Source organism: Caballeronia grimmiae (genome assembly GCF_000698555.1).
In the GTDB taxonomy this organism is placed as follows: Bacteria; Pseudomonadota; Gammaproteobacteria; order Burkholderiales; family Burkholderiaceae; genus Caballeronia; species Caballeronia grimmiae.
On sequence record NZ_JFHE01000003.1, the window covers coordinates 1 to 378111 of the forward strand.

At 64.5% G+C, this 378111-nt stretch carries 342 protein-coding genes, 9 tRNA genes, 1 other RNA gene and 2 riboswitches; of the genes, 168 read left to right on the forward strand and 184 right to left on the reverse strand.

The genetic code is table 11. The features are described 5' to 3' along the window. The 3 genes from BG57_RS04270 to BG57_RS04280 all read left to right on the forward strand — a co-directional run. The coding region (locus BG57_RS04270; RefSeq protein WP_035960488.1) for a branched-chain amino acid ABC transporter permease at nt 1-632 on the forward strand (632 nt) is incomplete at its 5' end. A gap of 14 nt (nt 633-646) precedes the next feature. Beyond that, nucleotides 647-1423 carry an ABC transporter ATP-binding protein gene (locus BG57_RS04275; protein ID WP_035960489.1) on the forward strand — a complete coding sequence of 259 codons (777 nt, stop codon included), beginning with the start codon at nt 647-649 and terminating at the stop codon, nt 1421-1423. Next, nucleotides 1424-2146, forward strand: coding sequence for an ABC transporter ATP-binding protein (locus tag BG57_RS04280; RefSeq protein WP_035960490.1), 723 nt, complete (start codon nt 1424-1426; stop codon nt 2144-2146). A gap of 119 nt (nt 2147-2265) precedes the next feature. Here the strand turns inward: BG57_RS04280 and BG57_RS04285 are convergent, their stop codons facing one another. The 3 genes from BG57_RS04285 to BG57_RS04295 all read right to left on the reverse strand — a co-directional run bounded on the left by BG57_RS04285 (nt 2266) and on the right by BG57_RS04295 (nt 5178). Then, on the reverse strand, nt 2266-2688 hold the full coding sequence (locus tag BG57_RS04285; protein ID WP_035960492.1) for a GNAT family acetyltransferase: 423 nt from the start codon (nt 2686-2688) through the stop codon (nt 2266-2268). Continuing rightward, a complete protein-coding gene (locus BG57_RS04290; protein ID WP_035960493.1) occupies nt 2685-3869 on the reverse strand; it encodes an acetylornithine transaminase in 1185 nt (394 codons plus the stop codon). Before BG57_RS04290 ends, BG57_RS04285 begins: the two co-directional genes overlap by 4 nt. Nucleotides 3870-4146: 277 nt before the next feature. Then, the gene (locus tag BG57_RS04295; RefSeq protein WP_035960494.1) at nt 4147-5178 is read right to left on the reverse strand and encodes a CDP-6-deoxy-delta-3,4-glucoseen reductase; all 1032 of its coding nucleotides are present in this window, start codon (nt 5176-5178) and stop codon (nt 4147-4149) included. Nucleotides 5179-5269: 91 nt separating this feature from the next. On the opposite strand from BG57_RS04295, the gene BG57_RS04300 reads away from it, so the two are divergent. Continuing rightward, a complete protein-coding gene (locus tag BG57_RS04300; protein ID WP_035961046.1) occupies nt 5270-6325 on the forward strand; it encodes an NAD-dependent epimerase/dehydratase family protein in 1056 nt (351 codons plus the stop codon). Here the strand turns inward: BG57_RS04300 and BG57_RS33290 are convergent. From BG57_RS33290 to BG57_RS04330, 6 genes are all read right to left on the reverse strand, one after another. Next, nucleotides 6322-6498, reverse strand: coding sequence for a hypothetical protein (locus tag BG57_RS33290; protein ID WP_035960495.1), 177 nt, complete (start codon nt 6496-6498; stop codon nt 6322-6324). The genes BG57_RS04300 and BG57_RS33290 overlap by 4 nt on opposite strands. A 162-nt stretch (nt 6499-6660) precedes the next feature. Continuing rightward, nucleotides 6661-7383 (reverse strand): pseudouridine synthase, encoded by a 723-nt coding sequence (locus BG57_RS04310; protein WP_035960496.1) that lies wholly within the window; start codon nt 7381-7383, stop codon nt 6661-6663. A 142-nt stretch (nt 7384-7525) separates the two neighbouring features. Beyond that, the gene (locus BG57_RS31125) at nt 7526-9538 is read right to left on the reverse strand and encodes a hypothetical protein (RefSeq protein WP_052005627.1); all 2013 of its coding nucleotides are present in this window, start codon (nt 9536-9538) and stop codon (nt 7526-7528) included. A gap of 538 nt (nt 9539-10076) precedes the next feature. Next, nucleotides 10077-10161 (reverse strand) — tRNA-Leu (locus BG57_RS04320). A 121-nt stretch (nt 10162-10282) separates the two neighbouring features. Next, nucleotides 10283-11443: an ABC transporter substrate-binding protein gene (locus tag BG57_RS04325; protein ID WP_035960497.1), complete on the reverse strand. Its 1161-nt coding sequence runs from the start codon at nt 11441-11443 to the stop codon at nt 10283-10285. Nucleotides 11444-11498: 55 nt separating this feature from the next. Next, nucleotides 11499-12440, reverse strand: a complete 942-nt coding sequence (locus tag BG57_RS04330; RefSeq protein ID WP_035960499.1) for a CysB family HTH-type transcriptional regulator — start codon at nt 12438-12440, stop codon at nt 11499-11501. A 226-nt stretch (nt 12441-12666) separates the two neighbouring features. Between BG57_RS04330 and BG57_RS04335 the strand changes: the two genes are divergently transcribed. The 7 genes from BG57_RS04335 to BG57_RS04365 all read left to right on the forward strand — a co-directional run bounded on the left by BG57_RS04335 (nt 12667) and on the right by BG57_RS04365 (nt 19629). Then, nucleotides 12667-14343, forward strand: coding sequence for a nitrite/sulfite reductase (locus tag BG57_RS04335; protein ID WP_035960501.1), 1677 nt, complete (start codon nt 12667-12669; stop codon nt 14341-14343). Nucleotides 14344-14353: 10 nt separating this feature from the next. After that, nucleotides 14354-14893: a DUF934 domain-containing protein gene (locus BG57_RS04340; protein WP_035960502.1), complete on the forward strand. Its 540-nt coding sequence runs from the start codon at nt 14354-14356 to the stop codon at nt 14891-14893. A gap of 3 nt (nt 14894-14896) precedes the next feature. Further along, on the forward strand, nt 14897-15628 hold the full coding sequence (locus BG57_RS04345; protein ID WP_035960504.1) for a phosphoadenylyl-sulfate reductase: 732 nt from the start codon (nt 14897-14899) through the stop codon (nt 15626-15628). A gap of 92 nt (nt 15629-15720) precedes the next feature. Continuing rightward, nucleotides 15721-16683, forward strand: coding sequence for a sulfate adenylyltransferase subunit CysD (gene cysD, locus BG57_RS04350; RefSeq protein WP_035960505.1), 963 nt, complete (start codon nt 15721-15723; stop codon nt 16681-16683). Nucleotides 16684-16710: 27 nt separating this feature from the next. Further along, nucleotides 16711-18024: a sulfate adenylyltransferase subunit 1 gene (locus tag BG57_RS04355; RefSeq protein WP_035960506.1), complete on the forward strand. Its 1314-nt coding sequence runs from the start codon at nt 16711-16713 to the stop codon at nt 18022-18024. A gap of 16 nt (nt 18025-18040) precedes the next feature. Next, nucleotides 18041-18793 carry a uroporphyrinogen-III C-methyltransferase gene (gene cobA / locus BG57_RS04360; protein ID WP_035960507.1) on the forward strand — a complete coding sequence of 251 codons (753 nt, stop codon included), beginning with the start codon at nt 18041-18043 and terminating at the stop codon, nt 18791-18793. A 173-nt stretch (nt 18794-18966) separates the two neighbouring features. After that, nucleotides 18967-19629: a TIGR02117 family protein gene (locus BG57_RS04365; RefSeq protein WP_035960509.1), complete on the forward strand. Its 663-nt coding sequence runs from the start codon at nt 18967-18969 to the stop codon at nt 19627-19629. 19 nt (nt 19630-19648) lie between these two features. On the opposite strand, the gene BG57_RS04370 is transcribed toward BG57_RS04365, so the two are convergent. The 4 genes from BG57_RS04370 to lptF form a co-directional block, all read right to left on the reverse strand. Then, the gene (locus tag BG57_RS04370; protein WP_035960510.1) at nt 19649-19891 is read right to left on the reverse strand and encodes an AbrB/MazE/SpoVT family DNA-binding domain-containing protein; all 243 of its coding nucleotides are present in this window, start codon (nt 19889-19891) and stop codon (nt 19649-19651) included. 90 nt (nt 19892-19981) lie between these two features. Beyond that, entirely contained in the window at nt 19982-20347 is a 366-nt protein-coding gene (locus tag BG57_RS04375; RefSeq protein WP_035960511.1) for a sirohydrochlorin chelatase, read from the reverse strand. Between the two features lie 19 nt (nt 20348-20366). Further along, nucleotides 20367-21515 (reverse strand): LPS export ABC transporter permease LptG, encoded by a 1149-nt coding sequence (gene lptG / locus BG57_RS04380; RefSeq protein WP_035960512.1) that lies wholly within the window; start codon nt 21513-21515, stop codon nt 20367-20369. A gap of 3 nt (nt 21516-21518) precedes the next feature. Further along, entirely contained in the window at nt 21519-22616 is a 1098-nt protein-coding gene (gene lptF, locus BG57_RS04385; RefSeq protein ID WP_035960513.1) for an LPS export ABC transporter permease LptF, read from the reverse strand. A gap of 164 nt (nt 22617-22780) precedes the next feature. Between lptF and BG57_RS04390 the strand changes: the two genes are divergently transcribed. From BG57_RS04390 to BG57_RS04400, 3 genes are all read left to right on the forward strand, one after another. Then, nucleotides 22781-24328, forward strand: a complete 1548-nt coding sequence (locus tag BG57_RS04390) for a leucyl aminopeptidase (RefSeq protein WP_035960515.1) — start codon at nt 22781-22783, stop codon at nt 24326-24328. Between the two features lie 8 nt (nt 24329-24336). Beyond that, nucleotides 24337-24753 carry a DNA polymerase III subunit chi gene (locus BG57_RS04395; protein ID WP_035961050.1) on the forward strand — a complete coding sequence of 139 codons (417 nt, stop codon included), beginning with the start codon at nt 24337-24339 and terminating at the stop codon, nt 24751-24753. 71 nt (nt 24754-24824) lie between these two features. Next, on the forward strand, nt 24825-25175 hold the full coding sequence (locus BG57_RS04400) for a DUF2486 family protein (protein ID WP_035960516.1): 351 nt from the start codon (nt 24825-24827) through the stop codon (nt 25173-25175). A gap of 75 nt (nt 25176-25250) precedes the next feature. On the opposite strand, the gene ilvD is transcribed toward BG57_RS04400, so the two are convergent. Next, on the reverse strand, nt 25251-26924 hold the full coding sequence (gene ilvD, locus BG57_RS04405; protein ID WP_035960517.1) for a dihydroxy-acid dehydratase: 1674 nt from the start codon (nt 26922-26924) through the stop codon (nt 25251-25253). A gap of 106 nt (nt 26925-27030) precedes the next feature. Here ilvD and BG57_RS04410 point away from each other — a divergent pair, with 106 nt between their 5' ends. Further along, a complete protein-coding gene (locus BG57_RS04410; RefSeq protein WP_035960518.1) occupies nt 27031-27987 on the forward strand; it encodes a LysR family transcriptional regulator in 957 nt (318 codons plus the stop codon). 39 nt (nt 27988-28026) lie between these two features. Continuing rightward, entirely contained in the window at nt 28027-28923 is an 897-nt protein-coding gene (gene lgt, locus BG57_RS04415) for a prolipoprotein diacylglyceryl transferase (protein ID WP_035960519.1), read from the forward strand. An 11-nt stretch (nt 28924-28934) separates the two neighbouring features. Here the strand turns inward: lgt and BG57_RS04420 are convergent, their stop codons facing one another. The 5 genes from BG57_RS04420 to BG57_RS04435 all read right to left on the reverse strand — a co-directional run bounded on the left by BG57_RS04420 (nt 28935) and on the right by BG57_RS04435 (nt 31264). Next, nucleotides 28935-29660, reverse strand: coding sequence for an SIMPL domain-containing protein (locus tag BG57_RS04420; RefSeq protein ID WP_035960520.1), 726 nt, complete (start codon nt 29658-29660; stop codon nt 28935-28937). A 67-nt stretch (nt 29661-29727) separates the two neighbouring features. Further along, complete coding sequence (locus BG57_RS04425) at nt 29728-30198, reverse strand: EVE domain-containing protein (RefSeq protein WP_035961052.1); 471 nt, start codon at nt 30196-30198, stop codon at nt 29728-29730. Nucleotides 30199-30264: 66 nt separating this feature from the next. Further along, nucleotides 30265-30446, reverse strand: a non-coding RNA gene (ssrS, locus tag BG57_RS31360) — 6S RNA. 117 nt (nt 30447-30563) lie between these two features. Continuing rightward, a complete protein-coding gene (locus BG57_RS04430) occupies nt 30564-30878 on the reverse strand; it encodes a cell division protein ZapA (protein ID WP_035960522.1) in 315 nt (104 codons plus the stop codon). Beyond that, nucleotides 30875-31264 carry a hypothetical protein gene (locus tag BG57_RS04435; protein WP_035960524.1) on the reverse strand — a complete coding sequence of 130 codons (390 nt, stop codon included), beginning with the start codon at nt 31262-31264 and terminating at the stop codon, nt 30875-30877. Before BG57_RS04435 ends, BG57_RS04430 begins: the two co-directional genes overlap by 4 nt. A gap of 194 nt (nt 31265-31458) precedes the next feature. Next, a riboswitch (cobalamin riboswitch) is annotated at nt 31459-31759 on the forward strand. Nucleotides 31760-31844: 85 nt separating this feature from the next. On the opposite strand from BG57_RS04435, the gene BG57_RS04440 reads away from it, so the two are divergent. From BG57_RS04440 to cobC, 6 genes are read left to right on the forward strand one after another with little or no spacing between them, the layout of a single operon-like run. After that, complete coding sequence (locus BG57_RS04440; protein WP_152562521.1) at nt 31845-33710, forward strand: TonB-dependent receptor plug domain-containing protein; 1866 nt, start codon at nt 31845-31847, stop codon at nt 33708-33710. 21 nt (nt 33711-33731) lie between these two features. Then, nucleotides 33732-34730, forward strand: coding sequence for a FecCD family ABC transporter permease (locus BG57_RS04445; protein ID WP_035960528.1), 999 nt, complete (start codon nt 33732-33734; stop codon nt 34728-34730). Beyond that, nucleotides 34727-35503 (forward strand): ABC transporter ATP-binding protein, encoded by a 777-nt coding sequence (locus BG57_RS04450; RefSeq protein ID WP_035961054.1) that lies wholly within the window; start codon nt 34727-34729, stop codon nt 35501-35503. The genes BG57_RS04445 and BG57_RS04450 overlap by 4 nt, the downstream gene beginning before the upstream one ends. Continuing rightward, the gene (gene cobT, locus BG57_RS04455; protein WP_035960530.1) at nt 35500-36567 is read left to right on the forward strand and encodes a nicotinate-nucleotide--dimethylbenzimidazole phosphoribosyltransferase; all 1068 of its coding nucleotides are present in this window, start codon (nt 35500-35502) and stop codon (nt 36565-36567) included. Before BG57_RS04450 ends, cobT begins: the two co-directional genes overlap by 4 nt. Then, on the forward strand, nt 36564-37325 hold the full coding sequence (locus tag BG57_RS04460) for an adenosylcobinamide-GDP ribazoletransferase (protein ID WP_035960532.1): 762 nt from the start codon (nt 36564-36566) through the stop codon (nt 37323-37325). Before cobT ends, BG57_RS04460 begins: the two co-directional genes overlap by 4 nt. After that, entirely contained in the window at nt 37310-37879 is a 570-nt protein-coding gene (cobC, locus tag BG57_RS04465; protein ID WP_035960534.1) for an alpha-ribazole phosphatase family protein, read from the forward strand. The genes BG57_RS04460 and cobC overlap by 16 nt, the downstream gene beginning before the upstream one ends. A gap of 7 nt (nt 37880-37886) precedes the next feature. Here cobC and BG57_RS04470 read toward each other — a convergent pair whose 3' ends face one another. From BG57_RS04470 to cobU, 4 genes are read right to left on the reverse strand one after another with little or no spacing between them, the layout of a single operon-like run. Continuing rightward, a complete protein-coding gene (locus tag BG57_RS04470; RefSeq protein ID WP_035960536.1) occupies nt 37887-38768 on the reverse strand; it encodes a cobalamin-binding protein in 882 nt (293 codons plus the stop codon). Beyond that, nucleotides 38765-39760, reverse strand: a complete 996-nt coding sequence (gene cobD, locus BG57_RS04475) for a threonine-phosphate decarboxylase CobD (protein WP_035960538.1) — start codon at nt 39758-39760, stop codon at nt 38765-38767. The genes BG57_RS04470 and cobD overlap by 4 nt, the downstream gene beginning before the upstream one ends. Then, a complete protein-coding gene (gene cbiB, locus BG57_RS04480) occupies nt 39753-40694 on the reverse strand; it encodes an adenosylcobinamide-phosphate synthase CbiB (RefSeq protein ID WP_052005628.1) in 942 nt (313 codons plus the stop codon). Before cbiB ends, cobD begins: the two co-directional genes overlap by 8 nt. A gap of 4 nt (nt 40695-40698) precedes the next feature. After that, a complete protein-coding gene (gene cobU, locus BG57_RS04485; protein ID WP_035961059.1) occupies nt 40699-41271 on the reverse strand; it encodes a bifunctional adenosylcobinamide kinase/adenosylcobinamide-phosphate guanylyltransferase in 573 nt (190 codons plus the stop codon). Between the two features lie 56 nt (nt 41272-41327). On the opposite strand from cobU, the gene BG57_RS04490 reads away from it, so the two are divergent. Then, nucleotides 41328-42800 carry a cobyric acid synthase gene (locus BG57_RS04490; protein WP_035960539.1) on the forward strand — a complete coding sequence of 491 codons (1473 nt, stop codon included), beginning with the start codon at nt 41328-41330 and terminating at the stop codon, nt 42798-42800. 12 nt (nt 42801-42812) lie between these two features. On the opposite strand, the gene BG57_RS04495 is transcribed toward BG57_RS04490, so the two are convergent. Continuing rightward, on the reverse strand, nt 42813-43229 hold the full coding sequence (locus BG57_RS04495; protein WP_035960541.1) for a PaaI family thioesterase: 417 nt from the start codon (nt 43227-43229) through the stop codon (nt 42813-42815). 184 nt (nt 43230-43413) lie between these two features. On the opposite strand from BG57_RS04495, the gene BG57_RS04500 reads away from it, so the two are divergent. Further along, a complete protein-coding gene (locus tag BG57_RS04500; protein ID WP_035961063.1) occupies nt 43414-44040 on the forward strand; it encodes a ParA family protein in 627 nt (208 codons plus the stop codon). Between the two features lie 106 nt (nt 44041-44146). Here the strand turns inward: BG57_RS04500 and panD are convergent, their stop codons facing one another. The 4 genes from panD to BG57_RS04520 all read right to left on the reverse strand — a co-directional run bounded on the left by panD (nt 44147) and on the right by BG57_RS04520 (nt 46550). Next, the gene (gene panD / locus BG57_RS04505) at nt 44147-44533 is read right to left on the reverse strand and encodes an aspartate 1-decarboxylase (RefSeq protein ID WP_035960543.1); all 387 of its coding nucleotides are present in this window, start codon (nt 44531-44533) and stop codon (nt 44147-44149) included. A gap of 14 nt (nt 44534-44547) precedes the next feature. Then, nucleotides 44548-45381, reverse strand: coding sequence for a pantoate--beta-alanine ligase (gene panC, locus BG57_RS04510; RefSeq protein WP_035960544.1), 834 nt, complete (start codon nt 45379-45381; stop codon nt 44548-44550). 69 nt (nt 45382-45450) lie between these two features. Next, nucleotides 45451-46278, reverse strand: coding sequence for a segregation and condensation protein A (locus tag BG57_RS04515; RefSeq protein ID WP_035961065.1), 828 nt, complete (start codon nt 46276-46278; stop codon nt 45451-45453). Between the two features lie 83 nt (nt 46279-46361). Continuing rightward, entirely contained in the window at nt 46362-46550 is a 189-nt protein-coding gene (locus BG57_RS04520) for a DUF3460 family protein (RefSeq protein WP_174447191.1), read from the reverse strand. A 403-nt stretch (nt 46551-46953) separates the two neighbouring features. Here BG57_RS04520 and BG57_RS04530 point away from each other — a divergent pair, with 403 nt between their 5' ends. Continuing rightward, a complete protein-coding gene (locus tag BG57_RS04530) occupies nt 46954-48804 on the forward strand; it encodes an autotransporter assembly complex protein TamA (RefSeq protein WP_371875832.1) in 1851 nt (616 codons plus the stop codon). Nucleotides 48805-48839: 35 nt separating this feature from the next. Then, nucleotides 48840-52994, forward strand: a complete 4155-nt coding sequence (locus BG57_RS04535; protein WP_035960547.1) for a translocation/assembly module TamB domain-containing protein — start codon at nt 48840-48842, stop codon at nt 52992-52994. A gap of 71 nt (nt 52995-53065) precedes the next feature. Here the strand turns inward: BG57_RS04535 and metG are convergent, their stop codons facing one another. Continuing rightward, complete coding sequence (gene metG / locus BG57_RS04540) at nt 53066-55204, reverse strand: methionine--tRNA ligase (RefSeq protein WP_035960549.1); 2139 nt, start codon at nt 55202-55204, stop codon at nt 53066-53068. A 216-nt stretch (nt 55205-55420) separates the two neighbouring features. Between metG and BG57_RS04545 the strand changes: the two genes are divergently transcribed. Together BG57_RS04545 and BG57_RS04550 are read left to right on the forward strand one after the other, a co-directional pair. After that, nucleotides 55421-55600 (forward strand): type II toxin-antitoxin system HicA family toxin, encoded by a 180-nt coding sequence (locus BG57_RS04545; protein ID WP_035960550.1) that lies wholly within the window; start codon nt 55421-55423, stop codon nt 55598-55600. Between the two features lie 36 nt (nt 55601-55636). Then, entirely contained in the window at nt 55637-56056 is a 420-nt protein-coding gene (locus BG57_RS04550) for a type II toxin-antitoxin system HicB family antitoxin (RefSeq protein WP_035960551.1), read from the forward strand. A 216-nt stretch (nt 56057-56272) separates the two neighbouring features. Here the strand turns inward: BG57_RS04550 and BG57_RS04555 are convergent, their stop codons facing one another. Further along, nucleotides 56273-56929 carry a YiaD family glycine zipper/OmpA-like lipoprotein gene (locus BG57_RS04555; protein WP_035961071.1) on the reverse strand — a complete coding sequence of 219 codons (657 nt, stop codon included), beginning with the start codon at nt 56927-56929 and terminating at the stop codon, nt 56273-56275. A gap of 272 nt (nt 56930-57201) precedes the next feature. Here BG57_RS04555 and apbC point away from each other — a divergent pair, with 272 nt between their 5' ends. The 4 genes from apbC (at nt 57202) to BG57_RS04575 (ending at nt 62051) form a co-directional block, all read left to right on the forward strand. Continuing rightward, nucleotides 57202-58290: an iron-sulfur cluster carrier protein ApbC gene (gene apbC / locus BG57_RS04560; RefSeq protein WP_035960552.1), complete on the forward strand. Its 1089-nt coding sequence runs from the start codon at nt 57202-57204 to the stop codon at nt 58288-58290. Nucleotides 58291-58410: 120 nt separating this feature from the next. Further along, on the forward strand, nt 58411-58944 hold the full coding sequence (locus BG57_RS04565; protein ID WP_035960553.1) for a superoxide dismutase family protein: 534 nt from the start codon (nt 58411-58413) through the stop codon (nt 58942-58944). A gap of 164 nt (nt 58945-59108) precedes the next feature. Further along, nucleotides 59109-59678, forward strand: a complete 570-nt coding sequence (dcd, locus tag BG57_RS04570) for a dCTP deaminase (RefSeq protein WP_014190693.1) — start codon at nt 59109-59111, stop codon at nt 59676-59678. 87 nt (nt 59679-59765) lie between these two features. After that, the gene (locus BG57_RS04575; RefSeq protein WP_035960554.1) at nt 59766-62051 is read left to right on the forward strand and encodes an arginine/lysine/ornithine decarboxylase; all 2286 of its coding nucleotides are present in this window, start codon (nt 59766-59768) and stop codon (nt 62049-62051) included. A 75-nt stretch (nt 62052-62126) separates the two neighbouring features. Here the strand turns inward: BG57_RS04575 and gstA are convergent, their stop codons facing one another. After that, the gene (gstA, locus tag BG57_RS04580) at nt 62127-62732 is read right to left on the reverse strand and encodes a glutathione transferase GstA (protein ID WP_035960556.1); all 606 of its coding nucleotides are present in this window, start codon (nt 62730-62732) and stop codon (nt 62127-62129) included. Nucleotides 62733-62926: 194 nt separating this feature from the next. Between gstA and BG57_RS04585 the strand changes: the two genes are divergently transcribed. Next, nucleotides 62927-63415 carry a type VI secretion system amidase effector protein Tae4 gene (locus tag BG57_RS04585; RefSeq protein ID WP_035960557.1) on the forward strand — a complete coding sequence of 163 codons (489 nt, stop codon included), beginning with the start codon at nt 62927-62929 and terminating at the stop codon, nt 63413-63415. Then, nucleotides 63415-63789, forward strand: a complete 375-nt coding sequence (locus BG57_RS04590) for a T6SS amidase immunity protein Tai4 family protein (protein ID WP_160174707.1) — start codon at nt 63415-63417, stop codon at nt 63787-63789. The genes BG57_RS04585 and BG57_RS04590 overlap by 1 nt, the downstream gene beginning before the upstream one ends. Here the strand turns inward: BG57_RS04590 and BG57_RS04595 are convergent. The 3 genes from BG57_RS04595 to BG57_RS04605 form a co-directional block, all read right to left on the reverse strand. Beyond that, nucleotides 63786-64718 (reverse strand): bestrophin family protein, encoded by a 933-nt coding sequence (locus BG57_RS04595; protein ID WP_035960559.1) that lies wholly within the window; start codon nt 64716-64718, stop codon nt 63786-63788. The genes BG57_RS04590 and BG57_RS04595 overlap by 4 nt on opposite strands. Nucleotides 64719-64834: 116 nt before the next feature. Next, nucleotides 64835-66238: an argininosuccinate lyase gene (gene argH / locus BG57_RS04600; protein ID WP_035960560.1), complete on the reverse strand. Its 1404-nt coding sequence runs from the start codon at nt 66236-66238 to the stop codon at nt 64835-64837. Nucleotides 66239-66305: 67 nt separating this feature from the next. Continuing rightward, on the reverse strand, nt 66306-67115 hold the full coding sequence (locus tag BG57_RS04605; protein ID WP_035960561.1) for a helix-turn-helix transcriptional regulator: 810 nt from the start codon (nt 67113-67115) through the stop codon (nt 66306-66308). A 113-nt stretch (nt 67116-67228) separates the two neighbouring features. Between BG57_RS04605 and BG57_RS04610 the strand changes: the two genes are divergently transcribed. Then, on the forward strand, nt 67229-67993 hold the full coding sequence (locus BG57_RS04610; protein ID WP_035960563.1) for a class I SAM-dependent methyltransferase: 765 nt from the start codon (nt 67229-67231) through the stop codon (nt 67991-67993). Nucleotides 67994-68015: 22 nt separating this feature from the next. Here the strand turns inward: BG57_RS04610 and ppc are convergent, their stop codons facing one another. Then, nucleotides 68016-71018, reverse strand: coding sequence for a phosphoenolpyruvate carboxylase (ppc, locus tag BG57_RS04615; protein WP_035960565.1), 3003 nt, complete (start codon nt 71016-71018; stop codon nt 68016-68018). A 280-nt stretch (nt 71019-71298) separates the two neighbouring features. On the opposite strand from ppc, the gene hemC reads away from it, so the two are divergent. The 4 genes from hemC to BG57_RS04635 all read left to right on the forward strand — a co-directional run bounded on the left by hemC (nt 71299) and on the right by BG57_RS04635 (nt 77343). Then, a complete protein-coding gene (gene hemC / locus BG57_RS04620; RefSeq protein WP_052005629.1) occupies nt 71299-72333 on the forward strand; it encodes a hydroxymethylbilane synthase in 1035 nt (344 codons plus the stop codon). Further along, a complete protein-coding gene (gene hemDX / locus BG57_RS04625; protein ID WP_035960566.1) occupies nt 72333-74396 on the forward strand; it encodes a fused uroporphyrinogen-III synthase HemD/membrane protein HemX in 2064 nt (687 codons plus the stop codon). The genes hemC and hemDX overlap by 1 nt, the downstream gene beginning before the upstream one ends. Beyond that, nucleotides 74396-75589, forward strand: coding sequence for a heme biosynthesis protein HemY (locus tag BG57_RS04630; protein ID WP_174447192.1), 1194 nt, complete (start codon nt 74396-74398; stop codon nt 75587-75589). The genes hemDX and BG57_RS04630 overlap by 1 nt, the downstream gene beginning before the upstream one ends. A 161-nt stretch (nt 75590-75750) precedes the next feature. After that, nucleotides 75751-77343 (forward strand): GDSL-type esterase/lipase family protein, encoded by a 1593-nt coding sequence (locus tag BG57_RS04635; RefSeq protein ID WP_035960568.1) that lies wholly within the window; start codon nt 75751-75753, stop codon nt 77341-77343. Here the strand turns inward: BG57_RS04635 and BG57_RS04640 are convergent. From BG57_RS04640 to trxB, 5 genes are all read right to left on the reverse strand, one after another. Further along, nucleotides 77337-77660 carry a rhodanese-like domain-containing protein gene (locus tag BG57_RS04640; protein WP_035960570.1) on the reverse strand — a complete coding sequence of 108 codons (324 nt, stop codon included), beginning with the start codon at nt 77658-77660 and terminating at the stop codon, nt 77337-77339. The two genes, BG57_RS04635 and BG57_RS04640, sit on opposite strands and share 7 nt — an antisense overlap. 65 nt (nt 77661-77725) lie before the next feature. Next, nucleotides 77726-78379 carry a protein-L-isoaspartate O-methyltransferase family protein gene (locus BG57_RS04645; RefSeq protein WP_035960571.1) on the reverse strand — a complete coding sequence of 218 codons (654 nt, stop codon included), beginning with the start codon at nt 78377-78379 and terminating at the stop codon, nt 77726-77728. Nucleotides 78380-78504: 125 nt separating this feature from the next. Next, nucleotides 78505-79125 carry a trimeric intracellular cation channel family protein gene (locus tag BG57_RS04650; RefSeq protein ID WP_035960573.1) on the reverse strand — a complete coding sequence of 207 codons (621 nt, stop codon included), beginning with the start codon at nt 79123-79125 and terminating at the stop codon, nt 78505-78507. Between the two features lie 11 nt (nt 79126-79136). Next, nucleotides 79137-79925, reverse strand: coding sequence for a Smr/MutS family protein (locus BG57_RS04655; RefSeq protein ID WP_035960574.1), 789 nt, complete (start codon nt 79923-79925; stop codon nt 79137-79139). Between the two features lie 255 nt (nt 79926-80180). Then, nucleotides 80181-81188, reverse strand: coding sequence for a thioredoxin-disulfide reductase (trxB, locus tag BG57_RS04665; protein WP_035960576.1), 1008 nt, complete (start codon nt 81186-81188; stop codon nt 80181-80183). Between the two features lie 359 nt (nt 81189-81547). Between trxB and BG57_RS04670 the strand changes: the two genes are divergently transcribed. Next, a complete protein-coding gene (locus BG57_RS04670; RefSeq protein ID WP_035960577.1) occupies nt 81548-83872 on the forward strand; it encodes a DNA translocase FtsK in 2325 nt (774 codons plus the stop codon). Between the two features lie 38 nt (nt 83873-83910). Continuing rightward, complete coding sequence (gene lolA, locus BG57_RS04675) at nt 83911-84579, forward strand: outer membrane lipoprotein chaperone LolA (RefSeq protein ID WP_035961078.1); 669 nt, start codon at nt 83911-83913, stop codon at nt 84577-84579. Between the two features lie 203 nt (nt 84580-84782). On the opposite strand, the gene BG57_RS04680 is transcribed toward lolA, so the two are convergent. Both BG57_RS04680 and BG57_RS04685 read right to left on the reverse strand, forming a co-directional pair. Continuing rightward, nucleotides 84783-85199 carry a hypothetical protein gene (locus tag BG57_RS04680; RefSeq protein WP_152562523.1) on the reverse strand — a complete coding sequence of 139 codons (417 nt, stop codon included), beginning with the start codon at nt 85197-85199 and terminating at the stop codon, nt 84783-84785. Nucleotides 85200-85437: 238 nt separating this feature from the next. Next, a complete protein-coding gene (locus BG57_RS04685; protein WP_035960580.1) occupies nt 85438-86343 on the reverse strand; it encodes a LysR family transcriptional regulator in 906 nt (301 codons plus the stop codon). Between the two features lie 117 nt (nt 86344-86460). On the opposite strand from BG57_RS04685, the gene speB reads away from it, so the two are divergent. Beyond that, nucleotides 86461-87471 carry an agmatinase gene (speB, locus tag BG57_RS04690; RefSeq protein WP_035960581.1) on the forward strand — a complete coding sequence of 337 codons (1011 nt, stop codon included), beginning with the start codon at nt 86461-86463 and terminating at the stop codon, nt 87469-87471. Between the two features lie 126 nt (nt 87472-87597). Here speB and cytX read toward each other — a convergent pair whose 3' ends face one another. Beyond that, on the reverse strand, nt 87598-88902 hold the full coding sequence (gene cytX / locus BG57_RS04695) for a putative hydroxymethylpyrimidine transporter CytX (RefSeq protein WP_035960582.1): 1305 nt from the start codon (nt 88900-88902) through the stop codon (nt 87598-87600). Nucleotides 88903-89146: 244 nt separating this feature from the next. Here cytX and BG57_RS04700 point away from each other — a divergent pair, with 244 nt between their 5' ends. The 3 genes from BG57_RS04700 to BG57_RS04710 all read left to right on the forward strand — a co-directional run bounded on the left by BG57_RS04700 (nt 89147) and on the right by BG57_RS04710 (nt 92200). After that, nucleotides 89147-90463 (forward strand): replication-associated recombination protein A, encoded by a 1317-nt coding sequence (locus tag BG57_RS04700; protein ID WP_035960584.1) that lies wholly within the window; start codon nt 89147-89149, stop codon nt 90461-90463. A 238-nt stretch (nt 90464-90701) separates the two neighbouring features. Next, nucleotides 90702-92000 (forward strand): serine--tRNA ligase, encoded by a 1299-nt coding sequence (gene serS / locus BG57_RS04705; RefSeq protein ID WP_035960585.1) that lies wholly within the window; start codon nt 90702-90704, stop codon nt 91998-92000. A gap of 109 nt (nt 92001-92109) precedes the next feature. Beyond that, nucleotides 92110-92200 (forward strand) — tRNA-Ser (locus BG57_RS04710). A gap of 104 nt (nt 92201-92304) precedes the next feature. Here BG57_RS04710 and BG57_RS04715 read toward each other — a convergent pair. Next, on the reverse strand, nt 92305-92655 hold the full coding sequence (locus tag BG57_RS04715) for a hypothetical protein (RefSeq protein ID WP_052005630.1): 351 nt from the start codon (nt 92653-92655) through the stop codon (nt 92305-92307). 213 nt (nt 92656-92868) lie between these two features. On the opposite strand from BG57_RS04715, the gene map reads away from it, so the two are divergent. The 5 genes from map to minE all read left to right on the forward strand — a co-directional run bounded on the left by map (nt 92869) and on the right by minE (nt 96413). Then, nucleotides 92869-93651 carry a type I methionyl aminopeptidase gene (gene map / locus BG57_RS04720; RefSeq protein WP_035960586.1) on the forward strand — a complete coding sequence of 261 codons (783 nt, stop codon included), beginning with the start codon at nt 92869-92871 and terminating at the stop codon, nt 93649-93651. A 166-nt stretch (nt 93652-93817) separates the two neighbouring features. Then, a complete protein-coding gene (locus BG57_RS04725; protein WP_035960587.1) occupies nt 93818-94342 on the forward strand; it encodes a GNAT family N-acetyltransferase in 525 nt (174 codons plus the stop codon). A 133-nt stretch (nt 94343-94475) separates the two neighbouring features. After that, the gene (gene minC / locus BG57_RS04730) at nt 94476-95255 is read left to right on the forward strand and encodes a septum site-determining protein MinC (protein ID WP_035960588.1); all 780 of its coding nucleotides are present in this window, start codon (nt 94476-94478) and stop codon (nt 95253-95255) included. 78 nt (nt 95256-95333) lie between these two features. After that, nucleotides 95334-96149: a septum site-determining protein MinD gene (gene minD / locus BG57_RS04735; RefSeq protein WP_035960590.1), complete on the forward strand. Its 816-nt coding sequence runs from the start codon at nt 95334-95336 to the stop codon at nt 96147-96149. A gap of 9 nt (nt 96150-96158) precedes the next feature. Continuing rightward, nucleotides 96159-96413 carry a cell division topological specificity factor MinE gene (gene minE / locus BG57_RS04740; RefSeq protein ID WP_008350955.1) on the forward strand — a complete coding sequence of 85 codons (255 nt, stop codon included), beginning with the start codon at nt 96159-96161 and terminating at the stop codon, nt 96411-96413. A 118-nt stretch (nt 96414-96531) separates the two neighbouring features. On the opposite strand, the gene BG57_RS04745 is transcribed toward minE, so the two are convergent. Together BG57_RS04745 and BG57_RS04750 are read right to left on the reverse strand one after the other, a co-directional pair. After that, nucleotides 96532-97896 carry a chloride channel protein gene (locus tag BG57_RS04745; RefSeq protein ID WP_052005631.1) on the reverse strand — a complete coding sequence of 455 codons (1365 nt, stop codon included), beginning with the start codon at nt 97894-97896 and terminating at the stop codon, nt 96532-96534. Between the two features lie 269 nt (nt 97897-98165). Then, nucleotides 98166-98345, reverse strand: a complete 180-nt coding sequence (locus tag BG57_RS04750; protein ID WP_035961093.1) for a hypothetical protein — start codon at nt 98343-98345, stop codon at nt 98166-98168. A 225-nt stretch (nt 98346-98570) separates the two neighbouring features. Here BG57_RS04750 and opgC point away from each other — a divergent pair, with 225 nt between their 5' ends. Next, nucleotides 98571-99770: an OpgC domain-containing protein gene (gene opgC, locus BG57_RS04755; RefSeq protein WP_035960591.1), complete on the forward strand. Its 1200-nt coding sequence runs from the start codon at nt 98571-98573 to the stop codon at nt 99768-99770. 24 nt (nt 99771-99794) lie between these two features. On the opposite strand, the gene BG57_RS04760 is transcribed toward opgC, so the two are convergent. Both BG57_RS04760 and BG57_RS04765 read right to left on the reverse strand, forming a co-directional pair. Beyond that, nucleotides 99795-101099 carry an MFS transporter gene (locus tag BG57_RS04760; RefSeq protein WP_035960592.1) on the reverse strand — a complete coding sequence of 435 codons (1305 nt, stop codon included), beginning with the start codon at nt 101097-101099 and terminating at the stop codon, nt 99795-99797. Nucleotides 101100-101360: 261 nt separating this feature from the next. Further along, nucleotides 101361-101852, reverse strand: coding sequence for an energy transducer TonB family protein (locus tag BG57_RS04765; RefSeq protein WP_035960593.1), 492 nt, complete (start codon nt 101850-101852; stop codon nt 101361-101363). A 109-nt stretch (nt 101853-101961) separates the two neighbouring features. On the opposite strand from BG57_RS04765, the gene BG57_RS33295 reads away from it, so the two are divergent. After that, nucleotides 101962-102120 (forward strand): hypothetical protein, encoded by a 159-nt coding sequence (locus tag BG57_RS33295; RefSeq protein ID WP_167569245.1) that lies wholly within the window; start codon nt 101962-101964, stop codon nt 102118-102120. A 217-nt stretch (nt 102121-102337) separates the two neighbouring features. Here BG57_RS33295 and BG57_RS04770 read toward each other — a convergent pair whose 3' ends face one another. The 6 genes from BG57_RS04770 to rph form a co-directional block, all read right to left on the reverse strand. Next, nucleotides 102338-102661: a hypothetical protein gene (locus BG57_RS04770; RefSeq protein WP_035960595.1), complete on the reverse strand. Its 324-nt coding sequence runs from the start codon at nt 102659-102661 to the stop codon at nt 102338-102340. Between the two features lie 331 nt (nt 102662-102992). Next, nucleotides 102993-103082: transfer RNA gene (locus BG57_RS04775), tRNA-Ser, on the reverse strand. A 45-nt stretch (nt 103083-103127) separates the two neighbouring features. Then, nucleotides 103128-104336 carry an MFS transporter gene (locus BG57_RS04780; RefSeq protein WP_174447186.1) on the reverse strand — a complete coding sequence of 403 codons (1209 nt, stop codon included), beginning with the start codon at nt 104334-104336 and terminating at the stop codon, nt 103128-103130. Between the two features lie 11 nt (nt 104337-104347). Then, on the reverse strand, nt 104348-105583 hold the full coding sequence (gene hemW, locus BG57_RS04785) for a radical SAM family heme chaperone HemW (RefSeq protein WP_052005632.1): 1236 nt from the start codon (nt 105581-105583) through the stop codon (nt 104348-104350). Further along, nucleotides 105580-106179 carry an RdgB/HAM1 family non-canonical purine NTP pyrophosphatase gene (rdgB, locus tag BG57_RS04790; RefSeq protein ID WP_035960600.1) on the reverse strand — a complete coding sequence of 200 codons (600 nt, stop codon included), beginning with the start codon at nt 106177-106179 and terminating at the stop codon, nt 105580-105582. Before rdgB ends, hemW begins: the two co-directional genes overlap by 4 nt. A gap of 10 nt (nt 106180-106189) precedes the next feature. After that, nucleotides 106190-106930 (reverse strand): ribonuclease PH, encoded by a 741-nt coding sequence (gene rph / locus BG57_RS04795; protein ID WP_277621551.1) that lies wholly within the window; start codon nt 106928-106930, stop codon nt 106190-106192. Between the two features lie 281 nt (nt 106931-107211). Here rph and BG57_RS04800 point away from each other — a divergent pair, with 281 nt between their 5' ends. From BG57_RS04800 to BG57_RS04820, 5 genes are all read left to right on the forward strand, one after another. Then, a complete protein-coding gene (locus BG57_RS04800; RefSeq protein ID WP_035960602.1) occupies nt 107212-108156 on the forward strand; it encodes a YicC/YloC family endoribonuclease in 945 nt (314 codons plus the stop codon). 9 nt (nt 108157-108165) lie between these two features. Further along, nucleotides 108166-108840 (forward strand): guanylate kinase, encoded by a 675-nt coding sequence (gene gmk, locus BG57_RS04805; protein WP_035960603.1) that lies wholly within the window; start codon nt 108166-108168, stop codon nt 108838-108840. Between the two features lie 69 nt (nt 108841-108909). Further along, a complete protein-coding gene (gene rpoZ / locus BG57_RS04810) occupies nt 108910-109113 on the forward strand; it encodes a DNA-directed RNA polymerase subunit omega (RefSeq protein ID WP_006025620.1) in 204 nt (67 codons plus the stop codon). A gap of 135 nt (nt 109114-109248) precedes the next feature. Continuing rightward, a complete protein-coding gene (locus BG57_RS04815; protein ID WP_035961107.1) occupies nt 109249-111618 on the forward strand; it encodes a RelA/SpoT family protein in 2370 nt (789 codons plus the stop codon). A gap of 61 nt (nt 111619-111679) precedes the next feature. Continuing rightward, nucleotides 111680-112171: a phage protein NinX family protein gene (locus BG57_RS04820; RefSeq protein ID WP_035960605.1), complete on the forward strand. Its 492-nt coding sequence runs from the start codon at nt 111680-111682 to the stop codon at nt 112169-112171. A 329-nt stretch (nt 112172-112500) separates the two neighbouring features. Here the strand turns inward: BG57_RS04820 and BG57_RS04825 are convergent. Next, nucleotides 112501-112577 (reverse strand) — tRNA-Arg (locus BG57_RS04825). 86 nt (nt 112578-112663) lie between these two features. Further along, nucleotides 112664-112740 (reverse strand) — tRNA-Arg (locus tag BG57_RS04830). Nucleotides 112741-112928: 188 nt separating this feature from the next. Here BG57_RS04830 and greB point away from each other — a divergent pair. Beyond that, entirely contained in the window at nt 112929-113480 is a 552-nt protein-coding gene (gene greB / locus BG57_RS04835; protein ID WP_035960607.1) for a transcription elongation factor GreB, read from the forward strand. Nucleotides 113481-113557: 77 nt separating this feature from the next. On the opposite strand, the gene BG57_RS04840 is transcribed toward greB, so the two are convergent. Continuing rightward, nucleotides 113558-114712: a porin gene (locus tag BG57_RS04840; protein ID WP_035960609.1), complete on the reverse strand. Its 1155-nt coding sequence runs from the start codon at nt 114710-114712 to the stop codon at nt 113558-113560. A gap of 1380 nt (nt 114713-116092) precedes the next feature. On the opposite strand from BG57_RS04840, the gene BG57_RS04845 reads away from it, so the two are divergent. Then, complete coding sequence (locus tag BG57_RS04845) at nt 116093-117238, forward strand: exonuclease domain-containing protein (protein WP_035960611.1); 1146 nt, start codon at nt 116093-116095, stop codon at nt 117236-117238. 30 nt (nt 117239-117268) lie between these two features. On the opposite strand, the gene BG57_RS04850 is transcribed toward BG57_RS04845, so the two are convergent. The 5 genes from BG57_RS04850 to pepN form a co-directional block, all read right to left on the reverse strand. Then, nucleotides 117269-117871 carry a chorismate mutase gene (locus BG57_RS04850; RefSeq protein ID WP_035960613.1) on the reverse strand — a complete coding sequence of 201 codons (603 nt, stop codon included), beginning with the start codon at nt 117869-117871 and terminating at the stop codon, nt 117269-117271. A 210-nt stretch (nt 117872-118081) separates the two neighbouring features. Next, on the reverse strand, nt 118082-118231 hold the full coding sequence (locus BG57_RS33300) for a hypothetical protein (protein ID WP_035960616.1): 150 nt from the start codon (nt 118229-118231) through the stop codon (nt 118082-118084). A gap of 592 nt (nt 118232-118823) precedes the next feature. Beyond that, a tRNA-Thr gene (locus BG57_RS04860) sits at nt 118824-118899 on the reverse strand. A gap of 53 nt (nt 118900-118952) precedes the next feature. Next, the gene (locus BG57_RS04865) at nt 118953-119972 is read right to left on the reverse strand and encodes a class 1 fructose-bisphosphatase (RefSeq protein WP_035960618.1); all 1020 of its coding nucleotides are present in this window, start codon (nt 119970-119972) and stop codon (nt 118953-118955) included. Between the two features lie 151 nt (nt 119973-120123). Then, a complete protein-coding gene (gene pepN, locus BG57_RS04870; RefSeq protein WP_035960619.1) occupies nt 120124-122847 on the reverse strand; it encodes an aminopeptidase N in 2724 nt (907 codons plus the stop codon). A gap of 194 nt (nt 122848-123041) precedes the next feature. On the opposite strand from pepN, the gene BG57_RS04875 reads away from it, so the two are divergent. From BG57_RS04875 to BG57_RS04910, 8 genes are all read left to right on the forward strand, one after another. Beyond that, nucleotides 123042-123749, forward strand: a complete 708-nt coding sequence (locus BG57_RS04875; RefSeq protein ID WP_035960620.1) for a DUF4136 domain-containing protein — start codon at nt 123042-123044, stop codon at nt 123747-123749. 93 nt (nt 123750-123842) lie between these two features. Beyond that, nucleotides 123843-124541 carry a CDP-alcohol phosphatidyltransferase family protein gene (locus tag BG57_RS04880; protein WP_035961114.1) on the forward strand — a complete coding sequence of 233 codons (699 nt, stop codon included), beginning with the start codon at nt 123843-123845 and terminating at the stop codon, nt 124539-124541. Continuing rightward, nucleotides 124538-125350 carry a HalD/BesD family halogenase gene (locus BG57_RS04885; protein ID WP_035960621.1) on the forward strand — a complete coding sequence of 271 codons (813 nt, stop codon included), beginning with the start codon at nt 124538-124540 and terminating at the stop codon, nt 125348-125350. The genes BG57_RS04880 and BG57_RS04885 overlap by 4 nt, the downstream gene beginning before the upstream one ends. Continuing rightward, the gene (locus BG57_RS04890; protein ID WP_035960623.1) at nt 125347-126363 is read left to right on the forward strand and encodes a flippase-like domain-containing protein; all 1017 of its coding nucleotides are present in this window, start codon (nt 125347-125349) and stop codon (nt 126361-126363) included. The genes BG57_RS04885 and BG57_RS04890 overlap by 4 nt, the downstream gene beginning before the upstream one ends. Nucleotides 126364-126388: 25 nt before the next feature. Then, nucleotides 126389-127177 carry a phosphocholine cytidylyltransferase family protein gene (locus tag BG57_RS04895; protein WP_035960624.1) on the forward strand — a complete coding sequence of 263 codons (789 nt, stop codon included), beginning with the start codon at nt 126389-126391 and terminating at the stop codon, nt 127175-127177. 24 nt (nt 127178-127201) lie between these two features. Beyond that, complete coding sequence (gene aepX, locus BG57_RS04900) at nt 127202-128905, forward strand: phosphoenolpyruvate mutase (protein ID WP_035960625.1); 1704 nt, start codon at nt 127202-127204, stop codon at nt 128903-128905. Next, a complete protein-coding gene (aepY, locus tag BG57_RS04905; RefSeq protein ID WP_035960626.1) occupies nt 128898-130076 on the forward strand; it encodes a phosphonopyruvate decarboxylase in 1179 nt (392 codons plus the stop codon). The genes aepX and aepY overlap by 8 nt, the downstream gene beginning before the upstream one ends. Next, nucleotides 130076-131140, forward strand: a complete 1065-nt coding sequence (locus tag BG57_RS04910; protein ID WP_035960628.1) for a 2-aminoethylphosphonate aminotransferase — start codon at nt 130076-130078, stop codon at nt 131138-131140. The genes aepY and BG57_RS04910 overlap by 1 nt, the downstream gene beginning before the upstream one ends. Here the strand turns inward: BG57_RS04910 and BG57_RS04915 are convergent, their stop codons facing one another. The 10 genes from BG57_RS04915 to hemN form a co-directional block, all read right to left on the reverse strand. Next, nucleotides 131141-131578, reverse strand: coding sequence for a hypothetical protein (locus BG57_RS04915; RefSeq protein ID WP_308743611.1), 438 nt, complete (start codon nt 131576-131578; stop codon nt 131141-131143). It abuts the gene before it with no gap. 115 nt (nt 131579-131693) lie between these two features. Further along, on the reverse strand, nt 131694-133022 hold the full coding sequence (gene guaD, locus BG57_RS04920; protein ID WP_035960629.1) for a guanine deaminase: 1329 nt from the start codon (nt 133020-133022) through the stop codon (nt 131694-131696). A 29-nt stretch (nt 133023-133051) separates the two neighbouring features. After that, the gene (locus BG57_RS04925; RefSeq protein ID WP_035960630.1) at nt 133052-134422 is read right to left on the reverse strand and encodes an NCS2 family permease; all 1371 of its coding nucleotides are present in this window, start codon (nt 134420-134422) and stop codon (nt 133052-133054) included. 30 nt (nt 134423-134452) lie between these two features. Continuing rightward, a complete protein-coding gene (locus tag BG57_RS04930) occupies nt 134453-135475 on the reverse strand; it encodes an adenosine deaminase (RefSeq protein WP_035960631.1) in 1023 nt (340 codons plus the stop codon). A gap of 22 nt (nt 135476-135497) precedes the next feature. Beyond that, on the reverse strand, nt 135498-136511 hold the full coding sequence (xdhC, locus tag BG57_RS04935) for a xanthine dehydrogenase accessory protein XdhC (protein ID WP_035960632.1): 1014 nt from the start codon (nt 136509-136511) through the stop codon (nt 135498-135500). Nucleotides 136512-136560: 49 nt separating this feature from the next. Next, on the reverse strand, nt 136561-138921 hold the full coding sequence (gene xdhB, locus BG57_RS04940) for a xanthine dehydrogenase molybdopterin binding subunit (RefSeq protein WP_035960635.1): 2361 nt from the start codon (nt 138919-138921) through the stop codon (nt 136561-136563). Beyond that, nucleotides 138918-140423: a xanthine dehydrogenase small subunit gene (gene xdhA / locus BG57_RS04945; protein ID WP_035960636.1), complete on the reverse strand. Its 1506-nt coding sequence runs from the start codon at nt 140421-140423 to the stop codon at nt 138918-138920. The genes xdhB and xdhA overlap by 4 nt, the downstream gene beginning before the upstream one ends. 238 nt (nt 140424-140661) lie before the next feature. Next, nucleotides 140662-141180, reverse strand: a complete 519-nt coding sequence (locus tag BG57_RS04950) for a disulfide bond formation protein B (RefSeq protein WP_035961127.1) — start codon at nt 141178-141180, stop codon at nt 140662-140664. A 129-nt stretch (nt 141181-141309) separates the two neighbouring features. Further along, on the reverse strand, nt 141310-142689 hold the full coding sequence (locus tag BG57_RS04955) for an amidase (protein WP_035961129.1): 1380 nt from the start codon (nt 142687-142689) through the stop codon (nt 141310-141312). Between the two features lie 221 nt (nt 142690-142910). Continuing rightward, nucleotides 142911-144302 (reverse strand): oxygen-independent coproporphyrinogen III oxidase, encoded by a 1392-nt coding sequence (gene hemN, locus BG57_RS04960; protein ID WP_035961131.1) that lies wholly within the window; start codon nt 144300-144302, stop codon nt 142911-142913. Between the two features lie 122 nt (nt 144303-144424). Here hemN and BG57_RS04965 point away from each other — a divergent pair, with 122 nt between their 5' ends. From BG57_RS04965 to BG57_RS04975, 3 genes are all read left to right on the forward strand, one after another. Next, nucleotides 144425-144706 carry a YkgJ family cysteine cluster protein gene (locus BG57_RS04965; protein WP_035960637.1) on the forward strand — a complete coding sequence of 94 codons (282 nt, stop codon included), beginning with the start codon at nt 144425-144427 and terminating at the stop codon, nt 144704-144706. A 49-nt stretch (nt 144707-144755) separates the two neighbouring features. Then, the gene (locus BG57_RS04970) at nt 144756-145343 is read left to right on the forward strand and encodes a DUF1439 domain-containing protein (RefSeq protein ID WP_035960638.1); all 588 of its coding nucleotides are present in this window, start codon (nt 144756-144758) and stop codon (nt 145341-145343) included. 62 nt (nt 145344-145405) lie between these two features. Next, nucleotides 145406-146239, forward strand: a complete 834-nt coding sequence (locus BG57_RS04975; protein ID WP_035960639.1) for an undecaprenyl-diphosphate phosphatase — start codon at nt 145406-145408, stop codon at nt 146237-146239. Between the two features lie 64 nt (nt 146240-146303). On the opposite strand, the gene trmB is transcribed toward BG57_RS04975, so the two are convergent. From trmB to BG57_RS04990, 3 genes are all read right to left on the reverse strand, one after another. After that, nucleotides 146304-147038, reverse strand: coding sequence for a tRNA (guanosine(46)-N7)-methyltransferase TrmB (gene trmB, locus BG57_RS04980; RefSeq protein WP_035960641.1), 735 nt, complete (start codon nt 147036-147038; stop codon nt 146304-146306). 85 nt (nt 147039-147123) lie between these two features. Further along, nucleotides 147124-147198 (reverse strand) — tRNA-Gly (locus tag BG57_RS04985). A 60-nt stretch (nt 147199-147258) separates the two neighbouring features. Next, a complete protein-coding gene (locus BG57_RS04990; protein WP_035960642.1) occupies nt 147259-147819 on the reverse strand; it encodes a YggT family protein in 561 nt (186 codons plus the stop codon). Nucleotides 147820-148311: 492 nt separating this feature from the next. On the opposite strand from BG57_RS04990, the gene BG57_RS33305 reads away from it, so the two are divergent. The 3 genes from BG57_RS33305 (at nt 148312) to BG57_RS05000 (ending at nt 150409) form a co-directional block, all read left to right on the forward strand. Next, nucleotides 148312-148638, forward strand: coding sequence for a hypothetical protein (locus tag BG57_RS33305; RefSeq protein WP_167569244.1), 327 nt, complete (start codon nt 148312-148314; stop codon nt 148636-148638). A 346-nt stretch (nt 148639-148984) separates the two neighbouring features. After that, nucleotides 148985-149311: a hypothetical protein gene (locus BG57_RS04995; protein WP_035961133.1), complete on the forward strand. Its 327-nt coding sequence runs from the start codon at nt 148985-148987 to the stop codon at nt 149309-149311. Nucleotides 149312-149443: 132 nt separating this feature from the next. Next, complete coding sequence (locus BG57_RS05000) at nt 149444-150409, forward strand: threo-3-hydroxy-L-aspartate ammonia-lyase (protein WP_035960644.1); 966 nt, start codon at nt 149444-149446, stop codon at nt 150407-150409. A gap of 9 nt (nt 150410-150418) precedes the next feature. Here BG57_RS05000 and BG57_RS05005 read toward each other — a convergent pair whose 3' ends face one another. From BG57_RS05005 to BG57_RS32435, 4 genes are all read right to left on the reverse strand, one after another. Continuing rightward, nucleotides 150419-151087, reverse strand: a complete 669-nt coding sequence (locus BG57_RS05005) for a LysE family translocator (protein WP_035961135.1) — start codon at nt 151085-151087, stop codon at nt 150419-150421. Further along, on the reverse strand, nt 151087-152082 hold the full coding sequence (locus tag BG57_RS05010) for an asparaginase (RefSeq protein ID WP_035960645.1): 996 nt from the start codon (nt 152080-152082) through the stop codon (nt 151087-151089). The genes BG57_RS05005 and BG57_RS05010 overlap by 1 nt, the downstream gene beginning before the upstream one ends. Further along, the gene (locus BG57_RS05015) at nt 152079-153689 is read right to left on the reverse strand and encodes a UbiD family decarboxylase (protein WP_035960646.1); all 1611 of its coding nucleotides are present in this window, start codon (nt 153687-153689) and stop codon (nt 152079-152081) included. Before BG57_RS05015 ends, BG57_RS05010 begins: the two co-directional genes overlap by 4 nt. A 282-nt stretch (nt 153690-153971) precedes the next feature. Then, complete coding sequence (locus BG57_RS32435; RefSeq protein WP_152562524.1) at nt 153972-154157, reverse strand: hypothetical protein; 186 nt, start codon at nt 154155-154157, stop codon at nt 153972-153974. 116 nt (nt 154158-154273) lie between these two features. Between BG57_RS32435 and BG57_RS05020 the strand changes: the two genes are divergently transcribed. Further along, nucleotides 154274-155443: a transglycosylase SLT domain-containing protein gene (locus BG57_RS05020; protein ID WP_035960653.1), complete on the forward strand. Its 1170-nt coding sequence runs from the start codon at nt 154274-154276 to the stop codon at nt 155441-155443. A 76-nt stretch (nt 155444-155519) separates the two neighbouring features. Here BG57_RS05020 and BG57_RS05025 read toward each other — a convergent pair whose 3' ends face one another. The 8 genes from BG57_RS05025 to BG57_RS05065 all read right to left on the reverse strand — a co-directional run bounded on the left by BG57_RS05025 (nt 155520) and on the right by BG57_RS05065 (nt 163430). Beyond that, the gene (locus BG57_RS05025; RefSeq protein ID WP_035960656.1) at nt 155520-156713 is read right to left on the reverse strand and encodes a pyridoxal phosphate-dependent aminotransferase; all 1194 of its coding nucleotides are present in this window, start codon (nt 156711-156713) and stop codon (nt 155520-155522) included. Next, the gene (nusB, locus tag BG57_RS05030) at nt 156710-157138 is read right to left on the reverse strand and encodes a transcription antitermination factor NusB (protein WP_035960659.1); all 429 of its coding nucleotides are present in this window, start codon (nt 157136-157138) and stop codon (nt 156710-156712) included. Before nusB ends, BG57_RS05025 begins: the two co-directional genes overlap by 4 nt. Next, nucleotides 157135-157644 carry a 6,7-dimethyl-8-ribityllumazine synthase gene (gene ribH, locus BG57_RS05035; protein ID WP_035960661.1) on the reverse strand — a complete coding sequence of 170 codons (510 nt, stop codon included), beginning with the start codon at nt 157642-157644 and terminating at the stop codon, nt 157135-157137. Before ribH ends, nusB begins: the two co-directional genes overlap by 4 nt. A 34-nt stretch (nt 157645-157678) precedes the next feature. Then, nucleotides 157679-158854, reverse strand: coding sequence for a bifunctional 3,4-dihydroxy-2-butanone-4-phosphate synthase/GTP cyclohydrolase II (ribBA, locus tag BG57_RS05040; RefSeq protein ID WP_035960663.1), 1176 nt, complete (start codon nt 158852-158854; stop codon nt 157679-157681). An 872-nt stretch (nt 158855-159726) separates the two neighbouring features. Next, nucleotides 159727-160341, reverse strand: a complete 615-nt coding sequence (locus tag BG57_RS05050; RefSeq protein WP_035960667.1) for a riboflavin synthase — start codon at nt 160339-160341, stop codon at nt 159727-159729. A 27-nt stretch (nt 160342-160368) separates the two neighbouring features. Further along, nucleotides 160369-161490: a bifunctional diaminohydroxyphosphoribosylaminopyrimidine deaminase/5-amino-6-(5-phosphoribosylamino)uracil reductase RibD gene (gene ribD, locus BG57_RS05055; RefSeq protein ID WP_035960669.1), complete on the reverse strand. Its 1122-nt coding sequence runs from the start codon at nt 161488-161490 to the stop codon at nt 160369-160371. Nucleotides 161491-161512: 22 nt separating this feature from the next. Continuing rightward, nucleotides 161513-162796, reverse strand: coding sequence for a glutamate-1-semialdehyde 2,1-aminomutase (gene hemL / locus BG57_RS05060; protein ID WP_035960671.1), 1284 nt, complete (start codon nt 162794-162796; stop codon nt 161513-161515). A gap of 148 nt (nt 162797-162944) precedes the next feature. Continuing rightward, a complete protein-coding gene (locus BG57_RS05065) occupies nt 162945-163430 on the reverse strand; it encodes a hypothetical protein (RefSeq protein WP_035960673.1) in 486 nt (161 codons plus the stop codon). Between the two features lie 103 nt (nt 163431-163533). Between BG57_RS05065 and BG57_RS05070 the strand changes: the two genes are divergently transcribed. Then, nucleotides 163534-164745, forward strand: coding sequence for a Bcr/CflA family multidrug efflux MFS transporter (locus BG57_RS05070; protein ID WP_035960675.1), 1212 nt, complete (start codon nt 163534-163536; stop codon nt 164743-164745). Nucleotides 164746-165168: 423 nt separating this feature from the next. On the opposite strand, the gene BG57_RS05075 is transcribed toward BG57_RS05070, so the two are convergent. The 6 genes from BG57_RS05075 to BG57_RS32440 all read right to left on the reverse strand — a co-directional run bounded on the left by BG57_RS05075 (nt 165169) and on the right by BG57_RS32440 (nt 172261). Beyond that, entirely contained in the window at nt 165169-167301 is a 2133-nt protein-coding gene (locus BG57_RS05075; protein ID WP_035961137.1) for a prolyl oligopeptidase family serine peptidase, read from the reverse strand. A gap of 134 nt (nt 167302-167435) precedes the next feature. After that, the gene (locus BG57_RS05080) at nt 167436-168554 is read right to left on the reverse strand and encodes an ABC transporter ATP-binding protein (protein WP_035960678.1); all 1119 of its coding nucleotides are present in this window, start codon (nt 168552-168554) and stop codon (nt 167436-167438) included. Between the two features lie 52 nt (nt 168555-168606). Then, complete coding sequence (locus tag BG57_RS05085) at nt 168607-169464, reverse strand: carbohydrate ABC transporter permease (protein WP_035960679.1); 858 nt, start codon at nt 169462-169464, stop codon at nt 168607-168609. After that, on the reverse strand, nt 169454-170395 hold the full coding sequence (locus BG57_RS05090) for a carbohydrate ABC transporter permease (RefSeq protein ID WP_035960680.1): 942 nt from the start codon (nt 170393-170395) through the stop codon (nt 169454-169456). Before BG57_RS05090 ends, BG57_RS05085 begins: the two co-directional genes overlap by 11 nt. A 202-nt stretch (nt 170396-170597) precedes the next feature. Continuing rightward, a complete protein-coding gene (locus BG57_RS05095; RefSeq protein WP_035960681.1) occupies nt 170598-171851 on the reverse strand; it encodes an ABC transporter substrate-binding protein in 1254 nt (417 codons plus the stop codon). Further along, nucleotides 171848-172261, reverse strand: a complete 414-nt coding sequence (locus tag BG57_RS32440) for a hypothetical protein (RefSeq protein ID WP_152562525.1) — start codon at nt 172259-172261, stop codon at nt 171848-171850. Before BG57_RS32440 ends, BG57_RS05095 begins: the two co-directional genes overlap by 4 nt. A gap of 186 nt (nt 172262-172447) precedes the next feature. Here BG57_RS32440 and zwf point away from each other — a divergent pair, with 186 nt between their 5' ends. The 3 genes from zwf (at nt 172448) to BG57_RS05110 (ending at nt 176657) form a co-directional block, all read left to right on the forward strand. Then, the gene (gene zwf, locus BG57_RS05100) at nt 172448-173908 is read left to right on the forward strand and encodes a glucose-6-phosphate dehydrogenase (RefSeq protein WP_035960682.1); all 1461 of its coding nucleotides are present in this window, start codon (nt 172448-172450) and stop codon (nt 173906-173908) included. A gap of 129 nt (nt 173909-174037) precedes the next feature. Beyond that, the gene (gene pgl, locus BG57_RS05105) at nt 174038-174760 is read left to right on the forward strand and encodes a 6-phosphogluconolactonase (protein WP_035960684.1); all 723 of its coding nucleotides are present in this window, start codon (nt 174038-174040) and stop codon (nt 174758-174760) included. Then, the gene (locus BG57_RS05110; RefSeq protein ID WP_035960685.1) at nt 174741-176657 is read left to right on the forward strand and encodes a bifunctional transcriptional regulator/glucokinase; all 1917 of its coding nucleotides are present in this window, start codon (nt 174741-174743) and stop codon (nt 176655-176657) included. The genes pgl and BG57_RS05110 overlap by 20 nt, the downstream gene beginning before the upstream one ends. 131 nt (nt 176658-176788) lie before the next feature. On the opposite strand, the gene BG57_RS05115 is transcribed toward BG57_RS05110, so the two are convergent. The 5 genes from BG57_RS05115 to BG57_RS05140 form a co-directional block, all read right to left on the reverse strand. After that, nucleotides 176789-177910: a porin gene (locus BG57_RS05115; RefSeq protein WP_035960686.1), complete on the reverse strand. Its 1122-nt coding sequence runs from the start codon at nt 177908-177910 to the stop codon at nt 176789-176791. Between the two features lie 315 nt (nt 177911-178225). Continuing rightward, a complete protein-coding gene (locus tag BG57_RS05125) occupies nt 178226-179374 on the reverse strand; it encodes a porin (protein ID WP_035961139.1) in 1149 nt (382 codons plus the stop codon). Nucleotides 179375-179889: 515 nt separating this feature from the next. Continuing rightward, nucleotides 179890-180669, reverse strand: a complete 780-nt coding sequence (locus BG57_RS05130) for an ABC transporter ATP-binding protein (protein WP_035960688.1) — start codon at nt 180667-180669, stop codon at nt 179890-179892. Between the two features lie 29 nt (nt 180670-180698). Next, nucleotides 180699-181412 carry an ABC transporter permease gene (locus BG57_RS05135; protein WP_035960689.1) on the reverse strand — a complete coding sequence of 238 codons (714 nt, stop codon included), beginning with the start codon at nt 181410-181412 and terminating at the stop codon, nt 180699-180701. 58 nt (nt 181413-181470) lie between these two features. Continuing rightward, on the reverse strand, nt 181471-182157 hold the full coding sequence (locus BG57_RS05140; protein ID WP_035960691.1) for an ABC transporter permease: 687 nt from the start codon (nt 182155-182157) through the stop codon (nt 181471-181473). Nucleotides 182158-182571: 414 nt separating this feature from the next. On the opposite strand from BG57_RS05140, the gene BG57_RS05145 reads away from it, so the two are divergent. After that, nucleotides 182572-183270, forward strand: coding sequence for a pirin family protein (locus BG57_RS05145; RefSeq protein WP_035960692.1), 699 nt, complete (start codon nt 182572-182574; stop codon nt 183268-183270). 138 nt (nt 183271-183408) lie between these two features. Here the strand turns inward: BG57_RS05145 and BG57_RS05150 are convergent, their stop codons facing one another. Further along, nucleotides 183409-184005: a Spy/CpxP family protein refolding chaperone gene (locus BG57_RS05150; protein ID WP_035960693.1), complete on the reverse strand. Its 597-nt coding sequence runs from the start codon at nt 184003-184005 to the stop codon at nt 183409-183411. A 224-nt stretch (nt 184006-184229) separates the two neighbouring features. Here BG57_RS05150 and BG57_RS05155 point away from each other — a divergent pair, with 224 nt between their 5' ends. Both BG57_RS05155 and BG57_RS05160 read left to right on the forward strand, forming a co-directional pair. After that, nucleotides 184230-184952 (forward strand): response regulator, encoded by a 723-nt coding sequence (locus tag BG57_RS05155; protein WP_035960694.1) that lies wholly within the window; start codon nt 184230-184232, stop codon nt 184950-184952. Beyond that, on the forward strand, nt 184936-186285 hold the full coding sequence (locus tag BG57_RS05160; RefSeq protein WP_035960695.1) for an ATP-binding protein: 1350 nt from the start codon (nt 184936-184938) through the stop codon (nt 186283-186285). Before BG57_RS05155 ends, BG57_RS05160 begins: the two co-directional genes overlap by 17 nt. 12 nt (nt 186286-186297) lie before the next feature. Here BG57_RS05160 and BG57_RS05165 read toward each other — a convergent pair whose 3' ends face one another. From BG57_RS05165 to BG57_RS32445, 4 genes are all read right to left on the reverse strand, one after another. Beyond that, nucleotides 186298-186561 carry a double-stranded DNA-specific endonuclease gene (locus BG57_RS05165; protein ID WP_035960696.1) on the reverse strand — a complete coding sequence of 88 codons (264 nt, stop codon included), beginning with the start codon at nt 186559-186561 and terminating at the stop codon, nt 186298-186300. Between the two features lie 105 nt (nt 186562-186666). Next, nucleotides 186667-188352, reverse strand: a complete 1686-nt coding sequence (locus BG57_RS05170; RefSeq protein WP_035961141.1) for a GGDEF domain-containing protein — start codon at nt 188350-188352, stop codon at nt 186667-186669. A gap of 20 nt (nt 188353-188372) precedes the next feature. Beyond that, nucleotides 188373-188648, reverse strand: a complete 276-nt coding sequence (locus BG57_RS05175) for a hypothetical protein (RefSeq protein WP_035960697.1) — start codon at nt 188646-188648, stop codon at nt 188373-188375. Between the two features lie 11 nt (nt 188649-188659). Then, on the reverse strand, nt 188660-188962 hold the full coding sequence (locus tag BG57_RS32445; RefSeq protein WP_152562526.1) for a hypothetical protein: 303 nt from the start codon (nt 188960-188962) through the stop codon (nt 188660-188662). A 183-nt stretch (nt 188963-189145) separates the two neighbouring features. On the opposite strand from BG57_RS32445, the gene BG57_RS05180 reads away from it, so the two are divergent. From BG57_RS05180 to BG57_RS05195, 4 genes are all read left to right on the forward strand, one after another. Further along, complete coding sequence (locus BG57_RS05180; RefSeq protein ID WP_035960699.1) at nt 189146-190897, forward strand: ABC transporter permease; 1752 nt, start codon at nt 189146-189148, stop codon at nt 190895-190897. Between the two features lie 12 nt (nt 190898-190909). Beyond that, complete coding sequence (locus BG57_RS05185; protein ID WP_035960701.1) at nt 190910-192280, forward strand: ABC transporter ATP-binding protein; 1371 nt, start codon at nt 190910-190912, stop codon at nt 192278-192280. Between the two features lie 171 nt (nt 192281-192451). Beyond that, complete coding sequence (locus BG57_RS05190; protein WP_035960702.1) at nt 192452-192646, forward strand: type II toxin-antitoxin system HicA family toxin; 195 nt, start codon at nt 192452-192454, stop codon at nt 192644-192646. A gap of 15 nt (nt 192647-192661) precedes the next feature. Further along, on the forward strand, nt 192662-193063 hold the full coding sequence (locus BG57_RS05195; RefSeq protein ID WP_035960703.1) for a type II toxin-antitoxin system HicB family antitoxin: 402 nt from the start codon (nt 192662-192664) through the stop codon (nt 193061-193063). A gap of 65 nt (nt 193064-193128) precedes the next feature. Here BG57_RS05195 and BG57_RS05200 read toward each other — a convergent pair whose 3' ends face one another. The 3 genes from BG57_RS05200 to BG57_RS05210 form a co-directional block, all read right to left on the reverse strand. Continuing rightward, complete coding sequence (locus BG57_RS05200) at nt 193129-193653, reverse strand: hypothetical protein (protein ID WP_035960704.1); 525 nt, start codon at nt 193651-193653, stop codon at nt 193129-193131. Then, entirely contained in the window at nt 193650-194204 is a 555-nt protein-coding gene (locus BG57_RS05205) for a hypothetical protein (protein ID WP_035960705.1), read from the reverse strand. The genes BG57_RS05200 and BG57_RS05205 overlap by 4 nt, the downstream gene beginning before the upstream one ends. Nucleotides 194205-194468: 264 nt before the next feature. Beyond that, nucleotides 194469-195536 carry a sigma-54 interaction domain-containing protein gene (locus BG57_RS05210; RefSeq protein ID WP_035960706.1) on the reverse strand — a complete coding sequence of 356 codons (1068 nt, stop codon included), beginning with the start codon at nt 195534-195536 and terminating at the stop codon, nt 194469-194471. Nucleotides 195537-196152: 616 nt separating this feature from the next. Here BG57_RS05210 and BG57_RS05215 point away from each other — a divergent pair. The 9 genes from BG57_RS05215 to BG57_RS05255 all read left to right on the forward strand — a co-directional run bounded on the left by BG57_RS05215 (nt 196153) and on the right by BG57_RS05255 (nt 202944). After that, nucleotides 196153-196524 carry a hypothetical protein gene (locus BG57_RS05215; RefSeq protein WP_035961144.1) on the forward strand — a complete coding sequence of 124 codons (372 nt, stop codon included), beginning with the start codon at nt 196153-196155 and terminating at the stop codon, nt 196522-196524. Between the two features lie 56 nt (nt 196525-196580). Beyond that, complete coding sequence (locus BG57_RS05220; RefSeq protein WP_035960707.1) at nt 196581-196898, forward strand: ElaB/YgaM/YqjD family protein; 318 nt, start codon at nt 196581-196583, stop codon at nt 196896-196898. A gap of 40 nt (nt 196899-196938) precedes the next feature. Beyond that, complete coding sequence (locus BG57_RS05225; protein ID WP_035960708.1) at nt 196939-197148, forward strand: hypothetical protein; 210 nt, start codon at nt 196939-196941, stop codon at nt 197146-197148. Between the two features lie 333 nt (nt 197149-197481). Then, entirely contained in the window at nt 197482-198885 is a 1404-nt protein-coding gene (locus BG57_RS05230; protein WP_035960709.1) for a sigma-54-dependent transcriptional regulator, read from the forward strand. A gap of 202 nt (nt 198886-199087) precedes the next feature. Next, nucleotides 199088-199288, forward strand: a complete 201-nt coding sequence (locus tag BG57_RS05235) for a hypothetical protein (RefSeq protein WP_035960711.1) — start codon at nt 199088-199090, stop codon at nt 199286-199288. Nucleotides 199289-199521: 233 nt separating this feature from the next. After that, nucleotides 199522-199758: a hypothetical protein gene (locus BG57_RS05240; RefSeq protein ID WP_035960713.1), complete on the forward strand. Its 237-nt coding sequence runs from the start codon at nt 199522-199524 to the stop codon at nt 199756-199758. 192 nt (nt 199759-199950) lie between these two features. Beyond that, a complete protein-coding gene (gene otsA, locus BG57_RS05245) occupies nt 199951-201399 on the forward strand; it encodes an alpha,alpha-trehalose-phosphate synthase (UDP-forming) (RefSeq protein WP_035960714.1) in 1449 nt (482 codons plus the stop codon). 165 nt (nt 201400-201564) lie between these two features. Beyond that, nucleotides 201565-201918, forward strand: coding sequence for a chemotaxis protein (locus tag BG57_RS05250; RefSeq protein WP_174447187.1), 354 nt, complete (start codon nt 201565-201567; stop codon nt 201916-201918). 117 nt (nt 201919-202035) lie between these two features. After that, complete coding sequence (locus tag BG57_RS05255) at nt 202036-202944, forward strand: YihY/virulence factor BrkB family protein (RefSeq protein ID WP_035960716.1); 909 nt, start codon at nt 202036-202038, stop codon at nt 202942-202944. Between the two features lie 134 nt (nt 202945-203078). Here the strand turns inward: BG57_RS05255 and BG57_RS05260 are convergent, their stop codons facing one another. Further along, nucleotides 203079-204566 (reverse strand): RNA polymerase factor sigma-54, encoded by a 1488-nt coding sequence (locus BG57_RS05260; protein ID WP_035960717.1) that lies wholly within the window; start codon nt 204564-204566, stop codon nt 203079-203081. Nucleotides 204567-205080: 514 nt separating this feature from the next. Here BG57_RS05260 and BG57_RS05265 point away from each other — a divergent pair. Beyond that, complete coding sequence (locus BG57_RS05265; protein WP_035960719.1) at nt 205081-205425, forward strand: BON domain-containing protein; 345 nt, start codon at nt 205081-205083, stop codon at nt 205423-205425. Between the two features lie 307 nt (nt 205426-205732). Beyond that, nucleotides 205733-205966 (forward strand): hypothetical protein, encoded by a 234-nt coding sequence (locus BG57_RS05270; protein ID WP_035960720.1) that lies wholly within the window; start codon nt 205733-205735, stop codon nt 205964-205966. A 167-nt stretch (nt 205967-206133) separates the two neighbouring features. On the opposite strand, the gene BG57_RS05275 is transcribed toward BG57_RS05270, so the two are convergent. Continuing rightward, nucleotides 206134-206586 carry a PA2169 family four-helix-bundle protein gene (locus BG57_RS05275; RefSeq protein WP_035960722.1) on the reverse strand — a complete coding sequence of 151 codons (453 nt, stop codon included), beginning with the start codon at nt 206584-206586 and terminating at the stop codon, nt 206134-206136. A 187-nt stretch (nt 206587-206773) separates the two neighbouring features. On the opposite strand from BG57_RS05275, the gene BG57_RS05280 reads away from it, so the two are divergent. Continuing rightward, nucleotides 206774-207013, forward strand: a complete 240-nt coding sequence (locus tag BG57_RS05280; RefSeq protein WP_035960723.1) for a hypothetical protein — start codon at nt 206774-206776, stop codon at nt 207011-207013. 70 nt (nt 207014-207083) lie between these two features. Here the strand turns inward: BG57_RS05280 and BG57_RS05285 are convergent, their stop codons facing one another. The 7 genes from BG57_RS05285 to BG57_RS05315 all read right to left on the reverse strand — a co-directional run bounded on the left by BG57_RS05285 (nt 207084) and on the right by BG57_RS05315 (nt 211943). Next, entirely contained in the window at nt 207084-207659 is a 576-nt protein-coding gene (locus BG57_RS05285; RefSeq protein ID WP_035960724.1) for a membrane protein, read from the reverse strand. Nucleotides 207660-207750: 91 nt separating this feature from the next. After that, complete coding sequence (locus BG57_RS05290; RefSeq protein ID WP_081850841.1) at nt 207751-208038, reverse strand: DUF1488 family protein; 288 nt, start codon at nt 208036-208038, stop codon at nt 207751-207753. Between the two features lie 83 nt (nt 208039-208121). Continuing rightward, the gene (locus BG57_RS05295; protein WP_035960725.1) at nt 208122-208676 is read right to left on the reverse strand and encodes a DUF4142 domain-containing protein; all 555 of its coding nucleotides are present in this window, start codon (nt 208674-208676) and stop codon (nt 208122-208124) included. Nucleotides 208677-208716: 40 nt separating this feature from the next. Then, nucleotides 208717-209268, reverse strand: coding sequence for a type 1 glutamine amidotransferase domain-containing protein (locus BG57_RS05300; protein ID WP_035960726.1), 552 nt, complete (start codon nt 209266-209268; stop codon nt 208717-208719). A 149-nt stretch (nt 209269-209417) separates the two neighbouring features. Further along, complete coding sequence (locus BG57_RS05305; protein WP_035960727.1) at nt 209418-210785, reverse strand: MFS transporter; 1368 nt, start codon at nt 210783-210785, stop codon at nt 209418-209420. A 106-nt stretch (nt 210786-210891) separates the two neighbouring features. Beyond that, entirely contained in the window at nt 210892-211395 is a 504-nt protein-coding gene (locus tag BG57_RS05310; protein ID WP_035960728.1) for a YbhB/YbcL family Raf kinase inhibitor-like protein, read from the reverse strand. Between the two features lie 158 nt (nt 211396-211553). Further along, a complete protein-coding gene (locus tag BG57_RS05315; protein ID WP_241482160.1) occupies nt 211554-211943 on the reverse strand; it encodes a hypothetical protein in 390 nt (129 codons plus the stop codon). A gap of 139 nt (nt 211944-212082) precedes the next feature. Here BG57_RS05315 and BG57_RS05320 point away from each other — a divergent pair, with 139 nt between their 5' ends. Then, on the forward strand, nt 212083-212772 hold the full coding sequence (locus tag BG57_RS05320) for a TetR/AcrR family transcriptional regulator (protein ID WP_035960729.1): 690 nt from the start codon (nt 212083-212085) through the stop codon (nt 212770-212772). Between the two features lie 61 nt (nt 212773-212833). On the opposite strand, the gene BG57_RS05325 is transcribed toward BG57_RS05320, so the two are convergent. Continuing rightward, nucleotides 212834-213691, reverse strand: coding sequence for a shikimate dehydrogenase (locus BG57_RS05325; protein WP_035960731.1), 858 nt, complete (start codon nt 213689-213691; stop codon nt 212834-212836). 267 nt (nt 213692-213958) lie between these two features. Between BG57_RS05325 and BG57_RS05330 the strand changes: the two genes are divergently transcribed. Continuing rightward, entirely contained in the window at nt 213959-215857 is a 1899-nt protein-coding gene (locus BG57_RS05330) for a bifunctional sugar phosphate isomerase/epimerase/4-hydroxyphenylpyruvate dioxygenase family protein (RefSeq protein ID WP_152562533.1), read from the forward strand. A gap of 72 nt (nt 215858-215929) precedes the next feature. After that, nucleotides 215930-216094 carry a hypothetical protein gene (locus BG57_RS32930; protein WP_160174708.1) on the forward strand — a complete coding sequence of 55 codons (165 nt, stop codon included), beginning with the start codon at nt 215930-215932 and terminating at the stop codon, nt 216092-216094. Here the strand turns inward: BG57_RS32930 and BG57_RS05335 are convergent. Then, nucleotides 216078-216383 (reverse strand): hypothetical protein, encoded by a 306-nt coding sequence (locus tag BG57_RS05335; RefSeq protein WP_052005634.1) that lies wholly within the window; start codon nt 216381-216383, stop codon nt 216078-216080. The two genes, BG57_RS32930 and BG57_RS05335, sit on opposite strands and share 17 nt — an antisense overlap. Nucleotides 216384-216518: 135 nt before the next feature. Between BG57_RS05335 and BG57_RS05340 the strand changes: the two genes are divergently transcribed. The 3 genes from BG57_RS05340 to BG57_RS05350 all read left to right on the forward strand — a co-directional run bounded on the left by BG57_RS05340 (nt 216519) and on the right by BG57_RS05350 (nt 218334). After that, nucleotides 216519-216593, forward strand: a tRNA-Arg gene (locus BG57_RS05340). A gap of 194 nt (nt 216594-216787) precedes the next feature. Continuing rightward, a complete protein-coding gene (locus BG57_RS05345; RefSeq protein WP_035960734.1) occupies nt 216788-217591 on the forward strand; it encodes a bestrophin-like domain in 804 nt (267 codons plus the stop codon). Then, nucleotides 217588-218334, forward strand: a complete 747-nt coding sequence (locus BG57_RS05350; protein WP_035960735.1) for a class I SAM-dependent methyltransferase — start codon at nt 217588-217590, stop codon at nt 218332-218334. Before BG57_RS05345 ends, BG57_RS05350 begins: the two co-directional genes overlap by 4 nt. A 33-nt stretch (nt 218335-218367) precedes the next feature. Here the strand turns inward: BG57_RS05350 and BG57_RS05355 are convergent, their stop codons facing one another. After that, complete coding sequence (locus tag BG57_RS05355) at nt 218368-218550, reverse strand: rubredoxin (RefSeq protein WP_035961154.1); 183 nt, start codon at nt 218548-218550, stop codon at nt 218368-218370. Nucleotides 218551-218720: 170 nt separating this feature from the next. Here BG57_RS05355 and BG57_RS05360 point away from each other — a divergent pair, with 170 nt between their 5' ends. The 5 genes from BG57_RS05360 (at nt 218721) to BG57_RS05380 (ending at nt 226745) form a co-directional block, all read left to right on the forward strand. After that, nucleotides 218721-219131, forward strand: a complete 411-nt coding sequence (locus BG57_RS05360) for a DUF4399 domain-containing protein (RefSeq protein ID WP_035961156.1) — start codon at nt 218721-218723, stop codon at nt 219129-219131. A gap of 132 nt (nt 219132-219263) precedes the next feature. Next, the gene (locus tag BG57_RS05365) at nt 219264-221198 is read left to right on the forward strand and encodes an ATP-binding cassette domain-containing protein (RefSeq protein ID WP_035960736.1); all 1935 of its coding nucleotides are present in this window, start codon (nt 219264-219266) and stop codon (nt 221196-221198) included. 268 nt (nt 221199-221466) lie between these two features. Continuing rightward, on the forward strand, nt 221467-223446 hold the full coding sequence (locus tag BG57_RS05370) for a DNA topoisomerase IV subunit B (protein WP_035960737.1): 1980 nt from the start codon (nt 221467-221469) through the stop codon (nt 223444-223446). A 37-nt stretch (nt 223447-223483) separates the two neighbouring features. After that, nucleotides 223484-225802 carry a DNA topoisomerase IV subunit A gene (gene parC, locus BG57_RS05375; RefSeq protein ID WP_035960738.1) on the forward strand — a complete coding sequence of 773 codons (2319 nt, stop codon included), beginning with the start codon at nt 223484-223486 and terminating at the stop codon, nt 225800-225802. A 484-nt stretch (nt 225803-226286) separates the two neighbouring features. After that, the gene (locus tag BG57_RS05380; protein ID WP_035960739.1) at nt 226287-226745 is read left to right on the forward strand and encodes a CopD family protein; all 459 of its coding nucleotides are present in this window, start codon (nt 226287-226289) and stop codon (nt 226743-226745) included. A gap of 22 nt (nt 226746-226767) precedes the next feature. Here the strand turns inward: BG57_RS05380 and BG57_RS05385 are convergent, their stop codons facing one another. The 6 genes from BG57_RS05385 to BG57_RS05410 all read right to left on the reverse strand — a co-directional run bounded on the left by BG57_RS05385 (nt 226768) and on the right by BG57_RS05410 (nt 234072). Beyond that, nucleotides 226768-229176 carry a putative bifunctional diguanylate cyclase/phosphodiesterase gene (locus tag BG57_RS05385; RefSeq protein WP_035960740.1) on the reverse strand — a complete coding sequence of 803 codons (2409 nt, stop codon included), beginning with the start codon at nt 229174-229176 and terminating at the stop codon, nt 226768-226770. 346 nt (nt 229177-229522) lie between these two features. Next, the gene (locus BG57_RS05390) at nt 229523-230419 is read right to left on the reverse strand and encodes a PhzF family phenazine biosynthesis protein (protein ID WP_035960743.1); all 897 of its coding nucleotides are present in this window, start codon (nt 230417-230419) and stop codon (nt 229523-229525) included. Between the two features lie 77 nt (nt 230420-230496). Beyond that, nucleotides 230497-230958 carry a RidA family protein gene (locus BG57_RS05395; RefSeq protein WP_035960744.1) on the reverse strand — a complete coding sequence of 154 codons (462 nt, stop codon included), beginning with the start codon at nt 230956-230958 and terminating at the stop codon, nt 230497-230499. Between the two features lie 28 nt (nt 230959-230986). Continuing rightward, nucleotides 230987-232183 carry an aminotransferase-like domain-containing protein gene (locus BG57_RS05400; protein ID WP_035960745.1) on the reverse strand — a complete coding sequence of 399 codons (1197 nt, stop codon included), beginning with the start codon at nt 232181-232183 and terminating at the stop codon, nt 230987-230989. A gap of 90 nt (nt 232184-232273) precedes the next feature. Further along, nucleotides 232274-233218: a DMT family transporter gene (locus BG57_RS05405; RefSeq protein WP_035960746.1), complete on the reverse strand. Its 945-nt coding sequence runs from the start codon at nt 233216-233218 to the stop codon at nt 232274-232276. Between the two features lie 38 nt (nt 233219-233256). Continuing rightward, the gene (locus tag BG57_RS05410; protein WP_052005636.1) at nt 233257-234072 is read right to left on the reverse strand and encodes a VOC family protein; all 816 of its coding nucleotides are present in this window, start codon (nt 234070-234072) and stop codon (nt 233257-233259) included. 201 nt (nt 234073-234273) lie between these two features. On the opposite strand from BG57_RS05410, the gene BG57_RS05415 reads away from it, so the two are divergent. Then, nucleotides 234274-235755 carry an aminotransferase-like domain-containing protein gene (locus BG57_RS05415; protein ID WP_035960747.1) on the forward strand — a complete coding sequence of 494 codons (1482 nt, stop codon included), beginning with the start codon at nt 234274-234276 and terminating at the stop codon, nt 235753-235755. Here BG57_RS05415 and BG57_RS05420 read toward each other — a convergent pair. Continuing rightward, nucleotides 235679-236260: a hypothetical protein gene (locus tag BG57_RS05420; RefSeq protein WP_035960749.1), complete on the reverse strand. Its 582-nt coding sequence runs from the start codon at nt 236258-236260 to the stop codon at nt 235679-235681. The genes BG57_RS05415 and BG57_RS05420 overlap by 77 nt on opposite strands. A gap of 164 nt (nt 236261-236424) precedes the next feature. Here BG57_RS05420 and htpG point away from each other — a divergent pair, with 164 nt between their 5' ends. Next, nucleotides 236425-238368 (forward strand): molecular chaperone HtpG, encoded by a 1944-nt coding sequence (htpG, locus tag BG57_RS05425; RefSeq protein ID WP_035960750.1) that lies wholly within the window; start codon nt 236425-236427, stop codon nt 238366-238368. 57 nt (nt 238369-238425) lie between these two features. On the opposite strand, the gene BG57_RS05430 is transcribed toward htpG, so the two are convergent. After that, entirely contained in the window at nt 238426-238683 is a 258-nt protein-coding gene (locus BG57_RS05430; RefSeq protein ID WP_035960751.1) for a hypothetical protein, read from the reverse strand. Between the two features lie 128 nt (nt 238684-238811). On the opposite strand from BG57_RS05430, the gene BG57_RS05435 reads away from it, so the two are divergent. The 6 genes from BG57_RS05435 (at nt 238812) to BG57_RS05460 (ending at nt 244117) form a co-directional block, all read left to right on the forward strand. Beyond that, nucleotides 238812-239453 (forward strand): chorismate--pyruvate lyase family protein, encoded by a 642-nt coding sequence (locus BG57_RS05435; protein WP_035961160.1) that lies wholly within the window; start codon nt 238812-238814, stop codon nt 239451-239453. Beyond that, complete coding sequence (locus tag BG57_RS05440; protein WP_035960752.1) at nt 239450-239956, forward strand: DNA-deoxyinosine glycosylase; 507 nt, start codon at nt 239450-239452, stop codon at nt 239954-239956. The genes BG57_RS05435 and BG57_RS05440 overlap by 4 nt, the downstream gene beginning before the upstream one ends. Continuing rightward, nucleotides 239925-240824, forward strand: a complete 900-nt coding sequence (locus BG57_RS05445) for a class I SAM-dependent methyltransferase (protein ID WP_035960753.1) — start codon at nt 239925-239927, stop codon at nt 240822-240824. The genes BG57_RS05440 and BG57_RS05445 overlap by 32 nt, the downstream gene beginning before the upstream one ends. A gap of 276 nt (nt 240825-241100) precedes the next feature. Continuing rightward, nucleotides 241101-241349: a DUF3311 domain-containing protein gene (locus BG57_RS05450; protein ID WP_035960754.1), complete on the forward strand. Its 249-nt coding sequence runs from the start codon at nt 241101-241103 to the stop codon at nt 241347-241349. Further along, nucleotides 241349-242899 carry a monocarboxylate uptake permease MctP gene (gene mctP, locus BG57_RS05455; protein WP_035961165.1) on the forward strand — a complete coding sequence of 517 codons (1551 nt, stop codon included), beginning with the start codon at nt 241349-241351 and terminating at the stop codon, nt 242897-242899. The genes BG57_RS05450 and mctP overlap by 1 nt, the downstream gene beginning before the upstream one ends. Before the next feature lie 123 nt (nt 242900-243022). Further along, a complete protein-coding gene (locus BG57_RS05460; protein ID WP_035960758.1) occupies nt 243023-244117 on the forward strand; it encodes an FUSC family protein in 1095 nt (364 codons plus the stop codon). Nucleotides 244118-244141: 24 nt separating this feature from the next. On the opposite strand, the gene BG57_RS05465 is transcribed toward BG57_RS05460, so the two are convergent. From BG57_RS05465 to BG57_RS05500, 8 genes are all read right to left on the reverse strand, one after another. Continuing rightward, nucleotides 244142-244603, reverse strand: a complete 462-nt coding sequence (locus BG57_RS05465) for a VOC family protein (protein ID WP_052005637.1) — start codon at nt 244601-244603, stop codon at nt 244142-244144. A 165-nt stretch (nt 244604-244768) separates the two neighbouring features. Further along, a complete protein-coding gene (tal, locus tag BG57_RS05470; protein ID WP_035960759.1) occupies nt 244769-245722 on the reverse strand; it encodes a transaldolase in 954 nt (317 codons plus the stop codon). A 214-nt stretch (nt 245723-245936) separates the two neighbouring features. Next, on the reverse strand, nt 245937-246182 hold the full coding sequence (locus BG57_RS05475) for an energy transducer TonB (protein ID WP_035960760.1): 246 nt from the start codon (nt 246180-246182) through the stop codon (nt 245937-245939). 72 nt (nt 246183-246254) lie between these two features. After that, the gene (locus BG57_RS05480) at nt 246255-247463 is read right to left on the reverse strand and encodes a benzoate/H(+) symporter BenE family transporter (protein WP_052005638.1); all 1209 of its coding nucleotides are present in this window, start codon (nt 247461-247463) and stop codon (nt 246255-246257) included. A gap of 19 nt (nt 247464-247482) precedes the next feature. Further along, nucleotides 247483-248658 (reverse strand): vWA domain-containing protein, encoded by a 1176-nt coding sequence (locus BG57_RS05485; RefSeq protein WP_035960761.1) that lies wholly within the window; start codon nt 248656-248658, stop codon nt 247483-247485. 25 nt (nt 248659-248683) lie between these two features. After that, entirely contained in the window at nt 248684-249274 is a 591-nt protein-coding gene (locus tag BG57_RS05490; protein ID WP_035960762.1) for a GNAT family N-acetyltransferase, read from the reverse strand. A 33-nt stretch (nt 249275-249307) separates the two neighbouring features. Then, nucleotides 249308-250150: an AAA family ATPase gene (locus BG57_RS05495; RefSeq protein ID WP_035960764.1), complete on the reverse strand. Its 843-nt coding sequence runs from the start codon at nt 250148-250150 to the stop codon at nt 249308-249310. 37 nt (nt 250151-250187) lie between these two features. After that, nucleotides 250188-250454 carry a hypothetical protein gene (locus tag BG57_RS05500; protein WP_035960765.1) on the reverse strand — a complete coding sequence of 89 codons (267 nt, stop codon included), beginning with the start codon at nt 250452-250454 and terminating at the stop codon, nt 250188-250190. A gap of 117 nt (nt 250455-250571) precedes the next feature. Between BG57_RS05500 and BG57_RS05505 the strand changes: the two genes are divergently transcribed. Both BG57_RS05505 and BG57_RS05510 read left to right on the forward strand, forming a co-directional pair. After that, nucleotides 250572-250937 (forward strand): c-type cytochrome, encoded by a 366-nt coding sequence (locus BG57_RS05505; RefSeq protein ID WP_035960766.1) that lies wholly within the window; start codon nt 250572-250574, stop codon nt 250935-250937. A gap of 112 nt (nt 250938-251049) precedes the next feature. Continuing rightward, the gene (locus BG57_RS05510) at nt 251050-251430 is read left to right on the forward strand and encodes a c-type cytochrome (protein WP_035960768.1); all 381 of its coding nucleotides are present in this window, start codon (nt 251050-251052) and stop codon (nt 251428-251430) included. 69 nt (nt 251431-251499) lie between these two features. Here BG57_RS05510 and BG57_RS05515 read toward each other — a convergent pair whose 3' ends face one another. The 3 genes from BG57_RS05515 to rsxB are packed head-to-tail and all read right to left on the reverse strand — an operon-like array spanning nt 251500 to nt 253455. Further along, the gene (locus BG57_RS05515) at nt 251500-251931 is read right to left on the reverse strand and encodes a DUF1841 family protein (protein ID WP_035960771.1); all 432 of its coding nucleotides are present in this window, start codon (nt 251929-251931) and stop codon (nt 251500-251502) included. A 52-nt stretch (nt 251932-251983) separates the two neighbouring features. Then, a complete protein-coding gene (gene nth / locus BG57_RS05520) occupies nt 251984-252628 on the reverse strand; it encodes an endonuclease III (RefSeq protein ID WP_035960774.1) in 645 nt (214 codons plus the stop codon). Beyond that, nucleotides 252625-253455 (reverse strand): electron transport complex subunit RsxB, encoded by an 831-nt coding sequence (gene rsxB / locus BG57_RS05525; RefSeq protein WP_035960776.1) that lies wholly within the window; start codon nt 253453-253455, stop codon nt 252625-252627. Before rsxB ends, nth begins: the two co-directional genes overlap by 4 nt. Before the next feature lie 328 nt (nt 253456-253783). Between rsxB and BG57_RS05530 the strand changes: the two genes are divergently transcribed. After that, complete coding sequence (locus tag BG57_RS05530; RefSeq protein WP_035960777.1) at nt 253784-254416, forward strand: TetR/AcrR family transcriptional regulator; 633 nt, start codon at nt 253784-253786, stop codon at nt 254414-254416. Between the two features lie 92 nt (nt 254417-254508). Here the strand turns inward: BG57_RS05530 and BG57_RS05535 are convergent, their stop codons facing one another. Both BG57_RS05535 and BG57_RS05540 read right to left on the reverse strand, forming a co-directional pair. Beyond that, entirely contained in the window at nt 254509-255780 is a 1272-nt protein-coding gene (locus tag BG57_RS05535) for a polyhydroxyalkanoate depolymerase (RefSeq protein ID WP_035960778.1), read from the reverse strand. 307 nt (nt 255781-256087) lie between these two features. Then, the gene (locus tag BG57_RS05540) at nt 256088-257953 is read right to left on the reverse strand and encodes a glycoside hydrolase family 15 protein (RefSeq protein ID WP_035960780.1); all 1866 of its coding nucleotides are present in this window, start codon (nt 257951-257953) and stop codon (nt 256088-256090) included. Between the two features lie 328 nt (nt 257954-258281). Here BG57_RS05540 and BG57_RS05545 point away from each other — a divergent pair, with 328 nt between their 5' ends. Further along, entirely contained in the window at nt 258282-258530 is a 249-nt protein-coding gene (locus tag BG57_RS05545; RefSeq protein WP_035960782.1) for a hypothetical protein, read from the forward strand. 177 nt (nt 258531-258707) lie between these two features. Here BG57_RS05545 and BG57_RS31430 read toward each other — a convergent pair whose 3' ends face one another. After that, the gene (locus BG57_RS31430; RefSeq protein WP_075583087.1) at nt 258708-258860 is read right to left on the reverse strand and encodes a DUF3096 domain-containing protein; all 153 of its coding nucleotides are present in this window, start codon (nt 258858-258860) and stop codon (nt 258708-258710) included. 156 nt (nt 258861-259016) lie between these two features. Between BG57_RS31430 and BG57_RS05550 the strand changes: the two genes are divergently transcribed. From BG57_RS05550 to BG57_RS05560, 3 genes are all read left to right on the forward strand, one after another. Next, nucleotides 259017-260312: a lactonase family protein gene (locus tag BG57_RS05550; protein WP_035960786.1), complete on the forward strand. Its 1296-nt coding sequence runs from the start codon at nt 259017-259019 to the stop codon at nt 260310-260312. A gap of 40 nt (nt 260313-260352) precedes the next feature. Further along, the gene (locus BG57_RS05555; RefSeq protein WP_035960788.1) at nt 260353-260916 is read left to right on the forward strand and encodes an antimicrobial peptide resistance and lipid A acylation PagP; all 564 of its coding nucleotides are present in this window, start codon (nt 260353-260355) and stop codon (nt 260914-260916) included. Nucleotides 260917-260983: 67 nt separating this feature from the next. Beyond that, a complete protein-coding gene (locus BG57_RS05560) occupies nt 260984-262045 on the forward strand; it encodes a transporter (protein ID WP_229753816.1) in 1062 nt (353 codons plus the stop codon). 16 nt (nt 262046-262061) lie between these two features. On the opposite strand, the gene BG57_RS05565 is transcribed toward BG57_RS05560, so the two are convergent. Together BG57_RS05565 and BG57_RS05570 are read right to left on the reverse strand one after the other, a co-directional pair. Beyond that, the gene (locus BG57_RS05565) at nt 262062-266207 is read right to left on the reverse strand and encodes a DNA translocase FtsK (RefSeq protein ID WP_035960792.1); all 4146 of its coding nucleotides are present in this window, start codon (nt 266205-266207) and stop codon (nt 262062-262064) included. Between the two features lie 169 nt (nt 266208-266376). Continuing rightward, the gene (locus BG57_RS05570) at nt 266377-266937 is read right to left on the reverse strand and encodes an META domain-containing protein (protein ID WP_035960798.1); all 561 of its coding nucleotides are present in this window, start codon (nt 266935-266937) and stop codon (nt 266377-266379) included. Between the two features lie 284 nt (nt 266938-267221). On the opposite strand from BG57_RS05570, the gene purT reads away from it, so the two are divergent. The 4 genes from purT to BG57_RS05595 all read left to right on the forward strand — a co-directional run bounded on the left by purT (nt 267222) and on the right by BG57_RS05595 (nt 270949). Continuing rightward, nucleotides 267222-268469 carry a formate-dependent phosphoribosylglycinamide formyltransferase gene (purT, locus tag BG57_RS05575; RefSeq protein WP_052005639.1) on the forward strand — a complete coding sequence of 416 codons (1248 nt, stop codon included), beginning with the start codon at nt 267222-267224 and terminating at the stop codon, nt 268467-268469. A 34-nt stretch (nt 268470-268503) separates the two neighbouring features. Then, nucleotides 268504-268674 carry a DUF6726 family protein gene (locus BG57_RS05580; protein ID WP_174447188.1) on the forward strand — a complete coding sequence of 57 codons (171 nt, stop codon included), beginning with the start codon at nt 268504-268506 and terminating at the stop codon, nt 268672-268674. Continuing rightward, nucleotides 268671-269036 (forward strand): MliC family protein, encoded by a 366-nt coding sequence (locus BG57_RS05585; protein ID WP_229753815.1) that lies wholly within the window; start codon nt 268671-268673, stop codon nt 269034-269036. Before BG57_RS05580 ends, BG57_RS05585 begins: the two co-directional genes overlap by 4 nt. Before the next feature lie 422 nt (nt 269037-269458). After that, nucleotides 269459-270949 (forward strand): DEAD/DEAH box helicase, encoded by a 1491-nt coding sequence (locus BG57_RS05595; RefSeq protein ID WP_035960812.1) that lies wholly within the window; start codon nt 269459-269461, stop codon nt 270947-270949. A 43-nt stretch (nt 270950-270992) separates the two neighbouring features. Here BG57_RS05595 and gluQRS read toward each other — a convergent pair whose 3' ends face one another. Both gluQRS and BG57_RS05605 read right to left on the reverse strand, forming a co-directional pair. Continuing rightward, nucleotides 270993-271865, reverse strand: coding sequence for a tRNA glutamyl-Q(34) synthetase GluQRS (gene gluQRS, locus BG57_RS05600; protein WP_035960814.1), 873 nt, complete (start codon nt 271863-271865; stop codon nt 270993-270995). 10 nt (nt 271866-271875) lie between these two features. Then, nucleotides 271876-272730 carry a sulfurtransferase gene (locus tag BG57_RS05605; RefSeq protein WP_035960821.1) on the reverse strand — a complete coding sequence of 285 codons (855 nt, stop codon included), beginning with the start codon at nt 272728-272730 and terminating at the stop codon, nt 271876-271878. A gap of 216 nt (nt 272731-272946) precedes the next feature. Between BG57_RS05605 and dnaE the strand changes: the two genes are divergently transcribed. Next, a complete protein-coding gene (gene dnaE / locus BG57_RS05610; protein ID WP_035960825.1) occupies nt 272947-276474 on the forward strand; it encodes a DNA polymerase III subunit alpha in 3528 nt (1175 codons plus the stop codon). On the opposite strand, the gene BG57_RS05615 is transcribed toward dnaE, so the two are convergent. Next, nucleotides 276468-277235, reverse strand: a complete 768-nt coding sequence (locus BG57_RS05615) for a glycosyltransferase family 2 protein (protein ID WP_035960828.1) — start codon at nt 277233-277235, stop codon at nt 276468-276470. The genes dnaE and BG57_RS05615 overlap by 7 nt on opposite strands. A gap of 259 nt (nt 277236-277494) precedes the next feature. Here BG57_RS05615 and msbA point away from each other — a divergent pair, with 259 nt between their 5' ends. From msbA to BG57_RS05640, 5 genes are all read left to right on the forward strand, one after another. Further along, nucleotides 277495-279213, forward strand: a complete 1719-nt coding sequence (msbA, locus tag BG57_RS05620) for a lipid A export permease/ATP-binding protein MsbA (RefSeq protein WP_371875838.1) — start codon at nt 277495-277497, stop codon at nt 279211-279213. A gap of 75 nt (nt 279214-279288) precedes the next feature. Further along, complete coding sequence (gene waaC / locus BG57_RS05625) at nt 279289-280257, forward strand: lipopolysaccharide heptosyltransferase I (protein WP_035960830.1); 969 nt, start codon at nt 279289-279291, stop codon at nt 280255-280257. Next, a complete protein-coding gene (locus tag BG57_RS05630) occupies nt 280254-281453 on the forward strand; it encodes a glycosyltransferase family 4 protein (RefSeq protein WP_075583088.1) in 1200 nt (399 codons plus the stop codon). Before waaC ends, BG57_RS05630 begins: the two co-directional genes overlap by 4 nt. A gap of 40 nt (nt 281454-281493) precedes the next feature. Continuing rightward, nucleotides 281494-282459 (forward strand): glycosyltransferase family 4 protein, encoded by a 966-nt coding sequence (locus BG57_RS05635; RefSeq protein WP_229753813.1) that lies wholly within the window; start codon nt 281494-281496, stop codon nt 282457-282459. A gap of 25 nt (nt 282460-282484) precedes the next feature. Continuing rightward, nucleotides 282485-283774: an O-antigen ligase family protein gene (locus tag BG57_RS05640; RefSeq protein ID WP_052005640.1), complete on the forward strand. Its 1290-nt coding sequence runs from the start codon at nt 282485-282487 to the stop codon at nt 283772-283774. A gap of 21 nt (nt 283775-283795) precedes the next feature. Here the strand turns inward: BG57_RS05640 and rng are convergent, their stop codons facing one another. The 9 genes from rng to upp all read right to left on the reverse strand — a co-directional run bounded on the left by rng (nt 283796) and on the right by upp (nt 291875). Further along, a complete protein-coding gene (rng, locus tag BG57_RS05645) occupies nt 283796-285265 on the reverse strand; it encodes a ribonuclease G (protein ID WP_035960843.1) in 1470 nt (489 codons plus the stop codon). 7 nt (nt 285266-285272) lie between these two features. Next, a complete protein-coding gene (locus tag BG57_RS05650; RefSeq protein WP_035961185.1) occupies nt 285273-285899 on the reverse strand; it encodes a Maf family protein in 627 nt (208 codons plus the stop codon). 55 nt (nt 285900-285954) lie between these two features. Next, complete coding sequence (rlmH, locus tag BG57_RS05655) at nt 285955-286425, reverse strand: 23S rRNA (pseudouridine(1915)-N(3))-methyltransferase RlmH (RefSeq protein ID WP_035960846.1); 471 nt, start codon at nt 286423-286425, stop codon at nt 285955-285957. Nucleotides 286426-286436: 11 nt separating this feature from the next. Next, on the reverse strand, nt 286437-286901 hold the full coding sequence (rsfS, locus tag BG57_RS05660) for a ribosome silencing factor (RefSeq protein ID WP_035960848.1): 465 nt from the start codon (nt 286899-286901) through the stop codon (nt 286437-286439). A 2-nt stretch (nt 286902-286903) separates the two neighbouring features. Then, nucleotides 286904-287614 carry a nicotinate-nucleotide adenylyltransferase gene (locus BG57_RS05665; RefSeq protein WP_081850837.1) on the reverse strand — a complete coding sequence of 237 codons (711 nt, stop codon included), beginning with the start codon at nt 287612-287614 and terminating at the stop codon, nt 286904-286906. Next, complete coding sequence (gene hemF, locus BG57_RS05670; RefSeq protein ID WP_035960850.1) at nt 287605-288564, reverse strand: oxygen-dependent coproporphyrinogen oxidase; 960 nt, start codon at nt 288562-288564, stop codon at nt 287605-287607. Before hemF ends, BG57_RS05665 begins: the two co-directional genes overlap by 10 nt. Before the next feature lie 109 nt (nt 288565-288673). Then, the gene (gene purD / locus BG57_RS05675) at nt 288674-289963 is read right to left on the reverse strand and encodes a phosphoribosylamine--glycine ligase (protein ID WP_035960855.1); all 1290 of its coding nucleotides are present in this window, start codon (nt 289961-289963) and stop codon (nt 288674-288676) included. Nucleotides 289964-290163: 200 nt separating this feature from the next. Further along, complete coding sequence (locus tag BG57_RS05680; protein WP_035960859.1) at nt 290164-290892, reverse strand: YebC/PmpR family DNA-binding transcriptional regulator; 729 nt, start codon at nt 290890-290892, stop codon at nt 290164-290166. 329 nt (nt 290893-291221) lie between these two features. After that, nucleotides 291222-291875, reverse strand: coding sequence for a uracil phosphoribosyltransferase (gene upp / locus BG57_RS05685; RefSeq protein WP_035960862.1), 654 nt, complete (start codon nt 291873-291875; stop codon nt 291222-291224). A 309-nt stretch (nt 291876-292184) separates the two neighbouring features. Here upp and BG57_RS05690 point away from each other — a divergent pair, with 309 nt between their 5' ends. Genes BG57_RS05690 through BG57_RS05700 form a run of 3 tightly spaced genes read left to right on the forward strand, consistent with a single transcriptional unit; the run spans nt 292185 to nt 294363 of the window. Continuing rightward, complete coding sequence (locus BG57_RS05690; protein ID WP_035960864.1) at nt 292185-292964, forward strand: SDR family oxidoreductase; 780 nt, start codon at nt 292185-292187, stop codon at nt 292962-292964. 2 nt (nt 292965-292966) lie between these two features. After that, nucleotides 292967-293356, forward strand: coding sequence for a methylglyoxal synthase (locus BG57_RS05695; RefSeq protein WP_035960866.1), 390 nt, complete (start codon nt 292967-292969; stop codon nt 293354-293356). A 32-nt stretch (nt 293357-293388) separates the two neighbouring features. After that, on the forward strand, nt 293389-294363 hold the full coding sequence (locus tag BG57_RS05700; protein ID WP_035960869.1) for a quinone oxidoreductase family protein: 975 nt from the start codon (nt 293389-293391) through the stop codon (nt 294361-294363). Nucleotides 294364-294381: 18 nt separating this feature from the next. Here BG57_RS05700 and BG57_RS05705 read toward each other — a convergent pair whose 3' ends face one another. The 6 genes from BG57_RS05705 to BG57_RS05730 all read right to left on the reverse strand — a co-directional run bounded on the left by BG57_RS05705 (nt 294382) and on the right by BG57_RS05730 (nt 304981). Continuing rightward, nucleotides 294382-295077, reverse strand: a complete 696-nt coding sequence (locus BG57_RS05705; RefSeq protein ID WP_052005641.1) for an SDR family oxidoreductase — start codon at nt 295075-295077, stop codon at nt 294382-294384. Nucleotides 295078-295164: 87 nt separating this feature from the next. Then, nucleotides 295165-298500 carry an efflux RND transporter permease subunit gene (locus BG57_RS05710; RefSeq protein WP_035960873.1) on the reverse strand — a complete coding sequence of 1112 codons (3336 nt, stop codon included), beginning with the start codon at nt 298498-298500 and terminating at the stop codon, nt 295165-295167. A gap of 3 nt (nt 298501-298503) precedes the next feature. Next, on the reverse strand, nt 298504-301626 hold the full coding sequence (locus BG57_RS05715; RefSeq protein ID WP_035960875.1) for an MdtB/MuxB family multidrug efflux RND transporter permease subunit: 3123 nt from the start codon (nt 301624-301626) through the stop codon (nt 298504-298506). Nucleotides 301627-301641: 15 nt separating this feature from the next. Then, the gene (locus tag BG57_RS05720) at nt 301642-302997 is read right to left on the reverse strand and encodes an MdtA/MuxA family multidrug efflux RND transporter periplasmic adaptor subunit (protein ID WP_035960878.1); all 1356 of its coding nucleotides are present in this window, start codon (nt 302995-302997) and stop codon (nt 301642-301644) included. Between the two features lie 327 nt (nt 302998-303324). Then, the gene (locus tag BG57_RS05725) at nt 303325-304158 is read right to left on the reverse strand and encodes an IclR family transcriptional regulator (protein ID WP_035961193.1); all 834 of its coding nucleotides are present in this window, start codon (nt 304156-304158) and stop codon (nt 303325-303327) included. A 523-nt stretch (nt 304159-304681) separates the two neighbouring features. Then, entirely contained in the window at nt 304682-304981 is a 300-nt protein-coding gene (locus tag BG57_RS05730; RefSeq protein WP_152562527.1) for a hypothetical protein, read from the reverse strand. A 227-nt stretch (nt 304982-305208) separates the two neighbouring features. Between BG57_RS05730 and BG57_RS05735 the strand changes: the two genes are divergently transcribed. After that, nucleotides 305209-305655 (forward strand): BCAL1086 family glycoprotein, encoded by a 447-nt coding sequence (locus BG57_RS05735; RefSeq protein WP_052005643.1) that lies wholly within the window; start codon nt 305209-305211, stop codon nt 305653-305655. A 90-nt stretch (nt 305656-305745) separates the two neighbouring features. Further along, nucleotides 305746-308322 carry a mechanosensitive ion channel family protein gene (locus BG57_RS05740; protein ID WP_035960889.1) on the forward strand — a complete coding sequence of 859 codons (2577 nt, stop codon included), beginning with the start codon at nt 305746-305748 and terminating at the stop codon, nt 308320-308322. Between the two features lie 7 nt (nt 308323-308329). On the opposite strand, the gene BG57_RS05745 is transcribed toward BG57_RS05740, so the two are convergent. Next, entirely contained in the window at nt 308330-308890 is a 561-nt protein-coding gene (locus BG57_RS05745; protein ID WP_035961197.1) for a cysteine dioxygenase family protein, read from the reverse strand. Between the two features lie 145 nt (nt 308891-309035). Here BG57_RS05745 and BG57_RS05750 point away from each other — a divergent pair, with 145 nt between their 5' ends. Then, nucleotides 309036-309509: an Lrp/AsnC family transcriptional regulator gene (locus tag BG57_RS05750; protein ID WP_075583089.1), complete on the forward strand. Its 474-nt coding sequence runs from the start codon at nt 309036-309038 to the stop codon at nt 309507-309509. Between the two features lie 268 nt (nt 309510-309777). Then, nucleotides 309778-309999 carry a hypothetical protein gene (locus BG57_RS05755; RefSeq protein WP_035960895.1) on the forward strand — a complete coding sequence of 74 codons (222 nt, stop codon included), beginning with the start codon at nt 309778-309780 and terminating at the stop codon, nt 309997-309999. An 8-nt stretch (nt 310000-310007) separates the two neighbouring features. On the opposite strand, the gene BG57_RS05760 is transcribed toward BG57_RS05755, so the two are convergent. Then, complete coding sequence (locus BG57_RS05760; protein ID WP_035960897.1) at nt 310008-312473, reverse strand: FUSC family membrane protein; 2466 nt, start codon at nt 312471-312473, stop codon at nt 310008-310010. Between the two features lie 194 nt (nt 312474-312667). Here BG57_RS05760 and recC point away from each other — a divergent pair, with 194 nt between their 5' ends. The 4 genes from recC to arfB are packed head-to-tail and all read left to right on the forward strand — an operon-like array spanning nt 312668 to nt 322468. Continuing rightward, nucleotides 312668-316063, forward strand: coding sequence for an exodeoxyribonuclease V subunit gamma (gene recC, locus BG57_RS05765; protein ID WP_035960906.1), 3396 nt, complete (start codon nt 312668-312670; stop codon nt 316061-316063). Next, nucleotides 316063-319782: an exodeoxyribonuclease V subunit beta gene (gene recB / locus BG57_RS05770; protein ID WP_035961199.1), complete on the forward strand. Its 3720-nt coding sequence runs from the start codon at nt 316063-316065 to the stop codon at nt 319780-319782. Before recC ends, recB begins: the two co-directional genes overlap by 1 nt. After that, nucleotides 319779-322043 (forward strand): AAA family ATPase, encoded by a 2265-nt coding sequence (locus tag BG57_RS32210; protein ID WP_052005644.1) that lies wholly within the window; start codon nt 319779-319781, stop codon nt 322041-322043. The genes recB and BG57_RS32210 overlap by 4 nt, the downstream gene beginning before the upstream one ends. 17 nt (nt 322044-322060) lie before the next feature. Next, a complete protein-coding gene (arfB, locus tag BG57_RS05780) occupies nt 322061-322468 on the forward strand; it encodes an alternative ribosome rescue aminoacyl-tRNA hydrolase ArfB (protein ID WP_035960910.1) in 408 nt (135 codons plus the stop codon). Between the two features lie 147 nt (nt 322469-322615). Here the strand turns inward: arfB and BG57_RS05785 are convergent, their stop codons facing one another. The 6 genes from BG57_RS05785 to thiC all read right to left on the reverse strand — a co-directional run bounded on the left by BG57_RS05785 (nt 322616) and on the right by thiC (nt 328598). Beyond that, nucleotides 322616-323545 (reverse strand): DMT family transporter, encoded by a 930-nt coding sequence (locus tag BG57_RS05785; RefSeq protein ID WP_152562528.1) that lies wholly within the window; start codon nt 323543-323545, stop codon nt 322616-322618. A 100-nt stretch (nt 323546-323645) separates the two neighbouring features. Then, nucleotides 323646-325247 (reverse strand): L-lactate permease, encoded by a 1602-nt coding sequence (locus BG57_RS05790; protein WP_035960920.1) that lies wholly within the window; start codon nt 325245-325247, stop codon nt 323646-323648. Nucleotides 325248-325490: 243 nt separating this feature from the next. Next, a complete protein-coding gene (locus BG57_RS34100) occupies nt 325491-325619 on the reverse strand; it encodes a hypothetical protein (RefSeq protein WP_268237931.1) in 129 nt (42 codons plus the stop codon). Nucleotides 325620-325877: 258 nt separating this feature from the next. Continuing rightward, the gene (locus tag BG57_RS05795) at nt 325878-326153 is read right to left on the reverse strand and encodes a hypothetical protein (RefSeq protein ID WP_081850838.1); all 276 of its coding nucleotides are present in this window, start codon (nt 326151-326153) and stop codon (nt 325878-325880) included. Between the two features lie 117 nt (nt 326154-326270). Next, complete coding sequence (locus BG57_RS05800) at nt 326271-326483, reverse strand: glycine zipper 2TM domain-containing protein (RefSeq protein ID WP_035960926.1); 213 nt, start codon at nt 326481-326483, stop codon at nt 326271-326273. A gap of 183 nt (nt 326484-326666) precedes the next feature. Continuing rightward, a complete protein-coding gene (thiC, locus tag BG57_RS05805) occupies nt 326667-328598 on the reverse strand; it encodes a phosphomethylpyrimidine synthase ThiC (protein ID WP_035961204.1) in 1932 nt (643 codons plus the stop codon). A gap of 131 nt (nt 328599-328729) precedes the next feature. Beyond that, a riboswitch (TPP riboswitch) is annotated at nt 328730-328871 on the reverse strand. A gap of 282 nt (nt 328872-329153) precedes the next feature. Between thiC and BG57_RS05810 the strand changes: the two genes are divergently transcribed. From BG57_RS05810 to BG57_RS32215, 3 genes are all read left to right on the forward strand, one after another. Beyond that, a complete protein-coding gene (locus BG57_RS05810; protein WP_035960927.1) occupies nt 329154-330092 on the forward strand; it encodes an EamA family transporter in 939 nt (312 codons plus the stop codon). 229 nt (nt 330093-330321) lie between these two features. Continuing rightward, nucleotides 330322-331668, forward strand: a complete 1347-nt coding sequence (locus BG57_RS05815) for a glycosyltransferase family protein (RefSeq protein WP_035960932.1) — start codon at nt 330322-330324, stop codon at nt 331666-331668. 853 nt (nt 331669-332521) lie between these two features. Next, nucleotides 332522-334246, forward strand: a complete 1725-nt coding sequence (locus BG57_RS32215) for a YadA family autotransporter adhesin (RefSeq protein ID WP_160174709.1) — start codon at nt 332522-332524, stop codon at nt 334244-334246. A 249-nt stretch (nt 334247-334495) separates the two neighbouring features. Here BG57_RS32215 and BG57_RS05830 read toward each other — a convergent pair whose 3' ends face one another. Together BG57_RS05830 and BG57_RS05835 are read right to left on the reverse strand one after the other, a co-directional pair. Next, entirely contained in the window at nt 334496-334630 is a 135-nt protein-coding gene (locus BG57_RS05830; protein WP_035961206.1) for an entericidin A/B family lipoprotein, read from the reverse strand. Nucleotides 334631-334800: 170 nt separating this feature from the next. After that, nucleotides 334801-336252, reverse strand: coding sequence for a sensor histidine kinase (locus BG57_RS05835; protein ID WP_035960955.1), 1452 nt, complete (start codon nt 336250-336252; stop codon nt 334801-334803). Nucleotides 336253-336415: 163 nt separating this feature from the next. Here BG57_RS05835 and BG57_RS31445 point away from each other — a divergent pair, with 163 nt between their 5' ends. From BG57_RS31445 to BG57_RS05860, 5 genes are all read left to right on the forward strand, one after another. Then, a complete protein-coding gene (locus BG57_RS31445; protein WP_035960959.1) occupies nt 336416-336592 on the forward strand; it encodes a DUF1328 domain-containing protein in 177 nt (58 codons plus the stop codon). An 89-nt stretch (nt 336593-336681) separates the two neighbouring features. Beyond that, on the forward strand, nt 336682-336843 hold the full coding sequence (locus tag BG57_RS31450; protein WP_035960964.1) for a DUF1328 domain-containing protein: 162 nt from the start codon (nt 336682-336684) through the stop codon (nt 336841-336843). A 156-nt stretch (nt 336844-336999) separates the two neighbouring features. Then, entirely contained in the window at nt 337000-337575 is a 576-nt protein-coding gene (locus tag BG57_RS05850; protein WP_035960969.1) for a ferritin-like domain-containing protein, read from the forward strand. Between the two features lie 108 nt (nt 337576-337683). After that, nucleotides 337684-338316, forward strand: a complete 633-nt coding sequence (locus tag BG57_RS05855; protein ID WP_035960975.1) for a response regulator — start codon at nt 337684-337686, stop codon at nt 338314-338316. Nucleotides 338317-338367: 51 nt separating this feature from the next. After that, nucleotides 338368-338808, forward strand: a complete 441-nt coding sequence (locus BG57_RS05860) for a response regulator (protein WP_052005650.1) — start codon at nt 338368-338370, stop codon at nt 338806-338808. Between the two features lie 148 nt (nt 338809-338956). Here the strand turns inward: BG57_RS05860 and BG57_RS05865 are convergent, their stop codons facing one another. Together BG57_RS05865 and BG57_RS05870 are read right to left on the reverse strand one after the other, a co-directional pair. After that, a complete protein-coding gene (locus tag BG57_RS05865; protein WP_035960986.1) occupies nt 338957-340195 on the reverse strand; it encodes an MFS transporter in 1239 nt (412 codons plus the stop codon). Between the two features lie 92 nt (nt 340196-340287). Next, a complete protein-coding gene (locus tag BG57_RS05870) occupies nt 340288-340632 on the reverse strand; it encodes a hypothetical protein (protein WP_035960991.1) in 345 nt (114 codons plus the stop codon). A gap of 150 nt (nt 340633-340782) precedes the next feature. Between BG57_RS05870 and BG57_RS05875 the strand changes: the two genes are divergently transcribed. Then, nucleotides 340783-341064, forward strand: a complete 282-nt coding sequence (locus BG57_RS05875; protein ID WP_035961212.1) for a hypothetical protein — start codon at nt 340783-340785, stop codon at nt 341062-341064. Nucleotides 341065-341107: 43 nt separating this feature from the next. Here the strand turns inward: BG57_RS05875 and BG57_RS05880 are convergent. After that, nucleotides 341108-341192 (reverse strand) — tRNA-Leu (locus tag BG57_RS05880). A gap of 168 nt (nt 341193-341360) precedes the next feature. Here BG57_RS05880 and BG57_RS05885 point away from each other — a divergent pair. Both BG57_RS05885 and BG57_RS05890 read left to right on the forward strand, forming a co-directional pair. Beyond that, nucleotides 341361-341945 (forward strand): TMEM175 family protein, encoded by a 585-nt coding sequence (locus BG57_RS05885; RefSeq protein WP_035960993.1) that lies wholly within the window; start codon nt 341361-341363, stop codon nt 341943-341945. 9 nt (nt 341946-341954) lie between these two features. Next, nucleotides 341955-342413, forward strand: a complete 459-nt coding sequence (locus BG57_RS05890) for a metallophosphoesterase family protein (RefSeq protein ID WP_035960995.1) — start codon at nt 341955-341957, stop codon at nt 342411-342413. A gap of 60 nt (nt 342414-342473) precedes the next feature. Here BG57_RS05890 and proP read toward each other — a convergent pair whose 3' ends face one another. From proP to argA, 3 genes are all read right to left on the reverse strand, one after another. Then, nucleotides 342474-343967: a glycine betaine/L-proline transporter ProP gene (gene proP, locus BG57_RS05895; protein ID WP_035960996.1), complete on the reverse strand. Its 1494-nt coding sequence runs from the start codon at nt 343965-343967 to the stop codon at nt 342474-342476. A 684-nt stretch (nt 343968-344651) separates the two neighbouring features. Continuing rightward, the gene (locus tag BG57_RS05905) at nt 344652-344924 is read right to left on the reverse strand and encodes an oxidative damage protection protein (protein ID WP_035960998.1); all 273 of its coding nucleotides are present in this window, start codon (nt 344922-344924) and stop codon (nt 344652-344654) included. Between the two features lie 62 nt (nt 344925-344986). Further along, a complete protein-coding gene (gene argA, locus BG57_RS05910) occupies nt 344987-346357 on the reverse strand; it encodes an amino-acid N-acetyltransferase (protein ID WP_035961000.1) in 1371 nt (456 codons plus the stop codon). A 22-nt stretch (nt 346358-346379) separates the two neighbouring features. On the opposite strand from argA, the gene hrpA reads away from it, so the two are divergent. From hrpA to BG57_RS05940, 6 genes are all read left to right on the forward strand, one after another. After that, complete coding sequence (hrpA, locus tag BG57_RS05915; RefSeq protein ID WP_075583091.1) at nt 346380-351095, forward strand: ATP-dependent RNA helicase HrpA; 4716 nt, start codon at nt 346380-346382, stop codon at nt 351093-351095. Nucleotides 351096-351241: 146 nt separating this feature from the next. Continuing rightward, the gene (locus BG57_RS05920; protein ID WP_035961226.1) at nt 351242-352264 is read left to right on the forward strand and encodes a YVTN family beta-propeller repeat protein; all 1023 of its coding nucleotides are present in this window, start codon (nt 351242-351244) and stop codon (nt 352262-352264) included. Between the two features lie 107 nt (nt 352265-352371). Next, nucleotides 352372-353388, forward strand: coding sequence for a sterol desaturase family protein (locus BG57_RS05925; protein WP_035961001.1), 1017 nt, complete (start codon nt 352372-352374; stop codon nt 353386-353388). A gap of 89 nt (nt 353389-353477) precedes the next feature. Further along, nucleotides 353478-354338, forward strand: a complete 861-nt coding sequence (locus BG57_RS05930; RefSeq protein ID WP_035961003.1) for an EI24 domain-containing protein — start codon at nt 353478-353480, stop codon at nt 354336-354338. 21 nt (nt 354339-354359) lie between these two features. Continuing rightward, nucleotides 354360-355178, forward strand: coding sequence for a competence/damage-inducible protein A (locus BG57_RS05935; RefSeq protein ID WP_035961005.1), 819 nt, complete (start codon nt 354360-354362; stop codon nt 355176-355178). Next, complete coding sequence (locus BG57_RS05940; RefSeq protein ID WP_035961007.1) at nt 355175-355873, forward strand: copper homeostasis protein CutC; 699 nt, start codon at nt 355175-355177, stop codon at nt 355871-355873. Before BG57_RS05935 ends, BG57_RS05940 begins: the two co-directional genes overlap by 4 nt. A gap of 9 nt (nt 355874-355882) precedes the next feature. On the opposite strand, the gene BG57_RS05945 is transcribed toward BG57_RS05940, so the two are convergent. Beyond that, nucleotides 355883-356347, reverse strand: coding sequence for a rhodanese-like domain-containing protein (locus tag BG57_RS05945; RefSeq protein WP_035961011.1), 465 nt, complete (start codon nt 356345-356347; stop codon nt 355883-355885). 346 nt (nt 356348-356693) lie between these two features. On the opposite strand from BG57_RS05945, the gene glnA reads away from it, so the two are divergent. The 3 genes from glnA (at nt 356694) to ntrC (ending at nt 361008) form a co-directional block, all read left to right on the forward strand. Then, nucleotides 356694-358109 (forward strand): type I glutamate--ammonia ligase, encoded by a 1416-nt coding sequence (gene glnA / locus BG57_RS05950; protein ID WP_035961014.1) that lies wholly within the window; start codon nt 356694-356696, stop codon nt 358107-358109. Between the two features lie 148 nt (nt 358110-358257). After that, entirely contained in the window at nt 358258-359400 is a 1143-nt protein-coding gene (gene glnL, locus BG57_RS05955) for a nitrogen regulation protein NR(II) (protein ID WP_035961017.1), read from the forward strand. Between the two features lie 114 nt (nt 359401-359514). Then, on the forward strand, nt 359515-361008 hold the full coding sequence (ntrC, locus tag BG57_RS05960) for a nitrogen regulation protein NR(I) (RefSeq protein ID WP_035961021.1): 1494 nt from the start codon (nt 359515-359517) through the stop codon (nt 361006-361008). A gap of 12 nt (nt 361009-361020) precedes the next feature. On the opposite strand, the gene xth is transcribed toward ntrC, so the two are convergent. Next, nucleotides 361021-361800 (reverse strand): exodeoxyribonuclease III, encoded by a 780-nt coding sequence (gene xth / locus BG57_RS05965; RefSeq protein ID WP_035961025.1) that lies wholly within the window; start codon nt 361798-361800, stop codon nt 361021-361023. A gap of 248 nt (nt 361801-362048) precedes the next feature. On the opposite strand from xth, the gene BG57_RS05970 reads away from it, so the two are divergent. Continuing rightward, nucleotides 362049-363323 carry an amidohydrolase family protein gene (locus BG57_RS05970; RefSeq protein ID WP_035961027.1) on the forward strand — a complete coding sequence of 425 codons (1275 nt, stop codon included), beginning with the start codon at nt 362049-362051 and terminating at the stop codon, nt 363321-363323. A gap of 45 nt (nt 363324-363368) precedes the next feature. Here the strand turns inward: BG57_RS05970 and BG57_RS05975 are convergent, their stop codons facing one another. From BG57_RS05975 to fixL, 6 genes are all read right to left on the reverse strand, one after another. After that, entirely contained in the window at nt 363369-365486 is a 2118-nt protein-coding gene (locus tag BG57_RS05975; protein ID WP_035961031.1) for a M3 family metallopeptidase, read from the reverse strand. Nucleotides 365487-365642: 156 nt separating this feature from the next. After that, nucleotides 365643-366497, reverse strand: a complete 855-nt coding sequence (gene folD / locus BG57_RS05980; protein ID WP_035961035.1) for a bifunctional methylenetetrahydrofolate dehydrogenase/methenyltetrahydrofolate cyclohydrolase FolD — start codon at nt 366495-366497, stop codon at nt 365643-365645. Nucleotides 366498-366695: 198 nt separating this feature from the next. Continuing rightward, the gene (locus BG57_RS05985) at nt 366696-367610 is read right to left on the reverse strand and encodes a DUF2950 domain-containing protein (RefSeq protein ID WP_035961038.1); all 915 of its coding nucleotides are present in this window, start codon (nt 367608-367610) and stop codon (nt 366696-366698) included. A 53-nt stretch (nt 367611-367663) separates the two neighbouring features. Next, a complete protein-coding gene (locus BG57_RS05990; RefSeq protein WP_371875831.1) occupies nt 367664-368962 on the reverse strand; it encodes a DUF3300 domain-containing protein in 1299 nt (432 codons plus the stop codon). A gap of 339 nt (nt 368963-369301) precedes the next feature. Further along, nucleotides 369302-369940 (reverse strand): oxygen response regulator transcription factor FixJ, encoded by a 639-nt coding sequence (gene fixJ, locus BG57_RS05995; protein WP_035961041.1) that lies wholly within the window; start codon nt 369938-369940, stop codon nt 369302-369304. Then, on the reverse strand, nt 369937-372480 hold the full coding sequence (gene fixL, locus BG57_RS06000) for an oxygen sensor histidine kinase FixL (protein WP_035961043.1): 2544 nt from the start codon (nt 372478-372480) through the stop codon (nt 369937-369939). Before fixL ends, fixJ begins: the two co-directional genes overlap by 4 nt. A 288-nt stretch (nt 372481-372768) precedes the next feature. Between fixL and aceE the strand changes: the two genes are divergently transcribed. The 3 genes from aceE to BG57_RS06015 form a co-directional block, all read left to right on the forward strand. Further along, nucleotides 372769-375462 (forward strand): pyruvate dehydrogenase (acetyl-transferring), homodimeric type, encoded by a 2694-nt coding sequence (aceE, locus tag BG57_RS06005; protein WP_035961231.1) that lies wholly within the window; start codon nt 372769-372771, stop codon nt 375460-375462. A gap of 79 nt (nt 375463-375541) precedes the next feature. After that, a complete protein-coding gene (gene aceF, locus BG57_RS06010) occupies nt 375542-377206 on the forward strand; it encodes a dihydrolipoyllysine-residue acetyltransferase (RefSeq protein WP_035961045.1) in 1665 nt (554 codons plus the stop codon). A gap of 73 nt (nt 377207-377279) precedes the next feature. Continuing rightward, a partial coding sequence (locus BG57_RS06015; protein WP_152562530.1) for a biotin/lipoyl-containing protein occupies nt 377280-378111 on the forward strand: 832 nt, incomplete at its 3' end.

The following is a 378111-nucleotide window of genomic DNA, read 5'->3' on the forward strand; positions in this document are numbered from 1 at the left end:
GCATCGATCCGGTGACGGTGGCGGGCTTCAATCTGTCGCAGACGCACGAGTTCTTCGGCTTCAAGTTCCCGTCGGTCTACATGTACTACTACCTGTTCGTGCTGGGCGCGCTGGCCGTCATCTGGGTATGTACGCGTCTGCAGCATTCGCGTATCGGCCGTGCATGGGCGGCGATCCGCGAGGACGAAATCGCGGCGAAGGCGATGGGCATCAACACCCGCAACGTCAAGCTGCTCGCGTTCGCAATGGGCGCGTCGTTCGGCGGCCTGTCGGGCGCGATGTTCGGTGCGTTCCAGGGCTTCGTGTCGCCGGAATCGTTCACGTTCTGGGAATCGATCGTGGTGCTGGCGTGCGTGGTGCTGGGCGGCATGGGCCACATTCCGGGCGTGATTCTCGGCGCGGTGCTGCTCGCGGTGTTCCCTGAATTCCTGCGCTCGACGATGGGCCCGCTGCAAAACGCCATTTTCGGCCATCAGATCGTGGATACCGAAGTCATCCGTCAGTTGCTGTACGGTCTGGCGATGGTGCTGATCATGCTGTATCGCTCGGAAGGCCTGTGGCCCGCCGCGAAACACGAAGACAAGATCGCGAAGATCGCGAAGCGCAACGGCAAGAAGCCGGTGCGCGCCTAAGCGGGGGATTGAAAATGAGCGACAAACGTACTCGATTGTCCGTGCAGGGCGTGAACAAGCGTTTCGGCGGCTTGCAGGCGCTCTCCGATGTGCGCCTCGAAATCAAGGAAGGCGAGATTTACGGTCTGATCGGCCCGAACGGCGCGGGCAAGACCACGTTCTTCAACGTCATCACGGGCCTTTACACGCCGGATTCGGGCGTCTTCAAGCTGGACGGTGAAGCCTATACGCCGACTGCGGTGTATCAGGTGGCGAAGGCGGGCATCGCGCGCACGTTCCAGAACATTCGTCTCTTTGGCGGCATGACTGCGCTCGAGAACGTGATGGTCGGCCGTCACGTGCGCACGAAGCATGGTCTGATCGGCGCGGTGTTGCAGACGCCGGCCGAACGGCGCGAAGAGCGCGAGATCAAGGAACGCGCGCTGGAACTGCTCGAATATGTCGGCGTGCTGCAGTACGCGGACTATACGTCGCGCAATCTGTCGTACGGGCATCAGCGCCGGCTCGAGATCGCCCGTGCGCTGGCGACCGATCCGAAGCTGCTCGCGCTCGACGAACCCGCTGCCGGCATGAACGCGACGGAGAAGGTCGAACTGACGCGTCTGCTCGACAAGATCCGCGCGGACGGCAAGACGATTCTTTTGATCGAACACGACGTGAAGCTCGTGATGGGATTGTGCAACCGCATGACGGTGCTCGATTACGGCAAGGTGATCGCCGAAGGTCTGCCGCAGGACGTGCAGAAGGACCCGAAGGTGATCGAGGCATATCTGGGTGCGGGGGTGCACTAAATGGCGACCATGAATGCGATGTTGAAGGTCAAGGGCCTGCAGGTGAATTACGGCGGCATCCAGGCGGTGAAGGGTGTCGATCTGGAGGTCGGGCAGGGCGAGCTGGTTACGCTGATCGGCGCGAACGGCGCGGGCAAGACCACGACGATGAAGGCCATTACCGGTTTGAAGCCCTATTCGGGCGGCGATATCGAGTACATGGGTCAGTCGATCAAGGGCGTGCCGACGCACGAGCTCTTGAAGCGCGGTCTCGCGATGGTGCCGGAAGGGCGCGGCATTTTCGCTCGCATGTCGATTCTCGAGAACATGCAGATGGGGGCGTACCTGCGCAATGACGCCGATGGCATTCAGAAGGACACCGAGCGCATGTTCGGCTTCTTTCCTCGCCTGAAGGAGCGCGCGTCGCAGTATGCGGGGACGTTGTCCGGCGGTGAGCAGCAGATGCTTGCGATGGCTCGTGCCTTGTTGTCGCGGCCCAAGCTGCTCTTGCTCGATGAGCCTTCGATGGGGCTGTCTCCCATCATGGTCGAGAAGATTTTCGAAGTCGTTCGCGAAATCTCTAAAGAAGGCTTGACCGTGCTTCTCGTCGAACAGAACGCGCGGCTCGCGCTTCAGGCCGCTAATCGCGGGTATGTGATGGATTCGGGTACTGTCACTATGTCGGGCGATGCCAAGATCATGCTCGATGATCCTAAGGTTCGGGCTGCTTATCTGGGCGAGTGAGTTTTCTTGCTCGCGGGCGCGGGAGTTTTTTCTTTCGTGTCGGTTTATTAGCTCGCCCCTCCCCGGGGCGGGCGAGCAAACAGACCGGCACGAATACAAGTTCACCGAACAGAAAAAACCTAAAGCCGCTTGCCCAAGCTAACAACGTCATCAACCCGATACCCCATCCGTTCGTAAAACGAAACCAACTCACCCCGAACGGAGAGCACCTGCAGGTTAACCTTCGGACATCCAAGCCGGGCAAGCGCCGCTTCAGCATGCAGCATCAACCGTCGCCCGAACCCGCGCCCTTGGAAAGAACGGCAGACGGCAAGCGAATAAACCCACCCCCGATGCCCGTCATAACCACACATGACAGTGCCGGCAACGACCCCGTCCACCACACCGACAAAGAACAACTCAGGCTGAGTCGACAGCTTGTTGGCGATCGACAAAGCCGGATCGCGTTGCGGCCTCGACGCATCCGCGTACTCGGGAAACACATCGCGCCACAGAGCGATCACGGCATCGCGATCGCCCGCTTCGAAAGTTCGAACGATCACAGCGTATCGAGCACCGAGCGCAGCATCGCCAGCATCTGATCGATCTCGTCCTTGGTCACGTTGAGCGCAGGCATGAAGCGCAGCAAATTCGGACGCGCCGCGTTGAGCAACAGACCATCCGGCTGCATCAGCCGCGCCTTCTCGACGATCTGCGGTCCCTTGTCGCTATCCAGCAGCAGCGCGCGCAGCAAGCCTTCGCCACGTTCGCCCTTGAATCCGCGCTCATCCGACAGTTTCAGCAGTTCGCCACGCAGATACTCGCCGCGCTCACGCACGCCTTCCAGAAAGCCCGGCGCAGTCAGCTGCGAAATCACCGAATAGCCCACCGCCGTCATCAACGGATTGCCGTTATACGTGCCGCCCTGGTCGCCGGCTTCGAAGCAGGCGACTTCCGCCTTCGACAGCAACGCGGCGAGCGGCACGCCGCCACCAATGCCCTTGCCGAGCGTCATGATGTCCGGCTCGATGCCCGACAGCTCGTAGGCGAACAACGTCCCCGCGCGTCCGCAGCCGCTCTGCACCTCATCGACGATCAACAGCAGATTGTGCCGCTTCGTCAGCGCACGCAATTGCTCCATGAACTCGCGCGTCGCGGGAATCACGCCGCCTTCGCCCTGAATCGGCTCGAGCATCACGGCAACGGTCTTCTCGCCGATGAGCTTCTCGACCGAGGCGATATCGTTCAAATCGGCTTTCGGGAAGCCCGGCACTTGCGGCGCATAGATCGTGTCCCAGCCGGCCTTGCCGCTCGCGGACATCGTGGCGAGCGTGCGGCCGTGGAAGCTGTGATCGAACGTAATGATCTCGTATGCGCCATTGCGGAACTTGCGCCCCCACTTGCGCGCGAGCTTGATCGCGCCTTCGTTGGCCTCCGCGCCGCTGTTGGCGAAGAACACCTTGTCGAAGCAGCTGTGCTGCGTGAGCAAGTCCGCGAGCTGCGCCATCGGGCCGTTATAGAACGCCGGCGACGGATTGATCAACGTGCGCGCCTGCTTGTCCAGCGCTTCGATCATGCCGTCGTTGCAATGGCCGAGCGAATTGACCGCCCAGCCCTGAATGAAGTCCAGATAGCGTTTGCCGGTGTTGTCGTAGAGCCACGAGCCCTTGCCGTGCGTGAACACGATCTCGGGGCGGTTCGTGATGTACATCAGCGAATCGACGGGGTACTCATTGAAATTCATGACAGCGGGCTCCACGAGGCGATGACGAAAGAGAAAACGGCGCACAAAAAACAAAAGCCACGGTGTTTCCGTGGCTTCATTCTCTGCGCTTCATTTAACCGAACCATGACGAGCGCGAATGCTTGACGAGCCAGCGGCATCCCTAGGGAAGCAGCGAGCGGCGGCGTCGGAGTGCGTTCAGAATTCGATTCATTCGCGAAGGATACGTTATGACGTTCGAGGCTGTAAACCGCCGGCGCGGAAATTCTGCGCGCCGGCGGCCTGCCTGCAACGCCGATCAGACCGGATGCGCGAGATCCGCTGCGCTCGTGAACGAGTCCGCGTAGAACTCGTCCTCCGGCAACCGGTGATGCAGCGTGAAATCGCGCTGCGCGGATTCCACCATCACCGGCGCGCCGCACGCATAGACCTGATACGCGCTCAGATCGGGCAGGTCTTCGATGACAGCACGATGAACGAAGCCCCTCCGGCCAGTCCAGTTGTCGCCCGCATCGGGTTCGGAAAGCACCGGCACGAACTTGAAGTTCGGGACTTCCTTCGCCCATTGCTCGGCGAGGTCCATCATGTACAGGTCCTTCTTGCGGCGGCCGCCCCAATAGAGCGTCATCGGGCGATTCAGGTTCTTGAACACCGCATGCTCGATGATCGCCTTGATCGGCGCGAAGCCCGTGCCCGACGCGAGCAGCACGATGGGCTTGTCCGATTCGTCGCGCAGGAAGAACGTGCCGAGCGGGCCTTCGAAGCGCAGGATATCGCGCTCCTTCATCGCGCCGAACACGTGGTCCGTGAACGTGCCGCCCGGCATGTGGCGGATGTGCAGTTCGAGCGGCCCTTCGTGATGCGGCGGGCTCGCCATCGAATAGCTGCGACGCTTGCCGTCCTTCAGGATGAATTCGATGTACTGCCCCGCGAGATACTGCAGGCGCTCGTTGGCGGGCAACTGCAGCTTCAGTTCGATGACGTCGTCCGCGCGGCGCTCGAGCGCGTTGACGCGGCACGGCAGCTTCTTCACCTGCACGTCGCCGACGCCCGCCACTTCGCGCACGTCGATGGTCAGATCGCTCTGCGCCGTCGCGCAGCAGAAGAGGGCCATGCCGCGGGTCTTTTCATCGTTGGAGAGCGCCGACGACGAATGCGGCGCCTGTTCGACTTGGCCCTGGACGACCGCGCCCTTGCAGGAGCCGCAAGCGCCGTTCTTGCAGCCGTAGGGCAGGCCGATTCCCTGACGCAGCGCGGCAGTCAGCACCGGTTCGTCGGGTTCCACCTGAAACTGCCGGCCGCTTTGCCGGAGCGTTACGTTGAATGCCATAGATCGATTTCGTGCGATGGTGTGAGTATGTCTTTCGATGCCGCCTTCAGCGGTCAGACGCCTGGAACGAGCGGCGGATACAATGCTCCGCATGATCGCCACTCGAATTCTGCGCCGCCCGCGCGTGCTGATCGTCGGATGCGGCGATGTCGGGCTGCGCACGTTGCCGCTTTTCCATGCCCGCGCCGCGAGACCGCGCGTGATCGCGCTCACGCATCATCCCGAACGTGCAGCGGAACTGCGCGCGGCGGGCGCGTTGCCGATCCCCGGCGATCTCGATGCGCGCAGAAGTCTCGCCAGGCTCGCGGGCATCGCACGGCACGTTTTGCATCTCGCGCCGCCTCAGCGCGATGGCGATACGGACCGCCGCACGCGTGCCTTGCTTGCGGCCTTGCGCGCGCCTCGCCGCTCGGTGGCGCGTGGCGCGCATGCGGCCACGGCTGCACGTTCCGCGTGGCGCAACCCTTCTTTCATTGTACCCGACGCCCTTTTTGGAGCCACATCGGCAATCGCAGCGCGAAGCGGTCCGGTGCGCTTCGTGTATGCGAGCACGACGGGCGTCTACGGGGATTGTCGCGGCGCGCAAATCGACGAAACGCGGCCCGTGCGGCCCGGGAACGAGCGTGCGCGGCGGCGGGCGTCGGCGGAGCAGCAGTTACGCGATGCGGGCGTGCAAAGCGGCTGGCGCGTGTCGATCGTGCGGATTCCCGGAATTTATGCGGAAGACCGTCTGCCGCGCGCGCGCATCGAACGGGCGATGCCGGCGCTCGTCGAACGCGACGACGTCTATACGAATCACATTCACGCCGACGATCTCGCCGCGATCATCGTTCGCGCGCTTGCTAGAGGAAAGCCGCAGCGCGCGATCAACGCATCGGACGATACGGACCTGCGCATGGCCGATTATTTCGACCGCGTGGCCGACGCCTGCGGATTGCCGCGCGTGCCGCGCATCACGCGCGAGGAAGCACAGACGCGGCTGGAGCCGGTCACGCTTTCATTCATGCGCGAATCGCGACGGCTTCGCAACGAGCGTCTCAAGCGCGAACTGGGATACGCGCTGCGCTATCCCACCGTCGACGATTTTCTCCGCGAGCGAATTCGCGCGCACGCCGGAGCGGCGCGCGACGCGGACACGCCGCGCTAGATCAGCGCCGGAATCGTTTCGAGCAGAACGAAGCACATCAATGCGCCGATCAACGCGCCGATGAGATTCGGCGAGTACTTGTGACGCATGTGCATGACGACGCCCAATACCCCGATCAGGACCGCGCACAACCCGACGAACGCAATCAGCGCCACGCTCATGTGGGAAGCCATGATGCCCTCCTGCCCTTGTTTTAATCATTCTGGTTCCGTAAGACGAGTATATGAGCGGCGGAACCGGAAGGCATGCTGCAATGCAGCGGGCGGGCGTCGGGAGTTCTACGGATTTGCAAATCGACGGGGCTTTGTCATCCCGTCGCGGCGTATCGAGCCGCTTCAGGCCGGAACGTTGTCGTTCGCGCGCAGAGCAGCAAGATCGTCCGCATCCAGCCAGCGCCATTCGCCTTCTCCGAGCGATGCCGGCAGCGCATAACCGCCGACGCGCTCGCGATGCAACTGCTCCACGCGATTTCCCGCCGCGGCGACCATCCGCTTGACCTGGTGGTACTTGCCTTCGAGCACGGTTAGCTCGAGCAGCCGGTCATCCCGTCGATGGGCGGCGAGCGCGGCGGTCGGCTTGGTCTCGCCGTGCAGCAGCACGCCTTCGAGGAGCTTCGCGAGTTGCGCGTCATCGAGCGGATGGCGCACCGTCGCGAGATAGACCTTCGGCACCTTGCGTTTCGGCGACGTGAACGCGTGCACGAACGCGCCATCGTCGGAAAGGAGGAGCAGGCCGGTGGTGTCCTGATCGAGCCGCCCGACCGGTTGCACGCCGCGCTCGACGAGTTGGGGCGGCAGCAGGTGAAACACGCTCAGGTGATGCTGCGGATCGCGCGAGCACTCGTAGCCCGCCGGCTTGTTGAGCGCCAGGTACGCCTTTTCGCGATAGGTCCACGTGCGGCCGTCGACGTCGAAATCGAGCGGCGGTGCGATGGGAAAATCGGCGCGCGGATCGGTGCATGCTTCGCCGCCGATGCACACGCGCCCTTCGGCGATGATCCCGCGGCACTGGCGACGCGACCCGAAGCCTTGGGAGAAGAGGAGGGTTTCGAGGTCCATCGGATGGAGGGGAGTTGGAGCGCGCATTCTAGCAAGGACGGCGTGACGGGCGACGCGCTTCTCCTACGGCCATAGACAGCTACGCGCACTCAGTGCGCGCAGGCGTGCGTCAGCGCGTGGCGGCGTCGGGCGGCCGCTGCCTTCAATGTGCGTCGCCGCGTCCCTTCGATACGGCAGGCACGCCCCATCCGAAAAGCGAATACGACTTCGATGCGTCGTTCCGGCTGCTTTCCGCCGATGCGCTCTTGGCGGCGATGCTCCAGCGTCCGTCGAAGGTCATCGATGGAACAACCGGCGGCGGCAGCGCGCTCGCCTTCTGGAAATAGGCGGTGTTGGCGTCGGCTTGCATGGTCGTCGCGTGCTTCAGGACGGCCTGCGCCTGGGGGTTGCGCGGATCGAGCGCGACGGCGCGCCGCGCGTTTCGTAACGTGCATGCGGGATCGTGGTTCGCTGCGCATGAGCGGGCGCTGGCTATCGCGCTGTCGCGTGCGCGTTCCTGACGCGCGACATCGGCTGCGAGTTGCTGGATTTGCGGGTTGCGCGATTGAATCGGCGCGAGACTGCGGAGGGATCGGCGCGCGGCGGCGATATCGCGGTTGGCGAGTGCTTGCCGGACGGCTGCGATCGTGCGCGCTTCCGCTGCCGATGGCGCGTCGTGAGGGGCAGCGATGGCGGACTGCGGGACCGGACGTTCCGTGGAGGCGACGGTCGAGGGCGGTTTAGGGGCGTCCGGCGCGCCCTTGGCTGTGGGGCGGGACGCGGTATCGGCGGCGATGCTCGCAGCGGACCGTGATGCGTCTTTCGACGCGGGCTTCGCGGCGGTGGTGGATGCCGTTGCAGCGGCGATAGTCGCAGTAGACCGCGATGCGTCTTTCGGTGCGGCCTTGGCGGCAGTGCCGGACGCGGTATCGGCGGCAATGCTCGCAGCAGACGGCGATGCGTCTTTCGACGCCGCAGACGATGTGTGCGGCGCTGAAACTGCTGCGCGTGCCAATGGCGCTGCCGATTGCGACGCCGCTGCGCTCGACGTTGCCGCAGTGCCGCTTTTTATCGCAGCCGTAGACGTCACGGATGGCAACGCTCTCGCGACGCCCGTTCCCGCGCCTGACGATGCGTCAGACGCCGCAACCCTCGCGTTCTCCGTCGCTTCTCGCTTCGGCGACGACTTGCTCTGCGAGGCCGACGCGTCCTTCGAGACCGAGACTGCGCCCGACGGCGTTTGCGTCGTGACCACACCCGTTGCCATGCTCGCCGTAGCGCGGTCGCGCTTCGAAGCGGAGTTGATCGCATCGGCGACGGCTCGTCGCGAAGCCTCGCGCGTCATCGGCGGCTCCGTTGCCATCGCGGGAATGCTGACTGCCGGCACGCTCTTGGCGGTCGATGCGATGTTCCTGCGAACGGCTTCCGGGACGGACGACGAGGCCGAAGCACTCGCCGATGCGACGCCTGTGGCTCTCGTATCCTTGGCGAGCGCCGCCTTCGATTCCACGACAGACGGTGCAGCCTTCACTGCAGAAACAGCTTCGGTAGCCGACGAGCCGATACCCGATGCACTCGCTGGCGCAACCCGCGCCGTGTGCACCGTCGCAGCGGAACCCGATGTATCTACAGTCGTAGCCGCCGAGCTTGCCTTCGCTGCCACGTCACCCGTTTTCTGCGCATCATCTGCCTGCCGCCGCGCGAGCGTGTGCCGGTCCGCATCGTCGCGGCGTTGCGACGCCGACGAGCCGCCGCCAACCGCGCCCGCCGTGCTGACGGATTGCGCCGGAGCACGCTCCGCATCCGACTGCAAATAGAGATACCCGCCCGCTGCGATGCCCGCGACCGCGCCGCTGATCAGAATCGCGAGCCCTTTTCGGGCGGGCTTGCGTTCGGGCGATGCCAGCGCGTCGCCGGGTTCGACGAGACTCGGATACGACGTCACCATTCTTCGACGCACGAGCCGCGTGAGCCAGCCGGTGTCGCGCAGATCGAGCAAGTCGCGTTGATCGCCGGTCGCGGCGGCGGCAGCGTGAGTGTCCGTGGCGCTGGTGAAAATCGCGCCCTCGCGATCCGCTCCGCACGACGGGCAAGTGTCGTCGACGGCGGGCGAAACGACGTTGCAGCGGCGGCAGATCACCGCATCGAGCGACAGCGAATATTCGGGTTGCATCATGCGGACTGGTGCCGGGTCAGGTTGGCGCAACGCGCGGGCTAGCCACGGCATCGGGATAACCATAAGCAAGCCGAACGAGTGTGCTCGTGTCGCCGGCGCATGAGATTCATCGATACCGTCGCTTACGATTCTCGCGGGAAAAAACGTATTCGTTCTACGGTATTGCGCACATTCGCGCAATGGTGATCCGGGAAAGATGGGATCGCTATTGGCCGAATGGCCGATCTACTGTCAGCCCTTGCATTCAATGATCGACGCTTCGGCGTACTGTGCTTTCCGAGCGCAGAGAGAAGGGGAAGTGCTGGACGTCTCGATGGTTTTCTTTCGTGACGACCGGTCGCTTTGGCCAGTTCGACATGCCGGGATTGCTGATCCGGCAAACGCGGCGAAAGAATATCGTCGGCAGAGCGACGCTGAGAGTCGTTGGAGCCGTTGCTCGTCCTTCAACCCGCGCTCCGGCGACCGACCGCGCCCTCGCAACGGCCGCTCAAACGCAGAAAGCCGCTCCCGAAGGAGCGGCTTTCTGCATCGAAATCTCTGGTGCCCAGGGCCGGAATCGAACCGGCACGCCTTGCGGCGGGGGATTTTGAGTCCCCTGCGTCTACCAATTTCACCACCTGGGCACGCTGTCTTTCTCGACTAAGGACGAACCGGGCGGAACGTCCAAATCGAGTAGTCGGCGATTATGACCCAAATCCTCGCGATGAGCAAGCAGCGGCCGCCCAGCGGCGATGCAGCCGAGCATCACTGGCTCAGATAATTGAACGAGCCGTTCCGAACGACACCCATCACGCTCGCCCGTTGATCCAGCCCGACGTGATCGCTCGCGCTCGTATTCACCACGCCATTGGGCACCACCAGCTCATGCGCGTGTTCCAGTTCCGAGCGCAACGCGACGCGGAATTCCTTCGTGCCCGGCTTCCCGGCTTTCAACGCGCGCGCTACGGCATCCTGCAAACGGGGATACACGCCCGCCGCATCGCCGGCAAACTGCGTGACCGTGCCCTTGCCGTACTTGCCCTCATAGGCTTCGACAAACGCGAGCGCCGCCTTCTTCGACGGATGATCCGCCGGCAGCGTGCGCGCGACGACCACCGGCTGCGTCGGAAAGAGCGTGCCTTCGACATCCTTCCCGCCGAGCTTGATGAACTCCGGCGTCGCGATGCCGTGTGTCTGGTAGATCGCGCCCTTATAGCCGCGCTCGACGAGCGTGCGCTGCGGCAGCACCGTCGGCGTTCCCGCGCCCGCGATCAGCACCGCGTCCGGTTTCGCCGCCATCAGCTTGAGAATCTGGCCGGTGACGCTCGCGTCGGTCCGGTTGAAGCGCTCGCTGCCGACAATCTCGATATGCCGCAACGCCGCGAACTTGCTGAACTCGTTGAGCCAGCTATCGCCGTAACTGTCCGCGAAGCCGATGAAACCCACCGTCTTCACGCCGTGATTCGCCATGTAACGCGTCATCACGTCGGCCATTGCGCGGTCGGTCTGCGCCATCTTGAACGCCCACACCTTCTTGCCTTCCTGCGGCTCGACCACCGACGCCGATCCGATCAGCGTGATCATCGGCGTCTGATACTCGGAAACGGGATCGAGCGCCGCGAGCGCCGCCGGCGTGATGTTCGGGCCGACGATCACATCGACCTTGTCTTCGGTGATCAGCTTGCGAATATTACGCACCGCCGCGCCCGGGTCCGAACCGTCATCGAGGATGATGTACTGCGCGTCCTGTCCGGCGACGGTCTTCGGCCACATCAGCATCGCGTTCTTGCTCGTGATGCCGATCGCGGCGGCGGGGCCGGTGCTCGACAAGTCCACGCCCACCTTGATCTGCGCCTGCGCAGCGGCGGCCAGCAAAGCGAGGGCGGCGCCGGCAGCAAACCGGCGCGTGATCTTCGACAACGTCATCGGATGGTCTCCAGGGAAGTGCGTATTTGTTGTGGCGGCGTTTGCGCCGTCGTAATCAGAGTTCGTAAGTCTCGTGACCGCCCGCGAGCGCCTGTTCGATCAGCTTGCGGTTCATCGAAGGCGACAGCAGTTCGACGAGCGTGTACACATAGCTGCGCAGATAAGCGCCCTGTTTGAGCGCGAGCCGCGTGACGTTGGTGCCGAACAGATGGCCGACGGGCATCGCGCGCAAATGACGGTCGCGCTCCGGGTTGAACGCGATATCCGCCATGATCCCGACGCCCAGCCCCAGCTCGACATACGTCTTGATGACGTCCGCGTCGATGGCCTCGAGCACGATGTCGGGACTCAGCGCCCGCAGCGCGAACGCCTGATTGATCTTGCTACGGCCGGCGAACGCGGCGTCATACGTGATGAGCGGGTACTGCACGAGATCGTCGAGCGTGAGAAGCTTGCGTTCCAGCAGCGGATGCTCGGGCAACATGACCGCGAGATGCTGCCACTGGAAGCAGGGCAGAGACACGAGTTCCTTGTAATTGGCGATGGCCTCGGTGGCGATGGCGATATCCGCCTGATCGTGGATGACCATCTCCGCGACCTGCGTCGGGCTGCCTTGCAGGATCGAAAGATGCACCTTCGGAAAGCGCTTCTTGAACTCGGCGATGGCCGCCGGCAGCGAGTAGCGCGCCTGCGTATGCGTCGCGGCAATGACGAGATTGCCCTGATCCTGCGCCGCGTAATCCTTGCCGACGCGCTTCAGGCTCTCGACTTCCTGCAGGATTTTTTCGACGGAAGCGAGGATGATACGTCCCGGCTCGGTCAGCGAGCGCACGCGCTTGCCGTGGCGCGTGAAGATCTCGACGCCCAGTTCGTCCTCAAGCTCGATGATGGCTTTGGAGACGCCGGGTTGCGATGTATACAGTGCTTTCGCTGCTTCCGTCAGGTTGAAGTTCTGCCGCACGGCCTCACGCACGAAGCGGAACTGATGCAAATTCATTTAGAACCCTTCGTTATTACCCGATTGCATATCAAAGTAATTTTTCAGTCGTTTGCAATATATAGCAGGTTTATTACTATCAGTCCAATTTTTCCAATTTCGATAGCTGTTTTTGTCATTAGCAAATGATCGTTCCGTCTGAACGACCCGCGCAGTGGCGAATCAATGGTTATCTGCGCCGCGTAACCTGGAACGCAGCGCGCACACAAAAACTTGGGGCCCCCGAATGTATCAATACGATCAGGTCGACCAGCGAATCGTCGACGAGCGAGTCGCACAGTACGCCGATCAGGTTCGCCGACGTCTGTCGGGCGAGTTGAGCGAAGAGGAGTTTCGTCCGCTGCGGCTGCAGAACGGCCTGTACATGCAGCGCCACGCGTACATGCACCGCATCGCGATTCCTTACGGCAACCTGCGCAGCGACCAGCTGCGCATGCTGGCGACGATCGCGCGCGAGCATGATCGCGGCTACGGCCACTTCTCGACGCGCACGAACATCCAGTTCAACTGGGTCGAGCTCGAAGAGACGCCCGAAATCCTGCGCAAGCTCGCTTCGGTGCAGATGCACGCGATCCAGACATCGGGCAACTGCATCCGCAACATCACGGCAGACCAGTTCGCGGGCGTTGCACCGGATGAGGAAGTCGATCCGCGTCCGTGGGCCGAAATCCTGCGTCAATGGTCGACGTTCCATCCCGAGTTTGCCTGGCTCCCGCGCAAGTTCAAGATCGCGGTGTGCGGCTCGGCGGAAGATCGCGCGGCGGTGCAGATTCACGATCTCGGCGTCTATCTGAAGAAGAACGCGCAGGGCGAAGTCGTCGCGAGCATTCTCGCCGGCGGCGGACTCGGCCGCACGCCGATCATCGGCGCGGTCATCAAGGAAGACCTGCCGTGGCAGCATCTGCTGACCTACTGCGAAGCCGTGCTGCGCGTCTACAACCGCTACGGCCGCCGCGACAACATGTACAAGGCGCGCATCAAGATTCTGGTGAAGGCGCTGTCGCCGGAGAAGTTCGCGAAGCAGGTCGAGGAAGAGTGGCTGCATCTGAAGGACGGCCCGTCGACGCTCACGCAGCACGAAGTCGAGCGCGTGTCGAAGTTCTTCGCGCCGCCGGCCTACGAGAAGCTGCCGGACACGGACGCATCGTATGAGAAGCATCTGATCGAGAACAAGGCATTCGCGCGCTGGGTCGAGCGCAACGTGCGCCCGCACAAGGTGCCGGGCTATGCATCGGTGACGCTGTCGCTGAAGCCGACGGGCATCGCTCCCGGCGATGCGACCGACAAGCAGATGGACGACGTCGCGGCGCTCGCCGACGAATTCTCCTTCGGCGAAATCCGCGTGTCGCACGAGCAGAACCTGATTCTCGCGAACGTGAAGAAGCACGACCTGTTCACCGTGTGGGAACGCGCGAAGGCGGTCGGTTTTGCGTCGGCGAACATCGGCTTGCTGACGGACATCATTTCGTGCCCCGGCGGCGATTTCTGCTCGCTCGCGAATGCGAAGTCGATCCCGATTGCGCAAGCGATCCAGCAGCGTTTCGACGACGCCGACTACGTCTACGACCTCGGCGACCTGTCGATCAACATTTCGGGCTGCATGAACGCGTGCGGTCATCACCACGTCGGCAACATCGGCGTGCTGGGCGTCGATAAGGACGGCTCGGAGTGGTATCAGGTGACGCTCGGCGGCGAGCAAAGCTCCGGCGCGACCGGTGCGCATCTCGGCAAGGTCATCGGCCCGTCGTTCTCGGCGCATGAGATGCCGGACGTCGTGTCGAGCGTGATCGATACGTTCGTCGACAACCGCATCGAAGGCGAGCGCTTCATCGATACGTTCGGCCGCATCGGCATCGCGCCGTTCAAGGAGCGCGTGTACGCATCGCGCCAGGCACACGCTTGAGGATTTGAAGATGACGTTGATTATCAAGAACCGCGCCGTCGTCGAAGACGATTTCACCGTGATCCGCGCCGCCGAAGACGGCTCGCTGCCCGCAGCCGATGCGCTGCCGGCCGGCAAGGTGATCGTGCCGTTCGCGTTGTGGAAGGAACACAAGGATGCGATCGCCGCATCGCGCTCGAAGGACGAACTCGGCGTGTGGCTCGCTCCGGACGACGAACCTGCGGATATCGCGCCGGACTTCGACAAGATCGCGGTCATCGCGGTCGATTTCCCGGTGTTCCGCGATGGCCGCGGCTTTTCGATTGGCCGTCTTCTGCGTGAGCGGTATCACTGGAAGGGCGAGCTGCGGGCCATCGGCGACGTGTTGCGCGATCAGGTGTTTTTCCACCATCGCTGCGGCTTCGACGTTTTCGCCGTGCGCGCCGACAAGGACATCAACGACGCGCTGAACGCGTTCAACGAGTTCACCGAGCTGTATCAGGGCGCGAACGACAATCCGGAACCGCTGTTCCGCCGCCGCGCCGCGGTGCTCGCCACGCTCGGAGCCTGAGGCATGACGCCAGAATTGCAAGCCAGGGTTGACCGTCTGGATGCGCTGCTGGATTCCATCGCAGCGCGCCACGAGCGCGTCAAGCTAGCCAGCAGCCTCGCCGCGGAAGACATGGTGCTCACGCACGCGATTCTTTCCCGTGGCGTGAAGATCGGCATCTTTTCGCTGAACACCGGCCGCCTGCACGCGGAAACGCTCGGCATGATCGACGCCGTGAAAGCACGTTACGGCTACGACATCGAGCAGTTTCATCCGCAGGCCGATGCCGTCGACGCCTACGTGCGCGATCACGGCGCGAATGCGTTCTACGAGAGCATTGATTTGCGCAAGAGCTGCTGCCATATCCGTAAGGTGGAGCCGCTCAACCGCGCGCTCGGCGATGTTTCCGCGTGGGTGACGGGCCAGCGCCGCGAGCAGTCGGTGACGCGCGCGGAACTGCACGAGGAAGAGCACGACGCGCCGCGCGGCATTGCAAAGTTTAATCCGCTCGCGGACTGGAGCGAAGCCGATGTGTGGGACTACCTGAAGGCGTTCGATGTGCCGGTAAATCCGCTGCATGCGCGCGGTTATCCGAGCATCGGCTGCGAGCCCTGCACGCGCGCCGTGCGTCCCGGCGAGGACAGCCGGGCGGGCCGGTGGTGGTGGGAGTCGCGCGATACGAAGGAATGCGGCCTGCACATGACCAACATCAGCAGCATCAGGATCGTCGAAGAAACTCCCAGCTCGGCGATCTGACCAAAAGACATCGAGGCGCGAAGACGCCGCAGCACAACCCTGTTACCGAACGCGACGCCTTTCTTGGCGCCGCCATAAAAGGATCGACGAATATGAGCACGACGCTCGACCCCAACGTCACGACCCCGATCGTCAACCGGGCGACGCGGATGGACCATCTCGACTGGCTCGAAGCCGAGTCGATCCACATCCTGCGCGAACTCGTCGCGGAATGCAGCAAGCCCGCGCTGCTGTTTTCGGGCGGCAAGGATTCGGTCGTCGTGCTGCATCTCGCGTTGAAGGCCTTCGGCCTCGGCGCGGGCCGCAAGACGGTGCTGCCGTTCCCGCTGGTCCATATCGATACCGGCCACAACTTCGACGAAGTCATCGACTTCCGTGATCGCCGCGCAGCGGAGATCGGCGCGGAACTCGTCGTCGGCCATGTCGAAGATTCGATCAAGAAGGGCACCGTGCGCCTGCGTCGCGAAACCGATTCGCGCAATGCGGCGCAAGCGGTGACGCTTCTCGAGACCATCGAGGAACACGGCTATACCGCGATGATCGGCGGCGCGCGCCGTGACGAAGAGAAGGCCCGCGCGAAAGAGCGCATCTTCTCGTTCCGCGATGAATTCGGCCAATGGGACCCGAAGGCGCAACGCCCGGAACTGTGGAGCATCTACAACGCGCGTCTGCATGCCGGCGAGCATCTGCGTGTGTTCCCGATCTCCAACTGGACCGAACTCGACGTGTGGCAATACATTGCGCGCGAAAAGCTCGAACTGCCGTCGATCTACTACGCGCACGAGCGCGAGATCGTCCGCCGCAACGGGCTGCTCGTGCCGGTGACGCCGCTTACGCCGGTGCGCGAAGGCGAGACCCCGGAAATGGCGCAGGTGCGCTTCCGCACGGTCGGCGACATTAGCTGCACGTGCCCGGTTGCGAGCGATGCCGACGATGTCGAGAAGATCATCGCGGAAACCGCCGTGACGGAAATCACCGAACGCGGCGCGACGCGCATGGACGATCAGGCATCCGAAGCCGCGATGGAACAGCGCAAGAAGCAAGGCTATTTCTAAGCATCACGTCCAAGGAACGAACGAATCATGAGCATTTATCAAGCCGAAGACCTGGGCGTGTTGCGCTTCATCACGGCGGGCAGCGTCGACGACGGCAAGAGCACGCTGATCGGCCGCCTTCTGTACGACAGCAAGGCCGTGCTGTCCGACCAGCTTTCCGCCATTTCCCGTGCGAAGAACAAGCGCACGGTCGGCGATGAAATCGATCTGTCGCTGCTGACGGACGGCCTCGAAGCCGAGCGCGAGCAGGGCATCACGATCGACGTTGCCTACCGCTATTTCGCGACCGCCAAGCGCAAGTTCATCATTGCCGATACACCCGGCCACGAGCAGTACACGCGCAACATGGTGACGGGCGCATCGACGGCGCATGCGGCAATCATTCTCGTCGACGCGACGCGCGTTACGTTCGAAGACGGCGCGGCGCAATTGCTGCCGCAGACGAAGCGCCATAGCGCGATCGTCAAGCTGCTGGGCCTGCAGCACGTGATCGTCGCGATCAACAAGATGGACCTCGTCGAGTACAGCGAGGCGCGCTTCAACGAGATTCGCGATGCCTACGTCGCGCTCGCGCGTCAGCTCGGACTCGACAACGTGCGCTTCGTGCCGGTGTCGGCGCTCAAGGGCGACAACATCGTGACCGCGAGCGAGCGCATGCCCTGGTATGCGGGCGAGCCGCTGCTGGATCTGCTCGAATTGCTGCCGGTCGCGCAGCCGAACGAACAGGCGCTGCGTTTCCCGGTGCAGTGGGTTGCGCGTCAGGACGGCTCGCAAGCCGACGACTTCCGCGGCTACATGGGCCGCGTCGAAGCCGGCGAAGTGCGCGTCGGCGATGCGATCACCGTGCTGCCGGGCAATCGCCAGGCAACGGTGGCCGAGATCATCGCGCCGGTGCCGGGCGGCGTGAGCCCGGTGGATCGCGCGTTCGCGGGTCAGACGGTGACGGTTCGCCTGACCGAAGACGTCGATGTATCGCGCGGCGACACCTTCGTGCCGGCGTCCGCAACCGTCGATCCGGCGAAGAAGCTCGAAGCCGACCTCTGCTGGTTCGACGAAGAGCCGCTTTCGCCGCAGCGCAAGTATTTGCTGAAGCAAACGACCAATACCGTGTTCGCGCGCATCGGCGCGGTGAAGCAGGTGCTCGACGTGCATACGCTGTCGCATTCGGTGGACCGCACGACGCTCGCGATGAACGACATTGGCCGCGTGGCGCTGACGCTGCAGAAGCCGATCGTCGCGGACGCGTACGATACGCATCAGGGAACGGGCGCGTTCGTGCTGATCGACGAGGCGACGCATCACACGGTCGCGGCGGGTATGATTCGCGCAATCGCGGCTTAATGACGGGTGAAATGCGATGGGTAAGGTCTATCTGATCGGAGCGGGGCCGGGCGCGGCGGATCTCATCACCGTGCGCGGCATGCGCCTGCTCGAATCGGCCGATGTCGTGCTGCATGACGCGCTGATCGAACCGGCAATGCTCGACTACGCGCCGCACGCGAAGAAGATCGCGGTCGGCAAGCGTTGCGGGCAGCGCTCGACGGCCCAGCATTTCATCAACAAGCAGATCGTCGATGCGGCGCGCGAGCATGGCGTCGTCGTGCGTCTGAAGGGTGGCGACCCGATGCTCTTTGGCCGCGCCGACGAGGAAATGCGCGCGCTGGAAGCGGCGGGCATCGAGTATGACGTGGTGCCGGGCATCACGGCGGCGCTGGCGAGCGCGGCGACGCTCAGGCGATCGCTGACGCTGCGCGGCGTGTCGCGCAGCGTGGCGCTCGCGACGCACAGCCGCGCCGCCGATAGCGACACGATCCGCGAGCAGGCGAAGGCCGATTCGCTCGTGTTCTACATGGGCCGCGACAGTGCGCCGGAGATCGCGCAGCAGCTCATCGACGCCGGGCGTCCCGGATCGACGCCGGTAGCGATCGTCGAGGCGTGCAGCACGCCGCGCGAACGCACGCTGACCTTGACGCTCGCGCAAATGGCGCTCGGCGAGGCGCAGGAATGGCTCGATCCGTCGCAGCCGAGTCTGCTGATGATCGGAGAGGCGTTTCGCGAAAGGGCGTCGGCGGTGAAGCCGCGGGTGCATCTGAAAGGGATGGCGGCGTGATGCTGCTTTGAGTTCGCCAGAAAAGCGCACCGGAAGGTGCGTTTTTTCTTTGAGCCGGCGCTGCTGAAGACTTCGCCGGGTATCGCGTTCATCGGTCGTCAGGAATGCCACGTTCTCTTGCGGCTCGTGTCGGCAACGCTGTGCGTTGGGTCAGTCGATGGACGGCGCGTGCGATGGGGCTCGTCATTTCGCTGCTGCTGGGCTACGCGCTCGTTGCGCTGGTGGCCGCTATGGCGCCCGGCAACCGTGACTGGCAACCCGTCGCACCCGGCGAGGGCGTCACCATCTGGCTCACGACCAACGGCGTTCATGCCGCGCTTGTGCTGCCGCGCAATGCGGCGGGCGTCGACTGGTCCCGCTATTTCTCGCCGTCGGATACGCACATGCCCGCTGCGTCGGCGCGTTACGACATGATCGAAGTCGGCTGGGGCGATCGCGAGTTCTATCTGAACACGCCGGAATGGAGCGATCTGCGGGCATCGACGGCCTTGGTCGCGCTCTCGGGACGCGGCAGCACGGTGTTGCACGTGCAGTTCATGGCCGCGCCGAGCGTGGCATCGGACGATGCGCTGCCGATTACGATCTCTGTTGCTGCGTATCAGCGCGTGGCGGCGTATGTGCTCGGGACTGTGAAGCTCGATGGCAACGGACAATCCACGAACGTGCCGGGACACCACTACAACGATTACGACGCTTTCTATGAAGCGCACGGGCGCTATTCGGCGTTTCTGACCTGCAATCAGTGGACGCGCAATGCGCTCGACGCTGCCGGCGTGCGGGTGCCGATGTGGGCGCCGTTTGATCGGGCGTTGTTCTGGCAGTTGCGCGGAGGGTAAGCGGTGGTGTGCGGTCAGGCTAGCGCGCGCCGCGTCGAAGTTCGTCGATGACAGGCTCTGTCATCGGCATGGCGTCGCGCTTATGGGCAATTTCCTCAGCGAACGCGCGGCGGTCCCATTTCGCGGCGCGAAGGGTGATGCCGCCGTCGACTGTCAGGCTGGCCTCGACTTGATCGCCCTCGGAAAGGCCGACATGCCGGAGATACTCGGCCGGAATGCGCACAGCCAGGCTATTGCCCCATTTGGAAATAAGCAGGTTCATGGATGACTCGGTGGAAATACAGACTCGTATAACCATTCTAGTCTCCGTTTTCCGGCTTCGACACTCAGCCGAACGGCCAACGCCCAAACCCTAAACCTGCGTCAAACAATACCTCGCGACCGCGTCGAGCACGCCATCGTCCTCGCCGACAGCAGTCGCGCAATGAATGACCACGCCCGGATGGGCCGCGCGGCACGTGTCGATCACTTGCGGCAAATCACGCCGTACATGCCCGCCCTGCCCGAAGAAAACCGGCACGACGGTGATCGCATCGCAGCCATCGGCGGCTTGCGCGGCGACCGCAGCGGGCAAATCCGGCGTCATCAGTTCGAGAAATGCGAGCGCAACCGGATCGCCGCGCAACGAACGCAGCTTCGCAGCAAGACGTTCGAACGGCTCGGCCCAGCGCGGATCGCGTGCGCCGTGGCCGAACAGGATGATGCCGTGCTTGCCCATCACGCTCTCCCAAAAGGACTCAGTGCCGTTCCACCCACTTCAGGCCCAGCAAGCCGATCGCCAGATAGGCGAGGGCAGGCGCCGCCGCCGTGATGGGTGCAGGCCACGTATTCAACGTGCCGATATGCGAGAACAGCGTGTTGAACAACTGGAAGCTCATGCCGATCATGATGCCGCCGAACACCTTCACGCCGACCACCCCGGCGCGCGTATGCAAGTATGCAAACGGCAGCGACAGCACCAGCATCACCAGCACCGCGAACGGATACAGAATCTTGCGCCAGAACGCGATCTGATACCGCTGCGTGTCCTGATGATTCTCCGTCAAGTGCTGGATATAGCGGAACAGATTGAACATCGACATCCGGTCGGGCGACACCAGCAAGACCGACAGAATCTGCGGCGTCAGCTCGGAGCGCAGCGAGTATTCGGGCAGCGCCGTCTCCTTCGCGCGATACACCGGATTGAGCGTATCGCCCGGATTGACGGCTTGCGGCTGCGCGTCGATCAGTTGCGTTTCCGTGACCCCAGTCAGCTTCCAGTGGCCCGGCGGCTGAAACACGCCGCTCCTGGCGACGCGCACGTTCGACAGCCGGAACTTCGAATCGAATTCGTAGATGCGCACGTTGGCGATCGTCGTATCGGGATTGAGCGTGCCCACGTTGACGAAGCGCGTGACCTGTTCGCCGTTTTCCTTCGCGTTCAGCGTGTCCTTCACCCACACGCCCGACTGAAAGTTCGACGATACCGACGACCCCAGCGCCTCTAGCCGCACGCGCTCGGACAACTGGTCCGAGTACGGTCCGATCACTTCGCCGATCAGATACGTCACGAGCACGAGCGGCACGCCGATCTTCAACAGCGATCGCAACGCGGTGCCCGTCGACAGCCCCGACACGCGGAAGATGGTGAACTCAGACGCCGCCGCCATCTGCGCGAACACGTAGATCGCGGAAATGAGCGCCGCGACAGGGATGATTTCGTAGAAGCGCGACGGCGTCTGCAACGCGACGCGCAGCACCGCGAGCGTGAACTTGTAGTTGCCGTGTCCGACCGTGTTCAACTCATTGATCAGGTCGAAAAAGAAGAACAGGCCCGAGAACGCGAACAGAATGAAGATGAACGCGAGATAGATCTGGCGCGCGAAGTATCGTTCGTAGATGCGCATTGCTTACGCTCCCTTCGAGCGCGTGAACATCGCGCGCGTGAAGAGCGGCCGGTTGCGCACCCGCAGCCAGAAGATGAACGCGACGACCGCGCTCACCAGAATATGCAGCCCCGCGATGCCCACGCCGAACGAGAGTTTCCCTTGCTCGATCCACGACTGCACCACGTTCAGCAGATTCGAGTACGTCAGATAGATCAGCACGGCCATCACGAGATTGATGGTCCGGCTCCGGCGCGGGTTCTGATAAGACAGCGGAATGGCAAGCAGCATCAGATTGATGGCGATGAGCGGCAAGCCCAGCCGCCACGCGAATTCAGCGAGGTTCTGCTGGGTCGGATCGGCGAGCAGATCGGGCGTGGAGATGCCCGTCGTCGAGGGCGTGTTGATCACTTGACGACTCATGATCTTCACGCCGTAACGCGCGAATTCCATGATCCGGAAGTTGGGCTGGCCGGGCTCGCCATCGTAACGGCGGCCGTTTTCCAGCACGATGAAGCGGTCGCCGTCCGCGCGCGTCTCGGTGTGACCGTTCTTCGAGACGATGACGTTGACCTTGCCGCCTTCGGTGCTCGTGACGAACACGTTTTCGACATGCCCCTGATCCGGCGACATCTTCTCGATGAAGAACACGCGATGGCTCGACGGCGATTCGCGGAACTGCCCCGGCGCGAGCAGCGACACTTCATCGCGCTGCTGAAAGCGCGCCTTGATGAGCTTGCTTTGCTGGTTCGACCACGGCCAGCCGACGAACGCGAAGAAGATGATGAGGATGATGATCGGCGTGGAAAACGTGGCGATCGGCTTGATGAGCTGCGTCTGGCTGACGCCCGAGGCGAGCCATACGACCATCTCCGAATCGCGATACCAGCGCGTGAGCACGAAGAGGATCGAGACGAAGAGCGTCACGATCAGCATGACGGCGAGATAGCCGATGACCGTGAGCCCGATCAGCACGACGACGTCGCGCGGGTCGACCTGGCCCGACGCCGCGAAGCCGACGATGCGGATCATCATCGTCGTGAGCATGATCGTGAGCAGCACCATGAACACGGCGCCGGCCGTATACGCGAGTTCGCGCTGCAGGGAGCGTTCGAAGATCATTGAATTTTGCTTGAGGCCGGCGGCGGCAGCGTGGCTATTCGTTCTACAGACGCAAGGTTCGACGCTTCGTTCCCTTGCGCCGTGAGCCTGTGACCGCCGCGGTGAAAATAGCGGATAATTGCGGCTTTCATCCTTCAGCCCAGATTTTACCGAGGATAAGCGCGATGGACTTTAGCATAAAAGCCTGTGATTGGAGCAAAGGCGAGGCAAATGGTTTCCTGACGGGGAAAGCCGATGTCGTCGTGCTCGGCGTGTTCGAAGCACAGACACTTACAGGCGCGGCCCGCGTCATGGATGTCGCGACGAAAGGGCTGATTTCGCGCGTCGTCAAGGCGGGCGACATGAGCGGCCGCGCCGGCACGACGCTGATGATCCCCGAAGTGACGGGCATCGGCGCGGCGCGTGTGCTGCTCGTCGGCCTCGGCAAGCAGGACGCCTTCAATCAGAAGGCGTATGGCGAAGCCGTGCGCGCGGCATGGCGCGTGATCCTCGGCACGAAGATCGGGCAAGTCACCTTCACGCTGGCTCAACTGCCGATTCTCGAACGCACCGGCGACTGGGGCGTGCGCGCGGCCATCCTCGCGCTGCGCGAGCTGACCTACAAGTTCTCGCAAATGAAGAGCAAGCCGGAAAACGGCGAGCGCTCGCTCAGAAAGATCGTCTTCAGCATCGATACCGCCGACGAGAAAGCGGCGCGTGTCGCAGCCAAGCAAGGCGTCGCGATCGCGAACGGCATGGACCTCACGCGCGATCTCGGCAATCTGCCGCCCAACGTCTGCACGCCGACCTATCTCGGTCAGACCGCCAAGCAGCTTGGCCGCGACTGGAAGCTCAAGGTCGAAGTGCTCGGGCAGAAGCAGATCGAGGCGCTGAACATGGGTTCGTTCCTGTCGGTCGCGAAGGGATCGGTGCAGCCGCCGCAGTTCATCGTCATGCATTACCAGGGCGCGGGCGAGCCGGTGAAGGCGCGCGGCAAGAACGCGTCGAACGCGTCGAATGCGCCGATCGTGCTCGTCGGCAAGGGCATCACGTTCGATTCCGGCGGCATCTCCATCAAGCCCGGCGAGGCGATGGACGAGATGAAGTACGACATGTGCGGCGCCGGCTCGGTGTTCGGCACGATGCGCGCCGTCGCGGAAATGGGCCTGAAGCTGAACGTGATCGGCGTCGTGCCGACCTGCGAGAACATGCCCGCGGGCAACGCATTGAAGCCGGGCGACATTGTCACGGCCATGAACGGCACGACCATCGAAGTGCTCAACACCGACGCCGAAGGCCGCCTCATTCTTTGCGACGCGCTCACCTACGCCGAACGCTTCAAGCCGGCGGCCGTCGTCGATATCGCGACGTTGACGGGCGCGTGCATCATCGCGCTGGGTCATCACAACACGGGCCTCTTCTCGAAGGACGACGCGCTTGCGGGCGAACTGCTCGACGCATCGCGCGAGGCCGTCGATCCGGCGTGGCGTCTGCCGCTCGACGACGAGTATCAGGAACAGCTCAAGTCGAACTTCGCGGATGTGGCGAACATCGGCGGGCGTCCGGCGGGCAGCGTAACGGCGGCGTGCTTCCTGTCGCGTTTCGCGCAGAACTATCCGTGGGCGCACCTCGATATCGCGGGGACCGCGTGGAAGAGCGGCGCGGCGAAGGGCGCGACGGGCCGGCCGGTGCCGCTGCTGTCACAGTTCCTTATTGATCGCGCGGGGCAGTGAGCGAAACCGTGACGCGCATCGACTTCCATACGAATGTCGGCGATCCGCTCGCCTATGCGTGCCGCCTCGCGCGCAAGGCGTATGCGAGCGGTCGGGCGCTCGTCGTGCTTGCCGAGCCGCAGCGTCTTGCCGCGTTCGACGAGCAGTTGTGGACGTTCGCGCCGCTCGAGTTCGTGCCGCACTGCATGGCCAAGAGCCCGCTCGCGCAGGAAACGCCGGTGGTGCTGGCATCGGATCTCAACGACGTGCCGCATCACCAGGTGCTCGTCAATCTCGGCGCGCCGGTGCCCGCGCAGTTCGCGCGTTTCGAGCGGCTGATCGAGATCGTCGGCAACGAGGGCGACGAACTGGCCGCCGGGCGCGAGCGCTTCCGTTTCTATCGCGATCGCGGCTACGCCATCGAAACGCACAAGCAAGGCGGCTGAGCGAACAGTGCGTGGCGGTGCGCGTGCGTTAGCATCGGCGCACGGAGACCTCTGACGACCCATACAAGACCATGACCGACACCACGAACACGTCCGATTCCTTCGATCCATCCATTCCCGTTCTCACCGATGTCGTCGTGCCCGGCAAGCCGGAATTCGCGCGCGCGGCAACGGCTGACGAAGCGACGGTCGCCTACGAGGCGGAACTCGTCGCGCAACGCTTGCAGGGGCGCGTCACGCAGTTTCTGAACGGCGATGCGCGCGCGCTGATCGAAGCGCGTTGTCAGGACGTGCTGCGCGCACATTCGGCGAGGCTCGTGCAGGACATCACGCGCGAAGTGGCGGTTGCGCTGGAAGCGCATATGCGCGAATGGGTGAGCGTCGCGGTGGAAGAGGAGTTGCGGCGGCAGCGGGAGGCTTGAGCGGGACGAAGTTCAAATGACAAAGGGGCGCATGAGCGCCCCTTTGTCATTGCGTGCTACGGATTGCGATGTCGATCAGCCCGTGACCGCCCCGCGATTCGCCGGCAACGCCAGCGTGGCGTACTTCGCCAGCACGCCGCGCGTATAACGCGGGGCCGGCTTCTTCCACGCCGCACGCCGGCGCGCGATCTCCGCGTCGTCCACGTTCAGTTGCAGCAGCAGCTTGTGGGCATCGATGGTGATCGAATCGCCCTCTTGCACGAGACCGATGGTCCCGCCCGCGAACGCTTCGGGCGCGACGTGGCCGACCACCATGCCCCACGTGCCGCCCGAGAAGCGCCCATCGGTGATGAGACCGACCGATTCCCCCAGCCCCTTGCCAATGATCGCCGATGTCGGCGCGAGCATCTCCGGCATGCCGGGGCCGCCTTGCGGGCCGAGATAGCGCAGCACGACGACATCGCCGGCCTTGATCTTGTCCGCGAGAATGGCCTCCATCGCGGTCTGCTCGTCGTCGAACACGCGCGCCGGGCCGGTGATGACCGGGTTCTTCAAGCCGGTGATCTTCGCGACCGCGCCGTCTTCCGCGAGATTGCCGCGCAAAATCGCGAGGTGGCCCTGCTTGTAGAGCGCCTGCTCGATCGGAAAGATGACCTTCTGATCCGCGCGCGGCTTGCCCGGCACGTCCTTCAGTTCCTCCGCGAGCGTGCGGCCAGTGATCGTAATGCAATCGCCATGCAGAAGGCCTGCGTCGAGCAGGATTCTCAGCACTTGCGGGATGCCTCCCGCCTTGTGCAGATCCGTGGCGACGTACTGGCCCGACGGCTTCAGGTCACAGATCACCGGCACTTTCTTGCGCATGCGCTCGAAGTCGTCGATGGTCCACTCCACTTCCGCCGCGTGCGCGATCGCCAGATAGTGCAGTACCGCGTTGGTCGAACCGCCCGTCGCCATGATCAGCGCGACCGCGTTCTCGATCGACTCCTTCGTGATGATGTCGCGCGGCTTCAGATCCTTCTTGACCGCTTCGACCAGCACGCGCGCCGATTCAGCCGCCGAGGCGACTTTCTCGTCGTCGGGGTTCGCCATCGTCGATGAATACATCAGCGACATGCCGAGCGCCTCGAACGACGAGCTCATCGTGTTGGCCGTGTACATGCCGCCGCACGATCCAGTCGACGGACACGCGTTCTTCTCGACGCCCTTGAAGTCCTCTTCCGACATGCGGCCAGCCGTGAATTCACCGACGGCCTCGAACGACGACACGATGGTCAGGTCCTTGCCCTTCCAGTTGCCCGGACGAATGGTGCCGCCATACACGTAGATGCCCGGCACGTTCATGCGCGCAAGGCCGATCATCCCGCCGGGCATGTTCTTGTCGCAGCCGCCGATCACGACCACGCCGTCCATCCACTGTCCCTGCACGGCAGTCTCGATACAGTCCGCGATCACCTCGCGCGACACGAGCGAGTACTTCATGCCTTCGGTGCCCATCGACATGCCGTCCGAGATCGTCGGCGTGCCAAAAATCTGCGGGTTCGCGTCGGACTGCCTGATCGCGGCGATGGCGGCGTCGGCGAGGCGCTGCAAGCCCGCGTTGCACGGCGTGATGGTCGAATGCCCGTTGGCGATGCCGATCATCGGCTTGTCGAAGTCTTCCTCCTTGTAGCCGAGGGCGTAGTACATCGAACGGTTGGGCGAGCGCGCAACGCCCTGGGTGATGTTTTTCGAGCGGCGATTGAACGGCATGATGGGGGCTCCGTGAGAATTTTTGGTCTAGTGGCCCAAGAATGAAGCGTCGGCTTGTGTCTGTCCAATATATTATTCAGGGCTTATTAGGTCGCGAAACATATCAATGGAAGAGCGGAATCCGCCCATCGAGATGCGCTTGCTGCGCTACTTCGTGACGGTCGCCGAAGAAATGCATTTCGGCCGCGCCGCCGCGCGCCTCGCCATGACGCAGCCGCCCCTCTCGCAAGCCATCCGCGCGCTGGAAGACGCGCTCGGCGTGGCGCTGTTTGCGCGGACGAAGCGCACGGTCGAACTGACGGCGGTCGGCAAGGACTTGCTGCCCGAAGTGCGCCGGCTGCTCGCTTCCGCCGACGCGCTGCGTCCGCTCGCGCAATCGCTCGCGCGCGGCGAGGCGGGCGTGCTGTCGCTCGCGTTCGTCTCGACGGCGGACTACGGCCTGCTGCCCGCGCTGCTGCGCGATTTCGGCGCGCGCTATGCCGGCGTGCGGCTGCAACTGACGGAAGCGACGAGCGACGTGCAGATCGAAGAACTCGTCGCGGGCCGCATCGATGCTGGCCTCGTCATTCCGCCGCTGCCGCCCCGGCACGCGATGTCGCTGTCGTATCTGCCGATCGCACGCGAACCGCTCGTCGTCGCGATGTCGGCAGAAGCGGCCGCGCAGTTGCAGCAAGGCGCGGCGGAGTGGGCCGACACGCCCGTCGATCTGCGCGATCTGGCTGCCGCGCCGCTCGTCGTGTTTCCGAGGCGTCTCGCGCCGGGCTTGTATGACATCATCATGGGTTGCTACGCCGCGGCGGGGCTGACGCCGCGCATCGGGCAGGAGGCGATTCAGATGCAGACTATCGTGAGTCTCGTGTCGGCGGGCATGGGCGTCGCGCTCGTGCCGCAATCGCTGCGGCATCTGCGACGCACGGGCGTGGTGTATCGTCCGTTGCGGCCGGTGGCGGATGCGCCCGTTGTCGAAACGGGGCTCGTGTGGCGCGCGGCGGAGGTGAGTCCGGTGCTTGCCGGGTTCATCGAGATCGTGCGCGCGCGGGCCGCGGCCGTCTCTGCTTTATGATTCGTGCCTGACTTCCCGCTTTGCTTTGACTTTCTTACGATGCTCATACATCCCAATTTCGATCCCGTCGCCATTCATCTCGGACCGCTCGCCGTGCGCTGGTACGGGCTCATGTATCTAGTGGCGTTCATTTCGGCCATCGTCATTGGCCGGCTGCGGCTGAAGCTGCCGTTCGTCGCCAATCAGGGCTGGACCGCGAAGGACATCGACGACATGCTGTTCTACGGCGTGCTCGGCACCATTCTCGGCGGGCGTCTCGGCTACGTGGTGTTCTACAAGGCGAGCTACTACCTGTCGCATCCGCTCGATATCTTCAAGGTGTGGGAAGGCGGGATGTCGTTTCACGGCGGCTTTCTCGGCGTGACGCTCGCGATGGTGCTCTTCGCGCATCAGCGCAAGCGCACGTGGCTGCAGGTGACGGATTTCGTCGCGCCGATGGTGCCGCTCGGTCTGGCGGCGGGGCGCCTTGGCAACTTCATCAACGGTGAGCTGTGGGGCCGCGTGACGGACCCGGCCGCGCCGTGGGCCATGCTCTTCCAGCATTCGTCGAACGATGACGCCGTCTGGCTCGCGAAGAATCCGCAACTTGATGCGCAATGGCATCTGAGCGAAGTCTTCCAGCGGTATCAGATGCTGCCGCGCCATCCGTCGCAGTTGTATGAGATCGCGCTCGAAGGCATCGTGCTGTTCATCCTGATCTGGACGTTCTCGCGCAAGCCGCGTCCGATGGGCGCAGTCTCGGCGCTGTTCCTGATCGGCTACGGGCTCGCGCGCTTCACGGTGGAATTCGCACGCGAACCGGACGATTACCTCGGCCTGCTCGCGCTCAATCTCTCGATGGGCCAATGGCTTTCGCTGCCGATGGTCATCGTGGGCATCGTCCTGATGGTGTGGGCGTACAAGCGGCATCGGCGCGTGCCGGCCAACGCCGCCTGAACCGACGGCGCTTAACGTCCCATCTGCACGGAGCCGGATACGTCGACGGTAACCATCGTCGTGCCGGCTTCGAGCGCCATCGGCGCGGCCATCTTCGCATCGGCGTTCATGCCGCGCGCCTGCATCATCATCACCGGACGCGGCGCCACGCCGCTCTGGCCGACGTTCACTTCCCGGATCGTGAAGCTGCTATAGCCGAACGCCTGCGCTGCGGCCTGTGCCTGCTTGCGGAACGAATCGATGGCCTGCGTCGAGAGCTTCTGCGCAGCGGCGCGCTGGGCTTCCGGCGACAGCGAGAACGTGACGTTGCTGACCTGCATCGACGCACTCATCTTGCCCGCGAGCTTCGAGGCCGCCGCGAAGTCATGCGATTCGAGCACGACTTCCGTGCGTCCGCGCCACGCGGATATCTTGCCGTCGCGATCCGTCGACGGATACACGCTGAACGCGCCGCTCTTCGCGGTGACGCCATCGACGCCCTTCGCTTCGCGCAAGGCGGCCTCGGCACGCTGATTCAGCGTAGTCGTCAGCGATGAAGGATCGGCGGCTTCCTGCTCGTAGAAGAGCGTAATGGTGACGACATCCTGCGGCACTTGCGTGCTGGCCTGAGCCGACAGCGAGAGCACGCCCGAAGGCTGCGGGTTGGCGATGACCGTCTGCGCAGCGGCAGTGGCCGAGAAGGTGAGCGCGGCGCTCGACATCGCGAGAGCGAGTGCGGCGGCGATTTTCTTGTTCATCATCGAAGGACTCCGGCCTGTAACGTCGCGCGTTTCGCGACGGCTCTTAGGCGGTCCATTCGCGCCCTTAGTTCCGGTCTCCGGCGAGCCGTTCGGTAATAAAGCGCCACTGCGCTTCGGTGACGGGCGTAATGGACAACCGGTTGCCGCGCGCCAGCACTTGCATGTCCGAAAGCGCATCGTGCGCGCGCAATTCGGCAAGTGGAATGAGCGGCGTCTTCCTGACGAAGCTCACGTCGACGAGCAGCCAGCGCGGCGTTTCCTGCGTAGACTTGGGATCGAAGTAGGGGCTCTTCGAATCGAACTGCGTGGGATCGGGATAGGCCGTCGAAGCAACCTTCGCGATGCCCGCGATACCCGGCTCCGGACAGCTCGAATGATAGAAGAGCACGCCGTCGCCAATTTGCATCTGGTCGCGCATGAAGTTGCGCGCCTGATAGTTGCGCACGCCGGTCCACGGCAAGGTTTTCTTCGGCGCGTGCGCGAGATGATCGATGCTCGCTTCGTCCGGTTCGGACTTCATCAGCCAGTAGCGCATGAGGAGAGCGGGAAGAATCGGCGATGCAAATGAAAACGGCATCGGATTAACCGATGCCGTCTGGATAAGGTCCCCGCCTCAGCCGCTAGGCCGGCATCCTGAACCTGGGTTCAAGATTGGTCGCGGTAAGCAACACTTCGGGTACATCAGACTAGTGACGCGCGCGCCCGTGTTACAAGGTTCCGCAACCGTGCCAATGTGACATTGGTTCAAGGAATATATGACCTTGGCGCACCAGGCAGGGAAACCTCACTCTACACCAATCATTTGCCTTGTGCAGCCCCTGCGCCGTGATCGCGCAGTATCTTTTTTTGATTGACACCGCGAGGCTGATTAGATCAGCGCATCATGCAAACGGCTTGCACTCACTGCACTTCATATTGTGCGATGACCGCGCCGAGCTGCTGGTTCATCGAGTGCACCGTGCGGCGAATTTCTTCAGCGGGGAAGGCTTCGCCATGACGCACGCTTTCCTGCAGCCGAAGCAATTCGGACGCCAGCGACAGCGCGGCCATCACCGCGATGCGATCCGTGCCGCGCACGCTGCTTGCGTTGCGGATCTTGTTCATTTCCGCGTCGACGCGGGCGACTGCTTCGCGCAATGCGGCTTCCGTTTCCGGCGAGCACGCGAGGCGATACGGCTGGCCGAGGATGGATACTTCGATCTGCGTGGTCGTCATGCCTTCTCTCCGTGATGATGTTCGCCGTGCATCTCTTCAGCATGCGCATGTTCGGGCTGCGCGTCGCGCGATGCCTGCGATTCGGCGTTGAGAAGGTCGAGCTGATTGTCGCTTTCGGCGTGATGCGTTTTGCCGCGCGGCAGCTTCTCGAGAATTGCGTTGAGGCGCACCTGTGCGTCGTCGATCTTCGCGGAGAGCGAGTCGCGCTCGGCTTGCAATGCGTCGCGCTCGCTTCGCACCTGCACGAGCTCGGCCTGAACGCCCGCGTAGTCGGCGCGCAATTGTTCGATTTGCGCTTCGAGCGCGAGACGCGCCTGATGGTGGCGCTCGCTGATCTGGATCAGCCGGCCGATGTTTCCTGACAGTGATTCGAGTTCGTTGAGCATGTGCTGCGTCCTCTAAAGACCTGGCATTTTAGCGCGGTTCAAAGCAGCTTCCGATAATTGTCTCGTTTCGAGACGTAACAACCCCGGAACATGCGCGCATCGCGATGCATTTGTGTGTGGAAAGAGCGAGCGTGCGTGTTCATTGCAAGGTGCCGGGCACGGCGCGCGTTCTTGACGGCCCCGATGCCCGCTCCTACACTTGCCGCACTTTTGGTGCTCGCGTCCGCTTCTCTCGCGGATGCAGTCAAACGGGAAACAGGGAGCGAAGTCCACGGCGCATGACCGGGACGCGCCAACCTGTGCTGCCCCCGCAACGGTAAGCGACCGCAACGCAAGTTGCAAGTCGTCCCTCGCGCGTTTCTCGCGTCGCATCGCATGGTTCGTCGTCATGCGGCACGCCCTGCAAGAAACGTGTCGACGCCACTGCGCGCCATGCGCGGGAAGGCGGGACGAAGCGTCGCCAGCCCGGATACCGGCCAATCGTCCAGCGCGTCCATGTCGTCGGCATAGCGGCGCGCGCGTCGCGCACAGACCTCGCGGGGAGCGGGGCACGCGCCAGCCCCGAACTGGATTCTCAAGCATGGTTTCATCTCCGTCCGGCATGAAGCGTCGCGCCGTTTGCGTGGCATCGTGCGCGGCGTTCAGCGCGCTGCCCGTGCCATCCGCTCATGCCGATACCGCCGCGCAAACGCTCGCGCCCGTCGTCGTCACGGCGACGCGCACCGCGCAGCCGCTCGCCGATTCACTCCCGCAAACGTCGCTCTTCGACGAGCAGGACATCGCCGACACCAACGCTCGCGACGTGCTCGGCCTGATCGCGCTCGCGCCCGGCGTACAGGTCACACGAAACGGCGGGCCGGGCGCGAACTCGGGCGTGTACATACGCGGCGCGGCGTCGTCGCAATCGCTCGTGCTGATCGATGGCGTGCGTGTCGAATCGGTATCGCTCGGCGCGGCGCAGCTGTCGCAAATGATGCTCGATGAGACCGGCCGCGTGGAAGTGGTGAACGGCAATGTATCAGCGTTGTATGGATCGAATGCGATCGGCGGCGTCGTGCAAATCTTCACGAAAGAGGGCGATGCTCACCCGCCGCGCTTTCACTTCGAAGCCGAGTACGGCAGCTATCACACGCAGCGTCAGTCGGCGGGCGTCGACGGCGCGCTCGATGCCGAGGGCCGCACCACCTTCAGCCTGAACGTGTCCCGCGAAAAGACCGACGGCTTCTCGTCGATCGATCCGGCGCTCGCGCCCGGTGCGAACCCGAACGCGAACGGTTACCTGAACGAAAGCGTCGCCGCGACGCTGCGCCACAAGTTCACCGACAAGTGGGATGCGGGCGTGCGCTTCCTGCAATCGAACGGCGTCGACAGCTTCGACGATGCATACGGCACCCCGGCCGACATCAACAAGACGCACGACCGCGTGCGCTCGGCTTCAGTGTTCGCGAACGGCAGGCTGACCGATCGCTGGACCACGCACTTCACTGTCGCGCAGGGACAGGACCGCGCGAACATCGAGCAGAACGGCGTGTACACGAGCCGATTCAACTCGGAGAATCATCAGTACCTCTGGCAAAACGACTTCAGGCTCACCGATGCCCACAAGCTGCTGTTCGGCTATGAGCATCTCGATCAGTCGCTCGATTCGGATCAGTTGAGCGCGCCCGACCGTCACGTTAATTCGGTGTTCGCGGGCTACGTGGGGCGCTTCGGTCCGAGCGAAGTGCAGGCGAACGTGCGGCACGACCAGTACTCCGATTTCGGCGGCGCGAACAGCTACTATCTCGGCTACGCGTACAAATTCGACGCCCACTGGCGCGCGAGCGCGAGCTATGCGGCGTCGTTCCGCGCACCCAGCTTCGACGACCTCTACTATCCGTTCAGCGGCAATGCGTCGATTCAGCCGGAGCGCAGCCATTCGGTCGAGGCCGCGTTGCAATATGCATCGGACGCAGTGGGCGTGCTGCGCGTGACGGCGTTTCAGACGCGCTATTCGAATCTGATCGACTACGTATCGGACGGCAGCGGCTTTTATATCGCGCAGAACGTGGGACGCGCGAAGGTGCAAGGCGTCGAGGGATCGTGGGCGGGGCACGTGGGCGCAACGGATATCCGCGCGGGCGTCACGTTCCAGAATCCCGTCGACGAGACGAATCACGAAGAACTGACGAGGCGTGCGCGGCGCTTTGCATCGCTGTCGGCGCATCGTTCGATCGGACGCTGGCGCGTGGGCGGCGAGTGGATCGTGAGCGGCGCGCGCAGCGATTACGATTCGACGCTCGCGGGCTACGGCGTCGTGAACCTGTCCGCGCGCTATGACATCACGAAGTCGTGGTACGTGAGCGCGCGCATCGACAATCTGTTCGACCGGGACTATGAACTCGCTTACTCGTACAACACGCCGCGGCGCGGCGCGTACATCACGCTCGGATGGAATCCGTCGTGAGCGTGGCGTTGTCGTTGAACGATGAACGCTAGCCGCGCCGTCTTCATCTGGCTCGCGCTCGGCGCGATGGCGCTCGCCGCGCTCGCGGCATCGCTTGCGCTCGGCAGCGTCAATCTGCCGATGTCGCGTGCGATCGCTGCGCTGCTGCATGCCCGTTCGGCCACGCCCGATATCGCCGATGACATCGTGCTCACCTTGCGTCTGCCGCGTGCCTTGGCGGGGTTTGCGTCGGGTGCGCTGCTCGCGCTCGCCGGCGCGCTGCTCCAAGTGCTGCTGCGCAATCCGCTCGCGGAGCCGTACGTGCTCGGCGTATCCGGCGGCGCGGCGGCGTTCGCGCTTGCCGCGATGCTCGCGTCGATGCCGTGGTGGGGCGTCGATCTCGCCGCGTGCATCGGCGCGTTCGTGTCGATCGCGCTGGTGCTCGGCCTTGCGCGCAGGCACCTGTGGCATGGGGAGCAGGAGGCATCGCCGAGGCTGTTGCTGACGGGCGTCGTGATCGCGGCGGGGTGGGGCGCGCTCATCACGCTGATACTCAGCATCGCGCCGGAGAACCGGCTGCGCGGCATGCTCTTCTGGCTCACCGGCGACCTCAACGGCGCAGCGACCCCCTGGCCCGCGATGATCGCGCTGGGCGTGGCGCTTGCCGTGATTGCGCCCGTTGCGCCGCAACTAAACGTGCTCTTGCGTGGCGATGCCGCCGCGCGGGCGCTCGGCGTGCCGGTCGAACGGTTGCGCCTGCGCGTGTATCTCGTGGCGTCGCTTGCGGCGGCGGCCGCGGTGACGACAGCGGGGACCATCGGCTTCGTCGGGCTGGTCGTGCCGCATCTGCTGCGGCTCGCCTTCGGCAACGATCAGCGCATGCTCGTGCCGGCCGCGCCGTTCGCGGGCGGGCTCGCCGTGATGAGCGCCGATCTTGCCGCGCGCACGATCATCGCGCCGGCGCAGTTGCCGGTCGGCGTCGTGACGGCGCTCGTCGGCGTGCCGATGTTCCTGTGGATGCTGTTGCGCCGACCGCGATGAACACACTTCATATCGACACGCTCACGCTGCGCGCCGGCGACCGCATCCTGGTCGATGGCCTGCGCGCGACCATCGCGGCGGGCGAGGTGTGGTGCATCGCCGGGCCGAACGGCGCGGGCAAGACGACGCTCATCGGCGTCCTCGCGGGCCTCGCGAAACCGGCGGCGGGCGTCGTATCGCTCGATGGCCGCGCGCTCGCGCAATGGCGCGCGGCGGACCTCGCCCGCCGGCGCGCGCTGATGCCGCAGAGCACGCACGACGCGTTCAGCGCGACCGTGCTCGACACCGTGCTGCTCAACCGCTTTCCTTATCTGACCGGCTGGGGCTGGGAAAGCGACGACGACCGCGCCGCCGCGCACGCCGCGCTCGATGCACTGGGCCTTGCCGCGTTCGCATCGCGCGACGTGCTGACGCTCTCGGGCGGCGAACGGCAACGCGTCGCGCTGGCCGCCGTGCTGTGCCAGAACGCGCCGCTGCTCTTGCTCGACGAACCGCTCGCCCATCTGGACCTGCATCACCAGATCGACTGCCTGAATGCGCTCGTGAAAGCGGCACGCGATGAACGCCGCGCGGTCGTGCTCTCGTGTCACGATCTGAACCTCGCTCGCCGCTTCGCCACGCATGCGTTATTGCTCGACGGCCAGGGCGGCGCGCAGGGCGGCCTCGTCGCCGATGTGCTCACGGCCGAGCGTGCGAGCGCCGCGTTCGGTTATCCGCTGGCGCTCATCCGCGATGGCGGGCATGAAGCGCTCGTGCCTCGCTTCCCCTCATGACCAAGGAACCGCCCATGTCCATTCCGATGCCTCGCGCGCTCGATCGCGCCATCGAACCCGAACTGCGCCGCATCATCGACATGAAGACGAAGCCGCCGGGCAGCCTCGGGCGGCTCGAATCGCTCGCGCTGCAGATCGGCGTGATACAGCGCACGACGAAGCCGCGCATCGAACGTCCCGCGATGATCGTGTTCGCGGGCGATCACGGCATCGCCGCCGAAGGCGTGAGTCCGTATCCGCAGGAAGTGACGGCGCAGATGGTCGCGAATTTTCTGAGCGGAGGCGCGGCGATCAACGCGTTGTCGCGTTCCGTCGGCATGGCGCTCGAAATCGTCGATGCGGGCGTCGCGACGCCGATACCGATCGATCACGGCTACGAGCGTTTGTCGCTCGGCCTCGGCACACGCAACTTCGCGCACGAAGCGGCGATGTCGCGCGACACGGCGCTGGAAGCCATCGCGCGGGGCGCGGCGCGCGTGCGGCATCACGCGTCGCTCGGCACGAACGTGATCGGCTTCGGCGAGATGGGGATCGCGAATACATCGGCGGCGGCGTGCCTGATGAGCCGCCTGTGCGCGCTGCCGATCGACGAATGTGTCGGACGCGGCACCGGCCTCGACGATCGCGGGCTCGCGCACAAGCGCGACGTGCTGGCGCGCGCGCTCGCGAAGCATGCGTCGGGCGGCGATGCGATCGATACGCTCGCCATGTTCGGCGGCTTCGAGATCGCGATGATGACGGGCGCGTACCTCGCCGCAGCCGAGGCGGGCATGACGGTGCTCGTCGATGGCTTCATCGCGAGTTCGGCGCTGCTCGTCGCATCGAAGATCGCGCCGGACGTGCTCGATTACTGCGTGTTCGCGCATGCGTCGAACGAAGCGGGGCATCGGCGCATGCTGGCGCACTTCGATGCCGCGCCGCTACTGCAACTCGACTTGCGTCTCGGCGAAGGCACGGGCGCGGCGCTCGCGTTGCCGCTCTTGCGCGCGGCCGTCGCGTTCGTCGACGAGATGGCGAGCTTCGATTCGGCGGGCGTATCGAACAAGCAAGACGCGCAGCCATGAGCCGTCCGCTCGACGAGCTGCGTTACTTCTTCACCGCGCTCGGCTACTTCACGCGCGTGCCGGTGCCGCGCTGGGTCGGCTTCGAGCGCGAGTATCTGAACGCGGCGGCGCGCTACTTTCCGCTCGTCGGCGCGATGGTCGGCGGCGTCGCGGCGCTCGTCTATCTGGCGGCGCTGCGCGTGTTTCCGGCAGGCGTGGCCGTGTTGCTGTCGATGACCGCGACGCTCGTGCTGACCGGCGCGTTCCACGAGGACGGTCTCGCCGATTGCGCCGATGCCTTCGGCGGCGGCTACACACGCGACGACGTGCTGCGCATCATGCACGATTCGCGCATCGGCGCATTCGGGGCGATTGCGCTCGTAATCGCGCTGGCGCTCAAGTGGCAGACGCTGGCCGCGTTGCCGCCGATGCGCGCCGCGATGCTGATGATCGCCGCGCACGCCGCGAGCCGCGCGTTCGCGATCAGCTATCTCTTCACGCTCGATTACGTGCGTGCCGAAGGCAAGGCGAAGCCGGTCGCGCAGCGCATGAGCGTGATGTCGCTCGCGCTTGCACTGGCGTTCGGCTTGCCGTGGCTTCTGTGGATGGGCTGGCGCTTCGCCTGCGTGACGGTTGTCGTGCTTGCGTCGCTGCGCTTTATCGCGGGGCGCTACTTCGTGCGGCGCATCGGCGGTTATACCGGCGATTGCCTCGGCTGCGCGCAGCAGGTGTTCGAGCTTGCGATCTATCTCACCGGGCTGGCATGGATCTCATACTGATACGTCATCCCGCTGTCGCGATCGATGCCGGCGTGTGCTACGGCCAGACCGATGCGCCGCTTGTTCATGATGCGCGCGTATCGGCGCGTGACGTGCTCGCGCGAATGCGTGCGCTGAACGTGCCCGATTGCGTCGACGGATGGCATTCGAGTCCGTTGCGCCGCTGTGCATCGCTTGCGGATGCGCTCGGGACTGCGCGCATCGATGCGCGGCTCTCCGAGATGCACTTCGGCGCGTGGGAAGGCTGCGCGTGGGATGACATCGATCGCGCGCTGATCGATGCGTGGGCCGCCGATATCGAGCACGCGCGCCCGCATGGCGGCGAAAGTCTCGCTCAGTTCAGCGCCCGCGTGTTCGACTGGTTCGACGAGGCATCCGCCGATGCTTCGTCCGTGATGCATGTCGTCGCGCACGCCGGCGTGATGCGGGTGCTGGCGGCGCGTCTGCTGCGCCTCGACTATGCGGGCGCGTTGCAGTGGGCGCTCGATTTCGAAGGGATCGTGTGGCTTCGTCGGGCGGGTGAGCGGTGGATCGTCGTGCGGTGGAACGCGTAAGTCGCGCTTACCGCTTCGCCCGCGCCATATCCAGATCGCGACACAACTCTGCCGCGCCGATTGCGATGCGCGGCGTCGGCCGGTTGATCACATCGCCATCGATGCCGAACAGATTGCCGCGCGCCACGGCGGTCATGGATGTCCATCGCTTCCACCGGTCGAGCGCCGGCAGCGCGCGATCCGGCTTCGTTGCGCCGGGCGTCGCGGTCACGATCGCTTCGGGATTGGCCGCGAGCACGGCTTCCGTCGATATCGTCGGCACGCGCGGCGCTTCGGCTGCGAACACGTTCACGCCGCCGCACACGCCGATGACTTCGCTGAACACGTTGTCCCCATTGAGCGTCATCAGCGGATCGTCCCAGACCTGATAGAACACGCGCACCGGCGGCAACGCGGCGTACTTGCCGCGCAGTTGCGAGATATCGCGCGTGAATGCGGTCGATGCCGCGCGCGCACGCTCCTGCGTACCGAGCAACGCGCCCAATTTGTCGATGCTCGCGGCGATATCGTCGAGACGCTTCGGCTCGCTGTAATAGAGCGGAATGCCGAGCGCTTTCAGGCGATCCATCTGACGCGCGGCATTGCCGTGCCGCCATACGACGATCAGGTCCGGATGCAGCGCGACGATGCGTTCGAGATCGAGCGCCTTGTTGTCGCCGACATGCGGTATCGCTTGCGCTTCGTTCGGGTAATCGCTGTAACTCACCGTACCGACGATGCGCCCGCCGCCGCCCGCCGCGAACAGCAACTCGGTGACGTGCGGCGCGAGGCTCACGACGCGCGTCGCCGGAGCGGGCAGCGTGACGGGCGCGCCGGTGTCGTCGGTGACGGTGATCGCGGCGCGGGCGTGCATCGCGATGAAAACGGCGAAGAGCGCGAGCAACCTCATGCGCCGATCTCCGCGAGTGCGCGTTCGAGCCGCGCCCAGTCGCCTTCGCTTCCCGGCAAGCCGATGCGCAGGCTCGTCGTCATGCCCGGCCGATCAAAGAGGCGCGTCCAGATACCGCGCGTCGCCAGTTCATGTTGCAGGGAAGGCGCACGCGGCGTCGGCGTCCACGTAAAGAGCGGCGTGGCGCGCACGTCGAAGCCATGACGTGCGATGAGCTCGGCAAGGCGCGCACCATCGCGCCTCAGCCGCTCGCGCGTGTCCTGCTGCCACGCTCGATCGGCAAACGCGGCCATCGTCGCGTGCCGCGCGGGGCCGCCGACCGTCCACGCGCCGAGCGCATCGCGCAATGCATCGGTGACGGCGGGCGCGGCGAGCACGAAGCCCGCGCGTATTCCCGCCAGCCCGAAGAACTTGCCGACCGAGCGCAGCACGACGAGCCCGCCGCGCGCCGTCTCGGCGGCAAGCGATGCATCCGGGTCCGCGTCGGCGAACGCTTCATCGACGATCAGCATGCCGCCACGCGAGGCGAGTTGCGCGTGCCAGCGCATCAGCGTCTCGCGCGAGAGGCAGTCGGCAGTCGGATTGTTCGGATTCCCGATGATGACGTGATCGAGCGTGGCCGGCAATTCGCCGCTTGCCGTGTCGAGCGCTTGGATCGAATGGCCCGCGCGCACGAACGCCGGCGCGTATTCGCCGTAAGCCAGTGGCGCAACGCCCGCGACGCCGCGCTTCAGCAGGAACGGCAACGCGCGAATCGCCGCCTGCGATCCGGCCACCGGCAGTGCGAGCGGTGCGCCGTAGTAGCGGGCGGCTGCGTCGGCGAGGCCGTCGTCGTCTTCGGGCAGGCGTCGCCAGGCGTCGGGCGGCACGGGCGGCACGGGATAACCGCGCGGATTGATGCCCGTCGACAGGTCGAGCCAGTCGTCGAGTGGAATCGCATAGCGGTGCGCGGCTTCGCGCAGATTGCCGCCGTGGAGAATCGGATCAGCCATTCGTCGTCACACTGAAAACCGCAAGAATGAGCAGCACCGCGAGCCATAGCATCATCGAGCGATCGACGAGCCGCAGCGCCGCCACCACATCGCGCGGCGTGGCATCGTGGCCCGCGCCGAGCGTCGGCCGCGCTTCCAGCACGCCGTGATACACCGCCGCGCCGCCGATCAGCACGTTCAGACTGCCCGCGCCCGCGGCCATCACCGGGCCCGCGTTCGGGCTGTCCCACGAGCGCGCCTGCGTGCGCCAGCAATGCCACGCCATGCGCGTGTCGCCGGTGAGCGCGTAGGTCGCCGCCGTGAGCCGCGCGGGAATGAAATTGAGCACGTCGTCGAAGCGCGCGGCCGCCCAGCCGAAGCGCAGGTAACGCGGCGTGCGATAGCCCCACATCGCATCGAGCGTGTTGGCGAGACGGAACGCGAGCGCGCCGGGACCGCCCGCCACCGCGAACCAGAAGAGCGCGCCGAAGATCGCATCGTTGCCGTTCTCCAATGCCGATTCGACAGCCGCCCGCGACAGCGCGTGTTCATCGGCGTGCGAGGTATCGCGCGAGACGATGCGCGATGTCAGCGCACGCGCGCCGTCGATATCGCCGAAGCTCAGCGCGCGGGCGATCGGCGCGATGTGCTCGCGCAAGCTCTTCGCGCCGAGCGCGAACCACAGCAGCAGCACGTGGACGAGGCAGGCGTACGCAAACGGCAGCACGCTCACCAGCATCCACGCGATGACGACCGGCGGCGCGACGGCGGCGATCCACGCGGCGATTCCCGCAGGCCGCGCGCGATGCCCGGTGTTCATGCGCGCTTCGAGCTTCGCCGCAAGCGTGCCGAAGCCGACGAGCGGATGACGCCGGCGCGGTTCGCCGAACACGCGATCGACGATCACGCCGAGCACCGCGAGCAGCGCCATCGCATAGGCGGAGAGCAGCAGCATCGCGTCAGCCCTTGAGCGCGAGCGGCAGGCCCGCAACCATCAAGGTCGCGCGCGTGCTCGCGGCGGCGACGCGCTGATTCAGGCGGCCGAGTTCGTCGACATACAGGCGCGTCACCGAGCCGAGCGGCACGACGCCGAGGCCGATTTCGTTGCTGACGACGATGACCTTGCCGCGCACATCGGCCAATGCGCGGTCGAAGGCATCGAAGGCTTGCATGGCTTGATGGGAAAGCGTGGCGGGCTCATCGTGCATGGATTCGGGCGGGCACAGCAGATTGGCGAGCCAGAGCGTGAGGCAATCGATCAGCACGCACTGTCCCGCGCGATCCGCTTCACGCAGCGCGCCCGCGAGATCGAGCGGCGCTTCGACAAGCGTCCAGTGCGCGGGACGCCGCTCGCGATGATGCCGCACGCGTTCGGCGAATTCGTCGTCGCCGATGCGCGCGGTCGCGAGATAGGCGACGGGCAGGCCGCTTTCGGCGGCAAGGCGTTCGGCATGGGCGCTCTTGCCCGAGCGGGCGCCGCCGAGGATGAAGGTCAGATCGCGCGGCGTGGCGACAGGGACGTTGGAGGTCATCGCAATATTGTAGCGGCGGGATAAGATAGCGGGCTGCGCTTCCGAGGAACTTCCCGATGCCATTCACGCCACGCGGCACGCTGATGATTCAGGGCGCCACCTCCGATGCCGGCAAGAGCACGCTCGTCGCGGGCCTGTGCCGGCTGGCGCGGCGAAGCGGCGTCAAGGTCGCGCCGTTCAAGCCGCAGAACATGGCGCTCAACAGCGCGGTGACGGTCGATGGCGGCGAGATCGGCCGCGCGCAAGCCTTGCAGGCGATCGCGGCGGGCGTGCCGGCGCGCATCGACTTCAATCCGGTGCTGCTCAAGCCGACGAGCGATCGCGGCGCGCAGATCATCATCCACGGCCACGCGCACGCCAATCTCGATGCCCGCGCGTATCACGCGTACAAGCTCACCGCGTTCGATGCCGTGCTCGCGTCCTATGCGCGGCTGCGCTCGGAGTTCGAGGCGGTCATCGTCGAAGGCGCGGGCAGTCCCGCCGAAATCAACCTGCGCGATCGCGATATCGCCAACATGGGTTTCGCGGAACACGTCGATTGCCCGGTCGTGCTCGTCGCCGATATCGATCGCGGCGGCGTGTTCGCGCATCTCGTCGGCACGCTGGCGTGTCTGTCGGAGAGCGAGCGGGCGCGCGTGAAGGGCTTCGTGATCAACCGGTTTCGCGGCGATATCTCGTTGCTGAAGCCGGGGCTCGACTGGCTCGAAGCGCAGACCGGCAAGCCGGTGCTCGGCGTGCTGCCGTATCTGCACGGCCTGACACTCGACGCCGAGGACATGCTGCCGCGCGATGTTCACGCACGCGGCGAGCGGCCGGCGCTGAAGGTGATCGTGCCGGCGTTGCCGCGCATCAGCAATCACACGGACTTCGATGCGCTGCGGGCGCATCCTCAGGTCGATTTCGAATACGTGCGCGGGGGCGTTGCGCCGCCGCCGGCGGATCTGATCGTGCTGCCGGGATCGAAGAACGTGCAGCGCGATCTTGCGTGGCTGCGCGAGCACGGCTGGGATCGTGCGATCGCGCGGCATCTGCGATACGGCGGCAAGGTGCTCGGCATATGCGGCGGCATGCAGATGCTGGGGCGCGAGATCGACGATCCGGATGGCGTCGAAGGGGCGGCGGGGTGTGTCGATGCGCTCGGTCTGCTCGACCTGCACACGGTGCTGACGCCGCACAAGCAACTGGAGAACGTGACGGGGCGGCTCGCGATCGGCCTGGCGGATGCGCCGGTGCGCGGCTACGAGATTCACATGGGGCGCACGAGCGGCGCGGCGCTGGCGAATCCCGCCGTGATGCTCGATGACGGGCGCGGCGACGGCGCGATTTCATCCGATGGACAAATTGCCGCGACGTATCTGCACGGCCTTTTCGATACGCCCGAAGCGTGTGCCGCGCTGCTCGCGTGGGCGGGCGTCGCCGATGCCGCGCCGCTCGATTATCCGGCGCTGCGCGAGGCGTCGCTGGAGCGGCTGGCGGATGCGTTCGCGCAGGCCCTCGATCTCGATGCGGTGATGGGCGCGTTTGGCTGAGTCGCGCGAGCGTCAATACAGAATCATCTGCGTACACCGAAACATCGCGATCAGCTTTCCGTCGCCGTTCGTCACCGTCGCATCCCAGACGTGCGTACTGCGCCCGAGGTGCACGGCGCTCGCCTTCGCGACGATCTTCCCTTCGCGCGCCGTCGACACATGATTGCTCTTGAGTTCGAGCGTCGTGAAGTTCTGCGCCTTCTCGGGAAGATGCGCGATGCACGCGTATCCGCAGCACGTATCCGCGAGCCCGACGACCGTCGCCGCGTGCAGAAAGCCGTTCGGCGCGAGCAGTTCCGGCCGGATCACGAGCTCGCCGGCGAGCGCGCCTTCGTCGAGGGAAAGAAGCTGCACGCCGAGCAGATCGGGCAGGCGGCCTTTCTGGCGGTTGCGCAGGAAATCGAGCGTGACATCGGGGCGAAGCGGCATGGGCGTAATCCGTCGAAGTGTGATGAAAAGCGCGTGCGACCCAATTGGCCGTTCGGCCAGCGTGCCGCGCGCACCGCTTTTTGCCGATAATATCAACGGCTCGAATCATGCATCCGTTCTATAACGACGAAACGGCGCGCGCTTTCATGGAATGACGCGCGCCGCACAAACTCCGGGACATTTCATGACCGTGATCGTGGTGGCAAATCCAAAGGGCGGCGTCGGCAAGAGCACGCTCGCAACCAACCTCGCAGGGCACTTCGCGGCGAACGGCGAATGGGTCGCGCTCGCCGATCTGGACAAGCAGCGCTCCGCCCATGCGTGGCTGTCGCTGCGGGTCGATACGCTGCCGAAGATCGAAGAGTGGGGCGTCGATGTCGACGCGCCCGCGAAGCCGCCGAAAGGTCTGGAAAAAGCCGTCGTCGATACACCTGCCGGCGTGCATGGCAACCGGCTCGCGCTCGCGCTGCAACTGGCCGACAAGGTGATCGTGCCGCTACAGCCGTCGATGTTCGACATTCTCGCCACGCAGGACTTCCTGACGAAGCTGGCGAAGGAAAAGGCGGTGCGCAAGGGCGCGATTCAGATCGGGGTGGTCGGCATGCGCGTGGACGCGCGCACGCGATCGGCGGATCAACTGCATCGTTTCGTCGAGGGGCTCGATCTGCCGGTGCTGGGTTATCTGCGGGACACGCAGAATTATGTGCAGCTGGCGGCGCACGGCCTGACGCTATGGGACGTGGCGAAAAGCCGTGTCGAGAAGGATCTGGAGCAGTGGCAGCCGATCATCGACTGGGCGGGAAAGAAATAGCGGCAGGCGTTTTGCGCCTTTACGGCAGGAAAGGACGCCCGCGCCATACAAAACCGGCGCTCCCCGAAGAGAAGCGCCGGCTTTCACTACACGTCAATTAAGAGAATCAGGTCCAGTTCTGCGTCGGCACATGATCCCGGCTGCCCTTGATCCGGTTCTCGCCATCCACGAACACGAGGTTCGGCTTCCAGCCCGCCTTGATCTCTTCCTCATCGACCGAAGCGAACGCCGCAATGATCACCAGATCGCCCAGTTGCGCACGACGCGCCGCCGATCCGTTCAGCGAGATCATGCCGCTGCCGCGCTCGCCCTTGATCGCGTACGTCGTGAGGCGCTCGCCGTTGTTCACGTTCCAGATGTCGATCTGCTCGTTCTCCAGAAGATTCGCCGCTTCGAGCAGATCCTCGTCGATGGCGCACGAGCCTTCGTAATGCAGCTCGCAGTGCGTGACCGTCGCGCGATGAATCTTCGATTTGAGCATGGTGCGTTGCATGTTGCAGACTTCCTTCAGATTTCCAGATTGTCGATGAGGCGCGTGGCGCCGAGCTTCGCCGCAGCCAACACGACGAGCGGCGCGTTCGCATCCGCTTCGCCCGGCGCGAGCAGGTCGACGCGTTTGCGCACGCTGATGTAATCGGGCTTCCAGCCGCGTTCGGCGAGCGCGTTCATCGCGTCGCGCTCGAGTGCGGCGATATCGCGATTGCCCGACAGCACGCCCTCACGCACGCGATTCAGTTGCAGCGCGAGTTGCGGCGCTTCCGCCCGCTCATCCGCCGATAAAAAGCGATTGCGCGACGACAGCGCGAGGCCGTCCTCGTCGCGCACGGTCTCGGCAGCGATGATTTCCGTCGGCAGCGCGAACTGGTGGCACATCTGCCGCACGATCATCAACTGCTGATAGTCCTTCTTGCCGAACACCGCGACACGCGGCTGCACGCACGACATCAGCTTCATCACGACCGTGCACACGCCCTGAAAGAAGCCGGGGCGGAACTCGCCTTCGAGAATGTCGCCGAGGTTATGCGGCGGATGCACGCGGTACTGCTGCGGCTCCGGGTACATGTCGGTTTCGGTCGGCGCGAAGAGCACGTACACGTTCTCGCTTTGCAGCTTCTCGATGTCGTCGAGAAGCGTGCGCGGGTACTTGTCGAAGTCTTCGTTCGGACCGAATTGCAGCCGGTTGACGAAGATGCTCGCGACGACCGGATCGCCGTGCTGGCGCGCGAGACGCATCAGCGAAAGATGGCCTTCGTGGAGATTGCCCATCGTCGGGACGAAGGCGGTGCGGTTCTGACCGCGCAACTGGTCGCGCAGTTCGTGAATGGAGCTGATGACTTTCATCGAGCGGGTGTCTCCTGGCGGGCGGCGGCGTATCGGCCGCTCCAAGGGAAAATAAGGAAAGGGCGGCTTCTAGGCGGGAGAGTACGCCAGTCTCACGTAGATCGGCGCATAAGGCTCGGCCTGCGTGATTTCGATCAGCGATTCGCGCGACAGCTCGAGCATGGCGATGAAGTTCACCACGACGACCGGCACGCCGCGAGCCGTATCGAACAGTTCGCTGAACTCCATGAAGCGCGCGTTCTGCAGGCGGCGCAGGATCACACTCATGTGCTCGCGTACCGACAGTTCCTCGCGCGAAATCTTGTGATGCTGCACGAGCTTCGCGCGCTTGATGACATCGGCCCAGGCGGCGCGCAGATCGTTCATGTCGACGTCGGGGAAGCGCTGTTCCGTCGACTGTTCGATATACACGTCCGCCCGCAGGAAGTCGCGGCCCAGTTGCGGCAACTGGTCGATGCGCTGCGCCGCGAGTTTCATCTGCTCGTATTCGAGCAGACGCCGCACGAGTTCGGCGCGCGGGTCTTCGGCGTCCTCGCCGGTATCCGCTTTCTTGACCGGCAGCAGCATGCGCGACTTGATTTCGATCAGCATCGCCGCCATCAGCAGATATTCCGACGCGAGTTCGAGATTCGACTCGCGAATCTGGTCGACATAGCCGAGATATTGCGCGGTGACATCCGCCATCGGAATGTCGAGCACGTTGAAGTTCTGCTTGCGGATCAGGTACAGCAAGAGGTCGAGCGGGCCTTCGAACGCTTCGAGAAAGACTTCCAGCGCGTCGGGCGGAATGTACAGATCGGTCGGCAGCTTCCAGAGCGGCTCGCCGTAGAGATGCGCGAACGCGACGCCGTCGATGGTGTCGGGCGTCGAATCGGTCGCGGGGGCGGCGAGCGCCACGTCGCGGGACTTCCGGGCGTCGTCGCGCGGGTCGCCGCGCGAATCGGCCTGCGGCGGTTGCGGCTCGTGGCCGGCGCTCACGTTCAGAAGTTCTGGTAGTAGACGTAAGGCGTCTGTTTCACGCGCGAAGTCTGCTGGCGGTCGCGCTCGTCGAGGTCGATCGGCTGCTTGTCCCACAGGAGCGCGCGCCCGCGGCGCTGCTCTTCTTCGAGCGACGGCTTCTGCGTTTTCAACTGATTGATGAACTGGGTGATGTCCGACTGATACATGATCCGGCTTCCGTTGGTTCGATGCGGTTCGTTGGATGGCGGCGCATTCGCCGTGCCTTGTCGCCGTGCCTTGCCATGTCGCCGTGTATTCGGCGAGCCAGAGCGGGCAGGGCGGGCCGCAGGTTCGCCGCGATTTTACCGCAAGCATCGGCGGCGTCGCGCATATCGGAGGGCTCGCGGCCGCGCATTTCGCGCATGCGCGTGCTAATCGGCGGGAACCGGGCCGCCGTCCGGGCCGTCCAACGGCGCACGGTTCGCGCGCCGTTGCCGCATTTTTACGTCGGCGGGGCGTGGCGGTGTGGTGAAATAGCGCTCGCGCGCCGTGCTGCGCCGATTTGCGCACGACAACCGCATGGCGGACCCGCTTCGCCTTTCTATTTTGTTTTTCCGTTGCCGGAGGTCGCGTTTGGCGGGGCGTTCGTTTGATCTGGTGTGTGCGGTGCGCGGCGCGGCCGCGAAACTGCACGCAATGAAGCCGCTCGTGCACGCGATGAAGCCGCTCGCGCCGGCTGCCGGCCATCGCCCGGCTGCGGCGCTGACGGTGCTGACGGCGCTTGTCTTGCTGGCCGTCGCCGCGCCCGCTTTCGCCAAGTACGACGTGGACATCGACGCGCCACGCAACGTCAAGAAGCTGCTGAAAGATCACCTCGATCTCGCGCGTTTCGCCAAACGCGACGATGTCAGCGACGACCAGTTCCAGTTCCTCGTCACGGCCACGCCGAAAGACGTGCGCGATCTCGTCGCGACCGAAGGCTACTTCACGCCGGTCGTCCGCACCGACGTCACGACCACCGACGACAAGCGCTCGGTCAAGGTCAGCGTCGATCCGGGTCCACAGACGAATGTCGCCTCCGTCGACCTCAAGTTCACCGGCGCCGTGACGACCGAAGACCGCAAGCAGGAAAACGCCGCGCGCTTCGCGTTCGCGATGAAAGAGGGCGATCCTTTCACGCAGGGCGCCTGGGACGACGCGAAGAACGCCGCGCTGAAGGCGCTGCAATCGCGCCGCTATCTGGGCGCGCGGATCGTCCGCTCGCAGGCGCGGATCAATCCGCGCACGCATATCGCCGATCTGTCCGTCACCTTCGACAGCGGCCCGACCTTCACCTTCGGCAAGCTCGATATCAGCGGGACCAAGCGTTATCCGCAGAAGATCATCGAGAACGTGAATCCGATCAACGAAGGCGATATCTACGACATCACCCGCGTGAACGAACTGCAGCGGCAAGTGCAGAACACGCCGTATTACGCGAGCGTCGCGATCGACGCCGACAACGACGTCACGAAGCCGCTCGAAACGCCGCTGCACGTCAAGGTCAGCGAATATCCGTATCACAGCGTGCGCTACGGCGTCGGCTACGCGACGGACACCGGTTTCCACATCCAGGGCGCGTACAGCTACCTGAACACGTTCGGCGCGGCGTATCCGTTCACCATCGCGGGCCGGCTCGACCAGACGCAGCAGTACGGCCGCGTGCAACTGGCGATGCCGCCGGATTCGCGCGGCTGGATCAACGCGATCTTCGGCTCCTACACGATCACCGATGTCTCGGACACGAACATCTACAGCGCGCGCGTCGGCGTGCAGCGGTCGCGCTCGACGCAGAACATCGACACGACGTACTCGCTCACGTTCTACGACGACCGCCTGACGCAGAACGAGCCGAATCCGTCGACGGCGCGCGCGCTCGTGCCCGCGTGGACGTGGGTGCGCCGCGACGTCGACGATCCGCTGTTTCCGCGCCGCGGCAACGTGGTGCGCGCGGAGGCCAGTTTCGCTGTGAAGGGCCTGTTGACCGATCAGACGTTCGCGCGCCTTTACACCAACATGCAGCAATACCTGCCGCTCGGCCGCAACGATCTTCTCGTGTTCCGCGCGGAGTTCGGCGGCGTGTTCACGACCGGGCCGTCGAGCGGCGTGCCGGCGTCGCTGCTGTTCCGCGCGGGCGGCGCGAACTCGGTGCGCGGCTACAGTTATCTGAGCATTGGCCATAACGTGTCGGGCTCGATCCTGCCGACGAAGTACATGGTGACCGGCAGCAGCGAGTATCAGCACTGGTTCACGCACGACTGGGGCGGCGCGGTGTTCTTCGACATCGGCACCGCGACCGATACCTGGGGCGAGCGCGTGTTCCAGCCGGGCGTGGGCGTCGGCGCGCGGTGGCGCAGCCCGGTCGGGCCGGTCAACGTGGACGTCGCGTATGGACTCAAGAACAAGAGCATCAAGCCGTATCTGACGCTCGGCATCGCTTTCTGAGCGATGCATCGACGATATTTTCAGCTAACGAAGGCATGACCGACTCAGGCAACCCGGCGAACGACAGCAACGACGCCACCCCCGGCGGCGAAGCGCCCCCGACGCCCCCAACGCCGCCGACGCCCGACGCGCCGCAGCGCCCGCGCGGCAAGCGGCGCTTGCTGCGCTGGCTCGGCGCGTTCGTGCTCGCCGTCGTGCTGATCGTCGTGCTCGTGCTCGGCGCGGTGCTGTTCGTGCTCACGACCGATCGCGGCACGCGCTACGCCTGGGACGCGGCGACCTCGCTGCTCGGCGGGCGGCTCACCGGCAAGCTCGACGGCGGCGCGATCGCGACCGGCCTGCAATTGCGCGACGTGCGCTGGAAGGACGGCAAGGGCACGGATATCGCCGTCGATAGCGTCTCCGGCCGCTGGGCGCTCACGCACGATCCGCTGCGCTTCACCATCGACTATCTGCACATCGGGACGATCGACGCGCGCATCGCGCCATCGAACGAGCCCAGCAAGAAGACCGAACTGCCGCGCGATCTGCGTCTGCCGATTCAGCTTGCCGTCCGCGATCTGAGCGTCGCGAAACTGCGGCTGCATCAGGCCGCGACGACGACCGAATTCTCCGGCCTGCTTTTCAACGGACGCAGCGACGGCCAGCATCACGAGGCCGCCGTCCAGCGGCTCACGACGCCGTTCGGATCGGTGACGGCCGCGGCGAAGCTCGACGGCGGCGCGCGTCCGTTCCCGCTCTCCGGCGACGCGACCTACGCCGGCAAGGTCAACGACGAGGCAGTGCAGGTCGGCGCGCGGCTGTCGGGGTCGCTCGAAGACCTGATCGCGGACGTCGATGCCAGCGGCATGAAGCTCGCGGGCCAGGCGCACGTCGAAGCGACGCCGTTCGCCGACGTGCCGCTGAAGCGCGCCATCGTCACCGCCGACCACATCAACCCGCAGGCGTTCAGCGCGGGCGCGCCCGCCGCCGATCTCGCCGTGCGCGCCGAAGTAAAGCCGGTGGAAGGCGCGAAGACGTTTGCGGTGAGCGGACCGGTGTCGATCGTCAACGCGAAGCCGGGTTCCATCGACAAGAAGCTGTTGCCGCTCATCGACGCGCGCGCGAACGTGCGGCTCGACGCATCGGCGCAAAGCATCGGCGACCTGAACGTGCGGCTGTTGAAGGACGCGGCCATCACGGGCGGCGGCGCCATTTCGGGCGGCCACGGACGATTCGATCTGAAAGTGGCGAAACTCGATCTCAACGCGATCGAACCGAGCGTGCGTCCGACCGACTTCGCGGGGCCGATCGGCGTCGTTCTCGCGGGCGACACTCAGGCCGTGACGGTCGACCTGAACGATCCGAAAGCGGCCATGCGCGCGCAGGCCAGGATCAAGCTCGATGCGAAACAAACCACGCTCGACGACGTAAAGCTGACCGTCGGCAAGGGCCGCGTGGAGGCGAGCGGCGTGCTCAAGAAGGACGTCCATTCGAGCTACGACCTGAAGGCGAAGTTCGTCGACTTCAATCCGCTCTTGCTTCAGCAGCAGTTGATCGCGCAAAAACCCGCGCCGAAACCCGTTGCAAAGAAAGCGGCGATGCCCCCGCGCGTGGTCGAGGCGCGCGTGAACGGGACACTCGCCGCATCGGGCGTGCTCGCGCCGACGCTGACGGCCAAGGCCACGTTCAAGCTCGACGACAGCATGTACGACAACCTGCCGCTCACCGGCGCGGGCACGGTGCAGATCGCCGGCACGCGCGTGCTGCCGAGCACGGCGAAGCTGTCGGTGGCCGGCAACGATGCCGAACTGGACGGCAGTTTCGGTGCGCCGGGCGACCGTCTGCGGTTTCGCATCGACGCGCCGCAACTGGAGCGCCTCGGCTTCGGGATCGCGGGGACGGTGAAGGCGAACGGCGACCTGACCGGCTCGCTTGCGCATCCGAACATCGCGGCGAACTATCAGGCCGATGGCGTCGTGTTCGGCGCGAACCGCCTCGGCCACGCGGAAGGCCACGCCGACATCCGCGACGGCGCGAACGGCGCGCTCGTGTTCACGCTGAAGGCGCGCGATGCGAGCACATCGGGCATCGAAGTCGCCGCGCTCGATGCGAATCTGAACGGCACGCGCATGCAGCACACGCTCGGCGTCACCGCGACCGGCAAGGTGCAGGGGCAGCCGGTGAACCTCACGCTCGGCGCAAACGGCAAGTTCACCGACGCCGCCGATGGCCCCCACTGGGACGGCGCGATCACGAAGCTCACCAACAAGGGCACGCCGTCGGTGAATCTGGAATCGCCGCTGTCGGTGAATTACGGGCCGAAGCGCATCGTGCTCGGCGCAACGCGGCTCGTCGCGGAGGGCGCGGCGCTCAACCTGAAATCGTTCGCGCTGGAAGGCGGGCGCATTCAGTCGGCGGGCACGCTCACGAATCTTTCGGTGCCGCGCCTGCTCGAAGTCCGGCGGCAGATGACGGGCGAGGAATCGTCGATTCGAACCGACCTCATCTTCGACGGCAACTGGGATTTTTCGCTCGGCACGACGGCCACCGGTTACGCGCAGATCAAGCGGCGCGGCGGCGACGTGACGATCGACGGCACACGCGGGGTCGCGGCGCTCGGCATTTCGGACATCGTCGCGCGCGCCGATTTCGCCAGCGGCAACCGTCTCAACGCGACGCTCCATGCGCAGGCGAGCCGCATCGGCGTGATCGACGCCAACGTGCACACGACGCTCGTCCCGCGCGACGGCATGCTGACCGTGGCCGACGAAGCGCCGCTGTCCGGGGGCATCGACGCGAACGTGCCCGAACTGCGCACGACCGGCGGCCTGCTCGGCGCGAACTATCTGCTCGGCGGTAGGCTCGCGATGAAGCTGACCATCGCCGGCATCGTCGCGAAACCGAGCCTGTCGGGGTCGCTTACCGGCGACGCTATTTCAGCGACGGTCGTCGACCAGGGCGTGCAGTTGAAGGACGGCATCATCCGCATTGCGCTGTCCGAGAATCTCGTCGATTTCCGCCAGGTCGAGTTCCACGGCGCGAGCGGCCTGCTCCGCGCGACCGGCAAGGTGCGGCTCGATCAGCAGGAGCCGGATCTGACGGCGAGCATCATCGCGGACAAGCTGGAGCTGTTCGCCTCGCCGGATCGCGAACTGATGCTGTCGGGCAGCGCGAGCATCGCGAATGCGGGATTGCAGGGCGGCATGGCGATCAACGGCAAGTTCAACGTCGATCACGCGCTCTTCGACTTGCCGGAAAGCTCCGCGCCCGCGCTCGGCGACGATGTCGTGATCGTGCGCCCCGACGGCACGGTGAAGGGCGAGAACAGCAAGCAGATCGTCGCGGCCACCGAGAAGCCGGTCGGGCCGTTCACGCCGCGCGCGAACATCGACATCAATCTCGGCCAGCGTTTCCGCTTCAAGGGCGCGGGCGCGGACCTCGGGCTCGCGGGCACCATCACCGCGACGAGCGCGCCGAACATGCCGCTGCGCGCAGTCGGCAACGTGCGCGTGACCCCCGGTTCCACCTACACGGCGTTCGGGCGCAAGCTCGGCATCGAGAACGGTTTCTTCACCTTCAACGGACCGGTGGCGAATCCGGGCATCAATATTCTGGCGATGCGGCGCAATCAGGAAATCGAAGCGGGCGTGCAGGTGACGGGCACGGTGCAGTCGCCGGTGGCGAAGCTGATCTCGGAGCCGAATGTACCGGACAACGAAAAGCTCTCGTGGCTGCTGTTCGGCCACGGCACCGATCAGGGCAACAACGTCGGCCAGCAGAGCGCGATGACAAGCGCGCTTGCGCTGCTCGGCAGCCGCGGCGGCGCGAAGATTGCGCAGACGGTGGGGCTGGATGAGTTCACGGTCGGATCGAGCGAAGTGGGGCTGACGGACCCGCAAGTGGTGCTGCTGTCGAAGGCGATCAACGAGCGTCTCGTGCTCGGTTACGAGCAGGGCTTGCAGTCGGCGCAGAACGCCGTCAAGGCCACGCTCGCGCTGTCGCGGTTCTGGTCCGCGACGGCCTACGGCGGCACGTATCAGGGCGTCGACCTGTCGTACACGCGGCGCTTCAACTCGTGGGCGCGCCTGCTGTCGATGTCGACATCATCGGGGCCGGCGGTGCAGCCATCGGCGGCATCGGGCGCGTCGGGCGTGTCGGCGCCGTTCGGGGCTTCGTCGGCGGTGGAGTCGGATTCGTCGGGGGACTGAAGGCGCGACGCAGCAATGAAAAAAGGGCACGCAGACTTCGCGTGCCCTTTGTCTTTTTCAGCCGATGCGTGTTACTTCACGCGCATGCCCGGCTTGGCACCGCTGTGCGGCTCGAGGATGTACAGGCCCGGTTCGGCTTTCTCGTCGGCGGCCGAGGCGGCGAGCACCATGCCTTCCGACAGGCCGAACTTCATCTTGCGCGGCGCGAGATTGGCGACCATCACCGTCAGCTTGCCGATCAGATCCTGCGGCTGATACGCCGACTTGATGCCCGAGAACACGTTGCGCGTCTTTTCCTCGCCGATGTCGAGCGTCAGTTGCAGCAGCTTGTCGGAACCTTCGACCGCCTTGCAATCGACGATCTTCGCGATGCGCAGATCGACTTTCGCGAAGTCGTCGATGGAAATGACGCCGGACTCTTCGCTCTTCGCTTCCGCCTTTGCGTCCTTCTTTGCAGCGGTCTTCGCCGCGGCTGCCGGCGCGTCCGTCGCCGCTTGCAGCGAGTCGCGATTCGCCGCCAGCAACGCCTCGATCTGCTTCGGATCGACGCGCGTCGTCAGATGCTTGTACGCGTTGACCGCGTTCGCCGACGACAGCGGCCTGTCCGCGTCCGCCCAGACGAGCGGCGCGATGCCGAGGAACGCCTCAACCGATTCGATCAGCTTCGGCAGCACCGGCTTCAGCGCGAGCGACAGCAGGCGGAACGCTTCGAGGCTCACGCTGCAGGTTTCGTGCAGCGCGACCGCGTTCGCCGGGTCCTTCGCCTGTTCCCACGGCTTGGCGGAATCGACGTAGTGGTTGACCGCGTCGGCGAGTTCCATCGTCGTGCGCAGCGCGCGGCCATATTCGCGCGATTCATAGAATCCGGCGATCTGCGGGATGGCGCTGCGCAGTTGCACGACCAGCGGATGCTGCATCGCGCTGTCCTGCACGCGGCCATCGAATCGCTTGATGAGGAAGCCCGCCGCGCGGCTCGCGATGTTCACGTACTTGCCGACGAGATCGCTGTTCACGCGCGCCTGGAAGTCCTCGAGGTTCAGGTCGATGTCTTCCATCGTGCTGTTCAGCTTCGCCGCGAAGTAATAGCGCAGCCACTCCGGGTTGAGCCCGGTGTCGATCACGCTTTGCGCGGTGATGAACGTGCCGCGCGACTTCGACATCTTCGCGCCATCCACGGTCAGGAAGCCGTGCGCGAACACGTTGGTCGGCGTGCGATGGCCGGAGAACTGGAGCATCGCGGGCCAGAAGAGCGTGTGGAAATACAGGATGTCCTTGCCAATGAAGTGGTACTGCTCGGCTGTGGAATCCTGCTTGACCCATGCATCGAAATCGACGCCGATGCGATCGGCCAGATTTTTGAAGCTCGCGTAATAGCCGACGGGGGCATCGACCCACACGTAGAAGTACTTGCCCGGCGCGCCGGGAATCTCGAAGCCGAAATACGGCGCGTCGCGCGAGATGTCCCAGTCGGCGAGTTTCGCATCGCCCTTGTCGCCGAGCCATTCGCGCATCTTGTTGGTCGCTTCCGGCTGCGCCAGACCGCCGACCCAGCCGCGCAGGAAATCTTCGCAGCGCGGGTCGGACAGGCGGAAGAAGTAATGCGTCGATGTCTTGCGAATGGGCGTCGCGCCCGAGACGACCGAGTACGGGTTGACCAGTTCGGTCGGTAGATAGGTCGAGCCGCACACTTCGCAATTATCGCCGTATTGGTCTTTCGCGCCGCACTTCGGGCACTCGCCCTTGATGAAACGGTCCGGCAGGAACATTTCCTTGACCGGATCGTAGGCCTGCTCGATGTCGCGTGCGTCGATAAGGCCGGCTTCCTGAAGCGCGCCGTAGATCGAATTGCAGAGGACGCGGTTTTCCTCGGCATCGGTCGAATAGTAGTTGTCGAACGAAATGCCGAAGCTGTCGAAATCGCGCTTGTGTTCTTTCCAGACGCGCTCGATCAACGCTTTGGGCGTGATGCCTTCCTTCTCGGCGCGCAGCATGATCGGCGTGCCGTGAGTATCGTCCGCGCCGACGTAGTAGACCTCGTGGCCATGCATTCGCAGCGTCCGAACCCAGATATCCGTCTGAATGTACTCGACCATGTGGCCGATATGAATCTGACCGTTCGCATACGGCAATGCGGACGTGACGAGGATCTGGCGGCGGCCGTTCGTGGCGGCGGACGCGGCGGCGGCAGTGGCGGAAATCGGTGCTGACATAGAGGCGCGGCCTGGAGGGAATTGCTTCGGATTGTGGAAAAAGCGGACTTTCGATTTTAGCAGGGCGGGGGAGGAAGGCAGGGGAGGGACTGCGGGGCGTGAAAACCGCTGCCGGATCGCAATTACAAAATACAACATTTGAGTTGCACTTTTCGCTTAGCATGATACAACATTGATGTTGTATGTTGCTCTCTCCGAACGCTCAACGGAGAGACCGTGAAATACAGCGAGTTCCGCAAATGGCTGCGCGAGCAGGGCGCAATGTTTTCGCCCGGTAAAGGAAGTCACTTTCGCGTGACACTGAACGGCAGGACCACCATTTTCCCTGATCACGGCAGTAAGGAGATCGGCACGAAACTGGTGGCGCAGATCAAGAAACAACTTGGACTGAAATAAGCGGGAGTCGCAATGTTCTTTGGAGAATCTACCGTCATGCTGTCTTATCCAGTGAATCTGGAACTCGACACGAACAACAGTTACCTTGTCACCTTTCCCGATATTCCGGAAGCCATTTCCGCCGGAGACGACGAAGACGAGGCGCTTCTCAACGCGCTGGACGCGCTGGAAAGCGCGATCGAAATTTACTTCGATGAAAAGCGCCAACTGCCGATGCCTTCCAAGCCGAAAAAGGGCCAGCCGGTGGTCATTCTGCCGGCGCTAGTGGTGTCGAAGGTGCTGCTGGCGAACGAAATGCTCCGGCAGGGTGTGCGAAAGGCCGAGCTGGCACGCAGGCTGAACGTGCATATGCCGCAGGTGGATCGGCTGCTCAATCCGCGGCATTCGTCGAAACTGGAGGCAATCGAGGCGGCGTTGCTGACGCTTGGCAAGCGGCTGAGCATCTCGGTCGCCTGACCCGGTGTCAAAACCGTCCGCACAAAAAAAACCGGGGTCCATTGGGGCCCCGGAGCAACAACGACAAGAGGAGAATGGCAGGCGATGGTCCAGCCATCCACCTACCGTAACAACAGACAAGCGCCGCGCCGGCAAGTTTCAAATTTTTTTCAGGCGCGTTCGACCGGATGACGCCTCAGCGCGCCCGCTCGTCTATTGTCCTGCAATATCAAATACTTACTGCACTTGACCCGGCTGCGCGGTCGCGCGCAGGTAGATCTCCACGCGACGATTCTGCGCGCGGCCCGCTTCCGTCGAATTGTCGGCGATCGGCTGGTTCTGGCCCATGCCCTGCGCCGACAGACGCTGCGCCGGAACGCCGTGCGTCGAAATGTACGATGCCACGCTCTGCGCGCGGTTCTGCGACAGCGTCTGGTTGTAAGCCGCCGTGCCGGTGTTGTCCGTATGGCCGACGACGCTCGCGATCAGTTCCGGATGCTGCTGCAACGTTTGCGTGACCGAGTTCAGAACCGGATCGAACGACGGCTTGATCGCGTAGCTATTGGTATCGAACGAGATCGAGTTCGGGATGTTGACCTTGAGCGAGCCGTCTTGCTGCTCGGTCACTTGCGTGCCGGTACCCTTCGAATCGCCGGAAATCTTGTTGCGGATGGCCTGCCAGTTGTAGCCGGTGATGCCGCCAACCGCCGCACCCGTCGCCGCGCCGATCGCCGCGCCCTTGCCGCCGCCGAAAATCGCGCCGATACCAGCGCCCGTGGCCGCGCCGACGCCCGTGCCGACGGCTGCATTGGTACCCTGCTGCGATGCGCAGCCGGCAACGAGTGCGCCGACGACGGCGAAAACGGACAGGCGGGTCAACAACTTCGTATTCATCTTGATCTCCTTTTGATTCAAAAGCGGTTCGGCGACACGCGCCGACAATGCGAAAGGGTCTTCGGACGGGCTTTCGGACGAGCCTCTACAATAACGGGAATATTGAGAAACACGTCCGTGCGCCCGGTGCAATGCGTCCCCGGATAGCAACAGCAGCGGGATAGTGCAGCGCGGGACGACTCGCACGCAACGGCGTTAACAATTACTTTCAATTTCCTCAGTTTGTTGCAACGCGACGGCCCATTTAGCAACAAGCGTTCCCTGGAGTTTCAATGAGCATTGACCGCGCGCGGATCGACACCGCACTCGCTACCCTGACCGATCCGAACACCAACCGCAAGTTCGTCGATACGAAGAGCATCCGCAACGTTTCCATCGAAGGCGGCAAGGTTGCGGTGAGCGTCGTGCTGGGTTATCCGGCGAAGACGCAGTTCGCTGCGATCGGCAGCCTCGTTGCCGATGGGCTGCGCCAGGTGCCGGGCGTGACCGACGTTTCCGTCGATGTCACCTCGCAAGTCGTCGCGCATGCGGTGCAGCGCGGCGTCAAATTGTTGCCGAACGTCAAGAACATCATCGCGGTGGCGTCGGGCAAGGGCGGCGTCGGCAAGAGCACGACCGCGACGAATCTCGCGCTCGCGCTTGCGCAGGAAGGCGCGTCGGTCGGCATGCTCGACGCGGACATCTACGGCCCTTCGCTGCCGATGATGCTCGGCATTTCCGGCCGCCCCGAATCGCCGGACAACCAGTCGATGAATCCGCTCACCGGCCACGGCATCCAGGCAAACTCGATCGGCTTTTTGATCGAGCAGGACAACCCGATGGTCTGGCGCGGCCCGATGGTCACGTCCGCGCTCGAACAACTGCTGCGCCAGACGAACTGGAAGGACCTCGATTACCTCGTCGTCGACATGCCGCCGGGAACGGGCGACATTCAGCTCACGCTGTCGCAGAAGGTGCCGGTGACGGGCGCCGTGATCGTCACGACGCCGCAGGACATCGCGCTGCTCGACGCGAAGAAGGGCCTCAAGATGTTCGAGAAGGTCGGCATTCCGATTCTCGGCATCGTCGAGAACATGAGCACCCATGTCTGCTCGAATTGCGGCCACGAAGAGCACATCTTCGGCGCGGGCGGCGGCGAGCGCATGGCGAAGGAATACGGCGTCGAGATTCTCGGGCAGTTGCCGCTCGATATTTCCATCCGCGAACGCACCGATGCGGGCCAGCCGACGGTCGTGTCGGAGCCGGAAAGCCGCATCGCCGAGACGTATCGCGCGATCGCCCGGCGCGTCGCGATTTCGATTGCCGAGCGCCAGCGCGACATGACGTCGAAGTTCCCGAGCATCGTCGTGCAGAACACCTGACGCCGGTCGTCTGGACGTGTCTTTCGCGAGCCTTGTGCGGTGCGGCTCGCGGTATCATGTCGCCTTCGAAGCGCGGCAACGTGGACGCACGGGGCGTCGGCGGGCCGCCAAGAGGATCGCATGAGAGACAGATTCGACGGGAGGGCGCTTGCCGCCTTGTTCGCCACCGCCGCATGCAGCGTTGCGCTGAGCGGCTGCGGCATCATCTTCCAGAATCACGAGAAAATCGCGGACGCCACGCTGAAGCCCACGCCCGGCAACACGGCGCGGGGCACCATCACGCTGATCGAGCGATCGGACGGCGTCCAGGTCACTTACAGCATCACCAACATGCCGCCTAACAGCGATCACGCGTTGCAGGTGCACGAACGCGGCGACTGCATCGCCGTGAACGGGGCCGACGCAAGCCCGGTCTTCGCGCTGCCCGGCGAACGGGCACGCGCGAGCGGGCGGCTCGAAGGCGAACTCGGCAACATTCACGCGGACGCAAACGGCACGGCCACGGGCTTCATCGTCGCGACGGACGTGTCGCTGGACGGCGTGCGCTCCGTTATCTCCCGCGCGATCATGCTGCATCGCGAAGCCACGGAGTCTTATACGATGAGCCCGCACAACGTAGGTCCGGCGCTTGCCTGCGGCGTGATCCGGCGCTGAGCGCGCCGGCCGAACAGCCGGCTTCGTGCCGCACTTCATTCGCGTAAAATACGCGCTTCGTTTTCATTCGTCTCTCGTCTGGCCCGGCCGGGTCATGCGCCGTTTCACCGAAGGCCTGCGGTCGGATCGCGCGATCGCAAGCTGCAACGCTGGGTAGCGTTCCTATGAGCATCAAGTCCGACAAGTGGATTCGGCGCATGGCCGAAGAGCACAAGATGATCGAGCCGTTCGTGCGCGATCAGGTGCGCGTGGCCGAGGACGGCCGCAAGATCGTGAGCTACGGAACGTCGAGCTACGGCTACGACATCCGCGTGGCCGACGAATTCAAGATCTTCACGAACATCAATTCCACCATTGTCGATCCCAAAGCGTTCGACGAGAAATCGTTCGTGGACTTCAAGGGCGACGTCTGCATCATTCCGCCGAATTCGTTCGCGCTCGCGCGCACCGTCGAGTATTTCCGCATTCCGCGCTCGTGCCTGACCGTGTGCCTCGGCAAGTCGACTTACGCGCGTTGCGGAATCATCGTGAACGTGACGCCGTTCGAGCCGGAATGGGAAGGCTACGTCACGCTCGAATTCTCGAATACGACACCTTTGCCTGCGAAGATTTACGCGAACGAGGGCGTAGCCCAGGTTCTGTTCTTCGAAAGCGACGAAATTTGCGAGACGTCCTATGCGGATCGCGGGGGCAAGTACCAGGGGCAGCACGGCGTGACGCTGCCGAAGACCTGAGCCTCGCATCGTCAGACACGCGCACGCAGTTGAAAGACCGCTGATCCGATGCTCGGGCAGCGGTCGTTCCATTTGGAGATTCGCCTCATGAAGTTCCGCTTTCCCGTCGTCATCATCGACGAAGACTTTCGCTCCGAGAACATTTCGGGTTCCGGCATTCGCGCGCTGGCCGAGGCGATCGAGCGCGAAGGCGCCGAAGTGCTCGGCCTGACGAGCTACGGCGATCTCGCCGCGTTCGCGCAGCAATCGAGCCGCGCGTCGTGCTTCATCCTTTCGATCGATGACGACGAGCTGCTGCCTTACGCCGACAACGTCGTCGTCGAAGGCGATACGCCCGAGCTGGCCTCGGCGATCGTCGCGCTGCGCGCGTTCATCGACGCCGTGCGCCGCCGCAACGCCGACATTCCCATTTTCCTGTACGGCGAAACGCGCACGTCGCGGCATCTGCCGAACGACATCCTGCGCGAACTGCACGGCTTCATCCACATGTTCGAGGACACGCCGGAGTTCGTCGCGCGTCACGTCATCCGCGAGGCGAAGGTGTATCTCGATTCGCTCGCGCCGCCGTTCTTCAAGGAACTGGTGCAGTACGCGGAAGAGGGTTCGTACTCGTGGCATTGTCCGGGGCATTCGGGCGGCGTCGCGTTCCTGAAGAATCCGCTCGGGCAGATGTTCCATCAGTTCTTCGGCGAGAACATGCTGCGCGCGGACGTGTGCAACGCGGTCGAGGAACTCGGCCAGTTGCTCGATCACACCGGGCCGGTCGCGGCGTCCGAGCGCAACGCGGCGCGCATCTTCAGCGCGGATCATCTGTTCTTCGTGACGAACGGCACGTCGACGTCGAACAAGATCGTGTGGCACGCGACGGTCGCACCGGGCGATATCGTCGTCGTGGACCGCAACTGCCACAAGTCGATCCTGCACGCGATCACGATGACGGGCGCGATCCCCGTGTTCCTCACGCCGACGCGCAATCACTTCGGCATCATCGGTCCTATTTCGCGCAACGAGTTCAAGCCCGAGGTCATTCGCAAGAAGATCGAGGAAAACCCGTTCGCCCGCGAAGTGCTGGCGAAGAATCCGAAGGTGAAGCCGCGCATCCTGACCATCACGCAGAGCACGTATGACGGCGTGATCTACAACGTCGAGATGATCAAGGACCTGCTCGGCGACATGCTCGACACGCTGCATTTCGACGAAGCGTGGCTGCCGCACGCGGAGTTCCATTCGTTCTATCAGGACATGCATGCGATCGGCGCGGGCCGGCCGCGCACGGGCGCGCTGGTGTTCGCGACGCACTCCACGCACAAGCTGCTCGCAGGCATTTCGCAGGCGTCGCAGATTCTCGTGCAGGACAGCGAGAACAGCACGTTCGACCGTCATCGCTTCAACGAGGCGTATCTGATGCATACGTCGACGTCGCCGCAGTACGCGATCATCGCGTCGTGCGATGTCGCCGCCGCGATGATGGAAGCGCCTGGCGGCCCGGCGCTCGTGGAGGAATCGATTGCGGAGGCGCTCGATTTCCGCCGCGCGATGCGCAAGGTCGACGCCGAATACGGCGACGACTGGTTCTTCAAGGTCTGGGGCCCGGACGCGCTGGCCGAGGAAGGCATCGGCGATCGCGAGGACTGGATGCTGAAGCCGAACGACCGCTGGCACGGCTTCGGCCCGCTCGCGGAAGGCTTCAACATGCTCGACCCGATCAAGGCGACGATCATCACGCCGGGGCTCGATGTCGACGGCGAGTTCGGCGACACCGGCATTCCGGCCGGCATCGTGACGCGCTACCTGGCGGAGCACGGCATCATCGTGGAGAAGACGGGGCTTTATTCGTTCTTCATCATGTTTACGATCGGCATCACGAAGGGCCGCTGGAACTCGATGGTCACCGAGCTTCAGCAGTTCAAGGACGACTACGACAACAATCAGCCGCTGTGGCGCGTGCTGCCGGAATTCGTCGCGCAGCATCCGTCGTATGAGCGCATCGGCTTGCGCGATCTGTGCCAGCAGATTCACAGCGTGTATCGCGCGAACGACATTGCGCGTCTGACGACCGAGATGTATCTGTCGAGCATGGAGCCGGCGATGAAGCCGTCCGAAGCGTACGCGAAGCTCGTGCACCGCGAGATCGACCGCGTGCCGATCGACGAACTCGAAGGCCGCGTGACGAGCATTCTGCTCACGCCGTATCCGCCGGGCATTCCGCTTCTGATTCCGGGCGAGCGCTTCAATCGCACGATCGTCGATTACCTGCGTTTCGCGCGTGAGTTCAACGAGCGCTTCCCGGGCTTCCATACGGATATCCACGGGCTCGTCGGCGAGATGATCAACGGGCGCATCGAGTATTTCGTCGATTGCGTGCGTGATTGACGCCTTCGCTCTCCATGCGGCAAATGAAAACGGCCCGCGCGGGCCGTTTTTTTATCGCTGAAGGGCTGCGATGCGTCAGATCAGACCTTCGGCCTTCATTGCCGCTTGAACCGCAGCGCGTGCGCCCACGCGCGACTGATAGGCGACCAGCGCCGGCCACTTGTTCAGGTCGAGATCGATGTGCCGCGCCCAGCTAAGCACGGTGAAGAGATACGCATCGGCGATGCCGAATTCACTGCCGAGCAGGAACTGCTTGTCGTCGATGTGCTTCGCGACGTAAGCCAGACGGCGGTCGAGATTGGCCATCGCTGCCGCTTTCCAGTCGCTCGACGCGGCCGGATTGAAGAACGGCGAGAAGTTCTTGTGCAGTTCGGTGCCGATGAACGTGAGCCATCCTTGCAGGCGATAGCGCGCCATGGCGTCGGCGAGCGGCGCCAGATGCTTCGCGGGCACCTGATCGGCGATGTACTGCATGATCGCCGGGCCTTCGGTCAGCAATTCGCCGTTATCGAGTTGCAGCGCGGGCACGTAGCCTTTTGCGTTGATCGCCGAGAAATCCGCGCCGCTTGCGGTCAGCTTCGTTTTCAGATCGACTGCTTCGATCTCGTACGGCAGACCGGACTCTTCAAGAACAATGTGCGATGCAAGCGAACATGCGCCGGCCTTGTAAAACAGTTTCATTCGAATCTCCAAGTAAATCGCGGAGCATTATGAACGATTCGAATGGGAGCCGGCAGTGACGGGTGAGGAATGGTTCATGTCGTCGGGCGAAATGATGGGTGGTGCGAAGCGGTGACGAATCGGATAAATCGTGTATGACTTCGTAAGCCTAACGACTACGCTGGCGAATCGAACACTGATAAGAAAGGTCAACAATGAGCGCGAGGCCACCATTCGCGAGCGCATGGCTCGCTTTCCTTGACGTGCGCGTGAGCGTGGCGGGAGTGGGGAAGCTAATCGGCGGCCGGGTGAACGACAATGTCAAAGCTGGCATTTTCCAGAACGCCTGCCCGATCAGAATGAGCTATGTATTGAACCGCACTGGTTTCCCTGTCAGGAAGGACGCTGCTTATGCATCCGTGTCGGGCGCCGACGGTGCACAGTATCTGTTTCGAGTGAACGACATGATGGCTTATCTCGAACGTCAGTTCGGCAAGCCGGAGAAAACGGTCAAGTCCCCCAGGGAGGATGATTTCCGCGGCGAGAAGGGCATTCTCGTTGTTCGAGGACACGGCTGGGACAACGCGCAAGGGCACGTCACCTTGTGGGACGGCAATGCGTGTTCGGATTCATGCCATCTGCTTCACAACCCCGACAACGGCACGTTTATTCCCGAAACAGCATTGCTATGGAAGTTGCACTGATGCGCACATTCGTCGCAGGCGTCGCGCTCTTCGTACTAAGTCAAGCCGTCGCCGCAGCGCACTCTGCATCGATGGTAGAACAACAGGCGCTTTTGAAGCGATGGGCATTGAGCCGATGCCTCGGGAAGGTCTACGCTGACGCGGCAGTGAAGCGGGACGCCGAGGCCACGGCCAGCATCTATCTCGAAGCCGGCATTGTTCCGGCGGATGCGTACAGCGCAGTCGATCAGTTGGCGACCGACTACGCGAACCGGCATTACACCGGCTCGATCGACTCGTCTTTCGGAACGAAGAAGTGCATCGACTTGTTCGACGGCAAGCCGCTCGACCACCTCACCAAACGCCTCGTCAACCCGCCGCGCCTCCGCCGCTAATCAACGATGAACATCCGCGACGGCTCCCGCGCGGCGGGCGGCGCGGAAGCAAACCCCGGATCGGCCGCCATATCGTGCAGCGCGGCTTCGAGCGTCGCGCATATCGCGCTCAGCGCGAGATCGTTCTCCTCCAGCCCGAACGGGTCCTCGATCTGCGCGGCGATCGCTTCGAGCGCCATGAACGCGTACGCCACCAGCAGCGCGAAGAGCGGCGTCAGCACGCCCGCGCCATCGACGAGGCCGAACGGCAGCAGAAAGCAGAACACGTAGATCGTGCGATGGATCATCACCGAGTACGAAAACGGCAGCGGCGTCGATGCAAGCCGCTCGCATCCGCCGACGACCACCGACAGCGCATTCAGGTTGTGGTCCATCGCGAGCACCGCGTAGCCGTCGAGCGACGCTTCGCGCTTACGCTCCGCGATCCACTCGCCGAGCCACAGCAGGATCGTCGCGGGCTTGTATTGCGCGGCGTCCACCCGCGCGAGCAATTCGGGCGGCAGGCGCGGCGCGAGATCGGCGGACGCGTCGGTGCCGCGTAACTGGTGCCGCAGCGCATGCGCGAAGCCGCCGATCGCGGCGAGAAAGCGCCGTGTCGCTTCCGTATCGCGCGGATGCTGCAACGCCAGCGCCTGCCGCGCAAGCGAACGCGCCGTAATCAGCAGCGATCCCCATAGCTTGCGGCCTTCCCACCAGCGGTCATAGCTCGCGCTGTTGCGAAAGCCGAGAAACACCGCGAGCGCGATCCCGACGAGCGCGAACGGCGGCGTGCCGAGCCCGATCGGGTAGTGGCGCATGTGGTCGTGCATGAAGATCGCCGCGACCGACAGCGCGAAAATCAGCCCGAGGCGCGGCAGCAATTGCGGCAGCACGGAGCCGCGCCAGACGAACAGCAGGCGGAACCAGTGCAGCTTGGGGCGAATGATCATGATGGAGCGCCAGGGACGATCACGCGATTATCCCGAAATGCCGGCGATCGCGTGGCAACAAAAAAGGCCGTCGAATCCGACGGCCCTTCATGCAATGCTTCGATGCAAGCGCGCGTTCAGAGCGCCGCCCGCGCAGCCTTCGCCGCCGCGCGCACCTGGTCCGGCGCGGTTCCGCCCGGATGATTGCGGCTCGCGACCGAGCCTTCGAGCGTCAGATAGCTGAACACGTCTTCGCCGATCAGATGCGCGACGTTCGGCAACTCGATGCGCATCGCGTCTAGCGACAGGTCCGCGAGATCGCAGCCGCGATCGTCACAGATGCGCACCGCGTGCGCGACGGCTTCGTGCGCGTCGCGGAAGGGCAGGCCGCGCTTCACGAGATAGTCCGCGAGATCGGTGGCCGTCGAGAAGCCTTGCAGCGCCGCGGCGCGCATCGCTTGCGGCTTGACCGTGATGCCCGCCGCCATCTCCGAGAAGATACGCAGCGTATCGGCGACGGTATCGACCGTATCGAAGAGCGGTTCCTTGTCTTCCTGATTGTCCTTGTTGTACGCGAGCGGCTGGCCCTTCATCAGCGTCAGCAGCGCCATCAGGTGCCCGTTCACGCGACCCGTCTTTCCGCGTGCCAGTTCGGGCACATCGGGATTTTTTTTCTGCGGCATGATCGACGAGCCGGTGCAGAAGCGATCCGCGAGATCGATGAAGCCCACGCGCGGGCTCATCCACAGCACCAGTTCTTCCGAGAAGCGCGACACGTGCGTCATCACGAGCGCGGCCGCCGCCGTGAATTCGATCGCGAAGTCGCGGTCGGACACGGCGTCCAGCGAATTGGCGCAAATGCCGTCGAAGCCGAGCGACGCCGCTACCGCTTGACGGTCGATCGGATAACTCGTCCCCGCGAGCGCCGCCGCGCCGAGCGGCAGGCGATTCAAGCGCTTGCGGCAATCGCGCATGCGTTCGGCATCGCGGGCGAACATCTCGACGTAGGCGAGCAGGTGATGCCCGAACGTCACCGGCTGCGCGACCTGCAAATGCGTGAAGCCGGGCATGATCGTGTCGGCATGCTTCTCGGCCATGTCGATGAGCGCGCCGCGCAGGTCCGTCAGCAGGCCGCCGATGCGGTCGATCTCGCCGCGCAGCCACAGGCGGATGTCGGTCGCGACCTGATCGTTGCGCGAGCGGCCGGTGTGCAGGCGCTTGCCGGCATCGCCGATCAACGCCGTCAGGCGCGCCTCGATGTTCAGGTGCACGTCTTCCAGGTCCAGCTTCCACTCGAATTCGCCGCGCTCGATTTCGCCCTTGATCTGCGCCATGCCGCGCTCGATGGCCGCGAGGTCATCGGCGCTGATGATTTTCTGCGCGGCGAGCATGGATGCGTGCGCGAGCGAGCCTTGAATGTCGACGAGCGCAAGCCGCTTGTCGAAAAACACCGACGACGTATAGCGCTTGACGAGCTCCGACATCGGCTCGGAGAAGCGAGCCGACCAGGCTTCGCCTTTTTTGTGGAGTTGGGACGTCATGGTGATGTTGTCAGCGGTTGGAGCGGCTTTGCGTCAAGCCGGAAGACGAAGATTTTAACATTCGGGACTATTCCGACCCGACCAGAATCACCAGCTTCAGATCCTCGCGATGCGCGGGCTTGAACGTGATCTGATTGAAAACGATGCGCCCGCGCACCGGATGCTGAAACGCGCGCTCGCCGCCTTCGCGCTCGAAGACGTCCTGCGAGGCCCAGTAACGCGCGAAGGCATCGCTGGCGGCTGTCAGCGAATCGATCAGCGCGCGCGTGGGCGGGTCGTTCAGGTGACGGATGGAATCGGCGCGAAATTCGGCGGCGAGCCGCCGCGCGCGCGTTTCCCAATCGACGATCAATTCCCGCGCGGCCATCGACGTGAACGTGTACGCCAGCAGATTGCGGTCGTGCTCGCCGTCGAGCCAGCCGACGAACAGCTCGGCGGCGGGCGCGTTCCAGCGCAGCGCATTCCACTGGCGGTCGAGCACGTAGGCGGGCGCGCCGATCAGCCCAACCGTCTGCAGCAGCGCGGCCGGCACGTCCTGCGCGGCGGGATCGGGCTCGGCGGGATCGCGCTGGGCGGCGAGCTCGAACAGGTAAGCCCGCTCCGCCCGCGACAGTTGCAGCGCGACCGCGATGCGCGCGAGGGCGTCGGCGGAAGCGGACACCGGGCGGCCCTGCTCGATCCACGTGTACCACGTCGGGCTCACGCCGCAGAGCTGCGCGACTTCCTCGCGCCGCAGCCCGGGCGTGCGGCGGCGCGGTCCCGGCGGCAAGCCGACGGCGAGCGGCGACAGGCGTTCGCGATGCGTGCGGATGAAATCGCCGAGTGCGCGGGCAGGCGTCTCGGGCAACGGCTCGGAAGAGTTTTTCTCAGCGTTCATTCAGACTTCGACAGGTGGTTCCGATACCAGAATATCTACTCAACTTGTACTGGTACCAGGCGGGCTCTATTGTAGCGGCAGGCACTTCAGCCGACGACAAAACGGAGCCCACGATGAAACACCACGAACAGGTCGCCGACGCCTTTGGCTCGACCGCCGCCGCGTATCTCACGAGCCAGGTTCACGCGACCGGCGCGGACTTGCAGAATCTCGCCGCGACCTTCGCGGCCACGTGCGGCAACGCGACGGTGCTCGACATGGGCTGCGGCGCGGGCCACGCGAGCTTTGCGATCGCCCCGCATGTGCGGGAAGTGGTGGCGTACGACATCGCGCCGCAGATGCTCGCCACGGTCGATGCCGCCGCGAAGGAACGCGGCCTCGCGACGATCCGCACGCAGCAGGGCGCCGCCGAGACGCTGCCGTTCGACGATGCATCGTTCAACTGGGCCGTGAGCCGCATGAGCGCGCATCACTGGCGCGACGTGCCGCGCGCGCTCCGGGAAGCGCATCGCGTGCTGAAGCCGGGCGGGCGGCTGAAGTTCATCGATATTGCGGGCATCGACGATCCGCTTTACGACACGCATATCCAGGCGATCGAATTGCTGCGCGACGCGTCGCACATTCGCGACTATCGCGCAAACGAGTGGATCGCGATGCTCGACGCAGCCGGCTTCGACGCGCAGGTGACCGAGCGCTGGCGCATTCCGCTGGAATTCGAAGCGTGGGTAGCGCGGATGCGCACGCCGCCGGAGCGCGTGACCGCGATCCGCTCGATGTGGACGAGCGCCCCCGACGAAGTGCGCCAGTACTTCAGCGTGCAGGACGACTGCTCGTTCGAACTGGACGCGTTGATGATCGAGGCGAAGCGCCGCAACTGACGCGTTCGCCCCGGCGGGATCGTCAGCCGGTATTGCGCAAGCCTGCCGCGATCCCGTTGATCGTCAAATGAATGCCGCGCCGCAGCCGCACGTTCTGGTCTCCCGAACGATGACGCTTGAGCAGTTCCACTTGCAGGTGATTCAGCGGATCGAGATACGGGAAGCGGTTCTTGATCGAGCGCGCGAGCAGCGGGTTGTCGGCAAGCCGCTCGCTCTTGCCGGTGATTTCCCCGAGCACGCGGCAGGTGCGCTCGTGTTCGGCGACGATCCGCTCGAACACGAGCTTGCGCAGCTTCTTGTCGCTGACGAGCTGCGCATAGCGCGAGGCCACCGCGAGATCGGTTTTCGCGAGCACCATGTCCATGTTCGACAGCAGGTTCTGAAAGAACGGCCACGTCTTGTGCATCTTGCGCAGCGTGGCGAGGCGCTTCGTGCGGTCGGCGTCGGATGCGGCCTGATCCAGATAGGCCGTGACCGCGCTGCCGAAGCCGTACCAGCCCGTCAGCAGCAAGCGGCACTGTCCCCATGAGAAGCCCCACGGAATCGCGCGCAAATCCTCGATCTTGCGATGCTTCGGGTCCTGCAGCTTGCGCGACGCCGGCCGGCTGCCGATGTTCAGCTCCGCGATTTCCGCAATCGGCGTCGACGAGAAGAAGTAATCGGTGAAGCCGGGCGTCTCGTAGACGAGCGCGCGATATGCGGACATCGCCGCATCGGAAAGCGTCTGCATGGTTGCTTCGAACTTCGGCAAATCGGCAGGGGCGTTTTCGTGCGGCAGGAGCGTGGCTTCCAGCGTCGCGGCGACGACCGTTTCCAGATTGCGCCGCCCGATTTCCGGATTGCCGAACTTGCTCGCGATGACTTCGCCTTGCTCGGTCAGGCGAATCTGGCCGTCGACGGTGCCGGGCGGCTGCGACAGGATCGCCTGATAGGTCGGGCCGCCGCCGCGTCCGACGGTGCCGCCACGCCCGTGGAACAGCCTGAGCGTCGTGCGCCGCTGCTTGAACAACGCGACGAGCGCCAGTTCCGCGCGATACAGCTCCCAGTTCGACGTGAGGAAGCCGCCGTCCTTGTTGCTGTCCGAATAGCCCAGCATGACTTCCTGCTCGCCGCCCTGATTCTCGATGAGCGCATCGACGCCCGGCAGCGAGAAGAGATCGCCCATGATGACGGGCGCATTGCGCAAGTCCGCGATCGTCTCGAAGAGCGGAATCACCATGAGGCCATCGCGCGCGGGATCGTCGTCGCTGCCGAGACAGCCTTGCAGGACGCCGGTTTCCTTCTGCAGCAGCATCACTTCCAGCAGGTCGCTGACGGTTTCCGTGTGGGAAATGATGTAGTTGCGCACGGCGCGCGCGCCGAATTTCTCGCGGGTCACGCGCGCCGCTTCGAGCACGCCGAGTTCGCTCGTCGCGAGATCGGAATAGCGCGCATAGGGCAGACGCAGCGGACGCGGCTGCGCCAGTTCCTTCAACAGCACGCGGCGCTTGTCTTCCTCCGAAAGCGCCGCGTAGTCCTGCTCGACGCCGCCGCGCGACAGCAGTTCCGCGACGACGGCTTCGTGGATGTCCGAACTCTGCCGCAGATCGATGCTCGCGAGATGGAAGCCGAACACTTCAGATGCCCGCGCGAGCGGCGACAGGCGCAGCGACGACAGGGACGCGCCGTGATGCTCCGCGAGCGAATCGATCAGCACGTGCAGATCGCGCGTGAACTCGGCGGCGTCGGCGTAGGGCGTCGCGCGGATCGGCGTCGCGCCGCGTCCCGCGCTGCGCACGGACACCGCGCCCTCGCCGAGCCGCACGCGCGCGCTCGCGGCGAGCCGCGTGTAGATGCCGATCAGCGCCCGGCGGTACGGCTCGTCCGTGCGATGCGGCGAGCGGTCCGGCGACGCATCGGCGAGTGCCTGCAGCGCCGCGCTCGATCCGGACAGCAGCTCCGACACCGACAACTCCGCGCCCAGCTTGTGCACTTCTTCGAGATAGTGTTCGAAGATGACGGTCGCCTGCCGGGTGATCGCGTTTTCGAGCGTCTCGGCGGTGACGTTCGGATTGCCGTCGCGGTCGCCGCCGATCCAGCTTCCCATCTGGAAGAACGGCGGCAGGCGCGCGGGCAGGCCGTGCTCGGCGAGCGCGGCTTCGATATCGGCGTAAAGCGCGGGAATTTCCTGCAGAAAGGTCGCGCGATAGTAGGACAGCGCGTTCTCGATCTCATCGGCAACGGTCAGCCGCGCGTCGCGCAGCATGCGCGTCTGCCACAGCGACGTCACCCGTGCGCGCAGCACCGCTTCGTTCCGCGCACGTTCGCGGGCGGTCAGTTCCTGATCGCGCTCGGCGAGCAGCCGGGCGATGTCGTGCTGCGCATCCAGAATGCTCTTGCGCTGCACTTCGGTCGGATGCGCGGTGAGGACGGGGACGATCAGCGCGTCGTCGAAGAACTTCTGCAGCAACTTGCGCGTCGCGCTGACGTTCTTCTGTTCGCGCATCCGCTCGATGGCATAGGCGATTGCGCCGGGACGCGGCGCGGTGCCCGCGAGCGCGTGAATGCGCCGCCGGCGGTTGTGATGCCGGTCTTCCGCGATATTCGCCAGGTGCGAGAAATAGCTGAACGCGCGCACGACGCTCACCGTCTGCTCCGGCGACAGCGCGCGCAGGCGTTTTTCCAGCGCCTGCGACGCATCGACATCGTCTTCGCGGCGGAATTTCACGGCGGTCTGACGGATGGTCTCGACCATGTCGAACACGGCGTCGCCTTCCTGCTCGCGCAACACTTCACCGAGCAGCCGGCCGAGAAAGCGGATGTCCTCGAAGAGCGGGCGGTCCTTGTCGTCGCGGGCGCGGTTCGTGGGCTTCGCGCGTTCGGCGGACGTTTCGTCGATGACGGCGTCGGCCTTCGGCTTCTTGCGCGGCGTCACGGGGTCCGCTTTCTTCGATGGCTTCGCCTCGAACGCGAGCGGCGCGTCAGAGGATGAGTCAGGCAATGCGCCGTTGCTGCTGGCCGGGCGGGCCGATGCGGAAGACGTCACGTTGGATTCCTCTTTGATGCAAGCCAGAGAACATCGGCAGACGCGGCGGCCGGGGCCGGCGTCCTGGGCGTGTCATGCGGATCAGCGAAAGCGGACGTGCTCGAAGCGCGGTGTGGCGGCGCACGTGTCTCCCCGTGCCGCGGCCACGCACGGCGCCGACCTCGCAGGCGCTCGGAAAGGCGCACCAGACAAGGCTCCGGCGTGCCGCCCGCGCCAAATGGACCCTGGCGTGCGTGCTACCATTATTCGTTATTTCATCCCGTCATTCGATCGAGCATCAATGAATTCCGAGACGCATTCAACGACACCGCCCGCCACGCTCATCATCGCGTCGAGGGAAAGCCGGCTCGCCATGTGGCAGGCCGAGCACGTGCGGTGTGCGCTGCACAAATTATATCCATCTTGCGACGTCAAAATTCTCGGAATGACGACGCGCGGCGATCAGATTCTGGATCGCACGCTGTCCAAAGTCGGCGGCAAGGGCCTCTTCGTCAAGGAACTCGAAGCCGCGCTCGCCGAAGGCCGCGCCGATCTGGCCGTGCATTCGCTGAAGGACGTGCCGATGCGATTGCCCGACGGCTTCACGCTCGGCGCGATTCTCGAACGCGAAGATCCGCGCGATGCCTTCGTGTCGCCGCATTACGCATCGCTGGCGGAATTGCCGGCGGGCAGCGTCGTCGGCACGTCGAGCCTGCGCCGCGAAGCGATGATCCGCGCGCGCTTCCCGCATCTCGAAGTGCGGCCGTTGCGCGGCAATCTGGATACGCGCCTCGGCAAGCTGGATCGCGGCGACTATGCAGCCATCATTCTCGCGGCGGCGGGACTCAAGCGGCTCGGCATGGAAGGGCGCATCCGCGCGTTGCTCGATGCGTCGGAGAGTCTGCCGGCTGCCGGTCAGGGCGCGCTCGGCATCGAGATTCGCGCGGACCGCGCCGATCTCGCCGCGTGGCTCCAGCCGCTGCACGATGAAGCGACCGCGCTCGCCGTCGAAGCGGAACGCGCGGTGTCGCGGGCGCTCGGCGGAAGCTGCGAAGTGCCGCTCGCCGCGTACGCGCATTGGCGTGACGACGCGCTCTATCTGCGCGGCGCGGTATCGCTGCCCGATGGCAAGCGCGTGCTGCGCGCCGAAGAGCACGTGCGCGCGCCCGATCTCGCGGGTGCGCTCGCGCTCGGCCAGCGCGTGTCGGCGGACCTGGAGGCGCAAGGCGCGATGGACATCGTCAACGCGCTCTCGACGATGAGCCGCGCCGACGCGCCCAACGCGGCCCCGGCGCGGGACGACCGAGTGCCGCCGTCGGCGGCGGACCCGTCCTGATGGCGAGCCAGCGCCGCGCCACCGTCGTCATTACGCGGCCGGCCGGGCAGTCGTTGGGGCTCATCGAGCGGCTTCATCGCGCGCAGTTCGATGCGTTCGAATTTCCGCTAATCGACATTGCCCCCGTCGCCGACGACGCCCCGCTGCGCGCCGCCCTCGACGAACTCTACGGCCCCGAGCGTTACGCGCTCGTCGTGTTCGTTTCCCCGAACGCCATCGATCACGCGTTCGGCCGCCTGTTCGCGCCGTGGCCGGCGGACGTGCCGGTGGCGGTAGTCGGGCCGGGCAGCGTCGCGGCGCTCGCGCGGCAAGGCGTGAGCGCGCCGGGGCATCGCGTGATCAGTCCATCGGCGGAGCATGCCGATCCGCGTTTCGATTCCGAGGCGCTCTACGCAGCCATCGAAGCGCACTTCGGCGCGAACGGACTCGAAGGCAAGCGCGTGCTCATCGTGCGCGGCGACGGCGGGCGCGAGTGGCTCGCCGACCGCCTCGCGGAAGCGGGCGCGCGCGTCGAGAAAGCGGCGGCGTACCGGCGTCTGTTGCCGGAGCCGTCGATGCAGAAGTGGGAGCGCATCCACACGCTGCTCGCCGGCGAACCGCACGCGTGGCTGCTGACCAGTTCGGAAGGCGTACGCAATCTCGACGAACTCGCACGCGAGCATCTCACCGCCGACGAGATCGCCCGGCTGAAGCGTGCGCCGGTGCTCTGCCCGCATCCGCGCATCGCCGAAGCCGCGCGCCAGACGGGTTTTGATAGGATTACGGTGTCCGGCGCCGGCGATGAGCGCATCGTGGAGGCGCTGGAAACCCTGTTTCCGCAGGATGCCGCCGCGCAGCCGCGTAGCGCGGGATCATCGACGCCGTCATCGGCGGCTGTATCGACGGACAACGCACCGGCCCATTCGCCGGACAACTCACCGGCCCATCAACCGGCTCAATCACGCATGACTGATTCGAACGATTCCAAGAAAGCTTCACCTCAGCCGAACGTGACACCGCCGCTGCCTCCCAATACGCCGTTCACGCCCTACGAGCAGCAGAAGCGGCGGGGCAACGCGGGCACCGTATTGTTGTGGTTCGTCGTCGCCATCGTGGCGATTGCCGCGGGCGCGGGCGGTTACGCGCTGAACCGCAAGGTCGACCGCAAGGAACAACAACTGACGCAGCGCGTCGCGCAGGCCGATGCGCAAAACGCCGATTTGCGCGCGAAGGCCGAACAGGCCGCGAACGCAACCGGCGCGCTCAACACGCAGATCATCCAGTTGCAAGGCAAGCTCAACGATGCCGAAGCGCACAGCCAGGCGTTGCAGCAGCAGTATCAGGACCTCGCGAGCAATCGCGACGACTGGACGCTGGCCGAAGTCGAGCAGATTCTGTCGAGCGCGAGCCAGCAGCTGCAACTGACCGGCAACGTGCAGCTCGCGCTGTTCGCGCTCGAGAGCGCCGACACGCGCCTCGCCGCGACGACCGGCCCGCAAGTGGTGTCCATTCGCAAGGCCATCGCGCAGGACATGGACAAGCTGAAAGCCGCGCCGACGACCGATCTCACCGGCCTCGCCATCAAGCTCGATACCGCCATCGAACAGATCGACGGGCTGCCGCTAGCAGGCGAAGCGCCGATCGAGCGTGCGCGCGCACAGGCCGCGACGCCCGCCGATAGCGCGTCGATCGCGGCGGCCACCGGCGAGCCGCGCTGGAAGGTGCTGTGGCGGCAGATCACGACCGGCATCGGGCAGCAGCTGGCGAGTCTCGTGTCGGTGCGGCGCATCGACAACGCCGACGCCATGCTCACGTCGCCCGATCAGGGCTACTTCGTGCGCGAGAACGTGAAGCTGCGGCTGTTGTCCGCGCGTCTGTCCTTGCTGTCGCGCAGCGAACCGACGCTCAAGTCCGATCTCCAGGCCGCCGACGCGTCGCTGGCCCGCTACTTCGATCCGTCGTCGAAGAAAGTGCAGGCCGTGCGCGAGCTCGTGAAGCAGGTCGAACAGGCGTCGCTAGCGCTCGCCGTGCCGAACCTGAACGCGAGCCTCGCCGCCGTGCACCAGTTCAAGCGAGGCGGATGATGACGATTCGTGGACTCATCTGGCTCGCGCTGCTGTTCGCGGTCGCGGTGATCGTCGCGACGGTCGGCGGTTTCAACGGCGGACAGGTTCTGTTCGTGGTGCCGCCGTATCGCGTGGACCTGTCGCTGAACCTGTTCGCGGTGGCGCTCGTCGTGCTGTTCATCGTGCTGTATGCGCTGATTCGCGCGGCGCGCGGCGTGTGGAAAATGCCGGAGCGCGTCGCCGCATACCGGGCGCGCAGCCGTCTTGCAAAGGCGAATGCGTCCTTGCGCGACGCCATCGGCCATCTGTACGCGGGCCGCTTCTCGAAGGCGGAGAAAGCCGCCCGCGATGCGCTTTCCGTCGATGCCAACAAGGGCGCCGCGGGTCTCGTCGGGGCGCACGCGGCGCATCGGCTGCATGAATACGCGCGCCGCGACGAATGGCTCACGCACGTCACCGGCGCCGACTGGCAGGATGCCCGCCTCATGGCCACCGCCGACATGCGCGCCGATGGCCGCGACGCGGACGGCGCGCTCGTCGCGTTGACGGAAATGCAGGCGCAGGGCGGCCGGCGCATCCACGCGCAGCAGATAGCGTTGCGCGCCCAGCAGCAGTTGAAGAACTGGGGCGAAGTGCTCAAGCTCGTGCGGATGCTGGAGAAGCGCGAGGCGCTGCATCCGGCGGTCGCGGTGCGGCTGCGTCAGGTTGCGGCGGAGAATCTGTTGCGCGATCGCCGGCACAATCCCGACGCGCTGCTCGAATTCTGGCAGTCGCTGTCGGTGACGGAGCGCCAGTCGCCGCGTCTCGCCGATCTTGCCGCCGAACTGCTGATCGCGCTCGATCGCCGTGCCGAAGCGAAAAAGATCGTCGAAGACGCGCTCGCGCATAACTGGGACGCGCGCCTGTTGCGGCGTTATCCGGATTGCATCGTCGGCGGCGACGCGGTCCCGCTGATCCAGCGCGCCGAAGCGTGGCAGAAGGAACGCACCGAGGACGCGGATCTGCTCTTCACGCTCGGCAGGCTCTGCTTGCATCAGCAGTTGTGGGGCAAGGCGCAGGCGTTCCTCGAATCGGCGCTGAAGCTGGCCGATAACGAACCGCTGAAGATTCGGACGCATCGCGCGCTGGCTCGTCTGCACGAGCAACTCGGCGATGCCGAAAAGGCCGCCGAGCACTATCGCGCGAGCGCACTGGCGATGAACGTCGTGTAAGACGAATTCCGAGCCGAAGTCCTTGAAAGCCGCAGGCGCGTGAAGCGCCTGCGGCTTTTTCATTTCTCCGCGTCTGTCCGTTCGTTGCCGCACGGCCCGCGACCGCCGTAGCGTGATCTATTCTCATTCAGCCGCCGGGACAGTCGGCTAAAGGAGACGAAGTGAACAGACCGAACAGGCTTCGAACCGTCGCCGCGCGGGCGCTCGGTGTCTTGCTGTCGTGCGCCGTATCGTCGCCCGCTTTTGCGCAGACAAGCGCGCCGCAATGGACAGGCACATGGTCCGCCGCGCCCGCCGTGACCAGCGATCCCGGCTTCGAGAATCAGACGATTCGCCAGATCGTGCACACGAGCATCGGCGGAACGGCGGCGCGTTTGCGGTTCTCCAATCTCTTCGGTGCGCAGCCGGTGACCATCGGCAATGTGCATCTCGCGCAGCGGGCGAGCGGCGCGCAGACCGTCGCCGCGACCGATCGCGTCGCGACGTTCAACGGCCAGTCCTACGTGACGATACCGGCGGGCAGCTCCGTGTCGAGCGATACGATCGCCTTCCCGGTGCCGACGCTCGGCGACATCGCCGTGAGCGTTCACGTGCCGTCGAGGACGCCGCCGAATTCAACGGGACACGTCGCCGGATTGCAGGATGTCTATATCGCGCCCGGCGACGCAAGCGGCGATGCATCGTTCGCGGGCGGCGTCGCCAATGCGGCGGGCGAGCGATCGTATTACTTCCTGACCAATGTCGATGTGGTCAACGCGGGCGCGACCGGCGCGGTCGTCACGTTCGGTGCATCGATCACGGACGGCCTCTCGTCGGCGCCGAACACGAACGGGCGCTGGCCGAATCGATTGGCCGGGCGGCTCATCGGCGCGGGCATGAACGTGGGCGTGCTGAATCAGGGCATCAGCGGCAACAACTTCTTCTCGGACGGCGCTGCATCGGGCCAGGCGGGCCTCGCGCGCTTCGGCCGCGACGTGCTGCAACAGGCCAACGTGAAGTGGGTCATCGTGTCCGACGATGCGGTGAACAATCTGATCGGGGGCGATCCGCCGACCGCCCAGCGGCTCGTCGACGCATTTCGCGAACTGATCGCGCAAGCGCACGCCGCGAACGTGAAGATCATCTGCTCGACGCTCACGCCGTTTCAGGGCGTTTCGCGATGGACGCCCGGCATCGAAAACACGCGGCAAGCGGTGAACGCCTTCCTGCGCGATAAATCCAGCGGATGCGATGGCCTGCTCGATCAGGCGCTCGCACTCGGCGGCGCGGGCATCGGCGCGAGTGCCTTCGCGGCAGCGTTCAATAGCGGCGACAATCTGCATCCGAACGATGCGGGCATGCAAGCCATCGCCGATGCGGCGAATCTCGGCTGGTTCGCCGCCTTGCCCGCCGTGCGTGCGCCGTCGGGCTGCGGCCGGCTCGCGCCGGGCGAAGGGCTATTGGTCGGGCAGACGCTCGCTTCGTGCGACGGACGATTCTCGCTGACGCTCGGCCGCGACGGTTATCTCGCCATCGTGGTCAACGGCGCGGCAATCTGGTCGTCGAGTGCTGCGGGAGAGCCGGGCGTCGCGATGCGTTTCGCGGAAGACGGCGCGCTGTCGCTCTACAACGCCAACGGCGCACGCGTGTGGCAGAGCACGAAAACGGATGCAGCCGGCTACGCCTACATGCAGCGCGACGGCAACCTCGTCGTCTATTCGACGGCCGGCAAGCCCGTGTGGGCGACCGGCACGGCGACCGGAGCGGCTCAGTAGGTGGGAACGGACGGATCGACCTGACGCGACCACGCGTCGATGCCGCCGTACAGATTGAAGATGTTCGTGAAGCCGCGCGATTCGAGGAACATGCCGACCTGGGCGCTGCGCGCGCCGTGATGGCAGATGCAGACGATCTGCGCGTCGTCGTCGAGTTCTTCGCTGCGCGCGGGAATGTCGCGCATCGGAATGGACACGATGTTGTCCATCTTCGCCGTCTGAAGCTCCCACGGTTCGCGCACGTCGAGCAGCACGGGAGCGGGGCGGGACGAATCGGCGAGCCACGCGGCGAGTTCGGAAGCGGAGAGATTCTGCATGGGAACGTGAGCGGACGATGATGATCCGCAGCGGCGGTGTCGCCGCGCCGCGGACCGGTTGACGTTCAGAACCTGAACGGCGAAGGATGCACCGCGTTCTTCAACGGCGCGACGAGCGTTTCGAACACATCGGACACGCGGAACTGCTTTTCGTCGACACGCGTGATGATCTGCGCCTTCATGACCGGCGCCGTGCCGACGAACGCCGCAATGCGCCCGCCGATGCTCAGCTGCTCGAGAAATTCCTGCGGCATGATCGGCAGACCGCCCGACACGCAGATGACGTCGTACGGCGCGCCTTCGTTCCAGCCGCGCGCGCCGTCGCCTTCGACGACCTGCGCGTTCGTCACGCCATTCGCGGCGAGGTTCTGCTTCGCGAATTCAGCCAGTTCCGGCGAGATTTCGACCGTCGTCACGCTGCGGCCGCGATGTGCGAGCAGCGACGCCATGTAGCCCGAGCCCGCGCCGATTTCGAGGACCGTTTCGGTCTTCTTCACCGCCAGTTCCTGCAGGATGCGCGCTTCGATCTTCGGCGCGAGCATGCGTTCGCCGCCCGGCAGCGGAATTTCGAGGTCCGCGAAAGCGATGTTGCGATAGGCGGCGGGAACGAAGTTCTCGCGCTTGACGATCGACAGCAGGTTCAATACGTCCTGGTCCAGCACATCCCACGGACGAATCTGTTGCTCGATCATGTTGAAACGCGCTTGCTCGATGTTCATTTTCTGTGTGCGTGTTGACGACCGGGAACATACGCCCCGATGCGCGGCGGGAAGCGGCGGAGCGGGGCGGATTGACTTCGCGATTGTAGCAAATCGATGCCTTTCGCCGCCCGCGCCGCGCGGGTCTAATGCGGCAGCCGGATATCGAACTTGAACGTGATGAGCCGCGCGACGAGGATGAACGCCGTCGACATCAGCACGTTATAGATCGGTTCGACGGCGAACTGCTCCAGCCCGATGTAGATCCAGCAGCCTGCGAACGCGCACACCGCGTAGGGCCGGGAATCGCGCAGGATCAGCGGGATTTCATTGCACAGCACGTCGCGCATGATGCCGCCGAACACGCCGGTCGTGACGCCCATCATCGTCGCGGTGAAGACGGGCATCTGCGCATCGAGGGCGATGGAGGTGCCCGACACGCTGAAGAGGCCGAGCCCGATGGCGTCGGTGACGAGGAGCGCGCGCTGGTCGAATAGACGCGTCGTGACGCGCAGGAAGTATGGCGCGAAGATCGCCATCGCGAAGATCGCGACTACGTATTCCTGATGCTCGACCCAGTAGAAGGGGCGGCGGGACAGCAGCACGTCGCGCACGGTGCCGCCGCCGAACGCGGTGGCGAGCGCGACGAGAAAAGCGCCGACCGCGTCGAGCCGGCGCTTCCTCGCTTCGATGAGGCCGGAGAGCGCATACGCGAAAATCGCGAACGCCTCCATGATGGAAATGGCGAGCGTGAGCCTGGGATGCACGTGCGTTCCGTTCAGCGGGTCTTGTCTTGTGGATGGTTGTGATGCCGCGGCGTGCCGCCCGGTTGCAGCAGCACGAGCACGGCCCCCGCGCCGCCGTCGTGCGGACGCGCCTGGCAGAAGGCAATCACTTCGGCCTTCTGCACGAGCCACGCGCGCACCTTGCCCTTCAGCACGGGATGCTTGCCGATCGAGCCGAGCCCCTTGCCGTGAATCACGCGCAGGCAGCGCAGCCCGCGTTTCACCGATTCGCGGATGAACTCCGCAAGCGCCTCGCGGGCTTCTTCTCGCCGCATGCCGTGCAGATCGAGCTGCGCCTGCACGATCCACGCGCCGCGCCGCAGTTTCTTCACGACTTCCTGACTCACGCCCGGCCGGTGATAGGAGAGCGTTTCGTCGATGTCGAGCAGACTTTCGGGATCGTATTCGTCGGAGAGCGCTTCCTGCAGCACCGCTTCTTCGTCGCGCAGGCTTTGCAGCGGCAGCGGCGAGGGCGGCACGCGCGGCACGGTCGTGCGCGGCGGCGTCTTCAGCGGCTCGACCGCACCGATCGCGCGGCGAAAATCGTCGGCGTCGGCGACCGCCTCGCGCTCGGCCCGCGCTGCCGCGATGCGTTGGGCCTGGCGCTGGTCCGCGTCAGCTTTGAGCGCGGTCTTCAGCGACGCGAGACCGGCAAGCCCTTCGCGCTTCACCGCCGCCGACACCTCGCGCGGATCGGCCGGCTTCTGCGCGGGCGCGACGGCGCGCGGCGCTTCCCGGCGGCGGGCTTTCGGTTCCTTCGGGTGCGGATGATTTTTGGGCATCGTTCGGCCAGAAGAGTCGGCTGCGGGTCAAAAGCAAGCGGCTGAGGACGGCATCGACGCGGCGCGCCGATTGTGCCACGGGCGCGGCCGCCGTCGCATGCGCGAAGCCGAAACGCGCGCAGCCGTGCCGGGAAACAAAAAACGGGCCGTGGCCCGTTTTGTCGTCGAAACGCCGGCGTGGTCGGCGTCGCGAAGCGTCGAATGCAGCGCGCCGAATCCCATTTTAGCGGCCCGGCGCGCGGTATCGCTTGCCGTTCAACGATCCTTTTCGTGGCTCATCGAGTGCGGCGTGGGCGTTTCGTCGATGGCTTCGAGGTAACGCTGCGCATCGAGCGCGGCCATACAGCCGGTGCCGGCGCTCGTGATCGCCTGACGGTAGATGTGATCCTGCACGTCGCCCGCCGCGAACACGCCGGGGATGCTCGTCGCGGTCGCGTTGCCCGAGGTGCCGCCCTTCGTGATGATATAGCCGTTCTTCATCTCGACCTGGCCGGTGAAGAGGTCGGTGTTCGGCTTGTGGCCAATTGCCACGAACACGCCTTGCAGCGCGATGTCGGTGGTTTCGCCGGTGCCCGTGTGCTTCACGCGCAGGCCGGTGACGCCGGATTCATCGCCCAGCACTTCGTCGAGCACGTGATTCCACTTGATGTCGACCACGCCTTCCTGTTCCTTGGCGAGCAGGCGGTCGATGAGAATCGGCTCCGCGCGGAACTTGTCGCGGCGGTGAATTACCGTCACCTTCTTCGCGATGCCCGACAGATACAGCGCTTCTTCGACCGCCGTATTGCCGCCGCCGATCACCGCGACTTCGCCGTTGCGATAGAAGAAGCCGTCGCACGTCGCGCACGCGGACACGCCCTTGCCCATGAACGCCTGTTCCGACGCCTCACCGAGATATTGCGCCGATGCGCCCGTCGAGATGATCAGCGAATCGCAGGTGTACTCGCCCGAATCGCCGATCAGACGGAACGGCCGCTCGTTGAGCTTCGCGGTATGGATGTGGTCGAACACGATCTCGGTGTTGAAGCGGCGCGCGTGTTCTTCCATGCGCTGCATGAGTTCCGGACCCTGCACGCCCGAGGGATCGCCCGGCCAGTTTTCGACGTCGGTCGTGGTCATCAGCTGGCCGCCTTGCGCGAGGCCGGTGACGAGCAGCGGCGACAAATTCGCGCGCGCCGCATAGACGGCGGCGGAGTAGCCGGCGGGGCCGGAACCGAGAATCAGCACTTTGGCGTGCTTGGGCGCGCTTTGGGATGAAGACATGGCGATGGTCCGTTATTGATGGTCTGGCGGAAGCCGAGGGGATGACGCCAGCGCAGCAAGTTCGACTTCCCGCGCGCGTCGCATTCCGATGACCCGTAGTTGGATGCAAGTCCCCGATTATAAAGGTCCGTGCGAAAGCGTTCCGAGTGAACCTTTCAATCGCATTGATAGGCTCGAGTCGCAGATTCGACGCAGAAACGCCACGCAAGCGGCACGTGAGGAGTGTTACAGGATGCAAGAACGCGGCCGTTTTTGCGCCTTTCCCCGCAATGCAGCGTTTACAATAGGCCACCGTTCGTACGGCCCCATGCGCCATCGGCGCTCATCCACCCAGGGCCGCAAAAAGCGACACCGAATCAATGGCAAAAGCATCCTATTCCGCGAGCCCGCAGGCGTTGCCGCACCGCATGTCGCGGCTCTTCACCGAGATTCGCTGGATTCTCCAGGTCGCACTCGGGCTGTTTCTCGTCATGGCGCTGATTTCCTACAGCCGCAAGGACCCGAGCTGGACCCACGCGGTGAGCGTCGATCGCATCTCGAACTGGGCCGGCCGCGTCGGCGCATACACGTCGGATATTCTGCTCCTCGTGTTCGGGCTGTCGTCGTACTGGCTCGTCGTGCTGCTCGGGCGGCGCATTATCGCGAATTACCGGCGCATCAGCGAGCCGGCGGCGCAGTCATCAAAGAACGATGAAGACGCGCCGCGCGACCGCACCTGGCTTGCCGAAGCATTCGCGTTCGTGCTCGTGCTGCTCGCCAGCGACGGCATCGAGGCGCTGCGCATGTGGTCGCTCAAGGTGCCGCTGCCGCGCGCGCCGGGCGGCGTGGTCGGCGACCTGATCGCGCGTCATGTGTCGCATGCGCTCGGCTTCACCGGCGCCACGCTCTTTCTGCTGATTGCGCTCGCGATCGGGCTGTCGCTCTATTTCCGCTTTTCGTGGCTTTCCGTGTGCGAGAAGGTCGGCGAGGGCATTCTGAACGCGATCACCGGCGCGCAGCTGCGGCGCGAAGCCGGCCGCGACCGCAAGCTGGGCGAGGAAGCCGCGTCGAAGCGCGAGGGCAAGGTCGTGCGTTCGCGCGTGAAGCAGGAGGACCACGAGCCGGTCGTGATCGTGCCGCCGGTCGCGACGCCCGCGCGCTCCGAGCGCGTCGAGAAGGAAAAGCAGGTTCCGCTGTTCGCCAACCTGCCGGGCGATTCCACGTTGCCGGCCATCTCGCTGCTCGATCCGCCGCCGAAGGTGCAGGAGACCATCGCCGCCGATACGCTCGAATACACGTCGCGGCTGATCGAAAAGAAGCTGAAGGACTTCGGCGTCGAGGTGAGCGTGGTCGCGGCATATCCCGGGCCGGTCGTCACGCGCTATGAAATCGAGCCGGCGACGGGCGTGAAGGGCAGCCAGATCGTCGGTCTGGCGAAGGATCTGGCGCGGTCGCTGTCGCTCGTGTCGATTCGCGTCGTCGAGACGATTCCGGGCAAGAACTTCATGGCGCTCGAATTGCCGAACCAGCGCCGGCAGACCGTCAAGCTCTCCGAGATTCTCGGCTCCGAGGTGTACGCGAACGGCGCTTCGCCGCTCACGATGGGTCTCGGCAAGGACATCGGCGGCAATCCGGTCTGCGCCGACCTCGCGAAAATGCCGCACCTGCTGGTCGCGGGCACGACGGGGTCGGGCAAGTCGGTCGGCATCAACGCAATGATCCTCTCGCTGCTCTACAAGGCGAGCGCGGATCAGGTGCGGCTCATCCTGATCGATCCGAAGATGCTCGAAATGAGCGTCTACGAAGGCATTCCGCATCTGCTGTGTCCGGTCGTTACCGACATGCGGCAGGCCGGTCACGCGCTGAACTGGGCCGTCGCCGAGATGGAGCGCCGCTACAAGCTGATGAGCAAGATGGGCGTGCGCAATCTCGCGAGCTTCAATACGAAGATCGACGAAGCGAAGAAGCGCGACGAGAAGATTCCGAACCCGTTCAGCCTGACGCCCGACGCGCCGGAGCCGCTGACGCGCCTGCCGCACATCGTCGTGGTGATCGACGAGCTCGCCGATCTGATGATGGTCGTCGGCAAGAAGGTCGAAGAGCTGATCGCGCGGATTGCGCAGAAGGCGCGGGCGGCGGGCATCCATCTGATTCTGGCGACGCAGCGGCCATCGGTCGATGTCATCACGGGCCTCATCAAGGCGAACGTGCCGACGCGCATGGCGTTCCAGGTGTCGTCGAAGATCGATTCACGCACGATTCTCGATCAGCAAGGCGCGGAGTCGCTGCTCGGCATGGGCGACATGCTCTATCTGCCGCCGGGCTCGGGGTTGCCGGTGCGCGTGCACGGCGCGTTCGTATCGGACGAGGAAGTGCATCGCGTCGTCGACAAGCTGAAGGAACAGGGCGAGCCGAACTACATCGAAGGCATTCTGGAAGGCGGGCTCGCGGGCGATGGCGACGAAGGCGCGGCCGGTGCGGGCGCGGGCTCGGCCGACGGCGAGGCCGATCCGCTGTATGACCAGGCCGTCGAAGTCGTCATCAAGAACAAGCGCGCTTCGATTTCGCTGGTGCAGCGGCACTTGCGCATCGGCTATAACCGGGCGGCGCGGCTTCTGGAACAGATGGAAAACTCGGGTCTCGTTTCGGCCATGTCGTCGAACGGCAACCGGGAGATTCTTACGCCGGCGCGCGAAGCGGAATGAGCGTCGCGCACGGCGGGCAACATTTGGAGAACGAGACTATGAAGCAGCGAACGGGGAAGATTTTTGGCGCGATGCTGTTGTCGGCGTCGATGCTTTTCGCAACGCAGGCATTCGCGAGCGGCACGGAGCAGTTGAAGCAGTTCGTGTCGCAGGTTCACGCTGCGCGCGGCGAATTCACGCAGCAGGAGGTGAGGGCGCCTGGCCGAGCGAACAACGGCGCGTCGGCCACGCCCACGGCATCGAAAGGTGCGAACTCCAGCGGCACGTTCATGTTTGCGCGCCCGGGCAAGTTCATCTGGTCGTATGAGAAGCCGTATTCGCAAGTCCTGCAGGCGGACGGCGACAAGCTCTACGTCTACGACAAGGACCTGAATCAGGTGACCGTGCGCAGCCTCGGCGGCGCGCTCGGCGCAAGCCCCGCCGCGATTCTCTTCGGCAGTAACGATCTCGACAAGAACTTCACACTGCGCGATGCCGGCGTGAAGGGCGGCATCGACTGGCTGGAACTGACGCCGAAGGCAAAGGACACGCAGTTCGAGACGGTCGGCATCGGCTTCAAGGACGGCAATCTGCAAGCGATGGAACTGCACGACGTGTTCGGCAACGTCACGCTGCTGACGTTCCTGAACATCCAGAAGAACCCGCCGATCAAGGGCGATACCTTCAAGTTCAACGTGCCGAAGGGCGCGGATGTGATCAACGGGTGATGAGACGCCGCGCGTAGTGACTTTCGGTGACTCGATCTGACGCCGCGTCCGCCTGATCTCGCTACCGGCATTCTTCGCAGGAAGCCGAACGCATCCGGCTGACGACGATGCTTTGCCCATCTTGAGGGCCCGCCGCCGCACAAGCTCGATGCACCTTCCCCGCGCGGCTCCTGAAAGCCGCGCGTCGCTCGCGGCGGCGATGCTCAGTGATAGTTCGTGACAAGCGTCACGGCCCTCGTGGACAACTGCTTTTCCTGCATCGACAGCACGCCGCCCGACGGCCTCACATGAAATGCGCCTGCGCCGTCTGCCTTGATCGGATGTCCGCTGCCGTCCGTGAACGTCGCGCCTAGCGCATTCGGCGCGGCCCGGTGGTTGTCGATAGCCAGCGAAACATCGGCGCTGGGCGAACTGTTCGGCGCGGGCGTGAATATCACCGAGGCCGTCGCTCCGCTTGCGCTTCGGCGCGTGGAGAATCCGTTGTCTTCCGCCGATGCCGTGCGCATTGAAAGTCCGAACGGCGAGGACACCAGCGCGCCTCTGAAGGTAATGGTCCCTCCCTGTATGGTCACTGCGCTCGCGGAAATGGCGAGGCAGGCGGCCGCCCCTGCGATTGCCAAACGTCCAGCCTTCCTTGCATGCAGCGTCGATCTGCCCATCGCGTTCCCCGGTTCGTTGTCTTGGCCGCCCGGTTCGCGAGATGCTTCTTATCCCGCGAACCAGCACGTCAGAAAATAATAAGAACAGTCCGAACAAGATGCCAAGGACATTCGTGCACGCATCTCAAAATAGACAGGATTCCTGTCTACTTGGCAGCGACTAACCGACTTTACATGCCTGTAGGCCGCAATAAACGTTTCACCGACGATGCGACGTCCTCATATCGTCGATGAACGCGTCGAGAATCTCGCGTCGCTCCCCGCGATCCCGCCGTGCGCGCGTGACCATCTGAAACGCGACGCGATAGCGCATCGTCTCTTCGTTCAGCGGGGCGAGCAGGCCATCCTCGACATACGAGGCGGCGAAATGCTCCGGCAGATAACCGAGATGCCGCCCGGACAGTACGAGCATCGCGACCGATTCCATGTTGTCCGCGACGGCGCTGATCGAGCGAGGCATCAGCGCGCCCGCTTCGGGCAACGGATAGCTGCGCCACGCCCAGTCATGCTCGGCGGCTTCGTCCAACGTCACGCGGCCCGCCCGCGCGAACAGCGGATGCAACCGCGCGCAATACGCAAGCTGGTCCTCCGCGGAAATCTCCGTGTACTCGAGCGACGGCACGCGATGCCAGAAATATCCGATCGCCATCTGAATGCGCCCGGCGAGCAGCATTTCCTCCAGCTCGTTCGGCGACCGGACCAGCACGGAGAAGCGCACCGATTCGTCGCGCTCGCGAAAGCGCGCGATGGCCTCGCTGATGCGCGCGTTCGCGCTGACCGGCGTCGTGCCGATCATGCCGAGCGTGAGCGTGCCGACGAGCGTCCTGCCGACGTTGCGCGCGGTCGAATCGAACGTATCGACGGCGACGAGCAGCGTGCGGCAGGCATCGACGAACTGCTCGCCGCGCGACGTCAACGCGAAACCGCCGCGTCCGCGTTCGCAAAGCCGGTAGCCGAGCCGCGTTTCGAGCGTCGCGAGCTGCGTGCTGATGGTGGACTGCCCGACGTTCAGCGTCGCCTGCGCGGATGAAACGCCGCCTGCATCGACGATGGCCAGAAAGACGCGGATGAGCCGCAAATCCAGATCGGAAAGGTGAGTGAACATGCGGACCGCCGATAGATCGATATTTATCGATGTGAAGTGGATGACAGTTGCATTTTAGCTTGGCGGGAAAGACGGTACTAATGAGGTTTGTCAACCTTTTAGCCGACATTTACTGCTATGAATACATCTTCGCTCTTTGCTCCCGCCGAACACTTCGATTCGCATTTTCAGGATCATCGCGCCGAGCGGCCGCAGCCGCTATCGGGCAACCAGATGCCGCGCTGCGGCGGGATCACGACGATGATGCGCCTGCCCCACGTGCCCTCCGCCGCCGGACTCGACGCGTGTTTCGTCGGCGTGCCGTTCGATCTCGGCACGTCGAACCGCACCGGCGCGCGCTTCGGGCCGCGTCAGGTGCGCAGCGAATCGGTGTTGCTGCGTCCCTACAACATGGCGACGCGCGCCGCGCCGTTCGATTCGCTGCGTGTCGCCGACATCGGCGACGTGGCGATCAATCCATACAACCTGCTCGATTCCATCGGCCGGATCGAGCGGGCGTATCGCGAGATTCTTGAACACGATTGCAAGCCGATCACGCTCGGCGGCGATCACACCATCGCGCTGCCGATCCTGCGCGCGATTCACGCGAAGCACGGCAAGGTCGGCCTGATTCACGTCGACGCCCACGCGGACGTCAACGACACGATGTTCGGCGAAAAGATCGCGCACGGCACGCCGTTTCGCCGCGCGGTGGAAGAGGGTCTGCTCGATTGCGAGCGGGTCGTGCAGATCGGACTGCGCGGAACCGGTTACGAAGCGGGCGATTTCGACTGGTGCCGCGAGCGGGGTTTTCGCGTCGTGCAGACGGAGGAATGCTGGAACAAGTCGCTCGCGCCGCTGATGGAGGAAGTGCGCGCGCAGATGGGCGACGGGCCGGTGTACATCACGTTCGATATCGACGGCATCGATCCGGCCTTCGCGCCCGGAACCGGCACGCCGGAGATCGCCGGGCTGACGGTGCCGCAGGCTTTGGAGATCGTGCGCGGCGCGTGGGGGCTGAACATCGTCGGCGCGGACCTGGTGGAGGTCGCGCCGCCGTACGATCCGTTCGGCACGACCGCGCTGCTCGGTGCGAATCTCGCCTTCGAGTTGTTGTGCGTGCTGCCGGGTGTGCAAAGGCGCGTTTGACGATACCGCTCGCGCGGCGCTACCGATGCATCAGGCGCCGAAGCGGACGCGCTCGTTCTCGCGGGCACGCCGCGTCGTTTGCCCGAAGCGCCCACGCGGCGCGGCGCTCACGAGGCCAACCCGTGCTTACGAAGCCAATGCCGCCCGCCGCGTCGACACCAGCAGCAGATAGCACGCAGCGCCCAGCGCGAGCGCCGGCAGCGTCGCGCCGAGATTCGGCAGCCATTGATTGATCGCGTGATACGCGGCAATGCCGATTGCCCACGCGACGAACGCGCTCACGTGCCAGCCGCCGGAGTAGCCATAACGCCCGTCGAGCCGGCCGAGCGCCGTGGCATCCACTCGGCGCTTTCTCACCACGAAGTGATCCGCCAGCACCACCCCGAACAGCGGCGCGAACACGGAGCCGATCAGCAGCAGGAAGTTCTGATACTTGCCCATCGCGACGAAGAGCGCGACCAGCGTGCACAACGCGCCGTAGCCAGCCGACAGCATCGGCACGCTCGCGCCCACCCAGAACGTGCCCGTCGACACGGCGGCCGAATGGATGTCGGCGAAGGCGTTGTCGATTTCGTCGATCAGGATCAGCAGCAGCGCGATGCCGCCGCCCGCCTGCGCCAGCGCGACGGTCAGGAGCGCATCGCCGCCGCCCGCCGCGAGGCCATAGACCGCGCCGAGCGCATAGAACCACAGGTTCGCGATGCCATAGCCGAGCAGCGTGCCGCGAAACGTGCCGCGTGCGCTGCGCCCGAAGCGCGTGTAATCCGCAATGAGCGGCAGCCACGATAGCGGCATCGCGACGACCAGATCGATGCCCGCGCCGAACGCCATCTCGCCGGTGCCGGGACGCGCCATCAGCGAGGCGAGATCATGCTTCGAAAGCAGGTTCCAGGTCAGCCAGCCCGCGCCGCCGAGCAGCAGCCAGATGCCCCACGTCCGCAGAAAGCGCCGCACGAAAGAGAGCGGGCCGCTTATCGCGAGCAGCGTCGCAAGCGCGCCGAACACGAGCGTCCAGACGAGCGGCATCGAAAGATGGAAGGATTGCCGGGCGAGCGCGTCGGCGGAATCGCGCATCACGATGATTTCGAACGAGCCCCAGCCGACCAGTTGCACCGCGTTCAGCACGGCGGGCGCCGACGCGCCGCGCACGCCGAGCGTCGGGCGCAGCGACGACATCGCCGCGAGCCCTGTGTCGGTGCCGATGACGCCGGCGAGCGCCAGCAGCACGACGCCGATCACCGTGCCGATGACGATCGCGACCAGCGCGTGCGGCAGCGACAAGCCCGGCACGAGCAGCGCGCCCGCCTGTGCGACCAAGAGACCGATGCCGAGCGAGAACCAGAGCGCGAAGGCGTCGCTCGTGCCGAAAGCGCGCCGCTCGGCGGGCACCGGCGTGAGCGGCGCGTAGGTGGACGTGTTGTCTTGCTGCATCGGATTGGATCCCCAAATAGTGTCGGTTCGGAGTGACGGCCGCCGCGTTCTCGACCGGCGCGATCATGAGCAGCGTCCGGCTGTCATAATTCCCGGAATCGTTGCCCATTTTGCGCCACGGCTGGCCGCGCGGAAACCTGCCCAATGGCTAATGCCCCGCGCTCCGTGAAAAGCGCAAGATTATCGCCGCGTTTTTGCTGCGTGCGATCAGCGCACCAACCTGCATCCACTGCGTCCACCGCCCATGTTCGAAGAAAACCGTGGCAACGTTCCGCTCGCGGAGCGCCTGCGTCCCCGCACCATCGACGATGTGATCGGCCAGAAGCATCTGCTCGGGCCAAACAAGCCGCTGCGCGTCGCGTTCGAATCGGGCGAGGCGCATTCGATGATCCTCTGGGGCCCGCCCGGCGTCGGCAAGACGACGCTTGCGCGCCTCATGGCGGCTGCGTTCAACGCCGAGTTCATCTCGCTTTCGGCGGTGCTGTCGGGCGTGAAGGATATCCGCGAGGCCGTCGAGACCGCGCAGATTCATCGCGCGAACGGGCGGCAGACGCTCGTGTTCGTCGACGAAGTGCATCGCTTCAACAAGAGCCAGCAGGATGCGTTCTTGCCGCATGTCGAATCGGGCCTGTTCGTGTTCGTCGGCGCGACGACCGAGAATCCGTCGTTCGAGGTGAACAGTGCGTTGTTGTCGCGCGCCGCCGTGTACGTGCTCAAGAGCCTCGACGCCGATGAGCTGAAGCAACTGCTCGAACGCGCGACCGCCGAACTCGGCGGCTTGACCTTCACGGACGAGGCGCGCGACGCGCTCATCGGTTCGGCGGACGGCGACGGGCGCAAGCTGCTCAACAACCTCGAGATCGTCGCGCGGGCGGCGGCGCAGCAAAAGACGACGGACGTGGACGGCGCCTTGCTCGGCAGCGCACTCGTGGAAAATCTGCGTCGTTTCGACAAGGGCGGCGACGCGTTCTACGACCAGATCAGCGCGCTGCATAAGTCGGTGCGCGGCAGCAATCCGGATGCTGCGCTGTACTGGTTCTGCCGCATGCTCGACGGCGGCGCGGACGCGCGGTATCTGGCGCGGCGCATCGTGCGCATGGCGTGGGAGGACATCGGGCTCGCCGATCCGCGCGGCGCGCGCATCGCGCTCGATGCCGCCGAAACCTACGAACGCCTCGGCACGCCCGAGGGCGAACTGGCGCTCGCGCAGGCGCTCATCTATCTCGCGGTCGCGCCGAAATCGAATGCCGGCTACAACGCCTACAACGAGGCGCGGCGGTTCGTCGGCAAGGACCAGTCGCGCGGCGTGCCCGTGCATCTGCGCAACGCGCCGACGAAGCTGATGAAAGAGCTCGGCTACGGCCACGAGTACCGCTACGCCCACGACGAGCCCGACGCCTACGCAGCCGGCGAAACGTATCTGCCGGACGGCATGCGCGAGCCGCACTGGTATAAGCCGACGCCGCGCGGACTGGAGGGCAAGATCGGCGAAAAACTTTCACGCCTCGCCGATCTCGACGATGCATGGCGGCGCGAGCATCGGGAAGAAAAGAAGCGCTGATGCGCTGGGTGTTTCGTTCCGGCGCGCCGCGTTTTTCACCAAGCGAGCGCGGCGCGCCCGGTGACTCGCGCTGACGGTGGACTAGACTTCTGCGGTGATTTCATCAAGCGGCGCTGACTGCGCATAGGCGGTTCCCGCGAAGGCCCGGGCTGTTTCCGTGCGAACGTGCGTCAGTCAGTCCTCGCCTGTCCGTACGCTAGAATCGGCGTTTCCGAATACTTAACAAAAGCAGCCCGTCATGCTCGACATTCAACTCCTCCGCAAAGACCTGGACGGCGTCGCGAAGCGCCTCGCCGATCGGGGTTACACACTCGACGTCGCCGCCTTCGCCGCGCTCGAAGCCGAGCGCCGCGAGATTCAGACTCGCACCGAAGAACTTCAGGCGCGCCGCAACAGCCTGTCCAAGCAGATCGGAGCGATGAAAGGCCGCGGCGAGGACACGTCCGCTGTCATGGCGGAAGTAAGCGGCATCGGCGACACGTTGAAGGCATCGGCGGCGCAATTGGATGACGTGCAGAAGCGTCTGTCGGATCTGATGCTGACGGTGCCGAATCTGCCGCACGAAAGCGTGCCGGTCGGCAACGACGAGACGCAGAACGTTGAAGTGCGGCGCTGGGGCGCACCGCGCGCCTTCGATTTCGAAGTGAAGGATCACGTCGATGTCGGCGCGCCGCTCGGCCTCGATTTCGAGACGGGCGCGAAGCTCTCGGGCGCGCGCTTCACGCTGCTGCGCGGGCCGATTGCGCGGCTGCATCGCGCGCTCGCGCAGTTCATGATCGACACGCATACCGAGCAGCACGGTTATACCGAGGCTTATACGCCGTACATCGTCAATCCGGAGATTTTGTACGGCACCGGCCAGTTGCCGAAGTTCGCCGACGACATGTTCCGCGTGGAAAAGGGCGGCGACGAGAACACGGTCACGCAGTATCTGATTTCGACGTCGGAGATTTCGCTGACCAATACCGTGCGCGACAGCATCCTCGAAGCGAGCGCGCTGCCTGTGAAGCTGACCGCGCACTCGCCGTGCTTCCGCTCGGAGGCGGGCTCGTATGGACGCGACACGCGCGGGCTGATCCGCCAGCATCAGTTCGACAAGGTCGAGATGGTGCAGGTCGTCGCGCCCGAACATTCGTACGCGGCGCTCGACGAGATGGTCGGCCAGGCGGAAGCCATCCTGCAAAAGCTCGAACTGCCTTACCGCGTCATCACGCTGTGCACGGGCGACATGGGCTTTTCGGCGGCGAAGACCTTCGATCTGGAGGTCTGGTTGCCGGCGCAAAACACCTATCGCGAGATTTCGAGCTGTTCGAACACCGAGGCGTTTCAGGCGCGCCGCATGCAGGCGCGCTTTCGCAACGCGCAGGGCAAACCGGAGTTCGTGCACACGCTCAACGGCTCGGGACTGGCGGTCGGGCGCACGCTCGTTGCGGTGCTGGAAAACTTCCAGAACGCGGACGGATCGGTGACGATTCCGGCGGCGCTGCGTCCGTATATGCGCGGTGCAGAACGGATCGAAGCCCGTGCATCGGCGTGATGTTTATTTGCAAAAAGGTGCTTGAAAACTTCAGCGGCTTCGATATACTTTCATTCTTCGTTGAGCAGCGACCCGTTTAACGAAGGCCGGCAGCAGTAAGCTGGTAGACGGAAAGGTGGCAGAGTGGTCGAATGTACCTGACTCGAAATCAGGCGTACGGTTTTCCCGTACCGTGGGTTCGAATCCCACCCTTTCCGCCAAAATTCTTGAACCCCGCAAGTCGATAAGACTTGCGGGGTTTTTCATTTCCGGCGCTGTTTCAGAGAGCTCGCGGACCGTATGGCCCGCGCCCCGGCAAGCAAACTCAGACCACGCAACGCGCCACATCGAAGCGCATCTGCGGCTCCGGCACGCCGCCATCATCGCTCGCCGACTGCTGCACCTTCACGGTCGATCCATACCCCGAAGGGGTCAGCGTCACGAGCCACGCATTCGATCCGACGATAAGCTCCGTCGAACCCTGATCGCGGATCACTTGCGTCGACGGCAGCCTCCGCTGCAGGCAGTCCGATATGTCCGACGCCGCGCGCGCCGACGAGACATAGATCATGGGCTTCGCTGCCCGCAGTTCCGGGCCACTGGTCGAGCCGCACGCGGCAAGCGCCCCGGCAGCCGAAGCGAAAGCGGTAACGAGAATTAGGCGATGCAAGGTCATAACGCTCCGTGAGAAAACGCGAAGTCGGCGCACGGACGCGACGCACGCCGGAAACAGCGCAAAAGGCCGTGGTCCAGAGCGGCCGCCGCCCGTTGCCGAAAGCGGCAATGCTATCATCGGGCCCATTGTCCTCGTGCGGGGCGCACCTCCGGCAGTCGCCAGAGGCGGTTCCGGGCCCGCATGCAGGCGGCACGAAACCATCCGCATTGCTCAATGGCCATCACCCTCAAGACTCCCGCCGACATCGAGAAGCTGCGCATCTCAGGCCGCCTGGCCGCCGAAGTTCTCGCGATGATCGCCGAACACGTGCGCCCCGGCGTCACCACCGACGAACTCGACTCCATCTGCAATCGCTTCATCGTCGACGAGCTGAAGGCGGTGCCGGCGAACGTCGGCTACATGGGCTTTCCGAAGACGGTTTGCACGTCGGTCAATCACGTGGTGTGTCACGGCATTCCGGGGCCGAAGGAATTGAAGGACGGCGACATCATCAATATCGATGTCGCGATCATCAAGGACGGCTACTTCGGCGACACCAGCCGCATGTACTACGCCGGCACGCCTGCAAAGGAAGCGCGGCGTCTGACCGAAACCACCTACGAAGCGATGGTCGCCGGCATCCGCGCGGTGCGTCCCGGCGCGACGCTCGGCGATATCGGCTTCGCGATCCAGTCGGTCGCGCATCGCGAAGGCTTTTCGGTGGTGCGCGAGTACTGCGGCCACGGCATCGGCCGGGTGTATCACGAAGACCCGCAAGTGCTGCATTACGGCCAGCGCGGCGCGGGGCTGCGTCTGAAGCCCGGCCTGGTCTTCACCATCGAGCCGATGATCAACGCGGGCCGCGCGGCCACGCAGCAATCACGCGATGGCTGGACCGTCACCACCAAGGATCGTTCGCTGTCGGCGCAATGGGAACACATGGTCGCCGTCACCGAGGAAGGCTTCGAGCTGCTTACGCCCTGGCCGGATGGCACGGGCGCTTACGCGCAACCGTGAGCGGGCAGCGCCAGCAAAGCCTCGAAAGCGTGCGCTGTTAAGCACTTTCCAGGATTTAGGAATTGACGGGTACGCCCGTTCGGATGAAGCTACGCGAATGGGCCTGCGCCCGGGCCGCCGCAAGGCGCCCGGGCAAAGCCAGAAAGCCAGAGAGATAATCGCCCGCATGAGTCCCTCACTGACCGTCAGCCGCATCGGCGCGCAACAAGGTTCGGTTTTGCGCGAGCTTCGCACGGCATCGCTGCGCGAAGCGCCGTACGCGTTCGGCGAAACACTCGAAGACGCACTGCTCGTCGATCCCGCTTCATTCGACGATACCGCCACGCTGCACGCCAGCTCGCCCCGGCTCGCCACCTTTCTGCTGTACACCGAAGGGCATCCGGCCGGGCTCGTGCATGCGTATATCGAAGAGACCGATGACAAGCGGGCATTCGTGAGCGCACTGTGGGTCGCGCCGGCGGTTCGTCATCTGCGGGGCGGGGAACTGCTCGTCAACTTCGCATCGCAGTGGCTCGCGGAGCAGGGCGCATCGGAAGTGCATGCATGGATCGCCGATGAAAACCGCAACGCGATGCGCTTCTACGAACGCCTCGGCTTCGGCCCCACCGGCGATCGACGCGCGATGCCGATGCACGAGCAGGAAGCGGAATCGCTCTACGTGCGTCACATGAAGTCCGGACACGACGCTTAAGCCCTCCACGTCCAGCCTTTGCATGGCGTGCGCGCCGCACGCACTCATCTGTTCGATGCCAGAAAATCGGCCTGAAAAACTATGGCCGCAAGCGTGTACGCCTGTAAAATACGCAAAATTTTTGGCCGTTCCTATGTCGCTCAACAAAACGCCCTTCTTCGAACTGCGCAGCGGCTCCGTCGACACGCTTCTCTTCGTCGTCAAGACTCCCGACCTCGACGTCCTTCGCACCGAACTCACGCGGCGCTTCGAAGCGACTCCCGAATTCTTCGCGAACGACGTCGTCGCCATCGACGTGCGGCGCCTTGCCTCGGCTGACGTAGGCGAAGGCGAGCGTGTATCGCTTGCGGAGCTTGAGACGCTTTTGAAAAGCGTGCGCATGCGTCCCGTTGGCGTCGTCGCGTTGCCGTCGCAGGCCTGGGCGATTCAATGGGCCAACGCGGGCGGCCTGCCCATTCTGGAAGCACGCGACCGCCGGGGCGCGCCGAAGCCCTCCGTCGATGAAGCGAAGCCCAACACCGAAGCCGCCGCTGTCATCGAAGCAGCCGTCGCGAAGGAGCCGCCGCCCGCGCTGCCGCAGCCGGCGACCATCATCGACAGGCCGCTTCGCTCCGGCCAGCAGGTGTACGCGAAGGGCGATCTCATCGTGCTCGGGCTCGTGTCGTATGGAGCCGAAGTCATCGCGGAAGGGAACATCCATATCTATGCGCCGTTGCGTGGCCGCGCGCTCGCAGGCGTGCACGGCAATCTCGAAGCGCGCATCTTCTGCACGTGTCTCGAGCCGGAACTGATTTCCATCGCCGGGATCTACCGGACGACCGAGAACCCGCTCGCAGCCGATGTGCAGAGCAAGCCCGTGCAGATCTGGCTCAACGAAGAAAAGCTCATGATCGAACCGCTGCGGCTGACCTGAAGCCGCGCGCCCGTTGCGTATGGCGCGCGCTCATGCATGAGGCGCGAGCGGACCTATTGACGAACACAAGGTACTTGTATGGCAAAAATCATTGTGGTGACTTCGGGGAAGGGCGGCGTCGGCAAGACGACCACCAGCGCGAGCTTTGCATCGGCGCTTGCCATACGCGGCCACAAGACGGCCGTGATCGACTTCGACGTCGGTCTGCGCAACCTCGACCTCATCATGGGCTGCGAACGCCGCGTCGTGTACGACCTGATCAACGTCATTCAGGGCGAAGCGAACCTGCATCAGGCGCTCATCAAGGACAAGAAATGCGAGAACCTTTACATCCTTCCGGCGTCTCAGACGCGTGACAAGGACGCATTGACGCTCGAAGGCGTCGAGAAGGTCATCGACGAACTCATCAAGATGGACTTCGAGTACATCGTCTGCGATTCGCCCGCGGGCATCGAGTCGGGCGCGCTGATGGCCATGCACTTCGCCGACGAAGCGCTCATCGTGACGAATCCGGAAGTGTCGTCGGTGCGGGACTCGGACCGCATTCTCGGCATTCTCGCATCCAAGACGAAGCGCGCGATGGAAGGCAAGGAGCCGGTCAAGGAACACTTGCTGATCACGCGCTACAACCCGAAGCGCGTCTCCGAGGGCGAGATGCTGTCGCTCAGCGATATCCAGGAGATCCTGCGCATCGACCTCATCGGCGTGATTCCGGAATCCGAAGCGGTGCTGCATGCATCGAATCAAGGTTTGCCGGCCGTGCATCTCGACGGCACCGATGTCGCGGAATCCTACAAGGACGTGGTGTCGCGTTTCCTCGGCGAGGAAAAGGCGCTGCGTTTCACTGACTACCAGAAGCCTGGCCTGCTGCAACGCATCTTCGGCACCAAGTAAGGGGACGCAATGTCGATTCTTTCGTTTTTGCTGGGCGAGAAAAAGAAGTCCGCTACGGTCGCGAAGGAACGCTTGCAGTTGATCATTGCGCACGAGCGCGCGGGTGGCAAAGCCGCCGCCGATTATCTGCCGGCGTTGCAACGAGAACTGGTTGCCGTGATTTCGAAGTACGTGAAGATTTCCGATGACGATATTCGAGTGAGCCTCGAACGTCAGGACGATCTCGAAGTGCTGGAAGTGAAGATCGAAATTCCGCAGGCGTAACGCGCCATCGCGCACCGCGCGGCGTCGTACGCCCGCGCGGTGAGTTGTGATATGAAAAAGCCAGGATCCGGCGATCCTGGCTTTTTGCTTATGCGCGCTATCGTTTGCGCGCCGCGGTTCACGCCTGTTTTTCGACGGGCGCCGCTTTGGTTGCGGGCACTTCCGGCGACGGCGCGTGCGGGGCGACGGGCGTCGCATAGCGCTCGGACAGCGCCTCGTAGAGCGGGGGCGCGAACGCACGCGACACCCGGCTCGAGATGAGCGCGGTCGCCATCAGCGAGATGACGAGCGCGTGGCCGTTGATCATCTCCATCACGATGACGAACGCGGTGATCGGCGACTGGGTGACGGCGGCGAGATAGCCGACCATCGCGAGCGCGATGAGCATCGGCAGCGGCATGTCGGTGAAAAACATGTGGAGCACATTGCCGAAGCCCGCGCCGATCGACAGCGACGGCGCGAAGATGCCGCCGGGGATGCCGGGCAGATACGAGCCGATCATCGACACCATCTTGAGCAGCGGATAAAACACCGACAGATGCTCGCGTCCTTCGAGCAGGCCGCGCGCTTCGGCGTATCCGCTGCCGAACGTCGTGCCGCCGGATACGATGCCCGCCACCGCGATGACGAGTCCGCACAGCGCGGCGAACGCCACCGGACGCGATGCGTGCAGCGTGCGCAGCGGCGCGGGAATCCACTTCGCCGTGTTGAGCAGCAGCCAGCAGAACACGCCGCCCGCGATACCGGTGATGATCGCCGTTACGACGACCGCGACCGCCAGCAGACTGGGGAAATGCGCGCCGACGTCGATGGTGCCGAAGTACGTGTAGTTGCCGTTCAACCCCAGCGCCACGATGCCGGCGATGATGATGCCGGTGATCAGCACGCCGCTCGCGCGCGTCGAGAAGCTGCGTGTCAGTTCTTCGATCGCGAACACGATACCGGCAAGCGGCGTGTTGAACGCCGCCGACAGACCCGCCGCCGCGCCTGCGAGCACGAGTTGCCGCTCGATCAGCAAATTCGAGCGCGGATAAAACCGCCGCATGTTGAACATCAGCGCCGCGCCGACCTGCACGGTCGGCCCTTCCCGTCCGATCGTGAAGCCGCCGAGAATCGCGATGAAGGAAACGGCGATCTTGCTGGCGAGGATCTTGAGCGTCAGAAGCCGCTTGCCTGCCGCCGCCGTCGGGCTGTGCAGCACGGCGATGACTTGCGGAATACCGCTGCCTTCGGAGCCGCGAAAGAAGCTGCGCGTAAGAAAGACGCACAGCGCCGCGACCGCCGGCGTCACGATGAGCGGCAGCCACGGATGCTCGGCGCGATAGTGCATGAAGAGGCCGTAGCCCCAGTCGATGAGTCGTGCGTAATACACCGCGACGAGACCGACGAGAATCGCGCCCAGCCAGAAGATGCCGTAGCGCCGCCACAGACTGCGCGTGCGGCGCGTGGTCAGGGTCGAGAGAGAGCGGAGCGCTCGGAGCATGCGGTAGCCGTCGCTTTCTGAAGAGCGCCGATTATAACGACCATCTCATAAACGGGCGCGCTGGCTGAGAAGGCAGAACGGCCGCCAGAAAAAAGAACAGGCGCGAGGCTTGCGCCGGGCGCCCAGGAAACGCTCCCACAAAGCAGGAGCGGAGAGGAGAAGAGCGCCGCACGCGCCGGAAATATGACCGAGCACGCGCGGCATTAATCGTTCCGACTGGGTCACGCGATGGAAGTTCAACGGAGTTTCGAACTTCGTCGCCTGGACGTTCAAGCCGTAAGGACTTCGAAAGCAATCACGGCGGCGATTGCGCCGAGATTGGCGACGACCGCCTCGCATAGGACTCCGCGCCATGTCGCGGGCCGGAAGCGGATTGCAAGCAGCAGGGCGACGGACAGCGCGATGGCGATCATCGCGACGAGGTGCGAGCTTTGCAGATAGAGGCGCATGGTGGTCTCCGCTGAAGTGCCTTGCTGCAGTCGAGTATAGGCATGCCGCGCCGCACGTGAAACCGGCAGAAACGCCATTTTCCCGCCAGCTTGCGGACGGCGTTCGAGTGTTAGCTTTGATGCACGCATTTCAGGGAATCTTCTTGCAGCGCCGCTTACCAACCCGAATACGCGCAATCGTCCGTGAGAGGCGCGCCCGACAGCAGTTCGTGGAGCAATCGATCGATGACTTCCCCGACGACACGTTCACTAGAAGTCGATTTCTTCCGGGGAATCGTGCTGCTGGTCATCGCGGTCGACCATATATCGGGAAGCGTGCTGTCGCATTTCACGTTGCATCGATACGCGTTCTGCGATTCAGCTGAAGTCTTCGTGTTTCTTGGCGGTTACGCGTCGGCGGCGGCTTACACGGCGCTCGCGACTCGCCGTGGCCATCCGGCCGCTCGCCGACGCTTTTTCAAGCGAAGCTGGGAAATCTATCGCGCGTATCTGCTGACGGCGGTGCTGATGCTGCTGGGCGGCGCGCTGCTGATGCTCCTCCAGATCGACTCGCCGATGCTGCAATACACCGAATGGCCCGCACTGCTCGGGCGTCCGTTCGGTCTGACGCTCGATGTCGCGACGTTGCGCCAGCAGCCGTATCTGTCGTCGGTATTGCCGATGTACGCGCTTTTCGCGCTGGCCATGCCGGTCGTGGCGCCGCTTGCGCAGCGCAAGCCTGTCGTCGTGATGTTCGGCAGCCTGCTGCTGTGGCTCGCCGCCGCGCCGCTCGCGCACGCGCTGCCGGCGTCATATGTGCAAGCATGGTCCTTCAACCCGTTCGCCTGGCAACTGATGTTCGCGGCGGGCGTGCTGGCGCGCGTGCAGCCGATCAGCGACACGTTCCACGCGAGCCGGACCGCGCGCTGGCTCACGTGTTTCGCGGTCGCCTTTGCTCTGACATTCGCGTTTGCAAAGCTGTTCCTCGAGACGCAAGCCCCGCCGGGATACATGAAGCAGAATCTCGCGACGCTGCGCATCGTGAGTTTCGCGGTGGTGGCGTGGATCGTCGCGCGGGCGGTGTATCGAGGATGGATCGGCGATCTGGCGCGCAGGCTGCCGGGCGTCGTGACGGTGGGGCAGCAGGGGCTCGTGTGTTTCATCGCGGGCGCGTGCGTGTCGCTGGTGCTGGATTCGGCGCTGCGCGTGATGGGCGTCGATCAACTGGGACGGACGCCGTCGCACTGGCTCGCGGGACTTGCCGCCGATGCGCTCGCCATCGGCGCGCTGCTCTGGCTCGCGCGCTTCTGGGCGGATCGCAAGGCGGCGAAGGCGGCCCGCGCGAAGGAGGCGGCCCGCGCCGGGGCAAAGCCGTCACCGCGTCTGCCCGTCATCGAGCGGCGGCCGGCGCCCGCGCACGCCGTCGATCGGCGGCGCGAGCGTTGAACGTGTCGCCGCGCCGCGCCTTGGTCACTCCAGCGTGATGTCGCGTGTCTCGCGCATCGCGAGCACGGCGAGGAGGCTCACCGCCGCCGCGACCGACACGTAGCCGCCGACCCACGCGAGTCCGCCGCGATTCGCGAGCAGTTGCGCGATATACGGCGCCACCGACGCTCCCAGAATCCCGCCCAGGTTGTACGCGACGCCCGCGCCGGTATAGCGCACGTTGGTCGGAAACAGTTCGGGCAGAAGCGCGCCCATCGGTGCGAACGTCACGCCCATGAGGAACAGTTCGATGACGAGGAAGAGCGCGACGTACGCCGTGTTGCCGCTGCCGAGCAACGGCGCCATCGCGAAGCCGGAGAGGATCGCCGCGATGCAGCCGACGGCCAGCACCGGCTTGCGGCCGAAGCGGTCGCTGGCGATGGCGGAGATCGGCGTGGCGATCGCCATGAACAGCACGGCGAAGCACAACAGGCCGAGGAACTTCTCGCGCGAGAAGTGCAGCGTGGCGACGCCGTACGACAGCGAAAAGACCGTCGAGATGTAGAAGAGCGTATAGCAGACGACCATCGCGAGTGCGCCGAGCAGCGTCGGCCCGAGATAGCGGCCAAGCAGCGTCGCGACGGGCACGCGCACGCGCTCCTGGCGTTCCAGTGCGGCGCGGAACGCGGGCGTTTCCGCGATCTTCAGGCGCACGTAGAGGCCGAGCGCCACCAGCACCGCGCTGACGATGAACGGCACGCGCCAGCCCCAACTGCGAAACTGTTCGTCGGAAAGCGAGAGCGCGAGGCCGAAGAACAGTCCGTTCGATGCCAGAAAACCGACCGACGGCCCGAGCTGCGGAAACATCCCGAAGAGACCGCGCTTGCCTTTGGGCGCGTATTCGGTCGCGAGCAGCGCCGCGCCGCCCCATTCGCCGCCCAGCCCGATGCCCTGGCCGAAGCGCAGGATGCACAGCAGCACGGGCGCGAGGCTGCCGATGGAATCGTAGCCGGGCACGAAGCCGATGAGCGTCGTGGAGACGCCCATCACGAGCAGCGACGCGACGAGCGTCGATTTCCGGCCGACGCGATCGCCGAAATGCCCGAACAGGAACGAGCCGATGGGGCGAGCCAGAAACGCGATGCCGAAGGTGACGAACGCCGAGAGCGCCTGCGCCGCCGGCGATCCATGCGGAAAGAACACCGGCCCGATGACGAGCGCGGCGGCGGTGGCGTACACGTAGAAGTCGTAGAACTCGATCGCGGTGCCGATGAAGCTCGCAAAGATCACGCGCGAGGTGCTTTGGGCTTTATCGCCGGGGTTGGCGGCGGAAAGCGGGGTTGAGGACATGGTGTCTCCGTTTCATGAAGCGCTGTTGGGCGCATCGGCCGCAAATGGACGATGGCGCTCGGTCATGCTTTTATAGGGATGAAAAACGATGCCTCGGGCTGCGCGAGAGTGTGCGCAAGGCGGGTGCGGCGTGGCCGCATGAGCGCTTCGCGCGGCGCGCGGGGTCGGCGCGCGGCGAAGGCGGCGCCGGTCGGAGCCGGCAGGGGTGTCAAAAGTATATCGACCGGGCGCGGAGAGCGCCAACTCGTTCGCCGGCGGGCGCTAGTCGATGGTCGTCGCCTGCGGCGAGTGCGATGTCTGCAACTGGAACTGGCCGTTGTCGTTGAACATCCATCCTTCGAAGAGTTCGATCTGGCCGCTGCCGTTCAGGAGCCGCGCGGGCGGCGCGGGCAAGGGCGCCGAGCGTCGCAATGACGCGAGCGCGGTGGCTTCGGCTTCATCGTCCCCGTTCGTGCGATACACCGACGAATGCAGGACTCGCCCGCTGCGATCGACGGTGAACGAGACGAGGACGAACGAGCGCAGCATCGCTTGCGGGGTGCCTCGGAGCACGAGCGACGGATTGCGCTCGAAGATGCGCTCCGCGATGCGCGCTTTGTAGTCATTGAGCGCGGGACTGGGCGCGGGCGTCGCGGGCGCGGCGGCGCGCGCCTGCACGACGCTCGGCGGCGGCGTGAATGTGCAGGCGGTGGTGGCGAGAAGGAGTATCGACGCGACGCAGATGCCCGACCGTCGTATGAATGAGGCGCACATGGAACGAAAGCACGAGTGACCCGATGATTTAATAGTAGTCGGTGATTGCGTCGACGGGTGCATAACTTGCTAACGATGGTTGTACATCGAACGGAGAACGGAGGAAGTCATGAGCAGCGAACCGAATCGCCCTGAAGATGCACAGCCGGCCGAGCATAGCGACAACGAGAAGAGCAAGTTGCCGGAGCGTAACGACGAAGGCCGCAAGCAGGCTCCGAACGACCAGCCGGGCAAAGAGCCGGGCGCGGGCGAGCCGCCGGTGGGTTGAGCGCACTGGGGACGCGGTGCTAAGGTAGGAGAGAGGCGTCCCGCGCCTCTTGGGAGAAAGCTATGTCACCGCAAACGATCCCCCCTTCCAACGGCGCGCCTGAACAGCCGCCGCCGTCACCCAACGAGAACGGATCGGTCCCCGATGCTGATAAGGCCGAGCCCGCGCCGCATGAACGTCCGGTCAGAACGGACGACAACTGACGCGGGCGTCTGCGTCAGTCGCGGTAGGGTTGGACCAGTTCGGCGCAACGCAGCGGCGTGATTGAACGCGTCGCGGCTGAATCCGTCGCGCGTGTTTCGACGCAGCGGTAGACGCTGTTTGTCTTCTGCAGGATGTAGGTGTCCTCGGGCAGGCCAGTGCTGCGCGCGGCGACGCTCGTCGTGCCGGTTATCGTGTATCCGTTCTGGATCAGGTCGAACAAGGTGATGTCGGATGCGCGCCATTGGGAGTTCGGCAGGGTTTCGGCGTGCGCGGACGGTGTGAGGTTGCTAAGAGCGAGGGCTAACAGGAGCGCCGCTATGCCGCCTGGGATTTTCATGCGCGGTTCTCCGTGGGCTAAGGCGGGTTAGAGGGCGTGCGGTCGGAGGGGTTCATTGGTTGACGGTGGGCGCGGGGTATTGCGTGGGTGTCGAGGTTGCTCAGGGCTTGGCAAGAACTGAAACTTTGTCTCGATTCTCCGAACGTCATCATGGTGGTTATTCAGAATGACGCACTGGTTTCCTTCTGTTGTTGCGTGTTATTTCTCTCCCTCTTGAGGGATGGCGCAGAGGAGAACATAGGGAACGCTGAAACGAAACAAACCCACGATATCGCCCGGCCAAAAAACAAAACCCCGTAAGTCATCAGACTTACAGGGTTCATTAATGCATTGGCGGAGGCGGTGAGATTCGAACTCACGGAAGGATCGCTCCTTCGCCGGTTTTCAAGACCGGTGCCTTAAACCGCTCGGCCACACCTCCAGCAAGGCGCGTATTGTAGCGCAACTCGCAGGCCGCAAGAAACGGTCAGCCTTCGAGCGTGCGCGTCGCCTTTAGCGCGGGAAACAGCCGCATCCACAGCAACGCGACCGCAATCGTGCCGATGCCGCCGATCAGCACCGCCGGCACCGCGCCGAACAGCCCCGCCGTCATCCCCGATTCGAATTCGCCAAGCTGATTCGACGTTCCGATAAACAGCGAATTGATCGCGCCGACGCGTCCGCGCATCTCGTCCGGCGTCTGCAATTGCACGAGCGACATCCGCACGACGACGCTGATTACATCCGACGCGCCCAGCGCCGCGAGCGCGATCAGCGACACGTACAGATTGCTCGACAGCCCGAACACGATCGTCGCGATGCCGAACGCGATCACGCCGCCGAACAGCGCCGTGCCCGCGCGCCGTCGCAACGGAAAATGCGCGAGCCAGATCGATCCGGCCAGCGCGCCCGCCGCCGGCGCCGCTCGCAGCACGCCCAATCCCCACGGACCGGTATGGAGGATGTCACGCGCGAACACGGGCAGCAGCGCGGTCGCGCCGCCAAGCAGCACCGCGAACAGGTCGAGCGACAACGCGCCGAGGATCACCGGCTTGCTTCGAATAAAGCCGATCCCGCTGAACAACGCCGCAAACGACAAGGGCGCACGCATGCGCACCGCGTCATCGATGCGAATCGCCGAGACCGCGCACGCCGCGACCACGAAAGCGGCCGTCACTGCGCCATACACGGTCGATGCGCCCAGACCGTACAGCAGGCCGCCCATCGCGGGGCCGAGGATCTGCGCGGTCTGATTCGCCGATGTCGACCACGCGCTCGCGTGCTGCAACTGATTGCGCGCGACGAGATTCGGCAGCAGCGCCGCCATCGATGGCGATTCGAACGCGCGCGCAGCGCCCGTGATCATCGCGATCGCGTAGATGGGGCCGACGTGATCCCAGCCGCGCCACGCCCCGAAGCACAGCACGAGCGCCGCGATGCCCTCGATCGTCTGACAGACATACGCAATCGTGCGCCGGTCGTAGCGATCCGCGGCATGACCGACGACGAGCGTGAGCACGAACATCGGCAGAAACTGCGCGAGTCCGACGAGGCCGAGCGCAAAGGCGCTGTGCGTGATCGAATAGACCTGCCATCCGATCGCGACCGACATCATCTGAAACGCCGCCGACGACATCACCCGCGCGCTCCAGAAAAGCGCGAAAGGACGATGCCGCATCACCGAGCCTGGCGCCATCGCGGGCGCGCTCAACTGTGCGGGTGCTTCAAGAACAACTCCTGGAGATCGTTCAGAAAACGCTGGCCGAGTTCAGTCGGCGCGATGCGCTCGAAATCGCGCGTGATGAGCCCGCGCTTCTCCGCTTCGACGAGCGCAGGCTCGATCGCGGACATCGCGACACCGGTGCGCTCGACGAACGCGTGGACCGGAAAGCCCTCGACGAGCCGCAGCGTATTCAGCATGAATTCGAATGGCAAATCGCGCGGACCGACCTGGCGCTCTTCCTGAATCGCGCTTTCGCCGGGCGACAGCGCCTGATCCATATACGTCGACGGATGCTTGAAGCGCGCCTGCCGCACGATCTTCTGCGGAAACGACAGCTTCGTATGCGCGCCCGCGCCGATGCCGAGATAGTCGCCGAAGCGCCAGTAATTCAGGTTGTGCCGGCTCTGCCGGTGCGGCTTCGCATACGCCGACACTTCGTAACGCTCATAGCCCGCATCGCGCGTGCGCTCTTGAATCCAGTCCTGCATGTCGGCGGCGGCATCGTCGTCCGGCAGCGCGGGCGGATACTTCGCGAAGAGCGTATTCGGCTCCATCGTCAGGTGATACAGCGACAGATGCGGCGGCGCGAATGCGATCGCCGTCTCGATGTCCTGCCGGCATTCATCCAGCGTCTGCTGCGGCAACGCGAACATCAGATCGAGATTGAAGTTGTCGAAGTGCTTCGCGGCGATCTCGACCGCGCGCCGCGCCTGGCTCGCATCGTGGATGCGGCCGAGCGCCTTCAGATGCGCCTCGTTGAAACTCTGAATGCCGATCGACAGGCGATTCACCCCGCTCGCGCGATACTGCGCGAACTTCTCGACTTCGAACGTGCCGGGATTGGCTTCGAGCGTGATCTCGGCGTCGGCGTCGATGGGAAGCAGGGCGCGCGCATCGGAAAGCAGCCGGTCGAGTCCCTTCGCCGACAGCAACGATGGCGTGCCGCCGCCGATGAAAATCGTGTGGACCTGACGTCCCCATACCAGCGGCAAGGCGCTTTCGAGATCGGCGCGCAACGCGTCGAGATAGCGGTCTTCGGGGAAGGTGTCGTCCTTCGATTCGTGCGAGTTGAAATCGCAGTACGGGCACTTGCGCACGCACCACGGAAAATGCACGTAGAGCGAGAGCGGCGGCAGCGACGTCAGCCGGATGCTTCCCGGCGACGTGAACGCCTGGACGACGTTGATCGTGCGTTTGGTGCTGTCGGGTCCGGTGCTCACGCAAGTTCCTTGAGCCGTTGCAGCAGGTCACGCAGCGCGAGCGCGCGATGGCTCAGCGCGTTCTTCCGTGCGGGATCGAGTTCGGCGGCGGTCGCGTTCAGCGCCGGCAGGAAGAAATGCGGATCGTAGCCGAAGCCATTCGCACCGCGCGGGGCATCGATTACTTCGCCGTGCCAACGGCCTTCCGCGATGAGCGGTTCGGGATCGTTCGCATGCCGCACCAGCACGAGCACGCAGAAATAGTACGCGCGGCGGTCCGCCTCGTTCGCGAGGTCCGCGACGAGCCGCGCATTGTTGGCGGCGTCGCTTTTGTCGCCGCCGTTCATCATCGCGTAGCGCGCCGAATAAACGCCCGGCGCGCCGTTCAGCGCGCGCACGCACAGACCGGAATCGTCGGCGAGCGCGGGCAGGTTCGTCAACGCCGATGCATGACGCGCCTTCGCCAGCGCGTTCTCGAGAAACGTCGCGTGCGGCTCTTCCGCTTCCGGCACGCCGAGCTCGCCCTGCGCGATCAGTTCGATGCCCGCCGCATCCAGCAGCGATGCAAACTCGCGCAGCTTGCCCGCGTTGTTCGACGCGAGCACCACGCGCTTCATGCCATGCGTATCAGACACCTTCGATCTCCAGCGCCGCCTTCTGCTTCGCGATCAGCGCCTTGATGCCGTTGTCCGCGAGATCGAGCAGCGCGTTCATTTCGTCGCGCGAGAAAGGCGCGCCTTCCGCCGTGCCCTGAACTTCGACGAAACCGCCTGCGCCCGTCATCACGACGTTCATGTCGGTATCGCACTGCGAGTCTTCTTCGTAATCCAGATCGAGCACCGGCGATCCATCGAAGATGCCGACCGAAATCGCCGCGACGAAATCCTTCACCGGCGATTGCGCGATGCGCCCGCTCGCGAGCAGCTTCGTTGCCGCGTCGTGCGCGGCGACGAACGCGCCGGTAATGCTCGCCGTGCGCGTGCCGCCATCGGCCTGGATCACGTCGCAGTCGATATGCAGCGTGCGCGGGCCGAGCGCGTTCAGATCGAACACCGAGCGCAGCGCGCGGCCGATCAGGCGCTGGATCTCCTGCGTGCGGCCGGTCTGCTTGCCGCGTGCGGCTTCGCGGTCGCTGCGCGTGTGCGTCGCGCGCGGCAGCATGCCGTATTCGGCGGTCAGCCAGCCTTGCTCGCGTCCGCTCAGAAACGCCGGCACGCGCTCGGCGATGCTCGCCGTGCAGATCACCTTGGTATCGCCGAACTCGACGAGCACCGAACCTTCCGCGTGCTTCGTGTAATGCCGCGTGATGCGGACATCGCGCAACTGGCTGTCACGGCGGCCGCTCGGACGTGGAATGGAAGGCTTCAGCAGGAGAGAGTCGGTCATGGTGATCCGGAGTAGGAGAGGTCAGGCGCGGGTTCGAAGCCGATCGCGCCGGGTGCAGCGATTTTATCGTCATTCAACGCGTGACGTTGCCGGGCGCGACGGGTGCCGGGAGCGCCTGTCCGGGCGGCCCGCGCGGCAAAAATGGGATAATGCCGATTCATCGCCCGGCGGCACACGCGTGCTCATCCCAAAGCACCTTCAGACGCGCCGGGCGTTTCGTTGAACCGGCCTTCGCAAGGAAGGCTCACATCGCGAGACGGACCATGATCTACAGCATGACAGGCTATGCCAGCGCGACGCGCGAAGTCGTCGCGGATGGCGCCGGACCCAATGGCGCCGGCGGTTCCGGCGTCGGCGTTTCGGTGGAATTGCGCACGGTGAATTCGCGCTTTCTCGACCTGAATTTCCGGATGCCCGAAGACGTGCGCGCGACCGAACCGCAATTGCGCGAAATGCTGATGACGAAGCTCTCGCGCGGCAAGGTCGATATTCGCATCAACCTGAATCGCGTCGAGCAGACGGCCAATGCGGGCGCGCTCAATCGCGAGGCGCTCACGCAACTCGCGACGCTCGAACGCGCAGTGCTCGACGTCTTCCCGGATGCCGAACGCATGCGCACCGGCGAGATTCTTCGCTGGCCGGGCGTGCTGGCGGAAAGCTCCGTGTCGCCGGAAACGCTGCGTGAAGCGGTGCTTGCATGCGGCAAGCAGGCGATCGCCGATCTCATCGACGTGCGCGCGCGTGAAGGCGCGGCGCTCGGCAACGTGCTCATCAACAACGTGACGGAGATGGAAAGCATCGTCGCGCGCATCACGCCGCTGGTGCCGGAACTGATTGCCAAGCATCAGCAGAAGATCGTCGAGCGATTGCAGGACGCGCTCGGCGTCGCGACCGCCGAAAACACGGCCACGACGAGCGTGCCGCGCGAAGAGATCGCGGAGCGCATCCGTCAGGAAGTGACGATGTACGGCATTCGCATCGATATCGCCGAAGAATTGCAGCGCCTGACCGCGCATCTCGCTGAAACGCGTCACGTCTTGCAGAAGGGCGGCAAGGTCGGCAAGCGGCTCGACTTCATGATGCAGGAGCTGAATCGCGAAGCGAACACGCTCGGCTCGAAGGCGGCGGCGAAGGAACTCGCGGATGCATCGATGACGCTCAAGCTGCTCATCGAACAGATGCGCGAACAAGTACAGAATCTGGAGTAACGCAACATCATGCCGAACACCGCACACCGCTCGCATAGCAACTACACGGGCGTCTATCCCGGCAACCTGTTCATGGTGGTCGCGCCTTCGGGCGCTGGCAAGTCCACGCTCGTCAACGCGCTGCTCGCACAGGACCCGGCGATTCGCCTGTCCGTGTCGTACACGACGCGCGATCCGCGTCCGACGGAAACCAACGGCGTGCAGTATCACTTCGTGTCGGTCGAAGACTTCATGGAACGCCACGGCAAGGGCGAGTTCCTGGAGAGCGCCGAAGTCCACGGCAACTACTATGCGACCTCGCGCCTGTGGATCGAAGACCAGATGAAGATGGGCCACGACGTGCTGCTCGAAATCGACTGGCAGGGCGCGCAGCAGGTGAAGAAGCAGTTCCGCAACGCGGTGGAGATTTTCATCTTGCCGCCGTCGCTGGATGCGCTCGAGGACCGGCTCAAGAAGCGCGGCCAGGACTCGGAGAAAGTCATCGTGCGCCGTCTGCTCGCGGCGGGCAGCGAGATGGCGCATGCATCGGAAGCGGAGTACGTGGTCATCAACGAAAACTTCGATCGCGCGCTCACCGAACTGCAATGCCTCGTCACCGCGACGCGGCTGCGCTTCACGTCGCAATACGCGCGTCATACACAGCTTTTCGTCGACCTCGGCATTCATCCCTCGCACGCGTCCTGACGCGAGCCGTGGCCAAGCCGTACCGGTCACATAAGGTAGAATAAAACTCATATTGAGAAGGAAACAAACATGGCCCGCATTACCGTCGAAGACTGCCTGAAACAAATTCCGAATCGCTTCGAGCTCGCGCTCGCGGCAACGTATCGCGCGCGCCAACTGGCGCAAGGCCACACCCCGAAAATCGAAAGCCGCGACAAGCCGACCGTCGTCGCGCTGCGCGAGATCGCAGCCGGACAGGTGGGCGTCGAAATGCTGAAGAAGGTGCCCGTTTAAGGGCCGCCGGCTTCAGAGTCTTATCGCTTCATCGGTGTTTCACTTCTTGCAACCGGCGCGACAGATCGTCAGGCGGCGCGTCACACGAACACGGAGGCGAACTTGAGTCAGACACCGTTGCCCGTCTCCGCGTCCGTGGACCCCGAGACCGATTCCGACATCGACCAGGACGCGCTTCTCGACGCCGACAAGCCGCACGCCGCGCGCAAGTACATCGATGCAGTCCTCGAACAGTCTTTCCGTCATCTGTTCGGCCCGACCGCGACGCCGGAGCAGCCGCGCAAGCACGACGTCGTTTCCATCGCGAACCTGACGAACGCGCTCGCGAGCTACATCTCGGCCGACGAGATCAAGGAAGTCAAGGCGGCGTTCCACTTCAGCGACGAAGCACATCTCGGGCAGTATCGCCAGAGCGGCGAGCCGTACATCACGCATCCGGTTGCGGTCGCGGAAATCTGCGCGAGCTGGAAGCTGGACGCGCAATCGATCATGGCGGCGCTCCTGCACGACGTGATCGAAGATCAGGGCGTGACCAAGACGGAGATCGCGGAGCGCTTCGGCGCGAAAGTCGCGGAACTGGTCGATGGCTTGTCGAAGCTCGACAAGATGGAGTTTCGCAATCGCGAGGAAGCGCAGGCGGAGAACTTCCGCAAGATGCTGCTCGCGATGGCGCGCGACGTCCGCGTGATTCTCGTCAAGCTCGCGGACCGGCTGCACAACATGCGCACGCTCGGCGCGGTGCCGCCGGAAAAGCGCCGCCGCGTGGCACGCGAAACACTGGACATCTACGCGCCGATTGCGCATCGGCTCGGCCTGAACAACACGTATCGCGAGTTGCAGGATCTGAGCTTCGCGAACTTCAACCCGAATCGCTACGCCACGCTTGAAAAAGCGGTGAAGTCGGCGCGCGGCAACCGGCGCGAAGTGGTTGGCAAGATTCTCGAAGCGGTGCAGCGCACTATCGCGGATGCGAAAATTTGCGCCGAAGTCACCGGCCGCGAGAAGACCATCTTCAGCATCTACAAGAAGATGCGCGACAAGCAGTTGTCGTTCTCGCAAGTGCTCGATGTCTACGGCTTTCGCGTCGTCGTCGAGAGCGCGCTGGAATGCTATACGTGCATCGGCGCGCTGCATGCGCTCTACAAGCCCGTGCCGGGCAAGTTCAAGGATTACATCGCGATTCCGAAGGTCAACGGCTATCAGTCGTTGCACACGACGCTCGTCGGGCCGTTCGGCGCGCCCATCGAGTTTCAGATTCGCACGCGCAAGATGCATGAGATCGCCGAAGCGGGCGTCGCGGCGCACTGGCTCTACAAGAACGGCGGCGCGGACCTCAACGATGTGCAGAAGCGCGCGCATCAGTGGTTGAAATCCCTGCTCGACATTCAAAGCGAAGCCGGCGATTCGAGCGAATTCCTTGAGCACGTCAAGATCGACCTGTTCCCGGATGCGGTCTATGTCTTCACGCCGAAGTCGAAGATCATGCCGCTGCCGCGCGGCGCGACCGCGCTCGACTTCGCGTATTCGATCCACAGCGACCTCGGCAATCAGTGCGTCGCGGTGAAGATCAACAACGAGTTGCTGCCGCTGCGCACGGAGCTGAAGAGCGGCGATATCGTCGAAGTGATCACCGCGCCGTATTCGAAGCCGAATCCCGCGTGGCTCGGCTTCGTGCGCACCGGCAAGGCGCGCTCGGCCATTCGTCACTATCTCAAGACGATGCGGTTGAACGAGTCGGTGCAACTGGGCGAGCGGCTCGTCGACCAGAGTCTCAAGGGCTACGGCCTCGCATTGTCCGAAGTCACGCCGGAAGTGTGGGAAAAGCTCGTGCAGTGGACGGGCAACAAGACGCGCCAGGAAATTTTCGCGGACATTGGCCTTGGCCGTCGCGTGGCGGCGGTGATGGCGAAGCGCATCGAAGTGTTGATGAACGGCATCGCCGATGACGACGAGCATCCGCATCGCGAGCATCACAACACGAATACCGCGCCGCCGGTGGTGATCACGGGCACCGAGGGCATGTCGGTGCAACTGTCGCCGTGTTGCCGCCCGATTCCCGGCGACAACATCATGGGCTATATCGGCATCGGGCTCGGCATGGCGATTCACACGACGGAGTGCCGCGTCGCGCAACGCATTCATCGGCGCGATCCGGGCCGCTGGATCGACGTCGCGTGGGCGCCGCAGCCTGGCCGTCTCTTCGATGTTGCCGTGAAGGTGCTCGTGCGGAACACCAAGGGCGTATTCGCGCGCGTCGCGGCGGACATCACGTCGGCGGATGCGAACATCGTGCATATCGCGATGGACGAAGATGTCTCGCAGGAAGCCAAGCTGTTGCGTTTCGTGATTCAGGTCAGCGACCGCGTGCATCTCGCCAACGTGATGCGCCGCGTGCGCACGAACCTGGACGTGATGCGCATTGCGCGGGAGCGTCCGAGCGACGAGCCGCATCATCGCAATCAGGACGGCGGCATGCGTGTCGACCGGGAACGCGCCGACTACTGAGCGGCGGGAACGCGGCGTGCATGCCTTTCGTCATTCGACCGAAAGCATGGGAAACGCCGCAATGAAAACTTCCGATCTCGAAGGCGCCACGCTCGACTACTGGGTCGCGCGCGGGCTGCACGACTTTATCCGCGAAATCTACTTCACCGACAGCGGAGAGACGCTCTCCATTCGCGGCACTGACCGCGGCAAGGCATGGGACGGGCGATTCCTTCCATCGACGTCATGGGAGGCGGCTTCCGTCGTACTGGAGCGCGCCTGCCGGCTGGAGATGAGCGATCACGGGCGTGGCGAGGTGCAATGCACGGTGACGTTCGGCGCGCAGGGCCAGCCGGTGCAAGGGCGCGGGCCGTCGCTGCGCATCGCGCTGCTGCGCGCGTTCGTGCAGCATTCTTTCGGCGATACTGTCGAGGATGTTTATCTGCGGCATCCGCAGACTTTGCTTGGTACGCGGGCTGAATCGATCTCGGAGCAGACCGCCGTTAGCACGGCGGGGGATGTTCCTGTTCCTGAAGGGCGGATCGGGGATGTGCGGTCGGCGCCGCGGCCTTGAGCTTTCTTGATGTTCGGGTGCGGCGGGGAGGTTGTCCCGTGGCGGACTATTGATGCGTCCGTCGCCGGCGAGGCACTTGATTGAGGTGGCGCTTTGGCGTCTCTGCCCGATCCCATGCAACGAAGCAGCATCTACACCGCCCATAGCATCCGTGGGCGGCGGACGCGTCGCCTCGTGGCGCAGCCGGGCTTGGCGCGGAAATCTCCCAGTCTGACGGCGCGAGTGCGGAACAGCGCGTCGCGCTGCCATCCGGCGCAAGGCTCGATCACGCGCCAATATCTGGGCCCCAAAACAAAAAGGGCCTTCCATCTGGAAGGCCCTTCGAAAAATGGCGCGGCTGGCAGGATTCGAACCCACGACCCCTTGGTTCGTAGCCAAGTACTCTATCCAACTGAGCTACAGCCGCACGCAAAACGGTACTGCTATATTACTTCAATGCGCTTTTGGTTAAGCGCTCGATGCCTTCGCTCGAAACGAAAACACCGGAATGAGTGGCGCGGCTGGCAGGATTCGAACCCACGACCCCTTGGTTCGTAGCCAAGTACTCTATCCAACTGAGCTACAGCCGCACGCAGAAGCGGAATTATAGCGAAGCCGTTTTCAAAAAGGAAGCGTTTTCGACCGGAAAATCGCTGCTGCCTCTTCATTCAAACGCTGTCCTTCCAGCCTCCGGACGAGCCTCACCGCGCCCGCTTCTTGCGACGTGGTAAGTTGATGGTCTGAATCCAACTGCGGCACCCTGAAACCGGTTTGCACGATGAACAAGGCATTTGTCAAAGAATCCGACGAGAGCGACGACGACCTCGAACTCAACCAGCCCGATGTCCCGGCCGGCTCGAAGAACTACATCACGCCAGCAGGCCATGAGAGGCTGCGAAGCGAGTTGCTGCGACTTCTCGACAACGACCGTCCCGAAGTGGTCAAGCTCGTGTCCTGGGCGGCGTCCAACGGCGATCGCTCGGAGAACGGCGACTACATCTACGGCAAGCGGCGTCTGCGAGAAATCGACCGGCGTATCCGCTTTCTGACCAAGCGGCTCGATCTTGCCGAAGTCGTGGATGCGCGCAAGCAGGAGAACGTCGATCAGGTGTTTTTCGGCGCGACAGTCGATTACGCGGGCGACGACGGCATCGTGCAGACCGTGACGATCGTCGGTATCGACGAGGTCGATCTCGATCGCGGCCACGTCAGCTGGATCTCGCCGGTCGCGCGTGCACTGCTGAAGGCGAAGATCGGCGATACGGTGCCGCTGCACACGCCGGCGGGCGTTCAGCAGATCGACATCCTCGACGTGCGTTACCCGCGCTGATCACCCGGAGAAGGGCGCAGGACGAAAAAAAGCCGCTCCGAAGAGCGGCTTTTTCACAACTGTGCTGCGGATACGGCTTAGAAGCGGTGACGGACGCCAACCGTTGCCGAAACCTGGTTCGACGACGACGACATACCGACGCCGTTGATCGTCGCGCCCAGATCCGAACCGTCGAGGCCGGTCACGTGCTGGTATTCGCCCTGCAGGTACACGTCGGTACGCTTCGACAGCGCGTATGCCGTTTGCAGGTCGACTTGATGCCACTTCGGTGCGATACCGTTGATGCGGCTGTTCGTGTACGTGTAGTTCGCAGCCAGCGACATAGCCGGCGTCAGGTTGTAACGGCCGTTGACTTCGTAGTTCGTGAAGCGAACGTGACCGTTCGTCAGCTGGAAGGCGCCTGCGCCTTGCGTGCCGCCGTTGGTGATGCTGGTTGCGTTGTCCAGCATCGTCTGCGTGAACACGAAGCCGACCGTCGCCGGGCCGAACGCGTAGTTGATGCCGCCGCCGAAGATGCGCTGACGGCCAGCCACGAACGGCGTGTTGTCGCCGGTGACTGCGCCAGCGGCGTTCGCCGAGCCGACGTTGTTCAGTTGCATGTACGCGCCAGCGATGTTCAACGGACCGTAGTTGTACGACACGCCTGCGCTGTAAGCGCGGTTATCCGCGAAACCGCCTGCTTCGTTCGAGAAGCCGTACATCGCGCCGAACTTGAAGCCAGCGTAGTTCGCGCTCGTGTACTTGACCGAGTTGTTGACGCGGAACGTGTTGTCCAGGTTGTCGTTGTCGAACGGGTGGGCGAACTGCGTGCCGCCGTATTGCGTGCCCGTCAGAGCCAGAGGCCCGAGGAAGTCGACCACGGAGTCATACTGACGGCCGAGGGTCACGGCGCCGAACTGGTTGCTCGACAGACCGACGAATGCCTGACGGCCGAACTCACGACCACCTTGGCCGTTCGTGCCGTTCATGATGTTGAAGCCGTTTTCCAACGTGAAGATCGCCTTCAGGCCGCCACCGAGGTCTTCCGAACCACGCAGGCCCCAACGGCTGCCGTTGACCGAGCCGCTCGTCGCCTTCCAGTTGCTGTGGCCAGGGCCGCCGACCGTCGTCACCTGGTTGTTCGTGTAGGTGATGCCCGCATCGATCAGGCCGTACAGCGTGACGCTGCTTTGCGCATGGGCGGCGGTAGCGAAGACGCCCGACAGGGCAGCGACCATGAGAGTCTTTTTCATCTTTGTAACTCCGAGAGCAGATTGGGCCTAAGGGTCCCAGGCTTTGAGGAAACCTCCGTGCGACGCGCTGCGAGAGGCGCTGTCGGGGAGCAATGCGTCCGAAGGTGCGACACATTTGTTTCCGGACCAGACGAAGTGTAAAGACGGCGTTACAGATGGGGCGTTCCACTTTCCGCAATAAATCATTCTCCGATCAGCAATGATCGAATCGCGCCTGTTTTCCCTTTATTCACAATGGGTTATCGGCGAATAAAGTCGTAAAGACCACGGTGTCAACAGAACGACGTTGCGGAAGTGCTACATGAAACTAAGGCGTCGGCAATGGGAAACGGCCGAAGTGTTGATTGTTGAGCTTAAAGAAACAGACGTTTGTGCGTTCCGAACGTAATGCTCGATGGGGTTATCGCTATACTGCGGTTTCTGCTTTCCGAAGCAGACTTTTTCGTTGACGGAAAAGATCTCCAAACTTTGTCAGCGCGACTTCCCGGTCGCGCTTTTTTTTTCGCCAGTGCGCCCGAGCGTCAAGCCGGGCGGGGCGTAGGCGGGCAGCGGCCTTTAGCGAACAGGCCGCGTAAGAGGTGGCTTGCCTTAAAGTCCGCGTGATATCGTTACCTATCTTTCGAGGTAAGCGGCAAGTTCTGCCAAAAATCTTCCGAGACGCGGGGAGTTATTTGCAAGCAGAATTTGCTTCACTGGTGAGAATCGCAAGAGGCGGGAGAAATGGGCTAATGAAGTTACTGAGCGCTTCAGGTCCGATTAAGCAATTTCGTGATTAAAGCACGGAGAAGATCGGACGCCGAATTAATCCGAGATGCGTTTAAAAGAAGATGAGCGGTTCTGCGAATCCGATAATAAAAAATCGTCGTCGTTATTAAGAAAAAACAATGGACGATAAACCCCGGCGAACGTTCAATTTTTTATTAACGGAAAGCGGCGCTGAATCCAAAGACGTTCGCGCAGGGAACCACTACAGCCGCGCCTGGCTTGGTGGGCGCGGCGTCCTGCGGGCTAGCCAGCGTGGCTGAGGAAGGCGCGGCGGCGGCGTTGGGTCAAGTTCGCGGGAATGCCGCGCGCCATATATCACACCGAAATTGACGACAAAAAAGATTCGATGCGACGCTAACGTTTTTCTACAATCGGGTTATCCGAATTGCCCGTCATTCGAATTTTGGTTCAATGAAGTTGAATCCCGAAAGTCGCGTTCGCCTGCGTCGTAAATCGGTGTAACTACCAATCAATAAAAAATCATATCCGCCGACACCGCATTTTTACCGACGCCAACGCGCTCCAGCCCGCCGCCGCGTGCAAAACACTGTACGTTAGAATGCACGATCTGATCGCCCTCATGATCGCCATCTTCCCCTGACCCGCCGTCCCACGATGCGCCCCGATTTCTTGCCTGAATCCGCACTGCCCGCCGACCCCGTCGTCTTCGTCGATCTCGAAACGACTGGCGGCACCTTCGGCGTCGACCGCATCACCGAAATCGGTATCGTCGAGGCGGGGCCGCAAGGCGTGTCGCAATGGACGACCCTCGTCAATCCCGGCAGGCCGATTCCCGCGTTCGTCCGCCAGTTGACCGGCATCCACGATTCAATGGTCCGCGACGCACCCACGTTCGAGCAACTCGCTTCGGACCTGATGGAGCGGATGAGCGGGCGGCTCTTCGTCGCGCATAACGCGCACTTCGATCACGGATTCCTGAAGGGCGATTTCAGGCGTATCGGCATGCGCTTCTCGCCCGACGTGCTCTGTACCGTGCAGCTTTCCCGCGCGATCTATCCGCAGGAAGCGCGGCATGGCCTCGATGCGCTCGTCGAACGTCATGCGCTGTTGCCTTCGGCGCGGCATCGCGCGCTCGCGGACGCCGATCTGCTCTGGCAGTTCTGGCAGCATCTCCATGGCGCGCATCCGTCCGACGTGCTGCGCGCGCATATGGAGCGCGTCACGCGCCGGTTCCAGCTTGCCGCGCATATCGACGAAGACACAATCGAGTGCATCCCGGCGGGCTGCGGCGTTTATACGTTCTATGGCGACGACGATCTGCCGCTCTATGTCGGCCGAAGCGTGCGATTGCGTCAGCGGGTGCGCTCACACCTGACGGGCCCGCGCCGGTCGGCGAAGGATATGCGGCTTGCCGCGCTCGTGCGGCGTGTCGAATGGAAGGCGACCGGCGGCGAAATCGGCGCGATGCTTGCCGAAGCGCACATGGTCGCGACGCTGCGTCCGTCGCTGAATCGCGTGTCGAAGTCACGAGCCGGCGATGCGCGCGGTGCGCCGTGGCTGCATGCCGGGGCGATCGGCATCGAGGAGCGCGACGCGTCGACGGGTGAACCCGCGTGGCATGTCGTCGACAACTGGCAGTATCTCGGGACGGCTGGCACGTTGGCCGAAGCGCGGACGTTATGCACGTCCGCCAAGCCCAATGCGTTCGATCTGGCGACTTATCGGATTCTCGCCGAGCGCCTTTCGCGGGGGCTGGCGATCACGCCGCTCGCGCTGGATGCGCTCGTCAGCGCGACGTGACGCGACGTAACCCGGTTGGACGCGCCGGATTCAACCCACGGCGCCCACACCGCCGCCCGCGCAAACATGCGACAGGGCGCGCGAAAGCGGCGCGTTCATCGACGATTCATAGCGCGTCAGATGCTTCCAGCGCGCGACGCTGTCGGCGAGGCGAAGCGGGCAGTCGTCGGCATGACGGATCGGCTCGACGCGCGCCAGTGCGCTCAACAGCGAGCGCGTGAGCTGGTCCAGTTTTGGCCGTGTGTCCCTGGCGAGATCGGGCGGCGTGCCTTCGGGAGCGGCCCGCAGCGCGCGCCAGTTGGCGAAGAGGGCGTTCTGCACGTCCTTGCTGGCGTCGATCTGATCGCGGAAGAACTGTTGCGCGAATTCCGGGTCCACTTCCGCCGCGCGTGCCCGCTGTTCGACCTGTTTCAATAACGCGGCCTCGCGGGGTTCGTCGGTGATCGGCTCGTGGTTCGCCCATTTCCAGCGCGCGACCGGTTCGGCCAAAGCGAGCCGTTGCGAAACCAGTGCGATGAGATTGGTGAACGCGGTGTCGTCGCCGTCGGCGTGGGCCGGGCTGGCGAGGGCGAGGAACAGCGCCGAAGCGGCGGTAATCGCGTGGAGCGGGCGGAGAAGGGAAGGTCGGCGCATCGGTCGTGGGCGGAAGCTGACGAAAGCGCCAGCATAGCGCAGCGACTTCAGCCGGCGGGACGGATGCGCGCCGGGCAGCGATGCTCGACGATGTTCGAGCGCGCGCGACGCCCCTCGGCGTCGAGCCAAATGCGGACTGCGTAGTCCGGGTGCGCCTTGCGCGCGGGCGTCGCGATCACGTCGACGACGGAGCGATAAGACTCGCCGCCCTTAGTTCGACGACGCCATCTTGCGCTGTTCGTCGAAGAACGCGCGCACATGCGCCGGCAGCTCGGTCGCGAGAAACTCGACGGCCACCGGCTCCGGGTCCGGGGAATACACTTTGTCGGGCGTCGGGATCTTCGTCGGTTTGGCGTCCATGGTTCTCTCCTCGGGTGACATCAACTGTTGCGTTGCTACGGATGCGGCTTTCGCGCGATCGCATCCTTACTAATCCAATACCACTTCCTTCTCTTTATGCGTTATCGGATCGTCGCGGCCTGACTTGAGCGGCGCGTTGGATCCGGCACGATCGTTCTTGAGTCCTTCGGTAATTTGCGCTTGATGCTTGATCGAAGGACCGGCGTGTTCCAGCAAAAACTTCGCATTGCCTAATGGATGTGAGCGCTCGCGAAGCGGCGTGGCGTCTGGGTGCGCGGCCGACGCGCCTATCACACGCTTTCGACTTTAGCCGCTCCCCTATAGGTATAACGATACCGGGAAACCATCGTTGCCGCCTCATGCTGCGGAGCGGAAAATGGGTCGCCGTTGTATGAAACCGCACATAAGAAGCGAATTAGCGAGCGCGGTTGAGCAGATGCGAAACGAAACCGCAAGAAGGGCGCAATCGACGCTCCATTCGACCAGGCGCAGTGTGCGCTGCGAGCTCGTCGCCGACGACACAACGACAGCCCAAAGCAAAAACCCGCGTCACTTGCGTGAACGCGGGTTTTTGTTTGATGCTGAATCTTGATGGTGCCGGAAAGAGGAATCGAACCCCCGACCTTCGCATTACGAATGCGCTGCTCTACCGTCTGAGCTATTCCGGCATCAGAGAAACAAGATTATAGCGAGCACTTTCTCGTTTTGACAATACCCTGAATCAATTTTTCTTTTCGAGATGGTAGGCAGTGACGCGCTCCACCTCGTTCTTCGAGCCGAGGAAGACCGGCACGCGCTGATGCAGGCTCGTCGGAACGATATCGAGGATGCGCTGTTCGCCGTTAGTCGCCGCGCCGCCGGCCTGCTCGACGATGAACGCCATCGGATTCGCTTCGTACATCAGGCGCAGCTTGCCGGGCTTCGACGGGTCGCGGCGATCCGCCGGATACATGAAGATGCCGCCGCGAGTCAGGATGCGGTGCACGTCCGCCACCATCGACGCAATCCAGCGCATGTTGAAATCCGTGCCGCGCGGGCCGTCCTTGCCCTCGTTCAACTCACCTACGTAACGCTGCACCGGCTCGTACCAGTGGCGGACGTTGGAGGCATTGATGGCGTACTCATTGGTGTCGGCCGGCACCTGCATGTCGCGCTGCGTCAGCACCCACGAGCCGAGTTCGCGGTCGAGCGTGAAGCAGTTCACGCCGTTGCCCGTGGTCAGCACGAGCACCGTTTGCGGGCCGTACACCGCGTAGCCCGCGGCCACCTGCGCCGAGCCAGGCTGCATGAACGCCGCTTCGGTCGGATCGGCGCCGTCGGGGCAGCGCAACACCGAGAAGATCGTGCCGATCGACACGTTGACGTCGATGTTGGATGAGCCATCGAGCGGATCGAAGGTCAGCAGGTAATTGCCCTTCGGATAGCGGTTGGGAATCGGGAAGATTTTTTCCATCTCTTCCGATGCCATCGCGGCCAGATTCCCGCCCCATTCGTTGGCTTCGAGCAGAATTTCGTTCGACAGCACGTCGAGCTTCTTCTGCACTTCGCCCTGAACGTTCTCGCTGCCTGCCGAGCCGAGCGCGTCGCCGAGAGCGCCTTTGCTCACCTGATAGCCAATTTGCTTGCAAGCCCGCGCGACGACTTCGATCAACAGGCGCAGGTCGGCCGGCAGGTTTTGATGTTCACGCTGCTGCTCGATCAGATACTTGGTCAGCGTGGTACGGCTGGAGATGGAGGACATGCGAAGCTCCGTGAGCGTTTAGACGAATGTTCACGATTCTAACCGCTCGATTCGGTCATTCTTTATGACAGTGCCCGCTGATGCCCGCCATAAGCGAGAACGGCCGCCGCGCGAATCGTCGCGCGGCGGCCGTCAGGGCTGTGGAACGCGCTCAGGACGCGAGCGCTTTCTCCACGACTTCCCGCACGTCGCGCGACTTCACCTTCGACGCCACTTCGGTCAACGCCGCGTGCATCTTCTCGCGAAGCTGCGGCGTGAAGCGTCGCCACATCTCGAGTCCGCGCGCCAGACGGGCGGCGACCTGCGGATTCAACGCATCGAGCGCGATCACCTGTTCGGCCCAGAACGCGTAGCCGGAACCGTCGACGGCATGGAACTGCGCGGGATTGCCGCTGCAGAAGCTGAAGATGAGCGAGCGGGCGCGATTCGGGTTCTTGATGTTGAACGCCGGATGCTGCATGAGATTGCGCACGATATCGATCACCTTGCGATCCGCGCCGCCGCGTTGCGTCGCCTGAAGGGCGAACCACTTGTCGATGACGAGCGGCTCCTTCTCGAAGCGGCGATAGAAGTCCTCGAGCGCGGCATCGGCGGCACTTGCGCTCGCGCCCGCCGTCGCGCTCGCGAGCAACAGCGCCGACAGGGCCGCCGAGCGATCGGTCATGTTGTTGGCGTCGTCGTACTGCTTTTGCGCGAGCTGAACGGCGTCACGCGGATCGTCGAGCTGGCTCAGATACGCGAGGGCGAGGTTCTTCAGGCCGCGCTTGCCGGCATCCTCCGGCGTCGGACGATATTCCCCCGGCGTGCGGTTCGCCTCGTAGAGCGCGAGCCACTTGTCGCGCAACCGCGACGCCAGTTGCCGGCTCATGAACACGCGCGCCGCGTGGACGGCGGCCGGATCTGACACGCTCATCTGCTCGGCGAGATAGCTCTCGGACGGCAGCATCAGCGCGAGTTCGCGGAAAGCGGGCGTGAGTGTGGTGTCGTCGAGCACGCGGGCGAACGCGGCGATCGTTTCATCGTCGATGGCAAGCGCCTCGCCCTTTGAAGCCCGCGCGGCCAACGCGAGCAACTCGCGCGTCGCGAGCCGCTGGCCGGCTTCCCAGCGGTTGAACGGATCGCTGTCGTTGGCGAGCAGGAACGCGAGCTGTTCGTTCGTGTAATCGAAATCGACGATGACCGGCGCGGAGAAATTGCGCAGCAGCGACGGCAGCGGCGGTTCATCGACATCGACGAACGTGAACGATTGCTCGCGCTCGGTGAATTCGAGCACGCACGTCGTGCCGCCCGGCTGTTGCTCGCCTTCGAGGCGCAGCGGCAAGTCCGCGCCGTTCGAGCCGATCAGACCGACCGAGAACGGAATCAGGAGCGGCCCTTTCTGCGTGGCGCGCGCCGCCTCCGACGTCTCGCCGTAACCCTGCGCGAGCGTCAGCGTGTAACGCTTGGCCGCGGCGTCGTAGGATGCGCGCACCGTCACGCGCGGCGTGCCGGCCTGGCTGTACCAGCGCTCGTACTGCGCGAGGTCGCGCTTGTTGGCATCGGCCATGGCGCGGCGGAAATCGTCGCAGGTGACGGCCTGGCCGTCGTGGCGCTGGAAATAAAGGTCCATGCCGCGCCGGAAGCCGTCGCGGCCAAACAGCGTCTGATACATCCGCACGACTTCCGAGCCTTTTTCGTAGACGGTCATCGTGTAGAAGTTGTTGATCTCGACATAGCTTTCCGGGCGAACCGGATGCGCCATCGGGCCGGCGTCCTCGGCGAACTGCATCTGCCGCAGCACGCGCACGTCTTCAATGCGCTTCGTCGCGCGAGCGGCGGCGCTGGCCGCGCCTTCGGCATCGCCGGCGGCCATGTCGGCGGAAAATTCCTGATCGCGGAACACGGTCAGGCCTTCCTTCAGGCTCAACTGAAACCAGTCGCGGCAGGTCACGCGGTTGCCCGTCCAGTTATGGAAATATTCGTGGCCGACGACCGCCTCGATGTTCGAGAAGTCGATGTCGGTGGCCGTTTCCGGATTCGCCAGCACGTACTTCGTGTTGAAGATGTTGAGGCCCTTGTTCTCCATCGCGCCCATGTTGAAGTCGCTCACCGCGACGATCATGAAGCGGTCGAGATCCAGTTCCAGCCCGAAACGCTTTTCGTCCCAGCGGATCGAGTGGATCAGCGAATCCATTGCGTGACGCGTCTTGTCGAGATCCTGCGGCTCGACCCAGACCTGCAGCAGCTTTTCCTTGCCCGAACTGGACTTGATGCGTTCTTCGATGCACACGAGCTTGCCCGCCACCAGCGCGAACAGGTAGCTGGGCTTCTTGAACGGGTCTTCCCATGTGGCGAAGTGACGGCCATCGGGTAGATCGCCTTCTTCGAGCAGATTGCCGTTCGACAGCAGCACCGGATACGCCGCCTTGTCGGCGCGCAGCGTGACGGTGTACGTCGACATCACGTCCGGGCGGTCCAGGAAATAGGTGATGCGCCGAAAGCCTTCCGCCTCGCACTGAGTGAAGAAGTTGCCGCTCGACACATAGAGCCCGGACAAGGTCGTGTTCTCAGCCGGATTGCAGATGCTTTCGATGCTCAGCTCGAACGCGTCGCCGGGAATATCGCCGATCGACAGGCCGTTTTCAGTCACATGAGCGTCGGCGTGGGGCTTGCCATCGATCGATGCGCTCACGAATTCGAGCTGTTCGCCCATCAGTTCGAGGCGGGGCGCGGCGCTCGCGGCGTCCGGATTGCGACGCAGGCGCATGGTGTTCTTCACGACCGTGCGGGATGGCACGAGATCGAACTCGAGCGCGACCGAATCGATCAGAAACGCGGGCGGCGTGTAGTCCTCGCGGCGGATAACAGCGGATGCGGTCGGTGCGGTGTTGGACATGGCAAGATCGTGTAGGTGGAATGGCGGCGCGGTCGCATGGGCGTGCCGGGAAGCGGGAAGACAGGCACGAATGCGGGCGAGGCGGGTCGAACCATTGTACAAAACGGCCGGGCGTCGTGAGTCGGATGCGAGCCGGCAAGTGCGGCAACTGCTATCTATAACTGAGAAGGGCATTCGACGAAGTGAGGAAGACCATGAATCTCTCGATGTTTCCCAGCACGCTTGTGCGCGCCGTCTGCGTGCTGGGCGCGTTGTGGCTCGCCGGTTGCACGAGCTACGTCCAGACTCGCGTGACCGCCTTCTCGGACTGGTCCGGCAGCGACGCGAATCGCACCTACGCGTTCGCGCGCACGCCGGAGCAGCAGAACAGCATCGAACAGGCGAGCTACGAAGTGCTCGTTGCGAACGAACTGGCGAGATACGCGTTCAAGCAGGTTCCGGAAGCGAGCGCGCACTACGAGGTGGCGCTCGCGTATTCGGTTCGCGGCGATCTGCTGACCGTGCGCCAGCCCGTCTATTACGATCCCTGGCCGATGTACGGCTATTACGGCCGCCCGTTCTGGGGTCCGTGGGGCGGCATGGGACCCTACGGCCCGTGGGGCCCGACCGGCTACGTCGATCAGAGCTATCCGGTCTTCATCCACGCGCTGCAGGTTCGCATGACGGATCGCACGACGGGCCGCGAGGTCTACAAGGTGAGTGCGGTCAATTCGACCGGCGACGCGTCGCTGTTCCACGCGATGCCGTTTCTGGTCCGCAGCGCGCTCGCGGATTTCCCGCTCGGCAACGGCACGGTGCGCACGGTGACGCTGCCGGTCGATCAGAGCGGCGGCGTCGGCAACGAGACGGCGGCATCGGCCGGACCGAACGCGGGCGGCGGTGCGGCGAAAGGGGTCGAGTGACAGGCTGCGAGCCTTGTCGGAACGGGCGTTCGCAGACTTCGCTGACCGCCCGCATCCATGCAGCACGGGCCGATTAGCGATATATTCGCGGTCATGACAAAACCGTGTCCGCCCGACCCCAAAACCGTCCCGAAGCCCGCCACGTGGGACGCGCGGCTCGCCCGCGTGCTCGTCACGCCGCTCGTCGGCACGCCTGTTACGCCGAATCATCTGACGACGCTGCGCCTGGCCATCGGCCTCGCGGGCGCTTATTACCTTTCCCTCGGCGATTTCTGGCTCTGCACGCTCGGCGCATTGCTGATCGCGCTGTCGAATTTCGTCGATCACACCGATGGCGAGCTCGCGCGCATCAGTGGTCAGTCGAGTAAAATCGGGCACTTTTACGACCTCGCGTCCGACGCGTTCATCACCGTGCTGCTGTTCCTCGGCATCGGGTTTTACGTGGCGGAGCATCATCCGTCGATGGCCGCGGCGGCGCAGTGGCTCGGCGGCGTCGCCGGCGTTGCGGTCGCGATCATTTTCTTCCTGCGCATGCGCATCGAGTCGATGGTCGGCAAGTCCGGCACCAAGCAGGCTTCGATGGGCGGTTTCGAAACCGAAGACGTGCTGTACCTGCTGCCGGTCGTGACGATCCTGAACGGCATGACGCCGTTTCTGATCGCCGCATGCATCGGCGCGCCGCTCTTCGCGGTGTATGTCGCGGTGGACTACCGGCGCGTCGTACGGCGTGTGCAGTCGAATACGAAAGGCGCAGCGGCCAAGGACGGCAACGATTTTCAGGCGGTGAGATGAGCGATACGGCAACCCCGGTCAGCAACCTGCATCACGAGCGGCATCCGGCGGACGCCGGCCGTCCCACGCGGGACGAAATCGACGCCACGCTCCACGCGCGTCTCGCGGCGCTGCCCGCGCCGAAGCTCCACGCGGATTACGAGAAACAAGGCTCCTTTCTTTATCTCGACGACTTCCTGCCGCGCGAATACACCGAACGCCTGATCGCCGCCGTGCACGACGTGACGCCGGCTGTGAACCGCAACTATCTGCCGGGCCACAAGGCGGGCGGCAGCGTGAGCCGTCACACGCTCGACAGGCTCGCGCCGTTCATCGCGGACCTGTACCGGTCCGAGGCGCTGATCAAGTGGCTCGAAGCCATCAGCGGCGACAAGCTGCAGCTTTCGCCCGAAGACGATCCCCACGCCTACGCGCTGTACTTCTATACGCGTCCGGGCGACCACATCGGCTGGCATTACGACACCTCGTACTACAAGGGCCGCCGCTATACGATGCTGCTCGGCGTGATCGACGATTCCTCCTGCCGGCTCGATTACGAACTGCACACGCGCACGCCGAACGCGACGCCGGAGCCGGGCTCGGTGCAGTATCCGCCGGGCGCGCTCGTGTTCTTCGATGGCGACAAGCTGCGCCACCGCGTGACGCCGCTTCGCGAGAACGAAATGCGCGTGTCGCTCACGTTCGAATACGTGACGAATCCGAACATGCGGCCGTTTCAGCGCTTCATCTCGAACATGAAGGACTCGATCGCGTACTTCGGCTTCAGCCAGGTCTTTCGCCGCAAGGGCGGCAAGAACGGACAGGCATGAGCCGCGCGGGCACGTTCATGCTGTCGGTCGGCGTGGTGTTGTTCATCGCGCTGCTCGGCTGGCAAGGTTTCGGCTCGGTCGCATCGACGCTCGCCGCAGCGGGCTGGGGTCTCGTCGCGGTCGCGGCGTTTCACTTCGTGCCGCTCATCGTCGACAGCGCGGCCATCAGCGTGCTCTTTTCCCACAGGCAACGCGATGTCTCCCTGCGCGATGCGCTGCTCGCGCGCTGGGCCGGCGAATCGGTCAATAGCCTGATGCCCGCGGGCCAGATCGGCGGGCCGATGCTGATGGTCCGCCATCTCTCGCAGCGTGGCATGCGCGCGCGTGACGCCGCCGCCGTCATTACCGTCAGCACGACGATGCAGACCGTGGGGCAACTGATCTTCGCGCTCGTCGGCGTCGTGCTGCTCACGGATTACGCGGCGGGCGGATCGTCGGCGGTCGTATCGATCGCGGTGCTCGCGGTCGTCGGCGTGATCGGCGCGATGATCTTCGGCTTCTATCTCGCGCAGCGGCGCGGTCTGTTCGGCCGCGCGATGCGCTTCGTCTCCGGCATCGCCGCGCGCTTCTCGAAGAAGCGCGACTGGTCGTCGCTCGTGACGCGCGCCGAAGCCGTCGATACCGCCGTCCACGAGCTGTATCGCGAGCGCGGCAAGGTCGCGGCGAGCTTCGCCCTGAGCCTCTTCGGATGGATCGTCGGGACGGGGGAAGTGTGGCTCGCGCTCAATGTGCTCGGCCATCCCGTTGGACTGACCGAAGCGCTGCTGCTCGAAAGTCTCGGCCAGGCGATCCGCGGCGCGGCCTTCATGATTCCCGGCTCGCTCGGCGTGCAGGAGGGCGGTTATCTGCTGCTCGCTCGCCTCGTCGGCCTGCCGCCGGAAGCAGCGCTCGCGCTGTCGCTCGCCAAGCGCGCGCGGGAACTGCTGCTGGGCGTGCCGGGCATCGTCTATCTGCATTTCGTTGAGAAAGGCTGGCAGCGCCGCCGTCTTGCGCGCGTGCCGGAAATCGACTGACTACCCCTGGAAGGGAAACAACACCATGCGCGCAATCATTCTTGCGGCCGGGATGGGCTCGCGTCTCGCCCAGCCCGACGGCGAGCAAAAGCCAAAGTGTCTGCTGCGCTTCAAGGACAGCACCGGCGACGGTTCGGGCGATGCATCGCTGCTCGAACGCCATCTGCATTTTCTGAAGAACGCGGGCGTCGACGAGATCGTCTTCGTGACGGGCTACAAGCACGAGCAGATCGATGCGGAACTCGCGGCCATCGACTGGAAGCCGCAGACCGAAACGATGGTCAACGGCGAATTCACGCTCGGCAGCGTGCTGTCCGTCCACACCGCGCGCGACGCGATGACGCGCGGCGGCGACGTGCTGCTGATGGACGCCGACGTGCTCTACGACGAGCGCATCATCGACCCGCTGGTGGCGGGCGGCTCCGTGAACCGTCTGTTGATCGACCGCGACTTCGAAGTCGGCGATGAGCCGGTGAAACTGTGCGTCGAAAACGGCGTGCCGGTCGAACTGCGCAAGCAGGTGGCGGCGGGCTTGAAGTACGACACCATCGGCGAATCGGTCGGCTTCTTTCGCTTCGATGAAAAGACGGCCGCGCGTCTTGCCGATATCGTCGCGGATTACGTGCAGACCGGCCGCGCGAAGATGCCGCATGAAGAAGCGGTGCGCGACCTTCTGCTGGAGCAGCGCCATGTGTTCGATATCGCCGATGTGACCGGCGCACCGTGGATCGAAATCGACTTTCCGAACGACGTGAAGCGCGCGGCCGATGAAGTCCTGCCGCAGCTCAACCCGCTGCGCCAGTTCGCAGGCTAAAAAGACAAGAGGAGCAATTCGACAATGAACGCACCACGCACTATCCCCGTTGGCTATTCGCGCACGCTGCGCCTGCGCGAGATGCTCACGAGCAACCGCCTCGAGTTCCTGATGGAAGCGCACAACGGCATCTCGGCGCGCATCGCGAAGGAAGCGGGCTTCAAGGCCATCTGGGGCTCGGGACTTTCGATTTCCGCGCAGTTCGGCGTGCGCGACAACAACGAGGCGAGCTGGACGCAGGTCGTCGACAACCTCGAATTCATGGCCGACGCGAGCGATCTCCCGATCTTGCTCGACGGCGACACCGGCTACGGCAACTTCAACAACGTGCGGCGTCTGGTGAAGAAGCTGGAGCAGCGCGGCGTCGCGGGCGTGTGTATCGAAGACAAGCAGTTCCCGAAGACCAACAGCTTCATCAACGGCGAAGCGCAGCCGCTCGCCGATATGGACGAATTCTGCGGCAAGATCAAGGCCGGCAAGGATTCGCAGAGCGATCCCAACTTTTCGATCGTCGCGCGCGTGGAAGCGCTGATCGCGGGGTGGGGCATGGAAGAGGCGTTGAAGCGCGCGGAAGCCTACCGTCAGGCGGGGGCGGACGCGATCCTCATTCACAGCAAGCTTTCGAAGCCCGATGAAATCCTGACCTTCGCACGCGAATGGGCGGGGCGCGGTCCGCTCGTCATCGTGCCGACGAAGTACTACAGCACGCCGACCGACGTGTTCCGTCAGGCGGGCATCAGCACCGTGATCTGGGCGAACCATTTGATTCGCGGCGCGGTGTCGGCTATGCAGGCCATCGCGAAGGAAATCCACGACAGCGAGACGCTCGTCAACGTGGAAGACCGCATCGCATCGGTGAACGAAATCTTCCGACTGCAGGACGCGGACGAATATTCCGCCGCCGAGAACATCTATCTGACGGCGGCGAACGAAAAGCGCAGCGCGGTCGTGCTGGCCGCGAGCCGCGGCGCGGGCCTCGAAGCGGTGACGGCGGATCGTCCCAAGGTGATGCTGCCGGTCGCGGGCAAGCCGCTGCTGCGCCATCTTGCGGAAGCATTCAAGAAGGAAGGCATCAACGACATCACCGTGGTGGGCGGATATCGCGCGGACGCGATCGACACGTCGGGCATCCGCCTCGTCGTCAACGAGAAGCACGAGTCCACGGGTGAACTCGCGTCGCTCGCGTGCGCGGCGAAGCACATCGCCGGCGATACGGTCATCTCCTACGGCGATCTGCTGTTCCGCAGCTACATCCTGCGCGATCTGGTCGAGTCGGAAAGCGACTTCTGCGTCGTCGTCGATTCGTCGCAGACGCCGCAGGCAGGCGCATCGGCGAGCGCAACGGACTTTGCCTATTGCTCGACCGCCGACGACCGCGCGCTGTTCGGCCACAAGGTGTGGCTCGAAAGCGTGGTCGGCGCGGGCCAGGCGTTGAATGGCGGCCGTGCGCCGCAAGGCCGCTGGATGGGTCTGATCTACGTCCGGGCGGCGGCGCGTGAGCGTTTCACCGCGACACTCGCGCAGCTTCAGCAACGCGCCGACTTCGACACGCTCGACATGGCCGCGCTCCTCAACGCGCTGATCGCGGCGGGCGAAAAGGTGGAAGTGCAGTACGTGCACGGTCACTGGCGCGGCGTCAACGATCTGGACGATTTCCGCCGCGCAGGCGATTTCGCACACGGCCAGACGCCGATCGGTTCGGAAGGAACGGAGAACGCGCGTGATTGAAGCAGCCGAGTTCGTCGAAGCGGCGCGCGCGCATGGCTTCGACTGGTATGCGGGCGTGCCGTGCTCGTTTCTCACGCCGTTCATCAATTACGTGCTGCAGGACGAATCGCTGCACTACGTGTCGGCGGCGAATGAAGGCGATGCCGTCGCGTTGATCGCGGGTGTCGCGCTGGGCGCGGCTCAGGGAGAAGGAAAGGGCGCGGTCAGGCGTCGCGGCATCGCGATGATGCAGAACTCCGGCCTCGGCAACGCGGTGAGTCCGCTGACGTCGCTCACGTGGACGTTCCGCCTGCCGCAGCTTCTGATCGTCACGTGGCGCGGCCAGCCAGGCGTCGCGGACGAGCCGCAGCACGCGCTGATGGGTCCAATCACGCCGCAGATGCTCGACACGATGGAGATTCCGTGGGAGCTGTTTCCGACGCAGAGCGATGCGATCGGTCCGGCGCTCGAGCGCGCGACCGAGTACATGGACCGCACGGGCCGTCCGTACGCGCTCGTGATGCAGAAGGGCAGCGTCGCGCCTTATAAGTTGAAGCGGACCGGCTTGTCCGGCGTGCGCGCTGCCGGCGAGCGGGCTTCGGTGGCCCGCTTCGACGGCGAGCGCGTGTCGCGCCATGATGCACTCGAACGCGTGATCGCGAGAACGCCGAAGGAATCCACCGTCGTGCTCGCATCGACGGGCTTCTGCGGCCGCGAACTCTACGCGATCGACGACCGCGAGAACCAGCTCTATCTCGTCGGCTCGATGGGTTGCGTGACGCCGATGGCGCTCGGGCTTGCGCTGTCGCGCCCGGACCTCACCGTGGTCGCGCTCGACGGCGACGGCGCCGCGCTGATGCGCATGGGCGCATTCGCGACGCTCGGCGCCTACGGCCCGTCGAACCTGCTGCATCTGCTGCTCGACAACGGCGCGCACGAATCGACCGGCGGACAGGCGACCGTCTCGCGCGGCGTCGATTTCGCGTCGATCGCGTCGGCGTGCGGCTACGCGATCGCGCTCGATGGCGACGACATCGGCGTGATCGATCGCCTCTTCGCCGCCGACGCACCCGAAGGCGCGCGCTTTGCCCGGCTGTCGATCGGCACCGGCACGCCCGCCGACCTGCCGCGCCCGAAGATCACGCCCGAGGACGTGCGCGCGCGCCTGCAACGACATATCGGAGAACGCTGATGCTGCTGCTCAATCCTGGCCCCGTCACGCTGACCGAGCGCGTGCGCAACAGCCTTCTGCAAACGGACCTGTGCCACCGCGAGCCCGAGTTCTTCGATCTCCAGGACGAGGCGAGAAAGCGTCTCGTCGCCGCATACGAGCTCGATCCCGCGAAGTGGACGGCCGTGCTGATGACCGGCTCCGGCACGGCCGCCGTCGAATGCATGGTGGCGGGCATCGTGCCGGAAGGCGGGCGTCTGCTCGTCGTCGAGAACGGCGTGTATGGCGACCGCATCGCGCAGATCGCGAAGCAGTACGGCATCGAGCATGAAGTCGTGAAATACGATTGGATGCAGGCGCCCGACATCGACGCGATCGTCGCGATGATCGACGCCCGAGCGTTCACGCACGTCGCGATCATCCACCACGAAACGACGACTGGCCGCCTCAACGCCATCGATGCGCTGTCTCGCGCGTGCGCCACACGCGGGGTGGGGCTGCTCGTCGATGCCGTCAGCAGCTTCGGCGCGGAAGCGATCGACTTCGACGGCGGCGGCATCGTCGCGGTCGCGGCGACGGCGAACAAGTGCCTGCACGGCGTGCCGGGCGCGGCGTTCGTGATCGTCCGGCGCGATGCGCTGGAGAAGGCCGCGCGCCGCACTTATTACCTCGGCATCGCGCGGCTCGCGAAGCTGCAGGACCAGCGCAATACGCCGTTCACGCCGTCGGTGCATGCGTACTATGCGCTCGTCGAAGCACTGCGCGAGTTCGAGGACGAGGGCGGCTGGCGCGCGCGGCATCGGCGTTATGCGGCGCTTGCCGAGCAGGTGCGCGCAGGGCTGGCTGCGCTCGGGATCGACAGTGCGTTGCCGCCGGAGGAATCGTCGGTGGTGTTGCGTGCGTACCGGCTGCCGCAAGGCGTCACATACGAGACGCTGCACGATGTGCTCAAGGCCAAAGGCTTCGTGATCTATGCGGGGCAGGGCGGTTTGTCGAAGAGCCTGTTCCGCATCTCGACGATGGGCGCGCTCGATGCAGCCGACATGGACCGGCTGATCGCGGCGGTCGGCGAACTTCTGCGCTGATCAGGGCTTGCAGAAAATAGCAGTGATGAAAGGCGCGACGTGGTGCACCACCGCGTCGCTGCCCGCCTCGCGCACGCGCTGCTCCACTTCGTCGTCCCCGCCCCACACGACGGCGCCATACGCCGCATCGCCGATGGGTTCGCCCTTGCCTTGCCTGAAGAGCGGATCGTCCTTCTGATATGCCACCAGCGCGTAGACCTTGAAGCCGTAGGCGGTCATCACCGTGCCTTTCACCGGCTTGAACGCGTTGATCGAATTCGGCTCGACGCGCATCGCTTTCTTTTCGAGCAGACCTTCTTTCTGAAGCGGCGCGATGAAGTCATGCGGCGTGGACTTGCAGTCGAGCTGCGATTCGATGGCCGTCGCGTGCGCGAGCGAAGCGGACGCGGTGAACGCGAACGGCACGGCCAGGCGAGAGAGTCGAGCGGCAAGCATCATGGCTTAAGCGACGTGAATGGCATCAGGCACTTTAACGACAACGCAGAAAATCTGCATGAGCCGCGCGATGGAGAAATACCGTCGCGCCGTCGCGAAGCCGTTGTAAAGGCGCGCGTCAGGCCGCCAGTTCCAGCTTCGCCGTGTTGCGCTTGTCGCGCGAATGAACGCGTCTTCCTGCTGCATACGTTTCGAACACCGCGCGATCGTCGCCGAGGAGCGCGAACGCAAACAGCAGTTCCTCGAGCGATTCCACCCGCGCCGTGCGCCGCGCGAGCAGCGGCGTCGCGGCCGGATCGAGCACGACGAAATCCGCTTCGCTGCCCGCCGCGAGCGTGCCGATCCTGTCGTCGAGATCGAGCACGCGCGCCGCGCCCGTCGTCGCGAGCCAGAACATGCGCGTCGCGGTCAGATGATGGCCCGTCAGGCGCGCGACCTTGTGCGCTTCGTTCATCGTTTGCAGCATCGAAAACGACGTGCCGCCGCCGACATCCGTCGCCAGTGCAACCGGCATGTTCGCCGCGCCCGCCTTCTCGAAGTCGAACAAGCCGCTGCCGAGAAAGAGGTTAGATGTCGGGCAATGCGACGCCACCGCGCCGGTTTCCGCCATGCGCTGGCGGTCCGTCTCGTCAAGATGGATGCAATGGCCGTACACCGCGCGCCGCCGCAGAAGGTTGTAATGGTCGTAGATGTCGAGATAGCTGCGATGCCCCGGAAAGAGGCTCTCGACCCACTTGATCTCGTCGGTGTTTTCGGCGACGTGGCTCTGGATGAACACGTCGTTGTGCTTCTGCGCGAGCGCGCCGCACGCTTCGAGCTGCGCCTCCGTCGATGTCGGGGCGAAGCGCGGCGTCAACGCGTAGTGCTGGCGTCCGCGTCCGTGCCAGCGCGCGATCAGTTCGGCGCTATCGTCGTAGCCGGATTGCGCCGTGTCGCGCAGAAATTCGGGGCAGTTGCGATCCATCAGCACCTTGCCCGCGACCATGCGCAGATTGCGTGACTCGCTTTCGGCGAAGAACGCATCGGCGGATTGCTTGTGCACCGTGCAGTAGACGAACGCGGTCGTCGTGCCGCAGGCGAGCAGTTCATCGAGGAAAAAGCTCGCCGTTTCCCTCGCGATCGTCGCGTTCTCGAAGCCGCGTTCGACCGGAAACGTGTACGTGTTGAGCCACGGCAACAAGCCCGATGCCGGCGACGCGATCATGTCCGTCTGCGGATAGTGAATGTGCGAGTCGATGAAGCCCGGCACGATCAGCTTGTCGCGCATCGTGTGGACGGTCGCATCCGGCCTGAGCGTGTCGCGCAGCGACGCATACGCGCCGGCCGCGCTTACCTTGCCGTCCTCGACGATCAAAAGGCCGTCGGCCTCGTACACCGCGCCGTCGGCGGCATGCGCGGGGTCATCGCGAAAGGTCAGCAACTGGGCGCGGTAGGCGGTCTGAGTCATGGTGCAACGTCTCCGGTTTCTAATGATGTCTACAACTGCGAAAGCAGCACAATCGAGAATGCCGCGATGACCCACATCGCCGGCTTGATTTCCCTCGCGCGTCCCGTGGCCGCCTTCAGCACGACGAAAGCGATGAAGCCGTAGGCCACGCCATCCGTGATCGAGTACGTGAGCGGGATCAGGATCATCGCGAGGAAGGCGGGAATGGCTTCATCGAAGCGATGCCATTCGATCTTCGTGATCGCTTCCATCATGAACACGCCGACGAGCACCAGCGCGGGCGCGGTCGCGATCGCCGGAACCAGCGACAGCAGCGGCGACAGAAACAGGAACGGCAGGAAGCACAGGCCGGCGACGACCGCGACGAGCCCCGTTCGGCCGCCCGCGGAAATGCCCGCCGCCGATTCGATGTACGCGTTCGCCGGACTCGTGCCGAGCGGCGCGGAGATGAGCGCGGAGAAGGCGTCGACCGTCATCGACTGGCGGATGTTGCGCGGATTGCCGTTCTCGTCGTAGAGCTTGCCCGCCTCGGAAATCGCCATGAAGGTGGAGAGCGCATCGAAGAAGGACGTGAACAGCATCACGAAGATGAAAGGCCAGTAGACCACTTTCAGCGCGCCGAGCAGGTCCAGTTGCCCGATGCCCGAGAAGTCCGGCGCGGAAATGAGGCCGTTCCAGTTGACGAGCGTTTTGGTGGCGATCGCGGCGGGCCAGTACGCGGTGCCGTCGCCCCACACACGGCCGATCGGAATTGCGATGATCGTCGTGAACACGATGCCGAGCATCAGCGCGCCGGTGACCTTGCGCGCGACGAGAATCGTCGTGACGGCGAGGCCGATGAGGAACGTGATGACGACCGGATTGAGCGATGCCGAATGCACGATGGTGACCGGATCGCCGACGACGAACTTCGCGTTCACCAGCCCGATCAGGCTGATGAAGAGGCCGATGCCGCACGACACCGCATGCCGCAGGTTCGCGGGAATCGCATCGACGACGAGCTTGCGCGCGTTGAAGAGCGCGAGGATCGCGAAGATCACGCCGGCCCAGAACACGCAGCCGAGCGCGGTCTGCCACGGCATCTTGCCGCCGTGGACCATCACGAACGCAAAGAGCGCGTTCATGCCCATGCCGGGCGCGACGAGCACCGGATTGCGCGCATAGAGGCCCATCGCGCAACTGCCGAGAAAACTGACGATGACGGTGGCCGTCAGCGCGGCGGGAAACGGCACGCCGGCCTGCGAAAGGATGCCGGGATTGACGACGATGATGTACATCGCCGTGAGAAAGGTCGTGATGCCCGCGACGACTTCCGTCTTCGTGCGCGATCCCGCCGCGCGGATGCCGAAAAAGCGCTCGAGCGCGGTGGTGTCGCGTTGTGTGGTGACTGTGGTATCCATCTTGTTTCTATGTAGTGCAGGTTGATGCGGTTATTGCTTCCAGTGCGCGTCGAGGCGCGCGATCATCCCGTCGCGTTCCTCGGCGCTGACGAACGATGCTTCCAGGCTGTTGCGCAAAAGCGTGTAGACCTCTTTATCCGAGAGCTTGAGCGCATCGACGACGGCGAAGTAGTTCGCGTTGACGTAGCCGCCGAAGTAGGCGGGATCGTCGGAATTGATCATCACGCGGACGCCCTGGTCGAGCAGGTCTTTCAGCGTGTGCTTCGTCATGTCGTCGAACACGCAGAGCTTAAGGTTCGACAGCGGGCAAACGGTGAGCGCGATGCGTTCGTCGGCGAGACGCGCGACGAGCTGCGCATCCTCGATGCTGCGCACGCCGTGATCGACGCGATCGACCTTCAGCAGATCCAGCGCTTCGTAGACATACGACGGCGGGCCTTCCTCGCCCGCATGCGCGACGAGCTTCAGCCCGCGTTCGCGCGCCTTCGCGAACACGCGCTCGAACTTCGACGGCGGATGCCCGCGCTCCGACGAATCCAGCCCGACGCCGATCAGCCGGTGCGCGTACTTGTCGAAAAGCGGCAGCGCTTCGTCGAACGTGGCGAGCGCGTCTTCTTCGGAAAGGTGGCGCAAGAAGCACAGGATCAGGCGCGAACTCAGGCCGCGCGTCTCTGCTTCGGCTAGCGCGCCTTCGATGCCCGCGACGGCCGTTGCGATAGACACGCCGCGCTCGGTGTGCGTCTGCGGATCGAAGAAAATTTCCGTGTGCGCGACGTGGTCCTCGAGCGCGCGCTCGACGTAGGCCATCGTCATGTCGTAGAAGTCCTGCTCGGTGAGCAGCACGCTTGCGCCTGCATAGTAGATATCGAGGAACGACTGCAGGTCGGTGAATGCGTAGGCGGCGCGCAGGGCTTCGATGGAGTCGTACGCGAGCTTCACGTTGTTGCGCTTCGCCAGTTCGAAGATCAACTCGGGCTCGAGCGATCCTTCGATATGGATATGCAGTTCCGCCTTCGGCGCGTGCGCGATCTTGTCGGCGAGTGTGGGATTCATGGGGGCTTTGTGGTTGGGGCAGTTAAACGGTTTGGTGCGACGACGCATGCGCCATATTGGCTTCGACCGCCTGCAGCAGCTGGGCTGCCGCTGCGACGGCGATCACTTCGGGCGCTTTATCGACGATGCCGTCGATGCCGATCGGACACACCATCCGTCCGATGCGCGCGGGGTCGATGCCGCGCGCCGCCAGCCGGTGCTCGAACTGCCTGCGTTTCGTATGCGAGCCGATCATGCCGAAGAACGCGAAGTCGCCGCGCGCGAGGATGCGCTCGGCGAGCACGAGATCGACCGCATGGTTGTGCGTCATCACGATGAAATACGTGCCGGGCGGCGCGTTGTCGACGGCTTCGTCGGGCGCGTCGTTCGGCTCGATCGTCACGTTCGCGGGAACGAAGGGCGCAGCCGGAAAAGCGGCGTCGCGTTCATCGACCCAGACGACGTGGCACGGCAGCGTCGCGAGCACGCGCACCAGCGCCGCGCCCACGTGACCCGCACCGAACAGCACCACCTTGAAGTCGCGCGGCGCGATGGTTTCGGTGAGCAATGCACCGCTTTCATCGAAACCCGCGCCGTCCCACAACAGGCAGTCGGTGTCTTCCGCGCCCGGCTCGGGATCGGACAGCATCACCGCGTCGGGCATCGGCGCGAATGAAACGCTGCGCACGGTCGACAGACCTTGCGCCGTGCGTTTGGCAAGCGACGTCACCCAGTTCAGGTCCGACACGTCGAGCCGCTCGAACGCGAGCACGACTGCGCCGCCGCAGCACTGGCCGAGGCTCGGGCCGAGCGCGAAACGCTCGAGCCGGCGCATGCGCTGCATGTGCATGCCGTCCTTCAGCACTTGCCGCGCGGTTTCGATCGCCTTCCATTCGAGATGGCCGCCGCCGATGGTGTAGCGGGCGTCCTCACGCGTGACGATCATCTTCGTGCCCGGCTCGCGCGGCGCGGAGCCTTCGACACGCGCGACCGTCACGAGCACGGCGGCGTCGCCGTGCGCGAGCAGGTGTTGCAGGTCGGTCAGCCAAACTTGCATCGGTGGAGCTCCGGGAAAGGATCGTGTTTGCGTCGTCGCAGGCGCTAGTTTACCGGGCGCTCGCCTGCGCCTCGAAGCCGGGCGCATCGAGCGCGTCCAGAATCGCTTCCGGCGTCGCGGGCGCGCGCAGCTTCGGCGCGTCTGGCGCGTTTGGCGCCGTGGCCGCAATCGCGGCGCGGATCGCGAGCAGCACCGAGAACGCGAGCAGCAGCGGCGGCTCGCCGACCGCCTTCGAGCGGAAGATCGTCGGCTCGGCGTTGTCGTTGCGGTACAGCGCGACGTTGAACGCGGCGGGGGTATCGTTGACGGCGGGAATTTTGTACGTGGACGGCGCGTGCGTCATCAGCCGGCCATCGCGGTTCCACCACAGTTCCTCGGTCGTGAGCCAGCCCATGCCCTGAATGAAGCCGCCTTCCACTTGCCCGATGTCGATGGCCGGATTGATCGAGCGGCCCGCGTCGTGCAGCAGGTCGGCGCGCAGGAGCTTCCATTCGCCGGTGAGCGTATCGACGACGACTTCCGACACCGCCGCGCCATACGCGAAGTAATAGAACGGATGGCCGGTGAGCGTCTTCGCGTCCCAGTGAACTTTGGGCGTCGCGTAGAAGCCGTCCGACCACAATTGCACGCGGGCGAGATAAGCGGCCGCGACGAGCTGATCGAACGGCATCTGTCCGCCGTTCGCTTCGACCACGCCGCCGCCGAAGCGCACGTCCGCCGCCGCGCCGCCGAGATGCTTCGCGGCGAGTTCGGCGAGCCGCGAGCGGATCGCGAGCGCGGCGTCTTCGGCGGCCTTGCCGTTGAGATCGCTGCCGGTCGATGCCGCCGTCGCGGAGGTATTGGCGACCTTCGACGTATCGGTGGCCGTCACGCGCACCCGCGCGATCCCGATGCCGAACACGCTCGCGACGACCTGCGCCACTTTCGTGTTCAAGCCCTGGCCCATTTCCGTGCCGCCGTGATTCACGAGCACGGAGCCGTCCTTGTAGACGTGCACGAGCGCGCCCGCCTGGTTCAGGAACGGCACGTTGAACGAGATGCCGAACTTCACCGGCGTGAACGCGATGCCGCGCTTGAGCACGGCGCTCGTCGCATTGAACGCGGCGATCGCGGCGCGGCGCGCGGCGTAATCGCTCGATGCGATCAGCGCATCGGTCAGCGGGGCGAGCACGTTATCGGCGACGGACTGGCCGTACGGCGTGACGTCGCGCTCGCCGATGCCGTAGAAATTCGCGCGCCGCACGTCGAGCGGATCACGCTTCAGGCGATGCGCGATTTCGTCGAGCATCACTTCCATCACGAGCGCGCCTTGCGGACCGCCGAAGCCGCGAAACGCCGTGTTCGACTGCGTGTTCGTCTTGCAGCAGTAGGCGCGGATATCGACATCGCTCAGGTAGTACGCGTTGTCGAAGTGACAGACCGCCCGCGTCGCGACCGCGCCCGACAGGTCTGCCGAGTAGCCCGCCCGCAGCGCGATTTCGACGCGCGCGCCGGTGATGCGCCCGTCGTCGTCGAAGCCCGCTTCGTATTCGTAGACCGCGTCGTGACGCTTGCCGGTGATCATGAAGTCGTCGTCGCGATCGGCGCGCAGCTTGACCGGGCGCTTCAAGAGATGCGCCGCCAGCGACGCCACGCAGGCGAACACCGCCGATTGCGACTCCTTGCCGCCGAAGCCGCCGCCCATGCGCCGGCACTCGCACACGACCGCGTGCGACGGCCAGTCGAGCATGTGCGCGACGACTTGCTGCATCTCGCTCGGATGCTGCGTCGAACTGTAGACGAGCATGCCGTGCGATTCCTTGGGCACCGCGTAGGCGACTTGTCCTTCGAGATAGAATTGTTCCTGTCCGCCGACTTCGAATTCCCCGGCGATGCGATGCTTCGCTGCCGCGATGCGGGCTTCCGGATCGCCGCGCTTCAGATGCAGCGGCGGCAGCACGAACTGCTTGCGCGTCTTGGCTTCCTGCGGCGTCAGCACGGGCTCCAGCGGCTCGTAACGCACGACGTCCTCGCTGCGGGCGAGCGCGGCGGCGCGGCGCGCCAGATCGTGCGTCTCGGCGATGACCGCGAACACCGGCTGGCCGAGGTACTGCACTTCGCCGGCGGCGAAGATCGGATCGTCGTGGAGCACCGGGCCGCAGTTGTTCTCGCCGGGAATGTCGGCAGCGGTCAGAACCGCGATCACGCCCGGCGCGGCGCGCACGGCGTCGAGATCGAGCGAAACGATGCGCGCATGCGCGTGCCGCGACAGTCCGAGCGCCGCGTGCAGGGTGCCGCGCAGCTCGGGGATGTCGTCGGTATAGATGGCTTCGCCGCTCACGTGCAGCGCCGCCGATTCGTGCGGCAGCGCCGCGCCGGCGGCCTGTTGCGCGGCGGCGTTCAGTCCGACGGGCTCGCTCACCTTGTTCATGGCTGCTCCTCGGCGGCCGATGCGTGCGCGCCGTAGGCGAACGCGTTGATTTCAGCGAGCGCCAGTGGCGTGTCGGCACGCGTCTCCAGATAGAAGCGCAACAGCACGTTGCGCGCCACTTTCGCGCGATACGCGCTCGATGCGCGCATGTCGGTGAGCGGCTGGAAATCGCTGTCGAGCGCGTTCATCGCGGCGTGCACGCTGGCTTCGGTCCAGTCCTGGCCGATCAGCGCGGCTTCCGTGCTCGCCGCTCGCTTCGGGGTCGCCGCCATGCCGCCGAACGCGATGCGCGCGTCCGTCACGCGCGCTGCGTCATCGAGCCGGATCGCGAAAGCCGCGCAGACGGCCGAGATGTCCTGGTCGTAGCGCTTCGATACCTTGTAGGTGCGGAATCGCAAATTGGCGGCCGGGCGCGGCACGCGGATCGCCGCGACGAACTCGCCCGCCGCAAGCGCGGTCTTCTGATAGGCGAGGTAGAACGCATCGAGCGGCAGCGTGCGCGTCGCGTCGCCGTGTTGAAGGACGACTTCGGCGTTCAGCGCGATGAGCGCGGGCATCGAATCGCCGATCGGCGAGCCGTTGGCGACGTTTCCGCCGAGCGTGCCGGCGTTGCGGATCGGCCGCGATGCGAAGCGCGTCCACAACTCCGCGAGCTCGGGGTAATCGACGGCAAGCGCCGCATACGCGTCTTCGAGCGATGCCGCCGCACCGATCGTCAGATGCCGCGCGTCGCGCTCGATGCGCTTCAGTTCGTCGACATTGCCGATGAACAGGATGTCGCCCAGATCGCGGAATTGCTTCGTGACCCACAGGCCGATGTCGGTGCTGCCCGCGAGCAGCCGCGCGTTCGGATTCTCCGCCCGCAAGCGCGCGAAGTCGGCGCGCGTGACGGGCGCTCGATACGTGCTGGAGCCTGACCGGTATTCGAAGGTCTGCGTGCGGCGCAAGCCGGCCAGCGCGGTTCTGACCGCCTCGCGATCGAACGGCGGGCGCGGAGGGTCGAACATGCGCTCGGCGGCATCCACGATCGGCCGATAGCCGGTGCAGCGGCACAGATTCCCCGAGATGGCAGTGGCGATTTCATCGCGCGAAGGCGGGCCGGCATCGGCGGGATGCGCGTGATACAGCGCCCACAGCGACATCACGAAGCCCGGCGTGCAGAAGCCGCACTGCGAGCCGTGGCAATCGACGAGCGCCTGCTGCACCGGATGCAGTGCGCCATCCGCGCCGCGCAGGTCCTCGACGGTGAACAGCGCGCGGGAATCGAGCGTCGGCAGGAACTGGATGCACGCGTTGACGGCCTTGAGCGCGAGTTCGCCGGTCTCGCCCAGTTCGCCGACGACGACCGTGCACGCGCCGCAATCGCCTTCCGCGCAGCCTTCCTTGGTGCCGGTGCATAGCTCGGTTTCGCGCAGATGCTGAAGCACCGTGCGGGTGGGCGGCGCGTCGGCGATTTCGCGGACGGCGCCGCGCCAGAAGAAGCGGATGGTTTGCGTTGTCATGGGCGAGCAGGGACATTGCGGACCGGGCGCGCGTTACGCGGTTTCCGTTGCCGGTCATGCACCGGCCAAACGGACTGCGCGCACGTAGATCGCCATCCAGCCTCGACCATAGCACCGCAATATCCCAAAAATATTATTGGGACGGTATCTAGGTTATGCGGAAGCGCTGATGCGGGGAAGCGAAAAGCGGGGGAAGCGGTGTGCGCGGGCGCCGGATGGCCCGCGCAGGAGGGGCGAATCAGCGCGTGGCGGCGCGCAGCTTGCGTTTGGAAAGCAGGCTCGCGGCCACGAGCACGAAGATGACGGCGAACGCCACGAGCGACCATTGCGGCAGCGTCAGTCCAAGGATGGGCGGATACGGCGTTTCGCACAGCCCGGCGACCTTGAACACTTGCGGCAGCCAGCGCGCGGGCGGCAGGCCGTCGACGACGGGCTGCAGTGCATCGTAGCCGCAACTGAAGCCCGGATGGGCCTGCACGTAGACGTGCCGCACCGCCGTGGCGATGCCGCCGAGCGCCGACAGCGCGACCAGCGTTTCGAGCACCGCTATGCCGCGCCAGCCGTTCAGACCCGCGCCGAGAAACGCGAACACCGCGACGAGCACGAAGAAATACCGCTGGATGATGCACAGCGGGCAGGGGTCTTCGCCGTGGAAGAACTGCAGATACAGCGCACCGCCGACGAGCCCGAGGCACACGAAGCCGAGCAGCGTGAGAAGCCGGCGCTCGCGTCGCAGGACGCGGTCATCCTCGTGCATCGTGAAGTGATGTAGATGGTTGTTCATTATTACGCAACGATTCGAGAAAAAAGTGCCCTAAGCCTCGGGGATTCGCGCAGGAATTCTAGCGCGATCGCCCGAGGGCGCGGGTGAGACGGGACAGCGCGTTCAGCGCGTCGTTTCCAGCACGGCTTCGACGGCGCGGCCGATCGAGAGCAACGTGTCGTCGTTGTTGGGCGCGCCGGCGAGCATGAGACCGACCGGCGCGCCGCCACGCGGATGGCACGGCAGCGACAGCGCGCATGCATCGAGAAAATTGAAGGCGGTCGGGTTGCGCAGAATCAGCGCGTTGGTCCGGTTGAAAAGCTCGTCGTCGCCTTCCAGCTCCGCGATGCGCGGCGGCAGCACCGGCACGGTCGGGCAGACGATGGCGTCGAAGCGCTGCCAGAGCGTCGTGCGCGCGGCCTCGATCATCGCGGCGCGCGCTTCGCAGAGTTCGATGTAATCGGCGGCGCTCGCCGTTTCCGCGCGCATCAGACGGGCGAGCACGCGCGGGTCGTATTCGGCGGCGTGCTCGGCAATCAGCTTGCGATGCCACGCATACGCTTCGATCGACACGAGGCCGAAGCGGTTCAATTCGGGCAGGCGGTCGAGCGGGGCGAAGCGGACGTCTTCGACGAGCGCGCCCGCGGCCGCCAGATGATTGATGGCCGCCTGCACCGCCTGCGCGACCGGCGCTTCGACGCCGTCCGTCACGTAATGAGTCAACACGCCGAGGCGCACGCCGTCGAGCGGGCGCGTGGCGGGGACATCCGGCTCGCGGCCCGCGAGAATGCGATCGACGAGCGCGCAGCACGCGACCGACACGCCGATCGGCCCGAACGAATCCAGCGTCTTCGAAAGGGGAATGCCGCCCTGTTTCGGGATGCGGCTCGCGGTCGGCTTGAAGCCGGTCAGCCCGCAGAGCGCCGCCGGAATGCGGATGGAGCCGCCGGTATCGGTGCCGAGCGCGACGGCCGCCATGCCATCGGCCACCGATGCCGCCGCGCCCGACGACGATCCGCCCGCGATGCGCGCATCGCCCGGCACGTCGGCGCGATACGGCGAGCGCGGCGTGCCGTAGTGCGGATTCAGGCCGAGCCCCGAGAACGCGAATTCGCTCATGTTGGTGCGCCCGACGATCACCGCGCCGGCCCGCCGCAGCCGCGCGACGGCGACGGCATCGGCTTTCGCGGGCGCGGCGTTGGCCAGCACGCGCGATCCGGCGCGCGTTACCTGGCCTTCGATATCGAACAGGTCCTTCACCGACACCGGGATGCCCGCAAGCGGCGACAGCACGGTCCCGGCGCGGCGCAGCGCATCGTGGGCGTCGGCGGCGGCGCGGGCATGGTCGGCATCGACGTGCGTGAAGACGGTCGAGCCCTGGCCGTTCGGATCGGCGATACGTTCGAGCGCCGTTTCGATCAGCGCGCGGCTGGTCGTGCGGCCGCATTTCAGGTCGGCGGCGAGGAGGGCAAGCGGGGCGAACTGCGGCGAAGTGGTTGGCATGGCGTCGGGCAGTAGCTTGCCGGCGGCAGGCTTCGCTTCACGCATGCCGGTCGGCGTCCGATGCGTCGCTTCGAGCGGGCGCATCGGCGGTGTAAGGGCGGGCGCGGTCGTCAGCCAGGGCTGCGGCCGGGCGCCGAAGGTGGCTGTCATTCTAAGCCAGCGCAGTAATAAATACGCGTGCAACGGCGTAATCGTGCGCAGGCCGTCACGTATTTCTGGCTTCAGATGGTGCGCGAGAAGCGCTTGAGCGTCGCGACGCCCGCTTGTCCCAGATAGCGGTCGAATACCGATGCGACGTTGCGCACGAGCATCCGTCCTGCGGGAAGCACGCGAATGGCGTTGCCGGTGATGTCGATGAGGCCGTCGTCGGCCATCGGCGCGAGGCGCGCGAGTTCATCGGCGAAAGTGTCCGCGAACGCGATGCCGTGCGCTGCTTCCATGTCGCCAAAACGCAGCGTGCCGCCGCACATCAGCCGCATGATGACGTCGCGGCGCAGGAGGTCGTCGGCGGAAAGCCGCACGCCGCGCCTGATCGCGAACTGGCCGGCGTCGATGGCGGCGGCGTAGTGGGGTAGTTCGCGGGCGTTCTGCGCATACACATTGCCGACCTTGCCGATCGACGACGCCCCGATGCCGATCAGATCGCAGTCGGCGTGCGTGCTGTAACCCTGGAAATTGCGCTGGAGCGTGCCGGCTTCGTACGCGCGCGCGAGTTCGTCGCCCGGCAGCGCGAAGTGATCCATGCCGATGTACACATAGCCCGCGTCGCTCATGCGCTCGATTACGCGCCTGAGGATCGCGAGCCGCACGTTGGGGGACGGCAGCGCGCTTTCGTCGATCTGACGCTGCATCTTGAAGAGCGACGGCATGTGCGCGTAGCCGAACACCGACACGCGGTCCGGCGCGAGCGCGATGATCGCATCGAGCGTGCGCGTGAAGCTCTCGACGCTCTGATGCGGCAAGCCGTAGATCAGATCGACGCTCACCGAGCGGAAGCCGTTGTCACGCGCCGCGCGCATCACGTCCTCGGTTATCGCGCGGGGCTGGATGCGGTTGACGGCCTGCTGCACGCGCTCGTCGAAGTCCTGCACGCCGAGACTCAGCCGGTTGAAACCGAGTTGCCGCAACAGCGCGATGGTCTGCGGCGACGCCTCGCGCGGATCGACTTCGATTGAATATTCGGCGCGCTCGTCCGCGACGAGATTGAAATGCGCGGCTGTCTCGGCCATCAGTTCGGCCATTTCGTCGTGAGACAGGAACGTGGGCGTGCCGCCACCCCAATGAAGCTGCGTGACGGGACGGGCGGTGTCGAAGCAGGCGGCCTGCATCGCCAGCTCGCGCTTCATGCGATCCAGATACGGCCGGCCGTGCGCGCGATTCTTCGTCGCAACCTTGTTGCATCCGCAATAGAAGCAAACGGTGTCGCAGAACGGAATGTGGAAGTACAGCGACAAATCCGCCGATGCGCCGCCGGTTGCGGCTGCTTCGAAGTAATGCGCGGGATCGAACGAATCCGTGAACTGGACGGCGGTGGGGTACGACGTGTAGCGCGGGCCGTGTGCGTCGTAGCGGGCGAGCAGGTCCGGGCGGAAGAGAGTGTCGACGGGTGTCATGGCGAGCCTATGCGTTGCGCCGAGTTTAGCGAGCGCAGGCAAACCGGCGTTGCGTGATAACGTCGCAGCCCGCGCGGGCGTGGGACAATGACGGCTTCGCCGGCTGTCCTTTTTCTATCGCCATGCCCTTGCAGTCTTCCTCAGCCCATGCCTGCCGCGAAGGATGCGGCGCCTGCTGCATCGCGCCTTCCATCACGAGCGCGATTCCCGGCATGCCCGGCGGCAAGCGCGCGGGCGAGCCGTGCGTTCAGCTCGACGGCGACCTGCGCTGCAAGATCTTCGGCGATGCGCGCCGGCCAGGCTGCTGCGGCGGGCTGCAACCTTCCGCGGAAATGTGCGGCGACACGCGCGAGTACGCCATCGCATGGCTCGCGCGGCTTGAGGTCGAGACGCAACCGCAATGAAGTTCGCCTGTCCAAGCACCGTTCCAACATCGAATCGAGGAAACCCCGCATGACATACCCCGTCGCGCCGCGTCGGCGCCGGATCGTGCTGGCCGGGCTCGCCGCCTTGCCGGTGTGCGCGTTAGCATCGGCGGCGCGGGCCGCGTCCATCTTTCCGTTTATTCCGGATCACTACACGTTTCAACAAAAGCAGGTGCAGGAAGCCGTCGCGCGCAAGTTTCCGCTGCAGCGCACGGCGCGGCAGATCTTCGATGTCGTACTAAGCAATCCGGTCGTCGGCATGGCGGCGGATCGCAATCGCGTGACGGTGCATGTCGATGCGCGACTCTCCACGCCTTTCATGCCGAATCCCGTGAACGGCGCGTTCACGCTGTCGACGCAACTCGCCTACGATGCCCCGAGCCGCTCGGTCATTCTCATGTCGCCGACAGTTGACGACTCGCAGCTGACTGGCGACGCTGCGCAGTACAACCAACAGATTGCGGCCGCCGGCGCGCTGCTTGCCGCGCAGTTGCTCGACCGCTATCCGATCTACACGTTCAAGCCCGAAGAATTGCAGTTTGCCGGTGTTTCTTACGAACCCGGTACAATCACAGTCCTTTCAAACGGCATACGCGTTCAGATCGTCGAGAAGTGAGTCGAAATCTTCGCGCGCTTTGCTCCACGCCAACAGCGAAAACAGCTAACAAGGGCTGACGGATGGACTGGATTCTCATGTTGAAGGCGCTCGTTCTGGGCGTTGTAGAAGGCTTGACCGAATTCCTGCCGGTCTCGAGCACCGGGCACCTGATCGTTGCGGGAAGTCTGCTGAATTTCACCGACGCCCAGGCGAAGACGTTCGATGTCGTTATCCAGTTCGGCGCGATTCTCGCGATCTGCTGGGAATACCGCGCGAAGATCGGCTCCATCGTGAGCGGTTTGCCGACGCGGCCCGACGCGCGGCGCTTCGCGGTGAACGTGATCATCGCGACCATTCCCGCCATCGTGCTCGGGCTGCTTCTCGAGAAGAAGATCAAGGCGGTGTTGTTCTCGCCGGTGCCGGTGTCGGTGGCGCTGATCATCGGCGGTATCGTCATTCTGTGGGCGGAAGCGCGCCAGCGAGACCGCGCGGTGCCGCCGCGCGTGCATTCCGTCGACGACCTCACTTACGCCGACGCCTTCAAGGTCGGCCTCGCGCAATGCTTCGCGCTGATTCCGGGCACGTCGCGTTCCGGTGCGACGATCATCGGCGGGATGCTGTTCGGTCTCGACCGGCGCGCGGCGACGGAGTTTTCGTTCTTCCTCGCCATTCCGATCATCTTCGGCGCGACGCTCTATGAGATGGCGAAGTACTGGCGCACGCTGACCGTCGACGATCTCGGGCTGTTCGCAATCGGCCTCGTGTCGGCGTTCGTGAGCGCCTTCATCTGCGTGCGGTGGCTGCTGCGCTACGTCGCGTCACACGATTTCACGGCGTTCGCGTGGTATCGGATCGGCTTCGGGCTGCTGATTCTGATCGTCGGATATAGCGGCGGGCTGAGCTGGGCGGACTGATTCGCCGCCCATCGCGCATGTGAAAACGCCACGGCTTGCCGTGGCGTTTTCGTTGATGCACGCGTTACTTGCGCCGGAAAAGCAGGTCCCAGACGCCATGTCCGAGACGCAATCCGCGCTGCTCGAACTTCGTCACCGGGCGATAGTCGGGCCGCGGCGCATAACCGTCGGCGGTATTTTCGAGCGCCGGCTCGGCCGACAGCACTTCCAGCATCTGCTCGGCGTAGTTTTGCCAGTCCGTCGCCAGATGCAGATAGCCGCCCGGCTTTATCCGCGAGACGAGCTGCGACACGAATTTCGGCTGAATCAGGCGGCGCTTGTGATGACGCGCCTTGTGCCACGGATCGGGAAAATAGATGTGAACGCCGTCGAGGCTCTCGGGCGCGATCATGTGTTCCAGCACCTCGACGGCATCGTGCTGAAGGATGCGGATGTTGCCGAGTTGCTGCTCGCCGATCAGCTTCAGCAGCGCGCCGACGCCCGGCTCATGCACTTCCACGCCGATGAAGTCGTCGCCCGGACGCGCGGCGGCGATTTCCGCCGTCGTCGCGCCCATCCCGAAGCCGATTTCCAGCACGCGCGGCGCGTGGCGGCCGAAGACGGCGTCCCAATCGGCGAGTTCGGGCGTGTACGGCACGACGAAGCGCGGACTGAGCTCGTCGATCGCGCGTTGCTGACCCGGCGACACGCGGCCCGCACGCGTGACGAAGCTGCGAATGCGGCGATGATGCAGCGTCGATTCAACGCCCTCTGCGAGTTGACCGGCGGCGTTGTCGTCGTCCTGGGAATCGTGATTCATGGCGAGATTGAATGCGGATGCGGGAATGCTGCGCGGGAAACTAAAAAGCCGCCTCGATGACGGAAGGCGGCTTTCACTGTGATGCTGGAGCGGGCGATGGGAATCGAACCCACGTCAGTAGCTTGGGAAGCTACGGTAATAGCCATTATACGACGCCCGCGTGAGTCGGCTATTGTAAGCGCAAGAACCGCCGCCGCGCAATTGCGGCGGCGCGGCGGACTCAGATGCCGAACAGCGTCATCGAGACGGCGAGGCGCGTCACCACCATCAGCAACACCTGCACGATCACGAACAGCAGGATCGGCGACAGGTCGATGCCGCCCAGGCGCGGCAGGATGCGCCGGAGCGGATCCAGAAACGGCGCGGTGATCTGAAAGAGCAGGGGCATCGCCGGCGATTGCGGATTGAGCCACGAGAGCAGCGCCATCAGAATCGTCATCCAGATGATGAGGTTCAGCGCCCACTTGACGACGGTGAGCACCGCGACGAGCAAGAGCATGGGCGCCATCAGCGTCGGGTCGACGCCCGCCAGCACGACCATCAGCGTCACATAGACCGCCGCTGCGATAAACGCCGCGACGATGCTCGCCCAGTCGATCTTCCCGCCCGGCAGAATCTTGCGCAGCGGCAGCACGATCCAGTTCGTCGCCTGCATCACGGCATTCGATACCGGGTTGTATGGCGGCATGCGCACGACTTGCATCCAGGCCCGCAGCAAAAGCGCCGCGCCGAAGAGGGTGAAAACGGTGTTGAGCAGAAAACGGGCGATATCGCCGAACATCTCGGGTCCTCTTGGAAACATGCGCGGCATACGCGCCGCGCCGGGGTCGGAAAAGCAAAAGAAAGCCAGAAAGAAGCGAAAGGGCGATGCCGCTAGCGGGGCGCGCGAAGCCGATGTGCTCGGGCGATGCGATGTGCGAGACCGTGCGAGTCGTGAAGGCTGACCTTGTTCATTGTTCGTTCTCTGAGCTGAATGTCATGCCGAAGTCCTCGCCGGCCGGCGGCTTGCGTTCCCCGCCCACCGTCAATGCCGGTGGGGCGCCGGACGTCACCTTAACATGGCTTGCGCGCCGCTTGGGGAGCGTTCGCGAACAGGCGGCAGCGATTGTGCCATGACTCGGTGAAAGCTGACTGCAAGCACGTGCGTGGGGCGCTGGCATCATCGGAAAACCCTGATGTTGTCAAAGCGATACTGTCTCGAAAAGCGAAAAGTGCCACGATACGATGACAGCAAACGACACAAGACCCGCCCCGCAATTAGAAATCGATTTTAATGATCGGCATGGTTACTGCTGAAATGTGGTTCAGCACACGTCGATCGCGGGTTTTGGTTCCCTTGCGTACATTGATGGACGAACAGGACGCGAAATACTTAAGAGAAGACGGAATTCAACGGGAAACCACCTCAGGTCATAAATGGATGCGTTTCCTCAAGATTTTTATTCGCTACGTTCGGAGGTCGCATGAGCATTTTCGCTTATCGAAAGCATCTGCGGTTCTTGAGTCAGGCTCAACGCCGCCGCTGGTGGGATCAAAAGAAGCGCTTGACGCCGCGTGTCGTCATTGGCGGGGCTTACGTTCCGCCGAACGTATCGCGTGAATTCGCTTATGTGAAAGTCGGCTGAGACCGATAATCGAGTTAGCGTAAAACATTAAAAGCCCTGCTGGACCTCACGTTCGGCGGGGCTTTTCAATTACCGAACGCTGATTTGTAATGAGACGTTACCCGCTGCGGAAGCACACTGGATCGACAAAAGGGGCGAGCGCCCGGCCAGGGCGTACGCATCGGCGAAGCGCGCTCGCGTAGTGGCTGGCGCTCGACCGGAGTGCGCGTAAGAACTTGCAATTTGCAACACATGGTTTAAGCACCGCCCCGGTTTTTTCGTAAAATTGATCCTGTGACGTCGCGCGCCGGATGGCCGGTGAAAGCGGCGAGGAGAAAGAAAGTGAAAAAGCTCAGTGGTCTTCTGGTCGTTGGTGCAATCGCGCTCGGCGCGGCAGGTGCGGCGCAAGCGGGCGGAGTATCGATTGGTGTCGGCATCGGGGTGCCGGCGTATCCGGTTTATCAGGCGCCGCCTGCGCCGGTCTATGTCGCCCCGGCCGCGCCCGTTTATATGGCGCCCCCGCCGCCGGTCGTGTACGGGCCGCCGCCTGCGGTCGTCGTTGGCGGTTATCCGTATGGATACTATGGCCGCCCTTATGGCCGTCCGTATTGGCGCCAGCACGGCTATTACCGCCACGGCTATGGCGGCTATGGTGGCTATCACAGGTAATCGCCGCCGCGCGAACCGATAACGCAAGTCCCGTCCGGGACTTGCGTTTTTTTATGTGCGGCGCGGCCAGCCTATTCCGGTTCGCACCGGAACTGCGGAGAATGGTGGATCCTTCACATCACGCTCGGTCCGATGCCCACTCTTTCTTCTCCGACTTTCGACGATGTCGCCGATGCCGCCCGCCGCATCGAGGGTTTCGCGCATCGCACGCCCGTCCTCACGTCCCGCACGGCGGACGAAATCGCGGGCGCGTCGTTGTTCTTCAAGTGCGAGAACTTCCAGCGCATGGGCGCGTTCAAGTTCCGCGGCGCATACAACTCCATCTCTCATTTCAACGACGCGCAGCGCGCGGCCGGCGTAATCACGTACTCATCGGGCAATCACGCGCAGGCCATTGCGTTGTCGGCGAAGCTGGCGGGCATCCGGGCGACGATCGTCATGCCGGAAGACGCACCCGCCGCCAAGATGGAAGCGACGCGCGGCTACGGCGGCGAAGTCATCACGTACGACCGCTACACGCAGAATCGCGAGGAAATCGGCCGCGCGCTCGCCGAGGAGCGCGGCATGACGCTGATTCCGCCGTACGACCATCCGCACGTGATCGCGGGGCAAGGCACGGCGGCCAAGGAATTGATCGAGGAAACCGGGCCGCTCGATTACCTGTTCGTGTGTCTCGGCGGCGGCGGGCTGATCGCCGGTTGCGCGCTCGCGGCGGCGGCGTTGTCGCCGTCGTGCAAGGTGATCGGCGTGGAGCCCGAAGCGGGCAACGACGCGCAGCAGTCGCTCGCGCGCGGCGAGATAGTGCATATCGACGTGCCGCGCACCATCGCCGATGGCGCGGCGTCGACGCATGTCGGCGAATACAACTTTCCGATCATCCAGAAGCATGTCGACCGCATCGTCACCGTGAGCGATGCGCAGCTCATCGACACGCTGCGCTTCTTCGCGCAGCGCATGAAGATCGTCGTCGAGCCGACCGGCTGTCTCGCGGCGGCGGCGGTGCTTCAAAAGATCGTGCCGGTGGAGGGCAAGCGCGTCGGCGTGATCGTGAGCGGCGGCAACGTCGATCTGGCGCGGCTCGCGCAGTTCATCGCGTAAGCGCGATCGTCACGATGCCGCGTGGACGATGAGATCGCGGTAGCCGTCGACGATCACGCTATACGAGAAGTAAGCGAACAGCACCGCCGACAGCACGTGGCACGCGCGCAGCAGGCGCGTGCCGGCGCGCTTGCGGCCGTGGCTCGCAAGCGTGCAGATGAAGATGGTCCAGCCGAGCCCGCCGCAGAAGAAGCCGAGCAGGAAGACGGATGCGCTTACCGTGCTCGTCGCGCCGGCCTTCGCGATCAGCGCGCCGCCGACCGCCGCAAACCAGAGAATCGCGCTCGGCGACGATACCGCGAGCAGGCATCCGCGCAGGAAGCTTTTCAGGTGGCTCTGACGCGGCGCGTGCGGGTCCGCTTCGCCGGCGACGGGCGGCGCGGTCTCGGGCTTCAGCGCCTCGCGCGCCATCTTCCAGGTGAGCATCAGCAGCACGATGCCGCCGCCGATCCACACGACCCATCGCACGGCTTCGAACTGCAGCAACGCCGACATGCCGGCGAGCGCGAGCGCCGCATAGAGCAGATCGCCGAAGCAGGTGCCGAGTCCGAGCACGAGTCCCGGCTTGAAGCCGTGCGACAGCGCGAGCGAGATGATCGCGACGTTCGCGATACCGATATCTAGACACAGCGACAGCGACAGGAAGAACCCGTCCGACATCAACGACCAGGAATGCATCATCGCTGCCCGGTCAGTGTCAGGGTCACGTCGAGCCGTCCGGTTTCGACGCCCATCGTGTTGCGCATCGGCGGATGGCGGAAGTCGTCGAGCGCCGCGCGTTGTTCCGGCGTGCCGATGCCGAGCAGATGCAGCACGTGGGCGACGATCGCGTGCATGACGGCAAGGTTGCCGTCCTCCACTTTTAACGCGATACCGAGCGCGCCTTCCGCACGCTTCACGCCGATCGCATAGCTCGCATCCGCGCCGGTCTTGCCGACGACCGCGCCGCCGAACGCGCGCATGAGCCGCTCGCAAAAGCGGCCCTCGCCGGAGACGAGTTCGGGATACGTCGTCATCGCACGATGGATGCGCCCGAGCGGCGAATCGTCGGGCGCAGCGGCGAGCTTCATGTACAGCCGCGCCAGCCGGTCGAGCGGGAAGGCGGGCGTCGGCAGGTTGCAGCCGTCGATGGCCCATTGCACTTCATCGGAGGGCACATCGACCGCGTGCGCCACCGTCCGCTTCACGTGGGCTTGCAGCGGGTGCGCGCTCAAGTGGTAGCCGTCGAGCGGCGCGTTCATCGCGCGGGCCGCGGCGAGCATGCCGGCGTGCTTGCCCGAGCAGTTGCTGCACACGGGCGTCGGCGTGAAGTCGCGACGAATCCAGTCCTTATAGACGGCGTCGGAAATCGGCGGATGGCCGCCGCAGCGCAGATCGGCTTCGTGCGCGTCGGCCTTGGCGAGCATCGCGCGGGCGCGGTCGATGTGGCGCGGCTCGCTGCTGTGCGAGCCGCACATCAACGCGAGATCGGCGTCGTCGAAAGCGAAGCGCTCGAGCGCGCCCGTCTCCATGATCGCAAGCGCCTGCGCCGGTTTGGCGGCCGAGCGCGGCAGCGTCATGCGATGCGGATCGCCGAACGCATGCAGCACGTCGCCATTTGCATCGACGACGGCGACGTGCGCCCGGTGCGTGTTCTCGATGGCGTTTCCACGATAGAGCGTCGCCGCGATCATGCGTTGCTCCCCGCATCGTCGAGACCGATTTCGGTCCACAGCGCATCGACGCGCCGCTTGACGGCGGCATCCATCACGATCGGCCGCCCCCATTCGCGATGCGTTTCGCCGGGCCACTTGTTGGTGGCGTCGAGTCCCATCTTCGATCCCAGGCCCGCCACCGGCGATGCGAAGTCGAGATAGTCGATCGGCGTATTGTCGACCATGACCGTGTCGCGCGTGGGATCGACGCGCGTGGTGATCGCCCAGATGACTTCCTTCCAGTCGCGCACGTTGACGTCTTCATCCACCACGACGATGAACTTCGTATACATGAACTGTCGCAGGAAGCTCCAGACGCCCAGCATCACGCGCTTCGCATGGCCGGCGTAGCTCTTCCTCATCTGCACGATGGCCATGCGATAGCTGCAGCCTTCGGGCGGCAAGTAGAAGTCGGTGATTTCGGGGAACTGCTTCTGCAGCAGCGGCACGAAGACTTCGTTCAGCGCGACGCCGAGCACGGCCGGTTCGTCGGGGGGCTTGCCGGTGTACGTCGAATGAAAGAGCGCGTCGCGCCGCATCGTGATCTTCTCGACCGTGAAGACCGGAAACCACTCCTGCTCGTTGTAGTAGCCGGTGTGATCGCCATACGGCCCTTCGAGCGCGTGCTCGTAGCGCGCGGCGGCGCCGGTCGCCGGACGCGGCGGTGCGCCTTCCGGCGCCGGAGGCAATGCGCCTTCCTGCGGATAGATGAAGCCTTCCAGCACGATTTCCGCGCGCGCCGGCACCTGCAAGGTGTCGACGCCCGGCGTCAGGCACTTCGCCAGTTCGGTGCGCGAGCCGCGCAGCAGACCGGCGAACTGATATTCGGAGAGCGTATCGGGCACGGGCGTGACCGCGCCGAGAATCGTCGCGGGATCGGCGCCGAGCACGACCGCCACCGGGTACGGCTTGCCCGGATTGGCGAGCGCGAACTCGCGGAAGTCGAGCGCGCCGCCGCGATGCGCGAGCCATCGCATGATCAGCTTGTTGCGCCCGATTAGCTGCTGACGGTAGATGCCGAGATTCTGACGCGGCTTGTTCGGCCCGCGCGTCACCGTGAGCCCCCAGGTGAGCAGCGGTCCCGCGTCGCCCGGCCAGCAGGTCTGAATCGGCAGGCGCGCCAGATCGACGTCGTTGCCTTCCCACACGATTTCCTGGCAAGGCGGCGAACTCACGGATTTCGGCGCCATATCCCACACGGCTTTCGCGAGCGACAGCAGCTTGCCGGCGTCCTTCAGGCCGCGCGGCGGCTCCGGCTCCTTGAGCGCGGACAGCAGACGGCCGACGTCGCGCAGGGAATCGAGCGCGGCGGTATCGCTGCCGAGTTCCGCGTTCGCGCCTGCTGTCGTCTGCGTTTCGATACCCATGCCGAGCGCCACGCGCCGCGTCGTGCCGAACAGATTGGCAAGCACCGGCATCGTGTGACCAGCCGGCGCTTCGAACAGCAAGGCCGGGCCGCCCGAGCGGAGAACGCGATCGGAAAGTTCGGTGATTTCGAGGATGGGGGAGACAGGCTGGCGGACGCGGCGCAGTTCACCGAGCGCTTCGAGGCGGGCGGTGAAGTCGCGCAGATCTTTATATTTCATCGATGGTCGATTGAAGACTCGAGGCCGCTACCAGAGAAGCCGGGAAGCGGGACGGCTGCGCGCTTGGCGATTGTCGATTTTACCTGCGCGTGCGTCCGTGCGCTGGGAGACATTCAGTGAATTCCCCTCGAAACCGCCCGGCAGATGTGCGTTGTCGCTCCTAAACAGTGTTCATCATAACTGTAAGTAATTGAAACGCAAAGCTATAGCATTGACGGATCATTAAACCCTGCTAGAATCGCTTCGCATCAGTTGCAGGTTTTGAAACTTTTTACCTCTGCCTCAGGTTTTCTTCAGACGCTGTGCGTCGCCTGCGCCGTACCTGCCCGGCGATTCATGGCTGTTGGTTGTCACTGCCGGCGTTTTTGCGCCGGTTTTCGCGTGGAAAGCCACCTGCGCACCAAGGGCACGCTGTTCGTGCCGCGCAACCCGGCGTCTCTTGCCGGATCGGTTTTCCAGACGGCGCATGCCGTTTCCCCGATGCCGCTTATGCCTTGCCAAGAGCGAGCGGTGTCTGATTTACGCTTCGATTTCCTGGCTTGCCGGCAATCATCAGCGTAAATCATGCAACATTGGGAGCATCGATGAACGCTTGGTTGACATGGCGTCCCGACACTCGCGCCGCGCAGTTGATGCGCGCCGCGCTGCGTCGTGGCAGCCGAATGAGTCACTATCTTTTCAGTCTGGTCGGCTGCGCGGCCGTCGTCACGGCGCTCGCGCTCTGGCTGCTGCCATCCTGGCGCACGACCTTTGCCGCACGGATCATGCCTTTCGTGTCCGCAGCGGTCCAGGCGGGACCCGCGCGTCTGCTCGCCGGTCAGCCGTTGCCGCCGTTCGCGGCGGTGCATCGGCCGCCGGGCGCTGATGGCTCGTCCATCCGGATCGCTGCGAATGCCGGCGCGCCCGCCGCACCGTCGCCGCTCACGCCGTCGCTCGGCGCGGCTGCAACCGACGACGAAAGCACGCGCCAGTTGACCGGCGGCATCAGCCTCGCCGTGTCCCCGAACGGACTCGATCCGCGCACGATGCCTTCGGTCGCCGTGCTGGCCAACGCCATTCCGGCGCAGCGCGTCGTCGCCGATGCGCGCGACGATCGGGCGCTCGTCTCGACGCGCGAGCAGAAGCTCGTCGCCACCTTCATCGCGCGGCGGTATCGCGTGGCGCAGGAACCGGTGAGCGAACTCGTGCGCGCCGCGTTCGATACGGGCCGCGAAGTCGGTCTCGACCCGCTGTTGCTGCTGTCGGTGATGGCGATCGAATCGGGCTTCAATCCGTACGCCGAAAGCGGCGTCGGCGCTCAGGGCCTGATGCAGGTCATGTCGAAGGTGCATTCCGACAAGTTCCAGTACTTCGGCGGCTCGCACGCGGCGCTCGATCCGCTCGCGAACATCAAGGTCGGCGCGCTGGTGCTGAAGGATTGCATCGCACGCGGCGGTTCGGTGGCGGGCGGCTTGCGTTACTACGTCGGTTCGACGTCGCAAGACGACGGCGGTTACGGCGCGAAGGTGCTGGCCGAGCGTTCGCGTCTGCGCGATGTCGCACGTGGCCGCAACGTGCCGGTCAACGGGCCTCAGGCGCCTGTCCAGGCCGCGCCGAAGCAGGTGCTGGCATCGGCATCGGCATCGGCATCGGCGACGGATGATGCGGCCAAGCGCGTCCACATGACGATGGATGCGCCGAAGAAGGCCGACGCTCAGGACGGCGGCGACATTGGCGAAGCGAAGCACGTTCCGTCGGCGGAATACGGCGCCTGATCGGCAGGTCGTATTAGCCAGAACGAAGAAAGGGCGCCCGAGGGCGCCCTTTTTCATGGTTCCGCGACAGCCGCCATCAGCGTCTGAACAGGTCGCCGAGCCGCGCCACGGCTTCTTCGAGCTTCGCGTACGCCGTCGCATACGACAGCCGGATGTAGCGTTCCGGCGCATGAACGCCGAAATCCGCGCCCGGCACGAGCACGACGCCCGCGTCGTGCAGCATCGACCGCGTGAGGGCTCCGCTGTCGCCGGCGGCGGGGTGATGCACGCCGTTGGTGTCGGCATAGACGTAGAACGCGCCGTCCGGCACCACCGGCACGCCGAAGCCGAGCGAACGCAACGCCGGCACGATGTAGTCGCGCCGCCGCTTGAACTCGAGCCGCCGCGCTTCGTAGATCGCGATCGTCTCCGGCTCGAAGCACGCGAGCGCGGCATGCTGCGCCAGCGCCGACGCGCAGATGAACAGGTTCTGCGAGAGCTTCTCGACGGCGCCGATCATCGCGTGCGGCACGACGAGCCAGCCGAGCCGCCAGCCCGTCATGCTGAAATACTTGGAGAAGCTGTTGACGGTGACGACGTCATCGCCGAACGAAAGCGCCGACACCGGTTTCGCGTCGTAGCTCAGGCCTTGATAGATCTCGTCGACGATCGTGAAGCCGCCGCGTTCGCGCACCGTATCGACGATACGGCTCAGTTCGCCCGGCTCGATCGACGTCCCGGTCGGATTCGACGGCGACGCCAGCAGCACGCCGCGCGTCCTGTCGTTCCAGTTCGCCCGAACCTGCTCGGCCGTCAACTGGAAGCGCTCGGCCGGGCCGCTCGGGATCAGCACCGGCTTGCCATCCGCCGCCGACACGAAATGGCGGTTGCACGGATAGCAGGGATCGGGCATCAGCACTTCGTCGCCGTGATCGACGAGCGCCATGCACGCGAGCAGCAGCGCCGCCGACGCGCCCGCCGTCACCACGATGCGCGCGGGATCGACGGTCAGGCCGAACGCATCGCGATAATGCGCGGCGATGGCTTCCCGCAGCGCCGTGACGCCGAGCGCGTTCGTGTACTGCGTGACGCCGCGGTGCAGCGCATCGGCGGCGGCGCGCGTGACGGGTTCGGGCGCCGTGAAATCCGGCTCGCCGATGCCCATATGGATGATGTCGCGCCCGGTGCGTTCCAGCGCCTGCGCGTCCTTCATCAGTTCCATCACGTAGAACGGCTCGATCGCGTCGACGCGCGACGCGAGCCGCAAGAGCGGCTCGGACACGTTGTTCATCGGCGCGCCTGCGCTTCGGCCGGGCGCATCGCGACGGCGAGCTTGTCCAGCACGCCGTTCACGTACTTGTAGCCGTCCGAGCCGCCGAAGGTCTTCGTCAGTTCGACCGCCTCGTTGATCACCACGCGATACGGAATGTCGATGTGATGCTTGAACTCGAAAGCGGCGACGAGCAGCACCGCGCGCTCCACCGGCGACAACTGTTCGATAGGCCGGTCGAGACACGGCTGCAACTGCGCGGAGAGCGCGTCGGCTTCCTTGATCACGCCGTGCAGGATGGCGTCGAGGTGCGCGTGGTCAGCCTTGTCGAAGCCCTGCGCGTTGCGCAACTGCGCGTCGATTTCGCCGCCGGGCGCGCCCGACAGCAGCCACTGGTAAAGCCCTTGCGTCGCGAGTTCACGCGAGCGGCGTCGTGCGCTCTTCATGCGCGGTCCTCGTCTTCATCTTCGTCGTCTTCATCGTCGCCGCCGAGTTGTTCGAGCGCGACCGACAGATTCGCCATCTCGACCGCGACGCGCGCCGCATCGCGCCCCTTTTCAGTCATACGGGCGACGGCTTGCTCGTCGTCTTCGGTCGTCAGCACGGCGTTCGCCACCGGAATGCCGAAGTCGAGCGCGATGCGCGAAATGCCCGAGCCGCTTTCGTTCGATACCAGTTCGAAGTGATATGTCTCGCCGCGCACGACCGCGCCGAGCGCGATCAGCGCGTCGAACTGGCCGGATTCAGCGAGCTTTTGCAGCGCGAGCGGAATTTCGAGCGCGCCGGGAACGGTGACGAGCAGCACGTCCTGGCCGATCACGCCGAGGCGTTCGAGTTCTTCGATGCACGCATCGGCGAGGCCGTTGCACACCGGTTCGTTGAAGCGCGACTGGACGATGCCGATGCGCAGGCCGTCGCCGTCGAGATTCGGCTGATATTGTCCGATTTCCATGTAGAGATCCGTTGGTTTGGAATAGGGTGGGCGTTCAGGCCGAGCGAAGATGCGGGACAGCCGCGTCGGCTGCACCGGCGGCGTTCGCTGCCGTGGCGGGCGATCCGGGCATCGGAACGAAGCCCGTTACTTCGAGCCCGTAACCCGACATGCTGCCGAGCTTGCGCGGGGTCGCGAGCACCTGCATCTTGCCGACGCCCAGATCGCGCAGAATCTGCGCGCCGATGCCGTAGGTCTTGAAGTCGATCGGGCGGCGCGCCTGCTTCGCGGCCTTGTCGCTCTCGTCGAGTGCGCGGAAGGCGTCGACGAGATGATCTTTCGTGTCGCCGCAATTCAGCATCACAATCGCGCCCAGATCGCGGGCGGCGATTTCGCGCATGGCGGCGTCGATGGTCCACGAGTGCGTGGACGCGTCGATTTCGAGCAGGTCGAGCACCGACAGCGGTTCGTGCACGCGCACGGGCGTTTCCGTATCGGGCGACGGCGTGCCGCGCACCAGCGCGATATGCGGCGAACCGCTCGGCTCGTCGCGATACAGCACGGCGCGAAACGGGCCGTGCGCGGTCTGCATCGTGCGCTCGCTGACTTTCTCGACGATCGATTCGGTGCGGCTGCGATAGTGGATCAGGTCCGCGATGGTGCCGATCTTGATGCCGTGCTGTTCGCCGAATTCGATCAGATCGGGCAGGCGCGCCATTTCGCCGTCGTCGCGAATGACTTCGCAAATGACCGACGCCGGCGACAGCCCCGCGAGCGACGCGAGGTCGCAGCCCGCTTCCGTGTGTCCGGCGCGCACGAGCACGCCGCCCGGCTGCGCCATGATCGGGAACACGTGACCCGGCTGAACGATGTGATCGGCGCGGGCATCCGGCGCGCAGGCTGCTGCGATGGTGCGCGCCCGGTCGGCTGCCGAAATGCCGGTAGTCACGCCTTCGGCGGCTTCGATGCTGACCGTGAAAGCGGTGCCGTACTGCGTGCCGTTGCGCTGCGTCATCAGCGGCAGGTTCAGCTGCTTGCAGCGTTCCTGCGTGAGCGTCAGGCAGATGAGGCCGCGGCCGTAGCGGGCCATGAAATTGATGGCTTCGGGCGTGATGAAGTCGGCGGCCACGATCAGATCGCCTTCGTTCTCGCGGTCTTCTTCGTCGACGAGGATCACCATGCGCCCGGCTTTCAGCTCGGCGATGATTTCTGGAGTGGAGGCGATCGACATGGTGCGTCCCGATGGGTGCGTTTGGGAAAGGGCGTATTTTACGCCACGGCCGATGGACAGGCGTTGAAATCGCCGCGGGCGGGGTGGCGGAGTTGGCTTATGACGGTTGGCCGACTGTTGCGCTGGCGGGATGTTTGCGACGATCCGAATTCCTGCCGATTTCGAAGCGTGCGCACAGTACATACTACCCAGCCGGGAATGGCTTTCACGCAGAAGAAGTCATCGCCATTGCGCAGGTGCGAGGAACTGTCGGAACTCATCGATGAAGTGGGGAAGGGCGCAGACGAGGTCATCGCGAAGAACGCGGTGTGAATCGCGCTGATTAGCACCGAAGAGCTGGAAGACCGCCACCGCGCTGAGCGGGCGCGTGTTCATTCGCTATCGTCCCTGGGACGCTGAGAAGGCCGGTGGCAGCGTGGAAAACGCATCGAACACGCCGGTGAATTGCCCGGACGTCTGCGTGCACGACGCGAAGCGCGCGAGGAAAACCGGCCGCAGAGGAGACGCGCGGACGACGAATGATGCACTCAAGCGCGCGACTGTCCGAATCCTGATGCCATTCAAGGTCGGAGTCGCGAATCACGAGCGTGGCTAGCGGCGGCAAAACCAGCCGCGAAGCGTTGAGCGCATGGGCGATGCATTCCACACGAAAGCCCAGCCTCCGCTCCAGCAATTTCCGGCGATTGTGGCCGCCTGCTCCAGAACTTTGCCCGCACACGAAGGACGCTTTGCGGGCCTGCGACGAACTGAGCGAAGAAACGGAACGCGCGACGCAGCGGGTCGTCTATCTACTCTTTAGCGACGCTACTGCTCACATCGATCCGGCACACCAAACAACTCCGCAACCCCAAACGCCGAGGAACCCGCCGCCGTCACGCCCCGCTCATCATCCGCTCGACATACCGCGCGATCAGATCGATCTCCAGATTGACCTTCGCTCCGGCGTGCAGCGCCTTGAGCGTCGTGACCTCCACGGTATGCGGGATCAGGTTGATCGAGAACTCGCAGCCGTCTGCCTGATCGCTGGCCGAGTTGACCGTGAGACTGACGCCGTTCACCGTGACCGAGCCCTTATAGGCCAGATACTTGCCGATGTCCTTCGGCGCGACGACGCGCAACTCGTGCGATTCGCCCACACGCTCGAAGCGCGACACGACACCGAGCCCATCGACGTGACCGGACACGAGATGGCCGCCGAGCCGGTCATGCGCGCGCAATGCCTTCTCCAGATTCACTTCCGCGCCGGCGTTCCCGAGCCCAACGGTCTTGTTCAGACTTTCACGCGACACATCGACGTCGAACGAATCCGGCGCTTTCTCGATCACCGTCATGCATGCGCCCTGAATGGCGATGCTGTCGCCCAGCTCGACGTCCGCGAGATCGAGCCCGCCCGCAGCGACCGTCAGGCGGACGCCCGCTTCCGGTTCCGTTCCGAGCGGCGTGACTTTCTCGATGCGGCCCACCGCCGAGACGATTCCTGTAAACATGAAGTGCGTTCCTTTGTTCGGTCAGATTCAGCGCGTTTCGCTCGCGGCATGCGCCCCGGCGAACCGCGCGAGAATGCGCAGATCATCGCCGAGCCGGTCGATGCGATGAAACTTCAGATGCGGCCGCGCATCGAGCGTGTCGGGCGGCGCGAAGTCGAACATGCCGGGCGCGCTGCCGAGCAGGCTCGGCGCGAGATAGACCAGCAGTTCGTCGACGCAGCCTTCGCGCAGCAGCGAGCCGTTCAGCTTGTGCCCCGCTTCCACATGCAACTCGTTGATGCCGCGATCGGCGAGCGCGGTGAGCATCGCGGGAAGATCGACCTTGCCGTGCTCGTTCGACAATTCGGTGAGTTCCGCGCCTCGCTCGCGCACCGCATCGGCGCGGGCGGGATCGGCATCGGCGGCATGGAAAATCCACGGCGGCGCGCCTTCGAGGATGCGCGCCTCGAGCGGCACGTCGAGCCGGCTGTCGATCAGGACGCGCTGCGGCTGGCGCGGCGTGTCGACCGCGCGCACGGTGAGTTGCGGATCGTCCTCGCGCACCGTGCCGATGCCCGTCAGGATCGCGCAGGCGCGGGCACGCCAGGCGTGTCCATCGGCGCGTGCGTCCTCGCCCGTGATCCACTGGCTTTCGCCCGATGGCAGCCCGGTGCGCCCGTCGAGCGTCGCCGCAACCTTCATGCGCACCCACGGACGGCGCCGCGTCATCCGCGAGACGAAGCCGATGTTCATCTCGTAGGCCTCGTTGGCGAGCAGCCCGCAGCGCACGTCGATGCCCGCGTCGCGCAGCATCGTGAGACCGCGTCCGGAGACGGCCGGGTTCGGATCTTCCATCGCCGCGATCACTTTCTCGACGCGCGCGTCGATCAGCGCATGCGCGCACGGCGGCGTGCGTCCGAAGTGACTGCACGGTTCGAGCGTCACGTAGGCGGTTGCGCCGCGCGGGTCCTTGCCGCGCGAGCGGGCGTCTTTCAGCGCGCGGACTTCGGCGTGGTCCTGGCCGGCCGGCTGAGTGAAGCCCATGCCGATCACTTCGCCGTTCTTGACGAGCACGCAGCCGACGCGCGGATTCGGCGTCGTCGTGTACATGCCGCGCGACGCGAGCGCGAGCGCGCGTTCCATGTAGGTGAAGTCGGATTGCGAGAACATCGCGCCGGTCCGTGCGGCGGGGCTAGGCCGCGACCGACGCGAACGCGCCGCTCGCGGCGTCGATCGTCGCGGCGATCACGGCGTCGTCGTGGGCGCTCGACACGAAGCCCGCTTCGAACGCGGACGGCGCAAAGTACACGCCGGCATCGAGCATCGCGTGGAAGAACGCGTTGAAGCGCTTCGTGTCGCCGTGCGCGATCTCCGCGAAGCTGCCCGGCACCTTGTCCATGAAGTAGAGGCCGAACATGCCGCCGATCGAATCGGCGGAGAAGGGCACGTTCGCGTTGCGCGCGGCGGCGGCGAGGCCATCGACGAGCTTGCGCGTCTGTTTCGCGAGGTCGTCGTAGAAGCCGGGGCGCTGGATCAGCTGCAGCGTCTTGAGGCCGGCCGCCACGGCGATCGGGTTGCCCGACAGCGTGCCCGCCTGATAGACGCCGCCCAGCGGCGCGAGATGGGCCATGATGTCGCGCCGCCCGCCGAAGGCCGCCGCCGGCATGCCGCCGCCGATGACCTTGCCGAGGCACGTGAGGTCCGGCTGGATGCCGTAGACCTGCTGCGCACCGCCGAGCGCGACGCGAAAGCCGCACATCACTTCGTCGAAGATCAGCACTGCGCCGTACTCATTGCAGCGCTCGCGCAGCGCGTTCAGGAACTCGGGCGTCGCGCGCACCAGATTCATGTTCCCCGCGACCGGCTCGACGATGACCGACGCGATCTCCGCGCCGAACGCCGCGAACGCTTCGTTGAGCTGCTCGACGTTGTTGTATTCGAGCACCGTCGTGTGCTTCGCGATGTCGGCCGGCACGCCGGCCGAAGTCGGATTGCCGAACGTCAGCAGGCCCGAGCCGGCCTTCACGAGCAGGCTGTCCGCGTGGCCGTGATAGCAGCCCTCGAACTTGACGATGCGGCTGCGGTTCGTGAAACCGCGCGCAAGGCGCAGCGCGCTCATCGTCGCTTCGGTGCCGGAAGACACCATCCGCACCTGTTCGATCGACGGCACCAGCTTGCAGATTTCCTCCGCGATCTCGATTTCCGCCTCGGTCGGCGCGCCGAACGAGAAGCCGTCGGCGAGCACGCGCTGTACCGCTTCCAGCACTTCGGGATGAACGTGGCCGAGGATCATCGGGCCCCAGGAGCCGATGTAGTCGATATAGCGCTTGCCGTCCGCGTCCCAGAAATACGGGCCCTGCGCGCGCTCGATGAAGCGCGGCGTGCCGCCGACCGACCGGAACGCACGCACCGGCGAATTGACGCCACCGGGGATGGTTCGCTGGGCCCGTTCGAAGAGAGCTTGATTCTTGGACATGGATGAAGGCCTGCTGAAAGTGGATGCGAGCCGCGCGGAACCGGGCGTTCGCCCGTGGCCGATGCCCGGCGTCCGGCGCGACGATTGTTGCTGAAATTGTACCGGAGTCGTTGCAAGCGGGCGGGGTCGGGCGTGGCGGCGGCGGCCGTCAACGGTCCGCATCGCCGGAGGGAAGAAGTCCCGCATGAGGATGCCCGCGCCGGCCCGTGCGCGCAGTCCAGAGCTTTTCGAGCGCCCCTTCGGCCATCGGCTTGATGAGGGTGCCCGAGCTTTGCGCATCCCACGTCTGCACGGAGAAGGGATGAGCGCGCAACTCGTCGCGCGTGACGACGACCTGCTCACGCGCATCGACGAGCCAGTCGTACACGAAGTCGATGCACAGCCGGTAGCCGCGCTTCGACTGCGCATCGGGGACTTCATAGGGCGCGCGCGTCACGTAGCCGGACGCGAACACGCCCTTCGGCTCCTGCGCCACGCGATGCACGAACACGCGGTCGCCCGGCAGGAGGCCGCGTGCGGTGCCGCAGCCCCAGACATCGGCGACCGCTTCGCCCGCTGCGACGCGGCGCGCGACATCGGGCAACTCGGGCCACGGCCATTTGCGCGGGCTCCAGATCAGAAGGAAGGCGGTCATGCGCCGAGCTTAGCGCAACGCCGAAAAAGAGGTCGCGTACAATGGGCCGCTCGCCTTCGAGGCTAAAAGCCACGAAGCGCTCCGTCCTTTTCCAGCGCACCCGATGTCAGACACCACTCGTCGCCGGCCCGATCGCCGGCTGATTCTGTTGCTCGGCGCGCTTGCAGCGTGCGGCCCGCTGTCCATCGACATGTACCTGCCGAGCCTGCCGTCGCTCGCCGCCGCGTTCGGCACGAGCCCGGCCGCCGCGCAAAGCACGCTGACGAGCTTTATGTTCGGCTTCTCGTTCGGCATGCTGCTCTATGGTCCGCTGTCCGATGCCTATGGCCGGCGGCCCGTTCTGCTCGGCGGCATCGCGCTTTACGCGCTGGCAAGCGTCGGCTGTGCGGCGGCATTCTCCATCGACGCGCTCGTCTTCGTGCGCTTCCTGCAGGCGCTCGGTGCGGGCGCGGCGTCGGTGCTGGCGCGCGCCATCGCCCGTGACGCGCATCAGCCGACCGATGCCGCCCGCGTGCTGTCGATGCTCTCCATCGTCACGTCGATAGGACCGCTGCTCGCGCCGCTCATCGGCGGGCAATTGCTGCTGCTCGGCGGCTGGCGCGTCGTGTTCGTCGCGTTGACGCTGTTCGGCGCGGTCTGCGCCGTGACCGCGTTCCTGCGCGTGCCCGAAACCTGGCCGAAGGAAAAGCGCGCGAACGCGGCGCTCGGCAAGTCGTTCGCGGCCTACGGACATCTGCTCACCGATCCCGTCACCTGGGGCCATGTGCTGTGCGGCGGCATGGCGTTCGCGTCGATGTTCGCGTATATCACGGCGACGCCGTTCGTCTATATCGATTACTTTCACGTCAAGCCGCAGCATTACGGGCTGCTGTTCGGGCTGAATATCGTCGGCATCATCGCCGGCAATGTGCTGAATACGAAGCTTGTCGGGCGCGTCGGTCCGATCCGGATGATTTCGGGCGCGGCGATCGTCAGCGTCGCGGCGGCGCTCGTGGTGGCGCTCGTCGCGCTGACGGGGTGGGGCGGGCTGTGGTCGATCGTCGCGAGCCTGTTTTTCGTGGTCGGCGTGGTGGGGTTGCTGTCGGCGAACTGCACGACCGAACTCATGCATCGCTATCCGCGCAACGCGGGCGCGGCGGCGGCCGTCTTCGGCGCGATGCAGCTCGCGCTCGGCGCGCTGGCGAGTCTCGCGGTCGGCCTCTTTCACGATGTCACACCGCACGGCATGGGCATCGTCATCGGCGTGTGCGGCGTGCTGACGTTCGCGGGGCGCACGCTCGTGATGCGTTCGCACGCTACGCCGGTACGCGTCTGACAATCGTTGCGACGCGCGCGGGCGAAAAAAAACCTCGCGCGATGGCGAGGTCTAAGAGCTCAGGTGTTGCATTCGGTCTAAATTCAGTCATTCATCTGGGTCAGAGGTGAATTCTTGGTCGCTTCGGTGTGGGCAATAGGCGTCTCTTCCTGTATTGGATCGGTACTTGCTGGGTCAGAGGTGTTTCCGATCGGTTTGCTTCAGTCGAATAAGTCAGTACTTCGTATCACTCCCGGCTGGACGAACTGGTGCTGTGCACGTACCGGTTCCCTGGCTCGCCGCTTCTCTGTGGGAGGCGACTCGCCGATGCAGCAAGGAGTGTCTGAACTATAAGCCGCCTGCCCGGCCGCCTATATCGAACGATTTCGAATTGCAAGGATTCGACGCCATTGGTGAGCGATACCGTTGTTTCGCTGACGTAACTCACTTGCCAGACGGCAACGGACCAATCGCCGACGCGAGGAAAGCGAACGCCACCGCCTCGGCCTGCGCGACCGCTTCAGGCTCGACGCCCGCGCCATGTCCGCCTTCACCCGTTTCCTGATACCAGACGCGCTCGTGTCCCTGCGCCTGCATTTTCGCCGCCATCTTGCGGGCGTGGCCGGGATGCACGCGGTCATCGCTTTTCGATGACGTAAAGAGCGCCGGCGGATACCCCGCATTCGCGCTGACGTTGTGATACGGCGAATACGCGACGAGATGACGGAGGTCGGCGGCATCGTCGGGATCGCCGTATTCGTCGATCCACGATGCGCCCTGAAGCAGCGTATGAAAGCGCGTCATGTCGAGCAGCGGCACTTCCGACAGCACCGCGCCGAAGCATTCCGGGCGCTGCACCATGCAGACGCCGGTCAGCAGCCCGCCATTGCTCGCGCCGCGTATGCCAAGCTGTTTCGCGCTCGTGAAGCCGCTCTCGACGAGCGCCTGCGCGACCGCGATGAAATCGTCGAACGACACCTGCCGGTTCTCGCGCAGCGCAGCCTGATGCCATTGCGGTCCGAACTCGCCGCCGCCGCGGATGTTCGCCACCGCGTACAGGCCGCCGCGTTCCAGCCACGCGATGCCGGTCGTCGCGTCGTAGCTCGGATCGAGCGCCACTTCGAAGCCGCCGTAACCGTACAGCAAGCAGGGGCGCGGCTGCGATGACCGCTCTGCCTCCACATCGCGGCCGATCAGCCAGTACGGAATGCGCTCGCCGTCGGGCGCGATCGCGTGACGGCGCACGGCCGACAGCCCGGAGGCGTCGAATTGCGCGGGCAGGCGCGCGAGCAGCGTCCACGGCGAGTCGGTGGCGAGGTCGGCGTGATAGAGCGACGGCGGCGTCAGGAAATGCTCGACGTGGATCAGTACCGTGTCGTCCTGTTCGCTATCGATGGAATCGACATACGACTGGCTTGCCTCCGGCAACGCGAATTCGCGCGATGCCCATTCGGCGCCCGGCGCAGCATCGGCGGGCGGGCGCCAGAGCGTGACGCGCGGGGCGCCGTCGTCCATCTGCGAGGCAATCAGCCAGTGCTTCGTGAAGTCGATGCCCGCCAGCACGCGCCGCGCGCCCGGCACGAAAAGCGCGGTGAAATCGCGCGCACCGTCGAGAAACGCATCGCGCCGGATGACGAGCAGCGAACCCGCCGCGTGCCGCCGCCCGCCCGTCGTCCACATCTTGCGCGGCGTGACGAACAGCCAGCCTTCCCAATGCTCGATTTCCGCGTGCGCCGGGAGGTCGTACTGACGCCATTCGTTCGCGCTTTCGTCGAGCCAGTAATGCAGCGTGTCCCAGAACGTGACGGCGCGCGAGGCCAGATGCAGCTTTTCGAGCGGATCGTAGTCCGCGCCCGCCGATACGTCGCGCCGCTTGCCTTCGAACACGACCGGCGCATCGGCGAGCGGCGTGCCGCGCGCCCAGCGCCGCGCCTGACGCGGAAAGCCGGACGTGGTCAGCGCGGGGCGCGCGTTGGTCCGGCTGTCGTCCCAGCCGACGTAGACCGTATCGCGATCGATCCACGATACATCGTGCTTGCCGACATCCGGCAGCACGAAGCCATCGTCGATGAAGCGGCGCGCCGCGATATCGAATTCCCGCACGATGCACGCGTCCGAGCCGCCCGGCGACAGGCTCACGAGCGCGCGATCGTAGGTCGGGTAGAGCATGTCGAAGTCGGCGAGCGCCCAGCGCGTGCCGTCGGCTTCGTTCGTGTTGAGATCGAGCGCGTCGACATCCAGCACGATGTCCCAGTCGGGCGTCCCGGCGAGCCACGCGCTCCACGGCGTGCGGCGCACGATGCCGAGCGGATGCGCGTCGTCCTGCCACGTGTTGTAGGCCCAGTCGCCGTAGCGAGAGCAGGTCACGATCCGGTCCTGCGACGTGTACGCCGCTTCGAGCCGCGCGGCCAGGGCGCGCGCCTCGGGCGTTTCGCCGAAGGCGGCTTTAGTGCGGCGGTTCTGGGCGTCGATCCAGTCCTGCACGGCGGGATCGTCGAGCGACTCGAGGCCGATGAAAGGATCGGGGCCGTCGGAAGGCGGCCAGGCGGGAGCGGGATACGTGGGAAGCAAGGTCATGAACGATGGCTGCGCGTGGAGCTTCAGGCGAATGTCGAAGCGGTGATTGTGCCGCACGCGGCGAAAAACCGACGCGCAAAGAAAAAGCCGCGCGATGAGCGCGGCTTCGAAAGCGATGCGGTTAGCGCGAACGTTCAGGCAAGACGCTCTTCCGTCTGCGGGTCGAACAGCACGGCCTTCGAGACGTCGAACAGCAGCGTCGTGTTCGACATCGGCTGCGGGTTCGACGCCGGGTGCACGCGCGACACGATGCGCTTGCCGTTCACCTGCGCGAACACCAGCGTGTCCGGGCCGGTCGGCTCGATGACGTCCACCCGCACGTCGATCGGTTGCAGGGCCGCGTCCGACACGTCGTGGGCGCTGCGCGCATCGGTGATGCGTTCCGGACGCAGGCCGAGCACCACGTCCTGGCCGATCTTGCCGCGCAGGCGCGATGCATCGAACGGCAGGTTCAGCGTTTTCTGCGTGACGCCCGTATCGATCTGCAGGCCGACGCCCGAGCCGGACTCGACCAGCTTGCCGGTGATGAAGTTCATCGGCGGCGCGCCGATGAAGCCCGCGACGAACAGGTTCGACGGCGAATCGTAGATTTCCTGCGGCGCGCCGAACTGCTGCACAACGCCATCCTTCATCACGGCGATGCGGTCGCCGAGCGTCATCGCTTCGATCTGGTCGTGCGTCACGTACACGATGGTCGTGCCGAGACGCTGATGCAGCAGCTTGATTTCCGAACGCATCTCGATGCGCAGTTTGGCGTCGAGGTTCGACAGCGGTTCGTCGAACAGGAACATGACGGGATCGCGGGCGAGCGCGCGGCCCATCGCGACGCGCTGACGCTGGCCGCCCGACAACTGGCCGGGCTTGCGGTCGAGCAAATGGCCGATTTGCAGCGTCTCGGATACGCGATCGACGATCTTCTTCTGCTCGTCCTTCGGCACCTTGCGGATGTTGAGGCCGAACGAGATGTTGTCGCGCACGCTCATGGAAGGGTAGAGCGCATACGACTGGAACACCATCGCGATGTCGCGGTCCTTCGGCGAGAGGTTATTGACCGTCTTGCCGTCGATCATGATGTCGCCCTTGGTCACGGTCTCGAGACCGGCGATCATGTTGAGCAGCGTGGACTTGCCGCAGCCCGAGCCGCCGACGAGGATCAGGAACTGACCGTCCTCGATGTCGATATTGACGCCCTTGAGTACCGGCACCCCGTTCGGGTAGGTCTTGTACACGTCACGGATGGAAAGGCTTGCCATGCTTGAATCCTCTATGTTGTCTGTTCAGCAGGGGACGCGCGCCGCTGCGCGCTCAACCCTTCACCGCGCCCGCCGTCAGGCCGCGCACGAAATAACGTCCCGCGATCATGTAGACGAGAATCGTCGGCAACGCAGCGATGATCGCGCCCGCCATGTCGACGTTGTATTCCTTCACACCCGTCGACGTATTGACGAGGTTGTTCAGCGCGACCGTGATCGGCATCGAATCGACGCCCGAAAACACGATGCCGAACAGGAAGTCGTTCCAGATTTGCGTGAACTGCCAGATCAGGCAGACCATGAAAATCGGCAGCGAGACGGGCAGCAGAATCTTCGTGAAGATCGTGAAGAAGCCCGCGCCGTCGATGCGCGCCGCCTTCACGAGCTCAGCCGGAATGCTCACGTAGAAGTTGCGGAAGAACATCGTCGTGAACGCGATGCCGTAGATCACGTGGACGAGCACGAGACCGCTGGTCGTGTTCGACAGGCCGAGGAAGCCCTGCAGCCGCGCCATCGGCAGCAGAATGGCCTGGAACGGGATGAAGCAGCCGACGAGCAGCATCGTGAAGAACGCATCCGCGCCGCGAAAGCGCCAGTGCGTGAGCACATAGCCGTTGAACGCGCCGACGATCGACGAGATCAGCACGGCCGGAATCACCATGCGCACCGAGTTCATGAAGAACGGCTGCATGCCGTCGCAACGCACGCCGGTACACGCTTCCTGCCACGCCTTCACCCACGGCGCAAACGTGAAGTGCGTGGGCGGCGTAAGCAGGTTGCCCGTGCGAAGCTGGTCTAGATCCTTGAACGACGTGGACAGCATCACGTAGATCGGGAACAGGAAGTAAAGCGCGAACAATATGAGCACCGCGTAAATGACGGCGCGGCTGATCGTCATCTTAGGCTGCATTGCGGGTGCTCCTCGATTCGAGATACATCAGCGGCACGAGCACCGCGACAACGGTGGCGAGCATCATCATCGACGAAGCGGCGCCCACGCCCAGTTGTCCCCGGTTGAACGAGAACGTGTACATGAAGATGGCCGGCAGCGACGACGAGGTGCCCGGACCGCCCGCCGTCAGCGCGACGACGAGGTCGAACGTCTTGATCGTGATGTGGCAGAGAATCAGCAGCACGGAGAAGAACACCGGCCGCATGCTCGGAATCACGATCTTGCGATAGATGGTCGGCAGCGTCGCGCCATCCACTTGCGCAGCCTTGAAGATTTCGCTGTCGACGCCGCGCAGGCCCGCGAGAAAGAGCGCCATCACGAAGCCGGTCGATTGCCAGACCGCCGCGATCACGACGCAGAAAATGGCCTTGTCGGGATCGTTGAGCCAGTTGAACGAGAAGCTCGTCCAGCCCCAGTCGTGGAACACCTTTTCGATGCCGAGGCCGGGATTGAGAATCCACTGCCACGCGGTGCCGGTCACGATGAACGAGAGCGCCATCGGATAGAGAAAGATCGCGCGCAGTGCGCCTTCGTTGCGGATCCTCTGATCGAGCAGGATCGCGAGGAACAGGCCGAGGCCCACGCAGATGCCGATGAACGGAATGCCGAACCAGCCGAGGTTGGCGGCGGAAGTCCACCAGACGTCGTTGTCGAAAAGTTGTCGGTAGCGGTCGAGGCCCGAGAACTCGTAGCGGGGCATCAGGCGCGAATTCGTCAGCGACAGATAGCCCGTGATGAGGATGAAGCCGTACACGAACACGAGCGCGATCAGGATGCTGGGAGCGAGCACCAGCTTGGGAATCCAGCGATCGGCGAGCGCCGCCGTGGGCGAGGCGCGGCGAGGCTGGTGCGGACTCTTTTCCGCGGTACCGCTGAGGGAGGCAGTCACAACTCGACTCCTGGAAGATGCGCCGGCGCTTGTTGGCGCTCTTGCGCGCTGATGAACACTGACTCGCGCGCTTGTGGCGACAGGTGGTGCTTTCGGATTGGGCTGGCTTGGAGCGTCAAGCGACGCTCGATGCGGCGTATCGCCGGTCGGGCGGCGCACGGCGATGATCCGCCGCGCGCCGCCCGTCCTTCAGGCTTCGTGCTTACTTCGTCTTGGCGGCGTTCGCGAGCGCAGCGACGGCGCTCTTGGAATCCTGCGACGAATTCATGAACTTCGTCACGACGTCGGTCATCGCGCCAGCGGTCGCGTCGCCCTGAGCCATGCCGTGAGCGAGCGACGGAACATAGCCGCCCGATTTGATCGCCGTCTGTTCATCAGAGTAGGACTTCTTCGCGCAGTCGTCGAACTTGTCCATCTTCACGCCCAGACGAACCGGGATCGAGCCTTTGTTCAGGCTGAACTGCTCCTGGAATTCCGGCGACATGATGGTCTTCGCGAGCGCGAGCTGGCCCGGCGTGGCGGCCTTCTGGCCCTTCTGCTGGAAGAACACGAACGAGTCGACGTTGAACGTGTACGACTTCTCCGTGCCCGGCACTGCGGCGCAGATGTAGTCCGTGCCGGCCTTCTTGTTCGCGCCGGCGAATTCGCCCTTCGCCCAGTCGCCCATGAACTGCATGCCGGCCTTGCCGTTGATGACCATGGCGGTTGCAAGGTTCCAGTCACGGCCGGTGCGGCCGTTGTCGAAGTAACCCTGAATCTTGCGGACCGTGTCGAACACCTGAACCATCTTGTCCGAGGTCAGCGTCTTCTGGTCGAGGTCGACGATCGCCTTCTTGTAGAAGTCCGCGCCCTCCGACAGCACGACGTCTTCCCACAGCGTCAGGTCTTGCCACGGCTGGCCGCCCATCGCGACCGGCTGGATGCCCGCGGCCTTCATCTTGTCGGCCACCTGGAAGAACTCGGCCCAGGTCGTCGGCACCTTGCCGCCTGCCTTGTCGAGCGCGGCCTTGTTGATGTACAGCCAGTTCACGCGATGCACCGAGAACGGCGCCGCGACGTACTTGCCGTCCGCGTGGATGATCTTGTCGATTTCAGGCGGCAGGTTCTTCTTCCAGTCGCCGGCGACGGAATCGATCGGCACGAGCACGCCTTGCTCCGCCCATTCCTGAATCAGCGGACCCTTGATCTGGGCCGCCGTCGGCGCATTGCCCGAGATGACCTGCGTCTTCAGCGCGGTCATTGCAGCAGCGCCCGCGCCGCCTGCGACGGCGAAGTCCTTCCAGGTGTAACCCTGCTTGGTCATGTCGTCCTTGAGCACGCCGACCGCCTTCGATTCACCGCCCGAGGTCCACCAGTGCAGCACGGACACGGCTTCGGCAGCCTGCACCGCCGACGCCGTCGCGCCGCACAGAAGACCTGCGGCGCAGAGCGCGCCCATGAGCTTACGGACTTTCATTGTTTATCTCCTCCAGACACCTGAACAAAAAACGATTGGCCCCTGATGTCGCCAGAAGCGTCGAAAAAAGAAGGGTGAAACGGTGCAGCGGTGGCCGGGGAATCGGCGGTGTCGGCGGGAGAGCGTGCGGCGCGCATGATGATTCGCGCACGCGCGGGCAGGGCCGGCAGACCGATGTTCGGCCGCACGGCTCTCAAGGAATGAGTGAGTTGGATCGCAACGACTGTCTCCTCTCGACCGAAGCCGGCGGTTTCGCGCCTGTTCCGGTTCCATGCAAAGTAATTGCTTCTGGTTTTTGCCGGCGCCAGCGGCCGCGATGCATTGCGGGCGAAGGCGTACAGGCGCGAGGCTGGTTTGCACGCGAAGCCCGAAGGTGCTTGAAAGCAGCGATGTCCGGACTCCGTTAACATGCGTTCAGAACAATGTCCTAGGGAAAACACTCAGCTTCTGATTGACAAGCCATTTTTTTCCCGGATGACATTTCCTCTTGATTTGGATTGTAGTTAAACTACAATTCAGTGTCAAAAAAAATTTTGTCGAACTACGCTAGCTCTCTGTTCGACGTCCCACCGACTACATACGCGGCCTTCAGACCCATGCAAACCGACTCGAATTTCATCTTCGTGCTGTTCGGCGGGACCGGCGACCTGTCGATGCGCAAGATTCTTCCTGCGCTGTTCGAGGCCCATCGCGCGGGCATGCTGGCGCCGTCGGGCAAGATCGTCGCGGTTGCGCGGGGCGCACAGGCGCCGGGCGAATACCTCGCGTGGGTCGAAGAGCACGTGAAACCGCACGTGTCGAAGAAGGGGATCGACGAATCGGCGTGGCGCAGCTTTCTCGAGCGCATTCAGTACGTGCAGCTCGACCTGGGCCGCGCCGAAGACTTCGTCGTGCTGCGCGACGCGCTGTCCCAGCATGACGGCACGCGCGTCTTCTATCTGGCGACCGGGCCGTCGCTCTTCGTGCCCATCTGCCGGGCGCTGGCGCAAGTGGGGCTGAACGAGAACGCGCGCATCGTGCTCGAAAAGCCGCTCGGTTACGACCTCGAATCGTCGAACGCCATCAACGACGCCGTCGGCGAGATCTTCCAGGAAGAGCAGATCTACCGTATCGACCATTACCTCGGCAAGGAGCCGGTGCAGAACCTGCTCGCGCTGCGCTTCGGCAATGCGCTGTTCGAGCCGCTATGGCGGCGCGAATGGGTCGAGAGCATTCAGATCACCATCGCCGAGGAACTGGGCGTCGAAGCGCGCGGCGACTTCTACGACAACACCGGCGCGCTGCGCGACATGGTGCAGAACCACTTGCTGCAACTGCTTTCCATCGTGACGATGGAGCCGCCGCACTCGATGGATTCCGACTCCGTGCGCGACGAAAAGCTGCGCGTGCTGCGCGCGCTGAAGCCTATCGACGAGCGCGAGATCAGCCGCGTCGCGGTGCGCGGTCAGTATCATGCGGGCGTGATTCGCGGCGCAGCCGTGCCGGCGTATGTCACCGAGCCGGGCGTGCGTCCGGACAGCAATACCGAAACCTTCGTCGCGCTGAAGGTCGAAATCGAAAACTGGCGATGGGCCGGCGTGCCGTTCTTCCTGCGTACCGGCAAGCGGCTCGCCGACCGGGTCGCGGAAATCGTCGTCAATTTCCGGCCGGTGCCGCACTCGGCGCTCGGTGCGAACGCGTTGCGCGCCGGCGCGAACCGGCTCGTGATCCGCTTGCAGCCGAACGAAACCATCCGCCTGTATTGCCTCGCCAAACAGCCGGGCGAGGGCATGAATCTGGCAAGCGTCCATCTGGATCTCGCGTTCGACCAGTTTTTCAAGGAAGGGCAGATGGAGGCGTATCAGCGGCTTTTGCTGGACGTGATCCGCGGCCGGCTCGCGCTCTTCGTGCGGCGCGACGAGCAGGAAGCCGCGTGGCGCTGGGTGGAACCGATCCTCAACGCATGGGCCACGTCCACCAACAAGCCGAAGCCCTATGCGGCGGGCACGTGGGGGCCGGCGGCGTCGAGCGCCATGCTCGCGCAACACGGCACGTGCTGGCTGGAAGAAGAGAATTAAGGGCGTCGCGCCGACGGTCTCCCACAGAGGGACGCGGCGCGAACGTCAGCACCCACACCGCTTCGCGGACCGTTCGCGGCTTCGCGACAAAAGCGGGTCGATAAACCAGACAAGCAGGATGGAGGAGCAGTGATCGAGCTTCGCACTTTCGACGACCCGCGCGCCCACTCGGACGCGCTGGCGAAAGCCGTCAGCGACGCGCTTGCCGCGTCGCTCGCGGCACGAGGCGCCGCATCGGCCGATGCCAGCGCGCAGCCCACCGGACAGCCGGCGCACGCCACGCTCGCGGTATCGGGCGGCACGAGCCCGCGCCCGTTCTTGCAGACGCTGTCGCAAGAGCCGCTCGACTGGGCCCATATCGACGTCACGCTCGTCGACGATCGCTGGGTGCCCGAATCGGATCCCGCCAGCAACGCGCAGCTCGTGCGCGGCACGCTGCTGCAGAACGCTGCGGCGGCGGCGTACTTCCTGCCGCTCGTCGATACGTCGGCCACGCTGGAAGCGCACGTCGCGGCCTTGAACGCCGACCCGCGCCGCCGCCTGCCCGATGTCGCCGTGCTCGGCATGGGCGAGGACGGCCATACGGCGTCCATCTTCGCGGACGCGCCCGAATGGGACTTCGCGATTTCCACGCAGAACCGCTTCGTCGCCGTGCATCCGGGCAGCGCGCCGCATGCGCGCGTGAGCCTGTCGATGTCCGCGCTGAAACAGGTCAGCCAGCTTTTTCTCTTCATCTCCGGCCAGAAGAAGCTCGACGTACTCAATGCGGCGCTCGCCGCCCGCCAAAAGAACGCCATCTCGACGCTGGCCAACGATGAAGGAGTGAAGCTCGATGTCTACTGGTGTGCATAAGGTCGCGCAGGCCGCGAGCCACGCCGATGGACCGAGGCTGCTCGCCGACATCGGCGGCACGAACGCGCGCTTCGCGCTGGAGACGGCGCCGGGCGAAATCACGCAAATCCGCGTTTATCCGGGCGCCGATTATCCCGGCATCGCGGAAGTGATGCAGCAGTATCTGAAGGACACGAAGGTCGGCCGCGTGAACCATGCGGCCATCGCGATCGCGAATCCAGTGGACGGCGATCACGTGAAAATGACCAATCACGACTGGAGCTTCTCGATCGAAGCGACGCGACGCGCGCTCGGCTTCGATACGCTGCTCGTCGTCAATGACTTCACCGCCCTGGCGATGGCGCTGCCCGGCCTCACCGATGCGCAGCGCGTGCAGATCGGCGGCGGCGCGCGCCGGCAGAACAGCGTGATCGGCTTGCTCGGCCCCGGCACCGGTCTCGGCGTGTCGGGCCTCATTCCCGCCGACGACCGCTGGATTGCGCTCGGCAGCGAAGGCGGCCACGCGACGTTCTCGCCGTTCGACGAAGACGAAGATCTGGTCATGCGATACGCGCGCCGCAAGTGGCCGCATGTGTCGTTTGAACGCGTGTGCGCCGGTCCCGGCCTCGAACTGATTTATCGCGCGTTCGCGGAACGTGATGGCGTCGCGGTCGCGGACGATTTCAGCAGCGCCGACGTCACCCGCCGCGCCCACGAAGGCGAAGCGCTCGCGCTTCAGGCGGTGAACTGCTTCTGCGGCATCCTCGGCACGTTCTCGGGCAATATCGCGGTGACGCTGGGCGCGCTGGGCGGCATCTATATCGGCGGCGGCGTGGTGCTGAAGCTGGGCGAACTGTTCCACGCGTCGCCTTTTCGTGAACGATTCGAGGCGAAAGGGCGCTTCCAGCAATATCTGTCCGGCATCCCGACTTACGTCATCACCGCTGAGTATCCGGCGTTTCTGGGCGTGTCCGCGATTCTCGCGGAGCAACTGTCGAATCGCGCGAACAGCGGCTCGTCGGCGGTGTTCGAGCGCATCCGCCAGATGCGCGACGCACTCACGCCCGCCGAGCGGCGCGTGGCGGACCTCGCGCTGAATCATCCGCGCTCGATCATCAACGACCCGATCATCGACATCGCGCGCAAGGCCGACGTGAGCCAGCCGACCGTGATCCGCTTCTGCCGCTCGCTCGGCTGCCAGGGTCTGTCCGACTTCAAGCTCAAGCTCGCGACGGGCCTGACAGGGACCATTCCCGTCAGCCACAGCCAGGTGCATCTCGGCGACACTGCCACCGATTTCGGCGCAAAGGTGCTCGACAACACCGTGTCCGCCATCCTGCAACTGCGCGAGCATCTCAACTTCGACAACGTCGAGCGCGCGATCGACATTCTTAACGGCGCGCGTCGCATCGAGTTTTACGGGCTCGGCAACTCGAATATCGTCGCGCAGGACGCGCACTACAAGTTCTTCCGCTTCGGCATCCCGACGATCGCGTACGGCGATCTCTACATGCAGGCCGCGTCGGCGGCGCTGCTCGGCAAGGGCGATGTGATCGTCGCCGTGTCGAAGTCGGGCCGCGCGCCCGAACTGTTGCGCGTGCTCGAAGTGGCGATGCAGCAGGGCGCGACCGTGATCGCGATCACATCGAGCAACACGCCGCTCGCCAAGCGCGCGACCGTGGCGCTGGAGACCGATCACATCGAGATCCGTGAATCGCAACTGTCGATGATCTCGCGCATCCTGCATCTCGTCATCATCGACATTCTCGCGGTCGGCGTGGCGATCCGGCGTGCCGCGCCGAAGCCGGGCGCGACGCTCAGCGAGACGGTCGCGAAGGCGCGCCAATCGGGCGACGATGACGCCGCCGCCGTGCTCGACTGGCTCAGTCACGGTGCATCGGGCGTGGCGAGGGACTAGCGTCCGGCTGGATTGCGTGCAGTGAAAAAGGGGCCGCCGATGTGAATCGGCAGCCCCTTTTCTCATGCGCGTTTCGCTGAACAAACGGTACGGCATCCGAAAGATGCCGCGCCGTCATGCCCGAAGGCCGCTCAGAACGAGTGCTGGATGCCCGCGTACACGCCCGTCTGGCTGCGGCCAGGGAACGGGTTGTCGGTCGCCGGACCCGTGCCGACGCCGTTGGCGTTCAGGCCATAGTTCGCCGTCTTGCTGTTTTGCACCGTCGCGACCTGAAGGTCGAACAGCGTGCGCTTCGACAGGTTGTACGAGCCGCCGAGCGTGTACATCGTCGCATTGCCCGCGCCGTTGTTGCCGTTCACGTGGTAGACCGCGGCCGTCAGCGCAGCCGCCGGCGTGGCTTGCCACGTCACGCCGCCCCATTCGTGATCGAGCGTGGTCGGCTGGCCGGGCAACTGGCCCGCCATGCCGGAAGAACGGACGGCCTGATAGCCGGCTTGCAGCTTGAACTGGCCGAGGAACACGTTGGCCATCGCCGAGTATTCGCGGGAGTAGTCGTAGACGCCGTTGTTGCCGTTGTAATCGCCGCCGAGCGTGCCGTTGCCCGGATTGCGGATTTCATCGTACATGCCGCGGACTTGGAAGTAGGGCGACGTGTACGTGATGTACGCGCCGGCTTCGCGGCCCTGCGGCGTCGTGCCGTTGCCGTTCCAGCTCGTCGCGTTGGACAGCGCATATTGGCCGTAGAAGTCGAAGCCCGCGAACTTCGGCGACTGATACGAGATGTTGTTGCTCGATTGCGGCCAGTTGCGGCCACGCACCAGCGATGCCGACGACCAGTTCGACTGGCCGAACGGATCGAAGTCCCACACGCCGTTCGACACGAACAGTTCGCGGCCGAGCAGGACGGTGCCGAAGCGGTCGCTTGCGAGACCGACCGTGGCCCAGCGATTGAAAATGCGGTTGTTGTCCGGACCCTGGCCGTTCATCGTGTTGAAGCTGCCTTCTAACTGGAACACGGCGCGGTAGCCGCCGCCCAGGTCTTCAGCGCCCTTCAGGCCCCACAGGCTCGTGCCCCAGTCGCCGCTTTCCGCGCGAAAGCGGCTTGCGGTTGCGTTCGCCGGGTTGCCGGTCGGCACGCCGTTCATGTATTCGAGACCCGCGTCGAGCCGGCCGTACAGCGTCACGCTGCTCTGGGCATGCGCCGCGGCGCCGAACGTCAACAGCGCTGCCGCTGCAAGCAAAGCCTTCTTCATATCTCCTCCAACTCCGTCAAAGTGAACTCACTACTGCTGCACGGTTCGATGCCGCTGCATCGACCGGAACTCGTTCGACGGGAAGCCCGCGCTGCGCAAAGGCAAGCGGATGCGGCCCGTTTTTTTGACGGAATTCTGAAGGAAAACTACTTTTTGGAAGGGGTCAAACCTGTACTTTTGATTCAATATGACAGATCCGGTCACAAATAAAAAACGGTGCGATACCCTTTCGGGCATCGCACCGATACGCGCCTCTCGCAGCAGCGTGAAAACTCTATAAAACTATTCTTGATTCAGCCTCGTGGATTTAAACGATCAGAACGAGTGCTGGATGCCTGCATAAACGCCCGTCTGGCTGTGGCCGGGGAACGGGTTGTCCGTCGATGCCGCCGAACCGTAGTTGTTGGCGTTCAGGCCGTAGTTTGCCGTCTTGCTGTTCTGCACCGTTGCGACTTGCAGGTCCAGCAGCGTGCGCTTCGACAGGTTGTACGAGCCGCCGACCGTGTAGATGGTCGCGTTACCCGCGCCGTTGTTGCCGTTCACGTGGTAGACGGCCGCGATCAGCGCGGCTGCCGGCGTCGCTTGCCACGTCACGCCGCCCCATTCGTGATCGAGCGTGGTCGGCTGGCCGGGCAGCTGGCCCGTCATGCCGGACGAGCGGATCGCCTGGTATGCGCCCTGAACCTTGAACTGGCCGAGGAACACGTTGAACATCGCCGTGTACTCACGCGAGTACGCGTAGGCGCCGTTGCCGCCCGCGCCGCCGTCGATGGCGTTGTACACGCCGCCCAGCGTACCGTTGGCCGGATTGCGGATTTCATCGTACATGCCGCGAATCTGGAAGAGCGGCGTGGTGTACGTGATGTACGCGCCGGCTTCACGGCCTTGCGGCGTGGTGCCGTTACCGTTCCAGTTCGTCGCGTTCGACAGCGAGTACTGGCCGTAGAAGTCGAAGCCCGCGAACTTCGGCGACTGGTACGAAATGTTGTTGCTCGATTGCGGCCAGTTGCGGCCACGAACCAGCGATGCCGACGACCAGTTCGACTGGCCGAACGGATCGAAGTCCCACACACCGTTTGCGATGAAGAGCTCACGGCCCAGCAACAGCGTACCGAACTGGTTGTTCGCGATACCGACCGTCGCCCAGCGATTGAAGATGCCGTTATTGCCCGGGCCCTGGCCCGTCATGGTGTTGAAGCTGCCTTCCAACTGGAACACGGCGCGATAGCCGCCGCCCAGATCTTCGACGCCCTTCAAACCCCACAGGCTCGTACCCCAGTCACCGCTTTCCGCGCGGAAGCGGTGCGACGAACCGGTGGCGGGTGCGCCGGCGGGGCCGGTCGGCACGCCGTTCATGTACTCGAGCCCCGCGTCCAGGCGACCGTAAAGCGTCACGCTGCTTTGAGCATGAGCCACCGCGCTGAACGTCAGCAGTGCTGCTGCCGCGAGCAAAGCTTTCTTCATCATCTCCTCCAACCCTGTCAAGAAATAGAACCCAAAGTGCTGCCGTGTGCGGTTCGATGCGAGGGCACCCAACCGAAAATTGTTTTCAGAGAAAGACACACGCTCGGGCAGTAGTGCTCATGGCGATCACGCGTCGGCCGCGCGAACGTGACGCCGACCCGTCGATCGGTGTCTCCTCACTTTGTTTTGAAGTAAAACTACTTTTTGGGTACTTCGTTTTGGTACTTTAGTTACCAATTTAACAAAATACATCACAGACGCCAAAAGAAATTGACGTTTGAGCGGACTGTGTATCGAAAACGCAATGCTAGTGTGGTGGGTGCGCTACCCACAGCTTGGGAAACGGTCCGGAAATCCTTGCCACACAAGGCTTCTGGACCGGCTGGTTTTCGGAGTCGGGTATGACGCCTATTGACGTGGAAACGCGGTGGCGCTAGTCCGCGTAAGTGCCTCGTTCGTGGCTCACAGGCGTAAAAAAAGCGCCTTTCGGCGCTTTTTGACTGGGTTTCGTCTGCTTATTTGAGACTGCCCGAAAGGAACTGCTTCAGGCGCTCGCTCTTCGGGCTGCCGAAGAGCGCATCGGGATGACCTTCTTCTTCGATGCGTCCCTGATGCAGAAACACCACGTGATTCGACACGTTGCGCGCGAACGCCATTTCATGCGTGACGACGACCATCGTGCGGCCTTCTTCGGCGAGCGTCTGCATCACCTTCAGGACTTCACCGACGAGTTCGGGATCGAGCGCGGACGTGGGCTCGTCAAAGAGCATGACGTCGGGATGCATGGCGAGCGCCCGCGCGATCGCCACGCGCTGCTGCTGTCCGCCCGAGAGATGCGACGGATACTGCTTCTCGAGCCGCGGAGCGAGGCCCACTTTCTCGAGATAGGTGCGCGCCCGGTCCTCGGCTTCCTTCTTCGGCAGGCCGAGCACGTTGACGGGCGCTTCCATCACGTTCTCCAGCACGTTCATGTGCGACCAGAGATTGAAGTGCTGGAACACCATCGACAGTTTCGAGCGGACCTGACGCAACTGCTTCGGATCAGCGACCTTCAGTGCGCCGCTCTTGTCCATCATCGTGCGGACTTCGGCGCCATCGACGAAGATGCGCCCGCGATTCGGCTGCTCGAGAAAGTTGATACAACGCAGCATCGTGCTCTTGCCCGAGCCCGACGAGCCGATGATGCTAATCACATCGCCGGCGTTCGCCTTCAGCGATACGCCTTTCAGCACTTCATTGCTGCCGTACTGCTTGTGGATGTCGTCGACGAAAAGCTTGTGCTTCTGGGAATTCATGAACGGTCCTGGGGCGACTATTGCCTGACTTATTTGCCTTGAGGCCGCAGGTACGCGAGCCAGCGGTGCTCGGCGCGGCGGAAGAGCCACACGAGCGCGAACGAAATGACGAGGTAGAGCAGGGCGGCGATGCCGAACGCCTGAAACGACTGATACGTCGCCGAGTTCACGTCGCGAGCGATTTTCAAAATGTCCGGCACGGTCGCGGTGAACGCGACGGTCGTCGCGTGCAGCATCAGGATGACTTCGTTGCTGTAGTAGGGCAGCGCGCGGCGCAGCGCGGACGGCAGGATCACCCGGCGATACAGCGTGAAGCTCGACATGCCATAGGCGCGCGCCGCTTCGATTTCGCCGTAGGGCGTCGCCTTGATCGCGCCGGCGAAGATTTCCGTCGTATAGGCACAGGTGTTGAGCGTGAACGCGAGCAGCGTGCAGTTCATCCCGCTGCGGAAGAATTCGCCGAGCACTTGATGATCGCGCACGACCTGCAGGCTGTAGAGGCCCGTATAGCAGAGCAACAACTGCACGTAGAGCGGCGTGCCGCGAAAGACATACGTGTAGAGCCACACCGAGCGCGACAGCAGCTTGTTCTTCGAGACGCGCGCCACGGCGAGCGGCACGGACAGGCAAAAGCCCAAGCCGATGGACACGACCAGCAGCCACATCGTGATGGCGAGACCGGTGGTGCGATAGCCGTCGGTGAAAAGGTAGTTCTTCCAGAATTCCTGGATGATTTCGATCATGAAGTCCGCCGCTCTTGTTCGCTGGAGATGGCTGATTGCAGGGCTGATTAAGGGCCGGTCAGAGATCCGCTTTGCGCACGCCGATGGAATAGCGCCGCTCGAGCCAGATCAGCACGAAGTTCGAGATCGTGGTGATCGCGAGATAGATCACACCCGCGAGCAGCGTGAAGAAGAAGAACCGCTGCGTGCCCTTGCCGGCGTCCTGCGCGGCTTTCACGACATCCGCGAGGCCGATGATCGACACCAGCGCCGTCGCCTTGACCATGACCTGCCAGTTATTCCCGATGCCCGGCAGCGCGAAACGCATCATCTGCGGAAACATGATGCGCGAGAAGGTCTGCCAGGGCGTCATGCCATAGGCCGCGCCCGCTTCGAGCTGACCGCGCGGCACCGAGAGGAACGCGCCGCGAAACGTCTCGGTGAAATACGCGCCGTAGATGAAGCCGAGCACGAGAATGCCCGCGAGGAACGGATCGATGTCGATCTGATCCCAGCCGAGCTGATCGGTCAGAAGGTTCAGCCAGATCTGGATGCTGTAGAAGAGCAGCAGCATCAGCACGAGATCGGGCACGCCGCGAATCAGCGTCGTGTAGACGGTGCCGATGCCCGACGCAATCCGGTTCCTGGACAGCTTCGCCGCCGCGCCGATCAGTCCGATCACGAAGGCGAACCCGAGCGACAGCACCGCCAGCTTGACGGTCTGCCAGGTGCCCGCGAGGATCAGCGGACCGTAGCCTTGCAACATGGTGATTCCTTCGTAAGGTGCGCCACATATGACCGGCGCGCAATGGACCGCGCCGGGACGGCCTCCGTTTCGCAAGCGTCGTGCTCGGCGACCGGCTGGTTCGGGCTTCAGCGCCGGCGGTGCGTATTCTAGGTGGCCAAAATTGGCGAGCGTCCCGCCGTGCGCCGGTCCGCTGCGCGCCAACACCTGCAACGATGACGGCCCCGCAGGCTTTCCGCGGCGATACAACGACGCCGCCGGCCGAAAAGCGCGGTATTTTACCCGAACCGAGATCGCGCGCGGCGCGATGTCAGGACGTTTCCGATTACCTCCACCGGCGGGACGGTGTAGTGCCGGGGCGCTCGTTGTTCCAGGCGGCCGCCGCCCTTACATTCTGTCCATCGCAGTTCAACGTCTTTACCGGGAGCAATCATCATGTTCGAGATTCGCCGCAGCAACGAACGCGGTCATGCCAACCACGGCTGGCTCGACTCGTATCACAGCTTCTCGTTCGCCGATTATCACGATCCGGAGCATGTCCACTTCGGCGCGCTGCGCGTGATCAACGAAGACCGCGTCGCGGGCGGACAAGGCTTCGGCACGCACGGCCATCGCGATATGGAAATCGTGAGCTATGTGCTCGAAGGCGCGCTTGCGCACCGCGACAGCATGGGCAACGGCTCGACGATCCGTCCCGGCGACGTGCAGCGCATGAGCGCCGGCACCGGCGTGCGTCATAGCGAGTTCAACGGCTCGCCGAGCGAGACTGCGCACTTCCTGCAAATCTGGATCATTCCGGATGCACCGGGCGGCGCGCCCGGCTACGAGGAAAAGCGCTTCGCCGACGATGAAAAGCGTGGCCGCCTGCGCGTGATTGCATCGCCGGAAGGAGCGGAGGGGTCGGTCAGAATCGGCGCGGACGCCCGCATCTTCGCGGGACTCTTCAGCGGCGACGAACGCGCCGACTTCGACGTGCCGGCGGGGCGTCGCGTGTATGTGCACGTGGCTCGCGGCAATGTGTCGGTGAATGGCGAGCCGCTCCGTGCGGGCGATGCCGCGAAGATCGAGGATGTCGCGAAGGTCACGCTCGACGCCGGCGATAACGCCGAAGTGCTGCTGTTCGACCTCGCGTGAGCTTGCCTTAGGCTGCGTTAGTGTTGCCACAGTCGTGATGAAGCCGCGGAGCGCGCAAGCGCCCGCGGCTTTTTTGCGTCGCAGGAATTCATCACGCCGGGGGCGGCGCCGAGACGCCGCTCCGGGCCGGCGAAGCGCTTAAGGCTTTGCCGTGGCCGATGCACCGGCAGCCGCACCCGGTGCGCCATCCTGCGCGCCGCGATGCTTGCCCCAGCGCTCGTGCATGTTGTGCTCGTGCTCGCGCATCTTGGCGAAGTGCTTCTTGAGCGCGGTGCTGACTGTCGTCTTTTGCTGGTCGTTCAGCGAGTTATAGAAGTTGAGCCACGCGGTCGCCGTCTCTTCGCGCAGTTGCGCCTGCTGCTGCTCCAGCTTCTGATGCGCCGCGTGCATCGCGTTCAGGTCGAGAATCGGCTGATTCGCCATCGACTCGAACTGCTGATGCATCTGACGATGACTGTCGCGCATCGTGTCGCGGTTGTGCTTCATCGTGTCGATCGCGGTTTGCCAGAGCTTGTCCTGCTGCGCGTCGAGCTTCAACTGGCTATGCAACTGCTCCAGTTGCTTCTGCATGCGCATTTCCATGCGATGACCGCCGAGGCCGCCGGGAGCGCCCATCATGGCCGGGCCGCCGGCGGGCGGCGCGCTGGGCGCGTCGTTCGTGGCGGCATAGGCCGAGCCGAAGGTCAAGGCGAGTGCGGTAGCGGCGGCGGTGAGGATGCGATATTGCTTGCCCATCGTGAAGACTCCCTTTCTTTGTTGTCGGAGCCGAATTGCGAGGCCTCGTCGAGGTCTTGCGCTTCCGGTGAGACACAGCGTAGAGGCTTGCGGCGGCTTGCGTGTTACGCCCACGACGTTTCGTATTACGCTGGTTTACGCACTCCTTTCGCGGTAACACCCCGTAACCCTTTGGGGCGGATGCACCGTCAAACCGTCTCGGCTCACGCGCTAAACTTCTTCACATGACTACACAAATCCTTGTCGTCGACGACGACGCCGAACTGCGCGACCTTCTGCGTGACTATCTGGTCCGGCAGGGCATCGAAGTCTCCGTGCTGCATGACGCCGGCTCGCTCGAACGCCGTCTGGAGCGGGAACGCCCCGACCTCATCGTGCTCGACCTGATGATGCCTGGCGTCGATGGCCTCACCGCGCTGCGAAAGCTGCGCGCATCCGGCGATGACATCCCGGTCATCATGCTCACCGCGCGCGCGGACGACGTGGACCGCATCGTCGGCCTGGAACTCGGCGCGGACGATTACCTCGGCAAGCCGTTCAACCCGCGCGAACTGCTGGCTCGCGTGCAGGCCGTGCTGCGCCGCCGCCGCACGATTCCATCCGCGGCGCCCGAGCAGCGCGAGCCGTATTCGTTCGGCCGCTTCCGGCTGGATTTCCAGTCGCGCACGCTTCAGCACGACGAGAAGCCCATCACGCTGTCCGGCAGCGAGTTCGCGCTCCTGAAGATCTTCGTCAACAATCCGATGCGCACGCTCACGCGCGAACGCCTGCTCGAACTGCTCCACGGCCCTGAATACGACGGCACGGACCGCGGCATCGACGTGCAGGTGTGGCGCCTGCGCCGCATCCTGGAAACCGATCCTTCCGCGCCGCGCTTCATTCAGACGGTGCGAGGGCGCGGCTACGTCTTCGTTCCTGACGGCGAGCACAATGCGCCGGCCCATTGATTCGCTGTTCGGGCGGCTCGTCGTCCTCGTGATCGGCGTGCTGGTGCTGTCGCACCTCGCGTGGTTCGCGGTCATCCGCGTCGAGCGCGACAACTCGCAGACGCGCTATGCGGTCGAAGAGGCGGCGTTTCTCGTCGAGGCCGTGCGCCAGCACATCGCGAACAATCCGGATCAGCCGCTGCCGTCGCGGGTGCGCGTGGTTCCGCTCAACGCATCCGACGTGCCCCAGCCCGCTGCGGAAGACATTCCGCGGCCGCTGTCGCGTTTTCTCGAAGACATGAAGGACCGTCTGCCCGACAACACCGATGTGCGTCCCGGCGAACCCGGCGCGCCACCGAGCGTATGGGTGCACGGCGTGAAAGACGCCGGCTGGATCGTCGTGCCTGTGCAGCCGTTGCGTCCGCCTCGCTCGCGCGACCGCATGCTGGTCTGGCTCGCGATCATCTTTTCGACGGCAGTGCTCGCCGCGCTGTTCGCCGCGTGGCAACTGCAATCGCCGCTGCGCTCGCTCGCGCAGGCGGTCGGCCGCTTCGGACGCGGCCAGCCGACGCCGCCCGTGCCCGAACGCGGGCCCCGCGAACTGCGTCAGCTGACGCATGGCTTCAATCAGATGGTGCGCGAGGTCTCGCAGACCGAGAGCGATCGCGCCGTGATGCTCGCGGGCGTCGCGCATGACTTGAAGACGCCGCTCGCTCGCCTGCGTCTGCGCGCCGAGATGATGGACGACGAAAAAGCGCGCGACGGCGTCGTGCGCGACGTCGATTCGATGGCGCATATCGTCGATCAGTTTCTGGTGTTCGCGCACGACCGCCCGGACGGCAGCGAGCCGGTGCCGGTGGACGAGCACTGCGAGCGCATCGCGCGGGCGTATCGGGCGTACCGGCAGACGCCGCCGGGAACCGAATCGATCCGCCTCGTGCTCGAAGCGGGTCCGAGCTTCGTGCTCCCGGCGGCGACGCTCGATCGCCTGTTATCGAATCTGCTCGACAACGCGCATGCTTACGGCGCGCCGCCGATCGTCATCGAGACGCGGCGCGGGCCGAATGGCTGGAGTTTGAGCGTCGCGGATCACGGCAAGGGCATCGCGCCGGTCGATCTCATCAAGGCGAGCCGGCCGTTCGTGCGGCTCGATCCGGCGCGCGGCGGCAGCGGGCATAGCGGGCTGGGCCTTGCCATCGTCGAGCGGCTCGCGCGGCGCGCCGGCGGCGAATGCGAGATCGGCAATCATGCAGAAGGCGGCTTGCAGGTGCGAATGAGCTTTCCGTTCGATGTCGCGACGCAGCCGGTCACGGAACGCCGCGCCGGATCGCAGCACGAGGAACGCGCGCTGTAGCGAGGGGCGGCGTCAGTCGAACAGCGTTTCCAGCGCCGAAGCCGCCTCGCTGTCGACCGTGTTGTACGTCACCGTCGACGCTTCGAAGATGTAGTGCGTCGTGTACTTGCCGAGCCGCGCGAGTATTTCTTCCTGAATCACTTCGGGCGCGAGGTTGATCTTGAGATACCACGCGGTGGAAGAGAGCCGCGTCTGGAACGACCCGTACTCGGCAAGCAGTTGGTCGAACGTTTCAGCGTCCTGATCGCGGCACACGATGACCAGATTTCCCTTCATGCAATCCTCCCGGTGACGGCAAGCAATCGATATCCACATCGATGATACCTGCCCGCACGCGCACGCGCCCGGTTCACCGGCGCGCAGACGGCGCGACCGAAGCGCCTATTTGCCGGCGAGCCAGTTCTCGGGATGACGCGCCGGCGGGACCGGATCGGCAGGGCGCACTTCACTGCGGTCACGCCCGCGCGACTTCGCTTCATAGAGCGCGAGATCGGCGCGAGAAAGAATCCATTCGAGCGCGTCGCCGCCAGCCAGCTCCGTAATGCCGATGCTCACCGACAACTCCGCGTCGTCGGGCAGATGCGCGCAGTGCTCGTGATGGAAGCGCTTGCGCAGCCGCTCGAGCACGGCTTGCGCGTCCGCGAGCGAAGTCTGCGGCAGGATGATGCCGAACTCCTCGCCGCCGAGCCGGCCGACGGCATCGCTCGGACGAAGCTGCGCCCGGCACACTTCCGCGAAATGCTCGAGCGCGCGGTCGCCGGAAGCATGGCCGTAGCGGTCGTTGATCTGCTTGAAGTGATCGAGATCGGCGATCGCCACCGATAGCGGGGCGCCCGCCGAACGCGCCAGCTCGACCTCGTGACGTAACGTATCGAGAAAATAGCGACGCGAAAGCGCGCCGGTCAGTGCATCGTGGCGGGCCTCGGCGGACAGCAGCGTATTGGCCGCCTGCAACTGCTCGGCGAGATCGCGGGTCGCGCGATGCAGCCGGCGCTCGCGGGAATACGACGTCGCGATCACCACGGCCAGCGTCACTACGCCGAGCATCGTCAGAAAGACGAGCAGGCGGTCGCGATCATGGTTGCGGCTGATCTCCGGCCAGCTCGTGAGCGGATGGATGATATGCGCCGACAGCCCGGAATTGAGTCCGGTGCGCTCGTCGTAGAGCGAGGGCGACGCGTCGCCGTTGGCGGTATAGAAGCCTTGCGCGAGCGTCGGGGCAAGCCACGGCGCGGCCTCGCGCATCCGCTCGCCGACCGGTGCGACGCGCAACGGCGGAAACGCGTCGCGGCGGTAATGCTCGAAGCGCTCGCCGGGCGTCATTCGGGCGACGGGGGCATCGGGCATTGCCTGATATTCGAGACGGCCGTCGTGAGCCATCACGACGACGCCGTTTTCATCGGTGACGAAGGTGCCCGCTCGCGACACCCAATGCCGCAACCGGTCGATGCTCACCTTCGCGATGACCGCGCCGACCAGCAGTCCGTCCTCGTACACCGGCGCGGCGATGAAGATGCCCGGCTCGCCGGACAGCCTGCCGACGCCGTACATTTCCGCGAAACCGCCGAGCAGCGCCCGTCCGACGTAGGCGCGTGCGCTCATGTCATAGCCGATGAAGCTGTTCGGATCGGCCGCATTGCTCGACGCGATGCAGTATCCCCGGTCGTTGACGAGCCAGATCGAGTCGAGGCCGGAGAAGCCCTGGGCATCGTGCAGGAAGGCATCGACCTTGGCGAGGCTCGGCAAGGCCATCCATTGGGCGCGGCGGGCGGTTTCCGTCGCATTCGCGTTCAAGGCATAATGCCGCGATTCCGCGAGGGCGCGCTGCATCAGATCCATCTGCGCGAGCGTGGCCGGAATGGCGCGCGACATCGCCAGATCGCTCGCGATGATCTGCGCCATGTTGTCGACGATCGAAGCGGCCATCTGCCGCTCGGTGCGCACCGTCCCGGTCATCTCCTGTTGTACCATTCGGTCCGACAGCAGGCCGGCGGCGATCCAGCACGCGAGCACGATCAGCGCGAGGCCGAGCGTCGCGATCACGCGGTGCAGGTTGAGCCTGTTCATCATGCGGCGGGTGCGAACGGTCACGCCGCACGCATCGGGCGCGAGTGAAGCGCGCCGCTCGCGGCGAACATGCCGGTCGCACGTCCGGACGCGCGCCAGGGCGCGCCGCCGTCAGTCGATGACCGGCTGATCGCCGGCATGGCCGCGCCGGGCGGCAGCGTGCGGCGGGCGCGTTCATTGCGTCGCGTCAGGGCTGCGGTCGCGGTCTGTGCATGCGCACCGGGCCGGGCGATGCGGCAGAAGCAGTCTCTCGAGTCTGTCGGACGGCCTTCCGACTTGATTTTGGCGTCACGCATTGCATCGGCGCTCAATTTATTGTTTGTGGTAAGCCAAGATTGGACGATGTTTTTAGTCGTCTATCAAGCGCCTTCTCGTCATGCGCGACGTCTGTCCAACACAACGCCATGCCGCGCCGCCGTGCTTGCGCGGAGCTTGCGCCGCGCTTGCCGCCGTGGCTGGCGGGCTCGAAGCGCGCCGGAATGCCGTTGCGCCACGCCGACGCTCCGGGGAACCGCGCCTTGATTTTTGCCTTCGTCGTGCCGAAGAGCAACAGAAGCATCGCATGAATGGGCGAAGTACGGGAGAGGAGGTTGTGCCCGTCATCGTGCATGGTGTAGTGTCGCTCGGTTCGGCGGGCCGCACCTGTAGTCGATTCGGCGGGCAGCCGCGTTGAATGCCGGGGCGCCGCGCAGCGGCCAACGGGAGGCCTCTGACCCGCGCGACGGCGCTGGCCGTCTCGAGCATTACCCGCGCCTCGCGCGGTTGGAACAAAGCCTTACGGGGAGGGCCTTGAATGGAATTTGGTTTCAATCTGAATCGCACGGCGAATGCGTCGGCGTGGCGGCTCCTGCCCAACCGGTGGGACTTCGTCGCGTTCCCGATGATCATCTGCATCATCGCGCTCGCCGCCGTCGGCTTTCACGAGACCCTCGCGCCGATCTCGACGCTGCAGACGCAGGCCATCTCCCTCGACCCCGCGAATCTCCCCGAATACGCGCTGCGCACGACGCTGCGCATGCTCGCGGCGATGGTTGCGTCGCTCATCTTCACGCTCGTCTACGGCACGCTGGCGGCCAAGAGCCGGCGGGCGTCGATCGTGCTCGTGCCGATCCTCGACATCCTCCAGTCGGTGCCGGTGCTCGGCTACATTTCCTTTACCGTCACGTTCTTTCTCGCGCTGTTCCCCGGGCGCGTGATCGGCGCGGAATGCGCGGCGATCTTCGCGATCTTCACGAGCCAGGCGTGGAACATGACGTTCAGCTTCTATCAGTCGCTGCGCACGGTGCCGCGCGACCTGGACGAAGTGTCGCGCGGCTTTCATCTCACCAACTGGCAGCGCTTCTGGAAGCTCGAAGTGCCGTTCTCGATGCCCGGCCTCATCTGGAACATGATGATGTCGATGTCGGGCGGCTGGTTTTTCGTGGTCGCATCCGAGGCGATCACGGTCGGCAACCGCACCGTGGTGCTGCCGGGCATCGGCGCGTATCTGGCAGCCGCTATCGGCGAACGCAATCTTGGCGCGATCGGCTGGGTGATTTTGACGATGACCATCGTGATCCTCGCATACGACCAGTTGATGTTCCGCCCGCTCGTCGCGTGGGCGGACAAGTTCCGCATGGAAAACACGAGTTCGGGCAATGCACCCGGATCGTGGCTGCTCGACCTCATTCGCCGTACGCGCCTGATTCACCGGCTGCTCGTGCCGGCCGGATGGATTCTCTCGAAGGCGGCGCGCGTGCCGATCCGCCTGCCGTCGATTCAACGCGTGCGCCTGCCGTTGCGCGCGCCGCTGCAGTCGACGCGCGCGGGCGATATTGCGTGGGGCGCGGTCGTGCTGGTGCTGACGGTGTTCGTCGTGTGGAAAGTGGTGTCGTTCGTCGCGACGGGCGTCACGTGGGGCGAAGTGGGCCACGTGTTCGTGCTCGGCTTCATCACGCTGATTCGCGTGGTGGTGCTGATCGCGATTGCATCGGTCGTGTGGGTGCCGGTCGGCGTGCTGATCGGGCTGCGTCCCGCGCTCGCCGAAAAATTCCAGCCGCTCGCGCAGTTCCTCGCGGCGTTTCCGGCGAACCTGCTGTTTCCGGTGTTCGTCGTGGCGATCGTGCGCTGGCATCTGAACCCGGACATCTGGCTTTCGCCGCTCATTGTGCTCGGGACGCAGTGGTATATCCTGTTCAACGTGATCGCGGGCGCGTCGGCCTATCCGAACGATTATCGAGAAGCCGCGACCAACTTCCAGATTCGCGGGTGGCAGTGGTGGAAGAAGGTCATGCTGCCCGGCATCTTCCCTTACTACATCACCGGCGCGATCACTGCGTCGGGCGGCGCGTGGAACGCGAGCATCGTCGCGGAAGCGGTGTCGTGGGGCGATACGAAGGTCGTCGCGCACGGCCTCGGCGCGTATATCGCGCAGACCACCGCCAATGGCGACTATCCGAAGATCATTCTCGGCATCGCCGTGATGTCGCTCTTCGTGACGTTGTTCAACCGATTGTTGTGGCGTCCGCTGTACGCCTACGCCGAAGCCAGGCTTCGACTGGATTAAGGACGAATTCCGATGCAGAACCTCAAGAACACGCAGACGCCCGGCGCGCAGACCGCTCCGCGCACGGGCGCGGCCGCAACGCCGGCGAAGCCGCCGCATCCGGGCGCCGAAATCCTGCGCGTGCAGAACGTCAGCCGCGGCTTTAACAAGACGCAGGGCGAACTGCTCGTGCTCGACGACGCGAACCTCTCCTTGCGTCAGGGCGAAATCGTCGGCTTGCTGGGGCGCTCGGGATCGGGCAAGTCGACGCTGCTGCGCATCATCGCCGGCTTGATCGAACCGACCGCCGGCGAAGTCACGTATCTCAACGAGCCGTTGCGCGGCCCGGCGAAGGGCGTCGCGATGGTGTTTCAGACCTTCGCACTGTTCCCGTGGCTGACCGTGCTGCAGAACGTGGAAGCGGGTCTCGAAGCGCAGGGAGTCGGCGCGCGGGAGCGTCGTGAACGGGCGCTGGCCGCGATCGATCTGATCGGCCTCGACGGTTTCGAGAACGCCTATCCGCGCGAGCTGTCCGGCGGCATGCGCCAGCGCGTGGGCTTTGCGCGCGCGCTCGTCGTCGATCCGACGCTGCTGCTGATGGACGAACCGTTTTCCGCGCTCGACGTGCTGACCGCCGAAAACCTGCGCACGGACCTGCTGGACCTGTGGACGCAGGGGCGGCTGCCGATCAAGTCGGTGTTGATCGTCACGCACAACATCGAGGAAGCGGTGTTCATGTGCGACCGGATTCTGGTGCTGTCGTCGAATCCGGGGCGCGTGATGGCCGAAATCAAGGTGCCGTTCAAGCATCCGCGCAACCGGCTCGATCCGGCGTTCCGCCGCCTCGTCGACGACATCTACGCGAAGATGACCGCGCGCCAGCTCGATGAATCGAAGAAGAAGGGGCTGGAGCTTGGAAGCTGGCTGCCGTCGGTGTCGACGAACCTGATGGCCGGGCTCATCGAAACGCTGGCTGCGGAGCCGTATCACGGGCGCGCGGACATGCCGGAAATTGCGCGGTCGCTGCATCTCGAAGTGGACGATCTCTTTCCGATCGCGGAAGTGCTCCAGCATCTCGGCTTCGCGGACGTGCGCGAGGGCGACATCTATCTGACGCCGCAGGCGCGCGTGTTCGCGGAATTCGGCACGCAGGAACGCAAGATGATGTTCGCGGAACATCTTTTGAGGCACGTGCCGCTTGCCGCGCGGATCAAGAAGGTGCTCAACGAGCGGCCGGGGCATCGCGCGCCGCGCGTGCGCTTCGAACAGGAACTGGAGGACTTTCTCTCCGATAAGGCCGCGCAGGAGACGCTGGATGCGGTCATCGACTGGGGACGGTATGGGGAAATCTTCTCGTACAACGACCAGACGGAGATGCTCAGTCTGGAGGATGTGGAAGGTTAGGGGTTCTGTTTGATTCGATCAGAAAGCGCGGTGGCCGGGGACGGCGCCGCGCTTTTTTGCGTTGGGATTGGCCGAATGGCTGAGTGTCGGCAAACAGCAAGGCGACATACATTTTCATCTCCGATACTGTGCCGTGTGTGTAAAACTACACACGCGGCATCCGAAGAAGAGATGAATTCATCAACCCTGATACGGATGCGCATGGAGATTGGCTGGCAACTGATGCGCATCAGTGGCAGTCACCACACTTTCAAACATCCAAACGCGAACAAGCTGGTAACCGTGCCGCATCCGAAGAAGGATCTGAGCATCGGGACATATAGACCGATCCTCAAACGCGCTGGCTTGCTGGACCGTCGGCACTGAACGGAGAAACTGGACATGAAATCTCCCATCGCTATCCACAAGGACGAAGGGAGCGTCTACGGCGTGATCGTCCCGGACATTCCCGGCGTTTTCTCTTGGGGCGAGACCATCGACCACGCAATCGACAATACGAAAGAGGCCATCTTCGGCCACGTCGCAACGTTGATAGAACTCGGGGAAGAAGTCGGCATCACAAATTCGTCGATGGACGAACTGATTACCCACCCCGACTACGAAGGCGCCATCTGGGCCTTCGTCGAAGTCGATCTCTCGAAGCTCGACTCGAAGCCCGAGCGCATCAACATCAGCTTGCCGCGTTTCGTACTGCACAAGATCGACAGTTACGTCGAAGCCCGGCACGAGACGCGCAGCGGCTTTCTCGCGCGTGCCGCGCTGGAAGCGATCGCGCACGGCTGACCCATGCGAGAAAGCGCGGTCCCGTTACCGGGAACCGCGCTTTCGTCTTCACACCCGAGCAGTCATTACTGCAGCGTGCCCCAGCGCTCGACGGCAGGCTCGGCGGACGCCCATTTCCATCCTTCGCTCTGCTTGCATGTGGTCGCGAGGAACCAGTCCGCATGCGCATCGGGCTCGTCGCCGTCCGCGACGGAGAACGCGAACTCCTTGCAACTCGCGAGCGCGTTGTCGAACACGCGCAGCACGCGGACGTCGCCGTGGCCGTTCTCGATCGGCAGCGTGTGCTTGACCTTCCACGGGCGCGTTTCGCCCACCGCCGAGTCGCCCGCCGTCGCCGCGATCGCCATTTGCTGATCGGTATGGAGCGATTTGGACACGCGCTTGACGGCTTCGTCCGTGGCGGCCTGCACCGCGATACCCACGCCGATACCGATTGCCGGATTGGTCGTGACCGCGCCCGTCGCCACGCCCGCGACCGCGCCGGTCGCCGCGCCGATCGACGCGCATCCGCTCATGGCCGCGCACGCCGCTGCAACGGCGGCCAGAAGCGCAAGGCGCAGCGCCGCCGGATTCATCAGCCGCACCGTCATTGCAACGAGCCCCAGCGCGGCGTGGCAGGTTCCGCCGACGCCCACTTCCACTTGTTGCCATCTCGGCAGACGGACGCGACGTAAAACGCGCTGTCGGCGGCGCGATCCGTGGTGGCGTCGCGATCGACGGAAAACACGATTTCCTTGCAATCCAGCGTGCCGCTGCTGATCGCGCGGCTGACGGTCACGCGGCCTTTCTCGTCTGCTTCGAGCGGGATCGAGTGGACCGACACCCACGGCGCAACCGCGCCGACGCCGAGCGGGCCCGCAGCCGCGGCGATTTTGTCCTGGGTATCCGTGTGAATGACACGTTGCGTGTACTGCACGCCCGCGCGTGCCGCCGCGACTGCGCCCAGACCGATGCCGGTGGCGACCGCCGCGTTGTCCGTCACCTTCGCGGCGATGGCCGCGCCCGCGATACCCGCGCCCGCCGTCGCGCCTTCACTGTAAAGCGAGTTACACCCGCTCAAGGTCAGGCACGCGATGGCGCCGGAGACGATCGCGGTGAGCGCGGCGACGCGACGGCCGCGCCGGGGGACACAGATCTGCATGTTGCTTTTCCTTCGTCTGCCGTTTTTCTAACGATGCGATCGAACGCACGCGGCTAAGTCTTGTTCCGAACGATTGCCCGCGACGAGCGAACAGGCGCGACGCATCGCGGGCTTCGCGCATTTTGAAGCAAGCCTCTAATTACCGGTGCGGGAAAATTGCAAGAAATTGCAAGCGCGGGGAACGTGTTGCGCGGCGCGTAACACTGGAAGCGCCGCCGAGGACCGGATGCCGATAACGCCTCCGGTCCGATCCGCTGGCGCGAATCAGCTTTCGCCAGCCGACGAAGCCGTGTCGCCGCCTTCGGTGTCCTCGTTCTCGTAAGCGCCGAGGCGGTTATACAAGGTCTTCAGGCTCACGCCGAGCGCTTTCGCCGCGCGCCGCTTGTCGCCGCCGCAATGCTTGAGCGTGCCGAGAATGATCTGCTTTTGCGCATCGGCGAGCGGCGTGCCGACCCAGACGTTCATCGCATCGCCCTGAGTGATCGGCTTCTTCACCCGCGACGCCAGATGCGGATGCGCGATCTCCACCGTCTTCTCCGCCAGAATGAACGCGCGATACACCGTGTTCTTCAGCTCACGGACGTTGCCCGGCCACGAATAGGTACGCAGCACGTCGAGCGCGCGCTTGCTGAACGCCTTGTTCGTACCTTCCTGCGCGTTCATCTCGGACAGGAAATACTGCGCGAGCAGTTCGCGGTCCGAATCGCGCTCGCGCAACGGCGGCGCGCGCAGCGGGAAAACCGCAAGGCGATACATCAAGTCCTCGCGCAGTCCGTTCTCTTTCACAGCGGCGATGGGATCGCGGTTGGTCGCGGCAATCACGCGCACGTCCGACCGGATGAGATCGTTGCCGCCGACCCGGAAGAACGTGCCGGTCTCGAGCGCGCGCAGCAACTTCACTTGCCGGACCGGCGACATTTCCGTCACTTCGTCCAGAAACAGCGTGCCGCCGTTGGCGTGTTCGAAGTAGCCGACGCGCCCCTGCACCGCGCCCGTGAAGCTGCCTTTCTCGTGGCCGAAAAGCTCGGCTTCGATCAGATTGTCGGGAATCGCGCCGCAGTTCACGGCGATGAACGGCGCGTCCTTGCGCGCGCTCTGGTCGTGAATGGTCCGCGCGACGAGTTCCTTGCCGGTGCCGGACTCGCCGATGATGAGCGCCGTCGCATCCGTTCCGGCGACGCGCTCGATCTGTGAATACAGCTCGAGCATCACGGGCGACGAGCCGTACAGCAGTCCGTAAGACTTCAAACCCGGCACATCGCCCGCATTGCGCTTCTTCTGCGCGGGTGTATCGCCTGCGACGAGCGGCGGGTCAAGATCGGTTGACGCCATAGGTCCTGGTGGTTCCTGAGTATTGCGAATGTGGTTGGGCGGGCAGCGTCGCAGCAGTCGATGCAGGCGCCGCCGAAGCGGGCAGGGCGCGATCGCAGTCGCGCGCGAGCCACGAGCCGCGTTCGTGCGTTGGATTTCCTCGCGCGCATGGCGCACGCGCCATGGTGACCGTCCGCATCAGCGATAACGCGCGGGCGCTGCTGCCGTGCTCGCAGTGGCGATGAGCCGATTTCCTCTCTATGCGTCGGTCCGGAGTCGCGCGGCGCGCATCGCGCGCGAAATTGCCGCGTTCATCGCGCTTCGCCGCCGACGACTCCATCTCATAAACGCTATTTAACCATTCGCAACGATATTGCGGCAATGCGCTCTTGACGACGGGATGGCAATTTGTCTGATTGCGTTGAAGACGTTAGACGGTTCCGGAAAGGTTCGCCGCATGCGCCGCGAATTTACAAGCCGACGGCGTAAGACTTACCCGCCGGCGCGCCGCTCGAGCGCCTCACGCCCGCATGTCCGCTTGGCACGAATGCTGCTCTTCGCTGTGCATCCTTATTCGAATGCCCGATCAACGCCGAAGCGCGGGGCAGTGCAGGGCAGTGCGAGGGGCCGAGACATCATGGAAGACATTTTCGATTTCGATATTGCCGCCGGGGAGCGCCGGGCTTCACCGGGCGTTGCGCGGTCCATCCGGGGCGCGCGGAGCGTGCGAAGTGGTTCATCGAGCGATGGTCAGGAACTCGCGGCGGGCGAGGCGATCGACATCTATCACTGGGCGGCGGTCGCGCTGGTGACGGCGCTGATGTGCGCGGTGCTCGGCTACGCGGCCGGCACGCCTGCGCTTTCGCGTGCCGCGAACATGACGAGCCTCGTGTTCGGCGTCGCGGGCGGCATGCTGACTGCAAGCGGCATCGTGCGCCGGCTGCGCGCCCGGCTGACGGCGAACGGGCCGGGCAAACCGTTGGCGGTGACGGTTGCCGAATCGCAGTAACGACTGCATCAACGTAACAATCACTGATAGCAAACCCAATGTGGAGGACTGATTCCATGAGTCAAACGACTGTCCAGCTTGCGTTGGGCAAGCAGAAGATCATCGAAGACATCAAGGTGCTGCTGAACGACTCGGAAGAGTTGCTGCGGCTGTCGGCGACGCTGCCGGGCGAAGGCGTCGAGGCGCTGCGCTCCCGCCTGCGCGATCACACCGATACCGCCCGCGCCGCGCTCGAAGACGCGCAGGCCAACGCGCAAAGCCGCTATCGGGCGGGCATCGACTGCACGGAGAAATACGTGCGCGACAACCCGTGGAATTCACTGGGGCTGGCTGCTGCTGCCGGCTTTCTGCTGGCGGTCCTGATCTCGCGCTGATTTGACATCGAAACTCATTAACGGCAGGAGAGAATACGAAATGGCACGTTCTTCGATTGGAGTGTTCGGGGCGCTGTTCGCTGTCGGCAGCGTCCTTGCGTGGAAGTGGATGCAGTCGCAGGACGGGACCGCGCGCCGCTTCGGACGCGACGCGCGGCGCACGGTATCGTCTTCGCGGCGGCGCTCGGCGGTGAAGGGCGACGAGATCGTCGGCGGCACCGCCGACGCGTGGCATTTCCCGCGAAGCTGACTGCGGGTCGAGCGGGCAACCCGGCTCGAATCGGACGATTTACCGCATCCCTAATGCAGACGCACGCCACCCCGGCGTGCGTTTTTATCTTAATAAACCCTTATAATTGAGAAACCTCTGCCATAAGTGGCCTAATTGGCAATACTTACGGCGGCAGCCCCAAGCGTGCGGAAGTTTCGGAAATTATTTTATTTTCTGCGCCTGAACCGGCTCGTCACTTCCTGACGCCCGGCCGCAAGACGCACCGGCCCGGATGGCGCCCCGCCGCCCGGAGACGACCACGCCGCCACGCGGTGTGTGACCCTGAAACGCTTTGGAAGAATTCGAGACGCAATGCCACACGTATTGATTGTCGATGACGATCCCAGTACCCGCGAGGCGCTAGCCGCGATCATCGGCGAAGATGGACTGACGACAGCGACCGCCAGCGATTTGCGCGAGGCGCGCATTCAGCTCGTGAGGCAGACGCCGGACGTCGTGTTCACGGACCTCAAATTGCCCGACGGCACGGGCGTCGACCTTTTCGAGGATCTCGATCCGCGTTCGGGCGTGGAGGTGATCGTCATCACCGGCCATGCGACTGTCGAATCGGCCGTGAGCGCGCTCAAGATGGGCGCGACCGACTATCTCGTCAAGCCGATCAACATGCAGCGCGTCAAGGCGATTCTTTCGCGCCTGCCGCGCCCCGGCGACCTCAAGGCGGAAATCGGCACGCTGCGCGGCGAATTGCGCCGCATGGGCCGCTTCGGCCTCATGCTCGGCAATTCCCCCGCGATGCAGACGGTCTACGACCAGGTCGGCCGCGTCGCGCCGACGGCGGCGTCGGTGCTGCTGATCGGCGAATCGGGAACCGGCAAGGAAGTCGCCGCGCAGACGCTGCACGAGCTGAGCCTGCGCCGCAAGCACTCGTTCATCGCGGTGAACTGCGGTGCGATTTCGCCGAATCTGATCGAGTCCGAAATGTTCGGTCACGAGCGCGGGTCGTTCACCGGCGCGGATCGTCAGCACAAGGGCTATTTCGAGCGCGCGAACGGCGGCACGCTGTTCCTCGACGAAATCACCGAGATGCCGATCGAGCTTCAGGTCAAGCTGCTGCGCGTGCTGGAAACCGGCATGTTCATGCGCGTCGGCACGACGAAGGAACTCGAGACGGACGTGCGTCTGATCGCCGCGACCAACCGGGATCCCGAGCAGGCCGTGCTCGAAGGCAAGCTGCGCCTCGACCTCTATCACCGGCTGAACGTGTTCCCGATCAACTTGCCGCCGCTGCGTGAGCGGGGCAAGGACGTCGAACTGCTGGCGCAGGCGTTCCTCGACGAACTGAACTCCCGCTACAACACGCGCAAGGATTTCCCGCCAGCCGTGCGTGACATGCTCGCGTCGTATAACTGGCCGGGCAACGTGCGCGAGCTGAAGAACTACGTTCAGCGTGCGTACATCATGTCGGGGGCGGATTCGGACAGCACGGCCACGGTGCCGCTGCAGATTTCGCTATCGAAGCCGTCGGCGGGTACGGCGGTGACGATTCCGTTCGGCACGTCGCTCGCGCAGGCCGACCGGCAACTGATCCTGGCGACGCTCGAGCAATGCGGCGGTGTGAAGACGCGGGCGGCGGAAATTCTGGGCATCAGTCTCAAGACGCTCTATAACCGGCTCGTGGAATACGGCGAGGATGCCAATAAGGCGGCTGTCGGCGAAGGCGCCGATGCGAACGACGCCGATAGCGAAAATCCCTGAACGTCGGTTATCTTCACACGAAAAAGACGCCCGCTGCTTGCAAAAAGCGCGGGCGTTTTTGTTGGCAGGCGCGATTTCAGCCACCATAATGGGGTCGATGGACGCGATCGTGTCGAACAAAAGGGAACGCGCCTTGCGTGACGGTAAATGCCTGCGTCGATGACGCACGCATCCATGATCACAAGACCGCAAGGAGCCCGCTATGTCCGATTCCGAACGCGCGCCCATCAGTGCGCAGACGCCTCAGCCGCCGGACCCGCCGGTGACGCCGCCCGATCAGCCGCCGCCGACTCCGATTCCGCCGGACACGAACCCGGACCCGACGAGCGATCCCCCCGAGCAGCCGATGCAGCCCATCGGCGACCCGCCACCGGGACCGGGCGACGCTCCTCCCGTAGCCTGACCGGCCGACGGCGTCTCTAGGACCGATTCACCGAATTCGTGCAAAGCCTGCATAAGTTTTCAATTTGAAGGTAGGGATTACAACGAATGACGCAAGGATGACCGGCCGCGCATCACGTGGCCGGTTCATTTTTCCGAGGACGCGCTGATCCGCCGCCATTGCACGCGACGGAAAAGTGCGTTGGTCCGACGCCGCCGAGGTCCATTCACGACGGCCTTCTTTCTGGAGGCACCATGAGACACCCCGCACTTCGACGCTCCGCGCGTCACTCTTCCAAACGCGAAGCGCGCGCTGAGGCAGCCAAGAACGGCACGCCGCAAAACGCGTCGCCGCCGGCCGCCGAACACGACCCGGCCGGTCAGAACCGCCCCGCACCTGACGCTCCGCCTGATGGCCAGCACAACCAGGGCGGCGTCCGGCGCGAGGGCATCGACTATCAGCGCGATCTCGGCTCCGAGCAGGACGCTTGATCGCCGCTTGCGCGAGCGTGACTCAACACAGCATAAAAGTTCTACGCAGCGGCCTTGTGCCGCGCGTTTTTATTCGTCCGTAACATCTAGATACGAATTTATGAATCGGATAACGCGCAGATCGGCATAGGATTTGCATCCCCTAAGGCGTCCTTTCGGGCATGCAACGACAACTGAAGAGGTGAGCCTGTAATGAGCAGATTGATCGTGGTATCGAATCGCGTCGCGCCGGTTCAGGAGGGTAAGCCCAGCGCGGGCGGTCTCGCTATCGGCGTGCTGGATGCGCTCAAGGAAACGGGCGGCGTGTGGTTTGGCTGGAGCGGCGAGATCGTCGGCGAATCGGCTGCGCCGGTCGTCGAAAAGAACGGCAATGTGACTTACGCGACCGTTGGCCTGACCCGGCGCGACTACGACCAGTATTACCGCGGCTTCTCGAACGCGACGCTGTGGCCGACCTTCCACTATCGCAATGACCTGTCGCGGTTCGATCGCGAGGAATATGCCGGCTATATGCGCGTCAACGCGACGCTCGCGGCCAAGCTCAAGACGCTTCTGCAACCCGACGACATCATCTGGGTTCACGACTATCACATGCTGCCGTTCGCGCAGGAACTGCGCAAAATCGGCGTGACGAACCCCATCGGCTTCTTCCTGCATATTCCGTTTCCGGTGCCCGAAGTCATGCGCACCGTGCCGCCGCATGAAGAACTGATGACAGCGATGTGCCAGTACGATGTCGTCGGCTTCCAGACGGACAACGACAAGCAGTCTTTTGTCGATTACATCGAGCGCAGCGGCCGCGGCCATTCGAGCGAAGACGGCATGCTGCAGGCGTTCGGCCGCATGCTGAAAGTCGGCGCGTACCCGATCGGCATCTATCCCGACGCGATCGCGAAGGCCGCCGAGCAGTTCTCCGGCCGCAAGCAGGTCAAGAGCCTGCGCGACAGCATGCGAGGCCGCAAGCTCATCATGAGCGTGGACCGCCTCGATTATTCGAAGGGCCTCGTCGAGCGGTTTCAGGCGTTCGAGCGCCTGCTGCTGACCGCGCCGGGCTGGCATGGGCGCGTGTCGCTCGTGCAGATCGCGCCGCCGACGCGCTCCGACGTGCAGACGTATCAGCGCATCCGCCAGAATCTGGAAGGCGAGGCGGGACGCATCAACGGACGCTTCGCGCAGCTGGACTGGACGCCGATTCAGTACCTGAATCGCAAGTACGAGCGCAACCTGCTGATGGCGTTGTTCCGTCTTTCGCAGGTCGGCTATGTGACGCCGTTGCGCGACGGCATGAATCTGGTCGCGAAGGAGTACGTCGCTTCGCAGGACCCGGCCGATCCGGGCGCGCTCGTGCTGTCGCAATTCGCGGGCGCGGCGGATCAACTGCCGGGGGCGCTCGTCGTCAATCCGTTCGATTTATCGCAGATGTCCGAGGCGCTGGAGCGCGCATTGTCGATGCCGCTCGCCGAACGTCAGGCGCGCCACGCCGACATGATGGCACCGCTGCGCGAGAACAATCTCTCCGTGTGGCGCGACTCGTTCCTGTCGGATTTGCGCAGTGTCGCGACGGCAAGCTCCGTCACGGCGAAGACCGTCAAGACGGTGAAGCAGGGCGCCGCGACGGCGAAGCGCGCCGCCCGCGCATAAGCGCAAAGCGCGCCGCCCGCGCATAAATGAAAAGCGCGCCGCCCGCGCGCGAGCGCACGGTTCGATGAAGCCCCGCGTCTCGACAGAGCGCGGGGCTTTTCTTTGGCCAGCGAACGCGGAACGGGACTTGCGGTCTCGTTATCGACACAATCGAAGGAGGTCATCATGACGGGAAGCACACTGAATCCGCCGGATGAGGGCGGCGTGGAATGGGGCAAGGGGCACGGCACGGGCGCGCTCGGACCGAGCGATTCATCCGATAGCGGTTCGGACGTGCAGGGCGAAATGCGCCGTCCGGGCGATATCGAAGACGAGCTGGACGCCCACGCGCTCGGCCTGTCGGATGCGCAGCTCAACAGCGACACCGATCGCGCCGGCACCGGCGAAGACGCATCCGCCGATGGCGACAACAACCTCGAAGTCGACGGCGACATCCTGCCGAACCAGGTCGAGGATGAGGACGTCGAATCCCTGGCCGACGACGGCGCGGACCCGGCCGCCGACGACGAACCCGTCTGAAGCCATTGGCTAAAAGCGAGGCGCGAGCGGACGATTCCGCCCGCGCCTTTTTTACACGCATCGCATGCGGGGACGCTAACATCGGCGGTTGACGCATCACACGCCGCCTCCTTGCCGATGACTCGCGAAGTCCCCAATCCGTCCGCTCCGCTCGCTGAAGGCCGCACGTCGCGGCTCGGCTGGCTCTCGTGGATCGCCGATCCCGTCGCGCAGTGGCTTCAGGACCACTGCCTGATGTTCTCGGCGGCGATCTCTTTCTTCGCCGCGTTTTCGCTCGCACCGACGCTCGTCATCGTGATCTCGGTTGCGAGCGTCTTCTTCGGCGCCGATGCCGTGCAGGGCCGCCTGTTCGACGAAATCAGCGGCGTCGTCGGTGCGGATGCCGCTCACGCGCTCGAAGCGATCGTCGCCAACGCATGGCAGGCCGACATGGCGCGGCGCACGGCGGTGCTGTCGATCGCCGGCGTGCTGATCGGCGCATCGGCGACGTTCTCATCGCTGCATAGCGCGCTGAACGTGATCTGGCCGACGCCGGCCGTCAGCACGCGCGACAGCCTCTTCGCGCTGCTGCGCGTGCGGCTCATGTCGTTCGGGCTGGTCGTGGGTGCGGGGCTGCTCGTGGTCGTGTTGCTGGTGCTCGATGCGCTCGTCGAAGTGCTCGGCCATTGGGCCTTCGGCGACGGCAATCCGTTCGTCGTCCTGTCGACGCTGACGCGCCGCGCGATATCGCTCGCGATGCTGATGCTTGCGTTTTCCGTCCTGCTCAAGTTCCTGCCGACGACACGCATGCGCTGGCGCGATGCCGCGCTCGGAGCCGCAGCCGCCGCGCTGCTGTTTGAGGGCGGCAAGCGCCTGTTTGCTTTTTATCTGCAGCACGCGGGGACGGCGAACATGTTCGGCGCGGCGGGATCGCTCGCGATCATTCTCATGTGGCTCTACTACTCGGCAGCGGTGTTCCTGCTCGGCGCGGAGCTGTCCGCGACGGCGGCGCGCAAGCGCACGCACCGCGAATCGGGCTGGCGCTAGCGGGCAAGGCCCGGACGAAAAAAAGGCCGCCTGTTGAAAGGCGGCCCGACAGCTACGCTCCGTTACTCTCGCTCATGCGACTCGCTTGACCGGGTCCTCGCTGAACGCTGGAGCGTGAAACTTCTAACGGTGCTTTATGCCTGTCTGCGCAGTTCCGCCGGCGGCACCTTCATCAGATGCCGATACTTCGCCACCGTGCGGCGCGCGACGATCACGCCCTGATCGGCGAGCATCTTTGCGAGACTCACGTCCGAAAGCGGATCACGTGAGTTTTCCTTCGAAATCATTTCCTTGAGCAGTGCGCGCACGGCTGCGGCCGAGCACGTGCCGCCGCTTTCCGTCGACAGCTCGCGCGGGAAGAAGTGCTTGAACTCGAAGATGCCGCGCGGCGTCGACATGTATTTGTTGCCTGTGGCGCGCGAGATCGTCGATTCGTGCAGGCCCAGTTCGTCCGCGACATCGCGCAGAACGAGCGGCTTCAGCGCGATTTCGCCGTAGTCGAAGAACGCCTTCTGATGCGAGACGATGCACTCGGCCACGCGCTGGATCGTCGTGAACCGCTGCTGCGCGTTGCGGATCAGCCAGCGCGCTTCCTGCAACTGCTGCGCGAGCGGCGAGCGGCTCGCGCCCGCCGATTGCGCAAACAGTTCGGCATACATGCGATGGATACGCGCACGCGGCAGCACCGCCGGATTGATCGTCACCACCCATTGCTTTTTGACCTGACGCACGATGACGTCCGGCACCACGTAGTTGTCCTCGCTTTGACCGTAGTTCTCGCCCGGCTTCGGGTCGAGACGGCGCACCAGCGCGCAGGCGATGCGGAGTTCCTCCGCGCTGCAGCCGATCTTCTTCTGCAATTCGGCTTGCTCGCGGCGCGCGAGACGTTCGAGATGATGTCCGACGATTTCGCGCGCCACGTCGCGGCCGGGTGTGTCCGGCGGCATCGCGTCGAGCTGGAGCGTCAGGCATTCGGAGAGATTGCGCGCGCCGACGCCCGGCTTGTCGAGCGATTGCACGAGCTTCAGCGCGATGGTGAGTTCGTCTTCGCTGATGGCGGGTTCGATATCGACGACGTCCGCCAGTTCGCTTAGCTCCTGGCGCAGATAGCCGTCGTCGTCGAGCGCTTCGATGATCAGTTGCGCGACCGCGCGATCGCGGGTGTTGAGCTGATACATGCGCAGCGAATCGTGCAGCGTTTCGTGCAGCGACGGTTCGATGCGAACCCAGTCGGCGGGATCGGAGCCTTCGCCGTCGCCGTTGTTGCGTGAGCCGCTGCGGCCGAACGGGTCGGACGAGTAATCGCTCATGGAATCGTCGCGCGAGCCGGAGTCTGCATTGGCGTCGCCGTCCATGTTCGATTCGGCGGCGAGAGGTGCTTCGGTTGCGGTGTCGGTGGAAGTCGAGGACGAGTTGTCGCTCATCGAGCTGCCGTTATCGGCGCCGAGGGCGTTGTCTTCGGTTTGCGATTCGTCGTATTCGAGGAAAGGATTCGTGTCGAGGGCGTTCCGCAGTTCCTGCTGAAACTCCAGCGACGAGAGTTGCAGAAGGCGGACGGATTGCTGCAGCCGTGGCGTCAGGGCCAGACTTTGCTTGGTGCGGAGTTCGAGTGAAGGCGGCATTGCTTGCTAATCCTCGAAGGTTTTTACGTGATCAATGTGTTCGCGAGCACACTCAGAGCAACGTCCGTGCCAACGATGGCTAAGGCCATGCTTCGTTTACGTTTTTGCATGGACACAAGTTCGCCCCGAAGGCGAAGGCACTCACTTTCACCGACTTTTTTACACGGCCTCAGACAAAAGGAACGCGGGTTGCGGGGGTCGCGCGACCTGCTGTCCCGTGGCTCGAGGCAGCGTGTCCAGAGTTTGTTGCTGTCCCCGTTAAAGCCCGTGTCGCAAGGGCGGCGGGCCATAGAATCGCCTGCGAAGAGGTCTTAAGAAAGCGACCCGGCACGCAAGTTGCATCAGTGCTGATGCGTTCGTGCGGCAACGTGCGGGCGCGCCGAGGCAACAACGATCATCACGAACAAGCGGGGCGCCTCGTGCGCGTGTTGCGCGTATCGGATACGCAAACACGCGGAACAAGTCAGCGTGACAGGGGCGCGCAACACTAAAACTGAAAAGAAGGAGCATTGCCATGAAGACGACTCAATTCCTCAAAGCAGCCGGCGGTATCGCATGTGTGGTGTTCGCGCTGAACGCAGGCGCGCAGACCAACTCGGCGGCGTCCTCGTCGGGCGCAACGGACACGTCCGTCGGCCAGAAGGTCGATGACAGCGCGGTCACGGCAAAGGTCAAGGCCGAACTGCTGAGCGCGAAGAACGTCAAGTCGACGCACATCCACGTGAAGACGCGCGGCGGCGTCGTCTCGCTGACCGGCACCGTGCCGTCGGCGGAAGACAAGACCGCTGCGGCTGAAGTCGCGAAGGAAGTGTCGGGTGTTGCATCCGTGAAGAACCATCTCAAAATCTCTGCCAAGTAACGCGGAAGTGATGGCATAGTTCGTATGCCCGGCTCGCTGAAGGCGGGTCGCGCTCGAAACAGCAGCACCGGAACCCGCGCGGGGTTCGATGATTCGTCGTCGCGGCGAGCCATCGGGCCTTTAGCGCGGGTTCATTGCATCGTGCGTCGGTTTGTTGTCGCCTTTGCTCGCTTCACCTGGCACGTGCATCACCTCGCAGCATGTTGGAAACCCTAAAAACGAAGGACGGCCTAAGGTCGTTACTCACAGGCGGCTCACGACGCGTCGTTCATACGGCGCTCGAAGGCCCCGGCAAAAGGAGCTCTTCATGAAGACGAAAAAGATGGCATTGATTGGCGCGCTGGCTCTTGCATTCTCGACGACCGCGTTTGCACAAGCGGCATCGGATGCGGCGGGCACGGCAGCTCCGGCTTCCGGCGCTCACGCGAAGTCCAAGGGCACGACGCTGCATCAGCAGAACAAGGCGCACAAGCTGAAGGGCGCATCGGCGGCTGCGGCTGCTTCCTCGCTCGGCACCAACGACAAGGGACAGCCGCAGTAATAGCGGTTGCCGCAGCCTGTCGAACGGCCACGCAAGTGGCCGTTTTTTTTGCTCCGGGCGTCGCGCGGGTTCGTGCGGATCGGCCATGAAAAACGCCGCCCGAAGGCGGCGAGGTCATGCTCTCAACGCGATGCGTCGGCCCGAGGCCGGCACGCCACGTCAGCGCATCAGGACTTTGCTGCTGCGTACTGATCGCGCAGATCGCGGATGCGATCGTGGTTCTCGAGGACGCCCTGATACTGGCGTTCGACGATGGCGCGCACATCGGCCGGCAGATCCTTCTCCAGCGCCTGGCGATAGTTCTTCTTCGCCGCATCCTCACCGCGCTCGCATTCGGCGAGCACCGCATGGTCGCTATGGCCGCTGACTGCGGACTTCACATCGACCCAGCCGCGATGCAGCGCGCCGGTAACCGAGCCGCCGGTTTCAGGCTTGCCGCCCAGGCGCTGCACGACATCTTGCAACTCGATCGCGCCTTGCGCGCAGGCTTCCGCGCGGTTCTGAAACAAGAGCTTGAGACTCGGATCGCGCGTATCTTCCGCGGCCTTGAGGAAGCCCTTCTCTCCGTCCTTCGAGGTTTCGATGAGATCATTAAGTACCGAGACGACGCTTGTGCTCATAGGGATACCTCCTTTTGTTGACGAATTGGTTTGAGCGCTGCGTCCCTTCAGGGATGCGCCTGCTTTTCCTGTCGCACGTCCCGTGCCCGAATGCCGTCGCTCGTCGGCACGTCGCTTGCTCTTTCTGATGCACCAGACGCTTGTCCCACGCAGGACGGCGCAACGACAAGGCAATAGGGAGAACCGAATGAAGCGACTGAACGCGCTCGCAAACCGCGAGTTTCTAGTGCTCGTGGCGATCGCCGCATCGGCGATCACGCTGCATGTGCGGGAGCGGGTCATCGACGAACCCGCTACGTCGCATGCAAACTACGCGCTCATGTGCGAGCCTTCCGCGGCGCCATCGAAGAAGGCGAAACTTCAATCCGCCGAATGCGCAGTGCCCACCGGTGCGCATCCGGAGACGGTCGCGCGCCCGTGGGTGTGACGCAATAAAAAGACGCCCCGACCGCGAACGGTTCGGGGCGTCTTTTTTCGACGAGCGGGACCGGCTCGCCTCACGCACGCGGCTGGGCGAATTCCTTGACGGGCTGGGGCGGCTTGAGCGGATCGAAGTCGCTCCAGCGGCCTTGCTTCCAGCGGCCGGACGCGCGTTCGATATCCAGCCCGCCCGACTCACGCAATATCGACGCCGCGCGATCGTGCGTCTCCGGCGATACATGCACGGCGACCAGCACGCCCGACGTGCGTGTCGGTTCCTCGGCCTGCGCCGCGGTATTCGGCTTCTGCTTCGTATGCGACATCGCGCCGGCCAGCGAGCCGATATACGCGCCGACGCCCGCCGCCACGACCGACACAAACAGCGGCGCCTTGAAGACGGCGAAGATCGCCGCGCCGATGATCGCGCCGATGACGGCGCCGATCGTCACGCCCTTGCCGGCGCCCTTCGGTGCGGCGCCCGCGCCTTTATCGGTATGGACGTCGCCGCCGATGGGAAACCGCGCGTGCTGTCCGCTCGGGTTGACGAAGAAGAGCGTCACGTCTTCTTCCACGAATCCGTTTGCGAAGAGCCGTTGAGCGGCCGTTTCCGCGGCGGGAAAGGTCTCGAATCGGCCGGCAATGATCAGGGACATGTTCCCTCCTGTAGAGATGTGGTTGGCGTGGAATCGGCCACGGCGCGGACCGTCGCGCGGGCGCTTCGGTGATCGAACGGGACGGACGGCATCATTCCGGTTCCAGTCCCGCGACGCGGAACAGTCCGCTGCGCAGCACGACGGGCTGGCCGCCGTTGTCGTCGAGCGCTTCGGCGCAGACCGCACGGATGCGCGCCGAGCCGCTTTCGAATGCGGGCATCAAATCCTCTTCACGTGCCGATGCCGCGCCGAAGTGATCTTCGAGCGCCTCGGCGCTGATGGAACAGACGACTGCTTCACCGTCGACGAGCGCGGTGAAATGAATCGCGAGGTCGTCGCCGTCGAACACGGGGCGTTCTTCCGAAAACGTGATGTGCATGGTCGAGTCCTCATAAGCCGGTCGTGGTCCGGCGGGCGCGCGAACGGGCAGGCCGCCCGCGCGATCAGTGTTGAGCCGGGCGGTCATGGCGCGGACTTGGCTTTCGCGAGTTGCTGCGCCATCGCGTAGTGATGGCGGATGATCGGCAGCGCCTTCGCGGCGGCGGCTTTCAGCGCGGCATCGTTGCCGTTTTCGCTCTCCTTCGTGAACAGCTCGACGGCCTTCTGATGTCCGGCCAGCGCGACCTTTTCAATATAGGCCTTGTCGAACTCGGCACCCTCGAGATTTTGCAGGCTGCCGACGACCGACGAATCGGATGCCGGCGGCGTCGTGATGCCGTGGCGTTTCGCGATCACGTCGAGATTGCGCGCGAGCTTCGTGTGATCCGCGATCATTCGCTGTGCGAAGTCCTTGACTTGCTTGTCGCCTGAACGCGTGAGCGCGAGCTTGCTGGCGGCGATTTCGGTCGCGCTCGCGGCGCCGGCGTCCTGCATGAACTGCTGGTCGACGGTCGAGAGTTTCTGCGTCTGCATCTTGCCCGCGCTCGCGCCGTCCTGCGTCTGCGCAGGCGCAACCGCGGGAAGCGTGGCGAACGCTGCAAGTGCGAGGGCGATGAAGCACGATGAAACGCGTGGCATCGGCGGGGCTCCGGTGGTCGTGTTTATCCGCTCAGCGCGATCAGGCGGCGCGCGTCTTGCCGAGCGCCTCGATCAGCGCGTTGTTGAACGCGGGCAGATCGTCGGGCTTGCGGCTCGTGATGAGATTGCCGTCGATCTGCACTTCCTGATCGACCCATGTGCCGCCCGCGTTGCGCACGTCGTCTTGCAGGCTCGGCCAGCTCGTGATGGTGCGGCCCGCGATGATGCCCGCCGAGATCGGCAGCCAGCCGCCATGGCAGATCACCGCGATGGGCTTCTTCGCCTGATCGGCTTCCTTCACGAAGGCTTGCGCTTTTGCGTCGAGGCGAATCGCATCGCCATTGACGACGCCGCCCGGCAGCACGACCGCATCGTATTCGGCGGCGGTGGCTTCGTCGAAAGTACGATCGACGGGGACGGTATCGCCTTTATCGACGTGCTTGAAGCCCTGAATCTGGCCGGGCTTCTGCGAGATCACGTCGACTTGCGCGCCGGCTTCCTTCAGCGCACGCTGCGGCTCGACGAGTTCCGCCTGCTCGAATCCGTCGACGGCGAGCATTGCGACCTTGCGGCCGTTGAGGGAAATTGCCATGAACGCACCTCCATTTCATTGCTTGTTCGGACCTCCGCGCGGCGAGAAGATCGCCTGCGGATCAATGTTCGAACGGCAGCAAGGTGTGTGCCCAATAGCGGAAAGCGTCTAGCCGCAACGCGTGCCGCGCATGCACGCGTGCATACGGGTCAAGCCGTCTCCACGCGCCGCTTGCCCGCGAGTCTCAACATGCTGACGACGGCTGCCGCCGCCGCGAACACGGCCGCCAGCGACAGCGCAATGACGGCCCCGCGCTGCGTCTCAACGCCGAAAATCAGCGCGACGAACGCCGCCCCCAGCGTCTGTCCGGTGAGGCGCGCGGTGCCCAGCATTCCGCTCGCGCCGCCGCTGCGATGACGCGGCGCCGACGACAGCATCTGCCGGTTGTTCGGCGACTGGAACAGCCCGAAGCCGAGTCCGCATACCGCCATGCGCCAGCCCACGTCGAGCGGCGTTGGATGCGCGCCGACGGTTGCGAGCAGAACGAGGCCGACGGTCAGGATCGCGAGCCCGATGCCGCCGAGCAAGCCTGCGGAATAGCGGTCCGCGAGCATCCCCGCGATCGGCGCAACGAAGACGATCACGAGCGGCCACGGCGTCATCAGAAATCCGGTCTCGACCTGACTCATGCCGAAGCCGTTCTGCAGCAGAAAGGGCAGCGAAACGAACGCCAGCATCTGTGCACAAAACGAACAGACTGATGTACCGACCGACAGCGCGAACACCGGAATGCGCAGCAGATCGACCGGCAGCAGCGGGGCGCTTTGCGTGAGTTGCCGCCGCACGAAGAAGTAGCCGAGGATCGCGGTCGCAACGAATTCAGCGATCACATACGGGCGATGCTCGCCGTGGCCGAGGCCATCGATGGCCACGATCGCGATGCCGAAGAACAGCGCGTTCATCACCGCGCTCACGAAGTCGTAAGGCTGCCGATGGCCCTCGATGCGCGGCAGCGCCTTTGCGCCGATGATCAGCGCGGCGATGCCGATCGGCACGTTGATCGCGAAGAGCCACGGCCACGGCGCGATGGCCAGCACGCCCGAGGCGACCGTCGGTCCGATCACCGACGAGATCGCGACCACCGACGCGTTGATGCTTACCCCGCGTCCGAGCAGCTTCTGCGGATAGATGATGCGGACGATCGCCGTGTTCACGCTCATGATGCCCGCCGCGCCGAAGCCCTGAACCACGCGCGCGACCGTCAGCGCGACGAGCGAGCCCGACAGCGCGCACGCCAGCGACGACACCGTGAACAGCGCAAGCCCCGCCATGTACACGCGGCTATATCCGATGCGATCGCCGAGCGAGGCGAGTGGCAGCAGCGAGATGGTGATCGCGAGCTGGTATGCGTTGACGACCCAGATGGAGTCGGCGGGGGAGGCCGACAGATTGCGCGCGATGGTCGGCAGCGCGACGTTGGCGATGGCGCCGTCGAGCACGGCGAGGGTGATGCCGAGCGCGACGACGGCAATCGCCCAATAACGTTGGGGGACGGGAAGGCCTTGATCGGAGTCCATCGGAGGGCGGTGAGTGGCGGGCGGCGCATTGTATGTCGCGCCGTTTTCAAATCGCTTGTGGCTGCGATCGGCGTGGCCACGGAGGTCACCGTGGCCACGCCTTGCTTCACTTCAGTTCGTAAAGACCGGTGTAGGTCGCCGAATCGATCTCGTTGAGATGCGTCATGAAGCGCGCCACGGCGTTGGTCGTGCTCGGATCGAGCGGAAGGTTCTCGGCTTCGAGCGCGTGAATGCGGAAGATGTAGCGATGCGGCTTGTCGCCGCGCGGAGGCGCCGCGCCGCCGAAGCCGACCGTGCCGTAGTCGTTGCGCAGCTGGAGCGCGCCGGCCGGCAGCAGGCTGCCGTCGGCTTTGCCCGCGTTGCGCGGCAGCGAGCGGATATCGGCGGGAATGTTCACGACGATCCAGTGCCAGAAGCCGCTGCCGGTGGGCGCGTCGGGGTCGTAGACGGTAAGCGCGAAGCTTTTCGTTTCGGCGGGCGGATCGGCCCACTGCAACGCCGGCGAAATGTTTTCGCCCGACGCGCCGAAGGCCTGCTGATCGAATTCTTGCGCGCGCGTCAGAAAGCCGTTGGCCGGAAATTCGTCGGACCAGATGCGGAAATCAGCCATGAGAGTCATGCCTCCTTGTGAACCTTACGAGCGATGAGGACGCGATCCGATGCCGTGCAGCGAACGTGCCCGACGGTTCGTGCGCAAGGGACCGCGATAGCCAGTCGAGTGTAGCATCCGCCCCTCAATTCGAGCACGCACGCGCGGCGCGCTGCTCGTCAGCGCGTCACTTCGTCGATGCCGCGATCGAGCGCGGGACACGCCTCGTCGATTTCCTTTTTGTACTCGGCCGGATTGCTCGTCTTCAGCTTGTCGAAGCGATCGACCGTCGCCTGCGCCTGCCGGTATCCGAGCGCCCATTCGGCATCGAAGTCGGGCGCGTCGCGGAAATTGGCGCGCGCGGCGTCCTTGAAGTGCGCGATCTTCGCTGCATCGATATGACAGACATCGGCCGCGCCTCGCGCGATGTTCGCGCTCGTCATCACGCCTTCGGCGGCGAGCAGTTGCGGCGACGATGGATGGCCGGGCGGCAATTGCGTCTGAGCGGCGGCAGGCAGCGCGGAGGCGGCGAGCGCCGACAGAACGAACGACAGGGCGACGACTTTCAAGTGCGGCATGCGATGACCGGGGACGTTGGATGATCGAAAAAGTATAGATGAAGCCCCTGAAAACCCTTGTCCTCATTGGCTCGGAAGCTCAGGACCCCCATGCTAGAATCCTTCCCCACCGCCGTTCTCAGACACGACAATGAAAAAAGGAAGCAAGGCCGCGACGCCCGTCAGTGCTGCGCCCTCGCCCACCGGGTCGGAAGGGCGGCGCAAGTACGATCCTGAGGAAACCAAACGCAATATCCTCGACATCGCCACGCAGGAATTTTCGGCGATGGGCCTGACGGGCGCGCGCGTCGATGCCATCGCGGAGCGCACGAACACGACCAAGCGCATGCTGTACTACTACTTCGGCAGCAAGGAAGGGCTGTACGAAGCGGTGCTCGAGCAGGTCTACGGCGACATCCGCGCGCTCGAACAGGAGCTTCATCTCGCGGAGATGGACCCCGAGGAAGCGTTGCGTGAATTCGTCGGCTTCACGTTCGATTATCACGACAAGCATCGCGACTTCGTGCGTCTCGTGACGATCGAGAACGTGCATTCAGCGAAGTACATCGAGCAGTCGAAGACCTTCAAGACGCGCAATTCGACGGTGGTCAAGACCATCGAGGATCTGATCGCGCGGGGCGTCGAAGCGGGGCGCTTTCGCGATGACGTCGATCCCATCGATCTGCATCTGATGATCAGCTCGTTCTGCTTTCATCGCGTGGCCAATCGCCATACGTGGAGCGCGGCGTTCGGGCGCGATCCGTCCGGTCCGCGATCGCGGGCGCGGCATCGCGAGATGATCATCGAAGCGGTGCTGTGCTTCATGCGGCGCGACGGCTAAAAGAAAACGGCGGCTCTCTTGCGAGGCCGCCGTTTTTCATGGCGTCGATGGTCGAAGCGAATCAGGCTTCCAGGAGGCGCTGGAAATGCTTGAACATGCGCTCCGCATCCGGTTCGCGGCCCGTGAAGATGCGCAGCGCATCGACGGCCTGACACACGGCCATGCCGCCGCCGCTGACCGTTTTGCAGCCGAGCGCCTTGGCCGCTTTCAGCAGTTCCGTTTCCAGCGGGAAATAGACAATCTCCGCGACCCACAAATCCTTGTGCAGATACTCGGCCGGCAACGGCAGGCCGGGCAGCTTCGCCATGCCGGTGGGCGTCGCGTGGATGAGGCCGTTCGCCGCGCGCAGCGTCTCGCGCAGATCGCCGCCGCTCGTCACTTCGCGATCCGGAAAGCGTGCCGCAAGCTCTTGCGCAAGCGACGATGCGCGCGCCTCGTCGGAGTCGAACAGCGTGAGCGCGCGCGCGCCCATCGTCAGCGCGGCATGCGCGACCGCCGCGCCCGCGCCGCCCGCGCCGAGCTGCACGACGCGATCGAGCGGGGCATCGGGCAAACCGCGTTGAAACGCGCGCGCAAAGCCCGACCAGTCCGTGTTGTAGCCGATGCGCTTGCCGTCCTTCAGCACGACCGTGTTGACCGCGCCGAGCGCACGCGCGTCGGGGTCGAGATCGTCGAGCAACGGGATCACACTTTGCTTGCACGGATACGTGATGTTGAGGCCGTCGTAACCCATGCGTTCGGCCGCCGCCAGCAGATCGGGCAGCGCCGATGGCTCGAGGTTCAGCGCCTGAAGATCGATGCGCCGGTACACGTAGTTCAGCCCGAGGACGCGGCCTTCCTCTTCGTGCATGGCGGGCGTGAGCGAGCCGCCGATGCCCGAGCCGATCAGTCCGATGAGGTATGAAGTTTTGCTGGTCATGCGAGCTGCTCCCGCGAAAGAAGCCAGGCGACAGAGCCTAGCGTACAGCAGAAAATGAGAACGCGATGTTGCATCGCGACAGAGTCGAAGACCGCAGTTTGACCGCGCGAGCGCGCGCTGTCCGTCCGTACTTACACGTATTTTGTACGGTCTAGTTAGTTTGTTATGCTGGCGCACAATGACGTGGAATGCGTGCGCAGCGCCTACACTGAATCGAATCATCCCGCATCACACCGAATGCAACGAGGAGGCAGCATGCTGCGTTCAATTCCCACATCCATCGCGACCGTGTCGATCAGCGGGACGCTCGTCGAAAAGCTGAAGGCGATCCGCGCGGCGGGCTTCGACGGCGTCGAGATCTTCGAGAACGATCTTCTCTACTTCGACGGCACGCCCGCCGATGTCCGGCGCATTTGCGAGGATCTCGGCCTCGGCATCTACCTGTTTCAGCCGTTCCGCGACTTCGAGGGTGTGAACCCCGACCGGTTCGCGAAGAACATCGAGCGCGTGAAGCGCAAGTTCGATCTGATGCACGAGCTGGGCGCGGACCGCATGCTCGCGTGCAGCAACGTGTCGCCCGAGACGATCGGCGACGATGCGCTGATCGTCGATCAGCTCGGCACGCTCGCGCGGCTCGCGGAAGAAGCGGGCGTCGTCGTGGGCTACGAGGCGCTCGCGTGGGGCCGGCACGTCAACTCGTACAAGCATGCATGGCGTCTCGTCGATGCCGTGAACCAACCGAGCCTCGGTCTCGTGCTCGACAGCTTCCATACGCTTTCCATCCGCGATTCCGTCGATGAGATCGCCTCGATTCCGGGCGATCGCATCGCGTTCGTGCAGATCGCCGATGCGCCGGTCCTCGCGATGGACGTGCTCGAATGGAGCCGCCACTATCGCTGCTTCCCGGGGCAGGGCGCGTTCGATGTCGCGGGCTTCACGGCGCGGGTGCTCGAAGCGGGCTACACCGGGCCGCTGTCGCTCGAAATTTTCAACGACGGCTTTCGCGCCGCGCCGACCGCGATCACCGCGGCGGACGGGCATCGCTCGTTGCGGTTCCTCGAAGAACAGACGCGCGCCATCATGGGCGACAAAGCGCCCGCCGCGCTCTTCGATCCGCCCGCGCCGCCCGAGCATATCGGTTTCCAGTTCCTCGAATTCGCGGTCGACGATACGACGCGCGAGCACGTCGCCGGCTGGCTCGGCAAGCTCGGCTTCCGGCTCGCGGGCCGGCATCGCTCGAAGGACGTGACGCTGTATCGGCATGGCGCGGGGTCGATCGTGCTCAACGCGGAAGCCGATTCCTTCGCGAGCGCGTTCTATCAGCAGCATGGCTTGTCGCTCTGCGCGTCGGCGTTTCATGTCGATGACGCGAAGCTCGCCTTCGAGCGCGCCGCAGCCTACGGATCGAAGCCGTTCTCGGGGCAGGTCGGGCCGAACGAGCGCGTCGTGCCGGGCGTGCAGTCGCCGGACGGCAGCCTCGATTACTTCGTCGATGAAGCGCCCGGCGCGCCGACGCTCTGGGAGTCCGATTTCGTCCTGACCGATATCGACGGCCCTTATGAAGTGGGTCCGCTTTCGCGCATCGATCATGTGTGTCTGTCGCTGCCCGCCGAAGCGCTCGATACGTGGGTGCTGTTTTTCCGTAGCGCGTTCGGCTTCGAGACGGAACCGGGCGTGCTCGTGCCCGATCCGTATGGCCTCGTGCGCAGCCGTGCGGTGCGCAGCCGCGACGGCTCCGTGCGCATTGCGCTGAATGCGTCGGTCGATCGGTATACGGCGGTGGGCGAATCGCTGTCGATGTATCGCGGTTCAGGGCTGAATCACGTTGCGTTCAGCACGCCCGACATCTTCGATGCGATCCCGCGCCTCGTCGCCGATGGCGTCGCCTTCCTGCGCATTCCGCGCAACTACTACGATGATCTCGCCGCGCGCTACGGTTTGCCCGACGAGCAGATCGACGCGATGCGCGAGCACAACATCCTGTATGACCGCGACGAGCGCGGCGGCGAGTTTTTTCATGCGTACACCGAGCAGCTCGATCAGCGTTTCTTTCTCGAAGTGATCGAGCGGCGCGGCGGCTATGACGGGTACGGCGCGGCGAACGCGGCGGTGCGTCTTGCGGCGCATGCGCAGCAGCAACGCGCGCGGCAGGCGGCGGCCGTCTGAAGGATTACGGACGGTCGTGCGCGGCGCGCGTGACTATCATTGAATCATGGCAATCGATAGCGGGAGAGCGCCATGACGGACTTGACCAGCGTTTTGATCGGCGTTGCGGGACTCGCTGCGCTCGGCATCGTGCTGTTTGCGCAGGACTGGCGAATCGACGCTCGTCCACGCGAACCGATGCACGCGCGCGAGCGGCGTCATCCGCTGCGCGACTGGTGGCTCAGGCATCGGCATTGACTCGTGCGGCTGAGATGGCGACGGGCTCGTCGGCGGATGCCGAAGACTGGGCTTCGTAGGCATCGATGTACAGATAGAGCCGATGCACGGTCTGAATCTGCGTGGGCGAGAGATGTGCCTGCCGCGTGATGGCGGCGAGCCGCTCGCGCCAGTACGAGAGCGGCAGCAACGGGCCGCCGAGATCGCACGACAACGAACGGCGCATCACCCTTTGCAGGTGCGCGAGGTCCTGATCGGCCAGCAATGCGGAGAATGCGCCGTGCGGCTTGATGTGGGGAATAAGGTCCATTATTCCGATGGCGGCATCGCACGGCGAAAATTGATAGGCACAAACCCTTAATCCGGCCGCGCAGGCCGATCCCGATTCAGAGGAGCGTTTTGCTATACTCTGCGCTCTCGCCACCCAGGCGAGTCGCACGGTCCGCTCCCCGTAGTTCAATGGATAGAACGAGTGCCTCCTAAGCGCTAGATGCAGGTTCGATTCCTGCCGGGGGGACCATCACGATGCTTCATCGGCTTGTGTCCACGAAGCACAGCAGCACCTCCCACACCTTCACGCTTCTTCTTGCGCCCGCTTCGCCCGCCGCGCCATCGCACGCCCCGATGCGCCGAAGCTCCGGCGACATGGAACGCGCCCGCCGAATTCCCTCATAATGCGTCGACTCCTCATCGCGCCTCGCGGCTCATGCCTGCATGACCGAAATTCAATCCGCCGTGCTCGTCTTCGTGCTGCTGCTCGCCAGTACCGGCGTCGGCGTGGTCGTGCGGCCGCTCTTGCCCGAGGAACACAAGGCGCAGGAGACCGTGCAACTCGTGCAGCTGGTCGTCGGCATGCTGGTGACGTTCGCGGCGCTCGTGCTCGGCCTTCTGACGGCATCGGCGAAAACGGTTTTCGATACCACCGATAACGACGTGCGCAGCTACGCCGCCGCGATCATCGAACTCGATCACATGATGCGCGACTACGGCGCGGACCTCGACGCCACCCGTGCGCTGCTGCGCGCCTACACCGCGGCGGCCGTCGCGAGCACCTGGCCCGCCGAAGCCCCGCCGCCCGGCGATTACTATCCCAAAGTCGAAGCGTCGCCACATGCAAGCGGCAAGCTCGCGAGCCGCGCGCTCGGCGAGATGCTCGAACGCGCTCAACGTCAGGTGCGGCTTCTGGAACCCGCCGACGCCTATCACCACAAGCTCGCCGACGACGCCGCCACGCGCTTCGAGCAACTCATCGCGCTGCGCTGGAAGCTGATAGAGGAAGCGCACGGCTCCATTTCCTATCCGTTCGACCGGATTCTCGTCGGCTGGCTGCTGATCATCTTTCTGTGCTTCGGGCTGATCGCGCCGCGCAACGCGCTGTCCCTCGTGACGATCACGCTCGGCGCGCTGTCGATTGCGTCCGCCGTGCTCGTCATTCTCGATCTCGATACGCCATTCTCCGGACCGATCATGATTCACAGCGAGCCAATGCGCGAAGCGCTCGGCTATCAAAGCCGATGACGTCCTCCACGCTCTATTCCGACCCGCGCATCGTCGCCCTTTACGACGCGCTCAATCCCGCCGGTCCCGATACCGCGTTCTACGCGACGCTGGCCGAATCGGCGGGGCATGTCGTCGATCTCGGCTGCGGCACGGGACTGCTTGCATGCGAACTGGCGGAGCGCGGGTATCGCGTGACCGGCATCGATCCGTCGCGGGAAATGCTGCGCATCGCGCGGGGCAGGCCGCACGGCGACCGCGTGACGTGGATCGAAGGCGATGCCGCGGCGTTGCCGTTCGTCGGCGCGGCGGACCTGCTCGTGATGACGGGCCACGTCGCGCAGATCTTCCTCGACGATGCCGCGCTGCTCGCGACGCTCGTCGCCGCGCGGCGCGCACTGCGGCCCGGCGGGCGGATCGCGTTCGACAGCCGCAACCCGGCCGCGCGGGCGTGGGAGGACTGGACGCCGGCGCGTTCGTTGCGACGCGTTCGCGCCGCCGATGGACGCATCGTCGAGGTATGGCAGGAGCGGCATGCAGCGCCCGACCCGGACGCGACGAGCCGCGTCGCGTTCACGACGCACTATCGCTTCAGCGAGAGTGACGAGACATCGAGCGCGCAAAGCGAGCTGCGTTTTCGCAGCCGCGACGAACTCGCGGAACTGCTCACGCAGGCCGGATTTGCGCACATCGACTGGTACGGGGACTGGAATCGCGCGCCGGTGGATGCAACGAGCCGCGAGCTGATCGCGGTGGCGCGCTAGGGAAGGCGTCGCGTTTGCAGCGACGCCATGACATCAGAACTCGACGACGACGAAATCTTCCTTGCCGACGTCGCATTCCGGGCAGCGCCAGTCGGCGGGAATATCGGCGAAACGCGTGCCCGGCGCGATGCCTTCGTTCGGCAGGCCGTCTTGCTCGTTATAGACCCAGCCGCAAATCAGGCACACCCAGCTTTTGTATTCGATGACTTCGCTCACGACAAACTCTTGATCTGAAAATGGAAACAGGCCGCCCGCGCCGCGCATGGCGCGCGGCATCCGGCGAGCCGGCATCTTACCCGAATCGGCGGGCGCGTTCCCGATCCGCGACGCGCGGAGCGGTGTATGCTTGGTCGCGGTTTGTGGCTGCCATCGACCAGGAGAATACGATGCTCAAAAACATGTTTTGCGCCGCCGCGCTGTCGGGCGCGCTCGCGCTCACCGCTTTCCCGGGCGCGGCTCACGCGCAATCGCACGTCAGCTTCGTCGAGCCGAAGGACGGCGCGACCGTCACCAGTCCGGTTCACGTCAAGTTCGCCGTCGAAGGCATGAAGATCGCGCCGGCCGGCACGATGACCGAAGGCACGGGCCATCATCATCTGCTGATCGACAGCGGCCCGCTGCCCAAGGGCACCGTGATTCCGGCCAGCGATACGTCGCTTCACTACGGCAAAGGCCAGACCGAGGCCGACGTGAAGCTGCCGCCCGGCGATCACACGCTGACGATGCAGTTCGGCGACGGCGCGCATCGCTCGTATGGGCCGGAGATGGCGCAGACGATCAAGGTTCACGTGAAGTAGCCGCGAGGCATCGGCCATTCGGCCGATGCGCAGAGAAGCGGCCGAACGCGCCGGTCAACATCGGTACAATGGCCGCTTCCACGGTATCGCCATGACTGGCGTATCGTTCACCGTTCGTTCGCATTCATCCCCATGTCGCTTTATTCCATTTCGGACGCACAGCTTGCGTTCGGTCACGTCGCATTGCTGGATCACGCGGATTTCTCGCTCGAAGCGGGCGAGCGCGTGGGACTGATCGGCCGTAACGGCGCGGGCAAGTCGTCGCTGTTGAAGATCGTCGCGGGGCTCGCCGCGCCCGACGATGGTCTCGTCACGCGCCAGAACGAGCTGTCGACCGTCTACGTGCCCCAGGAACCCGAGTTCGATCTCGACGCCTCCGTGTTCGATGTCGTCGCCTCCGGTCTCACCGATGCGCGCTCGCTGCTCGACGAATACGACAGCGTCGCGCATCGCCTTGCGGACACGCCCGAAGGCGCGGAGCACGACGCGCTGCTCGCCCGCATGAACGCGCTGCAGTCCGCACTCGACACCCGCGACGCGTGGAACTGGCGCACGCGCGTGGCGACGACGCTCGCGCAGATCGGCCTCGACGGCGACGCGCGCGCAGGCTCGCTCTCCGGCGGCATGAGAAAGCGCGTCGCGCTGGCGCGGGCGCTCGTCGTGCAGCCGGACGTGCTGTTGCTGGACGAGCCGACCAACCATCTCGACTTCGAAGGCATCCGCTGGCTGGAGGATTTGCTCGTCACCTTGCGCACGGGCTTGCTCTTCATCACGCACGATCGCGCGTTCCTGGATCGCGTGGCGACGCGCATCGTCGAACTGGATCGCGGACGCCTCCTGTCGTATCCCGGCAATTTCAGCGCGTATCAAGTTCGGAAGGCGCAGCAACTGGAAGTCGAGCAGGTGGAGCAGGCCAAGTTCGACAAGCTGCTCGCGCAGGAAGAAGTGTGGATTCGCAAGGGCGTGGAGGCGCGGCGCACGCGCAGCGTCGGACGCATCGCGCGGCTCGTCGAAATGCGCAACGAACGCGCCGAACGCCGCAACGTGCAGGGCAACGTAAGGCTCGATGTCGGGCAGGGCGAGAAGTCCGGCAAGATCGTCGCGGAACTGACCGATGTGACGAAGCGCTATGGCGAGCGCACGGTGGTGGACAGCTTCACGGCCACCGTGATGCGCGGCGACAAGGTCGGTCTTGTCGGGCCGAACGGCGCGGGCAAGACCACGCTGCTCAAGCTGATTCTCGGCGAACTTCAGCCCGACGAAGGCAGCGTTCGCACTGGCACGAACATCCAGACCGCGTATTTCGATCAGATGCGCGCGCAACTCGATCTCGACAAGTCGCTTGCGGACACCATCAGTCCCGGCAGCGAATGGGTCGAAGTGAACGGCGTGAAGAAGCACGTGATGAGCTATCTCGGCGACTTCCTGTTCGCGCCCGAACGCGCGCGCTCGCCGGTGCGGTCGCTGTCGGGCGGCGAGCGCAATCGCCTGCTGCTGGCGCGGCTCTTCGCGCGTCCGGCGAACGTGCTGGTGCTCGACGAGCCGACCAACGACCTCGACATTCCCACGCTCGAACTGCTCGAAGAACTGCTCGCGGACTATGACGGCACCGTGCTGCTCGTCAGCCACGACCGCGCGTTTCTCGATAACGTCGTCACTTCGGTGTTTGCGGCGGAAGGCGGCGGCAAGTGGCGCGAGTATGTCGGCGGCTTCTCGGACTGGCAGGTTCAGCGCGAACGTTCGGATCGCATCGCCGAGGAGGCGGCGCGGCAAACCGCCCGCGAAGCGCCGAAGGAAGACGCGCCGAAGGACAGTGCAGCGGGCCGCAACGCGCAACGCACGGTGAAGCTGTCGTTCAAGGAACAGCGCGAGCTCGAAGCGCTGCCGGGGCGTATCGCGGAACTGGAGGAGGAGCAGAAGCGCATCGGCGCGCAGCTCGAAGATGGCTCAATCTTCGCCACGGACGCGAAGGAAGGCGCGCGGCTGTCCGAGCGTCACGCGGCGATCGAAGAGGAACTGCTCGTCGCGCTGGAACGATGGGAAGAGCTGGAAGCAAAGCGCAAGTAAGCCGGGCTTGCACGGCTTCGGGGCCGCCGTCAAGATGGGCGCGGCCCGCGAAAACCGCTATTCTCCTAGCGCGGCGCGGCCCGTGCATGCGACCCAGTCCGTTCACGCCGGCTTCGTCAGGCAATCATCGAGCATTCGATCAAGCATTTCCCGGCATCCGGGCAGACGCACAGTGACCTTTCCCGCGCGTTCATCGATGCCGGACCAACGTTCAGCTATGTCCACGAAAAAATCCAGTGCGGCCGAAGCAGTCCCCGTGAAGCGCACCATGAGCGCGAAGGCGGCCGGTTACAGCGAAGCATCGATCAAGGTGCTCAAAGGGCTCGAGCCGGTCAAGCAGCGGCCCGGCATGTACACGCGCACCGAGAATCCGCTGCACATCATTCAGGAAGTGATCGACAACGCGTCCGACGAAGCGCTCGGCGGCTTCGCCAAGCAGATCATGGTCACGCTGCATGCGGACAACTCGGTGTCGGTGGAAGACGACGGCCGCGGCATTCCGTTCGGCCTGCATCCCGAGGAAGGCGTGCCGGTCGTCGAGATCGTGTACACGCGCCTGCATGCGGGCGGCAAGTTCGACAAGGCCGCCGGCGGCGCGTACACCTTCTCGGGCGGCTTGCATGGCGTCGGCGTATCGGTGACGAACGCGCTCGCCACACGGCTCGAAGTCACGGTCTGGCGCGACAACAAGGTCGCGCAACTCGCGTTCGCCAACGGCGATGTCATCGAGCAGCTCACCGTGCGCTCCGCCGATCGCGGCGAGAAGAAGACCGGCACGCGCGTGCGCGCCTGGCCGAACCCGAAATATTTCGATTCCCCCAATCTGCCGCTCGGCGAACTGCAGCGGCTTCTGCGCTCGAAGGCGGTGCTGCTGCCGGGCGTCGAAGTCACGCTCGTCATCGAGAAGAGCGGCGAGCGTCAGACGTGGAAGTACGAAGACGGCTTGCGCGGCTATCTGCTGGAAGGCATGGGCGGCGGCGAACTGCTGATTCCGCTCTTCGAAGGCGAACGCTACGCCGAAAGCTCGAAGAACACCGAAGAGACCTTTGCCGAAGGCGAGGGCGCGTCGTGGGTCGTCGCGTGGAGCGAGGAAGGGCCGCTCATGCGTGAATCGTATGTGAACCTGATTCCGACGCCCGCGGGCGGCACTCATGAATCCGGCTTGCGCGACGGCCTCTTTCAGGCGGTCAAGAACTTCGTCGAAATTCACAACCTCCAGCCGAAGGGCGTGAAGCTGCTTGCGGAAGACGTGTTCGCACGCGTGTCGTTCGTGCTGTCGGCGAAGGTGCTCGATCCGCAGTTCCAGGGGCAGATCAAGGAACGTCTCAATAGCCGCGATGCCGTGAAGCTCGTGTCCTCGTTCTCGCGGCCGGCGCTGGAGTTGTGGCTCAATCAGCACGTCGAATACGGCAAGAAGCTGGCGGAACTCGTGATCCGCCAGGCGCAGGCGCGCACGCGTGCGGGCCAGAAGGTCGAGAAGCGCAAGAGCTCGGGCGTGGCCGTGCTGCCGGGCAAGCTGACCGATTGCGAATCGACGGATATTGCGCGCAACGAACTCTTCCTCGTCGAGGGCGATTCGGCGGGCGGGTCCGCGAAGATGGGCCGCGACAAGGAGTTTCAGGCGATCCTCCCGCTGCGCGGCAAGGTGCTGAACACGTGGGAAACCGAGCGCGACCGGCTTTTCGCGAACAACGAAGTGCATGACATCGCGGTGGCGATCGGCGTCGATCCGCATGGCCCGGACGATCAGATCGACCTGTCGAATCTGCGTTACGGCAAGATCTGCATCCTGTCGGACGCGGACGTCGACGGCGCGCACATTCAGGTGCTGCTGCTCACGCTCTTCTTCAAGCACTTCCCGCAACTGATCGAACGCGGCCATGTGTGCGTCGCGCGTCCGCCGCTTTTCCGCGTCGATGCTCCCGCACGCGGCAAGAAGCCCGCGCAGAAGCTCTATGCGCTCGACGAGGGCGAGCTCGAAGCCATCCTCGACAAGCTGCGCAAGGACGGCGTGCGCGAGACGCAATGGAGCATCAGCCGCTTCAAGGGTCTCGGCGAAATGAGCGCGGAACAGCTCTGGGACACGACGATGAACCCGGACACGCGCCGTCTGATGCCGGTCGGTCTGGGCGATCTCGGCTTCGATCTCACGGTGTCGCGCATGACGATGCTGATGGGCAAGGGCGAAGCGGCATCGCGCCGAAGCTGGCTCGAAGAGAAGGGCAACGAAGTCGAAGCGGACATCTGACGCTTAACCGACGCAACGCTTCAAGAACGGAAATTCGATGGGAATCACAGACGATCTCTTCGCCGCGCAGACCGCACCGGACGGCGACCAACTGACGCTCGGCGATTACGCCGAACGCGCGTATCTCGACTATGCGGTGAGCGTGGTCAAGGGCCGCGCGCTGCCGGATGTATCGGACGGGCAAAAGCCCGTGCAGCGCCGCATTCTCTACGCGATGAGCGAGATGGGCCTCGCGAGCACCGCGAAGCCGGTGAAGTCGGCGCGCGTGGTCGGCGACGTGCTCGGCAAATATCACCCGCACGGCGACCAGTCGGCGTACGACGCGCTCGTGCGTCTCGCGCAGGACTTCTCGATGCGCTATCCGCTCATCGACGGGCAAGGCAATTTCGGCTCGCGCGACGGCGACGGCGCCGCGGCCATGCGATACACCGAAGCGCGCCTCACGCCGATCGCGCGCCTCCTGCTCGATGAAATCGATCAGGGCACGGTCGATTTCATGCCGAATTACGACGGCTCGTTCGAAGAGCCGAAGCTCTTGCCTGCGCGTTTGCCGTTCCTGCTGCTGAACGGGGCGTCGGGGATCGCGGTCGGCCTCGCGACGGAGATTCCGTCGCACAACCTGCGCGAAGTGGCCACTGCCGCCGTCGCAATGATTCGCGATCCGAAGCTCGGCCATGCGAGCGTGATGGAAAAGCTCAACGGTCCGGACTTTCCGGGCGGCGGGCAGATCATCTCGTCGCAGGCGGAAATTTCCGCTGCATATGAAAGCGGGCGCGGCAGCCTGAAAGTGCGGGCGCGCTGGAAGATCGAAGACCTCGCGCGCGGCCAGTGGCAACTCGTCATCACCGAACTGCCGCCGAATACGTCGGGTCAGAAGGTGCTCGAAGAAATCGAGGAACTGACGAATCCGAAGATCAAGCTCGGCAAGAAGACGCTCACGCCCGACCAGTTGCAGACCAAGCAGACGCTGCTGGGTCTGCTCGACACCGTGCGCGACGAATCCGGCAAGGACGCGCCGGTGCGCCTCGTGTTCGAGCCGAAGTCGAGCCGTATCGATCAGACGGAGTTCGTCAATTCGCTGCTCGCGCATACGAGCCTCGAATCGAATGCGGCGATCAACCTGGTGATGATCGGCGCGGATGGCCGGCCACGGCAGAAGGGCATCGTCGAGATCCTGCACGAGTGGGTCGGCTTCCGCTTCGTGACGGTGACGCGCCGCACGCAGCATCGCTTGAACAAGGTGAACGACCGCATCCATATTCTCGAAGGGCGAATGATCGTCTTCCTGAATATCGACGAAGTCATTCGCATCATCCGCGAAGCCGAGGAGCCGAAGCAGGCGCTGATTGCGCGCTTCAAACTGTCGGACCGGCAGGCCGAGGACATTCTCGAAATCCGTTTGCGTCAGTTGGCGCGGCTCGAAGCAATCAAGATCGAGCAGGAGCTGTCCGAGTTGCGCGACGAGAAGACGAAGCTCGAAGAGTTGCTCAACAGCGATGCGGCGATGAAGCGGCTGCTCATCAAGGAGATCGAAGCCGATGCGAAGCAGTACGGCGATAACCGGCGCACGCTGATTCAGCAGGCGACGCGCGCGACGTTCGAAGCGCGTGTCGTCGATGAGCCGGTGACGGTGGTCGTATCGCAACGGGGCTGGGTGCGCGCGCTGAAGGGACACGGGCTCGATCCCGCCGGCTTCACGTTCAAGGCCGGCGACAGCCTCTACGCGGCATTTCAGGCGCGCACGCCGGATACGCTCGTCGCGTGGGGCAGCAATGGGCGCGTGTACTCGGTGCCGGTTGCGGCGCTGCCGGGCGGGCGTGGCGATGGCGTGCCGGTGACGTCGCTGATCGAGCTGGGATCGGGCACGCATCTGCTGCATTACTTCGCGGCATCGGCGGATCAGCCGTTGTTGCTGGCATCGAGCAATGGCTTTGGCTTCATCGCGAAGATCGGCGACATGGTGAGCCGCGTGAAGGCGGGCAAGGCGTTCATGACGATCGACGAGGGCGCGACGCCGCTCGCGCCGATGCCGGTCGTGCCGGGCGCGACTCATGTCGCGTGTCTGTCGAGCATGGGCCGCCTGCTGGTGTTCGGCATGGACGAAATGAAGACGCTGTCGGGCGGCGGACGCGGCGTCACGCTGATGGCGCTCGATCCGAAGGAAACGCTGCGTCAGGCGCTGGCGATCGATTCGCGCGGCGTCGTGCTGACGGGGACGGGACGCGGGGGCAAGGTGAGAGACGAGAAGCTCGCGGGGGCGCAGTTGCAACTGCATATCGGCAAGCGGGCGAGGAAGGGCCGCGTGCCGGATACGACGTTGAAGGTCAGTGAGATGCGGCCGGTTTTTGAGGGGTAGGGTTGGGGTTGAAAGGCGCCTCGCAGCGGGAGTTGCGAGGCGTTTTTGGTTTTGGATTTGATGCGGGGGTTGCGCGGTGTTCTGCGCCGGGGATGCGGCGGTTCAATTGCGGGATAAGGACGTGCCGTAGTAATCGTCGGCGAGAAGCGCAGCGCGGAGAAATCGTCACGCCCTTTCACGTCTCTCATCCTTTGGTTTCCTTATTGATTGGCGGATGGATTCGACCTGCGATTGGAACGTACCCGCTTCGCTCTCAGCCATCGGAATAGACTCGAAATCGGAGCGCGAGATAGTCTGCTTATGGGACAGGTTTCTCGTCCGCTTCATCCGTGTAATCAGAAGCCCAAAACCATACCGGTGACAAGCGCGCCCCGCCGACCCAACGCCTCCTCCACAGCCCCAATCACATTCCCCAGGAACTGACGGCCCGCACCCTAGTCGAACGCCCAACCTTCATCCGTCACATCGATTCCCCGGAACCCCCATGACCAAAGCCATCGAAGCCGCGCTTTTCCTTCACCTGCTCGGCGTGGCCGTGTGGATAGGCGGGATGGTCTTCGCGCATTTCTGCCTGCGTCCCGCGCTCGGCGATCTCGCGCCGCAGTTGCGCCTGCCGCTTTGGGAAGCCGTGTTCGCGCGCTTCTTCAACTGGGTCGCGGGCGCGGTCATCGTCATCCTCCTCACCGGCGGCTTCCTGCTCGCGCAATTCGGCGGCGGTCACGCGGCCTGGCCGCTTCACGCGATGGCCGGCCTCGGCATCGTGATGATGCTGATTTTCGGGCACATCCGCTTCGGGGTGTTTCCGCGCATCCGCCGCGCAGTGCAGGCGCAGAACTGGCCCGATGGCGCACGAGCCGTCGGCACCGTCCGGCGGCTGGTCGTCGTCAATCTCGTGCTGGGGATCGTCACGATCGGAACCGCGGTCCTGTCCCGCGGCTTCTGAGCGCAGCCGCGACAGACGCCGATCAGCCGCCGCGCTCGTCGCTGAGCGCGGGATGCTTGCGCCCGCGCGCCGTCCGTCCGACCGGCCAGCCGCAGACGCCGAAGCGGTCGAGCAGGGCCTGCACGCCATCGGCGGGAACCGGACGGGAGAACAGGAAGCCTTGCGCTTCCACCGGCCCGAGCGCCGCCAGCCACGCGATCTGCTCTTCGCGCTCCGTGCCCTCGACGACGACAGTCAGCCCGAGCGAGCGCGCGAGATTCACGATCGCCGATACCATCACGCAGACGCTGCGGTCTTCGGGAATCGCCTGGATGAACGAGCGATCGACCTTCAGCGTATCGACCGAAAAGCGGTTCAGATACGACAGCGACGAATATCCGGTGCCGAAGTCATCGAGCGCGATGCGCACGCCCAGCCGCTTCAGCGCAACGATCTTCTCCTCCACCAGCTCCGGATATTCGACCATCACGGTCTCGGTGATCTCGAGTTCGAGCTTGTCGGGCGGAATGCCGCTCGACGTGATCGCGCGCGCGACCGTCTCCAGCAGATCGCCGCGCCAGAACTGCACCGCCGAAATGTTCACCGCGAGCGACAGCCCCGAATAACCCTCGCGCTGCCATTGGGCGAGTTGCGCGCACGCGGTATGAATCACGAAATCGCCGACCGCGACGATCAGCCCCGTCGATTCCGCCACCGGAATGAACTCGATGGCCGGTATCAGTCCGTGCTGCGGATGGTTCCAGCGCACGAGCGCCTCGAATCCCGTGATGCAGCGGCGCGCCAGATCGATCTTCGGCTGATACACGAGGAACAGCTGCTCCTCCGTCAGCGCGACGCGCAGTTGCTGCTCCCACTTCATCAGGTGATCCGCGCGATGCGACAACTGCGGCGAATAGAACTGATAGCAGTTCTTGCCCGCGTCCTTGGCGCTGTACATGGCGAGGTCCGCTTTCTTCAACAGGTCGATTTCACTTTCGTTCGACACGGAAAACAGCGCAATGCCGATGCTCGCATGCAGCACGAACGCGCTGCCGCGCACGTCGAAGGGCGTCGCGAACATCGTTGCGATGTCGTTGGCGAGGGTGACGGCGCGCTGCTCGACATCGTCCCCCTTGACGACGACCACGAACTCGTCACCGCCGATGCGCGACAAGGTCCCGCTGTTGCCCACCGTCTCCGCGAGCCGCGAGGCGGTCATCTGCAACACGATGTCGCCGGCGTTGTGGCCGAGCGTGTCGTTGACGGTCTTGAAGTTGTCGAGGTCGATGAACAGCAGCGCGAGCCGCCCGATGTTCTCGGTCTGCGCCACGTCCTGCCGCAACGCGCGCAGCGTCGAATAGCGGTTGCGCAGGCCGGTGAGCAAGTCGTATTCGACGAGATGCGTCATCTCGCGTTCGCGGCCGAGCAGCTTGCCGATCAGGCCGGTCGCGACCGCGAAGAAGCCGAGCATCGCGAGGGAAATGAAGCTCGCCATCAGCAGATAGACGTTGCGCGTGTGGTGATAGTCGGCGAACTCCTCGCGCTCCGACAAACCGACGAGCACGCCGAGCGGATAGCCGTCGATATGCCGGTACGACACGATGCGCTTCACGTGGTCGATCGGATCGACGTAAATGCCCGATGCGTGGCCCGAAGTGGGGTAGACGCCGCTCGCGCTGAATTCCGCCTGAGCGGGCGCCGCGTCGCTACTCGCGCTCCCTTTCGTGACGGCGCCGGGCGACGGGCGTTCGGTCAGCGTGCCGCCCGCGCTACGGGCGAGCACCGCGCCGTTGTCCGACACGACGGCGATCACGCCTTCGCGCCCGATCGACGCGACGTTGTAGAAGTCGTTGGTGAAGTAAGTCGGATCTTCGGAAACCACCACGACGCCCGCGAACGATCCGTCCGGATGATTGAGCCGCCGCGTGATTTGCAGCGTCCACTTGCCGGAGAGGCGTCCGTGCACCGGGCGGCTGATGTAGAGCAGGTCGTCGTTGGAATGCACGTGCACCCTGAAGTGTTCGCGATCCGACAGGTCAATCGGCTTCGGCCGCCGGTCCGACGTATTCGCGACCAGCTTGCCGTTCGCGCCGATCAGCGAGACCTGCACGAGCGTATCGCTCTGCACGACGCCTTTGTCGACGGTGGCGGCGAGATCGAAGTCGCCCGGCGATTTCTCGTATTCGTACTTGACGAACCGCGTGATCTGATCGACCTGATGGATCGCCTTGATGGTGTGCTGTTCGAGCGCCGAAGAAAGAATGGCGGCGGAGGCTGTCGACTCATGCGTGGTCGCGTCGCGCTCGACCGACAGGCGCGCGAAGATCACCGCCCACAGCAAGCCGAGCACGAGCGTGCCGAGCACCGGAATCGCGAGCAGCGCGCGGCGCCGCCGGATGGCCGGGGCGCTCGCGCGGGAATCGGTTGCTGCGTGGGAGCGCGCACGCTTCATAAAGCGCCTGAGGTAAAAACGCCGCACGGCGCCCGCCGTGCCGGCGACCGCGCGAAATGTAAAGGGTGATGCATGTGCTGAGGCGTTCCCCGAAACGGATCAATCGAGCGTAGTCTGCGCGCCTTGGGACCGGGAAACCTGATGCCGCGCCCATCCGGCTGGCGCGCTCGCGGGATTGCGTTCGGGTGATGACGCCTTGATTGTGCCGGTGGCGATTCATACCGATCGCCGCCCGCCGCGCTTGTCATCCGGTCCCCAATGTTCGGATAGTACTGAAGGCGCACGAATTAAGGAAGGGCAACGGCGCGGCGTCGGGGTTTACGCCCTGCGCACGCAGGTCATTGTTTCAGAAGCGGAAAGTACCGTCGACGACCGTCACGGAATCGCCGCCGATCCATACCGGCGCGCCGTTCGCGCGATCGTCGTAGGCGATGCTGACGCGACCCTCGCGACCGAGAGCCGTGCCCTGACGCACCGTATAGGCATCGCCGGGGCGCTTGCCTTGCGCCGTCAGCAGCACGGCGAGCGCCGCGTTCGCGCTGCCGGTCACCGGGTCCTCGATGTTCTCCGCGCCGAGCAGCAACGTGCGCAGTTCGAACGTCGCGGGCGCGCCGCCGTCGTGCGGACCGTAGACGACGATTCCATGCGTGCCCACTTCCGCGACGAGCGCGGTGAGCGCCTGCCGCGCGGCGGGCGACAGCGTCATCGCAAGGCATTGCGCCGCGTCCCGCAAGCGGATGAGGAGCCACGGCACGCCATTGTCGACCGCGCAAGGCGGCGCGCTGAAGTCGATGGCCACGGGCGCGAGCGCATCGGCGAGACGCTTTTGCTGATCGTCGTCGAGCGGCGCGATGCGCGCGGGCGGCGCGGCGAACGCCCATTGCGCGTCGGCACGCTTCGCGAGCCTCACCAGCCCGACACCGCACTCCTGCACGAGCGTGCCCGGCACCTTCGGCGCATAGCCGCTTTCGAGCAGCGCGTGCGCCGTGCCGAGCGTCGGATGCCCGGCGAAGGGAAGCTCCGTCGCCGTCGTGAAGATGCGCACGCGATAGTCGGCGCGCGGATCGGTCGGGCGCAGGATAAAGGTCGTCTCCGACAGATTCGTCCAGCGCGCGATGGCCTGCATGCGCTCGGTCGTGAGATCGTCGGCGTCGAAGATCACGGCGAGCGGGTTGCCTCTGAACGGAACGGACGTGAAGACATCGACCTGTTTGAAGCGGACGGTGCGAGTGGATAAGGTCATGCGCGAGAAAGGGAGGGGTCGAAAAAAAACCCGACGCGCGGACACGTCGGGTTTCGCTGGAATCGATGCAGCCGCGCTCAGCCCACTTCGGCGATCAGCTCGATTTCGACGCACGCGCCGAGCGGAATCTGCGCGACGCCGAATGCGGAGCGCGCGTGCTTGCCGGCATCGCCGAACACTTCCGCGATCAGTTCCGATGCGCCATTCGTCACGATGTGCTGCTCGGTGAAATCGGGCGTCGAGTTGACGAGGCTCATCACTTTCACGACGCGCTTCACGCGGTTCAGGTCGCCCGTGTGTGCATGCAGTGTCGCGATCAGGTCGATGGCCACGCTGCGCGCGGCGGCCTTGCCTTCTTCGGTCGCGATGTCCGCGCCGAGCTTGCCCGCGTGCACCTTGCCGTCCTTCTTCGCGATATGCCCCGACAGATAAACGGTGTTGCCGCTTTGCGCGCTCATCACGTAGGCGGCGGCCGGCGCGCCCGCGACGGGCAATTCGATGCCCAGTTCCTTCAGCTTGTCATACACGTTCGATGCCATCGTTGCTCCTTGATTGCGTTGCAGAGATTCAGAGGCTCGCGCGAATCAGCGCGCCGAGCTTCGCGACGCCTTCGTCGATCGTCGCGGGCGGCACCGTGACGAAGGAAAGGCGCATCGTGTTGTGTTCGGCATGATTCGCGAAGAAAGGGCCGCCCGGCACGAAGGCCACGTTCTGCGCGATGGATTGCTCGAGCAGCTTCATCGAATCGATCTGCTGCGGCAGCTTGACCCATACGAACATGCCGCCTTCCGGCCGGTTCCATTCGACGCCCGCCGGCATGTGACGTTCCAGCGCCGCGAGCATCGCCGCGCATTGATCGCGATACAGCGCGCGGATGGTCGGCACGTGCTCGTCGAGAAAGCCGTCCTTCACGACTTCATGCACGATGCGCTGCGTGATGCTCGGCGTGTGCAGGTCGGTGGCCTGCTTCGCCTGCACGAGCTTGAAGTGCAATTCCTCGGGCGCGATGATGTAGCCCACGCGCAAGCCCGGCGCGAGCACCTTCGAGAACGAGCCGAGATGCACGATGTGATCGGGCGCCATCGAGAGTAGCGTCGGAAGCGGGGCGCCGGCGTAGTCGAGCGCGCCGTAGGGATCGTCTTCGATGACGGGGAACGCGGCTTCGTTTGCGAACGTGGCGAGTGCGCGGCGGCGTTCGAGCGGCAGGCGCCGGCCCGTCGGATTCTGAAAATTCGGCTGCGCGTACAGCAGGCGCGCGTTCGCGACGAGCGCGGCATCGAGCCGCTCGGGAATCAGGCCGGATTCGTCCGTCGGCACCTGCACGTAAGTGGGCTCGAACATCGAGAACGATTGCAGCGCGCCGAGATAGGTCGGCGTTTCGACGAGGACACGGCTGCCCGGATCGACGAGCACCTTGCCGAGCAGATCGAGCGCCTGCTGCGAGCCGGTCGTGATGAGCACTTGCGTCGGGCGGATCGTCGCGCCGTTCACCGAATAGCGCGCGGCCACCCACTCGCGCAGCGGCATGAAGCCTTCGGTCGCGCTGTACTGGAGCGCCGCTGCCGGTTGGTCGCGGAGGATGCGCTCGGACGCGTGGCGCATCTGCTCGACGGGAAACGTCGCCGGCGAAGGCAGCCCGCCCGCGAAAGAAATGACTTCGGGCCGTTCCGTGACCTTGAGGATTTCACGAATCGCCGAACTGGTGAGCTTGCGGGCGCGTTCGGAAAGTTGCCACGGCGTGGCGCGGAGATCGGCTTGATTCATGAAGTGCCTCGGTTGTCTCTGGGTTTGGTTCTGGGTATCGCGTGACGAGGGACGCGCAAACAGCGATTATCGCCCGGGCGCGTCACTGCGTCACTTGGCGTGGCGGGCAGCCGTCACCGGATGCGCTGCCGGCGTCGCGACCGCTGCCGGCGCGGCGCGCACCGCCGTCTTGCGGCCCAGCACGACGGTCACGATGACGGCCGCCGCATACAGCCACGTCGACGCGCTCACGTGCTCGCCGAAGAAGAGCGCGGAGAGCGCCATTGTGAAGAAGATCTGCAGCAGTTGCACCTGGCCGACGCGGGCGATGCCGCCCATCGCAAGGCCCGCGTACCACGCGAAGAAACCGATGAACTGCGAGAAGAGCGTCACGTAGCCGAACGCGAGCCAGGTGCGCAGAGCGAGCGGCTCCGGATGCGCCGCATGATGCGCCCACGCGAGCCAGCCGACCGGCAGCAGCAGAAACGGCGCCGACAGCACAAGCGCCCAGCAGATGACCTGCCAGCCGCCCATCTGACGCGCGAGCCGCGCGCCTTCCGCATAACCGAGCGCGCCGATGCCGACCGCGACGAGCATCAGCAGGTCGCCCGCCTGAAGACCGCCGCCGCCCGCCTGCAACGCGAACGCGACGACGATCGCGCTGCCCGCCACCGCGCTTGCCCAGAAGGCCTTCGACGGCCGTTCGTGCGAAAGCCACGCGGCATAGATCGCGACGCACAGCGGCTGCAGGCCGTTGACTACCGCGCCGTGCGAGGCGGGGACGGTTTTCATCGCCCAGGCGGAAAACACCGGGAACGCGATGATCACGCCCAGCGCGACTACGCCCAGGCTCTTGACTTGCGGCCACGTCGGCAGCTTTTCGCGACGCCACGCGAGCAGCAGCGCCGCCGGAATCGCCGCGACAAGCGCACGCCCGAGGCCGTTCAAAAGCGGATGCACTTCCTGCACGACGATGCGCGTCATCGGCAGCGTCAGGCTGAAAATGACGACGCCGATCAGGCCAAGCAGCATGCCTTCGGTTTCGCAGGTCTTCATGGTGCGGCGTCTCCTTTTTATTGCAGCGCGCCGGGCGCTCAGTCGGGTGTGTCGTGTGAAAGCGGCAGTTCGGGTTCCGCCTGCGCATCCTCGATTTTCTTGCTCTTGACGCGGCGGCGCTTGGCGACGTCCTGCTGCGCGCGCCGCGCGGCTTCGGCGGCTTCCGCCGCTTCGCCGAGCGTCAGCGTCGAGCCGTCCGGCAGTTCGAATTCCGCGACGAGCACCGGCGCGCCGGCCGTCGATTCGACGCGCATCAGATGCGACGCTCCGAGCCACGCAAGCTGTTCCGCGATGACATCCGCGTTCGGATGGAAGCCCGTCAGTGCGCGCAGCGCGATGCCGGTGGCGGGAAGCGCATCGCCCGGATGGCGCGGCGTGTCCCACTGAATCAGTGACGGCAGCACGCCATCGCCGGCGGCCTGCCATGCGGGGAACGCGCCGTCGTCGGGAACGGTGAGATTCCAGGTATTGCCGCCGCGCGACATCGCCACGACCGGCGCGATGCGCTCCGGATACTGCTCGCGCCAGCGCGTGAGCGACTTCGGCCGGTCCACGCGCGCGACCCAGTGGACGAGTTGCGGGCCGCTCGCGAGGCGTTCCTGCATCGCGGGATCGTCGAGCGCGAAGAGGCGGGGACGAGGCGCTTCGCGCGGCGCGGCGGCCGGATCGGCGGCGATCACTTCGACGTATGCGCCGCCCCACAGGCCAAGCAGCCGATTGTGCGTGCCCATCAGCGGATGCGCGCCGCCGGGCTCGGACTCGACCCCGAACTTCGCGGCGACGAACTGCGCGCCTTCGTCCAGCGTGCGCGCGGCGATCACGAGATGGTCAAGTTTTAGCGGATGAGCGGTCATGGTCAACGGATGGAGCGAAGTCGGGGCGTTAGCATAACCGTTCGCCAACCGGGGCGAGAAGCCTTGCCGTCCGGTCGCCGGAACGGAAAATGTAACGGTAATGACCAGAACAGTAACGGTACAATCGGCCAGATTGGATTCGGTACAGTTCGTCAGCCGACGACGTCTGCACTGCTCATCAGGAACCCGCGAGGAACCGCCATGTCCGTCCCGCTCGATCTGATTCCCGCCCCGCACGACGCCACGCAACTCACGCTCGTCGATCAACTGGTTCAATGGGGCCGGCGGCGTATCGACGAACGCGTGTTTCGCCCCGGCATGCGCATGCCGTCGATCCGCAAGCTCGCCGTCGACAAGGGCGTGTCGCGCTTCACCGTCGTCGAAGCGTATGAGCGGCTCGTCGCGCACGGCTATCTCGACTCGCGGCGCGGCTCGGGCTTCTACGTGCGCGACCGTATCGTGTCGGCGTCGCCGGCGGCGGGCGTGGCGGCGCAGAGCGAACCGGTGCAGAGCGCCATCGACGTCGTCTGGCTGCTGCGCAACATGCTGCATACGGCGAGTCCGGAAAAGGGACCGGGCCTCGGCTATCTGCCGGGCCGCTGGCTCGACGGCGAACTCATCACGAATGCGCTGCGCTCGATGAGCCGGCTTTCCGGCGCGCAGATGCTCGGCTTAGGCACGCCGCAAGGGTTCCTGCCGCTGCGCCAGCAATTGCAGACGCGGCTCGCGGAACTGGAGATCGGCGCGTCGGAGCAGCAGTTGGTGCTCGTGTCGGGCATCACGCAGGCCATCGACCTGATCGCGCGACTTTACGTTAAGCCGGGCGACGCGGTGATCGTCGGCGATCCGGCGTGGTTTCAGATGTTCGGGCGCTTCGCGTCGCAGGGCGCGCGGCTCGTCGGCATGCCGTACACGCCCGATGGTCCCGATCTCGACGCCCTCGAAACGCTCGTCGCGACGTGGCGGCCGAAGATGCTCATCATCAATTCGGTGCTGCACAATCCGACCGGCACGTCGCTGACGGCCGCGCAGGCGTTCCGCATCCTGCAACTCGCGCAGCAGTACGATTTCATCGTCGTGGAGGACGATGTCTACGGCGATCTCTGCCCGACCGGTTATCCCGCGACGCGCCTGGCATCGCTCGATCAACTGAAGCGCGTGATCTTTCTCGGCAGTTTCTCGAAGACGCTGGCGGCGAATCTCCGCGTGGGCTATATCGCGGCATCGGCGGACGTGGCGAAGGCGCTCGCCGACCAGAAGATGCTCGTCGGCATGACGAGTCCGGAGCTGAACGAGCGCGTCGTCTACAAGGTGCTGACCGAGGGACATTACCGGCGGCACGTCGAGCGCTTGCGCGGGCGGCTCGACGGCGTGCGCGACAAGACCGCGCGCATGCTGGAAAGGACCGGCCTGAGGCTGTTCACGACGCCCGACGCGGGCATGTTCCTATGGGCCGATGCAGGCGTCGATTCCGAAGGCCTCGCGGCGGCGGGTCACGAAGCCGGCTTTCTGCTGACGCCCGGCAGCCTGTTTTCGCCGCAGCAGTCGCCGACGACGTGGATGCGCTTCAATATCGCCAATTGCGGCGATCCGGCGCTGCCCGGGCTCATCTCGAGCCATCTGGAGAAAGTCGCGCGGCGCGGCGTTTCGGCAGATGACGGCGATCGGACGGCGCGTCGATGAAACCCCCGAGCACGGTTTCATAGAGCGCGAGCGCATCGGGCGTGTGGCGGTAACGCCGTTCGTACAGCCGGCTCTGGGCGTCGCAGAAACGCAGCGCGAAGTAATCCGCGAGCAGGTTGCCTTGCGCTTCCATATTGTAGTCGGACAGGCGCTTGCCCGCGCCGAGCGTGTAGCCGTAATTCAGCCCGATGCGGATCGCCCCGCGGGTGCGCACCCAATAGCCAAGCTGAAACTGCCAGACGTGCGTCATCTCGTGGATGAACCACATCTGATCGGAGATGCCGCAGGCGGCGAAATCATCCTGATGGCAGGCCGGCGGGAAATAGAGGCTGCCGTTCGGCGCCATCGCGGTGTGCGCGGGCTGCAGCCCGAACGGCAGATACGGCCGCGCGTGGACGCGGACCGTCGAATAGTCGATCGCATCGCGGAAGACGAGACGCGCGATCGCGATTTCGTTCGGCGTCAGCGGACGGGCGCGTCGATCGGGCGGGTGCGGCGCAAGCATGTCGGTCGTCTCGATGATTCGGGATGCGCATCTTAGCGAAGCGCATCGGCATCGGCTCTTGAAAAGGTTTGGACCGTCCTCATATCGGACAAATTCGCCGGGCAGCGCCACGCGAGCCCGGCGGCGTGACAGCATTGACGACACCCAACTTAGAGGACCCGACCATGGCGCAAGAAACCATGAGCTTTCAGGCGGAAGTGAAGCAGCTTCTGCACCTGATGATCCATTCGCTGTACAGCAACAAGGAAATTTTCCTGCGCGAGCTGATTTCGAACGCGTCCGACGCCGCCGACAAGCTGCGTTTCGAGGCCATCGAGAACAGCGCGCTGTACGAGAACGATCCCGAACTGCGTATCCGCATTTCGTTCGACAAGGCCGCGCGCACCGTCACCATCGACGACAACGGCATCGGCATGAGCCGCGACGAGGCCATTTCGCATCTCGGCACCATCGCGCGTTCGGGCACGAAGGAATTCTTCTCGAAGCTCTCGGGCGACCAGCAGAAAGATGCTGCGCTGATCGGCCAGTTCGGCGTGGGCTTTTACTCGGGCTTCATCGTCGCGGACAAGATCACGGTCGAGACGCGCCGTGCCGGTCTGCCGGCGAACCAGGGCGTGCGCTGGACGAGCGCGGGCGAGGGCGACTTCGAGATCGAGGACATCGAGCGCGCGCAACGCGGCACGACCATCACGCTGCATCTGCGCGCGGACGAGGACGAACTGCTGTCGTCGTATCGACTGAAGTCGATCATCCAGAAGTATTCGGACCACGTCGCGCTGCCCATCCTGATGAAGAAGGAAGAATGGGACGCCGAGAAGAGCGAGATGGTCGAGAAGGACGAATGGGACGCCGAGAAGAGCGAGATGGTCGAGAAGGACGAGGACGAGACCGTCAATCAGGCGAGCGCGCTGTGGACGCGCCCGAAGAACGACATCACGGACGAGCAGTACAAGCAGTTCTATCAGCACATCTCGCACGATCACGACGAACCGCTCGCATGGACGCATAACCGCGTCGAAGGCCGCAGCGAGTACACGCAACTGCTGTATGTGCCGAAGCATGCGCCGTTCGATCTGTGGAACCGCGAGCATCGCGGCGGCCTCAAGCTGTACGTGAAGCGCGTCTTCATCATGGACGATGCCGAGCAGTTGCTGCCGGCGTATCTGCGGTTCGTCAAGGGCGTGGTCGATTCCGCCGATCTGCCGCTTAACGTCTCGCGCGAAATCCTGCAGGAAAGCCGCGACGTAAAGGCGATTCGCGAAGGCGTGACCAAGCGCGTGCTGTCGATGCTGGAAGAGATCGCGACTTCGTCCGCCGAAGCGACGGAAGACGCCGACAAGCAGAAGTATCAGACCTTCTGGAACGAGTTCGGACAGGTGCTGAAGGAAGGCATCGGCGAGGACTTCAGCAATCGCGAACGCATCGCGAAGCTGGTGCGCTTTGCATCGACGCATAACGACAGCGACGCGCAGAACGTATCGCTCGCCGAATACATCTCGCGCATGAAGCCCGAGCAGACGAAGATCTATTACGTCACCGCCGACAACTGGCAGGCCGCTAAGAACAGCCCGCATCTGGAAGTGTTCCGCAAGAAGGGCGTCGAAGTGCTGCTGATGACGGATCGCGTCGACGAGTGGATGCTGTCGTTCCTGAACGAGTTCGACGGCAAGCCGCTGGCGAGCGTCGCACGCGGCGATCTCGACCTGGGCGCGCTCAACGACGAGGAGAAGCAGCAGCAGGAGAAGATCGGCGAAGACATGAAGCCGCTCGTCGAGAAGATGAAGGAAGCGCTCGAAGGCAAGGCGAAGGACGTGCGGCTTACGTTCCGCCTGACGGATTCGCCGAGTTGCCTGGTCGCCGACGAGGGCGACATGAGCGGTTACTTGCAGCGCATGTTGAAGGCGGCCGGGCAGAAGGCGCCGCAGGCGGAGCCGATTCTGGAGGTGAACCCGGATCATCCGCTGGTGAAGGCGCTCAAGGCCGACGACGCGAATTTCAGCGACTGGTGCCATCTGCTGTTCGATCAGGCGATGCTGGCGGAGGGCGGAGTGCTCGAAGATCCGGCTAGCTTCGTGAAGCGGACGAACGCGTTGTTGCTGGCGCGTTGAGTCGCTAGCGGGTGAGTTTGTTGCGTAACGCGCCGCCGGGAGACCGGCGGCGCGTTTTTATTTGCTCGTGCGGTCCTTGTTGGACTGAGCGAGCACTGATGCGGCGAGTGTCTTCGTCTCTTGCGAGTATTTGTTGCTGTGGAGCACTTCGCTTGCCTTATGCTCCATGTTGCCGCTGGTCTGCTTGGCCGAATGCGATTGGGCAAGTGCCGACGCGGCAAGGCTCTTCGCGGTCGCGGAAGCCTTCGGGTCATGCAGCGTTTTGCTGGCAAGGTGAGCGACTTTCTTCGATGTCTGCTTCGTATTGTTCGTCATTGACGTTCCTCGTTGTGTCTCTTGGATAGCCGGCGTCAAACACTGCGCGGCTTCCACAGTCTCGTGCGCGAAGTCTCCAGTCACCATACGATTTTTCCGAATCGCGACCCGGTCCTATAATGGCCGCCATGTCGATCCCCAACGATCCTGTCGACCACCACTGGCGCGCCACACCGCTCCCGTCCTTCAGCGCCCATCAGAAGGACTGGCTAACGCGCACCGGCTCGCTCACCGCTCACTTGCATACGCTCGGCGCGGTCACCGTCGATGTCACGCGCGAAGCCGTCGATACACCCGGGCAGGACGAATGGCGCGCACTCGGCGTCACGCCTCGGACGCCGGTCTGGACACGCGAAGTGGTGCTAAAGGTCGATGACGTCCCGTTCGTCGTCGCGCATAGCATCGTCGCGCTGTCGGACAGCAACGGCGTGTGGCAGTCGATACGCCGTCTTCGCACCCGACCGCTCGCTGAACTGCTTTATAGCGACAGCAGCGTGTCACGCTCGATCCTCGTCAGCCGCGTGCTGACCGCGCGGCATCCGCTTCATCGGCTGGCGATCGGCCAGGCCGATGCGAGCCACGCACTCGCCGCGCGCCGATCCATTTTCGTGCGTCACGGCGCCCCGCTGATGGTCACCGAATGCATGCTCGATGCGCTCTGGCGCAAGCTCGCCGCATCGCATGGCGAGCGGCACCATCGCGAACATGCGCGTGCTCTGGAACATCTCGCTTCACATGCGAAGCGCGCCGTGCGTGAGGAAGCAAAATGAAGCTCACGGGCTTTCCGCCGATCGGCGGCCGCGCGACGCACACGCTCATCCTCGGCAGTTTCCCTGGCGTCGCATCGCTCGCGGCGACGCAGTATTACGCGCATCCGCGCAATCAGTTCTGGCGGCTCGTCGGCGCGGCCATCGACGAACCGCTGCACGAACTCGCCTATGAAGATCGGCTCGCGCGCCTGACCGGACACGGCATCGGCCTGTGGGACGTGCTCGCCGCGTGCGATCGCGAAGGCAGTCTCGACAGCGCCATCCGCAATGCCTCCCCGAACGACTTTGCGGCGTTCCACGAGCGCTTCCCGATGCTGCGCAAGGTGTGCTTCAACGGCAAGACATCGGGCAAGTTCGCGCCCGTGATCGCCGCGGCGGGCTACGCGACGCTCGTGTTGCCGTCGTCGAGTCCGGCCAATGCTATCCTCTCGTTCGACCAAAAATTGCGCATCTGGCGCGACATCCTCACCCATGACGAATCTGATCAAGCGCGCGTCGGCTGAAGCCCGCGCGTTCGGCCGCAAGAAAGAAAGCGGCAAGCAAGCCCGCCGTAACAAGCAAGACGACGATGACCTCGCCAACGCACCGCGCATCGACGCGCCGCGCAAGCCGCGCTTCGCGCCGGTCACGTTCTCGGAAGAGGGTGGCGTGCGCTTCCTGCACTTCGGCACCGAATGGGTTCAGGGCGCCATGCGTCTGAGAAAGCCCGATCACATCGAACTCGAATACGCGCAGCAGATGATGGCGTGGCTGCTGTTCATCGAAACGCCCGAACGCATCGTGCAACTGGGTCTCGGCGCGGCGGCGCTCACGAAGTTCTGTTATCGCTTTTTGAAGCGCGCGAAGGTGGAAGCGGTCGAATTGAATCCGGCCGTCGTCATCGCGGCGCGCGCGATGTTCGAACTGCCGTACGACGATGCGCGCCTCACCGTCACCGAGCGCGATGCGTGGGAGTTCGTCAACGACCGCGCGAATCACGGCACGATCGGCGCCCTGCAGATCGACATCTACGACGCCACCGCACGCGGTCCCGTGCTCGACAGCGTGTCGTTCTATCGCGCGTGCAAGGCGTGTCTCACGCCTGAAGCGGGCGTCGTGACCATCAACCTGTTCGGCGATCATCCGAGCTTCGTGCGCAACATGCGTCATCTGAACGAGGCGTTCGATCGTCGCGTGATCGCGTTGCCCGAAGTGCACGACGGCAATCGTGTCGCGCTCGCGTTCGCCGGCCCCGCGCTCGACGTGCCGTTCGCCGCATTGCAGGAACGCGCGAAGCTGCTTGAAGCGCAACTCGGCCTGCCCGCGCGCAAGTGGGTGAAGGGCCTCATCGAAAGCGCCGGTGTCCCGGCGAAGGGTTCGTTCACCATCTGAGCGCGTCGGCGAACACGCACACGAGCAGGGCGCGAATCCCGTTACAAAGGCCTTTCACATAAGGAGAATGGTCGGGATTCCCCCTGCTTGACCGTGTTTTGGCGGTCCCTATACTCCTCCTGTTATTTCCGAGCGCTTTCAGCGGCGTGTCTGCCCGCCTGCTGCCGGCCTTGTCGGCCACGGCTTCAGAAGCGCATGCTCAAAACGAATCAAACAACTTGCATGGGACCGGAGTAACGGGGCACGCCCGCTCTGGCCCGCCAGGGGAGAACGGTCATGGCTGCCGATCCAAGCCGCACAGGACAACCGCGCAACAAACATTGGCTCTGGCTTCTGATCCTTCCGTGGATCGGCGTCGTCTGGGTGCCGTTCTACAACAAGGTCGAGCCGGTGCTCTGGGGCTTTCCGTTCTTCTACTGGTATCAGCTCTTGTGGGTGCTGATCAGCGCAGTCATCACGGCTGTCGTCTATAAGAAGACCAAGGCGCTGCCTTCGGGCCGTGCGCCCCAGGGAGGTGCGCGATGATGAACGCCACCGCAACCTTCGTCTTCGTCCTGTTCTTCGTCGGCGTGACGATACTCGGCTTCATCGCCGCCCACTGGCGCAAGGGCGACCTTGCCCAGCTCGATGAATGGGGCCTCGGCGGCCGGCGCTTCGGGACCATCGTCACGTGGTTCCTGCTCGGCGGCGACCTCTACACCGCCTATACGTTCGTCGCGGTGCCTGCGCTCGTGTTCGGCGCGGGCGCGACGGGCTTCTTCGCGCTGCCGTACACCATCCTGATCTATCCGTTCGCGTTCGTCGTGTTTCCGAAGCTGTGGAGCATCGCGAAGCGTCACGGCTATGTGACCGCCGCCGACTTCGTCCACGCTCGATACAACAGCCGCATGCTCGCGCTGGCGATCGCGGTGACGGGCATCGTCGCGACGATGCCTTACATCGCGCTGCAGCTCGTCGGCATCGAAGTGGTGATCGGGGCGCTCGGCTTCAGCACGCAGGGCTTCGTCGGCGATCTGCCGCTGATCATCGCGTTTGCGATTCTCGCCGCGTACACGTACACGTCGGGGCTGCGCGCGCCCGCGATGATCGCGGTCGTCAAGGACGTGCTGATCTATATCACCATCATCGCCGCGATGATCGTGATCCCGGCGCAGCTCGGCGGCTTCGGGCACATCTTCGGTTCGGTGCCGCCCGCGAAGCTGCTCCTCAAGGCGCCGGACGCGGCGAGCCTCAACGGCTACAGCGCGTACGCGACGCTCGCGGTCGGTTCGGCGCTCGCGCTCTTCCTGTATCCGCATTCGGTGACGGCGATTCTCTCGTCGAATTCGGGCAATACGATCCGCCGCAACATGTCGCTGTTGCCCGCGTACTCGCTCGTGCTCGGCCTGCTCGCGCTGCTCGGCTACATGGCGCTCGCCTCGGGCGTGAAGGACATGCCGGAGTACGCCTCGTACTTCAAGGCGTACGGTGCGAACTTCGCGGTGCCGGCGCTGTTCCTGCACTACTTTCCGTCATGGTTCGTGGGCGTGGCGTTCGCGGCCATCGGCATCGGCGCGCTGGTTCCGGCGGCGATCATGTCGATCGCGGCGGCGAATCTCTATACGCGCAACGTGCATCGCGAGTTCGTCAATCGCTCGATGACGCCCGAGCAGGAAACCAACGTCGCCAAGCTGGTATCGCTGATCGTGAAGGTCGGCGCGGTCGTGTTCATCCTCGCGCTGCCGCTCACCTACGCGATCCAGCTGCAACTGCTCGGCGGCATCTGGATCATTCAGACGCTGCCCGCGCTCGTGCTTGGCCTTTACACGCGCGTGCTGGATCATCGCGGACTGCTGATCGGCTGGGCGGTGGGCATCGCCTCGGGCACGTGGATGGCGGTATCGCTGCAACTGAAGGGCTCGATCTTCACCGTGCACTTCTTCGGCTATGCGGTGCCGGGCTATGCGGCCGTGTGGGCGCTGATCATCAACCTGATCGTGTCGATCGCGATCAGCGTGCTCGTGCGGGTGCTCGGCCTCAAGCGCTCGGACGACCGCACGCGGCCGGAAGATTATCTGGACGTCGTGGAGAACTGATCGCGCGCTGGCATGACGCGGCATCGCGTCTGCTACGCTAACGCCCGTAATGGCCATCGGCCGTTGCGGGCGTTTTGCCTTCAGGCAATCGTTCGGACACGCACTCATCGACGCGAGCGAATCATGGCTTCATCGACATCGGCGTCATTGCGCAAAGGGCGCGCGAAGCGGCTGTGGCACGGCCTCATGTCGCCGTTCTTCCGTTACCGGCACGCGAAGCTGATTCATGCGGTGCGCGTCGCGCTCGGCATGGCGACGTCGTTTCTCGTCACCACGGGCATCGACGTGCCGCATGGCGTGTGGGCGTCCGTGTCGCTGATCGTCGTGATCGGCGGATTGCAGCACTATGGCAACATCCGCAAGAAGGCGGCGGAACGGGCGATCGGCACGGCGCTCGGCGCTGCGATCGGGCTCGCGCTGATAATCGTGCATATGCTGTTCGGCTCGCTCATGCTGTTCTTCCTGCTGATGTCGGCGATTGCCGGCGCATGCGCTTATTACGCCATCGGCAAGGCGGGCTACGTGGCGCTGCTGACGGCGATCACGATGGTCATCGTCGCCGGCCACGGCGATTCCCCGTTCGATGTCGGCCTGTGGCGCACGGCGAACGTGCTGATCGGCATTGCGATCGCGCTGGCGTTTTCCTTCGTGCTGCCGCAATACGCGACGTATTCATGGCGCTATCGCCTCGCCGACAACCTGCGCGAATGCGCGCGTCTGTATGGCGCGCTGCTGGACGGCAAGCCGCTGATCGCCGAAGAAACCACGCGCCGCTTTCTCGTGATGAGCCAGCGGCTCGTGCAGTCACGCGCGCTGATGGATTCGGTCGCGAAGGAAACGGGCGTGCCGCTCGCACGGCTCGAGGAAATACAGCGGCTGCATCGCTCGATACTCGCGGCGCTCGAGATGCTCGTCACGTCGCTGCCGGAGGCGTCGCGCGACAGGAACGGCTTCGCGCTCGATTGCACGCCACGGGAACTGGAAGCGCGGCACACGCTCTTGCAGATGGCGCGGGCGCTTCGCTTCGGGCGCGTCGGCCTGCTTTACGCGGGCGTGGATGCAATGGCGAAAAAAGAAGGCGGGGAAGGGGAATCGACGCAGCAGGGCATGCATTGGCTCGCGATGCGTTTCAACGAGCAGGTGGACCGCTTGCGGCTGCGTCTGAGTGAAATTGAACGGCAGTGGAACATCGAAGGCGCGCGGCCGTTCAACGGCTGACGCGCCTCGCAAATTGTGCTGCGCTTACGGCTGCTCGGGTGCGGCCGGCGCTTGTTTGGCGTCTTCGGCAACCTCGACCGCGTTCACCACGTTGATGAGCCAGGGCACGCCGAAACGGTCCTTGAGCATGCCGAAGCCCGCCGTGAAGAACGTGGATTGCCACGGCGTAATGACCGTGCCGCCTTCGCTCAGGATGTTGAACGTGCGCTCGCCGGATTCGGCGTCGTCAGCGGCGATGGAAAACGTGAAGCCGTGATATTCCTTCGGCGGTTGCCCGAACTGGCCGTCCGAGACCATGACCTCGCTGGAACCGAGGCTGAACATGGCGTGCATGACCTTGTCGTGCCATTCGGCCGGCACGTTGGCGGCGTCGGGCGTGTCCCGGAAACGGATCAGCGTATCGATCTGAGCGCCGAACGCGGCTTGATAGAGCGCGAGCGCCTCAGCGCAATTTCCGTTGAAGAAAACGTAGGTATCCAGCTGCATGACTGACTTCTCCGAGCTTGGCGGAGTCCCGCCAAAGCATCAAAGTCTATTGCAACCGGATGCGCTGCCAGCGCTGAAACAGTCAATTTATGTCGCGCGCCACTGAAAGACACAGTTTCCGTGGTTGTGCGCGAAGGGCGGGCGCATGGCGCGCCCGCCGGGCCATTACTGCAGCGCGGTAATCAGCTTTTCCAGCTTGATCGCATCGGCGGCGAATGCGCGGATGCCTTCAGCCAGCTTTTCCGTCGCCATCGCGTCTTCATTCAGGAGGAAGCGGAAGGTCGGCTCGTCGACGCCAATCTTCTCGATATTCTCGTTCGCCACCGCTTCCGGCGAGAGCTTGCGCTCGACCTTCTCGTCGCTGTCGGCGAGTTTCTTCAGCAGATCGGGGCTGATCGTCAGCAGATCGCAGCCCGCCAGTTCGATAATCTGGCTGACGGTGCGGAAGCTCGCGCCCATCACCTCGGTCTTGTAGCCGAACTTCTTGTAGTACGCGTAGATGCGGCGCACCGACTGCACGCCCGGATCGTTCGCGCCGCCGTTCTTCACTTCGTCCCATTCAGCGCCGGCGGACTTCTTGTACCAGTCGTAGATTCGGCCGACGAACGGCGAAATGAGCTGCGCGCCCGCATCCGCACAGGCAGCGGCCTGCGCGAGCGAGAAGAGCAGCGTCATGTTGCAGCGGATGCCTTCCTTTTGCAGCACTTCAGCCGCGCGGATGCCTTCCCACGTCGACGCCAGCTTGATCAGCACGCGCTCGCGCTTGATTCCGGCGTTCTCGTACAGCTTGATGATCTCGCGGCCCTTGTCGATCGACGCCTTGGTGTCGAACGACAGACGTGCGTCCACTTCGGTCGAGACGCGCCCCGGCACGATCTTCAAGATTTCGGTGCCGAACGCGACGAGCAGGTGATCGATGATCTGGCCCATCGGCTTGCCGGCGTGCTCCTTCACGGTCTTCTCGAGCAGCGGCTTGTAGTCGTCCTTCTGAACGGCCTTCAGGATCAGCGACGGATTGGTCGTCGCGTCCTGCGGCTTGAACTGGATGAATTGCTGGAAGTCGCCCGTATCGGCGACGACCGTGGTGTATTGCTTGAGCTGGTCGAGAGCGGATGTCATGTCGATTCGTCGGCGCAGTGCGCCTTGTCAGAGTGCGGTAGCCCGCGGGTTGTCCTCGATCGCGATGCCGCGCAGCATGCTGCCACGCGCGGTTCGCCCTTGAAGCGATTCCATTATTCTAGTCCCGGGCAGGCAAACTGCGCTGGGTGCGGCTGATTCGACCGGGCGCGCGGCGTCGCGTTCCCCGTGCGCGGCGCGCCGGTCAGCCGCCCGGTCAGTCGACGGCGTACGCCAGCTCGTGCCAGCGGCGAACCGTGCCCGAGCCCAACTGCCCGCGCGCGAAGCGCATCTTGCGGACTTCTTCAAGCGCGTGGGCGTCCTTTGCGGCATCGCCGCAGCTCATTTTCAGGACGACGTCCTGAACGTGCCCGGCGTCGTCGAGCAGGACGCGGACGATCGTTTTACGTTTCTGCGCGCCGGACGGCGCGGTGCGCGCCAGCAGTTTGTCGATCAAAGCCATGATGAAATGCCAAAAGCGGTTGCATGAGCACGGCCGAAGCAAGCCCGGCCGGCTCCCGCATTGTAGGCCGCGTCAGCGTCGCCAGGCGTTCAGCACGACATGCGTGACGACGCCCGCGACCAGGCCCCAGAACGCCGAGCCGATCGACAGCAGCGTGAGTCCCGAGGCCGTCACCATGAACGTGACGAGCGCCGGTTCGCGCTGGCGGGCGTCGTGCATCGCGTTGGCGAGGCCGCTCATGATCGAGCCGAATAGCGCGAGCGCCGCGACTGAGACGACGAGCGCCTTCGGGAAGGCCGCGAAGAGCGCGGCGATCGTTGCGCCGAAGGTGCCCGCGAGCAGATAGAAGATGCCGCACCAGACCGCGGCCGTATAGCGCTTGTCGCGGTCGTCGTGTGCTTCGCGGCCCGTGCAGATGGCCGCCGTGATCGCCGCGAGATTCACGCCATGCGAGCCGAACGGCGCAAGTACGAGCGACGCGATGCCGGTCGTCGAAATGAGCGGCGCGGAAGGCGTCGCGTAGCCGTCGGCGCGCAGCACGGCGATGCCCGGCACGTTCTGCGAGGCCATCGCGACGACAAAAAGCGGCACGCCGATGCTGACGGTCGCCGCGAGCGAGAACGCGGGCATCGTGAAAACGGGATGCGCGAGCGCGACGTGAAAGTGCGAGAAGTCGAGCAAGCCGAGCGCACCCGCAACCGCCACGCCCGCGAGCAGCGTTGCCGGAATCGCGTAACGCGGGGCGGCGCGTTTGCCGGCGAGATACGTGAAGAACATCGTCAGCACCAGCGCCGTCTGATGCTCCGCCGCACGAAAAATCTCGATGCCGATCTCGAACAGGATGCCCGCCAGCAACGCCGCCGCGATGCCCGCCGGAATGCGCTTCATCAGCGTGTCGAACCAGCCGGTGAGGCCGACCGCCGTCAGCAGCGCCGCGCAGACGATGAACGCGCCGATCGCCTCCGCATACGGCACGTTCGGCAGCGACGACACGAGAAGCGCCGCGCCCGGCGTCGACCACGCGACGACGATCGGCGCGCGATACCGCAGCGACAGTCCGATCGTGCAGAGCGCCATGCCCATCGACAGCGCCCAGATCCACGAAGAGATCTGCGCGCCGGTCAGATGCGCGGCCTCGCCTGCCTGGAACATCAGCACGAGCGAACTGGTGTAGCCGGTCATCATCGCGACGAAGCCGGCGACGATGGCGGACACGGACGTATCGGAGAAAGGGCGAAGCGGGGCGCGCACGGCGTGCGCGCCGGAAGGCATGGCTTTCATGCGGAGTCGTGGTGGTGGATTACTTGGACAGCGCGCGCATCGCGCTTTCGAGGCCGGCCATCGTGAGGGCGTACATGCGGTTGCCGAGCACGTGACGGATCGCCGATATGGACTGACGATATTCCCACAGACGCTCCGGCTCGGGATTGAGCCACGCGTGATGCGGGAACTGATCCGCGAACCGGCGCAGCCACACGGCGCCCGCTTCGGCGTTGTTGTATTCGACGGAGCCGCCGGGCTGCAGGACTTCGTAGGGGCTCATGGTCGCGTCGCCGACGAAGATCAGTTTGTAGTCCGGCGTGAACTTGTGCAGCACGTCGAAAGTCGGCGTGCGCTCGGTGTGGCGGCGGCGGTTGTTCTTCCACAGATAGTCGTAGACGCAGTTGTGGAAGTAATAGAACTCGAGGTGCTTGAATTCGGCTTTCGCGGCGGAGAAAAGCTCTTCGACGCGCTTGATGTGGTCGTCCATCGAGCCGCCGACGTCCAGCAGCATCAGCACTTTCACGTTGTTGTGACGCTCGGGCACCATCTTGAGATCGAGCCAGCCGGCGTTTGCCGCCGTGCTGCGGATGGTGTCGGGCAGGTCCAGCTCTTCCGCCGCGCCTTCGCGGGCAAAGCGGCGCAAGCGGCGCAGCGCGACCTTGATATTACGTGTGCCGATTTCGACCTGATCGTCGTAATCGCGATACGCCCGCTCGTCCCACACTTTCACGGCCGTGCGATTCCCCGCCGATTCCCCGCCGATGCGGATGCCTTCCGGGTTGTAGCCGCCATGTCCGAACGGCGACGTGCCGCCGGTGCCGATCCACTTGTTGCCGCCTTCGTGACGCTCTTTCTGCTCGTCCATCAGTTCCTTGAGGCGCTCCATCAGCTTGTCGATACCGCCGAGCGCCTCGATGCGCTTCTTTTCTTCCGCCGTGAATTCGCGCTCGAGCCGCTTCTTCAGCCAGTCGAGCGGAATGTCGAAGGCTTCGTCGGGCAATTGCGTCACGCCATGAAAGTACGCGCCGAACGCGCGATCGAACTTGTCGAAGTACTTCTCGTCCTTCACGAGCGTCATGCGCGCGAGGAAGTAGAACTCGTCGAGGGAAGGGGAAATGACCTGCGCTTTCAACGCTTCGAGCAGCGTCAGGTATTCCTTCACCGACACGGGCAGCTTCGCGTCGCGCAGCGAGTAGAAGAAGTCGATCAGCATGGCGCGCTCCCCTTGGCGACGTGAATCAGCGGTCCAGCCGATGCTTCAGATGCGCGCGCACCGCCGGCCATTCCGATTCGATGATCGAGAACACGACCGTATCGCGATACGCGCCGTCCTTGCCGATCTGGTGATTGCGCAGGATGCCGTCCTGTTTCGCGCCGAGCCGCGCGATAGCCGCGCGCGACTGGTGGTTCATGAAATGCGTGCGGAACTCGACGGCGATCGCCTTCAGTCGCTCGAACGCATGGCCGAGCAACAGCAGTTTCGCTTCGGTGTTGAGCGCGGTGCGCTGCACGCGCTTCGCGTACCACGTATGCCCGATTTCCAGCCGCCGATGCGCCGCTTCGACATTGAAGTACCGCGTCGAGCCGACGACATCGCCGCTCTTCGGATCGATGACCGCGAACGGATGCGCGCCGAGCCGCTCGCGCATGTCGATGGCCGCGTCGATGTAGGCGCGCGCCGTATCGGGCGAGGGCACGCTCGTGTACCAGAGCTTCCACAATTCGCCATCGGCGGCTGCGCTTGCCAGCGCCGCTTCGTGCTCGGCGGTCAGCGGCACCAGCTTGACGTGCTCGCCTTCGAGCGTGACGGGTTCGATCCAGCGGCTCATGCTTCGCGGTTCCTTTTGGTGGTCGATGAACGATCAGCGGTTATTGCGGTTCATGAAGAGCAGGCGTTCGAACAGCGCGACGTCCTGCTCGTTCTTCAGCAGTGCGCCGTGCAGAGGCGGGACGATCTGCTTCTCGTCCGGCGAGCGCAGCGCTTCGGGCGGAATGTCTTCGGCGAGCAGCAGCTTGAGCCAGTCGAGCAACTCGGACGTCGACGGCTTCTTCTTCAGGCCCGACACGTTGCGCAGTTCGAAGAAACTCTGCATCGCGGCGGCCAGCAGGTCCTGCTTGATGCCGGGGAAGTGCACGTCGACGATGGTCTTCATCGTCGCGGCGTCGGGGAACTTGATGTAGTGGAAGAAGCAGCGGCGCAGGAACGCGTCGGGCAGCTCCTTCTCGTTGTTCGAGGTGATGATGACGAGCGGCCGATGCTTCGCCTTCACGAGCTCGCGCGTCTCGTAGACGTAGAACTCCATGCGGTCGAGCTCGCGCAGCAGATCGTTCGGGAATTCGATATCGGCCTTGTCGATTTCATCGATCAGCAGGACCGACTGCTCCTCCGACTCGAACGCCTGCCACAGCACACCCTTGACGATGTAATTGCGAATGTCTTTCACGCGCTCGTCGCCGAGTTGCGAATCGCGCAGGCGGGAGACGGCGTCGTATTCGTACAGGCCCTGCTGCGCCTTGGTCGTCGATTTGATGTGCCACTGCAGAAGCGGCATGCCGAGCGCGCCGGCCACTTCCTCCGCGAGCATGGTCTTGCCGGTGCCGGGTTCGCCCTTGATGAGCAGGGGCCGCTGAAGCGTCATCGCGGCGTTCACCGCGAGCTTGAGGTCGTCGGTTGCGACGTACTGCGATGAGCCTTCGAAGCGCATGACGAAGATCCGGTGAGGAAAAAAATCCCAGTATAAGTCAGAAGCCCTTTCCCGATGGACGGCTCACGGCTATCGTTGCAGCCTCGTTCGGAACGATGCACACGGCTTGCTGACGCTTGGTCAGGTAGGCGAAGAACAGATCGGGAAGAGGCGAATTGTCGCAGGCGCGGCGTGCGTCTTTCAGCCGTTTCCCATTGCCATCGCGGCTTTGCGACTGTCTCCGATAATGGACGGTGCCGAGGTCGCGCGGTACAATTAGCCCGATTTTTTTGGCCTGCGCGGCCAGCCCGCGGCCATCGGACACGGTCGGACCTCGTCGGACACACGATCGGCCGCTCAAGAAACAGCGTGGAAGGCAGTGCGCTCGGCGCGGGCCGCGCCTTCGGAGCGCCGGATTTCCCCTCATGCTAGGTTAGAAGCTATGAACAATTTCGTCGGCAAATGTGCCGTGATTGCAGCGCTGTCGGGTCTTGCCGGCTTCGCGACCCAGGCGTCGGCGGACGTCGTGGGCAACGCAAAGGCCGCGCAGGGCAAGGTGGCGATGTGCATCGGCTGCCACGGCATTCCCGGCTATCGCACGGCATACCCCGAGACCTACGAAGTGCCGATGCTCGGCGGCCAGAACGCGCAGTACATCGCCAACGCGCTGCACGCGTACAAGAAGGGCGACCGCCATTTCGACACGATGCGCGCCATCGCGGTGACGCTGTCGGATCAGGATATCGCCGATATCGCCGCGTACTACGCCGCGCAAACGCCCGAATCGAAAAACAATCCCGACAAGTGATCCTCGTTACACGGATACGCGGCTCGAAGCGCATCCGGCAACGCGGGGCAGCGACTACATTGCATCGGGCAGGGTCATGCGTTCAAGCGGAACCCGGCCGACAGGAGAATTCATGAAGCCCTCTCAGGCACTTCAATCCAGCTTCAAGGCAGCATGCGCGGCGGCGGCGTTCATCGGCATGGCGGCGCTGAACACGGCGCACGCAGCCGACGCCGGCAACGGCAAGGCGCTCTCCGACAGCCACAACTGCGCGGCCTGTCACGGCCCGAATCTGAACAAGCCGGTGAGCGGCGAGTATCCGAAGCTCGCGGGTCAGCACGCGAGCTACATCTACTGGGCGCTGCGCCAGTATCAGATGGGCAACGGCAACCCGAACTTCGGCCGAAACAACGCGATCATGTCGGCGCAGGTCCAGAACCTGTCGCAGAGCGATCTGAAAGACCTCGCGGCTTATATCGAATCGCTCGATGGCAGCCTCGTGCTGAAGAAGTAAGCGCGGTCCGGTTGCACGCAGAGACGAAACACCCCGCATCGAGCGGGGTGTTTTCATTTGGAGCGATGCTTAGTCTTTCGAAGCACGGCGTTCGATGAGCGCGAGATAGGCATCGGTATCCGGCGGCGTGTTGCTGCGTTGCGCTTCCCAGATCACTTGTCCGAGACATTCCATGATCGCGTGCTGGGCATCGTGCGCCGAGCCGAGCCGCGCGGCCAGCCTGTCGTGCGCGCGGCGGATGCCGGGCGGCTGATCGATCGACAACTGCTCGCTGATGGCGAGATGCATCGACAGATGCAGGAAGGGATTCGTGCGGCCGGCGTCGGGCGAGTAGTCGGCCTGGCGGGCGTCGGGATCGGCGAGTTCGGTCTGATATTCGGGGTGCTCGCGAATCCAGTCGGCGGCCATGCTTTCGAGCGGCGTCAGAATCTCGCCGGCGCGCTCCTTACGCCACGTTTCGGTGAAGAACTGGCGGACTTCGTCGCGGCTAGGGTTGAACATAAGCGATTGATTCCATTGCGGCATTCAAGCCGGTATTGTAGCGGGCCGCCGCTTATTCGACCGGCGCGGGCGTCTTCGGACGATACTCGCAAAGCGGCTCGATCGCGCAATGCCAGCACTCGGGCACGCGTGCCTTGCAGATGTATCGGCCATGCAGGATCAGCCAGTGATGTGCGTCCTGGAGGAACTCCTCCGGCACGTTCTTTTCAAGCGCCGTTTCCACTGCGCGTACGTCCTTGCCGGGCGCGAGCCCCGTGCGATTCGCGACGCGGAAGATATGCGTATCGACGGCGATGGTCGGTTGACCGAACGCAACGTTCAGCACGACATTCGCCGTCTTTCTTCCGACGCCGGGCAGCGCTTCGAGCGCCTCGCGATTGTCGGGCACTTCGCCGCCGTACTGGTCGACGAGCATGCGGCACGCGGCGATCACGTTCTTCGCCTTCGTGCGATAGAGCCCGATCGTGCGGATATATTCCGTCACGCCTGCTTCGCCGAGCGCGAGGATGGCCTCGGGCGTGTTCGCGACCGGAAACATCTTGCGCATCGCCTTGTTGACGGAGACATCGGTGGCTTGCGCCGACAGCATCACGGCGATCAGCAGTTCGAACGGAGTCGTGTACTCCAGCTCGGTCTTCGGATGCGGATCGAGGCTTTGCAGCGTTTCGAAGATGGCGCGTCGCTTCTTGGCGTTCATCGGGGTTTGTTCGTGTCGCTCGATGCGTTGCCGGGGTCGCTCACGCCCAGGCGGCGACGGCGTTCTTCCGCTGCGTCGATCTGCGCCTGCACGGCCGCGCTCACGTGCTCGGTGTTCTTCGGGCCGGCGCCGAGCTTCGCCAATTCTTCTTTCTTCTTGCGGGCGCGCTCCATCGCGGCCTGGATGATCGCGCGTTTTTTGGCTTCGGCGTCGTCGTTCGATGCGGTGGCTTGCGTGACTTCCGTGGCTTCGGGCGCCGTCTGCGCCGAGCGCGACGCCTGCCGCGCCGACGCCCGCGCTTCCGCTTCGACGCGTTCACGTTCGATGCGCGCGATGCGCCGGTCGTGCCGCGTGCGGGCCGCATCGGCCTGTTCCTGAGTCCACGCGTCCCAGCCGGTGGCGTCGCCGGTGACGGGAATCATCGCAATGCAATCGACCGGGCAGGGCGGCACGCACAGATCGCAACCCGTGCACAGTTCCGCGATGACCGTATGCATCTGCTTGGCCGCGCCCGCGATGGCATCGACGGGACACGCCTGCATGCACAGCGTGCAGCCGATGCAGATGTTCTCGTCGATGACGGCGAGCGGCCGCGGGCGCTCCACGCCATGCGTGGTGTCGAGCGGAATCACCGGCTTGCCGAGCAATGCGGCAAGGCGTGCGGCGCCTTCTTGACCGCCCGGCGGGCACTGGTTATAGCTCGCCTCGCCGGCGGCGATGGCATCGGCGTAAGGCCGGCAGGCCGGATAGCCGCACTTGGTGCATTGCGTCTGCGGCAGCAGGTCTTCGATGCGCTCTGCGAGCGTCTTGGAATGGATGGCGGTCACGTGGGGTTGCGCGATGGCGAATTAAGCAGAGGACTCGAGGCAAAAACACATGCGAGCGACGGCGCCTGTTTGGGAAGCATTTCCGGCGGCATCGGCGCGCAGGGTTTAATGCTTCAGACGTCATTATCGCCGAAGTCCGCAACCGTCTGCGCAGGTGGCCCTTCATCCCAATTGCCAATGCCGTTGTGATGTGCGCATAATCGAACCGCTTTATCGTTTGACCGCAGGACGGTGTTCCCCAATAACTTGGCGCGCCCGTTCACGTCATGTACCCAATGCGGGCCGCGTGACGCATATCCGGACAACGCGGCTCCCGACTCATGCCACCATGAATCAGCCGAAAATCAAAAGAGATCCTGAAGGAACCCGCCGCCGTATCCTGCTTGCCGCTGCGGAGGAGTTTGCAGCGGGCGGCCTGTTTGGCGCGCGTGTGGATCAAATCGCCCGGCGGGCGGAGACCAATGAGCGCATGCTGTATTACTACTTCGGTAGCAAGGAGCAGCTATTCACAGCCGTGCTGGAGCATGCGTTCAGCGCGCTGGTCGAGGCGGAGCGATCGCTCGATCTCGAAGGCGTCGCGCCCATCGAGGCAATGACGCGGCTCGCGCATTTTGTTTGGGATTACTATCGCGATCACCCCGAACTGCTGCGTCTGGTCAACAATGAAAACTTGCACGAAGCGAGATATATCAAGGCATCGAATCGGACGCGCGAGCTGATTTCGCCTGTCGTCGAAACGCTCACGAACATTCTCGAACGTGGGCAAAAAGCCGGACTGTTTCGCACCGATGTGGATCCGCTGAAGTTCTATATCACGCTGTCGGGGCTTGGGTATTACATCGTGTCGAATCGTTTCACCCTGGAGGCGACCTTCGGCCTGGATTTCAGCGAGGCCACGCAGCGCGAACAGATGGTGAAAATGAATACGGAATTGCTGCTTGCCTATTTGACGCGTCGCTGAAACGCTGCGCCGGAGGGCAGAAAAAAACGTCGCGCCTTACAAAAGGCGCGACGTTTTCATTTGAAGAAATGGAATCGGTACCTAAACCGAAATCACGCAGGAACCGCTTCGGTCTTCGGCGATTTGTCGTGTTCGAGAATGAACTCGCGCAATTGCGGATACACCATCGTGCGCCAGCGCCGGCCCGAGAAAATGCCGTAGTGGCCGGCCTTTTCCGCCGTGAAATGACGCTGATTCTTTTGCGGAATGCCTGTGCACAGGTCGTGCGCGGCGCGCGTCTGGCCGCTGCCGGAGATGTCGTCGAGTTCGCCTTCGATCGTGAAAAGCGCCGTGTTCGTGATGTCCTGCGGGCGCACCGGCTCGCCGTTGACTTCCCACGTGCCTTCGGCCAGACGGAATTCCTGGAACACGACGCGAATCGTCTCCAGGTAATACTCGGCGGCCATGTCGAGCACGGCGTTGTATTCGTCGTAGAACTGGCGATGCTGTTCGGCGTCGTCATCGTCGCCGCGCAGCAGGTTTTGATAGAAGTCCCAATGCGCGGTCAGATGGCGCTCGGGATTCATCGCGACGAAGCCCGCATGCTGCAGAAAGCCGGGATACACCTTGCGGCCCACGCCCGGATAGTTCGCCGGCACCGTGTAGATGACGTTGTTCTCGAACCATTCGTAGGAGTGCTCGCTCGCGAGCGAGTTGACCGATGTCGGGCTGCGGCGCGCGTCGATCGGGCCGCCCATCATGGTCATCGTGCGGGGCGTGGCTTCGCCGCGGCTCGCCATCAGCGAGATCGCGGCGAGCACCGGCACGGTCGGCTGACACACGGAAATGACGTGCAGGTCCTTCGCGCCGATGTGGCGGATGAACTCCTGAATATATTCGACGTAATCGTCCAGATGGAACCCGCCGTTCTCGATCGGCACCATGCGTGCGTCGAGCCAGTCGGTGATGTACACCTTGTGGTCCTGCAACAGTGTGCGCACGGTATCGCGCAGCAGCGTCGAGTGATGGCCGGACAGCGGCGCGCACACGAGCACGATCGGCTCGTCCTTCAGCTTGGTGACGGTCGCGCTGTCGTCGGCGAAGCGCTTGAAGCGCAACAGCCGGCAGAACGGCTTCTCGACGACCGTCTGCTCGACGATCGGAATGTTATGACCGTCCTTGACGATCTGATGGATGCCGAATTCGGGTTTCTCGTAGTCCTTGCCGAGCCGGTAGAGCAGTTCATAGCCGGCGGCGAAGCGCGTGGAGCCGGGAACGTAGGCGAGGGGGCTGGCCGGATTCACGAACGACTTCGACGCGGCCTGGGCCCATGCGGTGAGGGGAGACAGCATGGCCCGCTGAAATTCGTGGATTTGGTAAAGCATTTTCGCCCCAATGACTTCGGTACGTACCGGTCTGCCCGCCGAACCCGTTTGCTGCTTTCGGACTCGACGGCGATCAAAAAATCCTCGCGGCGCGGCGGCTTTCCCGCGCTGCCAGGTGCAAAGGTGCTGCCGCCATACGGCTAGACTGGCGGAAAGATCAACGAAAAGAAAGATTTTCCGCCCATTAACCTGTCAGTACAACCATACGGTAGAAATTGCAAGCTTTCTCGCAACACATTGTTGCATTGCATCAATTTTAACGGCGGTATGGCCTTCCGCCAATGAAAACAATCGCTTGCATCGATTCTTAGTCTTTTGCGGCGGCGGCATCGACGGCGACGTCCGCTTCCGCATCCTCCGATGTCGACGGCCGGCCGGTCGCCTTCGCCATGCCTTCCTCGTGACGCATCAAGTTCATTCCTGTATGCACCAGTGCAACATGCGTGAACGCCTGCGGAAAATTGCCGACCATGCGTTTCGCCACCGTGTCGTACTCCTCCGAGAGCAGGCCCACATCGTTGGCCAGCCCGACGAGGCGTTCGAACATCGTGTACGCTTCCTCGAGCCTTCCTTGCAGCGCCAGATTGTCGACAAGCCAGAAGCTACAAGCCAGAAACGTGCCTTCTCCAGGCGGAAGACCGTCCGCCACCTCGGTAGTGTGGTAACGCTTGACGAGGCCATCGTGCGTCAGATCGGTCTCGATCGCATGTACGGTGCCGGTCACACGCGGATCATCGGGCGGCAAAAAGCCTAGAAGAGGGATGAGCAGCAAGCTCGCGTCGAGCGCATCGCCGTGATAGGTCTGCACGAACGAGTTCATCTGCGCATTCCAGCTTTTCACGCAGACGTCCGCGTGAATCCGGTCGCGCATTTCGCGCCAGTGGTCGATGGGCCCGTGCAGGTTGAACTTCTCCGCCGAGCGGATCGTGCGGTCGTAGGCGACCCACGCCATCACTTTCGAGAACGTGAAGTGCTGGCGCCCGCCGCGCACTTCCCAGATGCCTTCGTCGGGTTCCTGCCAGACGGTGTCGAGATGCCGAAGCAGCGCGCACTGGATGGACCACGCGGTATCGTCGCTTTGCAGGCCGCCGACGCGCGCCAGATGCAGCGCATTCATCACTTCGCCATAGACGTCGAGCTGCAACTGCTCGACCGCGCCGTTGCCGATGCGAACGGGCTGCGCGCCTTCGTAGCCCGGCAGCCACGGAACCTCCCATTCGGCCAGCCGACGCTCCCCCGCGATGCCATACATGATCTGCACCTGCGACGGCGAGCCGGCCATCGCGCGCCCGAGCCATGCGCGCCAGGCGCGGGCTTCGTCGTAATAGCCGCCGCGCATCAGCGCGAGCAGGGTGATGGTGGCGTCGCGCAGCCAGCAATAGCGATAGTCCCAGTTGCGCGTGCCGCCGAGTTGTTCCGGCAGCGATGTTGTCGGCGCGGCGACGATGCCGCCCGTTGGCTCATAGGCGAGCGCCTTGAGCGTGATGAGCGAACGGCGGATTGCGCCGGCCCAGCGGCCCTTCACTTCGCCTTGCGCGGCCCATTCGCGCCAGTGATTTTCAGTGCGAGCGAGTTGCGTGTGCGGATCGTGCGCGGGCGGCAGACGCAAATGCGACTGCGAATAGCACAGCGAGAACGGCACGCGCTCGCCGGCGCTGACATCGAAGCAGGCGGTCGTGCGCATGTTTTCGCCGACGAGTTCGACCGGCGTGCGCAGCACCGCGAGGTCCGGGCCGGCGATCGCGCGGATGCCGCTGTCGTTCGACAGCCGGCACACCCACGGCACCACCGATCCATAGTCGAAGCGCAGAACCAGTTCCATCTTCATTTGTACGGTGCCGCGCTTGCCGACGACGATCCGCACCAGTTCCGAATGACCGTTGCGCGCCGGCATGAAGTCGACGACCGTGACGGCGCCCTGCGGCGTTTCGAAGTCGGTTTCGAGGATGAGCGTGTCGTCGCGATAGCGGCGGCGCGTAACCGGAGATTCGCCATCGGGCATCGATGGCGCGAGCAGCCATCGACCGTGCTCGGGCGTGCCAAGCAGGGCGGCGAAGCATGCGCCGGAGTCGAAGCGCGGCCAGCAAAGCCAGTCGACGGAGCCGTCGCGGGCGATGAGAGCAGCGGTGTGGCCGTCGCCGACCATGGCGTAGTCTTCGATTAGTGCGGGCATAAGCTGACGTCTTCTGGCGTGCGGCGCGCGATGCGCCGGATGGACGGGAACGCCGCGCGATTTCAATGGCGTGGCGAGAAGCGCATGTGCATGTGGCCGCATTCTGCCGCAATCGTTCGTGGCGAGCAGAAAACGTGACGTTCGCGCGCTGTGCGGCCCGACGCGACACCAAGTGCGACGGCGTGCCGCGCCTCGTTGGCGGATAAAGGCTAGGCATGCGCCGATGCCGCGGTTGATAAAAATATTGCCTGATGTTTGAATGAAAGCTCGTGTAAGGCCAGCGCGCCTTCTCTCTCATCGTTGCACGCGTTTCGAGGAATAGATCTCCATGCTCAATCCGTCGAAAGCTGACTGCATCGCCATTCTTTCCGCCGCAAGCGGTGTGCGCGACAGCGACGCCTTGCTTGCACTCGATCACAAACGGCTCGGCCTTTCCCGCAACGCGATGGACACCACCGCGATTTTTCTCACCGAGCGCGGATGTTTCCACCGCTACAGCTTCGGCGCGAGCGGCGTGTCGGTCGGGGCGTTGTCGCTGCAAGGCCGCTTGCGGCTGGATCAACTCGCGAACGGTTAAACCACGTCGCTGCCGCTCGTAAAAGACAGGCGGCGTATCGCTGACTTTCATCTGCAAACGCACGCGTGCGGACTCACCGCTCGCGTGCGTTTTCGCTTTCAGTCTGAAGGAAAGACGCGTGCGCGGAACCGTCAGCGCAAATCGGCGTCACAGGGCAACGTGTGCTGTCAACGTGTGCTATAGATGGGCCGCACCCGAACCGAACAAGCCGATCAGCCCGATGACGATCAGATAGATCGCCACGATGAAGTTGAGCAGCCGCGGCATCACGAGGATGAGAATGCCCGCGATCAGCGATACGACCGGTCCGAGGCTCAGGTGAATGTTCATCGCGTCAGTTCCTTTTGTTCGTTCGAGTTATGCGGTCTGTCTGTCGCGTCCCGCTTGCGATTCGCGCGGTCCGCAACTTGCTGTCGCACACCGCCGATCTTGCCGGCCGACACCCGCCCTTGATAACAAGCAGCAAATAGACGACGAGGAGGTTTCATGCAACCGATCCATTCCTGCGCCGCGACGAATGCGCCATTGCAAGCCGCGCGCCGGCCCGCGCGGACAGTGCGCTGGGCCAAGGGCGTCGCGTTGATGCTCTCGCTCGCCGCCGCCCATGCCTTCGCGCAGACGCCGGGCGCAGCCGCGCCGTCCTCCGCTGCGAGCGGCGTCACGAACGCCGCCGGTGCGAGCGACGTCTATGACCTGCTCATCGGCACTTACACGGGCGGCGGCAAGAGCGAAGGCATCTATGTCTATCGCTTCGATGCGGGCAACGGCGAACTGACGCGCATCGCGTCGGCGCAGACGGTGAACCCTTCGTATCTCGTCGTCAGCCGCGACAACAACTATGTGTACGCGGTCAACGAGCTTCCCGGCGACAACGGCCCCGCGTCGCAACGCGGCGGCGTCAGCGCGTTCCGCTTCGATCGCGCGAGCGGGCAACTGAGCTTTCTCAATCGCGTGTCGGCAGAGGGCAACGATCCCTGCTATCTCGCGATCTCGCCCGACGGCAAGTATCTGCTCACCGCCAACTATTCGGTCGCGGCCAATCCGGGCGGCAGCTTCGCCGTCTTTCCGCTCGCTGCGGACGGGCATGTCGGCGCATCCGTGCTGACGGTGCATCACGAAGGCAGCGGGCCGGTGAAGGGCCGGCAGGACAACTCGCACGTCCATTCGACGGTCTTCTCGCCCGACGGCAAATATCTCTTCGCGCAGGATCTGGGCGTCGACAAGGTCTTCGGTTATCGCTACACGCCCGATGGCAGCCGCGGCCTCTTTGGTCCGACCGATTCGCGCTACACGCCGGTCAAGGCCGGCTCCGGCCCGCGCCATTTGATCTTCGACGCGAGCGGCAAGCACGCCTATCTGACGACCGAGATGAACGCGTCGGTGCTCGTCTTCGATTACGCCAATGGCAAGCTGACGGAAACGCAATCGCTGCCGATGACCGCGCCCGGTTTCAAGGGCAAGGTGGGCGGCGGCGCGCTGCATCTGTCGCCGGACGGGCGCTTTCTCTACGCGACGAACCGTGGCGACGCAAACGAACTCGTCGCGTTCGCGGTCAATCCGGCGAACGGCCGCCTGAAGTTGCTGAAGCGTTATCCGACGCTCGGCAAGACGCCGCGCGAATTCGCGATCGAGCCGGGGGGGCGCTGGCTCGTCATCGGCAATCAGGAGAGCGACAGCGCGTTCTTCTTCCGGCGCGATCCCGCGACGGGCGAACTTGCGTCGGACCCAAAACGGCTGTCGATCGGATCACCCGTGGATTTCAAGTTCGTCTCTCCGTCTTGACGCATTGCGCCGTACCCGTTAGCCACGCAGCCCAGTAACGATGACAAAAATAGCGGTCAAGGCGGTCACGGTTTCCTTGCTCAGTCTGTCGTTCGCGGCGCATGCCGGCGAAGCGCAGTGCGACTACAAGCACGACTGGTTGTCGTCGGCGTGCGAACGCGTGATGCGCGTCGCGCACGACGGCACCTGGGACTTATACGTAACCGGCTATGGCTGGCACATCGACGGCTACACGAATCGTAGCGAGCTGAATCCGTGGTCATGGGGCGGCGGCGCGGGCAAGCACTGGGTCGACGCGAACGGCAACGAAGACCTGCTCTTCGCGATGGCCTTCTCGGACTCGCATCACAACGTCGAGCCGATCGTCGGCTATGCGCGCCAGTGGTACACGAACCCGGTGCTCGGCGGCTTGCAGGTCGGCGGCGGCTTCTTCGCGGGCTTCACCGCGCGCAGCGATGTCGCGCATTACCTGCCGCTGCCGCTCGCGTTTCCGGTTGCATCGGTGCGCTACCGGCGGACGTCGTTTTTGGGAACGTTCATCCCGCGCATTCCCGGTCTCAACGATGGCGATGTCGCATTCTTCTTCGGCCGCTACGAGTTTTAGTACGATGCCGCAGCGGCGCGCGATTCGAAGCCGCCATCGTCAATAGCATTGAAAGGCACAAGCAAGATTGGACACCATCCGCAACTCCGACGCGACGGCGCGCACCAGCACCGGCACCAGCCGCAGCGATCCGGCGCCGCCCGGCTTCATCAGCGCGTTCGACTTCGCCGGCGGCGATGCAATCCGCCTTTCGTGGGATGAAGCGCGCAGGGCCATCGCCGGCGACGGTATCACCTGGCTGCATCTCTCCGCGAACGACGATACCGTCGAAAGCTGGCTCGAAGGCGTCACCTCGATGCCCGACGTCGCACGCGAATTCCTCAACGGCGAGGACAAGCGGCCGCGCGTGCACATGGGCGCGAACTTCATCTACGGCGTGGTCGCGGATCTCGAACTGGTCGCCGCCGCGCAGCAAGCCGCGTCGCCCGGCGCGCGCGAGGCCAACCGCGCGACCGGGGCGCTGCGCTTCTACGTCGACCGGCATCGCATGATCACCGTGCGCGCGCGTCCTTTGCAATCGACCGACCGGCTGCGTCACGCGGTCCTCGAAGGCGCGACGTTCCGCGATACCGTCGATCTCTTCGCGGGCCTGATCCGCGCGCTGAACGAGACGTTCGTGGACCGCATCGATGAAATCGGCGATCGCCTAGATGATGTCGAAGAAGGCGTGCTCGAAAACAGCCACGCGAACTGGCGCACGCAGCTGGGCGACGTGCGGCGGCGTCTGGTGGAGGTAAAGCGCTTCATCGACCCGGAGCGCAATGCGTTGACGCAACTCGTCACACGCCGGCTCGAATGGGCCGAACCGCGCTCGATGGAAGCGCTCGTGCAGGCCATTCAGGTGCTCAACGGGCTGGGCGGCGGGCTGGAAGGACTCTATGAACGCGCGAAGCTGCTGCAGGATGAAATCGCGGCGCAGTTGTCCGAAGACATCAACCGCAAGCTGCTGTGGCTCGCGATCATGTCGGCGTTGCTGCTGCCCGCCACGCTCGTGACGGGCATCTTCGGCATGAACGTAGCCGGCTTGCCCGGCACGCACGATCCCCATTCGTTCTGGATCGTCGTCGGCGTGATGGCGGGGTGCGCCGCCATCACGATCCTGCTGTTGCGCAAGCTGCGTCTATGGTGACGGCGGCCTGACGCGCTCACTCGCCGGGGCCGGGCGGCGCGAGCACTTCGCGATTGCCGTTGCTGCCCATCGGCGAGACGAGTCCGGCGGCTTCCATCTGTTCGACGAGCCGCGCGGCGCGGTTATAGCCGATGCGCAACTGCCGCTGCACCGACGATATCGACGCGCGCCGCGTCCGCACGACGAACGCGACGGCTTCGTCGTAGAGCGGATCAGCTTCCGCATCGGGCGTTTCACCGAACAGGTCCTGCGAACCGCCTTCGGCCGTCGGCCCAGAGAGAATGCCTTCCTCGTACTCCGGCTCGCCGAACTGCTTCAGATATTCGACCACGCGATGCACTTCGTCGTCCGCGACGAACGCGCCGTGCACCCGCTGCGGATAACCGGTTCCGGGCGGCAGGAACAGCATGTCGCCCGCGCCGAGCAGCGATTCCGCGCCCATCTGGTCGAGAATCGTGCGCGAATCGATCTTCGACGACACCTGGAACGCCACGCGCGTCGGAATGTTCGCCTTGATGAGGCCGGTGATGACATCGACCGAAGGACGCTGAGTCGCGAGAATCAGGTGGATGCCGGCCGCGCGCGCCTTCTGCGCGAGCCGCGCGATCAACTGTTCGATCTGCTTGCCGGCGACCATCATCAGATCGGCGAGCTCGTCGATGACGACGACGATCAACGGCAGCGTCGACAGCGGCTCGGGCGCGTCGGGCGTCAGCGAGAACGGGTTCGACAGCTTCTTGCCCGCCGCTTCCGTGTTGCGCACCTTCTGATTGAAGCCTTGCAGGTTGCGCACGCCGACCGCCGACATCAGCCGATACCGCTTCTCCATTTCGCCGACGCACCAGTTCAGCGCGTTGGAGGCGAGCTTCATGTCGGTGACGACGGGCGCGAGCAGATGCGGGATGCCCTCGTAGACCGAGAGTTCCAGCATCTTCGGATCGATCATGATGAGGCGCACGTCCTCGGGCTTCGCCTTGTAGAGCAGCGAGAGGATCATCGCGTTGATCGCGACCGACTTGCCCGAACCGGTCGTGCCCGCGACGAGCATGTGCGGCGCTTTGGCGAGATCGGTCACGACCGGATTGCCGACGATGTCCTTGCCCATCGCGATCGTCAGATTCGATTTCGACGAGCGATACACGTCCTGCTCCAGAATCTCGGACAGGCGGATCATCTGGCGCTTCGCGTTCGGCAGTTCGAGGCCCATGCAGGTCTTGCCGGGGATCGTCTCGACGACGCGGATCGACGTGAGGCCGAGCCCGCGCGACAGGTCTTTCATCAGGCCGACGATCTGGCTGCCGCGCACGCCGAGCGCCGGCTCGACCTCGAAGCGCGTGATGACCGGGCCCGCCGACGCGCCGACGACCGTCACCGGCACCTTGAATTCCTGCAGACGCTGTTCGATCAACTGGCCCGTATCGGCGAGGCGCTCTTCTGACACGGGCTCGACTTCGTCGGAAGCGGGTTCGAGCAGGTCGAGCGTCGGCAACTCCACCGCCGATGCTTGCGGCGCGTGGAACTCGAACGCCGCGCCGGCGAAGCCGCGCACGGGCTGGCGCGATTCGGGCGCGGGTGCGGGCGTGGGAAGCTCGACGGTGGCGGGCGGCGGTTCGCGGCTTGCCTGCTGCTGTGGCTGTGGCTGTGGCTCCGGCGGCGTCTCGGCGGGTGAGGCAAATGCCGCAGGCGCTGGCGGGATGGACGCGGTGTCGTCGAACCAGGGCGGCGTCTCGCTGTGCTCCAGCAGCGCGTCGGGGAACGGGGGCGGGAGAATCGGCGCGGCGTCGAAGGCATAGCTCGCGGGTTCGAATGCCGGCGTTTCCGGCGGCAGCGGCTGCATCGCGGGCGCGGGAGGCCATGCGGGTTCTCGCGGATCATCGTTCGCCGATACGGCTGCGTCCGCACGCGTCGATCCTCCGGCGGGCGGTAGCGGCGGGGCTGAGACCGGTGGCGCGCTGATCGCGGTCAGTGCGATGGCGCTGGGTGCGGCGAGAGGCGCTTCGGCGTGGCTTGGCTCGTCGGGTGCGGGAGCGTCGAGTTCACGCGGGCGCTCGGCGGCGCTCATCGGCGATTCAGGCCAGGACGGTTGGTCGGGCAGTTCGACGCCCGCAGTTGTGACGTCTTCCGTGGGCGCATCGCGCTCAGATTCGGGCGGATCGACGGGCAGCGATGCTGCGTTCTCGTCCGTACGCTCTGTGGACGACACACGCGAAGGCGCAGACGCGGCGGCGTCGAAAGGCCACTGCGGTTCGGAACTGCGTGGAGCTTCGGTCGCAACGGGTTCGGCCGCGATTGCTGGCGTTGCCTCGGCGTCACTAAGTGCTGCATCGCTTGGCGATTGCATTGCATCACTGACCCGCGCTTGACTGACTGCCGCCGCCGCTTCGATGCTCGTAGCGATCGACCGCTGTTCCGCGCTCGCAGCAGGTTCGAACGGCGGCGTATCGCCAAAGCTTTCCGGCGCGGTCGCAGCAGGAGCGGTGAAGATCGAAACGTCATCCTCCGCCGATCGCGGCGAGGGCTGCGGGCCTTTCACTGACGACGCGTCGGCGTCGGCGGGCGTGTCTGTCGGATGCACGCCAGTGTCGCGCGTCGCGACATCATGGCTTTCAAAAGCGGAGCCAACGAGCGCCTGTACGCGCGGCTGGGGCCACGCGTCTTCCGCTGGCGCGTGGGCCGATTGCGTTGCGAAAGGCGCGATTCCGTTAGCGCCCTGACGCGACTCGTGCTTAGACGTAGCAGCCGCGGCCACTTTCGTCGCGCTGTCTCCTCGCAGCGAAGAGGGCAGGGCGGACTGACCTAAGGCACCCGAGCCGCCAAAACGCGACGTTACATTCGCTCCAGAACCCGCTGCATTCTCCGGCAGCGCCTGAGCTTCATGATCGCGGGCGAGGCTTGCCCCGGCAAGCGAAGTCCAAAGCGCGGCGTTTTCTTCGATGGAGCGCAACGTCGCCTGAATGGCTTCGGGCGGTGGCGGCGGCTTCGACGGCGCGGGGGCGCGAGAAAAGGCCGGCGCGGCGAGAGGCTGGGGCCGTGGATCGCGCGCAACGGTATTTCTCGTCACATCGCCTGACGAAGCCCGTTTCGCGATGCCGCGCGACATCGGAGACGGCGACGGCGCGGTCGGAGCGCGGGGTGGCGCCATCGCGCTCGTGCTTGTCGAAAGCGGCGCTTTGGAAGGCAGCGGCGCGCGTGCAGGCGTCACCGGTGATCGATTGACCGCAGCAGCCGACGCAGTCGCAGCAGCCGTCACCGTCGATAGCGAAGGCGCCCGCGTCATGGCGACGTCACTCGCGCCGCGTCCCGTCGCTTTGCCAGCGGACTTCGACGCTCCCAGCGCAGCCGCCGACGTCGACAGCGAATTGAGCCAGCCGTCCGGCGCGACGGGTTCGACGAACGCCGCCGGCACTGCCGCCCCCGCACGTTCGAAAGCGGGGCGCTTCGAGTACGCTTCCGCCGTCGCCGCAATGTTCGCGGCAGCGGCTTCCGCGCGTCGCGTCGTAGGCTTGCCGGTCGCAGGCGGACGCCACACGGTCGGCCGCTGATAACGCCCGCTTCGATTGCCCGGCGACATGCCGAGCGTCGACTCATCATGCGACGCGCGCAGGCTCAGGGCGTCGAAATGTTCCCCGCCGATGCCGCGCACCGCCGATGCTCCACCCGCCGGCTCGCGCGCGCGGCGCTCCCGCCAGCGCATCTTGCCGGACTTCGACTTCGATTTCGCGCCTGCCTGATCGCGCGCACGCGGCTCGCGCTCGGACTCCTCGGGCGGCGTGGTCCAGCTTTGCGGCAGGCCGAAGCCGAACGCTTCCTCGACCCAGCGAAGCACCGAACGCCAACTAAAGCCGACGAGCCAGGGAAGACTGATCCCAAGCACGAGCGCCGCGAGCGCGACGGCCCCCGCCGGCTGCGCGATGCCAGCCAGCCCGCTTGCAAGCGCACGCCCGACGCGATTGACGTTCTCCTGCGCTTCGATCGCGCCGGCGAGCGCACCTTCGAGCGCGGCGCTCGACAGCAGCACGCAGAAAAAACCCAGCCACAGCCGGATCGTGCCGGGGCCGCGCAGGCCCGCACCGCCCGGCAGCACCGATTTGACGACGCGCCAGAGAAGCGCAAGGAACCAGACGACTGATGCACCGAACCAGCCAAGAACTACCGTGTGCATGCTAAGGATTGAACCAGGTTTGGGTGAAACGGATGGAACTGCTGCCCGGCAGCACGCGTCACGCGAGCGGGCCGGGCATATCGATCGAGCAGTTTAACGGGTCGCGACTAAACCGACTCGCGATGGCGTTAGCGCGCAACAGCTTTGCGGCGGGCCGCGACGCCCGCGTTCATTTGGCGCGTGGTTCGAAGGTGAGCACCTGGCCGTCTTCGAGCGTCAACTGGAGCGATTGCGGCGGGTTCATCTCGACGCCGCTCTTCACCACGTGCGCAAGGCCGTCGAGATACGGCTGCTCGAGCGCGCCGCTCGACTGCGACGGACACGCCATGCGCGTGCCGGCAAGCGGCCCGAAGCTGAGCTTGCCGTCTTTCAGATCGTACGCGCCGGTGTAGCGATTGCATCCGGAGAAGCCGCTGGCGCGCCGGCGACCGCTTTCCGTCGAGAAGTCCAGCGTAATGGGTTGCGCGCCCTGTGCGACGGCCGGCATTGCGCGGGGCTGTCCGCTCGCCTCGGTCCACGCGGTGAGTTCCCATTGCGTGTCGTCGAGCAATTGCGTCGCGGCGGGGTTGTACGGATCGGTGGGCGGCGCGCTCGCGTCGGGATGATGCGGCATGGCGCATCCGCTCAGAAGGCTCGCCACGACGAGCGCCGCGCCGGTGCAGCGCGACAGCAGTTTCGTCGACGGCCATGAGGAGAGCGAAAGCGATGCGCGGGGGAAATGCGGGGACATCGATGATCCTGAAGCTGGCGAAAGCGTAAGCGTACCGCACGCGTCCTACGCTGTGTCCAGCGTCGAGATGCAACAAAATGATCGGCGGCCATATTCCCGATGACGCTTCCCGATGACGCAGCCGGGAATTCGGGCAGCAAGCGCGAGTCAATACTGCTTGTCAATATGCCGAATGGCAGAGCGGAAGCGGCGAGCGGTGCGTGTTAACATCGCCGCCAATCGCTTCTCGATGGGCTTGCGTACGCCTTCGAAGCGGACGCACAACCGTTTTCATTGGAGCACGCATGCAGACCGATCACGCCGGAAACAACGCAGCAAGAGAACTCGCTTCGTCGATCGGCACGCCGCTTTCTTCCCACGCCACGCGCGTCATGTTGCTGGGCGCGGGCGAACTGGGCAAGGAAGTGATCATCGCGTTGCAGCGGCTGGGCGTCGAAGTCATCGCGGTCGATCGATACGCGAATGCGCCGGGGCATCAGGTCGCGCATCGCGCGCATGTCATCGACATGACCGATCCCGCCGCCTTGCGCGCGCTCGTCGAGAAGGAGCGGCCGCATCTGATCGTGCCGGAGATCGAGGCCATCGCAACCGATGCGCTCGCTGAAATCGAAGCGTCCGGCACGGCAACCGTCATTCCGACGGCGCGCGCCACGCAACTCACGATGAACCGCGAAGGCATCCGCCGCCTTGCCGCAGAAACGCTCGGCCTGCCGACATCGCCGTATGCGTTCGCGCAATCGCTCGACGAGATGAAGGCCGCGATCGCGACTATCGGCTTTCCGTGCGTCGTGAAGCCGGTGATGTCGTCGTCGGGCAAGGGCCAGTCCGTGCTGCGGAGCGAGGCGGATATCGAGCCGGCCTGGAATCACGCGATGGCGGGCGGGCGTGTGAACCACGGGCGGGTGATCGTCGAGGGTTTCATCGACTTCGAATACGAAATCACGCAACTGACCGTGCGCGCCGCCGATCCCGTGAGCGGAGAGACGCAAACCTACTTCTGCGAGCCCATCGGGCACGTGCAGGTGGCGGGCGATTACGTCGAATCGTGGCAGCCTCAGGCAATGGCTCCTGCCGCACTGGAGAAAGCGCGCGACGTCGCGGCGAAGGTCACGACGGCGCTCGGCGGCCGCGGACTGTTCGGCGTCGAGCTTTTTGTTCGCGGCGACGATGTCTGGTTCTCCGAAGTCAGCCCGCGCCCGCACGATACCGGCCTCGTCACGCTGGCGACGCAGCGCTTCTCCGAGTTCGAACTGCATGCGCGAGCGATTCTCGGTTTGCCCGTCGATACCTCGCTGAGCGCGCCGGGCGCGTCGGCGGTCATTTATGGCGGCATCGACGAAGCGGGCATCGCGTTCGAAGGCGTGCGCGAGGCGCTGGCGGTGCCGGGCGCCGACTTGCGGCTCTTCGGCAAGCCGGAGAGCTTCGTGAAGCGCCGCATGGGCGTCGCGGTCGCGACGGGCGCCGACACCGGGGAAGCGCGCGAGCGGGCCAAGCTGGCGGCATCGAAGGTGCGGCCGGTTTCGACGAAGTGACGGCATCGTCCATCGTCATCGACGGGAGAAGAGGGTGAAACGCTTGGGGCTGGCCGCGCTCGTCGCGGCATGCGTGGGACTGTCGGGCTGCGGACTGGCAGCCGCGCCGTGCCGGATCGTATCGGCGGGGCTGAAAATCGTGCCGGTGGTCGGCCATGTTGCGGCTGCGCCAACCGACGCTTGTGCGGAAGTCATCGATCCATGATTCACATGAAGCGCTTTCTCACATTCACTATCGCCGGCATGGCCGCACACACCGCGCTCGCCATGCCGCTCACGGTTCCGCAGATTCAGGCCGAATCGACGCAAACCACGCGCTATGACTGCAAGGACGGCAAGACCGTGTCGGTGCAGTACACGAACACCCGCAATCGGCAGAGCTTCGCCGCACTGACCGTCGACGGGCGCAAGCTGCTGTTCGTCAGCGTGATGGCGAGTTCGGGCGCGAGGTACGTCGCCGATCGCTTCGTCTGGTGGACTAAGGGTCCGCAGGCGAATCTGTACGACGATACCGCCGCGAAAGATTCGCCGCCGCTGCTCGCGGACTGCCAGGCCCGGGCGAAATGACACGGACGCGCCGCGCGGAAGGGCCGGAGCGCTTTCCGGGCCGGTGCTACAATGCACGGTTTCCCGGCAATGACCTGGCGGCTGCGATGGCGAGTAAATCGCGTGCAGCGCCCGGCGGGCAAGCAGCGGCAGAACGCCGTTTCGCCTGGTGCGCGGCAACGCGTGTCCGGTGTCGCGAGAGCGTCATCGAAGCGGTGTTCCATCGAAGGCGTTCGTCGTGCCGCAGCGAAGCGCAAGCTGCGACGCACCGGCCGGCCCGCGGATTGCAACGCGCGCACACCGGGCGCTGAACCTCTTGCACATTACGTCGCGGACCTTTTCGCGTCATCGAAACATTCACGCGTGACCGACCGGACCATCCCAACCGTCCGTTACGCGCGCCGCATCGAGCGGACCCTTTAGCGAAAGCCAATAAAGTCACCATGTCTGATTCCGTCGCCACGACCACGCCCACCGAACAAGCCAAGGCCGCGCTCACGTTCGACCAGTTCGGCCTGTCCGCCGACATCCTCCGGGCGGTGAGCGAATCCGGCTACACCACGCCCACGCCGATCCAGGCCGAAGCCATTCCCGTCGTCCTGGCGGGCCGCGACGTAATGGGCGCGGCTCAGACCGGCACCGGCAAGACCGCGAGCTTCTCGCTGCCGATCATCCAGCGCCTTTTGCCGATGGCGAACACGAGCGCATCGCCGGCGCGCCATCCGGTGCGCGCGCTGATGCTGACGCCGACTCGCGAACTCGCCGATCAGGTCGCCGCCAACGTGCAGACGTACTCGAAGCACACGCCGCTGCGCAGCACGGTCGTGTTCGGCGGCGTCGACATGAATCCGCAATCGGAGGCGTTGCGCCGCGGCGTCGAAATTCTGATCGCGACGCCGGGCCGGCTGCTCGATCACGTCCAGCAGAAGACGCTCAACCTCGGTCAGGTGCAGATGCTCGTGCTCGACGAGGCCGACCGCATGCTCGACATGGGCTTTCTGCCGGACCTGCAGCGCATCCTGAATCTGCTGCCGAAGGAACGTCAGACGCTGCTCTTCTCGGCGACGTTCTCGCCTGAAATCAAGAAACTCGCTGCGACGTATCTGCGCAACCCGCAGACGATCGAGGTCGCGCGCAGCAACTCGACGAACGCGAACGTACGCCAGATCGTCTACGAGGTGCACGAGAGCGATAAATCTGGCGCGGTGGCGCAGATCATCCGCGAGCGCGAGCTCAAGCAGGTGATCGTGTTCTGCAACAGCAAGATCGGCGCGAGCCGGCTTGCGCGTGTGCTGGAGCGCGACGGCATCGTGGCGACCGCCATCCACGGCGACCGCACGCAGGGCGAACGCATGCAGGCGCTCGATGCCTTCAAGCGCGGCGAGATCGAGGCGCTCGTCGCCACCGATGTGGCGGCGCGCGGTCTCGACATCGCCGAGCTGCCGGCGGTGATCAACTTCGATCTGCCGTTCAACGCCGAGGATTATGTGCACCGCATCGGCCGCACGGGGCGCGCGGGCGCATCGGGCGATGCGCTGTCGCTCTGCAGCGCCAACGAGCGCAAGCAGCTTGCCGACATCGAGAAGCTCATCAAGCGTCCGCTCGAAGTGCAGACGCTTCATGTGACGGCGCCCGCTCGTCGCGACGGCGCACGGCGCGACGAGCGTCCGGCGCGCGGCGAGCGCACGGAGCATCGTCATAGCGCGCGGGAAGACGCGGGATCGCGCCGGCGCACTTCGCCGGGCTCGAGTTCGTACGACCGGCCGCGCGGGCGTCAGCAGCCCATCGACGAATTTTTCCTGAAGCCGTATGAGCCGTCGCCATCGGCGATGAAGCGGCAGGAAGAGACGCCTGAACCGGAGCGCAAGAGCACGTCCAAGCAGCCGCTCGCGGCGTTGCTGGGCGGGCTTGGCATGCCGCGAAAGACGTCCTGATCGACGAAAAACGGCAGCTTCTTACAGCTGCCGTTTTTTTTGCCTACCGCGCGAAGCGCCGCGCCCAATCGTCCGTCGCGGCGGCGTAAAAGCCATCGAGCGTGCGGGCCGACGATGCATTGATGCCGAGATGCCGCGCCGCCTGCACGAGCGCGTCGAGCGGAGCGTCGCGGTTCAGCGGCGCCGCGCCGGTCTGCTTGCTGAGCTTTTCGCCAGCCTCGTTGTTGAGCACCGGCACGTGCAGATACGACGGCGTCGGCACGCCGAGGCATCGCTGTAAATAGATCTGACGCCCGGTCGAATCCAGCAGGTCCGCGCCGCGTACGATGTGCGTGATGCCCGCGTCGGCGTCATCGACGACGACGGCCAGTTGATACGCCCACAAGCCATCCGCGCGCTTCAGCGCGAAATCGCCGACTTCGGTCGCCAGATTCTGCGACTGCGGCCCTTGCCAGCGATCCACGAACGCAATGCACGCCGCATCGCCGTCCGGCACGCGCAAACGCCAGGCGCGGGCGGGGCGGCCATTCAGGCCCGTACGGCAGGTTCCCGGATACGCCAGCGTCGCGTGACGCGCGTGGGCATGCACGAGCGAATCCGCGATCTCGCGACGCGTGCAGCCGCACGGATAGATCAGGTGTTGCGCCTGCAACGCTTCGAACGCCTTCGCGTAGGCGGCATTGCGCCGGCTTTGCCAGACGGGCGGCTCGTCGGAATGCATGCCGAAAGCGCCGAGCGTCGCGAGAATATCGTCGGCGGCGCCGGGCACGGTGCGGGGCGCATCGACGTCCTCGATTCGCACGATCCAGCTTCCGCCGTGCGCGCGTGCATCGAGATAACTCGCGAGCGCGCTCACGAGCGATCCCGCATGCAGCGGGCCGGTCGGCGAGGGCGCGAAGCGGCCGCGATAGGTCATGTACAGGCGGTTATGCCGCCTTCGCTTCGGGGTGGCAGGCCGGGCAAGCCTCGCCCGCCTTGTAATAGGGCGATTGCTGGTCCTCGACGCTCACGACCGCGCGGCACGCGAAACATTGCGCCGTCTCGGTCGGCTCGAGGTTCGGGTTCAGCGCCGTGCGGTAATCGAACACGAAGCAGTCGCCGTTGTAATGTGCGCCGCCCACTTCCTCGAAGTACTTCAGGATGCCGCCTTCGAGCTGATAGACATGCTCGATACCCACTTCCTTCATGTGAATCGCAGCCTTTTCGCAGCGAATTCCGCCGGTGCAAAACGAGACCACTGTCTTGCCTTCCACATCGGCGCGGTTCTGCTCGATCACTTCCGGAAACTCGCTGAACTTCGCGATGCGATAGTCGAGCGCGTTGTCGAACGTGCCGACATCGACTTCGAACGCATTGCGCGTGTCGAGCATCACGACCGGGCGGCCCGCGTCGTCGTGGCCGCGGTCGAGCCAGGCCTTGAGCGTGGGGGCATCGACAGAAGGCGCGCGGCCCAGTTCGGGCCTGATCGCGGGCTTCTTCATCGTGATGATTTCGCGCTTGAGCCTGACCAGCATGCGGCGGAACGGCTGCGTGTCCGACAGGCTCTCCTTGAACTGCAAATCGGCGAAACGGCCGCCGAAAAGCGCGTCGGTCCGGATGTAGTCGATGAACTCGCGCACCTGCGCGACCGGCCCCGAAATGAACAGGTTGATGCCCTCCGGCGCCAGCAGGATCGTGCCCTTCAGGCCGAGCGCGTTGCAGCGTTCGGTGACGAGCGGCCGCCAGGCGGCGCCGTCCTCGATGGTGACGAATTTATAGGCGGAGAGATTCAGAATGTTCATGATGAAAGACGGCGAAACGCGTAGAAACGAGACAGACGCGGCAGCGGGCGGCCGCGCGAAACCTCTATTATCCCGCAAACGGCGCGGTCGATTCGAGCGGGGCGTGCGCCGCCTGGCGCGAAGCCTTGCGCGTGCGCAAATTCGACCGCGCCGAGCACCTCGTCCGTTCGGCTAACGCGGCCTGGCCGAGGGTTTTTGCGATGACCCGGATGTACAATGTCGGCCATGTCAGATCCCCGCTTCGTTCATCTCCGCGTCCACTCCGAATTCTCGATTGCCGACGGCATCGTGCGGCTGGACGACGTCGTCAAGGCCGCGTCGAAGGACGGTCAGGGCGCGCTCGCGCTCACCGATCTCGCCAACGCCTTCGGTCTCGTGCGCTTCTACAAGGAAGCGCGCGGCAAGGGCATCAAGCCGATCGCCGGCTGCGATGTCTGGATCACGAATCCCGACGATCGCGACAAGCCTTCGCGCCTGCTTTTGCTCGTGCGCGACAAGACCGGCTATCTGAATCTGTGCGAATTGCTGAGCCGCGCGTGGCTCACGAATCAGTATCGCGGGCGCGCGGAAGTGATGGTCGAATGGCTCGAAGAAGGGCTGGCCGAGGGACTGCTCGCGCTGTCGGGTGCGCAGGGCGGCGACATCGGTCTCGCGCTCGCGGCGGGCAACGAAGCGAGCGCCGAGCGCCACGCCGGGCGATGGGCGAAACTCTTTCCGAACGCGTTCTATATCGAACTGCAGCGCGCCGGCCAGCCGGGCGAACAGGCGTATATCCAGGAAGCCGTCGCGCTCGCGGCGAAGCTCGGCTTGCCCGTGGTGGCGACGCATCCTCTGCAGTTCATGACCCCCGACGACTACACCGCGCACGAAGCGCGCGTCTGTATCTCGGAAGGCGACATTCTCGCGAATCCGCGCCGTCAGAAACGCTTCACGACGGACCAGTATTTCCGCACGCAGGACGAGATGTGCGCGCTGTTCGCGGATATCCCGTCGGCGCTCGCAAACACCGTCGAAATTGCGAAGCGCTGCAATCTCACGCTCGAACTCGGCAAGCCGAAGCTGCCGCTTTTCCCGACGCCCGATGGCATGTCGCTCGACGACTACCTCGTGCAGTTGTCGAAGGAAGGGCTGGAAGTGCGGCTCGCACAGCTTTATCCCGACGAAGGCGCGCGCGAAGCGCAGCGTGAGACGTACTACAAGCGGCTCGACTTCGAGTGCGGCACGATCATCAAGATGGGCTTCCCGGGCTACTTCCTGATCGTCGCCGACTTCATCATGTGGGCGAAGAACAACGGCGTGCCCGTGGGGCCCGGCCGAGGCTCGGGCGCGGGTTCGCTCGTCGCGTATGCGCTCGGCATTACGGACCTCGACCCGCTGCGCTACAACCTCCTGTTCGAGCGGTTCCTGAACCCGGAACGCGTGTCGATGCCCGACTTCGACATCGACTTCTGTCAGGAAGGGCGCGACCGCGTCATTCAATACGTGAAGGGCAAGTACGGCGCGGACGCCGTCTCGCAGATCGCGACTTTCGGCACGATGGCCGCGAAGGCGGCAGTGCGCGACATCGGCCGCGTGCTCGATCTCGGCTACATGTTCACGGACGGCATCGCCAAGCTGATTCCGTTCAAGCCGGGCAAGCACGTGACCATCGCGGATGCGATGAAAGAAGAGCCGACGCTGCAGGAGCGCTTCGATTCCGAAGACGAAGTGCATCAGCTGCTCGAACTCGCGCAGCGCGTGGAAGGGCTGACGCGCAACGTCGGCATGCACGCGGGCGGCGTGCTGATCGCGCCCGGCAAGCTCACGGATTTCTGCCCGCTCTATACGCAGGGCGAGGACGGCGGCGTCGTCAGCCAGTACGACAAGGACGACGTGGAAGCCGTCGGCCTCGTCAAGTTCGACTTTCTGGGCCTGACCACGCTCACGATTCTGGACTGGGCTGAACGTTACATTCGCCGGCTCGATCCGTCGAAGAAGGACTGGAGTCTCGCGCAGGTGCCGCTGGACGATCCCGCTTCGTTCACGATCCTCAAGAAGGCGAACACCGTCGCCGTGTTCCAGCTGGAAAGCCGCGGCATGCAGGGCATGCTGAAGGACGCGCAGCCGGACCGCTTCGAGGACATCATCGCGCTGGTGGCGCTGTATCGTCCGGGGCCGATGGATCTGATACCGAGCTTCTGCGCGCGCAAGCACGGGCGGGAGATCGTCGAGTATCCGGACCCGCGCGTCGAACCTGTTCTGCAAGAGACCTACGGCATCATGGTCTATCAGGAGCAGGTGATGCAGATGGCGCAGATCATCGGCGGATACTCGCTCGGCGGCGCGGATTTGCTGCGTCGCGCGATGGGAAAGAAGAAGCCCGAGGAGATGGCGCAGCATCGCGAACTGTTTGCCGAGGGCGCGGCGAAGAACGGTTTGTCGCGCGCGAAGTCCGACGAAATCTTCGATTTGATGGAGAAGTTCGCGGGCTACGGCTTCAACAAGTCGCACGCGGCGGCGTATGCGCTGCTCGCGTACTACACGGCGTGGCTCAAGGCGCATCATCCGGCGGAATTCATGGCGGCGAACATGTCGCTCGCCATGGACGACACCGACAAGGTGAAGATCCTCTTCGAGGATTGCATCGGCAACGGCATGGCCGTGCTGCCGCCGGACATCAACCGTTCGGCGTATCGCTTCGAGCCGGTCGCGGAAGCCGACGGCAAGCGTTCGAGGACCATCCGCTACGGTCTCGGCGCGGTGAAGGGCAGCGGCCAGAACGCCATCGAAGAAATCCTGCGCGCACGCGAAGACGGTCCGTTCGTCGATCTCTTCGATTTCTGCGAGCGCATCGACCGCCGCGTCGTAAATCGCCGGACGGTGGAGGCGCTGATTCGCGCCGGCGCGTTCGACACCGTCCACGCGAATCGCGCGCAATTGCTCGCGTCCGTGCCGATGGCGATGGAAGCCGCCGATCAGGCCGCCGCCAACGCGATGCAGGCCGGCCTGTTCGACATGGGCGACGCGCCGCTCGCGAAGCACGAATACGTCGATGAACCCGCGTGGTCGGACAAGAAGCGTCTGCAGGAAGAGAAGACGGCGCTCGGTTTCTACCTTTCGGGCCATCTTTTCGATGCGTACAAGGGCGAAGTGCGGCGCTTCGTGCGTCAGAAGATCGGCGAACTGAAGGAAGGGCGCGACAAGCTGGTGGCGGGCGTGATTTCTTCGTTGCGCACCCAGATGACCCAGCGCGGCAAGATGCTGATCGTCAATCTCGACGATGGCACCGGCCAGTGCGAAGTGACCGTGTTCAACGAGCAGTTCGAAGCGAACAAGGCGCTGTTCAAGGAAGATGAACTGCTCGTCGTCCAGGGCCAGGCGCGCAACGATGCGTTCACGGGCGGCATTCGCTTTACCGTCGATACCGCGATGGACCTCGAACGCGCCCGCAGCCGCTATGCGCAGTCGGTGAAGGTCGAGATGAACGGCAACGCCGATGCGCTGCGTCTCAAGCGCGTGCTGGAAGCGCATACGGCGGGGGCGGAGGCGCCTGCGGCTCCGGTCGCGGCGCCGTCGCGCGAGAACGGGCGCTCGCGTCAACAGGCGCCGATTCCGAACGGGCTGAACGTGAGCATCGTGTATCGCAGCGAGCACGCCGAAGGCGAAGTGCGGCTCGGCGATGCCTGGCGCGTGAAACCGACCGACGAACTCATCACCGCGTTACGCGGGGAGTTCGCGGGGAGCGAGATCGAAATTGTTTATTGATCGGCCGCTTCGTTCAGGCGCGCGAGCTTGACGAAGCGGTAATACACGGTCTGCGCGTTGAAGACGGCGATCATGAAGCCCGCTCGCCCGTCCAGGAAACCGCGCCGCAGCACGTAAGTCCTGACGAACGCCCAGAGTCCGCGCGTGATCGCAATGCCGAGACTTCCCCGCTTGCCCGCGGCATGGCGCTGCAATGCGCCGGCCGTCGAGTAAGCGTCGAGCTTGCGCAACACCGTTTCGAAGTCTTCGTAAGAGTAGTGCAACAGTTTGCCTTCGAGCCGCGCGACGGGCGTTCCGCTCTGCACGACGAGGCGCTCATGCACGAGATCATCCGAAAAGCGCGCGCAGCCCCGTTTGAAGAGGCGCGGAATCCAGTCGGGATACCAGCCGCTGTGCCTGATCCACTGGCCGCAGAAACTCGATAACCGGTCCACTGCATACACATCGGCGCGCGGATTGTCCATCGCGGCCCGGATGGACGCAGCCAGTTCCGGCGTCACGACTTCGTCGGCGTCGATCGACAGCACCCAGTCCGTCGACAGCGCATCGAGCGCGCGATTCTTCTGCGGCCCGAAGCCCGGCCACTCGCGCCGGATCAGCACGCGCGCGCCGTGCGCCTTGGCGATATCCACGGTCGCATCGGTGCTGCCGCCGTCGATCACGACGATATCGTCGGCGAAGGAAACGGAGTCGAGGCATTGCGCGAGCCGTGCAGCCGCGTTGTACGTGATGATGGCGATGCCGAGGCTGGCGTGCGTCATGAATTGAAGCCGAGTGGACCGTGGCGCGTATTTTAAGACCATCGGTCGAGATTTACGTTTGCGCCGGGATGAGTCGCGGGTAGCCAACGGTTTACAATGGCGGATTGTTGTGGCGCGGGGCCATGCCGCCCGGCGCGGTTCTTCGCCCGGCTGGCGGCGCGCGCGCCGGGACAACGCAACGGCAGAGGATCATTTGAGCGAGAAGCAGACATTAAGAAAGACCATCGGCGAGGGCGAGAACTCATCGTCCACTGCCGTCATGCGGCGGCTCTGGCCGTATCTGCGGCCGCTCATGGGCTTCGTGCTCCTCGGTCTCCTTGCGATGGGCTTCGTCGCCGCGAGCGAGGCCGGCATCCCGATGCTGCTCAAGCCGCTGCTCGATCATGGTTTCGGCACGAAGAGCAGCGACAAGGCGAGGTGGATCGTGCCTGTCGCGGTGATCGGCCTCGCGCTGGTGCGCGGCACCGCGCAGTATGCTGCCGGCTACTTCCTTTCTTATGTATCGAACAAGATCCTGCTGCAGTTACGCCTGCAGATGTTCGACCGCATGATCCACACGAGCGCCGGCTTTTTTCAGCGTGAGACGGCGAGCACGGTCATCAACGCGATAGTCTTCGAGGTCAATCAGATCCTGCAGGTGTTGTCCGGCGTCGTCGTGACGCTGGTGCGCGATTCGCTGACCGTCGTGTTCCTGCTCGGCTACCTGTTCATTCTCAACTGGCGTCTCACGCTGATCGTCGCGGTCATTTTGCCGGCCATCGGCTGGCTCGTTTCGAAGATCAACCGGCGCTTGCGGCGGCTGAACCGCGAGCATCAGATGTTGACCAACGAGCTGTCGTATATCGTCGAAGAGACGGTCGGCGGCTACAAGGTCGTGAAGGTGCACAACGGCGAGCCGTATGAGATGGGGCGCTTCTCCGAGATGAGCGGCCGCTTGCGCGGCTACGCGATGCGCATGCAGGTGTCCGGCGGCCTTGCGCAGCCGCTGACGCAGTTTCTTGCTTCGATCGCGCTCGCCGTCGTCATCACGATTGCGGTGCTGCAATCCGCGAGCGACCAGACGACGGTCGGCGGCTTCGTCGCGTTCGTCACGTCGATGCTGCTCGTCATCTCGCCGCTCAAACATCTGATCGACGTGAACCAGCCGCTGCAGCGCGGCGTGACGGCGGCCGAACTGATCTTCGGTCTTATCGATGAACCGCCGGAGCCGGCCGGAGGCGGGCGCCCGCTTCCACGCGCGGAAGGCCGCATCGAGTTCCGTAACGTGTCGTTCAACTACGGCACGCAGGAACGCGCCACGCTCGACGACGTCTCGTTCAAGGTCGCGCCGGGCGAAATGGTGGCGCTCGCGGGGCCGTCCGGAAGCGGCAAAACCACGCTCGTCAACCTGCTGCCGCGCTTCTTCGATCCGGCCGGCGGCCAGGTGCTCGTCGACGGCGCCCCGATCACCGAATACGCGCTGCATGATCTGCGCGCACAGATCGCGATGGTCAGCCAGGACGTCGTGCTCTTCAACGATACGATCGCTGCCAACGTTGCTTACGGCACCGTTCCGGATCGCGATCGCGTGCTGGCGGCGCTGGCCGCAGCCAACCTCTCCGATGTCATTGGCTCGCTGCCCGATGGCATAGATACCTTGATCGGCGGCAACGGCATGCGCTTGTCGGGCGGCCAGCGTCAGCGGCTCGCCATCGCGCGCGCCATCTATAAGGATGCCCCGATCCTGATCCTCGACGAAGCGACGTCGGCGCTCGACTCCGAGTCAGAGCGGCACGTGCAGTCCGCGCTCGAAACGCTGATGAAGGGCCGCACGACGCTCGTCATCGCGCACCGGCTGTCGACGATCGAGCGCGCTGACCGCATCCTCGTGCTGGAAGCGGGCAAGATCGCGGAGCAGGGCAGTCATGCCGAACTGCTGCGGCTCGGCGGCCTGTATGCCCATCTGCATCGCATTCAGTATCAGCAACAGGCGGCGTAACGCCGTTCGGCTGCGTTCCATTCCACAACTCGCCTTTGTCGAACGAGCAGTTTCCAACATGCAAGCGATCGCAGAATGAAGCGAGTTTTGATAGTCAAGGTCAGTTCGTTGGGCGATGTGATCCAGGCACAGGCGGTCGTCGGTGATCTGCATCGCGCTTTTCCGGGGCTGAAGGTCGACTGGGCGACCGACGAGAATTTCGCCGACATACCGCGCTGGAATGCGGGCGTCGCGCGGGTGCTGTGTGCGCCGCTGCGCCGCTTCAAGAAGGCCCGCAACCTCGACGATCTGAAGGCCATCTGGGCGTCGATTGCCGATTTGCGGCGCGAACGCTATGACGCCGTCTTCGACCTGCACGGCGTCTACAAGAGCGCGATCATCTCGTTTCTCGCCCGTTCGAAGCGCCGCTTCGGTTACGCGAACGTCAATCTGGGCGAGCGCGGCGCTGCGTTTGCCTATACGCATCGGTTCGCGCCTCGTCACGATGCGAACGCGTGGCGCGGCATGCGCCAGACGCTGGCTGACACGCTCGGCTATGCGATCGACGCCGCTCCGCCCAGCGTCTTTGCCATTCCGAAGCCCGCCGCGCCGCTTCCCGTGACGAAAGACGTGCCGTTCGCCTTGCTCTTTCACGCGACGTCCAAGGCAGAAAAGAAGTGGCCAATCGACAAGTGGATTGCGGTGGCGCAGTCGCTCGTCGCGCGGGGCATGACGCCGCTTCTGCCGTGGGGTTCCGATGCCGAGCGCCGCGACGCCGAAGCGATTGCGCAAGACGTCGCCGGCGCGCGGGTGCTGCCGAAACTGAGCATCGAGGAGATGGCGCAGCACATCGCGCTGGCCGCGCTGGTTGTCGGAACGGATACGGGCCTCGTGCATCTGGCGAGCGAACTGCGCCGGCCGACGGTGATGATTTTTAGCGCGACCTCGCGGCCGCATTTTGGTGTAGATGTCCCCGGCTTATGTGTCTCGATCGGCGATGAAGGCGCTCCGCCGTCCGTTGAACAGACGCTTGCGGCCATTGATTCTGTAGTTGAGCGTTCTTGAAGATACTTCTTACTAATTTTCACGATGGCCGCGGTGGCGGCCACGACACATATATCGTCGCGATTGCACGGGCTCTGTCCGTGAGACATCAGGTGTTTATTGCAGCACCCGGCTCGAGCCGGCTGTTCGACCATGCCCGCGCGCTGCCGGGCGTGACCGCCGTGCCGATGAGTTTTCCCGCCAAGATCAAGGACTTCCCGCGAATGCGCGCCGCCTGGCGCACATTGCGCACGTTGATCGAACGCGAGCGCTTCGATGTCATCCACGCGAACGGCTCGCCGGATCACCGTTTGTTGCTGCTCGTCATGTTGTGGTGGAAGAAACCCCGGCCGGGGATCGTTTTTACGAAGCACAACTCAATTGCCATCAAGCGCGACTTCCTGACCCGGCTCCGGGCGACGCTCGCTACCGACGAAGTCATCGCGGTGGCCGATTCGACTGCGGAACTCGTGCGCGGGTCGGTTTATGGACGCTGTCCGCTCACGGTAGTGAAGAACGGCGTCGACCTTGTCAAGTTCGCGCCGCGCGATACAGCCGTTGCCGCCGTGAAGCGCGAGAGGATGCTGGGAAAGGAGTGCGCCAAACGTCTGGTTATCGGCACCATTAGCGGGTTCGATTCGTATAAAGGGACCATGGACATGATCGCGGCGGTGGCCGCGCTTCCCGCGGACTTGCGCGCGCAGGTGATGGTGGTCGTGGTGGGCACCGAGCCGAACGACGAGCAGAACCAAAGCATCGATTCGCTCGGCATGCGGGATCATGTACATGTTGCGGGATTCGTGGAGAATGTGGCGGACTACATCGCCACGTTCGACGTGGGCTTCGTGCTGTCGTTCGCAGTGGAAGCGGTGTCCTTCGCGTGCCGCGAGATGATGGCGATGGCCAAGCCCGTCATCGTGACTTCCTACGCCGGGCTGCCCGAAAACGTCGATGACGGCGAGAACGGCTGGATCGTCGAGCCGCGCGACGTCGAGGCCCTCAGCGCCACGCTGCGATCAATCATCGCGGCTCGCAGCCAGTTGCCGGCGATTGGCGCGCGCGCGTACGTCAAGGCAATAAGCGAGTTCTCGGACGAGCGCTTCATCGATGCGACCGAGGCGGTTTATCGGCGTGTCGCGCCTGCCTTTACCGCGCCCGCGCCGTTCATCGTGAATTCGATCGTCACGCGTTTATCAACTTCCAGCTGGGATGCCTAACGCAGTGCCTAAGCCGACCATCCACCTCATCAACGGATTCATGAATGAGAACGGCGGCAGCGAGCAGGAAGCCCTGCATCTCGCCCGCCTGTTGCGCGATCGCAGCGATCTCACGTTGTGGTCGCCGTCGGCTCGTTGTTCGCCGGAGCTTGCGCGCCGCCATGGCATACGGCGAATCGGGCTCGGCGCGGGGCATCGTCCAAATGGCGGGACGTTCGTATTCGTCGGCTCGCACTGGCGCAATAAGCTGTGGCCGTATCTCACCCGCGCGCCACAGCGCCTGATCTACGTGTTCAACACGTTCCATCCGAAGCTCCTCTCGCTGACCGCGACACATCCGTCGATGCTGCGCTGGCCGCGCACGGAATACGTGTTCATCTCCGAGTTCCAGCGAAAGCTGCTGGGCGTCGACGGCGAAGTGCAGCCGTCGCCCATCGACATCGTGCAGTTCTCACCCGCCCCGCAACAGCGTCCAACTGATGGGCGTCCGGTCGTCGGGCGCCTGAGCCGCGACACGCTCGACAAGCACGATCTCGACGACATCGCGCTTTACCGGGCCTGGGCCGGCGAGGGCGCCGAGATACGACTGCAGGGCGCGACCGCGTTGCGCGCGGCAACCGGCGAAACGCTGGCGAATGCTCCGGCTATTCATATCCTGCCCGAAGGCGCGTTGCCCGCAGTCAGCTTCCTGCACAGCCTCGATGTCTTTTATTATCGGACCGGCGCGCATGTCGAGACGTTCGGGCGGGTCGTGCTCGAAGCGATGGCGTGCGCACTGCCCGTCGTATGTCACCGGCGCGGAGGCTATGCCGAATGGATTCGCCATGGCGAGAACGGCTTTCTGTTCGATAGCACCGACGAAGCGCGCGGTCTCGTCAGCACGCTGCTGAACGATCGCGCGTTGCGTGAAGCGGTCGGAAAGCAAGCTCGACGCACGGTGGAAGCCATCTATTCGGACGAAGCCCTGCGAAGCCGGGCTGATTTTTATCTGCGTGGCGCGAGATGAAGGTTCGGGGTACCGGAAACAAATAATGCAAGTCACATATAACTCGAAACTGGGCCGCTCGGGTAGCGAGTCTTACCAGCTGGTCGCGGCGAAATGGTTCGCCATCCTGACGCTTTGCCTCGTGCCCATTTCGACGGCAGGCGTGAACGTCGGCTCCGCGGTATTCGCGGTGCTGGCTCTGATATCGCCTGAAGTATGGCGGCGTGCGCGTACTTTGCGCGCCCGGTCGCCCGCGGCATTGGCCGCGCTCGTGCTGTTCATCGCGCTCGCATTGAGCCTCGCGTACACGTCGCCGGGCATGAACGAGGCGGTCGACTTCCTGATGAAGTACAGGAAGCTGCTGTTCATCCCGCTGCTTTATCTCGTCTTTGCCGACGATAAGTCCACGGCATGGGCCAGCGTCGCCGTGTGGGGCCTTTTTGCGTCGCTCGTGCTGACGATGATCCTGACCTACACGAACTACCTCGGCTGGACGGCGGTCGGGCCGGTGCACGGCACGGACGCGATAACGCGGCCGTGGGTCTTCAAGGACCATATCTCCGGCGGCCTGATGATGGCGTTTCTGGTTTGCCTCGCGGCATCGCTGGCGAAGTCGGCGAAGCACGCGGTCGCGAGCAAGGCGCTGTATCTCGTTGCCGTGCTGGCGATGGTCAACGTCCTGTTCGTGCTTCAAGGGCGCACGGGGCAAGTGGTGGCGATCGCGTACATCGCCATCTATCTCGTGATGCACGCAGCGCAGTTCCGCCGATACGACAAGCGCACACGCTGGATTGCGGGCGTCGGAGCGATCATCGTCTGCCTGTGCGTCGGGGCCTTCGTGATGTACGGCAAGGATTCGCGCCTTGCCGACACGGCCCAGGAGATCACCCAGTTCGAAACGCAGAACAAGAACACGTCGATGGGCGTGCGTATCGAGTTTTACCGCCGCAGCCTCGCGCTGATCGCGGAGCGGCCTATCGCCGGCTTCGGCGTGGGCAGCGTGCGCACGCAGTTCGAGCGGCTTGCGAGCATGCAGACGGGCGGACGCGCGGCCATGGCCGGCAATCCGCACAACGAGTTCTTCCTGATGGGCGTGCAACTCGGGCTGATCGGCGTCGCGCTCTTCGTATGGTTTCTGGTCGCGGTGGCGCGAGCGAGTCAACGCCTCGTCGAGCCTGCGCGGAGTATCGCGCAGGGTTATCTCTTTGCGTTCGTGCTCGGTTGTCTCGCGAACTCGTTGCTTCTGAACTTCACCGAGGGCAACCTGTTCGTGTTTCTTATCGGGATATTGATCAGCGCCGCGCCGAAGGAGAGCGGGGAAACGCGGGCAGTTTAGACGGACGAAGCGGGGCAGTCGTCACATCAACACGATGTCATACTGCTCCTGACTCAGATTCGACTCCACCTGCAGCGAAACCGGCTTCCCGATGAAGTCCATCAGCATCGCCAGATGCTGGGACTCTTCTTCGAGAAACAGATCGATGACCTGCTGCGACGCCACCACCCGAAACTCGCGCGGATTGAATTGCCGCGATTCGCGCATGATTTCGCGCAGCACGTCATAACACACGGTCCGGGGCGTTTTCACCTGCCCCTTGCCCTCACACGTCGGACACGGCTCGCACAGCACATGCGCCAGCGACTCCCGCGTGCGCTTGCGCGTCATCTCCACCAGCCCGAGCTGCGAGAAACCGTTGACGGTCACGCGCGTCCGGTCCCGCGACAACGCCTTCTTCAACTCACCCAGGACCTGATCGCGATGCTCGACATTCTCCATGTCGATGAAATCGATGATGATGATCCCGCCGAGATTGCGCAACCGCAGTTGCCGCGCGATCGTATGCGCCGCTTCGAGGTTGGTCTTGAAGATCGTGTCATCGAAGTTGCGCGCGCCGACATAGCCGCCCGTGTTCACGTCGATGGTCGTCATCGCTTCGGTCTGGTCGATCATCAGATAGCCGCCCGACTTCAGATCGACGCGCCGCGAGAGCGCCCGCAAAATCTCCGCTTCGATGTTGTACAGATCGAAGAGCGGCCGCTCGCCCGTGTAGTGATGCAGCCGCGACGCCACCGCTGGTGTGAATTCGGCCGCAAAGTCCGCGAGCATCTGATAGGTCTCGCGTGAATCCACCTGAATGCGCGTCGTCTCGTCGTTGACGAAGTCGCGCAGCACGCGTTGCGCGAGATTCAGATCCTGATAGAGCAGCGTCGTCGCCGGCACGCGCTGAGCCTGCGTCACGATTGTCGCCCAGGTCTTGCGCAAGTAGGCGACATCGGCGGCCAACTCTTCGCTCGACGCGTCTTCGGCAATCGTGCGCACGATATAGCCGCCTTTCTCGTCGGCGGGCAGCACGGCGGTCAGGCGCGCGCGCACGGCCTCGCGATCCGCCTCGCTTTCGATCTTCTGCGAGATGCCGATATGCGGCTCCTGCGGCAGATACACGAGCGTGCGTCCGGCAATGCTCACCTGCGTCGAAAGCCGCGCGCCTTTCGTGCCGATCGGGTCCTTCACGACCTGCACCATGAGCGCCTGTCCTTCGAACACGATCTTTTCGATCGGCACGTGCGTACCCGATCCATGCGGCTCGCCCGCGATGCGCGGATGCCAGATATCGGCGACATGAAGAAACGCCGCGCGCTCGAGACCGATATCGATGAACGCCGATTGCATGCCCGGCAACACCCGTACGACCTTGCCGAGATACACATTGCCGACGCGCCCGCGAGACAGCGTGCGCTCCACGTGAAGTTCCTGAACGGCGCCTTGCTGAACCAGTGCGACGCGGGTTTCTTGCGGTGTGACGTTGATCAGGATTTCTTCGTTCATGGCCTGTTTAGAATTCGACGCGCGCCACGCGCAAGAGTGCTGCGGTTTCGAAAAGGGGCAAACCCATGATACCTGAATAGGACCCGTCGATTCGCTCGATGAACTCCGCCGCTCGGCCCTGTACGCCATACGCGCCGGCCTTGCCGAGCGGCTCGCCAGTGGCGGCATAGCGTTGCAGCGCAGCACGTTCGACAGGGGCGAAGCGCACCGTCGAACGCGACAAGACCGGCTGGAGCAACGCGCCTTGCGCATCGACGACGGCGATCGCGGTCAGCACTTCATGCTCGCGTCCGGCGAGACGCTCGAGCATCGCGACGGCATCGTCCTCATGCAAGGGCTTGCCGAGAATGTGGCCGTCGATGGTCACGGTCGTATCGGCGACGAGAATCGGTGCGGGTGCATGCTTGCCTGCAAGCAGACGATCACGCGCGGCATGTGCCTTGAGCGCACAGACGCGCACGACGTACGCATCGGCGGATTCACCATGCAGTTCGGCTTCGAGCGCTTCGGCGTCTTCATCGGGGCGCGGCAGCAGCAGTTCATAACGAACGCCGAGTTGCCTCAGCAACTCTTGTCGACGCGGGCTTTGCGAGGCGAGATAGACGTAGGGATAGACGTTGGATTGAGCGGACATCGGATAGTTGGAAGTTCGAAGCGCGCGGCCTTCGGCGTCCAACTAATGGGAAGGCTCAAGCGCGGTGATAAGGATGATTCTGCGTGATGCTCCACGCCCGGTAAAGCTGCTCGGCGAGCAGCACGCGCACCATGCCGTGCGGCAGCGTCAGACTCGACACGCGCAGCATGATTTCCGCGCGAGCCTTCACTTCGGGCGCAAGCCCATCCGCGCCGCCGATCACGAAGGCGACATCGCGCCCGTCCTGCTGCCAGCCGGGCAGGGCGTTGGCGAGTTGCATCGTGGTCCAGTCGCGGCCGCGTTCGTCGAGGGCGACGACGCGCGCGTTCTTCGGCAAGGCGGCTTCGATACGCTGCTTCTCCGCAGCCATCACGCTCTCTGCGTTGCGTCCCGACGATCGCTGCTCGGGCTTGATCTCCTTCAGCTCGATGCGCAACTCGGGCGGCATGCGCTTCGCGTATTCGTCGAAGCCATTCGTGATCCAGTCGGGCATCTTGTGTCCGACGGCAAGGATGACCAGCTTCATGAAGACGCTTTTTATGCCTGCTTGCGCGTGGTCTTGCGAGCGGGGCGTTTGACTGCCGGTGCGTCGTCCTGATCTTCGTCCTCGTCTTCGTCCGCATCGGCGGTGACGCGTGCGCCGCCGAACATGCTCGGCTTTTGCAGCTTCACGCGCACGGGCTTGTCGCCCCAGACTTCCTCGAGGTTGTAGTACTGGCGCAGCGCCGGCTGGAGAATGTGCACGACCGCGTCGCCGCAATCGACCAGCACCCACTCGCCGATGTCTTCGCCTTCCGTGCTGATGATGTCGCCACCCGCTTCCTTGACCTTTTCCCGCACGCTGTTGGCGAGCGCCTTGGTCTGCCGGTTCGACGTCCCGCTCGCCACGACCACGCGGTCGAACAGCGACGTCAGGTGGGTCGTGTTGAACACCTTGATGTCTTGCGCCTTGACGTCTTCGAGACCGTCGATGATCGCGCGTTGAAGCTTTTGAAGTTCCATAATTACCGTTGGTACAGGTGATGTTGAACAATATAGTCCCATACGGCGGATGGGACCTGGGCGCGCGCGTCGCTGACGCTTGCGCCCGCCGTTGTGTTTGCCGCTTGACGAATCGCCGTCGCGGATACGTCGATCATGAGCGTCTCGTCGATCAGCACGTGCCCATGCGCGCAGTTGCGCAAGACTTCGGGCGACGCCCGCCGCGCGGTCACCTCGGCGGCGACTTCGGCGGGCAGCGTGCCGATATCGAAGCCCGGCCGGGTTTCGACGCACACGTGCGCGAGATCGAAGAGCCGCTTCCAGTCGTGCCACGAATCTAGCTTGACGAGCTGGTCGGCGCCGATCAGCAGCGCGAGCGAAGCCTTCGCGCCTTCGCGCTCGCGCCAGTGAGCGAGCGTATCGACCGTGTAGGTGGCGCCTTTGCGCTCGATTTCCTCGGTCGCGACGGTGACTGTTACGCCGCCCATATCGAGCGATGCCGCCGCCGCACGCGTCATCGCCAGCCGATGATGCGGCGCCGACACGCCTGCCTTCTGCCACGGCTGGCCCGCCGGCAGCAGCACCAGTTCGGTCAGTTGCAGCAAGTCCGCGAAGCGCCGCGCGAGTGCGAGATGGCCGGTGTGGATCGGATCGAACGTCCCGCCCAGCAAGCCGATGCGCTTCACGCAGAGCGCGTTCGCGCCGTCGTGATTCGAAGCCCCGGTCACAGCCATTCCCTGCGCACCAGAAAATCGCGGTAGAGCCGCGCTTCCGGCGTGCCGGGTTCCGGTTGCCAGTCGTACCGCCAGTTCGCGACGGGCGGCATCGACATGAGAATGGACTCCGTGCGTCCGCCGCTTTGCAGCCCGAAATGCGTACCGCGGTCGAAAACGAGATTGAACTCGACATAGCGGCCGCGCCGGTACGCCTGGAACTCGCGCTCGCGCTCGGTCCACCGCGTGTCGCGGCGGCGCTCGATGATCGGCAGATACGCTTTCAGGAACGCATCGCCGACGCTTCGCATCATCGCGAACGAGCGCTCGAAGCCGGGTTCCGAGAAGTCATCGAAAAAAATCCCGCCGATGCCGCGCGCTTCGTTTCGGTGCTTCAAATAAAAATACTCGTCGCACCACGTCTTGAAACGGGGATACAGATCCGCGCCGAACGGTTGCAGCGCATCCCGGCATACGCGATGAAAATGCACCGCGTCTTCTTCGTAGCCGTAGATCGGCGTGAGATCCATGCCGCCCCCGAACCAGAAAACCGGCGTTTCGCCGTCCTTCAGCGCGGTCAGCATGCGCACGTTCATGTGCACGGTCGGGCAGTGCGGATTGCGCGGATGCAGCACGAGCGACACGCCCATCGCCTCGAAGCCGCGCCCCGCGAGTTGCGGCCGCGCCGCGCTCGCCGACGGCGGCAGCGCGTCGCCCTGCACATCCGAAAAACCGATACCGCCACGCTCGAAAAACCCGCCGCCCTCGAGAATGCGCGTCACACCGCCGCCGCGCAGATGCGCGCCGGGCTCGCGGGACCAGGCGTCGGTGGCGAACGGCGTGCCGTCGAACGCGCCGAGCGCATCGGCGATAGAAGCCTGAAGGCCCGTCAGATACTCACGCACAGCCGTAAGGTCGGGCGATGCGTCGTGTCGTGCCTGGTTGTCCGCGCTGCGGTTCGGTTCACTCATCGATCGATGCACTGCGCCAGCCGGCTGGCGCGTAGGTAAGAGATGCGCTTAAAAACACTGCCGGACACGAGGTCCGGCAGCACGGTGTCGCGTGAGTTGCGAACGCCTGTCAGCCGTGGCGGTCGGCCTGCTTGCGATTGAGCGCGCGATAGCCGATGTCGCGGCGGTACTGCATGCCATCGAACGAGATCTGGTTGACTGTATCGTAGACCACGGATTGCGCGCCGCGCACGGAATCCGCCAGGCCCACGACGCACAGCACCCGGCCGCCGGACGTCGTCAACTTGCCGTCAGCGAGCGTCGTGCCCGCGTGGAACGTCACGGCGTTGTCCGTTTCGGCCGGAATGCCGTTGATGCGGTCGCCGTTGCGCGGCGTGTCCGGATAGTTGTACGCGGCCAGCACGACGCCCAGCGCGGTGCGGCGGTCCCAGTCGAGTTCCGCGCCGTCGAGCTTGCCGTCGATGGCCATTTCCACGACCTTCGAGAAATCGCCCTTGAGGCGCGCCATGATCGGCTGCGTTTCCGGGTCGCCCATTCGGCAGTTGAATTCGAGCGTTTTCGGATTGCCGTTCGCGTCGATCATCAGGCCGGCGTACAGGAAACCGGTATAGCGGATGCCTTCGTTTTCCATGCCGCGCACCGTCGGCAAGATGATTTCGCGCATCACGCGGGCGTGCAGCTGCGGCGTGACGATCGGCGCGGGCGAATACGCGCCCATGCCGCCCGTGTTCGGGCCCTTGTCGCCGTCGAGCAGGCGCTTGTGGTCCTGGCTGGAGGCGAGCGCCAGCACGTGCTTGCCGTCCACCATCACGATGAAGCTCGCTTCCTCGCCGGTCAGGAACTCCTCGATCACGACGCGCGCGCCCGCATCGCCGAACTGGTTGTCGGCGAGCATTGAATCGACGGCGGCGTGCGCTTCTTCCGCGTTCATCGCGACGACCACGCCCTTGCCGGCCGCGAGACCGTCCGCCTTCACGACGATCGGCGCGCCTTTTGCGTCAATGTAGGCGTGCGCGGCGGCGGCGTCGGTGAACGTTTCGTATTCGGCGGTCGGGATGTTGTGGCGTTTCATGAACGCCTTCGCGAAGTCCTTGGAGCTTTCGAGCTGCGCGGCTTCCTTGGTCGGGCCGAAGATCTTGAGCCCGCGCGAGCGGAACAGATTGACGATGCCCGCCGCGAGCGGCGCTTCCGGACCGACGACCGTCAGCGAGATGTGCTCTTTCTCGGCGAAATCGGCGAGCGCCGCCGGGTCGGTGATGTCGAGGTTGCGCAGGCGCTCGTCCTGCGCGGTGCCGCCGTTGCCGGGCGCCACATAGACCATCTGCACGCGCGGCGACTGCGCGAGCTTCCATGCCAGCGCATGTTCGCGACCGCCGGAACCGACGACGAGTAACTTCATTTGAATCCCCGAAAAACTGGTGTTAAAGCAGTGGCGGCGCACCGGACGGCGCGCAAGGCGCGCGGGCGCGGACAAGACACGGCAAAACGAAGGCGGCTCGCGCGGACATCGGCTGCGTCACGCGCCTTCCCAAGCGTCGAGTCAAGCGAAAGGCGTTCCCAATATGCCTGCCATCGCGGGCAGGCGGCCGCGGCGCGCGATCACGCGTCGTTGATCGCGGCGTTTGTATAGACTTCCTGCACGTCGTCGAGATTTTCGAGCGCGTCGAGCAGTTTTTGCATCTTCACCGCGTCGTCGCCGCTGAATTCGACTTCCGTCTGCGGTTTCATCGTCACTTCGGCGAGTTCGGCCTTGAAGCCCGCGGCTTCCAGCGCGTCCTTCACCTTCTGGAAATCGTTCGCCGGGCAGATCACTTCGATGCTGCCGTCTTCGTTCGTCACGACGTCGTCGGCTCCGGCTTCGAGCGCCGCGTCCATCAGCGTGTCCTCGGACGTGCCCGGCGCGAACAGGAACTGGCCGACGTGATCGAACATGAACGACACCGAGCCGTCCGTGCCCATGTTGCCGCCGAACTTCGAGAAAGCATGGCGCACTTCCGCGACGGTGCGGGTGCGGTTGTCCGTCATGGTGTCGACGATGATCGCCGCGCCGCCGATGCCATAGCCTTCGTAGCGGATCTCTTCATAGTTCGCGCCATCGACGCCGCCGACACCGCGCTGGATCGCGCGGTTGATGTTGTCCTTCGGCATGTTGGCGTCGTAGGCCTTGTCGACGGCGAGCCGCAGGCGCGGGTTCGAATCGATGTCGCCGCCGCCCATGCGTGCCGCGACCTGGATTTCCTTGATGAGGCGCGTCCAGACCTTGCCTTTCTTGGCGTCGGCCGCGGCCTTCTTATGCTTGATGTTGGCCCATTTCGAATGACCCGCCATTACCTTTCTCCGTCGCGCGCGGCAAGAAACCGAGCGCCAAATGTGCTGTGCGTGCTGAATGTGTCCGCGCCGCCTGGCTTCGCGCGGGGTTGCGCGGTCGGGCGGCAAGCTGGCTTCCGTCGGTAACGCGCGCTTCGCTCGGGGCGTCTCTTGAACGCGCCGCCGGGCGCTCGGGCGCCCGATTTACCGATTAGGAACAGACCGAAATTTTATCATGGCCCCAAGCGGCGGCAGCCTCCGCCTGGCCGAATGGACGATGAAAACGACACCGCCGCACGGGCGTGCGGCGGCGCGGGCAAGGCGGCGAAGCGCTAAAGGGCGAGAGCGCGTCAGTTGCGCGTGCCGAACAGGCGGTCGCCGGCATCGCCGAGGCCGGGGACGATATACGCATGCTCGTTCAGATGCGAATCCAGCGACGCCACGTAGAGCTTCACGTCCGGATGCGCGTCCTGGAACACCTTCACGCCCTCCGGCGCGGCGACTAGCGCGACGAAGATGATGTTCTCGTCGAGCACGTTGCGGCGCTTCATCACGTCGACGGCGTGAACGGCCGAATAACCGGTCGCGACCATCGGATCGCACAGGATGAACACGCGCTCTTCGAGATCGGGCGGGAGGCGCACGAGATACTCGACCGGACGATGATCGTCCGCGCGATACACGCCGATATGCCCGACGCGCGCCGACGGAACCAGGTCCAGCAAGCCGTCCGACATGCCGATGCCCGCGCGCAGCACCGGCACGATCGCGAGCTTCTTGCCGGCGATGACCGGCGCATCGATTTCGACGAGCGGCGTGGCGACGCGCTTCGTCGTCAGTTGCAGGTTGCGCGTGATTTCATAGCCCATCAGCAGCGTGATCTCCCGCAGCAGCTCGCGGAACGTGCGCGTCGACGTGTCCTTGTCCCGCATGTGCGTGAGCTTGTGCTGGATCAGCGGGTGATTGAGGATGAAGAGATTCGGGAAGCGGCTGTCTTGTTTCATGGGTCTCGCGCGATGCGCGTCCTGCTCGGGTGATGGTCCTGCCTGGGTGATGAGCGCGGCGCGCATGCGAAAGCGCCGGATGAGGCAGTGGCGACAGTTTACCGAAAAGGCCGGCGTCGTTTAGGAATAATCGTTCGCTGTTTGGCTGTGGCGGCGCGCTTCGCCGGCCGCCGACGTTGCAGCCCCGATTCTTCTAGAATGCGCGAGAGGCGTTTCGAAGCGCGCAACGCATTGCCTTTATGCAGCACATCGGGCATCGCGCTTCGGGCCAACTATTCGAACACTCAACGACGACATGGAGGATGGACGATGGATCTGGGAATTGCAGGGCGCACCGCGCTCGTGTGCGCAGCAAGCAAGGGACTCGGGCGCGGCTGTGCGGAAGCGCTCGCCGCCGAGGGCGTCAATCTGGTGATCACGGCGCGCACGGCCGAGACGCTCGAAGCGACCGCCGAGAGCATCCGCTCGAAATATGGCGTCGACGTGCAGGCCGTCGCCTGCGACATCACCACGCCCGCCGGCCACGCCGCCGCGCTCGCCGCGTGCCCGCAGCCGGACATTCTGGTGAACAACGCGGGCGGGCCGCCGCCGGGCGACTTCCGCAACTTCACGCATGACATGTGGATCAAGGCGCTCGAAGCGAACATGCTGACGCCGATCGAACTGATCAAGCGCACCATCGACGGCATGATCGACCGCGGTTTCGGCCGCATCGTCAATATCACGAGTTCGTCGGTGAAAGCGCCGATCGACGTGCTCGGCCTCTCCAACGGCGCGCGCTCGGGGCTGACCGGCTTCGTCGCGGGCGTGGCGCGCAAAGTCGCGTCGACGGGCGTCACCATCAACAACCTGCTGCCGGGTACGTTCGACACCGACCGCGTCGCCGTCACGTTCGAGGCGCAGGCGAAGGCGCAGAACATCACGATCGAAGAAGCGCGTGCGCAGCGGGCGCAGGCGCTGCCGGCGGGCCGCTTCGGCCATGCCGACGAGTTCGGCAGAACGTGCGCGTTCCTCTGCAGCGTGCATGCGGGTTACATCATCGGGCAGAACATTCTGATCGATGGCGGCGCTTACCCGGGGACGTACTGAGCATGAGCACACGCGTCGCGCTCATCGCGCACGACATGAAAAAGGACGACATCGTCGCGCTCGCGGGCGAGTACGTCGACACGCTCGCGCAATGCCAGCTCGTCGCGACCGGCACGACCGGCGCGCGCATCGCGGCCGCGCACGGTCTCGACGTCGAACGCAAGCTGTCCGGCCCGCACGGCGGCGACTTGCAGATCGGCGGGGAACTGGCGGAAGGGCGCGTCGACGTGGTCATCTTCCTGCGCGACCCGATGACGCCGCAGCCGCACGAGCCGGACATCAACGCGCTCGTGCGCGCCTGCGACGTGCACAACGTGCCGTGCGCCACCAACGTGGCGACGGCGCGGATGATTCTCGACGAACTGCGCGCACGCCTTCCGCACGCGCGCTGAACTAACTACGAGACCAAGGAGACGATCGAGCGATGACCAAGGCAATCCGATTCGACAAGACAGGCGGCCCGGAAGTAATGAAATGGGTCGATGTGGACGTGGGCGAGCCGGGCAAGGGCGAGATCCGCGTGAAGCATCATGCGGTGGGGCTGAACTTCATCGACGTGTATTTCCGCACCGGGCTTTATCCGATGCCGCTGCCCGGCGGCCTCGGCATGGAAGGCGCGGGCGAAGTGACGGCGGTGGGCGAGGGCGTCACGCAATTCAGGCCGGGTGACCGCGTGGCGTATGCGTCGCGTCCGCCGGGCGCGTACGCCGAGGAGCGCGTGATGGCCGCCGATTACGTCGTCAAGCTGCCGGATGGCATCGGCTACGAAGATGCCGCATCCATCATGCTGCAAGGTCTGACCGCGCAGTATTTGCTGCGACGCACGTATCGGGTCAAGGCGGGCGATACCGTGCTGATTCACGCGGCGGCGGGCGGCGTCGGCATGCTCGCGTGCCAGTGGGCGAAGGCGCTCGGCGCGACGGTGATCGGCACGGTCGGCTCGGATGAGAAGGCCGAGATCGCGAAGGCGCATGGCTGCGATCATCCGATCGTCTATACGCGCGACAACTTCACGCAGCGCGTGCGTGAGATCACGAACGGCGCGGGCGTGCCCGTCGTCTACGATTCGATCGGCAAGGATACCTACATTGCGTCGCTCGACTGTCTCGCGCCGCTCGGCTTGTTCGTGAGCTTCGGCAATTCGTCGGGACCGCTGCCGCCGATCGATTCGTCCGAACTCGCGGGACGCGGCTCCTTGTACTTCACGCGTCCGACGCTCTTCAGCTATATCGCGAAGCGCAGCGATCTCGATGCAATGGCCGCCGAATTGTTCGATGTCGTCGCGTCGGGGAAGGTCAAGACGAATGTGCGGCAGCGGTATCCGATCGCGGAAGCGGCGCGCGCGCACGAAGACCTGGAAGCGCGCAGAACCACGGGATCGACCGTTCTGCTGCCTTGAGCGTGTCCGTCGCGTGAACTAGATACGCTGGCTCTGACGCGCGAGCATCGGAGCCAGCGCGTCGCCCGCGATCAGCGCATCGAGCGCGTCGTCGATCGGCTCGTTTCCGCCGACGAAGCCGATCGTCTGATTCTTCACGCCACGCAACACGCATCGCACGGCCAGTGCGGCGACGTCTTCGCGCGATACCGCCGGCATGCTCTGCGTCCGCTCACCGGCCAGGGCGATGGCGCCGCGCGCCGGCGCATCCGAAAGCGGGCCTGGCCGCAAGATGACATAAGGCACGCCGCGATGCGCGACGTAATCGTCGGATTCGCGTTTCATGCGGGAATAGTGGCGCAGCGCGAGCGGGTTGCTGTCGGGATGCAGCGCCGACAACGCGCTCACCACGACGAGTTGCCGCACGCGGCGGCGCCTCGCGTAATCGGCGGTGCGCATGACGGCGTCGCGATCGATCGCGCGTTCCTCGTGCACGCCTTCCGTCTCCGCCGATCCGGCTGCGTAGATCACATGCGTGATGTCGTCGAACGCGTGCGAAAAGTCGTTGGTCAGATCGCCCAGCACGATTTCCGCGCCGAGCGCCGCGAACTCGCTCTTCTGCGCCGACTTGCGCAGCAGCGCACGAAAGGCGATGCCTTCGTCATGCAGCCGCCGCGCGATCAGGCGCCCTGTGCGGCCGTGCGCGGCGATCAGCAGAACTTTCATCGCTTTCATTCGTGGTCGCTCCGTTCCGGTTGCCGGTCCTGAACACCGTAGGCGATTTTCGCGGCGCGCGCCACGTCGATTTGCAGCGGCGTGTTCTTACTCGACCGCCCCCGCCGCGCGTGGCCCGCCGTTGCGACGTGCACGCCGCGCTTCCGAGCGCAGACGGATGCGGTCCATGTAGAGATAGACCACCGGCGTCGTATAGAGCGTCAGCATCTGACTGACGATCAGCCCGCCGACGATCGCAATGCCGAGCGGCGCGCGCATCTCCGAACCTTCGCCCGTGCCGAATGCGAGCGGCAGCGCGCCGAGCAGCGCGGCGGCGGTCGTCATCATGATCGGGCGAAAGCGCAAGAGGCACGCTTCCTCGATTGCATCGCGCGATGTCTTCGCGCCGTTGCGCGTCGCTTCGATCGCGAAGTCCACCATCATGATCGCGTTCTTCTTGACGATGCCGATCAGCAGAATGACCGCGATCAGCGCGATGATGCTGAACTCCGTCTTGAACAGCAGCAGCGCGAGCAGTGCGCCGACGCCCGCGGACGGCAGCGTCGAGAGAATGGTGATCGGATGGATATAGCTCTCGTACAGGATGCCGAGCACGATATAAACCGCCGCGAGCGCCGCCAGAATGAGCAAGGGCTGGTCGTTCATCGACTGCTGGAACGCCTGCGCCGTGCCCTGGAAGCTGCCGTGGATGGTCTGCGGCACGCCGATCTGCGCCATCGTCTCGTAGATCGCGGCGGTCGCTTCCGAGAGCGACTTGCCCGGCGGCAAGTTGAACGAAATGGTCGATGCGACGAACTGGCTCTGGTGATTCACCGACAGCGGCGTGTTCCCCGGCCCGAACTTCGCAATGGCCGATAGCGGGACCATCGTTTCCTTCGACGTCGATACCGCCGCCCCCGATGACGATCCCGACTTGCCGCTCGCCGCAATCGCGTTGGTGGCCGAATTGCGCACCGATTCGAGCGCGAGCGCGGCGGTCGTGTCCGATGTGCTCGTCGACGATCCGCCCGCGCCGGTCGAACCGGTTGCCGATGTGGACGCCGTGCTCGTCGTGCTGGACGTAGTCGTCGAATTGGTCGATGCCGCACCGCTCGCCGTGCCGCCCGACGTGCTGATGTAGATCTGCTTCAGCATCTCCGGGTCTTGCCAGTACTTCGGCGCGACTTCCATCACCACGTGGTACTGCGAGAGCGCGTTATAGATGGTGGAAACCTGCCGCTGGCCGAACGCGTCGTAGAGCGTGTTGTCAATTTGCGCGGGCTTGATGTTGAGGCGCGCGGCGGTCGCGCGGTCGAACGTGACCATCGCTTCTAGGCCGCCTTGCTGCTGGTCCGAGTTGACGTCGGTGAGTTCGGGGCGGTGCTGCAGCGCCTCGGTCAGCTTCGGTCCCCATGTGTACAGGTCCGACGTGGTGTCGGACAACAACGTGAACTGGTACTGCGCGTTGGACTGCCGCCCGCCCACGCGGATGTCCTGCACCGCCTGAAGGAAGGTGCGCGCGCCGGCGACATCGGCGAGCGGCTTGCGCAGGCGAGCGATCACCTGATCCGCCGACACCTTGCGCTCGTCCTTGGGCTTCAGCGAGATGAACATGAAGCCCGAGTTGGTCGAGCGCCCGCCCGTGAAGCCCGCGACGCTATCGACGGCCGGGTCCGCTTCGACGATGCGCATCATCTGCGAAAACTTGGTCTTCATCGCCTGGAACGACGTGCTCTGGTCCGCCTGAATGCCGCCGACGATGCGCCCCGTGTCCTGCTGCGGGAAAAAGCCCTTCGGCACGATCACGTACAGATAGACGTTAAGAGCGATGGTCAGGAGCAGCACGACGAGAATCAGCAGCGGATGCCCGAGCGCCCAGCCGAGCGTGCGCGCATAGCCGCGCTGAAGGCGGTCGAATTGCCGTTCGAGCCAGCGCGCGAGCCGTCCTTCCTCGCGCTTTTCGTGTCCTTCCTGCAAGAGGCGCGAGCACATCATCGGCGTGACGGTGAGCGACACGACGAGCGACACGGCAATCGCCAGCGACAGCGTCAGCGCAAACTCGCGGAACAGCCGGCCGACGATGCCGCCCATCAGCAGGATTGGCAGGAACACCGCGACGAGCGACACGCTGATCGACAGCACGGTGAATCCGACTTCGCGCGCGCCGATGATCGCGGCCTGCCTGCGCGGCACGCCGTTCTCCACATGGCGCGAGATGTTTTCGAGCACGACGATGGCGTCGTCGACGACGAAGCCCGTCGCGATGGTCAGCGCCATCAGCGAGAGGTTGTCGAGCGAGAAGCCGAGCAGATACATCGCCGCGAAGGTGCCGATGATCGATATCGGCACCGCGACGCTCGGTATCAGCGTCGCGCGCCAGTTGCGCAGGAAGAGGAACACGACCATCACGACGAGCGCCACCGCGATCACGAGCGTGAGTTCGGTGTCGTGCAGGGAAGAGCGAATGGTGGTCGAACGGTCGGCTGTCGGCGTGATCTGGACGTCGGCGGGAAGGGCGGCCTGCAATTGCGGCAGCATGGACTTCACGCGGTCGATCGTCTCGATGATGTTCGCCCCCGGCTGGCGATACAGAATGACGAGCACCGCGCGCTTGTTGTTGATGAGGCCGAGGTTGCGCAGGTCTTCGACGGAGTCGACCACTTCGCCGACGTCCGACAGCCTGACCGCCGACCCGTTGCGATAAGCGACGACGAGGTCCTTGTACTGCGATGCCTTGCTCGCCTGATCGTTGGTGTAGAGCTGAACGCGCGTGCCCTTGAACTCGATAGCGCCTTTCGGGCTGTTCGCGTTCGCCGACGCAAGCGCCGCGCGCACGTCTTCGAGGCCGATGCCGTAGTGAAACAGCGCGCCCGGCTCCAGTTCGACGCGCACCGCCGGATTGGCCGATCCGCTCACGTCCACTTCGCCGACGCCCGGCACCGTCGAGAGCGTCTGCTGCAGCACGGTCGCGGCGGAATCGTAGAGCGAGCCGGCCGTGCGCGTGGGCGACGAAAGCGCGAGCACGAGGATCGGCGCGTCGGCGGGATTGACCTTGTGATAGGTCGGATTGCTGCGCAGCGAAGCAGGCAGATCGGCGCGCGCCGCGTTGATCGCGGCCTGCACGTCGCGCGCCGCGCCGTCGATGTCGCGGCTGAGGCCGAATTGCAGCGTGATGCGCGTGCTGCCGACCGAGCTCATCGACGTCATCTCGCTCACATCGGCGATGCTGCCAAGATGCCGCTCGAGCGGACTCGCCACGCTCGTCGCCACCGTATCCGGGCTCGCGCCCGGCAGCGACGCCTGCACGGAAATGGTCGGGAAGTCCACTTGCGGCAACGGCGCGACCGGCAGCCTCACGAACGCGAACATGCCGGCGAGAGCGATGCCGATGGCGAGCAGCGTCGTCGCCACGGGCCGGTCGATGAAAAAGCGCGACAGGTTCATGGCTTACTCCACGTCGCTCGCGGGCCGCGCGCCGGGCAGGCCGCGTCCGAAGCGCGCGCGCAGGCGCTGGCCGAGCGAATCGAACGCGAGGTAAATCACCGGCGTCGTGAACAGCGTCAGCAATTGCGACACGATCAGCCCGCCGACGATCGCAATCCCCAGCGGATGCCGCAGCTCCGAACCCGCGCCCCAGCCGAGCATCAGCGGCAGTGCGCCGAGCAGCGCGGCCATCGTCGTCATCAGAATGGGGCGGAAGCGCAACAGGCACGCCTGGAAGATCGCCTCGCGCGGCGACTTGCCTTCGTCGCGCTCCGCTTCGAGCGCGAAGTCGATCATCATGATCGCGTTCTTCTTCACGATGCCGATCAGAAGCACGATGCCGATGATCCCGATGATGTCCAGGTCGTGTCCGGTGATCATCAGCGAGAGCAGCGCGCCGACGCCCGCAGACGGCAGCGTCGAGAGAATGGTGATCGGGTGGATGAAGCTCTCGTACAGTATGCCGAGCACGATGTACATCGTGACGACGGCCGCGAGGATCAGGAACAGTTCGTTCGACAGCGACGCCTGGAACGCCAGCGCCGCGCCCTGATAGCGAATCTGGAACGAAGCGGGCAAGCCGATCTCGTTCTTCGCCTGTTCGATCGCCTTCACCGCCGCGCCGAGCGATGCGCCCTTTGCCAGATTGAACGATACGGTCGTCGCCGGGAACTGTCCGAGATGCGTGACGAGCAGGGGCGCTGCGCGCTCGTGGAACGTCGCGATGCTCGAGAGCGGCACCTGTCCGTTCGTCGCGGTGGAGGAGGGCAGATAGATGCCGTTGAGCGTTTCGCTGTAGTGCGCGTCGCTCGGCTCGGCTTCGAGAATCACGCGGTACTGGTTCGATTGCGTGAAGATCGTCGAGATGATGCGCTGGCCGAAGGCGTCGTAGAGCGCATTGTCGACGGTCGCCGGCGTGATGCCGAAGCGCGCGGCCGTCGCCCGGTCGATTTCCACGTAGACGGACTGGCCGTTCTGCTGCAGGTCGGTGGCGACATCCGTCAGGATCGACGTATGTTGCAGCTTCTCGACGAGCTTCGGCACCCATTCCGCGAATTCCGTCGCGTTCGGGTCCGTCAGCATGAACTGATACTGCGTCGGGCTGACGGTCGAGTCGATCGTCAAATCCTGAACCGGCTGCATGTACAGCTTGATGCCGGGAATATCCGCGACTTCGCTCTGAATGGTGCGGATGACATCGCTCGACGTATCGCTGCGGTCGTCGCGCGGCTTGAGGTTGATGAGCATGCGCCCGCTGTTGAGCGTGATGTTCGTGCCATCGACGCCGATGAACGACGTGAGACTCTCGACATCCGGGTTCTGCAAAATCTTCCTCGCGAGCGCCTGCTGCTGTTCGGCCACCGTCTGATACGACGCGGCCTGTGGCGCTTGCGTAATCGCCTGAATGACGCCCGTGTCCTGTGTCGGGAAGAAGCCTTTCGGGATGAACACGTAGAGCACGGCGGTCAGCACCAGCGTGAGCACGGCGACGACGAGCGTTGCGCGCTGCCGCTCCAGCACCCATTCGAGCGCGACTGCGTACCGGCCGATCACATAGTCGATGAACCGGTGCGCGCGCGCCTCGAAGCGCTTGCTGTCGCGCGGAGGCGTGTGACGCAGCAGCTTTGCGCACATCATCGGGACGAGGGTGAGCGACACGATCGCCGAAATGACGATGGTCACCGCGAGCGTTATCGCGAATTCATGGAACAGCCGGCCGACGACATCGCCCATGAAGAGCAGCGGGATCAGCACGGCGATCAGCGAGACCGTCAGCGAGATGATCGTGAAGCCGATCTGCCGGCTGCCCTTCAGCGCGGCTTCGAGCGGCGATTCGCCTTCTTCGACGTAGCGCGCGATGTTCTCGATCATCACGATGGCGTCATCGACGACGAAGCCCGTCGCGATCGTCAGCGCCATCAGCGAGAGATTGTCGAGCGAAAAGCCGCACAGATACATGACGGCAAGCGTGCCGACGAGCGACAGCGGCACCGAAAGGCTCGGAATGATCGTCGCGTAGACGTTGGCGAGAAAGAGATAGATCACCATCACGACCAGCACGACCGACAGCGCGAGTTCGAACTGCACGTCGCGCACGGACGCGCGAATGGTGGTGGTGCGGTCGGTGACGACGCGCACGTCGAGCGCGGCCGGCAGCGATTGCTGCAGATTCGGCAGCAGCTTCTTGATGCCGTCCACCACCTGAATGACGTTGGCGCCGGGCTGGCGCTGCACGTTGAGGATGATCGCGGGCGTGGAATCGACCCACGCGCCGAGCTTCGTGTTCTCCGGGCCTTCCACGATGGTCGCGACATCGGTCAGCATCACCGGCCGCCCGCTGCGATACGCGACGACCGCACTCTTGTACGCGTTCGCATCGGTGAGCTGATCGTTCGCGTTGATCGTGTAGGCGCGGGTCGGGCCGTCGAAGTTGCCCTTTGGCGTGTTGACGTTCAGGTTCGAGATGGTCGTGCGCAGGTCGTCGATATTGAGTCCGTACGACGCGAGCGCGCGCGTGTTCGCCTGAATGCGAACCGCCGGGCGATTGCCGCCGCTGATCGACACGAGACCGACGCCCGCCACCTGCGAAATTTTCTGCGCGAGGCGCGTGTCGGCAAGATCCTGCACTTGCGTGAGCGGCAGGGTCTTCGAGCTGATCGCGAGCGTCATGATCGGCGCGTCGGCGGGATTCACCTTCGCGTAGATCGGCGGCGCGGGCAGGTCGGACGGCAGCAGGTTGCCCGCCGCGTTGATCGCGGCCTGCACTTCCTGCTCGGCGATATCGAGCGGCAAGTCGAGGCTAAACTGCAGCGTGATGACCGACGCCCCCGCCGAACTCTGCGACGACATCTGATTGAGACTGGCCATCTGCCCGAACTGCTTTTCGAGCGGTGCGGTGACGCTGGACGTCATAACGTCGGGCGACGCGCCGGGATAGAAGGTCTGGACCTGGATGGTCGGATAATCGACGGCAGGCAGCGCGGAAAGCGGCAGAAAACGCAGCGCGACAAGGCCGACCAGCATGATCGCCGCCATGAGGAGCGCCGTGCCGACCGGACGCAGAATAAAAATGCGGGAGGGATTCATGCGTTCGCCTGACCGTTACTGCGACTGCTGCTGACGCCGATGCCCGCCGTGCCGCGCGCTCGAAGCCGGCGCCGCCGCCGATGCACCCGATGCCGCCGATGCACCGGAGGCTCCCGCCGCGCGATCCGCCGGAATCGTGATTTTCGCGCCTTCCTTGAGGCGGTCCGAGCCGTCGATGACAACCCGCTCGCCCACTTGCAGGCCGGACTTGATGCTGGTGCGCTCGCCGTCGACCGGGCCGATCTTCACGTTGCGCACGGTCACGGTGTTATCCGGCTTCACGACATACACGAACGCGCCCGACGAACCGTTGAGCACCGCCGATGTCGGCACGATGGTCGCATTCCTGATGACGTCGACGAGCAGCTTCGTGTTCACGAACTGGTTGGGAAACAGCATGCCTTCCTTGTTCTGGAAGGTGGCGCGTAGCTTCACGGTGCCGGTCGTGGTGTCGATCTGATTGTCGACGGTTTCCAGATAGCCGGCTTCGAGCGCCGTTGTGTTCGCGCGATCATAAGCGGTCACGGACATCTTCGTGCCCGCATGCAGCGGCTTGAGGATGGCGGCGAGGTTGTCTTCGGAGGTCGTGAAGATCACGCTGATCGGCTGCAACTGCGTGATGACGACGACGCCGTTCGTATCGCCCGTGGTCACGTAGTTACCCGGATCGACCTGCCGCAGGCCCACGCGGCCCGATACCGGCGCGGTGATGCGCGCATACGTGAGGTCGAGCTTGTAGGTATCGACGTTCGCCTGATCGGACTTTACAGCGCCTTCGTACTGCTTGACGAGCGATGCCTGCGTGTCGACCTGCTGCTTCGCGATGGAGTCCTGCGAAAGCAGCGTCTGATAGCGCTGCAAGTCGAGACGCGCCGTTTGCAGCAGCGCCTGATCGCGGGCGAGCGTGCCTTCGGCGTTGCGCAGCGAAATTTCGTAAGGACGCGGATCGATCTGCGCGAGCAGATCGCCCTTCTTTACCATCTGGCCTTCGGTGAACGCGACGTTCATCAGCGTGCCGTTCAGCTGCGTCTTGACCGTGACATTGGCGAGCGGCGTAACGGTGCCCAGCGAGTTGATGACCACCGGCATCTCGCCTTGCGCGACGGTGGCGACGTGCACCGGCTGCGGCTGGTTCATCGGGTTCGCGCCGCGCCGTCCGCCCTGGCGCGCCTCCTGCGGCTGGCCGGACGTGCCGCCGCGATTCCACGGATGCCACCACGCCACCGCTCCCGCGACGATCAGCACGGCGACGATGAGCGGCACGAGCCGGCGACGGCGCGGCGGCGTGTCGGCGGTAACGGGCGGAGCGGGATCAGCGGGGCGCGTGGGCTTCTGGCGTGACTGCGCGGGAGAGGTTTTCTGGTCGTCCATCTTCGGTGGCTGGGTCTTTCCAAGTCTGTCGTACGGGGCGCGGATGGGCGGCATCTCGCGATGCGGTCGGGGCGGGGTCCGGGAAGACCGGCGGCGGGCCGAGGAGCCCGTCTGTTCGAAACAGCCGATGTTGGGGCAGGGCTTAGGCCATGCGTCCCGGCGCGGCCCCGGTGCGCGCGAAGCATGATGCTACGTCTCGCACCGATGCCCGTCCACCGGGCATTCTTTCTGTTGATTACGGCTGTAACAGCGCGCCGTCGATTGCCCGATGCGCGGCCGTCGGACGCCGTGCGACGGCCGCGCGCCACCGCAATTGCGCGCGTAAGTTTACTTCGTCTCGCGGGTAGACGCCCTGGCGCCGGGCGTGCCGCCGATCTCACGCGCAATGTATTCGATGCATTCGAGCAACGCGGGCGCGACGGTCCCGACGAGCGTTTCATGCGGACATTGATGCGCTGCTCCGCCGCAGTTGACCGAATACCGCTCTTCCGACGGACCGACGAAACCCGCGGCCACCGCGTTGAGGCCGTGATGCCATTCGCCGAGCGATATCGCGAAGCCGTGACGGCGCGCATCGTCGAGACCGCGCTGCAAGCCGCCGGCGATGGCCGGCCAGTCATCGCCCGACGCGGTTTGCAGGCTGCCGATCAGCGCCTGCCGGTCGTCATCGTCGAGCACGGACAGATACGCGCGCCCGATCGCGGTGCGGCTCAGGTCCATCTTGCCGCCGACATCGAGCCGCGAAACGAGCACGGCGGAACGCGGCCGGATCGCGTCGATGACGACCATGTCCAGCCGGTCGCGCACGGCCAGATGCACGCTCAGGCCGGTGCGCTCCGCGAGCGCAATCAGGAATGGTCGCGCCCGGGCGCGAATATCGAAGTTGCGCAGAAAGCCGTTGCTCAGTTCGAGCACCGACGCCGTCAGCACGAAGCGCTCGCTGTCGGGCAGGCGAAGCAGCAAGCCGGCGCCGACGAGCGTCGCGGTGATGCGCGACACTGTCGGCTTCGGGATGCCGGTCCAGTCGGCCAGTTCACGATTGCTGACGGGCGCATCGGCGGCGGCGATCCGGCGCAGCACATCGAGTCCACGGGCGAGCGCGGTGACTTCGTCGCCATCTTTGTCTTTTGTCTTTTTCCGGCTCGTCGACCGGCTGCTCATCGTGTCAATTTGCATAATGAAACGTCGTTTCGAATGCGAGGTTGTACGTGAGGTTGACGTGGCGCGGCGTCAAACTTGCAAGCCATGCAAGCCCCGATGATAAGTGGTATTAGATACGTAACTTTTTAATGATACGTCCCCGCAACGCCGCTTTCGGGCAGATGCCCGGACACAGAAATTTTGCTTGACTTGAGCAATGATCCCGGAAAAAATGGAATCCGATTTCGAAACGGCTGGCGACGTGCGCAAGGCTTACCGCCCCGTGTTTGGAATACAGGCTCTCAGGTTCTAGCACGGCCCTCGGAATGGCTAGAACTTTTAAGGCGCTACGGCAACGTGGCGCCTTTTTTTTGCCTGTACGTTTCGGATAGCGGCCGTGACTTGGCCCTGAATATACGCCCAAAGGGCGCGCGGCGCTGCAGGAAGCGCGAGAGGAACGCGGAACGGAATGAGGCTGCGGCCAGCGCCACGGAGGCGTTACCGGAAGCCAGGCGCGACGACGATCGCGCCCGGCGAATCTGAATCAATGCAGCTGATTGAACACGCGACGCTGCCGCAGCAGCAACTTGCCACGGACGAGCCAGTAGACGCTCGCGACGAGCAGCAACACCCCGACGCCAAGCGGAACCAGCGGATGAATGCGTTCCGGCGAAGGCTGGCTGGTTGCAACGAGCAGTGCGGCGAAGAACGCGGCGCCCGCCTGATAGTAAGAACGCTTGGCGAGCACCCGGCGCATGCGATGGGTGGTGAAGCGGGAGATGGGCGCGCGGGTGAAGGGTTCGAATAGCATCAGCCCGGCGACGAGGGCGATAGCGAGATTCATGTAAAGCATGGTTGATACGGGCGGAGGCGTGGACTGCGCGCACTATAAGCGGATGCGTGATCGGCCAGAAGCAGACGTCTCCTAAAAGTAGAGGAAACGTTCTACTGCACGTCCGGTCGGATCGGCCAGCTGTCGAAACGCGAATTCTCTCGTCATGCAAGCTTCGCAATCTGCGCCGGTTCGGACAGCGTATGATGAGCGCGCGTTTTTCACGTAGGAGCAAGACCATGCAAATGACTCCCTTCACCCGCATTGCGATGGCGCTGGCGGCGCTCGGCGCGCTTGCCGCATGCGAGAAACACGACGCCACCGCGGGCCAGGCCGCCAGTGCGCTCAATAACCTCGCGAGCCAGACCAACCAGAAGTTCGATCAGGCGGCGAGCTACGTCGGCCAAAAGATGGATGCCGCCAAGCAGTCGGCGCAGCAGAGACTCGATAAAGCCGGCTCGATGCCGGACATGTCGGCGAGCGGCGTTGCAGCTTCGGCGCGGGCGAACCTCAATAGTGCGGCGAGCGCGACGAACGCCGCCATCGCGGATGCCGCGAGCGCGACCGGCGCGGGGCTGCAATCGGCGGGGCGCAAGCTGCAGGAGTGGTCCGCGAAGGATGGCGGCGCGTCGGCCACGAGTCCCGCCGCCGAGTCGTCCGGGACGCGCACGGACATGGACAAGTAAGCCGCCCGCTTAACATTCGGTTACGTCCGCGATGCGTGGCGCGTCGGGGCCAGCCGGTAAACTGGCGAGCTTTCGGAAATCGAGACCGTTATGAAGTCACGCAAGCTCGCGCATGGCGGCGCGCTGGCGTTCGTCGCGAGATCCCGGACGACGGTTTTCGCCGTCGCGCGCGCGCTGTCGTCGCTCTTCCTGGCCGCGCTGGTCCTGCTGACGACGACCCCCGCCGAAGCCGCCCCCACGCTCGAACTGCCCACGTTCCAGGAACTCATCGCGCCGCCCGCGCCGGCATCGTCGGCGGAGGCGGCTGTCGGTGCATCGGCGCCGGCCGTGTCGGATGCCGACATGCTGCACTCGCTCGACACCGTCATCGCGACGCTCGACAACGACCGCCAGCGCGCGGCGCTCGTCGCGCAACTCAAGCGTCTGCGCGATGCGAAGCATGCCGCCGCGTCCGCTGCGCCCGCCACGCCCGCATCGTCTGCCGATACCGCGCCGACCGCCGCGGGTGCCGCCGCAAGCGCCCCGGCGAGCGCGCCGACGCCCTCGGTGGTGGCGAGCATCGCGCAGAACGCGGGCTTGCTGGGCGCGATCGCGTCGGCGGTCACGAGCATCGAAGCCGACGTGAAGCGCGGCAAGACGCCGCTCGCCTACTGGGGCGGGCGCTTCAACGCGGCGGGCAACGAGCTGTTCACCATCGTCACGAGCCAGAGCCGGGAGCCGTTCGGCCGCACGCTATTCAACTTCTTCGCGACGCTCGCGGGCTGGGGCGCGTGCGCCTTCGTGCTCGTGTATGCGCAGCGGCGCATATCGAGCCGGTATGGCGTGGAAGTGTCGCTGCATTCGAATCCGACGACGCGCGAGCTGCTGCTCTTCGCGCTGCGCCGCGTCGCGCCGTATCTGATCGCGTTTCTGGCGGCGCTGACGTTCGCGCATCTGATGCCGCAATCGCTCGGCCGCACGCTCGCGATGGTCACCGCGTACGCGATGGTCGCGGGCGCGGTGTTCTCGGCCATCTGCCTCATCATGTTCTCGCTGTTCGGCTCGGCGCACCGGCGCGTCGCGGTGAACGTGCTGATCATTCATGCGCGGCGGCTGCTGTTTCTGATCGGCACGCTCGGCGCGCTCGGCGATGCCGCTGCCAACTACGACGTCGCGCAACAACTCGGCACCAACCTGTCCGCGCTGATCTCCACTTTCGCGAACATGGCGGCCGCCGCGCTCACCGCGTACTTCGCGCTCGCGTTCCAGCGGCCGGTCGCGCATCTGATCCGCAGCCGCACCTACGAGCAGCGCCACACGCGCAAGGCCGCGACCGAAACGTTCGATGTCGTCGCGTCGCTATGGCAATTGCCGTTGCTCCTGCTCGCGTCGGCGTCGGTGGTGGCGACGCTCGCGGGCATCGGCACGTCCGAAAACGTGCTGCAGATGGCGATCGCGACCGCTGGCCTGCTGGTCGTCGCGTTCTTCCTGTCGGCGATCGTGATCCGCATCACGCGGCCCAAGTCGCGCCGTCCGCGCCGCCAGTCGGCTTATGTGCGGCGGCTCGTTAAATTCGTCGGCACGCTGATCGTGGTCGGCGTATGGCTCGCGTTCCTCGAAGTGTCGTCGCGCTTCTGGGGCTTCTCGCTCGCGGACATGGCCGAGCGCAGCGTCGCGGCGCGCGGCATCACGCACGCCTTCGGCATGATCGTGCTGACGTTCTTCGTCGTGTGGCTCGTGTGGATTCTGATCGACACCGGCATTCAGGAAACGCTCAAGCCCGATTCCGCGCGGCGCGGCGGACGCGGCCCGAGCATGCGCGCTCGCACGATGCTGCCGCTCTTGCGCAACGTCGTGTTCGTCGTGCTGTTGACGATCGCCGCGATCGTCACGGCGGCGAATCTCGGCCTCAACGTGACGCCGCTGCTCGCGGGCGCGGGCGTGATCGGTCTTGCGGTCGGTTTCGGCGCGCAATCGCTGGTCGCGGACCTGATCACCGGGCTTTTCATCATCATCGAGGATACGATTTCGGTCGGCGATTCGATCGAGGTGGAAGGCGGGCACGCGGGCATCGTCGAGAGCCTGACGATCCGGACCGTGCGCCTGCGCGACGGTCAGGGCGCGATTCACGCGATTCCGTTCTCGCAGATCAAGACGGTGAAGAACCTGTCGCGCGATTTCGCTTATGCCGTGTTCGAAGTGCGCTTGCCGTTTTCCGCCGATGTCGACGCCGTCACCGACATGATCCGCGAGGTCGGCGCGGAACTGATGGACGATCTGCGCTATCGGCGCGAGATGCTGGGACCGGTCGAAGTGTGGGGACTGGACCGCTTCGATCCGAACTGGATGGTCGTGAAAGGGCAGATCAAGACGCGGCCGCTTCAGCAATGGAGCGTCGCGCGGGCGTTCAATCTGCGCATCAAGCGCAAGATGGACGAAGCCGGCATGCCGATTCCGGTGCCGCAAATGCAGGTGCAGATGTCGCGCGACGCCGGCGATTCCAGGGAAGCCGACGCCAAGTCCAAACGCATCTGGATCGACGAAGAAGAAGCCGCCGACGCCGCCGATGCGCCGCGTGCCGTGGCGCTCGACGTATCGCACGAGCCACGGCCCGCGCCGCCCGCCACCGATCATTCGGTGCAGATTCCGCCGCAGATTCCCACGGCGCCGGAGCCGGGCAAGGGCTGATTGAGCGTCAGGCGGCGAGCAGATCGTTGACGTGCGTGGCGATATGTTCGCCCGAGACGCCATAGACGTGAATCGATACGGCGCGCGTGGCCGCATCGGCGGGATTGCTGAGCTGATGAATCGCGCCGCGTCCCGCATCGACGAACGATACCGCGCCCGCCGCACGCGGATGGTGGCGCGTTTCCTCCGCGCAGTGCGTATCGGCATCCCAGCGATAAAGCGTTTCGGCGAGCGTGCCGTCGATGACCGCGTAGCCGCACCACGTCCGATGGCCATGCACCGGACTCGCTTGCCCCGGCTCCCACACGAGCGCGGCGATCGCGTACCGGTTGAGCGGATCGGCGGCGAGCAGATGGCGGCGGTATCGGCGCGTGTCGCCGATGCGCTGGTGCGCGTGCAGCAGCGAGGCATCGGCGATCGCCCGCGTCAGCGCCGCACGCACTTGCGCTCCGAACGATGCGTCGCCGGCTTCGAGCGCGGCATCGATGTCATGGCAAAGGCGTCGCAAGGCCGGGTTGTCGTTGCTCGGCGCATGCAGCGCGGCGCGGGTGCCGGCGTTTTGCCGCATCGGGCGATTAAAACTTTGCAGCTTCATGATGAATGTGGGATTGGGAATCGAGCCTCCATTTATATCGGCTTGCATCTGGAATTTGTTTTCATATAATTCCGCCAACGCTTCGAAAAATAGAAAATTAATCTACGGGGGATGCAGTATGGGAATGGACGTCATTGACCGCAAGCTGCTCGAACTGCTGCAGGGCGACGTGACGATGCCCGTCGCGGAACTGGCTCAGCGCGTCAATCTTTCGCAGACGCCGTGCTGGAAGCGCGTGCAGCGGCTCAAGGAGACCGGCGTGATCCGCGCGCAAGTCGCGTTGTGCGATCCGAAGAAGCTCGGCGTCGGCACGACGGTGTTCGTCGCGGTGCGCACGAATCAGCACACGCAAAGCTGGGCGGACGAGTTCACGCGCGCCGTGCGCGACATGCCGGAAGTGGTCGAGGTGTACCGGATGAGCGGCGAGACGGACTATCTGCTGCGCGTGGTGGTAGCCGACATCGACGATTACGACCGCGTCTACAAGCAACTCATTCGCGCGGTGCCGATCTACGACGTCAGTTCCAGTTTCGCGATGGAGCAGATCAAGTATTCGACGGCGTTGCCGGTGCGGCCCGCATCCGACGCCTGAGCGCGGCAAAAGAAAGCCGCCCGGGGAGGGCGGCCGAACACGTCCGGTCACGAGGTATCACGGCGAGCCCTGGCGCTCGCGTGATCAGACGCGCATGGAATCCGGTTGAGTATGGTCAACGAGGCGGGCTTCGTTCAAGCCGGACGGTGCAGCACAGAATTTCGGGGGTGTCGTTCGCGGACTGAAACACCGCGCGCAATCCAACTGAAAACGAAGCCGGGTACGATGTCGGTTCTATCTCAAAACTTTGAACGAGCCGCCGCGCCCCATGACCGACGACCCACGCAACAAGCGCCCGAACGCCCCGCAGAAAAAGAAGAATCCGACCTTGGGCATCAGCGTGTTCATCGTCGTGGTGTTGCTGCTGGTGATCTTCACGCTGCTCTTCAACGCGATTCGCGAGAAGCGCGAGTTCGACGAGCAGACCGCGCCGCCCGCCACGGCAAGCGGTGCGCGGCCCGCGCTCCCGGCGATCGGCGCATCGCAATAACGCTGCGCTCACGACGGCAGATGAATCTGCGTCGCGTCCTTGCGGATCAGCGTTGACGCCGTGAGCATCTGCTTGCACTGATGCGCGAGCAGTTTCAGATCCTGAATCGCATCGGCGGGGAGCGCCTGCGCGCGTTCGGCGGCGGCGACCATCGTATCGAGATCGCGGCGCAAATCCTTGATTGCGTCGGAGGGCGGGGCGCCGTCGTCGTCCGATATCGCGGCCTGCGCGTCCGACAGATTGTCCCGCACGATGGCGAATGCCCGCTGCACCGGCTCGAAAGGCTTCGGATCGGCGTCATTGATCGCTTGCAATAGCGGCGCGGCCGCCGTGATCTGCGACGCGAGCACGTGGCTCTGGACGAGCAGATCGTTCAGTTCGGCGACGTATTTCTGCTGCGGCTTCGGCTCCAGCATCATGCGCTGAAACGCCTGCGCGAGATTGGCGAACGCGACGTGCACGTTCTTGCGCGCGAGCCGGTAGCGGAAGTCGCGATCGAGCGCCGTCGCCGCGACGGTCGCGGCGGCGGACCCGCCCTTGCTCGCGGTGGCCGCGGTGCTCTCGCCGATGTTCACCGACGACAGCCGCTCCGCCGTCGCGCTCGCGGCCTTGAGGGCGGGCTCGTCGCTGGCGGCGCTGGTCTTGATTTCCGGCGCGGGCACGGGCTCAGGCGCGGTTGCGAGCGCCGCGCCCGCGTTGCCATCGGCGAAAGCGGCGCTCGGCACGGACGACGGCGCGCGGGACGTAGCGCCCCCCGTTTGCGTCTTCCAGGACCAGCTTGCTTCCAGATAATTGCGCGTCGCGCCGAGCAGATCCTTCACGAGCTTGCCCATCAGCCGGTACTCCCAGTACGGGAACAGATGACTCGCGGCAATGGCGATAGCGGACCCAACGACCGTATCGATGGCCCGCTCGCCGATCAGCCGCAAGCTGCCCGGCGCGAGCAGATGGAACATCAGCAGCACATACGACGACGTGAACACCACGCTGCCCGCGTAGTTGAAGAGCAGCAGGCTGTAGCTCATGACCATCGACGCGAACATCGCGACCAACAGCACATGCGGGTCCTTGACGACGAGGATCAGCGCGATCGTCACCGCGCAGCCGATCGTCGTGCCGATGATCCGCTGCGTATTGCGCTGCTTGGTGAGCGAATAGCCCGGCTTTAGGATGATGACCGTGGTCATCACGATCCAGTACGCGTTCGTGAGCGGCAGCAGCCGCCCGAGCCAGAAGCCGACGCCCACCGCGATCGTCACGCGCAGCGCGTGGCGGAAGCTCGGCGATGACATCGTCAGATTCGAAAAAATCTGCCTGAACGGCACGCGCCGGCTCGAGATGAAACGCGAGAGCGCGTGATCGATCTGTACCTCGGTTCCGCTGAGACTGGCGTCGTCGTGCGTGCGGCGGCGCATCTTGTCGATCAGGCGCGTGGCGCTCCACAGACGCCGGAACACGGCGGCCGCCGCCGCATACGCTTCGGGATTCTTCTCGGGCAGCGCGTGCTTGCGCATCAATTCGAGTTCGTATTCGATCGCGCGCAACTCGGCCTTCATGCTGACGTGCTTCGACGCCGGGCGGTTTTGCAGCACCGCGAGGCCGATCTCCTCCAGGTCCTCGCTGGCCTTGCGCATCAGGTCGCGATAGAACACGAGCACGTCGGAGCCGGCGAAGGTCTTGCGCACAAGCGGATAGTCCGTATGCGCGCCGACGAAGAACTCGTGCAGGTCCACGATGTTGATGAAGAGATTGAAGAGCCGCGCGCGCCGCGCATCGAGCTTGCCGGTTTTCACCTTCGGCAGATTGCGCAACACGATCTCGCGTGCGCCTTCCTGCTGCTCGACGGCCGCGATCTGCTTTTCAATGAGCTTTCGATAACACTCGTCGAGGTCGGCGTCGACGTCATAGAACTCTGCGCGCGCCTGCAGATACTCCGCGCAACTGAAGATGCTCTGCGCGAGCGCCTGCCGCTCGATGCGATACACGAGCAGATGCGAGACGAGCGTCGCCCAGTACGTGTACCAGAGGCCGCCGAGCAGAATCCACGACGCGTTGATGAGCGCCTGCATCGGCGTGAAATGCTCTTCGAGCGTCACGATCATCATGAAGAGCGTCGCGAAGCTGATCTGCGGCCAGCGGTTGCCGTAGACGACGATCAGCGACAGCACGAAGGTGAGCGGCACGACGGTCAGCCAGAGCGTCACCGGATGGGCCGTCGCAATGCCGGTCGCGAGCGCCGAAAAAAAGCCGATGACCGTGCACGCGAGCATCTCGTTGTGCTTGTGCTTGAGCGGCCCCGGCATGTCGACGACGCACGCGCCCAGCGCACCTGTCGCGATCGTGAAGCCGAGTTCGCGGTTGTGAAACACCGTGAGCATCAGCACGGCCGGGAGCGAGATGCCAAGCGCGCTGCGCAAGCCGCCGAAAAAGTACTGGCTATAGATGAACTTTTTTATTTCGAACGAGTAACGCATCGACTTCCTGTATGGACGCGCAAGGGGCGGGCAAGGGCGACGTCGAGTCTAACGCAACTCAACGAGCGTTCGGACCTCGGCCAAACGGCCAGGTTCTCGGCGCGAAGTCGCTTTGTTATGCTGACGCTTGATCTGACAAAGCTTTGCGTTTTGCGCGCGGGTTCTTCGCCTGCCAGCATCCAATCCCGCCCTTCATGCTCGAACTCTTCTATTCGAACCGTCACGAAACGCTTGCCGCCGCGCTTTTCGAGGACCTCGACGCATTCGCGATGCGCGAGGGCAATCCTTTCGCGCGCGAGTCGGTCATCGTGCCCAGCGCGGCCGTGCGACGGCGGCTGGAACTGGATATGGCCGAGCGTTTCGGCATCTGCGCGAATGTCGACTTCTGCTATCTCGCGCAATGGTTATGGGCGCAGATCGGACGCGTGCTGCCGGTGCCCCAGCGTTCGCCGTTCGCGCCGGACCGGCTCGCGTGGCGCTGCTATCGCCTGTTCGACGAGCCGCCGTTCAGACATGCGCCGCGCCTGTCGACCTATCTCGATGCCGCCGACGATTCCATGCGCTATGAACTCGCGCGCCGCATCGCGACGGTGTTCGACCACTATCTGACCTATCGCCCGGACTGGCTCACGCACTGGCAGTCGGGCGGCTCGATTCTCGCGGGCGGCGGTGCTGAGACGGATGCGCGCGGTCCGCGTCTCGCGGGCGCGAGCGAGATTCAGCGCCAGGACGAACACTGGCAGGCCGCGCTGTGGCGCGCGCTGCTCGACGACCTGACGACGCCCGGCTCCGGGCAAGATCCGACGCCGCCCGCGTATCGCTTTCTGGCCGACGCGCCGCGCTTCGATCTCGATACCGCGATGCGCGCCGAATGGCCGAGCCGCATCAGCGTGTTTGCGCTGCCGACCATGCCGCCGCTGCATATCGCGTTGCTGCGCGAGCTGTCGCGCTGGATCGACGTGCGCATCTACGCGCTCAACCCGTGCCGCGAATTCTGGTTCGATATCGTGAGCCAGGCGCGCGTCGAACAGCTCGAACTGAAGGGCGAGGCGGACTTTCAGGAGGTCGGGCATCCGCTGCTCGCGGAGTGGGGCCGTCAGACGCAGGCGCAGCTTCACATGCTGCACGAACTGACCGAAAGCGCGGCATCGAGCGAGCGCGAGCTGTTCGAAGAGAACACCGCGCCGACGTGGCTCGCGCGCGTGCAGAACGGCATCCTGACGCTCGACGAAGAGAACGCCGGGCCGGAGCCGGAAGACATCGTCGAGACGGGCGTGGAAGTGCATGTCTGCCATAGCCTCTCGCGTCAGCTCGAAGTGCTGCACGACCGCCTGCTCGACTGGTTCGACGAGATAGAAGGACTCGAGCCGTCCGATGTGCTCGTCGCGTTTCCGGATCTGGCGGTGGCCGGCCCGCTCATCGACGGCGTGTTCGGCACGGCGCCCGCCGGCGCCAGCAACGAGCGCAGGCGCATTCCCTATCGCATCACCGGCTTGCCGCCTTCGCAGGCCAACCCGGTCGCGCGCGCGATGCTCGACTGGCTCGCGCTCGCGGAACGCGGCGTCGGCGCGCCGGAGCTGATCGAATGGCTGCGCGTCGATGCAATCGCGACACGCTACGGCATCGACGCCCCATCGCTCGAAACGGCGCAGGAGTGGCTCTCGGCGGCGGGCGCGCGCCGGGGCTTGCGTCCGGCGGAAGCCGCCGGCGAGCACGTGCCCGCCGCGCGTCACACCTTCGCCGATGCGCTCACGCGTCTCTATCTCGGCTACGCGCTGCCGGGCGGCGGCGCACCGGTCGCGGAATGGCTGCCCGTCGAGGGCGCGCAGGGTTCGGAGGCGGAGTTGCTCGGACGCCTCACACGCTTCATCGACGATATCGACGCCTTCGCCGCGCAGATCGAGACGCCCCGCACCGCACGCGCGTGGGGCGACTTGCTGCTCGATACACTCGCGCGTTTCTTCGATGCCGGCGTCGCGTTCAACGACACCATCGGCGACGTGCGCCATGCGATCGATGCGCTGATCGTCGCGATGGAAGAAGGCGCGCGCGACACGGAAGTATCGGCTGCGGTGATCCGCACCGCGCTCACCGATACGCTCGACGATCCCGCGCGCGGCGGCGTGCCGTGGGGCGGCGTCACGTTTTCGTCGCTGACGAGCCTGCGCGGGCTGCCGTATCGCGTGGTCTGTCTGCTCGGCATGGACGACGGCATGTTGCCGAGCCTCACGCGCGCCGACGAATTCGACCTGATGGCGAGCTTCGGCAAGCTGGGCGACCGGCAGCGCCGCGACGACGAACGCAATCTCTTTCTCGACCTGATGCTCGCGGCGCGCGACCGGCTGCTGATCGCCTACACCGGGCGCAGCATCCGCGACAACGCCGTGCTGCCGCCCGCCGCACTCATCGACGAATTGCTCGACCATCTCGCCGAAGCCGTCGCGGGCAAGCATGCCGCGCCGGACGCACTGGCGAAGGCGCGGGCGTCGTTCGTGCGCGAGCATCCGCTACAGCCGTTCGCACCCGAGTATTTCGAGCCGGCCGGCCGTCTCTTCACCTATGAGCCGGAGCGCGCGGAACTGGCGCGGGTGCTGGCGGCGGGGCGCGTGCACGGCAGCGCGCCGTTCTTCGCATCGCCGCTGCCGCCCGAAGACGACGAAGCGGCTACCGTCGCCTTCGACGATTTCGTGCGCTTCTGGCGGCATCCTGCGCGCGCGCTGCTGCGAGATCGGCTGGGCATTGCGCTCGTCGATGCCGAAGCCGAACTGGATATCACCGAGCCGTTCGAACTCGGCTTCGCAGGCCGCGATGCGCTCGCCGGGCGCGTGCTGCCGTCGCTGCTCGAAGCGGAAGACGACGTTGTGCACCACGCCCGCGAGCGCGCGCGTCACGTTGCGCGCACGAGCCCCGAAATGCCCGGCGGCGCGACGGGCGCCGTCTGGCAGACGCGCGAGATGCACGCGCTCGCGCATCTCGCGGACCGCATCCGCACGTCGGTGGCGGAAGGCGCGACGCGTTTGCCGTTCTCGCTCGACGTCGCGCCGCGCTGGCCCGATACGGGCGGCGTCGCGCTCTTCGGCCCGCACGACGACGCGCTCATCGACGAGCGGCCGCTCACGCTGTCCGGCACGCTCAATCGCCTGACGCCGCAAGGCCAGGTGATCTACCGTTACGACCAGCCGCGCGCCCGCGATTACCTGTCCGCGTGGCTCGCGCATCTGGCCTATTGCGCGGCGCTGCCGGACGGCCCGCGCCGCACGATCTGGCATGGACGCGGCGCGCAGTCGTCGGATTTCGAGCTGACGCCTGTCGCCGATCCGCTCGCGCATCTCGCCGCGCTCGCGGCGCTGTATCGCGCAGGCCGGCGCATGCCGCTGCGTTTCTTCCCGAAGAGCGCGTGGCTCAAGATGACCGAAGGCGACGCGAAGGCGCACGGCGCGTGGGAATCCGACCGCGTGCGCGCGGAATCGGACGATCCGGTTTATCGCGTCGCGTTTCGCGGCGAATCGCTTGGGCTCGACGACCGCTTCGCCGCGCTCGCGCGCATCGTTTTCGAGCCGCTTCGGCAACACCTGCAACGCGACGCATGATGACGACAGCAATCCAGTCCGTGAACACCGAAGCCGTCCAGGAACTCGACGTCTTCTCCTGTCCGCTCGACGGCGTCAACCAGATCGAAGCATCCGCCGGCACCGGCAAGACGTGGAACATCTGCGCGCTCTACGTGCGCCTGCTGCTCGAGAAGCAGTTGAGCGTCGAGCGCATTCTCGTCGTCACCTTCACGAAGGCCGCGACCGCCGAACTGCACGAGCGCATCCGCACGCGGCTCGCGGGCGTCGCGCATGCCATCGAAAACGGCGATGCAGCGGGCGATCCGTTCATCGAGCGGCTTTTCGAGACCACGCTCGCCGACATCGATCCGAACGAGGCGCTGCAGCGCATTCGCATCGCACTGCATACCTTCGATCAGGCCGCGATCCACACGATCCACGCGTTCTGCCAGCGCGCGCTGCAGGAAGCGCCGTTCGCCGCCGCGATGCCGTTCGCATTCGACATGGAAGCCGACGACAGCGCGCTGCGCTTCGAGCTCGCCGCCGATTTCTGGCGCGAGCGCGTCGAACCGGCAGCGGCGCGCACGCCGTCGTTCGCGTCGTGGCTCGTCGCGAAGGGCGCGGGACCGGCATCGCTCGATGCGCAACTGGCGCGGCGTCTCAAGAAGCCGCTCGCGACGCTGCGCTGGGGCAAGAGCGAGGCCGAACTTGCAGCGGAAGCCGTCGATGCGAAAGCGCTGTTCGACGAAGCGTGCGCGGTGTGGAACGCCGAACGCGGCGCGATCGCCAGGCTGCTCTTCGACGCCGAGGCGATGCTGAAGCAGACCTCGCACAAGCGCTCGATGATCGAAGCCGCCCTCGACGCATGGGCCGAATATTTCGCCGATGCCGACTGTCACGCCGAGCCGCCGAAGGAGGCGCTGAAGATCACCGCATCGGCGCTCGCGAAGGGTACCAAGGCCAAGCACACGCCGCCCGCGCATCCGTTCTTCGAGCATGCCGAAACGCTTGCCGCGTCGGCTGCCGCCGCCGAAGCCGCGCAGCGTGCGATGTGGCTCGACATCGTGCGCGAATGGCTCGACTACGCGCCGGCCGAACTGTCGGCGAGAAAGCGGGCGCGTCGTGTAGTGTCCTTCGACGATCTGTTGTCGAACCTGCATCACGCGCTCGTCCGGCACGCGTGGCTCGCGCAGGCGTTGCGCGAGCGTTATCCGGCGGCGCTCATCGACGAATTCCAGGACACCGATCCGCTGCAATACGCGATCTTCAACCGCGTGTTCGCGCCGCACGGACCGCTCTTTCTGGTCGGCGATCCGAAGCAGGCCATCTACAGCTTTCGCGCTGCCGACCTGCATACGTATCTCGCCGCGCGCGAGGGCGCGAGCGCGCGTTACACGCTCGCGGTGAACCAGCGTTCGACGGCGCGCATCATCGAGGCGTGCAATCGCGTGTTCGGCGCGAATCCGTCGGCGTTCATTCTCGAAGGCCTCGACTATCAGCCGGTGCGCGCGGGCACGCGTTCACGCGGACCGTTCGTCGATGCGACGCCCGCCGCCGCTTACTCCGATATCGCGGATTTCTGCGTGTGGATGCTGCCGCACGGCGATGCGGCGCTGTCGAAGGCCAACGCGCAGCGCGAAGCGGCCGAGGCGTGCGCCGCCGAAATCGCGCGGCTGCTGAAAGGGGCGGCGCGCGGTGAAGTGCGCATCGGCGACGAGGCGCTCAGTGCGGGCGATATCGCCGTGCTCGTGCAGACGCATCGGCAAGGCAGTCTCGTCAAGCGGGTGCTGGCAGCGTGGGGCATCGGCAGCGTGGAACTGGCGCAGGCGTCGGTGTTCGGCTCGCTCGACGCCGAGCAGATCGAGCGCGTGCTCGCCGCCATCGACACGCCCGGCGACTTGCGCCGCTTGCGCGCCGCGCTCGCGACCGACTGGTTCGGGCTGGACGCCGCCGCGCTGTGGCGTCTGGAGCACGCGGCATCGACGGAAGAAAGCGGCGCCAGCGATTCGACGAGCTGGGTCGAGAGATTCTCGCGCTATCGGACGATCTGGCACGAGCGCGGCTTCGCGGTAATGTGGCGCACGCTCGCGCGGGAACTGTCGATTGCGGCGCGGCTCGTTGCGCGCGCGGACGGCGAGCGCAGGCTCACGAACGTGAACCATCTCGCGGAACTGCTGCAGGCTCGCTCGGCGCAACAGCCGGGCATCGCGCCGACCTTGCGCTGGCTGGCCGCGCAGCGCGCGCAGCAGGGCGGCGGCGAAGACGCGCAATTGCGCCTCGAATCCGACCGCAATCTCGTGCAGATCGTGACGATCCACAAGTCGAAGGGCCTCGAATACGCGGTTGTGTTCTGTCCGTTCCTGAACGACGGCACGGCGCGCGACGCCTCGAAATCCGGCTTGCCCGACGCCCGCGAGTATCACGACGACGCGGGCGAAGCGGTGCTGCACTATGGAATCGACGACGACGAAGCGAAGGAAATCGGCGCGGCCATCGCACGCGAACAGGCTGCCGAGCGGGCGCGGCTCGTCTATGTGGCGCTGACGCGGGCGGTGTATCGCTGCTACGTGGTCGCGGGCGTTTATATCTCGAACATGTCGAACAAATCGACGAAGGAATCGCGCAGAAGCGTGCTGAACTGGCTCGCCGCGGGCGCGGGTCAGGACTTCGATGCGTTCTGCGACGAACCGCCAGACGAAGCGGGCATCGTCGCGGCGTGGCGCGCGCTGGAAGGGCAGGCCGAAGGCGCGATCGGCGTGACGCCGCTGCCCGTCATCGACCGGCGCGAGCCGCTTGCCGCCGTCGAGCGCGGCAGGCACGAGATCGCCGCGCGCACCAACCGCCGCCTGTTGCGCGATCGCTGGCGCATGGCGAGTTTCAGCTCACTGGTGGCGGCGGGCGCGCGCGAAGAGGCGAATCAGTCGCAGCCCGCGGAGGCGCGCCCCGATCACGACGAATTCGCCGAAGCCGCTTCAACGCTCGTGCAAGCGCCGCCTTCCCGCGACGAATCCGCGCTCGCCGACGACGACATCCTCGCGTTTCCGCGCGGCGCGGCGGCGGGCGAATGTCTGCATCGCATGTACGAGCTTGCGGATTTCACGCAGCCGTCGACGTGGCCCAAGGCGGTCGAGGACGCGCTGCGCGAGTATCCGGTTCCCGCGCCCGCGCCGCTCGCCCAGCGTCTTCGGCCGATGATGCTGCGCCTGCTCGCCGACACGCTCGAAAGCGAGATTGCGCCCGGCATGCGGCTGTCGGGCATCGCCAACGGGCGGCGCATGAACGAGCTGGAGTTTCTGTTCCCGGCGCCGTCGCTGGATTTTCCGGCGCTACGCCGGCTGCTGTCCGCGCACGGCTATCCCGATGTCGCGCTCGAAACGGGCGCGCTGCGGGGCTTCATCAAGGGATTCATCGACATGATCGTGCTGCACGGCGGGCGCTACTGGATCATCGACTGGAAGTCGAATCATCTGGGCGATGCCGCCGAAGACTACGGCGCCGCGCCGCTTGCCGAGGCGATGGCGCATCACGCGTATCACCTGCAGGCGCTCGTTTATGTTGTCGCGCTGCATCGTTACCTGCGTGCGCGGCTCGCTGATTACGACTACGAGACGCATGTCGGCGGCTACCTCTATCTGTTCGTGCGCGGCGTGCGTCCCGACTGGCGCGACGGCGACGCGGCGAGCGGCGTGCATCGCGGGCGGCCGCCGCTGGAACTGGTCGAGGCGCTCGACCGGGTGATGTCGGGAGGCGCGGCATGAGCACGATCGAAGCCGTGAACGCCGGGGAGTCGGCTGCGTCGGCCTTTGCCGACGAAAGCGCCGCGCTTGCCGAAGGTTTCGCGCGGCGCATCGGCGAACTGTCGCGGTGGTCGGGCGCGGGCGCGCGGGCGATCGCTTGGGCAGAACGCGCGGCGCTTGCCATCAGCCGGGCGACGGCGCTCGGACACGTCTGCATGCCGCTTGCCGCGCTCGCGCGGCGTCACGGAGAGAATGTGCGCGAAGCACGCAATGCGCTGCTTGCAAGCGGCGTCGCGACGTTTGCCCGCACCGAGGCGCGCTTCGATGCGGCAAGTCTTCGGCCGCTGGTCATCGACGAGGACGGGCGGCTCTATCTCGCGCGCTACTTCGATTACGAGCGGCGGCTCGCGGTGGCGCTGGTCGAACGGGCGCGCGGCGCGCGGATCGACGTATCGCAGCGGGAGCTTGCGCAGCAGGCGGAGCGGATCGCACGCTACTTCGGGGAAGGCACGGCCAACGACGACATCGACTGGCAGCGCGTCGCCGCGCTCGTCGCGCTCGCGGGCAGGCTGACTATCGTGAGCGGCGGGCCGGGCACGGGCAAGACGACGACCGTGGTCGGCGTGCTCGCGTGTCTGCTCGACGCCGATCCGGGCTTGCGCATCGCGCTTGCCGCACCGACGGGCAAGGCCGCGCAGCGCATGCAGGAAGCGTTGATCGAGCGGGCGGACAAGCTGCCGCCCGAGCTGGCCGCGCGGCTGCCGCGCACATCGTTCACGTTGCAGCGCTTGCTCGGCGTGCTGCCGGATGGCGGCTTCCGGCATCATCGCGACAATCCGTTGCCCTATGACGTGATCGTGGTCGACGAGGCGTCGATGATCGATGTCGCGCTCGCGGCGCATCTGCTCGAAGCGGTCGCGCCGTCGAGCCGGCTCGTGATGCTCGGCGACAAGGATCAGCTCTCGGCGGTCGAAGCGGGCGCGGTGTTCGCGGAACTGAGCGCGCGGCCATCGTTCAGCGAGGCGGGCGCGGGGCGGATCGCGGGCGCGCTGGGCGTGGAACTGGCGAGGTTTCGGGCGGCGTTGCCTGATGGCGTCAAGTCCGGCGGCGGCGACGGGCGCGGGAACCCAGCGGCCCACGCGCGGACGAGCGATGCGTCGCTCGCACAATCCGATGCGCATGACGAGGGCTACGGCAACTTCTTTCCGGGCAACGAAGAGGGCGATGCATCCGGCGCGCAAGGCGAGAACCAGGGCGATTTGTTCTCGAACACAGACGCCCCCGCGAGCGAATCACCTTTCGCGGCTTCGTCCGATGCGTGGGGCGCTCCCGGCGATCTCGACGACGCACCGCATGCCGACGAAGGCTACGCCGACCTCTTCGCCACGCTAGACACCGGCTCCCACAATCCGCCCGACGCCCGCGACGACGCCCCGCTCACCGACAGCGTCGTCTGGCTCGCGCGCAACTACCGCTTCGGGCTGGATTCGGCGATCGGCCGCCTGTCGATCGCAATCCGCAACGGCGATGCCCAAGCCGCGCTCCAAGCGCTCGACGCAAAGCAATCGGCCGCGCCCGAAGCGCCCGCCGCGGTGCTGCTGAACGACGGCCACGCCACGCTATCGGACCGCACGCTCGCTCATCTGGCGAAGGGCTTCGCGCCCTACGCCGATGCGCTCGCGTCGATGCTGCAAGCGGAGCACGCGCCATCCGATGAAGCCCGGCTGTTCGACGCGCTCAATCGTTTCCGCGTGCTGTGCGCCACTCGCAAGGGGCCGCGCGGCGTCGACGAAGTGAACGCGCGTATCGCGTCGAAGGTGCGCGACCAAGCGGGCATTGCGCTTGCAATCGGAGCACAGTGGTTCGCCGGACGGCCGGTGATCGTCACGCGCAACGACTATGCGCTCGGGCTCTTCAACGGCGATATCGGCATTGCACTGCCGGGGCCGAACGGCGCGCTGCGCGTGGCGTTCCGCATGGCGGATGGCTCGCTGCGTCATGTATCGCCGGCTGCGCTGCCGCCGCACGACACGGCGTTCGCGCTGACCGTGCACAAATCGCAAGGCTCGGAATTCGAGCACGCGGCGCTCGTGCTGCCCGGCAGCTTCGTGCGCGTGCTGTCGCGCGAGCTGGTCTATACGGCGATCACGCGGGCGAAGCGCCGCATCGAAGTCATCGGCTCGGCGGCGATTTTCGCGCAGGCCGTCGATGCGCCGACGCGTCGCGATTCCGGTCTCGCCGCGAGAATGGCGCGCCTGATGCGCCTGCACCATCGATCCTGAACGAAGGAGTGTCATCCATGAGCGATAGCCTCGTGGTGCCGCCAGGCGAAATCGAGCTGACCGCCGTGCGCGCGCAAGGCGCGGGCGGGCAGAACGTCAACAAGGTGTCGAGCGCGATTCATTTGCGCTTCGACATCCGCGCGTCGTCGCTGCCGGAGCACATCAAGGCGAGACTGCTCGCGCTGTCCGACAGCCGCGTCACGCGCGAAGGCGTGATCGTCATCAAGGCGCAGGAGCATCGCACGCAGGACATGAATCGCGCGGCGGCGCTCGCGCGTCTCGACGAGATGATCCGCAGCGTCAGCGTCACCCGGCGCAAGCGCATCGCAACGAAGCCGACGCGGGCGTCGCAGGTGCGCCGGGTCGAGGGGAAGGTCAGGCGGGGAGCGGTGAAGGCAGGGCGGGGCGCGGTGCGAGGCGAATAGGGCGGCAAGCGCCCCGCCGCCCATCATCGCGCGATGCCGCGCCATCCACACCGTGCGATGCTCAGCAATCCGTCACCGCGCGATGCTCAGCAATCCGTCACCGCGCGATGCTCAGCGATCCGTCACCGTGCGATGCTCAGCGATCCGTCACCGTGCGATGCTCCGCCGTGTGAGGAACGGAACCTGTTTCACGATTCCTGTCGCGAGCGCCGTGCCCACCAGCACGACAGCACATCCTTCGAGCATGACGAGCGATACGTGCTCGCTCAGGAACAGCGCGCCCCAGAGAATGCCGAAAAGCGGAATGACGAAGGTCACCGTCATCGCGCGTGCAGGGCCCGCCGCAGCCACGAGCCGAAAGTACAGAAAATAGGCGATGCCCGTGCAGCAGACGCCGAGCGCGATGACGGCCGACCACGCATGCGCGGAGATCGGCGTCGCGGGCCACGTCAGCAGGGCGATCGGTGCGAGCATGATGGTCGCGCCGATCATGCTGCCGGCGGCGTTGGCGGTTGCATCGACATCCATCAGATACTTCTTCGCAAAGTTGCCCGCCACGCCGTACAGCGCGGATGCCCCGAGCGCGGCCGCCGCCGCCAGCATGCCCTGAACGGGCAGCCCGGACGATGCCGCGCCGTCCGTCGCGATCTGGTTCCACACGAGCAGCAGCACGCCCGCGAAGCCGATCGCCATGCCGATGCTGCGCATCGTCGTCAGCCGGTCCTTCAGCCACACGTAGGCGACGAGCGCGCCAAAGAGCGGCGTCGTCGCATTGATGACGGACGTCGCGCCCGCCGACAGCGTCAGCTCCGCGAACGCGAACAGGCAAAACGGCGCCGCCGAATTGAGGATGCCGACCACGAAAAGCGGCAGCGCGCGCCGACGCATCGTGCCGAGGGTGGCGGCGACGTTGCGGCGTGCAAGCAGCATTACGATCAGCAACAGCGCGCCGATGCCGACGCGCACGGCCATGAGCGGCGCGACGCCGAACTCGGCGACTCCCACGCGAATGAACAGGAAGGAAGCGCCCCACAATGCGGCGAGCACGATCAATTGCAACAAATTGGCGATGGACATGACGATGGCGGACTTCGAGATACTAATTAAAAGTCCGCGCATGTTAGCACTGCGCGCGGCGGCGAAGAACGCACCGCGAATGACACCGCAAGAGGCGGGATCAGTGCGGCGGGATCATCCACGTCAGCACGTTCTGCTGCAGCCAGACGAGCAAGCCCAGAATCACCGTCAGCAGAATCGAATGCTTGAAGGTGCGCGCGAAGACGAGGCCTTCCTTGCCCTTGAGCTCGGTCGTCGCGACGCCCGTCGAGATGTTCTGCGGCGAGATCATCTTGCCCATCACGCCGCCGGACGAGTTGGTCGCCGCCATCAGCACGGGGTTCAGGTTGAGCTGATGCGCCGCCACCACTTGCAGGTTGCCGAAGAGCGCGTTGCCCGACGTATCGCTGCCGGAGAGGAAGACCGCGACCCAGCCGAGGAACGCGGACACGAGCGGAAAGAACGGTCCGACCGACGCGACGCCGAGACCCAGCGTGTAGTTCATGCCCGAGTAGTTCATCAGATAGGCGAGGCCGACGATCGTCGCCACCGTGAAAATGGCGATGCGCGTTTGCACCCACGTATCGACGATCGCCGCGCCGTACTCGCGGACCGGCAGCCGCACGAGCGCCGCCGTGATGATCGATGCGACCAGAATCGCCGTGCCCGTCGCGAGCGGCTGAAAGTCCCAGATCGCGCCGTACGGCTGGTTGTACAGCGTGATGTAGACAGCCTTGTCGAGTCCGGGCCAGGAAACCTTCACATCGCCGATCAGGAAAATTTTCGCGACCGTCCACACGATCACCACCAGCGACACGACGATCCACGGCAGCCAGCCTTGTCCGCCCGAAATAGCCGCGCGTGTCTGGCCGAGTCGATCGACGTTGACGGCGAAGCGCTCGTCGGCGGCGGGCTTCCAGACGCGCAGGAACGCGATCGTCAGAATCAGCGAAACGAGCGAAGAGAGCACGTCGGTCAGCGCATAGCTGATGTAGTTCGACGTGACGTACTGCGTAAGCGCGAAGCTCGCGCCCGAGACGAGCAGCACGGGCCACACGCGCATCATGTTGCGAAAGCCCGCGTAAATGCCGATCACGTAGAACGGCAGAAAGAAGGCGAAGAACGGCAACTGGCGGCCGACCATCTTGGCGAGCGCATCGGTGGGAAGGTGGGTGACCGCGCCGAGCACGGTAATCGGCACGCCGAGCGCGCCGAAAGCCACCGGCGCGGTATTGAAGATCAGCGTGAAGGTGAGCGCTTCGAGCGTCGGGAAGCCGAGCAGGATCAGGAGCGAACTGGTGATGGCGATCGGCGTGCCGAAGCCCGAGATGCCTTCCAGCAGCGCGCCGAACGAAAAGCCGATGACGACCAGCACGATACGCCTGTCGTTCGGCAGGTTTTCGACCATCCAGAGGCGGAACGCCTCGAAGCGTCCGGAGCGTTGCGCGACGTTGTAGAGCAGGATCGCGGCGAACACGATCCACATCACCGGCCATAGCGCGAACACCGCGCCGGCGGCGATCGAGTTGAGCGCGAGCTTGAGCGGGAAGTGCCAGGCCGCCACCGCGATGACGAGCGCGACTACCAGCCCCGCGAGCGACGCCTGCCACGCCGGGCGGCGCGCCCAGCCGAGCAGCACGAGCACGACGGCGATCGGCAGCGCCGCCACGATGAACGACAGCGCGAGCGAATTGGCGACGGGGGTGAGCAACTGATGGAACATCGACGTCTCCTGTCGACCGCAGTCGGCGAACCGTGTTGCGCGTTCTTGTCGGCACGCGGCGGCGAGCCGCGAGGCGCGTAGGGACTTCGATGCTTCATATGCCTTAAGCAACCGCGTAACGCGCAGCCTAAGAATAGGTGACCGATGGCCTCCGTCAAGCGGGAAATGTTCTTATCGGCTGCGACGCACGAACGCGCGTCGCGACGCGCGTGCTATCGCTTGACGAGGAGGCTTGCCGTGCCTTCAGCCTTCGACGGCTGCGGCGGGCGGTGTATCGTCGCGGCCCGGCAGAGGCGTTTGACGGAAGACCCAGACGGTCAGCAGGGCGAGAGAAGCAAGCATCCACAGCACGAAAAACACAAAGGCCATCATGTCCACTCCCCGAGAGCGATGGTTTCGCGACGGCGGTGTACCGTCGCGTTGCGCAAATGAGGAAGCTTGATAGCCAGAACCGTGCCAATCGTCTGGCGAATCGAGCCAGAGGCTTGTCGGAAAAGGAAGGAGCGCTTTGCGCTCGAACCAGCGCGGCGAGTGCGGGAGCGACTTGTGTCGGAAAATGTTGCAGGTCTGTTACGTCGAAAGACGCAACAGACGGGGAAGCTGCGTTTTTCGTAACGCCGGCGAAACAACTCAGTGGCGGCCGCCGCCATGACCGCCGCCGTAGCCGCCGCCGCCGCCATGCCAACCGCCACCGCCGCCGTGCCAACCGCCACCATGCCAGCCGCCGCCATGCCATCCGCCGCCATGCCAGCCGTGTCCGCCTCCCCAGCAGCATCCGCCGCCCCAGTATCCGAAGCCGATGGATATCGCCGGATAACCGTAATAGGCCGGGTAAGCCGGATAAGCAGGATACGGCGCGTAATACGGATACGACGGATAGGCGGGCACCGCGTAGTACTCCGTCATCGGCACCTGCGCGGTGCCTGAACTCGTGTGACAAAGGATCGCAGGGAGCCGCGTCTTGTAACAGGTCTGAAACAGCGGCGCGGTCAGGACCGGTCGCGCCGCGCGTGTGAGGTCCGATTATTTGCCAACCTGATTGCCGATGACCCCGCCGACCGCCGCGCCGCCGAGCGTCGAAAGCGCGCTGCCGCCGATCACCGCCCCGCCCGCTGCGCCGACGCCCGCGCCGATCGCGGTATCGCGTTGACGAGTGGTCATGCTGTCGCAGCCGGTCAGGCCGGCCATGAGTGCTACGACCATTGCAGCGGCGCCGATTTGTTTGATGTTTTTCATGTCGACTCTCCAATACGATGATGAAGTGAAACGGCTGCGGCTCGCATGGAACAGCACCGCATAGGCTGCCGGTTCATGCAGTAATGAGCAGGAAAGGTGCCTGCATGCCTTTGCCGCGTCGACGAAAAAAAGCCTGCCGCACGTCAGGCGCGACAGGCTTTCCCTGGTCAGACAGCAGCAACATCAAGTCGGCTGGTAGATCTCCGCTCCCTTCTTCACGAACTCGATCGCCTTCGTCTGCATGCCGTGCGTGAGCGCATCGGTTTCGCTGACGCCTTGCTTGGCCGCGAAGTCCCGCACGTCCTGCGTGATCTTCATCGAGCAGAAATGCGGGCCGCACATCGAGCAGAAATGCGCGACCTTGGCCGAGTCCTTCGGCAGCGTTTCATCGTGAAATTCGCGCGCCTTGTCGGGATCGAGGCCCAGGTTGAACTGGTCTTCCCAGCGGAACTCGAAGCGAGCCTTCGACAGCGCATTGTCCCGCACCTGCGCGCCCGGATGACCCTTCGCCAGATCGGCCGCGTGCGCCGCCAGCTTGTACGTGATGATGCCTTCCTTCACGTCGTCCTTGTTCGGCAAGCCGAGATGCTCCTTCGGCGTGACATAGCAGAGCATGGCGGTGCCGAACCAGCCGATCATCGCCGCGCCGATGCCCGACGTGATGTGATCGTAGCCCGGTGCGATGTCCGTGGTCAGCGGCCCGAGCGTGTAGAAGGGCGCCTCGTCGCACCATTGCAGCTGCAGGTCCATGTTCTCCTTGATGAGCTGCATCGGCACGTGGCCCGGACCTTCGATCATCACCTGCACGTCATGCTTCCATGCGACTTGCGTCAGCTCGCCGAGCGTCTTCAGTTCGCCGAGCTGGGCTTCGTCGTTGGCGTCGTAGATGGAACCGGGGCGCAGGCCGTCGCCGAGCGAGAACGAGACATCGTATTGCTTCATGATTTCGCAGATGTCCTCGAAGTGCTCGTAGAGGAAGCTCTCCTTGTGATGCGCGAGGCACCACTTCGCCATGATCGATCCGCCGCGCGACACGATGCCCGTCATGCGGTTCGCCGTCAGCGGCACGTATTGCAGGCGCACGCCGGCGTGGATCGTGAAGTAATCGACGCCTTGCTCGGCCTGCTCGATCAGCGTGTCGCGGAAGATTTCCCACGTCAGGTCTTCGGCCTTGCCGTTGACCTTCTCGAGCGCCTGATAGATCGGCACCGTGCCGATGGGCACCGGCGAATTGCGAATGATCCACTCTCGCGTCTCGTGGATGTGCTTGCCGGTCGACAGGTCCATCACCGTGTCGCCGCCCCAGCGGATCGCCCACGTCATCTTGTCGACTTCTTCGCCGATCGACGAGCTCACCGCCGAATTGCCGATGTTCGCGTTGATCTTCACGAGGAAGTTGCGGCCGATGATCATCGGCTCGCTCTCCGGGTGATTGATGTTCGCGGGGATGATCGCGCGGCCGCGCGCCACTTCCTCGCGCACGAACTCGGGCGTGATCGCCTTCAGCGCGTCCTTGCCGAACGCTGCCGCGCCGAACGCCTGGCCGGGATGCTGGCGGCCCATCATCTGCGCGAGCTTTTCGCCGTTCGGACCGCTCGCCTTCAGGCTTTCCAGATACTCGGCGCGCCGCTGGTTTTCGCGGATGGCGATGTATTCCATTTCGGGCGTGACGATGCCCGCCCGTGCGTAGTGCATCTGCGTGACGTTCTTGCCCGCGACCGCGCGGCGCGGCTTGCGATGCAGGCCGGGGAAACGCAGTTCGGCGGTCTTCGGATCGGCGGCGCGCTCGCGGCCGAATTCGCTCGTCAGGCCGGCGAGTTCCTCGGTGTCGCCGCGCTTCTCGATCCAGCCGGCGCGCAGTGCGGGCAGGCCGGAGCGGATGTCGATGCTCGCGTCGGGATCGGTGTACGGACCCGATGTGTCGTACACGTACACCGGCGGATTCTTCTCGCCGCCGAAGCCGTCGGGCGTGTCGGATTGCGTGATTTCGCGCATCGGCACGCGGATGTCCGGCGTCGATCCGCTTACGTAGACCTTGCGCGAGTTCGGCAGCGGCGCGATGGCGGCGGCATCGACGACAGCGTTTTCAGACAGAAACTTCGGATTGGCATTCATGCTGTATGTCTCCTGCAGGGACGAAAATTCCAGCGCGAGCATGGGCAAGCTCGGCTGACTCAGGAGCTAAACAGGGAGGAACGAGATGGAAAGGTCGGGCGCTGAAGATGCGGCGGTAGGTCATTCGAAAGCCGCAGTGCCCGAACGCTTCCCTGCGCTGGCATTATCCAGATCAGGTTCAAAGGGTATTTCTCACCCACGTGGCACGGGCGATTCGACCGGTGGTGCCGATTCGAAATCGCGATGTGCAGCGCAGGACCCCCGCGTTAGCAGCCGCCACGATACACCGCACCGTGGTGCGTTGACAACCATCCCGAAAACGGCCGCATCGCGTCGCGCCGTTCCTGCATAATGGCGGGCGCCGCGTTTTAGGTAGTTACCCGAAGCGCGGTTTCGCGACCGCCGCCGCTCTTCGTTCGCCTCTCGACCGCCCTTCCTTCGCATCATCATGCCGTTGTGTTTTCATCGTCCTGCACCGTCGTGCGGGCGTCGCGCTGTGAGTATTTCGGTCGTTTCCGCATGCGCCATGCGCCACGCGGTTTTCGCGGAGTAAGCATGTCCACTCCGATGCCGCGTCTGCCTTTCTCGTTTCCCGATCGCTTTCCGTTTCGCGCGCCTCGTTCTTTCCGGGGACAAGTCGTGCTCGCGCTCGCCGTCGTTTATCTCGTCTGGGGATCGACCTATCTCGGCATCCATCTGGCGCTCGAATCGTTTCCGCCGCTGATGCTCGGCGGCCTGCGCAATCTCTGCGCGGGCATCGGGCTATTCGCGATCGGCTTGCATCGCAAGGCGGTGCTGCCGAGTGCGCACGAGGTTCGCAACGCCGCGATCGTCGGCACCTTGCTCGAAGGTCTCTCGAGCGGAATGATGGCGTACGGCATGCGCACTGTCGGCACCGGCACGGCGGCGGTCATGGTCGCGACCGTGCCGCTCTTCGCGACCATCTTCACCGCGCTCGCCGGCCGCGCCGTGGCGAAGGGGGAGTGGTTCGCGGTGGCGCTCGGGCTCGTCGGCATCGTGGTGTTGAATCATGGCGATCCTTCGCCCGGTTCTACGCACGGCACGCTCGCGATTCTCTGCGCCGCGATCTTCTGGGCGGGTGGCGCGCATCTCGCGGGGCGGCTAAGACAGCCGTCGGATCTTCTGATGTCGACGGCGCTGCAGATCGGGTTAGGTGGCCTGATCGCGACGGGCATCGCGCTGATGGCGGGCGAGCGTCTAACGCATGTCGGCTTCGACGCGGGCGTGTCGTTTCTGTATCTGATGCTGATCGGGTCGATGGCCGCGTACGTTGCATATAACTTTCTGATTCGCCATACGAGCACGATCGTCGCGACGAGTTGCCTGTACGTGAATCCGATCGTTGCGGTGCTGCTGGGAGCGGTGCTGCTCGGGGAAGCTATTACGCAGTGGACGGTGGTTGCTACCGTCGTCATTCTGATTAGCGTGGGATTGTCGTTCTGGTTTGATCGCCGGCGGCGGGGGGTGGCTTAAATGCAGCACGACCGCCGCGGTCCGTGGCAGCGCGGTAATTGGGGCAACGCCGGCGGACTGCTGCGACAGCCGATGGAGCGCGAAGGTGGCTTCGCGCAATGACGGGCGCCGCGCAATCCAGGATGAAACAAAACTGTCTTTGCGGTTGCAGGCACCCTGAGCGCGGCACAAAATCCGTGGCAAAAACGCGCAATCGCGGACGCGATACGCGGTAACACGGAGCATCGCCATGACCACGCACGTCATCAGTTTTTTTGCCGACGACAACGCTCGTGCATCGTTGGAAAATCATCGCCGCTATTGCGCGCGGAACGGGTATCAGCACGAATTCGTCGACGCCAGTGCGATCGGCTGGCCGCAACTGCGCATGATCCTGAAGTACCAAGTGCTGTTGCGAACACTGCGAGCCTGCGCCGAGGGCGATCTCGTCCTGCTGTTGACCCAGGACGCCTTGCTGATCGGCGATATCCGGTGCGAATCGCTGATGCAGTACCGCCGTTCGGACTGGGTCGTCGCACTGGACGCACCGGGTGACGCTGCGTACGTCATGGCGTCGTTCCAGCTCTGGCGCAATACTGAGGCCGCGCGCGATCGCGCGAAACTGCTCTCTGACGGCCCGAAGCTCGGTCGCCCGCCCGTGAGCGAATCCGATCTGCTGCGTCTTCTGGAACCCGAACCGTTCAACGTAGGATACGGCGGCTTACTGGCCGTTGCGCCTGCGGGATTGCATGCATCGCTATCGTGGCTCGAATGGCCGATTCTTGCGCTTGCGCTCGTCGACCTACCCGAGGCGCCGAGGAACTATCCCGTATTCACGAAACTGCGCGACCTGCTTGCCGGGCACATTAACGACTGTCAGGCGAAGGGCCTGCCGTATCTCACGCTGCCGCCTTCGCAATCATGCGGCTCCGTTACGGCCTATGAAGTGATTAATCCGGACGCGCCTATCGCGCTTGCCATGCTTTACACGCCGAACGTTCGCGAATATGGCGAGATCGCAGAGCGCAACTTGAAGCGTTATTGCGCACGGCATGGATATGGGCTGCATATTTATCGCGACGTGCCTGCGCAAACGAATTCGGCCGCCGCCGGCAACTGGTTCAAGCCTTGGGTATTGCTTCGGCACTTGCCGCAGCATCAATGGCTTTTCTGGATCGATGCCGACGTGCTCGTCATCGATCAAAAGATTCCGCTGGAGTCTTTGCTGCAGAACCGCGATCGCGTGTTGGCGACGGATATCAGTTGGCTGTTGAACTCCGGGATCATGGGCTTTCGCAACACGCATGAGAACCTGCAGGTGCTGCACGAAGTCGAGCGGGCGATGAGTGCAATCGTCGACAAGTCATCCGTTCAATCGAACGGTGGCGATCAGGATGTCTTCATCAAGGTGATGCAGCGTTATGGGATGGCCGCGGAAGATGATTTATTCGACTGCACGATGCTCAACACGCCTTACCAGCTTCAGACGCCCACGAGTTTCATGGTGCATTACATGGGTATGTGGCCTCAGCTTCGCGCGCTCGTCATGCATCACGGCGATGAGATGTGCCGGGGGCTCGATACGAGCGGCCTTTGAGCTTGTGGCGGGATGCGCGTTTTGCGCGCGTCTTCTTGGCCGGCTCGAAATGATGGACGAGTGACCACCGGCTGGCCGCGTGAGCCGACGACGTCAATGAATCGCGCACTGCTGCAATGCTGAAACGTTGACTCGATCAGAACAGCGAATCGCCTTCGATTGGCATGTCGGGCGACCGCTTGATGCTCATGTTATGCGCTCTCGCACTTGAGCGAGCGTCCTCTATTCTGGGGTATCGACTTAGCCTTTGAAACAGGCAAATTTATAATAATTCGATAAACCGAAAGCTATCTTTCGTTTGTCTGGATATGATGCTGACTACTGCGGTACGGCAACTGCCTTGTCTTCCGCAAAACTTTGGCGGCAATTGATTGATTGATTGATTGATTGATTGTTTTCCAGGCATGTCATTTTCATAATCTCCATAAACGCATACGGAATTCTAAACACGCGAATTCGCATTAACGTCGTTTGCCTACTGTCAGTGCATATCACGGACCGGTTTTCAACATAAAATCGGGGGAACCGTGCGGTTCATTTCAACGGCGCCTTTATTCTCAGTAGGTGCAAACGCCGATCTATTGTAGCGAGCAATGCTGGCATGGTGCCGTCATATTGTTCCGCGAAGGCTTATTCCCGATTGTCGAATACCGAGGCGTCGGAAGAGATTTTCTCGTAAGCGAGAAAAATCGCTGCGTTGGACAGGCATTAGCGCGTCCGAACGCAGCCAAACTTAAAAAATCTACAAAAAGGGTTAGATATGAAATTTTGCTCTCGTCGTTTTAGGCCGATGGCGCTAGCGATTCTCGGTAGCACTGCAGTATTAGCGACGGCAAATGCTCCGGCAGGAACCATGACCGGCTTCAATAATCAGGTCTATCCGTCGGTCACACGCGATGGTCTGAATGTCTTCGGCGATAATAACTACGCATCTGCGAGCGGAGTCATGGTCGGTGATGGGCAGATCAACGGGTTGAATGGTAGTGTCCTAATTGGAAATTACGCTAGTTCGACCTGGTCCGGCACTGCCTACGGGCCGGCGGACGATCCGAACGCGGGGCCGGCCACCGCTATTGGAACTTATGCTTTCTCCGCCGCGAACGGCCTTGCTGCAGGTTCCCATGCATCAGCCCAACTAACGGGTGTTGCTGTCGGAGCCTCTACAAATGCCCAGGAATCAGCCGTTGCAGTGGGTTTTCAAAGCAACGCAGGCTTCAACAGTGTGACGATCGGGGCGAATTCTCATACGTTCTACAACTCCGTCGCAATAGGATCTAATGCGTCAGCCGAATACGGGATGGCAATCGGAACGGATGCCAACAGCGGTGGAAACGGCATTGCGATCGGCCCTAATGCTCGGTCGGGTGGAGACAGTACTGCGTTCGGCGTAGACGCGCGAGCCGACTACTGGGGAACTGCGGTGGGCGAGCGGGCCACAGCAGTGAATATCCGCTCGGCAGCTTTTGGAAATGAATCATTCGCGGGACATGTGGCTACAGCCATTGGTTCGGAAGCTCGTGCAGAGGCGGAATACAGCACTGCGATTGGCTCAGGCGCTCATACGTCAGGCGCTGACTCAGTCGCTGTGGGATCGTATAGTCATGCAGCAGCGGATGGCAGCACCGCGATTGGCGGCCACTCCGGTACGTCAGGCGCTGGCTCAGTTGCTCTCGGATCCGACAGTCAGGCAGGCGGGGATTTCAGCACCGCGATCGGCACGAACGCCAGTACCTCGGGCCGTGACTCGGTTGCTCTCGGAGACTACAGTGAAGACGGCGGTCAGGAGAAGGTGGTCAGCGTTGGCAGTTGGTCGATTCAACGTCGCATTACCAACGTCGCAGACGGGATCAACGGTAACGACGCAGTAAACGTCAGCCAACTCAACGCCGTCAGCCAACTCGTGTCGCAAAACACGGCCGACATCCTGGCTCTCCAGAACAGCGGCACCCCGCTCCAATCGACCCTGCGCGCTGCCGCTCCGGTCGTCGGGGCCACGGCATCGGGCGCATCCGGTTCGCTGTTCGCAGCGAGCGGCAACGCCGGTGAAACCGCTGTAGCGACGGGCGCTCGCGCCACCGCGATGGGCGCAAACGCGCAAGCCGTCGCCGGCAATTCCGTCGCGCTGGGCGCCGATTCCGTCGCGGATCGCGCGAACACGGTCTCGGTCGGCTCCTCGGGTAACGAACGCCAGATCACGAACGTCGCAGCCGGCACGCAAGGCACGGACGCAGTGAACGTCGATCAGCTGAACGACAAGATCGCGCAGTCGAACGCCTACGCGGACCAGGCAGTCGCGGGTGCAAACGCCCATACGGATCAGGCGATCGCGAGCGCAAAGCGTGACCTCGAGCACTACTCGGATCGCGCAACGGCATCGGTTCTGGCGATCCCGAGCATCCCCGTGCTGAACGCGGGTGAGAAGTGGGTCGGCACGGCTGTCGGTAACTACGGCAGCGCAACCGCAGTCGGCTTCGCAGCGGCCTATCAGGTGACGTCGAACCTGAACTTCGGCGTCGGCGTGTCGACGGCCAACAGCGGCCCGACGGCCGTGAAGGCGCAAGCCGGCTTCCGCTGGTAATCACCGTCCGGCCTGGCGTCAATCACGCCTGTCCGGCTGACGATATCCATTACGGATACGCATGCAGGAGCATTGCTCAACGCGCGATAACGTGATGCACGTCTGAAGCAAACCCGCCCCAGTAATCGGGCGGGTTTGTTGCCGTTGAGCGCCCGAAAACGCACGAAACAAGCGCGCAAAAAAATCCCGCCGCGCAAGGCGGCGGGAAGTCAGGAGTACGCTTCTATCGAGCCGTAGCCCGCACCCGGCTTACTTATGCTCTTCGGCCGAATTGTGGATAGCCTGGCCGCCCTTCGAAATATCCTGGCCCGCGCCCGAGATGGTGTTGCAGCCCGCGAGCGCAGCCGTGCCGGCGATCAGCAGCAGAGCGATGAGTCGAGTCATGTTCATTCCCCTTGAAGTGAAATGGCGTGGTTAATCGTGTCTAGGTCGGCCGCGATCGTTGCCTGGGCCTCACCGGTGGTAACAATCATAAAAAACGCGGGCGGGGCTCGGCTGTAGGCACGCATGTGTTTTTCTCGTCAGCGCAATCCGTACTTCTCGTCGGCGTCGTCCTACGCGGCGGAACGCGCCGGCGTCGCAACGGCATCGCCATGAACGCGCTCGCGCGGCATCGACACGTGGATGCTCGTGCCGTGCGGCTTCACTCGCTCGATCTCGAAGCGCCCGCCACGCGCCGACACGCGCTGCCGCATGCCGACGAGCCCATGCGTCTGCGTGCGCTTCAAATCCTGCGGCCGGATGCCGATGCCGTCATCGGCGATATGCAGCGACACGCTCGCCTGATCCATCGTCAGCGCGACGCGGATGTTGCTCGCGCGCGCATACTTCGCCGCGTTCGTCAGCGTTTCCTGCGCGACCCGGAAGAGGGCGATCTCGATCGCTTCGCCGAGCTTCGGGTCCTCGTCGGGCAAGTCGAACGACACCGCCCAGTTGTTGCGCTGCGCGGCTTCATCCACGAGCCCGCGCAGCGCCGTCACGAGCCCGAAGTTCGCCAGCACGGTAGGCCGCATGTCCTCGATGATGCGCCGCTTGAGCGCAATGCCCTGATCCAGATTGCCGATGGCGCGCGTGAGTTTCTCCGCCATCGCCGGTTCCGTTTCGCGCAGCTTGCCGCGCACCCACGCCACATCCATCTTGCTCGCCGTGAGGATGGAACCGAGCTCGTCGTGCAGTTCGCGGGCGAGTTCGGTTTTCTCGTTTTCGCTCACCGACTGCAGATGCCACGCAAGCGCTTCGAGTTGCCGCGTGCGCTCGAAGACGAGTTGATCCAGCTCCTCCTGCTGCGTGATGAGTTCCCGCTGCACGCGATCCTGCTTGTCGAGCTGAATGCCGAGGTTGCGGAAAAGCAGCACGAACAGCACGATGTTCAGCGCACACAATGCGCCGACACACAGCGTCGAAATGCGCTGATCGGCGCGGCTCGCATCGAGTGCGTGCTGCGCGCGCTGCTCTTCATTAAGGCGTAACAGCGAGAGGGCGGCGTCGAGCGTGGCGTCGTCGGAGGCGGGCCGTGCTTCGGGTTGCGAAGGCGCGGCGAGCCGCGCGGCGCCTCGCTCGATTTCCTCGTTCGCCGCAGCGCTGATCTGCGCGAAGCTGGCAAGCGCCGTGTCGTCGCCGATGCGGCGGTAATAGGCATCGAGCGTCGCGAGGGCGCGGCGCACGTGGGCCGCCGTTTGCTCGAATTGCGCCTTGTAAGCGGGCTCCGGTTTCAGTGCGAACGCGCGTCCCTGGGCGGAAAGCGTCGCGATGTCGGCAGCGAGCGCGGACAGGTCGGCGGTGGCGCTTTTGGCATCGAGCGCGGTCTCGTATTCGGCCGCGATGCGCATGCGCCCCGACTCCAGAATCACGAGGCCGCCCACCGTGATGACGATCGCGACGGTCATTGCCACCAGCCAGCTATAGCGGCGCATCCATTCGTTGATGCGGGCAAGGCCGGCGTGGGCCCGGGTCGGCGCTTCGTCGTGCGCGGTGCGCGGCGGCACGGCGCGGGGTGCGTGGCTCATAGAGTGGGTCTGGCGTCGCCCGCGCGTCGGCTGGTTCGCCCGCGCGAGTCGATTGAAAGCTAATGTCGGTGGATTCTCACAGCAAAAAAGGAGCCAGCCCGAATGCGCGCGACGCGCCGCATCGCTAGGATGGGTTCACCATCCATTCCTACGGGGAAAGATCATGCTGAAGTGGGCACTGTTCTTTGCGATCGTCGCGGTCATCGCCGGTCTTTTGGGCTTCACCGGCGTCGCGGCCGGCGCGGCGACCATCGCCAAATTCCTGTTCGTCCTTTTCCTGATTCTGTGCGTCGTGTTCCTGGTGCTCGGGTTCGTCATCACCAAGAAAGCGATCGATTAGCGGGCCTGCATCGATGATGGGCGGCGCGTGGCGCAAGGCCATCGCGCGGCCCTTGACGCAATGACAGGCACGATCAACGAGGAGGTTTCATGCTGCGCTACGCCGCCGTTTTTTTCGTGATCGCGATTATTGCCGCGGTGTTCGGCTTCACGGGCATCGCGGCGGGCGCGGCGGAAATCGCGAAGATCCTGTTCTATATTTTCCTGGTCGTATTCGTCGTTACCCTGTTGCTCGGTGTGTTCAAGACATGACGGCCCCGCCGCTTCGACGGCGGCTTCATCTTGACGATTTCGCGAGCGGGCACGGCGCGTGCATCGAGTTCTTCATCGGATAGCGGCGCGCTATGGAGCGCATGGGCGAACCGCGCCACCGCTACCGTCCATCACCATTCCACAGGAGCCAATCAAATGTCCAATTCGTCTGCTGTAACCGCCGCGCCGGGCCAATCCTCGGACGCCTTTGTCCTCGACGTCGAGAAGATCCGGAACGACGCGCGCCAGCACATGGACGAGGGCCCCGTCACGGCGACCTATAGCGCGGATCGCGAGACCGTGCTCAAGCTGCTCAACGACGCGCTCGCGACCGAGTGGGTCTGCGTGCTGCGTTACAAGCGCCACTATTTCATGGCGAAGGGCATCCACTCGGAAGCCGTCGCGCAGGAGTTCGCCGAGCACGCGACCGAAGAGCAGGAGCACGCCGACATGCTCGCGGAACGCATCGTCCAGTTGGGCGGCGAGCCGAACTTCGCGCCGGACAGCCTGAAGTCGCGCGCGCATTCGGAGTACAAGGAAGGCGCCGACCTCATCGACATGATTCGCGAAAACCTCATCGCTGAACGGATTGCGATCGATACCTATCGCGAGATCATCCGTTATCTCGGCGACAAGGACGTCACGACGCGCCGCCTCTTCGAAGAGATTCTGGCGGTCGAGGAGGAGCACGCCGACGACATGGCCGATCTGCTCGAAGGCCGCAACGGCTAAGTTGAAGCCAAAGCGGGCGATGCGCGGGCGAGTGGAACCGCGCATCGCGCGTCGGGCAAGCATGCGTAAAATGACCGTTCACTCATTACAGCAGCGCGGACGGCGTGAATGATTCGAGTCTTGATAGCCGACGATCATGCGATCGTGCGCAGCGGGTTCAGGCAATTCGTCGCCGATGAGCCCGACATGGAAGTGGCGGCAGAAGCATCGACCGGCGACGAAACCATCGCGCTCGTGCGCGAGCAGGCGTTCGACGTGGTGTTGCTCGACATCGCGATGCCCGACAAGAACGGCGTCGACACCTTGCGCGTCATCAAGCAGATTCGGCCGCAGCAGGGCGTGCTGATGCTGTCGGGCTTTCCCGAGAGCCAGTACGCGATCAACCTGCTGAAGGCGGGCGCGAACGGCTATCTGAACAAGGACGCCGCGCCCGATGAGATCGTGCGGGCGATACGAACGGTGGCGCGCGGGCATCGCTATTTGTCAGAGTTTATCGCCGATGCGCTCGCCGACAAGCTCGACAAGCCGGCGGCGGAAAGGCCGCACGAGACGCTGTCCGAGCGCGAGTTTCAGATTTTTTGCAAGCTCGCGGGCGGCCGGATTCCGACGGAGATCGCGCAGGAGTTGCATCTGTCGGTGAAGACGGTGAGCACGTACCGGGCGCGCGTGCTGGAGAAGATGCGGCTGTCGAACAACGCCGATCTCACGTATTACGCGATCAAGAACGGGTTGATCGAATAGCGCAGCGTTTCCATGTGCGACGAGGAAGCAGTAAAGCGGAGGATGCCCGCCGTGGGCCACATCATCATCGACGATTCGGCACAGCAGAAGACACCGCGCGGCGGGCCGCTCGCGGTGCTGCTGATCGAGGATTCGCCGCTGATCCGCGGCAGTCTCACCGAGGCCATCGAGGCGCTCGGACCGTGGCGCGTGACCGCTTTCGCCGATGCCCCGCAAGAGGCCATCGCGTTGCTGTCGTCACAGCCGTTCGATGCGGTGATCGTCGATCTGCAATTGAAACGCGGATCGGGCATCGACGTGCTCGCGTGGCTCAAGGAGTCGGAGACGTCGCGCCTGGCGGACGATGCGTTCATCGTCGTACTGACGAATCATGCGCTGCCGGCTTATCGCGAACGGTGCCTGCAGTATGGCGTGCGCCATTTCTTCGACAAGTCGCTCGAGTTCGATCGCGTGCTCGATGCGCTTGAGGAGTATGCGCGGGAGAGGGTGTGAGCTTGCTCGCGTCGCAGCGCGGGTCGTTGAACTTCGCCGCTTGGCGTATCGGATAGCAAGTAGACGGTCGCTCGCGGGCCTTACGCTTTTTGCGGGCGTTAGGAGGCCGCTGAGCATCCGCCACCACAGTTATTTCTTCCCTGACCCGTCACGCTCCGCTTCGCGCGTCCAAACGCCCCTCCCGCCCGCGCCAGTGGCTAAACCCTGCCAGCCCCGTCGCGGCCAGCCCGACGATGCACACGCCCATCCATCCCATTGCGTGCCAGGCGAGCGATGCCAGCGCCGATCCCACCGCGCCGCCGATGAAGTACGCCACCATATACACCGTGTTGACGCGGCTGCGTGCCTCGGGCTTCAGCGCGTAGATGCGCGACTGGTTGGAAATCTGCGCGGCCTGCACGCCGACATCGAGCACGATCACGCCGATGACAAGCCCCGCGATGCTCCTCGACGACAGCGCGAACACGACGAACGACACCGCCACGAGCACGATCGACAGCGTGATGACCGCACGCGGCCCGCGCTTGTCCGCCGACTTGCCCGCAAGCGGCGCGGCCAGCGCGCCCGCCGCCCCGACGATGCCGAACAGTCCCGCCGCCTGCGGACCCATATGAAACGGCTCGCCGGCGAGCAACAACGTAAGCAGCGACCAGAACGCGCTGAAGCCGGCGAAAAGCGCGCCGCCCGTCAGCGCGGCTTCGCGCAGCGCGGCGCTCTCGGCGGTCAGATGCCACATCGACGCAAGCAGCTTGCCGTAGGAGAGCGTGGATGTCGGACGGCTTTTCGGCAGCCGCATCATCACGACGACCGCGAGCGCGATCGTCGCCACCACCGACGCCGCGAACACCGCGCGCCATCCGAAGTACTGCGCGACGAAGCCCGAGACCGTGCGGGCGAGCAGAATGCCGAGAAGCAGCCCGCTCATGACGGTGCCGACCGCATGGCCGCGCTCGGCGGGGGGCGCGAGTTCCGCGGCGAAGGGCACGGCCTGCTGCGCAATCGTCGATACGACGCCTATCGCGAGACTGGCCGCGATGAGCACCGCGAGCGTCGGCGCGGCGCTCGCCACGATCAGCGCGACGCCCAGCGCCGCGAGTTGCATGAGGATCAGCGTGCGCCGGTCGAAGCGATCGCCGAGCGGCGCGAGCATCAGCATGCCGAACGCATAGCCGAGTTGCGTCGCGGCGGGCACGGCGCCGATCAGATAGGCGCTCTGAGGAAACGACGCCCGGAAATCCCCGAGCAGCGGCTGGTTGAAGTAGATGTTCGCGACCGACACGCCGGCAATCGTCGCGAGCAGCCAGAGCGTCGCGCGAGAGTAGTGGGGATGGCGCTCGGGCGTGTGGTCGTGAGAGGACTGCGGCGACTGATGCGATGACGCGGACATGGTTCCTTCCGTCGGACGGGCGAGAGGGCGGCTTGCGGCAAGCCGCCGATCATACTGGAGACGGAAGCGCTTTGCCGAACGCGCGGCGATGCTTACTCGTCGTCGGCGGCGGGCGGTTTGGGCACGAGCTTCGCCGGCGCGAGCCACTGGAACGTCGTCAGCGTGTCGTCGCTGAAGGTGCATTCGGCGGCGGCGGGCGTGTCGGCTGCTTTCGTGGCGGGCGGCTTCGGCGGCGTCTCGATCGTGCCATGCACGACGACGCGCGAGCCATGCATCGCCGCGCTGGAGCCGGTGAGCTTGAGCGGCGCGCTCGCGGCGTCCGGATAATCGGCGCGCATGCGGTCCTTGCAAGCATCGATGTTGCGGTAATAGGACGTGCAGCCGGCCAGAAGCGCGAGTGGAATCGAGAGGAGGAGCAGGCGGGAGCGAGTGTTCATCGATGGAACCGGTCGATGCCCGATGCGGCGCGGCATCGGAGCGAAATGAGGATGGGCGGCGAGCTTTATAACACGCGCAAAGCACTTGTTCGAGGTTCGGGCGCGGTAGCACAATCGGCGGGAGCAATTCTCGGCGATGCAGAGGCGGCCATGCAAAAGGACATCGAAGTGGGCGATTACATGCTCGCCATGAGCGCCGTCCCGAAGCCGCGTCCGGGCGATCAAGAAACCGAGGCGTGGGTCGAAGGCTATGCGGTTCGCGTGCAGGTGACGCGCGTCGACGGGCAGCCGGTACACGGCTCGACGCTCGCGGACGATTCAGGCGAGATGACGGGAGATCATGGGCCTTTTGAAACCGTCGCGCAGGCGATGGCGCACGGGGAGGCGTGGGGCCGGCACTATGTGGCGCGGGTGCTGGGGCATGGGGTGTGAGAGGGGCGATCGCCGTTGCCATACTCAGGAACGCATCGCGCGCTGGTGCCGGGGACCGGACTCGAACCGGCAAGCCGTTAGGCGGCGGATTTTAAGTCCGCTATGTTTACCAATTTCATCACCCCGGCAGGGCGGACGCGATTCTACCATCGCACCGGCCGCGCCAAAACCGCCAAAACGCCCGCCGTATCGCTCGAATGCACATATTGAAAGCCATTCGACAACCCCACGCGCCTCCCGCATAATCGCCGACTGATCCGCCTTCGCTCGATCGAGCCAACACGAAAGGACACTCAATGGGCAAGACCCGGCTCGAAGCGTTCAGCGATGGCGTCATCGCCATCATCATCACGATCATGGTGCTGGAACTCAAAGTCCCGCACGGCGACGACTTCAGCGCGCTCGCGCCGCTCGTGCCCGTGCTCGCCGCCTACGTGCTCAGTTTCATCTACGTCGGCATCTACTGGAGCAATCACCACCACCTGCTGCACGCGATTAAACGCGTCAACGGCTCGGTCCTGTGGGCGAACCTGCATCTGCTCTTCTGGCTGTCCCTCTTTCCATTCACGACGAACTGGATGGGCGAGAATCATCTCACCGCCGTTCCGACCGCCTGCTATGGCTTCGTGCTCTTCATGACGGCCGTCGCGTACTACATCCTCACGCGCGCCCTCATTTCGATGCACGGCGAAAACTCCGCGCTCGAACGGGCGCTCGGCGCCGATCGCAAGGGCAAGATTTCCGTGTTGCTCTATCTCGTGGCGATCGCCGTGTCGTTCTGGCAGCCGTGGCTCGCCGCCGCCATCTATGCGCTCGTCGCGGCCGGCTGGCTCGTGCCGGATCGACGCATCGAACGCATGCTGCTCACCGAAGAACAATAGGCCCGCGCGATGCGCATCGGCCTCATCTCCGACACGCATAACCTCGTGCGCCCCGAAGCGCTCGACGCACTGCGCGGTTGCGAGCACATCATCCATGCGGGCGATATCTGCAAGCGCGAAGTCCTCGACGCGCTCGCGGCACTCGCGCCGCTCACCGTCGTGCGCGGCAATAACGACATCGGCGAAAGCGTTGCGTCGTTACCCGAACATGCGCGAATCGAACTGGGCGGCGCGACGATCCACGTCGTCCACGATATCGCCGACGTGCCCGCCCGGCTCGACGGCGTCGATGTCGTCGTGACCGGGCATTCGCACAAGCCGGTCTTCGCGCGGCGCGACGGCGTGCTGTTCGTCAATCCGGGCAGCGCCGGACCGCGACGCTTCAAGTTGCCCGTAACCGTCGGACTGCTCGATATCGACACCGATACGAAAGCCATCGACGCGCGCATCGTCACGCTCATCGCGTAGATGCAAAAAGGGCCGGCGCATTACACGCCGGCCCCTTGTCATTCGGATGAACGCAATCGCTTACGCGCGCGCGGCGTTATCGAACAGCGAATCGTCCATCTCGGCGGCCTCGCGATGACCGCGCAGGATCGCATGCGCTTCCGAATGCGAGCCCACTGCGGGCGGCGAGCCCTTCAGCGGCTTCTTCGCCGTCTCGTGCAGCGCCAGCACCGACACGATGCCGATCACCGATGCGCCCATCAGATAGTACGCGGGCATCATCAGCATGCCGGTCTTGTCGACGAGCCATGCCGTCACGAGCGGCGTCGTGCCGCCGAACAGCGACACCGACACGTTGAAGCCGATCGCCAGCGCGCCGTAGCGGATCTTCGTCGGGAACAGCGCCGGCAGCGACGACGGCATCACGCCGGTGAACGTCGACAGCAGTGCGCCCAGAATCATCATGCCCGCGAACACCGACGGCACCGTGCCGACGCGAATCAGCGAGAGAGCCGGAATCGACAGCAGCAGCAAGCCCACGCAGCCTGCGAGCATCACCGGCTTGCGGCCGATCGCATCCGAGAGACGTCCGGCGAGCAGCGTCAGCGGAACCATCAGCACCATCACGACCAGCACGATGAAGAGGCCGTGCGTTTCGTTGAACTTGAGCGTCGCCGACAGATAGCTCGGCAGATACGACAGCGCCATGTAGTCCGTCACGTTGAAGATCAGCACGAGGCCGACGCATTGCAGAAGCGGCTTCCATTGCTGCATGAGCGTTTCGCGGAACTGCGTCTTCGTCGTCTGGTGCGCGGAGGCCTCCATCTTGTCGGCTTCGCGCTGGAACGCGGGCGTCTCTTCGAGCTTGATGCGGATATAGAGACCGATCAACCCGAGCGGACCTGCGACCAGGAACGGAATGCGCCAGCCCCAGCCGAGCAGCGCGTCGTGCGAAAGCACGGCGGTCAGCACCGCCACCACGCCCGCGCCGAGCACATAGCCGACGAGCGTGCCGCATTCCAGAAAGCTCGACATGAAGCCGCGCTTCTTGTCCGGCGAGAATTCGGCGATGAACGTCGCCGCGCCGCCGTACTCGCCGCCGGTCGAGAAGCCTTGCACCAGGCGCGCGACGAGCAGCAGCACGGGCGCCATCACGCCGATGGTGTCGTAGCTCGGAATCAGGCCGATGCAGAACGTGCCGATGGCCATCATGATCATCGTCATCGCGAGCACGCGCTTGCGGCCGATGCGGTCGCCGAGCGGGCCGAACACCATGCCGCCGAGCGGACGCACGAGGAACGCGGCCGCGAAGGTGCCGAAGGTCGCGAGCAACTGTGCGGTCGGGCTGCTCGACGGGAAAAACACCTTGCCGAGCGTCACGGCGATGTAGCTATACACGCCGAAATCGAACCATTCCATCGCATTGCCGATGGCCATGGCGCCGACAGCGCGCTTCAGGAGAGATTGATCGACGATGGTGATGTCGTCGAGCGTAAGGCCGTTCGATGCATTCGCCGCATTCGCTGCGTCGGATGTCTTGTGTGTGCGCCAAAGGCCGTCGTGTAGGGCGGTCATACGTTGAAAAGCTCCGTGTTCAAGTGCCCGTTGCCCGCGCGCGAAACGGCTCGCGAAAGCGTCGGGCGCGCCGGGAAGCAGCGCGTATTGCCGGATAGTGCAGTTTCGTGACGGCGCCGCAGCGCATTCGCATCGTCGGAACGAAAGCCAAAGGCTTCCCGCAGCGCCGGACGCGATGGACCGGAGCCGAGGCTCGAATGGATGACACGGTGCCGGTGCCTCGCGGCGAAAGTCGCGAAATTGCACTCGGGATGAAACAAACGAATTTGACGTGCGGACGGCGAACTCGGGAAGCTGCCGCGGGTGGAACCGCTACGTCGGCGAATTACAAGGCTTGGAACGAAAAAGGCCGGCGTGCGCGCGGAGCGCTAAAACCGACAAGCCTCTTTGTATAAAAACTGTCACTACCACGCATTGGCCGATGCCTGCCGCATCGTGCGATCAAGCCGGCTACCGCGTGTGAATGATGGTGAATTGCTGTTGCTAACGAGCGAGATGATAACACGATGACAGATGATGTGCAAACCGACCCGTCCGCCGAGGTTTGCGAGGATCGCTCAATCCCTTACGTGGCTTAGGATTCCGCTGAGTATGTCTTATGTTTTGCGCGCGTAAATCAGAGGCGGGAGGCAACAAAAAACCGACCACGACGGGTCGGTTTTTTCGGTCGAGCAGGGCGCCAGGTCAGCTTTGCGGCGGCACGTAGCCGGACGCGGTATCGGCGCCTTCACCGAAGAAGTATTTCTCAGTCTGCTTGAGCAGATACTGGCGCGCGCGCGGGTCGGCCATGTTCAGGCGATTCTCGTTGATGAGCATCGTCTGCTGCTTGAGCCAGCCCTGCCATGCTTCCTTCGAGATCGATTCGTAGATGCGCTTGCCGAGCTCGCCCGGCAGCGGTGGAAAATCCAGTCCCTCGGCTTCCTTGCCGAGCTTCGCGCATTGAACCATTCGGGCCATCGTGTGTTTCTCCTGTATCGGGGTGCGGGACGCGCTTTACAGCCGCGCGTCCGTTATCGTGTTCAAAGCTGTTTCATCAGCACGAGCGACTTGCGCTGCCAGTTGTACAGACGCCGGCGGTCTTCGGGCAGATCGTCCACCGTGACCTTCACGAAGCCACGCTTGAGGAACCAGTGCTCGGTGCGCGTCGTGAGCACGAAGATGCGCGTGAGGCCGCGCGCACGGGCGCGCTGCTCAATGCGCTTCAACAGGCGCTCGCCGTCGCCCGAACCTTGCGCTTCCGGCGCGACGGTCAGGCACGCCATCTCGCCGATGCGCTCCTGCGTGTACGGATAGAGCGCCGCGCAGCCGAAGAGCACGCCATCGTGCTCGATGACCGAAAAATGGTCGATGTCCCGCTCGATCTGGTGACGGCCGCGGCGCACGAGCGTGCCATCGGATTCGAGCGGCTCGATCAGCGTAAGAATGCCGCCGACGTCATCGGGCGTGGCCTCGCGCAGGCTCTCGAGATTCTCGTAGGAGATCATCGTGCCGACGCCGTCGTGCAGGAAGAGTTCGAGCAGCACGCTGCCATCGAGCGCATATGGAATGATGTGCGCCCGCGCCACGCCGCCACGGCAGGCGCGGATTGCGTGCTTCAGATAAAACGCGGTGTCGCCCTGCAACTCGCCCGACTCATGCAGGCGATAGGCGTCGTCGAGCGACATTTCGCGCACGAGCTCGTCTTGCTGGTCGGCGAGGCCGGGAATTTCGGTGACGAAGATGATCTTGTCGGCGCGCAACGCAATGGCGGCAGCGGACGCGACGTCTTCCATCGACAGGTTGAACGCCTCGCCCGTCGGCGAGAAACCGAGCGACGACAACAGCACGATCTTGCTGCTCGCGAGCGACTGACGGATCGATTCGCCGTCGATCTTGCGCACGACCCCGGTGTGCTGGAAATCGACGCCATCCAGAATGCCGACCGGCCGCGCCGTCACGAAGTTGCCCGACACGACGCTGATGTGCGCGTGCGCCATCGGCGTATTCGGCAAGCCCTGGCTGATCGCAGCTTCGATATCGAGGCGCACTTCGCCGGCGGCTTCCTTCGCGGATTCAAGCGCGCGGGCATCCGTTATGCGCAGTCCATGCGAAAACGACGATTCGACCCCGTGCAGGCTCAATTGCTCGTCGAGCTGCGGACGCGAGCCGTGCACGAGCACGACATGGATACCCATTGCATGCAGCAGACCGACGTCCTGCACCAGCGCGTTGAGCCGTCCTTCCTGCACCAGTTCTCCGCCGAACGCGACGACGAACGTCTTGTTGCGAAAAGCGTGAATATAGGGGGCGACGGAGCGCATCCAGTCGACGAACTGGGCGAGCGGATTGGGCGCGTCGGCTTCAGTTGCGGCCGGCTGCGACGCGAGGGTGAGGTCGGTTTGGGAATTCATGCCGGGATTATAATGCGACGCTATGCCGAATGTTTTCAAACGCCCCGCGCAGCCGGGCAAGCCGCAATCCGCCGATAAAGCCCTCGATACCCACGAGCAGTTGAAAAAGCTGCGCGAGAATCTCCTGCACGAGGCGAAGTCGGGTGCGGACGAGGAAGGTCTCAGCAAGAAGGAACTGGCGGCGCGGCGGTTTGCCGGGGCCGATGACGGGCAAAAGGTTGCCGCTACCCAGTCAGCGAGCGCGGGTTTGCCGAAGCCGAAGCCCCAGCCGAAGCCGCCTGCATCCGCCGATACGCGTCGCGCTGAAGGCCCGCGTGAGCGTGATGCAAAACCGGGCGTGACGCCTGTCAAGCGCGGAGACGAGAGCGCTTCAGCCACGCACTCGCGTTCTAGCGAACCGGCTCAACGGACTGCGAAGCGCGAGACGCCGCCGCAACGCGACGCGGGCAATTCAAACGCTGATTCTGCTTCAACACGGGCGAGCGAAGAACGCGGTCAACGCGCGACGCCGAGCGCAAAGAGCATCGCGCGCGAGCAAGCCACGCCGCCGCGCGTGCCCGAGTCCGCGAAACAAAGCGATGGCGCAGCGAAGCGCGACTCGCGCGGTGCGCCGACGCAATCCGCCGAAGTCCGACGCAACGATCAACGCAAGCCCACGCGCAAGGCCGACGCCGCGCAACGCAACGCGCGCGACGAAGCACAGACGCCGCGCACTGCGGATCGCGGCGATCAGCGTCAGCGAAACGCGCGTGGCGACGAAAAGCATTTGCTTGAAGCACGCGCAGATCGCGACGATCACAAGGCCACGCAACGCAAACCCGACGCGTCGAATCGCGACGCTAGTCCGTCCCACGCCCCGGCGGCTCGCCGTCCGCGCGAACCGCGCATCGTCACGCCCAATCCGATTCCGCCGATCAGCTTTCCCGAGGCGCTGCCCGTCTCCGGCCGGCGCGAGGAAATCGCGCGCGCGATCGAAGCGAATCAGGTCGTGATCGTCAGCGGCGAAACCGGCTCGGGCAAGACGACGCAATTGCCGAAGATCTGCCTGTCGCTCGGGCGCGGCCTCGGCGCGGGCGGCAGCGGTCTCATCGGCCATACGCAGCCGCGCCGCATCGCGGCTTCGGCGACCGGCCGGCGCATCGCGGAGGAACTGGGCACGCCGTTCGGCGAAGTCGTCGGCTACAAGGTGCGTTTCACCGACAATCTCGCGCCGGGCGCATCGGTCAAGCTGATGACGGACGGCATCCTGCTCGCGGAAACGCAGACCGATCCGCTGCTGAAGGCGTACGACACGATCATCATCGACGAGGCGCACGAACGCAGCCTCAACATCGACTTTCTGCTCGGCTATCTGAAAGAGATTCTGCCGAAACGCCCCGATCTGAAGCTGATCGTCACCTCCGCGACCATCGACGCCCAACGCTTCGCGCGCCATTTCGGCAGCGATGAAAAGCCCGCGCCGGTGATCGAAGTGAGCGGGCGGCTGTATCCGGTGGAAGTGCGCTATCGGCCGATTCAGGAAGAAAGCGAGGCGATCAGGAACGCGCAAGGCAACGCGCCGAAACGTAACGACCGCAAGACGGATCGCGATCTGATGGAAGGCATCGTCGATGCCGTCGATGAACTGTGCCGCGCCGGCCCCGGCGACGTCCTCGTGTTTCTGCCCGGCGAGCGCGAAATCCGCGACGCCGCCGAGGCGCTGCGCAAGCACCATCCGCCGCACACGGAAATCCTGCCGCTCTTTGCGCGTCTTTCGGCGCAGGAGCAGGAGCGCGTGTTCAGGCCGTCGAACGCGCGGCGCATCGTGCTCGCGACCAACGTTGCGGAAACGTCGCTGACGGTGCCGGGCATCCGCTATGTCGTCGATACCGGCATGGCGCGCGTGAAGCGCTATTCGTATCGCAACAAGGTCGAGCAGTTGCAGATCGAGCCGGTGTCGCAAGCGGCGGCGAACCAGCGCGCGGGGCGTTGCGGGCGCGTTGCGGACGGCGTGTGCATTCGTCTCTACGACGAAGCGGATTTCCAGGCGCGGCCCCGCTTCACCGACCCCGAGATTTTGCGCTCGTCGCTGGCCGCGGTGATTCTGCGCATGAAGTCGCTGCATCTGACGGCGATCGAAACTTTCCCGTTCATCGAGCCGCCGCCGGGGCGCGCGATCGCGGACGGCTATCAGTTGCTCAACGAACTCGGCGCCGTCGATGACGACAACGCGCTGACGAGTCTCGGCCGCGAGCTTGCGCGCCTGCCGCTCGATCCGCGCGTCGGCCGCATGATCCTCGCCGCACGCGATCATCACGCGCTGAGCGAGATGCTCGTGATCGCATCGGCGCTGTCCGTGCAGGACCCGCGCGACCGGCCGATCGAGGCGCAGGAGCAGGCGGATCAGGCGCATCGCCAGTTCGTCGACGAGCGCTCCGAATTTTTGCAATGGACGCGCATCTGGAAGTGGTTCGACGAAGCCGTCGCGCACAAGAAGTCGAACAAGCAGCTCGCGGATGCGTGCCGCGCGAACTTCCTGTCGCATCTGCGGCTGCGCGAGTGGCGCGACGTGCATTCGCAACTGCTGACGGTCGTGCGCGAGCAGGGCTGGCGTCTGAACGAGTCGGATGCCACCTTCGAGCAGATCCACCTGTCGCTGCTGACGGGCCTGCTTGGCAACATCGGCATGAAGGCCGACGACGAGCCGCATTACCTCGGCGCACGCGGCATCAAGTTTCATCTGTGGCCCGGTTCGGCGCTCCTGAAGAAAGCGGGGCGCTGGGTGATGGCGGGCGAACTCATCGAGACGAGCCGCCTTTATGCGCGGACCATCGCGAAGATCGAGCCGGAGTGGATCGAAAGCGTCGGCGCGCATTTGCTGCGCAAGTCGCTGTCGGATGCGCACTGGGAAAAGAAGGCGGCGCAGGTCGTCGCGTTCGAGCGCGCGACGCTTTACGGGCTGACCATCTACGCGCGGCGGCGCGTGAGCTTCGGCCAGCAGGACCCGAAATATGCGCGGGAGCTGTTCATTCGCGGGGCGCTCGTCGAAGGTGAATTCGACACGCGCCTGCCGTTCTTCGCGCACAACCGCAAGCTGGTCGCGGATATCGAGCAGCTCGAGCACAAGTCGCGCCGTCAGGACGTGCTCGTCGACGACGAACTCATCTACGGTTTCTACGATTCGCTGATTCCGGAAGGCATCTGGACCGGCGCGGCGTTCGAGCGCTGGTATCGCGACGCGCAGAAGAAAGAGGGCGGCCAGCAACTGCTTTTCCTGTCGCGCGACGACCTGATGCGCCACGAAGCCGCCGGCGTCACGACGGATCTGTTCCCAAAGCGCATGACGATGTCCGGCATCGAAATGACGCTCTCGTATCACTTCGAGCCAGGCGCCCCGCGCGATGGCGTCACGCTGACGGTGCCGCTGTACGGGCTGAATCAGATCGACGCGCGCCGCGTCGAATGGCTCGTGCCGGGCATGATCAAGGAGAAGACGCAACTGCTGCTGAAGTCGCTGCCGCAGAAGCTGCGCCGCCATGTGGTGCCGTTGCCGGACTATGCGGCGTCGTTCGCGGAGCGCCACGCCGGGCCGAAGTTCGGTGCGGGCAGTCTGATCGACGCGATCATCGCCGATATTCGGGAGCAAACGCAGGTTACCGTGAAAAGCGCGGATTTCCGGCTCGAAACGCTGCCCGCGCACCTCTTCATGAACTTCAAGGTGATCGACGAGCACGGCCGCCAGCTCGCGATGGGCCGCAATCTCGCGCAGTTGCGCGTGGAACTCGGCGGCCAGGCGCAGCAGCAGTTCCAGAAGCTGACGGCGACGGCTGCCTTCGATGCGCTCTCCGGCGAAACGAACGCGCCGCCGCCGCAGTCGCAAGCGCCGCAGACCGGCGAGAGCACCGCGCTTTACGAAAACCTGACGACCTGGAACTTCGGCAAGCTGCCGGAGTTGCTCGAAATCCGCCGGCGCGGGCAAACGCTGTACGGCTATCCGGCGCTCGTGGATCGCGTCACGCATTGCGACGTCGAGGTGTTCGATTCGCCCGACGAAGCCGCGAGAATTCATCGCGCGGGCTTGCGGCGGCTGTTTGCGCTGCAGCTGCGCGAGCCGATTCGCTATCTGGAGCGCAACCTGCCGGGCCTGCGCGAGATGTCGATGCAATACATGGCGCTCGGCACCGCCGATGAATTGCGCGATCAGATCGTCGAGACGGCGCTGGATCGCGCGTGCCTGCAAGACCCGCTGCCCGACGACGACGCGAGCTTCCACGCCCGTCGCGACGCCGCGAAGGGCCGCCTCACGCTGCTCGCGCAGGAGATCGCGCGGCTCGTGGGGACGGTTCTCGCGGAGTACGCAACGCTCTCGAAGAAGCTCTTGCAGGCGAAGCCGTTCCCCGCCGCTTACGCGGACATGCAGTCGCAACTGAACGCGCTCATCGGCAAGCGGTTCGTGATCGATACGCCGTATGCGCAACTCGCGCATTTTCCGCGCTATCTGAAGGGCATCGCACTGCGCATCGACAAGCTGAAGGCCGATCCCGCTCGCGACGCGCGGCTTTCAGCCGACTTTCAGCCGCTCTTGCAGAACTATCAGCGAGCGGTGTCGCAGCGCGGCGGCGTCGCGGATGCGCGGCTCGGGGAATATCGATGGCTGCTCGAGGAGTTGCGCGTGTCACTGTTCGCGCAGGAATTGCGCACGCCGATGCCCGTATCGCTGAAGCGGCTTCACAAGGTCTGGGAATCGATGCAGCGATAAGGCCGCCAGTCTGCGGCGCTATGACGCCGTAAGAAGCGGCATTTCTTGCGCCGGCGCAACCTATTGCGCAAAAAGACGTTCGCCGTCAACGTGTTGCAGCAAGCAAACGTTCTACAATGACGCCTGCTTTCCGACGTGAAAAATTCATGCGCTCCAAATTCTTCTCCGGCCGCCTGCGCGCGGCCGCCGCACGTGCCGCACGTATCGTGGTCCCGGCCACTGCGGCGCTCGCCGCCACCGCGGCATTCGCCAATAACATCATCGTGCTCAACTCGGCGGAAGCCACGCTGAGCCTCATCGACGAGAATACGCGCCAGGTGATCGGCACCGTGCCGACAGGCAAGGAACCGCACCATCTGATGCCGACGCCCGACAACGCGTCGCTGATCGTCGCGAATTCGGTGTCCAATAATCTGATGTTCGTCGATCCGAAAACGGGCACGGTGCAGCGCTGGGTGCAGGACATCGAAGATCCGTATCAGATCGGCTTCTCGCCCGACCGCAAGTGGTTCGTCTCGACGGGTCTGCGGCTCGATCGTCTGGACATCTACCATTTCGACGGCAAGAACCTGACGATCGCGAAGCGCATGCCGCTCCCGACCATGCCGAGCCACATCGCATTCACCAACGACAGCAAGACGGCGTTCATTTCGCTGCAGGTGTCCGGCGAAATCGCGGCGATCGACCTCGCGACGCAGACGGTCAAGTGGAAGATGAAGGTCGGTCCGGTGCCGGCCGGCGTCTGGCTCACGCCGGGCGACAAGTACCTGCTGGTCGGCATGACGGGCGCGGACTACGTGGCCGTGGTCGACCTCGCCACGCAGAAGGTCATCAAGACCATCCCGACCGGCAAGGGCGCGCATAACTTCCGTTCGCTCGTCGATGGCAAGCACGTGCTGGTCTCGAATCGCGTGGCGAACACCATCAGCATCATCGATGAGGACTCGCTCACGAACGTCGGCGACATCACCGGCCTGCTGCCGGGACCGGACGACATGGAACTTTCCGCCGACAAGAAGTATCTCTGGGTGACGTTCCGCTTCGCGAAGCATGTCGGCGTGATCGACCTTGCAAGCCGAAAGCTGATTCAGACCATCAAGGTCGGACGCTCGCCGCACGGCATTTACTTTTACAACCGCGCACCGGTGACCGCGCCGAACGGCGCCTGAAGCGTCGCGGAAGAGGGCGCTCGCGGGCGTCCTGTACTACGATTGAGTCACGGGCCGCGTGATCGAGCGTTTCACCCGGCCCGAAAAATCGAGTTCCACGGAGCATCATGTTTCACTACATTCTCTCGTCTCTCGACACCTTCGTCTCCGCACTGCAAACCACGCTGTACGTGGATGCGGTGCAGCCGCTTTTGTTCAAGCTCGGCATGATGGACTACGACGAGGACACCTACGATGCGCTTTACTGGGCGATCGTCGGCGTCCTGGAAGTGATCGCGATGTACGCCATCCTGCGCCCGCTCGAAGCCTTGCGGCCCGCCGAAACGTGGAAGGATCGCAAGGGCGTGCGCGTGGACGTCCTGTACACGTGGATCGTGAAACTCGGCATCCTCAATCTCTTTTTCTTCTTCACGTTCCAGCCGCTCTTCGATTCGCTGCAAAGCTGGCTGCGGCTTCATAACGTGCCGACGCTCGAAATCGACAATCTCTGGCCCGGCGTGACGACGCAGCCTCTCGTGACGTTCGTCATCTACCTCGTCGTGCTCGATCTGGCGGGATACTGGTATCACCGGCTCGAGCATCGCTTCGGCATCTGGTGGGAGTTGCACGCGGTGCACCACAGCCAGCAGAAGATGTCGCTTTGGTCGGATGACCGCAATCATCTGCTCGACGACATTATGCAAGCGGGTTTCTTCGCGACGGTCGCGCTCGTGATCGGCGTGGAGCCGTCGCAGTTCGTCGTGCTCGTGGCCATCACCAACCTGATGCAGAGCGTGCAGCATGCGAACATTCGCGTGCATTTCGGATGGCTCGGCGACCGGCTCATCGTGAGTCCGGCGTTTCATCGCCGGCATCACGCGATCGGCTACGGTCACGAAGGCACGTCCTATGGCTGCAACTTCGGCGTGCTGTTCTCGTTCTGGGACATCCTGTTCCGCTCCGCATCGTTCGACCGCACCGTGGAGCCGACCGGCATCCGCGACCAGCTCGGCGCACCGGGCGTCGCGCCGGTTCGCTACGGCGACGGCTTCATCGAGCAGCACTGGCTCGCGTTCAAGCGCATCGGCGCACGTGTTGCCGCGCGCCGGGCCGCCGCGTCGGGCAAGCGTTCAGCCGCGCTCTGACGGCCCGCTTTCCGCACCTTCCGCATCCGCCAGCGCGCATCCCGCGCGCTGGTTTATCCTGTCGTTTCCTCTTTCTTCGACGAATCCGCATGAATGATTTGCTGCGTTCGTTCGTGCGCGCGCTTGCGAACGTGTTTCATCCGCGCATGCTGTGGCTCACGCTGATGCCGTTCGGCGTCGCCACTATCGTGTGGGGCGCGCTGCTCTGGTATTTCTGGCAAACGCTCACGGGCACGGCCAGCGGCTGGCTCGACGGCTGGGCGCTCACGTCCGCGATGTACCGCCTGTTCGACGCCGTCGGTTTCTCATCGCTGCACGCGGTCATCGCGCCGTTTCTGGTCGTCATCGTGACGATCCCGCTGATCGTCCTGACCGTGCTGCTGCTGATCGCGACGCTCTCGATGCCCGGCGTCGTCAAGCTCCTGACGCGCCGCCCGAAAGGCCACTACGCGATGCTCGAAGAGCGGCGGGGCGGCTCGTGGTACGGCAGCCTCGGCCATTCCGTGCTGACGACGATCGTATGTCTCGTCGCGCTCGTCGTGACTTTGCCCTTGTGGCTCATCCCGCCGTTTTTCGCGCTGATTCCGCCGCTGCTGTGGGGCTGGCTGACGTATCGCGTGATGACGTACGACGCGCTCGCCGTTCACGCGAGCGCCGAGGAACGGCGCCTCATCGTCCGCAATTCGCGGTGGCCGCTGCTTGGCATCGGCATCGTGAGCGGCTTGCTCAGTTCCGTCCCGACGATGCTCTGGGCGTGGTCGGTGTGGCTGCTGCCGCTTTTTCCGGTCGTCGCCGCCGTGACGATCTGGGCGTATGCGTTCATTCTCGTGTTTTCCGCGCTGTGGTTCGCGCATTACTGTCTGCACGCGCTCGAGCGCCTGCGCGCGAACGAGCCGCAGTATCCGGCGATCAGCGCGCAGCCCGAGACCGTCAGCCGAATCACCGAATAATCGATCACCAAAGAGGCACACATGGGTATCGGCGTCATCATCATCGGCGATGAGATTTTGTCCGGGCGGCGCACGGACAAGCATTTGCCGAAAGTCATCGAATTGCTGAGTGCGCGCGGTTTGTCGCTCGACTGGGCGGAATACATCGGCGACGACCCCGCGCGCATCACCGCGACGCTCGCGCGCACGTTCGCATCGGGCGATATCGTGTTCTCGACGGGCGGCATCGGCGCGACGCCCGACGATCACACGCGCCAATGCGCGGCGAAGGCGCTCGGTGTGCCGCTGGAGCTGCATCCCGAGGCGGCGGAGCTGATTCGCGCCCGTATCCGCGATACCGCCGCGCAGGCCGGCAAGCCCGCGGACCTCGATTCGCCCGAGAACCTGCATCGGCTGAACATGGGCGTGTTTCCGCAGGGCGCCGGGATCATTCCGAACAGCTACAACAAGATTCCGGGCTTTTCCGTCGGCGATCATCACTTCGTGCCCGGCTTCCCGGTGATGGCCTGGCCGATGATCGAATGGGTGCTCGACACGAAGTACGCGCACCTGCATCACGCGACGCCTTACGTCGAACGTTCGCTGCTGGTTTTCGGCCTGCCGGAATCGCGCATCACGCCGCTGATGGTCACGATCGAGCGCGATTTCGACGGCGTGCGCGCGTTCAGCCTGCCGAGCGTCGGCGATGCGGCGCGCGGTGCGCTTTACGCGCGGCCGCACATCGATCTGGGCGTGAAAGGCGATCCCGAGCGCACGAACGCGGCGTTCGAGGTCTTGCGCGACGGCGTGATCGCACTGGGCGGCGAAGTCGTCGAAGTCGCGCCCGAGGATGCGCAGTGATCCTGCTCGAAGTCATCGCGACGACGGTCGCGGATGCGCGCGCCGCCGAGCGCGCCGGGGCGAACCGCATCGAACTCGTGACGGCGATGGGTGAGGGCGGGCTGACGCCGAGCATCGGGCTGATCGAGGCGGTCGTCGATGCGGTGCGGATTCCGGTGAATGTTATTCTGCGGCCTCATAGCCGTTCCTTCGTCTACGATGCCGACGACTACGCGGTCATGCTGCGCGATGCGCGCGCGATCGTGAAGGCGCGCGCGAACGCGATCGTCGTGGGCATGCTGACGCCGGACGGCGATGTCGATATCGACGGCCTTTCGTGCATCATCGACGCGGCCGATGGCCTGCAAGTCACGTTTCATCGCGCCTTCGACGAGGCGCGCGATCTTCGCGCCGCGTTCGACGCCCTGTTGAAGCTCGAACCGGTGACGAACGTCCTGACGTCGGGCGGCAAACCATCGGTGCTGGATGCGCAAGACGTGATCGCGAAACTCGTCGCCCAATCCAGCGGCACGCGCTGCACCGTGCTTGCGGGCGCGGGCCTAACCGTCGACGCGGTCGCGCCGTTCGTTGCATCGACGGGCGTGAGCGCGGTGCACTTCGGCTCGGGCGTGCGCATCGGAGGAAAGGGGCTCGCGCCCGTCGATGCGTCCGCCGTCGCGCGCGTGCGGACGCTGCTCGATGCGGTCAACGCCTAATCGGACGCATTACGCGCCCATCCACGGCAGCCCGCGAAAGCACCATCCGGACACGGTTTTTCTGTGACCCTGAGCGTCCTTGTCGCCTTCGAAGCCTTCGAGCAGATCGAACGCTTGCTTGAACCCTGCCTTCTGCGCCGCGACCGCCGCGAGCTTCGAACGCGCGGCGCTGCGGCACAGGAAGAGAATCGGCGTATCCGGGGTGGCGACTTGTCGCAATTGTTCGATAAACTCGTCGTTCGGCACGGAGCCGGGGTAGCGGATCCATTCGATATGCGCGTATTGCTCGCCGTTGATGGCCGGCCGTCCGACCCAGTCCAGTTCGGCGCGCGTCCGGACATCGACGAGGCGCGCGTTCGGTTCCAGTTGCAGCAGTTCGAAGGCTTCGGCAGGCAGGATGGCGCCGGCGTAGGAAAGGTTGTTGTCGGCCGCCCGGCGGGTGGCCGTGTCGTACAGTTGTTCGCGCGTGGTCATTTTCGTGTCTCCGCAAGCAAGGATGATTCGATTTTAGCTTGGCGACGGCATCGGAACGGCAGGCATCGAATTGGTGCAGATTCTGTCGAATGCACTTAGGTGGTGCCAACCGAAAGTCACCAGCGGCACTCGGCACACGAATGGTGCATGTGAGACGAGCGTTCTTAAGCCGGTCGCGCAAGCGACGCAACAATGCGTGAAATTTCGCCAGTTTTATCAAGCGCTTGGCGCAAGAATGATGCGCTTGGCACGGAAGCTGCTTTTTCGTCCTCGATTGAGACGCAAGTGCAGGATTGGTCGAGGCGGCGGAGTGATCTGCCGACTTTTGTTAATCAGGAGATAGGTAATGAGTAAATCCGTGGCCGACGTCATGCAACTCGTCAAGGACGAGGACGTCAAGTTTGTCGATTTCCGCTTCACCGACACGCGCGGCAAAGAACAACACGTTTCGGTGCCGGTATCGGCATTCGACGATGACAAGTTTGAAAGCGGCCACGCTTTCGACGGTTCGTCCATCGCCGGCTGGAAAGGCATCGAAGCGTCGGACATGCTGCTCGTCCCGGATGCGGACACCGCCTTCATCGACCCGTTCTACGAAGAATCGACGCTGGTTCTGACCTGCGACGTCGTCGAGCCCGCTGACGGCAAGGGTTACGAGCGTGACCCGCGTTCGCTCGCGAAGCGCGCAGAGGCCTATCTCAAGAGCTCGGGCCTGGGCGACACCGCCTTCTTCGGTCCGGAGCCGGAATTCTTCATTTTCGACTCGGTGCAGTGGAACACGGACCAGTCGGGCACGTTCGTGAAGATCGGCTCGGAAGAAGCGCCGTGGTCGTCGGCGAAGGAATTCGAAGGCGGCAACACGGGCCATCGCCCGGGCACGAAAGGCGGCTATTTCCCGGTCGCGCCGGTCGACACGTTCCAGGACATCCGCTCGGAAATGTGCCTGCTGCTCGAGCAGATTGGCATTCCGGTCGAAGTGCACCACCACGAAGTGGCGGGCCAGGGCCAGAACGAAATCGGCACCAAGTTCTCGACGCTCGTTCAGCGCGCGGACTGGCTGCAGCAGATGAAGTACATCATCCACAACGTCGCGCATACGTACGGCAAGACGGCGACGTTCATGCCGAAGCCGATCGTCGGCGATAACGGCTCGGGCATGCACGTTCACCAGTCGATCTGGAAGGACGGTCAGAACTTGTTCGCGGGCAACGGCTACGCCGGTCTGTCGGAATTCGCGCTGTTCTACATCGGCGGGATCATCAAGCACGCTCGCGCGCTGAACGCGATCACGAACCCGGGTACGAACTCGTACAAGCGTCTCGTGCCGCACTTCGAAGCGCCGGTGAAGCTGGCTTACTCGGCTCGCAACCGTTCGGCATCGATCCGTATTCCGCACGTGAGCAATCCGAAGGGCCGCCGTATCGAAACGCGCTTCCCGGATCCGCTGGCAAATCCGTACCTGTGCTTCTCCGCGCTGATGATGGCGGGTCTCGACGGCGTGCAGAACAAGATCCATCCGGGCGAAGCAGCGGACAAGAACCTGTACGACCTGCCGCCGGAAGAGGACAAGAAGATCCCGACCGTGTGCGCCGGCCTCGACCAGGCGCTCGACGCACTCGACGCGGATCGCGAGTTCCTGACGCGCGGCGGCGTGTTCACGGATTCGATGCTCGACGCGTACATCGAACTGAAGACGAACGAGCTGCAACGTTATCGTCAGGCGGTGCATCCGATCGAGTTCGAGATGTACTACTCGCTGTAAGGCATGACCGCGGCGCTTCATTCATGGCTGTTCGATGAAGCGCGCCACGCGACGTGATGCGACAACAAAAAGGGACGGCGCGCCGTCCCTTTTTTAATCGCCGTCGCGTCGAAGAAGCGACCTTGCTGGCCCACATCTTTCCTGTTCGATGGTGCTAAAGAATCTCATCAAGGCCCGCAAGGGTCACGCCGATGCGCTCTCCGACGATGCCCAGCTCGCCGCGACCGGCCTGTTGCCCGGCCTCGAAGCGCTGCCCACCGTCGTGCTCGTGCTCGACAAGCGCACGAGCAGGATCGCTTATGCGAACCCATCGGCGGAATCGATGCTGGAGATGTCGCGCAAGCAGCTGACGCAGACGCACTGGCCCGATCTTTTCGCCAACGCCGACGAACTCGCGACGACCATCGCGTCGATCGCGGAGAACCGCTTCAACGCGACGCGGCTCGACGCCGTGCTCGAGCGCGCCGGACGCGAATCGGTGCATGTGCACGCGATCGTCGCCTATCTCGAAGCCGCGACCGATTACGTGCTGCTCGAACTCTTCGAGAACGAGCGTCATCTGCGGACCGATCGCGAAGAGCGCATTCACGACCTCACGGCGGTCAACAAACAGCTCATCCGCAATCTCGCTCACGAGATCAAGAATCCGCTCGGCGGCATCCGCGGCGCGGCGCAATTGCTCGAATTCGAACTGGGCGCGCTGCGACGCGACGAGCTGCGCGAATACACGCAGGTCATCATCAAGGAATCCGACCGATTGCAGACGCTCGTCGACAGGCTGCTGGAGCCGCATCGGCATCCGCATATCGTCGGCGACGTGAACATCCACGAAGTGTGCGAGCGCGTGCGCGCCGTGATTCTCGCGGAGTTCCCGCGCGGCCTGACGATCGAGCGCGACTACGACGTGAGCGTGCCCGACCTGCGCGGCGACAAGGAGCAACTGATTCAGGCCGTGCTCAACATCGTGCGCAACGCGGCCGAGGCGCTCAGGGAGCGCATTTCGCAAGGCGACGCGAAGATCGAACTGCGCACGCGCATCGCGCGCAAGGTCACGATCGGCAAACGCCTGCACAAACTGGCACTGGACTTGCATATCACTGACAACGGTCCTGGCATTCCCGGCGAGATTCGCGATCGCATCTTTTTTCCGCTCGTGTCGGGCCGGGAAGACGGCAGCGGTCTGGGTCTCACGCTCGCGCAATCGTTCGTGCAGCAGCACGACGGGCTGATCGAAGTGGAAAGCAAGCCGGGCTGTACCGAGTTCACCATTCTGTTGCCGTTCGGAAACTGAGGGCATCGACCGGCAAGGACAACCGACTATCAAACAGGCGCCGCTGCTTGACCTGAAGCCTGACCGTTTCGACGGGCATACACCGAACCACACGAAGACTTCTCGCCGAACGATATGAAGCCGATCTGGATAGTAGACGACGACCAATCCATCCGCTGGGTGCTGGAAAAAGCCCTCGCACGAGAGAACTTCACGACGCGCAGCTTCTCTGGCGTGCGCGATGCGCTCGCCGCGCTCGAAACCGACAGCCCGCAGGTGCTGGTTTCGGATATCCGCATGCCCGGCGGCTCGGGGCTCGAACTGCTGCAAACCGTGCGTGACCGGCTGCCGGGGCTGCCGGTGATCATCATGACGGCGTTCTCCGATCTCGACAGCGCCGTCGCGGCTTTCCAGGGCGGCGCGTTCGAATACCTCGCCAAGCCGTTCGACATCGACAAGGCGGTCGAGCTGATCCGCCGCGCCGTCGACGAAAGCATGCGTGGCGATGCCGCCTACGACGAGCGCGTGACGGAAACGCCCGAGATGCTCGGCCAGGCGCCCGCGATGCAGGACATGTTCCGTGCGATCGGCCGCCTGTCGCATTCGGCGGCGACCGTCCTCATCACGGGCGAATCAGGCACCGGAAAGGAGCTTGTTGCGCGCGCGTTGCACCGACATAGCCCGCGCGCGAACGGACCGTTCATCGCGCTGAACACGGCGGCGATTCCGAAGGATCTGCTGGAATCCGAACTATTCGGCCACGAGCGCGGCGCATTCACCGGCGCGCAGGCGATGCGTCAGGGCCGCTTCGAGCAGGCGGAGAACGGCACGCTGTTTCTCGATGAAATCGGCGACATGCCGTTCGATCTGCAAACGCGGCTGTTGCGCGTGCTGTCCGACGGGCAGTTCTATCGCGTGGGCGGGCACAATCCGCTGCGCGCGAATGTACGCGTGATCGCGGCGACGCATCAGAATCTGGAATCGCGCGTGAGACAGGGCTTGTTTCGCGAGGACTTGTATCACCGTCTGAACGTGATCCGCCTGCGGCTGCCCGCACTGCGCGAACGAAGCGAAGACATTCCGCTGCTCGCGCGCCATTTCCTGCAGAAAAGCGCGCGCGATCTGGGCGTCGAGCCGAAGCGCGTCTCCGACGATGCGCTCGCGTATCTCGCGTCGCTGCCGTTTCCGGGCAACGTGCGGCAACTCGAGAATCTGTGCAACTGGCTCACGGTGATGGCGCCCGCACAGGTGATCGAGCAGAAGGATCTGCCGCCCGATCTCACGGCGCGTCAGGAGACATCGGCGGAGGTGATCGCGGTATCGCCCGATGGCGCGGCCGCGCTCAACGGTGCAGTGGCGGGCGCTGCGGCGGCATCCGGTGCGGCGACCGCGGCCCCGGCGGGCGTGCCGGTGAGCGTGTGGGAAAGCGGCTTGCGCACGGAAGTCGCGCGCCTGTTGCGTGAGAACTCCGCCGATGTGATGGATGAACTCGCGCGCCGCTTCGAAGCCGCCGTGATTCGCGAGGCGCTCGACTTCACGCGCGGGCGCAAGGTCGAGGCGGCGGAGCGGCTGGGTATCGGCCGCAATACGATCACGCGCAAGATTCAGGAATTGCATCTCGACGCGTGAACCTTCGCGGGATCAGCAACCGATGTTCGCGATCACCGGCGCGTGATCGGAAGGCTGGTCCCACTTGCGCGGCGCCTTGTCGACTTCGCACGACGAACACAGTTCCGTGAGATCGGCCGACAGCAGAATATGGTCGATGCGCAGCCCCGCGTTGCGCCGGAACGCCATCATTCGATAATCCCACCACGTGTAGAGCTTTTCGGGCTGCTCGAACTTGCGGAAGGCATCGGTCAGGCCGAGTCCGACGAGTTGCAGGAAATGCGCGCGCTCTTCGGGCGACACGAGGTTTTGTCCTTCCCATGCTTTCGGATCGTGCACGTCGCGGTCGTCGGGCGCGATGTTGTAGTCGCCGAGCAGCGCGAGCTTCGGGAACTGCGTCATCTCTTCTCGCAGCCACTCGCGCAACGCATCGAGCCAGCGCATCTTGTAGGCGAACTTGTCGCTGCCGGGCGCTTGCCCGTTCGGGAAATACGCGGAGACGATGCGCATATCGTTGACGGTCGCCGCAATCACGCGCTGCTGCAGATCTTCGAAGCCGGGGATGTTGCGCACGACGGTCGCATCGTGAACGTCGATACCGTCGCGCACCAGAATGCCCACGCCGTTATAGGTCTTTTGTCCCGCGAACCAGCTTTTGTAGCCGGCCGCTTCGAGTTCGGCGCGCGGGAATTTCTCGTCGGGCAGCTTGAGCTCCTGAAGACACAGGACATCGACTTGCGAGACTTGCAGCCAGTCGATGACGTGCTGCAGGCGGACCTTGAGAGAGTTGACGTTCCAGGTGGCGATTTTCATTGACGGCGGGGCGGTGAGTGCGTGACTTGTCGATCGAAGGACGAATGATAACGCCATGGGGCGTTGCGGCTGATGGGTTGGCGATTGACCTCTGCGTATAGCGTCGCGGTCATTGCGCCACCAACACAACCATCGTTGCGCTTCGTGTTCAATGCTCGCGACAGAGAACGTCGCCGACACAGCACTTTCAACCACGCGTTAATGTCTCGCTACAATCGATCAAACAGCCACCGACGGAGAGTTCGCAGATGGACATCATCATTCGCCGCGCATCGCTCGTTCGTTCGACCGGCCTCGTCGATATCGGCATGGAAGCGGGCCGCATCGCCGCGATCGAGCCGCATCTGAACGCGACCGCGCGCGACGAAATCGACGCCGAAGGCTCGCTCGTCACCGCGCCTTTCGTCGATGCTCACTTCCACATGGACGCAACGCTCTCCTACGGCTTGCCGCGCGTGAACGCATCGGGGACGCTGCTGGAAGGCATCGCGTTATGGGGTGAGCTGAAGCCCGAACTGACGCAGGAAGCGATCGTCGAGCGCGCGCTGCAATACTGCGACTGGGCCGTCGCGCGCGGTCTGCTTGCGATCCGCTCACACGTCGATGTGTGCGATCCGCGTCTGCTCGCGGTTGAAGCGCTCGTCGAAGTGAAGCGGCGCGTGAAGCCGTATCTCGATCTGCAACTCGTCGCGTTTCCGCAGGACGGCGTGCTGCGCAGCGCGGGCGCGTTCGATAACCTGAAGCGCGCGATCGAGTTGGGCGTCGATGTCGTCGGCGGCATTCCGCACTTCGAGCGCACGATGGCCGACGGCGCCGCATCCATCAAGCTGCTGTGCGAGTTCGCGGCGGAGCGCGGCCTGCGCGTCGACATGCATTGCGACGAATCCGACGATCCGATGTCCCGCCATATCGAAACGCTCGCGGCGGAAACACATCGGCTCGGGCTGCACGGACGCGTGACCGGCTCGCATCTCACGTCGATGCACTCGATGGACAATTACTACGTCAGCAAGCTGATTCCGCTGATGCGCGAGTCCGGCGTGGCGGCCATCGCGAATCCGCTCATCAACATCACGCTGCAAGGGCGCTCGGATACATACCCGAAGCGGCGCGGCATGACGCGTGTGCCGGAACTGATGGCGGCCGGCATCGACGTGGCGTTCGGCCACGACTGCGTGATGGACCCGTGGTACAGCCTCGGCTCGGGCGACATGCTGGAGGTTGCGCACATGGGCTTGCACGTCGCGCAGATGACGGGCGTCGATGCAATGCGCGCCTGCTTCGACGCCGTCACGACGACGCCCGCGCGCATTCTCGGGCTCGAAGGCTATGGCATCGAAGTGGGATGTCAGGCGGATTGCGTCGTGCTCGATGCCCGCGATCCGATCGAAGCGATACGCCTGCGCGCGGCGCGCACGGCGGTCATCAGAAGAGGGAAGGTGGTGAGCCGCAGCCCGGCCATGCGCGCGACGCTCGCGCTCGAAGGCCGGCCCGCGGAAGTGGACTTCAGGATCAGGCGCTAGAAGCAAAAACCCCGGCGGTTCGCCGGGGTTAATTGAAGCCGAAGCTTAGTGAAGCGTCTGCCCGGCCATGCCGTTATGACGCAACAACGCGTCGATGTTCGGCTCGCGTCCGCGGAACGCCTTGAACGATTCCATCGCGGGACGGCTTCCGCCGACTTCGAGAATCTCCCGGCGATAGCGCGTGCCGGTCTCCGCATTCAGCACCGAACCGCTGGCGGCCTTCGCGGCTTCCTCGAATGCGGCGTACGCATCGGCGGACAACACTTCGGCCCACTTGTAGCTGTAGTAGCCCGCCGCATAACCGCCCGCGAAGATATGGCTGAACGTGTTCGGCCAGCGCGAGAACGGCGTTTGCGGAATCACGTGGAATTTCTCGTTGATCTCGCGGGCGAGGTCGTTGACGTTCTGCGTCGCGTTTGCCGGATCGTACGACGTGTGCAGCACCATGTCGAACATCGAGAAGACGATCTGGCGCAGCGTGCCGAGTCCGCTCTGAAAGTTCTTCGCGGCGAGCATCTTGTCGAAGAGTTCGCGCGGCAGCGTCGCGCCGGTATCGACGTGGGCGGACATGTCCGTCAGCACGTCCCACTCCCAGCAAAAGTTCTCCATGAACTGCGACGGCAGTTCGACCGCATCCCATTCCACGCCGTTGATGCCGGACACGCCCAGTTCGTCAACGCGCGTCAGCATGTGATGCAGCCCGTGCCCGAACTCGTGGAACAGCGTGATGACTTCATCGTGCGTGAAGCAAGCGGGCTTGCCGCCGACCGGCGCGGAGAAGTTGCAGGTGAGATACGCGACCGGCGTCTGCACGCCGCCTTCGCTGCGCTTGTGGCGCGCGCGGGCGTCGTCCATCCATGCGCCGCCGCGTTTGCCTTCGCGAGCGTACAAGTCCAGATAGAACTGCGCGACCAGCGAGCCGTCCTTGTTTTCGACGCGGAAGAAGCGCACATCCGGATTCCACACGGCGGCTTCATCGCGACGAATCGATACGTTGAAAAGCGTCTCGGTGACCTTGAAGAGACCCTTCAGCACCGCTTCCTGCGGGAAGTACTGCTTCACTTCGTTCTCGGAGAACGAATAGCGTTTCTGACGCAGACGCTCCGCCGCGAACGCGATATCCCACGGCTGAAGCTCGGGCATGCCGAGTTCCGTCGCAGCGAAGGCGCGCAGTTCCATCCAGTCGTTTTCGGCATAGGGACGCGCGCGCACGGCGAGATCTTCCAGAAACGCGATGACCTGGGCGGGCGATTCCGCCATCTTCGGCGCAAGCGATACTTCCGCGAAGTTCTGATAGCCGAGCGTGCGCGCCTCTTCGAGACGCAGCTTCAAGTGCTCGACGATATTCTGCGTGTTGTCCCACTCGGCCTTGCCGTGACCGTAGGTCTCGCCGAGTTCGGACGCACGCGTGACATACGCGCGATACATCGCCTCGCGCAACGGACGATGCTCCGCATATTGCAGCACCGGGAAATACGACGGGAAGTGCAGCGTGAACTTCCAGCCGTCCTTGCCTTCCTTCTGCGCGGCTTCGCGAGCCGCTTCGATCACGTCGCCGGGCAGGCCGGCGAGGTCGCTCTGCTGCGTGACGATGTACGCGTAGGCGTTGGTCGAGTCGAGCACGTGATCCGAAAATGCTTTCGACAACGCCGCCTGCTCTTCCTGCAACTGTGCGAAACGCGGCTTGCGGTCTTCGGGCAACTCCGCGCCCGACAGACGGAAGTCGCGCAGCGAGTTCTCGAGGATCTTCTTGCGTTCCGGCGACAGTCCGGCGAATGCATCGCTCGCGGCGATCGCCTTGTACTTCTCGTACAGCGCGAGATTCTGGCCGACGCTCGCGGAAAATTCGGTGACGCGCGGCAGGTTTTCGGCATGCGCGGCACGCAGTTCGGGCGTATCCGCGACGGCATTCAGATGCCCGACGATGCCCCACGCGCGCGAGAGCTTTTCCGATTCGCGTTCGACTGCCTCGACGACGTCCGTCCACGTGGCGGGCGTTTCCGGGGCGCTCGCGCGATCGACGGCGTCTTTGGCCGCGGCGAGCAGCACGTCGAGCGCCGGCGTGACATGCTCGGGCCGGATGTCGCCGAAACGCGGCAAGTCGGAGAAATCGAGCAGCGGATTGGCCGCTGCGGTCGGCGTGACGGCGGTGATATCGCTCATGGCTCTCCCAGTTTCGTGTTCAGTGAAGCGCGGGACGGGCCAGCAATGCCGAGGCCCGTCCCGCTCTAATGAAATGCCTGTCCGGACATTATTGGGGCGGCAGGGCCAAAATCCAATTGATTGTTTCCAAAGAGACGATTGGCGGTCCCCCTGAACTCACGCGGCTGCGGCGCGCTCCGCGGCTTCGATCGTGTTGACGAGCAGCATCGTGATGGTCATCGGTCCGACGCCTCCGGGCACCGGCGTGATATGACCGGCCACTTCGCGTACGCCCGCGAAATCGACGTCCCCGCACAGCTTGCCGGCGTCGTCCCTGTTCATGCCAACGTCGATGACCGTCGCGCCCGGCTTCACCATGTCGGCGGTCAGAATATTGCGGCGGCCGACCGCGGCGACGACGACATCGGCTTCGCGCGTGTGCTTCGCGAGATCGCGCGTCTTGCTGTGGCAGATCGTGACCGTCGCGCCGGCTTCGAGCAGCAGAAGCGCCATCGGCTTGCCGACGATGTTGGAGCGGCCGATGACCACCGCGTTCGCGCCCTGCAGATCGATCCCGTGCGCCTCGAACATCTTCATCACGCCATAGGGCGTGCAGGGGCGAAAGAGCGGCTTGCCGGTCATCAGCGCGCCCGCGTTGGCGACGTGAAAACCGTCGACGTCCTTCTCGGGCGCGATCGCTTCGATGACCTTGTGGCTGTCGATATGCGCCGGCAGCGGCAGTTGCACGAGGATGCCGTGAATCGACGGATCGGCGTTGAGCTTGTCGATGTGCGCCAGCAGTTCGCGCTCCGAAAGCGTCGCGGGGAAGCGGTCCATCACCGAATGCAGGCCGTTGTCCTGGCACGCCTTGACCTTGTTGCGCACATAGACTTCGCTCGCGGGGTTGTCGCCGACGAGCACGACGGCGAGGCCCGGCTTGTGTCCGCGAGCGGTGAGGGCGGCGGCGCGCACGGCGACATCGGCGCGGAGAGTCTTGGAAAGGGCGTTGCCGTCGATGAGTTGGGCAGTCATGGCGAATCAGTGAGGATGAGCCGTATGGCATGAATGGCGAGCCGCGTGCGCAGGGCGGGCTGCGGCGGGCTTCGCGGGCGCGTTGTCTTGCGCTCTTGGGGAAGGGCGAGATTATACCGCCGGGCGCTTTAGAGCGTCCGGCGGTGACAGGCGGCGCGGCGGCGGGGCGTTGGCGGGGCGTTGGCGCGGCGTCGGCAGTCAGGGAGAAACGGGCTGCCAGGACGAATCCGGGTCGAAGGTCTTGATCGATGCCGCGGCGCGCGCCGTCGCGGGCCCCAGGTTCTTCTCGAAGACTTGCCCGTCCTGATTGACGATGAAGGTCATCACGCCGGTTTCGCCGTACTTTGCCGGCCACGCGATCATGCCGAAGCCCTGCGCGAGCGCGCCGCCCTGCATGTAATTCTTGGCGCCATCCTTTGCGTGCGGGCCTTGCCCGGTCAGGATGCGGTAGTGGTAGCCGTAGTACGCGTCGCCCGGATGCGTCTTGTTCGGCATCGTCGCGGCGAGCGGCCCGAGCGGGCTCTCCGGCTCGCCGGGCGCGGTGTTCCAGTACAGGCCGTCGTGCTTCCCGGACGTGCTCACGAAGCGGTCGGCGTAGCGATTCATCAGCTTGCGATAGTCGTTCTGGGCATCGACGTAGGCGAGGGCGACGTGCATCACCGACCGCTCGTTGCGGCCGATGCGCCGCGTCAGCAGTTCGTCGCGCGCGGCGGGCATGTCGAAGCGCCAGCCCTTGCCGGTATCGACGAGCGGTATCGGCAGCGTCCAGCCGCTGTCGCCCGTTTCGATGTGCACGGTCTTGCGGCCGTTGAGCGGCTCCTTATCCTCGACGATGCGATGCCCCTTCGACCACGATGCGAGGTACTCATAGATATCGTCCTGGCCGACGCTGCCCGCAGGCACGTAGCGCGCGTGGTCCTTGCCGAGCACTTTCTGGAGCGCGGTTTCGTCGTTGGATGCGATGGCATCGGTGAATGCTTGCGCGGCGGCGTCGGGCGTGGCGTAAAGCGCCTGCGCATGGGCGAGGGATGCCGCGATCGTCAGGGACGCGGCGGCGAGCGTCGCGCGCAGCAGCGTTTTCTTAGATGAGGCGAGCGTTGTGGTTTGAGTCATCTGAAGCTCCTGGGTCGGACTTGCATGAAGGCGTGTCTGGACACGTTGGTTCATCACCGGCGAAAACCTCCGCCGCCTCCGTGAAACCCTCCGCCCCCGCCGCCGTGGAAGCCGCCGCCGCCGCCCTGAAAGCCTCCGCCACCGCGTTGCATTGCGCCGCCCGCATCCGGACGCGCGCTCGCAAGCGATTGCCGGCTGGCTTGTCCGCGCTGCATGTCCTGCCGCGCGACGTTGCCGTCGCCCGCGCCGCGCAGCGCGTTGTCGCGATTGACGTTCTGCGCCCGCTGATGCAGATCGCCATTGCCCGCGCCGCCCTGGCGCATGTTCTGCACGCGCTGGTTCGCCGGCTGATTCATGTTCTGCCCCGTGCGCTGCTGTAACGTTTGCGCCGCTTGCGCGCGCTCCTGATCACGGCCACGGAAGTGGTCGCGATTCACCGACGCGAGGTTCTGGTTGTTCACGCGGTTCTGCCGGTTCACGTTGGTGTTCCGGTTGAACTGCGGATCGTTGCGATTCCAGCGCACGTTATTGCTGTTCGCATTGATGCGGTTGTTCACGTTGATGTTGTTGTAGCGGTTCACGTTGACGTTGACATTCCCGCGATTCCAGTCGCAATTGCCCCACAGCGAGTTGGCGACCGCGATGCCCGCGCCAAACGCGAGCCCGGTGGCGAAACCGGTCGCGATTGCATAGCCGGGCGGCGGCGGGACATAGACAGGCGGATACGCCGGATACGGCCACGCGCCATAGACGACCGTCGGGTTATACGTGGGCACGTAGACGACCTGGGGATTCGCCGGGACGATCTGAATCGTGCTCTGCTCGACCACCACTTGCTGCTGCTCGGTCGTCTTGAGATTGCCGGCGGTCTGGGCGGCGCGGCGCAGGCGCTGCACGGAGTCCATCACGTCGCTCGGCTGCGCGACGAACGCGTTGCCAAGCTGCGTGACCCAGTCGATCTTGGACGCCATCGTCGCAAGCGCCTGCGGGAAAGCGGCCAGCGATTGCACGCTCGGGTCCCACGGCTCCGACTGCACGGCCTTCACGGCGTCGTCGCCCTTGATGTTCGAATTGGCCTTAGACCACTGCGCCGCTGCTTCGATATCCTGCGGATAGGTCGACGCCATCAGCACCTGTGCGAGCAGGGCGTCCGGATAAAGCGCGACGGGCGCGACGAGTGCATCGAGCTGCTGATTGGTGAGCTTCTGCGTCGGCGCGTTGCCTTGCGCCTGAGCGCAGACAGGCGGCGCGTGGAGCACGGCAAACGGCGCTGCGGCAAGCGTCGCCGCGAGCGCCAGCACGCGCCCCGCACAGAGGCGGCTCACGAGCAATCTGGTTGATTTCTTGTTCACGGCGATGTCCTCCTGAGCGCGTGTCGGGTGATGGCTGCCGAATCATCATATCGAAGTCGTGAGCCAAAGAATACTTGCGGACTGCCAACCAAATGCGATGCGCGCCTGCGTGAAGGACGGGGGAATGATGGCCGAAGAAGCGTGTGGGCAGCGAGCGCATTGCCGTGCATGAGCCGGTTCTCTATAAGAACGCTCGATCAAATTACGGGGCTGCGTCGTCAGGTGTCAACGCGAATCGCGAAACGTCGCGTTTCAGACTCGCATGATGCGCGGGAGCACTGCAAAGGACAAGCGTGGCCGGCATGCATGGCCGGCCACGTGAGGAGAAAGCGTGAAGCGTTATTGCTGCGGCTTGTTCGACAGCGCGAGACGCAAGAGGTCGGCCACGGTGTTCACCGACAGCTTTTCCATGATGTTCGCGCGATGCGCTTCGACCGTCTTGATGCTGATGCCGAGGTCATCGGCGATTTGCTTGTTCAGACGCCCCGCGATAATGCGCTCCAGCACCTGATGCTCGCGCGCCGTCAGCTTGCCGAGCCGCTCGGCGGCTGCGCGCTGCTGCTGCACGCTGGTGCTTTCGCTGCGCGCCTTCTCCAGCATGCGCTCGACGAGCTTGCGCAGTTCGGCTTCGTCGAACGGCTTCTCGATGAAGTCCATCGCGCCTTTCTTCATGGTAGAGACGGCCATCGGAACATCGCCGTGGCCGGTTACGAAAATGATCGGCAGCAGTGAATTCTCGGCGATGAGCTTCTCCTGCAGTTCGAGGCCGGTCATGCCGGCCATGCGCACGTCGAGGATCAGACAGGCGATGGCGCCCGAATGAGCGATCGGCAGGTAGACATCGAGGAACGACTCCGCGCTCGAGAAGCACTGCACGCGATAGCCGTTCGCCTCGAGCAGCCAGCGCAAAGAATCACGCACGGCCTCGTCATCGTCGACGACAAAGACGGTTTCCTGAGTGGTGACTGGACTGCTCATAGTTCTCCCGTAACTGTTTGTTGTCTCGTATTCGTGTATTCGTCGTGTTCATCGCCGCCCGATCCCGATCCGTGCGAGCCGTCCACCTCGCCGATCGGCAGGCTGCAATGGAAGGTCGCGCCGGTGACGTGGCCGTCCGGATCGACATTGTTGACCACCCAGAGGCGGCCGCGATGCGATTCGATGATCGAGCGGCAGATGTTCAGACCCATGCCCATGCCGTCCGACTTGGTGCTGTAGAACGGCTCGAACAGGCGCTCGGCGGTGGCTTCGTCCACGCCCGGCCCCTGATCGACGACGCTGATGCAAACGGAGCCGCCGTCCGTGCGCAGCACGACGACGCGGATCACCGGATCGACGGCGTTCGGTTTCGCATCATGCATTGCTTCGGCTGCGTTTTTCAACAGGTTGACCAACACTTGTTCGATCAAAACCGGATCGACGTAGATCACCGGCATGCGCGACCGAATCTCGGTGACGATGCGGATCTTCCGCTTGCGCGCTTCGATTTCGGCGAGGCCGACCGCGTCCGCGACGATATCGGCGACGCGAGTGGCCTGGCGCTTCGGCTCCGAACGCTTCACGAACTCGCGAATGCGCTTGATGATCATCCCCGCGCGCACGGCCTGCTGCGCGGTCTTTTCGAGCACCGGCAACAGCGTTTCCTGCGTCATGCGGCCCGACTTCACCAGCGCGACGCAGCCGGAGCAGTAGTTGTTGATCGCGGCGAGCGGCTGATTCAGTTCGTGCGCGAGCGACGACGCCATCTCGCCCATCGTCATCAGGCGGCTCGTGAACTGGAGCTTCTCTTCCTGCTGATGCGCGAGTTCTTGTGCCTGCTTGCGCTGCGTGATGTCGGTCGCGATCTGCATCTGCGCGAGATGGCCGTCCACCCACTGAATGTACTGGCGGCGCACTTCGAACCACTTCTGGATGCCTTCGACATAGACCTCCTGCGCATCCGCCGAGCTTTCGGTCAGCGCGGCGGTGGGCAGGCCCGCGTAGGTGTCGATCATGTCGATGGTGTCGGACGAACTGTGACCGCTGCCGTCGAACGCCGCGCCCGCCAGTTGCAGATGCCCGTCCGGACGGATGCCGAACAGATGCCGGTAATAGCGGTTGGCGAAGAGCAGTTCGGCTTCGTCGGCGGCGAGCACGGACACGGCTGCATCCAGGCTTTCCAGCACGGTGGTAAAGCGTTCGTGCGCGGCGGCCAGTTCCTCGCGGGCGCGCTTCGGCTCGGTGATGTCCGTCATCGACGACATCCACCCGGTCTGACGCCCCGAACTGTCGATCAGCGGCGAGACATACAGCCGCGCGTGGAAGAACGAACCGTCCTTGCGACGCACGCGCAATTCGAAACCGGAAGAGGGCGCTTTGCCGCGCAGCGTCATGTCGAGCTGGCGCTGCATCTCGGGATACGCATCGCGCGGCCAGTACGGGAAAGGCGCGTTCTTGCCGACGAGATCGCTCTCGTCCCAGCCGGTCATGCGGCAGAACGCCGGATTCACGTGCGTGATGCGGCCGTGCATGTCGAGCACGCGCATGCCGATCAGCACGGAATTTTCCATCGCGCGGCGGAAGAACGCTTCGGCATAGAGCGCCTGCTGCGCTTCGAAGCGCTGGCGCGTGTGTTTCCAGAGGCTCCACAAACTCCACAGCACGAAGCACGACAATCCGGCCACCAGCCACACGAGCGTGTTATTGGTGAAGTTCGTGAGCTGCGGATACGAATACACGCGCACCGACAGCCCTTGCCCCGGCGGATCGAGCGGCAGATCGTAGAACATGTCGCGCGGCAGGCGCGGCCGGCTCGACGTGGTGGCCAGCTCGCGATTGTTCAGATCGGTGATGGAAATCTTGTACTTCGCCGACAGTTCGCCTGGAATGTCATGTTTGAGGATGCCTTCGATCGAGAAGACGGCGGCGATCGATCCGAGGAATTCGCGGTCGCGGAAAACCGGCGTCTGCAGCGTGATGTAGCCGTTGCCGAGGTCGTCGTAAAGAAGCGGCGAATAGACCTGGCGGCGCGTGGTGCGGGCTTCGTCGAATGCGGCCTGGACGGCTTCGTCCAGTTGCGTGTCGTTCGGCTTGGCGAGGCGCGAGCCCAGCACCGGCAACGGCGAATTGGGCCAGCGCGGCTTGTGCTCGCTCGTGTACCAGTTCATGTAGAGGATCTCGGGATGCCCCTGCATGATGTCGGTGGATGCGTTCTGGAAGTTCTGCGGGTCGCCGTGGCCGCCCGTGATGTCGCGCGCGAGGGCCTGGATTTGTTCTTGCGCAGCGGTCATCGAAAGACGAATCTGCTGCTGCGCCCACGCGACGTTGCGATACAGCGTGTCTTCCTGCTGCTGCTGCTCGCGCCGGTTCAGGCTCCACAGGATGAGACTCATCACGACCAGAAAAACGAGGATCGAAATGAGCGGCGTGAGTAAATAGGAGTTCGACCACCACGGTCCGTGGTGCCAGCGGGAGGGCGACGAGTCGGCAGGGTTCTTTGCGACGCGCGCCGAGCGTTTGATCAGCCGGTCAGTCAACATGGGAGCGATTGTAACGCAGCACCCGATTGTTAATTAGCGTAAAAAGGCGCTAAGAATGAGGCATTTGCAAGAAAAGGAGACGAACCATCTGAGTTGAAATGCCATATCGGACGGTGCATTGCAGCAATTTTCCGCATTATGAGATAGCCTCTCATGATTCGAAAAATTCCTTGCTTCAAGCTCTGGACCCTCTTTAGAATTGCCGGCACGCGGCCAGTGCCCGCTTTTGTGCTTTCGCGCGGGCGTGTGTTGGCGGTTTACGAGCGTTCCTCACATCAGGAGACGAGCATGTCCGCTGTACCCGACGAAGTTCTCAAATATGTCGCCAACGCAAAAGACGACGATCCGCAGGAAACCGCCGAATGGCTCGAAGCGCTCGATGGCGTGATTTCGGCGGTCGGCCCTGACCGCGCGCACTACCTGATCGAGAAACAAATCGAATTTGCTCGCGTACATGGCGAGCATCTGCCGTTCTCGGCGAACACGCCGTACATCAACACGATCCCCGTGACAGCGCAGGCTAAGATTCCGGGCGATCAGGACATCGAACACCGCATCCGCTCGTACACGCGCTGGAACGCCATCGCGATGGTGCTGCGGGCGGGCAAGGACACCAACGTCGGCGGGCATATCGCTTCGTTCGCATCGGCGGCGACGCTGTACGACGTCGGCTTCAATCACTTCTGGCATGCGCCCTCGAAAGAGCACGGCGGCGACCTCGTCTTCGTGCAGGGTCACTCGTCGCCGGGTGTGTACTCGCGCGCGTTCCTGCTCGGCCGTCTCACCGAGAAGCAACTGAACAACTTCCGCCAGGAAGTGGGCGGCGAGGGCATCTCGTCGTATCCGCATCCGTGGCTGATGCCGGATTTCTGGCAGTTCCCGACCGTGTCGATGGGCCTCGGCCCGATCATGGCAATCTATCAGGCGCGTTTCATGAAGTACATGCAAGCGCGCGGCATCGCCAAGACCGATGGCCGCAAAGTCTGGGCGTTCCTCGGCGACGGCGAAACGGACGAGCCGGAATCGCTCGGCGCGATCGGCATGGCCGGGCGCGAGCGTCTGGATAACCTCGTGTTCGTCATCAACTGCAACCTGCAGCGTCTGGACGGCCCGGTGCGCGGCAACGGCAAGATCATCCAGGAACTGGAAAGCGAGTTCCGCGGCGCGGGCTGGAACGTCATCAAGGTCATCTGGGGCAGCCGCTGGGACGCGCTCTTCGCACGCGACAAGACTGGCGCGCTGATGCGCCGCATGATGGAAGTCGTCGACGGCGAGTATCAGACGTACAAGTCGGAATCGGGCGCGTTCGTGCGCGAGCACTTCTTCAACACGCCGGAACTGAAGGCGCTCGTCGCCGACTGGTCCGATGACGACATCTGGAATCTGAACCGCGGCGGCCACGATCCGCACAAGATCTACGCCGCGTTCGACGCCGCGACCAAGACGAAGGGCGCGCCGACCGTCATCCTCGCCAAGACCATCAAGGGCTATGGCATGGGCGAGCACGGTCAGGCGATGAACATCACGCACCAGCAGAAGAAGCTGCCGATCGAGACGCTGAAGAAGTTCCGCGACCAGTTCCGCCTGCCGATCAGCGACGAGCAGATCGTCGACGTGCCGTATCTCACGTTCGAAGAAGGGTCGAAGGAACTCGAATACATGCGCCAGAAGCGCATGGACCTCGGCGGTTATCTGCCGGCGCGCCGCGAGAAGGCGGAATCGCTGCCGGTGCCGGCGCTGTCCGCATTCGAGCCGCTTCTGAAGGGCACGGGCGAAGGCCGCGAAATCTCCACGACGATGGCCTTCGTGCGGATCCTCAATATCCTGCTGAAGGACAAGGCGCTCGGCAAGCGCGTCGTGCCGATCGTCCCGGACGAATCGCGCACGTTCGGCATGGAAGGTCTCTTTCGCCAGATCGGCATCTGGAATCAGGACGGCCAGAAGTACATTCCGGAAGACTCCGACCAGCTGATGTTCTACAAGGAATCGGAGACCGGCCAGATTCTGCAGGAAGGTATCAACGAAGCCGGTGGCATGTGTGACTGGATCGCGGCCGCGACGTCGTATTCGACGCACGGCGAGATCATGATCCCGTTCTATATCTTCTATTCGATGTTCGGCTTCCAGCGCATCGGCGATCTGGCGTGGGCGGCGGGCGACATGCGCTCGCGCGGCTTCCTGCTGGGCGGCACCGCCGGCCGCACGACGCTGAACGGCGAAGGCCTGCAGCACGAAGACGGCCACTCGCTCCTGTGGGCTGCATCGGTTCCGAACTGCGTGAGCTACGACCCGACGTTCGGCTACGAACTCGCGGTGATCATGCAGGATGGCCTGCGCCGCATGGTGCAGGACCAGGAGGACGTGTACTACTACATCACCGTGATGAACGAGAACTACGAGCATCCGGCGATCCCGCAAGGTGAGTCGGTTGCCGCCGACATCATCAAGGGCATGTACGCGTTCCGGAAGGCGGACGCGCCGGCCAAGGCGCACGTTCAGCTGATGGGCGCGGGCACGATCTTCAACGAAGTCATCGCCGCCGCCGACCTGCTGAAGAACGACTGGGGCGTTTCGGCCGATCTGTGGAGCGTGCCGAGCTTCACTGAACTGGCGCGCGAAGGCCAGGATTGCGAGCGTTTCAACCTGCTGCATCCGACCGAAGAGAAGCGCGTGCCGCACGTGACGAAGCTGCTCCAGGGCGCACAAGGCCCGGTGATCGCGTCGACGGACTACATCCGCGCGCTCGTCGATCAGATCCGCGGCTATGTCCCGAACAAGTTCGTGGTGCTCGGCACCGACGGCTACGGCCGCTCGGACACGCGCGAGGCGCTGCGTCACTTCTTCGAAGTCGACCGCTACTGGGTCACGTTGGCGGCGCTCAACGCGCTTGCCGACGAAGGCAAGATCGAGCGCAAGGTCGTCGCCGAGGCGATCAAGAAGTACAACCTCGACCCGGCCAAACCCAACCCGATGACCGTCTAAAGGCATCGCCCCCGAGCGTTGTGATGCGGCCTCTCTCCGAAGCGGAGGGAGGCCGTGTGCAACCCAGGAGACACTAATAATGAGTCAAGCGATCGAAGTCAAAGTGCCGGACATCGGCGATTTCAAGGACATCCCGGTGATCGAAGTTCTGGTCAAGCCGGGCGATGTCGTTGAACAGGAACAATCCCTCGTCACGCTGGAATCCGACAAGGCCACGATGGACGTGCCCAGTTCCGCAGCGGGCACCGTGAAGGAAGTGAAAGTGAAAGTAGGCGACAACGTGTCGGAAGGCACGCTGATCGTCGTGCTGGAAGCGGGCGGCGCGAACGCGGCGGCATCGTCCGCTGCGCCCGCGAAGCAGGAAGCGCCCGCGCAGACCCAGACGCAATCGCAGCCGGCGCAGGCCGCGCCGGCATCCAGCGGCGGATCGGTCGAAGTGAAGGTGCCGGATATCGGCGACTTCACGGACATTCCGATCATCGAGATCGGCGTGAAGGTCGGCGACAAGGTCGAGAAGGAGCAGTCGCTCGTCACGCTCGAATCCGACAAGGCGACGATGGACGTGCCGAGCCCCGCATCGGGCACGGTCAAGGAACTGAAGGTCAAGATCGGCGATACGGTCTCCGAAGGAACGCTGATCCTCTTGCTCGAAGGCGGCGACGGCGCGAGCGCCGCGGCCCCGGCTCCGAAGCAGGAAGCCGCGAAGGCCGCCGAGCCGCCCGACGCGCCCGCGAAGCCTGCGCCGGCGGCAGCCGCGAAGGAAGCGCCGTCCGCGCTCGCGCAAGCGCCCGTGATACCCGCCGGCGATGGCGCGCGCACGTCGAGCCACGCGTCGCCGTCGGTGCGCAAATTCGCCCGCGACCTGGGCGTCGATGTCACGCGTGTGAAGGGCACCGGTCCGAAAGGCCGCATCACGCAGCAGGACATCACGGCGTTCGTGAAGGGCGTGATGAGCGGCCAGGGCGCGGCGCCTGCCGCCGCAGCTGCACCGGCTGGCGGTGGCGGCGGCGAGCTCGGCTTGCTGCCGTGGCCGAAGATCGACTTCACGAAGTTCGGCCCCGTCGATCCGAAGCCGCTCTCGCGCATCAAGAAGATCTCGGGCGCGAACCTGCATCGCAACTGGGTGATGATCCCGCACGTCACGAACAACGACGAAGCGGACATCACCGAACTGGAAGAGCTGCGCGTCAAGCTCAACAAGGAGCATGAGAAGGCAGGCGTCAAGTTCACGATGCTCGCGTTCGTCATCAAGGCGGTCGTGTCGGCGCTGAAGAAGTTCCCGACCTTCAACGCGAGCCTGGACGGCGACAACCTCGTCTTCAAGCAGTACTACCACGTCGGTTTCGCGGCCGATACGCCGAACGGCCTCGTCGTTCCGGTGATCCGCGACGCGGACAAGAAGGGCCTGGTCGATATCGCGAAGGAGATGGCGGAGCTGTCGAAGCTCGCACGCGACGGCAAGCTGAAGCCGGACCAGATGCAGGGCGGCTGCTTCTCGATTTCGTCGCTGGGCGGAATCGGCGGGACGAATTTCACGCCGATCATCAACGCGCCGGAAGTGGCCATTCTCGGCCTGTCGCGCGGCCAGATGAAGCCCGTGTGGGACGGCAAGCAGTTCGTGCCGCGCCTCACGCTGCCGCTGTCGCTGTCGTACGACCATCGCGTCATCGACGGCGCGGAGGCCGCGCGCTTCAATGCGTATCTATCGGGGATTCTGGCGGACTTCCGTCGCGTGATTCTTTGATCTTCTGATCCGGCCGACGGCGGGGCCTCGGGCATGTCCCGAGGCTCCATCCGCACATCTCTTAGGGGACAACATGAGTCTCGTCGAACTAAAAGTACCCGATATCGGCGACTTCTCCGATGTCGATGTCATCGAAGTCAATATCAAGCCCGGCGACGTCATCGAAAAGGAACAGGGCGTCATCACGCTCGAAACCGACAAGGCGACGATGGAAGTGCCCGCCGATGCCGCAGGCACCATCAAGGAAGTGAAGGTCAAACAGGGCGACAAGGTCAGCCAGGGCTCGGTCATCGCGATGATCGAAACCGCGGGCGCGGGCGCGTCGCAGGGCGAGGCGCCGAAAGAGACGCCGAAAGAGGCGTCGGCCGCGAAGCCGGCTGCTCCCGCCGCATCGAGCGGCGCGGCGCGGGACGTGAAGGTGCCGGATATCGGCGACTTCAAGGACATTCCGGTCATCGAAGTTCACGTGAAGCCGGGCGATACGGTCGAGAAGGAGCAATCGCTCGTCACGCTCGAATCGGACAAGGCGACGATGGACGTGCCATCGCCCGCAGCGGGCACGGTGCGTGAGCTGAAAATCAAGGTCGGCGACAACGTGTCGGAAGGCACGCTGATCCTGACGCTCGACGCGCAGGGCGGCGGCACGACCAATGTGCCGACCGCGCCCGCCGCCGCTCAGCCGCAACCCGCCGAAAAGGCGAGCGCCGCGCCTGCGCCGCAAGCCGGCAGCTATTCCGGTTCGGCCGATGTCAAATGCGACATGCTCGTGCTCGGCGCGGGTCCCGGCGGGTATTCGGCAGCGTTCCGCTCGGCCGATCTCGGCATGAACACCGTGCTCGTCGAGCGTTACTCGACGCTCGGCGGCGTATGCCTGAACGTCGGCTGCATTCCGTCGAAGGCGCTGC

Excerpts from the sequence above, each read along its gene's own strand:
- BG57_RS04275 (WP_035960489.1), top strand. The coding sequence starts at position 647 with ATGAGCGACAAACGTACTCGATTGTCCGTGCAGGGCGTGAACAAGCGT.
- BG57_RS04280 (WP_035960490.1), top strand. The coding sequence starts at position 1,424 with ATGGCGACCATGAATGCGATGTTGAAGGTCAAGGGCCTGCAGGTGAAT.
- BG57_RS04290 (WP_035960493.1), bottom strand. The coding sequence starts at position 3,869 with ATGAATTTCAATGAGTACCCCGTCGATTCGCTGATGTACATCACGAAC.
- BG57_RS04295 (WP_035960494.1), bottom strand. The coding sequence starts at position 5,178 with ATGGCATTCAACGTAACGCTCCGGCAAAGCGGCCGGCAGTTTCAGGTG.
- BG57_RS04300 (WP_035961046.1), top strand. The coding sequence starts at position 5,270 with ATGATCGCCACTCGAATTCTGCGCCGCCCGCGCGTGCTGATCGTCGGA.
- BG57_RS33290 (WP_035960495.1), bottom strand. The coding sequence starts at position 6,498 with ATGGCTTCCCACATGAGCGTGGCGCTGATTGCGTTCGTCGGGTTGTGC.
- BG57_RS04310 (WP_035960496.1), bottom strand. The coding sequence starts at position 7,383 with ATGGACCTCGAAACCCTCCTCTTCTCCCAAGGCTTCGGGTCGCGTCGC.
- BG57_RS31125 (WP_052005627.1), bottom strand. The coding sequence starts at position 9,538 with ATGATGCAACCCGAATATTCGCTGTCGCTCGATGCGGTGATCTGCCGC.
- BG57_RS04325 (WP_035960497.1), bottom strand. The coding sequence starts at position 11,443 with ATGACGTTGTCGAAGATCACGCGCCGGTTTGCTGCCGGCGCCGCCCTC.
- BG57_RS04330 (WP_035960499.1), bottom strand. The coding sequence starts at position 12,440 with ATGAATTTGCATCAGTTCCGCTTCGTGCGTGAGGCCGTGCGGCAGAAC.
- BG57_RS04335 (WP_035960501.1), top strand. The coding sequence starts at position 12,667 with ATGTATCAATACGATCAGGTCGACCAGCGAATCGTCGACGAGCGAGTC.
- BG57_RS04340 (WP_035960502.1), top strand. The coding sequence starts at position 14,354 with ATGACGTTGATTATCAAGAACCGCGCCGTCGTCGAAGACGATTTCACC.
- BG57_RS04345 (WP_035960504.1), top strand. The coding sequence starts at position 14,897 with ATGACGCCAGAATTGCAAGCCAGGGTTGACCGTCTGGATGCGCTGCTG.
- cysD (WP_035960505.1), top strand. The coding sequence starts at position 15,721 with ATGAGCACGACGCTCGACCCCAACGTCACGACCCCGATCGTCAACCGG.
- BG57_RS04355 (WP_035960506.1), top strand. The coding sequence starts at position 16,711 with ATGAGCATTTATCAAGCCGAAGACCTGGGCGTGTTGCGCTTCATCACG.
- cobA (WP_035960507.1), top strand. The coding sequence starts at position 18,041 with ATGGGTAAGGTCTATCTGATCGGAGCGGGGCCGGGCGCGGCGGATCTC.
- BG57_RS04365 (WP_035960509.1), top strand. The coding sequence starts at position 18,967 with ATGGGGCTCGTCATTTCGCTGCTGCTGGGCTACGCGCTCGTTGCGCTG.
- BG57_RS04370 (WP_035960510.1), bottom strand. The coding sequence starts at position 19,891 with ATGAACCTGCTTATTTCCAAATGGGGCAATAGCCTGGCTGTGCGCATT.
- BG57_RS04375 (WP_035960511.1), bottom strand. The coding sequence starts at position 20,347 with ATGGGCAAGCACGGCATCATCCTGTTCGGCCACGGCGCACGCGATCCG.
- lptG (WP_035960512.1), bottom strand. The coding sequence starts at position 21,515 with ATGCGCATCTACGAACGATACTTCGCGCGCCAGATCTATCTCGCGTTC.
- lptF (WP_035960513.1), bottom strand. The coding sequence starts at position 22,616 with ATGATCTTCGAACGCTCCCTGCAGCGCGAACTCGCGTATACGGCCGGC.
- BG57_RS04390 (WP_035960515.1), top strand. The coding sequence starts at position 22,781 with ATGGACTTTAGCATAAAAGCCTGTGATTGGAGCAAAGGCGAGGCAAAT.
- BG57_RS04400 (WP_035960516.1), top strand. The coding sequence starts at position 24,825 with ATGACCGACACCACGAACACGTCCGATTCCTTCGATCCATCCATTCCC.
- ilvD (WP_035960517.1), bottom strand. The coding sequence starts at position 26,924 with ATGCCGTTCAATCGCCGCTCGAAAAACATCACCCAGGGCGTTGCGCGC.
- BG57_RS04410 (WP_035960518.1), top strand. The coding sequence starts at position 27,031 with ATGGAAGAGCGGAATCCGCCCATCGAGATGCGCTTGCTGCGCTACTTC.
- lgt (WP_035960519.1), top strand. The coding sequence starts at position 28,027 with ATGCTCATACATCCCAATTTCGATCCCGTCGCCATTCATCTCGGACCG.
- BG57_RS04420 (WP_035960520.1), bottom strand. The coding sequence starts at position 29,660 with ATGAACAAGAAAATCGCCGCCGCACTCGCTCTCGCGATGTCGAGCGCC.
- BG57_RS04425 (WP_035961052.1), bottom strand. The coding sequence starts at position 30,198 with ATGCGCTACTGGCTGATGAAGTCCGAACCGGACGAAGCGAGCATCGAT.
- BG57_RS04430 (WP_035960522.1), bottom strand. The coding sequence starts at position 30,878 with ATGACGACCACGCAGATCGAAGTATCCATCCTCGGCCAGCCGTATCGC.
- BG57_RS04435 (WP_035960524.1), bottom strand. The coding sequence starts at position 31,264 with ATGCTCAACGAACTCGAATCACTGTCAGGAAACATCGGCCGGCTGATC.
- BG57_RS04440 (WP_152562521.1), top strand. The coding sequence starts at position 31,845 with ATGGTTTCATCTCCGTCCGGCATGAAGCGTCGCGCCGTTTGCGTGGCA.
- BG57_RS04445 (WP_035960528.1), top strand. The coding sequence starts at position 33,732 with ATGAACGCTAGCCGCGCCGTCTTCATCTGGCTCGCGCTCGGCGCGATG.
- BG57_RS04450 (WP_035961054.1), top strand. The coding sequence starts at position 34,727 with ATGAACACACTTCATATCGACACGCTCACGCTGCGCGCCGGCGACCGC.
- cobT (WP_035960530.1), top strand. The coding sequence starts at position 35,500 with ATGACCAAGGAACCGCCCATGTCCATTCCGATGCCTCGCGCGCTCGAT.
- BG57_RS04460 (WP_035960532.1), top strand. The coding sequence starts at position 36,564 with ATGAGCCGTCCGCTCGACGAGCTGCGTTACTTCTTCACCGCGCTCGGC.
- cobC (WP_035960534.1), top strand. The coding sequence starts at position 37,310 with ATGGATCTCATACTGATACGTCATCCCGCTGTCGCGATCGATGCCGGC.
- BG57_RS04470 (WP_035960536.1), bottom strand. The coding sequence starts at position 38,768 with ATGAGGTTGCTCGCGCTCTTCGCCGTTTTCATCGCGATGCACGCCCGC.
- cobD (WP_035960538.1), bottom strand. The coding sequence starts at position 39,760 with ATGGCTGATCCGATTCTCCACGGCGGCAATCTGCGCGAAGCCGCGCAC.
- cbiB (WP_052005628.1), bottom strand. The coding sequence starts at position 40,694 with ATGCTGCTGCTCTCCGCCTATGCGATGGCGCTGCTCGCGGTGCTCGGC.
- cobU (WP_035961059.1), bottom strand. The coding sequence starts at position 41,271 with ATGACCTCCAACGTCCCTGTCGCCACGCCGCGCGATCTGACCTTCATC.
- BG57_RS04490 (WP_035960539.1), top strand. The coding sequence starts at position 41,328 with ATGCCATTCACGCCACGCGGCACGCTGATGATTCAGGGCGCCACCTCC.
- BG57_RS04495 (WP_035960541.1), bottom strand. The coding sequence starts at position 43,229 with ATGCCGCTTCGCCCCGATGTCACGCTCGATTTCCTGCGCAACCGCCAG.
- BG57_RS04500 (WP_035961063.1), top strand. The coding sequence starts at position 43,414 with ATGACCGTGATCGTGGTGGCAAATCCAAAGGGCGGCGTCGGCAAGAGC.
- panD (WP_035960543.1), bottom strand. The coding sequence starts at position 44,533 with ATGCAACGCACCATGCTCAAATCGAAGATTCATCGCGCGACGGTCACG.
- panC (WP_035960544.1), bottom strand. The coding sequence starts at position 45,381 with ATGAAAGTCATCAGCTCCATTCACGAACTGCGCGACCAGTTGCGCGGT.
- BG57_RS04535 (WP_035960547.1), top strand. The coding sequence starts at position 48,840 with ATGACCGACTCAGGCAACCCGGCGAACGACAGCAACGACGCCACCCCC.
- metG (WP_035960549.1), bottom strand. The coding sequence starts at position 55,204 with ATGTCAGCACCGATTTCCGCCACTGCCGCCGCCGCGTCCGCCGCCACG.
- BG57_RS04550 (WP_035960551.1), top strand. The coding sequence starts at position 55,637 with ATGCTGTCTTATCCAGTGAATCTGGAACTCGACACGAACAACAGTTAC.
- BG57_RS04555 (WP_035961071.1), bottom strand. The coding sequence starts at position 56,929 with ATGAATACGAAGTTGTTGACCCGCCTGTCCGTTTTCGCCGTCGTCGGC.
- apbC (WP_035960552.1), top strand. The coding sequence starts at position 57,202 with ATGAGCATTGACCGCGCGCGGATCGACACCGCACTCGCTACCCTGACC.
- BG57_RS04565 (WP_035960553.1), top strand. The coding sequence starts at position 58,411 with ATGAGAGACAGATTCGACGGGAGGGCGCTTGCCGCCTTGTTCGCCACC.
- dcd (WP_014190693.1), top strand. The coding sequence starts at position 59,109 with ATGAGCATCAAGTCCGACAAGTGGATTCGGCGCATGGCCGAAGAGCAC.
- BG57_RS04575 (WP_035960554.1), top strand. The coding sequence starts at position 59,766 with ATGAAGTTCCGCTTTCCCGTCGTCATCATCGACGAAGACTTTCGCTCC.
- gstA (WP_035960556.1), bottom strand. The coding sequence starts at position 62,732 with ATGAAACTGTTTTACAAGGCCGGCGCATGTTCGCTTGCATCGCACATT.
- BG57_RS04585 (WP_035960557.1), top strand. The coding sequence starts at position 62,927 with ATGAGCGCGAGGCCACCATTCGCGAGCGCATGGCTCGCTTTCCTTGAC.
- BG57_RS04590 (WP_160174707.1), top strand. The coding sequence starts at position 63,415 with ATGCGCACATTCGTCGCAGGCGTCGCGCTCTTCGTACTAAGTCAAGCC.
- BG57_RS04595 (WP_035960559.1), bottom strand. The coding sequence starts at position 64,718 with ATGATCATTCGCCCCAAGCTGCACTGGTTCCGCCTGCTGTTCGTCTGG.
- argH (WP_035960560.1), bottom strand. The coding sequence starts at position 66,238 with ATGACGTCCCAACTCCACAAAAAAGGCGAAGCCTGGTCGGCTCGCTTC.
- BG57_RS04605 (WP_035960561.1), bottom strand. The coding sequence starts at position 67,115 with ATGAACGCTGAGAAAAACTCTTCCGAGCCGTTGCCCGAGACGCCTGCC.
- BG57_RS04610 (WP_035960563.1), top strand. The coding sequence starts at position 67,229 with ATGAAACACCACGAACAGGTCGCCGACGCCTTTGGCTCGACCGCCGCC.
- hemC (WP_052005629.1), top strand. The coding sequence starts at position 71,299 with ATGAATTCCGAGACGCATTCAACGACACCGCCCGCCACGCTCATCATC.
- hemDX (WP_035960566.1), top strand. The coding sequence starts at position 72,333 with ATGGCGAGCCAGCGCCGCGCCACCGTCGTCATTACGCGGCCGGCCGGG.
- BG57_RS04630 (WP_174447192.1), top strand. The coding sequence starts at position 74,396 with ATGACGATTCGTGGACTCATCTGGCTCGCGCTGCTGTTCGCGGTCGCG.
- BG57_RS04640 (WP_035960570.1), bottom strand. The coding sequence starts at position 77,660 with ATGCAGAATCTCTCCGCTTCCGAACTCGCCGCGTGGCTCGCCGATTCG.
- BG57_RS04645 (WP_035960571.1), bottom strand. The coding sequence starts at position 78,379 with ATGAACATCGAGCAAGCGCGTTTCAACATGATCGAGCAACAGATTCGT.
- BG57_RS04655 (WP_035960574.1), bottom strand. The coding sequence starts at position 79,925 with ATGCCCAAAAATCATCCGCACCCGAAGGAACCGAAAGCCCGCCGCCGG.
- trxB (WP_035960576.1), bottom strand. The coding sequence starts at position 81,188 with ATGTCTTCATCCCAAAGCGCGCCCAAGCACGCCAAAGTGCTGATTCTC.
- BG57_RS04670 (WP_035960577.1), top strand. The coding sequence starts at position 81,548 with ATGGCAAAAGCATCCTATTCCGCGAGCCCGCAGGCGTTGCCGCACCGC.
- lolA (WP_035961078.1), top strand. The coding sequence starts at position 83,911 with ATGAAGCAGCGAACGGGGAAGATTTTTGGCGCGATGCTGTTGTCGGCG.
- BG57_RS04685 (WP_035960580.1), bottom strand. The coding sequence starts at position 86,343 with ATGTTCACTCACCTTTCCGATCTGGATTTGCGGCTCATCCGCGTCTTT.
- speB (WP_035960581.1), top strand. The coding sequence starts at position 86,461 with ATGAATACATCTTCGCTCTTTGCTCCCGCCGAACACTTCGATTCGCAT.
- cytX (WP_035960582.1), bottom strand. The coding sequence starts at position 88,902 with ATGCAGCAAGACAACACGTCCACCTACGCGCCGCTCACGCCGGTGCCC.
- BG57_RS04700 (WP_035960584.1), top strand. The coding sequence starts at position 89,147 with ATGTTCGAAGAAAACCGTGGCAACGTTCCGCTCGCGGAGCGCCTGCGT.
- serS (WP_035960585.1), top strand. The coding sequence starts at position 90,702 with ATGCTCGACATTCAACTCCTCCGCAAAGACCTGGACGGCGTCGCGAAG.
- BG57_RS04715 (WP_052005630.1), bottom strand. The coding sequence starts at position 92,655 with ATGACCTTGCATCGCCTAATTCTCGTTACCGCTTTCGCTTCGGCTGCC.
- map (WP_035960586.1), top strand. The coding sequence starts at position 92,869 with ATGGCCATCACCCTCAAGACTCCCGCCGACATCGAGAAGCTGCGCATC.
- BG57_RS04725 (WP_035960587.1), top strand. The coding sequence starts at position 93,818 with ATGAGTCCCTCACTGACCGTCAGCCGCATCGGCGCGCAACAAGGTTCG.
- minC (WP_035960588.1), top strand. The coding sequence starts at position 94,476 with ATGTCGCTCAACAAAACGCCCTTCTTCGAACTGCGCAGCGGCTCCGTC.
- minD (WP_035960590.1), top strand. The coding sequence starts at position 95,334 with ATGGCAAAAATCATTGTGGTGACTTCGGGGAAGGGCGGCGTCGGCAAG.
- minE (WP_008350955.1), top strand. The coding sequence starts at position 96,159 with ATGTCGATTCTTTCGTTTTTGCTGGGCGAGAAAAAGAAGTCCGCTACG.
- BG57_RS04745 (WP_052005631.1), bottom strand. The coding sequence starts at position 97,896 with ATGCTCCGAGCGCTCCGCTCTCTCTCGACCCTGACCACGCGCCGCACG.
- BG57_RS04750 (WP_035961093.1), bottom strand. The coding sequence starts at position 98,345 with ATGCGCCTCTATCTGCAAAGCTCGCACCTCGTCGCGATGATCGCCATC.
- opgC (WP_035960591.1), top strand. The coding sequence starts at position 98,571 with ATGACTTCCCCGACGACACGTTCACTAGAAGTCGATTTCTTCCGGGGA.
- BG57_RS04760 (WP_035960592.1), bottom strand. The coding sequence starts at position 101,099 with ATGTCCTCAACCCCGCTTTCCGCCGCCAACCCCGGCGATAAAGCCCAA.
- BG57_RS04765 (WP_035960593.1), bottom strand. The coding sequence starts at position 101,852 with ATGTGCGCCTCATTCATACGACGGTCGGGCATCTGCGTCGCGTCGATA.
- BG57_RS33295 (WP_167569245.1), top strand. The coding sequence starts at position 101,962 with ATGAGCAGCGAACCGAATCGCCCTGAAGATGCACAGCCGGCCGAGCAT.
- BG57_RS04770 (WP_035960595.1), bottom strand. The coding sequence starts at position 102,661 with ATGAAAATCCCAGGCGGCATAGCGGCGCTCCTGTTAGCCCTCGCTCTT.
- BG57_RS04780 (WP_174447186.1), bottom strand. The coding sequence starts at position 104,336 with ATGGCGCCAGGCTCGGTGATGCGGCATCGTCCTTTCGCGCTTTTCTGG.
- rdgB (WP_035960600.1), bottom strand. The coding sequence starts at position 106,179 with ATGAAGCGCGTGGTGCTCGCGTCGAACAACGCGGGCAAGCTGCGCGAG.
- BG57_RS04800 (WP_035960602.1), top strand. The coding sequence starts at position 107,212 with ATGATCTACAGCATGACAGGCTATGCCAGCGCGACGCGCGAAGTCGTC.
- gmk (WP_035960603.1), top strand. The coding sequence starts at position 108,166 with ATGCCGAACACCGCACACCGCTCGCATAGCAACTACACGGGCGTCTAT.
- rpoZ (WP_006025620.1), top strand. The coding sequence starts at position 108,910 with ATGGCCCGCATTACCGTCGAAGACTGCCTGAAACAAATTCCGAATCGC.
- BG57_RS04820 (WP_035960605.1), top strand. The coding sequence starts at position 111,680 with ATGAAAACTTCCGATCTCGAAGGCGCCACGCTCGACTACTGGGTCGCG.
- greB (WP_035960607.1), top strand. The coding sequence starts at position 112,929 with ATGAACAAGGCATTTGTCAAAGAATCCGACGAGAGCGACGACGACCTC.
- BG57_RS04840 (WP_035960609.1), bottom strand. The coding sequence starts at position 114,712 with ATGAAAAAGACTCTCATGGTCGCTGCCCTGTCGGGCGTCTTCGCTACC.
- BG57_RS04845 (WP_035960611.1), top strand. The coding sequence starts at position 116,093 with ATGCGCCCCGATTTCTTGCCTGAATCCGCACTGCCCGCCGACCCCGTC.
- BG57_RS04850 (WP_035960613.1), bottom strand. The coding sequence starts at position 117,871 with ATGCGCCGACCTTCCCTTCTCCGCCCGCTCCACGCGATTACCGCCGCT.
- BG57_RS33300 (WP_035960616.1), bottom strand. The coding sequence starts at position 118,231 with ATGGACGCCAAACCGACGAAGATCCCGACGCCCGACAAAGTGTATTCC.
- BG57_RS04865 (WP_035960618.1), bottom strand. The coding sequence starts at position 119,972 with ATGTCCTCCATCTCCAGCCGTACCACGCTGACCAAGTATCTGATCGAG.
- pepN (WP_035960619.1), bottom strand. The coding sequence starts at position 122,847 with ATGTCCAACACCGCACCGACCGCATCCGCTGTTATCCGCCGCGAGGAC.
- BG57_RS04875 (WP_035960620.1), top strand. The coding sequence starts at position 123,042 with ATGAATCTCTCGATGTTTCCCAGCACGCTTGTGCGCGCCGTCTGCGTG.
- BG57_RS04880 (WP_035961114.1), top strand. The coding sequence starts at position 123,843 with ATGACAAAACCGTGTCCGCCCGACCCCAAAACCGTCCCGAAGCCCGCC.
- BG57_RS04885 (WP_035960621.1), top strand. The coding sequence starts at position 124,538 with ATGAGCGATACGGCAACCCCGGTCAGCAACCTGCATCACGAGCGGCAT.
- BG57_RS04890 (WP_035960623.1), top strand. The coding sequence starts at position 125,347 with ATGAGCCGCGCGGGCACGTTCATGCTGTCGGTCGGCGTGGTGTTGTTC.
- BG57_RS04895 (WP_035960624.1), top strand. The coding sequence starts at position 126,389 with ATGCGCGCAATCATTCTTGCGGCCGGGATGGGCTCGCGTCTCGCCCAG.
- aepX (WP_035960625.1), top strand. The coding sequence starts at position 127,202 with ATGAACGCACCACGCACTATCCCCGTTGGCTATTCGCGCACGCTGCGC.
- BG57_RS04910 (WP_035960628.1), top strand. The coding sequence starts at position 130,076 with ATGCTGCTGCTCAATCCTGGCCCCGTCACGCTGACCGAGCGCGTGCGC.
- BG57_RS04915 (WP_308743611.1), bottom strand. The coding sequence starts at position 131,578 with ATGATGCTTGCCGCTCGACTCTCTCGCCTGGCCGTGCCGTTCGCGTTC.
- guaD (WP_035960629.1), bottom strand. The coding sequence starts at position 133,022 with ATGACTCAGACCGCCTACCGCGCCCAGTTGCTGACCTTTCGCGATGAC.
- BG57_RS04925 (WP_035960630.1), bottom strand. The coding sequence starts at position 134,422 with ATGGATACCACAGTCACCACACAACGCGACACCACCGCGCTCGAGCGC.
- BG57_RS04930 (WP_035960631.1), bottom strand. The coding sequence starts at position 135,475 with ATGAATCCCACACTCGCCGACAAGATCGCGCACGCGCCGAAGGCGGAA.
- xdhC (WP_035960632.1), bottom strand. The coding sequence starts at position 136,511 with ATGCAAGTTTGGCTGACCGACCTGCAACACCTGCTCGCGCACGGCGAC.
- xdhB (WP_035960635.1), bottom strand. The coding sequence starts at position 138,921 with ATGAACAAGGTGAGCGAGCCCGTCGGACTGAACGCCGCCGCGCAACAG.
- xdhA (WP_035960636.1), bottom strand. The coding sequence starts at position 140,423 with ATGACAACGCAAACCATCCGCTTCTTCTGGCGCGGCGCCGTCCGCGAA.
- BG57_RS04950 (WP_035961127.1), bottom strand. The coding sequence starts at position 141,180 with ATGCACGAGGATGACCGCGTCCTGCGACGCGAGCGCCGGCTTCTCACG.
- BG57_RS04955 (WP_035961129.1), bottom strand. The coding sequence starts at position 142,689 with ATGCCAACCACTTCGCCGCAGTTCGCCCCGCTTGCCCTCCTCGCCGCC.
- hemN (WP_035961131.1), bottom strand. The coding sequence starts at position 144,302 with ATGACACCCGTCGACACTCTCTTCCGCCCGGACCTGCTCGCCCGCTAC.
- BG57_RS04965 (WP_035960637.1), top strand. The coding sequence starts at position 144,425 with ATGCCCTTGCAGTCTTCCTCAGCCCATGCCTGCCGCGAAGGATGCGGC.
- BG57_RS04970 (WP_035960638.1), top strand. The coding sequence starts at position 144,756 with ATGACATACCCCGTCGCGCCGCGTCGGCGCCGGATCGTGCTGGCCGGG.
- BG57_RS04975 (WP_035960639.1), top strand. The coding sequence starts at position 145,406 with ATGGACTGGATTCTCATGTTGAAGGCGCTCGTTCTGGGCGTTGTAGAA.
- trmB (WP_035960641.1), bottom strand. The coding sequence starts at position 147,038 with ATGAATCACGATTCCCAGGACGACGACAACGCCGCCGGTCAACTCGCA.
- BG57_RS04990 (WP_035960642.1), bottom strand. The coding sequence starts at position 147,819 with ATGTTCGGCGATATCGCCCGTTTTCTGCTCAACACCGTTTTCACCCTC.
- BG57_RS33305 (WP_167569244.1), top strand. The coding sequence starts at position 148,312 with ATGATCGGCATGGTTACTGCTGAAATGTGGTTCAGCACACGTCGATCG.
- BG57_RS05000 (WP_035960644.1), top strand. The coding sequence starts at position 149,444 with ATGCCCACTCTTTCTTCTCCGACTTTCGACGATGTCGCCGATGCCGCC.
- BG57_RS05005 (WP_035961135.1), bottom strand. The coding sequence starts at position 151,087 with ATGCATTCCTGGTCGTTGATGTCGGACGGGTTCTTCCTGTCGCTGTCG.
- BG57_RS05010 (WP_035960645.1), bottom strand. The coding sequence starts at position 152,082 with ATGATCGCGGCGACGCTCTATCGTGGAAACGCCATCGAGAACACGCAC.
- BG57_RS05015 (WP_035960646.1), bottom strand. The coding sequence starts at position 153,689 with ATGAAATATAAAGATCTGCGCGACTTCACCGCCCGCCTCGAAGCGCTC.
- BG57_RS32435 (WP_152562524.1), bottom strand. The coding sequence starts at position 154,157 with ATGCGCCGTCTGGAAAACCGATCCGGCAAGAGACGCCGGGTTGCGCGG.
- BG57_RS05020 (WP_035960653.1), top strand. The coding sequence starts at position 154,274 with ATGAACGCTTGGTTGACATGGCGTCCCGACACTCGCGCCGCGCAGTTG.
- BG57_RS05025 (WP_035960656.1), bottom strand. The coding sequence starts at position 156,713 with ATGAACAACGTGTCCGAGCCGCTCTTGCGGCTCGCGTCGCGCGTCGAC.
- nusB (WP_035960659.1), bottom strand. The coding sequence starts at position 157,138 with ATGAAGAGCGCACGACGCCGCTCGCGTGAACTCGCGACGCAAGGGCTT.
- ribH (WP_035960661.1), bottom strand. The coding sequence starts at position 157,644 with ATGGAAATCGGACAATATCAGCCGAATCTCGACGGCGACGGCCTGCGC.
- ribBA (WP_035960663.1), bottom strand. The coding sequence starts at position 158,854 with ATGTCGATCGCCTCCACTCCAGAAATCATCGCCGAGCTGAAAGCCGGG.
- BG57_RS05050 (WP_035960667.1), bottom strand. The coding sequence starts at position 160,341 with ATGTTTACAGGAATCGTCTCGGCGGTGGGCCGCATCGAGAAAGTCACG.
- ribD (WP_035960669.1), bottom strand. The coding sequence starts at position 161,490 with ATGTTCTCGCAATCCGACTTCACCTACATGGAACGCGCGCTCGCGCTC.
- hemL (WP_035960671.1), bottom strand. The coding sequence starts at position 162,796 with ATGTCCAAGAATCAAGCTCTCTTCGAACGGGCCCAGCGAACCATCCCC.
- BG57_RS05065 (WP_035960673.1), bottom strand. The coding sequence starts at position 163,430 with ATGACCGCCTTCCTTCTGATCTGGAGCCCGCGCAAATGGCCGTGGCCC.
- BG57_RS05070 (WP_035960675.1), top strand. The coding sequence starts at position 163,534 with ATGTCAGACACCACTCGTCGCCGGCCCGATCGCCGGCTGATTCTGTTG.
- BG57_RS05075 (WP_035961137.1), bottom strand. The coding sequence starts at position 167,301 with ATGACCTTGCTTCCCACGTATCCCGCTCCCGCCTGGCCGCCTTCCGAC.
- BG57_RS05080 (WP_035960678.1), bottom strand. The coding sequence starts at position 168,554 with ATGGCAAGCCTTTCCATCCGTGACGTGTACAAGACCTACCCGAACGGG.
- BG57_RS05085 (WP_035960679.1), bottom strand. The coding sequence starts at position 169,464 with ATGCAGCCTAAGATGACGATCAGCCGCGCCGTCATTTACGCGGTGCTC.
- BG57_RS05095 (WP_035960681.1), bottom strand. The coding sequence starts at position 171,851 with ATGAAAGTCCGTAAGCTCATGGGCGCGCTCTGCGCCGCAGGTCTTCTG.
- BG57_RS32440 (WP_152562525.1), bottom strand. The coding sequence starts at position 172,261 with ATGTTAACGGAGTCCGGACATCGCTGCTTTCAAGCACCTTCGGGCTTC.
- zwf (WP_035960682.1), top strand. The coding sequence starts at position 172,448 with ATGCAAACCGACTCGAATTTCATCTTCGTGCTGTTCGGCGGGACCGGC.
- BG57_RS05110 (WP_035960685.1), top strand. The coding sequence starts at position 174,741 with ATGTCTACTGGTGTGCATAAGGTCGCGCAGGCCGCGAGCCACGCCGAT.
- BG57_RS05115 (WP_035960686.1), bottom strand. The coding sequence starts at position 177,910 with ATGAAGAAGGCTTTGCTTGCAGCGGCAGCGCTGTTGACGTTCGGCGCC.
- BG57_RS05125 (WP_035961139.1), bottom strand. The coding sequence starts at position 179,374 with ATGAAGAAAGCTTTGCTCGCGGCAGCAGCACTGCTGACGTTCAGCGCG.
- BG57_RS05130 (WP_035960688.1), bottom strand. The coding sequence starts at position 180,669 with ATGAATTCCCAGAAGCACAAGCTTTTCGTCGACGACATCCACAAGCAG.
- BG57_RS05135 (WP_035960689.1), bottom strand. The coding sequence starts at position 181,412 with ATGATCGAAATCATCCAGGAATTCTGGAAGAACTACCTTTTCACCGAC.
- BG57_RS05140 (WP_035960691.1), bottom strand. The coding sequence starts at position 182,157 with ATGTTGCAAGGCTACGGTCCGCTGATCCTCGCGGGCACCTGGCAGACC.
- BG57_RS05145 (WP_035960692.1), top strand. The coding sequence starts at position 182,572 with ATGTTCGAGATTCGCCGCAGCAACGAACGCGGTCATGCCAACCACGGC.
- BG57_RS05150 (WP_035960693.1), bottom strand. The coding sequence starts at position 184,005 with ATGGGCAAGCAATATCGCATCCTCACCGCCGCCGCTACCGCACTCGCC.
- BG57_RS05155 (WP_035960694.1), top strand. The coding sequence starts at position 184,230 with ATGACTACACAAATCCTTGTCGTCGACGACGACGCCGAACTGCGCGAC.
- BG57_RS05160 (WP_035960695.1), top strand. The coding sequence starts at position 184,936 with ATGCGCCGGCCCATTGATTCGCTGTTCGGGCGGCTCGTCGTCCTCGTG.
- BG57_RS05165 (WP_035960696.1), bottom strand. The coding sequence starts at position 186,561 with ATGAAGGGAAATCTGGTCATCGTGTGCCGCGATCAGGACGCTGAAACG.
- BG57_RS05170 (WP_035961141.1), bottom strand. The coding sequence starts at position 188,352 with ATGAACAGGCTCAACCTGCACCGCGTGATCGCGACGCTCGGCCTCGCG.
- BG57_RS05175 (WP_035960697.1), bottom strand. The coding sequence starts at position 188,648 with ATGCGTGACGCCAAAATCAAGTCGGAAGGCCGTCCGACAGACTCGAGA.
- BG57_RS32445 (WP_152562526.1), bottom strand. The coding sequence starts at position 188,962 with ATGCACGATGACGGGCACAACCTCCTCTCCCGTACTTCGCCCATTCAT.
- BG57_RS05180 (WP_035960699.1), top strand. The coding sequence starts at position 189,146 with ATGGAATTTGGTTTCAATCTGAATCGCACGGCGAATGCGTCGGCGTGG.
- BG57_RS05185 (WP_035960701.1), top strand. The coding sequence starts at position 190,910 with ATGCAGAACCTCAAGAACACGCAGACGCCCGGCGCGCAGACCGCTCCG.
- BG57_RS05190 (WP_035960702.1), top strand. The coding sequence starts at position 192,452 with ATGAATTCATCAACCCTGATACGGATGCGCATGGAGATTGGCTGGCAA.
- BG57_RS05195 (WP_035960703.1), top strand. The coding sequence starts at position 192,662 with ATGAAATCTCCCATCGCTATCCACAAGGACGAAGGGAGCGTCTACGGC.
- BG57_RS05200 (WP_035960704.1), bottom strand. The coding sequence starts at position 193,653 with ATGACGGTGCGGCTGATGAATCCGGCGGCGCTGCGCCTTGCGCTTCTG.
- BG57_RS05205 (WP_035960705.1), bottom strand. The coding sequence starts at position 194,204 with ATGCAGATCTGTGTCCCCCGGCGCGGCCGTCGCGTCGCCGCGCTCACC.
- BG57_RS05210 (WP_035960706.1), bottom strand. The coding sequence starts at position 195,536 with ATGGCGTCAACCGATCTTGACCCGCCGCTCGTCGCAGGCGATACACCC.
- BG57_RS05215 (WP_035961144.1), top strand. The coding sequence starts at position 196,153 with ATGGAAGACATTTTCGATTTCGATATTGCCGCCGGGGAGCGCCGGGCT.
- BG57_RS05220 (WP_035960707.1), top strand. The coding sequence starts at position 196,581 with ATGAGTCAAACGACTGTCCAGCTTGCGTTGGGCAAGCAGAAGATCATC.
- BG57_RS05225 (WP_035960708.1), top strand. The coding sequence starts at position 196,939 with ATGGCACGTTCTTCGATTGGAGTGTTCGGGGCGCTGTTCGCTGTCGGC.
- BG57_RS05230 (WP_035960709.1), top strand. The coding sequence starts at position 197,482 with ATGCCACACGTATTGATTGTCGATGACGATCCCAGTACCCGCGAGGCG.
- BG57_RS05235 (WP_035960711.1), top strand. The coding sequence starts at position 199,088 with ATGTCCGATTCCGAACGCGCGCCCATCAGTGCGCAGACGCCTCAGCCG.
- BG57_RS05240 (WP_035960713.1), top strand. The coding sequence starts at position 199,522 with ATGAGACACCCCGCACTTCGACGCTCCGCGCGTCACTCTTCCAAACGC.
- otsA (WP_035960714.1), top strand. The coding sequence starts at position 199,951 with ATGAGCAGATTGATCGTGGTATCGAATCGCGTCGCGCCGGTTCAGGAG.
- BG57_RS05250 (WP_174447187.1), top strand. The coding sequence starts at position 201,565 with ATGACGGGAAGCACACTGAATCCGCCGGATGAGGGCGGCGTGGAATGG.
- BG57_RS05255 (WP_035960716.1), top strand. The coding sequence starts at position 202,036 with ATGACTCGCGAAGTCCCCAATCCGTCCGCTCCGCTCGCTGAAGGCCGC.
- BG57_RS05260 (WP_035960717.1), bottom strand. The coding sequence starts at position 204,566 with ATGCCGCCTTCACTCGAACTCCGCACCAAGCAAAGTCTGGCCCTGACG.
- BG57_RS05265 (WP_035960719.1), top strand. The coding sequence starts at position 205,081 with ATGAAGACGACTCAATTCCTCAAAGCAGCCGGCGGTATCGCATGTGTG.
- BG57_RS05270 (WP_035960720.1), top strand. The coding sequence starts at position 205,733 with ATGAAGACGAAAAAGATGGCATTGATTGGCGCGCTGGCTCTTGCATTC.
- BG57_RS05275 (WP_035960722.1), bottom strand. The coding sequence starts at position 206,586 with ATGAGCACAAGCGTCGTCTCGGTACTTAATGATCTCATCGAAACCTCG.
- BG57_RS05280 (WP_035960723.1), top strand. The coding sequence starts at position 206,774 with ATGAAGCGACTGAACGCGCTCGCAAACCGCGAGTTTCTAGTGCTCGTG.
- BG57_RS05285 (WP_035960724.1), bottom strand. The coding sequence starts at position 207,659 with ATGTCCCTGATCATTGCCGGCCGATTCGAGACCTTTCCCGCCGCGGAA.
- BG57_RS05290 (WP_081850841.1), bottom strand. The coding sequence starts at position 208,038 with ATGCACATCACGTTTTCGGAAGAACGCCCCGTGTTCGACGGCGACGAC.
- BG57_RS05295 (WP_035960725.1), bottom strand. The coding sequence starts at position 208,676 with ATGCCACGCGTTTCATCGTGCTTCATCGCCCTCGCACTTGCAGCGTTC.
- BG57_RS05300 (WP_035960726.1), bottom strand. The coding sequence starts at position 209,268 with ATGGCAATTTCCCTCAACGGCCGCAAGGTCGCAATGCTCGCCGTCGAC.
- BG57_RS05305 (WP_035960727.1), bottom strand. The coding sequence starts at position 210,785 with ATGGACTCCGATCAAGGCCTTCCCGTCCCCCAACGTTATTGGGCGATT.
- BG57_RS05310 (WP_035960728.1), bottom strand. The coding sequence starts at position 211,395 with ATGGCTGATTTCCGCATCTGGTCCGACGAATTTCCGGCCAACGGCTTT.
- BG57_RS05320 (WP_035960729.1), top strand. The coding sequence starts at position 212,083 with ATGAAAAAAGGAAGCAAGGCCGCGACGCCCGTCAGTGCTGCGCCCTCG.
- BG57_RS05325 (WP_035960731.1), bottom strand. The coding sequence starts at position 213,691 with ATGACCAGCAAAACTTCATACCTCATCGGACTGATCGGCTCGGGCATC.
- BG57_RS32930 (WP_160174708.1), top strand. The coding sequence starts at position 215,930 with ATGACGGACTTGACCAGCGTTTTGATCGGCGTTGCGGGACTCGCTGCG.
- BG57_RS05335 (WP_052005634.1), bottom strand. The coding sequence starts at position 216,383 with ATGGACCTTATTCCCCACATCAAGCCGCACGGCGCATTCTCCGCATTG.
- BG57_RS05345 (WP_035960734.1), top strand. The coding sequence starts at position 216,788 with ATGACCGAAATTCAATCCGCCGTGCTCGTCTTCGTGCTGCTGCTCGCC.
- BG57_RS05350 (WP_035960735.1), top strand. The coding sequence starts at position 217,588 with ATGACGTCCTCCACGCTCTATTCCGACCCGCGCATCGTCGCCCTTTAC.
- BG57_RS05360 (WP_035961156.1), top strand. The coding sequence starts at position 218,721 with ATGCTCAAAAACATGTTTTGCGCCGCCGCGCTGTCGGGCGCGCTCGCG.
- BG57_RS05365 (WP_035960736.1), top strand. The coding sequence starts at position 219,264 with ATGTCGCTTTATTCCATTTCGGACGCACAGCTTGCGTTCGGTCACGTC.
- BG57_RS05370 (WP_035960737.1), top strand. The coding sequence starts at position 221,467 with ATGAGCGCGAAGGCGGCCGGTTACAGCGAAGCATCGATCAAGGTGCTC.
- parC (WP_035960738.1), top strand. The coding sequence starts at position 223,484 with ATGGGAATCACAGACGATCTCTTCGCCGCGCAGACCGCACCGGACGGC.
- BG57_RS05380 (WP_035960739.1), top strand. The coding sequence starts at position 226,287 with ATGACCAAAGCCATCGAAGCCGCGCTTTTCCTTCACCTGCTCGGCGTG.
- BG57_RS05385 (WP_035960740.1), bottom strand. The coding sequence starts at position 229,176 with ATGAAGCGTGCGCGCTCCCACGCAGCAACCGATTCCCGCGCGAGCGCC.
- BG57_RS05390 (WP_035960743.1), bottom strand. The coding sequence starts at position 230,419 with ATGACCTTATCCACTCGCACCGTCCGCTTCAAACAGGTCGATGTCTTC.
- BG57_RS05395 (WP_035960744.1), bottom strand. The coding sequence starts at position 230,958 with ATGGCATCGAACGTGTATGACAAGCTGAAGGAACTGGGCATCGAATTG.
- BG57_RS05400 (WP_035960745.1), bottom strand. The coding sequence starts at position 232,183 with ATGAATCAAGCCGATCTCCGCGCCACGCCGTGGCAACTTTCCGAACGC.
- BG57_RS05405 (WP_035960746.1), bottom strand. The coding sequence starts at position 233,218 with ATGAAGACCTGCGAAACCGAAGGCATGCTGCTTGGCCTGATCGGCGTC.
- BG57_RS05410 (WP_052005636.1), bottom strand. The coding sequence starts at position 234,072 with ATGACCGCTCATCCGCTAAAACTTGACCATCTCGTGATCGCCGCGCGC.
- BG57_RS05415 (WP_035960747.1), top strand. The coding sequence starts at position 234,274 with ATGTCCGTCCCGCTCGATCTGATTCCCGCCCCGCACGACGCCACGCAA.
- BG57_RS05420 (WP_035960749.1), bottom strand. The coding sequence starts at position 236,260 with ATGCTTGCGCCGCACCCGCCCGATCGACGCGCCCGTCCGCTGACGCCG.
- htpG (WP_035960750.1), top strand. The coding sequence starts at position 236,425 with ATGGCGCAAGAAACCATGAGCTTTCAGGCGGAAGTGAAGCAGCTTCTG.
- BG57_RS05430 (WP_035960751.1), bottom strand. The coding sequence starts at position 238,683 with ATGACGAACAATACGAAGCAGACATCGAAGAAAGTCGCTCACCTTGCC.
- BG57_RS05435 (WP_035961160.1), top strand. The coding sequence starts at position 238,812 with ATGTCGATCCCCAACGATCCTGTCGACCACCACTGGCGCGCCACACCG.
- BG57_RS05440 (WP_035960752.1), top strand. The coding sequence starts at position 239,450 with ATGAAGCTCACGGGCTTTCCGCCGATCGGCGGCCGCGCGACGCACACG.
- BG57_RS05445 (WP_035960753.1), top strand. The coding sequence starts at position 239,925 with ATGACGAATCTGATCAAGCGCGCGTCGGCTGAAGCCCGCGCGTTCGGC.
- BG57_RS05450 (WP_035960754.1), top strand. The coding sequence starts at position 241,101 with ATGGCTGCCGATCCAAGCCGCACAGGACAACCGCGCAACAAACATTGG.
- mctP (WP_035961165.1), top strand. The coding sequence starts at position 241,349 with ATGAACGCCACCGCAACCTTCGTCTTCGTCCTGTTCTTCGTCGGCGTG.
- BG57_RS05460 (WP_035960758.1), top strand. The coding sequence starts at position 243,023 with ATGGCTTCATCGACATCGGCGTCATTGCGCAAAGGGCGCGCGAAGCGG.
- BG57_RS05465 (WP_052005637.1), bottom strand. The coding sequence starts at position 244,603 with ATGCAGCTGGATACCTACGTTTTCTTCAACGGAAATTGCGCTGAGGCG.
- tal (WP_035960759.1), bottom strand. The coding sequence starts at position 245,722 with ATGACATCCGCTCTCGACCAGCTCAAGCAATACACCACGGTCGTCGCC.
- BG57_RS05475 (WP_035960760.1), bottom strand. The coding sequence starts at position 246,182 with ATGGCTTTGATCGACAAACTGCTGGCGCGCACCGCGCCGTCCGGCGCG.
- BG57_RS05480 (WP_052005638.1), bottom strand. The coding sequence starts at position 247,463 with ATGAAAGCCATGCCTTCCGGCGCGCACGCCGTGCGCGCCCCGCTTCGC.
- BG57_RS05485 (WP_035960761.1), bottom strand. The coding sequence starts at position 248,658 with ATGCTGATCGACTTCTTCTACTCGCTGCGCGACGCGAAGCTGCCCGTG.
- BG57_RS05490 (WP_035960762.1), bottom strand. The coding sequence starts at position 249,274 with ATGAGCCGCTGGATCGAACCCGTCACGCTCGAAGGCGAGCACGTCAAG.
- BG57_RS05495 (WP_035960764.1), bottom strand. The coding sequence starts at position 250,150 with ATGCGCTTCGAAGGCTCATCGCAGTACGTCGCAACCGACGACCTCAAG.
- BG57_RS05505 (WP_035960766.1), top strand. The coding sequence starts at position 250,572 with ATGAACAATTTCGTCGGCAAATGTGCCGTGATTGCAGCGCTGTCGGGT.
- BG57_RS05510 (WP_035960768.1), top strand. The coding sequence starts at position 251,050 with ATGAAGCCCTCTCAGGCACTTCAATCCAGCTTCAAGGCAGCATGCGCG.
- BG57_RS05515 (WP_035960771.1), bottom strand. The coding sequence starts at position 251,931 with ATGTTCAACCCTAGCCGCGACGAAGTCCGCCAGTTCTTCACCGAAACG.
- nth (WP_035960774.1), bottom strand. The coding sequence starts at position 252,628 with ATGAACGCCAAGAAGCGACGCGCCATCTTCGAAACGCTGCAAAGCCTC.
- BG57_RS05530 (WP_035960777.1), top strand. The coding sequence starts at position 253,784 with ATGAATCAGCCGAAAATCAAAAGAGATCCTGAAGGAACCCGCCGCCGT.
- BG57_RS05535 (WP_035960778.1), bottom strand. The coding sequence starts at position 255,780 with ATGCTTTACCAAATCCACGAATTTCAGCGGGCCATGCTGTCTCCCCTC.
- BG57_RS05540 (WP_035960780.1), bottom strand. The coding sequence starts at position 257,953 with ATGCCCGCACTAATCGAAGACTACGCCATGGTCGGCGACGGCCACACC.
- BG57_RS05545 (WP_035960782.1), top strand. The coding sequence starts at position 258,282 with ATGCTCAATCCGTCGAAAGCTGACTGCATCGCCATTCTTTCCGCCGCA.
- BG57_RS31430 (WP_075583087.1), bottom strand. The coding sequence starts at position 258,860 with ATGAACATTCACCTGAGCCTCGGACCGGTCGTATCGCTGATCGCGGGC.
- BG57_RS05550 (WP_035960786.1), top strand. The coding sequence starts at position 259,017 with ATGCAACCGATCCATTCCTGCGCCGCGACGAATGCGCCATTGCAAGCC.
- BG57_RS05555 (WP_035960788.1), top strand. The coding sequence starts at position 260,353 with ATGACAAAAATAGCGGTCAAGGCGGTCACGGTTTCCTTGCTCAGTCTG.
- BG57_RS05565 (WP_035960792.1), bottom strand. The coding sequence starts at position 266,207 with ATGCACACGGTAGTTCTTGGCTGGTTCGGTGCATCAGTCGTCTGGTTC.
- BG57_RS05570 (WP_035960798.1), bottom strand. The coding sequence starts at position 266,937 with ATGTCCCCGCATTTCCCCCGCGCATCGCTTTCGCTCTCCTCATGGCCG.
- purT (WP_052005639.1), top strand. The coding sequence starts at position 267,222 with ATGCAGACCGATCACGCCGGAAACAACGCAGCAAGAGAACTCGCTTCG.
- BG57_RS05585 (WP_229753815.1), top strand. The coding sequence starts at position 268,671 with ATGATTCACATGAAGCGCTTTCTCACATTCACTATCGCCGGCATGGCC.
- BG57_RS05595 (WP_035960812.1), top strand. The coding sequence starts at position 269,459 with ATGTCTGATTCCGTCGCCACGACCACGCCCACCGAACAAGCCAAGGCC.
- gluQRS (WP_035960814.1), bottom strand. The coding sequence starts at position 271,865 with ATGACCTATCGCGGCCGCTTCGCGCCCTCGCCGACCGGCCCGCTGCAT.
- BG57_RS05605 (WP_035960821.1), bottom strand. The coding sequence starts at position 272,730 with ATGAACATTCTGAATCTCTCCGCCTATAAATTCGTCACCATCGAGGAC.
- dnaE (WP_035960825.1), top strand. The coding sequence starts at position 272,947 with ATGTCGGCCATGTCAGATCCCCGCTTCGTTCATCTCCGCGTCCACTCC.
- BG57_RS05615 (WP_035960828.1), bottom strand. The coding sequence starts at position 277,235 with ATGACGCACGCCAGCCTCGGCATCGCCATCATCACGTACAACGCGGCT.
- msbA (WP_371875838.1), top strand. The coding sequence starts at position 277,495 with ATGCGGCGGCTCTGGCCGTATCTGCGGCCGCTCATGGGCTTCGTGCTC.
- waaC (WP_035960830.1), top strand. The coding sequence starts at position 279,289 with ATGAAGCGAGTTTTGATAGTCAAGGTCAGTTCGTTGGGCGATGTGATC.
- BG57_RS05635 (WP_229753813.1), top strand. The coding sequence starts at position 281,494 with ATGAATGAGAACGGCGGCAGCGAGCAGGAAGCCCTGCATCTCGCCCGC.
- BG57_RS05640 (WP_052005640.1), top strand. The coding sequence starts at position 282,485 with ATGCAAGTCACATATAACTCGAAACTGGGCCGCTCGGGTAGCGAGTCT.
- rng (WP_035960843.1), bottom strand. The coding sequence starts at position 285,265 with ATGAACGAAGAAATCCTGATCAACGTCACACCGCAAGAAACCCGCGTC.
- BG57_RS05650 (WP_035961185.1), bottom strand. The coding sequence starts at position 285,899 with ATGTCCGCTCAATCCAACGTCTATCCCTACGTCTATCTCGCCTCGCAA.
- rlmH (WP_035960846.1), bottom strand. The coding sequence starts at position 286,425 with ATGAAGCTGGTCATCCTTGCCGTCGGACACAAGATGCCCGACTGGATC.
- rsfS (WP_035960848.1), bottom strand. The coding sequence starts at position 286,901 with ATGGAACTTCAAAAGCTTCAACGCGCGATCATCGACGGTCTCGAAGAC.
- BG57_RS05665 (WP_081850837.1), bottom strand. The coding sequence starts at position 287,614 with ATGGCTGTGACCGGGGCTTCGAATCACGACGGCGCGAACGCGCTCTGC.
- hemF (WP_035960850.1), bottom strand. The coding sequence starts at position 288,564 with ATGAGTGAACCGAACCGCAGCGCGGACAACCAGGCACGACACGACGCA.
- purD (WP_035960855.1), bottom strand. The coding sequence starts at position 289,963 with ATGAAGTTACTCGTCGTCGGTTCCGGCGGTCGCGAACATGCGCTGGCA.
- BG57_RS05680 (WP_035960859.1), bottom strand. The coding sequence starts at position 290,892 with ATGGCGGGTCATTCGAAATGGGCCAACATCAAGCATAAGAAGGCCGCG.
- upp (WP_035960862.1), bottom strand. The coding sequence starts at position 291,875 with ATGAAACAAGACAGCCGCTTCCCGAATCTCTTCATCCTCAATCACCCG.
- BG57_RS05690 (WP_035960864.1), top strand. The coding sequence starts at position 292,185 with ATGGATCTGGGAATTGCAGGGCGCACCGCGCTCGTGTGCGCAGCAAGC.
- BG57_RS05695 (WP_035960866.1), top strand. The coding sequence starts at position 292,967 with ATGAGCACACGCGTCGCGCTCATCGCGCACGACATGAAAAAGGACGAC.
- BG57_RS05700 (WP_035960869.1), top strand. The coding sequence starts at position 293,389 with ATGACCAAGGCAATCCGATTCGACAAGACAGGCGGCCCGGAAGTAATG.
- BG57_RS05705 (WP_052005641.1), bottom strand. The coding sequence starts at position 295,077 with ATGAAAGCGATGAAAGTTCTGCTGATCGCCGCGCACGGCCGCACAGGG.
- BG57_RS05710 (WP_035960873.1), bottom strand. The coding sequence starts at position 298,500 with ATGAACCTGTCGCGCTTTTTCATCGACCGGCCCGTGGCGACGACGCTG.
- BG57_RS05715 (WP_035960875.1), bottom strand. The coding sequence starts at position 301,626 with ATGAATCCCTCCCGCATTTTTATTCTGCGTCCGGTCGGCACGGCGCTC.
- BG57_RS05720 (WP_035960878.1), bottom strand. The coding sequence starts at position 302,997 with ATGGACGACCAGAAAACCTCTCCCGCGCAGTCACGCCAGAAGCCCACG.
- BG57_RS05725 (WP_035961193.1), bottom strand. The coding sequence starts at position 304,158 with ATGAGCAGCCGGTCGACGAGCCGGAAAAAGACAAAAGACAAAGATGGC.
- BG57_RS05730 (WP_152562527.1), bottom strand. The coding sequence starts at position 304,981 with ATGAATCTCGCTATCGCCCTCGTCGCCGGGCTGATGCTATTCGAACCC.
- BG57_RS05735 (WP_052005643.1), top strand. The coding sequence starts at position 305,209 with ATGCAAATGACTCCCTTCACCCGCATTGCGATGGCGCTGGCGGCGCTC.
- BG57_RS05740 (WP_035960889.1), top strand. The coding sequence starts at position 305,746 with ATGAAGTCACGCAAGCTCGCGCATGGCGGCGCGCTGGCGTTCGTCGCG.
- BG57_RS05745 (WP_035961197.1), bottom strand. The coding sequence starts at position 308,890 with ATGCGGCAAAACGCCGGCACCCGCGCCGCGCTGCATGCGCCGAGCAAC.
- BG57_RS05750 (WP_075583089.1), top strand. The coding sequence starts at position 309,036 with ATGGGAATGGACGTCATTGACCGCAAGCTGCTCGAACTGCTGCAGGGC.
- BG57_RS05755 (WP_035960895.1), top strand. The coding sequence starts at position 309,778 with ATGACCGACGACCCACGCAACAAGCGCCCGAACGCCCCGCAGAAAAAG.
- BG57_RS05760 (WP_035960897.1), bottom strand. The coding sequence starts at position 312,473 with ATGCGTTACTCGTTCGAAATAAAAAAGTTCATCTATAGCCAGTACTTT.
- recC (WP_035960906.1), top strand. The coding sequence starts at position 312,668 with ATGCTCGAACTCTTCTATTCGAACCGTCACGAAACGCTTGCCGCCGCG.
- recB (WP_035961199.1), top strand. The coding sequence starts at position 316,063 with ATGACGACAGCAATCCAGTCCGTGAACACCGAAGCCGTCCAGGAACTC.
- BG57_RS32210 (WP_052005644.1), top strand. The coding sequence starts at position 319,779 with ATGAGCACGATCGAAGCCGTGAACGCCGGGGAGTCGGCTGCGTCGGCC.
- arfB (WP_035960910.1), top strand. The coding sequence starts at position 322,061 with ATGAGCGATAGCCTCGTGGTGCCGCCAGGCGAAATCGAGCTGACCGCC.
- BG57_RS05785 (WP_152562528.1), bottom strand. The coding sequence starts at position 323,545 with ATGTCCATCGCCAATTTGTTGCAATTGATCGTGCTCGCCGCATTGTGG.
- BG57_RS05790 (WP_035960920.1), bottom strand. The coding sequence starts at position 325,247 with ATGTTCCATCAGTTGCTCACCCCCGTCGCCAATTCGCTCGCGCTGTCG.
- BG57_RS34100 (WP_268237931.1), bottom strand. The coding sequence starts at position 325,619 with ATGATGGCCTTTGTGTTTTTCGTGCTGTGGATGCTTGCTTCTCTCGCC.
- BG57_RS05795 (WP_081850838.1), bottom strand. The coding sequence starts at position 326,153 with ATGACGGAGTACTACGCGGTGCCCGCCTATCCGTCGTATCCGTATTAC.
- BG57_RS05800 (WP_035960926.1), bottom strand. The coding sequence starts at position 326,483 with ATGAAAAACATCAAACAAATCGGCGCCGCTGCAATGGTCGTAGCACTC.
- thiC (WP_035961204.1), bottom strand. The coding sequence starts at position 328,598 with ATGAATGCCAATCCGAAGTTTCTGTCTGAAAACGCTGTCGTCGATGCC.
- BG57_RS05810 (WP_035960927.1), top strand. The coding sequence starts at position 329,154 with ATGTCCACTCCGATGCCGCGTCTGCCTTTCTCGTTTCCCGATCGCTTT.
- BG57_RS05815 (WP_035960932.1), top strand. The coding sequence starts at position 330,322 with ATGACCACGCACGTCATCAGTTTTTTTGCCGACGACAACGCTCGTGCA.
- BG57_RS32215 (WP_160174709.1), top strand. The coding sequence starts at position 332,522 with ATGACCGGCTTCAATAATCAGGTCTATCCGTCGGTCACACGCGATGGT.
- BG57_RS05830 (WP_035961206.1), bottom strand. The coding sequence starts at position 334,630 with ATGACTCGACTCATCGCTCTGCTGCTGATCGCCGGCACGGCTGCGCTC.
- BG57_RS05835 (WP_035960955.1), bottom strand. The coding sequence starts at position 336,252 with ATGAGCCACGCACCCCGCGCCGTGCCGCCGCGCACCGCGCACGACGAA.
- BG57_RS31445 (WP_035960959.1), top strand. The coding sequence starts at position 336,416 with ATGCTGAAGTGGGCACTGTTCTTTGCGATCGTCGCGGTCATCGCCGGT.
- BG57_RS31450 (WP_035960964.1), top strand. The coding sequence starts at position 336,682 with ATGCTGCGCTACGCCGCCGTTTTTTTCGTGATCGCGATTATTGCCGCG.
- BG57_RS05850 (WP_035960969.1), top strand. The coding sequence starts at position 337,000 with ATGTCCAATTCGTCTGCTGTAACCGCCGCGCCGGGCCAATCCTCGGAC.
- BG57_RS05855 (WP_035960975.1), top strand. The coding sequence starts at position 337,684 with ATGATTCGAGTCTTGATAGCCGACGATCATGCGATCGTGCGCAGCGGG.
- BG57_RS05865 (WP_035960986.1), bottom strand. The coding sequence starts at position 340,195 with ATGTCCGCGTCATCGCATCAGTCGCCGCAGTCCTCTCACGACCACACG.
- BG57_RS05870 (WP_035960991.1), bottom strand. The coding sequence starts at position 340,632 with ATGAACACTCGCTCCCGCCTGCTCCTCCTCTCGATTCCACTCGCGCTT.
- BG57_RS05875 (WP_035961212.1), top strand. The coding sequence starts at position 340,783 with ATGCAAAAGGACATCGAAGTGGGCGATTACATGCTCGCCATGAGCGCC.
- BG57_RS05885 (WP_035960993.1), top strand. The coding sequence starts at position 341,361 with ATGGGCAAGACCCGGCTCGAAGCGTTCAGCGATGGCGTCATCGCCATC.
- BG57_RS05890 (WP_035960995.1), top strand. The coding sequence starts at position 341,955 with ATGCGCATCGGCCTCATCTCCGACACGCATAACCTCGTGCGCCCCGAA.
- proP (WP_035960996.1), bottom strand. The coding sequence starts at position 343,967 with ATGACCGCCCTACACGACGGCCTTTGGCGCACACACAAGACATCCGAC.
- BG57_RS05905 (WP_035960998.1), bottom strand. The coding sequence starts at position 344,924 with ATGGCCCGAATGGTTCAATGCGCGAAGCTCGGCAAGGAAGCCGAGGGA.
- argA (WP_035961000.1), bottom strand. The coding sequence starts at position 346,357 with ATGAATTCCCAAACCGACCTCACCCTCGCGTCGCAGCCGGCCGCAACT.
- hrpA (WP_075583091.1), top strand. The coding sequence starts at position 346,380 with ATGCCGAATGTTTTCAAACGCCCCGCGCAGCCGGGCAAGCCGCAATCC.
- BG57_RS05920 (WP_035961226.1), top strand. The coding sequence starts at position 351,242 with ATGCGCTCCAAATTCTTCTCCGGCCGCCTGCGCGCGGCCGCCGCACGT.
- BG57_RS05925 (WP_035961001.1), top strand. The coding sequence starts at position 352,372 with ATGTTTCACTACATTCTCTCGTCTCTCGACACCTTCGTCTCCGCACTG.
- BG57_RS05930 (WP_035961003.1), top strand. The coding sequence starts at position 353,478 with ATGAATGATTTGCTGCGTTCGTTCGTGCGCGCGCTTGCGAACGTGTTT.
- BG57_RS05935 (WP_035961005.1), top strand. The coding sequence starts at position 354,360 with ATGGGTATCGGCGTCATCATCATCGGCGATGAGATTTTGTCCGGGCGG.
- BG57_RS05945 (WP_035961011.1), bottom strand. The coding sequence starts at position 356,347 with ATGACCACGCGCGAACAACTGTACGACACGGCCACCCGCCGGGCGGCC.
- glnA (WP_035961014.1), top strand. The coding sequence starts at position 356,694 with ATGAGTAAATCCGTGGCCGACGTCATGCAACTCGTCAAGGACGAGGAC.
- glnL (WP_035961017.1), top strand. The coding sequence starts at position 358,258 with ATGGTGCTAAAGAATCTCATCAAGGCCCGCAAGGGTCACGCCGATGCG.
- ntrC (WP_035961021.1), top strand. The coding sequence starts at position 359,515 with ATGAAGCCGATCTGGATAGTAGACGACGACCAATCCATCCGCTGGGTG.
- xth (WP_035961025.1), bottom strand. The coding sequence starts at position 361,800 with ATGAAAATCGCCACCTGGAACGTCAACTCTCTCAAGGTCCGCCTGCAG.
- BG57_RS05970 (WP_035961027.1), top strand. The coding sequence starts at position 362,049 with ATGGACATCATCATTCGCCGCGCATCGCTCGTTCGTTCGACCGGCCTC.
- BG57_RS05975 (WP_035961031.1), bottom strand. The coding sequence starts at position 365,486 with ATGAGCGATATCACCGCCGTCACGCCGACCGCAGCGGCCAATCCGCTG.
- folD (WP_035961035.1), bottom strand. The coding sequence starts at position 366,497 with ATGACTGCCCAACTCATCGACGGCAACGCCCTTTCCAAGACTCTCCGC.
- BG57_RS05985 (WP_035961038.1), bottom strand. The coding sequence starts at position 367,610 with ATGACTCAAACCACAACGCTCGCCTCATCTAAGAAAACGCTGCTGCGC.
- fixJ (WP_035961041.1), bottom strand. The coding sequence starts at position 369,940 with ATGAGCAGTCCAGTCACCACTCAGGAAACCGTCTTTGTCGTCGACGAT.
- fixL (WP_035961043.1), bottom strand. The coding sequence starts at position 372,480 with ATGTTGACTGACCGGCTGATCAAACGCTCGGCGCGCGTCGCAAAGAAC.
- aceE (WP_035961231.1), top strand. The coding sequence starts at position 372,769 with ATGTCCGCTGTACCCGACGAAGTTCTCAAATATGTCGCCAACGCAAAA.
- aceF (WP_035961045.1), top strand. The coding sequence starts at position 375,542 with ATGAGTCAAGCGATCGAAGTCAAAGTGCCGGACATCGGCGATTTCAAG.